General features: G+C 58.0%; 430 protein-coding genes, 2 tRNA genes, 18 pseudogenes and 1 riboswitch (2 of these 451 only partly in view). Of the genes and pseudogenes, 218 read left to right on the forward strand and 232 right to left on the reverse strand.

Annotation, left to right across the window (positions count from 1 at the left end; genetic code table 11):
* Both ACOERD_RS16135 and ACOERD_RS16140 read right to left on the reverse strand, forming a co-directional pair.
* Nucleotides 1-90 carry the 5' portion of a DUF6456 domain-containing protein gene (locus ACOERD_RS16135; RefSeq protein ID WP_419740154.1) on the reverse strand. It extends 993 nt beyond the left edge of the window, so the window shows 90 of its 1083 coding nt (coding positions 1-90); the start codon lies at nt 88-90; its stop codon lies off the left edge, out of view.
* A 286-nt stretch (nt 91-376) separates the two neighbouring features.
* A complete protein-coding gene (locus ACOERD_RS16140) occupies nt 377-526 on the reverse strand; it encodes a hypothetical protein (RefSeq protein WP_419737963.1) in 150 nt (49 codons plus the stop codon).
* Between ACOERD_RS16140 and ACOERD_RS16145 the strand changes: the two genes are divergently transcribed.
* The 3 genes from ACOERD_RS16145 to ACOERD_RS16155 all read left to right on the forward strand — a co-directional run bounded on the left by ACOERD_RS16145 (nt 519) and on the right by ACOERD_RS16155 (nt 1676).
* Nucleotides 519-683 (forward strand): hypothetical protein, encoded by a 165-nt coding sequence (locus ACOERD_RS16145; RefSeq protein WP_419739710.1) that lies wholly within the window; start codon nt 519-521, stop codon nt 681-683. The two genes, ACOERD_RS16140 and ACOERD_RS16145, sit on opposite strands and share 8 nt — an antisense overlap.
* Before the next feature lie 340 nt (nt 684-1023).
* Nucleotides 1024-1608: an IS1634 family transposase gene (locus ACOERD_RS16150; protein WP_419739711.1), complete on the forward strand. Its 585-nt coding sequence runs from the start codon at nt 1024-1026 to the stop codon at nt 1606-1608.
* Nucleotides 1554-1676 carry a hypothetical protein gene (locus ACOERD_RS16155; protein ID WP_419739712.1) on the forward strand — a complete coding sequence of 41 codons (123 nt, stop codon included), beginning with the start codon at nt 1554-1556 and terminating at the stop codon, nt 1674-1676. The genes ACOERD_RS16150 and ACOERD_RS16155 overlap by 55 nt, the downstream gene beginning before the upstream one ends.
* A gap of 157 nt (nt 1677-1833) precedes the next feature.
* Here the strand turns inward: ACOERD_RS16155 and ACOERD_RS16160 are convergent.
* Nucleotides 1834-2052 (reverse strand): annotated as a pseudogene (locus ACOERD_RS16160) (helix-turn-helix domain-containing protein); the annotation flags it as partial.
* A 241-nt stretch (nt 2053-2293) separates the two neighbouring features.
* On the opposite strand from ACOERD_RS16160, the gene ACOERD_RS16165 reads away from it, so the two are divergent.
* Nucleotides 2294-2593: a DUF6477 family protein gene (locus ACOERD_RS16165; protein WP_419739713.1), complete on the forward strand. Its 300-nt coding sequence runs from the start codon at nt 2294-2296 to the stop codon at nt 2591-2593.
* On the opposite strand, the gene ACOERD_RS16170 is transcribed toward ACOERD_RS16165, so the two are convergent.
* Nucleotides 2594-4138 carry a trimethylamine methyltransferase family protein gene (locus ACOERD_RS16170; protein ID WP_419739714.1) on the reverse strand — a complete coding sequence of 515 codons (1545 nt, stop codon included), beginning with the start codon at nt 4136-4138 and terminating at the stop codon, nt 2594-2596.
* Between the two features lie 135 nt (nt 4139-4273).
* Nucleotides 4274-4972, reverse strand: a complete 699-nt coding sequence (locus tag ACOERD_RS16175) for an MgtC/SapB family protein (RefSeq protein ID WP_419739715.1) — start codon at nt 4970-4972, stop codon at nt 4274-4276.
* A 170-nt stretch (nt 4973-5142) separates the two neighbouring features.
* Here ACOERD_RS16175 and guaA point away from each other — a divergent pair, with 170 nt between their 5' ends.
* The 13 genes and pseudogenes from guaA (at nt 5143) to ACOERD_RS16240 (ending at nt 17033) form a co-directional block, all read left to right on the forward strand.
* A complete protein-coding gene (guaA, locus tag ACOERD_RS16180; RefSeq protein WP_419739716.1) occupies nt 5143-6702 on the forward strand; it encodes a glutamine-hydrolyzing GMP synthase in 1560 nt (519 codons plus the stop codon).
* 97 nt (nt 6703-6799) lie between these two features.
* Nucleotides 6800-7705, forward strand: a complete 906-nt coding sequence (locus tag ACOERD_RS16185) for a DMT family transporter (RefSeq protein WP_419739717.1) — start codon at nt 6800-6802, stop codon at nt 7703-7705.
* 220 nt (nt 7706-7925) lie between these two features.
* Nucleotides 7926-8969, forward strand: a complete 1044-nt coding sequence (locus tag ACOERD_RS16190; protein WP_419739718.1) for an OmpP1/FadL family transporter — start codon at nt 7926-7928, stop codon at nt 8967-8969.
* Between the two features lie 105 nt (nt 8970-9074).
* A complete protein-coding gene (locus ACOERD_RS16195) occupies nt 9075-9971 on the forward strand; it encodes a DMT family transporter (RefSeq protein ID WP_419739719.1) in 897 nt (298 codons plus the stop codon).
* Between the two features lie 50 nt (nt 9972-10021).
* Nucleotides 10022-10894, forward strand: coding sequence for an ATPase (locus ACOERD_RS16200; RefSeq protein ID WP_419739720.1), 873 nt, complete (start codon nt 10022-10024; stop codon nt 10892-10894).
* Nucleotides 10895-10929: 35 nt separating this feature from the next.
* Nucleotides 10930-11847 (forward strand): homoserine O-acetyltransferase MetA, encoded by a 918-nt coding sequence (gene metA, locus ACOERD_RS16205; RefSeq protein ID WP_419739721.1) that lies wholly within the window; start codon nt 10930-10932, stop codon nt 11845-11847.
* The gene (locus tag ACOERD_RS16210) at nt 11837-12250 is read left to right on the forward strand and encodes a hypothetical protein (protein ID WP_419739722.1); all 414 of its coding nucleotides are present in this window, start codon (nt 11837-11839) and stop codon (nt 12248-12250) included. The genes metA and ACOERD_RS16210 overlap by 11 nt, the downstream gene beginning before the upstream one ends.
* A complete protein-coding gene (locus ACOERD_RS16215; protein ID WP_419740155.1) occupies nt 12157-12423 on the forward strand; it encodes an alpha/beta fold hydrolase in 267 nt (88 codons plus the stop codon). The genes ACOERD_RS16210 and ACOERD_RS16215 overlap by 94 nt, the downstream gene beginning before the upstream one ends.
* A 58-nt stretch (nt 12424-12481) precedes the next feature.
* Nucleotides 12482-14224, forward strand: a complete 1743-nt coding sequence (locus tag ACOERD_RS16220; protein WP_419737624.1) for an IS1634 family transposase — start codon at nt 12482-12484, stop codon at nt 14222-14224.
* A 117-nt stretch (nt 14225-14341) separates the two neighbouring features.
* Nucleotides 14342-14443, forward strand: a pseudogene (locus tag ACOERD_RS16225) (homoserine O-acetyltransferase/O-succinyltransferase family protein); the annotation flags it as partial.
* Nucleotides 14433-15385, forward strand: a pseudogene (locus tag ACOERD_RS16230) (alpha/beta fold hydrolase). The pseudogenes ACOERD_RS16225 and ACOERD_RS16230, both read left to right, overlap by 11 nt.
* Nucleotides 15386-15434: 49 nt before the next feature.
* Nucleotides 15435-16304, forward strand: a complete 870-nt coding sequence (ppk2, locus tag ACOERD_RS16235) for a polyphosphate kinase 2 (protein ID WP_419739723.1) — start codon at nt 15435-15437, stop codon at nt 16302-16304.
* Nucleotides 16305-16415: 111 nt separating this feature from the next.
* The gene (locus ACOERD_RS16240) at nt 16416-17033 is read left to right on the forward strand and encodes a TetR/AcrR family transcriptional regulator (protein ID WP_170469681.1); all 618 of its coding nucleotides are present in this window, start codon (nt 16416-16418) and stop codon (nt 17031-17033) included.
* Between the two features lie 3 nt (nt 17034-17036).
* On the opposite strand, the gene ACOERD_RS16245 is transcribed toward ACOERD_RS16240, so the two are convergent.
* The 17 genes from ACOERD_RS16245 to pyrH form a co-directional block, all read right to left on the reverse strand.
* On the reverse strand, nt 17037-18095 hold the full coding sequence (locus ACOERD_RS16245; RefSeq protein ID WP_419739724.1) for an adenylate/guanylate cyclase domain-containing protein: 1059 nt from the start codon (nt 18093-18095) through the stop codon (nt 17037-17039).
* On the reverse strand, nt 18092-18460 hold the full coding sequence (locus ACOERD_RS16250) for a group I truncated hemoglobin (protein ID WP_170376778.1): 369 nt from the start codon (nt 18458-18460) through the stop codon (nt 18092-18094). The genes ACOERD_RS16245 and ACOERD_RS16250 overlap by 4 nt, the downstream gene beginning before the upstream one ends.
* 366 nt (nt 18461-18826) lie before the next feature.
* Complete coding sequence (tnpC, locus tag ACOERD_RS16255; protein WP_419737621.1) at nt 18827-20533, reverse strand: IS66 family transposase; 1707 nt, start codon at nt 20531-20533, stop codon at nt 18827-18829.
* 55 nt (nt 20534-20588) lie between these two features.
* Nucleotides 20589-20942, reverse strand: coding sequence for an IS66 family insertion sequence element accessory protein TnpB (gene tnpB / locus ACOERD_RS16260; RefSeq protein WP_419737608.1), 354 nt, complete (start codon nt 20940-20942; stop codon nt 20589-20591).
* Complete coding sequence (gene tnpA / locus ACOERD_RS16265; protein WP_419737609.1) at nt 20939-21349, reverse strand: IS66-like element accessory protein TnpA; 411 nt, start codon at nt 21347-21349, stop codon at nt 20939-20941. Before tnpA ends, tnpB begins: the two co-directional genes overlap by 4 nt.
* On the reverse strand, nt 21318-22091 hold the full coding sequence (locus ACOERD_RS16270; RefSeq protein WP_419739725.1) for a glycosyltransferase family 25 protein: 774 nt from the start codon (nt 22089-22091) through the stop codon (nt 21318-21320). The genes tnpA and ACOERD_RS16270 overlap by 32 nt, the downstream gene beginning before the upstream one ends.
* Before the next feature lie 21 nt (nt 22092-22112).
* A complete protein-coding gene (locus ACOERD_RS16275) occupies nt 22113-22976 on the reverse strand; it encodes an urea carboxylase-associated family protein (RefSeq protein ID WP_419739726.1) in 864 nt (287 codons plus the stop codon).
* Nucleotides 22977-23078: 102 nt separating this feature from the next.
* The gene (locus ACOERD_RS16280) at nt 23079-23669 is read right to left on the reverse strand and encodes a YrbL family protein (RefSeq protein ID WP_419739727.1); all 591 of its coding nucleotides are present in this window, start codon (nt 23667-23669) and stop codon (nt 23079-23081) included.
* Nucleotides 23670-23806: 137 nt separating this feature from the next.
* Nucleotides 23807-23896 (reverse strand) — tRNA-Ser (locus ACOERD_RS16285).
* A gap of 108 nt (nt 23897-24004) precedes the next feature.
* Nucleotides 24005-26419: a DUF3772 domain-containing protein gene (locus ACOERD_RS16290; protein WP_419739728.1), complete on the reverse strand. Its 2415-nt coding sequence runs from the start codon at nt 26417-26419 to the stop codon at nt 24005-24007.
* Nucleotides 26419-27453, reverse strand: coding sequence for a cysteine synthase A (locus ACOERD_RS16295; RefSeq protein ID WP_170718107.1), 1035 nt, complete (start codon nt 27451-27453; stop codon nt 26419-26421). The genes ACOERD_RS16290 and ACOERD_RS16295 overlap by 1 nt, the downstream gene beginning before the upstream one ends.
* A 68-nt stretch (nt 27454-27521) precedes the next feature.
* Nucleotides 27522-28637: an NUDIX domain-containing protein gene (locus tag ACOERD_RS16300; RefSeq protein ID WP_419739729.1), complete on the reverse strand. Its 1116-nt coding sequence runs from the start codon at nt 28635-28637 to the stop codon at nt 27522-27524.
* A 31-nt stretch (nt 28638-28668) separates the two neighbouring features.
* A complete protein-coding gene (locus ACOERD_RS16305) occupies nt 28669-29109 on the reverse strand; it encodes a TrgA family protein (RefSeq protein WP_170469704.1) in 441 nt (146 codons plus the stop codon).
* Nucleotides 29110-29125: 16 nt separating this feature from the next.
* A complete protein-coding gene (locus tag ACOERD_RS16310) occupies nt 29126-30334 on the reverse strand; it encodes a class I SAM-dependent methyltransferase (RefSeq protein ID WP_419739730.1) in 1209 nt (402 codons plus the stop codon).
* Nucleotides 30335-30403: 69 nt separating this feature from the next.
* A complete protein-coding gene (locus tag ACOERD_RS16315; protein WP_419739731.1) occupies nt 30404-31828 on the reverse strand; it encodes a cryptochrome/photolyase family protein in 1425 nt (474 codons plus the stop codon).
* 48 nt (nt 31829-31876) lie between these two features.
* Nucleotides 31877-33103 carry an aminotransferase class V-fold PLP-dependent enzyme gene (locus tag ACOERD_RS16320; RefSeq protein ID WP_419739732.1) on the reverse strand — a complete coding sequence of 409 codons (1227 nt, stop codon included), beginning with the start codon at nt 33101-33103 and terminating at the stop codon, nt 31877-31879.
* Nucleotides 33104-33151: 48 nt separating this feature from the next.
* A complete protein-coding gene (gene pyrH, locus ACOERD_RS16325; protein WP_170469717.1) occupies nt 33152-33895 on the reverse strand; it encodes a UMP kinase in 744 nt (247 codons plus the stop codon).
* An 85-nt stretch (nt 33896-33980) separates the two neighbouring features.
* Between pyrH and miaA the strand changes: the two genes are divergently transcribed.
* The 5 genes from miaA to ACOERD_RS16350 all read left to right on the forward strand — a co-directional run bounded on the left by miaA (nt 33981) and on the right by ACOERD_RS16350 (nt 41721).
* Nucleotides 33981-34874, forward strand: a complete 894-nt coding sequence (gene miaA / locus ACOERD_RS16330; protein WP_419739733.1) for a tRNA (adenosine(37)-N6)-dimethylallyltransferase MiaA — start codon at nt 33981-33983, stop codon at nt 34872-34874.
* Between the two features lie 349 nt (nt 34875-35223).
* Nucleotides 35224-36894, forward strand: coding sequence for an ABC transporter substrate-binding protein (locus ACOERD_RS16335; RefSeq protein WP_419739734.1), 1671 nt, complete (start codon nt 35224-35226; stop codon nt 36892-36894).
* Nucleotides 36895-37015: 121 nt separating this feature from the next.
* On the forward strand, nt 37016-38062 hold the full coding sequence (locus ACOERD_RS16340) for an ABC transporter permease (protein ID WP_170376750.1): 1047 nt from the start codon (nt 37016-37018) through the stop codon (nt 38060-38062).
* Between the two features lie 14 nt (nt 38063-38076).
* Entirely contained in the window at nt 38077-39540 is a 1464-nt protein-coding gene (locus tag ACOERD_RS16345) for an ABC transporter permease (protein ID WP_170469726.1), read from the forward strand.
* Between the two features lie 93 nt (nt 39541-39633).
* The gene (locus tag ACOERD_RS16350; RefSeq protein ID WP_419739735.1) at nt 39634-41721 is read left to right on the forward strand and encodes a dipeptide ABC transporter ATP-binding protein; all 2088 of its coding nucleotides are present in this window, start codon (nt 39634-39636) and stop codon (nt 41719-41721) included.
* A gap of 81 nt (nt 41722-41802) precedes the next feature.
* Here ACOERD_RS16350 and ACOERD_RS16355 read toward each other — a convergent pair whose 3' ends face one another.
* Together ACOERD_RS16355 and ACOERD_RS16360 are read right to left on the reverse strand one after the other, a co-directional pair.
* Nucleotides 41803-42381, reverse strand: coding sequence for a lytic transglycosylase domain-containing protein (locus ACOERD_RS16355; protein WP_419739736.1), 579 nt, complete (start codon nt 42379-42381; stop codon nt 41803-41805).
* A gap of 237 nt (nt 42382-42618) precedes the next feature.
* Complete coding sequence (locus ACOERD_RS16360; RefSeq protein ID WP_419737624.1) at nt 42619-44361, reverse strand: IS1634 family transposase; 1743 nt, start codon at nt 44359-44361, stop codon at nt 42619-42621.
* On the opposite strand from ACOERD_RS16360, the gene ACOERD_RS16365 reads away from it, so the two are divergent.
* A complete protein-coding gene (locus tag ACOERD_RS16365; RefSeq protein ID WP_419739737.1) occupies nt 44354-44566 on the forward strand; it encodes a hypothetical protein in 213 nt (70 codons plus the stop codon). The two genes, ACOERD_RS16360 and ACOERD_RS16365, sit on opposite strands and share 8 nt — an antisense overlap.
* A 31-nt stretch (nt 44567-44597) precedes the next feature.
* Here ACOERD_RS16365 and ACOERD_RS16370 read toward each other — a convergent pair whose 3' ends face one another.
* Entirely contained in the window at nt 44598-45176 is a 579-nt protein-coding gene (locus tag ACOERD_RS16370) for a lytic transglycosylase domain-containing protein (RefSeq protein ID WP_419739736.1), read from the reverse strand.
* Nucleotides 45177-45379: 203 nt separating this feature from the next.
* Here ACOERD_RS16370 and ssb point away from each other — a divergent pair, with 203 nt between their 5' ends.
* Together ssb and ACOERD_RS16380 are read left to right on the forward strand one after the other, a co-directional pair.
* Nucleotides 45380-45886 carry a single-stranded DNA-binding protein gene (ssb, locus tag ACOERD_RS16375; RefSeq protein ID WP_419739738.1) on the forward strand — a complete coding sequence of 169 codons (507 nt, stop codon included), beginning with the start codon at nt 45380-45382 and terminating at the stop codon, nt 45884-45886.
* Between the two features lie 18 nt (nt 45887-45904).
* The gene (locus ACOERD_RS16380) at nt 45905-46975 is read left to right on the forward strand and encodes a site-2 protease family protein (protein ID WP_419739739.1); all 1071 of its coding nucleotides are present in this window, start codon (nt 45905-45907) and stop codon (nt 46973-46975) included.
* A gap of 8 nt (nt 46976-46983) precedes the next feature.
* On the opposite strand, the gene aroB is transcribed toward ACOERD_RS16380, so the two are convergent.
* Both aroB and ACOERD_RS16390 read right to left on the reverse strand, forming a co-directional pair.
* Complete coding sequence (aroB, locus tag ACOERD_RS16385; RefSeq protein ID WP_419739740.1) at nt 46984-48096, reverse strand: 3-dehydroquinate synthase; 1113 nt, start codon at nt 48094-48096, stop codon at nt 46984-46986.
* Nucleotides 48097-48684, reverse strand: coding sequence for a shikimate kinase (locus ACOERD_RS16390; RefSeq protein WP_419739741.1), 588 nt, complete (start codon nt 48682-48684; stop codon nt 48097-48099).
* A 79-nt stretch (nt 48685-48763) separates the two neighbouring features.
* Here ACOERD_RS16390 and ACOERD_RS16395 point away from each other — a divergent pair, with 79 nt between their 5' ends.
* The 10 genes from ACOERD_RS16395 to ACOERD_RS16440 all read left to right on the forward strand — a co-directional run bounded on the left by ACOERD_RS16395 (nt 48764) and on the right by ACOERD_RS16440 (nt 61262).
* Nucleotides 48764-48913, forward strand: a complete 150-nt coding sequence (locus ACOERD_RS16395; protein WP_170376734.1) for a hypothetical protein — start codon at nt 48764-48766, stop codon at nt 48911-48913.
* The gene (locus ACOERD_RS16400; RefSeq protein WP_419739742.1) at nt 48903-50426 is read left to right on the forward strand and encodes a hypothetical protein; all 1524 of its coding nucleotides are present in this window, start codon (nt 48903-48905) and stop codon (nt 50424-50426) included. Before ACOERD_RS16395 ends, ACOERD_RS16400 begins: the two co-directional genes overlap by 11 nt.
* The gene (locus tag ACOERD_RS16405) at nt 50426-51379 is read left to right on the forward strand and encodes a tyrosine recombinase (RefSeq protein WP_419739743.1); all 954 of its coding nucleotides are present in this window, start codon (nt 50426-50428) and stop codon (nt 51377-51379) included. Before ACOERD_RS16400 ends, ACOERD_RS16405 begins: the two co-directional genes overlap by 1 nt.
* 63 nt (nt 51380-51442) lie before the next feature.
* The gene (locus tag ACOERD_RS16410; RefSeq protein ID WP_419739744.1) at nt 51443-52750 is read left to right on the forward strand and encodes an HlyC/CorC family transporter; all 1308 of its coding nucleotides are present in this window, start codon (nt 51443-51445) and stop codon (nt 52748-52750) included.
* A 92-nt stretch (nt 52751-52842) separates the two neighbouring features.
* Nucleotides 52843-55260, forward strand: a complete 2418-nt coding sequence (locus tag ACOERD_RS16415) for a GcvT family protein (RefSeq protein WP_419739745.1) — start codon at nt 52843-52845, stop codon at nt 55258-55260.
* A 31-nt stretch (nt 55261-55291) separates the two neighbouring features.
* Nucleotides 55292-55891, forward strand: a complete 600-nt coding sequence (locus ACOERD_RS16420; RefSeq protein ID WP_419739746.1) for a nucleotidyltransferase family protein — start codon at nt 55292-55294, stop codon at nt 55889-55891.
* Between the two features lie 346 nt (nt 55892-56237).
* Nucleotides 56238-57419 (forward strand): ISNCY family transposase, encoded by a 1182-nt coding sequence (locus ACOERD_RS16425; RefSeq protein WP_419737631.1) that lies wholly within the window; start codon nt 56238-56240, stop codon nt 57417-57419.
* Nucleotides 57420-58054: 635 nt separating this feature from the next.
* Nucleotides 58055-59491, forward strand: coding sequence for a Do family serine endopeptidase (locus ACOERD_RS16430; protein ID WP_419739747.1), 1437 nt, complete (start codon nt 58055-58057; stop codon nt 59489-59491).
* Nucleotides 59492-59671: 180 nt separating this feature from the next.
* The gene (locus tag ACOERD_RS16435) at nt 59672-60352 is read left to right on the forward strand and encodes a response regulator transcription factor (protein ID WP_419739748.1); all 681 of its coding nucleotides are present in this window, start codon (nt 59672-59674) and stop codon (nt 60350-60352) included.
* Nucleotides 60345-61262 carry a HAMP domain-containing protein gene (locus ACOERD_RS16440; RefSeq protein WP_419739749.1) on the forward strand — a complete coding sequence of 306 codons (918 nt, stop codon included), beginning with the start codon at nt 60345-60347 and terminating at the stop codon, nt 61260-61262. Before ACOERD_RS16435 ends, ACOERD_RS16440 begins: the two co-directional genes overlap by 8 nt.
* Before the next feature lie 6 nt (nt 61263-61268).
* Here the strand turns inward: ACOERD_RS16440 and ACOERD_RS16445 are convergent, their stop codons facing one another.
* Nucleotides 61269-63011: an IS1634 family transposase gene (locus tag ACOERD_RS16445; protein WP_419737624.1), complete on the reverse strand. Its 1743-nt coding sequence runs from the start codon at nt 63009-63011 to the stop codon at nt 61269-61271.
* Between ACOERD_RS16445 and ACOERD_RS16450 the strand changes: the two genes are divergently transcribed.
* Nucleotides 63004-63162, forward strand: coding sequence for a hypothetical protein (locus ACOERD_RS16450; RefSeq protein ID WP_419739750.1), 159 nt, complete (start codon nt 63004-63006; stop codon nt 63160-63162). The two genes, ACOERD_RS16445 and ACOERD_RS16450, sit on opposite strands and share 8 nt — an antisense overlap.
* 85 nt (nt 63163-63247) lie before the next feature.
* Nucleotides 63248-63745 (forward strand): sensor histidine kinase, encoded by a 498-nt coding sequence (locus ACOERD_RS16455; protein ID WP_419740156.1) that lies wholly within the window; start codon nt 63248-63250, stop codon nt 63743-63745.
* On the opposite strand, the gene ACOERD_RS16460 is transcribed toward ACOERD_RS16455, so the two are convergent.
* The 3 genes from ACOERD_RS16460 to ACOERD_RS16470 are packed head-to-tail and all read right to left on the reverse strand — an operon-like array spanning nt 63742 to nt 66476.
* A complete protein-coding gene (locus tag ACOERD_RS16460) occupies nt 63742-64209 on the reverse strand; it encodes a CYTH domain-containing protein (protein WP_170642077.1) in 468 nt (155 codons plus the stop codon). The two genes, ACOERD_RS16455 and ACOERD_RS16460, sit on opposite strands and share 4 nt — an antisense overlap.
* The gene (locus ACOERD_RS16465; RefSeq protein ID WP_170642079.1) at nt 64206-64961 is read right to left on the reverse strand and encodes an AAA family ATPase; all 756 of its coding nucleotides are present in this window, start codon (nt 64959-64961) and stop codon (nt 64206-64208) included. Before ACOERD_RS16465 ends, ACOERD_RS16460 begins: the two co-directional genes overlap by 4 nt.
* Nucleotides 64962-64964: 3 nt before the next feature.
* Nucleotides 64965-66476 carry a CHAD domain-containing protein gene (locus tag ACOERD_RS16470; RefSeq protein ID WP_419739751.1) on the reverse strand — a complete coding sequence of 504 codons (1512 nt, stop codon included), beginning with the start codon at nt 66474-66476 and terminating at the stop codon, nt 64965-64967.
* Between the two features lie 131 nt (nt 66477-66607).
* Here ACOERD_RS16470 and ACOERD_RS16475 point away from each other — a divergent pair, with 131 nt between their 5' ends.
* The gene (locus tag ACOERD_RS16475) at nt 66608-66955 is read left to right on the forward strand and encodes a TfoX/Sxy family protein (protein WP_419739752.1); all 348 of its coding nucleotides are present in this window, start codon (nt 66608-66610) and stop codon (nt 66953-66955) included.
* Between the two features lie 56 nt (nt 66956-67011).
* Here the strand turns inward: ACOERD_RS16475 and ndk are convergent, their stop codons facing one another.
* Together ndk and ACOERD_RS16485 are read right to left on the reverse strand one after the other, a co-directional pair.
* Nucleotides 67012-67434 carry a nucleoside-diphosphate kinase gene (ndk, locus tag ACOERD_RS16480; protein WP_155143779.1) on the reverse strand — a complete coding sequence of 141 codons (423 nt, stop codon included), beginning with the start codon at nt 67432-67434 and terminating at the stop codon, nt 67012-67014.
* A 115-nt stretch (nt 67435-67549) separates the two neighbouring features.
* On the reverse strand, nt 67550-68752 hold the full coding sequence (locus tag ACOERD_RS16485; protein WP_419740157.1) for a multidrug effflux MFS transporter: 1203 nt from the start codon (nt 68750-68752) through the stop codon (nt 67550-67552).
* A gap of 108 nt (nt 68753-68860) precedes the next feature.
* Between ACOERD_RS16485 and ACOERD_RS16490 the strand changes: the two genes are divergently transcribed.
* The 6 genes from ACOERD_RS16490 (at nt 68861) to ACOERD_RS16515 (ending at nt 74570) form a co-directional block, all read left to right on the forward strand.
* A complete protein-coding gene (locus ACOERD_RS16490) occupies nt 68861-70714 on the forward strand; it encodes an ABC-F family ATP-binding cassette domain-containing protein (RefSeq protein WP_419739753.1) in 1854 nt (617 codons plus the stop codon).
* Nucleotides 70711-71331: a MarC family protein gene (locus ACOERD_RS16495; RefSeq protein ID WP_170677742.1), complete on the forward strand. Its 621-nt coding sequence runs from the start codon at nt 70711-70713 to the stop codon at nt 71329-71331. Before ACOERD_RS16490 ends, ACOERD_RS16495 begins: the two co-directional genes overlap by 4 nt.
* 39 nt (nt 71332-71370) lie before the next feature.
* The gene (locus ACOERD_RS16500; protein ID WP_419739754.1) at nt 71371-71952 is read left to right on the forward strand and encodes a retropepsin-like aspartic protease family protein; all 582 of its coding nucleotides are present in this window, start codon (nt 71371-71373) and stop codon (nt 71950-71952) included.
* Nucleotides 71953-72000: 48 nt separating this feature from the next.
* Complete coding sequence (locus ACOERD_RS16505; RefSeq protein WP_419739755.1) at nt 72001-72612, forward strand: ImuA family protein; 612 nt, start codon at nt 72001-72003, stop codon at nt 72610-72612.
* A 60-nt stretch (nt 72613-72672) separates the two neighbouring features.
* The gene (locus ACOERD_RS16510; RefSeq protein WP_419739756.1) at nt 72673-73266 is read left to right on the forward strand and encodes a YceI family protein; all 594 of its coding nucleotides are present in this window, start codon (nt 72673-72675) and stop codon (nt 73264-73266) included.
* A gap of 83 nt (nt 73267-73349) precedes the next feature.
* Nucleotides 73350-74570, forward strand: coding sequence for an MFS transporter (locus ACOERD_RS16515; RefSeq protein WP_170660363.1), 1221 nt, complete (start codon nt 73350-73352; stop codon nt 74568-74570).
* 25 nt (nt 74571-74595) lie between these two features.
* Here the strand turns inward: ACOERD_RS16515 and ACOERD_RS16520 are convergent, their stop codons facing one another.
* Nucleotides 74596-75414, reverse strand: coding sequence for an OB-fold-containig protein (locus ACOERD_RS16520; protein ID WP_419739757.1), 819 nt, complete (start codon nt 75412-75414; stop codon nt 74596-74598).
* 172 nt (nt 75415-75586) lie between these two features.
* Here ACOERD_RS16520 and metG point away from each other — a divergent pair, with 172 nt between their 5' ends.
* From metG to ACOERD_RS16535, 3 genes are all read left to right on the forward strand, one after another.
* The gene (gene metG, locus ACOERD_RS16525) at nt 75587-77305 is read left to right on the forward strand and encodes a methionine--tRNA ligase (RefSeq protein ID WP_419739758.1); all 1719 of its coding nucleotides are present in this window, start codon (nt 75587-75589) and stop codon (nt 77303-77305) included.
* A 248-nt stretch (nt 77306-77553) separates the two neighbouring features.
* Nucleotides 77554-78732 carry an efflux RND transporter periplasmic adaptor subunit gene (locus ACOERD_RS16530; protein ID WP_170665283.1) on the forward strand — a complete coding sequence of 393 codons (1179 nt, stop codon included), beginning with the start codon at nt 77554-77556 and terminating at the stop codon, nt 78730-78732.
* Nucleotides 78733-78735: 3 nt separating this feature from the next.
* Entirely contained in the window at nt 78736-81873 is a 3138-nt protein-coding gene (locus ACOERD_RS16535) for an efflux RND transporter permease subunit (protein ID WP_419739759.1), read from the forward strand.
* A gap of 31 nt (nt 81874-81904) precedes the next feature.
* Here the strand turns inward: ACOERD_RS16535 and glpD are convergent, their stop codons facing one another.
* The gene (glpD, locus tag ACOERD_RS16540; protein WP_419740158.1) at nt 81905-83494 is read right to left on the reverse strand and encodes a glycerol-3-phosphate dehydrogenase; all 1590 of its coding nucleotides are present in this window, start codon (nt 83492-83494) and stop codon (nt 81905-81907) included.
* A gap of 179 nt (nt 83495-83673) precedes the next feature.
* On the opposite strand from glpD, the gene ACOERD_RS16545 reads away from it, so the two are divergent.
* The 3 genes from ACOERD_RS16545 to ACOERD_RS16555 all read left to right on the forward strand — a co-directional run bounded on the left by ACOERD_RS16545 (nt 83674) and on the right by ACOERD_RS16555 (nt 85383).
* A complete protein-coding gene (locus tag ACOERD_RS16545; protein ID WP_419739760.1) occupies nt 83674-84438 on the forward strand; it encodes a DeoR/GlpR family DNA-binding transcription regulator in 765 nt (254 codons plus the stop codon).
* Nucleotides 84439-84546: 108 nt separating this feature from the next.
* Nucleotides 84547-84903, forward strand: coding sequence for a DUF3302 domain-containing protein (locus ACOERD_RS16550; protein WP_170376673.1), 357 nt, complete (start codon nt 84547-84549; stop codon nt 84901-84903).
* A 21-nt stretch (nt 84904-84924) separates the two neighbouring features.
* Nucleotides 84925-85383 (forward strand): biotin/lipoyl-binding protein, encoded by a 459-nt coding sequence (locus ACOERD_RS16555; protein ID WP_419739761.1) that lies wholly within the window; start codon nt 84925-84927, stop codon nt 85381-85383.
* A 179-nt stretch (nt 85384-85562) separates the two neighbouring features.
* Here the strand turns inward: ACOERD_RS16555 and istB (ACOERD_RS16560) are convergent, their stop codons facing one another.
* Both istB (ACOERD_RS16560) and istA (ACOERD_RS16565) read right to left on the reverse strand, forming a co-directional pair.
* Nucleotides 85563-86294 carry an IS21-like element helper ATPase IstB gene (istB, locus tag ACOERD_RS16560; RefSeq protein ID WP_419737606.1) on the reverse strand — a complete coding sequence of 244 codons (732 nt, stop codon included), beginning with the start codon at nt 86292-86294 and terminating at the stop codon, nt 85563-85565.
* Nucleotides 86281-87789 carry an IS21 family transposase gene (gene istA / locus ACOERD_RS16565; protein ID WP_419737605.1) on the reverse strand — a complete coding sequence of 503 codons (1509 nt, stop codon included), beginning with the start codon at nt 87787-87789 and terminating at the stop codon, nt 86281-86283. The genes istB (ACOERD_RS16560) and istA (ACOERD_RS16565) overlap by 14 nt, the downstream gene beginning before the upstream one ends.
* A 103-nt stretch (nt 87790-87892) precedes the next feature.
* On the opposite strand from istA (ACOERD_RS16565), the pseudogene ACOERD_RS16570 reads away from it, so the two are divergent.
* A pseudogene (locus ACOERD_RS16570) lies at nt 87893-88159 on the forward strand (ornithine cyclodeaminase); the annotation flags it as partial.
* Between the two features lie 261 nt (nt 88160-88420).
* On the opposite strand, the gene ACOERD_RS16575 reads toward ACOERD_RS16570, so the two are convergent.
* From ACOERD_RS16575 to dctP, 3 genes are read right to left on the reverse strand one after another with little or no spacing between them, the layout of a single operon-like run.
* Nucleotides 88421-89824 (reverse strand): TRAP transporter large permease, encoded by a 1404-nt coding sequence (locus ACOERD_RS16575; RefSeq protein WP_170376654.1) that lies wholly within the window; start codon nt 89822-89824, stop codon nt 88421-88423.
* Between the two features lie 3 nt (nt 89825-89827).
* Nucleotides 89828-90457: a TRAP transporter small permease subunit gene (locus ACOERD_RS16580; RefSeq protein ID WP_419739762.1), complete on the reverse strand. Its 630-nt coding sequence runs from the start codon at nt 90455-90457 to the stop codon at nt 89828-89830.
* Nucleotides 90458-90515: 58 nt separating this feature from the next.
* The gene (dctP, locus tag ACOERD_RS16585; protein WP_419739763.1) at nt 90516-91532 is read right to left on the reverse strand and encodes a TRAP transporter substrate-binding protein DctP; all 1017 of its coding nucleotides are present in this window, start codon (nt 91530-91532) and stop codon (nt 90516-90518) included.
* A 169-nt stretch (nt 91533-91701) separates the two neighbouring features.
* Here dctP and ACOERD_RS16590 point away from each other — a divergent pair, with 169 nt between their 5' ends.
* The 9 genes from ACOERD_RS16590 to ACOERD_RS16630 all read left to right on the forward strand — a co-directional run bounded on the left by ACOERD_RS16590 (nt 91702) and on the right by ACOERD_RS16630 (nt 102819).
* Nucleotides 91702-92883 (forward strand): ISNCY family transposase, encoded by a 1182-nt coding sequence (locus ACOERD_RS16590; RefSeq protein ID WP_419737631.1) that lies wholly within the window; start codon nt 91702-91704, stop codon nt 92881-92883.
* Nucleotides 92884-93363: 480 nt separating this feature from the next.
* Nucleotides 93364-95328 carry an acetate--CoA ligase gene (gene acs, locus ACOERD_RS16595; RefSeq protein WP_419739764.1) on the forward strand — a complete coding sequence of 655 codons (1965 nt, stop codon included), beginning with the start codon at nt 93364-93366 and terminating at the stop codon, nt 95326-95328.
* Between the two features lie 7 nt (nt 95329-95335).
* Complete coding sequence (locus ACOERD_RS16600) at nt 95336-96019, forward strand: adenylate kinase (protein ID WP_419739765.1); 684 nt, start codon at nt 95336-95338, stop codon at nt 96017-96019.
* Nucleotides 96020-96200: 181 nt separating this feature from the next.
* Nucleotides 96201-96485, forward strand: coding sequence for a DUF4212 domain-containing protein (locus ACOERD_RS16605; protein ID WP_170376639.1), 285 nt, complete (start codon nt 96201-96203; stop codon nt 96483-96485).
* A gap of 15 nt (nt 96486-96500) precedes the next feature.
* A complete protein-coding gene (locus tag ACOERD_RS16610) occupies nt 96501-98285 on the forward strand; it encodes a sodium:solute symporter family protein (protein WP_170551306.1) in 1785 nt (594 codons plus the stop codon).
* 102 nt (nt 98286-98387) lie between these two features.
* Complete coding sequence (locus ACOERD_RS16615; protein WP_419739766.1) at nt 98388-100211, forward strand: DUF294 nucleotidyltransferase-like domain-containing protein; 1824 nt, start codon at nt 98388-98390, stop codon at nt 100209-100211.
* 84 nt (nt 100212-100295) lie between these two features.
* Nucleotides 100296-100814 carry a hypothetical protein gene (locus ACOERD_RS16620; protein ID WP_170376630.1) on the forward strand — a complete coding sequence of 173 codons (519 nt, stop codon included), beginning with the start codon at nt 100296-100298 and terminating at the stop codon, nt 100812-100814.
* Between the two features lie 2 nt (nt 100815-100816).
* Complete coding sequence (locus tag ACOERD_RS16625; RefSeq protein ID WP_419739767.1) at nt 100817-102229, forward strand: exonuclease domain-containing protein; 1413 nt, start codon at nt 100817-100819, stop codon at nt 102227-102229.
* 89 nt (nt 102230-102318) lie between these two features.
* The gene (locus ACOERD_RS16630; RefSeq protein ID WP_419739768.1) at nt 102319-102819 is read left to right on the forward strand and encodes a flavin reductase family protein; all 501 of its coding nucleotides are present in this window, start codon (nt 102319-102321) and stop codon (nt 102817-102819) included.
* A gap of 6 nt (nt 102820-102825) precedes the next feature.
* Here the strand turns inward: ACOERD_RS16630 and ACOERD_RS16635 are convergent, their stop codons facing one another.
* From ACOERD_RS16635 to apbC, 3 genes are read right to left on the reverse strand one after another with little or no spacing between them, the layout of a single operon-like run.
* Entirely contained in the window at nt 102826-103305 is a 480-nt protein-coding gene (locus tag ACOERD_RS16635; RefSeq protein WP_419739769.1) for a DUF6505 family protein, read from the reverse strand.
* Complete coding sequence (locus tag ACOERD_RS16640) at nt 103305-104000, reverse strand: DUF4444 domain-containing protein (protein ID WP_419739770.1); 696 nt, start codon at nt 103998-104000, stop codon at nt 103305-103307. Before ACOERD_RS16640 ends, ACOERD_RS16635 begins: the two co-directional genes overlap by 1 nt.
* Nucleotides 103997-105058 (reverse strand): iron-sulfur cluster carrier protein ApbC, encoded by a 1062-nt coding sequence (gene apbC, locus ACOERD_RS16645; RefSeq protein WP_419739771.1) that lies wholly within the window; start codon nt 105056-105058, stop codon nt 103997-103999. The genes ACOERD_RS16640 and apbC overlap by 4 nt, the downstream gene beginning before the upstream one ends.
* A gap of 285 nt (nt 105059-105343) precedes the next feature.
* On the opposite strand from apbC, the gene ACOERD_RS16650 reads away from it, so the two are divergent.
* Entirely contained in the window at nt 105344-105895 is a 552-nt protein-coding gene (locus ACOERD_RS16650) for a c-type cytochrome (RefSeq protein WP_419739772.1), read from the forward strand.
* On the opposite strand, the gene ACOERD_RS16655 is transcribed toward ACOERD_RS16650, so the two are convergent.
* On the reverse strand, nt 105889-107844 hold the full coding sequence (locus tag ACOERD_RS16655) for a 4Fe-4S binding protein (RefSeq protein ID WP_419739773.1): 1956 nt from the start codon (nt 107842-107844) through the stop codon (nt 105889-105891). The genes ACOERD_RS16650 and ACOERD_RS16655 overlap by 7 nt on opposite strands.
* Before the next feature lie 261 nt (nt 107845-108105).
* On the opposite strand from ACOERD_RS16655, the gene ACOERD_RS16660 reads away from it, so the two are divergent.
* The 10 genes from ACOERD_RS16660 to ACOERD_RS16705 all read left to right on the forward strand — a co-directional run bounded on the left by ACOERD_RS16660 (nt 108106) and on the right by ACOERD_RS16705 (nt 117283).
* Nucleotides 108106-108660: a DUF3305 domain-containing protein gene (locus ACOERD_RS16660; protein ID WP_419739774.1), complete on the forward strand. Its 555-nt coding sequence runs from the start codon at nt 108106-108108 to the stop codon at nt 108658-108660.
* The gene (locus tag ACOERD_RS16665) at nt 108657-109229 is read left to right on the forward strand and encodes a DUF3306 domain-containing protein (RefSeq protein WP_419739775.1); all 573 of its coding nucleotides are present in this window, start codon (nt 108657-108659) and stop codon (nt 109227-109229) included. The genes ACOERD_RS16660 and ACOERD_RS16665 overlap by 4 nt, the downstream gene beginning before the upstream one ends.
* Nucleotides 109230-109232: 3 nt before the next feature.
* On the forward strand, nt 109233-109844 hold the full coding sequence (locus ACOERD_RS16670; protein ID WP_419739776.1) for a TorD/DmsD family molecular chaperone: 612 nt from the start codon (nt 109233-109235) through the stop codon (nt 109842-109844).
* 57 nt (nt 109845-109901) lie between these two features.
* Nucleotides 109902-110090, forward strand: coding sequence for a ubiquinol-cytochrome c reductase iron-sulfur subunit N-terminal domain-containing protein (locus ACOERD_RS16675; protein WP_170376587.1), 189 nt, complete (start codon nt 109902-109904; stop codon nt 110088-110090).
* A 133-nt stretch (nt 110091-110223) separates the two neighbouring features.
* Complete coding sequence (locus tag ACOERD_RS16680) at nt 110224-113118, forward strand: formate dehydrogenase subunit alpha (RefSeq protein ID WP_419739777.1); 2895 nt, start codon at nt 110224-110226, stop codon at nt 113116-113118.
* 16 nt (nt 113119-113134) lie between these two features.
* Nucleotides 113135-113731 (forward strand): formate dehydrogenase FDH3 subunit beta, encoded by a 597-nt coding sequence (gene fdh3B / locus ACOERD_RS16685; protein ID WP_170376582.1) that lies wholly within the window; start codon nt 113135-113137, stop codon nt 113729-113731.
* A 71-nt stretch (nt 113732-113802) separates the two neighbouring features.
* Nucleotides 113803-115008, forward strand: coding sequence for a formate dehydrogenase subunit gamma (locus ACOERD_RS16690; protein ID WP_419739778.1), 1206 nt, complete (start codon nt 113803-113805; stop codon nt 115006-115008).
* The gene (locus tag ACOERD_RS16695; protein WP_419739779.1) at nt 115009-116271 is read left to right on the forward strand and encodes a c-type cytochrome; all 1263 of its coding nucleotides are present in this window, start codon (nt 115009-115011) and stop codon (nt 116269-116271) included.
* Nucleotides 116272-116284: 13 nt separating this feature from the next.
* The gene (locus ACOERD_RS16700) at nt 116285-116410 is read left to right on the forward strand and encodes a hypothetical protein (protein ID WP_256439764.1); all 126 of its coding nucleotides are present in this window, start codon (nt 116285-116287) and stop codon (nt 116408-116410) included.
* Nucleotides 116411-117283, forward strand: a complete 873-nt coding sequence (locus ACOERD_RS16705) for a substrate-binding domain-containing protein (protein WP_419739780.1) — start codon at nt 116411-116413, stop codon at nt 117281-117283.
* 52 nt (nt 117284-117335) lie between these two features.
* On the opposite strand, the gene ACOERD_RS16710 is transcribed toward ACOERD_RS16705, so the two are convergent.
* From ACOERD_RS16710 to ACOERD_RS16755, 10 genes are all read right to left on the reverse strand, one after another.
* A complete protein-coding gene (locus ACOERD_RS16710; protein WP_419739781.1) occupies nt 117336-118151 on the reverse strand; it encodes a substrate-binding domain-containing protein in 816 nt (271 codons plus the stop codon).
* A gap of 20 nt (nt 118152-118171) precedes the next feature.
* A complete protein-coding gene (locus ACOERD_RS16715) occupies nt 118172-118906 on the reverse strand; it encodes an ATP-binding cassette domain-containing protein (protein WP_419739782.1) in 735 nt (244 codons plus the stop codon).
* Nucleotides 118899-119612, reverse strand: a complete 714-nt coding sequence (locus ACOERD_RS16720; RefSeq protein ID WP_170457970.1) for an ABC transporter permease — start codon at nt 119610-119612, stop codon at nt 118899-118901. Before ACOERD_RS16720 ends, ACOERD_RS16715 begins: the two co-directional genes overlap by 8 nt.
* A gap of 159 nt (nt 119613-119771) precedes the next feature.
* Nucleotides 119772-120761: an ABC transporter substrate-binding protein gene (locus ACOERD_RS16725; RefSeq protein WP_419739783.1), complete on the reverse strand. Its 990-nt coding sequence runs from the start codon at nt 120759-120761 to the stop codon at nt 119772-119774.
* Between the two features lie 56 nt (nt 120762-120817).
* Nucleotides 120818-121663 carry an ABC transporter permease gene (locus ACOERD_RS16730; RefSeq protein ID WP_419739784.1) on the reverse strand — a complete coding sequence of 282 codons (846 nt, stop codon included), beginning with the start codon at nt 121661-121663 and terminating at the stop codon, nt 120818-120820.
* Entirely contained in the window at nt 121660-122592 is a 933-nt protein-coding gene (locus ACOERD_RS16735) for an ABC transporter permease subunit (protein WP_170376556.1), read from the reverse strand. The genes ACOERD_RS16730 and ACOERD_RS16735 overlap by 4 nt, the downstream gene beginning before the upstream one ends.
* On the reverse strand, nt 122589-123008 hold the full coding sequence (locus tag ACOERD_RS16740) for an N-acetyltransferase family protein (RefSeq protein ID WP_419739785.1): 420 nt from the start codon (nt 123006-123008) through the stop codon (nt 122589-122591). The genes ACOERD_RS16735 and ACOERD_RS16740 overlap by 4 nt, the downstream gene beginning before the upstream one ends.
* 13 nt (nt 123009-123021) lie before the next feature.
* A complete protein-coding gene (locus ACOERD_RS16745; protein ID WP_170376555.1) occupies nt 123022-123819 on the reverse strand; it encodes an ABC transporter ATP-binding protein in 798 nt (265 codons plus the stop codon).
* A gap of 54 nt (nt 123820-123873) precedes the next feature.
* Nucleotides 123874-125328, reverse strand: a complete 1455-nt coding sequence (hydA, locus tag ACOERD_RS16750) for a dihydropyrimidinase (RefSeq protein WP_419739786.1) — start codon at nt 125326-125328, stop codon at nt 123874-123876.
* Between the two features lie 93 nt (nt 125329-125421).
* Nucleotides 125422-126672 carry a Zn-dependent hydrolase gene (locus ACOERD_RS16755; RefSeq protein WP_419739787.1) on the reverse strand — a complete coding sequence of 417 codons (1251 nt, stop codon included), beginning with the start codon at nt 126670-126672 and terminating at the stop codon, nt 125422-125424.
* A 170-nt stretch (nt 126673-126842) separates the two neighbouring features.
* Between ACOERD_RS16755 and ACOERD_RS16760 the strand changes: the two genes are divergently transcribed.
* Nucleotides 126843-127457: a TetR family transcriptional regulator C-terminal domain-containing protein gene (locus ACOERD_RS16760; RefSeq protein ID WP_419739788.1), complete on the forward strand. Its 615-nt coding sequence runs from the start codon at nt 126843-126845 to the stop codon at nt 127455-127457.
* A 3-nt stretch (nt 127458-127460) separates the two neighbouring features.
* On the opposite strand, the gene ACOERD_RS16765 is transcribed toward ACOERD_RS16760, so the two are convergent.
* From ACOERD_RS16765 to ACOERD_RS16805, 9 genes are all read right to left on the reverse strand, one after another.
* Nucleotides 127461-127940, reverse strand: a complete 480-nt coding sequence (locus tag ACOERD_RS16765; protein ID WP_419739789.1) for a hypothetical protein — start codon at nt 127938-127940, stop codon at nt 127461-127463.
* A gap of 9 nt (nt 127941-127949) precedes the next feature.
* Nucleotides 127950-128465, reverse strand: coding sequence for a transposase (locus tag ACOERD_RS16770; protein WP_419739790.1), 516 nt, complete (start codon nt 128463-128465; stop codon nt 127950-127952).
* Nucleotides 128396-129436, reverse strand: coding sequence for an IS110 family transposase (locus tag ACOERD_RS16775; RefSeq protein WP_419739791.1), 1041 nt, complete (start codon nt 129434-129436; stop codon nt 128396-128398). Before ACOERD_RS16775 ends, ACOERD_RS16770 begins: the two co-directional genes overlap by 70 nt.
* A 310-nt stretch (nt 129437-129746) precedes the next feature.
* Complete coding sequence (gene preA / locus ACOERD_RS16780; protein ID WP_419739792.1) at nt 129747-131051, reverse strand: NAD-dependent dihydropyrimidine dehydrogenase subunit PreA; 1305 nt, start codon at nt 131049-131051, stop codon at nt 129747-129749.
* Nucleotides 131052-131059: 8 nt separating this feature from the next.
* A complete protein-coding gene (locus ACOERD_RS16785; RefSeq protein ID WP_419738393.1) occupies nt 131060-132100 on the reverse strand; it encodes an IS110 family transposase in 1041 nt (346 codons plus the stop codon).
* Nucleotides 132101-132410: 310 nt separating this feature from the next.
* Complete coding sequence (preA, locus tag ACOERD_RS16790; RefSeq protein ID WP_419739792.1) at nt 132411-133715, reverse strand: NAD-dependent dihydropyrimidine dehydrogenase subunit PreA; 1305 nt, start codon at nt 133713-133715, stop codon at nt 132411-132413.
* A gap of 18 nt (nt 133716-133733) precedes the next feature.
* The gene (locus tag ACOERD_RS16795) at nt 133734-134570 is read right to left on the reverse strand and encodes a class I SAM-dependent methyltransferase (RefSeq protein WP_419739793.1); all 837 of its coding nucleotides are present in this window, start codon (nt 134568-134570) and stop codon (nt 133734-133736) included.
* A gap of 46 nt (nt 134571-134616) precedes the next feature.
* A complete protein-coding gene (locus ACOERD_RS16800; protein WP_419739794.1) occupies nt 134617-135951 on the reverse strand; it encodes an NAD(P)-dependent oxidoreductase in 1335 nt (444 codons plus the stop codon).
* Nucleotides 135952-136108: 157 nt separating this feature from the next.
* On the reverse strand, nt 136109-136741 hold the full coding sequence (locus ACOERD_RS16805) for a cupin domain-containing protein (RefSeq protein ID WP_419739795.1): 633 nt from the start codon (nt 136739-136741) through the stop codon (nt 136109-136111).
* A 127-nt stretch (nt 136742-136868) separates the two neighbouring features.
* Between ACOERD_RS16805 and ACOERD_RS16810 the strand changes: the two genes are divergently transcribed.
* The 3 genes from ACOERD_RS16810 (at nt 136869) to ACOERD_RS16820 (ending at nt 139956) form a co-directional block, all read left to right on the forward strand.
* Nucleotides 136869-137858 carry a hypothetical protein gene (locus tag ACOERD_RS16810; protein WP_419739796.1) on the forward strand — a complete coding sequence of 330 codons (990 nt, stop codon included), beginning with the start codon at nt 136869-136871 and terminating at the stop codon, nt 137856-137858.
* 96 nt (nt 137859-137954) lie between these two features.
* The gene (locus tag ACOERD_RS16815) at nt 137955-139247 is read left to right on the forward strand and encodes an O-acetylhomoserine aminocarboxypropyltransferase/cysteine synthase family protein (RefSeq protein ID WP_170457960.1); all 1293 of its coding nucleotides are present in this window, start codon (nt 137955-137957) and stop codon (nt 139245-139247) included.
* Nucleotides 139248-139251: 4 nt separating this feature from the next.
* Entirely contained in the window at nt 139252-139956 is a 705-nt protein-coding gene (locus tag ACOERD_RS16820) for a GNAT family N-acetyltransferase (RefSeq protein WP_419739797.1), read from the forward strand.
* A gap of 2 nt (nt 139957-139958) precedes the next feature.
* Here the strand turns inward: ACOERD_RS16820 and ACOERD_RS16825 are convergent, their stop codons facing one another.
* Nucleotides 139959-140654, reverse strand: a complete 696-nt coding sequence (locus ACOERD_RS16825) for an SIMPL domain-containing protein (RefSeq protein ID WP_419739798.1) — start codon at nt 140652-140654, stop codon at nt 139959-139961.
* 164 nt (nt 140655-140818) lie between these two features.
* Between ACOERD_RS16825 and ACOERD_RS16830 the strand changes: the two genes are divergently transcribed.
* Together ACOERD_RS16830 and ACOERD_RS16835 are read left to right on the forward strand one after the other, a co-directional pair.
* Entirely contained in the window at nt 140819-142690 is a 1872-nt protein-coding gene (locus ACOERD_RS16830) for a hypothetical protein (protein ID WP_419739799.1), read from the forward strand.
* The gene (locus ACOERD_RS16835; RefSeq protein ID WP_419739800.1) at nt 142683-143306 is read left to right on the forward strand and encodes a class I SAM-dependent methyltransferase; all 624 of its coding nucleotides are present in this window, start codon (nt 142683-142685) and stop codon (nt 143304-143306) included. The genes ACOERD_RS16830 and ACOERD_RS16835 overlap by 8 nt, the downstream gene beginning before the upstream one ends.
* Here ACOERD_RS16835 and hppD read toward each other — a convergent pair.
* Entirely contained in the window at nt 143303-144400 is a 1098-nt protein-coding gene (hppD, locus tag ACOERD_RS16840; RefSeq protein WP_419739801.1) for a 4-hydroxyphenylpyruvate dioxygenase, read from the reverse strand. The genes ACOERD_RS16835 and hppD overlap by 4 nt on opposite strands.
* Before the next feature lie 147 nt (nt 144401-144547).
* On the opposite strand from hppD, the gene ACOERD_RS16845 reads away from it, so the two are divergent.
* The gene (locus ACOERD_RS16845) at nt 144548-145003 is read left to right on the forward strand and encodes an Lrp/AsnC family transcriptional regulator (RefSeq protein ID WP_170376867.1); all 456 of its coding nucleotides are present in this window, start codon (nt 144548-144550) and stop codon (nt 145001-145003) included.
* 19 nt (nt 145004-145022) lie between these two features.
* Nucleotides 145023-146903, forward strand: coding sequence for a monovalent cation:proton antiporter-2 (CPA2) family protein (locus tag ACOERD_RS16850; RefSeq protein ID WP_419739802.1), 1881 nt, complete (start codon nt 145023-145025; stop codon nt 146901-146903).
* A 30-nt stretch (nt 146904-146933) separates the two neighbouring features.
* On the opposite strand, the gene cobT is transcribed toward ACOERD_RS16850, so the two are convergent.
* A complete protein-coding gene (cobT, locus tag ACOERD_RS16855; protein ID WP_419739803.1) occupies nt 146934-147944 on the reverse strand; it encodes a nicotinate-nucleotide--dimethylbenzimidazole phosphoribosyltransferase in 1011 nt (336 codons plus the stop codon).
* A gap of 78 nt (nt 147945-148022) precedes the next feature.
* Between cobT and ACOERD_RS16860 the strand changes: the two genes are divergently transcribed.
* A complete protein-coding gene (locus ACOERD_RS16860) occupies nt 148023-148481 on the forward strand; it encodes an adenosylcobinamide-GDP ribazoletransferase (RefSeq protein ID WP_419739804.1) in 459 nt (152 codons plus the stop codon).
* Between the two features lie 113 nt (nt 148482-148594).
* Nucleotides 148595-150337: an IS1634 family transposase gene (locus ACOERD_RS16865; protein WP_419737624.1), complete on the forward strand. Its 1743-nt coding sequence runs from the start codon at nt 148595-148597 to the stop codon at nt 150335-150337.
* 6 nt (nt 150338-150343) lie between these two features.
* On the opposite strand, the gene ACOERD_RS16870 is transcribed toward ACOERD_RS16865, so the two are convergent.
* Complete coding sequence (locus ACOERD_RS16870) at nt 150344-151195, reverse strand: nicotinate-nucleotide--dimethylbenzimidazole phosphoribosyltransferase (protein ID WP_419739805.1); 852 nt, start codon at nt 151193-151195, stop codon at nt 150344-150346.
* A gap of 78 nt (nt 151196-151273) precedes the next feature.
* On the opposite strand from ACOERD_RS16870, the gene cobS reads away from it, so the two are divergent.
* From cobS to istB (ACOERD_RS16885), 3 genes are all read left to right on the forward strand, one after another.
* On the forward strand, nt 151274-152038 hold the full coding sequence (cobS, locus tag ACOERD_RS16875) for an adenosylcobinamide-GDP ribazoletransferase (protein ID WP_419739806.1): 765 nt from the start codon (nt 151274-151276) through the stop codon (nt 152036-152038).
* A gap of 196 nt (nt 152039-152234) precedes the next feature.
* Nucleotides 152235-153743, forward strand: a complete 1509-nt coding sequence (istA, locus tag ACOERD_RS16880; protein WP_419737605.1) for an IS21 family transposase — start codon at nt 152235-152237, stop codon at nt 153741-153743.
* Nucleotides 153730-154461 carry an IS21-like element helper ATPase IstB gene (gene istB / locus ACOERD_RS16885; protein WP_419737606.1) on the forward strand — a complete coding sequence of 244 codons (732 nt, stop codon included), beginning with the start codon at nt 153730-153732 and terminating at the stop codon, nt 154459-154461. The genes istA (ACOERD_RS16880) and istB (ACOERD_RS16885) overlap by 14 nt, the downstream gene beginning before the upstream one ends.
* 132 nt (nt 154462-154593) lie before the next feature.
* Here istB (ACOERD_RS16885) and ACOERD_RS16890 read toward each other — a convergent pair whose 3' ends face one another.
* The 6 genes from ACOERD_RS16890 to ACOERD_RS16915 form a co-directional block, all read right to left on the reverse strand.
* Nucleotides 154594-155343, reverse strand: a complete 750-nt coding sequence (locus tag ACOERD_RS16890) for a potassium channel family protein (RefSeq protein ID WP_419739807.1) — start codon at nt 155341-155343, stop codon at nt 154594-154596.
* A gap of 118 nt (nt 155344-155461) precedes the next feature.
* Entirely contained in the window at nt 155462-155977 is a 516-nt protein-coding gene (locus ACOERD_RS16895; RefSeq protein WP_170376497.1) for a CarD family transcriptional regulator, read from the reverse strand.
* A 286-nt stretch (nt 155978-156263) separates the two neighbouring features.
* Complete coding sequence (gene fdxA / locus ACOERD_RS16900) at nt 156264-156602, reverse strand: ferredoxin FdxA (protein ID WP_170376495.1); 339 nt, start codon at nt 156600-156602, stop codon at nt 156264-156266.
* A gap of 53 nt (nt 156603-156655) precedes the next feature.
* Nucleotides 156656-157030, reverse strand: a complete 375-nt coding sequence (locus ACOERD_RS16905; protein WP_419739808.1) for an RNA-binding S4 domain-containing protein — start codon at nt 157028-157030, stop codon at nt 156656-156658.
* A 6-nt stretch (nt 157031-157036) separates the two neighbouring features.
* Complete coding sequence (locus ACOERD_RS16910; protein ID WP_419739809.1) at nt 157037-159847, reverse strand: helicase-related protein; 2811 nt, start codon at nt 159845-159847, stop codon at nt 157037-157039.
* A 23-nt stretch (nt 159848-159870) separates the two neighbouring features.
* Nucleotides 159871-160479: a tetratricopeptide repeat protein gene (locus ACOERD_RS16915; RefSeq protein WP_170469968.1), complete on the reverse strand. Its 609-nt coding sequence runs from the start codon at nt 160477-160479 to the stop codon at nt 159871-159873.
* Nucleotides 160480-160509: 30 nt separating this feature from the next.
* Here ACOERD_RS16915 and ACOERD_RS16920 point away from each other — a divergent pair, with 30 nt between their 5' ends.
* The 4 genes from ACOERD_RS16920 to ACOERD_RS16935 all read left to right on the forward strand — a co-directional run bounded on the left by ACOERD_RS16920 (nt 160510) and on the right by ACOERD_RS16935 (nt 165385).
* Complete coding sequence (locus ACOERD_RS16920) at nt 160510-160800, forward strand: SCP2 sterol-binding domain-containing protein (protein ID WP_170376483.1); 291 nt, start codon at nt 160510-160512, stop codon at nt 160798-160800.
* On the forward strand, nt 160800-161747 hold the full coding sequence (locus ACOERD_RS16925) for an alpha/beta hydrolase (protein ID WP_419739810.1): 948 nt from the start codon (nt 160800-160802) through the stop codon (nt 161745-161747). Before ACOERD_RS16920 ends, ACOERD_RS16925 begins: the two co-directional genes overlap by 1 nt.
* A 92-nt stretch (nt 161748-161839) precedes the next feature.
* Complete coding sequence (locus ACOERD_RS16930) at nt 161840-163660, forward strand: M3 family oligoendopeptidase (RefSeq protein ID WP_419739811.1); 1821 nt, start codon at nt 161840-161842, stop codon at nt 163658-163660.
* Nucleotides 163661-163876: 216 nt separating this feature from the next.
* Nucleotides 163877-165385 (forward strand): FkbM family methyltransferase, encoded by a 1509-nt coding sequence (locus tag ACOERD_RS16935; protein ID WP_419739812.1) that lies wholly within the window; start codon nt 163877-163879, stop codon nt 165383-165385.
* 107 nt (nt 165386-165492) lie between these two features.
* On the opposite strand, the gene ACOERD_RS16940 is transcribed toward ACOERD_RS16935, so the two are convergent.
* From ACOERD_RS16940 to ACOERD_RS16955, 4 genes are all read right to left on the reverse strand, one after another.
* A complete protein-coding gene (locus ACOERD_RS16940; RefSeq protein ID WP_419739813.1) occupies nt 165493-165762 on the reverse strand; it encodes a DksA/TraR family C4-type zinc finger protein in 270 nt (89 codons plus the stop codon).
* A 59-nt stretch (nt 165763-165821) separates the two neighbouring features.
* Nucleotides 165822-166796, reverse strand: coding sequence for a Gfo/Idh/MocA family protein (locus ACOERD_RS16945; RefSeq protein ID WP_419739814.1), 975 nt, complete (start codon nt 166794-166796; stop codon nt 165822-165824).
* 162 nt (nt 166797-166958) lie between these two features.
* Nucleotides 166959-167855, reverse strand: coding sequence for an RNA polymerase sigma factor RpoH (rpoH, locus tag ACOERD_RS16950; RefSeq protein WP_419739815.1), 897 nt, complete (start codon nt 167853-167855; stop codon nt 166959-166961).
* Nucleotides 167856-168000: 145 nt separating this feature from the next.
* Complete coding sequence (locus tag ACOERD_RS16955; RefSeq protein WP_419739816.1) at nt 168001-169035, reverse strand: RluA family pseudouridine synthase; 1035 nt, start codon at nt 169033-169035, stop codon at nt 168001-168003.
* Between ACOERD_RS16955 and ACOERD_RS16960 the strand changes: the two genes are divergently transcribed.
* Nucleotides 169034-169342, forward strand: coding sequence for a DUF6476 family protein (locus ACOERD_RS16960; RefSeq protein ID WP_170551447.1), 309 nt, complete (start codon nt 169034-169036; stop codon nt 169340-169342). The genes ACOERD_RS16955 and ACOERD_RS16960 overlap by 2 nt on opposite strands.
* Here the strand turns inward: ACOERD_RS16960 and lipB are convergent.
* Entirely contained in the window at nt 169339-169995 is a 657-nt protein-coding gene (gene lipB, locus ACOERD_RS16965; RefSeq protein ID WP_419739817.1) for a lipoyl(octanoyl) transferase LipB, read from the reverse strand. The genes ACOERD_RS16960 and lipB overlap by 4 nt on opposite strands.
* Nucleotides 169996-170034: 39 nt before the next feature.
* Nucleotides 170035-170694, reverse strand: a complete 660-nt coding sequence (locus ACOERD_RS16970) for a DsbA family oxidoreductase (protein WP_419739818.1) — start codon at nt 170692-170694, stop codon at nt 170035-170037.
* A gap of 130 nt (nt 170695-170824) precedes the next feature.
* Between ACOERD_RS16970 and ACOERD_RS16975 the strand changes: the two genes are divergently transcribed.
* Both ACOERD_RS16975 and ACOERD_RS16980 read left to right on the forward strand, forming a co-directional pair.
* Nucleotides 170825-170911 (forward strand) — tRNA-Leu (locus tag ACOERD_RS16975).
* Between the two features lie 132 nt (nt 170912-171043).
* Nucleotides 171044-172432 (forward strand): DUF6538 domain-containing protein, encoded by a 1389-nt coding sequence (locus tag ACOERD_RS16980; protein WP_419739819.1) that lies wholly within the window; start codon nt 171044-171046, stop codon nt 172430-172432.
* A 202-nt stretch (nt 172433-172634) separates the two neighbouring features.
* On the opposite strand, the gene ACOERD_RS16985 is transcribed toward ACOERD_RS16980, so the two are convergent.
* Genes ACOERD_RS16985 through ACOERD_RS16995 form a run of 3 tightly spaced genes read right to left on the reverse strand, consistent with a single transcriptional unit; the run spans nt 172635 to nt 174407 of the window.
* Nucleotides 172635-172952, reverse strand: coding sequence for a DUF736 domain-containing protein (locus ACOERD_RS16985; protein WP_419739820.1), 318 nt, complete (start codon nt 172950-172952; stop codon nt 172635-172637).
* A gap of 27 nt (nt 172953-172979) precedes the next feature.
* Entirely contained in the window at nt 172980-173207 is a 228-nt protein-coding gene (locus tag ACOERD_RS16990; protein WP_419739821.1) for a DUF2274 domain-containing protein, read from the reverse strand.
* Between the two features lie 3 nt (nt 173208-173210).
* Nucleotides 173211-174407, reverse strand: a complete 1197-nt coding sequence (locus tag ACOERD_RS16995) for a TrbI/VirB10 family protein (RefSeq protein WP_419739822.1) — start codon at nt 174405-174407, stop codon at nt 173211-173213.
* Nucleotides 174408-174506: 99 nt separating this feature from the next.
* On the opposite strand from ACOERD_RS16995, the gene istA (ACOERD_RS17000) reads away from it, so the two are divergent.
* From istA (ACOERD_RS17000) to ACOERD_RS17030, 7 genes are all read left to right on the forward strand, one after another.
* The gene (gene istA, locus ACOERD_RS17000) at nt 174507-176015 is read left to right on the forward strand and encodes an IS21 family transposase (protein WP_419737605.1); all 1509 of its coding nucleotides are present in this window, start codon (nt 174507-174509) and stop codon (nt 176013-176015) included.
* Nucleotides 176002-176733 (forward strand): IS21-like element helper ATPase IstB, encoded by a 732-nt coding sequence (gene istB, locus ACOERD_RS17005; protein ID WP_419737606.1) that lies wholly within the window; start codon nt 176002-176004, stop codon nt 176731-176733. Before istA (ACOERD_RS17000) ends, istB (ACOERD_RS17005) begins: the two co-directional genes overlap by 14 nt.
* 714 nt (nt 176734-177447) lie before the next feature.
* A complete protein-coding gene (gene mads1 / locus ACOERD_RS17010; protein WP_419739823.1) occupies nt 177448-177630 on the forward strand; it encodes a methylation-associated defense system helix-turn-helix domain-containing protein MAD1 in 183 nt (60 codons plus the stop codon).
* The gene (locus ACOERD_RS17015; protein WP_419739824.1) at nt 177620-180481 is read left to right on the forward strand and encodes an SNF2-related protein; all 2862 of its coding nucleotides are present in this window, start codon (nt 177620-177622) and stop codon (nt 180479-180481) included. Before mads1 ends, ACOERD_RS17015 begins: the two co-directional genes overlap by 11 nt.
* 12 nt (nt 180482-180493) lie before the next feature.
* The gene (locus ACOERD_RS17020; protein ID WP_419739825.1) at nt 180494-182410 is read left to right on the forward strand and encodes a site-specific DNA-methyltransferase; all 1917 of its coding nucleotides are present in this window, start codon (nt 180494-180496) and stop codon (nt 182408-182410) included.
* A 10-nt stretch (nt 182411-182420) separates the two neighbouring features.
* Nucleotides 182421-183515: a virulence RhuM family protein gene (locus tag ACOERD_RS17025; protein WP_419739826.1), complete on the forward strand. Its 1095-nt coding sequence runs from the start codon at nt 182421-182423 to the stop codon at nt 183513-183515.
* A complete protein-coding gene (locus tag ACOERD_RS17030) occupies nt 183512-184624 on the forward strand; it encodes a DEAD/DEAH box helicase family protein (RefSeq protein WP_419739827.1) in 1113 nt (370 codons plus the stop codon). The genes ACOERD_RS17025 and ACOERD_RS17030 overlap by 4 nt, the downstream gene beginning before the upstream one ends.
* 6 nt (nt 184625-184630) lie before the next feature.
* Here the strand turns inward: ACOERD_RS17030 and ACOERD_RS17035 are convergent, their stop codons facing one another.
* The gene (locus ACOERD_RS17035) at nt 184631-186373 is read right to left on the reverse strand and encodes an IS1634 family transposase (protein ID WP_419738049.1); all 1743 of its coding nucleotides are present in this window, start codon (nt 186371-186373) and stop codon (nt 184631-184633) included.
* Between ACOERD_RS17035 and ACOERD_RS17040 the strand changes: the two genes are divergently transcribed.
* Nucleotides 186366-186839, forward strand: a complete 474-nt coding sequence (locus ACOERD_RS17040) for a hypothetical protein (protein WP_419739828.1) — start codon at nt 186366-186368, stop codon at nt 186837-186839. The two genes, ACOERD_RS17035 and ACOERD_RS17040, sit on opposite strands and share 8 nt — an antisense overlap.
* 122 nt (nt 186840-186961) lie before the next feature.
* Here ACOERD_RS17040 and ACOERD_RS17045 read toward each other — a convergent pair whose 3' ends face one another.
* The 3 genes from ACOERD_RS17045 to ACOERD_RS17055 all read right to left on the reverse strand — a co-directional run bounded on the left by ACOERD_RS17045 (nt 186962) and on the right by ACOERD_RS17055 (nt 190311).
* Nucleotides 186962-187918: an ISNCY family transposase gene (locus ACOERD_RS17045; protein WP_419739829.1), complete on the reverse strand. Its 957-nt coding sequence runs from the start codon at nt 187916-187918 to the stop codon at nt 186962-186964.
* A gap of 127 nt (nt 187919-188045) precedes the next feature.
* Nucleotides 188046-189002, reverse strand: a complete 957-nt coding sequence (locus ACOERD_RS17050; RefSeq protein ID WP_419739829.1) for an ISNCY family transposase — start codon at nt 189000-189002, stop codon at nt 188046-188048.
* Nucleotides 189003-189129: 127 nt separating this feature from the next.
* On the reverse strand, nt 189130-190311 hold the full coding sequence (locus tag ACOERD_RS17055; RefSeq protein WP_419737631.1) for an ISNCY family transposase: 1182 nt from the start codon (nt 190309-190311) through the stop codon (nt 189130-189132).
* Between the two features lie 78 nt (nt 190312-190389).
* Here ACOERD_RS17055 and ACOERD_RS17060 point away from each other — a divergent pair, with 78 nt between their 5' ends.
* The 3 genes from ACOERD_RS17060 to ACOERD_RS17070 are packed head-to-tail and all read left to right on the forward strand — an operon-like array spanning nt 190390 to nt 193940.
* Nucleotides 190390-191844, forward strand: coding sequence for a hypothetical protein (locus ACOERD_RS17060; protein ID WP_419739830.1), 1455 nt, complete (start codon nt 190390-190392; stop codon nt 191842-191844).
* Between the two features lie 51 nt (nt 191845-191895).
* On the forward strand, nt 191896-192687 hold the full coding sequence (locus ACOERD_RS17065; RefSeq protein ID WP_419739831.1) for a DUF5131 family protein: 792 nt from the start codon (nt 191896-191898) through the stop codon (nt 192685-192687).
* 23 nt (nt 192688-192710) lie between these two features.
* Nucleotides 192711-193940, forward strand: a complete 1230-nt coding sequence (locus tag ACOERD_RS17070; protein ID WP_419739832.1) for a three-Cys-motif partner protein TcmP — start codon at nt 192711-192713, stop codon at nt 193938-193940.
* 103 nt (nt 193941-194043) lie between these two features.
* Here ACOERD_RS17070 and ACOERD_RS17075 read toward each other — a convergent pair whose 3' ends face one another.
* Nucleotides 194044-194190: a hypothetical protein gene (locus ACOERD_RS17075; RefSeq protein ID WP_419739833.1), complete on the reverse strand. Its 147-nt coding sequence runs from the start codon at nt 194188-194190 to the stop codon at nt 194044-194046.
* Between the two features lie 147 nt (nt 194191-194337).
* On the opposite strand from ACOERD_RS17075, the pseudogene ACOERD_RS17080 reads away from it, so the two are divergent.
* Nucleotides 194338-195231 (forward strand): annotated as a pseudogene (locus tag ACOERD_RS17080) (IS982 family transposase).
* Nucleotides 195232-195627: 396 nt separating this feature from the next.
* Here ACOERD_RS17080 and ACOERD_RS17085 read toward each other — a convergent pair.
* Both ACOERD_RS17085 and ACOERD_RS17090 read right to left on the reverse strand, forming a co-directional pair.
* Nucleotides 195628-195768: a hypothetical protein gene (locus ACOERD_RS17085; protein WP_419739834.1), complete on the reverse strand. Its 141-nt coding sequence runs from the start codon at nt 195766-195768 to the stop codon at nt 195628-195630.
* A 453-nt stretch (nt 195769-196221) separates the two neighbouring features.
* A complete protein-coding gene (locus ACOERD_RS17090) occupies nt 196222-196638 on the reverse strand; it encodes an HIT family protein (protein ID WP_170638946.1) in 417 nt (138 codons plus the stop codon).
* A 307-nt stretch (nt 196639-196945) separates the two neighbouring features.
* Here ACOERD_RS17090 and ctaD point away from each other — a divergent pair, with 307 nt between their 5' ends.
* Nucleotides 196946-198604, forward strand: coding sequence for a cytochrome c oxidase subunit I (gene ctaD / locus ACOERD_RS17095; protein ID WP_170470015.1), 1659 nt, complete (start codon nt 196946-196948; stop codon nt 198602-198604).
* A gap of 217 nt (nt 198605-198821) precedes the next feature.
* Here ctaD and ACOERD_RS17100 read toward each other — a convergent pair whose 3' ends face one another.
* From ACOERD_RS17100 to ACOERD_RS17110, 3 genes are all read right to left on the reverse strand, one after another.
* Entirely contained in the window at nt 198822-198989 is a 168-nt protein-coding gene (locus ACOERD_RS17100) for a hypothetical protein (protein ID WP_419739835.1), read from the reverse strand.
* 101 nt (nt 198990-199090) lie between these two features.
* Complete coding sequence (locus tag ACOERD_RS17105) at nt 199091-200272, reverse strand: ISNCY family transposase (protein ID WP_419737631.1); 1182 nt, start codon at nt 200270-200272, stop codon at nt 199091-199093.
* On the reverse strand, nt 200226-201419 hold the full coding sequence (locus ACOERD_RS17110; protein ID WP_419739836.1) for an ISNCY family transposase: 1194 nt from the start codon (nt 201417-201419) through the stop codon (nt 200226-200228). The genes ACOERD_RS17105 and ACOERD_RS17110 overlap by 47 nt, the downstream gene beginning before the upstream one ends.
* 162 nt (nt 201420-201581) lie before the next feature.
* Between ACOERD_RS17110 and ACOERD_RS17115 the strand changes: the two genes are divergently transcribed.
* Nucleotides 201582-202181, forward strand: a complete 600-nt coding sequence (locus tag ACOERD_RS17115; RefSeq protein WP_419739837.1) for a 2-hydroxychromene-2-carboxylate isomerase — start codon at nt 201582-201584, stop codon at nt 202179-202181.
* 44 nt (nt 202182-202225) lie between these two features.
* Complete coding sequence (locus tag ACOERD_RS17120; protein WP_419739838.1) at nt 202226-202717, forward strand: DUF2244 domain-containing protein; 492 nt, start codon at nt 202226-202228, stop codon at nt 202715-202717.
* A 12-nt stretch (nt 202718-202729) separates the two neighbouring features.
* Here ACOERD_RS17120 and ACOERD_RS17125 read toward each other — a convergent pair whose 3' ends face one another.
* Nucleotides 202730-203215 (reverse strand): GatB/YqeY domain-containing protein, encoded by a 486-nt coding sequence (locus ACOERD_RS17125; protein WP_419739839.1) that lies wholly within the window; start codon nt 203213-203215, stop codon nt 202730-202732.
* A gap of 182 nt (nt 203216-203397) precedes the next feature.
* Between ACOERD_RS17125 and carA the strand changes: the two genes are divergently transcribed.
* Together carA and ACOERD_RS17135 are read left to right on the forward strand one after the other, a co-directional pair.
* Complete coding sequence (carA, locus tag ACOERD_RS17130; protein WP_419739840.1) at nt 203398-204564, forward strand: glutamine-hydrolyzing carbamoyl-phosphate synthase small subunit; 1167 nt, start codon at nt 203398-203400, stop codon at nt 204562-204564.
* A 192-nt stretch (nt 204565-204756) separates the two neighbouring features.
* The gene (locus ACOERD_RS17135) at nt 204757-206544 is read left to right on the forward strand and encodes a glycosyltransferase (RefSeq protein ID WP_419739841.1); all 1788 of its coding nucleotides are present in this window, start codon (nt 204757-204759) and stop codon (nt 206542-206544) included.
* Between the two features lie 95 nt (nt 206545-206639).
* Here ACOERD_RS17135 and ACOERD_RS17140 read toward each other — a convergent pair whose 3' ends face one another.
* On the reverse strand, nt 206640-207287 hold the full coding sequence (locus ACOERD_RS17140) for a GntR family transcriptional regulator (protein ID WP_170470033.1): 648 nt from the start codon (nt 207285-207287) through the stop codon (nt 206640-206642).
* Nucleotides 207288-207387: 100 nt separating this feature from the next.
* Between ACOERD_RS17140 and ACOERD_RS17145 the strand changes: the two genes are divergently transcribed.
* The 3 genes from ACOERD_RS17145 (at nt 207388) to ACOERD_RS17155 (ending at nt 209637) form a co-directional block, all read left to right on the forward strand.
* Nucleotides 207388-208032: a pyrimidine 5'-nucleotidase gene (locus tag ACOERD_RS17145; RefSeq protein ID WP_419739842.1), complete on the forward strand. Its 645-nt coding sequence runs from the start codon at nt 207388-207390 to the stop codon at nt 208030-208032.
* Between the two features lie 86 nt (nt 208033-208118).
* Nucleotides 208119-208367: a hypothetical protein gene (locus tag ACOERD_RS17150; protein ID WP_419739843.1), complete on the forward strand. Its 249-nt coding sequence runs from the start codon at nt 208119-208121 to the stop codon at nt 208365-208367.
* 73 nt (nt 208368-208440) lie between these two features.
* Complete coding sequence (locus ACOERD_RS17155) at nt 208441-209637, forward strand: UbiH/UbiF family hydroxylase (RefSeq protein ID WP_419739844.1); 1197 nt, start codon at nt 208441-208443, stop codon at nt 209635-209637.
* Nucleotides 209638-209648: 11 nt separating this feature from the next.
* Here ACOERD_RS17155 and ACOERD_RS17160 read toward each other — a convergent pair whose 3' ends face one another.
* Entirely contained in the window at nt 209649-210776 is a 1128-nt protein-coding gene (locus ACOERD_RS17160) for an aminotransferase class V-fold PLP-dependent enzyme (protein WP_419739845.1), read from the reverse strand.
* A gap of 231 nt (nt 210777-211007) precedes the next feature.
* Between ACOERD_RS17160 and ACOERD_RS17165 the strand changes: the two genes are divergently transcribed.
* Nucleotides 211008-211709: a GntR family transcriptional regulator gene (locus ACOERD_RS17165; protein WP_170718193.1), complete on the forward strand. Its 702-nt coding sequence runs from the start codon at nt 211008-211010 to the stop codon at nt 211707-211709.
* Nucleotides 211710-211715: 6 nt separating this feature from the next.
* On the opposite strand, the gene ACOERD_RS17170 is transcribed toward ACOERD_RS17165, so the two are convergent.
* Both ACOERD_RS17170 and ACOERD_RS17175 read right to left on the reverse strand, forming a co-directional pair.
* Nucleotides 211716-212174, reverse strand: coding sequence for an Lrp/AsnC family transcriptional regulator (locus ACOERD_RS17170; protein ID WP_419739846.1), 459 nt, complete (start codon nt 212172-212174; stop codon nt 211716-211718).
* The gene (locus ACOERD_RS17175; protein ID WP_170376410.1) at nt 212171-212626 is read right to left on the reverse strand and encodes an Lrp/AsnC family transcriptional regulator; all 456 of its coding nucleotides are present in this window, start codon (nt 212624-212626) and stop codon (nt 212171-212173) included. Before ACOERD_RS17175 ends, ACOERD_RS17170 begins: the two co-directional genes overlap by 4 nt.
* Before the next feature lie 131 nt (nt 212627-212757).
* On the opposite strand from ACOERD_RS17175, the gene ilvC reads away from it, so the two are divergent.
* Nucleotides 212758-213780 (forward strand): ketol-acid reductoisomerase, encoded by a 1023-nt coding sequence (gene ilvC / locus ACOERD_RS17180; RefSeq protein WP_170487659.1) that lies wholly within the window; start codon nt 212758-212760, stop codon nt 213778-213780.
* A gap of 122 nt (nt 213781-213902) precedes the next feature.
* The gene (locus tag ACOERD_RS17185; protein WP_419739847.1) at nt 213903-214805 is read left to right on the forward strand and encodes a DMT family transporter; all 903 of its coding nucleotides are present in this window, start codon (nt 213903-213905) and stop codon (nt 214803-214805) included.
* Here ACOERD_RS17185 and glmM read toward each other — a convergent pair.
* From glmM to ACOERD_RS17225, 8 genes are all read right to left on the reverse strand, one after another.
* Nucleotides 214802-216145 carry a phosphoglucosamine mutase gene (glmM, locus tag ACOERD_RS17190; protein ID WP_419739848.1) on the reverse strand — a complete coding sequence of 448 codons (1344 nt, stop codon included), beginning with the start codon at nt 216143-216145 and terminating at the stop codon, nt 214802-214804. The genes ACOERD_RS17185 and glmM overlap by 4 nt on opposite strands.
* A gap of 34 nt (nt 216146-216179) precedes the next feature.
* Nucleotides 216180-217178 carry a dihydropteroate synthase gene (gene folP, locus ACOERD_RS17195; protein WP_419739849.1) on the reverse strand — a complete coding sequence of 333 codons (999 nt, stop codon included), beginning with the start codon at nt 217176-217178 and terminating at the stop codon, nt 216180-216182.
* On the reverse strand, nt 217175-218095 hold the full coding sequence (locus ACOERD_RS17200; RefSeq protein ID WP_419739850.1) for a dihydroneopterin aldolase: 921 nt from the start codon (nt 218093-218095) through the stop codon (nt 217175-217177). The genes folP and ACOERD_RS17200 overlap by 4 nt, the downstream gene beginning before the upstream one ends.
* A gap of 163 nt (nt 218096-218258) precedes the next feature.
* The gene (locus ACOERD_RS17205) at nt 218259-218900 is read right to left on the reverse strand and encodes a cell wall hydrolase (protein WP_419739851.1); all 642 of its coding nucleotides are present in this window, start codon (nt 218898-218900) and stop codon (nt 218259-218261) included.
* A 186-nt stretch (nt 218901-219086) separates the two neighbouring features.
* The gene (locus tag ACOERD_RS17210; RefSeq protein ID WP_419739852.1) at nt 219087-221648 is read right to left on the reverse strand and encodes a putative PEP-binding protein; all 2562 of its coding nucleotides are present in this window, start codon (nt 221646-221648) and stop codon (nt 219087-219089) included.
* A 68-nt stretch (nt 221649-221716) separates the two neighbouring features.
* Nucleotides 221717-223936: a glycine--tRNA ligase subunit beta gene (gene glyS / locus ACOERD_RS17215; RefSeq protein ID WP_419739853.1), complete on the reverse strand. Its 2220-nt coding sequence runs from the start codon at nt 223934-223936 to the stop codon at nt 221717-221719.
* Between the two features lie 9 nt (nt 223937-223945).
* A complete protein-coding gene (gltS, locus tag ACOERD_RS17220) occupies nt 223946-225157 on the reverse strand; it encodes a sodium/glutamate symporter (protein WP_419739854.1) in 1212 nt (403 codons plus the stop codon).
* Nucleotides 225158-225167: 10 nt separating this feature from the next.
* Nucleotides 225168-225689 (reverse strand): DUF6446 family protein, encoded by a 522-nt coding sequence (locus ACOERD_RS17225; protein WP_419739855.1) that lies wholly within the window; start codon nt 225687-225689, stop codon nt 225168-225170.
* A 79-nt stretch (nt 225690-225768) separates the two neighbouring features.
* On the opposite strand from ACOERD_RS17225, the gene ACOERD_RS17230 reads away from it, so the two are divergent.
* Nucleotides 225769-226215 carry a MarC family protein gene (locus ACOERD_RS17230; protein ID WP_419739856.1) on the forward strand — a complete coding sequence of 149 codons (447 nt, stop codon included), beginning with the start codon at nt 225769-225771 and terminating at the stop codon, nt 226213-226215.
* Between the two features lie 122 nt (nt 226216-226337).
* On the opposite strand, the gene ACOERD_RS17235 is transcribed toward ACOERD_RS17230, so the two are convergent.
* A complete protein-coding gene (locus ACOERD_RS17235; protein WP_419737631.1) occupies nt 226338-227519 on the reverse strand; it encodes an ISNCY family transposase in 1182 nt (393 codons plus the stop codon).
* Between the two features lie 66 nt (nt 227520-227585).
* Here ACOERD_RS17235 and ACOERD_RS17240 point away from each other — a divergent pair, with 66 nt between their 5' ends.
* A complete protein-coding gene (locus tag ACOERD_RS17240) occupies nt 227586-227816 on the forward strand; it encodes a MarC family protein (RefSeq protein ID WP_419739857.1) in 231 nt (76 codons plus the stop codon).
* Between the two features lie 8 nt (nt 227817-227824).
* On the opposite strand, the gene ACOERD_RS17245 is transcribed toward ACOERD_RS17240, so the two are convergent.
* Complete coding sequence (locus tag ACOERD_RS17245) at nt 227825-228754, reverse strand: glycine--tRNA ligase subunit alpha (protein ID WP_170376388.1); 930 nt, start codon at nt 228752-228754, stop codon at nt 227825-227827.
* Nucleotides 228755-228959: 205 nt separating this feature from the next.
* Here ACOERD_RS17245 and ACOERD_RS17250 point away from each other — a divergent pair, with 205 nt between their 5' ends.
* Complete coding sequence (locus ACOERD_RS17250) at nt 228960-230699, forward strand: serine protease (protein WP_419739858.1); 1740 nt, start codon at nt 228960-228962, stop codon at nt 230697-230699.
* Between the two features lie 249 nt (nt 230700-230948).
* Here ACOERD_RS17250 and ACOERD_RS17255 read toward each other — a convergent pair whose 3' ends face one another.
* The 6 genes from ACOERD_RS17255 to metZ all read right to left on the reverse strand — a co-directional run bounded on the left by ACOERD_RS17255 (nt 230949) and on the right by metZ (nt 239514).
* Nucleotides 230949-232691 carry an IS1634 family transposase gene (locus ACOERD_RS17255; protein WP_419737624.1) on the reverse strand — a complete coding sequence of 581 codons (1743 nt, stop codon included), beginning with the start codon at nt 232689-232691 and terminating at the stop codon, nt 230949-230951.
* 181 nt (nt 232692-232872) lie between these two features.
* Nucleotides 232873-234447: a 5-guanidino-2-oxopentanoate decarboxylase gene (locus tag ACOERD_RS17260; protein ID WP_419739859.1), complete on the reverse strand. Its 1575-nt coding sequence runs from the start codon at nt 234445-234447 to the stop codon at nt 232873-232875.
* Nucleotides 234447-235895, reverse strand: a complete 1449-nt coding sequence (locus ACOERD_RS17265; RefSeq protein ID WP_170487681.1) for a TrkH family potassium uptake protein — start codon at nt 235893-235895, stop codon at nt 234447-234449. Before ACOERD_RS17265 ends, ACOERD_RS17260 begins: the two co-directional genes overlap by 1 nt.
* A gap of 51 nt (nt 235896-235946) precedes the next feature.
* On the reverse strand, nt 235947-236675 hold the full coding sequence (locus tag ACOERD_RS17270; RefSeq protein ID WP_419739860.1) for a hypothetical protein: 729 nt from the start codon (nt 236673-236675) through the stop codon (nt 235947-235949).
* 322 nt (nt 236676-236997) lie between these two features.
* Entirely contained in the window at nt 236998-238101 is a 1104-nt protein-coding gene (gene folE2, locus ACOERD_RS17275) for a GTP cyclohydrolase FolE2 (protein WP_419739861.1), read from the reverse strand.
* A 219-nt stretch (nt 238102-238320) separates the two neighbouring features.
* On the reverse strand, nt 238321-239514 hold the full coding sequence (gene metZ / locus ACOERD_RS17280) for an O-succinylhomoserine sulfhydrylase (protein WP_419739862.1): 1194 nt from the start codon (nt 239512-239514) through the stop codon (nt 238321-238323).
* A gap of 65 nt (nt 239515-239579) precedes the next feature.
* Nucleotides 239580-239657: riboswitch (SAM riboswitch) on the reverse strand.
* 132 nt (nt 239658-239789) lie between these two features.
* Here metZ and ACOERD_RS17285 point away from each other — a divergent pair.
* On the forward strand, nt 239790-240524 hold the full coding sequence (locus ACOERD_RS17285; protein ID WP_419739863.1) for a DUF726 domain-containing protein: 735 nt from the start codon (nt 239790-239792) through the stop codon (nt 240522-240524).
* A 161-nt stretch (nt 240525-240685) separates the two neighbouring features.
* On the opposite strand, the gene ACOERD_RS17290 is transcribed toward ACOERD_RS17285, so the two are convergent.
* The 4 genes from ACOERD_RS17290 to ACOERD_RS17305 are packed head-to-tail and all read right to left on the reverse strand — an operon-like array spanning nt 240686 to nt 242683.
* On the reverse strand, nt 240686-240862 hold the full coding sequence (locus ACOERD_RS17290; protein WP_419737675.1) for a hypothetical protein: 177 nt from the start codon (nt 240860-240862) through the stop codon (nt 240686-240688).
* 28 nt (nt 240863-240890) lie between these two features.
* Nucleotides 240891-241559 carry a hypothetical protein gene (locus ACOERD_RS17295; protein ID WP_419737676.1) on the reverse strand — a complete coding sequence of 223 codons (669 nt, stop codon included), beginning with the start codon at nt 241557-241559 and terminating at the stop codon, nt 240891-240893.
* 3 nt (nt 241560-241562) lie between these two features.
* Entirely contained in the window at nt 241563-242285 is a 723-nt protein-coding gene (locus tag ACOERD_RS17300; RefSeq protein ID WP_419737677.1) for a DNA methyltransferase, read from the reverse strand.
* The gene (locus ACOERD_RS17305) at nt 242282-242683 is read right to left on the reverse strand and encodes an IS1595 family transposase (RefSeq protein WP_419739864.1); all 402 of its coding nucleotides are present in this window, start codon (nt 242681-242683) and stop codon (nt 242282-242284) included. The genes ACOERD_RS17300 and ACOERD_RS17305 overlap by 4 nt, the downstream gene beginning before the upstream one ends.
* A 95-nt stretch (nt 242684-242778) precedes the next feature.
* Between ACOERD_RS17305 and ACOERD_RS17310 the strand changes: the two genes are divergently transcribed.
* Entirely contained in the window at nt 242779-243510 is a 732-nt protein-coding gene (locus tag ACOERD_RS17310) for an ISAs1 family transposase (RefSeq protein ID WP_419737836.1), read from the forward strand.
* The gene (locus ACOERD_RS17315) at nt 243425-243907 is read left to right on the forward strand and encodes an ISAs1 family transposase (protein ID WP_419737837.1); all 483 of its coding nucleotides are present in this window, start codon (nt 243425-243427) and stop codon (nt 243905-243907) included. The genes ACOERD_RS17310 and ACOERD_RS17315 overlap by 86 nt, the downstream gene beginning before the upstream one ends.
* Here the strand turns inward: ACOERD_RS17315 and ACOERD_RS17320 are convergent.
* Nucleotides 243883-244488, reverse strand: coding sequence for an IS1595 family transposase (locus ACOERD_RS17320; RefSeq protein WP_419739865.1), 606 nt, complete (start codon nt 244486-244488; stop codon nt 243883-243885). The genes ACOERD_RS17315 and ACOERD_RS17320 overlap by 25 nt on opposite strands.
* Before the next feature lie 149 nt (nt 244489-244637).
* On the opposite strand from ACOERD_RS17320, the gene ACOERD_RS17325 reads away from it, so the two are divergent.
* Nucleotides 244638-245819, forward strand: coding sequence for an ISNCY family transposase (locus ACOERD_RS17325; RefSeq protein ID WP_419739866.1), 1182 nt, complete (start codon nt 244638-244640; stop codon nt 245817-245819).
* Between the two features lie 169 nt (nt 245820-245988).
* Here ACOERD_RS17325 and ACOERD_RS17330 read toward each other — a convergent pair whose 3' ends face one another.
* Together ACOERD_RS17330 and ACOERD_RS17335 are read right to left on the reverse strand one after the other, a co-directional pair.
* Entirely contained in the window at nt 245989-246333 is a 345-nt protein-coding gene (locus ACOERD_RS17330; RefSeq protein WP_419739867.1) for a cupin domain-containing protein, read from the reverse strand.
* A gap of 61 nt (nt 246334-246394) precedes the next feature.
* Entirely contained in the window at nt 246395-247231 is an 837-nt protein-coding gene (locus ACOERD_RS17335) for a cyclase family protein (protein WP_419739868.1), read from the reverse strand.
* A 215-nt stretch (nt 247232-247446) separates the two neighbouring features.
* On the opposite strand from ACOERD_RS17335, the gene ACOERD_RS17340 reads away from it, so the two are divergent.
* Nucleotides 247447-248193 (forward strand): IclR family transcriptional regulator, encoded by a 747-nt coding sequence (locus tag ACOERD_RS17340; RefSeq protein ID WP_419739869.1) that lies wholly within the window; start codon nt 247447-247449, stop codon nt 248191-248193.
* A 210-nt stretch (nt 248194-248403) separates the two neighbouring features.
* Here the strand turns inward: ACOERD_RS17340 and lpdA are convergent, their stop codons facing one another.
* Nucleotides 248404-249798, reverse strand: coding sequence for a dihydrolipoyl dehydrogenase (gene lpdA, locus ACOERD_RS17345; RefSeq protein ID WP_419739870.1), 1395 nt, complete (start codon nt 249796-249798; stop codon nt 248404-248406).
* Nucleotides 249799-250014: 216 nt separating this feature from the next.
* Between lpdA and ACOERD_RS17350 the strand changes: the two genes are divergently transcribed.
* Nucleotides 250015-250314: a hypothetical protein gene (locus tag ACOERD_RS17350; protein WP_419739871.1), complete on the forward strand. Its 300-nt coding sequence runs from the start codon at nt 250015-250017 to the stop codon at nt 250312-250314.
* A gap of 131 nt (nt 250315-250445) precedes the next feature.
* Here the strand turns inward: ACOERD_RS17350 and ACOERD_RS17355 are convergent, their stop codons facing one another.
* From ACOERD_RS17355 to ACOERD_RS17375, 5 genes are all read right to left on the reverse strand, one after another.
* On the reverse strand, nt 250446-251024 hold the full coding sequence (locus tag ACOERD_RS17355) for a DUF924 family protein (protein ID WP_419739872.1): 579 nt from the start codon (nt 251022-251024) through the stop codon (nt 250446-250448).
* Between the two features lie 157 nt (nt 251025-251181).
* Nucleotides 251182-252363: an ISNCY family transposase gene (locus ACOERD_RS17360; RefSeq protein ID WP_419737631.1), complete on the reverse strand. Its 1182-nt coding sequence runs from the start codon at nt 252361-252363 to the stop codon at nt 251182-251184.
* Between the two features lie 177 nt (nt 252364-252540).
* Nucleotides 252541-253821: an MFS transporter gene (locus ACOERD_RS17365; RefSeq protein WP_419739873.1), complete on the reverse strand. Its 1281-nt coding sequence runs from the start codon at nt 253819-253821 to the stop codon at nt 252541-252543.
* 112 nt (nt 253822-253933) lie between these two features.
* Entirely contained in the window at nt 253934-254980 is a 1047-nt protein-coding gene (queA, locus tag ACOERD_RS17370) for a tRNA preQ1(34) S-adenosylmethionine ribosyltransferase-isomerase QueA (protein WP_419740159.1), read from the reverse strand.
* Between the two features lie 41 nt (nt 254981-255021).
* On the reverse strand, nt 255022-258408 hold the full coding sequence (locus tag ACOERD_RS17375) for a DUF3971 domain-containing protein (protein WP_419740160.1): 3387 nt from the start codon (nt 258406-258408) through the stop codon (nt 255022-255024).
* Nucleotides 258409-258476: 68 nt separating this feature from the next.
* Between ACOERD_RS17375 and ACOERD_RS17380 the strand changes: the two genes are divergently transcribed.
* The 9 genes and pseudogenes from ACOERD_RS17380 (at nt 258477) to aqpZ (ending at nt 266107) form a co-directional block, all read left to right on the forward strand.
* A complete protein-coding gene (locus tag ACOERD_RS17380; RefSeq protein ID WP_419739874.1) occupies nt 258477-258938 on the forward strand; it encodes a peroxiredoxin in 462 nt (153 codons plus the stop codon).
* 87 nt (nt 258939-259025) lie between these two features.
* Nucleotides 259026-259844: a ferritin-like domain-containing protein gene (locus ACOERD_RS17385; protein WP_419740161.1), complete on the forward strand. Its 819-nt coding sequence runs from the start codon at nt 259026-259028 to the stop codon at nt 259842-259844.
* Nucleotides 259845-260018: 174 nt separating this feature from the next.
* On the forward strand, nt 260019-261350 hold the full coding sequence (locus ACOERD_RS17390; protein ID WP_419739875.1) for a DUF5930 domain-containing protein: 1332 nt from the start codon (nt 260019-260021) through the stop codon (nt 261348-261350).
* On the forward strand, nt 261340-261840 hold the full coding sequence (locus ACOERD_RS17395; RefSeq protein WP_170374000.1) for a polymer-forming cytoskeletal protein: 501 nt from the start codon (nt 261340-261342) through the stop codon (nt 261838-261840). The genes ACOERD_RS17390 and ACOERD_RS17395 overlap by 11 nt, the downstream gene beginning before the upstream one ends.
* A gap of 119 nt (nt 261841-261959) precedes the next feature.
* Nucleotides 261960-262781: a zinc-dependent peptidase gene (locus ACOERD_RS17400; protein ID WP_419739876.1), complete on the forward strand. Its 822-nt coding sequence runs from the start codon at nt 261960-261962 to the stop codon at nt 262779-262781.
* Nucleotides 262782-262873: 92 nt separating this feature from the next.
* A pseudogene (locus ACOERD_RS17405) lies at nt 262874-262960 on the forward strand (aquaporin); the annotation flags it as partial.
* 114 nt (nt 262961-263074) lie between these two features.
* Entirely contained in the window at nt 263075-264583 is a 1509-nt protein-coding gene (gene istA, locus ACOERD_RS17410; RefSeq protein WP_419737605.1) for an IS21 family transposase, read from the forward strand.
* The gene (gene istB / locus ACOERD_RS17415; protein ID WP_419737606.1) at nt 264570-265301 is read left to right on the forward strand and encodes an IS21-like element helper ATPase IstB; all 732 of its coding nucleotides are present in this window, start codon (nt 264570-264572) and stop codon (nt 265299-265301) included. Before istA (ACOERD_RS17410) ends, istB (ACOERD_RS17415) begins: the two co-directional genes overlap by 14 nt.
* A gap of 152 nt (nt 265302-265453) precedes the next feature.
* The gene (gene aqpZ / locus ACOERD_RS17420) at nt 265454-266107 is read left to right on the forward strand and encodes an aquaporin Z (RefSeq protein WP_419740162.1); all 654 of its coding nucleotides are present in this window, start codon (nt 265454-265456) and stop codon (nt 266105-266107) included.
* Nucleotides 266108-266165: 58 nt separating this feature from the next.
* On the opposite strand, the gene ACOERD_RS17425 is transcribed toward aqpZ, so the two are convergent.
* Both ACOERD_RS17425 and ACOERD_RS17430 read right to left on the reverse strand, forming a co-directional pair.
* Nucleotides 266166-266720: a peptidylprolyl isomerase gene (locus tag ACOERD_RS17425; RefSeq protein ID WP_170374003.1), complete on the reverse strand. Its 555-nt coding sequence runs from the start codon at nt 266718-266720 to the stop codon at nt 266166-266168.
* Nucleotides 266713-267219 carry a peptidylprolyl isomerase gene (locus tag ACOERD_RS17430; protein ID WP_170374004.1) on the reverse strand — a complete coding sequence of 169 codons (507 nt, stop codon included), beginning with the start codon at nt 267217-267219 and terminating at the stop codon, nt 266713-266715. The genes ACOERD_RS17425 and ACOERD_RS17430 overlap by 8 nt, the downstream gene beginning before the upstream one ends.
* A gap of 132 nt (nt 267220-267351) precedes the next feature.
* Here ACOERD_RS17430 and ACOERD_RS17435 point away from each other — a divergent pair, with 132 nt between their 5' ends.
* The 7 genes from ACOERD_RS17435 (at nt 267352) to ACOERD_RS17465 (ending at nt 273463) form a co-directional block, all read left to right on the forward strand.
* Nucleotides 267352-268542 (forward strand): phosphoglycerate kinase, encoded by a 1191-nt coding sequence (locus ACOERD_RS17435; protein WP_419739877.1) that lies wholly within the window; start codon nt 267352-267354, stop codon nt 268540-268542.
* A gap of 159 nt (nt 268543-268701) precedes the next feature.
* Nucleotides 268702-269001 (forward strand): septum formation initiator family protein, encoded by a 300-nt coding sequence (locus ACOERD_RS17440; protein ID WP_170482904.1) that lies wholly within the window; start codon nt 268702-268704, stop codon nt 268999-269001.
* 129 nt (nt 269002-269130) lie between these two features.
* Nucleotides 269131-270120 carry a pyruvate dehydrogenase (acetyl-transferring) E1 component subunit alpha gene (pdhA, locus tag ACOERD_RS17445; RefSeq protein WP_170374007.1) on the forward strand — a complete coding sequence of 330 codons (990 nt, stop codon included), beginning with the start codon at nt 269131-269133 and terminating at the stop codon, nt 270118-270120.
* Between the two features lie 15 nt (nt 270121-270135).
* Nucleotides 270136-271509, forward strand: coding sequence for a pyruvate dehydrogenase complex E1 component subunit beta (locus ACOERD_RS17450; RefSeq protein ID WP_419739878.1), 1374 nt, complete (start codon nt 270136-270138; stop codon nt 271507-271509).
* Nucleotides 271509-271769, forward strand: coding sequence for a hypothetical protein (locus ACOERD_RS17455; RefSeq protein WP_170374009.1), 261 nt, complete (start codon nt 271509-271511; stop codon nt 271767-271769). The genes ACOERD_RS17450 and ACOERD_RS17455 overlap by 1 nt, the downstream gene beginning before the upstream one ends.
* Nucleotide 271770: 1 nt before the next feature.
* Nucleotides 271771-273075, forward strand: coding sequence for a pyruvate dehydrogenase complex dihydrolipoamide acetyltransferase (locus tag ACOERD_RS17460; protein ID WP_419739879.1), 1305 nt, complete (start codon nt 271771-271773; stop codon nt 273073-273075).
* A gap of 148 nt (nt 273076-273223) precedes the next feature.
* Nucleotides 273224-273463: a hypothetical protein gene (locus tag ACOERD_RS17465; RefSeq protein WP_419739880.1), complete on the forward strand. Its 240-nt coding sequence runs from the start codon at nt 273224-273226 to the stop codon at nt 273461-273463.
* Nucleotides 273464-273466: 3 nt separating this feature from the next.
* Here the strand turns inward: ACOERD_RS17465 and cysE are convergent, their stop codons facing one another.
* The 24 genes and pseudogenes from cysE to ACOERD_RS17585 form a co-directional block, all read right to left on the reverse strand.
* Nucleotides 273467-274276, reverse strand: a complete 810-nt coding sequence (cysE, locus tag ACOERD_RS17470) for a serine O-acetyltransferase (RefSeq protein ID WP_170374012.1) — start codon at nt 274274-274276, stop codon at nt 273467-273469.
* Between the two features lie 131 nt (nt 274277-274407).
* The gene (locus ACOERD_RS17475) at nt 274408-274704 is read right to left on the reverse strand and encodes a hypothetical protein (protein ID WP_419739881.1); all 297 of its coding nucleotides are present in this window, start codon (nt 274702-274704) and stop codon (nt 274408-274410) included.
* Between the two features lie 5 nt (nt 274705-274709).
* A pseudogene (locus ACOERD_RS17480) lies at nt 274710-276983 on the reverse strand (baseplate multidomain protein megatron); the annotation flags it as partial.
* A gap of 137 nt (nt 276984-277120) precedes the next feature.
* A complete protein-coding gene (locus ACOERD_RS17485; RefSeq protein WP_419737631.1) occupies nt 277121-278302 on the reverse strand; it encodes an ISNCY family transposase in 1182 nt (393 codons plus the stop codon).
* Nucleotides 278303-278379: 77 nt separating this feature from the next.
* Nucleotides 278380-280068 (reverse strand): annotated as a pseudogene (locus ACOERD_RS17490) (baseplate multidomain protein megatron); the annotation flags it as partial.
* On the reverse strand, nt 280068-280514 hold the full coding sequence (locus ACOERD_RS17495; protein WP_419739882.1) for an NlpC/P60 family protein: 447 nt from the start codon (nt 280512-280514) through the stop codon (nt 280068-280070). The gene ACOERD_RS17495 and the pseudogene ACOERD_RS17490, both read right to left, overlap by 1 nt.
* On the reverse strand, nt 280511-281398 hold the full coding sequence (locus ACOERD_RS17500; RefSeq protein WP_419739883.1) for a DUF2163 domain-containing protein: 888 nt from the start codon (nt 281396-281398) through the stop codon (nt 280511-280513). The genes ACOERD_RS17495 and ACOERD_RS17500 overlap by 4 nt, the downstream gene beginning before the upstream one ends.
* Nucleotides 281398-282030, reverse strand: a complete 633-nt coding sequence (locus ACOERD_RS17505) for a phage distal tail protein, Rcc01695 family (RefSeq protein ID WP_419739884.1) — start codon at nt 282028-282030, stop codon at nt 281398-281400. The genes ACOERD_RS17500 and ACOERD_RS17505 overlap by 1 nt, the downstream gene beginning before the upstream one ends.
* A 12-nt stretch (nt 282031-282042) precedes the next feature.
* Nucleotides 282043-282705: a phage tail tape measure protein gene (locus ACOERD_RS17510; RefSeq protein WP_170458816.1), complete on the reverse strand. Its 663-nt coding sequence runs from the start codon at nt 282703-282705 to the stop codon at nt 282043-282045.
* Nucleotides 282692-282901, reverse strand: a complete 210-nt coding sequence (locus tag ACOERD_RS17515) for a rcc01693 family protein (protein ID WP_419739885.1) — start codon at nt 282899-282901, stop codon at nt 282692-282694. The genes ACOERD_RS17510 and ACOERD_RS17515 overlap by 14 nt, the downstream gene beginning before the upstream one ends.
* Nucleotides 282898-283215, reverse strand: a pseudogene (locus ACOERD_RS17520) (gene transfer agent family protein). Before ACOERD_RS17520 ends, ACOERD_RS17515 begins: the two are co-directional and overlap by 4 nt.
* Nucleotides 283216-283359: 144 nt before the next feature.
* Nucleotides 283360-285102, reverse strand: a complete 1743-nt coding sequence (locus ACOERD_RS17525) for an IS1634 family transposase (RefSeq protein ID WP_419737624.1) — start codon at nt 285100-285102, stop codon at nt 283360-283362.
* A gap of 133 nt (nt 285103-285235) precedes the next feature.
* Nucleotides 285236-285418, reverse strand: a pseudogene (locus tag ACOERD_RS17530) (gene transfer agent family protein); the annotation flags it as partial.
* Entirely contained in the window at nt 285418-285831 is a 414-nt protein-coding gene (locus tag ACOERD_RS17535; protein ID WP_170374021.1) for a phage major tail protein, TP901-1 family, read from the reverse strand. The pseudogene ACOERD_RS17530 and the gene ACOERD_RS17535, both read right to left, overlap by 1 nt.
* 20 nt (nt 285832-285851) lie before the next feature.
* Nucleotides 285852-286265 carry a DUF3168 domain-containing protein gene (locus ACOERD_RS17540; protein ID WP_419739886.1) on the reverse strand — a complete coding sequence of 138 codons (414 nt, stop codon included), beginning with the start codon at nt 286263-286265 and terminating at the stop codon, nt 285852-285854.
* The gene (locus ACOERD_RS17545) at nt 286262-286600 is read right to left on the reverse strand and encodes a phage head closure protein (protein ID WP_170458826.1); all 339 of its coding nucleotides are present in this window, start codon (nt 286598-286600) and stop codon (nt 286262-286264) included. Before ACOERD_RS17545 ends, ACOERD_RS17540 begins: the two co-directional genes overlap by 4 nt.
* On the reverse strand, nt 286597-287196 hold the full coding sequence (locus tag ACOERD_RS17550) for a head-tail connector protein (protein ID WP_419739887.1): 600 nt from the start codon (nt 287194-287196) through the stop codon (nt 286597-286599). Before ACOERD_RS17550 ends, ACOERD_RS17545 begins: the two co-directional genes overlap by 4 nt.
* A gap of 172 nt (nt 287197-287368) precedes the next feature.
* Nucleotides 287369-288547 (reverse strand): phage major capsid protein, encoded by a 1179-nt coding sequence (locus ACOERD_RS17555; protein WP_419739888.1) that lies wholly within the window; start codon nt 288545-288547, stop codon nt 287369-287371.
* Between the two features lie 34 nt (nt 288548-288581).
* Nucleotides 288582-288740 (reverse strand): annotated as a pseudogene (locus ACOERD_RS17560) (HK97 family phage prohead protease); the annotation flags it as partial.
* 194 nt (nt 288741-288934) lie between these two features.
* Complete coding sequence (gene istB / locus ACOERD_RS17565) at nt 288935-289666, reverse strand: IS21-like element helper ATPase IstB (protein ID WP_419737606.1); 732 nt, start codon at nt 289664-289666, stop codon at nt 288935-288937.
* Complete coding sequence (istA, locus tag ACOERD_RS17570) at nt 289653-291161, reverse strand: IS21 family transposase (protein WP_419737605.1); 1509 nt, start codon at nt 291159-291161, stop codon at nt 289653-289655. Before istA (ACOERD_RS17570) ends, istB (ACOERD_RS17565) begins: the two co-directional genes overlap by 14 nt.
* Nucleotides 291162-291220: 59 nt before the next feature.
* Nucleotides 291221-291670, reverse strand: coding sequence for an HK97 family phage prohead protease (locus ACOERD_RS17575; protein WP_419739889.1), 450 nt, complete (start codon nt 291668-291670; stop codon nt 291221-291223).
* Between the two features lie 26 nt (nt 291671-291696).
* Nucleotides 291697-291915: a GTA head formation protein, RCAP_rcc01685 family gene (locus tag ACOERD_RS17580; protein ID WP_419739890.1), complete on the reverse strand. Its 219-nt coding sequence runs from the start codon at nt 291913-291915 to the stop codon at nt 291697-291699.
* Nucleotides 291908-293068 carry a phage portal protein gene (locus ACOERD_RS17585; RefSeq protein ID WP_419739891.1) on the reverse strand — a complete coding sequence of 387 codons (1161 nt, stop codon included), beginning with the start codon at nt 293066-293068 and terminating at the stop codon, nt 291908-291910. The genes ACOERD_RS17580 and ACOERD_RS17585 overlap by 8 nt, the downstream gene beginning before the upstream one ends.
* A gap of 243 nt (nt 293069-293311) precedes the next feature.
* Here ACOERD_RS17585 and ACOERD_RS17590 point away from each other — a divergent pair, with 243 nt between their 5' ends.
* Both ACOERD_RS17590 and ACOERD_RS17595 read left to right on the forward strand, forming a co-directional pair.
* On the forward strand, nt 293312-294160 hold the full coding sequence (locus ACOERD_RS17590; protein ID WP_419739892.1) for an SDR family NAD(P)-dependent oxidoreductase: 849 nt from the start codon (nt 293312-293314) through the stop codon (nt 294158-294160).
* A 261-nt stretch (nt 294161-294421) separates the two neighbouring features.
* Nucleotides 294422-294676, forward strand: coding sequence for a hypothetical protein (locus tag ACOERD_RS17595; protein WP_419739893.1), 255 nt, complete (start codon nt 294422-294424; stop codon nt 294674-294676).
* A gap of 72 nt (nt 294677-294748) precedes the next feature.
* On the opposite strand, the gene ACOERD_RS17600 is transcribed toward ACOERD_RS17595, so the two are convergent.
* Nucleotides 294749-295927 carry a DNA-packaging protein gene (locus ACOERD_RS17600; RefSeq protein ID WP_419740163.1) on the reverse strand — a complete coding sequence of 393 codons (1179 nt, stop codon included), beginning with the start codon at nt 295925-295927 and terminating at the stop codon, nt 294749-294751.
* 101 nt (nt 295928-296028) lie between these two features.
* Nucleotides 296029-296373 (reverse strand): hypothetical protein, encoded by a 345-nt coding sequence (locus ACOERD_RS17605; RefSeq protein ID WP_419740164.1) that lies wholly within the window; start codon nt 296371-296373, stop codon nt 296029-296031.
* A 414-nt stretch (nt 296374-296787) separates the two neighbouring features.
* Between ACOERD_RS17605 and ACOERD_RS17610 the strand changes: the two genes are divergently transcribed.
* Nucleotides 296788-297966: a peroxidase family protein gene (locus ACOERD_RS17610; protein ID WP_419739894.1), complete on the forward strand. Its 1179-nt coding sequence runs from the start codon at nt 296788-296790 to the stop codon at nt 297964-297966.
* Here ACOERD_RS17610 and ACOERD_RS17615 read toward each other — a convergent pair.
* The gene (locus ACOERD_RS17615; RefSeq protein WP_419739895.1) at nt 297935-298087 is read right to left on the reverse strand and encodes a hypothetical protein; all 153 of its coding nucleotides are present in this window, start codon (nt 298085-298087) and stop codon (nt 297935-297937) included. The genes ACOERD_RS17610 and ACOERD_RS17615 overlap by 32 nt on opposite strands.
* On the opposite strand from ACOERD_RS17615, the gene ACOERD_RS17620 reads away from it, so the two are divergent.
* The 4 genes from ACOERD_RS17620 (at nt 298080) to ACOERD_RS17635 (ending at nt 303822) form a co-directional block, all read left to right on the forward strand.
* Entirely contained in the window at nt 298080-299822 is a 1743-nt protein-coding gene (locus ACOERD_RS17620) for an IS1634 family transposase (protein ID WP_419737624.1), read from the forward strand. The genes ACOERD_RS17615 and ACOERD_RS17620 overlap by 8 nt on opposite strands.
* A 129-nt stretch (nt 299823-299951) precedes the next feature.
* Nucleotides 299952-300335: a hypothetical protein gene (locus tag ACOERD_RS17625; protein WP_419739896.1), complete on the forward strand. Its 384-nt coding sequence runs from the start codon at nt 299952-299954 to the stop codon at nt 300333-300335.
* Between the two features lie 319 nt (nt 300336-300654).
* Nucleotides 300655-301911 carry a DEAD/DEAH box helicase gene (locus ACOERD_RS17630; RefSeq protein WP_419739897.1) on the forward strand — a complete coding sequence of 419 codons (1257 nt, stop codon included), beginning with the start codon at nt 300655-300657 and terminating at the stop codon, nt 301909-301911.
* A gap of 168 nt (nt 301912-302079) precedes the next feature.
* Nucleotides 302080-303822, forward strand: a complete 1743-nt coding sequence (locus tag ACOERD_RS17635) for an IS1634 family transposase (protein ID WP_419737624.1) — start codon at nt 302080-302082, stop codon at nt 303820-303822.
* Between the two features lie 196 nt (nt 303823-304018).
* Here the strand turns inward: ACOERD_RS17635 and mltG are convergent, their stop codons facing one another.
* The 7 genes from mltG to fabD all read right to left on the reverse strand — a co-directional run bounded on the left by mltG (nt 304019) and on the right by fabD (nt 310343).
* Nucleotides 304019-305179, reverse strand: a complete 1161-nt coding sequence (gene mltG, locus ACOERD_RS17640; RefSeq protein ID WP_419739898.1) for an endolytic transglycosylase MltG — start codon at nt 305177-305179, stop codon at nt 304019-304021.
* Nucleotides 305180-306445 (reverse strand): beta-ketoacyl-ACP synthase II, encoded by a 1266-nt coding sequence (gene fabF, locus ACOERD_RS17645; RefSeq protein ID WP_170466137.1) that lies wholly within the window; start codon nt 306443-306445, stop codon nt 305180-305182.
* A 189-nt stretch (nt 306446-306634) separates the two neighbouring features.
* Complete coding sequence (locus ACOERD_RS17650; protein ID WP_170639577.1) at nt 306635-307378, reverse strand: 1-(5-phosphoribosyl)-5-[(5-phosphoribosylamino)methylideneamino] imidazole-4-carboxamide isomerase; 744 nt, start codon at nt 307376-307378, stop codon at nt 306635-306637.
* Nucleotides 307379-307502: 124 nt separating this feature from the next.
* Nucleotides 307503-308042: a GNAT family N-acetyltransferase gene (locus tag ACOERD_RS17655; protein ID WP_170374036.1), complete on the reverse strand. Its 540-nt coding sequence runs from the start codon at nt 308040-308042 to the stop codon at nt 307503-307505.
* Between the two features lie 139 nt (nt 308043-308181).
* Nucleotides 308182-308415: an acyl carrier protein gene (locus ACOERD_RS17660; RefSeq protein ID WP_008756330.1), complete on the reverse strand. Its 234-nt coding sequence runs from the start codon at nt 308413-308415 to the stop codon at nt 308182-308184.
* A gap of 209 nt (nt 308416-308624) precedes the next feature.
* Nucleotides 308625-309362: a 3-oxoacyl-[acyl-carrier-protein] reductase gene (fabG, locus tag ACOERD_RS17665; RefSeq protein ID WP_170374037.1), complete on the reverse strand. Its 738-nt coding sequence runs from the start codon at nt 309360-309362 to the stop codon at nt 308625-308627.
* A gap of 42 nt (nt 309363-309404) precedes the next feature.
* Nucleotides 309405-310343 carry an ACP S-malonyltransferase gene (gene fabD / locus ACOERD_RS17670; RefSeq protein ID WP_419739899.1) on the reverse strand — a complete coding sequence of 313 codons (939 nt, stop codon included), beginning with the start codon at nt 310341-310343 and terminating at the stop codon, nt 309405-309407.
* A gap of 174 nt (nt 310344-310517) precedes the next feature.
* On the opposite strand from fabD, the gene ACOERD_RS17675 reads away from it, so the two are divergent.
* On the forward strand, nt 310518-311744 hold the full coding sequence (locus ACOERD_RS17675) for a cytochrome b/b6 domain-containing protein (protein ID WP_419739900.1): 1227 nt from the start codon (nt 310518-310520) through the stop codon (nt 311742-311744).
* Nucleotides 311745-311804: 60 nt separating this feature from the next.
* Here the strand turns inward: ACOERD_RS17675 and ACOERD_RS17680 are convergent, their stop codons facing one another.
* Together ACOERD_RS17680 and ACOERD_RS17685 are read right to left on the reverse strand one after the other, a co-directional pair.
* Nucleotides 311805-312377 carry a YceI family protein gene (locus tag ACOERD_RS17680; protein WP_170374040.1) on the reverse strand — a complete coding sequence of 191 codons (573 nt, stop codon included), beginning with the start codon at nt 312375-312377 and terminating at the stop codon, nt 311805-311807.
* A gap of 130 nt (nt 312378-312507) precedes the next feature.
* On the reverse strand, nt 312508-313209 hold the full coding sequence (locus ACOERD_RS17685) for a hypothetical protein (protein WP_419739901.1): 702 nt from the start codon (nt 313207-313209) through the stop codon (nt 312508-312510).
* Between the two features lie 101 nt (nt 313210-313310).
* On the opposite strand from ACOERD_RS17685, the gene rpsF reads away from it, so the two are divergent.
* From rpsF to ACOERD_RS17705, 4 genes are all read left to right on the forward strand, one after another.
* Entirely contained in the window at nt 313311-313664 is a 354-nt protein-coding gene (gene rpsF, locus ACOERD_RS17690; RefSeq protein ID WP_068332653.1) for a 30S ribosomal protein S6, read from the forward strand.
* A 27-nt stretch (nt 313665-313691) separates the two neighbouring features.
* A complete protein-coding gene (gene rpsR, locus ACOERD_RS17695) occupies nt 313692-313919 on the forward strand; it encodes a 30S ribosomal protein S18 (RefSeq protein WP_005608650.1) in 228 nt (75 codons plus the stop codon).
* Between the two features lie 12 nt (nt 313920-313931).
* Nucleotides 313932-314552, forward strand: a complete 621-nt coding sequence (gene rplI / locus ACOERD_RS17700; RefSeq protein ID WP_170640804.1) for a 50S ribosomal protein L9 — start codon at nt 313932-313934, stop codon at nt 314550-314552.
* Nucleotides 314553-314701: 149 nt separating this feature from the next.
* Nucleotides 314702-315187 carry a transglycosylase SLT domain-containing protein gene (locus ACOERD_RS17705; RefSeq protein WP_419740165.1) on the forward strand — a complete coding sequence of 162 codons (486 nt, stop codon included), beginning with the start codon at nt 314702-314704 and terminating at the stop codon, nt 315185-315187.
* Nucleotides 315188-315422: 235 nt separating this feature from the next.
* Here ACOERD_RS17705 and ACOERD_RS17710 read toward each other — a convergent pair whose 3' ends face one another.
* Nucleotides 315423-316604: an ISNCY family transposase gene (locus tag ACOERD_RS17710; protein ID WP_419737600.1), complete on the reverse strand. Its 1182-nt coding sequence runs from the start codon at nt 316602-316604 to the stop codon at nt 315423-315425.
* 379 nt (nt 316605-316983) lie between these two features.
* Here ACOERD_RS17710 and ACOERD_RS17715 point away from each other — a divergent pair, with 379 nt between their 5' ends.
* The gene (locus ACOERD_RS17715; RefSeq protein WP_419739902.1) at nt 316984-317670 is read left to right on the forward strand and encodes an IS1595 family transposase; all 687 of its coding nucleotides are present in this window, start codon (nt 316984-316986) and stop codon (nt 317668-317670) included.
* Between the two features lie 122 nt (nt 317671-317792).
* Here the strand turns inward: ACOERD_RS17715 and ACOERD_RS17720 are convergent, their stop codons facing one another.
* Nucleotides 317793-318974 (reverse strand): ISNCY family transposase, encoded by a 1182-nt coding sequence (locus ACOERD_RS17720; protein ID WP_419737631.1) that lies wholly within the window; start codon nt 318972-318974, stop codon nt 317793-317795.
* A 41-nt stretch (nt 318975-319015) separates the two neighbouring features.
* Here ACOERD_RS17720 and ACOERD_RS17725 point away from each other — a divergent pair.
* The 7 genes and pseudogenes from ACOERD_RS17725 to ACOERD_RS17755 form a co-directional block, all read left to right on the forward strand.
* A pseudogene (locus ACOERD_RS17725) lies at nt 319016-319249 on the forward strand (transposase); the annotation flags it as partial.
* Nucleotides 319250-319365: 116 nt separating this feature from the next.
* The gene (locus ACOERD_RS17730) at nt 319366-320088 is read left to right on the forward strand and encodes a DNA methyltransferase (protein WP_419737677.1); all 723 of its coding nucleotides are present in this window, start codon (nt 319366-319368) and stop codon (nt 320086-320088) included.
* A gap of 3 nt (nt 320089-320091) precedes the next feature.
* On the forward strand, nt 320092-320760 hold the full coding sequence (locus ACOERD_RS17735) for a hypothetical protein (protein WP_419737676.1): 669 nt from the start codon (nt 320092-320094) through the stop codon (nt 320758-320760).
* 28 nt (nt 320761-320788) lie between these two features.
* Complete coding sequence (locus tag ACOERD_RS17740) at nt 320789-320965, forward strand: hypothetical protein (protein ID WP_419737675.1); 177 nt, start codon at nt 320789-320791, stop codon at nt 320963-320965.
* Nucleotides 320966-321098: 133 nt separating this feature from the next.
* On the forward strand, nt 321099-322607 hold the full coding sequence (istA, locus tag ACOERD_RS17745) for an IS21 family transposase (protein WP_419737605.1): 1509 nt from the start codon (nt 321099-321101) through the stop codon (nt 322605-322607).
* Nucleotides 322594-323325: an IS21-like element helper ATPase IstB gene (gene istB, locus ACOERD_RS17750; RefSeq protein WP_419737606.1), complete on the forward strand. Its 732-nt coding sequence runs from the start codon at nt 322594-322596 to the stop codon at nt 323323-323325. The genes istA (ACOERD_RS17745) and istB (ACOERD_RS17750) overlap by 14 nt, the downstream gene beginning before the upstream one ends.
* A 205-nt stretch (nt 323326-323530) precedes the next feature.
* Nucleotides 323531-324004 carry an acyl-homoserine-lactone synthase gene (locus ACOERD_RS17755; protein ID WP_419739903.1) on the forward strand — a complete coding sequence of 158 codons (474 nt, stop codon included), beginning with the start codon at nt 323531-323533 and terminating at the stop codon, nt 324002-324004.
* A 94-nt stretch (nt 324005-324098) separates the two neighbouring features.
* Here the strand turns inward: ACOERD_RS17755 and tig are convergent, their stop codons facing one another.
* Together tig and ACOERD_RS17765 are read right to left on the reverse strand one after the other, a co-directional pair.
* Nucleotides 324099-325430, reverse strand: a complete 1332-nt coding sequence (gene tig / locus ACOERD_RS17760) for a trigger factor (protein WP_419739904.1) — start codon at nt 325428-325430, stop codon at nt 324099-324101.
* Between the two features lie 120 nt (nt 325431-325550).
* Complete coding sequence (locus tag ACOERD_RS17765) at nt 325551-325700, reverse strand: hypothetical protein (protein ID WP_419737963.1); 150 nt, start codon at nt 325698-325700, stop codon at nt 325551-325553.
* On the opposite strand from ACOERD_RS17765, the gene ACOERD_RS17770 reads away from it, so the two are divergent.
* Nucleotides 325693-327435, forward strand: coding sequence for an IS1634 family transposase (locus tag ACOERD_RS17770; RefSeq protein ID WP_419738202.1), 1743 nt, complete (start codon nt 325693-325695; stop codon nt 327433-327435). The two genes, ACOERD_RS17765 and ACOERD_RS17770, sit on opposite strands and share 8 nt — an antisense overlap.
* 262 nt (nt 327436-327697) lie before the next feature.
* On the opposite strand, the gene ACOERD_RS17775 is transcribed toward ACOERD_RS17770, so the two are convergent.
* Nucleotides 327698-328822 carry a porin gene (locus ACOERD_RS17775; RefSeq protein ID WP_419739905.1) on the reverse strand — a complete coding sequence of 375 codons (1125 nt, stop codon included), beginning with the start codon at nt 328820-328822 and terminating at the stop codon, nt 327698-327700.
* Between the two features lie 427 nt (nt 328823-329249).
* Between ACOERD_RS17775 and ACOERD_RS17780 the strand changes: the two genes are divergently transcribed.
* Nucleotides 329250-330431, forward strand: a complete 1182-nt coding sequence (locus ACOERD_RS17780) for an ISNCY family transposase (protein ID WP_419737631.1) — start codon at nt 329250-329252, stop codon at nt 330429-330431.
* A 79-nt stretch (nt 330432-330510) separates the two neighbouring features.
* Here ACOERD_RS17780 and ACOERD_RS17785 read toward each other — a convergent pair whose 3' ends face one another.
* Complete coding sequence (locus ACOERD_RS17785) at nt 330511-332181, reverse strand: NAD(P)H-hydrate dehydratase (protein WP_419739906.1); 1671 nt, start codon at nt 332179-332181, stop codon at nt 330511-330513.
* 169 nt (nt 332182-332350) lie between these two features.
* On the opposite strand from ACOERD_RS17785, the gene ACOERD_RS17790 reads away from it, so the two are divergent.
* The 5 genes from ACOERD_RS17790 to ACOERD_RS17810 all read left to right on the forward strand — a co-directional run bounded on the left by ACOERD_RS17790 (nt 332351) and on the right by ACOERD_RS17810 (nt 336828).
* Entirely contained in the window at nt 332351-332689 is a 339-nt protein-coding gene (locus ACOERD_RS17790) for a P-II family nitrogen regulator (protein WP_170325301.1), read from the forward strand.
* Between the two features lie 33 nt (nt 332690-332722).
* On the forward strand, nt 332723-334129 hold the full coding sequence (gene glnA / locus ACOERD_RS17795; RefSeq protein WP_419739907.1) for a type I glutamate--ammonia ligase: 1407 nt from the start codon (nt 332723-332725) through the stop codon (nt 334127-334129).
* 103 nt (nt 334130-334232) lie between these two features.
* Nucleotides 334233-334877: an MSMEG_1061 family FMN-dependent PPOX-type flavoprotein gene (locus ACOERD_RS17800; RefSeq protein ID WP_419739908.1), complete on the forward strand. Its 645-nt coding sequence runs from the start codon at nt 334233-334235 to the stop codon at nt 334875-334877.
* Between the two features lie 63 nt (nt 334878-334940).
* The gene (locus ACOERD_RS17805; protein WP_170676472.1) at nt 334941-335732 is read left to right on the forward strand and encodes a lytic murein transglycosylase; all 792 of its coding nucleotides are present in this window, start codon (nt 334941-334943) and stop codon (nt 335730-335732) included.
* Between the two features lie 199 nt (nt 335733-335931).
* Complete coding sequence (locus ACOERD_RS17810; RefSeq protein ID WP_419739909.1) at nt 335932-336828, forward strand: hypothetical protein; 897 nt, start codon at nt 335932-335934, stop codon at nt 336826-336828.
* Nucleotides 336829-336864: 36 nt separating this feature from the next.
* Here ACOERD_RS17810 and ACOERD_RS17815 read toward each other — a convergent pair.
* The 3 genes and pseudogenes from ACOERD_RS17815 to ACOERD_RS17825 form a co-directional block, all read right to left on the reverse strand.
* A pseudogene (locus ACOERD_RS17815) lies at nt 336865-337263 on the reverse strand (heme-dependent oxidative N-demethylase subunit alpha family protein); the annotation flags it as partial.
* Nucleotides 337264-337374: 111 nt separating this feature from the next.
* A complete protein-coding gene (locus ACOERD_RS17820) occupies nt 337375-339117 on the reverse strand; it encodes an IS1634 family transposase (RefSeq protein WP_419738202.1) in 1743 nt (580 codons plus the stop codon).
* A 58-nt stretch (nt 339118-339175) separates the two neighbouring features.
* Nucleotides 339176-339688: a heme-dependent oxidative N-demethylase subunit alpha family protein gene (locus tag ACOERD_RS17825; RefSeq protein ID WP_419740166.1), complete on the reverse strand. Its 513-nt coding sequence runs from the start codon at nt 339686-339688 to the stop codon at nt 339176-339178.
* Between the two features lie 124 nt (nt 339689-339812).
* On the opposite strand from ACOERD_RS17825, the gene dddP reads away from it, so the two are divergent.
* Nucleotides 339813-341156 (forward strand): dimethylsulfonioproprionate lyase DddP, encoded by a 1344-nt coding sequence (gene dddP / locus ACOERD_RS17830; RefSeq protein WP_170553043.1) that lies wholly within the window; start codon nt 339813-339815, stop codon nt 341154-341156.
* Between the two features lie 4 nt (nt 341157-341160).
* Here the strand turns inward: dddP and ACOERD_RS17835 are convergent, their stop codons facing one another.
* The gene (locus ACOERD_RS17835) at nt 341161-341352 is read right to left on the reverse strand and encodes a hypothetical protein (RefSeq protein WP_170553041.1); all 192 of its coding nucleotides are present in this window, start codon (nt 341350-341352) and stop codon (nt 341161-341163) included.
* A 216-nt stretch (nt 341353-341568) separates the two neighbouring features.
* Here ACOERD_RS17835 and ACOERD_RS17840 point away from each other — a divergent pair, with 216 nt between their 5' ends.
* Nucleotides 341569-342783, forward strand: coding sequence for an alpha/beta fold hydrolase (locus tag ACOERD_RS17840; RefSeq protein WP_419739910.1), 1215 nt, complete (start codon nt 341569-341571; stop codon nt 342781-342783).
* A gap of 12 nt (nt 342784-342795) precedes the next feature.
* Here the strand turns inward: ACOERD_RS17840 and ACOERD_RS17845 are convergent, their stop codons facing one another.
* The 4 genes from ACOERD_RS17845 to ACOERD_RS17860 form a co-directional block, all read right to left on the reverse strand.
* The gene (locus ACOERD_RS17845) at nt 342796-343131 is read right to left on the reverse strand and encodes a hypothetical protein (protein ID WP_170374057.1); all 336 of its coding nucleotides are present in this window, start codon (nt 343129-343131) and stop codon (nt 342796-342798) included.
* 9 nt (nt 343132-343140) lie between these two features.
* Nucleotides 343141-343698, reverse strand: coding sequence for a hypothetical protein (locus ACOERD_RS17850; protein ID WP_419739911.1), 558 nt, complete (start codon nt 343696-343698; stop codon nt 343141-343143).
* A gap of 140 nt (nt 343699-343838) precedes the next feature.
* On the reverse strand, nt 343839-344426 hold the full coding sequence (locus tag ACOERD_RS17855; RefSeq protein ID WP_170553029.1) for a biotin transporter BioY: 588 nt from the start codon (nt 344424-344426) through the stop codon (nt 343839-343841).
* A 72-nt stretch (nt 344427-344498) separates the two neighbouring features.
* A complete protein-coding gene (locus tag ACOERD_RS17860) occupies nt 344499-344927 on the reverse strand; it encodes a DUF6314 family protein (protein WP_419739912.1) in 429 nt (142 codons plus the stop codon).
* A gap of 117 nt (nt 344928-345044) precedes the next feature.
* Between ACOERD_RS17860 and purB the strand changes: the two genes are divergently transcribed.
* The 4 genes from purB to ACOERD_RS17880 all read left to right on the forward strand — a co-directional run bounded on the left by purB (nt 345045) and on the right by ACOERD_RS17880 (nt 349243).
* Nucleotides 345045-346349 (forward strand): adenylosuccinate lyase, encoded by a 1305-nt coding sequence (gene purB, locus ACOERD_RS17865; RefSeq protein WP_419739913.1) that lies wholly within the window; start codon nt 345045-345047, stop codon nt 346347-346349.
* Between the two features lie 174 nt (nt 346350-346523).
* Nucleotides 346524-347072 (forward strand): hypothetical protein, encoded by a 549-nt coding sequence (locus ACOERD_RS17870; RefSeq protein ID WP_170466070.1) that lies wholly within the window; start codon nt 346524-346526, stop codon nt 347070-347072.
* Between the two features lie 77 nt (nt 347073-347149).
* Entirely contained in the window at nt 347150-348235 is a 1086-nt protein-coding gene (locus ACOERD_RS17875; RefSeq protein WP_419739914.1) for a flagellar motor switch protein FliG, read from the forward strand.
* Between the two features lie 84 nt (nt 348236-348319).
* Entirely contained in the window at nt 348320-349243 is a 924-nt protein-coding gene (locus tag ACOERD_RS17880) for a lysophospholipid acyltransferase family protein (RefSeq protein ID WP_419739915.1), read from the forward strand.
* On the opposite strand, the gene ACOERD_RS17885 is transcribed toward ACOERD_RS17880, so the two are convergent.
* Nucleotides 349244-349945 (reverse strand): DUF1223 domain-containing protein, encoded by a 702-nt coding sequence (locus tag ACOERD_RS17885; protein WP_419739916.1) that lies wholly within the window; start codon nt 349943-349945, stop codon nt 349244-349246.
* 222 nt (nt 349946-350167) lie between these two features.
* On the opposite strand from ACOERD_RS17885, the gene acnA reads away from it, so the two are divergent.
* Both acnA and ACOERD_RS17895 read left to right on the forward strand, forming a co-directional pair.
* Nucleotides 350168-352858, forward strand: coding sequence for an aconitate hydratase AcnA (acnA, locus tag ACOERD_RS17890; RefSeq protein ID WP_419739917.1), 2691 nt, complete (start codon nt 350168-350170; stop codon nt 352856-352858).
* Between the two features lie 144 nt (nt 352859-353002).
* On the forward strand, nt 353003-353704 hold the full coding sequence (locus ACOERD_RS17895) for an SDR family NAD(P)-dependent oxidoreductase (RefSeq protein WP_419739918.1): 702 nt from the start codon (nt 353003-353005) through the stop codon (nt 353702-353704).
* Here the strand turns inward: ACOERD_RS17895 and ACOERD_RS17900 are convergent.
* The 10 genes from ACOERD_RS17900 to yajC all read right to left on the reverse strand — a co-directional run bounded on the left by ACOERD_RS17900 (nt 353701) and on the right by yajC (nt 360691).
* A complete protein-coding gene (locus tag ACOERD_RS17900) occupies nt 353701-354240 on the reverse strand; it encodes a DsbE family thiol:disulfide interchange protein (protein ID WP_419739919.1) in 540 nt (179 codons plus the stop codon). The two genes, ACOERD_RS17895 and ACOERD_RS17900, sit on opposite strands and share 4 nt — an antisense overlap.
* Nucleotides 354233-354391, reverse strand: a complete 159-nt coding sequence (gene ccmD, locus ACOERD_RS17905; RefSeq protein WP_170374069.1) for a heme exporter protein CcmD — start codon at nt 354389-354391, stop codon at nt 354233-354235. Before ccmD ends, ACOERD_RS17900 begins: the two co-directional genes overlap by 8 nt.
* Entirely contained in the window at nt 354388-355161 is a 774-nt protein-coding gene (locus ACOERD_RS17910; RefSeq protein ID WP_419739920.1) for a heme ABC transporter permease, read from the reverse strand. Before ACOERD_RS17910 ends, ccmD begins: the two co-directional genes overlap by 4 nt.
* Nucleotides 355162-355222: 61 nt before the next feature.
* Nucleotides 355223-355879 (reverse strand): heme exporter protein CcmB, encoded by a 657-nt coding sequence (gene ccmB, locus ACOERD_RS17915; protein ID WP_170676494.1) that lies wholly within the window; start codon nt 355877-355879, stop codon nt 355223-355225.
* Nucleotides 355876-356490: a heme ABC exporter ATP-binding protein CcmA gene (gene ccmA / locus ACOERD_RS17920; protein ID WP_419739921.1), complete on the reverse strand. Its 615-nt coding sequence runs from the start codon at nt 356488-356490 to the stop codon at nt 355876-355878. Before ccmA ends, ccmB begins: the two co-directional genes overlap by 4 nt.
* A 145-nt stretch (nt 356491-356635) precedes the next feature.
* Entirely contained in the window at nt 356636-356989 is a 354-nt protein-coding gene (locus tag ACOERD_RS17925) for an Mth938-like domain-containing protein (RefSeq protein ID WP_419739922.1), read from the reverse strand.
* 9 nt (nt 356990-356998) lie between these two features.
* Nucleotides 356999-357745, reverse strand: coding sequence for a sulfite exporter TauE/SafE family protein (locus ACOERD_RS17930; RefSeq protein ID WP_419739923.1), 747 nt, complete (start codon nt 357743-357745; stop codon nt 356999-357001).
* Nucleotides 357738-358706, reverse strand: a complete 969-nt coding sequence (gene secF / locus ACOERD_RS17935) for a protein translocase subunit SecF (RefSeq protein ID WP_419739924.1) — start codon at nt 358704-358706, stop codon at nt 357738-357740. Before secF ends, ACOERD_RS17930 begins: the two co-directional genes overlap by 8 nt.
* Nucleotides 358707-358708: 2 nt before the next feature.
* Complete coding sequence (gene secD / locus ACOERD_RS17940) at nt 358709-360370, reverse strand: protein translocase subunit SecD (protein ID WP_419739925.1); 1662 nt, start codon at nt 360368-360370, stop codon at nt 358709-358711.
* Between the two features lie 33 nt (nt 360371-360403).
* Entirely contained in the window at nt 360404-360691 is a 288-nt protein-coding gene (yajC, locus tag ACOERD_RS17945) for a preprotein translocase subunit YajC (RefSeq protein ID WP_155151194.1), read from the reverse strand.
* Nucleotides 360692-360928: 237 nt separating this feature from the next.
* Between yajC and ACOERD_RS17950 the strand changes: the two genes are divergently transcribed.
* From ACOERD_RS17950 to serS, 10 genes are all read left to right on the forward strand, one after another.
* On the forward strand, nt 360929-362047 hold the full coding sequence (locus tag ACOERD_RS17950; RefSeq protein WP_419739926.1) for a tyrosine-type recombinase/integrase: 1119 nt from the start codon (nt 360929-360931) through the stop codon (nt 362045-362047).
* 62 nt (nt 362048-362109) lie between these two features.
* Entirely contained in the window at nt 362110-363156 is a 1047-nt protein-coding gene (locus tag ACOERD_RS17955) for a tyrosine-type recombinase/integrase (RefSeq protein WP_419739927.1), read from the forward strand.
* Nucleotides 363157-363385: 229 nt separating this feature from the next.
* Nucleotides 363386-364567 carry an ISNCY family transposase gene (locus tag ACOERD_RS17960; protein WP_419737631.1) on the forward strand — a complete coding sequence of 394 codons (1182 nt, stop codon included), beginning with the start codon at nt 363386-363388 and terminating at the stop codon, nt 364565-364567.
* Between the two features lie 101 nt (nt 364568-364668).
* The gene (locus ACOERD_RS17965; RefSeq protein WP_419739928.1) at nt 364669-368958 is read left to right on the forward strand and encodes an NACHT domain-containing protein; all 4290 of its coding nucleotides are present in this window, start codon (nt 364669-364671) and stop codon (nt 368956-368958) included.
* Nucleotides 368959-369306: 348 nt separating this feature from the next.
* On the forward strand, nt 369307-372066 hold the full coding sequence (locus tag ACOERD_RS17970; protein WP_419739929.1) for a type I restriction-modification enzyme R subunit C-terminal domain-containing protein: 2760 nt from the start codon (nt 369307-369309) through the stop codon (nt 372064-372066).
* Nucleotides 372063-373487: a restriction endonuclease subunit S gene (locus tag ACOERD_RS17975; RefSeq protein WP_419739930.1), complete on the forward strand. Its 1425-nt coding sequence runs from the start codon at nt 372063-372065 to the stop codon at nt 373485-373487. Before ACOERD_RS17970 ends, ACOERD_RS17975 begins: the two co-directional genes overlap by 4 nt.
* Complete coding sequence (locus ACOERD_RS17980) at nt 373484-374398, forward strand: DUF5655 domain-containing protein (RefSeq protein ID WP_419739931.1); 915 nt, start codon at nt 373484-373486, stop codon at nt 374396-374398. The genes ACOERD_RS17975 and ACOERD_RS17980 overlap by 4 nt, the downstream gene beginning before the upstream one ends.
* Nucleotides 374398-375831, forward strand: a complete 1434-nt coding sequence (locus ACOERD_RS17985) for a type I restriction-modification system subunit M (protein ID WP_419739932.1) — start codon at nt 374398-374400, stop codon at nt 375829-375831. The genes ACOERD_RS17980 and ACOERD_RS17985 overlap by 1 nt, the downstream gene beginning before the upstream one ends.
* 741 nt (nt 375832-376572) lie before the next feature.
* Nucleotides 376573-378087, forward strand: coding sequence for a mechanosensitive ion channel family protein (locus ACOERD_RS17990; RefSeq protein ID WP_419739933.1), 1515 nt, complete (start codon nt 376573-376575; stop codon nt 378085-378087).
* Nucleotides 378088-378175: 88 nt separating this feature from the next.
* Nucleotides 378176-379468 carry a serine--tRNA ligase gene (serS, locus tag ACOERD_RS17995; RefSeq protein WP_419739934.1) on the forward strand — a complete coding sequence of 431 codons (1293 nt, stop codon included), beginning with the start codon at nt 378176-378178 and terminating at the stop codon, nt 379466-379468.
* Nucleotides 379469-379528: 60 nt separating this feature from the next.
* On the opposite strand, the gene ACOERD_RS18000 is transcribed toward serS, so the two are convergent.
* The 7 genes and pseudogenes from ACOERD_RS18000 to ACOERD_RS18030 form a co-directional block, all read right to left on the reverse strand.
* The gene (locus ACOERD_RS18000) at nt 379529-380155 is read right to left on the reverse strand and encodes a helix-hairpin-helix domain-containing protein (protein ID WP_419739935.1); all 627 of its coding nucleotides are present in this window, start codon (nt 380153-380155) and stop codon (nt 379529-379531) included.
* 72 nt (nt 380156-380227) lie between these two features.
* A pseudogene (locus ACOERD_RS18005) lies at nt 380228-381217 on the reverse strand (fatty acid desaturase).
* A gap of 162 nt (nt 381218-381379) precedes the next feature.
* Nucleotides 381380-382843, reverse strand: a complete 1464-nt coding sequence (gene der, locus ACOERD_RS18010) for a ribosome biogenesis GTPase Der (protein WP_419739936.1) — start codon at nt 382841-382843, stop codon at nt 381380-381382.
* Nucleotides 382844-382891: 48 nt separating this feature from the next.
* Nucleotides 382892-384214 carry a PQQ-binding-like beta-propeller repeat protein gene (locus tag ACOERD_RS18015; protein ID WP_419739937.1) on the reverse strand — a complete coding sequence of 441 codons (1323 nt, stop codon included), beginning with the start codon at nt 384212-384214 and terminating at the stop codon, nt 382892-382894.
* Between the two features lie 42 nt (nt 384215-384256).
* Entirely contained in the window at nt 384257-384928 is a 672-nt protein-coding gene (locus ACOERD_RS18020; RefSeq protein WP_419739938.1) for a hypothetical protein, read from the reverse strand.
* 222 nt (nt 384929-385150) lie between these two features.
* Complete coding sequence (locus tag ACOERD_RS18025) at nt 385151-385327, reverse strand: hypothetical protein (RefSeq protein ID WP_419737675.1); 177 nt, start codon at nt 385325-385327, stop codon at nt 385151-385153.
* Nucleotides 385328-385355: 28 nt separating this feature from the next.
* Nucleotides 385356-385565 carry a hypothetical protein gene (locus ACOERD_RS18030; protein ID WP_419739939.1) on the reverse strand — a complete coding sequence of 70 codons (210 nt, stop codon included), beginning with the start codon at nt 385563-385565 and terminating at the stop codon, nt 385356-385358.
* Between the two features lie 41 nt (nt 385566-385606).
* On the opposite strand from ACOERD_RS18030, the gene ACOERD_RS18035 reads away from it, so the two are divergent.
* Nucleotides 385607-386788, forward strand: coding sequence for an ISNCY family transposase (locus ACOERD_RS18035; RefSeq protein WP_419737631.1), 1182 nt, complete (start codon nt 385607-385609; stop codon nt 386786-386788).
* 79 nt (nt 386789-386867) lie between these two features.
* Here ACOERD_RS18035 and ACOERD_RS18040 read toward each other — a convergent pair whose 3' ends face one another.
* The 3 genes from ACOERD_RS18040 to ACOERD_RS18050 are packed head-to-tail and all read right to left on the reverse strand — an operon-like array spanning nt 386868 to nt 389131.
* Nucleotides 386868-387440 carry a hypothetical protein gene (locus ACOERD_RS18040; RefSeq protein ID WP_419739940.1) on the reverse strand — a complete coding sequence of 191 codons (573 nt, stop codon included), beginning with the start codon at nt 387438-387440 and terminating at the stop codon, nt 386868-386870.
* Between the two features lie 3 nt (nt 387441-387443).
* Nucleotides 387444-388166 carry a DNA methyltransferase gene (locus ACOERD_RS18045; RefSeq protein ID WP_419737677.1) on the reverse strand — a complete coding sequence of 241 codons (723 nt, stop codon included), beginning with the start codon at nt 388164-388166 and terminating at the stop codon, nt 387444-387446.
* Nucleotides 388163-389131, reverse strand: coding sequence for an IS1595 family transposase (locus ACOERD_RS18050; protein ID WP_419737678.1), 969 nt, complete (start codon nt 389129-389131; stop codon nt 388163-388165). The genes ACOERD_RS18045 and ACOERD_RS18050 overlap by 4 nt, the downstream gene beginning before the upstream one ends.
* A gap of 194 nt (nt 389132-389325) precedes the next feature.
* Here ACOERD_RS18050 and ACOERD_RS18055 point away from each other — a divergent pair, with 194 nt between their 5' ends.
* Both ACOERD_RS18055 and ACOERD_RS18060 read left to right on the forward strand, forming a co-directional pair.
* A complete protein-coding gene (locus ACOERD_RS18055) occupies nt 389326-390558 on the forward strand; it encodes an efflux RND transporter periplasmic adaptor subunit (protein WP_419739941.1) in 1233 nt (410 codons plus the stop codon).
* Nucleotides 390555-394346 (forward strand): efflux RND transporter permease subunit, encoded by a 3792-nt coding sequence (locus ACOERD_RS18060; protein ID WP_419739942.1) that lies wholly within the window; start codon nt 390555-390557, stop codon nt 394344-394346. Before ACOERD_RS18055 ends, ACOERD_RS18060 begins: the two co-directional genes overlap by 4 nt.
* A 56-nt stretch (nt 394347-394402) precedes the next feature.
* On the opposite strand, the gene ACOERD_RS18065 is transcribed toward ACOERD_RS18060, so the two are convergent.
* Nucleotides 394403-394876 carry a hypothetical protein gene (locus ACOERD_RS18065; protein ID WP_419739943.1) on the reverse strand — a complete coding sequence of 158 codons (474 nt, stop codon included), beginning with the start codon at nt 394874-394876 and terminating at the stop codon, nt 394403-394405.
* Here ACOERD_RS18065 and ACOERD_RS18070 point away from each other — a divergent pair.
* Nucleotides 394869-396611, forward strand: a complete 1743-nt coding sequence (locus ACOERD_RS18070) for an IS1634 family transposase (protein WP_419737624.1) — start codon at nt 394869-394871, stop codon at nt 396609-396611. The genes ACOERD_RS18065 and ACOERD_RS18070 overlap by 8 nt on opposite strands.
* Before the next feature lie 300 nt (nt 396612-396911).
* Here ACOERD_RS18070 and ACOERD_RS18075 read toward each other — a convergent pair.
* A pseudogene (locus ACOERD_RS18075) lies at nt 396912-397607 on the reverse strand (ATP-binding cassette domain-containing protein); the annotation flags it as partial.
* Between the two features lie 128 nt (nt 397608-397735).
* On the opposite strand from ACOERD_RS18075, the gene ACOERD_RS18080 reads away from it, so the two are divergent.
* On the forward strand, nt 397736-399478 hold the full coding sequence (locus tag ACOERD_RS18080) for an IS1634 family transposase (RefSeq protein ID WP_419737624.1): 1743 nt from the start codon (nt 397736-397738) through the stop codon (nt 399476-399478).
* A gap of 112 nt (nt 399479-399590) precedes the next feature.
* Here ACOERD_RS18080 and ACOERD_RS18085 read toward each other — a convergent pair.
* Nucleotides 399591-400817: pseudogene (locus tag ACOERD_RS18085) on the reverse strand (ABC transporter transmembrane domain-containing protein); the annotation flags it as partial.
* 68 nt (nt 400818-400885) lie between these two features.
* Nucleotides 400886-402328: a LysM peptidoglycan-binding domain-containing protein gene (locus tag ACOERD_RS18090; RefSeq protein ID WP_419739944.1), complete on the reverse strand. Its 1443-nt coding sequence runs from the start codon at nt 402326-402328 to the stop codon at nt 400886-400888.
* Nucleotides 402329-402454: 126 nt separating this feature from the next.
* On the opposite strand from ACOERD_RS18090, the gene ACOERD_RS18095 reads away from it, so the two are divergent.
* Nucleotides 402455-402994, forward strand: a complete 540-nt coding sequence (locus ACOERD_RS18095) for a TIGR00730 family Rossman fold protein (protein WP_419739945.1) — start codon at nt 402455-402457, stop codon at nt 402992-402994.
* 36 nt (nt 402995-403030) lie between these two features.
* Here ACOERD_RS18095 and ACOERD_RS18100 read toward each other — a convergent pair whose 3' ends face one another.
* From ACOERD_RS18100 to ACOERD_RS18110, 3 genes are all read right to left on the reverse strand, one after another.
* The gene (locus ACOERD_RS18100) at nt 403031-403489 is read right to left on the reverse strand and encodes a host attachment protein (RefSeq protein ID WP_419739946.1); all 459 of its coding nucleotides are present in this window, start codon (nt 403487-403489) and stop codon (nt 403031-403033) included.
* A 234-nt stretch (nt 403490-403723) separates the two neighbouring features.
* Complete coding sequence (locus ACOERD_RS18105) at nt 403724-404509, reverse strand: ABC transporter permease subunit (RefSeq protein WP_419739947.1); 786 nt, start codon at nt 404507-404509, stop codon at nt 403724-403726.
* Nucleotides 404510-404694: 185 nt separating this feature from the next.
* The gene (locus ACOERD_RS18110) at nt 404695-405294 is read right to left on the reverse strand and encodes a superoxide dismutase (protein ID WP_170374091.1); all 600 of its coding nucleotides are present in this window, start codon (nt 405292-405294) and stop codon (nt 404695-404697) included.
* 121 nt (nt 405295-405415) lie between these two features.
* Here ACOERD_RS18110 and ACOERD_RS18115 point away from each other — a divergent pair, with 121 nt between their 5' ends.
* Nucleotides 405416-406156 carry an FkbM family methyltransferase gene (locus tag ACOERD_RS18115; protein WP_419739948.1) on the forward strand — a complete coding sequence of 247 codons (741 nt, stop codon included), beginning with the start codon at nt 405416-405418 and terminating at the stop codon, nt 406154-406156.
* 109 nt (nt 406157-406265) lie between these two features.
* On the opposite strand, the gene ACOERD_RS18120 is transcribed toward ACOERD_RS18115, so the two are convergent.
* The 4 genes from ACOERD_RS18120 to ACOERD_RS18135 all read right to left on the reverse strand — a co-directional run bounded on the left by ACOERD_RS18120 (nt 406266) and on the right by ACOERD_RS18135 (nt 411548).
* Nucleotides 406266-406832 (reverse strand): sarcosine oxidase subunit gamma, encoded by a 567-nt coding sequence (locus ACOERD_RS18120; RefSeq protein ID WP_419739949.1) that lies wholly within the window; start codon nt 406830-406832, stop codon nt 406266-406268.
* Nucleotides 406825-409854 carry a sarcosine oxidase subunit alpha family protein gene (locus ACOERD_RS18125; RefSeq protein ID WP_419739950.1) on the reverse strand — a complete coding sequence of 1010 codons (3030 nt, stop codon included), beginning with the start codon at nt 409852-409854 and terminating at the stop codon, nt 406825-406827. The genes ACOERD_RS18120 and ACOERD_RS18125 overlap by 8 nt, the downstream gene beginning before the upstream one ends.
* 43 nt (nt 409855-409897) lie before the next feature.
* Nucleotides 409898-410227, reverse strand: coding sequence for a sarcosine oxidase subunit delta (locus tag ACOERD_RS18130; protein ID WP_419739951.1), 330 nt, complete (start codon nt 410225-410227; stop codon nt 409898-409900).
* 76 nt (nt 410228-410303) lie between these two features.
* Entirely contained in the window at nt 410304-411548 is a 1245-nt protein-coding gene (locus ACOERD_RS18135) for a sarcosine oxidase subunit beta family protein (protein WP_170374096.1), read from the reverse strand.
* 175 nt (nt 411549-411723) lie between these two features.
* On the opposite strand from ACOERD_RS18135, the gene ccmI reads away from it, so the two are divergent.
* From ccmI to ACOERD_RS18150, 3 genes are read left to right on the forward strand one after another with little or no spacing between them, the layout of a single operon-like run.
* Nucleotides 411724-412950: a c-type cytochrome biogenesis protein CcmI gene (gene ccmI / locus ACOERD_RS18140; RefSeq protein WP_419739952.1), complete on the forward strand. Its 1227-nt coding sequence runs from the start codon at nt 411724-411726 to the stop codon at nt 412948-412950.
* On the forward strand, nt 412947-413411 hold the full coding sequence (ruvX, locus tag ACOERD_RS18145) for a Holliday junction resolvase RuvX (RefSeq protein WP_170465968.1): 465 nt from the start codon (nt 412947-412949) through the stop codon (nt 413409-413411). The genes ccmI and ruvX overlap by 4 nt, the downstream gene beginning before the upstream one ends.
* Before the next feature lie 17 nt (nt 413412-413428).
* A complete protein-coding gene (locus tag ACOERD_RS18150; protein ID WP_170374099.1) occupies nt 413429-413659 on the forward strand; it encodes a DUF1289 domain-containing protein in 231 nt (76 codons plus the stop codon).
* A 522-nt stretch (nt 413660-414181) separates the two neighbouring features.
* Here the strand turns inward: ACOERD_RS18150 and ACOERD_RS18155 are convergent.
* The 7 genes from ACOERD_RS18155 to istA (ACOERD_RS18185) all read right to left on the reverse strand — a co-directional run bounded on the left by ACOERD_RS18155 (nt 414182) and on the right by istA (ACOERD_RS18185) (nt 421453).
* Nucleotides 414182-414751: a hypothetical protein gene (locus ACOERD_RS18155; protein WP_419739953.1), complete on the reverse strand. Its 570-nt coding sequence runs from the start codon at nt 414749-414751 to the stop codon at nt 414182-414184.
* A 90-nt stretch (nt 414752-414841) separates the two neighbouring features.
* Nucleotides 414842-414967, reverse strand: coding sequence for a hypothetical protein (locus tag ACOERD_RS18160; RefSeq protein WP_419739954.1), 126 nt, complete (start codon nt 414965-414967; stop codon nt 414842-414844).
* Entirely contained in the window at nt 414961-415785 is an 825-nt protein-coding gene (locus ACOERD_RS18165) for a sulfite exporter TauE/SafE family protein (RefSeq protein WP_419739955.1), read from the reverse strand. The genes ACOERD_RS18160 and ACOERD_RS18165 overlap by 7 nt, the downstream gene beginning before the upstream one ends.
* A gap of 38 nt (nt 415786-415823) precedes the next feature.
* The gene (gene dusA, locus ACOERD_RS18170; RefSeq protein ID WP_419739956.1) at nt 415824-416819 is read right to left on the reverse strand and encodes a tRNA dihydrouridine(20/20a) synthase DusA; all 996 of its coding nucleotides are present in this window, start codon (nt 416817-416819) and stop codon (nt 415824-415826) included.
* Between the two features lie 780 nt (nt 416820-417599).
* The gene (locus tag ACOERD_RS18175) at nt 417600-418781 is read right to left on the reverse strand and encodes an ISNCY family transposase (protein WP_419737631.1); all 1182 of its coding nucleotides are present in this window, start codon (nt 418779-418781) and stop codon (nt 417600-417602) included.
* 445 nt (nt 418782-419226) lie between these two features.
* Nucleotides 419227-419958, reverse strand: coding sequence for an IS21-like element helper ATPase IstB (gene istB / locus ACOERD_RS18180; protein ID WP_419737606.1), 732 nt, complete (start codon nt 419956-419958; stop codon nt 419227-419229).
* Entirely contained in the window at nt 419945-421453 is a 1509-nt protein-coding gene (istA, locus tag ACOERD_RS18185; RefSeq protein WP_419737605.1) for an IS21 family transposase, read from the reverse strand. Before istA (ACOERD_RS18185) ends, istB (ACOERD_RS18180) begins: the two co-directional genes overlap by 14 nt.
* A 121-nt stretch (nt 421454-421574) precedes the next feature.
* Between istA (ACOERD_RS18185) and ACOERD_RS18190 the strand changes: the two are divergent.
* Nucleotides 421575-423347, forward strand: a pseudogene (locus tag ACOERD_RS18190) (CocE/NonD family hydrolase); the annotation flags it as partial.
* A gap of 32 nt (nt 423348-423379) precedes the next feature.
* On the opposite strand, the gene ACOERD_RS18195 reads toward ACOERD_RS18190, so the two are convergent.
* Nucleotides 423380-423991, reverse strand: a complete 612-nt coding sequence (locus ACOERD_RS18195; RefSeq protein WP_419739957.1) for a TetR/AcrR family transcriptional regulator — start codon at nt 423989-423991, stop codon at nt 423380-423382.
* A gap of 138 nt (nt 423992-424129) precedes the next feature.
* Here ACOERD_RS18195 and ACOERD_RS18200 point away from each other — a divergent pair, with 138 nt between their 5' ends.
* The 7 genes from ACOERD_RS18200 (at nt 424130) to ACOERD_RS18230 (ending at nt 432987) form a co-directional block, all read left to right on the forward strand.
* Nucleotides 424130-424594, forward strand: coding sequence for a (2Fe-2S)-binding protein (locus ACOERD_RS18200; RefSeq protein ID WP_170374105.1), 465 nt, complete (start codon nt 424130-424132; stop codon nt 424592-424594).
* A gap of 3 nt (nt 424595-424597) precedes the next feature.
* The gene (locus ACOERD_RS18205) at nt 424598-426784 is read left to right on the forward strand and encodes a molybdopterin cofactor-binding domain-containing protein (protein WP_419739958.1); all 2187 of its coding nucleotides are present in this window, start codon (nt 424598-424600) and stop codon (nt 426782-426784) included.
* A gap of 130 nt (nt 426785-426914) precedes the next feature.
* Complete coding sequence (locus tag ACOERD_RS18210; RefSeq protein WP_419739959.1) at nt 426915-428234, forward strand: glutamine synthetase family protein; 1320 nt, start codon at nt 426915-426917, stop codon at nt 428232-428234.
* Between the two features lie 59 nt (nt 428235-428293).
* On the forward strand, nt 428294-428974 hold the full coding sequence (locus ACOERD_RS18215) for a type 1 glutamine amidotransferase (RefSeq protein WP_419739960.1): 681 nt from the start codon (nt 428294-428296) through the stop codon (nt 428972-428974).
* Nucleotides 428974-430332, forward strand: coding sequence for a glutamine synthetase family protein (locus tag ACOERD_RS18220; RefSeq protein ID WP_170374109.1), 1359 nt, complete (start codon nt 428974-428976; stop codon nt 430330-430332). Before ACOERD_RS18215 ends, ACOERD_RS18220 begins: the two co-directional genes overlap by 1 nt.
* Nucleotides 430333-430352: 20 nt before the next feature.
* The gene (locus ACOERD_RS18225; protein ID WP_419739961.1) at nt 430353-431657 is read left to right on the forward strand and encodes an NAD(P)/FAD-dependent oxidoreductase; all 1305 of its coding nucleotides are present in this window, start codon (nt 430353-430355) and stop codon (nt 431655-431657) included.
* A gap of 115 nt (nt 431658-431772) precedes the next feature.
* The gene (locus ACOERD_RS18230; protein ID WP_419739962.1) at nt 431773-432987 is read left to right on the forward strand and encodes a DegT/DnrJ/EryC1/StrS family aminotransferase; all 1215 of its coding nucleotides are present in this window, start codon (nt 431773-431775) and stop codon (nt 432985-432987) included.
* Here ACOERD_RS18230 and ACOERD_RS18235 read toward each other — a convergent pair.
* From ACOERD_RS18235 to ACOERD_RS18250, 4 genes are all read right to left on the reverse strand, one after another.
* Nucleotides 432975-433730, reverse strand: coding sequence for a trypsin-like serine peptidase (locus ACOERD_RS18235; RefSeq protein ID WP_419739963.1), 756 nt, complete (start codon nt 433728-433730; stop codon nt 432975-432977). The two genes, ACOERD_RS18230 and ACOERD_RS18235, sit on opposite strands and share 13 nt — an antisense overlap.
* 11 nt (nt 433731-433741) lie before the next feature.
* Nucleotides 433742-434290 carry a polyhydroxyalkanoate synthesis repressor PhaR gene (phaR, locus tag ACOERD_RS18240; protein ID WP_170552879.1) on the reverse strand — a complete coding sequence of 183 codons (549 nt, stop codon included), beginning with the start codon at nt 434288-434290 and terminating at the stop codon, nt 433742-433744.
* A 134-nt stretch (nt 434291-434424) separates the two neighbouring features.
* On the reverse strand, nt 434425-434871 hold the full coding sequence (locus ACOERD_RS18245; protein WP_170459028.1) for a phasin family protein: 447 nt from the start codon (nt 434869-434871) through the stop codon (nt 434425-434427).
* A 143-nt stretch (nt 434872-435014) separates the two neighbouring features.
* Complete coding sequence (locus tag ACOERD_RS18250) at nt 435015-436817, reverse strand: PHA/PHB synthase family protein (RefSeq protein WP_419739964.1); 1803 nt, start codon at nt 436815-436817, stop codon at nt 435015-435017.
* A 111-nt stretch (nt 436818-436928) separates the two neighbouring features.
* Here ACOERD_RS18250 and phaZ point away from each other — a divergent pair, with 111 nt between their 5' ends.
* The 6 genes and pseudogenes from phaZ to istB (ACOERD_RS18280) all read left to right on the forward strand — a co-directional run bounded on the left by phaZ (nt 436929) and on the right by istB (ACOERD_RS18280) (nt 442529).
* Entirely contained in the window at nt 436929-438200 is a 1272-nt protein-coding gene (gene phaZ, locus ACOERD_RS18255) for a polyhydroxyalkanoate depolymerase (RefSeq protein WP_170374116.1), read from the forward strand.
* Nucleotides 438201-438205: 5 nt separating this feature from the next.
* Nucleotides 438206-438784: a DUF6151 family protein gene (locus tag ACOERD_RS18260; protein ID WP_419739965.1), complete on the forward strand. Its 579-nt coding sequence runs from the start codon at nt 438206-438208 to the stop codon at nt 438782-438784.
* 229 nt (nt 438785-439013) lie between these two features.
* A pseudogene (gene istA / locus ACOERD_RS18265) lies at nt 439014-439580 on the forward strand (IS21 family transposase); the annotation flags it as partial.
* Nucleotides 439581-439823: 243 nt separating this feature from the next.
* The gene (locus ACOERD_RS18270) at nt 439824-440855 is read left to right on the forward strand and encodes an IS110 family transposase (protein ID WP_419739966.1); all 1032 of its coding nucleotides are present in this window, start codon (nt 439824-439826) and stop codon (nt 440853-440855) included.
* Nucleotides 440843-441811: a Mu transposase domain-containing protein gene (locus ACOERD_RS18275; protein WP_419739102.1), complete on the forward strand. Its 969-nt coding sequence runs from the start codon at nt 440843-440845 to the stop codon at nt 441809-441811. Before ACOERD_RS18270 ends, ACOERD_RS18275 begins: the two co-directional genes overlap by 13 nt.
* On the forward strand, nt 441798-442529 hold the full coding sequence (istB, locus tag ACOERD_RS18280) for an IS21-like element helper ATPase IstB (RefSeq protein ID WP_419737606.1): 732 nt from the start codon (nt 441798-441800) through the stop codon (nt 442527-442529). Before ACOERD_RS18275 ends, istB (ACOERD_RS18280) begins: the two co-directional genes overlap by 14 nt.
* Nucleotides 442530-442708: 179 nt before the next feature.
* Here istB (ACOERD_RS18280) and ACOERD_RS18285 read toward each other — a convergent pair whose 3' ends face one another.
* The gene (locus ACOERD_RS18285) at nt 442709-443326 is read right to left on the reverse strand and encodes an alpha/beta fold hydrolase (RefSeq protein WP_419739967.1); all 618 of its coding nucleotides are present in this window, start codon (nt 443324-443326) and stop codon (nt 442709-442711) included.
* Nucleotides 443327-443496: 170 nt separating this feature from the next.
* Here ACOERD_RS18285 and ACOERD_RS18290 point away from each other — a divergent pair, with 170 nt between their 5' ends.
* The gene (locus ACOERD_RS18290) at nt 443497-444678 is read left to right on the forward strand and encodes an ISNCY family transposase (RefSeq protein WP_419737631.1); all 1182 of its coding nucleotides are present in this window, start codon (nt 443497-443499) and stop codon (nt 444676-444678) included.
* Nucleotides 444679-444825: 147 nt separating this feature from the next.
* On the opposite strand, the gene ACOERD_RS18295 is transcribed toward ACOERD_RS18290, so the two are convergent.
* The 4 genes from ACOERD_RS18295 to ACOERD_RS18310 all read right to left on the reverse strand — a co-directional run bounded on the left by ACOERD_RS18295 (nt 444826) and on the right by ACOERD_RS18310 (nt 448666).
* The gene (locus ACOERD_RS18295; RefSeq protein WP_419739968.1) at nt 444826-445440 is read right to left on the reverse strand and encodes a hypothetical protein; all 615 of its coding nucleotides are present in this window, start codon (nt 445438-445440) and stop codon (nt 444826-444828) included.
* Between the two features lie 40 nt (nt 445441-445480).
* Nucleotides 445481-446473 (reverse strand): alpha/beta fold hydrolase, encoded by a 993-nt coding sequence (locus ACOERD_RS18300; RefSeq protein ID WP_419740167.1) that lies wholly within the window; start codon nt 446471-446473, stop codon nt 445481-445483.
* On the reverse strand, nt 446473-447222 hold the full coding sequence (locus tag ACOERD_RS18305) for an alpha/beta hydrolase (protein WP_419739969.1): 750 nt from the start codon (nt 447220-447222) through the stop codon (nt 446473-446475). Before ACOERD_RS18305 ends, ACOERD_RS18300 begins: the two co-directional genes overlap by 1 nt.
* A gap of 262 nt (nt 447223-447484) precedes the next feature.
* Nucleotides 447485-448666, reverse strand: a complete 1182-nt coding sequence (locus tag ACOERD_RS18310; RefSeq protein ID WP_419737631.1) for an ISNCY family transposase — start codon at nt 448664-448666, stop codon at nt 447485-447487.
* A 189-nt stretch (nt 448667-448855) separates the two neighbouring features.
* On the opposite strand from ACOERD_RS18310, the gene thrS reads away from it, so the two are divergent.
* The 5 genes from thrS to ACOERD_RS18335 all read left to right on the forward strand — a co-directional run bounded on the left by thrS (nt 448856) and on the right by ACOERD_RS18335 (nt 453542).
* Nucleotides 448856-450814, forward strand: a complete 1959-nt coding sequence (gene thrS, locus ACOERD_RS18315) for a threonine--tRNA ligase (RefSeq protein WP_419739970.1) — start codon at nt 448856-448858, stop codon at nt 450812-450814.
* A gap of 221 nt (nt 450815-451035) precedes the next feature.
* On the forward strand, nt 451036-451338 hold the full coding sequence (locus ACOERD_RS18320; protein WP_170374122.1) for a DUF2282 domain-containing protein: 303 nt from the start codon (nt 451036-451038) through the stop codon (nt 451336-451338).
* 73 nt (nt 451339-451411) lie between these two features.
* On the forward strand, nt 451412-452269 hold the full coding sequence (locus ACOERD_RS18325) for a DUF692 domain-containing protein (protein WP_419739971.1): 858 nt from the start codon (nt 451412-451414) through the stop codon (nt 452267-452269).
* Nucleotides 452266-453027, forward strand: a complete 762-nt coding sequence (locus tag ACOERD_RS18330) for a putative DNA-binding domain-containing protein (protein ID WP_419739972.1) — start codon at nt 452266-452268, stop codon at nt 453025-453027. The genes ACOERD_RS18325 and ACOERD_RS18330 overlap by 4 nt, the downstream gene beginning before the upstream one ends.
* Nucleotides 453024-453542: a DoxX family protein gene (locus tag ACOERD_RS18335; RefSeq protein ID WP_170459064.1), complete on the forward strand. Its 519-nt coding sequence runs from the start codon at nt 453024-453026 to the stop codon at nt 453540-453542. Before ACOERD_RS18330 ends, ACOERD_RS18335 begins: the two co-directional genes overlap by 4 nt.
* A gap of 1 nt (nt 453543) precedes the next feature.
* On the opposite strand, the gene ACOERD_RS18340 is transcribed toward ACOERD_RS18335, so the two are convergent.
* Both ACOERD_RS18340 and ACOERD_RS18345 read right to left on the reverse strand, forming a co-directional pair.
* Nucleotides 453544-453912 (reverse strand): hypothetical protein, encoded by a 369-nt coding sequence (locus tag ACOERD_RS18340; RefSeq protein WP_170459066.1) that lies wholly within the window; start codon nt 453910-453912, stop codon nt 453544-453546.
* Between the two features lie 41 nt (nt 453913-453953).
* On the reverse strand, nt 453954-454271 hold the full coding sequence (locus tag ACOERD_RS18345) for an ArsC/Spx/MgsR family protein (RefSeq protein WP_419739973.1): 318 nt from the start codon (nt 454269-454271) through the stop codon (nt 453954-453956).
* A gap of 214 nt (nt 454272-454485) precedes the next feature.
* Here ACOERD_RS18345 and ACOERD_RS18350 point away from each other — a divergent pair, with 214 nt between their 5' ends.
* Nucleotides 454486-454692 carry a cold-shock protein gene (locus ACOERD_RS18350; protein WP_008758035.1) on the forward strand — a complete coding sequence of 69 codons (207 nt, stop codon included), beginning with the start codon at nt 454486-454488 and terminating at the stop codon, nt 454690-454692.
* 87 nt (nt 454693-454779) lie between these two features.
* On the opposite strand, the gene ACOERD_RS18355 is transcribed toward ACOERD_RS18350, so the two are convergent.
* Nucleotides 454780-455082 (reverse strand): hypothetical protein, encoded by a 303-nt coding sequence (locus ACOERD_RS18355; RefSeq protein WP_170640906.1) that lies wholly within the window; start codon nt 455080-455082, stop codon nt 454780-454782.
* A gap of 58 nt (nt 455083-455140) precedes the next feature.
* On the reverse strand, nt 455141-456052 hold the full coding sequence (thyX, locus tag ACOERD_RS18360) for an FAD-dependent thymidylate synthase (RefSeq protein ID WP_419739974.1): 912 nt from the start codon (nt 456050-456052) through the stop codon (nt 455141-455143).
* A 177-nt stretch (nt 456053-456229) separates the two neighbouring features.
* Here thyX and ACOERD_RS18365 point away from each other — a divergent pair, with 177 nt between their 5' ends.
* The 3 genes from ACOERD_RS18365 to ACOERD_RS18375 are packed head-to-tail and all read left to right on the forward strand — an operon-like array spanning nt 456230 to nt 458069.
* Nucleotides 456230-456658, forward strand: coding sequence for a VOC family protein (locus tag ACOERD_RS18365; protein ID WP_170374130.1), 429 nt, complete (start codon nt 456230-456232; stop codon nt 456656-456658).
* On the forward strand, nt 456625-457359 hold the full coding sequence (locus ACOERD_RS18370; protein ID WP_419739975.1) for a DUF1194 domain-containing protein: 735 nt from the start codon (nt 456625-456627) through the stop codon (nt 457357-457359). Before ACOERD_RS18365 ends, ACOERD_RS18370 begins: the two co-directional genes overlap by 34 nt.
* Nucleotides 457356-458069, forward strand: a complete 714-nt coding sequence (locus ACOERD_RS18375) for a DUF1194 domain-containing protein (RefSeq protein ID WP_419739976.1) — start codon at nt 457356-457358, stop codon at nt 458067-458069. Before ACOERD_RS18370 ends, ACOERD_RS18375 begins: the two co-directional genes overlap by 4 nt.
* Here the strand turns inward: ACOERD_RS18375 and ACOERD_RS18380 are convergent.
* Nucleotides 458063-458490: the 3' portion of a winged helix DNA-binding protein gene (locus ACOERD_RS18380; RefSeq protein WP_170374133.1), read on the reverse strand. It continues 70 nt past the right edge of the window; only the last 428 of its 498 coding nucleotides appear in the window; the start codon falls outside the window, past its right edge — the gene reads right to left on this strand; it ends in the stop codon at nt 458063-458065. The genes ACOERD_RS18375 and ACOERD_RS18380 overlap by 7 nt on opposite strands.

Here is a 458490-nt window from a genome sequence, read left to right on the forward strand (position 1 = left end):
GATCGACTGACCGGTTTCCGTGTGCGCAAGGTAACGCTTTGCCCCCTCGGGAACCCATGCCGGAATAGAGAATGCCACGTTGTTTTCCATATTCATTTGCCCTCGTCGACAAAACAGACTGCCACTTTTGCCCCTCGAAATTAAAGTTAACCAAATCTAACTAGAGGTGGTTTCGTTACTCGTTCGTTAACCCCGAAGCGCAGCAACCAGATTTGATTCAAAAAGATAAACAGTCGTGAAACCATCGTTCGGGGCGACCCTCAAGGGCGCAACGCCCGCTTAGGTTGTGTGACAAACAGGGCGTCAACTATCCGAACATGAGGCACCTGAAATGCAAGACCTGATGACCATGATCACGACCCTGCGCCGCCCCCGCTTATTCCTGACTTCCGACCTTTTTGTTGATCTGACTGGGTTTTTGGTTTGTTTTCAGGTGTGGTTGCTCAGAGGCGCGTTGTAGTGCCCCATTATTATAAAAAGTATTGACATGGGCCTTCAGATGGCTAACCTCTTCGCCCATGTTCATCCGCACCAAACATGACGCAAAGCTCAACCGCACACGGATCCAGATCGTTGAATCCGTCCGCACCGGCTCCAAGGTACGCCAGAAGATCCTGCGCCATGTGGGTGTGGCCCATAACGACAGCGAGATTGAGGATATCAAGCGTCTGCGGGCCGCTTGATGGAGCAATTACGCATTGATCGCCGCCGCGAACTGTTCGCGCCCACGCGATCAACGGGCTTTCCGTAGCACTGTAGCGCACGCTTCTCGGCGCGTAAAAGTGCGCATTGTGAAAGAGCTGGTTATCCGGTGCGTCTCACGCTCAATCTGGACGTGGTCTTGGATTACATTACGCCGGTGATAGACGGCTCACGCGGAACCAGTGACCGTGCCTGATTGCACGACCCTGGCCTTTGACACCGAGCGCGAGATGCGGACGGGGTCGGCCATGCCGAATTCGTTGCGCGACCGGGCCTTGTTTTCCGCCTCGGCCACCAACCTGTTGAGCGCAGCGCGCCCTGATGTCGAGATCCGGTACCGCGAAATACGGCCCGGATTGTCGCAGGAAATCCAGTCCCACAAGCGCGACAAGGCTCGAAAAGCTGCACAAGAAGCTCAAGCGCTCTCGCAAACCCGGCAAGCAGCGGGGATATGGCCGCTTCCTGGCCTTCCCCGACAGCGGGGACGTCACGCTGGATGATGCAAAGATCAAGGCAGCGGCACAATGGGACGGGCTGCATGCCATTGTTGTTCATGGTGCGGACGAACTGGAGGCACAGGACGTCATTGCCCGCTATCACCAGTTGTGGGAGATCGAAGCCTGCTTCCGCACCAACAAGCACGATCTGAAAATCCGGCCCATCTATCACTGGTCGCCGCGTCGGGTCCGGGCCCATATCGCCATCTGCTACATGGCCTTCTGCTGCCTGCAGCACCTGCGCAAGCATCTGGACCTGCTCGGACACCCGATGAGCCCGGCTCGTATCCGCAACGAGTTGAACGCATTGCAGCTCTCGATCCTGCGCCACAAAGGCACCCCTGACCGCTACGCATGCCAAGCCATGCCACGGTCGATGCCAGACGCATCCTCACCTGCGTCGGCCTGACCTGGAACGAAGCCCCTTTCAAGATACCCCCCGGGCGCACCCGAAAAACTGGCCAGACCAAAGCCTGAGCTCCCTCAACACTCCGAAACAATCGCTGGCGAAAAAAGTCCGTGTAGTGCCTTTTGGCAACCAAGGCATAATAATATCAATGACTTATACGAAAAAATGTCGGAAGTCAGGGTTGTCCTGTCCGCTTGCGTCAAAGCGGCGCGTCCGATCAGAGACCGAGAAATGCGTCTCGGCTAGCGATTGCAGGGCCGCATCGACCAAGGGATCATCGCGGCGCATTTCGACCCGTCGGATTTGTCTGAGAATAGTAGAGGCATGGCACCCGGCCGATCTTGCGATATCCCGGATCGACTGACCGGTTTCCGTGTGCGCAAGGTAACGCTTTGCCCCCTCGGGAACCCATGCCGGAATAGAGAATGCCACGTTGTTTTCCATATTCATTTGCCCTCGTCGACAAAACAGACTGCCACTTTTGCCCCTCGAAATTAAAGTTAACCAAATCTAACTAGAGGTGGTTTCGTTACTCGTTCGTTAACCCCGAAGCGCAGCAACCAGATTTGATTCAAAAAGATAAACAGTCGTGAAACCATCGTTCGGGGCGACCCTCAAGGGCGCAACGCCCGCTTAGGTTGTGTGACAAACAGGGCGTCAACTATCCGAACATGAGGCACCTGAAATGCAAGACCTGATGACCATGATCACGACCCTGCGCCGCCCCCGCTTATTGGCACGCGCCGCAAAATTCGGGGCGCAGGACTACAACCGTGACCGGCATCTGCAGCGCATCCTGGGCTATGGTCGACTGCCGGGGAACGGGGCCGCTCTGATGCGGCTTATGGATATGGAGAAAGAGCAAAATACGCTGCGAAAAGAAAAGGATGCCGCCTATTCTCTGGTCAGGCATCTTGATCTTCTGATCGCGCTTTTGGGTGAGGCGCAGCTGTACCAAGCCAGCCGCGCCGCACAGTTCGAGTGATCAGGTAAACGCGTCCGGCATCGAGGCTTTCTTGTCGGCAATATAAGCCTCGAGCGCCTCTTTGGTGGCCGGGTCCATCTGCGGCTGCTGGTAGTTGGCCAGCAGATGCTCGACCCGGGCCGAGGCCAGCTGACGCGTATCGCGTGAACCTTCATCCTGCCAGGTCTCGAACGGTTTGTAGTCCAGCACCTCGGTTTTCCAGAAGGCTTCCTTGAAGTTGGCCTGCGTGTGCTCGCAGCCAAGATAGTGACCGCCCGGCCCCACTTCGCGGATCGCACCCATCGCCTGCGCGTTTTCGTCATAGGCGACGCCTTTGGCCAGACCGTGCAGAACACCAAGTTGATCGGCATCCATCACGAACTTTTCAAAGTCGGCAACCAGACCGCCTTCGAGCCAGCCGCACGAGTGCAGCATGAAGTTCACGCCCGACATCAGCCCCATGTTCAGTGAGTTCGCGGTTTCATAAGCCGCCTGCGCGTCCGGCAGTTTCGAACCACAGAACGACCCTGCAGAACGGAAAGGCAGATTCAGGCGGCGTGCCAGCTGACCTGCACCATATGTGATATGCGCGGCCTCGGGTGTACCAAAGGTCGGCGCGCCCGAGTTCATGTCGATCGAAGTCACAAACGCACCAAAAATTACAGGAGCACCCGGACGGATGATCTGGCTATAGGCGATACCCGCCAGAACCTCGGCCAGAACCTGCGTCAGCGTCCCTGCAACCGACACCGGCGCCATCGCACCGCCGACGATGAAGGGCGAGACAATGCAAGCCTGATTGTTCTTCGCGTAAACTTCCAGCGCGCCCATCATCACATCGTCGAAGGTCATCGGCGAGTTGATGTTGGTCAGCGAGGTCATAACGGTGTTGTTCTGAACGAAGTCCTTGCCGAACAGAATCTCGCACATCTCGACCGAATCCTGCGCCCGGCTGGGGTCGGTCACGGAACCCATGAAGGGTTTGTCCGACAGCGTCATATGCGCCATCAGCATATCGAGGTGGCGTTTGTTCACCGGAATATCGGTCGGTTCGCAAACGGTACCGCCCGAGTGGTGCAGCCACTTGGACATATAGGCCAGCTTCACGAATTTATTGAAGTCATCCATGGTTGCATAGCGACGACCACCCTGCGCATCACGCACAAACGGAGGGCCATAAACAGGCGCCAGAACCAGGTTACGGCCACCGATCACCACCGATTTCTCTGGGTTGCGGGCGTGCTGAGTGAACTGGCTTGGGGCTGTTTTGATCAGCTGACGCGCCAGACCACGCGGAATGCGCACGCGTTCGCCATCAACATCCGCACCCGCATTGCGCCAACGCTCCAGCGCGGCGGGATTGTCGACAAAGTTGACGCCAACCTCTTCCAGAATCGTTTCCGCGTTGTACTCGATGATCTCCAACGCTTCTTCGTTGAGGACCTCAAAGTTCGGAATGTTCCGCTCGATGTACTTTGCGGTGTCGATCCGAACCGCAGTGCGTTCTGCCCGGCGGGCGGCTCCGCCACCACCGCGACCTCGACGACGTGCTGATGCTTCAGCCATTTTTCCTCACCATACTTTGGATGTCTTGATTGGATCTCAATCTAGCCCGCCAACACTCGCTACTATTGGAAGATAACGGCTATTGGCACATAAAAGCGACATTGCGCCGCGACGGGACGCTTTAAAACAACGGGTTCAGGTCTCGTTCGCGTCTTCCCACTCGACACTCAGAATCCCCGGCTCAAGAATTAGGGGCGCCGCGATTTTGTGTTGCACATTTTCGGGATGATCTTCGGTGGAAACGAGAATTTCCAGTGTTTGCAGACCTTTGCCGTCTGCATCTCCCTTTTGAAACCCGACAATGCGCACCCCGTTTTGCGCCAAAGCCTGTAGTGCCGCTGCGCGGACCTCCGCCTGCGCATCTGCCGCGCACTGCACGAGAATGCGGAACTCTTGCGTCAAGGGAACCCCGGCGCGTGTCGTTTTTTTCAACCATTTCACCAGCGGCCGCAGCCCCAGGTTCACAAAAATGACGAAACCCGTCATCATGATCGCAAAGATCCAGGCCCCACTGCCGGCCATCATCCCCACAGCCGCTGAACACCACAACGTCGCCGCCGTGTTCAAGCCGTGAATGGTGAACCCGTGCCGAAAGATGATGCCTGCCCCAAGAAACCCGATCCCCGATACGACCTGCGCGGCCACGCGTGTCGGGCTCACCTCATCCGGATAGAGCGCCGAGAAAACCACAAAAGCTGCGGCGCTCAGGGCCACCAGCGCATTGGTGCGCAAACCTGCCATACGTTGGCGCACCTGACGCTCGGACCCGATCAGCGCCCCACAGAACATGGCCAGAGCCAGATTCAAAGCGGCAAGTTCAACAGCTATGGGCAAACGCATCTCTCCTATTCGAGTGTCCGCATGACGCAGACGGAAAGATCGTCATATTTTTGTTACAAAACTTTTACAATAGCGGAAGCGCAGTTTCCCAGAAATGCGGGTATCTGCCCTTCAGCAAAGACCTTTCTCTTGCGAATTTGTCACGCTTGGCCTATGGCCCGCACATGAGTGATACATCCCACGACCGCCTTCTGATCATCGACTTCGGCAGCCAGGTTACGCAGCTGATCGCACGCCGTCTGCGCGAGCTGAATGTCTATTGCGAAATCCATCCCTACCAGAACGTCACCATGGAATTTGTGCGCGAAATGGCGCCCAAAGCGGTGATTTTTTCGGGTGGGCCGGACAGTGTCACGCGCGAGGGCTCTCCGCGCGCGCCGCAAGAGATTTTCGACTATGGCGTTCCGATCCTGGGCATCTGTTATGGCCAGCAGGTGATGATGCACCAACTGGGCGGCAAGGTCGAAAGCGGCCATGGCACTGCCGAGTTTGGCCGCGCCTTTGTCACTCCGAAAGGTCAGTTGGATATTCTGAAAGACTGGTTCGCGGATGGTGATGAACAGGTCTGGATGAGCCACGGTGACCACGTCAGCGAAATCGCTCCGGGGTTTGAGGTTTACGGCACCTCCCCTAATGCGCCGTTTGCCATTACGGCAGACAGCAAGCGCCATTTCTACGCAGTGCAGTTCCACCCCGAGGTGCATCACACCCCCAAGGGCGCGAAACTGTATGAGAATTTCGTGAAGCTCGCCGGGTTCAGCGGCGACTGGACGATGGGTGCCTATCGCGAACAGATGATCGAGAAGATTCGCGAGCAGGTCGGCGACAAGAAGGTCATCTGCGGCCTGTCCGGCGGCGTCGACAGCTCGGTGGCCGCGATCCTGATCCACGAAGCGATCGGTGATCAACTCACCTGCGTCTTTGTTGACCACGGGCTGCTTCGCAAGAACGAGGCGCAGGAAGTCGTCGGCATGTTCCGCGACAACTACAACATTCAGCTGATCCACGCAGATGAGAGCGATCTGTTCCTGGGCGAGTTGGACGGTCAAAGCGACCCCGAGACCAAGCGCAAGATCATCGGCAAGCTGTTCATCGACGTGTTCCAGAAACACGCTGACACAATCGACGGCGCCGAGTTCCTGGCCCAAGGCACGCTCTACCCTGACGTCATCGAATCCGTCTCGTTCAGCGGAGGGCCTTCGGTCACGATCAAGTCGCACCACAATGTTGGTGGCCTGCCCGAGAAGATGGGCCTGAAGCTGGTCGAACCCCTGCGTGAGCTGTTCAAGGATGAGGTCCGCGCGCTGGGTCGCGAACTGGGCCTGCCTGACAGCTTCATCGGCCGCCACCCCTTCCCCGGGCCGGGTCTGGCCATTCGCTGTCCCGGAGAAATTACCCGCGAGAAGCTGGAAATCCTGCGGGAGGCCGATGCGATCTACATCGACCAGATTCGCAAACACGGGCTCTATGATGAGATCTGGCAGGCTTTCGTGGCGATTCTCCCCGTCCGCACGGTCGGCGTCATGGGCGATGGCCGCACATACGACTACGCCTGCTCGCTACGTGCCGTGACGTCAGTAGATGGCATGACCGCCGACTATTACCCCTTCAGCCATGAATTCCTCGGCGAAACCGCCACTCGGATCATAAATGAGGTCAAGGGCATCAACCGATGCACCTATGACATCACCTCGAAACCTCCGGGAACAATTGAGTGGGAATGAGACAAAAGCCGGGTTCTGACCCGGCTTTTTTGTTTCTCCGACACTGAGAAAAGTGATTTAAAGTCAGACATCTAAACCAATCGTTAAGAGGCGCAGCGTGCAGGGCGACAAAACGCAGTTTGGTAAGGCCGCTCTGTGGATGACCGGCGCTATTGCCTCGTTCTCCTCAATGGCCGTCGCCGGTCGAGAGTTGAGCCTGCATCACGATACTTTCGAGATCATGATGTATCGCAGTTTTGTCGGCGTGATCATCGTAGCGCTAGTATTGACGGCGACCCGCAAATGGCATCAGGTCACAACCGAGCGTCTTGGTTTGCACGCCCTACGCAACACGTTCCATTTCACCGGCCAAAACCTTTGGTTCTACGCCGTCGGAGTGGCCCCTCTGGCGCAGGTTTTCGCGCTTGAATTCACCCAACCGATCTGGGTTATCCTGCTTTCTCCGCTTCTTTTGAAAGAGCGCCTGACCGCGATCCGCATGACCTCGGCATTGATTGCGTTTGTCGGTGTTCTGATGGTGACAAGACCCGGCACCTCTAGCCTGTCGCCGGGTATCCTTATGGCTGCCGGAAGCGCGATTTTCTTCGCGTTTACAACGATCACGACGAAACAGCTCACACGACACGCCAGTATCGGATGTATCGTGTTCTGGCTGACTGTGATGCAGGCTGTTCTTGGCACGATCGCCGCTGGGATAGATCAGCAAATCGCCTTGCCAACGCTGCAGACGGCACCTTTTTTGTTGTTGGTTGGTCTGGCCGGTCTTTTGGCGCATTTCTGTATCACAAACGCGCTTGCAATCGCCCCCGCGACCGTGGTGGTGCCGTTCGACTTTGCCCGCCTGCCGACAATCGCGGTTGTCGGAATGCTACTATACCACGAACCACTGGATCACTGGACGTTGCTCGGAGCAGCTGTGATCTTTTCAGGTATCTTTCTGAATGTTTGGTCCGAAAATCGTAACAGTTTAGCAACAGTTCGTGCCGACACTCATAAGAAGTAACGCACGGTCACTAGTTGACGATAAAATAGACACCGAGACAGTATCGGGCATTCAAATCGAGCGGGTCGGCATCCGTACACTCACACGATGCCATACAGGCCTTCAAGGGACAGTAAGGGAGGAATACATGAGAAAGGCGCTACTATCAGCGTGCGCGCTTTGCGTGGGGGCAACGGCCGGGTACGCAGGCGGCTTGGACCGAAGTGGTCAGGGCATCAATTTGATTTTCGAAGAAGGGTCTGTAGTTCAGTTCCGATTGGGATACACAAATCCCACCGTGAGCGGCACCTTGGCCGGCGTCGATTCAGGAAATGTTGCCAATGACTTCTTTACGCCTCACCTGGGGTATAAAACCACCCTAACCGAGAAGCTCGACTTTGCGATCATGTACGACGAGCCCTTCGGTGCGGATATTGCATATGCTCCCAACTACCCGCTTTCTGTGAACCCGATCCCGGGTGGACGAACAGGTATTCTTGAAGCGAAAGCGGATACTGAAGCAATTACAGCTTTGCTTCGCTACAAATTTGATGGCGGCTTCAGTGCGATCGGGGGGATAAGGGCTCAACGAGTAAGCGCTAGCGTCACAGTTCCAGCTGCTGCAGGCTACGAAGTTGATACAGATGCAGACATTGCCTTCGGCTACGTCTTGGGTGTCGCATGGGAAAAGCCGGAAATTGCAGCGCGGGTTTCGCTTACCTATAACTCAAAAATCAGCCACGACTTGTCCCAAACCGAGTCATTAAACCCAATTCCGGGCGGCGGGATTCCACCCGGTACAGTAGCGACCTTTGATACATCTTCTGAGATCGAAACACCTCAATCGATTAACCTTGATTTCCAAACGGGTGTTGCACCCAAGACGTTGCTGTTTGGTTCCATCAGATGGGTCGACTGGCCACAACTCGTATACAACCCGCCAAACTATCCTCCGACGTCTAACCTTGTGGACTATGACGATGATACCTTCACGTATTCGTTGGGCCTAGGATACCAGTTTACAGATGAGTTTGCTGGGGCGGTGACACTAGGATATGAAACTTCGACAGGCGAACCGGTATCAAACCTAGGACCAACTGATGGTTTCTGGAGTATTGGGGTCGGTGGTACCTATTCCTTCGAAAAGGCAAAGTTTTCCGCCGGGGTTCAATACACCGACATAGGGGATGCTACGGCTGATGGAGCAGGTCCAAACGCTCGCGCAGACTTCTCGGGCAACAGCGCTTGGAGTGTCGGCTTCCAGATCACCTACGCTCTGGACTAATCGCACCACAGAAAAACCAATCAGACCTCGCCATTTTCGGTGGGGTCTTTTTGTTTCCGCATCTTTCGGGTCGCCGCATGAACTCAAAGCTGCCACAACCTTTTCATGGAACACCAAAAACACCTATCCCCCCGCGCTTGGGTTGAGCTTTCGCTGCTGGGTGCCATATGGGGCGCCTCATTCGTTTCAATTCGGATTGCGCTGGATACGATACCGGTGATGACCTCGGTGCTGCATCGGACTTTCTGGGCTATGCTGGCCTTGTGGTTGGTGGTTTGGCTTAGGGGTCTAAGCGTCCCGTCCTCACCACGCCTGTGGTTTGGTTTTCTGGTCATGGGACTGCTCAATAACGTGATTCCGTTTTCGCTTATGGCGTGGGGACAGTTGTACATTGACACCGGCCTCACGGCGATTTTGAACGCGGCGACGGCTATCTTTGGCGTTCTCGTTGCTGCGCTCTTCTTTTCCGACGAGAGGTTGACACCACCGCGCCTTCTCGGCGCTGGACTCGGCTTTTTTGGCGTCTCAATCGCAATCGGTATCGGCAACCTCACCAGCTTCAGCCTGCAAAACACACCTCAACTTGCCATCCTCGCGGGCACTATCTCCTACGCGTTTGCCGGCGCTTGGGCGCGCAAACACCTAAGCTCCCTGCCCCCTATTGTTGCGGCTGCAGGGATGCTAACCGGCTCGACTCTCTTCATGATCCCGATTGCCCTTATGACTGACGGCATCCCAAGTCTCAGCCTGCCTGCGGTCACATGGGCGGCAATCGCGTATTATTCCCTGATCGCGACGGCGGGTGCCTATCTTCTCTACTACCGGGTCCTTGCAATGGCTGGCAGTGGCAATTTGTTACTCGTGACCCTCATCATCCCACCCGTCGCGATCGTTTTGGGCGCCTTGCTGCGCGACGAGGCACTGGATCCACGCGCCTATGTCGGCTTTGCCGTGCTGGCCGCGGGACTATTGATCCTCAACCGAGCCTCCCCACGCGATTGACGCCGCCGCCTGCCCGAATTAGCAAAGGCAAAAACAAGGGACAGCACAAGATGATCTACAGCTCGGCAAGAGATTGGCGTGTGGCTGCACGCAAGAAGGTGCTGTTTTTCGGGATGTCGGGGCTGGGCAAGACCTATGTATCCAACATCCTGCGAGACAGCGGTGGCTGGTTTCACTACTCGGTCGACTACCGGATCGGCACCCGCTACATGGGCGAATACATCGCCGATAACGCCAAGGCTGAGGCGATGAAAGTCCCATTCCTGAGGGACCTTCTGCTGTCGGATTCGATATATATCGGCTCGAACATCTCGTTCGAGAACCTGACCCCTGTCGCATCCTATCTTGGCAAACCCGGTAATCCGGCGCTTGGCGGATTGGAGATGTCCGAGTACCGCCGCCGACAGGAGCAATTCCGACTGGCCGAAATTCACGCCCTTCTCGACACCGAATACTTCGTGGATCGGGCAGAGCGTCTCTATGGCTATCCGCATTTCATCTGCGACACAGGCGGGTCGATTTGCGAGTGGGTCGACCCGAACGACCCAACAGATCAACTGATGTCCGAGCTGTCAAAACAGGCGCTGATGATCTGGCTGAAGGGTGACGACGACCACACGGCCGAACTGGTCCGACGCTTTGACAAGGCCCCCAAGCCGATGTCCTATCAGGCTGAATTCCTGACCCGCGTCTGGACCGAATATCTAGATCAACACGGCTGCTCCGAGTCTGACGTGGACCCGGACGCGTTCATCCGGTGGACCTACGCTCAGGCGCTTGCCCATCGTCAGCCCCGATACGAGGCGATGGCGAAAAACTGGGGCGTTACGATAACGGCCAAAGACATCGGAGAAGTGCGCGATGCGGCTGATTTCGATGAGTTGATCGAACGCACCCTTGAGACCGGGCGCGATCGCGCCTAACTACCTCCTCCTAACCTATTCAAAAGTCTGACCCGATGCCGATCAAAATCCCATCTGAACTGCCCGCCTTTGACGTCCTGACCCAGGAAGGCGTCATGGTTATGGCTGCGGATCAGGCAATGCGTCAGGATATTCGCCCCCTGCGGATCGGGCTGCTGAATCTGATGCCCAAGAAAATCCAGACCGAGAACCAGTTCGCGCGTCTGATCGGGGCCACTCCGCTGCAGATTGACCTGTCTCTGATCCGCATGACCGAGCATCGGACCAAGAACACCGCCGCGGCGCATATGGCCGAATTCTATCAGCCGTTCAAAGACGTGAAGGATCATAAGTTCGATGGCCTGATCATCACCGGTGCGCCGATCGAACATCTGGAATTCGATGATGTCACCTATTGGGAAGAACTCCGCGAGGTGTTTGAGTGGACTCAGACCAATGTCCATTCCACATTCGGGGTCTGCTGGGGCGGTATGGCGATGATCAACCATTTCCACGGTGTGAAAAAACACATGCTGGACGCCAAGGCCTTTGGCTGTTTCCGGCATCGGAACCTCCTCCCGTCCTCGCCGTTTTTGCGGGGCTTTTCGGATGATTGCGTTATTCCCGTCAGCCGCTGGACCGAGATGAAACAGGCCGAGATCGACGCCGCGAACGGCCTCGTCACCTTGCTTGGCAGCGATGAAGCAGGTCCTTGCCTTGTCGAGGACCCGGCGCATCGTGCGCTCTATATCTTCAACCATTTCGAATATGACAGCGATACGTTGAAGCAGGAATATGATCGGGACATCGCCAATGGCACACCGATCAACGTGCCGATGAACTACTATCCGGATGATGATCCGACGCAGGCGCCGCAGAACCGGTGGCGCAGCCATGCGCATCTGCTCTATGGTAACTGGATCAATGAAATATATCAGTCCACACCATTCGATATGAGTGAAATTGGCCGTTAAAATCTGGATACTTCTGACGCTGGGCCTGATCGGCTTTGCAGCGTTTACCTTGTGGCGCGCTGCCCAGAGCGAAGCCCGCGCCGCGCAGGCGTTTCCGCCCGAAGGCCAGATACTCGACGTGGATGGAATTGCCGTGCACGCGGTTGTCATGGGGGATGGCCCTGACGTGGTCTTGATTCATGGCTCCAGCGGCAATACCCGTGACATGACCTTCGCCTTGGCCCCTATTCTGGCCAAAAACTACCGCGTAATCGTGTTTGACCGTCCCGGCCTGGCTATTCGGACAGTTTCAATCCCGAAGGTGAAACCATTCAAGAACAGGCGGATATTCTGCAGCGTGCAGCCGCCCAACTTGGTGCAGAGAAACCCATCGTCGCGGGACAAAGTCTTGGGGGGTCAGTAGCACTGGCCTGGGCGGTGACCCGCCCCAACAATCTCTCGGCCCTCGTGCTGATCGCCCCCGCCGCCATCCCGTGGGAGACGCCGCTGGACAATTTCCTGACTTCCGACCTTTTTGTTGATCTGACTGGGTTTTTGGTTTGTTTTCAGGTGTGGTTGCTCAGAGGCGCGTTGTAGTGCCCCATTATTATAAAAAGTATTGACATGGGCCTTCAGATGGCTAACCTCTTCGCCCATGTTCATCCGCACCAAACATGACGCAAAGCTCAACCGCACACGGATCCAGATCGTTGAATCCGTCCGCACCGGCTCCAAGGTACGCCAGAAGATCCTGCGCCATGTGGGTGTGGCCCATAACGACAGCGAGATTGAGGATATCAAGCGTCTGGCGGGCCGCTTGATGGAGCAATTACGCATTGATCGCTCGCCGCAAATGGAACTGTTCACGCCCACGGAATATGCCGATCTGCAGGCGCTGGTGCGCCGCGCTCCGCGGCCGGACAAGCTTGGCGTTGATCTTGCCGAGTGCCGTGAGGAGGCGCGGGTCTCTCTGGGTCTGCGGGATGTCATGGGGACGATGTATGACCAACTGGGTTGGGGGGCCCTTCTGGGGGCGGCGCGTAAAAGTGCCAATCGCATTGTGAAAGAGCTGGTTATGGCGCGGATCGCACAGCCCGAGAGCAAGCGCGCGACCGTGGAGGCGTTGGAGAACCAGGCAGGCATCACGCTCAATCTGGACGTGGTCTATCGGAGCATGGATTACATCAATACGCCGGTGATAGACGGGATTTGCAAAACCTCTCACGCGGCGGCAGAGAAGTTGCTGGGCGGGCCAGTGACCGTGCTGTTCTACGATTGCACGACCCTGGCCTTTGACACCGAGCGCGAGGACCCGGCCGAGGATGCGGACGGGGTCGAGCAGGATCATCTTCTGGCCAAGGGCTTCAGCAAGGATGGCAAGCATCACCGCGCTCAGGTCATGCTGGCGCTGATCGTCACCTCCGATGGGCTGCCTGTGGGCTATGAACTCTTCCCGGGAAACACCTGGGAAGGTCATACGCTGGAAGCTGCGCTGAAGGCGTTGGAGGGACGCTTCGACGTGGCCAGGGTCACGTTCGTGGCCGATGCCGCCATGCTCAGCAAGGACAACCAGCAGATGTTGCAGAACAAGGGTCTGCCCTACATCCTCGGCTATCGCATGAAGTCCGCCCCGGCCGCCGTGAAGGCGAACATTTTGAGCCCGGAGGGACGCCAGCCTTGGGCTGGACACGGTTCTGAAGAGGCAACCGAGAAGGGCTGGTACAAGGTGATCGACCAGGAGGGAGCGCGGGTCATTGTGACCTGGTCACCCACCCGGGCACGCAATGATGCCCACAAGCGCGACAAGGCAATCGAAAAGCTGCACAAGAAGCTCAAGCGCTCTCGCAAACCCGGCAGCTTCAGCAGCCGGGGATATGGCCGCTTCCTGGCCTTCCCCGACAGCGGGGACGTCACGCTGGATGATGCAAAGATCAAGGCAGCGGCACAATGGGACGGGCTGCATGCCATTGTTGTTCATGGTGCGGACGAACTGGAGGCACAGGACGTCATTGCCCGCTATCACCAGTTGTGGGAGATCGAAGCCTGCTTCCGCACCAACAAGCACGATCTGAAAATCCGGCCCATCTATCACTGGTCGCCGCGTCGGGTCCGGGCCCATATCGCCATCTGCTACATGGCCTTCTGCTGCCTGCAGCACCTGCGCAAGCATCTGGACCTGCTCGGACACCCGATGAGCCCGGCTCGTATCCGCAACGAGTTGAACGCATTGCAGCTCTCGATCCTGCGCCACAAAGGCACCCCTGACCGCTACGGCATGCCAAGCCATGCCACGGTCGATGCCAGACGCATCCTCACCTGCGTCGGCCTGACCTGGAACGAAGCCCCTTTCAAGATACCCCCCGGGCGCACCCGAAAAACTGGCCAGACCAAAGCCTGAGCTCCCTCAACACTCCGAAACAATCGCTGGCGAAAAAAGTCCGTGTAGTGCCTTTTGGCAACCAAGGCATAATAATATCAATGACTTATACGAAAAAATGTCGGAAGTCAGGAGGCGCCGCAGAACCGGTGGCGCAGCCATGCGCATCTGCTCTATGGTAACTGGATCAATGAAATATATCAGTCCACACCATTCGATATGAGTGAAATTGGCCGTTAAAATCTGGATACTTCTGACGCTGGGCCTGATCGGCTTTGCAGCGTTTACCTTGTGGCGCGCTGCCCAGAGCGAAGCCCGCGCCGCGCAGGCGTTTCCGCCCGAAGGCCAGATACTCGACGTGGATGGAATTGCCGTGCACGCGGTTGTCATGGGGGATGGCCCTGACGTGGTCTTGATTCATGGCTCCAGCGGCAATACCCGTGACATGACCTTCGCCTTGGCCCCTATTCTGGCCAAAAACTACCGCGTAATCGTGTTTGACCGTCCCGGCCTGGCTATTCGGACAGTTTCAATCCCGAAGGTGAAACCATTCAAGAACAGGCGGATATTCTGCAGCGTGCAGCCGCCCAACTTGGTGCAGAGAAACCCATCGTCGCGGGACAAAGTCTTGGGGGGTCAGTAGCACTGGCCTGGGCGGTGACCCGCCCCAACAATCTCTCGGCCCTCGTGCTGATCGCCCCCGCCGCCATCCCGTGGGAGACGCCGCTGGACAATTTCAACCGATTGGCAGCGACGGACCTTGGCAGCGCGCTCGCCCTGCCTCTGATCACCTCCTACGTGCCGGAGTCTTATGTCAAGACGGCCCTCGACAAAGTGTTTGCCCCGCAAACTGCGCCCGAAGGCTATGCCGAGCATTTCGGCCCCGCCCTGACGATGCGCCGTGCCTCCATGCACGCCAACGCAAAACAACGGGTTCGGCTGCTGGAAGAGGTTGAGCGCCTGCAGCCCCGATACGGTGAAATCTCTGTGCCCACCGAGATCATTCACGGCACGGCAGACACGACGGTTAAGCTGGATTGGCACTCGACCCGCTTGATCGAACAAATCCCCGGTGCCGAGCTGATCGAGCTGCCGGGCATCGGCCATATGCCTCAGGTCGTTGCCGCCGATGAAGTTGCCGCCGCCATCGACCGCGCCGCACAACGGGCGGGTTTGCGTTAGGCCAGCACCTAATCCATAGTAAGATATGGATTTTATCGCGAGGTAGCTCATGGCCCGGTCAGAAAAAGGTGCAATCGAGAAGTATTACCGCAAGAAAGCGCCCGGCGACGTGCGCAAAATGATCGAAAAGGCAAACAAGGGCGACATCCTGAACCCGAGCTACCCTTACGCCGAAAAAATGAAGACCAAAGACTACGAGCAGCAGATCGAGGCGCTGCAAATCGAACTGGTTAAAATGCAATCCTGGGTCAAAGAAACCGGCCAACGGGTCGCGATCATCTTTGAAGGCAGAGATGCGGCGGGAAAAGGCGGCACCATCAAGCGGTTCCGCGAGAACCTGAACCCACGCGGGGCGCGAAATGTCGCGCTCAGCAAGCCCTCGGATTCCGAGCGCAGCCAATGGTATTTCCAACGCTATATCCAGCATCTGCCCTCGGCCGGTGAGATCGTTTTTTTCGATCGCAGCTGGTATAACCGAGGTGTCGTGGAAAACGTCTTTGGGTTTTGCAATCAGGAGGAGCGCGAACGGTTCTTCCGTCAGGTCTTGCCGCTCGAAACCGGGTTCGTGAACGATGGGATCAGCCTGTTCAAGTTCTGGCTGAACGTCGGCCGTGCTGAACAGCTGAACCGCTTTCTGGCGCGTGAAACGGATCCGCTGAAACAGTGGAAACTCAGCCCGATTGATATCGTCGGTTTGGAAAAATGGGATGAATACACTCAGTCGATCTCTGAAACTCTGACCCGATCACATTCGGAAAACTGCCCATGGACGATCGTGCGATCAGACGACAAAAAACGTGCGCGCCTTGCTGCCATCCGAACGGTGCTGCTGGCTTTGGATTACGATGAAAAAGACGAAAAAGCCATCGGCGAGAATGATCCGAATATCTGCGGCGGGCCGGATGTTTGGGAGTCCTGACGTAAATAAAGGGCTGGGCAAGAATTGATCGCTTGGGCGTTGGACCATTGGCTGAAATTGGACTATCTCTTGGCACCCGAACACGTGAAAAACCAATAACCTGAGGCCGGAATGACGAAGCGCGGGTATCACCACGGAAACCTGAAGCAGGCCTTGATTGAGGCCGCGCTGTCGTTGATTGAAGAGAAAGGCCCCACTGGTTTCACCTTATCCGAGGCCGCCAAGACCGCCGGGGTCACTCCTGCTGCCGTCTACCGGCACTATCACGGGCGTGAGGACCTGATTGCTGAAGCCGCCCGGCAAGGGTTCGAGATGTTCGCCGACCTGATGCAATATGCCTATGACGAGGGCCAGCCATCCGCTCTGGCCGCGTTTGAGGCCACCGGGCGCGCCTATCTGGCCTTTGCACGCAAGCATCCCGGCCACTACATTGCCATGTTCGAAAGCGGGATTTCCCCGAACCGCACGCCCGAGCTGTCTTTGGCGTCCAACCGGGCCAAAACGGTTCTGGAGAAGGCAGCCGCGGACCTGTCGAAACATATCCCACCGGAAAAGCGGCCTCCCGCGTCCATGTTCTCGGCCCATATCTGGGCGATGAGTCACGGTGTGGTGGAGCTCTATGCTCGGAATGCCACCGGTGCGACCTCACCCTTTTCGCCCGAGGACCTGCTGGAAAGTGGGATTGGGATTTACCTGCGCGGGCTGGGTCTGGTGCCGCAGGACGACTGACCCTTAGAACAATCGGCTTCCCTGATTAACACTGAGGCCTGACGAGACGTTGATCAGGTCCATCTCTCCCATCCCCTTGATCTCGACCCGCCCCAGATCTGAGACCTGAAACTCGTCGATCAACGCGTATTTCATCTCCTCTGGCGCGACGATATTCATCGGGTTTGCGAAGACCTGCAGGCGCGCGGCGATGTTCACGGCTGGGCCAAACACGTCATAGACATATTTCTGAATGCCCACGACCGACCCGACAGCAGGCCCCATACCTAGACCGATCCGGGCCTGCCATTTATGCGGATGGCTTTCGTTTCGCCGTTCCAGATAACGCAAGAAACGCACCGCGCAATGGGCGACAGCCGTGGCATGGTCGGGCGTCGCATCCGGCATACCAGAAACGGCCAGATAGGCGTCCCCAATCGTTTTGATCCGCTCGCAACCGTATTGCTCGACGATCCGGTCGAACGCCGTGAAGATATCATTCAATTCGCTCAACGTGACCGTCGGGTCGGTTTTGGCAGCAAAATCCGTGAACCCGACGAAATCCAGCATCACTACTGAGACTTGATCGAACAACTGAGGGGTCACGACGCCAAACGTCTTGAACTCTTCATACACGGCACGGGGCATCACGTTCAGCAAGAGGCGTTCAACCCTCTCCTTCTCGCGCTCCAATTCACGCGTGTTGCGCTCAACCATGGTCGAGTAGCTGTCAATCATGCTCTCAAGCTCGCGAATGCGCGTGATGTTTTGGCATTCCACGATCAGCACCTGTTCCGACAACCCACTGGCCAGTGAGACAGTGACCGCAAAGATCAGCGTCCGGCGCTTGGGTTTGATCTGAAGCTCGACCGAATATCGCAGTCCCGATTGTTTGACGTCCTCCAGCTCTCTCGCGTCGAGGTCGGGCAGGATATCCAAAAGAGACTGCTTTTTCTCGGGCTTGCCAAACCACTCAGCGAAAGGACTGTTGTGAAAGACGAATTTCAGATCCGAGGCACGCACAACGGCAACACCAACGCCGATGGCACGCAGGAGCTGTTCATTGATGGCAAGGATGCTCATGCCGCGTCACGGCTGACGATGATCGAGCGCTTGCCTTCAATCGCGCCAAGGGCCGTTTTGATATCGCGCTCGGACATGCCATGCATCTCAAGCGCTTCGCCGAATAGCTCCGCCATGACATCAAAATGGTCATGAGAAATGCCAAGGTGGCGATGAACGGCCTCGATCCTGTCGTCGCTGAACGCCGCAGGACCACCAACCAAGGACGACACGAACTTGGTCTGATGGTCAATCAGGCGCGGCATGTCGATATCTTCGAAGAAATGCCCGATCTCGTCGGACTCCAGCGCTATTTCGTAGAAACTCATCACCACACGGCTGATGGTTTTGAAGCCGCCGTATTTCTCGTAAAGCGTTTGTGACACCCCAACACCCAGTTAATAACTAGAAATAACGTCACAAGCTTATATCAAATTGGTATTTTTGTTAATGCTTTTGAAAACTTGAGTTCTTCAGCCTCGGTTTGCCACTAGGGTGCTCGAAACAGGCTTCAGACAAGAAGGTCAGTATCAGTTGGAATGAACCCAACAAACCCACCCTGGTCGAGCAATTTTTTTTGCCCTCCAAAGCGCCAACCAAGCTTGCGTTTTGCCGCGAACAGCTCGCGCCGAGCCCGGAACCAGAACGGGCCTTTGTCCAAGCCGGTATTGGTGGATTGATCACCTTCCCGCTCGCTGGTATTGACCTGTTCGAGATCTTGCGTAAGCGTAACGAGGCACACACATGGCATTTCAGCTTGACTTTTGAAAGTTCCATGGCAGGAGCTCGTCGATACGGCTTTGGGGGTGACCGGCTGCTATTTTTTGGAGCGTTGAGGTCAGATATGCATTGGGTTCCACGCCGTTCAACTTCGCGGTCTGTATCAGAGATGCGATACGGCCCCAACTGGCGCCGCCTTCATCATGACCCGCAAACAGTGCGTTTTTCCGCCCAAGGGCAATTGGTCTTTGGAGATTTTCGACGTTGTTGGAGTCGATCTCAACCCGGCCGTCACTGAGAAAGACCTGCAAGCCGTCCCAATGTTTGTGAATGTAGTTGAGCTTTTCACCAAGTCTGGATTTTTTAGAGACCTGCAGGCGCTGCTCCTGAAGCCAGGTGCCGAACTCGGCAACCAAGGGCGCGGTTTGTGTCTGGCGCGCAGACAGGCGCTGTTCGGGTGGAAGGCCCCGAATTTCAGTTTCAATTGCGTAAAATTCGGCAATCCGACGCAAGCCCTCTGCTGCGATCCCGGACTTGTCGCGGTCAAAGACCTCCTTCAGTTTGCGGCGAGCGTGGCTCCAACAATAGGCGGCTCGGATCGGAGAGCCCCCTTTCCGCGTTGGCCGCATCAACCGATTATACCCCTGATACCCATCCAACTGCAGAACACCGTTGAACCCCTTGAGAAACTTCTCTGCGTTTTCGCCAGCCCGACCGGGTGCATAGAAATAAACAACCCCTGGTGGTGCATCGCCCCTCCAGGATCGGTCGTCACGTGCCAACGTCCAGAAATAACCGGTTTTCGTTTTACCCTCTCCCGGATCGAGGACTGGGACCGTGGTTTCATCCATGAACAGTTTGGTCGAAGACTTCAGGTGTTCCGCCAGCCGCTCAACAACCGGCTTGAGGTGGAACGCGGCCTTTCCGACCCAGCCCGCGAGCGTGGCGCGATGAATGTCGATGCCAGAGCGCACAAGTATCTGCGATTGACGGTACAGAGGAAGGTGGTCTGCATACTTGCTGACCAACACGTGCGCGATGGCCGCTTCGGTCGGAAGTCCGCCCTCGATCAGCCACGATGGTCCCGGTGCTTGTTTCACGCCTCCAGCACATGACCGGCAGGCATATTTCGGACGGACCGTTACGATCACACGCAACTGCGCGGGCACGATGTCCAGCCGTTCACTGCGATCTTCACCAATCTTATGCATCGCGCCGCATCCGCACGGACATTCAACACTGTCAGGTTCGATCACCTGTTCGATCCGCGGCAGATCTTCAGGCAGATTGCCGATATTGCGCTCAGGCGCTTTCCTGGGCTTTGCCTTTTTCTCTTTGTCACAGGATTGAGTGGCTGCCTCGCTTGAGGCCTCCGCCTCGCTGAGCGCAACTTCAAGATCTTCGGCCCCGAGATTACGCTCGTCCTGAGTTAGTTTTTCCGATTTCTTGCCGTAAAGCGCCCGCTTCAATTCCGCAATCAGGCTTTCATAACGAAGGATCAAAGCGTTTTGCTCTGCAATCTGTTGGTCTTGACCCGTTATCTGCCGATCTTGATCCGATATTTGCTGGGCCTGATCTGCAATGTGCGCCCCCTGATCTGATATGCAGGCGCTCTGCTTGGTTGTCAGTTCCTCCAACTCGGCAACCCGACGTGCATTGTCCTCGACAAAGGCCTGAACAGCCTCTTTATGTTCGGCGGGCAGAGCATCAAGATTGAAACCATTGGAGTCGGCAGTCATACCTGCGAGCATACACAGCCCGAACTTCTAAATCCTGCCCAATCAACCGCCTGATTCACTCTGCCGCAGTTGGCCGCCGCGTCTCGACAGGTTTGACCTTCCGCCAGTCCAGACCAGAAAAAAGCGCCTCAAACTGTGCTCTGTTCAGCGTCATCACCCCATCGCGAATAGCAGGCCAGACGAAGTCTGTATCTTCCAGACGCTTATAAGCCATAACCAGACCTGACCCATCCCAAAAAACCAGCTTCAGCCGATCCGTTCGCTTCGCGCGAAATACGAACACCGTCCCGCTGAACGGGTCTTCCCGCAGAACCGACTGCACCAGAGCACATAAGCCATCATGACCCTTGCGAAAATCCACCGGCTGTGTGCTGACCAGAATGCGCAACTTCTGTGCAGGGAAAATCATTCAACAACCCCAACCGCTCGGGCAATCTCGGCAATTCGCTGTGCCGATGTATCGGTGCCCAAATTGATCGACACCCCGCGGAAAACGATCTCGACCTTTTCCGCTGGTGACGATGGCGGGCGAACCTGCGGCTGAACACTTGCCTCATCACCGTCACAAAGAACCACGGGCGCAAACTCAACATGTTCATCAGGCTCCGGAGCTGGAAGCACCAGTTTCCCATCTTTTGCCAGACAACGCCATTCCGACAATCGGTTCGCATTGACCCCGAATTTACCAGCCACAGCTTTTACCGTCGCCCCCGGCTTCAAAGTCTCGGCAACAATGTATGCCTTCGCATCATGCGACCATCGGCGACGGCCATCAACTTGATACTCAACGCCCAACGAGCGGAGGAACTCCGTCATCGACTCCATGGAGAAAATCCTTATCCCTGTTACGATAAGGAAAATCTGACAGCGCAGGGGCTAGCGCGCGAGGCAAAAAATGGGTGAGCACCTCGTTACGCTTACGATCTTGCTGCTGCTTCGACCAGATCATTTGCACACCCACGGCCGGGAAAACCTGATACATCCGCCAGTCTGGCCGGGGGATCGATACAAAATCATCCAGATGGTCCGAGTACTGCTGAGACCAGGCCAGCAGTTTGCGACAGCCTTCCTGCGACAGAACATAGGCCGCAGCACTTGGGGCCATTTCCAGCATTAGGCGAACTGTGACGCTGCCTATCTCTGCCTCCGCTCCAAAGCGCAGGCTGCGGGGTGAGTAGTCCATCTTGGCAAAATCGAACCTGTCCGCGTTCTGCACAAGGCTGTCGATGACCTGCCCCAGTCGGGACGACATCTCGACATCATCTTCGAAAATTGCCGCCGCCTTCAAGTCTTGATCCACCACTTGCTGCCAGACGGCGCGATGGCTTTCAAAACAGGCGATCTCGCTTTGTTTCAAACCCCAGCGAGAGCCAACGCCCGGCACGTATCCATTCCCCTCCAAAGCATCCGCCTGACGCGCATCAACCGCGCTGAAACGGATCGGGTCGGTCACGCCAGCCTTTGCGAACTGCGCCTCCATAAACGCGCGGCGTTCGGGAACCCGGTCAAGGTTTATGTAGAACACAGCCGTCTTTAGCTGATTGTCCGCTTGCGTCACGCGTTTTCCTTTCGCTGCCTTCTATACGCCATGAGACCGGTCATAGACCGAGACACTGGGCTGAACATGCGACTGCCGCGCGGCCTCACCCGGATCAAAGACCTCGATCAGCAACGGATAACAAGCGGCGGTGTCCGAGGAATGCTCGGAGGAACAATCTCCACCCGGACACGCTGAGAGGCCGACGATCAGGTCGATCTCGGCGTGGAATTCAAGGTAGTCTCCCGGACGCACCGGGCTGGCCTTCATGAAATACTGGCCGCTATCGCGCGTGAAACCGGTGCACATGAAGACATTCAGAACATCGTGCACATAGGTCTCCGCCTCGTGCAGAGGCAGATCGCAATGCTGCGCCAAGGCTCGGGTCAGGTTCGAATGACAGCAATAGTGGTAGTCATCCCCCGACAGCAACCGCCCGGTATACGGGTCGCAGCGGGTGCCGATCACGTCATGTACGGAGCCCCCAAAGGCGTCAAAGCCGTACCAGTCCAGCGTATCAGCCGTGATCGTCGCCATCGGCCGCATATTTGGGAAGGTCGACCACATGCGGTCTCCGGTCGAAAGATGCGTTCCGTGCAGGGCGCGGGTTTTACCGGAGTAGAACCGTTCCGTCAGATCGTGTTTGTTCCACAGGTTCAGATCGCCAACCTGCGCGCCTTCGACGGATGTGATGCGGAAAAAAGCACCGGCTGGCACGTCAATACAAGAGGCGTCTCGCGGCGCGGCGGTGACCTCGGCAGTTTTCACGGACGCACCTCGCAAGCGAGTCAGCCCATCCAGATCGGGGCTGGGCAGAGTCTCTGGCGGGTAGCAGATAACAGGGCGGATGGCCTTGCGGTCCTCGGCATCACTTGGGGCCGGGAAATTTGGGGTTGAGAGTTTCACTTAGCACCTCCGCCAATTTGGGCTGTCTTGCACCTAACATCGCCAGACATAAAGCAAATACAGGACAGCGGCCAATGCTCAAATCGGGCCATTCCGGCGTTACTAGCCCGCCATGCGCGCACGCCGACGCGCCATGGATTTGCGAAACGCCCAATCGCTGAACAATGTCAGAGGCAACAGGACCCTCTCACCCAACCCGTCAATGACGACAAGTCTGCCGCCACGCTCCTGCGCGCGCACGATGTTTCCGATCCCCATGTCACCAACGATGATGCGTCCACGCTCCAGATCATCCAGCAGCTCCAGCAAGTCGGCCCGCAGTTTCCGAAGCACATCAGCGTCCCCATTCGCAGCAACCATCTCGGCATGCAGGGACGGCGCGAGGTCCCCATCCGGGCCGGTCATCTTTTCCACCACGATTGACGGCCCCCGAGAGGTTGGCGCATAGCCCATGAACTTCGCCAGACGCTCGATCTCGGGGCAGCCTCGGTGCAGCGCGGCAAGGTATTCGTTTGCTTCGCGGTTCCACTGTCGCAAATTGCCGTAACGCCATTCCGCATAGCGCGGGATAAGGTGGTTTCGCTTCGGCTCATCCACACGGACTTTCAACAGGGCGCCATCCATTTCTGGATGTTGGAAAATCTCATAATTCTGGCTTGTACGCAGAGGCACCTGCCCGGTCAGGTCAATCATGTTCGTCCGTCTGTCCTGTGCAGAAAATTCGCGTCGACCGGCACTATATGACTGTCATGGAACTGTTACAATGCAACCAGAGCTCGGCTCACAGAACGCTTACTTCTAGGTGCGAAACAAAACGATCAGGGGGATTGTGGCGGAGAGACAGGGATTCGAACCCTGGAGACGGTTTCCCGCCTACACACTTTCCAAGCGTGCGCCTTCGACCACTCGGCCACCTCTCCGTGAGCGCGATATGTGACGCAATGCAAAAGGATTTGCAAGGCCCCAATTCCGTGAATTCACACCCGTTTGCACATTAGTTTGCGGACCATTCCCTACGCGAGCAATGGTCAGACTTCGTCGCCTCCGTCGCCGTCCAGATCTCCCTCGGTCATGGCTGCGGGTTCGGTGCTGGGTGCTCGTTGCTCCGAGGCTGTCGCGGTTGGGTCTTGTGATTCAGCGCGCAGGGCTTCGGGGTTACGAAGCCAAACGTCGCGTTGTGCGAATGGAATCTCGATCCCTTCTTCCACGAACCGGCGATTGATTTCGTGGTTCATATCGGATTTGACCGACAGAACCCAATTCACGTCGCGCAGAATACCCCGGATTTCAAAGTCCAGCGAATCCGCGCCGAACCCCTGAAACACCACGCTGGGGGCTGGGTTCGCCAACACCATAGGATGAGAATTCGCGATCTCTCCCAGAATGGTTTCGACCTTGCGCGTGTCGGTTCCGTAGGCCACACCCACCGGCACGATCACCCGGCCAATCGTGTTGCCACGGGTATAGTTGGTGACCACGCCGCTGATCAGATCCGAGTTCGGAACAATGACATCCGTCCGGTCAAACGTCTCAATCCGCGTGGATCGGACCGAGATATCGCGGACATAGCCCATCATCCCGTTCACATCGATCCAATCCCCTTTCGAGATCGGCCGCTCAACCAGCAGGATGATCCCGGAAACGAAGTTTGAAACGATGGTCTGAAGACCAAAACCAATACCGACAGACAGTGCACCGGCCACAATCGCGAGCGATGAGAGATCAAAGCCAGCCACCGTGATTGCAACCAGCGAAGCGAGGAAAATGCCGACGTAACCAGTGCCAGATACGATCGCATTTTGCCCGCCTGGATCAATGCTTGTCTTGGGCAGCAGCGAATTACGCAAGCCACCCTGCAACAACCGCGTCAGGCCATATCCGATGGCAAACACGGCAACAAAAGTCAGGAAGTTGGACGGAGAGATCGTAACCCCGCCCAAGCTGAACCCTTGAAGGATCTGCGACCAGATCTCGCTCAGATCCGCTTCGCGCGCGCCCCAGAAAAGGGCTAGGATAGGGATCGAAACCAAGGCCAGGAAGAAACCCACCAGAACCGCGAACAGAGAATCGCGGGCGTTATCTCCCTGCCCCGTAAACCAGCCGTATAGCGAGCTGATAAAGCGCTGCACGATCACAAGAATGGCGATCAAGATCAGCGTATTGACTGCAGGAAACACAATCGCTTCGGCCGCGTTGGTGTAGCCCAATAAGGCCAGAACAGGCGCGCTGACACCAAGCATTAGCACAATACGCCGGACAACCTCTACAACCTGCGAAAATCCACTGGCACGTGGGATCTCGCCGCCCTCAGTCGGTGGATCTGACCGTCGGATTTGACGAATTCGCAGCAGAAGAAGTGAGGTGACGACAATGACCGGAAAGATAACAACAGCGCGGGTGGAATCCGCTATGTTCTCGATCCTCTCGAACAGGCCGATCAAGTCATGCAGGATCAGCATCACTGCCAGAATATCGACGTAGATACGAATCTCGGTGATCTGCCCCGCCGAGAATCTTCGGAAATTCTGTGCCGCGGCCATCAGGTAGACCTGCCGTCCGACCCAATCGAAAACAAGCACGATCGCCGCCCAATACGGCACCTGCTGCAGTAGAAGCGTGCCGCGAAGACCAAGTACTCCGGTCAGGTCAATCGCAGCTGTCAGAGCCACCACGCCAATCCAGGGAAGGATGATGCGCAGTAAGGAAATCACAAAGGTCCACGCACCGGTCCCGCGCCCACCGAAACGACGCAGATAATCGCCTCCTCGTTCAGACCAACGGCGTCCGTAAACCAGTAAGATGACGGCTAGCGCCACCAAGGCCAGTATCGCGGGGGCCTGATTCTGAACGCGTTCTTTAGTGACGTCAGATGTCAGACTGGCCGTCGTCTCGTTGAACAGTCCGAACAGAGCCTCGCGGATATCGGACCACGCGGCGGGCCATGTCGACAGGTTCAGCGGCGATGGACCGCGTTCCAAAAACTGCTTTCTCTGACGTTCTCGCAGGATACGGTCAATTTCGCTGATCAGACCGTTGGCGCGGCTAAAGGCCTCCTCAGAGATAATCCGCGGCACCCGCAAGGCGTTGAGCTGTTCGTCCAGATGCTCGCGAAGTTGCGCGATATCCTCCGGCTCTGTGACCCCTTCTTCGGGCGCGGGACCCAGCGCCTTGACCTGGCTTTCCAGCGTCTGGATGCGGTCGGCATTGGCGTTGCGAGCCGTATTGAACGTATTGCGATAGCCGTCGATCTCAGTTCGCAACTGCTCCATCGCGGCGTCCGACGCCCTGTCGGCTTCAACAACGCTTTCGGCACGGTCCGCAGTGCTGAGCCAGCCTTTGTAGAACTCGCTCTGCCGATCAGTCAGTTGCGCCGAGGCTACCCCCGCCCATCCGACAAAGATCAGCGCAGCGAGAGCCAGAAACAGGCGGACCTGTCGCAGCATCAGACGTCCTCGAACACGCCCGGTATCTTGCGCGGGGCGTCTGTCATCCAATCCGGTACCGGCAGTTCTTTTTCGCGCAGGAACTCGGGATTGAACAGTTTGGACTGATAGCGTGTGCCATAGTCACACAGGATGGTCACAATCGTATGCCCCGGCCCAAGGTCCTTGGCCAATCGCACCGCACCGGCCATATTTATCGCGGTTGAGCCGCCCATGACCAGACCTTCTTCGCGCAGCAGATCAAAGATGTAAGGCAGGGCCTCATTGTCGGTCGCCTGATAGGTGTAGTCCGGCTTGAACCCTTCGAGGTTCTTAGTGATCCGCACCTGTCCAATACCTTCCGCGATCGAGCCACCCTCCATCGCGATTTCGCCAGTTGTGTAATAGGAATACAGCCCCGCGCCCATCGGGTCGACCAGGCCTATCTTCACGCCTTTTGGCTGCAGCGCATCGGCCACGCCCGCCAGCGTTCCGCCCGAGCCGACCGCGCAGACAAAGCCATCGACCTTGCCGTCGGTCTGTTCCCAGATCTCGGGGCCGGTGGTTTCCACATGGGCCTGACGGTTGGCAACATTGTCAAACTGGTTAGCCCAGATCGCGCCATTGGGTTCGGTTTGCGCTAGTTCCTCGGCCAGACGGCGCGAGTAGTGAACGAAGTTGTTAGGGTTGCGATACGGTGCCGCCGGAACCTGAACCAACTGCGCGCCTGCAAGACGCAGCATGTCTTTCTTCTCTTCTGACTGGGTTTCCGGGATAACAATCACCGTCTTGAACCCCATCGATGCACCGACCAGAGCCAGCCCGATGCCTGTATTGCCTGCGGTGCCTTCCACTATGGTGCCACCGGGCTTCAACTCACCCCGCGCAACTGCGTCGCGGATGATGTAGAGAGCAGCACGGTCCTTGACCGACTGGCCGGGGTTCATGAATTCCGCCTTGCCGAGGATCTCGCACCCGGTTTCTTCACTGATGCGCTTCAACCGGATCAGCGGCGTTTTTCCGACTGCGTCGGCAAGATCTCGTGCAATGCGCATGGCACCCTCATTTCATTACGTAATACTGCAGATTTACAGCCGCTCTGCGCCAACCACAAGCGCGATAGTCACCTACGCAGGCGGTCGCGGTGACGCCCCAACCAATGGGCCAGGTTCAACAGTTGCAAATCTTTGAAAACATGGCGATCCACCATGTCTATGAAGGTCTCAAACGGAAGGATCTGAGAGCGGATGTCCTCTCCCTCGGTATCCAACCCTCCAGCCATCGTCGTCTCGGTCAGCGAGGCCAGACCCACATAGAAATAAAGATATCCCATTGAGGAGCCGCTGGAAGAATACCCCCCACCGGCATAGTGCAACGCGTCGAACGTAATCCCTGCTTCTTCCATCCCTTCGCGATGGGCTGCCTGTTCAGGGGTTTCGCCAGGGTCGATCATTCCGGCCACGGCCTCCCACAGCCAGGGTTCGGGGTCTTCCAGCAGAAAAACAGGCGGGCGGAATTGTTCGACCAGCAGAACCTTGTCGCGCACGGGGTCGTAAGGCAAAACGGCCACAGCGCTGCCCTGCATTAGGCTGGCCCTGCGCAAAACAGGCCCCATGGTTCCGTCATGCTGTCGGTGTTGCAGGTCGATCTCTTCCATCGCGAAGTAGTTGACATAGGCCCGATGATGGCGATGCACGATCACGTCCTTGGACACATCGCGCGCATCCCCCGTTTGCCGCTGCCGTGCGAAGAGTTTTGCCCAGGCCCGCGTCTGAATCGCCGGCATGCTGCGCGCCATATCCGCAGGCGCAACCCGCTCGAAATAGCTCATTTCCTCCTCGGCGGCGAGCGCGGTGACGTCACCGAGGCGTTCAACCCACGCGTCCAGAAACCAAGGCCCATCCGGCACCCAGGCCGCAGGTTCGGGAAAAAACACCTGAGCCTGCGCTTGGGTTCTATCCTCTAGCGTCACTGTCAACGGCCTCAGATCATAGTCGAACCCTCCCTCATAATAGGCCAGTCGATCCAGATCCGATTGCGACAGGCCTTGCACAAACAGTCCCGCGGACTGCTCACCATCTGCTTGTTGGATCATCGGGAAATCCTGCCCCTGAACCGCAGAAACGATGTGGTCTGGCAAGGTGGCAGGCGTCAGCGACAGCTCAGACGACGAGCGCCCCAGAACGGCCTCCAACAGCGGCACATGCCGCAGGGTTCCATAGAAGAACAAATCGGACACGAGAGGACTGGCTTTCGTTAAGTGTTCACATTCAGCGCCAGCGACGGCTTGCTATTTCCGTCAGCAAACCGGTGGCAACGGCCCCAACACCCAAGGTGATCAGAATTTCTGGCGCGAGCAACTGCTCACCGAATTCGACGCCAATCTTGAAGATGGCAATCAGCGCCTCGAAAGGGCCGTCATAGCGGTGGCGCATGGCCAGTCGGAACATTTCATAGGTGCCCTGAACGAAAAGGCCCCAAAACACCAGTGAGGCCACGCCGGTCAGGCCGTTGTTGATTCCGGCCGTCCAGCCCCGGCCAGCGCGCTTGCCCATGATTTTCCAACCGCAAATCCAACCCAAGGCGATATTGACCACGGTAAAATACCCGTAGTCCTTCCCCTCTTCTCCGTTTGCGATAACCATGCTGGACACGATGAACGCCAACACCACAAGACAAGCGGCGGCGACAAGGCGACTGGCGGTGGGCATGTATGAATTCCGTTCGTTAACTAGGCTTTGCTATGGTGATCTGTGTCACATCGCAATTGCCCGTGTCAAAGGCTGCGCCGCAGGCCGTCAAATAATAATTCCACATGCGGCGGAAACGCTCATCAAATCCCATTTCCGAGATCTGGTCCCACTTGTCGTTGAACGTATCAAACCAACGACGCAGGGTCAGGTCATAGCTCTTACCGAACTCCTTCGAGCGCACAACATCCAGCCCCGCCTGATCAATCTGCTGTCGCAAGATCGTAGGCGATGGCAGCATTCCCCCCGGAAAGATGTATTTCTGAATGAAATCAACGCCGTTCTTGTAGTAGTCCCAGCGATGATCGCCCACGGTGATGATCTGCAACGTGGCTTGCGCCCCAGGCTTCAACCGATCCCGCACGGTATCGAAGTAGACCGGCCAGTATTTCTGACCCACGGCTTCAAACATCTCGATCGAGGCTATGCCGTCGTATTGCCCTTGTTCGTCGCGATAGTCTTGAAGTTTCAGATCAACCAGATCGGATATACCTGCCTTATCAATGCGTTGTTGTGCGAACTTCAACTGTTCTTGACTGATCGTCAGACCCGTCACACGCAGGCCACGCTCTTTCGCGGCATATTCGGCAAACCCCCCCCAGCCACAGCCGATCTCAAGCACGTGATCCCCGGGTTTGACGCCCATCTCATCGACCATGCTGGCGTATTTGGCGGTCTGCGCCTTCTCGAGGCTCTCCTGCCCTGTCTCGAAAATGGCGCTGGAATAAGTCATCGTATCGTCAAGCCAGAGCGCATAAAAATCGTTTCCCAAATCGTAGTGATACGAGATATTCTTCTTGGCCTGTTTGCGATTGTTCCGATGCAACCAAAACCGCAGACGCTCATAGGCCTGCACGAGAAACTTGCCAGTGAACCCATCGTAGGCCGTTTCACTGCCCATATGGACCAAATCCATAAAGGCGCGCAAATCAGGCGTGCTCCAATGGCCCTCCAGATAAGCGTCGGAAAAGCCAAGCTCACCTTCCCGGATCAGGCGGGCAAACACGTCGGGATCGTGAATCTCGACCTCGGCAACCGGACCCGGCTTTGTGCCCTCAACACGGAAGGTCCGTCCGTCGGACAAAGTAATATCCAAGCGCCCGGCTTCCATTTTGCTAAGCATCTTGAACACCTGCGCGAAATATCTGGGCAGACCTTTTTGGCCTTCGGTCGTTGTCAAGATCATCCGCTCTCCCCTCTGCGGTGGTTGATGCAGGCTAGGACGCAATTGTGTTTGTGGCAAGTTTTCAGTTCCTTACTGGTTTTTTCGGCGTTCATACGCGGCCAGCGCGCGGGCGCGCCCTGTTGGCAGATCGACCACCGGTGGCGGGTAATCTGCCTTGGGGTTCAGGCCCCAGGAACGGGGCGTGGCTTCAAAGTAGGACAAAGCCGTCTCGGACGGTTTTGGCCTGCCCTCGGCGATCCACTGATTTAAGTAGGCACCCTTGGGGTCGAACTTTTCCTGTTGGGTAACGGGATTGAAAATGCGGAAGAACGGAGACGCATCCGGTCCGGACCCCGCGACCCATTGCCAGCCCATCGCGTTGCAGGCCGGATCCCAGTCGATCAGGCAATCCTCGAACCACTCCATCCCGATCTTCCAATGGGTCATCAGATGCTTGGTCAGGTGACTTGCCACGATCATCCGGGCGCGGTTGTGCATCCGCCCGGTTACATACATCTGCCGCAGACCCGCATCCACAACCGGGATGCCGGTTCTGGCCTGCAGCCAAGCCTTCACCTCGGGCGCATCTCGGGCCTCGTTCCATGGAAAAGCGTCCCATTCTGGCTTCCAGTTGCCCGACACCAGCTGAGGCGTGTGGTACATCAGATGATAGGCGAACTCGCGCCAGACAAGCTGTCGCAGAAATGAACCAGTGCCTTGGGTCCCTTCGAAAGCCGCGCGTTGCACGCGATGCCAAGCGGTACGCGGGCCGATCTCACCCAATGAGAGGTATTCGGACAGGTTCGAAGTCCCATCAAGATCCAGCCTGTCACGGTCGGCGCCGTAATTCGCGATCCGGTTCAGGAACCCCTCCAGATGATCAAGCGCCGCTTGTTCGCCCGGTTGCACATAGGGTTTGACGATCTTCGCCCCTCGGTTCATCGCTGCGCCAAGGTGCCAGGTCGCCAGATCGTCCGAGGTGGGCCAGTACGCGGGGGCGATTAGCCGGGTCGGCGCGGCCTCGGGCGGAGGGACCTCACGCCCCTGCACTGCGCGCCACATCGGGGTGAATACGCGAAACGGTTGACCGGCTTTGGTTGCAACCGTCCAGGGTTCGAACAGAAGATGACCGGCAAAGGATTTGGCCTCGATCCCCTGCTCTTTCAGCGCCGATTTGACCTTTGTGTCCCGCGCAATCGAGGCCGGATCGTAAGCGCGCGACCAATACACGTCCGTCGCGCCGGTTTCAGAGATCAGCCGCTGCAACTGTTCCAAGGCATCGCCCTGTCGCAGGATCAGACGGCTGCCAATGTCGTTCAGCGCGCGTCCAAAGACCTCAAGCCCCAGCCCAAGCCGCCATTTCGGGGCCGCGCCCATGGTGTGTACCAGATCATCACACAGGAACACCGGCACCACAGGACGCCCCGTCGCCAGTGACGCAGCAAGCGCCGGATGATCGCTTAGCCGCAGGTCACGCCTGAACCACAAAATGATCGGAGGTTGCCCGTCTTCCATATTCGCCCCGCCGTTTTCTTTCCACTACGGAGCGTATCGAAAACTGGATCACAAAACCCGGTCAAGTGCATTCAATAACTGATCAATTTCCTGTTGGGAGGTGTAGTGCGTGAAGCTGACCCGCAACACGCCTTGATCCGGATCGACCCCCATTGCTTGCAATGCGCGGACGGCATAGAAATCACCACCGCCGGCCATGACGCCATGCTCCGCCAGCTCAGCCGCCACCGTAACGGCCGGTCGACCCAAAGCCAAGGCAACGGTGGGCGCGCGCCGAGTGGCCTCGGACGGGCCGAGCAGTCGCACTGTGTTTCGGTTTTTGACAGCATCCAGAACCGGTTGCAGAAGCGCCACCTCGTGATTGCGCATCAGGTCATGGGCGAAAGCGCCTTGCGCAGCCGTACCCTCAGTTGGGCCGCCATGGTGGGTGCTGAGCAGCGAGATGTAATCCGCCATCCCCGCGCTGGCCGCTATTTGCGCATGGTCCGGCCCTGCCGGGGTGAACCGTTTGTAAAGAGTATCCCCGTTGAAATAATGCGCTTGATTGGGCAGCAACTCACTCACAGCACGCCGGATGACCATGCAACCCTGATGTGGGCCGTAGGTTTTGTAGGCTGAAAACAGATAGATATCCGGCCCCAGATCACTCACATTCGGAAACCCGTGCGGCGCGTAGGACACGCCATCCACGCACACAAAAGCACCAGCAGCATGGGCAATGGCGGTGATCTCGGTCACTGGGTTGATCTCACCCACCACGTTCGAGCAATGCGGGAAGCAGACCAGCCGAACTTTTTCATCCAGCAGGTTTTCCAGATCCTGCGGGTTCAGAGATCCCGTTTCGGGATTAATCTTCCACTCACGCACGTCGATCCCGGCCTCGACAAGACGCCTCCAAGGACCGGAATTGGCCTCATGATCCTGATTGGTGACAATGATCGCTTCGCCGGGGCTCATCCATTGCCGGAAGGCTTGCGCAAGAACGTACGTGTTCTGGGTGGTCGAAGGACCAAAACTCAGTTCGTCAGTCTCAACCCCCAGAATCGCGGCCATCCGGGCACGGGCTTCATCCATCTCGGCACCCGCAAAACGGCTGGCCTCGTAGGGCGCGTATGGCTGCACCTTTCGCTGAGTGTAAAACCGCGTCAGCCGGTCGATCACTGGCTGGCAGGTGTAGGAGCCACCTGCGTTCTCGAAAAAGGCCTGCCCCTGAAGGCTGGGTTCGGCAAAGGCGGGGAACTGAGCCCGAACGAAATCAATATCCAACGCAGTCATGGCCAGGCCTTTCGATGAGTGGAGAACGGTATTAGCTGAGCGCGCGCCTCAGCCTTCAACTTTGGTATAGGTCCCCTCACCGGCTAGAATGCCCCGGAAGCCGCCCGGCTCATCCAGACCGAACACGATCAGCGGCAGGTTGTTGTCACGCGCCAGCGCAATGGCCGAAGCATCCATGACCCGCAGCCGTTTGGCCAGTACGTCGTCATAGGACACCGTGTCATACCGCTTTGCATCGGCATGTTCTTTCGGGTCCTTGTCATACACCCCATCCACGCCGTTTTTGCCCATGAAGATCGCCTGACAAGCCATTTCATTCGCGCGTAGGGTGGCGGCTGTATCAGTGGTGAAATACGGGTTGCCCGTACCAGCAGCAAAGATGCAAACCCGCTTCTTTTCAAGGTGCCGCACGGCGCGGCGGCGGATATACGGTTCGCACACCTCATCCATGCGGATGGCCGAGATCACGCGGGTAAACACGCCGATCTCTTCCAGCGCCGACTGCATCCCCAGCGCGTTCATCACGGTCGCCAGCATCCCCATATAATCCGCCGTGGTCCGCTCCATCCCCTGGGCCGAGCCGCTGAGGCCGCGGAAGATATTGCCGCCCCCGATCACCATACAAATCTCGACGCCCAGATCGTGGACCGATTTCACCTCCTGCGCGATGCGCTGGACGGTGGGCGGATGCAGGCCGAATCCCTGATCACCCATCAGCGCCTCGCCGGAAATCTTCAGCATCACGCGATCGTATTTGGGTTTTTGGGTGTTGGGGGACGAGGTCAGGCTCATATTGCGCTCCGGGCTGGCACGGGTTTATTTTCCGGCGCAAAATGAAGCAAAACGACCGCAGGTTCAATGCGGATACTGAGGGACCATGACCAATCACCCCACCGCATCGATTTGGGACCAGCTCCCCGAGATACCGGATGACAAGCCGGTTCTGATCGCTGGCCCGACAGCCTCGGGCAAGTCCGAGCTGGCGCTGCGCATTGCCGAAAGGTTCGGAGGGGTGATCGTCAACGCCGATGCAAGTCAGGTTTACGACTGCTGGCAGGTGATCTCGGCGCGCCCCTCGCCGGACGAGGAAGCGCGCGCGCTGCATCGCCTTTATGGTCACGTCGCGTTTGATCAGGAGTATTCCACCGGCCACTGGTTGCGTGAGATCACTCCGCTGCTGACGGCCAGCCCACGCCCGATCATCGTCGGCGGTACAGGGCTGTATTTCACCGCTTTGACGGAAGGAATGGCCGAGATACCTCCGACGCCCCTGCATGTACGTCAGGATGCCGATCAGATGGACTTGGCCCGGCTGATGTCGGGCGTGGATGCTGAAACCCTGACCCGGCTGGACACAAACAACCGCGCCCGCGTTCAGCGCGCGTGGGAGGTTCAGCAGGCAACCGGACGCAGCCTTGCATCATGGCAAGACGACACTCCGCCGCCTGTGCTGGCCCTACGGGACACGGTGCCCATCGTCTTTGACGTCGACAAAATATGGCTGCTGGACCGTATAACCCGGCGGTTCGATCACATGTTGGAGAGCGGCGCTTTGGACGAGGTTGCGGCCATGCGCGACCGCTATGATCCGTCGCTACCCGCCTGCAAGGCCATCGGGGTGCCGGAACTCATGGCCTACCTGGAAGGCACAATGACATTGGAGCAAGCGCGCGAACGGGCCACGATCTCGACCCGTCAGTTTGCCAAACGCCAGCGCACATGGTTCCGGGCGCGCATGAAGGCGTGGAATCACCTCGATTTATCAAACTGATACGAAACGCGGTTGGTTCCCAGTATCCAATCTGGCGCCCGTCGGATTGAACCAATATTTCCAGTAGTTACAGCGCTTGGCTTCCATGAGTTGGCGTCCTGCCCCGCGTGGGAATGGGTAAGAAACACAGGGCAAGTGACGCGCAACAACCGCCCATACATGTCGTTTTTTTGCTCTTCATGCCGCATTCGAACATTGACGTCCTTCGGATTCTGTTGCCGAATACCGACATGGGGAATTCCAACGTTCAAAAAACCGAACCCTTCGACCCTCGCCTTGGCCTGAAAAACGCCGGCTAGGTTCGTTCATTCCATGCAAAAAAACAAATATGTCACAGGGAGAGACATTCATGACTAACCATACAACAAAGGGAACGTCGGTGCACTGGGCCGCAGAGATGCACGCCCAGGAATACCGCGACGGCAATCTGAGCCGCCGTGAGTTTATGGCCCGCGTCACCGCACTGGGCGTTGCCGCTCCGGTCGCCTACGGCATGATCGGTCTGCAATCACCCACAGCCGCAGCTGAGCCGCAGCAAGGCGGTACCATCCGTTATCAGATGGAAGTCCGCGCACTCAAAGACCCACGCACCTATGATTGGACGCAGATTGCGACCTTCACAGCGGGCTGGCTGGAGTACCTTGTCGAATACAACAATGACGGTACGTTCAAGCCCATGCTGCTGGAAAGCTGGGAAGCCAATGACGACGCCACTGAATACACACTGAACGTCCGTAAAGGTGTCAAGTGGAACAACGGTGACGACTTTACGGCTGAAGACGTGGCACGCAACATCGAAGGCTGGTGTGATGCGTCGCTGGAAGGCAACTCGATGGCCTCGCGCATGGCGTCGCTGGTCGATGAAAGCACCCAGAAAGCCTCTGATGGCGCGATTACCGTGGTCGATTCGCACACCGTCAAACTGAAGTGCAACACGCCAGACATCACCATCATCCCCGGCATGGCGGACTATCCGGGTGCTATCGTCCATAGCAGCTTTGACCCAAATGACATGCTGTCGAACCCGATTGGCACAGGCTTTATGATCCCCGAAAGCCACGAGGTCGGCGTCAAAGGCGTTCTGGTCCGCAACGAAGGCTTCGACTGGTGGGGCTACGAAGCGGGCAAAGGCGGCTACATTGATCGGATCGAATTCATCGACTACGGCACCGACCCTGCCGCCTTCTTGGCTGCTTATGAGGCCGAAGAGATCGACATGAACTGGGAGTCGGTCGGTGAATTCGTCGACATCTTCGACGGCATCGGTCTTGTCCGCTCGGAAATCCCGTCGGGCTTTACCATCGTCATCCGCCCGAACCAGCTTGCAGAAGATGCGGACGGCAACAAGATCTACGGCGACAAGCGGGTCCGTCAGGCCCTTGCCATGGCAGTGGACAACGAGGTTTGTCTTGAACTCGGCATGTCCGGTTACGGCATCCCAGCTGAAAACAGCCATGTCGGCCCGATGCATCCGGAATATGACTCGTCGATCACCCGCATCCCCTACGATCCGGCTGGTGCGAAGGCGCTTATGGACGAAGCGGGGATGGGTGATTTCGAGCACGAAGTGCAGTCCATCGACGATGACTGGCGCCGGAACACGACTGCTGCCGTTGTAGCCCAGCTGAACGACGCAGGAATCAAGGCCAAGCACACCGTTTTGCCGGGCTCGACGTTCTGGAACGACTGGACCAAGTACCCATATTCGTCGACCAACTGGAACCACCGTCCGCTAGGTACGCAAATCCTGGCGCTGGCATATAAGTCGGGCGTTGCTTGGAACGAATCTGGTTTCTCCAATGAAGAATTCGACACGCTGCTGGCCGAGGCAAACTCGCTCGCTGATGTCGACATGCGCCGCGAGGTGATGGCGAAACTGCAGGCGATCATGATCGAAGAAGGTGTTGTCATTCAGCCGTACTGGCGGACTGCAATGCGCCACCATCGCGACAACATGGTCGGTGTCGAAAAGCACATCGCGGACTTGCCGCAACTTTACAAGTTCGGCCTGACCTCCTGACCCAAAACACACAAGGGCCGCGCCGCACTGGCGCGGCCCTTCGTCCTCAATACGGCGACCATAAGAACAGCAACGCGTGAGGCGGAATTCCGTCCACGCCAGCCGACCAACAGGGGCTAACATGGGACTTTTCATATTAAGGCGTGTGGGGATTATGCTGCTGACAGCATTGTGCCTGACATTCCTGGTTTTTTTCCTCACCAACCTCTACCCGAACCTGGAAAAGCTTGCGAAAACGCAGGGCAATTTCCGGATGTCGGATGAGCAGGTAGAGAGCTTTTTGGAAAAAGGCGGATATCTTCAGTCGACGCCCATAAAATACGGCGAATGGCTGGGCGTTCTGCCCTCATACCGGCACACGAATGAAGACGGCACTGTTCAGGGCCGATGCATTCTACCGGGCAAAACCGCCGAAGAGTCTCCTAATTTCTGCGGCATCCTTCAGGGCTACTGGGGGTATTCGACGGTCTTCAAAGAAGAAGTCGGGACTGTTGTTGGCACTCGGCTCGCCTTGACTGGCCGGCTGATGTTCTGGGTGATGCTGCTTATGGTCCCCTCGGCCCTGATCCTTGGCATTCTGGCTGGGATGAAAGAGGGGTCGGCTACGGACCGAACCCTGTCAACCTTTGCCATTACAACGACCGCGACGCCGGAATACGTCTCAGGGGTGATATTCATCGCGATCTTCACGTCATCCGCTGTGGGCTTGAAATGGTTCAAGGGCACGGCGACGCAAGCAATGGAGAACCCTACGTTCGAGAACTTCTTCTTACCGGTGTTGACGATCGCGCTATATGGGATGGGCTATATCGCCCGAATGACCCGCGCCTCAATGACCGAGGTAATGACCGCGCAATATATCCGCACCGCGCGCCTGAAGGGTGTCTCGTTCCCGAACATCGTCATGAAACACGCGCTGCGGAACGCTCTGATCGCGCCGTTCACCGTCATCATGTTGCAGTTCCCATGGCTGCTGAATGGCGTGGTGATCGTCGAGACCCTGTTCAACTACAAGGGCTTTGGCTGGGCGCTGGTGCAGGCGGCAGGCAATAATGACATCCAGTTGTTGCTGGCGATCTCGGTCGTGTCGGTCTTTGTGGTGCTGGTGACGCAGCTGATCTCGGATATCGGCTATGTCTACCTCAACCCGCGCATTCGCATTTCTTAAGGGAGGGTCAGATCATGGAACCACTTACCTGGACCGGCTCTATCGCCTTCCTCAACCCGTTACTCGCGCTGGCACTAGGTGTCATGGCCCTGTCCATCGTCGTCTGGATGCTGGCCAGCATTGTGCTGCCCGAGGATCAAATGACGGTGAACCCTGACGGTACGCTGACTTCAAGCTCGGGCCTGCGAAACATGATCCAAGCCGCGCTGCGCTATAGCTTTATGGCCAGTGTGGCGATCGCGGTCGCCTATGTCGTGCTGGGCATCCTGATGGGCACCAGCGCCGGGATCATTGGTGCGATCTCGCAGCAGTTTCTGCCCGTCTGGCTGTCACTGATCATCCTGTATGCGATGTCGATCGCGTTCAAACGCAAGCTGGGCCTTTACGGCAAGCTGTTCGACAGCCCCATCGGCATGATCGGCTTTGGCCTTGTGATGTTCTGGGTTTTCACCGGCATCTTTGGCGCGCTTGATCTGATCGTGACCCATGACCCGCTTGCACAGATCTCGGGTATGAAGAACAAGGTGCCCGGCACACCTCTGCCTAATCTGGAGGACGGCCAATATGCCTGGTACCTTCTGGGCGGAGACAATCTGGCCCGCGACGTATTCAGCCGCATGGTCAAAGGCGCGTGGATCGTGGTGCAGATCGCCCCACTGGCTACGATGTTTGCCTTTATGGTCGGGATCACACTGGGCCTGCCTGCCGGTTACTATGGTGGTCGTCTGGATACGCTGTTGTCGTTCCTTGCAAACCTGATCCTCGCCTTCCCCGTGATCCTGCTGTTCTACCTGTTGGTGACACCCGAGATCGTGGCGACAGGTGTGCCGAACTATATGGCAGCCATTCTATTTGTCTTCCCGATCATCTTCCTCGGTGTGCTGCTGAATTCACGCTACTACACGCGTCCGAATTTCCGAACACCTCTGCTGATCGGCGTTCTGGGCGTGGCGCTGTGGTTCTACCTGTCGCTGATTTCGACCGGAGGCTACATCATCAGCACCGACAGCTACCGTGTCTGGGGTCTTCCGACCTATCTGGATTTGTTCGACATTCCGGGCGGTATTCTCGTCGTGTTCGTTTCGGTGGTCTTCGTGAACTCTCCCACTGTGTTCCGCATCGTGCGCGGGTTGGCGCTGGATATCAAAACCCGAGACTATGTGGCTGCAGCTCAGACGCGTGGTGAGGGTCCGTGGTACATCATGCTGTGGGAAATCCTGCCCAACGCGCGTGGTCCGCTGATCGTCGATTTCTGTCTTCGGATTGGCTATACAACCATCCTTCTGGGGACCTTGGGTTTCTTCGGGCTGGGCTTGCCGCCCGAAAGCCCGGACTGGGGCTCGACGATCAACGAAGGGCGCAAGCTGCTCTCGATCTATCTGCACCCTGCCCTTCCGCCTGCTTTGGCCCTGTTGTCACTGGTTCTGGGTTTGAACCTGCTAGCGGACGGTCTGCGCGAAGAAAGTCTGAAGGACTGATGTGATCTAGGCCGGGGGTTCTGCCCCCGGACCCCCGAGGTATTTTTAGCCAGATGAAGGGGATCCCCCCGGACTCTCGCGAGGAGTAACAAGATGAACAAACTGGCGGACTATGACGGGCCTATTCTGGAGATCGACAAGCTTTCGATTTCGTTTTTCACCCGACTGAGGGAAATTCCCGCCGTTATGGATTTCTCGGTCAGTGTGCAGCCGGGCGAGGCTGTCGGGCTGGTGGGTGAATCTGGCTGCGGCAAGTCTACGGTGGCGCTGGGCGTCATGCAGGACCTGGGCAAGAACGGGCGCATCGTTGGCGGCTCGATCAAGTTCAAGGGGCGTGATCTGGGTGAAATGACCACCGAGGAACTGCGCGACATTCGTGGCAATGAGATCGCAATGATCTATCAGGAGCCGATGGCCTCGCTGAACCCGGCGATGAAGATTGGCAAGCAGTTGATGGAAGTGCCGATGATCCATGAAGGCGTCGGTCAGGAAGAGGCTTATGCGCGTGCGCTGGAGGTGGTCACCGATGTGCGCCTGCCAGACCCTGAGCGGATGCTGAACTCCTTCCCGCACCAGTTGTCGGGCGGTCAGCAGCAGCGGATCGTCATTGCGATGGCGTTGATGTCGAAGCCTGCCCTGCTGATTTTGGACGAACCCACCACGGCTCTGGACGTGACCGTTGAGGCCGCTGTGGTCGAACTGGTCAAGGATCTGGGCAAGAAATACGGCACCTCGATGCTGTTCATCTCGCACAATCTTGGGCTGGTTCTGGAGACCTGCGACCGGCTGTGCGTGATGTATTCGGGCGAAGCGGTCGAGCGCGGCTCGATCCACGATGTGTTCGACGAGATGCAGCACCCTTATACACAGGCGCTCTTCCGCTCGATCCCCTTGCCCGGTGCCGACAAGAACGCGCGCCCGCTGGTGGCTATTCCGGGGAACTTTCCTCTGCCGCATGAACGCCCGCCGGGATGTAACTTTGGCCCGCGTTGCGACTATTTCGAAGAAGGTCGCTGTGATGCCCGGAACATCCTGATGGAGGCTGTGCCGGGCAATGATCGCCACCATACGCGCTGTCTGAAGTTCCAAGAGATCGACTGGAACGCGCCGATCACAGTGGGTGAACAAAAGGAAAAGGGCGAGATCGGGCGTACTGTACTGAAGATGGACAACCTTAAGAAGTACTATGAGGTGGCGGCCAACGCCTTGTTCGGAGGCGGTACGACCAAAGTGGTCAAGGCCAACGAAACCCTGAGTTTTGAGGCGCATGAGTCTGAGACGTTGGCCATTGTGGGTGAATCCGGTTGCGGTAAATCCACCTTCGCCAAGGTTCTGATGGGGCTTGAGACGGCGACCGACGGGCAAATCCTGCTGGACAACCGCAATATCGAGGCCGTGCCGATCGAGGAACGCGACGCTAAGACAGTGGGTGAAGTGCAGATGGTTTTCCAGAACCCGTTTGACACGCTGAACCCGTCGATGACTGTCGGGCGTCAGATCATCCGCGCACTGGAAATCTTCGGGGTTGGCAATTCCGAGGCAGAGCGCAAGAAGCGCATGTTGGAACTGCTGGATCTGGTTAAACTGCCCCGCGCCTTTGCCGACAGGATGCCGAGACAGCTCTCGGGTGGTCAGAAACAGCGCGTCGGTATCGCGCGCGCCTTTGCGGGTGATGCACGGATCGTGGTGGCGGATGAGCCGGTCTCGGCCTTGGATGTGTCGGTGCAGGCAGCCGTGACCGATCTGCTGATGGAAATCCAGCGCGAACACAAGACTACGTTGCTGTTCATCAGCCATGACCTGTCGATTGTGCGCTATCTCAGCGACCGTGTGATGGTGATGTATCTCGGCCACGTAGTCGAACTGGGTACAACCGATCAGGTCTTCTCGCCCCCGTATCACCCCTACACCGAGGCGCTGCTGAGCGCGGTTCCGATTGCCGATACCTCAATCGAGAAGCAGCATATCGTGCTGGAGGGCGATATTCCGTCAGCTATGAACCCACCGCCGGGTTGCCCGTTCCAGACGCGCTGCCGCTGGAAATCCGAGGTGCCGGACGGGCGTTGTGAATCCGATGTCCCGCCTGTGAAGACTCTGGCCGATGGCCATCAGGTCAAATGTCACTTGGCCGAAGATGTTCTGGCCCGAATGGAGCCCGTAATCAAAATCGCTGCGGAATAGGCGCTTGTACGAACTTGAAAGGCCGGTCAATGACCGGCCTTTTTCGTTGAATACTACTGTCAAATTGCGGCGTTCTGCGCCTTATCCGCCCCAGATCACCTTCACGTAATTCTGGGTTTCCGCGTAAGGCGGAATGCCGCCGTGTTTCTCAACGGCCTTGGGACCTGCATTGTAAGCCGCCAGCGCCAAGGGCCACGACTTGAACTTGCGGTATTGCCATGACAGGTACCGCGCGCCGCCTTCCAAGTTCTGCTTGGGGTCATGGGGGTTTACACCCAAAAGCTGGGCCGTCTGCGGCATTAGCTGCGCCAGACCAAGGGCCCCTTTGTTAGATTTCGCTGTGGGGTTCCAGCCACTTTCCTGCTGCACCAGGCGCAAAAACAGCTCTTCCGGGATGTTGTGTTGGCGGGCGGCTTGGCGGGCAAGCTTCAGGTATTCTCCCCGATATTTCCCTGTATAGCGCTTGTCGAACCGCCCCTGCGCCATTTTCGGCTTTAGACGCTCGGACCCGCGATATTGCGTCGCCGCGCGCGAATCCAACACTTTGGATTGCTTGAGGAAAATGTCTTTTCTATTCTTGGTAGACAGTGTCTGGGCCTGCACCGGGGCCGTGGTCAGCAGCAGACACACACCGACAAAACCTAAAACCAAAGACCGCATAAATGCCTATCCTGCCCGATCCGAAAACAAGCGGAGTATATGGTCCCGCCGCCTGAATTAAAAGCGTGCAGAACAGGGCAAGCAGATTCTTGTCCGACACTGTGTCATCAACGTGTTTTCACCCTCCTGACTTCCGACATTTTTTCGTATAAGTCATTGATATTATTATGCCTTGGTTGCCAAAAGGCACTACACGGACTTTTTTCGCCAGCGATTGTTTCGGAGTGTTGAGGGAGCTCAGGCTTTGGTCTGGCCAGTTTTTCGGGTGCGCCCGGGGGGTATCTTGAAAGGGGCTTCGTTCCAGGTCAGGCCGACGCAGGTGAGGATGCGTCTGGCATCGACCGTGGCATGGCTTGGCATGCCGTAGCGGTCAGGGGTGCCTTTGTGGCGCAGGATCGAGAGCTGCAATGCGTTCAACTCGTTGCGGATACGAGCCGGGCTCATCGGGTGTCCGAGCAGGTCCAGATGCTTGCGCAGGTGCTGCAGGCAGCAGAAGGCCATGTAGCAGATGGCGATATGGGCCCGGACCCGACGCGGCGACCAGTGATAGATGGGCCGGATTTTCAGATCGTGCTTGTTGGTGCGGAAGCAGGCTTCGATCTCCCACAACTGGTGATAGCGGGCAATGACGTCCTGTGCCTCCAGTTCGTCCGCACCATGAACAACAATGGCATGCAGCCCGTCCCATTGTGCCGCTGCCTTGATCTTTGCATCATCCAGCGTGACGTCCCCGCTGTCGGGGAAGGCCAGGAAGCGGCCATATCCCCGGCTGCTGAAGCTGCCGGGTTTGCGAGAGCGCTTGAGCTTCTTGTGCAGCTTTTCGATTGCCTTGTCGCGCTTGTGGGCATCATTGCGTGCCCGGGTGGGTGACCAGGTCACAATGACCCGCGCTCCCTCCTGGTCGATCACCTTGTACCAGCCCTTCTCGGTTGCCTCTTCAGAACCGTGTCCAGCCCAAGGCTGGCGTCCCTCCGGGCTCAAAATGTTCGCCTTCACGGCGGCCGGGGCGGACTTCATGCGATAGCCGAGGATGTAGGGCAGACCCTTGTTCTGCAACATCTGCTGGTTGTCCTTGCTGAGCATGGCGGCATCGGCCACGAACGTGACCCTGGCCACGTCGAAGCGTCCCTCCAACGCCTTCAGCGCAGCTTCCAGCGTATGACCTTCCCAGGTGTTTCCCGGGAAGAGTTCATAGCCCACAGGCAGCCCATCGGAGGTGACGATCAGCGCCAGCATGACCTGAGCGCGGTGATGCTTGCCATCCTTGCTGAAGCCCTTGGCCAGAAGATGATCCTGCTCGACCCCGTCCGCATCCTCGGCCGGGTCCTCGCGCTCGGTGTCAAAGGCCAGGGTCGTGCAATCGTAGAACAGCACGGTCACTGGCCCGCCCAGCAACTTCTCTGCCGCCGCGTGAGAGGTTTTGCAAATCCCGTCTATCACCGGCGTATTGATGTAATCCATGCTCCGATAGACCACGTCCAGATTGAGCGTGATGCCTGCCTGGTTCTCCAACGCCTCCACGGTCGCGCGCTTGCTCTCGGGCTGTGCGATCCGCGCCATAACCAGCTCTTTCACAATGCGATTGGCACTTTTACGCGCCGCCCCCAGAAGGGCCCCCCAACCCAGTTGGTCATACATCGTCCCCATGACATCCCGCAGACCCAGAGAGACCCGCGCCTCCTCACGGCACTCGGCAAGATCAACGCCAAGCTTGTCCGGCCGCGGAGCGCGGCGCACCAGCGCCTGCAGATCGGCATATTCCGTGGGCGTGAACAGTTCCATTTGCGGCGAGCGATCAATGCGTAATTGCTCCATCAAGCGGCCCGCCAGACGCTTGATATCCTCAATCTCGCTGTCGTTATGGGCCACACCCACATGGCGCAGGATCTTCTGGCGTACCTTGGAGCCGGTGCGGACGGATTCAACGATCTGGATCCGTGTGCGGTTGAGCTTTGCGTCATGTTTGGTGCGGATGAACATGGGCGAAGAGGTTAGCCATCTGAAGGCCCATGTCAATACTTTTTATAATAATGGGGCACTACAACGCGCCTCTGAGCAACCACACCTGAAAACAAACCAAAAACCCAGTCAGATCAACAAAAAGGTCGGAAGTCAGGAAAATCGCTGCGGAATAGGCGCTTGTACGAACTTGAAAGGCCGGTCAATGACCGGCCTTTTTCGTTGAATACTACTGTCAAATTGCGGCGTTCTGCGCCTTATCCGCCCCAGATCACCTTCACGTAATTCTGGGTTTCCGCGTAAGGCGGAATGCCGCCGTGTTTCTCAACGGCCTTGGGACCTGCATTGTAAGCCGCCAGCGCCAAGGGCCACGACTTGAACTTGCGGTATTGCCATGACAGGTACCGCGCGCCGCCTTCCAAGTTCTGCTTGGGGTCATGGGGGTTTACACCCAAAAGCTGGGCCGTCTGCGGCATTAGCTGCGCCAGACCAAGGGCCCCTTTGTTAGATTTCGCTGTGGGGTTCCAGCCACTTTCCTGCTGCACCAGGCGCAAAAACAGCTCTTCCGGGATGTTGTGTTGGCGGGCGGCTTGGCGGGCAAGCTTCAGGTATTCTCCCCGATATTTCCCTGTATAGCGCTTGTCGAACCGCCCCTGCGCCATTTTCGGCTTTAGACGCTCGGACCCGCGATATTGCGTCGCCGCGCGCGAATCCAACACTTTGGATTGCTTGAGGAAAATGTCTTTTCTATTCTTGGTAGACAGTGTCTGGGCCTGCACCGGGGCCGTGGTCAGCAGCAGACACACACCGACAAAACCTAAAACCAAAGACCGCATAAATGCCTATCCTGCCCGATCCGAAAACAAGCGGAGTATATGGTCCCGCCGCCTGAATTAAAAGCGTGCAGAACAGGGCAAGCAGATTCTTGTCCGACACTGTGTCATCAACGTGTTTTCACCCTGATGCAGGCCGTATAGGGTCTCTGGCATATTCAGCGCCAGATTCGGCGCCTTCAAGTGAGAACAAAGCGGGGAACTACATGGCGGGTTCAGTCAATAAGGTCATTCTGGTCGGAAATCTCGGCCGAGATCCCGAGGTTCGGTCGTTTCAGAACGGCGGTAAAGTGTGCAACCTACGGATTGCAACGTCAGAGAACTGGAAAGACCGCAACACCGGCGAACGCCGGGAGCGGACCGAGTGGCATTCCGTCGCGATCTTCTCGGAACCTCTGGCCCGCATTGCCGAGCAATACCTGCGCAAGGGCAGCAAGGTCTATATCGAGGGCCAGCTGGAAACTCGCAAGTGGCAGGACCAGTCCGGCCAAGATCGTTACTCGACCGAGGTTGTTTTGCGCCCCTATCGCGGTGAGCTGACTCTGCTGGACAGCCGCGGCGAAGGCGGCGGCGGCGGCGGTTATGGCGGTGGCCAATCGGGCGACTACGGCGGCGGTCAGGCTGGCGGCGGCTACGGTGATCCCTATGGCGCACCGTCCGGCTCACCTGCCCCGGCATCGGGCGGAATCGACGACGACGAGATTCCGTTCTAAACGAAACGGAGATACAACATGGCATGGTCCTTCGCTCTCGGCCGACTTCTCGGGTCCGAACTGAGGGTCCATGTCACCTTCTTCCTGTTGCTGGCCTGGGTCGGTTTCGCGGCCTATTCCAGCGGGGGTTGGCCCGCCGCGATCGAGAACCTGATTTTCGTTTTAGCGCTATTCGCTTGCGTTGTAGCGCATGAGTTCGGCCACGCCCTGATGGCGCGCCGCTTCGGCATCAAAACCCCTGACATCACCCTTCTGCCCATCGGCGGTCTGGCCCGGTTGGAGCGTATGCCGGAAAAACCGATGCAAGAGGTGTGGGTGGCTCTTGCTGGTCCGGCCGTCAATGTCGCGATCTGGGTGGTTCTGGTGGGGTTTGGCGCCGGGATGCCCTTTGAGGCGATCAGCCAGATCGATTCCGCAAATATCGGGATGCTAGACCGTCTCGCTTATATCAATCTTCTGCTGGCCGCGTTCAACATGATCCCCGCCTTCCCGATGGATGGAGGTCGCGTTTTCCGGGCCCTCCTCTGCCTTCGTCTGGACCGCGTCACAGCCACGCGCATCGCGGCGCTGAGCGGTCAGGTGCTTGCCGTTGGGCTCGGATTTTACGGGCTCAGCTCAGGTAATCCGATCCTCGTCGTGATTGCGGTTTTTGTGTTCTTCGCGGCCAATGCGGAGAGTCAGGATGTGGCGCTGCGCTCGGCCACGCGGCATGTTTTGGCGCGCGACGCAATGATCACTGAATTTCACGCGCTGTCACCTCAGGACACGTTGAATACAGCCGCGCAGGCCGTGATCCATACAACGCAACATGAGTTTCCGGTGCTGGACGACAAAGGCCACCTTCGGGGCTTCGTAACCCGAGATCACTTGTTCAAGGCGCTGGCAGGCGACCACCCACGCTCTGACCCCGCCGTTTCAATCATGGAGCGTAACATCCCGCAGGTCGGCTTGACCGCCGGATTGGCAAAGGTTCTGGACGGGTTGCACAAAGGCGCGCCAGCGGTCGCTGTGATCAATCGCACCGGGCTTATGATTGGCTATGTCACCCGTGAAAACATCGGTGAGTTGATGGTGATCCGAGGGCGCTGACCGTCTCGTCAAGCGGATGCCAACGCATCCTCTAGCACCGACAGGACGGCCTCACGCGGGACATCCGAAGTCACAAAAGCCTGACCGATCCCTCGCGCCAGAATGAAACGCAACTGACCGTCGATCACCTTTTTGTCCTGCGCCATCAGGTCCACCAAGGCCTCGGCACTTGGAAGATCACCGGGAATATCGGCCAGATCGGTTTTCATCCCCATTGCCTTCAAATGCGCCCGCACGCGGCTAGGGTCTTCCTGCGAACACAGGCCCAGCCGGGCCGACAATTCAAAGGCCAGCGCACAGCCGATGGCCACGCCTTCGCCATGCAACAGCCGGTCGGAATACCCTGTCGCGGCCTCCAACGCGTGACAGAACGTGTGCCCGAGGTTCAAAAGCGCGCGATCGCCCTGCTCGGTCTCGTCACGTGCGACAATGTCAGCTTTCATCTGAACCGAGCGTGTCACGGCACGCACCCGCGCGGCCATATCGCCTGAGGAGACATCGGTCCCATTCCCTTCAAGCCATTCGAAGAAATAGGCGTCGCCCAGCAGCCCGTATTTGACCACCTCTCCGTAGCCCGACAGGAAATCGCGCTGGGTCATGGTGCCCAGAACCGAGGTATCGGCCAGCACCAAGGAGGGTTGATGAAACGCTCCGATCAGGTTTTTGCCCTGCGGCGCGTTGATCCCGGTTTTGCCACCAACTGAGCTGTCGACTTGCGCTAGCAACGAGGTCGGGATCTGAACGAAACGCACGCCACGGCGCAGCACAGCGGCGGCGAAACCTGCGAGGTCCCCGATCACTCCGCCACCTAGGGCGATGACGATGTCCCGCCGTTCGACCTTTTCGGCCAGAAGCCATTCGACCGCGCGTTCAAAATGCGGCCAGCTTTTGGTCCCTTCCCCTGCGGGCAAAGCCAGTGAGGACATCTCGATCCCCGCGGCCGCAAGCCCGTCGCGCAAGGCCTCAAGATGCAAGGCCGCGACGTTTTCATCGGTCAGAACTGTTACTTTCGGGCGGTGCAGCAAAGGCGCGATCCGCGCACCGGATTGCGCCAGCAGGTCCGGGCCAATCTCGACATCATACGAGCGTTCGCCCAATTCCACATGTACGGTCTGATACATCTAATTTCGTTCCAAAACATCGGGTCGCGCCAGAAGGGCGTCGACCACGCGGTCTACCATATTGTCGATCGAGGTCTCACCATCCGAGGCCACCGTCAGATCGGCCTCGGCATAGATCGGGACACGCGCCTCGTACAGCGCCTTCAATGTCGCATACGGGTCGTCAGTCCTCAGTAACGGGCGCGTATCCTTATGCCGCACCCGGTTCCACAACACATCCAGATCCGCCCGCAACCAGACCGAGGCACCCCGTTCGGTGATCATGTCGCGGTTTCCCTCCGACAGAAACGCGCCACCGCCCGTCGACAGGATACCTTTCTGCTCATCCAGCAAGCGACCGATAACCTGGGTTTCCTTGGCGCGAAAAAACGGCTCTCCGTCGCGCTGGAAAATCTCAGGGATGGTCATATTGGCGGCTGATTCGATCTCGGCGTCGCTATCGAGGAAAGGAACACCCAGCCGCGCCGCTAGTGCGCGGCCCACAGCGGTCTTTCCGGCCCCCATCATGCCCACAAGAACAACGGTTTTGTGCAGATCAAACCCGCCCTGTGTGCCTGCCGCGTGTGTGTTATGCTTAATTTCGCTCATTTAACCGTGAATGACGTGATCTTAAGAAAAATGCCAGTTATAACTTGGTCAAAACCAAAAATTGAGGCAGCGTGGCGCAATGGGCCGTCTGATCAAGTTCCTGATATATATTGTTTGCCTGGCCTTCATCGGGCTGGTGGCCTACGCTTATGTGGGTCCTTATTTCGGTGCCGATTTCTCGGCCCCGCAAAGCGAAATCCGTGAACCGGTCACGTTGGATGTCGATTAAGCACGTGTTGGTTGCGCTGTATCTGGCCGGAGCAGCGCAGGCGCAGCAGCCGCTGACTGCGATTGATTGGCTGAACGACCCGCCCGAGAACCTGCCGGGAACTGTGCTGCTGGAACCTCCGGTCGCACAGAACGGAGGCCAGCCCGTGGTTGAGGTCACGCCTCTGGACGCGCTGTCGCAGCCGATCGGTCTGGTGTCGTCGAGTGTAACCGGGCTACCCGTCGACCTCTGGCATGGCAGCGACCCCGAGCGGATTTCAGAACTGATTGCTCGCATCCCGGTCAAGCACAACCCGGCCATGCAGCGCCTGCTGTTCACCCTTCTTCTGTCCGAGGCCCGCGCGCCCGGCGGTGCGTCTGGGGAAGAAACACTATTGCTGGCGCGTCTGGACCGACTGATGCAGCTCGGCGCGGCGGACCCGGCGCAGTCACTGGTACAACTCGCCGGTCCAACGGACACGCAGGCCCGGTTCGAACGCTGGTTTGATGCAACGCTTTTGACTGGAGACGAAGATCGCAGCTGCACGGCGCTGATTGCCCAGCCCAACCTATCCAAGGACTATGCGGCCCAGATCTTCTGCAAGGCCCGCCGGGGGGATTGGCCTTCTGCCGCTTTGACGCTTGAGGCCGCCCACGCGCTAGAGCTGTTGCCGCCTGAGGAACTGGACCTCCTCGACCGTTTCCTCAACCCCGACATTTTTGAGGACGCGCCTTACCTGCCGCAACCCGAGGACCCGGATCCGCTGAGCTTCAGGCTGTTTGAGGCCATTGGGGAGCGTTTGCCCTCAACCCCTCTGCCGCGGGCCTTTGCCAATGCTGATCTGCGCGATGTGGCAGGCTGGAAGGCGCAGATCGAAGCCGCTGAACGCCTGACCCGCATTGGCGCGCTGACTCCAAACCAGTTGCTTGGTCTTTACACCGAGCGTTCTCCGGCGGCATCAGGTGCCGTTTGGGATCGGGTGGCCGCTGTGCAGCAGTTCGAAACCGCCCTTGAAACCGGCAATATCGAGGCGATCAGCAAGACCCTCCCCCTCGTCTGGAAACAAATGCGCAGCGTCGGGCTTGAAGTACCTTTTGCAGATCTTTTCGCCGAACGCCTCTATAGGGTCGAATTGCAGGGGGCCGATGTGGAAGCCCTGCGCTGGCGTATCCTGATGCTCTCGGATTTCTATGAACGCGCCGCGATGCAAGCGCCGGACACAGCAGTTGAGACGCAGTTCCTGGCGGCCTTGGCGCAGGGTGATCCGGGCCGCGCTGTCTCGCCGTCGCCTTTGGCAGATGCGGTCGCTCAAGGGTTCGCCTGGGCCGCTCCGGTGCCGTCGGATATCGAGGCCTTACTGGACAATGGCCAACTCGGCGAGGCGATTTTGGAGGCGATGCAGCTGTTTGCCCACGGCGCGCGCGGCAATCTGGTGGACATGACTGCAGCCATCGCGGCCTTCCGTCGTGTCGGGCTAGAGGAAACCGCCCGCCGCGCTGCGCTGAACCTACTGATCCTGAACGAGCGTGGATGATGAGCGGTCCAGCATCAGATGAGCTGTGGATTTCGACTTTCCTGCAAGCGCAGGCCGCCGAATTGGGCGCGGCCACCAATACTCTCCTGGCCTATGGTCGCGACCTGAAGGATTTCGCCGCGTGGCTGGAGCATCGAAAAACCAGTTTCGAGCAGGCCGATCGTGACAGGATTGAAGCCTATCTGATCGATTGCGATGCGCAGGGCCTGTCCCGCGCGACCCGCGCCCGGCGGTTGTCGGCGATCAAACAACTCTACCGGTTCGCGTTCGAAGAAGGCTGGCGCGAGGCGAACCCGGCCATTCAGATCAAAGGCCCGGGCCGCAAGAAGCAACTGCCCAAGACGCTGGACGTCCCGGAGGTCGACCGCTTGTTGGAGGCCGCCCGCCAGACCGGACGCAGCCCGACCGACCGTATCCGCAACACCTGCCTGATGGAGCTTCTTTACGCGACCGGTATGCGGGTGACGGAACTGGTTTCCCTGCCCGTCTCATCCGCCCGCGGCGATCCCCGCATGTTGCTGGTTCTGGGCAAGGGCGGCAAAGAGAGGATGGTTCCCCTGTCCCCCCCGGCTCGCGATGCGCTGGCCGTTTGGCTTGAAGAGCGGGACAAGGCCGAGGATGTAAGTGTTGAAAAAGGCGGCACCCGATCAAAATTCCTGTTCCCGTCGAGGGGCAAATCCGGGCACCTGACCCGGCACAGGTTTTTTTTGCTGGTCAAAGAACTGGCGTTTCAGGGCGGTGTCTCGCCCGAAAAGGTCACGCCACATACGTTGCGCCATGCCTTCGCCACCCATCTGTTGGCAAACGGGGCCGACCTGCGCTCAATCCAGACCCTACTGGGCCACGCAGACATCGCTACGACCGAGATCTACACCCATGTTCTGGATGAACGGCTGTCAGAACTGGTGCTGGAACATCACCCGCTGGCGAAAGACAACGGTAGCAAGGGCTAACCCCTTGATTGCAAGGGTCCGCATCCCCATAACGGGTGCAGAAACACGAACAACCAAGGACCGATGGAACCCACATCCTCTCTGATCGACGGCGCATTCTGGTTTACCACTGGCGCTATCCTGCTTTTGCTTGTCCTTTCGGGCTTTTTCTCAGGCTCAGAAACAGCGCTGACCGCATCGTCCCGAGGGAAGCTGAGGGCACAGGCCGACAAAGGCTCTCGCGGGGCGCAGAAGGCGCTCGATATCACCGATGACAATGAGAGGCTGATCGGCTCGGTCCTGCTGGGCAACAACCTTGTCAATATCCTTGCGGCCTCGTTGGCGACGGCCTTGTTCACCCGACTGTTCGGTGAAAGCGGCGTGGCACTTGCGACGCTGGTCATGACCCTTTTGGTTCTAATCTTTGCCGAGGTTCTTCCCAAGACCTATGCCATCACCAATTCGGAAAAAGCCGCCTCTGCCGTGGCACCGATCATCAGCGTCGTCGTCACCGTGTTCTCGCCCATCGTGGCTGCGGTGCGCCTGTTGGTGCGCGGCGTCTTGCGCATTTTCGGTGTCCAGATCGACCCCGATAGCAATATCCTCGCCGTGCGCGAGGAAATCGCAGGCGCGTTGCAGCTGGGCCATTCCGAAGGCGTGGTCGAGAAAGAAGACCGCGACCGCATTCTGGGCGCGCTTGATCTGGGCTACCGTGCGGTTGAAGAGATCATGCTCCACCGCTCGAACATCGAAATGATCGACGCCGATGCTGAGCCGGATGCCATTCTGGAGCAATGCCTGCAAAGCCGCCACACCCGCCTGCCGGTCTTCCGTGACGAGCCCGAGAACATCATCGGCGTGGTCCATGCCAAAGATCTGTTCCGCGCGATGTATGCTCAGGTCGGCGGATCCGAGAGCAATTCGGACCGTTTGGCCGGCTTCGACATCACCAAAGTGGCAAACGATCCCTATTTCGTACCAGAAACCACCACTCTGGACGACCAGATGCGAGAGTTCCTGCGCATTCGTAGCCACTTTGCCCTGGTGGTCGACGAATACGGATCGCTGCGCGGCCTGATCACGCTCGAGGATATTCTCGAAGAAATCGTTGGTGAAATCGCCGACGAGTTCGATATCGAAGAAGAGGTTCCCGTGACCCGCACCGAGGATGGCCAGTTTCTGGTCGAAGGGGCCATGACCATCCGCGACGTCAACCGCGCCCTAGACTGGTCCCTGCCGGATGAAGAGGCGAACACCGTCGCCGGCCTTGTGATACATGAGGCGCAGATGATCCCCGTGGTCGGTCAGGTGTTTTCCTTCCACGGGTTCCGGTTCGAGGTTACCGCGCGCGAGGGCAACCGGGTGACGGAGCTGAAGATCAGACCTCTCTAAGCGCGGGGCGACATGCACGACATTTTTTGTCGTTTTTACACTTGCGCCCCCGGAGCCTCCGGTCAGACTTCCAGAAAATCTGGGAGTCTTTCATGAAACTGCAAACCCGCGTGGCGGTCATTGGGGGCGGCGTTGTTGGCTGCTCGGTTCTGTATCACCTGACCAAACTGGGGTGGTCCGACGTGATGCTGTTGGAACGGTCCGAGCTGACTTCGGGCTCGACCTGGCACGCGGCGGGCGGGTTTCACACGCTGAACGGCGACACCAACATGGCGGCGCTGCAGGGCTACACGATCCGCCTCTATAAGGAACTGGAAGAGATCACCGGCATGTCCTGCGGCTTGCACCATGTGGGGGGCGTGACGCTGGCGGACAACCAGGATCGGTTCGACATGCTGTTGGCCGAGCGCGCCAAGCACCGTTTCATGGGTTTGGAAACCGAAATCGTCGGCCCCGATGAGATCAAGAAGATTGCGCCCATCACCAACACCGACGGCATCATCGGTGCACTCTATGATCCGCTGGATGGGCACTTGGACCCATCGGGCACCACCCATGCCTATGCCAAGGCGGCCCGAATGGGTGGAGCCACGATCGAGACCAATTGCATGGTGCGCGAAACCAACCAACGCGCGGATGGCACCTGGGATGTGGTCACCGACAAGGGCACGATCCACGCCGAACATATCGTCAACGCGGGTGGTCTCTGGGCGCGTGAGGTCGGTGCAATGGCGGGTGTCTATTTCCCGCTACATCCGATGGAACATCAATATCTGGTCACCGACTCGATCCCTCAGATCGAGGCCATCATCGACGCGGGCGGAGAGCATCCGCATGTGATGGACCCTGCTGGAGAGAGCTATCTGCGGCAGGAAGGACGCGGGTTGTGCATCGGGTTCTACGAACAACCCTGCAAGCCTTGGGCCGTCGACGGAACGCCATGGGAGTTCGGGCATGAACTGCTGCCCGACGATTATGACAAGATCACCGACAGTATCGAGTTCGCCTATCGCCGCTTCCCGGTTCTGGCCGAGGCCGGGGTGAAATCGGTGATCCATGGCCCGTTCACATTTGCGCCGGACGGGAACCCTCTGGTCGGGCCGGTGCCCGGGATGCGCAACTATTGGTCTGCTTGCGGTGTCATGGCCGGATTCAGCCAGGGCGGCGGCGTTGGCCTGACGCTGGCGCAATGGATGATCGAAGGCGAGCCGGAGCGCGACGTCTTCGCCATGGACGTGGCCCGGTTCGGCGACTGGATCAGCCCGGGCTATACCCGCCCGAAGGTCATTGAGAACTATCAGAAACGGTTCAGCGTCGCCTACCCGAACGAGGAACTGCCCGCCGCGCGCCCCAATCGCACCACGCCAATGTATGACATCTTCAGCGATCTGGGCGCGGTGTGGGGTCAGCAATATGGGCTGGAGGTGCCGAATTATTTCGCGCAAGGTGATGAGCCGGGTTATGAGACGCCCTCGTTCCGGCGCTCGGACGCGTTTGACGCCACGGGGCGCGAAGTCCGCGCTGTCCGCGAAGGCGTAGGAATCAACGAGGTCCACAATTTCGGCAAGTATCGCATATCGGGCCCGAATGCCCGCGCGTGGCTGGATCGGATCATGGCGGGACGCATCCCTCAACCGGGCCGAGTCTCCTTGACCCCGATGCTGTCGCCCAAAGGCAAGCTGATCGGTGATTTTACCGTGTCATGCCTGAGTGAGACTGACTTCCGCCTGACCGCCTCATACGGCAGCCAAGCCTACCACATGCGTTGGTTCCAGCAGAACGCCGCCGAGGGCGTCTCAATCAGCAATATCAGCGACCAGCTGAATGGCTTCCAAATCGCAGGCCCTAAGGCGACCGAGGTACTGGCCGCCTGCACGCGCGAGGAAGTCTCGACCCTCCGGTTCCTCGACGTGCGTCCAATGACGATCGGCATGACGGATTGCCTCGTGCAGCGAGTCAGCTACACCGGCGATCTGGGCTATGAGATCTATTGCGATCCGATGGGGCAACGACAGCTCTGGTGGACTTTGTGGGAGGCCGGGCAACCCCATGGGATGGTGCCTTTCGGAATGCGCGCCATGATGTCCCTGCGTCTGGACAAGTTCTTTGGCTCATGGATGCGTGAGTTCTCACCAGACTATACAGCCGCGGAAACGGGGTTGGATCGGTTCATTTCATTCTCCAAAAACACCGACTTCATTGGCCGAGCAACGGCCGAGGCAGAGCGACATAGTGGTACGGCGCGCAAACTGGTCGCGTTCGCAGTGGACGCAGAAGATGCCGATGTGAACGCTTACGAGCCGATCTGGCTGGACGGAGAGGTCGTCGGTTTTTGCGCCTCGGGAGGCTTTTCCCACTATGCCCAAACCTCGGTCGCGATGGGGTTCCTTCCGACGGACCGTATCAAAGACGGGCTGGAGGTTCAGATCGAAATCCTCGGTCAGATGCGGACCGCGCGGGTGATCTCCACCCCACTTTTTGATCCTGAGGGCGACCGAATGAGGGGCTGACAACGCAGCAAGTGGACGGCATGTTGCCCCTATGACAGACATACCCATCATACTGCTTGCGGCAGGGCAATCTCGGCGCATGCGCGGTGCAGATAAGCTGCTTCAAGCGGTCGACGACATGCCCCTTTTGCGGCGATCTGCCATGACAGCCTTGGAAGTCGGACCGGTGATCGTTGCGCTTCCTCCACGCCCTCATGCGCGTTACGACGCGCTGGGTGGTTTGGATTTGCGGAAGGTCCCAATTGCGGATTCTGCAGAAGGCATGAACGCCAGCCTGCGCGGCGCGTTGGCCCAGGTGGATGCCGCTGCGCCGGCTGTCATGGTGCTGCTGGCGGATTTGCCTGAGCTGACCGCGAATGACCTAAGAGCCGTGAAGAACGCGAGACGCGCCAATCCCGATAATCTGATCTGGCGCGGGGCCACGTCGGCTGACAAGCCTGGCCATCCCGTTATCTTTGATCGTCAGCTTTTTCCAGAACTTCGGAAACTGACCGGAGATCAAGGTGCCCAATCCGTCATTCGCGCGCACAAGGACAAGGCACACCTGACACGTCTTCCCGGTGAAAATGCCCTGCTTGACCTCGACACACCCGAGGCATGGGTGGACTGGCTAAGAAAACGAGGGTCGTAAATGAACACGACCCGGTCGTTAAAGACCGGGTCGTGTGCCCAAAACAGGACTACCACTTTCAGCAATCAATAAAGCTAAACCAAATCACCTATACAGGTGGTTAGGCGTACAGCAGCTAAAACCTAAACAAGACCCCCTCGTTAACATGCCACCAGCGCTTTAAGACTGAGCAAGCCACGGGCACCCCCTAGTGCCTTTGGCTCCCCCTCACTTGGGCATGTTTATATTTGCTGATCCGATCCTTCGAAACAACGTAAAATTAGAAGAATGTCGCTAACACGCGATATGTCCGGTGTATGTAACATGCGATCTGTCCGGTTCTATTCTGTCTCTGAGAGGAGGCGTTATGAACCGAGCAGAAGTGTTACAGGAAGTTCGACTGATGAAGTTTGAAGATGTGTATTCGCGGCGAAGCGCGAACAAGCTGACGCAAGAACAGGCGGCTGAGATACTGGGTGTATCCGTGCGCACCGTCAGGCGTTGGGAGGATCGATTTGAGGCGGATGGTGCAGAAGGTCTGTACGACCGTCGGCTTGGCAAACTGGCCAACAATCGTGTTGCCACGGATAAGGTCATGGAGATGCTTGAACTGTTTGATACCAAGTACTGGGATTACACGCCGAAGCATTTCCACGAGAAGCTGGTGGCCCACCATGGTTTCACACAGAGCTACAACTGGGTGCGGCTTACACTGCAGCGCCACGGCCGGGTTCAGGCAGCACCCCGACGAGGTGCCCATCGGCGCAAGCGGCCCCGCCGTCCGATGGTTGGCATGATGTTGCATCAGGACGGCTCCAGCCATGAATGGGTTCCGGGTCAGTGGTGGGATCTGATCGTCACCATGGACGATGCCACCAACCGGGTTTATTCGGCATTCTTTGTCGAGGAAGAAGGGACGATGAGCAGTTTTCAGGGGCTGACAGAGGTGATCGAGGCGCAAGGTCTGTTTTGCTCGCTCTATGCCGATCGGGGCTCTCATTACTGGCATACGCCCGAAGCGGGCGGCAAAGTGGACAAGGACAATCTGACCCAGGTCGGGCGCGCCTTGCAGCAACTCGGCATTGAGCTGATCCCGGCCTATTCACCGCAGGCCCGTGGACGGTCTGAACGCATGTTTGGCACGTTCCAGAACCGATTGCCGCAGGAACTGCGGTCCCATGGGATCACAACCATTGAAGAGGCCAATCAGTTCCTGAAAGAGGTCTATCTTCCCGAACACAATGCCCTGTTTGCAAAGGAGCCGGAGGATACGACCTCGGCCTTCGTGCCGTTTACAGGCAATGTGCGCGACACCCTGTGTGTGCAGGAAGACCGCGTCGTCGGCAACGACAATACGGTGCGCTACAAGGGCCTGGTCATGCAGATCGCGGCAGACAGGCACCGTCATCATTTCGTCAAGGCGAAGGTCAGGGTCCACGAATACCCCGATGGTCAACTGGTCATCTTCCACGGCCCGAGATGCATTGGCCGCTACCAGCCTGACGGATCACCCATCACACAGGAGGATAGCAAACACAAAGTCGCGTGACCCGCTTCGACGTGGCGCGAACGCGGTGGCCCAAATCTACGGTCGCCTACGGCTCCCTCCGAATTGGGCCACCGCGCAATCAACTGAAGCGGACAATTGGCATGTTACCTACACCGGACAATTCAGAATGTTCTCGACACGTAAAATTAGAAGAAACGGTTAACTAGGGACGTCTCAGTTTGGTTTTTGGGCAACATCCCGTCGCGTCAAGATCAACCTTAAGGGGATTTCCGTTGGCAGAAGCATTGAAACGGTCCGATTAAACGTGGTCTTATTCAATAATAACCATGTAATTGCAAGAATATAGTTTACATCGCCAGAATATTTTTCGGCTATCTTCTACTTTAGGTAGAGTGACGAAAAACGCCGCCAAACGATCCGTCGTTTGTTCATGCTCAATATTCAATTCAACCTAATTCAAAGTTTGACAGCCAATTCAGCAACAATCCTCCGATTCGCAGTGCGTCAGCAGGCCTGAATCCGCGAATCCCAACAGCGCTCCGCCGACACGGAACAATTGCTTTGTGGCAAAATTAAGTTTTCTTAATTCATCAGTCAGGAAAGACACAGATTGAAGGTTCATTTGCTGTTTCAACGCGCGCCTCAATTCGCGCGACGTGAACAGGAGACAAAAAATGAGCATCCGTAAATCCTCACTATTCTTGCCGAGCAAATCCAGCTGGGTTGGCGCCAGTGCCTTGGGCGCAGCCCTTCTGGCCACAACGGCCCTGCCCTCGATGGCTGATGAAGCGCTGGCCGATCTGGTCGAGACGGTCTCGCCTTCGGTTGTGACCATTATTGCCGAACAGGACGCGGTCGCGACGCCTGCTCGGGGTCAGGACTTTGATCTGGAAAACCACCCCTTTGGTGAGTTCTTCAAAAGGTTCGGAGCGCCCGAAGGCTTCGACATGCCACAGCGCGGTCCGTCCCAGGGTCTGGGCTCCGGTTTTGTACTGGATGCCGAGGGTTACATCGTCACCAACCATCACGTGGTCGACAATGCATCAACCATCACCGTCCGTCTGAGCGACGATCGCACGTATGACGCTGAGGTCGTCGGCACCGACCCGTTGACCGATATCGCCGTCCTGAAGATCGAGCCTGAGGCTGAGCTGCAAGCGGTGACTCTGGGTGACAGCGACGTGATCCGCGTTGGTGAAGACGTCGTGGCCATCGGCAACCCCTTCGGTCTGAGTTCCACCGTCACCACCGGCATCGTGTCCGCCAAAGGGCGCAATATTTCGCAAGGACCATACGCCGAATTCATCCAAACCGATGCCGCCATCAACAAAGGCAATTCGGGTGGCCCACTGTTCAACATGGAGGGCGAGGTTATCGGCGTGAATTCAGCCATTTACTCGCCAAGCGGCGGTTCGGTCGGGTTGGGTTTCGCCGTCACCTCTAACATCGTGGATCACATCACGGCCGATCTGCGCGATGATGGAGAGATCAGCCGCGGATGGCTGGGTGTTTCGATCCAGAATGTCAGCCCTGAATTGGCAGCTGCGTTGGGCATCGACGCTTCAACCGGCGCGCTGGTGTCCGATGTCGTGACTGACAGCCCGGCGGATGGTGTGTTGCAGCAAGGCGATGTGATCCTGAGCTTCAACAATGAACCCGTGGACAACAGCAGCGACCTGCCGATCCTTGTGGGCACCACCAAAGTGGGCACCGACAGCATTCTGACCGTCCTGCGGGATGGCACCGAACAGCAGCTGGAGCTGACCATCGGCCAACACCAGGCCGCGTCCGCTCAGACCGACGCGCCCGTCGAGGCCGAGGTCTCGGGCACATCGCTCGGTGTTACCGTTGCCCCTCTGACTGAAACTGCACGTGCCGAAATGGGCGTTGGCGAAGGGATCGACGGGGTCGTCGTGACCGATCTGAAGCCCGACAGCCCTGCGGCCAAGGCCGGACTGCAGCGGGGCGACGTGATCGTCAAACTGGGCAGCCAGGAGACCGCTTCGCCGGACGCCCTTAAGGCGGCTTTGGACAGCGAGAAGACAGACCCCGCTCTCGTGCTGATCAACCGCGGTGGCAACCAGATCTTCGTGGCGGTTGAAATCGTCTGACCTCAGGCCCGCGCGCGCCACATGATGGGGAGATCTGGTGCGCGCCTCCTGGCGGATTGGTTTGTCCGCAATTCGCCGGGCGTGCCGGGTGCGCAAGGACGCACCCGGCTCGTGTTTTCCTCAGGCCATGTGCTTTGGCCATAAATTGTGTTTAAATTCGAATAAAAAGGAGCCTCCATCATGAGCAGACGCCTGCTGATCGTCGAAGATGACGCAGATACACGGGACTTCATCGCGAAAGGATTCAGCGAAGAAGGCTATGTGGTCGAGGTTGCCGCAGATGGCCGCGAAGGGTTGTATCACGCCACTGACGGAGGTTTTGATGCTATTGTTCTGAACAGGATGCTGCCCGGATTGGATGGCTTGTCCCTGATCAAATCCATGCGCGCTGCCGGGCTGAAAACGCCGGTTCTAATGCTGACCGCCATGAGCGCTGTTGATGAACGTGTCAAAGGGCTACGGTCGGGCGCGGATGATTATCTGGTCAAACCCTTCTCGTTCCAGGAACTTCATGCGCGAATCGAGGCGCTGCTGCGCCGCCCGCAGGACGCCGAAGAAACACCGACCCTTACCTGCAAAGACCTTGAGATGGATTTGCTGACCCGCAAGGTCACACGCGACGGGCACGAGATCTCGTTGACACCGCGCGAGTTCCAGATCCTTGAATTCTTCCTGCGTCGTAAGAACCGAGTTGTGTCGCGCACCATGCTGCTTGAGGGCGTTTGGGACTATCACTTCGACCCGAACACAAACGTAGTGGACGTCCACATCTCGAAACTGCGGCGTCAACTGGACGAAGGCGGAGATGTACCGCTGATTGAAACCGTCCGGGGCGCGGGTTACATGATGTCTGATGGATAACCTTCGGCTTTCGGTAAATAATTCCAGAACAAGACTTGTCGTCGCCAGCATGGTTCTCAGCACCATTCTGACGGCGACGGTGCTGGCTTTGGTCTATGTGACGGCCAATCGCAGCATCGAATCCGAAACACGCTCGGTCGTCTCGGCGGAACTGACCGGGCTTGCCGATGAATATGAGCGGCGCGGTCTTATTGGCCTCATCACCGCAATCGAGCGCCGCCTGCCCAGTGCCTCGGAACGCGACGCGCTTTATCTTTTGACCGACCGGTTCGGCAACAAACTGGCGGGCAATCTCAAACATTGGCCCGAGGACATCACGGCGGGCAGTGGCTGGGTCGATCTTGAGGTCCGCCGCGCCGACAATGACGAGCTGGTGCCCGTTTCTGCCGCCTCAATCCGCCTGCCCGGTGGCGAGCGCCTTATCGTTGGGCGTGATGCCGTTGCCCGTCAGCAATTTGACCGCGTCCTGCTGCGCTCGGTCGCGCTGGCGCTCGGGATTGCCCTGCTGCTCAGCCTGCTGACCGGATGGCTGTTCACCCGACTGGTGTTTTCGCGCCTGTCCGACATTGCCAGCACGGCGGAGAATATCGTTTCGGGTGATCTGTCCCGTCGGATGCCGATACGCGGCACCGGAGATGAATTCGATCAGGTCGCCGGGACCTTGAACACCATGCTCGACCGGATTGAAGAGCTGATCAGCAACCTACGCACGACCTCGAACTCGATCGCGCATGACCTTCGCTCGCCCCTTTCCCGGTTGAAACAACGGGTTGAGGCGCTGTCCGACCCGGACAAAAGCGATCTCCTGACTTCCGACATTTTTTCGTATAAGTCATTGATATTATTATGCCTTGGTTGCCAAAAGGCACTACACGGACTTTTTTCGCCAGCGATTGTTTCGGAGTGTTGAGGGAGCTCAGGCTTTGGTCTGGCCAGTTTTTCGGGTGCGCCCGGGGGGTATCTTGAAAGGGGCTTCGTTCCAGGTCAGGCCGACGCAGGTGAGGATGCGTCTGGCATCGACCGTGGCATGGCTTGGCATGCCGTAGCGGTCAGGGGTGCCTTTGTGGCGCAGGATCGAGAGCTGCAATGCGTTCAACTCGTTGCGGATACGAGCCGGGCTCATCGGGTGTCCGAGCAGGTCCAGATGCTTGCGCAGGTGCTGCAGGCAGCAGAAGGCCATGTAGCAGATGGCGATATGGGCCCGGACCCGACGCGGCGACCAGTGATAGATGGGCCGGATTTTCAGATCGTGCTTGTTGGTGCGGAAGCAGGCTTCGATCTCCCACAACTGGTGATAGCGGGCAATGACGTCCTGTGCCTCCAGTTCGTCCGCACCATGAACAACAATGGCATGCAGCCCGTCCCATTGTGCCGCTGCCTTGATCTTTGCATCATCCAGCGTGACGTCCCCGCTGTCGGGGAAGGCCAGGAAGCGGCCATATCCCCGGCTGCTGAAGCTGCCGGGTTTGCGAGAGCGCTTGAGCTTCTTGTGCAGCTTTTCGATTGCCTTGTCGCGCTTGTGGGCATCATTGCGTGCCCGGGTGGGTGACCAGGTCACAATGACCCGCGCTCCCTCCTGGTCGATCACCTTGTACCAGCCCTTCTCGGTTGCCTCTTCAGAACCGTGTCCAGCCCAAGGCTGGCGTCCCTCCGGGCTCAAAATGTTCGCCTTCACGGCGGCCGGGGCGGACTTCATGCGATAGCCGAGGATGTAGGGCAGACCCTTGTTCTGCAACATCTGCTGGTTGTCCTTGCTGAGCATGGCGGCATCGGCCACGAACGTGACCCTGGCCACGTCGAAGCGTCCCTCCAACGCCTTCAGCGCAGCTTCCAGCGTATGACCTTCCCAGGTGTTTCCCGGGAAGAGTTCATAGCCCACAGGCAGCCCATCGGAGGTGACGATCAGCGCCAGCATGACCTGAGCGCGGTGATGCTTGCCATCCTTGCTGAAGCCCTTGGCCAGAAGATGATCCTGCTCGACCCCGTCCGCATCCTCGGCCGGGTCCTCGCGCTCGGTGTCAAAGGCCAGGGTCGTGCAATCGTAGAACAGCACGGTCACTGGCCCGCCCAGCAACTTCTCTGCCGCCGCGTGAGAGGTTTTGCAAATCCCGTCTATCACCGGCGTATTGATGTAATCCATGCTCCGATAGACCACGTCCAGATTGAGCGTGATGCCTGCCTGGTTCTCCAACGCCTCCACGGTCGCGCGCTTGCTCTCGGGCTGTGCGATCCGCGCCATAACCAGCTCTTTCACAATGCGATTGGCACTTTTACGCGCCGCCCCCAGAAGGGCCCCCCAACCCAGTTGGTCATACATCGTCCCCATGACATCCCGCAGACCCAGAGAGACCCGCGCCTCCTCACGGCACTCGGCAAGATCAACGCCAAGCTTGTCCGGCCGCGGAGCGCGGCGCACCAGCGCCTGCAGATCGGCATATTCCGTGGGCGTGAACAGTTCCATTTGCGGCGAGCGATCAATGCGTAATTGCTCCATCAAGCGGCCCGCCAGACGCTTGATATCCTCAATCTCGCTGTCGTTATGGGCCACACCCACATGGCGCAGGATCTTCTGGCGTACCTTGGAGCCGGTGCGGACGGATTCAACGATCTGGATCCGTGTGCGGTTGAGCTTTGCGTCATGTTTGGTGCGGATGAACATGGGCGAAGAGGTTAGCCATCTGAAGGCCCATGTCAATACTTTTTATAATAATGGGGCACTACAACGCGCCTCTGAGCAACCACACCTGAAAACAAACCAAAAACCCAGTCAGATCAACAAAAAGGTCGGAAGTCAGGAAACAACGGGTTGAGGCGCTGTCCGACCCGGACAAAAGCGATCTGGATCGCGAGATCGACATCGCCCGGGCCACCACCGAGGTTGATCATGTCTTGCGTGTGCTCGGGCAACTGACCGAAATCTCACGCGCCGAGGCCGGGCTGGGGCGCGAACAGTTTGAGGATGTTGATCTGCACCAACTGGTTGCGGATGTCGTGGACCTTTATGAGCCGGTCGCGGCGGATCAGAATGTCCGACTTGAGGTGACAGGACAGGCCAAGCCCATTCAGGGCCACCGCCCTCTTCTGTCGCAAGCCTTGTCCAACCTGCTGGACAACGCGTTGCGCTATGCGCCAGAGGATTCGACCATCACCGTATCCCTTGCAGAGGACACCACCTGCACCCGCGTCAGCGTGCGCGATGAGGGACCCGGCGTTCCGGAACAGGACCTACCTCGCCTGCAACAACCTTTCGTAACGCTCGACCCTGCACGGACTGAGCGCAATGCCGGACTGGGCCTTGCCTTGGTGGCTGCAATCTCACGGATGCATGGTGGCGCGTTCGAGGCTCGCAACTGCGATCCCGGCCTCGAAACTACACTGAAACTGGCACGCTAACTCGGACGTCCCTTGATCGCCATGTTCTTGTTTTTGTAGCGCTTATCCTCGGTCACATCCGCACCGAACCACGCAGGCGGCGTGTAGCCTTTCGCATCTAGCTCCGAGGTGAATTCGACCTCAACCAGACACAGCGGTGCCAGATCGCCTTCGAACACATCCAATTCAAACACATGCCCATCCGGCAGCGTGCCTGTGTATCGCACCTTCTCAACCCGCCGCCCCTCGGTCTCGGGCCAGAAGGTTTCGAACTGATCGGCTGAGAGCTCAACCTCCCGCTCGATCCGGACCAGACCGCCCGCGCCTTTGAGGGTCAGGAAATAGCTGTCGTTCTTCTGCCGCAGACGCATCTCAACCGAGTCCTCACTGGCCGTCAGATAACCCTGCCGCACCACGGCCTTTTTGGTTCCAGCCAAATCGGGCAGCTCAGCGACCAGGAATTTGCGTTCGATTTCGATGCTCATTTGGATGCAATCACCCCGTTCTCCAATTCATCATAGAGCGCCTGATACGCCGCACCGGCCGCACTGCGTGCAGCATAAGTGCTGACCGGAGCGCGGTGCTGGCCCATTTTCTCGATATCCGCGGTAAAGGGAATCGAGGTCTGCAGAAACCGTTTGCGGTATAGCCCGCGCATCTTCTCCATTGTGTCCTGATGCAAAATCTTGCGCTTCTGCACCATCGAGAAGAACGCCCTCAGCTTTTTTTTCCGCAATTTGTGTTCTTCGAAAAAGCTAACCAGCTGATCGAATGTGCGTTCCGAAAGTGTCGTCGGGATCACCGGCACAACGATCTCATCAGCAGCGCGGAAGATGTTCTCGGACAGGGTCGAGAAGTTCGGCGGGCAATCCAGAATAATCACGTCATAATCGCTGCCTGCCGCGACCAGAGCCTTCTTCAAACGCGAGCGCTTGTTGCGCATCCGGGATAGGAACACGTCGAAGTCACGGAATGTCAGGTTAGCGGGCAACACATCCAGGCCTTCGAAGTCACTGGCCCGAATAGCCTTGGTAAACCGTTCAACATCCTCAAAAAAACGCGCGTCTGTCAGCTTTTTCGAAGGCTTGACCCGGAAATAAAACCCCGAGGCCCCCTGCGGATCCAGATCGCACAAAAGCACCTGCTGACCCGCCTGCGCGTAGGCATAGGCAAGGTTAACCGAGGTCGCGGTCTTCCCGACGCCGCCCTTGTTACTGTAGCAGGCAATGATCTTCATTCCTCACTCCTTTGTGTGATGAAACAGGCTACGGAAAAGATGCCGGATCTTCGGGCTGTCGAAATGCTGAAAGTTTGAAATCACGCGCGCACGTTCGGCCTTTTGGCGTTGGTCGAGAACTGCGATTAGGCCACCAGCGGCCAAACCAAGCTGCGCGCCCACGCGGCCTTGGGCGGTGCTTTGGTCGGTAACAAACGCCAGCAGCGCCTCTTGCTGGACCGAGTAGTCGTTGAACAGGCCCAGGTTATCTTGCAGCTTTTTCAGAGGCTTGAGGATCGTTTTGAAGTCCTTTGCATTGAACAGAGGCCCGAAGAACTCCATCAGATATCGCAGTTTCTTGCAATCGATCCGCAGGTCGTGGACGGTTTGGTCTGGCGTCTCGTCACTAATACTGCGGGCGAGTTTGCAAGTCTTGCGATAACGTTTCCAGATTAGCGCGCAGGCATAACTATAGGCTCCGCGATCAGCGCTCGGCCCGGGTATCAGGTTTTCAGGGCTTGCAAAATTCTGCGCCAGATCGGTCATTGTAGTTTCGTAGGCGGCACTGCGCAAATGGCGGGACAGACGGGAAAGTTCCCGCGCGCGCTCTTGTTCAAACCGGTCGAACATGGCCTGCACACCGGCATGAAGATTTTCCGGTACGAGTCTGAGATACATACCTTTTTCCAGAAGGTAGACATCTAAATCCCGCAATCGCCCGGTTGGGGCCATCAGGTCCGAGAAAACCCGTTTCAACTCTGCCGTCTGCTGATCTGAAAACACCCCTTTGAACAAGCTCACAACTGAGCGGATGCGCCGCAAAGACACTCGGTAGTCATGCAGAAATTCGGTATCAATATCCGCCACTATGCCAGCTTCATTCTGACGTGCGACGCTGAGATAGGTCCGGATAAGGTCCGTCGCAACCTCCAAAGAGGGTTCTTGCGTGCCGAGCGCGATCTCCGGTTTGGCACGGTAACGCATCATGTCTGGGAACAAAACGTCGAACAAGTCGTCAATACCGCCCGAAGTCATCCCCTTAAGGCTCTCACAAGCTGCGGCAAAGGCGCGGTCATAACCGCGCAGTTTTTGCAGCCAGACAAACGCCACCTGCCCCCGATCCGTTCTAAGCGACAGGGTATGCCCCCGAACCTGCGTCTTTTGCAGATCGTCGAGAATCGTGAGCTTGCCTTCCTCAACCTCGCCGGTGCCAATTGGCGTCAAGGCGCGCAAAGAAGGAAAGCCGCTCTGCGCCGCCTTCACCGGACCATCAGGCAGGTTCTGAACGAATTGCCCCTTGCCCTTGGCCTGCTGCTCGGCGACCTGCCCCTGCATCGAGACAAGCCGCAGCCCCCCTCTGCTCTCAAGCAGTACCCGGCCAGAGCTGCGCAGCGACTGATCGTGGCAATCAAGCATAAGGAACGGCGCGGCGCTGCCCATCTGGATATCGACAGTGTAACTGGGCAAAGCGCTCTCGAGCGCGGCCTGATCAAGCCCGCCGGGGAGGATGAAGAATCCGTTTGTTCCCTGCGACACGTCTGACCCCTGCTCGATCCTTCTACATATCGTCATGAGACCGTGAAACGCGCCCTGCATCAAGAACAAGATCAACCAAACCGGGGATTTGTGCGGGTGACAGGTCAAAACCGTCCGGCTAAAACCAAGGCATGTCTGATCCGGTCTCCTCCATCCGCAACCTCGGCCCCGCCTTCGAACAGGCTTGCACCCGCGCGGGCATCCATTCGGCGCAGGAGCTGCGAGAACTGGGCGCCGATGCCGCCTATGCCAAGCTGTTGGCCGCAGGCACAAAGCCGCATTTCATCGGCTACTATGTGCTGGTGATGGGACTGCAGGGCCGCCCTTGGAACGACTGCAAGGGCGAGGAGAAAAAGGCGTTAAGACAACGGTTTGACACGATCAAATCCGGAACCAAGGCGGCCCCGGAAAGCCAAATGGTCTCAGACCTGGATGCCATCGGGGTACGGATTGCAGCCCACGATCTAAAGCAGATCTGAAACGAAAAAGGCCGCCCCAATCAGGAGCGGCCCAATCTGTTCACCAAAGCGGCGGCTTAGCCGACCAGTTCGATGCCCGAGAAGAAGTAGGCAATCTCGACCGCAGCGGTTTCCGGAGCGTCCGAACCGTGGACCGAGTTTTCGCCGACCGATTCAGCGAACTCAGCGCGGATGGTGCCAGCTGCTGCGTCTGCAGGGTTGGTTGCGCCCATGACTTCACGGTTCTTTGCAATGGCGCCTTCGCCTTCCAGAACCTGAACAACGACCGGAGCAGACGACATGAATTCGCACAGTTCGTCATAGAACGGACGCTCGGCGTGAACTTCGTAGAACTTGCCAGCTTGCTCTTTGGTCATGTGGATGCGCTTTTGCGCAACGATGCGCAGGCCAGCTTCTTCGAACTTGGCGTTGATTTTGCCAGTCAGGTTGCGGCGGGTTGCATCGGGTTTGATGATCGAGAATGTGCGTTCCAGTGCCATATCGGCCTCTCCTTACAATGTGGCGCGGGGTGTGCGCCGAAATCCATCGCGCGCCGCCTAACATGGTATGTGGCTCATGAAAAGTCTTATGATGCCTTGCCCCGCGCTTTGCGGTTCAGATTGTGTCAGGCAAAGGCTCTAGACGGTCGACACGGCGGACGTAGAGCACCGCTAGCAGGCCGATGAAACTGCTGCCGCTCATCATGCCCAGAACCAGATACGGGCCGTTTTCGGCGTTGACGAATGCTCCGGTGATAGAGGTCAGCACAGCCCCCAGCGCCACGATCATCGCGCCCGAAAGACCTGCGGCGCTGCCTGCCAGCTTTGGGCGTACCGACATGACGCCAGCCGAAGCATTGGCGTTGGTCAACCCGTTGCCAAACCCCACGCAGATGGCAGAGCCGAAAAACACCCAGACCGAGCCCATCTGGCCCAGAAACAAAAGCAACCCGAGGAAGGGGCCGGTCGAGGCCACGATCCGTCCGATCAGGATCATCGTGGTCAGCCGGGTCCGTGCAGCGATGCGTCCGGTGATGAAATTGCCCACCATGAAGCCGCCGGTGATGATTCCAATGCCCAGGCCCAGCATCGCGGGGCTCAGATCGAACCATGCTGCAGCGACCAGCGGCGCGCCAGTGATAAAGCTGTAGAACCCCCCAATCGAAAACGCGGCGCAAAGGGCATAGCCCCAGAACCTGCGGGCGCGGAACAAGTGCGGGTATTCTCTCAGCTGTGCAGCGAAAGTTGAGGAGCGATTGATGTTGGTTTCGCCCATGTCGAACCAAAGCAAGGTCAACAGTCCCGCCCCCAACAGCGAATACAAAACGAAGCCTGCCCGCCAGCCAAAGAGCATATCAAGCGCCCCGCCCAGCATCGGCCCGAGCATTGGCGCGAGGGCCATCGCCATAGCGACATAGCCAAGTCTGCTGGCGGCCTCATTCGGTGGGTATTGATCCCGGATCGACGCGCTGGACAAGACTGACCCCGCCACGACAGCGGCTTGCAACAGGCGGAAGCCAAGGAATAGCCAGATCGACTCTGCTAGGGCGCAACCGACTGAAGCGCAAACAAAGATCGTCATGCAGATCAACAGCACAGGTCTGCGTCCGTAACGATCCGACAGCGGCCCCATGATCAGCTGAAGTACAGCTGATACCGCCAGATATCCCGCGACGGACAGGTTCACGAGGCCATAGTCGACCGCGAAATCCTCACTCATATGCGCCAGCGAAGGTAGGAACATATTCAGCGAAAGAACCGACAGCGCCGTAGCAAAGATCAGCGTGATCAAAGTTGGAGGCGTCTGGGCGGCGCGCATGGTCAAAACCGTTTCAAATTGGCAAGCGAGAAAGCGCTAACACATCGCGGTTGGGTTGAACATGCTTAGCCGCTGGCGGCGGCATCACGGCTCTGCTAAGAGCGCGTCATGCTACGGATCGAAGACATCACCTACGCCGTTGAGGGCCGCCCTCTGTTCGACGGGGCCAGCGCAACCATCCCAGATGGCCACAAGGTTGGCCTTGTGGGCCGCAATGGCACCGGCAAGACCACCCTCTTCCGCCTTATTCGGGGGGAGTTGGCATTGGAATCGGGCAATATCTCGATCCCGAAACGCGCCCGGATTAGTGGCGTGGCGCAAGAGGTGCCCTCGTCCGACGTGTCGCTGATCAATACCGTCCTGGCCGCCGATACCGAGCGCAGCGCGCTGATGGCCGAGGCTGAAAGCGCCGAAGACCCCGCTCGCATTGCCGAGATCCAGACCCGACTGGCTGATATCGACGCCTGGTCGGCCGAGGCGCGTGCGGCCTCTATCCTCAAAGGTCTGGGCTTTGATGACGACGACCAGTTGCGCCCCTGCTCGGATTTCTCGGGCGGTTGGCGGATGCGCGTGGCTCTGGCGGCGGTACTGTTTTCGCAGCCCGATCTGCTGCTGCTCGACGAACCGACCAACTATCTCGACCTCGAAGGCGCGCTGTGGCTGGAAAGCTATCTGGCGAAGTATCCTCACACGGTCATCATCATCAGCCACGACCGCGGTCTTTTGAACCGGGCCGTAGGTTCGATCCTGCATCTGGAAGATCGCAAGCTCACTTACTACGCAGTCCCCTACGACAAGTTCGCCGAGCGCCGCGCGGAACGTCTGGCGCAGGCGGAATCCGAGAATGCCAAGGCCAAAGCCCGCATCGCTCATCTGCAGAGCTTTGTGGATCGCTTCCGCTACAAGGCGTCCAAGGCCGTTCAGGCCCAATCCCGCCTGAAGATGATTGAACGCATCCAGCTGGTCTCTACCCCGCAAGAGGCCGCTTTGCGCGCGTTTTCCTTCCCCGAGCCTGAGGAACTGTCGCCGCCCATCATTCAGATCGAAGGTGGCGTGACTGGCTATGGCGAAGTCGAAGTGCTGCGCCGTCTGAACCTGCGCATTGACCAGGACGACCGGATCGCGCTGCTGGGTAAGAATGGTCAGGGTAAATCGACCCTTTCGAAATTATTGTCGGACCGCCTGCCCCTGATGGCCGGCAAAATGGCCCGCAGCAACAAGCTGCGGACCGGTTACTTCGCGCAGCATCAGGTAGATGAACTCTATGTGGACGAAACTCCGCTGGACCACTTGCGCCGTCTGCGCCCGGATGAGGCCCCGGGCAAATGGCGCTCGCGTCTGGCCGGGTTTGGCCTGAACGCCAGCCAAGCTGAGACAGAGGTTGGCCGCCTGTCCGGTGGGCAAAAAGCCCGCCTGTCGCTGCTGCTCGCCACCATTGATGCGCCGCATATGCTGATCCTCGACGAGCCGACCAACCACCTTGATATCGAAAGCCGCGAGGCGCTGGTTGAGGCGCTGACCGCCTATTCCGGAGCGGTTGTTCTGGTAAGCCACGATATGCACCTGCTGTCGCTGGTGGCGGATCGACTTTGGCTGGTCTCGGACGGGACGGTCAAGCCGTTCGACGACGACCTTGAGGCCTATCGCACGATGCTGCTTGCCCGGGGCAAGCCGGTCAAAGCAAAGCCGCCGGCTGCAAAGCCCAAGCGCCCGTCTCGTGAAGCGATGCTGGCCCTGCGCGCCGATCTGCGTAAATGCGAAGACCGGATCGAAAAGCTGACGGATATGCACGAAAAACTCTCGGCCAAGCTGGCGGATCCGGCGCTGTATGAGGATGACAGAATCAACGATCTGGAGACCTGGAACCGCAAATTCGCCGAGGTCTCGGAAGCCATGCAAAAGGCCGAGGCCCTATGGGTGGCCGCAGCGGAACGCCTTGAACAAGCCGAGAATGCCGCATGATGGATCTGGCCTTTTTCATTACAGCCTTCACCACCTTGTTCGTGGTGATCGACCCGTTCGGCACCACGCCGATCTTCGTGGCGCTGACACAGGACATGGATGCCAGGACCCGGCGCAAAACAGCCATTCGCAGCTGCCTGACCGCCGTCTTCATCCTGATCGCCTTTGCCGCCTTTGGCGAGGCGCTGCTGGGCTTTGTCGGGATCTCGATGGCCGCCTTCCGCGTTGCAGGCGGGGCGTTGCTGTTCCTGACCGCGCTGGACATGCTGTTCGACCGCCGCACCAAACGCCGCGAAGACCGGGCCGAGGAAGAGGAACATCCCGACCCGTCCGTGTTCCCTCTGGCCATTCCGCTGATCGCGGGGCCGGGTTCAATCGCGACGATCATCCTGCTGGCCGGCCAGCATCCCGGCGTGCTGGGCATTGTCGAGGCCTGCATCGTCATGCTGGCGGTGATGTCTGTTGTCCTGATCTTCTTTCTGGCTGGCGGGTTGATCGGCCGCATTCTGGGCAAGACCGGGCTGAACGTCCTGACCCGACTGCTGGGTATGTTGCTGGCGGCTTTGTCGGTTCAGTTCATTCTGGATGGCCTCAAGGCCTTTGGATTCGCGTCCTGACCCCCCATATACTGCTGTGTAGCGAGTAAGGATTTCGGAATGGACACCGACAATGTAATGCGTTTGGTCTACCTCAGCGTGCTGGGTACGGCTGTTGTGTTCTGGTTCCTGGCGCAGAACCGCCAATCGCTGAATAAAACCCTGCAGCAGGTCATGGCCTGGGTGTTCATCTTCGTGGGTGTCGTGGCCGTGGTTGGCCTGTGGGAGGATATCCGTACAACGGTCGGCCCCGCTCCGCAGATGACGGTGACGGGTGAGACGATCGAGGTGCCCCGATCAGCCGACGGGCATTACTATCTGCCGGTTCACGTGAACGGAGAGCCGATCACCTTTCTGGTCGATACCGGAGCCAGCCAGATTGTTCTCAGCGACAAAGACGCCAGACGCGCGGGGATCGACCCGAACCAGCTGAACTATTTTGGCCGCGCCCTGACCGCCAATGGAGAGGTTCGGACCGCTCCGGTGCGGCTGGACACGCTGACGGTGGGGCCAATTACCGACCAGAATGTCTCGGCCTGGATCAACGAAGGTGAGTTGCACAAGTCGCTTCTGGGCATGGACTACCTGCATCGTTTTTCGAATATCCAGTTCACCGATGGGCGTATGATCCTGTCACGCTAGGCGCGTGTGACGCTTGAGAACAAAATGAGAACATGATATGAGTTGCTCATGTCTGTTCAGCTTCTTGGTCAAAAGCCCGCGCGCGCCGCGCCGGGGGTTACGTTACAGGATGGGATCACCCTACAACTGGGGCGCGTGCATGAAGGCTGCGGCCCCGCGCGGCGCAGCTTTGCCATGTGGCTGGCCGGTCAGATGCAAGGGCCGGTCCTATGGATTTCCCCAGCGTGGGAGCCCGGGCAGTTGAACCCCGACGGGATAATGCCCTTTGCTGATCCCGCCCGGTTCATCTTTGTCCGTCCCACCCGCGCCGAGGACCTGCTGTGGTGCATGGAAGAAGCGCTGCGCAGCGGGGCCATCCCGCTGATCGTCGGGGATCTGCCCGGCGCGCCAGGGCTGACGCCCGTGCGCCGGATGCATCTGGCCGCCGAACAGGGCGGCACCATGGGGCGGGCCCCGCTGGGTCTGCTGCTGACGCCCGGAGACGGGGGTGCGCAAGGGATCGAGACCCGTTGGCACATGGCCGCCACGCATCAGGGCGAGGCGCGCCGCTGGACCCTGACCCGCCGCCGCGCCCGTGCCTTGCCTCCGGCCCGTTGGACGGCCACGCAGATCAAACCGCGCGCCGGGCTGCAGCTTGACCAGATCGCCGCCGTGGACTGAACACACCTAATCACGCATTTTTTTGTTGGTCCAAGGGGCCGCGCGCCCTAGCGTCCGGTCATGAGAGATTTGAACCGACGTGCCGTTCTTGCGGGGCTGGCGACCCTACCATTCGCCCAAACGCTGCATGCAGCGCTCAGCCCCTATGCCCTGTCGGAAAGCGATACGAAGGTTGGTTTCAGCTTCGATCTGTCCGGCGTCGCGCAAAGGGGTACCATGCCGATTCGGACAGCGGATGTTCAAGTGGATACGACCCGCCTGCAAAACAGCCGGGTTCAGGTGGCATTGGACGTGAGCAAAGCCAAGACCCGACTGCCCTTCGCGCGCGCGCCGATGCTCAGCCCCAGTGTTCTGGACGCCGAAAGCCATCCGACCATCACCTTCGTCTCAACCGGGATCGAGCTTGGGCAGGATGGGCGCATCTCGGATGGGGCCCGTATCACCGGGGACCTGACAGTTCGGGGGGTGACGCGTCCGATCACATTGCAAGCCAGCCTCTACCGTCCGCAGGGCACAACGGCGGGTGATCTGGATCGCCTATCGATCAGCTTGAAGGGCGCGCTGAACCGGCACGACTTTGGCGCCTCGGGCTATCCTGATCTGGTGAATGACACCGTCACTTTGGACATTCGCGCCGAGATAAGCCGCCTTTGACCAAAGGCGAAAGTTCAAAAACGACTCCTTGACGTCGAATAGCTGCGCGCAATGTCTGAAAGCCTCGCCAAGGTGGACCCATCATGCGCACGATCATTTCCTTTGCCGCCCTATTCCTTTCTGTCATTCTGCTGCAACTGTCGACCGGCGGCGTTGGGCCGCTTGATGCCATTTCCGGCATCACGCTGAATTTCACGACCGAACAAATCGGTCTGTTGGGCTCGGCGCATTTCATCGGTTTCTTTGTCGGCTGCTGGTGGGCTCCGCGTCTGATGGGCAGCGTCGGGCATTCCCGCGCCTTTGCCGTCTGCACCGCACTGGGCGCGATGGGCCTGATTGGCCATACACTGACCGAAAACCCCTATGTCTGGGCGTTCCTGAGGATCGCGTCTGGCACCTGTGTCGCCGGGTGCTACACGGTGATCGAGGCCTGGTTGAACGCGAAAGTCACCAATGAAACTCGCGGGCGCGCCATGGGCACCTATCGCATCGCCGATATGGGTGCATCGCTGTGCGCGCAGTTGATCATCGCAGTGCTGCCGCCCGCCTCTTACGTTTCGTACAATCTTCTGGCGATCCTGTGCTGTGCCTCCCTGCTGCCGCTGACCCTGACACGCGCCAGCCAGCCCGCAACACCCGACGCACCGCGCCTGCGCCCAAAACTGGCCTGGCGCAGTTCGCCTCTGGCGGTTGCTGGGGTGATCGTTGCAGCGCTCAGTTCCGCCTCGTTCCGCATGGTCGGCCCCGTCTACGGGCAAGAGGTCGGCCTAGGCATTGATCAGATCGCCTTCTTCCTCGCCTCATTTGTTCTGGGTGGTGCAATGGCGCAGTATCCGATGGGATGGCTTGCGGACAAATACGACCGGCGCTGGGTATTGATCTGGCTGTCTGCCGCTGCGGTGCTGAGTTGTGGAATAACCATGATGGCCAGCAACACAGGGACGCTCGGGGTGATGCTGGCGGCATGGGTTTTCGGCTTCACCACCTTCCCGATCTTTTCGGTCTCCTCGGCTCATGCCAACGACTTTGCCACCACTGAACAACGGGTCGAGCTGTCTGCGGCACTGATGTTCTGGTACGCGCTGGGCGCGATTGCCTCGCCCTACATCTCCTCCACTCTGATCGAGAAATTCGGCCCGGGTGCGCTGTTTGCCTTTGTCGCTGTTGGTCATTTGGGTCTGATAGCCTTTGGTCTGGCCCGGATGCGTTCACGCCCCACCCCAGAGGAGCGGACGAACTATGTCTATGCCCCCAGAACGTCCTTCACGATTGGGCGCTTGTTAAAACGCTCGCGCGAGGAATAGAGAAAGGGCCGGGACACCCTTGGTGCTATTGTTCTACGGATTGGAGATCTGTTCTATCGGACAGTCCGACCAGCACGAAACGGTCAAGGAGTCTGTCCCGCAGAACAAGAACGTCCGTGCCTTGCTCAAGCGTGTCTCGGTCCTGCAACGGCTCTGCTTGTATGTAATGGGGATTTCCGAACCGATCCATGACGCGCACTTCTGCCGGTCGTCCGCGAGAGGCAGCGCCTTGCGTCACCACACCAATGCGCTGTGCCAGCACCCGTTCAGGCACCCAGTCCGTTTTCGCTTTCGGCATCAGACGGGTAAAGGTCGGGCCAAACCGGCGCGCAAACCACAGGCCAAAAACACCCGCCGGGATAGTCGCCAACCCAACAGGCAAGTCGGAGCCCAAAAGGTCCTCCACGATCAGTTGAACGCCAATCCCGACAACAGCAAAACCGACCAGCAGGACCACCAGCCAAATCATGATCGGCACATCGCCAATCCCCAGCTGCGTCAGTGTTCCTTTCACAGAGGCAGCAGGAACCTCGGCCTCGATCTCGGCCAGTTCCAACGCACCCAGATCAATGCCGGCTTCGCTATCGAGATCAAAGTCCGCAACAGTAGGACCAGGGGCTTTCGGGTCAGCTAGACCTTCACTGGCCAGAAGACTTCCAACAAAGAGCGTGGCGATGAGCTCGACCCCAATAGGCCAAACAGCAGTACAAGCGCCATCGTAAAGGGTGTGAATGCGCTTTGGAGAAGAAAATCGAACATAAACAAGCACCATGAAATCGAAGTTCTTTCGCATGAAAAGGGCGCAGAACGTCGTGCAAAAATAAATCAAAAGGCCGTAATTCAATTAGCCACCAAAAGGGTATCGCGCCCCCTTGCCCGAATACAATCGACAATTTGGTCGTGGGGCCTTTTTTCACCGCAACCATGGTTTTCGTGCCATCCATGACAAACCCGGTCTTTTGCTGACCGATTACATAAGGTAGACGGGCGCGCAGACAGTTACGTGGACACGCAAAATGGCTCGGATTCTCATCACTTCGGCGATCCCCTACATCAACGGGATCAAGCACCTCGGCAACCTGATCGGCTCGCAATTGCCTGCCGACCTTTACGCACGTTACCAGCGTGGCCGGGGGAACGAGGTCTTGTTCCTCTGCGCCACTGACGAACACGGCACCCCGGCCGAACTGGCCGCGGCCAAGGCGGGCAAGCCCGTCGCGGAGTATTGCGCCGATATGTATGCGGTGCAGGCCGATATCGCCAAACGCTTTGGCCTGAGCTTCGATCACTTTGGTCGTTCCTCCAGTGAACAGAACCGCCACCTGACGCAGCACTTCGCAGGCAAGCTGGATGAGGCTGGTCTGATCCGTGAGGTCAGCGAAAAGCAGGTCTACTCGAACGCCGATGGCCGGTTCCTGCCGGATCGCTATATCGAAGGTACCTGCCCCAACTGTGGCTATGACCGCGCGCGAGGCGACCAGTGCGAGAACTGCACCAAGCAGTTGGACCCGACCGACCTGATCGAACCGCGCAGCGCGATCAGCGGTTCCACCGATCTGGAAGTTCGCGAGACCAAGCACCTGTATCTGCGCCAGTCGGCGATGAAGGATCAGTTGGATGCATGGATCGACAGCAAGACGGATTGGCCGATCCTGACCACATCTATTGCCAAGAAATGGCTGCATGACGGCGACGGCCTGCAAGACCGGGGCATCACCCGCGATCTGGACTGGGGTGTTCCCGTTAAGAAAGGTGATCAGGACTGGCCGGGGATGGAGGGCAAAGTCTTCTATGTCTGGTTTGACGCCCCCATCGAATACATCGCCTGCGCCAAGGAATGGGCCGATGCCAATGGCAAACCAGATGCCGATTGGGAGCGTTGGTGGCGCAGCGATAAAGGCGCGGACGATGTGCGTTACGTGCAGTTCATGGGCAAGGACAACGTGCCCTTCCACACGCTCAGCTTCCCGGCCACCATTCTGGGCTCGGGCGAGCCGTGGAAGATGGTCGATCACCTGAAGTCGTTCAACTACCTGAACTATGACGGCGGCCAGTTCTCGACCTCGCAGGGTCGCGGTGTGTTCATGGATCAGGCGCTGGCGATCCTGCCCGCCGACTACTGGCGCTGGTGGCTGCTGAGCCATGCGCCCGAAAGCAGCGACAGTGAGTTCACGTGGGAGAATTTCCAGCAGTCGGTGAACAAGGACCTTGCGGACGTTCTGGGCAACTTTGTCAGCCGGATCACCAAATTCTGCCGCTCGAAATTCGGCGAATCCGTGCCCGAAGGCGGTACATTCGGCGCGCGCGAACAAGAACTTATCGCGGACATCACCCGCCGCGTTCGCGCCTATGAAGGCCACATGGAGGCCATGGAAGTCCGCAAATCCGCGCAAGAGCTTCGGGCGATCTGGGTGGCCGGTAACGAATATCTGCAATCCGCAGCCCCGTGGTCGACCTTTAAGGAAGACCCCGAACAGGCGGCAGCGCAAGTTCGCCTTGGCCTCAACCTGATCCGCCTCTACGCGGTTCTGAGCGCGCCCTTTATTCCCGACGCTTCAGCCAAGATGCTGAGTGCAATGAATACGCTGGATACAAGCTGGCCCGAAGATGTCGAGGCTGCGCTGAACGCCCTGCCCGCAGGTCATGCGTTCTCGGTACCTGATGTCCTGTTCGCCAAGATCGCCGACGAGGACCGTGACGAGTGGCAGGAGAAATTTGCGGGTACGCGCGACTGACACAAGCTGCATGAAGTTCTGAAACGGGGGCCTCGACGGCCCCCTTTCTTTTGGGCCCTTCAAACAGCACGCACTCCGTAAACCGGTCTGGTTGCACGGGATTTTCGCAACCCACCAACCATCCCAACCTTTCAATCACCTTGAGATATGTTTGCAAAACGGCCATCCTGCCCTCAAGTTCTGCCGACTCGTCGCTTTTTAAGGCTGCGAGTAGGCTCAGTTTTATTGAAATGTATGAGGCTTTTGACATGTCCGTCGCTCTGAAGCAGCCCCGCAATCGATCTCGTGGTGCTGTCACCGCACTGTGCCGCCCTCTGGTCATTTTGTCATGCATCGGTTTTGGCTATCCGGCACTTGCGCAAGACGAAAGTGAAGCACCCGCCGCGAAAGTGTCAATCGCCGCAGCCTACACCGAAGAGATCACCGATGAGGCAAGCTTTATCGGTCGTGCAGAAGCCATCAACAAGGTCGACATCGTCGCGCGCGTCAGCGGATTTCTTGATAGTCAGGAGGTCGAAGATGGCGCTCTGGTGACCGAGGGCGATCTGCTGTTCAAGATCGAACCGGACCTCTATCAGGCGACACTTGAAGCTCGCAAAGCTGATCTTGACCGCGCCGAAGCTAATTTAGAACTGGCCAAGGTCGATCTCGCGCGGAAAGAGGAACTCTTCCGGCGCGATGCTACGCCAGAGTCGGAACGCGACATCGCGCGCGCCAACGAACTTGTCGCCGAGGCCGAGGTCAAAGCCGCAAACGCCGCCATTCAACAGGCGGAGCTGGACCTCAGCTATACCGAGATCCACGCGCCCTTTACCGGTCGCCTAGGTCGGGTCACTACCAGCGTAGGTGATGTGGTTGGCCCCACGAACCCACCGCTGGTCAATCTGGTCAGCGAAGCGCCGATTTATGTGAACTTTTCCTTGAATGAGAAACAGTTCACCTCGGTTCTTCAACAGGTTGGTGAAAGTGCCGCCTCTCTGGCGGAAAGCAACAAAAGCCCCAATGTCCATGTCATTCTGCCGAACGGAACCGAACTAGACGAAACTGGTGAGATCGTCTTTGTCGACAACCGCATCGACCCTCTGACCGGCGCTATCACCGTGCGGGCCGAGTTTGACAACGCAGATCGCCTGATCATCGATGGTGCCTTCGTGAATGTGCAGATCGAGGCACTGGAGCCGACCCTGCAGGTCCTGATCCCTCAGGCCGCATTGCAGCGGGACCAGCGCGGCGAGTTCGTATTAGTCGTCAATGACCAGCAGATGGTCGAGCAGCGCTATATCACGACCGGCGACTCCGTGGGCACGGCCATAATCGTCTCGGAAGGTCTGCGCGAAGGTGAAAGCGTGATTGTCGAGGGCCTGCAACGCGTGCGCCCCGGCGTGGCGGTGGACGCGGTTGTCGCGTCCGAGCAGCCAGGAGAATAAGGCATGTTCTCAGCCCTGTTCATCAGCCGGCCCAAGCTGGCGCTTGTCATTTCTCTCGTCCTGACGATCATGGGCAGTATCGGCTATATGGTTCTGCCGGTCGCCCAGTTCCCGGACATCACACCTCCGGTTGTCAGCGTCTCGACCACCTATACCGGCGCCAATGCCGAGACCGTGGAAAACACCGTCGCTGCGCCCATCGAGGCGCAGGTCAATGGTGTGGACGACATGATCTACATGACGTCGACCTCATCCGACAATGGCTCCTATTCGTTGAACGTTACCTTTGAGGTCGGCACTGACCCGGATATCGCCTCGGTCAACGTGCAGAACCGCGTGGCGCAGGCCATGTCATCACTTCCGTCCGAGGTAACCTCGTCCGGCGTAGTGACGCAGAAGGCGTCAACCAACATGCTGTTGCTGGTCACTCTGACTTCGCCCAACGGCACATACGACAGCGTGTTTCTGTCCAACTATGCCTCGATCAACCTGAAAGACGCCCTAGCGCGGGTTCAGGGTGTAGGTAAGGCGGACGTTCTGACCAATCTGGAATACGCCATGAGGATCTGGATGGATCCCGACCAGATGGCCGCTCTGTCGATCACGCCCGGCGATGTGATCAATGCCATTCGCGAACAGAATATCGAAGTCTCCGCAGGCTCCATCGGTGCGCCTCCGGTGCCCGAGGGACAGACCTTTCAATACACGATCAAAACCAAAGGGCGCCTGACATCGGCAGAAGAATTTGGTGACATCGTAATTCGAACGGGTGACGCTGGTTCCATTGTGCGCGTACGTGACATTGGACGCGTTGAATTGGGCGCCGAGTACTACGCGGCGTCCGGCTATTTCGATGCTGTGCCTGCGACCGTGATCGGCATTTACCAGGCCCCCGGTGCCAACGCGCTTGCTGTGTCCGAGCGAGTACAGGCCGAGCTTGATCGCCTCTCCCGGTCCTTCCCCACAGACGTCGAATACAGTGTCCCCTTCAACACCACCGACTTTGTCGAAGCCTCGCTGAACGATGTGGTCTCGACCCTGATCCTGACCTTCATTCTGGTGATCTCGGTCGTGTTCGTGTTCCTGGGCAGTTGGCGGGCGACGATCATTCCAGCGGTGGCGATCCCGGTCTCATTGATCGGGACATTCGCCTTTTTGCTGGCCTTCGGAATGTCGCTGAACACGATCTCTCTGTTCGCTTTGGTTTTGGCCATCGGGATCGTGGTGGACGACGCCATCGTGGTCGTCGAAAACGTCGAGCGGATCATCGCGGATGAGGGGCTGCCCCCTGCCGAGGCGACTCGTAAGGCGATGGGCCAGATCACTGGCCCTGTTATCGCGACAACGCTGGTTCTGCTGGCCGTGTTCGTGCCGGTGACCTTCATGCCTGGCATCTCAGGCAGGCTCTATTCGCAGTTTGCCGTGACGATTTCGACGGCGGTTGTGATCTCGTCCATCAACGCTCTGACCCTATCGCCTGCCCTGTGTGGCTTGGTTCTACGCGCACGCTCCGGCCCGCCCAAAGGGTTGCTGGCGCTGTTCGAAGGGCTGATCGGGACCGTCCGAAACGGCTATGTCGCCATCGTGCGTAAACTGCTGATCCTGCCGATTGTCGCGCTGGGTGTGATTGTCGCCTTGGGGATGGGAACCGGCACGATCATGTCCAACACCTCCAGCGGGTTTATCCCACTCGAGGACAATGGCTATCTGTTCGTGGATATCCAACTGCCCGATGCCGCCACGCTGGAGCGGACCGAGACGATCTCGGCCCGTGTGGACGAACAGATCCGCGAAATTCCGGGCGTTGCCAGCACCGTTCTGATCAATGGCTTCTCGCTGCTGAACGGCACCACGACCAACGGTGCGGCGATTTTCGTCAACCTCGAAAACTGGGCCGACCGGCAGGAAGAAGACCTGAGTGCCGACGCCATCCTCGCCAAGGTACTTGCGATTGCGAACGGTGAATCCGCGGCTTCGATCGTGGCCTTCAACCCGCCGCCCATTCAGGGCCTCGGCATGTCGGCCGGTGTCGAGATGGAGGTGCAACAGACAGGTGGTGGCTCGCCTCAGGATCTAGCATCGGCTGTTGGCTCATTCGTTTACGCGGCGAACCAGCGGCCCGAGATCGGCCAGTCATACACCACCTTCCGCGCAAACGTTCCGCAGCTTTTTGTTGATCTGGATCGGGAAAAGGCCAAAACCCTGCAGGTCTCGGTCGCCGAGATTTTCCAAACGATGCAGGCGCAGTTGGGGTCTTACTACGTGAACGACTTCAACCTGTTCGGTCGTGTCTACCGCGTGATGATTCAGGCTGATGGCACCTATCGCGACAATGTCGAGGATATCTCGAACCTCTATGTCCGCACGCAACAGGGTGAGATGGTGCCTCTGGGCACTTTGATTGACGTGGAAAACGTGTTGGGTCCGGTCTTGCTGAAGCGGCACAACCTGTTCCGGTCGGCAACGGTGACGGCGGTGCCCGCTCCGGGCCTGTCCACGGGTGACGCGATCAATGTGATGACCGAGGAATCGGCAACCGCCCTGCCCCCCGGTTATGCGTTCGAATGGACCGGCACGGCCCAGCAACAGCTGGCCTCGGGCGGTCTGGTCATCGTGATCCTTGGGCTGGCGATCCTGTTTGGCTACCTGTTCCTGGTGGGCCAATACGAAAGCTGGACCTTGCCGGTGTCGATCTTGCTGTCAGTGATTGTCGCCCTGTTCGGGGCGGTCGCAGCCGTGGCGATCGTGGGCAGTGACATCAACCTCTATACGCAGATCGGGATGATCATGCTGGTGGGGCTTGCCTCAAAGAACGGCATTCTGATCGTCGAGTTCGCCATGGAGCAACGCGCCAAAGGCCTGTCGATCAAAGACGCCGCTGCCGAGGCCGCCTATCAGCGTTTCCGGGCCGTGATGATGACGGCGCTGTCCTTCCTATTGGGGGTTGTCCCGCTGCTGGCCGCCAATGGCGCGGGGGCGGCCAGCCAGAAGGCCATCGGTGTCGCCGTGTTCGGCGGCATGCTGGCCGCCACACTGGTCGGCGTAATCCTTGTGCCAGTCCTCTACGCCCTGATGCAGGGGTTGCGGGAATGGATCAAGGGGAGCAAGAATGATCCCGGCCCGTCCGAGGAAACCGCCTAAGAAAAAGTCCCACCAAATCGGCGGGGCTTTTTTATGCCGCATCGTCCGTTTTCAACCGCTCTGACATCCACTGGTCAATGCGCGCGATCTGCTCAGCACTCAACCGCAGCCCCAGCTTGTTGCGACGCCAGACCACGTCCTCGGCGCTGCGGGCGTATTCTTTGTCCATCAGCCATTCCAATTCTCGCGCGGTGAGGGTTGCACCGAAGTCTTCACCCAAATCAGCGACGTCTTTTGCCTCCCCCAACACGACACGCGCCTCTGTCCCGTATGCGCGGATCAAACGGGCCGCCCATTTCTCAGTGAGGAACGGATAGTCCCGGATCAACACCTGCTTGAGGTCCTGCACGCCATCGACGGGAAAGTCTCCGCCCGGCAAAGCCACGCCCGCTGTCCAGGGTCCCGGCAGGTTCGGGAAATGCTCGGCGACTTTCTCCAGCGCGCTCTCCGCCAGGCGACGGTAGGTCGTGATCTTGCCTCCGAACACGTTCAAAACAGGCGCCCCACCCTGCGCATCAACCTTCAATGTATAGTCCCGCGTCGCCGCCGTCGCGCTGCTGGCCCCATCATCATAGAGCGGCCGTACGCCCGAATAGGTCCAGACGATATCGTCCTGCGTCACCGGTTTCTTGAAATACTTGGTTGCGAACTCGCACAAGTAGGTCTGTTCGGCCTCGGTGCAGACCGGAGGCTCAGAGGGATCCGAATGGTCCTGATCCGTCGTACCGATCAGGGTAAAATCCTGCTCATATGGGATTGCGAAAATGATGCGGCCATCTTCGCCTTGGAAGAAGTAACACTTGTCGTGATCGTAGAGCTTCTTTGTCACGATATGACTGCCGCGCACCAGACGAACTCCTTCGCGTGAGTTCACCCGGATCTTGGTCTGGATGATGTCCCCTACCCACGGGCCGCCTGCATTGATCAGCATTCTCGCACGGATCAGTTGGCTTTCCCCGGTCGCCCGGTCGCGGATGGTGACATGCCACAACTCGTCAACTCGTTCGGCCGAGACAACTTCTGTCCGCACCATAATCCGCGCTCCACGGGATTCGGCGTCGCGCGCGTTGAGAACCACCAGACGCGCATCTTCGATCCAGCAGTCCGAGTATTCATAGGCTGTTTCGAACTTGCCCTGCAAAGGACCACCTTCCGGAGCGCTGCGCAGATCCAGCGACTTCGTTCCCGGCAAAATTTTACGCCCCCCAAGGTTGTCGTACATGAACAGACCCAGACGAATCAGCCACGCGGGGCGACGCCCGCGCATCCAGGGCATGACGGTGCTGAGCAGCTTCGATGTCGGCGTCTCGGAATCAAAGCGCATGTCCTTGTGATAGGGCAGCACAAAGCGCATCGGCCAACTGATATGAGGCATTGCGCGCAGCAACGTCTCACGCTCGATCAGTGCCTCGCGCACCAGCCGGATCTCAAAATACTCCAGATAGCGCAGCCCGCCATGAAACAGTTTGGTCGAGGCTGACGACGTCGCCGAAGCAAGATCATTCATCTCGGCCAAGGTAACAGACAGCCCCCGTCCCGCCGCATCCCGCGCGATGCCGCATCCGTTGATCCCGCCGCCGATGATGAACAGGTCGCTGATCTGATCGTCCGTCGCTTGCATGGCTTGTGATTCCCTATCCAATCTGGTTGCGCGCATTAATCAGCACTGCATTCGTATAATCAATGTTTATGTTCGTTTATTTTCGCTTTGCAACACAACTATGAATATTCTGCATATCAGCTTGCTTATTTTGGTCAAAAGAAGAAAAACGAAAACACATCATCTGAATGGGTCCAAACATGTCGCTCTCTTTCCGCCAATCCGACATTCTTGAGATCGCCAGCACCGAGGGCCGCGTTACTGTTGACGGTTTGGCCGAGCGGTTTGGCGTGACGGTCCAGACAATCCGCCGGGACCTGTCCGAGCTGGCTGATGCCGGGAAGCTGGACCGCGTACATGGCGGGGCTGTCTTGCGCTCCGGCGTCTCCAACATCGGGTATGAGGATCGCCGCACCCTGAATGCAGACGCCAAGACCCGAATGGCGAAGGCATGTGCCAATGACATTCCGGACGGAGCGTCGGTCTTCATGAATATCGGCACCTCGACCGAGGCCGTGGCGCGGCAGATGCTGAACCACAAGGACCTGATGGTGGTTACGAACAATACGAACGTCGCCAATATTCTCGTCGAAAACCCCGATTGCGAGATTGTGTTGGCGGGTGGTGTCCTTCGTCGCTCGGACGGAGGGCTGGTGGGCAACCTTACTGTCTCAACGATCCTTCAGTTCAAGTTCGACTATGCGGTGATCGGATGCTCGGCGCTGGACCCCGAAGGTGATCTGCTGGATTTCGACTTTCAGGAAGTCCAAGTCAGCCAGACGATCATCGCGCAGGCCCGGCGCACGCTGCTGGTGGCCGATCATTCAAAATTCCAGCGGCTTGCCCCTGCCCGCATCACCTCGCTGGCCGAGATTGATGGCTTCTACACCGATGAGCCGCTCACGCTCGACCTCTCGGCAAAATGTGCAGAATGGGGCACGGGTCTGATCGTCTGTCCTGACTGATCCGCACTGCCTCGGGTTCGGAAACGCTAGGTCCCATCACAAAGTCATTGACGAGACAGGGGCCTACGTCTGAGGATGAGACAACCTTCCCGACAGGAGGCATCGAGCATGGGACTTTTGGGGCAGCCGCTAGGCTACTACGACTATCTGACATTCGTGGCACTGATCCTGCTTCTGGCAGCGGTTATGGCGTTGTTTCTCTTCCTTATGGGGCTGCCTGGACGGATCGCGATCAAGCGCAATCATCCACATGCCGAAGCCGTCAAGATCATGGGATGGATGGGTTTTTTGGCCGTTGTCCCGTGGGTTCATGCCTTCATGTGGGCGTTCCATGACGGCGTGACGGTCGACATGCGTCGCGGTCCGGACGAGGAGAAAGACGCAATCCGCAAGGATATCGAACGCCTTGGCGGTACGGTCAAAGAAGAATACCAGGCTGCGCCTGACGAGACGCAGAAAAGCTAAGGCCAAAGGAAACACTCAGACATGTTCGTCGCCCTCGGCATTACGCTGTTTTACATCATTTTCGTCTGGTTCATCTTCTTCAAGATGGAGTGGCTCAAGTTCAACATCGCCTGGGGAATTGTGTCATTCTGGGTCGGTGCGCATTTGCTGCTGATCTTCCTCGTCGCGCTGCGCTTCTTTCAGCCCTTCTCGGTCGACAGCCATGTCGTGCGATCTACGATTCAGATCGTGCCAAAACTGACCCAGCCGACGATTTTGACCGAAGTCTTAGTCGAGCCGAACACTCAGATCACCAAGGGCGATCCGCTCTATCGTTTTGACGACACCGTGTTTTCGCTGGCCGTCGACAATGCCAAGGCGCAACTAGTCGCCGCCGAGCAGAACGCCAAGATTCTAGAACAGGACGTTGTGGCTTCAACCGAAGCTGTGGAACGCGCCAACGCGCAGCTTGCCTATGCGCTCCCTGTCAATCGGCATTGAATAATGACCCCCCATCGGCGTCCAAATTTGACCCCCCTTGGAGCTAAGAGGGGCGTTGAGGGGGTCGTGTTTAGGTTGATTCAGGAGGGGGTGGACAGCAGGTCAAACCGAAAAGAGAGCGTAGCTCGACTGAAGGTTTGACCTGCTGTCTGTTTTGAATTTATTCCCCGATTTCGAGGTTAGTCGCGGTGGTTAATTCGCCAGCTTTCGTTCCCGGTTTCGATGATATCGCAATGGTGTGTCAGTCGATCCAGGAGAGCAGTGGTCATTTTGGCATCTGTGAACACACTCGGCCATTCAGCAAATGCGAGGTTGGTTGTTAGCAGAATAGACGTTCGCTCGTACAGTTTGCTGATGAGATGGAAGAGTAATCGTCCACCAGACTCTGCGAACGGCAGATAACCGAGTTCGTCTATAATCACGAGGTCGACGCGGATCAGCTGCTCGCTGAGCCGCCCGGCGTTGCCTTCGCGATGTTCAGCCTCCAGCTTGTTCGCGAGATCCACAGCGCTGAAGAACCTGACCCGCCGGCGGTTATTGACCGCGTGGCCCCCGATCGCTGTTGCGAGATGCGTTTTGCCCGATCCGGTTCCACCGACCAGCACGCCATTCCTGGCCTGGTCCATAAAATCGCCGTCATGAAGATTGCGCACGACTTCCTCGTTGACGGGGCTGACCGTGAAGTCGAACTCAGGTAAGGACTTGCAGACCGGGAACTTTGCGGCACCCATCTGATACCGGATCGAGCGCGCAGTCTTTTCGGCCAGTTCGGCCGTGAGGAGTTCGGCCACGACCTGTTGGGGCCGCCAGTTGTTTTTGGCTGCGGCCTGCATCACTTCGTCAAAGCAGTTGACGATGCCTGGCAACTTCAGTTGACGGGCAAGTTCGAGAATTTCCTTACGCAGTTGCATGGGAGCCTCCAAGCCTGTCATAGCGAGCGCAATCCGCGATCGGTGCCATTTTCAGCTGCAGGTGGGCAGGCGGCTCAATCGCCTTTGGCGGCGGGGGATTGGTGCGCCGAGAGACAATGTTCAGGATCGCATCGGCCTTGCGCAGGCCAGATTTTAGAGCTTCTTCGCAGGCAGCCTCGACCACATCAATGTCGTGCTGGTAAGCAGCGAAAAGAATATCGGCAAGTTGCCGGTCTCCGTCGGATGTGCCCCGCAGATGGGTCCAGATCTGCGTCATTGCCGGTGGTAGGTCCCAGTCACGGAACGGTGCTCCATTGCGCAGAGCGCCAGGCTTGCGCTTGAGGACGGGCACATAGTGCCAAGGGTTGAAGATCGTTTTTCCTCGGCCGAAGCACCGTTCGTGCTCTCCGACAATCTCACCGTCTTGGCGCAGGACAATCCGCGTGGCGTAGACCTGCAACTGGACCTGACGTCCAACAGCTCTTGCCTCAACGCTGTATTTGTTTCTTTCGAAGTTGATCAGGCAGGTTCGGCTCACGGCGACCGTCTTTTCACGGAACCCGACGAAGGGCTTCTGCAGATGCGTCAGCAGCGGCTTTTCCTGCTGGAACTCCTCCCAGACCGTCACCTCCAGGTTTTCCGGATGCCGCAGTTCTTTTGCGCGTTTGATCGCGTCTTTTTGCAGCCGGGCATTCAATTCATCGAAGTCGGCCACCTCCAGACGCGGTGTAAAACTATAGGCGCGGCTCTCCTTGACCAGATTCTCAACCTGACCCTTCTCCCAACCGGCCGCGCGCGTACAGGCGATCGGGTTCACCAGATGATGAGAACACATCCGGGAGAATGCCTTGTTGAACTTTCTTTCCTTGCCCGACAGGATCGCATCGACGGCGGTCGTCATGTTATCGTAGATCCCGTTGATGCAGCCTCCACCAAAGAATTTGAAGGCCTCGTCGTGGGCATCAAAGACCATCTCCTGCGTCTCGCGCGGATAGGCAATGGAGAATGGCATGCGGCTATGGCAAAGTTTGAAATGGGCAACCTTCACGGTCGTGAGTGCACCGTCCATCAAAACCGTCTCCACACTCCAGTCGAACTGGTACGCCTCCCCAGGATCAAAGATCAGCGGGATGAACGCCTGCGCCTGTTGTCGGCCGTGCGCAATGCGCCAATTCTTTGTGTAGCGTCGAACACTGTCATACCCGCCGCCAAAACCATCATCGGAGAGTTCCTTCCAGATTTTGGTCATCCGCTTGCGGTGTTTCTTCGGAAGCGCCTCGTTCTCCTCAAGCGTTTCATCCAGACGCGCGCGCCAAGGCCCGAGCACCGGGTATGGCTGCGATTTGCGCTCATATTTGAACTCCGTCACTCCCGATCGGATTATCTTTCGAACCGTTGCACGGCTCAAATTGAGCGAACGGCAAATTTCCTTGATGCTCTTTTTTTCGATCAGGTGTAAGCGACGCACTTTTCTAATAGTTTCCACGCAAATCATCCCGCTTGCCTCTCCATCGACTGCTCAATGAAAAGGATGTCTACAACCATAGGGAGGGGTCAAATTTGGACGCCGATTTCCCCGCTTAGGGGGTCAAAATTGCACGCTTTTCTACAGCGAAATTCAGGCTTTGGAAGATGACCATCCTGTCACGGAACTTTGGCAGGTCATGACCGGTCAAGCAAGCGGTCGGACAGACGACAAGCAGATCACTCTGTTCGACAGTGTCGGCTTCGCCATCGAGGACTTTTCGGCTCTGCGCGTCATCAAGAGTGCGGTCGCGGAGACTGACTTCTTCGAACCGCTGGACATGCTGGCCGACCCTGACGATCCCCGCGATCTGTTTGGAATGCTCATGCGCGCGGGCTAACCCGCTTCCGATTCCGCTCCCGTTCAGTGTCAAAATGGGGGCTCTGCCCCCGCCGCCCGTTCCGGGCGACTCCCCCGGGATATTTTTAGCCAGATGAAGAAACGGATCGTTAACCTAGATTCGGTATTCGTCTTTTGCGGTACAGGCGGGGACGCCGATGACCGCGCCAGGTGAAGCTCTCCAACGTTGATATTGGAGAGCGGATCCCTACTTCATTTGGCTAAAAATATCCCGGAGCGCGAGGCAGAGCCTCGCAAACTCCTAGCCTGCCAAAGACGGCAAGTAGAGAACGATGCCCGGAAATGCCACAAGCAGCGCAATAGTGGCCGCGTCCGCCAGGAAGAACGGGGTGACCCCCTTAAAGACATCCTGAACGCTCAGGTCTGGCCGAACCCCTGCAACTACAAAGCAGTTCAGACCAATGGGTGGCGTGATCAGACAGAATTCGGCCATTTTCACCACCAATATCCCAAACCAGATCGCGCACATTGGGCCGGACATGCCAAAAGCGCTGTCTGCGGCGCTGACGGTTTCCCCTCCGTTCAGGGCCATAACAGCGGGATAGACGACGGGTAATGTCAGCAGCAACATCCCGATGGCATCCATGAACATCCCCAACACGGCATAGGCCAGAAGGATGCAGATCAGGATCAGCATCGGCGACATCTCAAGCGAAGTGATCCAATCCGAGAATGCACCCGGAAGGTCTGCAAAGCCCAGGAACCGCACGTAGATCAGCACGCCCCAGATGATCGAGAAAATCATGGCCGTTAGCTTCGCTGTCTCTAAAAGAGCCGATTTGAATTCGGGCCAGCGCATGCCATGAACCAGTGCGAAACAGAAGACGATGAACGCGCCTATGGCTCCGCCTTCGGTCGGGGTGCCCCAAGCCTGTTCGCCGAATGGGTTGTAGACGAAACAGATGATGATCAGGATGACGGCAACGATCGGGATCGCCCCAGGAAGCGCTTGGAACCGCTGTTTCCAAGTGAAACCGGTGACAGGAGGGCCAACGGATTTGAACACAACCGCGATACCGACAATGAGCAAGCCATAGATCACGGCAGAAAACGCTCCGGGAATGAAGCCCGCCAGCAGCAGCTTGCCGACGTCCTGTTCAACGATGATGGCATAGATCACAAGGATGGCTGACGGCGGGATCAGCGAGGCCAGCGTCCCCCCAGCAGCGACAACGCCTGCGGCGAAGCGCTTGTTGTAGCCAACGCTCAGCATTTCGGGAATTGCGATGCGGGCAAACACGGCCGACGTGGCAACTGAGGCGCCAGAGACGGCAGCAAACCCTGCCGTGGCGAATATGGTGGAGACCGCGAGGCCTCCGGGCACCCAGGCGATCCAACGTTTGGCCGCTTCGAAAAGCGCGCGCGTCAAGCCCGCGTAGTAGGCAAGGTAGCCGATCAGAATGAAGGTCGGGATCAGGCTGAGCGTATGGGCGGCAACCTTAGAATGCGGCACCTGCCCCGCCGTTTTGACGGCAACGGTGAGAGCTTTGCCAAACCGGTCGGGATCGTACCCGAACTTGGCCCAGAATATCCAAACCAAGCCGAACAACCCGGCCAGACCTGCCGCAAAGGCCACTCGCATGCCCGTGACAACAAGGACCAGCAGCCCAGCCGTTACCCAAAGGCCGATGTCAATCGTGTCCATCTGCTAGTCCTGCCCTTCGAACTGCTCTGCCTCTGCGGCAGCCTGTGCGGCGGCGTCTTGGATCAAGGGCACCGCCACGGGTGCCTCAAGCCCCAGAACGAACGCGCGGCCATAGCCCCAGATCTGCAGAACTAACCGGAGCGACAAGACCGAAAACGCCACCGGTGCCAGTAGTTTTGCAGGCCAAAGCGGAATGCCGATGTCGATTGAGCTGTCGCGGCTCCACATCGGCGCACCGAAATCAAAGGATCGGTCAAAATGGGACCAGCTGCCCCAGACTAATGCCAGCATCAGGACAAGGATCAGGATGACCGAGATTAGCTCGAACAACCACAGCGCCCGTCCGTGCAGACGCGAGATCACAATGTCCATCCGGATATGGCCGCCATCGCGCTGCACGTAAGAGATGCCGAGAAAGGCGATCAGTGGCATCGCCTGTTCGATCCAATCCACATAGCCCGGCAACGGCGCGTTTATCGCGTTGCGGCCGCTGACCGAGACGACGGCCAGGACCATCAGTCCAAAGACGGCTATTCCGCTGATCAAGGCGAGAGCCCGCTCCACCTTCAGCAAGTGCTGATCGATCTGGCTGAGGCGACTGCCATCCTCCAGCACCGTGGCCTGTACCGCCATTCCGGTGATCCCCTTTGTCAAGAAAGGCCGGGCGCAGGGACGCGCCCGGCGTATTCGATCAGTTGCCGCCGCGCTGTTGCGTCAGCGTGGTCTGAACCAGTTCGTAGAGGTCCTGCGCTGGCAGGCCCTGCGCGCTCATATCTGCAATCCACTGCTCGCGGATCGGATCGGCCGCCTTAGCGCGGAACTCTTCAATGACCGCGTCGTCGATCATAACCTTCTGCACGCCCTTTTCTTCCAGAACGCTGTCCCATTGCTCCAGAAGCCCAGCATAGTTGGCCAGATAATGCTCAATGGCCTCATCGATTGAACTGTCGAGAGCTTCGCGGTGCTCAGGCGACAGCGCTTCATACGCGTCGATATTCGCAACCACCGGGCAATTCACAGTGCCGGGGTTGAGGTTTGCCGTCCACCAATCCGCCTCATTGATCGTACCGAAGGACAGATGCGCGTGCTGCGCGAAGGCGACGGTATCGACCACACCCGATTCCATGGCGTTGAACGCCTCAGTCGCAGGGACCGAGGTTGGTACACCGCCCACGGCCTCAAACGCTTTGCCCAGACCACCTGTTGCGCGTACGCGCATGCCTTCGAACGCGGCCAGATTGTCGCGTGGATCGCCGGTGCCGACCAAATTGTACTGCGGCATGGGCGAGGTCATCAGAATTCGCGCATTCCATTGCGCCATTTCTTCAGCCACCGCTGGGTGATCATAGACCGCATGGCTGACGGCAACCTCTTCTTCCAGATTGTTCACTCCCAGAAACGGCAGTTCCAGCACGGTAATCGCGCGGTTCTTGTCGCGGTGATAACCGGCACAAAACTGCGCGATCTCGAATGCGCCGATCTCGATGCCATCCAGGTTTTCGCGCGGCTTCGACAGGCCGCCATAGCTGACATTGATCGTGAACTCTCCACCGGTTTTTTCCGAGACCAGCTCGGCCAGTTTTTCGACATGTTCGGTAAAGGCGCGGCGCTTGCCCCAGACCGAGGCGTTCCATTCGGTGGCTGCGGCCTCGGACACGAAGGCAACGCCAAGGGCGGCGACGGCGGCACCGCTCAGCATCTTTTTCATAATATCTTCTCCCTTTGATGCGCCCCCTCCCGAGGCGCTTGGAAAGATGCTAGCGCCAACATGTATATGTGCCAACCCCTGCGTCCTGATATGTCGCTAACACGCGATATGTCCGGTGTATGTAACATGCGATCTGTCCGGTTCTATTCTGTCTCTGAGAGGAGGCGTTATGAACCGAGCAGAAGTGTTACAGGAAGTTCGACTGATGAAGTTTGAAGATGTGTATTCGCGGCGAAGCGCGAACAAGCTGACGCAAGAACAGGCGGCTGAGATACTGGGTGTATCCGTGCGCACCGTCAGGCGTTGGGAGGATCGATTTGAGGCGGATGGTGCAGAAGGTCTGTACGACCGTCGGCTTGGCAAACTGGCCAACAATCGTGTTGCCACGGATAAGGTCATGGAGATGCTTGAACTGTTTGATACCAAGTACTGGGATTACACGCCGAAGCATTTCCACGAGAAGCTGGTGGCCCACCATGGTTTCACACAGAGCTACAACTGGGTGCGGCTTACACTGCAGCGCCACGGCCGGGTTCAGGCAGCACCCCGACGAGGTGCCCATCGGCGCAAGCGGCCCCGCCGTCCGATGGTTGGCATGATGTTGCATCAGGACGGCTCCAGCCATGAATGGGTTCCGGGTCAGTGGTGGGATCTGATCGTCACCATGGACGATGCCACCAACCGGGTTTATTCGGCATTCTTTGTCGAGGAAGAAGGGACGATGAGCAGTTTTCAGGGGCTGACAGAGGTGATCGAGGCGCAAGGTCTGTTTTGCTCGCTCTATGCCGATCGGGGCTCTCATTACTGGCATACGCCCGAAGCGGGCGGCAAAGTGGACAAGGACAATCTGACCCAGGTCGGGCGCGCCTTGCAGCAACTCGGCATTGAGCTGATCCCGGCCTATTCACCGCAGGCCCGTGGACGGTCTGAACGCATGTTTGGCACGTTCCAGAACCGATTGCCGCAGGAACTGCGGTCCCATGGGATCACAACCATTGAAGAGGCCAATCAGTTCCTGAAAGAGGTCTATCTTCCCGAACACAATGCCCTGTTTGCAAAGGAGCCGGAGGATACGACCTCGGCCTTCGTGCCGTTTACAGGCAATGTGCGCGACACCCTGTGTGTGCAGGAAGACCGCGTCGTCGGCAACGACAATACGGTGCGCTACAAGGGCCTGGTCATGCAGATCGCGGCAGACAGGCACCGTCATCATTTCGTCAAGGCGAAGGTCAGGGTCCACGAATACCCCGATGGTCAACTGGTCATCTTCCACGGCCCGAGATGCATTGGCCGCTACCAGCCTGACGGATCACCCATCACACAGGAGGATAGCAAACACAAAGTCGCGTGACCCGCTTCGACGTGGCGCGAACGCGGTGGCCCAAATCTACGGTCGCCTACGGCTCCCTCCGAATTGGGCCACCGCGCAATCAACTGAAGCGGACAATTGGCATGTTACCTACACCGGACAATTCAGAATGTTCTCGACACCCCTGCGTCCTGATAGGTGATTTTCAAGCACATCTTTTGACTCTTGTTGTTCGACGACATAACTGCGGATCACCACGGAAACGCCCCTCTTGGGCCGGTTAAAAAAATTACATCTTTAACGTTGTTTTTTCACTTTATTTTTTAGAAAGTCGAAATTTTTTGACTAATTTACTTCGTTCGGAAAAATTTCTTTACAAACAAATCCAAGGAATACGGCAATTTATTTCATTATTTTCTGAACCCGGCCATACTTCGATTGGGGAGGAACGGGATCGACAATGCTCAAATAACGGGCAAGAGACGTCCCATAGTTATCCAGCCTAGAGGGAGGAGCCTCAACATGACCACCGCTGCCCAGGCAGATGCCAAGACCTATCCGCCAACCGCAGAGACCGTTGAGCGGGCGCATGTCGATGCCGCGAAATATGAAGAGATGTATGCCGCATCGGTTAGCGACCCGGACGCGTTCTGGGGCGAACACGGCAAGCGGATCGACTGGATCAAGCCCTTTAAGCAGGTCAAGGATGTCAACTACGATTTCGGCTCGGTCAAGATTAACTGGTATGCCGATGGTACTCTGAACGTCTCGGCCAACTGCCTGGATCGCCATTTGGAAACGCGCGGCGATCAGACCGCAATCATCTGGGAGCCGGATGATCCAAATGATGCTGCCCAGCACATCACCTATGCCGAGTTGCACCGCCGCACCTGCCGCATGGCCAATATTCTAGAATCCATGGGCGTACGCAAAGGTGATCGCGTCATCATCTACCTTCCGATGATCCCCGAGGCCGCCTATGCCATGCTGGCCTGCGCGCGCATCGGTGCGATTCACTCGATCGTTTTTGCAGGCTTCTCGCCTGACGCTCTGGCGGCCCGTGTCAACGGTTGCGACGCCAAAGTCGTCATCACCGCAGATGAAGCCCCGCGCGGCGGCCGCAAAACGCCGCTGAAATCGAACGCTGACGCGGCATTGCTGCACTGCAAGGACAGCGTAAAATGCCTGGTCGTCAAACGCACAGGTGGTCAGACCACTTGGATCGATGGGCGTGACTACGACTATAACGAAATGGCGCTTGAGGCTGATGACTATTGCGCCCCAGCCGAGATGAGCGCGGAAGACCCATTGTTTATTCTGTACACGTCGGGTTCGACCGGCCAGCCCAAAGGTGTGGTTCACACTACCGGCGGCTATCTGGTCTATGCCGCGATGACTCATGAGATCACCTTCGACTATCACGAAGGCGATGTGTACTGGTGTACGGCAGACGTGGGTTGGGTCACTGGCCACAGCTATATCGTTTATGGTCCGCTGGCCAATGGTGCCACAACCCTGATGTTCGAAGGCGTGCCGACCTACCCGGATGCAGGTCGTTTCTGGGAAGTATGTGCCAAGCACAAGGTCAACCAGTTCTATACGGCTCCAACCGCGATCCGCGCCCTGATGGGACAAGGAAGTGAGTGGGTCGAAAAGCACGATCTCAGCGACCTCAAAGTTTTGGGTACCGTGGGTGAGCCAATCAATCCCGAAGCCTGGAACTGGTACAACGAGGTTGTCGGCAAGGGCAAATGCCCGATCGTCGATACCTGGTGGCAGACTGAAACTGGTGGTCACCTGATGACCCCCCTGCCCGGCGCGCATGCGATGAAGCCCGGCTCGGCGATGAAACCGTTCTTTGGCATCGAACCGGTGGTCTTGGACCCGCAATCCGGTGTCGAGATTGAAGGAAACGGTGTCGAAGGTGTTCTGTGCATCAAGGACAGCTGGCCCGGCCAGATGCGCACCGTCTGGGGCGATCATGAGCGGTTCGAGAAGACCTATTTCTCGGACTACAAAGGCTACTACTTCACCGGCGACGGCTGCCGTCGTGACGAAGGTGGTGACTACTGGATCACCGGCCGCGTCGATGACGTGATCAACGTCTCGGGCCACCGTATGGGTACTGCCGAGGTCGAAAGCGCGCTGGTGGCGCACGCAGCAGTGGCCGAGGCCGCCGTGGTAGGCTATCCCCATGAAATCAAAGGACAAGGCATCTATTGCTATGTCACTCTGATGAATGACCGTGAGCCTTCGGATGAGCTGCTCAAAGAACTGCGCACCTGGGTCCGGACCGAGATTGGCCCGATCGCCTCGCCTGACGTCATTCAGTGGTCCCCAGGCCTGCCCAAAACACGCTCGGGCAAGATCATGCGGCGAATTCTACGCAAGATCGCCGAGAACGACTTTGGCTCGCTGGGCGATACGTCCACTCTGGCCGATCCGTCGGTCGTCGACGACCTGATTGCAAACCGAGCGAATAAGTGAGGGCATAATGGACGCTGCGACCATGACAACTCCTGCTGTTCTCATCCTTCTCGGCCCTCCGGGCGCCGGGAAGGGCACTCAGGCGCGCATGCTGGAAGACAAGTTCGGGCTGGTGCAACTCAGCACCGGTGACCTTCTGCGTGCGGCTGTTGCTGCAGGCACCGATGCCGGAAAGGCGGCGAAAGTCGTGATGGAGGCCGGCGAGCTGGTCAGCGACCAGATCGTCATCGACATCCTGCGCGATCGCATGGCGGAACCCGACTGTGCCAAAGGGGTCATTCTCGATGGCTTCCCCCGCACCACCGTTCAGGCCGAGGCGCTGGATGGTCTTCTGGCTGAAAAAGACCAGAAGATCAGCGCCGCGATCAGCCTAGAGGTGGAGGATGCCGAAATGGTGATCCGGATCTCGGGCCGTTACACCTGCGCCGGTTGCGGTGAAGGCTACCACGACACGTTCAAGAAACCGTCGGTCGACGGCACTTGCGACAATTGCGGCGGGACCGAATTCAAGCGCCGGGCCGATGACAACGCGGAAACCGTTGCCTCACGCCTCAGCGCCTATCACGCACAGACAGCCCCACTGATCACCTACTACGACGGTCAGAGCGTTCTGAAGCGGACGAACGCCATGGGCAAGATTGAAGACATCGCGCGCGACCTGGAGGAAATCGTCGCCAGCGAGGTGAACTAAGGGAGGGAGACAGGCCGTAAGGCCTTGATCCTTAAAAAGAATACTTCGATGCACCGCCTTGGCGGAACAGAGGAGTTTTGTCAGATGCCACGGGGTATCTGTTACATTCGAGAAGCGGTCCGGCGCGCTGGAGGAACGAAGCAAAGGACCGCCCAACGAGGAAGCGAAGGAGGAACCCGCAATGGCGGATCAATCTACCAACTCCGCGCAGACTGCCGAAGCCGATAAGGGCTATTGGCAGGCCAACCTGCGCCTCATCTACATCAGCCTCGCGATCTGGGCGCTGGTGTCGTTTGGATTCGGCATCCTGCTGCGTCCGCTGCTGTCCGGCATATCTGTTGGCGGTACTGATCTGGGCTTTTGGTTCGCTCAGCAAGGATCAATATTGGTCTTTCTGGTGCTGATCTTCAACTACGCCTGGCGCATGAACAAGCTAGACGCCGAACACGGCGTAGACGAAGAGTAAGGGAGAGCGGGGACAATGGATCAGTTTACCATCAACCTGCTGTTTGTTGGCGCATCCTTCGCGCTTTACATCGGCATCGCGATCTGGGCCCGTGCGGGTTCCACATCTGAATTCTACGCTGCTGGTCGCGGCGTTCACCCGGTCACCAACGGTATGGCGACAGCGGCGGACTGGATGTCTGCGGCCTCGTTCATTTCGATGGCGGGCCTCATCGCCTTTACCGGCTATGACAACTCGACCTTCCTGATGGGTTGGACCGGTGGCTACGTGCTGCTGGCTCTGCTGCTTGCGCCTTACCTGCGTAAGTTCGGCAAATACACCGTCTCGGAATTCATCGGCGATCGTTTCTACAGCCAGACTGCACGCGTCGTTGCCGTGATCTGTCTGATCGTTGCATCGGTGACCTACGTGATCGGTCAGATGACCGGCGTTGGCGTGGCCTTTGGCCGCTTCCTTGAGGTTTCGAACACATCCGGTCTGCTGATCGGTGCTTGTGTCGTGTTTGCATACGCGGTGTTTGGCGGGATGAAGGGTGTGACCTACACCCAGGTTGCTCAGTACTGCGTGCTGATCACAGCCTACACCATCCCGGCGATCTTCATCTCGCTGCAGCTGACCGGCACTCCGATCCCTGCACTGGGTCTGTTCGGCGACACTGCAAGCGGTGAGCCTCTGCTGACCAAACTGGACGCCATCGTGACCGAGCTGGGCTTCAACGAATACACGGCTCACCACTCGAACACGCTGAACATGGTTCTGTTCACGCTGTCGCTGATGATCGGTACTGCGGGTCTGCCGCACGTCATCATGCGCTTCTTCACCGTTCCGAAAGTGTCTGACGCACGTTGGTCGGCTGGTTGGACGCTGGTCTTCATCGCGCTGCTGTATCTGACCGCCCCTGCGGTTGGCGCAATGGCCCGTCTGAACATCACCGACATGATGTGGCCCAATGGTGGCATCGAAGGTGGCGCTGTCTCGGTCGAGGAAATCGACAACGATCCGCGCTATGACTGGATGCAGACATGGCAGAAAACCGGTCTGCTGGACTGGGAAGACAAGAACGGCGACGGCAAGATCCAGTACTACAACGACAAGTCTGAAGCTATGACTGCAATCGCGGAAGAAAAAGGCTGGGTCGGAAACGAGCTGACCAAATTCAACCGTGACATCCTGGTTCTGGCCAACCCCGAAATCGCCAACCTGCCGGGTTGGGTGATCGGTCTGGTCGCTGCCGGTGGTCTTGCGGCTGCTCTGTCGACCGCTGCGGGCCTGTTGCTTGCGATCTCGTCGGCGGTGTCCCACGACCTTGTCAAAGGTGCGATCAATCCGCAGATTTCGGAAAAAGGTGAACTGCTGGCCGCGCGTATCGCAATGGCCGTAGCCATCCTGGTTGCAACCTATCTGGGTCTGAACCCACCGGGCTTTGCGGCACAAACCGTGGCCTTGGCCTTTGGTCTGGCGGCTGCCTCGATCTTCCCGGCGCTGATGATGGGGATCTTCTCGACCCGCATCAACAACACCGGCGCGGTTGCTGGTATGCTGGCTGGTCTGGTTGTCACTCTGGTCTATATCTTCCTGCACAAGGGCTGGTTGTTCATTCCGGGCACCAACTCGTTCACCGACGCTGACCCGCTGCTGGGTCCGATCAAGTCGACCTCGTTCGGCGCAATCGGTGCAATGATCAACTTCGCAGTTGCGTATGTTGTTGCCGGCATGACCAAAGAGACTCCGCAGGAGATCAAAGATCTGGTCGAAAGCGTACGCATTCCCCGTGGTGCGGGCGCAGCTCAGAACAAATGAGCTTGATGCGGCCTGAGGTTCTTGCCAATGGCCGCGTCTTTCGATCCACTACTCCCGTCCGGCACACCACCGGGCGGGATTTTTGTTCCACGGAGTATTTAGATGCCCCTGTCCCATGACCAGATCACCCGGTTTCTGGAATCCGTACATCCTTATGACGCCCTGCCCGCCGACGTACTGGATGAAGTCGCCAAACAGATCGAGGTCTGGGAGGTTGATGAGGATTACCCTGTTTACGATCTGGGCCATAAACTGCCCGGCGTATTCGTGATCTATGAAGGACAGGTTGAAATCACGGATGAGAACGATGAGGTCGTTTCGCATCTGGGCTTGCGCAATTCCTTTGGTGAACGCGGGCTGCTGAAAGACGGGAAAGCCGCGACCAAGGCGCGCGCCCATACCCCATCTGTGCTGATCGTACTGCCACCTGAACTGGTGCGAGAATTGATCGATAACCATGATGTGGTCTCCAAATTCTTCGATCGCTCACGCGGGGGCCGCAGCGGTCCGCAGAGTTTGGCGACCAGCGCCATTGATGTCCTGATGGCACACAATCCGGCCACCTGCCCTCCGGCCACGACCGTGCGCGACGCCGCGCGCCTGATGCGCGACAAGGGGATTTCGTCGCTATGCGTGACAGAGGCCGACGATCTGGTAGGCATCACCACCTTGCGTGATATCTCGGGCAAGTTTGTGGCGGATGCGATGCCCGCGGATACTCCGATCTCACAGATCATGACGCCGAACCCAACCACCCTATCGCCATCGGATATAGGCTCGGATGTGCTACACGTGATGATGGAGCGCGGGATCGGCCACATCCCGATTTGCGAGGGCGGCCGTCTAGTCGGGGTCGTCACTCAGACAGACCTGACCCATTATCAGGCCGTGAATTCGGCCGAACTTGTTCGCCGAATTGCCCATGCCGACACTGCCGAGGAAATGGCCAAGGTCACGGCAGAAATCCCCCAGCTGCTGGTGCAGCTGGTTGCGGGTGGCAACCGGCATGAAATCGTAACACGGCTGGTCACGGATATCGCCGACACTGCCACGCGTCGGCTGCTGAGTCTTGCTGAAGCCAAACTGGGGCCGCCGCCGGTGCCATACCTGTGGCTGGCCTGCGGATCGCAAGGACGACAGGAGCAGACAGGTGTGTCCGATCAGGACAACTGCCTGATACTGGACGATGCGGTGACCGAAGCTGACATGGCTTATTTCACGCAACTGGCCAAACATGTCTCGGACGGGCTGGATACCTGCGGCTATTTCTACTGCCCCGGTGACATGATGGCGACCAATCCGCGCTGGTGTCAGCCGCTGCATGTCTGGCGCGACTATTTCAAGGGGTGGATTGCCAAACCAAATCCCGAAGCGCAGATGTTGGCCTCGGTCATGTTTGACCTGCGTCCTATCGGCGGCTCGTTCGAGCTGTTTGCCGATCTTCAGGACGATACGCTGAATGCCGCCAACGCGAATTCGATTTTTGTCGCGCATATGATCTCGAATTCGCTGAAACACACCCCGCCTTTGGGGCTGTTGCGTGGGTTTGCAACCATCCGATCGGGGGAGCATCGCAATACGCTGGATCTGAAACATAACGGGGTGGTGCCCGTGGTCGATCTGGCGCGGATTTACAGCCTGCAGGGCAAACTGCCAGAAGCCAACACCCGCGCCCGCCTAAAAGCCGCCGAGGCCGCAGGTGTCCTAAGCCCGTCAGGTGCGCGCGATTTGTTGGATGCCTATGATCTGATTGCGGAAACCCGGCTGGAACATCAGGTCGCGCTGGTCAAATCCAGGGAAAAACCCGACAATTACCTGCCACCTACGAACCTGTCGGACTTTGAGCGCAGCCACCTGAGGGACGCATTTGTGGTGGTGAAAACCATGCAATCCGCCGTTGGTCACGGCAAAGGAATGCTGGGTTAAAAACGAGAGATCAGGGTCGTCCTCGGCGACCGTATTTGAATTTAAACGACTGGGCGAGGAACGCCCGAAGGGTGGAGAAGACCAATGTTTCTGGAATTGATCGGTACGATATTTGCGGGCTTTGCCTTTGCCGGGATCGTGCTGGTGCTGAACAAGCTGACCGGCGGAAGGTTGCCCCGGTGGGCCACGCCGGTCGCTGCGGGGCTGGGCATGATCGGAATGACGATCGCCAGCGAATACTCGTGGTACGACCGCACCCGCGAAACGCTGCCGGACAGTGTCAGCATCATCCAAGAGGTCGAAAGCCGCGCGATTTACCGCCCCTGGACCTATGCCGTGCCTTTCGTGGACAGGTTTGCTGCCATCGACACAGACTCGGTGCGCAAGAATGAACAAGTGCCGGATGAACGGCTGGTCGAGCTCTATTTCTTTGGCCGCTGGGCACCGGTCTCGAAGGTACCGGTGGTCGTAAACTGCGCCGAAAACCTGCGGGCCAATCTGGCCGACGGGGCCGAATTTGGCGACGATGGCCGCGTTCTGAATGCCGACTGGATCAAGGCCGGGACCGGCGATCCGATCATCGAGGCCACCTGCGGAGTTTGATCATGCTGACCAAGTTGAGTCTGCGTCTGAGAATCTTTCTGTTCTTCTGCCTGTTAGCGGCTGGTGGGCTGGCGGTCAGCGCTCTGGCGCTTTGGTTCAGCTATGCCCGCGAGGGCAACCCCGCCCTTTTCGACCCGTTCCTTTTTGCCGGGATCGTGATTGCCTTTGGGCTGTTGGCCTTGATCGCCGGGGTCTGGTTGCTGTTTGACGACAACGTGGCAAAACCGATTGAGCGTCTGTCAGCCGAATTGCGCGCGCGCGCGCATGCCGGAGTCAGCAGCAACATGGATGTCCAAACGGCGAAATACTTGGGCGACCTTGCCCCGGCCGCGGCTGGGCTGGCGGATCAGCTATCGCACAAGACGCTCAGCGTGGCCGAGGCTGTCGCATCCGAGACCGCCCAACTGGCGGCCGAAAAGAACAGGCTCACTGCCCTATTGACCGAAATCCCGGTTGCGATGCTGCTCGCCAGCCCGAACCACAAGATCGTCCTCTATGATGCGCAAGCGGCCGAGGTTCTGGCCCAGATCGCACATCCGCGCCTGAACGCCGCGCTTGAGGACTATCTACAGCCAGACGCGCTGTATGCCGCCTATTCGAAACTGGTCAAAACCGGTCAGGACGTTACCTGCACGTTGACCAGCATCGACGGAGCGCAGAGCTATTCCGCGCGCGTGAAACCGTTGGGAGATACGCCCGGATACATGCTGATCTTCGACGACAGCGCGGCGCAGATCGCCCCGGACGCGGCGCGCCCACTAGTCTATGATTTCGATCTGTTGAACATGTCGGCCTCGGACAGTTTCGAGGCCCAAACGATTGAAGATCTTTGCTTTGTCGTCTTTGACACCGAAACCACCGGCCTGTTGCCGCACAAGGACGAGATCGTTCAGATCGGTGCGGTCCGCGTCGTGAAAGGACGCATCGTTGAGGGGGAGCGGTTCGACATGCTAGTCAATCCCGGCATCCCCATTCCAGCGGCCTCGACCAAGGTTCACAAGGTTAGCGACCAGATGGTGCAAGGCGCACCAGAGATTGGTGAAGCCGGCCGTATCTTTCATCAATTCGCTCGGGACGCCGTGATTGTTGCCCATAACGCGCCATTCGACATGGCATTCCTGCGCCGTCACGCCAAGCGGATGGGTGTTGAATGGGACCACCCAATTCTGGACACTGTGCTTTTGTCTGCTGTCCTGTTCGGCGCCAGCGAAACGCATACACTGGACGCGCTATGTGACCGTTTGGACGTAGAAATTCCCGAAGCGCTCCGTCACACGGCGCTGGGGGATGCGGTGGCCACGGCCGAAGCGCTTGTGCGGATGCTGCCCATGCTGAAAGCGCGGGAAATCACCACCTTCGGCGCAATCATCACCGAAACCCGTAAACATGGTCGCTTGTTGGAGGACCTGAACTGACCTAGTTTTTCAACGTGATGAACCAAAGTTACCATAGACAATACGGAACGGTCATGGCACCTGACGATCGGGCAGAGAACAGATGTGCAATGACCGAGAAGACTTTTATCCCAACCCCTGATCAAAGCACCGCGTTTCGTGAAGCGCTGGGGTGTTTCGGGACAGGTGTAACGGTCGTCACAACTCAGACTGCACTTGGGCCGCGCGCGATCACCGTGAACTCCTTTACCTCGGTTTCACTGGCCCCACCGCTGGTCCTGTGGTGTTTGGCCAAGGAATCCAACCGGTTCGGCGCGTTTTCGGACTGCCAGCACTATTCCATCCATGTCATGGCACAAGAGCAGCAGGACCAAAGCCTGCGGTTTGCTCGGGACGGAGAAGATTTCTCTCACGCAGACTGGAGCGCAGATGAAATGGGCCGGCCGCAACTGGCCGATTGCCTCGCGCGGTTTGACTGCCATCTGCATGCCTGCCACGAAGCGGGCGACCACCTGATTATGGTCGGCCATGTGGATCAGGTCATGTACCGCACGGGTCAGGGCCTGATCTTCAAACGCGGTCAGTTCGGCGGGTTTGTCGACCTGATCTGACGACCCTTAGTCGTCAAGCGAGCCGTGAACCGCCAGCGCCTCAAGCTGTGTTTCTTGCGGCGTGATCACGCGGAACGCTTCATGCACGCCGCTTTCGGTCAATTCACGCGCAACGGTCAGCAAGGTGTTGGCAGGGTGTTCGTCGCAAAGCTCGGACATATGATCTATCTCCGCTTGCGCTACGCCCATCGCGGCCTCGAGCGACGGTGCGCCGTAGAGTTTAACGAAATGCTCGGCCAGGTTTTCGACGATCTGATCTTTCTCGGCCGGTTCGATCTGAGTGACGGCCACAAAGGTCACACGGCCAAAGGTCTCTAACCCCAGCCAGCCATTGGCGAAGGCCTGACGGGCTTTCCCTTCCAGATCGCCCTGTCCCCAATTCGAAAACTCAAACCCGCCCGAGATGCACCATTCCCCCGTGCGCGCTGGCGAGTGGAACACGTTCATGTCGCTTTCGTCGAAATGTATCGCGCGGGCCAGTTTCATCAGGTCGCCTCCAATAGGTTTGTGAGCGGGCGCAGGTGAGTCTCATCCTTGTCGCGGATCAGCATGCCGAACCGCTCATCCGTGCCAAGGAACACGCCCTGCCCCTCGATTGGTTCTCCGACACCGCGCAGAAGGCCAAGCCATTCACCGTGTAGCGGCGCGTTACCGTCTTCGGACCAGCGGTTGAGCCATGTCAGCATATGACGCGACCAACTTTCCACCAGTTGGGTTGCCGAAACGTCGGCGCAGCCCTCATCATAAAGCGCGGTGACGTCCGGCGTATGGCCGGGCGCATCGCTGGTTTGCAGCAGTACCAATTCCCACCCGACGACCAGCCAGTCGGGTATCTGATCGGGATCTATGGTTGACGCGGCAACATGGAACTGTCCGCATTTCGCACCGTTCACGCAGATCAGGCCATCCCAGCCCAGATGCACCGCCACTTCTGGCGGGGCCAGTGCGCCCAGCGAGTTCTGAAATCCAACGGCGCACAGCGGCAGCATCGCCATGGCGTCCTGCAAGGCGACCTCCGGCGCGAATACAATGGCCGCGCGCAGGCGATCGGCCTGAATATTGTAAACGACCGAGCCGGAATCACAGCCCAGCGCCGCCATGGCCTGGGCCTTTTCGAACGGGTCTTCCCCACCCTTGGCGTGGTGACCTGTCAACAGAGGGGGAAAAACCGGCTCGCTCATGCGTTGCCTTTGGCGATCAGGTCGCGCGCGATCTTGCGGAACGCGTCGGCCTGTGGGCTGTCGGGCTTGCTGACCACGATGGGCGCACCCCCGTCCGCGGCCATCCGGATATCCAGATGCAGCGGGATTTCACCCAATAGCGGCACGCCCAGCGCCTCGGCCTCGGACGCGACACCGCCATGACCAAAGATATGTTCCTCATGCCCACAGTTGGAACAGATATGGGTCGACATGTTTTCGATCATACCGAAGATCGGTGTCTTGAGCTGGTTGAACATATCGATCCCCTTGCGGGCGTCGATCAGTGCCACGTCCTGCGGGGTTGAGACAACGATGGCCCCATCCACCTGGAACTTTTGGCTGAGCGTCAGTTGCACATCGCCAGTGCCCGGTGGCAGGTCAACGATCAGCACGTCCAGAGCGCCCCACTGCACTTGGTTCATCATCTGCTGAAGCGCACCCATCAGCATGGGACCGCGCCAAACAACCGCCTGCCCTTCGTTGGTCATGAGGCCCATCGACATCATGGTGACGCCGTGATTGCGCAACGGCAGGATCGTCTTACCGTCCGGGCTGGCCGGGCGTCCCGAGACACCCAGCATCCGAGGCTGTGATGGCCCGTAAACATCCGCGTCCAGCAGACCCACACGCCGCCCCTCCGCCGCCAAGGCACAGGCGAGGTTCGCCGAAACGGTCGATTTGCCGACCCCACCCTTGCCTGAAGCAACGGCGATAATCCGATCCACTCCAGGCACAGCCTGCGGACCGGTCTGAGAGGGCTTTGGCTTTGGCTTCAAATCTGGCGGAGCCTTATCGGAATGCGCGGTCAACATGGCCGATACTTTCGAAACCCCTTCGACCATCTGCGCGGCCTGCTCAGCGGCGGCGCGAACCGGCTCCATCCGCTCGGCCTGTTTGGGGTCGATCTCAAGCACGAAGCGCACGGTATCGCCTTCGACATTCAGGGCACGCACAACGCCCGCGCTGACGATATCCTGACCGGAAACCGGGTCGGTGATCTTTTTCAAAATTGCAAGAACCGCGTCACGGACACTCATGCCATCATCCCCATAACCTGCCCCATCGCATGGTTGCTTTTCATTGCATGTGTCTCCGTCTCTTTTCGTTCATTTGACGCATTTGCCTTTTGGCGATTAGGCTTGGGCATGCGCTTTTTCCTTTTGTGCCTCAGCCTGACGCTCTCCGCCACCCCTTCCGGGGCGCAAGACGCGATTGGCTTGGCCAGCCCGACCGAAGTTTCGAACTCGGGCCTTTTGCAACATATTCTTCCGCGCTTTTCACTCAAGACCGGGATACGGGTAATCAGCGATGCTGAGGGCGTTATGTCGCTGAATACCGGCGCCGAGGGCGATCCGGTCTTTGCACGCGGCGAGATCGTCTATCACCTGCGCATTCAGGACGACCCGAAACAGGCACGCTTTCGTGACTGGCTGCTGTCGGATATCGGCAAGCGCACGATCGAAAGTTTTGCTCCGGATCAAGGCCCGCCCTTCAGCGCCAGTTTCGAGGTTGCCAGCGCCGAGGCCTCTGAAGTCATCGACGGCAATACCGCATTGGGTGAGGCGCTTTCGATGACCCATTGCGGCCGCTGCCATGTGATCGGCCCGCAGAACCGCATGAATGGGCTCGGTTCGACCCCCTCTTTCGCCGTTTTGCGCACGTTGCCAGATTGGGATGAGAGGTTTCAGGCCTTCTTCGCCCTGAACCCCCACCCGGCCTTTACACAGATCGAGGGGCTGACGCCCCCCTTCGATCCTTCGCGTCCGTCGCCCATACACCCAGTTGAGATGACGCTGGACGATCTGGACGCCATTCTGGCATTTGTCTCGGTCATCAGCGCAGCGGATCTCGGCGCGCCGCTGCAGCATCAATGATCCTTCCGTTTTGAGAAATAGTCATCCGTAGTCACAACCTTGGGCCGCGGCTTGGACTGGAAGGGATTGTCCTGCATGTTGAACTGCGCGCCCACTCGGCAATTGTCGCACATATGGATCATCCGCGCCTGCTCGGACGAGGCAAACATAGGGTGTATACCCGACAACTTCTCCATGACCCGCTCCACCGTTGACTTCACACCGAACGGGGCACCGCATTCGACACACTCAAAGGGCTCTTCCTCGTTCAACACCTGCTGAGACAACGCGGCATCGCTCAGGTCCAGTTGGGGAACCAGCGCAATGGCATCCTCGGGGCAGATGTTGCGGCACAGGCCGCATTGCAAACAGGCGTCCTGCTGGAAGTTCAGCTGCGGTTTATCCGGGTTGTCGATCAGGGCCCCCGATGGGCAGAGCGACACACAGCTTAGGCACAGCGTACACGCATCCGTATCCACCGCGACGGCCCCATAGGGTGCGCCTTGAGGCAAAGCCAGAGGCTCCTCGGCCTTAGGGTTCAGAGCCTGCGCTGCCAACCGGGCGATTTGCCTGCGGTTACCCAACGGCAGAACCGGATCGGTCAGTGCCGCCGGTACCTCTTGCGCATAGAGCAGATCGCTCATCGCGTCCGGGTCGGCCTCATCAATCAGTCCAAGCCCTACGTCCGGCGCGATCGCCTGTGCAAGCTCCAGCTCGCGGTCCAGCGCGTCCCGCTCGGTCGTCGGCGCAAGCAGGATGTCGACCCGTGCAAAGCCGTGGGCCAAAGCGGCCAGCATTTCGGCATGGCCGAAGCCGGAAATGACGCTCAACTCCATTGGAATGACATCGGCGGGAAGTCCACGTCCGAACCGCGCAGCAAGACGGATCATCTCGGCCCCGTGAGCGTCGTGCACCAGCAGACGCGGTACGGAGCCTTCGGCCCGGCGATAGGTTCGGGCCAGGACATGCATCCGCGACAGCACCGCCGACACAGGCGGGTCTTCATAGGTGATCGCGGTCGAGGGGCACAGCGCCGCGCACGCCCCACAGCCAGCGCAGATCATGGGGTCAATGGCGACATGCTCTCCGGCGGGTGTGATGGCCCCAGTCGGGCAGATATCGAGGCAATTGGTACAGGCGACCTGCTCGGCCCGCGAATGGGCACACAGAGTTTCCTCAAGACGCACATAGAGGGGTTTTTCGAACGTCCCTACCAACTGCGCTGCATCAAACGCCAGTTTCGAGACAGCCAACGGGTCGCGCGGGTCCGCCCGCAGATAGCCTTCGCGCTTGGCCGGAGCTTGAACGAATGGCGTCTCTCCGGTCACATCAATCAGGATGTCGCAGGCCGACTGCGCCCGGTCACGCGGCTCGGTCCATCCGAACGCCCCACGACCACCCGGGGCAATCTGCTGCAACCCGTCGATCCGCAGGGCAAACCCGCCCAATGCGCCCGAAACCGAGCGAACTTGCCCACGTACAACATCAAAGCTGCGGCTGATGGGCGAGGTCTCATCTCCCGTCACAACAGTCGCCGCCAGCGTTGCCGACAAACGCTCGGCCAGATCAAAGGCGACCTCGGCCGGGCCAACGATGCAACAGGTGCCCTCGCTAATCACATCAACACTGGGCGAGATGGGCATCGGCACCAACGCCTCAGCCGCCAGGGCCGCCATCTTGGGGGTCGCGTCACCGGATTGGTCAGACCAGCCCGCGCGGTCCCTCAGATCAACAAAGGCGGGTGGTTCAACCTCAAGATCCTCGGCCAGATCGCGGAACACCTCCTGCTCCTGCCCGCAGGCGATCAGCAGTTGGTCATCCCCCTTCATAAACTCCGCAACGACACCCAGCTCTCGCGTGCAAAGGGCAGTGTGTGTTTTGCTGCACTCCAGCTCGGTGGCCGCGCCGATACGGTCGGCATCCACCTTCTGCGAGCCTTCGCAGTTACATAGAATAAGTTTGGTGGCCATGTCCCTCCCCCGGACAGCTTCCTGACTTGTTACCTTAGATGGTATCGCCCGGCTGGCAATCCAGTCTTTGCGAAACATCACGCTTCGCACGTTAAATTCTATTGGAGCGTTTATTTTCCTGATTCAAACCGTCGGAATTTCACTTGTTAAACTTTAGTCGTACAAGAGGTTTTTCACGCGATTGAGACTTGGCAGAGCCGCCCTATGTGTACCATAGTAGACTTAGGGTAAGGCAGGGGAGAGCCTTACGGGGAGGAGCCAGTGGCCAAGGCCGCAAGCCGTATTGAAATGCCTGTTGGCGTCATCGTGCGCAAAACACCCGGGGTAACTCGCTGGGCGAAGTGGAACTGGCGTGCGGTTGCCGTGCTGCCCGGTGCTGGCCCTGCTGATTGGGTGGAGCTTCGGCGCGAAGGCGATGCGGTGGAATACCATGCCGCCACCCTGCCCCTGACCCTCTGGGCCGATGAGACCGAAGCTTATATGGTCAACCTGTCTGATGGGCAGCCTTCCGTTTATCTGGTTCTGCGCAACGATCTGGACGGCAACCGCCCGATGGAAGCGGCGCTGATCACCGCCTCTCCGTTCGAGGGGCAGGATTACGCGGATACTGGCGAAGAGATTGTTGAGAAAATCCCGATGACCGAAGGCCTGATAGCTTGGGTTCGGGATTTCACTTTGGAACACCACCGGGATGAGGTTTTCATCAAACGCCGCCGTGACAAGAAGCGGACGGACCTTGTGGAGGAAGGCAAGGGGGATGCGCGTATTCGGCAAACCTCGGATGTCTACCGCGCACCGAGGAAGGTGCTGCAATGACCCAACCCCGCGATTTCTGGTCCCGCCGCAAGGCAGCCGTTCAGGCAGAAACCGAGGCCGAAGCCATCGCGGCGGAACAACAAACCATTGCGGCGCAACAGGCCGAGTTGGAAGAAAAGAGCGACGCCGAAATTCTGGCTGAGTTCAATCTGCCCGACCCCGATCAGTTACAAGCTGGCGATGATGTGTCGGGCTTCATGGCTAAGGCAGTCCCCGACCGCTTGCGCCGCCGCGCCCTGCGTCGGCTATGGCGACTGAATCCTGTATTGGCCAATGTGGACGGGCTGGTCGACTATGGCGAAGACTACACCGATGCCGCCTGTGTGATCGAAAACCTCCAAACCGCTTATCAGGTCGGCAAAGGGATGTTGGCGCATATCGAGGCTTTGGCAGCCGAAGAGGATGAGCCTGAAATCGACGCCCCCGAGCCTGTCGAGGAAGAAGAACCCGCCGCGCTCGCCGAACCTGAACCAGCCCTGGAACGGATGGCTCTGGCCGCAGCGGAAGAGCCTGAGGACGAGCCTTATATCCCGGCCCCGCGCCGCATGAGATTTGAATTCGAAGGATAACGGATGACCGCAAGCAACGCGCAACACATGGATATCCCAGCCGAGGATCGGCTACGCGCGGATTTCTACAACTTTCTGGGCCTGCTGCTGGCTGGCCCGCCGGATCAATTGCTGTTGGATCAGATGGCCGGACTAAGCGGCGATGACACCGATCTGGGCCAAGCCATTCAAGCCATGGCACGGGTGGCCAAGGTGACTAAACCCGCCGCAGCAGAACGCGAGTTCAACGCACTGTTCATCGGGTTGGGCCGTGGTGAGCTGCTGCCCTATGCCAGCTTTTACCTAACCGGGTTCCTGAACGAAAAACCTCTGGCTCAGTTGCGCAATGATATGGCCGTGCGCGGCATAACCCGCGCCAAGAACGTGTTCGAGCCCGAAGATAACATCGCATCACTGATGGAGATTATGGCTGGCATGATCGTGGGCCGGTTTGGAACCGCTACCCCGCTCGACGATCAAAAAGCGTTCTGGAACAAACATATCGGCCCTTGGGCCGCACATTTCTATTCGGATTTGGAAGCTGCCGAAGCTTCGGTTCTCTATGCCTCGGTCGGGACGGCCGGTCGGGTGTTCATGGAGATCGAGCGTGAGGCATTCCGAATGACGGCGGCATAACCCGCCACTCACCAGCGCCAAGAAGGCGCTAGATCGCAAATGGGAGAGGAGACACCCATGAGCAAGACCAAGGAAGAAGGCGCAACCCGCCGCGACTTCCTCAAACTGGCCGGAACCGCAGCGCCCGCTGCTGTCGCCGCCGCCAGCCTGAGCGGTCAAGCCGAAGCAGCCGAGCTGCCGACGGACGAGACCCGCATGCAGGACACCGCGCATACCCGCGCGTATCTGGAAAGCGCGCGCTTCTAAGCCGCCTCGACTGCGCCCGGCCTAGCCGCCGGACGATGTCATCTACCCGACGGACGGTTGCGATTGGCCCTGATGTCGGTTCGCGAAGTACCAAGCCAGCCGTGGCTGACACGGCGCGCAAGGGAGGAAAACAATGCTTAGGAAAAAGACCAACGGGGTTGCGAGACGCCCCCAGCGGACAAGTATCCTGTCCCAGGTCGGCGAGAAAACCGTCGATCGCCGCGCATTCCTGCGTGGCTCGGGCCTGACGATCGGCGGCCTTGCCGCGATCAGCGCAACGGGTGGAACCGTGACGCAAGCCAGCGCCCAGACAGCGGCAAACCAAGCCGTTGAGAATATCAAATCCGTCTGCACTCACTGCTCGGTCGGCTGTACAGTTGTTGCTGAGGTGCAAAATGGTGTCTGGGTCGGGCAAGAACCCGGTTGGGACAGCCCGTTCAACTTGGGTGCGCACTGCGCCAAGGGCGCCGCGGTCCGCGAACACGCCCATGGCGAACGCCGCCTGAAGTATCCTATGAAAAAGGAAGGCGGAGAGTGGAAGCGCATCAGCTGGGACGAGGCGATCAACGAGATCGGCGACGGCATGATGAACATCCGTCAGGAATCCGGGCCGGACAGTGTGTACTGGCTGGGTTCTGCGAAGCATAATAACGAACAGGCCTATCTGTTCCGCAAGTTCGCCGCCTACTGGGGCACGAACAACGTGGACCATCAGGCCCGTATCTGCCACTCAACCACTGTTGCGGGCGTTGCGAACACATGGGGCTACGGCGCCATGACTAACTCGTACAACGACATGCACAACAGCCGGGCTATCTTTATCATCGGTGGCAACCCGGCCGAGGCGCACCCCGTCTCGCTGCTGCATATCCTGCGTGCGAAAGAGCAGAACAACGCGCCTCTGATCGTCTGCGACCCGCGCTTTACGCGCACCGCGGCACATGCGGATGAATATGTCCGTTTCCGTCCCGGCACCGACGTCGCATTGGTCTGGGGTATTCTGTGGCACATCTTCGACAACGGATGGGAGGACAAAGAGTTCATCCGCACCCGTGTCTGGGGCATGGACCAGATCAAGGAAGAGGTTGCCAAGTGGACCCCGGATGAGGTCGAGCGCGTCACCGGCACACCCGGCTCGCAGCTGCGCCGCGTCGCTCGGACCATGGTGAACAACCGTCCCGGCACCGTTGTCTGGTGTATGGGTGGTACTCAGCACACCAACGGCAACAACAACACCCGCGCCTACTGTGTGCTTCAGCTTGCGCTCGGCAACATGGGCACCACGGGTGGTGGCACCAACATCTTCCGCGGCCATGACAACGTGCAGGGCGCGACAGACCTTGGAGTTCTGTCCCACACCCTGCCCGGCTACTATGGCCTGTCGAAAGGGGCATGGGGTCACTGGGCCCGTGTCTGGGGTGAAGATCCTGAATGGCTGGCCGGTCAGTTCGCCACGATCAAGGACAAGGAAGGCAAGGATAAACCGCTCCAGAACGAGCGCGGCATCCCGGTCTCACGCTGGATCGACGGTGTTCTGGAAGATCCCGCCAACATGGATCAGGACAACAACGTCCGCGCCATGGTTCTGTGGGGCCACGCGCCCAACTCGCAGACCCGGATGACGGAAATGAAGACGGCGATGGAGAAGCTGGACATGCTGGTCGTGATCGACCCGTATCCCACCGTCTCGGCCGTTCTGCAGGACCGCACTGATGGCGTCTACCTGTTGCCAGCCTGTACCCAGTTCGAAACACGTGGCTCGGTCACGGCCTCGAACCGCTCGCTGCAATGGCGCGACAAGGTGGTGGATCCCCTGTTCGAAAGCTTGCCGGACGAGGACATCATGGCCAAATTCGCCAATAAGTTCGGCTGGGCGGATCGTCTGTTCCGCAACATCGAGATGGACGACCCGGAAACCCCGAATGTTGAAAGCATCACGCGTGAGTTCAACTCGGGCCTCTGGACCATCGGCTATACCGGTCAGTCGCCAGAACGTCTGAAAAGCCACATGGCCAACCAGCACACGTTCGACAGAACCACGCTGCAAGCCATTGGTGGACCCAACGACGGCGAGTATTATGGTCTGCCCTGGCCTTGCTGGGGAACGCCTGAGATGGGTCATACGGGGACACCGAACCTCTATGACATGTCCAAACCGGTGGCCGAAGGTGGCCTGACCTTCCGCGCCCGTTTCGGGGTGGAACGCGATGGTGACAACCTGTTGGCCGAAGGGGTCTATAGCGTCGGATCGGAAATTCAGGATGGATACCCTGAATTCACGATGCAAATGCTCATGGACCTTGGCTGGGATGGAGACCTCACGGCGGAGGAACGCGCAGCGATCGACGCTGTTGCGGGACCAGAGACCAACTGGAAGACCGACCTCAGCGGCGGTATCCAGCGCGTCGCGATCGCTCATGGCTGTGCGCCCTTCGGGAACGCAAAGGCACGCGCGGTTGTCTGGACCTTCCCGGATCCGATCCCACTGCACCGCGAGCCGCTCTACACGAACCGGCGCGATCTGGTGGAGGACTATCCAACCTACGAGGACCGTCAGGCCTATCGCCTACCGACCCTTTATGCTTCGATCCAAAAGAACGACTTTTCAAAGGATTACCCGATAATCCTCACGTCAGGTCGCTTGGTCGAATATGAAGGCGGTGGCGATGAGACACGGTCTAACCCGTGGCTGGCCGAGCTTCAGCAGGACATGTTCGTCGAGATCAATCCGCGCGATGCCAACAACCTTGGTATCCGTGACGGATCGCAGGTCTGGGTCGAAGGTCCTGAGGGCGGCAAGGTCAAGGTGATGGCGATGCTGACCAACAGGGTCGGTGCCGGCGTGGCCTTCATGCCATTCCACTTTGGCGGCCATTTCCAGGGCGAGGACCTGAGGGAGAAATATCCCAAAGGTGCCGATCCCTATGTGCTGGGTGAAAGTACCAACACTGCCCAGACCTATGGCTATGATTCAGTGACCCAGATGCAGGAGACCAAAGCGACTCTCTGCAAGATCTGGTCAGCGTAAGGAGGAGAAGAGAAAAATGGCAGCAAGAGCAAAATTTCTCTGCGACGCTGAACGCTGTATCGAGTGCAACGCCTGTGTCACCGCGTGTAAGAACGAACACGAGGTGCCATGGGGCATCAACCGCCGCAGGGTGGTAACGATCAATGACGGCAACCCAGGCGAACGCTCGATCTCGGTGGCCTGTATGCATTGTTCGGATGCGCCTTGCATGGCGGTGTGCCCGGTCGACTGCTTCTATCAGAACGAAGAAGGCGTCGTCCTGCACTCCAAGGACCTGTGCATTGGCTGCGGCTATTGCTTCTACGCGTGCCCCTTCGGCGCGCCGCAATACCCGCAGGCGGGCAACTTCGGATCGCGTGGCAAGATGGACAAATGTACCTTCTGCGCCGGCGGCCCCGAGGAAACGCACTCGACTGCAGAGTTCGCCAAATATGGTCGCAACCGGATCGCCGAGGGCAAACTGCCCATCTGCGCCGAGATGTGCTCCACCAAGGCCCTGCTCGCCGGTGACGGCGACGTCGTTTCGGCCATCTACCGCGAGCGTGTCGTCGCGCGCGGGTTTGGCTCGGGCGCGTGGGGTTGGGGCACGGCCTACGACCAGAAAGACGGCTAATTCGTCTGTGTAAGAAACAGGTGACCCGCAAATGTGGGTCACCTGCATTTGGCATTTTGACCGAGGTTCAGATGTTCCGTCTCATTTTCGCCCTTCTGTTCACAATTGGGCTGACACAGTTCGCCCTTGCCCAACGCACCGAGACCGAGGCCCCCGCCGCGGATGAACGCGCCTCGACTGGCGGTGCCACGACGCTCGAAGATATTCTGGCGCGGCAGCGGGGTGAGAAAGTAGACAACGCCTATCGCTCGGAAAACACCGGTCAGGGCAATGTCGAGGGGCTGCTGGGCCAATTCGGAACAAGCGGCGTTGCCTCGGACAGCGATGTATATCGGGCAATTCGCTTTGGCTCAGCCGATACAACGGTGTCCTCGCAAGGACCTGCTGCTGGTGTCCTGATCCAGGATGGCGGCATGTGGTGGTGGAACTTCCGAACGGGTCCACTGCGTGAATACGGAAGCTACATCATTGCTGGAATGGCAGCCGTCATCCTGCTGTTCTTCCTGATCCGCGGGAAAATCCGCATTGATGGGGAAAAGACAGGCCGCACGGTTCTACGCTTCAACAGTTTTGAACGCTTCGGGCACTGGCTGTTTGCCGGGTCGTTCCTGATCCTCGGTATCACCGGCCTGCTGACGCTTTATGGCCGCGACTTCCTGATCCCGGTCTTCGGCAAGGAAGGCTTCGCCACCATCGCGCAGGGCTGCAAATGGCTGCACAACAACCTCGCCTGGGCCTTCATGCTGGGCTTGATCATCGTTACCGTGAACTGGATCGCCCATAACATCCCCAACAAAACCGACCTGAAATGGCTGGCCGCCGGAGGGGGGTTGTTCACCAAAGGCAGCCATCCGCCCGCCAAGAAGTTCAACGCGGGCCAGAAAATCATCTTCTGGGCCTGTATCCTACTGGGTATCTCGATCAGCCTGTCCGGCCTGTCGCTGCTGTTCCCTTTCGAACTGCCGATGTTTGCCAAGACCTTCTCGATCGCCAACTCCACCGGCCTTCCTCAAGCACTTGGCCTGAGCCTGCCCGTCCAAATGTCGCCGCAGGAGGAAATGCAATACGCCCAAGTCTGGCACGTCATGGTGGCCTATGTCTTCATCGCCATCATCATCGCCCATATTTACCTCGGCTCGGTTGGGATGGAGGGCGCGTTTGACGCCATGGGTACCGGCGAGGTTGAAGAGCAATGGGCGCGTGAGCATCACTCGCTCTGGCTGGAAGAGGTGCAGGAAAAAGAGGCGGGTAAAGCAACGGCCTCTCCCGCTGAATAGATGCGCTGGCTCGCCGTCGCGCTGGCCTTGATCCCCCTGCCCGCATGGTCCGAGTTCTTCACGCTTAAGGGCCATGGCGGGCCGATAATGGGCATTGCAACCGCACCTGACGGGCGGATCGCCACGGCCAGTTTCGACAATTCGGTTGGTCTGTGGTCGGATCAAATGCCCGAATGGTTGGAGGGCCACGAAGCCGCCGTTAACTCCGTCGTCTTCAACGGCACTGCCATCTACTCCGCCGGAGACGATTTCACCCTGCGCCGCTGGCCAGGCGGAGAGGTCGTGGGCCAGCACAAAGGTAAAATCGTGGGCCTCGCAGCCTCAAAAACCCATGTCGCCACAGCCAGCTGGGACGGCACAATTGGGTTGTGGCCGTTGGACGGCTCCGCCCCACAAATGCTGGGCCCGACTGGTGGCGGTGTGAACGCGGTGGTGTTTTCACAGGATGGAACCCGGCTGTTCTCGGCGGGTGTGGATGGTAGCCTACGCGAATGGGACGTGGCCAGCGGGCAAGAAACCCGGCGCGTGGTCGAACATGGCTTCGGCATCAATGAGTTGGCCCTGAACGAACAAGACGGCTGGATCGCCTATGGCGCTGTGGATGGCGGGACCCGTATCCGCGACCTCAGCACGGATGAAGAGAGGGATTTCACCCTGGACCGACGCCCCATTCTGGCGCTGGCCCTCAGTCCTGATCGCAGTCTGTTGGCAGTCGGGGATGGCGAAGGCTACATCATGGTGATCGACACGGTAGACTGGCGTATCGCCCAAGATTTCCGCGCTACGCTGCGGGGGCCGGTCTGGGCGCTGGCGTTTTCTGCGGACGGTCAAAACATCCACGCGGGTGGAATTGATGAGGCCATGTATAGCTGGCCTGTCTCCGCGCTGAGGGATCAGGAGCAGATGGCCGCGTCAGAACCAAGTTTCCTGAAAGACCCCGACCAGATGAGCAACGGCGAACGGCAATTCGCTCGCAAATGCTCGATCTGCCACAGCCTGACACCGGACGGGCAGCGCCGTGCAGGTCCAACACTCTACGAAGTGTTCGGACGACAAGCCGGAACCCTGCCCGGTTATTTCTACTCGGAAACGTTGCAAGACTCTGATATCATTTGGAATGACGAGACGATAAATGCCCTTTTCGATGAGGGGCCGGATCACTACATTCCAGGATCAAAGATGCCGATGCAGCGGATAACGCAAGAACAGGACCGGGACGACCTGATCACCTTTCTGCGCCGCGCAACGATCGATCCGAACTGAACCGGAGGAAACGATGAAAGCCTTTCTTGCCGCCGCAACTGCAATGGTCGTCATCACTGTTGCCGCCCCCTTTGCGCTGAACCAGATCGGCTTCAGCGCGGAGCAGGCGACCTCTGGCCCTGCTGTGCGCCTCGACTGAATGTCCGAATACCTGACGACGAAAGAGCTGGCCGACCTGCTAAGGATCGGCGAGCGGAAAGCCTATGATCTCGCCTCCTCGGGTGAGGTGCCCTGCGTCCGCGCCATGGGCAAGCTGCTGTTTCCCCGCTCCGAGGTGATCGCATGGCTTAACGCCTCCCGCTCCGGTCCAAAGGTAGCGGAACCGCCCCTGCCCCCGATCATCGCGGGCAGCCATGATCCACTGCTGGACTGGGCACTGCGGGAGAGCGGGTCTGGTCTCGCGACTTATTACGATGGCTCCTTCGACGGTCTTAGTCGCCTTGGCAGTCGCAGCGCACAGGCCGCAGCGCTGCATATCCATGAGGACGGTGGCTTCAACACCCAATCCCTGCGCGATGCTTTGGGCGAGGCCCCCGTGGTCCTGATCGAGATCGCGCAGCGACAACGCGGGCTTTTGCTGTCCCCAGAGACCTCGGACATTGCCGGTTTTGACGACCTCAGAGGCCGCCGCGTCGTCCTGCGCCAGAACAGCGCCGCCAGCCAACGTCTGTTTGATGCCGAACTCTCAACCCATGGCCTGACCCGAGACGACCTGACCGCTCTGCCTACCTGCGCCCGCACCGAGGAAGAACTGGCCATAAACCTACACGACAACAAAGCCGAGGCCGGGTTTGGTCTGGGCGCGTTGGCCAGCCTCTACAACCTGCACTTCGTGCCAACCCACTCGGAACGGCTGGATCTGGCAATCTGGCGGCGGGCCTATTTCGACGAACCGATGCAGAAACTGCTGCGCTTCATACACTCGGATCAGTTCCGCACCCGCGCCTCTGAATTTGGTGGATATGACCTGACCGGCTTGGGCCAGGTCCACCACAACGGCGCCAGCGGCTAGCGCTTCGTCTTTCTAAAAATACTCTCGCCGAAGGCATTGGCCGCAGGCCAATCTACTGCGCGTTAGGGAAAAACACCTGCTGCCCGTCCAGCCGGAAATCCGCAATCGCCGCCTGACCGTCCGGCCCTGTCAGCCAATCAATGAACCTCTGCCCCGCATTGGCGCGCGTTTTCGGATGCCGCTCGGGATTCACCAGGATCACACCGTATTGGTTGAACAATCGCGGATCGCCCTCGACCAGAATCTCAAGATCCCCTCTATTTCCAAAGGAAAGCCATGTCGCGCGGTCGGTCAGCGTATAAGCCCCCATGCCACTGGCGATATTCAGCGTGGCCCCCATGCCAGATCCAGTCTCGCGATACCACTCTCCCGACGCGCTTGTCGGATCCAAACCGGCATCCGCCCAGTGCCCCATCTCGGCCTTATGCGTTCCGCTGTCATCCCCGCGCGAGGCGAATACGGCCTCTGTCGCCTCGATATCAGAGAGCGCGGACAGGATATCTGATCCCCCTTTGACGCTCGCCGGGTCTGATTTTGGCCCGACCAGAACAAAGTCATTATACATCAAATCCAAACGCTCAACGCCCCAACCATCTGCGACGAACTTCTCTTCCGCAGGCTTGGAGTGGACCAGCAACACGTCCCCATCGCCATTCACCGCATTGCGAATGGCCTGACCGGTGCCAACGGCTACGACACGGACATCAATACCGCTTTCCGCCTCAAAGCCCGGCAACAGATAGTCCAGCAACCCCGAATTCTGGGTCGAGGTCGTGGATTGCACCACGATAAACGGCTCTTCCGCTGTGGCTATGCCAGCCATCATCCCAAGCCCAAGCGCCGCTGCGCGCAAAATTGCCCGTCTCATCACATGCTCCAATGTTTTTGTTATGTAACCAATGCGCCCGAGAGATAGCGACGTGATGCGTCGCTTTCAGGGGCATCCAGAACCTGTTTGGCAGGTCCGTGTTCCACCACACGCCCGCCCTGCATCATCACAATATCCGCAGCCAATCGCCGCGCTTGTCCGATATCATGTGTCACCATGACGAGCCGCACTCCACGCGCCGAGGCTCGCAGGATCATGCGCTCAATCATCTGCACAGCGCTTGGGTCCAGTGCGCTGGTCGGCTCATCCAGAAACAGGGTCTCAGGGGTCATCGCCAAAGCCCGCAGGATCGCCAGCCGTTGCGCCTCCCCGCCCGACAAAAACCGCGCGGGCTGCCGGGCTTTGCCCTCAAGGCCCCCTTCGGCCAACAGCTCGGCAATCCGAAGTTTGCGCGCGCGACGCCCCAGCCCCTGCCGTTTCAGCACGAAGTCCAGATTGGCGGAAACCGATCGGCGCAGAAGAACCGGCTGCTGGAACACCATCGCCTGCCGCGCTGTATGAGAGGCATTCAGCGGAGTGCCATCTTGAACAACCTGCCCCTGATCTGGTGAGATCAACCCATGCAGACACCGTAAAAGCAGGCTTTTGCCCGCCCCGTTAGGACCCAGCAACAGTGTTGGCCCCGGCCCGTCCAGTGTTAGATCAGCCACATCCAGAAGGACCTGTCCGTTGCGCCGGATGACCAGATCGCGGACCTGCAGGGACTGTGTCATCTCAAAGGTCAGATCACGCATGACGCAACCCCTCCCGTTCGGCGCGGAGGCTGGCGGCGCTGACCATGGCGTTCACAGCCACCGCGATCCCGATCAGGATCGCCCCCAGCGCCAGCGCCAAAGCCAGATTGCCCTTGGAGGTCTCGAGCGCGATTGTCGTCGTCATGACCCGCGTGACGTGATTGATGTTGCCGCCCACGATGATCACGGCGCCCACCTCGGCAATGGCCCGTCCAAACCCGGCCAAAAGCGCAGTAATCAAAGCCAAGCGCGCATCCCACAACAACACCGGAACCGAGGCCAGACGCGACACCCCAAGTGAACGGAGTTGTTCCGAGTATTCTTCGGCCAACATCTCAACCACTTGCCGGGTCAGCGCGGCGACGATGGGCGTGACCAAAACCACCTGCGCGATGATCATAGCGGTGGGTGTATAGAGCAACTCCAACACTCCCAAAGGTCCCGAACGGGACAGCATCAGATAAACCAGCAGCCCAACCACCACCGGCGGGAACCCCATCAGAGCATTCATCAGCACGATCAACGCGCGGCGACCGGGAAAGCGCGCCACGGCCAGCGCTGCCCCAACGGGCATCCCGATCAGCGCCGAGATCAGCACCGCGAAAACGGATACTTTCAGAGACAGGAAGACAATCGCCCATAGCTCTGCATCCCCATTGAGGATGAGAGAGAGGGCGTGACTGAATTCTTCTGCAAATCCTTGCATTTTATCCTTCTGGGTGCGCCTGGATGGATGATTTGCGTTAATTTACAAGGAAATACTACTATAGATTCACCAAGAGTACATACACGAAACCGACAGTCGGAACAGAAAACGCGGCCCCGTTTTGAGACCGCGTCTTTGCGTCAGAAATGTCTGACTGGTTTAGTTCAACGCTGCGTCGGTCACTTGATGTGTCCACGCCCCTTCCGGCTTCGCGGTGATGACCGGATCGGACCCACCTGCGAGCAGCGTGCTGACCGTACGCTCAAAATCAGCCGGGTCCAGCGACCCGTTCGATCCTGCGGTCAGTTTAGCAATCTCGCCCATCATGCGTTTTTGATGCTCTTCGGTCTGCGCACCGGTTGCGTCATTGTCGAGAACGATCAGAGCGGCCTCATCCGGGTTCTCTTCGGCATATTTCCAGCCTTTCATCGAGGCCCGCACAAAGCGCTGCATTTTCTCAACAAAGGCTTCATCGCTCAGGTTCTCTTCCAGCACGTAGAGACCATCTTCCAACGTCGCAACGCCCTGATCCTCGTACTTGAAGGTCACCAGCTCATCCGGATTCACGCCTGCATCAATGACCTGCCAGTATTCATTGTAGGTCATGGTGCTGATGCAATCGGCCTGACGCTGCAGCAGAGGATCGACGTTGAAGCCCTGCTTCAACACCTCAACACCGTTTTCAGCCTTGCCGCCTGTGTCGATGCCCAGTTGGCTCATCCAGCTCATAAACGGGAATTCGTTGCCAAAGAACCAAACGCCGAGGGTGCGGTTCTTCAAATCCTCGGGCGAGGAAATCCCCGCATCCTTCCAGCAGGTCAGCATCATGCCTGAGCTTTTGAAAGGCTGAGCGATATTGACCAGCGGCAAGCCTTTTTCGCGCGCGGCCAATGCGGCCGGCATCCATTCGACGGTCACATCTGCGCCACCGCCCGCGATCACCTGAGTGGGCGCGATATCGGGACCGCCCGGCAGGATGGTAACATCCAGATCTTCTTCCTCGTAGAACCCCTTGTCCTTCGCGACGTAGTAGCCTGCGAACTGCGCCTGCGTGACCCATTTGAGCTGCAACGTCACCTCATCGGCGGCCAGTGATGCACTGGCGGCCAGGCTAAAGGCGGCAACCGCCCCGCTGAGTAGCTTTTTCATCTTCATCTTCTCCTTGTTACGAATTGTGCCCCGTTTTCGGGGTCTGGTTGGTCTTGTTATCTGCGTTGTGAGGGGTGCCAAAAGGTTACCATTTTTTCGAGCCCTGCCACCAAAGCATAGAACACTGTTCCAGCGACTGCCGCCACTGCGATTTCTGCCCAGACGAGGTCGATCGACAGGCTTCCCACCCCGGTTGAAATCCGAAAGCCCATACCGCGTGTGGGGGAGCCGAAGTATTCGGCCACAATCGCGCCGATCAGCGCCAATGTGGTGGCAATCTTGAGGCCATTGAATATGAACGGCATCGCCGCAGGCAGGCGTAGCTTGATCAACGTTTGCGTATAGCTGGCCGCATAGGTCCGCATCAGGTCGCGCTGCATCGCGTCCGCCTCACGCAGACCTTGCACCGTATTCACGAGGATCGGAAAGAACACCATCACGACAACCACGGCGGCCTTGGAGTGCCAATCGAACCCGAACCAGCTGACCAGAATAGGCGCGATTCCAACGATAGGCAGCGCGGCCACAAAGTTACCGATGGGCAGCAACCCTCGGGTCAGAAAGACGGACCGGTCGATCAGAACAGCCGTTAGAAAAGCGGCAGTAGCTCCGATTGCAAATCCGGTGAATGCCCCTTTGAACACAGTCTGTTTGAAGTCTTGCCAGAGAATATCGGTCGAGTTCACAAAGGTCTGCGCCACCATGGACGGCGGCGGCAGGATCACAGGCGAGACGCCCAGCCCTTGCACCAGCCCCTCCCACAGGATCAGTAGTGTGACACCAAAGAGCACGGGCACAAAGACGCGCACGCCTTTGGAGTCCTGGTAGATCGACCGCGCCAGCCATGCGTTCAGCCACCAGGCACCGACCCAGAAGACGAGGGAAAAGATCAACCAGCTCATGCGCTCATCCCCATACGTTTCAGGGTCACTCGCTGCAGTATGTCCAGTAAGGTCACTAGAATGCCCGCCAGAATGGCCGCTGCGAACAAGGCCGCCCAAATGGCCAAAGGCGTGCCGAACTGATCGCCGATCAGAATGCGCGCGCCGAGGCCCGAAATTGCTCCGGTGGGAAGTTCACCCACAATGGTCCCGACCAGAGCAGCTGCAATGCCCACCTTTAACGATGTAAACAGATAAGGCACCGAGGAAGGTAGGCGCAGTTTCAGGAACGCCTGCAATCCGGTCGCGTTGTAGGTTTGAAGCAAATCCAGCTGCGAAACGGCTGGCGAGCGCAGCCCTTTAACCATCCCGACCAGCACAGGAAAATAGCATAGGTAAGCCGAGATAATCGCCTTGGGCACCCCGCGCCCTTCGATCCCCAACTGAGAACTCAGGACGATGATCATCGGAGCCAGCGCTACGATCGGCACGGTTTGGCTGATGATGGCCCATGGCATCAAGCTCATATCCACAACGCGGGAATAGACGATGGCCACGGCCCCCAGGATGCCAACGGCCGTGCCCAGCACAAATCCCCAGAGCGTGGATTGCAGCGTGATCCACCCGTGATAGATCAACGAGCGTTTCGACATCGCCCGCCCTCGCATCACCATTTCGCCGGTGGTTTTCCAAAGCTCCTGCCCAACTTGAACGGGCGTTGGCAGGCGCGGCCGGTCCAGCTCATAACCACCTGCAATATGCGACGGGTTTTGCACCATCAGAACCCAGACCGAGACCTGCTGACGGTCCCTCGACGTCTCGGGCGTCACAGTTTCCCCTGCCCGTTCCGCCTGATCGAGCGAGACACGAACATTCATTGGTGCAACGGCCAGATACCAAAGGACCGCAATGGCCAGCAGCACAGTCAGAACCGATAAGACCTGCTTCATGCGTTCCACTCCATCCGGTAGACCGGCACGGTATCCGGGGGCACGGGCGGCTCTTCGCTTGTTACCTCGAACCCTTCGCGTTGATAGAACCGTTGCGCCGCCGTGTTCGGTGTGTGTGTCGTCAGCCAAAGAAACGCGCGACCCTCTTTGGCCCTGTCGACAAAGCGCTTGCCAATGCCTTGCCCGGTCCGTCTGCAATAAAGCGCACCGATCTTCTGCTCATTCGGATCTACGGACATATAGCAATCGACCGGGTTACCGGTGACCCAGATCTCACGATGATCGAACGCCTCTTCAATCAACGCCGTCAGTTGTTCAACTGGCAGTTCTTCCGGCATCCAATCCGTCTGGCAGGCCCAATCATGGATAACCTGGGCACAGGCAGGCACGTCTTGCAACGTGGCGCGCCTGATCATATCCGAGGCCCCATCAGTCATCATAAGAATGCCCCGCTCGCAGACCGTCCCGCACCCGGTGTGCAACCTCTATAAACTCTGGCGTATCGCGGATATCCAAGGGCCGCTCTTTGGGCAGAGGGCTGTCGATCACATCCGTAATCCGCCCGGGCCGAGGGCTCATCACCACGATCTTGGTGCTGAGATACACGGCCTCGGGGATCGAGTGCGTGACGAATCCAATCGTCTTCTCGGTACGCGCCCAAAGCGCCAGAAGCTGCTCGTTGAGGTGATCGCGCACGATCTCGTCCAACGCGCCAAACGGCTCATCCATCAGCAAGATGTCCGCGTCAAAAGCCAAAGCCCGCGCGATACTGGCCCGCTGCTGCATACCGCCCGAAAGCTGCCAAGGGAATTTCCCACCAAACCCAGCAAGATCAACAAGTTCAAGAACTTTGTTCACGCGCTCTTCCTGCTCGGACGCGGAATAACCCATGATCTCCAGCGGAAGTTTGATATTCTTGGAGATGGTCCGCCACGGATACAGACCCGCCGCTTGAAACACATACCCATAGGCCCGCTTGCGCCGCGCCTCATCCGGGGTCATGCCGTTGACGGTCAGAGTGCCGCCGGTTGGCGTCTCCAAAGCCGCGATGCAGCGCAGAAAGGTGGTCTTGCCACAGCCCGAAGGGCCGATAAAGCTGACAAAGTCGCCTTTGTCGATCGTCAGGTTCACATCTTTCAGCGCGTGAACCGGGCCGTCATTCGTCTGGAAGGTGAGATCCAGCTGCCTTGCCTCGATCACAGGCTGGGTCGTAGAGTCAGTGTTCATTCCATAGCCTTGAAAAATTGGATTGCGGGCCGCCCGACTAGCGGCCCGAATGCGTCAGACGCCCGTCGCTGGAATACCCGTCCGCTCCACCGGGCGCGGGGCGGTCAGTTCTTTCCAGGTGCTCAGCGCCTTGTTTACATGGGTGTTGGCCTCACGCGCCACGAACTTCCCGTGCCCTTCCTGTGTCTGGATCTCACCATCATGCACGGCAACCGAACCACGGGTCAGCGTGAATCGCGGCAACCCGCGCACTTCTTTACCCTCGAACACGTTGTAGTCGATCGAAGACTGCTGCGTCTCAGATGAAATCACCTTGGCCTTGTCCGGATCCCACACCACCAGATCAGCATCTGCTCCAATCAGAACTGCCCCCTTTTTCGGATAGCAATTCAATATCTTGGCGATGTTTGTTGAAGTCACGGCCACAAACTCGTTCGGCGTCAAACGCCCGGTATTCACCCCATGGGTCCAGAGCATCGGCATCCGATCCTCCAACCCTCCGGTCCCGTTCGGGATTTTGGTGAAATCCCCCACGCCATAGCGTTTCTGCTCGGTCGTAAAGGCGCAATGGTCCGTGGCGACTACGCTCAACGTGCCCGATTGCAGACCGTTCCACAGGCTATCCTGATGCTGCTTGTTCCGGAACGGAGGGCTCATGACCCGCCGCGCCGCATGTTCCCAATCGTGGTGGAAATACTCGCTCTCATCCAAGGTCAGGTGCTGGATCAGAGGTTCTCCCCAAACCCGCTTGCCCTGCATCTTTGCGCGCCGTATGGCCTCATGCGCCTCTTCGCACGAGGTATGCACCACGTACAGAGGCACACCGGCCATGTCCGCAATCATGATCGCGCGGTTGGTCGCTTCGCCTTCGACCTGCGGCGGGCGGGAATAGGCGTGTGCCTCAGGGCCGGTATTGCCCTCGGCCAAAAGTTTGGCACTCAGCTCGGCCACGACGTCACCGTTCTCGGCATGCACCATCGCGGTGCCACCCAACTCGGCCAGACGTTTGAACGAGGCAAACAACTCGTCGTCATTCACCATCAACGCGCCTTTATAGGCCATGAAATGCTTGAACGTGTTGATGCCACGCGTCTCGATGACAGTCTTGATGTCGTCGAACACCTGCTCACCCCACCAGGTCACCGCCATGTGGAACGAGTAGTCACAATTCGCCCGCGTCGACTTGTTGTCCCAACGCTTGAGCGCGTCCAGCAGGCTCTCGCCCGGATTGGGCAGCGCGAAATCCACCACCATCGTCGTGCCACCGGCCAGGGCCGCGCGCGTGCCGCTTTCGAAATCGTCGCTGGAATAGGTCCCCATAAACGGCATCTCGAGATGCGTATGCGGATCAATCCCGCCCGGCATGACATAGCAACCGGTCGCATCCAATTCCTTGTCGCCGCGCAGGTCCGGCCCAACCTCGGTGATCACGCCGCCCTCAACTTTCACATCCGCCTTATAAGTCAGATCGGCGGTTACGATGGTCCCGTTCTTGATGACAGTACTCATTTCAAACTCCCTGTTGCGGTCTGCGCCGCTTGCTTCATCTGGCTAAAAATATCCCGGGGGAGTCGCGGCCTGCCGCGACGGGGGCAGCGCCCCCTATTCCATGATCTCCGCCGTCTCAACGACCGCATGCAGCAAAACATCCGCCCCGGCAGCCGCCCAATCCTTGCTGATCTCTTCGGCCTCGTTGTGGCTCAACCCATCTACGCAGGGGCACATCACCATCGCGGTCGGCGCGACCCGGTTGATCCAGCAGGCATCGTGCCCGGCACCCGAAATGATATCCGTATGGGAATACCCCAGCCGCTCTGCCGCGTCGCGCACGGCGGCCACACATCCCTCATCGAATTTGACCGGATCGAAACCACCGACCTTTTCGAATTCAATCTGCAGGCCCATTTCGTTCACGATATCCTCGGCCGCCACACGCAGGCGGTTTTCCATATCAGTGATCACATCCAACTCGGGCGAGCGGAAATCGACCGTGAACACCACCTTGCCCGGAATCACATTGCGAGAGTTCGGGTACACATCGATATGCCCCGCAGCCCCAACGGCATGCGGCGCATGTGACCAGGCAATCTCATCCACTTTTTCAAGAATACGCGCCATCGCCAGACCCGCATTCTTGCGCATGGGCATCGGGGTCGAGCCGGTATGAGCATCCTTGCCGGTCACCGTGATCTGGGTCCAACTCAGCCCCTGACCATGGGTGACGACGCCAATATCCTTCCCCTCGGCCTCCAGAATCGGGCCCTGTTCGATATGCAGTTCAAAGAACGCATGCATCTTGCGCGCGCCGACCTCTTCCTCGCCGCACCAGCCGATGCGCTGCAATTCATCGCCGAATTTTTTGCCCTCGGCATCCTCACGGTCATAGGCCCAATCCTGCGTGTGCATCCCGGCAAACACGCCCGAAGACAGCATCGCCGGGGCGTAGCGTGTACCCTCTTCATTTGTCCAGTTGGTCGCCACGATCGGATGTTTGGTTTTGATTCCCAGATCGTTCAGCGTGCGGATGATCTCCAACCCGCCAAGAACGCCCAGAACCCCGTCATATTTCCCTCCGGTCGGCTGTGTATCCAGATGAGAGCCGACGTAGACCGGCAGCGCGTCCGGGTCCGTGCCCTCTCGTCGTGCGAACATGTTGCCCATCTGATCCAAGCCCATGGAACAGCCCGCATCCTCACACCAGCTTTGGAACAGCGCGCGCCCTTCGGCGTCTTCATCGGTCAGCGTCTGGCGGTTGTTGCCGCCCGCAACGCCGGGGCCGATCTTGGCCATCTCCATCAGGCTGTCCCACAACCTGTCGCCATTGATCCTGAGATTCTGCGCCGGAGCTGCCATAGTCTTCTTCCCTGTTGCTTGCGATTGGCTCGCTTTTGGTGTCTTGATTTGACCATCTGGTCAAACTCACGCTATCACGGGTTCGAGATCAGTCAAGAAATTGCGCGCCATCGCTGGAGTTTTCAGCAAAATCCCCTATGAAATGGCGCGAAAACAGACACGTTGGACACATGCCGAAAGACCGCGCACCCACCAGAATACAAAAGAAAAATCGCGCTGCGATTCTGGAAGCCGCGCTCGAGGTCTTTTCGACCCACGGGTTTCGCGGGGCCACCGTGGATCAGATTGCGTCGGCTGCCGGGCTGAGCAAACCCAACCTGCTCTATTACTACCGCAGCAAAGACGCGATTTATGCCGCCCTGCTCGAGCGTCTTCTGGACACGTGGCTAGACCCGATGCGTGCTATCGATCCCGATGGCGATCCTCTGAGCGAGCTGTTGGGATATATCCACCGCAAGCTGGAAATGAGCCGCGACTACCCGCGTGAAAGCCGTCTGTTTGCCAATGAAATCATTCGCGGCGCTCCACATATCTATGACGTGCTGTCTACTGATCTGAAAGCGCTGGTCGATGAAACCTCGGCCCTGATCCGCCGCTGGATGGCCGAGGGGCATATCGCCGAAGTGAACCCCTATCACCTGATCTTCTCGATCTGGTCTTTGACCCAGCACTACGCGGATTTCGACGTCCAGATCCGCGCCGTTCTGGTCGAGGATGACGCCGACCCATACCCCGACGCGAAAATCTATCTTGATCAGGTGTTCACGCGCCTTCTAACGCGGTAACCGCTATTTCGCAGGTTTCAGCGCCAGAATACGGCGCAAAAGCACGATCACCATGGCGATCAGAATGGTCAGGTCGCCCATGGTTTTGACCGTATTGATCTTGGGCACCTTGCCGGCATCCTTGACGATCGCGGTGTACATTTTCGGCTGCTGCACCCCAGCCATGTGATCCTTGGCCGAGGCCTTCACGAAGGCGTCAAAATTCTGCAGCGCCTTGACCTTTTTGGCCACCTGCCCAAGGAACCGTTGGTCCAGCTGACGCTCTTCCTTCAACTTCGCCATCATCTCTTCGAGAGAGCGTTTCAGCTTTTCAAGGCTGTCCACGTCACGTTTGATCTGCTTCTGATGCTGAAGAAAATACTTGGCGGCCATCGCGTCACGTTGCTTGGCCTTGGACAGGGCAACGTTCTTTTTGGACGTGTCACGGTCAAGCTTGGTGACCTTGTTGCCGCCCTTGTTCCGGCCCGGTGGTGCCGCTGGCATGACATTCTCCTATGATGTTTGTCCAGCGGTTTGTCTGGTATTTTTGATCTTGAAGGCTGGGAAGTCCTCGAATATCCAATTGTTTTTCAATGTGTTGTAGATGATGGTCAGGAGCTTTCGAGCGGTGGCGATGATGGCTTTTCCCGACCCGCGCCGCTCCTTGATGCGGCGGTAGAACGTGTTGAGATAGCCGGAATATCGGATGGCGCTGAGCGTGCATTGCACCAGCGTCGTACGCACCAGCTTGTTGCCCTGCTTCGTAATCCTGCCGTGTATTTCAACGCCGTTTGAGGCGGCAACACGCGGCACGATCCCCACATAAGCGGCCAGTTTGTCGGCGGTGGCAAAGTCGTTCACATCGCCAATCCCGGACAGGAAAATCGCAGCGGCCCGCGCTCCAATGCCCTTGATTGAGGTGATTTCCTCAAACCCATCAAGCGCTGCAGCGGTCTCTCCTATGATGTTTGTCCAGCGGTTTGTCTGGTATTTTTGATCTTGAAGGCTGGGAAGTCCTCGAATATCCAATTGTTTTTCAATGTGTTGTAGATGATGGTCAGGAGCTTTCGAGCGGTGGCGATGATGGCTTTTCCCGACCCGCGCCGCTCCTTGATGCGGCGGTAGAACGTGTTGAGATAGCCGGAATATCGGATGGCGCTGAGCGTGCATTGCACCAGCGTCGTACGCACCAGCTTGTTGCCCTGCTTCGTAATCCTGCCGTGTATTTCAACGCCGTTTGAGGCGGCAACACGCGGCACGATCCCCACATAAGCGGCCAGTTTGTCGGCGGTGGCAAAGTCGTTCACATCGCCAATCCCGGACAGGAAAATCGCAGCGGCCCGCGCTCCAATGCCCTTGATTGAGGTGATTTCCTCAAACCCATCAAGCGCTGCAGCGGTCTCTTCCAGCGCCTTATCCAGCCTGCGGATCGCGGCACTCAACTGCAACGCCTGATCCCGCAGCTCCGTCAGTTCGATCCGTTCGACGTCGCTGAAGCGTTCAATCTCCAAAGCGCGCAACCGTTTGTCCGAGAAAACCGCCTTCTTGAGTTTGATCCCGTGCCGATTGAACATGCCATGGATCTTGTTGAGTACCCTGGTACGCGATTTCACCAACATGTCTCGAGTCTGTGCCAGAGAGGCCAGTTCGGTTTCACCTGCACGTTTCAGGCGTGTCTCGGGGAGCATGTCTTTAGACAGGAACGTCGCCAGAGCGCGCGCATCGTTGCGGTCGGTTTTCTTCACCGATTTGCGGATCACCTGGAACTGGCGTGGGTTCACCACGACGATCCGGCCCACGCAGGGGCGAATTTCTCGGCAGAACCATGCCGAGTTGCCGGTCGCTTCTACCGCCACTTCATCCTCCGCATCCACGCTCAGGCAGAACCGCTCAAGATCAGCCGCCGCGAGTTGAAACGTCTCAAACGCCTCTGAGCCATCCCCACCAATGCGGCAGATCGTGAAGGAATTCGTATGTAAATCGACACCAATAAAGGCCATGTGCTATACTCCCATCGTTGGGAGGCGGAACCCCGGATGGGGCGTGAACGGCCAAACCAAACTCCTATTCGAGGTCAGGGCAACAGCCCACGCCTCAGGATGGTCGTTCGGAAACAGGTGAAGGGTAATCTCCTTTACAGGGTCAAACGCCCTAGATTGCTCATACATCCTGAAACCTATCCGCCTCTCCCAACTCAATAACAGAATCAGGAATTTTGACCGTTCACAGCACATTCATCCCATCTCCTTTGATCCTGTCTGTCAGCGGCAGTGTAGCACCGAACCGGTGTTTTAGGGATGAGTGTTTCCCTTACTCCGCCGCTTTCGCCATCGGATTGTTCGGATGCGAAGTCCAGTTGGCATAGTCTGGCTGCACAGTTTTGCCTGTACGCGGATCGACCTCACCTGCTGCCATCGGCTCCATCGTGATGCAACCTTCGATCGGGCAGACATCGACACAGAGGTTACAGGCAACGCATTCGTCATCCATCACCTCGAACACACGTTCATCAGACATCGAGATCGCCTGATGGCTGGTATCCTCACAAGCCGCATAGCACCGGCCACATTTGATACACTGGTCCTGATCAATCTTGGCCTTGGCAACATAGTTCAGGTTCAGATACTGCCAGTCGGTGACATTGGGCACCGCACGACCGATGACCTGATCGATGCTGGTATAGCCTTTCTCGTCCATCCACTCCGACAGACCCGCCGTCAGTTCATCAATGATCTTAAACCCGTAGGTCATCGCAGCGGTACACACCTGCACATTGCCACAGCCAAGCGAGATAAACTCTGCCGCGTCCCGCCAGGTGGTCACGCCGCCAATGCCTGAGATGGGCATACCATGAGTGGCCTCGGCCCGCGCGATTTCGGACACCATCGACAGGGCAATCGGCTTGACGGCAGGACCACAATACCCACCGTGGCTGCCTTTGCCATCGATCGAAGGCTCGGGGCTGAACGTGTCCAGATTGACGCTGGTGATCGAGTTGATCGTGTTGATCAGCGACACTGCATCCGCGCCACCATTCCGTGCTGCTGCCGCAGGTTTGCGGATGTCGGTGATGTTCGGCGTCAGCTTCACGATGACCGGGCGGTCATAGTATTTCTTGCACCAACGGGTCACCATTTCGATGTATTCCGGCACCTGCCCCACGGCAGACCCCATGCCTCGCTCGCTCATGCCATGCGGGCAGCCGAAGTTCAGTTCGATCCCATCGGCGCCTGTCTCGGCGACGCGCGGCAGGATGGCTTTCCACGCCTCCTCCTCGCAGGGCACCATGATCGAGGCGATCAGCGCGCGATCCGGATAGTCCGCCTTGACCCGCGCCATTTCCTCAAGGTTCACCTCTAGCGGGCGGTCGGTGATCAACTCGATGTTGTTCAGACCCAGCAGCCGCCGATCAGCACCATAGATCGCGCCATAGCGCGGCCCGTTCACATTCACGACCGGAGGGCCCTCGGCCCCCAACGTTTTCCACACAACACCACCCCATCCGGCCTCGAATGCGCGGCGGACGTTGTATTCCTTGTCCGTCGGCGGCGCAGAGGCCAGCCAATAGGGGTTGGGGCTGGAAATGCCCAGAAAGTTTGTCGTCAGATCGGCCATGGCTTCTCCTATGATGTTTGTCCAGCGGTTTGTCTGGTATTTTTGATCTTGAAGGCTGGGAAGTCCTCGAATATCCAATTGTTTTTCAATGTGTTGTAGATGATGGTCAGGAGCTTTCGAGCGGTGGCGATGATGGCTTTTCCCGACCCGCGCCGCTCCTTGATGCGGCGGTAGAACGTGTTGAGATAGCCGGAATATCGGATGGCGCTGAGCGTGCATTGCACCAGCGTCGTACGCACCAGCTTGTTGCCCTGCTTCGTAATCCTGCCGTGTATTTCAACGCCGTTTGAGGCGGCAACACGCGGCACGATCCCCACATAAGCGGCCAGTTTGTCGGCGGTGGCAAAGTCGTTCACATCGCCAATCCCGGACAGGAAAATCGCAGCGGCCCGCGCTCCAATGCCCTTGATTGAGGTGATTTCCTCAAACCCATCAAGCGCTGCAGCGGTCTCTTCCAGCGCCTTATCCAGCCTGCGGATCGCGGCACTCAACTGCAACGCCTGATCCCGCAGCTCCGTCAGTTCGATCCGTTCGACGTCGCTGAAGCGTTCAATCTCCAAAGCGCGCAACCGTTTGTCCGAGAAACCCGCCTTCTTGAGTTTGATCCCGTGCCGATTGAACATGCCATGGATCTTGTTGAGTACCCTGGTACGCGATTTCACCAACATGTCTCGAGTCTGTGCCAGAGAGGCCAGTTCGGTTTCACCTGCACGTTTCAGGCGTGTCTCGGGGAGCATGTCTTTAGACAGGAACGTCGCCAGAGCGCGCGCATCGTTGCGGTCGGTTTTCTTCACCGATTTGCGGATCACCTGGAACTGGCGTGGGTTCACCACGACGATCCGGCCCACGCAGGGGCGAATTTCTCGGCAGAACCATGCCGAGTTGCCGGTCGCTTCTACCGCCACTTCATCCTCCGCATCCACGCTCAGGCAGAACCGCTCAAGATCAGCCGCCGCGAGTTGAAACGTCTCAAACGCCTCTGAGCCATCCCCACCAATGCGGCAGATCGTGAAGGAATTCGTATGTAAATCGACACCAATAAAGGCCATGTGCTATACTCCCATCGTTGGGAGGCGGAACCCCGGATGGGGCGTGAACGGCCAAACCAAACTCCTATTCGAGGTCAGGGCAACAGCCCACGCCTCAGGATGGTCGTTCGGAAACAGGTGAAGGGTAATCTCCTTTACAGGGTCAAACGCCCTAGATTGCTCATACATCCTGAAACCTATCCGCCTCTCCCAACTCAATAACAGAATCAGGAATTTTGACCGTTCACAGCACATTCATCCCATCTCCTTTGATCCTGTCTGTCAGCGGCAGTGTGGCACCGAACCGGTGTTTTAGGGATGAGTGTTTCCCTTACTCCGCCGCTTTCGCCATCGGATTGTTCGGATGCGAAGTCCAGTTGGCATAGTCTGGCTGCACAGTTTTGCCTGTACGCGGATCGACCTCACCTGCTGCCATCGGCTCCATCGTGATGCAACCTTCGATCGGGCAGACATCGACACAGAGGTTACAGGCAACGCATTCGTCATCCATCACCTCGAACACACGTTCATCAGACATCGAGATCGCCTGATGGCTGGTATCCTCACAAGCCGCATAGCACCGGCCACATTTGATACACTGGTCCTGATCAATCTTGGCCTTGGCAACATAGTTCAGGTTCAGATACTGCCAGTCGGTGACATTGGGCACCGCACGACCGATGACCTGATCGATGCTGGTATAGCCTTTCTCGTCCATCCACTCCGACAGACCCGCCGTCAGTTCATCAATGATCTTAAACCCGTAGGTCATCGCAGCGGTACACACCTGCACATTGCCACAGCCAAGCGAGATAAACTCTGCCGCGTCCCGCCAGGTGGTCACGCCGCCAATGCCTGAGATGGGCATACCATGAGTGGCCTCGGCCCGCGCGATTTCGGACACCATCGACAGGGCAATCGGCTTGACGGCAGGACCACAATACCCACCGTGGCTGCCTTTGCCATCGATCGAAGGCTCGGGGCTGAACGTGTCCAGATTGACGCTGGTGATCGAGTTGATCGTGTTGATCAGCGACACTGCATCCGCGCCACCATTCCGTGCTGCTGCCGCAGGTTTGCGGATGTCGGTGATGTTCGGCGTCAGCTTCACGATGACCGGGCGGTCATAGTATTTCTTGCACCAACGGGTCACCATTTCGATGTATTCCGGCACCTGCCCCACGGCAGACCCCATGCCTCGCTCGCTCATGCCATGCGGGCAGCCGAAGTTCAGTTCGATCCCATCGGCGCCTGTCTCGGCGACGCGCGGCAGGATGGCTTTCCACGCCTCCTCCTCGCAGGGCACCATGATCGAGGCGATCAGCGCGCGATCCGGATAGTCCGCCTTGACCCGCGCCATTTCCTCAAGGTTCACCTCTAGCGGGCGGTCGGTGATCAACTCGATGTTGTTCAGACCCAGCAGCCGCCGATCAGCACCATAGATCGCGCCATAGCGCGGCCCGTTCACATTCACGACCGGAGGGCCCTCGGCCCCCAACGTTTTCCACACAACACCACCCCATCCGGCCTCGAATGCGCGGCGGACGTTGTATTCCTTGTCCGTCGGCGGCGCAGAGGCCAGCCAATAGGGGTTGGGGCTGGAAATGCCCAGAAAGTTTGTCGTCAGATCGGCCATGGCTTCTCCCTTCCCGGCTCAGCCGGTTTTTTTGAATATCATTTCGGTCGGGCGAACGCGCCCGGCCTTTAGGTTTTTTACGTAGTTTTGGAACTTCTCCGGTGCCGTCTCGCCCATCATCAGGTGGATGCCTAACGCGGGCGGGCCACTTTCGGCCATGCGCGCAAAGGCTTCCTCGAAGAACGCTAGAGCGAACTCGGTACGATCCGTCTCAGCCACCAGCTCCAGGCCCGCAGAACTTGCGGCATCTCGGTAGACATCGGGTGCGTGGACGAAGGACGTCTCGGCCACGGTGGACCATGGCAGAGGAAACGCAAGCGGCTCAGCCGCCTCACCGCCCATCACGTCGAACAAGGCAAAAGTACCACCTGTCGCCAGAGCCCGAGAGACTTCGGCGAACAATCCCGCCTTGTCTTCGATGTTCATGCCAACATGGAACATCACGGCCAGATCGAACCCAGCATCGGGAACCGGCATGTCGAGGGCGCTGCCGACCAGAAACTCTGACTTGTCGGAATGGCCGACAAGATCACTAAGCGTCTTGGCGGTCTCGACAAACTCAGGCGTCAGGTCGACCCCTGTGACCGTCGAGTCATACCGATCCACAATATAGCGCGATGTCCCGCCGATACCGCAGCCAACGTCCAGCACACGCGTTGCGTGGGTCGGCGAGAGCTGCGCGAACAAGTTGTCGGTCGCCTTCACACCACCCGTATGAAACTCGTCCCCGGCCTTGAGGTCGGCAACGGTGGCTGCATCCGGGTCAATACCACTGGCCTCAAGCGCCGCGCGGACGCGTTCGGTCAGGGCACCGGTTGTGTAGTGTTGGGCAACAGCTTGTTCGATCTGGGACATGACGATACCTCAGCAGCAATAAAAATGGGGTGAATACCCCATCCTATCACGAAACGAGCGTTGCGTGGATGTCCATCGCCGCGTCCCGGCCCTCGGCCACGGCCGTCACGGTCAGATCCTCGCCACCTGCGGCGCAGTCGCCACCCGCCCAGACACCGTCCAGAGAGGTTCGCCCTGCCCCGGTGACAGCGATCTTGTTACCGTCCAGCGCCAGACCTTCGGGCGCGCCTTCAAGCGTTTGACCGATGGCCTTGAGGACCTGATCAGCCGGAAGCCGGATCATCTCGCCCGTCCCTTCAAGCCTGCCGTCCCGAGTGGTCGTGTATTCCAGTTCGATATCGACCGCCGATCCATTGCCGTAGACGGCGACCGGCTGCACATTCGTCAGAATCCGCACCCCGTGCGAGGCGGCGAGGTCTTGTTCATACCGGCTAGCACCCATCGCATCGCGCCCTCGGCGATAGGCAATCGTGACATGCTCAGCGCCCAACAGTTTTGACTTCACGGCGGCGTCTACCGCTGTCATGCCTCCACCGATCACGACCACATTCCGCCCGACTGGCAAGTGGGCCAGATCTTCGGCCTGACGCACATCCGAAATGAAATCTACAGCAGCCCGCACACCGTACTTTTCGGTGCCTTGCGCACGCAGCGCATTCACACCCGCGAGACCGATCGACAGGAACACGGCATCATAGTTCTCGACCAACCCGTCCAGCGAAATCGTATCGCCCAGAACCGAGCCCGTCTCGATCGCAATGCCACCAATTTTCAGAAGCCAGTCCACTTCGGCCTGGGCGAAGTCATTGGTCGATTTGTAGGCTGCAATCCCGTATTCGTTCAGACCGCCGGGTTTCGGCTTGGACTCGTGAATTACCACGTCATGCCCCAGCATCGCCAGACGGTGCGCACAGGCAAGACCAGCTGGCCCTGCCCCAATCACGGCAACCGTTTTGCCGGTAGGCGCAGCGCGTTCGAAGGGGTGATCGCCCGCTACCATAACGGTGTCAGTCGAATAGCGCTGCAAGCGACCGATCTCGACCGGTTTGCCTTCCGCGGCTTCGCGAACGCAAGCTTCCTCGCACAAAGTCTCGGTCGGACAAACGCGGGCGCACATGCCACCCAGAATGTTTTGCTCGAGAATCGTGCGACCGGCTGCCTGCGGCTGACCGGCCTGGATCTGGCGAATGAACAACGGAATATCGATATCCGTCGGACAGGCCGTCACGCACGGCGCGTCATAGCAGAAATAACAGCGATCTGCCGCTACGGCGGCCTCATGCGGGGCCAAAGGCGGATGCAGATCGGTGAAATTCGAGGTCAGCTCATCGCTGGAAAGCCGCCCTGGGACAATCCCGGGTGCCATCTGGCCCTGTGCCATCACTCTACTCCCTGTAGATATGTTTGTTGTGAGGCTCAGCTTGCCACAATCTGATTTTTTATCAATTGGTAAATTTTATCATTCGGTCAAAAAATGAAAAATCCGGGCTTTTGACCCGGATTTCCGTGATTTTGCCCAAAATTGATGCGGGATCAGGTCAGATCATGCCCGTCAAATGCCCGGATTTCATCCAAACACGGGCGCCATCCGGCCCCGCAACGGCCTGTGACCGCGATCCGGGCGGCAGGCGCAGCCAGTCCCACGCGGCGAATGATTCACCGCCTTCGTCAAAACTGCCGGTGACAACAAACACCTCAAGCCCACCTTCTGCGCTCAGATCAATGGTCTCTCCCGCGGCCCATTGCGCGATGCGCACATCCTCATGCTCATCCTTGAACAGACGCAGATCGCCCTGACCGTTGATCGAGCGTTTGACCTCCGTCCGGTCGGAGGGATCGAATTGATGCAGCTTGACCAGAATGGTGGCCCCGTCGGCCGCCGAAGGGGTATGGGACGAGGTCGGAGGGTTGCGAACATAGCTGCCCACCGGAAAATTCCCGGTTTCGTCCTGAAAAACGCCATCCAGAACCAGAAACTCTTCCCCACCATCATGGGTATGAGCCGCGAAGGCACTGCCAGGGGCAAATCGGACGATCGTGGTGGCGCGGGCGACTTCCTCACCGATCCGGTCCAGCATCTTGCGCTCGACCCCTGCCGCAGGCGATTGTACCCACTCGGTCTGAGCAAAATGCACCGCAGCGCGTTTGGTGAAATCCGCGTTGATCCTCATGGCGGCCTCCTGCTTTGAGTTTCCTGCATGAGATGGGATGGAGAACGCGAGAATCAATCCAACAGTTTTGACGCCCTCTGCGGCTTGCTGTAATCCCAAAGAAAACGGGCGACAGGAACAGGCACGAATGGCTTCGCAGAAATTCAACATTGTCGTCATCGGGCAAAATAACCGTCTGCAATATGAGGCCCTTCTGTTCGCCGCCTCCCTGCGCCACTGTTCCCCCGGTTTTGACGGTAAGCTTTATGTCGCCACGCCAAACCCCGGCCCCCGTTGGAGCCAGAACCCAAGCATTCAGAACGAAGATGTGCGCAAGGCGCTGTCTCAGCTGGACGCCGAGATCCTGCCCTTCGACAATCATGTCTTCGGTGAGAGCTATCCGCATGGCAACAAGATCGAGGCCCTGCTGGCCCTGCCCGAGGGGGAACCGTTTGTCTTCTTCGACACCGATACGCTGATCACCGGCGACCTGACCTCGGTCCCGTTTGATTTCGAACGCCCCGGCGCCTCGCTCAAGGTTGACGGGACTTGGCCGAAACCCACTCTCTACGGTCCCGGGTTCGAGGGGATTTGGAGCGCGCTCTATCACCGCTTTGGTCTGGATTTCGACAGCTCGATTGATAACAGCCAGCCCAAGGAACACTGGAAGCGGTTTCTGTATTTCAACGCAGGCTATTTCTTCTATAAATGCCCTCGTCAGTTCGGCGAGCGGTTTCTGGACTATGCGAAAACCATACGCGACGAAGAGATACCCGAACTCACCGGGCAGAACCTTGACCCCTGGTTGGATCAGGCCGCCTTGCCGCTGGTGATCCATTCCTTCGGTGGCGGGCGTGATGCCTTGCCGGACGGGCTTCTCGATGCGTCGGTCAGTTGTCACTACCGGCTTTTCCCGCTGCTTTACGCCCGTGAGAGTGACCACGTGGTTGAGGTGCTCGAGACCGTCTCGGCGCCCAACAAGGTCAAGAAAGTCCTCAAGGCCTATGACCCTATGAAGAAGCTGATTTTTCAAGGCAAAGGCCACAAAATCCGCGAGATGTTCGACCAGAACGCCCTGCCGGGCCGCGAACAGGCCATCCGCAAGGCGATCAAGGCCAAAGGCCTCTGGCTACGCTGACAGGATCACCCACAAGATCACCCAGAGGATCGTTGTGCAAGGGCCTGCAATAGCCTACAGATTCGCCAACGCATATTCCAACAGGAGATTTTCACGATGTCTGACGGCCCCACCTACGGTTTCGACACTCTGCAGATACACGCGGGCGCACGCCCCGATCCCGCAACCGGCGCGCGCCAGACTCCGATCTATCAATCGACGGCTTACGTCTTTCGCGATGCCGACCACGCGGCGGCTTTGTTCAACCTGCAGGAAGTGGGCTTTATCTACTCGCGCCTGACCAACCCAACCGTCGCCGTTCTGCAGGAACGTGTCGCGACACTTGAGGGTGGCGTTGGCGCGGTCTGCTGCTCCTCCGGCCACGCGGCGCAGATCATGGCGCTGTTCCCGCTGATGGGACCGGGTTGCAACGTTGTGGCCTCGACCCGTCTGTATGGCGGCACGGTCACGCAGTTCAGCCAGACCATCAAGCGCTTCGGCTGGTCGGCCAAGTTCGTCGACACCGATGATCTGGAGGCCGTGAAAGCCGCCATCGACGAAAACACCCGCGCGGTGTTTTGTGAGTCCATCGCCAACCCCGGCGGCTATGTCACTGACATCCGTTCTCTGGCCGACGTCGCGGACGGCGCAGGCATTCCGCTGATCGTCGACAACACTTCGGCCACGCCCTACCTGTGCCGCCCGATTGAACACGGCGCGACTCTGGTCGTACATTCGACCACCAAATACCTGACCGGCAATGGCACCGTCACCGGTGGCTGCATCGTGGATTCGGGCAAGTTCGACTGGTCGGCGAATGACAAGTTCCCCTCTCTCAGCCAACCCGAGCAGGCCTATCACGGGTTGAAGTTCCATGAGACCTTTGGCCCGCTGGCCTTCACCTTCCACGGCATCGCCATCGGCCTGCGCGATCTGGGTATGACCATGAACCCGCAAGCAGCACATTACACGCTGATGGGGATCGAAACACTGTCGCTGCGGATGGAGCGCCACGTCGAAAACGCCCAGAAGATCGCCGCCTGGCTCGAGGCCGATGACCGGGTCGACTACGTGACCTATGCGGGCCTGCCCTCATCGCCCTATCACGACCGGGTCAAGGCGCAGTATCCGCGTGGCGCAGGGGCGCTGTTCACCTTTGCGGTCAAGGGTGGTTATGACGCCTGCATCAAGCTGGTAAACGCATTGGAGATCTTCAGCCATGTTGCCAACCTCGGCGATGCGCGTTCGCTGATCATCCACTCGGCCTCAACCACGCACCGTCAGTTGACCCCCGAACAGCAAGAGGCCGCAGGCGCAGGCCCCAACGTTGTGCGTGTGTCCATCGGGATCGAAGATGCCAACGACCTGATCGCCGATCTGGATCAGGCTCTGGCCAAAGCCAGCGCATAGAGCCATGAGCGGGCACGACACCAACGCACTGGGTCAACCCATCGGTCGGCCGGTCACGGGCGAGTTCCCGCGCCCGGCGCCGCCTTATACCCCGATGGAGGGCCAGTATTGCTCGGTTGTGCCGCTTGATGTGAACAGGCATGCGCCCGGATTGTTCCGGGCGTTTGCCAATGACGCCGATCACCGGAACTGGACCTACCTACCCTACGGGCCGTTTGGCTCTGAGCAGGAGTTCGAAACTTGGGCTCGCGCGACCTGCATGGACGCCGACCCGATGTTTCACACGGTTCTGGATACAAACGACGTGCCCGTTGGAATGGCATCATACCTCAGGATCGAACCGGCCGCGGGTGTGATTGAGGTCGGGCATATCCACTTCTCGCCCCTTCTGCAGCGCAAGCCGCAATCGACCGAGGTCATGTATCTGATGATGCGCCGCGTGTTTGATGAGCTGGGCTACCGCCGCTACGAATGGAAATGCGACGCGCTGAATGCGCCATCTTGCAATGCGGCCCAAAGGTTGGGCTTCACCTATGAGGGCACGTTCCGCCAAGCGACTCACTACAAGGGGCGCAATCGCGATACGGCATGGTATTCGATCCTCGACAGCGAATGGCCGCGTATTCGAGAGGCCTTTGAGGCTTGGTTGTCCCCGGATAATTTTGACGAAACGGGCCAGCAACGAAAACCGCTGATGGCCCGCGCGTGAGCCTATTCTGAAATCTCGAACTCCATCGAGACACTGACAGAAACCGAGATCTCTCCGCCAGCAACCGGCACTCCGCCTGCGTCGGCCATAGCCATGTTCCGCATCTCGGCCATCGGGCGCACACCGCCCCCACGTTCCGAGATCGTCTGAACCGGCCCCAGCGTGATATTGGCAGCTTGGGCAAGTTGCTCGGCCTTTGCGGTTGCTTCGCTCACGGCCTTTGCACGGGCCTGAACCTCAATCGGCTCGGGGTCTTGCAAGCCAAAGCTCAACCCGCTGAAATCGTTGGCCCCGTCCTGAATGACCGCATCCATGACTTCACCCAGCTGCGTTAGATCACGCACCCGCACAAACACTCGGTTCGAGGCGACAAATCCGGTGATCTCGGGCGGTTCCCCGTTTTGCTGATTCCGATTCGACCAGATGGGCGTCAAAGACAGGTCGCGGGTCTGCAAATCCCGATCTTCGATGCCCATGTCGCCCAACCGCGCAAGCACCTGCGCCACAGCGTCCGAGGTGGCTTTCATGGCTTCTGAGGCCTCGGGGTTTTGATGTGTCACACCCAGGGTGATCGTCGCCATATCGGGGGCAACCTGAACGGTTCCGGTGGCATCCACGTTGATGCGACGTTCTTCCGCATGTGCCAGCCCGGCGGTGGTTGCGGCCATCATCGCGGCCAAAAAAGCAAATGTCTTCAAGGTGATCCCTCCAACTTACTCTGTCTCAACATGGGTCCGAGAGGCATACACGCACAAGGGGAAGTCCCGGCTTTTTCTTTCCCTCGGCGGGTTCCTGCTTTAGTATCACCCTGCGAATACAAAGGTATTTGCGTTGATATGGTTAACTGTGGTTCCTCCGGATTATGAAACCCGCTTTTGCGCTGACCTTTTCTGCGACCGGAATTTCCCTTCAACACCATTCGGATGGTGAATGGTACGATATTGGCGAAGTGCCTTTGTCGGCCCCGGATCTGAGTGACCAGATCAAAGCCCTGCACGACAAGGCGTTTGCACTGGAAAACGACCTGAGCTGCAAACTGGTGCTGCCCGCAGATCAGGTGCGGTATCTTGCCCTGCCCACGGAAGGCCAAAGCGAAGATCAGATCGCGTCCGAAGTTCAAGCCGCAGTCGCCGAGGCAACGCCCTATGAATTGGCCGATCTGTCCTACGACAGCGCAACCGAGGGGTCGACCACCTTTGTCGCCGCCGTCGCGCGCGAGACGCTGGATGAAGCGCAGGCCTTTGCCGCGCAGCACGGGTTCCTGCCGGTCACCTATAGTGCAGCCACGACTGAGGCCGAATTTCCGCGCGAGCCTGTATTTGACATGACCAGCGAGCCGCAGGTCGCTGCGCCTTCACCCGAGCCCGAGCTAGAAAGACCCACGGTTCACGCCATAGCGGATGACGCGGCGCCTACAGCGTTCCGCTCTCCCGAACCTGCTACGACCGCAATCACTTTGTCTCCCACAACGAGCAAAGGGCAACGTTGGGCAGTTCCCGCGATTGCCGCGCTGATCTGCGTCGGGGTTGGTGTTTGGGCGTGGTCTCTGATCGGGGCAGACCCAGACAACGACACATCCACCGAAAACGATACGGCCGAACTGTCTGCACCGCGGACTCACGACACTTCACCGCCTGAGACGGATCCAGAGCCTGAAACCGAAATCGCGGCGACACCGGCAGCGGAAGAAGCACCAGAACCTGAAGCCCAGCCAGAATTGTCCCCGACAGATGCCGCTATCCTCGAAGCGCTGAATGTTGCGCCGACACCTGTCGAACAGATTGCACAGGACCCCGAAGCACAAAGCGACATCGAAGAGGTCGCGGGCACCCTAGTGGAGGCCCCCGAAGCGCCGATTACCCCGGCATTGATTTCCGAGGAGGACCTCTACCTCGCGTCTATTCACAACCCGGATCTGTCCAGCGACGCGATTGCCCTGCCCGATCAAGGCAGTTTCGACACGGATGCCGCCTTTGAACGCATCCCCGGCCCCGCAATCGCAGGCGCGCAATACGAACTGGACGAACGCGGCTTGGTCGTACCGACCGCAGAAGGCGCGCTGTCGCCCGAAGGTATCGTAGTCTATTTGGGTCGCCCATCAAAAGTCCCGCCCGAAGTACCGGTGCGGTTTGAGGAAGAACCAGTGGTCGATGAGGTGAACCAGAGGCTGGCCGAACTCCGACCCCGGCCCCGCCCCAGCAATCTGGTCGAGAATTTCGAACGCACGCAATTGGGCGGGCACAGTCTTGAAGAGCTTGCTGTCGTAAGGCCCAAATTGCGGCCTGAAAGCCTACAGGTACAGCCCGAGATCGACTACACACCCACCGCCTTGGCCGTTGTTCGCGTCCCTCGCCCCAAACTACGGCCCGCGCGGGCCGTGGCGTCGGCTAGCGCAAGCGGATCAAATCTGGGATCAACCGCCGCAGTAGCGTCCAGCAATGACGAGGCAGGGTCATTCCAGCCGAAATCCGTGGCTCCGAAAATCCCGACAACAGCCTCGGTCGCACGACAGGCCACAATCGACAATGCCCTGAACCTGCGCAAGCTGAACTTGATCGGCGTCTACGGCACACCTGCAAATCGCCGTGCCCTCGTGCGCCTTCCGAGTGGTCGGTACAAAAAGCTCAAGATCGGAGACCGGATTGACGGCGGCAAGGTAATCGCCATCAGCGACAGCGAATTGCGGTATCAGAAGAAGGGCCGCAACCTGACTTTGAAAATGCCGCGTGGCTGAGGACGACCCGTATTTTCAGACTGTCAAAGCTGGGTACGAGCACGCCGCCCACCGGTTGATCCCGGCCTATGACGGCCTTTCTCCTACCGAAGTCCTGCGCCCCGTTTTGGATCACGTGCCCGATACCGGGGCGAGCGTTCTGGATGTGGGCGCTGGCACTGGAACGGTGGCGCGTTGGCTGGCCATTCGCGGCTGCGACGTGACGGCGATCGAGCCAGTCGATGCCTTTCGAAACCACGCGGTGCGCGGTGACGGTGCCCAATCCGCTAAATGGCTTGATGCTTGCCTGCCTAGACTAAGCGCTCTGCCAGACGACACCGCGTTCGACACCATTCTGGTCATAGGAGTCCTGCATCACCTGCCTCCGCGTGACCAACACTTGGCTATCCGCGTACTGTCTAAACGGCTGCGGCCGCAAGGGCGGATGATTTTGTCGCTCAGACATGGCCCCTGCCCGTCTGACCGACCCGGTTATGTGATTTCGGACGACGCCATAGTTGATCAAGCGGTAGGTTCGGGCCTGCAGGTGCACCACAGGTCCCGAACCGACTCGATACAACCGGCCAACCAGCGCGCAGGTGTAACCTGGACCTGGCTGGTATTTGGCGCTGCTTAGGCCGCCGAAATCTCTCCGCTTTCGATTTGTTCGCGTTCGATGGATTCGAAGAGGGCCTGGAAGTTACCCTCACCGAAGCCATCATCACCTTTGCGCTGGATGAACTCGAAGAAAATCGGGCCGATCACGGTTTTTGAGAAGATTTGCAGCAGAATCCGTGTCTCTCCCCCGTCCACAACGCCTTCACCGTCGATCAGAATGCCGTGCTTCATCATCCGATCCAGCGGCTCATCGTGGTCCGTTACACGGTCTTTGGACATGTCATAATAGGATTGGTTTGGACCAGGCATAAACTTCAACCCGTTCTCGGCAATGGCGTCGGTCGAGGCATAGATGTCCTCACTGCCCACCGCGATATGCTGAATGCCCTCGCCCTTGTACTTTTTCAGGTAAGAGACGATCTGACCCGTTTCGCCCCGATCCTCGTTGATCGGGATGCGGATGCGGCCACAGGGCGATGTCAGCGCGCGGCTATAAAGGCCGGTAAACTTGCCCTGAATGTCAAAGAACCGGATTTCACGGAAGTTGAACAGGTCGCCATAAAACTTGAACCACTTGTCCATATTGCCCCGGTAGACATTGTGGGTGAGGTGATCGAGATAGTAGAACCCCTCGCCGCGCGGTTTCGATTCTTTGATCCACGCGAATTCCTCATTGTAGGGCGAGGTATCGTAATACTGGTCAATGAAGTAGATCAGCGATCCCCCAATCCCCTTGATGGCCGGGACATTCATCGTCTTATCCGCACCGTCATACGGCTTTGCCCCTTTTGAGACGGCATGGTCGTAGGCTTTCTGCGCGTCCACAACGCGCCAGCCCATCGAAGGTGCGCAAGGCCCGTGTTCCGCGACGAACTTGTCGGCAAAGCTTTCGGGGTCCGCGTTCAGGATATAAGTGACATCGCCCTGCTGCCACAGTTCGACCAGTGGTTTGGTTTTGTGGCGAGCCACCAGATCGAAGCCCATTTTGGCGAACAGATCACGCAGCTCCTGCGGTTCAGGATGAGCGAACTCGACGAATTCAAACCCGTCGGTACCTGCGGGGTTTTTGGGACTGATGACAGATTTCGGGGCGTTATGCGGGAAAGGACCCATGGCGCGTCTCCTTCGAAAACAGGAATTTCTTTGCTGATTCCAAAATACGCCTTAAGCAGTGCTGTTTCCGCGCATTGTTTTCATGTAAACTATTGAAGTGTGCGCAAACTGCGCATGAATGACCTAAAATTTGAGATCTTGCCGCATATGCTTGATGCAACCGATACACGCCTGCTCTCAGCGCTTCAAAAGGACGCGCATCTGACCGCGCATCAATTGGGTGAGCTGCTGAACCTATCCCCCAGCCAGGCAGGTCGCCGCCGTCAGCGCCTTGAGGCTGAGGGCTATATCACCGGCTACGCGGCCCGGCTGGATCCACTAAAGCTAGGCTTGCAGGTTCAGGGGTTTGTCCAGGTCCATCTGGGCACTCACGGCCCTGATCAATCCGCCAGCTTTGCCCGGATGGTTAACACCCAACCCGAGATCACAAGTGCCTGGACGATGACAGGCGAGGCAGACTACCTGCTTCACGTCTATTGTGACGATCTTTCTGCGCTCAACAGCTTGCTTCATGAGGTGATCCTGCCGCATCCTGCAGTGGCACGGGTACAAAGCCAGATCGTGATGGACCAACTCAAACGCGACGCACCCCTGCCAACCTGAGCGGGCAACGAGGGCATAGATGGACGATTTCCTATATCAGGCTTCTATTTATCTGGCTGCGGCCGTGATCGCCGTGCCCCTGTCGGCGCGGTTGGGCCTTGGGTCGGTTCTTGGATACCTGGCGGCTGGCCTGATCATCGGCCCCGTCCTCGGGCTTGTCGGCGCCGAGACCGAAGACCTGCAGCATGTCGCCGAGTTCGGCGTTGTCATGATGCTGTTCCTAATTGGGCTCGAGTTGGAGCCGCGCGCCCTGTGGGATATGCGCGACAAGCTGTTGGGTCTTGGCGGGCTTCAGGTTCTGTTGTCCACCGCCGTTATTGCCGGTGTCGCGTTCTACGCGAACCACCCGTGGTCCGTCGCACTGGCGGTCGGTTTAACTCTGTGTTTGTCCTCGACCGCGATTGTGCTGCAAACCCTGTCTGAGAAGGGCTTGATGCAAACGAACGGAGGCCGCGCGACCTTTTCCGTTCTGCTGACGCAGGACATTGCCGTCATCCCAATTCTGGCCCTGCTGCCGCTGCTCGCGCTACCTGCCATGCCGCATATCGAGGCAGACGGCTCCATCGACCGAGGCGCAGAGCACTTGCATGACACTGGGCATCACAGCCTGTCTCTGGTCGAAGGGCTGCCGGGCTGGGCCGTCACTCTGGTCACCATCGGCGCAATTGCCTTTGTCATTCTGGCGGGTGTCTACCTGACCCGCCCGCTGTTCCGGTTCATCCACGCAACCCGCCTGCGCGAGATGTACACCGCGCTGGCGCTGATGATCGTGGTCGGGATTTCATTCCTGATGACACTGGTGGGCCTGTCACCTGCTCTGGGCGCGTTTGTGGCGGGTGTGGTTTTGGCCAGCTCGGAATTCCGCCATGAAATGGAAAGCGACCTCGAGCCGTTCAAGGGCCTGTTTCTGGGGCTGTTCTTCATTACGGTCGGAGCCGGGATCAACGTCGGCTATTTCTTCAACGACCCATTCGACTTGATCGGTCTGGCCCTGCTGGTCATCCTCGTTAAAGGCGTCATCCTCTATCTCGTGGGCAAGGCCTTCAAACTGAAGGGCCGAGATCACTGGCTGTTCACCCTTGGACTGGCCCAAGCGGGTGAGTTCGGCTTTGTCCTTCTGGCGTTTTCGACGCAGCAGAATGTAATCCCGCCGGACCTGTCGCAAAAGATGCTGATGATCATTGCGCTGACCATGTTGATCACCCCGCTTCTGTTCATCATCTACGACCTTCTGTCCCGCAAGATGGCTGACACTAGCGCCGCGCCTGAACCCGATGAAATCGACGAAAAAGGCCCCGTGATCATCGCTGGGATCGGTCGGTTTGGTCAGATCGTCAACCGGCTGGTTCGCGCCAGCGGCTTCAAGACCGTTGTTCTGGACCACGATATCGAGACGATCCAACTTATGCGTCGTTTTGGCGTCAAAGGCTTTCTAGGCGATCCGACCCGCCCGGAACTGCTGCGCGCTGCGGGGCTTGAGAAAGCCTCGGTGCTTGTCGCTGCGATGGATGATCGAAAGACGGTGACCCGCTTGGTTGGCTACGCTCGCCGGCAGCGCCCCGATCTGCACATCATCGCACGGGCGCATGATCGGACCCACGTGTATGAGCTATATCAGGCAGGGGCCAATGACATCGTGCGCGAAATGTTCGACAGCTCTCTGCGCGCGGGCCGCTATGTGCTCGAGAATATCGGGCTGAGCGAGTACGAGGCCGCGCAGGCCGAACAGACCTTCTATCACCATGACAGGACGTCCGTGCGCGATTTGGCCGAGCTTTGGATTCCCGGCATGCCCACGTCCGAGAATACGAAATACATTGAACGCGCACAAAAGCTTGAGAAGGATCTGGAAACCGCGTTGCTGGAACTGGCAGAACAGCACGCAAAGGACTCTGCCTGACCGAAGCAATTGCCCGGTCAGGCGCTTAGGTTACCCATCCGAGACGCCCGCCTCGGCAAAGGTTGCCATGCCCGAGTGGCAGGCAACCGCGCTTTTGAGAATGTTGATCGCAAGCGCACCGCCTGATCCCTCACCAAGACGCAGGCCGAGGCTCAGCAGCGGCTCCTTGCCCAGTTTTGACAGCATCGCAGCATGCGCGCCTTCTGCGCTTTGGTGCCCCGCGATGGTGTGATCCAGAGCCGAGGGCGAAACGCGCGCCAGACAGGCTGCGGCAGAGGTACAGATGAAGCCATCCAGAATGACGGGAATGCGCAACATACGGGCCGCTGCAATCGCTCCGGCCATGGCCGCAATCTCGCGCCCGCCGAGGCAGCGCAGAACCTCCAACCCGTCGTCACTGCCGTGCAGAGCCACACCTTCGGCGACCACGCGGGTTTTGTTGGCAAGGCCCGCATCGTCGACCCCTGTACCGCGACCGGTCCAATCGGCGGCCTCGCCTCCGAACAGGGCGCAGGCGATGGCAGCGGCGGGGGTGGTGTTGCCGATCCCCATCTCGCCAACCACCAACAGGTCGGACGTCGGGTCCACCGCCCGCCAGCCGGTTTGCAGTGCGCTCAGCAACTCGTCCTCACTCATGGCCGGGGCTTGGGTGAAATCCGCAGTGGGATGATCCAAATCCAGCGCATGGACATCCATCTTTGCGCCCGCCGCCTTGGCCAACTGGTTGATCGCCGCACCGCCATGTTCAAAATTCATCACCATCTGAACGGTCACTTCGGGCGGAAAGGCCGAAACGCCCTGCGCCGTGACCCCATGGTTGCCCGCAAAGACAATGACCTGAGGGGCCGCAACCTGCGGTCGCGCATCCCCACGCCAGGCCGCGTACCAGATCGCCAGATCCTCAAGCCGCCCCAGCGCGCCCGGCGGTTTGGTCAACTGACCGTTGCGTTCAGCCGCGCCATCCGCAGCCGCCATGTCCGGCCCCGGAGCGCTGGTCAACGCGTCGCGGAACGTATTCAAATCATTCAGTTCAGGCAGCATCAAAGCCTCATTGCATCAGAGTGGTCCTGTGTGTTTAACCGAAGCACTGAATCCAACAAGGCCTCGAAAGGCGCAGAAGTGCAAAAAAACGACACCAATCCGGTTTCCGCATGGGATATCCCGCTGGCTCTGGTCCTGTTGACGCGCCTGCCCCTGCCCCGTTTGCCTGAGAAGATCTTTGCCCGGCAGGCGCAGGCGGTTTGGGCCTTTCCGGTGGTCGGCCTGGTGATTGGCGCATTGGCTTGCATCATCGGGTGGCTGGCGCTGACATTGTCGGTTCCGCCTTTCGTTTGCGCCGTTTTGCTCGTGGCGACCCAGACCATGACGACCGGCGCAATGCACGAGGACGGGCTGGCCGATACGTTTGACGGCCTATGGGGCGGGTTCACGCCGGAACGCCGGTTGGAGATCATGAAGGACAGCCACATCGGCACATATGGCGTGCTGTCCCTGATTGGTTCGCAGCTGATGCGCGTTGCCGCCGTCGCGGCCCTTCTGTCAGCCGACGCGTTTCCTGACTTCCGACCTTTTTGTTGATCTGACTGGGTTTTTGGTTTGTTTTCAGGTGTGGTTGCTCAGAGGCGCGTTGTAGTGCCCCATTATTATAAAAAGTATTGACATGGGCCTTCAGATGGCTAACCTCTTCGCCCATGTTCATCCGCACCAAACATGACGCAAAGCTCAACCGCACACGGATCCAGATCGTTGAATCCGTCCGCACCGGCTCCAAGGTACGCCAGAAGATCCTGCGCCATGTGGGTGTGGCCCATAACGACAGCGAGATTGAGGATATCAAGCGTCTGGCGGGCCGCTTGATGGAGCAATTACGCATTGATCGCTCGCCGCAAATGGAACTGTTCACGCCCACGGAATATGCCGATCTGCAGGCGCTGGTGCGCCGCGCTCCGCGGCCGGACAAGCTTGGCGTTGATCTTGCCGAGTGCCGTGAGGAGGCGCGGGTCTCTCTGGGTCTGCGGGATGTCATGGGGACGATGTATGACCAACTGGGTTGGGGGGCCCTTCTGGGGGCGGCGCGTAAAAGTGCCAATCGCATTGTGAAAGAGCTGGTTATGGCGCGGATCGCACAGCCCGAGAGCAAGCGCGCGACCGTGGAGGCGTTGGAGAACCAGGCAGGCATCACGCTCAATCTGGACGTGGTCTATCGGAGCATGGATTACATCAATACGCCGGTGATAGACGGGATTTGCAAAACCTCTCACGCGGCGGCAGAGAAGTTGCTGGGCGGGCCAGTGACCGTGCTGTTCTACGATTGCACGACCCTGGCCTTTGACACCGAGCGCGAGGACCCGGCCGAGGATGCGGACGGGGTCGAGCAGGATCATCTTCTGGCCAAGGGCTTCAGCAAGGATGGCAAGCATCACCGCGCTCAGGTCATGCTGGCGCTGATCGTCACCTCCGATGGGCTGCCTGTGGGCTATGAACTCTTCCCGGGAAACACCTGGGAAGGTCATACGCTGGAAGCTGCGCTGAAGGCGTTGGAGGGACGCTTCGACGTGGCCAGGGTCACGTTCGTGGCCGATGCCGCCATGCTCAGCAAGGACAACCAGCAGATGTTGCAGAACAAGGGTCTGCCCTACATCCTCGGCTATCGCATGAAGTCCGCCCCGGCCGCCGTGAAGGCGAACATTTTGAGCCCGGAGGGACGCCAGCCTTGGGCTGGACACGGTTCTGAAGAGGCAACCGAGAAGGGCTGGTACAAGGTGATCGACCAGGAGGGAGCGCGGGTCATTGTGACCTGGTCACCCACCCGGGCACGCAATGATGCCCACAAGCGCGACAAGGCAATCGAAAAGCTGCACAAGAAGCTCAAGCGCTCTCGCAAACCCGGCAGCTTCAGCAGCCGGGGATATGGCCGCTTCCTGGCCTTCCCCGACAGCGGGGACGTCACGCTGGATGATGCAAAGATCAAGGCAGCGGCACAATGGGACGGGCTGCATGCCATTGTTGTTCATGGTGCGGACGAACTGGAGGCACAGGACGTCATTGCCCGCTATCACCAGTTGTGGGAGATCGAAGCCTGCTTCCGCACCAACAAGCACGATCTGAAAATCCGGCCCATCTATCACTGGTCGCCGCGTCGGGTCCGGGCCCATATCGCCATCTGCTACATGGCCTTCTGCTGCCTGCAGCACCTGCGCAAGCATCTGGACCTGCTCGGACACCCGATGAGCCCGGCTCGTATCCGCAACGAGTTGAACGCATTGCAGCTCTCGATCCTGCGCCACAAAGGCACCCCTGACCGCTACGGCATGCCAAGCCATGCCACGGTCGATGCCAGACGCATCCTCACCTGCGTCGGCCTGACCTGGAACGAAGCCCCTTTCAAGATACCCCCCGGGCGCACCCGAAAAACTGGCCAGACCAAAGCCTGAGCTCCCTCAACACTCCGAAACAATCGCTGGCGAAAAAAGTCCGTGTAGTGCCTTTTGGCAACCAAGGCATAATAATATCAATGACTTATACGAAAAAATGTCGGAAGTCAGGAGAATGACGGGAATGCGCAACATACGGGCCGCTGCAATCGCTCCGGCCATGGCCGCAATCTCGCGCCCGCCGAGGCAGCGCAGAACCTCCAACCCGTCGTCACTGCCGTGCAGAGCCACACCTTCGGCGACCACGCGGGTTTTGTTGGCAAGGCCCGCATCGTCGACCCCTGTACCGCGACCGGTCCAATCGGCGGCCTCGCCTCCGAACAGGGCGCAGGCGATGGCAGCGGCGGGGGTGGTGTTGCCGATCCCCATCTCGCCAACCACCAACAGGTCGGACGTCGGGTCCACCGCCCGCCAGCCGGTTTGCAGTGCGCTCAGCAACTCGTCCTCACTCATGGCCGGGGCTTGGGTGAAATCCGCAGTGGGATGATCCAAATCCAGCGCATGGACATCCATCTTTGCGCCCGCCGCCTTGGCCAACTGGTTGATCGCCGCACCGCCATGTTCAAAATTCATCACCATCTGAACGGTCACTTCGGGCGGAAAGGCCGAAACGCCCTGCGCCGTGACCCCATGGTTGCCCGCAAAGACAATGACCTGAGGGGCCGCAACCTGCGGTCGCGCATCCCCACGCCAGGCCGCGTACCAGATCGCCAGATCCTCAAGCCGCCCCAGCGCGCCCGGCGGTTTGGTCAACTGACCGTTGCGTTCAGCCGCGCCATCCGCAGCCGCCATGTCCGGCCCCGGAGCGCTGGTCAACGCGTCGCGGAACGTATTCAAATCATTCAGTTCAGGCAGCATCAAAGCCTCATTGCATCAGAGTGGTCCTGTGTGTTTAACCGAAGCACTGAATCCAACAAGGCCTCGAAAGGCGCAGAAGTGCAAAAAAACGACACCAATCCGGTTTCCGCATGGGATATCCCGCTGGCTCTGGTCCTGTTGACGCGCCTGCCCCTGCCCCGTTTGCCTGAGAAGATCTTTGCCCGGCAGGCGCAGGCGGTTTGGGCCTTTCCGGTGGTCGGCCTGGTGATTGGCGCATTGGCTTGCATCATCGGGTGGCTGGCGCTGACATTGTCGGTTCCGCCTTTCGTTTGCGCCGTTTTGCTCGTGGCGACCCTGACCATGACGACCGGCGCAATGCACGAGGACGGGCTGGCCGATACGTTTGACGGCCTATGGGGCGGGTTCACGCCGGAACGCCGGTTGGAGATCATGAAGGACAGCCACATCGGCACATATGGCGTGCTGTCCCTGATTGGTTCGCAGCTGATGCGCGTTGCCGCCGTCGCGGCCCTTCTGTCAGCCGACGCGTTTCTGGCGATCATTGCCGCTTGTGTGGTGTCACGCGCGTTCATGCCCCTGCTGATGGCTGCATTGCCTAATGCGCGTAAATCCGGTCTCAGCCATTCTGTCGGCGCCCCGTCCGTGGGCCCAGTCGCGGTTTCGCTCGCTCTGGCGGGTTTGACGGGAGTTTTGCTGCTCGGTGGGCAGGTCATTTTGCCCGCCCTATGCGCCGCACTCGTTGTGGGTGTGCTGGCCCTCGTGGCAAAGGCCAAGATAGGCGGCCAGACCGGAGATATCCTCGGCGCTTCTCAGCAATTGACCGAAATCACTTTTCTGGTAGCAATAGCGGCTCAGCTTTAAGACACCCCACCCGTCTCAATCCGCAGGGTGCAGCCGCAATGCTTGCAATGCACCGCGTCCGGATCATGCCGGAACAAACCTGTAGAAAAGCGTGCAATTTTGACCCCCTAAGCGGGGAAATCGGCGTCCAAATTTGACCCCTCCCTATGGTTGTAGACATCCTTTTCATTGAGCAGTCGATGGAGAGGCAAGCGGGATGATTTGCGTGGAAACTATTAGAAAAGTGCGTCGCTTACACCTGATCGAAAAAAAGAGCATCAAGGAAATTTGCCGTTCGCTCAATTTGAGCCGTGCAACGGTTCGAAAGATAATCCGATCGGGAGTGACGGAGTTCAAATATGAGCGCAAATCGCAGCCATACCCGGTGCTCGGGCCTTGGCGCGCGCGTCTGGATGAAACGCTTGAGGAGAACGAGGCGCTTCCGAAGAAACACCGCAAGCGGATGACCAAAATCTGGAAGGAACTCTCCGATGATGGTTTTGGCGGCGGGTATGACAGTGTTCGACGCTACACAAAGAATTGGCGCATTGCGCACGGCCGACAACAGGCGCAGGCGTTCATCCCGCTGATCTTTGATCCTGGGGAGGCGTACCAGTTCGACTGGAGTGTGGAGACGGTTTTGATGGACGGTGCACTCACGACCGTGAAGGTTGCCCATTTCAAACTTTGCCATAGCCGCATGCCATTCTCCATTGCCTATCCGCGCGAGACGCAGGAGATGGTCTTTGATGCCCACGACGAGGCCTTCAAATTCTTTGGTGGAGGCTGCATCAACGGGATCTACGATAACATGACGACCGCCGTCGATGCGATCCTGTCGGGCAAGGAAAGAAAGTTCAACAAGGCATTCTCCCGGATGTGTTCTCATCATCTGGTGAACCCGATCGCCTGTACGCGCGCGGCCGGTTGGGAGAAGGGTCAGGTTGAGAATCTGGTCAAGGAGAGCCGCGCCTATAGTTTTACACCGCGTCTGGAGGTGGCCGACTTCGATGAATTGAATGCCCGGCTGCAAAAAGACGCGATCAAACGCGCAAAAGAACTGCGGCATCCGGAAAACCTGGAGGTGACGGTCTGGGAGGAGTTCCAGCAGGAAAAGCCGCTGCTGACGCATCTGCAGAAGCCCTTCGTCGGGTTCCGTGAAAAGACGGTCGCCGTGAGCCGAACCTGCCTGATCAACTTCGAAAGAAACAAATACAGCGTTGAGGCAAGAGCTGTTGGACGTCAGGTCCAGTTGCAGGTCTACGCCACGCGGATTGTCCTGCGCCAAGACGGTGAGATTGTCGGAGAGCACGAACGGTGCTTCGGCCGAGGAAAAACGATCTTCAACCCTTGGCACTATGTGCCCGTCCTCAAGCGCAAGCCTGGCGCTCTGCGCAATGGAGCACCGTTCCGTGACTGGGACCTACCACCGGCAATGACGCAGATCTGGACCCATCTGCGGGGCACATCCGACGGAGACCGGCAACTTGCCGATATTCTTTTCGCTGCTTACCAGCACGACATTGATGTGGTCGAGGCTGCCTGCGAAGAAGCTCTAAAATCTGGCCTGCGCAAGGCCGATGCGATCCTGAACATTGTCTCTCGGCGCACCAATCCCCCGCCGCCAAAGGCGATTGAGCCGCCTGCCCACCTGCAGCTGAAAATGGCACCGATCGCGGATTGCGCTCGCTATGACAGGCTTGGAGGCTCCCATGCAACTGCGTAAGGAAATTCTCGAACTTGCCCGTCAACTGAAGTTGCCAGGCATCGTCAACTGCTTTGACGAAGTGATGCAGGCCGCAGCCAAAAACAACTGGCGGCCCCAACAGGTCGTGGCCGAACTCCTCACGGCCGAACTGGCCGAAAAGACTGCGCGCTCGATCCGGTATCAGATGGGTGCCGCAAAGTTCCCGGTCTGCAAGTCCTTACCTGAGTTCGACTTCACGGTCAGCCCCGTCAACGAGGAAGTCGTGCGCAATCTTCATGACGGCGATTTTATGGACCAGGCCAGGAATGGCGTGCTGGTCGGTGGAACCGGATCGGGCAAAACGCATCTCGCAACAGCGATCGGGGGCCACGCGGTCAATAACCGCCGGCGGGTCAGGTTCTTCAGCGCTGTGGATCTCGCGAACAAGCTGGAGGCTGAACATCGCGAAGGCAACGCCGGGCGGCTCAGCGAGCAGCTGATCCGCGTCGACCTCGTGATTATAGACGAACTCGGTTATCTGCCGTTCGCAGAGTCTGGTGGACGATTACTCTTCCATCTCATCAGCAAACTGTACGAGCGAACGTCTATTCTGCTAACAACCAACCTCGCATTTGCTGAATGGCCGAGTGTGTTCACAGATGCCAAAATGACCACTGCTCTCCTGGATCGACTGACACACCATTGCGATATCATCGAAACCGGGAACGAAAGCTGGCGAATTAACCACCGCGACTAACCTCGAAATCGGGGAATAAATTCAAAACAGACAGCAGGTCAAACCTTCAGTCGAGCTACGCTCTCTTTTCGGTTTGACCTGCTGTCCACCCCCTCCTGAATCAACCTAAACACGACCCCCTCAACGCCCCTCTTAGCTCCAAGGGGGGTCAAATTTGGACGCCGATGGGGGGTCATTATTCAATGCCGATTGACAGAACAAACCACAGCTGGGGCATTTGTGGCGCACTTTCTGCGGCATGAAAATCGCCTGTGCCAGGCGCACGAACAGAGCAACTCCGACCACCATGATAAACACCGAGAACAGCTTGCCCCAAGGCGTCGACAGGGTGATGTCACCAAATCCCGTCGTCGTCAGGGTCGCCATGGTGAAATACAGCGCGTCTATATAGGGGTTCTTAGCATCTTCAGGGATGAAAAAGACAAGAACCGCTGTCGAAGTTGCAAACACGAAAACCAGCAGATTGATGGCCGCGATGACCGCATCTTCATGCGTGCGGAAAAAGGTACTGTCGCGCCGTAAATCCCACAGCAGATGGTACGAGTGGATCAACCGAAGGGCGCGCAGGATACGCAGGAATGCGAGATTGCCGGTCAGAAACGGGTCGAGGATCAACGACACAATCACCACGATATCTGCCAGCGTATAAATTTTACGCAACAGCTTCCAGCGATCCTTGGCGATCCACATTCTGGCGGAAAAATCCAGAAGGATAATAAAGCCAACCACCCAACTGATACCAGTAACCCATGGGCCATGCGGAAAATGCGCGGTGGCGACAAAGAAGATGATGGTGACCACATCGAACAGGATCAAACCATAGCGGAACCAAACCGAAATCGGGGCCTTTCCGATATATAGGAACTTGACCGTCTTCTTCATGCCGAACCGGTATCTGCTTGCATCTACAGAAAAACTAACCGGTTTTCACCAATCCACCAAGCAACGAAAAAGGCCGCCCCGATGCCGGAGCGGCCTTGCAGTTTCAATCGTCGTGGACTTAGGCTGCAGCGGCGCGCGAAGTCAGGACATCATCCACCTGCTTGGCGGCAGAAATCTCTCCGTCTCCGGACACGGCGGCGACCTCGCGGGTCAGACGCTCCAGCGCGGCTTCATAAAGCTGACGCTCGGAATAGCTTTGCTCGCGCTGGTCATCGGTGCGGTGCAGGTCGCGAACCACTTCGGCGATCGAGATCAGATCGCCCGAGTTGATCTTCTGTTCGTATTCCTGCGCCCGGCGCGACCACATGGCCCGCTTGACCTTGGCCTTGCCCTTCAGCGTCTTCATCGCCTGGCTGATCACATCCGGCGAGCTGAGCGAACGCAGACCGGATTCGGTCACTTTGTTTGTCGGCACGCGAAGGGTCATCTTGTCTTTCTCAAAAGAGATGACGAACAATTCGAGCGAAAATCCAGCGACGTCCTGCTCTTCGATCGAAATGATCTGACCCACACCATGGGCGGGGTAGACAACATAGTCGTTCGGGCGGAACTCAAGCTTTTTCGACTTCGACATTCAATTCATTCCTTGGTTTTGGACCGGGATGCGAACAACAAAAACCCCACGCTCGGTGCCTATTGTGGCCCCGGCAGGCGGTCTGTTTGTCGCAAATTCAGAACTCCAAAGCGAGCATACTTACGGAGTACATCCCAATCTCAGTCATCATGTAGGGAAAGAGTATATCACAAAAATGAGACACTCAAAAGTTTCCCTAGGGGAATTTTTTTATAAACGGCCTGCAATCAAGGGATTAGTCTTTGAAGACCGCTTTTCTTTGCCATCCAAATGGGGTGCGAATCACTTACCCGCCTTCACCCGGAGCTTCGGAGAAATACTTCTCCATTTTGCCTTCCTCGCCATCACGCTCTTCCGCCTCTGGCAACGGGTCTTTTTTGGTGACAATGACCGGCCACATTTCCGAGTATTTGCGGTTGAACTCGACCCAAGATTCCATGCCTGGTTCGGTGTCGGGACGGATTGCATCAGCCGGGCATTCTGGTTCACAGACGCCGCAGTCGATGCATTCATCGGGGTGGATGACCAGTGTGTTTTCACCTTCGTAGAAACAGTCCACAGGGCACACTTCCACACAGTCGGTGTATTTGCAGCCGATGCAGTTTTCGGTAACGACGTAGGTCATGTTCAGAATCCCATTCAGGTTTGGCGTCTAGCTAGTTCAGTCCGGGTTTGGCTTCAAGACGTGGGGCCGTTTGGAGTGCGAGAAAGATCAAGCGCGCGCCGATCTTTCTTGGTTGGACGACCTTTTCCCTCATATGACGGGTTTTTGGGCGGTATGTCCTTCTTTTCCGTCATATCGAAGTACAATGTTTGCGCTTCGGGGGCCGGACCGCGGCGGTCGCCGAGTTTTTCGACGCGAACGACCCGGATGATTTCGCCCTGTGGAAAGGTCAGAACGTCGCCGGGAACCACCGCTTGGGCGGGTTTCAGAACGCGGTTGCCGTTCAGCCTGACATGGCCGCCGCTGACCTGTTTGGCCGACAGGCTACGGGTCTTGAAGAACCGCGCCTGCCAGAGCCATTTGTCGATCCGCAGCTTGGTCTGATCCATGACGGATCAGTTGCCGCCCTTCAAACCCATCAGCGCTGCTGCAAACGGGTTGTCGGGATCAATCGCCTTTTCCTTCTTCGGAGGCCGGGACGAGAAGGACTTCGCGCCCTGTTGCTTGCCGCCCTTCTTGCCTTGCGGCTTGCGACCGTCCTGAGGTTTCCCACGCGGCTTGCCTTTGCCCTGCCCCTGTTCACGGCGCGGGCCGCGATTTTGTTGGCGCTGACGGCCCCATGTGAAGGTGTAGAACACCTCGACCTCGGGTTCGTCATTTGCAGGTTCCGCGGCCGGAGCCTCGGCTGCCGCCTCGGTGCTTTCGGTGGCCTCGGCTGGCGCCTCGGCGGGTGCGGCGACCTCATCTGTCGAGGCCTCGACGGTCGGGGTTTCTTCGGCGGCGGGGTGTTCTGCCACTTCAGTCGCAGGTGCCTCAGCCGGAACGGCTTTGACCTTTTCACGCTCACCGCGTTCGGCCTTGTAGCCCAGACCCTGCATCAGGTCCGCGAACTGATCCAGCGTCATGCCTGTGATCGAGAGCATGTCAGGCTTAGCTTCAAAGCCACCCCGGCTGTCCTCAGAGCGCAGCATATCAGCCAGACGCTCCAGCATATCGATCCGGATCGAGCGTTCACCCGCATCGCGGTAGCCACACATGGTGTCATAGCCCTGCGGCGCATCCTTGGCGACCGGCACAGTGACCAGACCCGGAGGTGGTGCCTCGGGGAATTCCTGCAGACCGCTGGACAGTGCCCAGAGAACCAGGCGGAGGCGCGTTGGCGCAGGTTTTAGCAGCAGCGGCATGAAGATGGTGAACTGACCAAAACGGATGCCGTGCTTGCGCAGCGCGCCGCGGGCGTCCTGATCCAGATCCTTGACCTCTTGCGCGACCTGCGCGCGGGGCAGCACGCCCAGCGCCTCGACCATGCGGAAGGCAAAGCCTTTCGCCAGACCGGAGAGTTCTTCGTCTCGAGACAGGTTCAGCAGCGGCTCGAAAAGCGCGGCCACTTTACGGTCGATGAAGTGCTGCAGACGGCGCTGCACCTTCTGTTCGACGTCCGGCCCTGCGGCCTCATCCACAAAAACCTCGACCATCGGCTTGAGAGGCTCAGCCCCAGCAACCAGTTTGCCGACAGCGTATTCGCCCCACATCAGGCCGCCCTGATCTGTGAAATCAATTTCGGTATCGGGTGCATTGTAGAAACGATCGGCACGCAGATGGAATTGCGGCGCGAGTGCTTGCAGCGAGGCCGACTTGAGCGCTTTCGCCTCAGCCCCTTGCGCGCTTTTGTCCGGTGTAAACCGGAACCCTTCCAGACGACCGACGAATTCGCCTTCGACGGTCACTTCACCCTTGTCATTTACTTCGGCCAAAAGGGCCTCCTTCTGTTTGAGCCGGCGCAGCAACACCGAGGTGCGCCGGTCCACAAATCTTTGCGTCAGACGATCATGCAGAGCGTCCGACAACCTGTCTTCTACAGTGCGCGTTTCCTCACGCCAATGCGATTCGTCACGGACCCAGCCGTTTCGTTGCGCAACATATGTCCAAGTGCGAATATAAGCCAACCTTTTGGACAGCGCATCAATATCTCCGTCCGTGCGGTCGATCCGGCGGATTTGCCGCGCCATGAAGTCGTCCGGGATAGCGCCGCGTTCGTGTAGATGGCCGTAGATCACCTCAAGCAGATTGGCATGTTCCGAATGGCTAATGCCCCGAAAATCGGGAATTCGGCACACATCCCATAGCAATCTGATCGATGGGCCATCGCTGGCGCGGGCTGCGACTTCGGTCACTTGCGACAGCGATTTTAACACGTTCAGGTCGTCTGCAGGGCGGGCCTTGGTCAGATGTTCGTCATTCGGGCTGACCTCTAGCGAGTCGATCAGCGCGTCCACTGAGCCGAAGCGAAGGGCGGCATTCCGCCAGTTCAGCTTTTTCATCGGCGTAAAGCGGCTGTCCATGATCGCCTGCGCGACACCTTCGTCCAATGGCGGGGCCTCGCCAGTCACGCCGAACGTGCCATCCGACATACCCCGGCCTGCCCGGCCCGCGATCTGGGCCAACTCATTCGGGGCCAAGGGGCGCATCCGGCGACCGTCGAATTTGGTCAGGGACGAAAACGCTACGTGGTTCACATCTAGGTTCAGGCCCATCCCGATGGCATCGGTGGCAACCAGATAGTCGACCTCACCATTCTGATAGAGGTCGACCTGCGCGTTCCGTGTGCGCGGGCTGAGTGCACCCATGACCACGGCCGCCCCACCCTTTTGACGGCGCAGCAGCTCGGCGATGGCATAGACGTTTTCGACCGAGAACCCGACAATGGCGCTGCGCGGGGGCATTCGGCTGATCTTTTTCGACCCCGAATACACCAGCTGAGACATCCTCTCGCGCCGTACAAACTGCGCCTCGGACACAAGTGCTGCAATCGGTCCGCGCATGGTGTCGGACCCCATGAACAGCGTCTCATTCGTTCCCCGCGACCGCAGCAACCGGTCAGTGAAGACGTGGCCACGCTCGGGATCTACGCAGAGCTGAATTTCATCAATCGCGACGAAATCGGCGCCCATACCTTCGGGCATCGCCTCGACCGTGCAGACCCAAAATTGCGTGCGCGGTGGTACGATCCGTTCCTCGCCTGTCACCAACGCCACGACCGAGGGGCCGCGAATGGCGACGATCTTGTCATAGACCTCACGCGCGAGCAGACGTAGAGGCAGGCCGATGACACCAGTCCGATACCCCAACATGCGTTCGATCGCGTAGTGAGTTTTACCTGTGTTCGTCGGGCCAAGTACGGCCACTACTCGGGATGACCCGCTCACCTTTGCCCCCTGCGCCTTCCGACTTACAGCGCCTTGCCTTCAACCTGAGGCTTCAGCCGATTCATGGCATTGGTTACTTCTTCATGATGGGGATGTATAGCCAACGCGCGGGAATAAGCCTCAAGCGCCTGATCGGGTTTGCCGACCACCTCGAAGATCAGGCCCAGACCGTAAATGGCCTGATAGTTGTTCGGGTTGAGGGTCAACGCGTGTTCCAGATCGGCGGCGGCCATTCCAAACCGGTCGATGCCGAAAAAGGCCGAGGCCCGCGCGTGCCAGCCTTCGGCAAATTCGGGCGCGTGGTCGGTCAACGCGGTGAGATGTTCGATCGCGGCCTCGATATCGCCGTCATCCAGCGCTTCGCGCCCCCGCTCAAGCAACAGATCAGCCGAGGCTGAACCCGATTGCGACCAGAGCGCCTGCAACTGACGATCCAAACCGATGGCTTGCTCTGGCGTTGCCTGCGCCAGTTGCCTCAACAGCGCTTCTTCGTCGCGGGAATCCGCTTGTTGCGCTCCACCACTGGTGGAAAACATGACTAGAACGGCAAGTGCCGCAACGGTACCTTTGAGATTGGTGATTGCAATACCCATAACAATGGTCAGTGTAGCGTTGCGACCGAGGATGTCCATTCACGGCGCATAAACAATATGAGGAAAAGCATGAGCGAGATTCTTGAAAAGGCTGCGGCCGCGCTGAACGAAAAGCTGGCCGGCGGTGGCTTTGATGCGTCCGCCAAGTTTGCAATCGCCGATCTGGGCGCAATTGTTCTGGACGGAGACGGTGCCCGCGTCAGTGATGACGAAGCAGATGTGACACTCAGCGCGGATGCGGACACGTTCGAACAGATCCTCAGCGGCGATCTGAACCCGACCGGCGCGTTCATGTCCGGCAAGCTCAGCGTTGACGGTGACATGGGAATCGCAATGCAGCTTGCATCGGTTCTGGCCTGATGGAGTACTCGCCGGCCCCCTTTTATGATGATGTGGCCGGCGACCAGGCCGGTGGTACAGCCCATTGGCTCCACACCGCCGACGGCAAACGCATCCGTGTCGGACATTGGCTGCCCGAGGATGCAAAGAACGGCTCGGTCTTCCTGTTTCCGGGCCGCACCGAGTATATCGAGAAATACGCGAGCACCGCAGGGGAATTCCTGAATCGCGGATTTGCCGCCCTCGCCGTCGACTGGCGCGGACAGGGCTTGGCCGACCGCATGCTGGACGAACCCCGCATCGGGCATGTCGACAAGTTCACCGACTATCAGCATGACGTCGCCGTGGTGCTTGAGCTGGCTGAGAAACTGGAGCTGCCGCGCCCGTGGTACGTGATCGGGCATTCAATGGGCGGTGCCATCGGCCTGCGGGCGGTCATCCAGAACGATTGCTTTGCAGCCTGTGCATTTACCGGGCCGATGTGGGGCATTTTCTTTGTCCCGCTCATGAAGCCCCTCAGCCGTCTGACCGCCTACTGGGGCACGGCGCTGGGATTGGGGGAACGCACCCCGCCGACCACGTCTTTGACCAGCTATGTTCTGGCGGAACCTTTCGAGGGCAATTCTCTGACGCGCGACCCGGACATGTTCAAGATGATGCAGGATCAGCTGAAGGCTCACCCCGAACTGGCACTTGGTGCCCCGTCCAACAAGTGGTTGCGCGAAGCCCTCAGCGAATGTGAATGGCTGATGGAGCAACCGGCGCCGGACACCGCGTGCCTGACCTATCTAGGCAGCCACGAACAGATCGTGGACCGCAAGGCGATTCGGGCACGGATGGCGAACTGGCCAAATGGTCGCCTGGTCGAGATCCCCGATGGTGAGCATGAGGTGCTGATGGAGGCCCCCGAAGTTCGCAACCCGGTTCTGGACGAGCTGACCGCGCATTTCCTGGCAAATCGCCCTTAGAGCCTCCGAATAGCGTTGTTCTTGACTGGCGGCTTGTGATCCGGGCGCGCCAGCCCTAGATGTTTGGCAACAAAGCTAATCAGAGGTGTTCCATGCGCGACCTGCCCTTTCCCGTCCGTGATGCAAATGCTGTCGGCGGTTCCGATAACCTTGGCAACCTGCCCGAATGGGACCTGACCGACCTCTATGCCTCGGAAGAAGCGGTCGAGCTGACGCGGGATCTGGACTGGCTTGAAGGTGAATGCGCCTCATTCGCCTCGGACTACGAAGGCAAACTGGCCGATTTGGACGCCGCAGGCCTGCTGACCTGCGTGCATCGAAACGAAAAGATCAACGCCATCGCAGGGCGGATCATGTCCTTCGCCGGTCTGCGCTACTACCAACTGACCACCGATGCTGATCGCGCCAAGTTCCTGTCGGACATGCAGGAAAAGATCACCGTCTTCACCACCCCTCTGGTGTTTTTCACGCTTGAGATCAACCGCATCGAAGACGACGTTCTGCAGGCCCATTTCGCGACCAATGCTGATCTTGCACGTTATGAGCCCGTCTTCCGCCGTATCCGCGCGATGAAACCCTACCAACTGTTTGACGAGCTGGAGAAATTCCTCCATGACCTCGGCGTTGTCGGTGACGCGTGGGAGCGTTTGTTCGACGAGACCATCGCGGGCCTGACTTTCACCGTCGACGGTGAAGAGCTGAACATCGAAGGCACCCTGAACCTGCTGACAGAACAGGACCGTAGCAAACGTGAGGCGGCCTCGCGCGAGCTGGCCTCAGTGTTTCAGGAAAACATCAAAACCTTCGCCCGTGTTCACAACACGCAGGCCAAGGAAAAGGAAATCGTCGACCGCTGGCGCAACATGCCAACCGCTCAGACCGGTCGCCACTTGTCGAACGACGTCGAGCCCGAAGTGGTCGAGGCCCTGCGCGAAGCCGTGGTCGCCGCCTACCCCAAGCTGAGCCACCGTTACTACGAGCTCAAACGCAAATGGTTGGGTCTGGACGTGATGCAGGTCTGGGACCGCAACGCGCCGCTGCCCATGGAAGACACAAGAATCGTCGGCTGGGACGAGGCGGAAAAGACGGTGATGGATGCCTATAACGCGTTTGATCCGCGCATGGGTGAGATCGCCTCGCCCTTCTTCTCGAAAGGTTGGATCGACGCGGCGGTGAAGCCGGGTAAAGCGCCCGGCGCCTTCGCCCATCCAACCGTGACCGATGTCCATCCTTACGTGATGCTCAACTATCTGGGTAAACCGCGCGACGTGATGACCCTCGCACACGAACTTGGCCACGGTGTCCATCAGGTACTGGCGGCAGATCAGGGCGAGATGCTGTCCTCGACCCCGCTGACACTGGCCGAGACCGCTAGCGTGTTTGGTGAAATGCTGACTTTCCGCAAAATGCTGGACAAGGCCGAAACCAAGGAACAGCGCAAGGTGCTTCTGGCTGGCAAGGTCGAGGACATGATCAACACGGTCGTCCGCCAGATCGCCTTCTACGATTTCGAATGCAAGCTGCACGCCGCCCGCCGCGAGGGCGAACTGACCCCGGACGACATCAACGCCCTGTGGATGAGCGTTCAGGCGGAAAGCCTCGGGCCGTCATTCGAATTCATGGAAGGGTATGAAACGTTCTGGGCTTACATCCCGCATTTCGTGCACTCCCCCTTCTACGTCTACGCCTATGCGTTCGGAGACGGCCTCGTGAACGCGCTTTATTCGGTCTACGAAAGCGGCGCTGAAGGGTTCGAGGACAAGTATTTCGAGATGCTGCGCGCCGGGGGGTCGAAACACCACAAAGACCTGCTCGCCCCGTTCGGCCTGGACGCCAGCGATCCCAACTTCTGGGACAAAGGCCTGTCGATGATCTCGGGCTTCATTGACGAACTGGAAGCTATGGAAAGCTGAAGGCGACCTACCCCCAGATTTTTGGTAAATACAGCGAGGATGTCCGCGTTTTGGGCACGCTCTCGAGTAAGATTCAAATACAGCTCAAGAAGCTTGCTGAAAGCAGTTCTGGAAGAAACGAAATTTTGACTCCTGTTAGCCTCGGCTGTACTCAATTTGTTACCTTGGTTGCAAAAAGGTAAAAGTTAAACTTAATGGAACTACAAGCTGACGCAAATGAATAAAGACCGACTGGTAGTCTATACAAACGTTATTGGGTGGGTGTACCCGCTTCCCGAAACCACAGCAGCCGATCAAGTAGACTACATTTGCTTTACTGACCAAGATATAAAGAAAACCAATGGTTGGACGTGCATATCCGTTCCCCCCTTTTTAGAAGCGGATGCGTTCAGAAGCTCGCGTGAACAGAAAGTCCGACCGCATCGTTGGTTGGCGGACCATTCGGCGTCGCTCTATATCGACAGCACCGTGTTTTTAACAACAAACCCCTGGAATATTTGGGAAAAGCTAATTCCGAATGAAAACGTCGTCTTCGGTGGCCTTTTCCATTCATACCGAAATACAATTCTCGAAGAGTTTCAAGCTGTTGAAAAAGCCGGCTATGAGCACAAGGCTGTATTGGACGAACACAGAGATTTTTACGAGAGTTACTACCCAGAAACTATGCTTCAAAAACCCGTTTGGGGTGGGATGCTAGCGCGTCGTCACAACGAACCGGGATGCATTGAGGCGATGGAGACCTGGTTTTCTCATATCCTTCGATATTCACGGCGAGACCAGTTGTCTTTGCCCGTAGCTTTGTCCAAGCTCCAAAATGAGCAACGGAACGTTGTTTCCGAAAGCATAAAGAAAACAGACTTCCATGAGTGGCCGCGTGGCGGCAAAAAAAAGCCGCCGTATCAAAAGGTCGGACCGCCCGTAGCGGAGAACCTTTTGCCTTCGACCGCCCAAAAAGAAAGAACAGAAAATATACCAATGAAACAAAGCACCGACAACTCGACAGTCCCGGAAGCAACCAACAAGATTGCGTACGGTTTCGACGAGCAGAGCGAACTGTACTACGCTCAGGACAAAGCCGGTGGAAAGAAGATCTATGTTTCTGACAAGGCACGCCTGGCCTTGTACAGGCGCGGAACAATTCGCCGCAGAAGGCAACTTCTGCGTGACTATGGGCTTGCAGGAAATCTCGTTTCTGCAGGCGATGTCGTCGTTGATGTCGGGGCCAATATCGGTGAGATCGGTATATGGTGTGAGGCAAGAGGCGGTGTTTACTACGGCTTTGAGCCTGATCCCCTGGCATTTTCTGCACTGCGCAAAAACGTTGCGGGCAACTGCCACGATGTGGCGCTAAGTGATACCGAAGGCACTGCGGACTTTTTCCTAAAGACTGACACTGCGGATTCCAGTTTGTTCAAACCGGAGAAGTACGACGACATCATATCCGTACGAAAAGTAACGCTCGACGCTTTTTTCAAGGAGATCTTCGCGCCTGAGGCAATAAAGCTCTTCAAGATAGAAGCAGAAGGAATGGAACCCGAGGTGCTGCGTGGCGCAGAAAACACACTGAATTCGGTGGAGTACGTAGCAGTCGATGCTGGCCCTGAACGAGGGAAACAGAACACTGTTCCAGAAGTGCTGAATTTTCTTGCAGGCAAAGACTTCAAGATTCTCTCTTGTTTTTTGAAAAGAGGTACTTTTCTTCTCCGGTCAAAGCGTTTCGAGTAGAGATCAACGAACCGAGCAATGGCTGTAGAAACCGGTTCTACATAGCCGCCCTCAAAATCCTGATTAGGGAAAGTGGTTTTTCCTGCAAATGAGACGATCGAATTGACCTACTTCAACTGGCTGTCTTTTGACCCGCGCCGGTTAATTCCTGACCGCTGTTGATATATCCCGTCCCTCTCCTGCTGACAGTCCAGACACAGCTTGACGCCGGGCAGCGCTTGGCGGCGTTTTTCGGGAATGGGTTCCTCACATTCGGCGCAGTGGGTCAGGCTTTCACCGACCGGCCGCTTTTGCGCCTGCATGCGGGCCAGTTCGTCGGAAATTGACGCTTCGATCTGTTCGCTTACCGCACCATCGCGAGCCCAACCTCCGGCCATGACACCTCTCCTTTTGTGGATGCAGCACAGAATACGCGTGCCGGGCGACTACTGGCAAGTCAGAGGGGAATGGCATCCGCGAACACGCGATCAATCATCTCTTGCGTCCCACGCGAAAACTCCAGCGGGCACGGATAGGCCGCCCCGTCGCGGACCGAACGGCAGAAGGCCTCAACCTGAAGTTTGTAGTGATCGTCACCTGGGAACCGGGTCACCTGAACTTCAAGCCCCGGTCGATGCAACTCGACCCGCGCCTCGCCAAAGACCCGCGCGTTGAACGGCGCGGTCAGGCGGATGACACCGCCTTCGCCGTGAAACACCATCTCTTGATGCGGGTGCATCCGGATCGATACATAGGCCGAATAGGTAAAGCCCGGGAATTGCGCGCGAATTTCGGTGAACGTGTCGATGTCGTCCTGCCACTGGATCCCGGACTGAACTGCGGAGGGCTCCTGGCCTGTGGCAAACCGTGCGCCGCCGATAACGTACACCCCGATATCCCGCAGCCCGCCCCCGCCGGTCTCTGCACGATTGCGAATGTTGGTCACTTCCTCTCGATTGTCGAAACTGAACGCGCCGGTCACATGGACCAGCTTGCCAATGGCACCATCAGCGATCAGTTTGTGCACGAACTGCCACTGAGGGTGATGCACGATCATATAGGCCTCAGCCGCCAACAAACCTGTCTGATCGCGCTTTTCAATCAACGCATCGAACTCAGCCGCCTGCATCGTCATCGGCTTTTCGCACAGCACATGTTTGCCCGCGTCCAGCGCCCTCAGGCTCCATTCGACATGCATGTGATTTGGCAGAGGGATATAGACGGCCTCGATCTCGGGATCATCCAGCAGCGCTTCGTAGCCGTCATAGACGGTCAGATCGGGGCAAAAAGCCTGAAAAGGCTCAGACTTGGCCGCGTTTGAGGTCGCAAGCCCGGCCAACCGCGCCCCGTCTGCGGCGTGAATTGCAGGCGCCATATATTGCCGCGCAAATTTGGCAGCCCCCAGAACACCAAATTGAACCGGTTTCTGCATCGCTCTCTCCCTGATCAGGCCATTTAGATGTGACGCAGACTCAAGACGCAGGCGAAGCAAGTGTCAACACACGATAAAAAGAGGATGAGGTATCCGGCGCAGTGCGCTGATTATCATCGAAAAAAAGCCCGCAGATATCTGCGGGCTGTGCGATCCTTGGATCTATCGGGTTGCAAGCATTCCCTTTTCACGGGCCAGATCGCGCATTTTCTTTTGAAGTTTCTCAAAAGCGCGGACCTCGATCTGACGGATACGCTCACGGCTCACATTGTATTGTGTGCTGAGTTCTTCCAAAGTCACTGGCTGATCCATCAAGCGACGCTGGGTGAGGATGTCCTTTTCGCGATCATTCAGCACCTCAAGGGAGGCAGCCAGCAGCTCACGCCGGGCGTCCAGCTCATCACGGGCTTCGTAGTCGCCCGCCTGATCGGCATCTTCGTCCTCAAGCCAGTCCTGCCACTGCATGGTGCCTTCGCCTTCGGACCCGACGGTCGCGTTTAGCGAGGCATCGCCGCCGGACATACGCCGGTTCATGCTGATGACTTCTTCCTCGGTCACGCCAAGATCATTGGCGATCTGAGTGACGTTTTCAGGGCGCAGGTCGCCCTCTTCCAACGCACCGATACGGGCCTTGGCCTTGCGCAGGTTGAAGAACAGCTTTTTCTGCGCCGAGGTTGTGCCCAGCTTCACCAGCGACCAAGACCGCAGGATGTATTCCTGGATCGAGGCGCGAATCCACCACATTGCATAGGTCGCCAGACGGAAGCCCTTTTCCGGGTCGAACCGTTTGACCGCTTGCATCAGGCCCACATTGGCCTCGGAAATAACCTCGGCCTGCGGCAGACCGTAGCCGCGATAGCCCATGGCAATCTTGGCCGCCAGACGTAGATGCGACGTGACCATTTTATTAGCAGACTCGGTGTCCTGCTCTTCGACCCAGCGCTTGGCCAGCATGTATTCTTCTTCCGGCTCCAGCAGAGGAAACTTGCGAATTTCCTGCATATAGCGGTTCAGGCCGCCCTCAGGCGTCGGCGCGGGGAGATTTGCGTAATTTGCCATTTTGATGTCCCTCCGACAAATGTTTAGCTCTTTAACATACGATATGGGTAAGGAACCCATCCCTTTCAAGAGGTACCGTTAACAGTTTGAAATTAAGCTTGGGTAAAGGAAAGCTAAGAAACTCTTACTCACAGGAGTTTGCATATTATGACAGAGGGGTGCGCAGCGTTTCAATCAGGTCCTGCATGTCCTGCGGCAGATCCGCTTCAAATCGAAGGTTTTCGCCTGTTACCGGGTGTTCAAAGCCCAAAACGGTGGCATGCAAGGCCTGACGCGGAAAGGCGCGAACGGCCTCAGAGGTTGCCGCACTGAACGCTTTGGCCGCCAATTTGCGTTTGCCGCCATAGACCGGATCGCCGACCAGACCATGACCTGCATGGGCCATGTGCACGCGAATCTGATGGGTGCGCCCTGTTTCCAGCCAGCATTCGATCAGTGCCAGCCCCGCCGGGGCACCAAATGTTTCAACCACACGCGCTCGCGTCACCGCGTGCCGCCCTCCGTGAAACAGAACCGCCTGTTTCTGACGGTCGGTCTTATGTCGGGCAAGCTGAGTGGTCAGTCGCATGATGTTGCCCGGCTCGAAACTGACGCCTTTGACACCCCGCAAACGTGGATCATTGGCATCTGGCACCCCGTAGCAAACCGCTCGGTAGTAGCGTTCAACACTATGCGCCTCGAATTGCGCCGCAAGCCCGTGGTGAGCTGCATCCGATTTGGCGACCACAAGTAGCCCACTGGTTTCCTTGTCGATCCTGTGGACAATGCCGGGTCGTTTAACCCCGCCAACCCCGGACAAATCTGCCCCGCAGTGATGAAGCAGAGCATTCACGAGCGTTCCACTCGGCGAACCTGGCGCAGGATGTACGACCATCCCGGCGGGTTTGTTCACCACAATCAGGTCGTCATCCTCGAAGACCACGTCCAGCGGGATATCCTCGGGGCCGATATGGCTGTCTTCGGCCTCTGCAACCGTGATGACCACCATGGCTCCTTCCGCCACCTTGGCCTTCGGATCGCGCACCTCAGCGCCCTCGACCAGAACCGAGCCCTCCTCGATCAAACGGGCCAGACGGGTGCGTGACAGGTTTTCCTCGGCTGGCACATCCCGCGAAAGCGCCTTATCAAGGCGAGGCGGCGGAGCGGCCGCGATCTGAAACTCAACCTGTCGGGTGCCCATGACTGTCCCTTCCGAACCTCAAGAAGAACCGCAGGAAACGCCACAGCTGAGGCTGCTTCGGCGCATGGTCATGTTGCTGACCGCGGTGATGATTGGCGGGGTTCTAGTGACATTCGCACTGATTGTCATCCGGCTATCGGACCGGACCCCAACCCTGCCCGATCAGATCGAACTGCCGGATGGAGCCAAAGCACAAGCGGTAACGATCGGGAACAACTGGTATGGCGTCGTCACTGACGACAACCGCATCCTGATCTTCGACAAAACCACTGCGAAACTACGGCAAGAGATAGTGCTGGAGCCCTAGGCGTCGGCTCGTTCGAAGACTTCCGCAAAGGTCTTTTGCAGGGCAGTATCCACATCTGCCATGGTCACCGGCAACCCCAAGTCAACCAGCGATGTCACGCCGTGCTCCCGAATGCCGCAGGGCACAATGCCCGAGAAATGGTCCAGCTCAGGTTCGACATTGATCGAGATGCCGTGAAAGCTGACCCATTTGCGCAAGCGCAGGCCGATAGCGGCGATCTTGTCTTCCGCGGATTGTCCGGTGATTGTCAGCGGTTTGTCGTCTCGCTGCACCCACACGCCAACGCGCCCGTCGCGAATCTCGCCTTTGACGTTGAACTCATCCAATGCGGCGATCACCCAGGTTTCGAGCTGTTTAACGAATAGGCGCACATCGCGGCCTCGCTTGTTCAAGTCGAGCATGACGTAGGCGACGCGCTGACCGGGGCCGTGATAGGTGTATTCCCCGCCGCGCTTGCTCTCATAGACAGGGAACCGGTCAGGGTCAGTCAGATCCTCGGGTCGCGCAGACGTCCCTGCCGTGTAAAGAGGCGGGTGTTCGAGCAGCCAAACGCATTCCTCGGCCTCGCCTGCAGCAATAGCCGCTACGCGTGCCTCCATAAAGGCGACGGCCTCTTGGTAGTCGGTCAGCCCGTCTGAGATCTTCCATTCCATGCTTGCCTCATACCGTGCCGGTCGGTTGGGGGAAAGAGGTCACGCGGCCTCTTCCAGACATTGTTTGAGGACATTGGCGTATGTCTCGACCCCTTGCGCCCCTGTGGTCAGGTATTTCCCGGCGAACACCATCGAAGGCACGCCGGAAATGCCGCGACTGGTCCAGAATTGCTGTTTCTCCCGCACCGAGGCCTGATGATCCCCGGATGCCAAAGCCGCCCGCGCGGCTTGCGGGTCCAACCGGGCCGCCTCAGCCGCGTCTGCCAGTACATCGATGTCAGAAACATCCTTTTGATCCGTGAAATATGCTTCGAAAAGCGCAAGCTTCAGGGGATGCTGCCGCCCCTGCCTCTCGGCCCAGTCCAACAACTGATGCGCCTGGAACGTATTCACCATGCGGCTGTCGTCGGTGAAATTGAAGGCAAAGCCAAGCTCTGCCCCAATCGAGGTCAACCTCTCGCGCGCCTGTGCGCTTTGTTCGGCGGTGCTGCCGTATTTCTCCATGATGTGTTCGCGCAGGTTCTGCCCTTCGGCTGACATCTGCGGGTTCAGTTCGAACGGATGCCACCTGAGCCGCGCGAGTACGTTTTGCTGCTGCAACGCCTGATCAAGCTGTTTGAAGCCAACGATACACCAAGGGCATACGACATCAGAGACAACATCAATCTGAACAACGGGGCGGGTATCCGGGGTGGTCATCGGGGGCTCCTACAGGGCGGTTGGCTGTTAAAGATATGAATGCCGGTACTGAATTTAAACCAACGCGCTTTTGCCTCTTCACATCCGGGTTCCAAGGGTCTATACGCCGCGCTACCAAGTCATTGGCAGTGCGGTCGTGGCGGAATTGGTAGACGCGCAGCGTTGAGGTCGCTGTGGGGTAACTCCCGTGGAAGTTCGAGTCTTCTCGACCGCACCATAAATTCAGAAAACAGACCTCTTAAGTTTTTGTAATGACTGAATTTACGCCCCTGTAGGTCACTAGACCCCGTAATTGCCTTCGATTTTGTGTAACAAATTGTGTAACAAATCGAGGTACATTATGGCGGTCATGAAAGACCTGAATCAACACCTGCATCGGCGCGGAAATAGGTGGCACTATGTGCGCCGTGTGCCATCTGAATATGCCGATTTCGATCCACGCGGCATGATCCGAAAGTCGCTTAAAACAGAATCCCTTGAGGTTGCGCGTGCGCGACGTGATGCTCTTGCAGAGGCGGATGAACAATTTTGGGCGACAGTAGCTATTAGTGGTCAGATGCTAACGGACACTAACCCTGTGAGTCAGCAGACTCGTCGCGCCATGCGCGAATACCAAGCCGCTAGGCAGAGGGCGATGGCGAAAGGGTTTATGTACACGCCCGTTCAGGAGATTGCCGCGCAAGAGGATGTGGCCGACATTCTGGACAGGTTGAGCGTAATTGCGTTTCGCAATGCGCCTGACAAATCTGAGGCCGATGCAGTGCTTGGTACGGTCTCGCCGCCAGCAGTGGAAATCTCGCAAGCACTTGAAATCTATTTCTCCGAGATTGCTGTAACGGATCAGATTGGCAAATCGGATTCACAACTTAAATCCTGGCGAAAGGTCAAGCGGCGCGCCGTGAGCAATTTCGTAAAGGTTGTTGATGATCTCCCTATGCACAAGATCAACCGTGACCATGCGAGAAAATTCTATAATTGGTGGTCTGATCGCTTGCGCCCGACCGATGGCAGCCGACCTCTTTCGGGGAATAGTGCTGATCGCGACCTTGGGAACCTACGAAAGCTGTTTCGTGAGTATTGGAAATATGAAGGCGACGAAAACCGTCAGAACCCTTTCCGGAATCTCAATTTCGGGAACGGCAATAGCTTGAAAGACATTCCGCATTTTGAAGATGAGTTTGTCCGGTCACAAATTCTAATCCCGGGCGTTTTTGATGGATTGAATGATGAGGCTGCGTTGATTGTGTACGCTATGATTGAAACAGGCTGCCGACCCAGCGAACTGGCGAATATTCTGCCAGAAAACATCGTTCTGGATGACATTGTTCCCCATGTCAAAATCAAAGCTACAAAAACGCGGCAGTTAAAGACCGTTTCGTCTGTGCGCGATATTCCTCTCGTGGGTGTGTCTCTAGAAGCCATGAAACGCGCGCCGAATGGCTTTCCGCATTATCGTGATAAAGGCAATCTGTTGTCCGGGTCTCTTATGAAAGCGTTCCGCACACGAAAATTGATGCCGACGACAAGCCACAGGATATATTCATTCAGGCATTCCTTTGAGAAACGAATGCTTGAAGCGGGCCTGGATTATGGCCTTCGATGTCTGCTGATGGGCCACAAAAATTCGCGGCCTCTCTATGGCGATGGTGGCTCAATGGAATACCGCCGCGACGAATTACTCAAAATTGCTCATCCCGTTGATGACGGGTTTATCAGTAGCCTTCCGTCTGTTGGCTAGGTTTTGCGCTTAGTATTGAACGAGCGATTGGAATATTGGCTGATTTTGTCAGCCATGTTGAGCCGACGATTTTGTCGGTCGAGCAGTTCCTTTTCCAATCGCTCAAAGATCGGCCAGTAGGAGTCGCCATAGCATTCGATCAGACGGGCTACGACACTGAGCCCGTCTTCGATCTCTGCTTCCGTAACCGGCCGATTGTACCTCATGTCCCTCTTTCGCGCATTCGTGACCAAACCAAATCCGCGCGGCCGTCATGTTCAAACAGGGCAGCGTTGACTGGAGCCGGGAAACACGGGTCATCCAACAGAACGCGAATGTAAGGTTTTGGATTGTCGCCTTTGGATTCATCATGCCAGGCGACGCCCAGATCGCATTGACCGGTCTTGATGAAGAAATCGGGAGACTCGTCATGCTTCTTTTCTCCATTGGCGACAAACCGCACCTTGCGGGCGATTAGCGTTGTGGAAATGGTTCCTTCGTAGCCGTCATTGACGGCACGAAACTGTCCGATGGTTGCCATAGGTGTACTCCTTCTACTGATGACAAGTCAGGATGATTGCGCGGCTTTCACGGCTTTTTTGAAGCCGCTGTCGGATGCGATGAAAGCGCGCAACATAAAGGGGATGAGCGCCGGGACGCTCGCTTTTTCGCCATATGTCTGTTCATATATAGCGGCATAGGTTTTCAGGTCATGGTCAAGTTCGGGCTCGACGCTAATGGTATGCTTGATCGGTGTGGTATCCGGAATTTTGGCGATTTTGATTGATGTGGTCATAGGTCAGCCTTGATAGGGTTGCAGAACAAGATCCTTGTTCACGATGACATTAAGCCGCCAGCCAGGCCGGACTTTTATGGTGGGCTGGACATTGAGCTGGCGATTAACGATGCGTTGACCGGCCTGATTTAAGGTGCGTTGGCCACCATCGCGGATTGCCTTGATGATGTCGTCTTCATTGGAATCCCGGCCAAGCTCGCTACCAACCGAAAGAACGGTTGACAGAACAGCAGCCCCGAAAAGACGCAGCGTGTGATTATCGACGCGATCTTTGAGGCCAGCAAATCCGGACAGATCAGTACCCGGCAGGTTTTCCAGAACCAGGGATGTGCCGTCGGGTCTGATGATACGGCGCCAAGTGACCAGCGCGCGGGACTGGCCGAAGGCAATTACGCTGTCATATTGACCAATCAGGCGCGAGCCTTGCGGAATAAGAAGATGCTGACCGCTGGTCGTATCATAGACATTCTGCGTCACCTGCGCGATCACTTGACCGGGCAAATCCGAGTTCAAACCTGTAACGAGGCTTGCCGGAATAATAGTTCCTGCCATGACCTGATAGGGAGACATCGGTGTTTGCAGGCGGTTTGGATTATAAATCCCGGTCTCGACATCTCTTGATATGAAGGCTTCTTTTCTGTCCTGCCGGTTGGGATCAGCCGCGCCTTGTGACTGGTTTCCTGACTGTGGCGGGATGGTAAGTGGCAGCGCGCTAAACTGATCCAGAGATGGCGTGAAAGTTTGCGAGACGGATTGCGCCGTTCGCAGCGCGCGTTGATCGATATTGCGCACAAAAAACAACGATGACCCCAAAGCAGCATCGACCGGCGCCGGTTGTGCTACCGTCTGCGTGGGTGCGCCCTGATAGCGGAACGGATTATCCTGGGGCGTTTCGACAGATGATGGCTGCCCCAAGAAAGCTGGCCCCAGATCACCGGGCAAAGGCGGGCCAAGTTTTGGCTTCACTTGCGAATAGTCGGCCGGCATCGCGGTTATCTGCTCGGGCAGATTGTTCCGGTTTGTTTTGTAGAGTTCCGGTGATGCGCCAGCATTGGATCCATCGTCATCGCGAAAGGCGATGACTGCGGCGCTCAGAATGAATATTCCCGTTGCGCCGCAAAGAGCGATAAGAGCCTTGCGATTAAAGCGTCTAACAGGCCTTGGTTTTGCGCGAATCGCAAGGTGTAGAAAAGCGTGCAATTTTGACCCCCTAAGCGGGGAAATCGGCGTCCAAATTTGACCCCTCCCTATGGTTGTAGACATCCTTTTCATTGAGCAGTCGATGGAGAGGCAAGCGGGATGATTTGCGTGGAAACTATTAGAAAAGTGCGTCGCTTACACCTGATCGAAAAAAAGAGCATCAAGGAAATTTGCCGTTCGCTCAATTTGAGCCGTGCAACGGTTCGAAAGATAATCCGATCGGGAGTGACGGAGTTCAAATATGAGCGCAAATCGCAGCCATACCCGGTGCTCGGGCCTTGGCGCGCGCGTCTGGATGAAACGCTTGAGGAGAACGAGGCGCTTCCGAAGAAACACCGCAAGCGGATGACCAAAATCTGGAAGGAACTCTCCGATGATGGTTTTGGCGGCGGGTATGACAGTGTTCGACGCTACACAAAGAATTGGCGCATTGCGCACGGCCGACAACAGGCGCAGGCGTTCATCCCGCTGATCTTTGATCCTGGGGAGGCGTACCAGTTCGACTGGAGTGTGGAGACGGTTTTGATGGACGGTGCACTCACGACCGTGAAGGTTGCCCATTTCAAACTTTGCCATAGCCGCATGCCATTCTCCATTGCCTATCCGCGCGAGACGCAGGAGATGGTCTTTGATGCCCACGACGAGGCCTTCAAATTCTTTGGTGGAGGCTGCATCAACGGGATCTACGATAACATGACGACCGCCGTCGATGCGATCCTGTCGGGCAAGGAAAGAAAGTTCAACAAGGCATTCTCCCGGATGTGTTCTCATCATCTGGTGAACCCGATCGCCTGTACGCGCGCGGCCGGTTGGGAGAAGGGTCAGGTTGAGAATCTGGTCAAGGAGAGCCGCGCCTATAGTTTTACACCGCGTCTGGAGGTGGCCGACTTCGATGAATTGAATGCCCGGCTGCAAAAAGACGCGATCAAACGCGCAAAAGAACTGCGGCATCCGGAAAACCTGGAGGTGACGGTCTGGGAGGAGTTCCAGCAGGAAAAGCCGCTGCTGACGCATCTGCAGAAGCCCTTCGTCGGGTTCCGTGAAAAGACGGTCGCCGTGAGCCGAACCTGCCTGATCAACTTCGAAAGAAACAAATACAGCGTTGAGGCAAGAGCTGTTGGACGTCAGGTCCAGTTGCAGGTCTACGCCACGCGGATTGTCCTGCGCCAAGACGGTGAGATTGTCGGAGAGCACGAACGGTGCTTCGGCCGAGGAAAAACGATCTTCAACCCTTGGCACTATGTGCCCGTCCTCAAGCGCAAGCCTGGCGCTCTGCGCAATGGAGCACCGTTCCGTGACTGGGACCTACCACCGGCAATGACGCAGATCTGGACCCATCTGCGGGGCACATCCGACGGAGACCGGCAACTTGCCGATATTCTTTTCGCTGCTTACCAGCACGACATTGATGTGGTCGAGGCTGCCTGCGAAGAAGCTCTAAAATCTGGCCTGCGCAAGGCCGATGCGATCCTGAACATTGTCTCTCGGCGCACCAATCCCCCGCCGCCAAAGGCGATTGAGCCGCCTGCCCACCTGCAGCTGAAAATGGCACCGATCGCGGATTGCGCTCGCTATGACAGGCTTGGAGGCTCCCATGCAACTGCGTAAGGAAATTCTCGAACTTGCCCGTCAACTGAAGTTGCCAGGCATCGTCAACTGCTTTGACGAAGTGATGCAGGCCGCAGCCAAAAACAACTGGCGGCCCCAACAGGTCGTGGCCGAACTCCTCACGGCCGAACTGGCCGAAAAGACTGCGCGCTCGATCCGGTATCAGATGGGTGCCGCAAAGTTCCCGGTCTGCAAGTCCTTACCTGAGTTCGACTTCACGGTCAGCCCCGTCAACGAGGAAGTCGTGCGCAATCTTCATGACGGCGATTTTATGGACCAGGCCAGGAATGGCGTGCTGGTCGGTGGAACCGGATCGGGCAAAACGCATCTCGCAACAGCGATCGGGGGCCACGCGGTCAATAACCGCCGGCGGGTCAGGTTCTTCAGCGCTGTGGATCTCGCGAACAAGCTGGAGGCTGAACATCGCGAAGGCAACGCCGGGCGGCTCAGCGAGCAGCTGATCCGCGTCGACCTCGTGATTATAGACGAACTCGGTTATCTGCCGTTCGCAGAGTCTGGTGGACGATTACTCTTCCATCTCATCAGCAAACTGTACGAGCGAACGTCTATTCTGCTAACAACCAACCTCGCATTTGCTGAATGGCCGAGTGTGTTCACAGATGCCAAAATGACCACTGCTCTCCTGGATCGACTGACACACCATTGCGATATCATCGAAACCGGGAACGAAAGCTGGCGAATTAACCACCGCGACTAACCTCGAAATCGGGGAATAAATTCAAAACAGACAGCAGGTCAAACCTTCAGTCGAGCTACGCTCTCTTTTCGGTTTGACCTGCTGTCCACCCCCTCCTGAATCAACCTAAACACGACCCCCTCAACGCCCCTCTTAGCTCCAAGGGGGGTCAAATTTGGACGCCGATGGGGGGTCATTATTCAATGCCGATTGACATAGGAGACTTTTGACGACTTATACGGATGCATATCCAAGAGGCTTGCGCATGGGCCGCCCCGCGCCAGCGTGGCTGACGCCCACACCCGACCGCCCAGGGGAACTTCAAAAAAGTCGTGCGTCAGCGCGTCTGCTGATTAGAAACAACAAGGACTGCGCAAGCCGAGGCGAAGCCAAGGGAAGGATCGTCACCGGATGGCCAAGACCCGTTTACGGGGCTTGGGGAGGCGTTAGAAACGCCGAGTAGAGCCCGGTCGTGGCCTGCCGCGATGCGCCTGAATGTCCAAATCGGGTATTATTGGGTATCTGCGGGTATTTTGTAGGTATTGGATGCTGTTCAAATGTAATTGAACACGCACATCAACGCGAACAGATAAACACGCCAAGTTTATTTCAAATTACTCATTTCATCTTTGACGCATAAGTGTTCGTTGCTGAAGCGTTGAAACAAAAGCAATTCAAACTTGTAGCTTGGCCGATTTTCCTCTATTTTCGCAGTTAACCTTACGGGGGTGATTCATGACAACCGACATCATGACGATCCGCGAAGTCGCTGAGTATCTGAAGATCGCGGAAAAGACGGCTTATCGCCTCGCGGCAGAGGGCGAATTGCCAGGGTTCAAAGTGGGCGGAAGCTGGCGCTTTCGGCAGGCAGACATTGATAAGTGGATAGACAAGGGAGCAAAGAAGAATGACGACTGAGTATCACGCAAAGCTGTTTGCGCATGAGCTGAGTCGTCGGCATTCCGTTGGCGATTCAGAAAAACTCGCCAGCACGCTTCTTGATGCCCAGGTTGACCTTAATCCGCATCAGGTAGAGGCCGCGCTATTTGCGTTCAAGTCGCCCTTTTCAAAGGGGGCAATCCTCGCCGATGAAGTTGGCTTGGGCAAAACGATCGAGGCCGGGCTGCTGCTTTCGCAGAAATGGATAGAGGGAAAACGCCGGATCATCATTATCGGACCAGCCAATTTGCGGAAGCAATGGTCACAGGAGATTGAGGAAAAATTCTATCTTCCGACCATGATCCTTGAGGCTAAAAACTATAATCGCATGGTCAAAGATGGGGTCCGCAACCCGTTCGATCAGAAAGTCATTGTGATTTGCTCGTTCCAGTTTGCCGTACGGCACGCGGAAGAGCTGATGATAACGCCGTGGGATTTGGTGGTTATTGACGAAGCACACAGGCTGAGAAATGTCTATCGAACTGATAACAAGATCGGCAAAGCACTGAAATCCGCTTTATCCAACGCGCCAAAGGTGTTGCTCACCGCAACCCCACTGCAAAACTCCTTGATGGAGCTTTATGGCCTTGTAAGCATCATTGATGACTATGCCTTTGGCGATGCAAAGAGCTTCCGCGCGCAATATGCCCGCATCACCGGCGGCCAACAGTTCAGCCAGCTTCAGGAGCGTTTGAAACCGATTTGTCACCGCACCCTGCGGCGGCAGGTTTTGGAATATATCCGTTACACAAACCGGATTCCGATCACCCAGGAATTTGTTCCAACAGAGGAAGAACAGGTTCTTTACGATATGGTTTCGGACTATCTCCAGCGTCCGGCGCTCAATGCGTTGCCGAGCAGTCAGCGCACGCTCATGACGCTGATAATGCGCAAGCTATTGGCGTCATCATCATTTGCCATTGCCAGCGCGCTCGACAGTCTCGCGCGAAAACTCGAACGCCAGCTTAAAGAGGATAAGCTACTCAAGCAAAACCTCGAAGAAGTCGAAGACGTTGAGATCACCGCCGATTTTGACAGCTTCGAGGAGGAAGCCGAAGAATGGGCGGATGACGAAGAGGATCCCGAACTTCTTAACCCGGAAGACATCATTGCGATTGAACAGGAAATCGCAGACCTGCGCTCCTTCCGCGATCTTGCCGTCTCCATCTCTGAGAACGCCAAAGGTCTTGCGCTGCTTGAAGCCCTGAAAGCTGGCTTCGATAAAGCGGAAGAACTGGAAGCACCGCGAAAGGCCATCATCTTTACAGAATCCCGACGCACGCAGGATTATCTGCAAACACTGCTCTCTGACAACGGTTTCGCGGGCAAGCTGGTCCTCTTCAATGGTTCAAACTCGGATGCGCAATCCAAGGCGATTTATCAGCAATGGGTCCATGATAAAAAAAACACCGATAAGGTAACAGGCTCTCGCACGGCGGATATGCGTGCCGCCCTTGTCGATCATTTCCGCAACAAAGCCGAGATCATGATTGCGACGGAAGCGGCCGCCGAGGGCATAAACCTTCAATTCTGCTCCATCGTCGTCAACTATGATCTGCCCTGGAACCCCCAAAGGATTGAACAGCGTATTGGCCGCTGCCATCGTTATGGTCAGCTACATGATGTTGTGGTGATTAACTTCCTCAACAAAAACAACGCCGCCGATCAGCGGGTGTACGAACTGCTATCAGAAAAGTTTCACCTGTTCTCCGGTGTGTTCGGCGCAAGCGACGAAGTGCTTGGCGCCGTTGAGTCCGGCGTAGAATTTGAAAAACGCATTGTCGGCATTTACCAGAATTGCAGGACGACAGAAGAAATTGAGACCGCTTTTGAGCGCTTGCAGGAGGAAATGGCCGCCCGCATTGACGAAACCATGCAGGACACGCGCAAGAAGCTTCTCGAAAACTTTGATGCCGAGGTTCACGACCGGCTCAAGGTCAATCTTGATGAAGCGACTGAATATGTAAACCGCTATGAGCGAATGCTATGGACTGTCACCAAGCATGAATTGAAAGCCCAAGCCGATTTTGATGATGGGTATCTCAGCTTCCTACTGAAAAAGCCAATCAATGGTGTGGACGCCCCAACCGGCGCCTATCACCTCACCAAGAAGGGGCTGGAAGGTCATCGCTACCGCCTTGGGCATCCATTGGCGCAACATGCGGTCACACAAGCAGGCACGCGCGCTTTGAGCGGCGCGCACATCACCTTTGATTATTCGGCGTGGCCGCAAACGGCGGCCAACATAGCCCCTCTGGTCGGCGATTCAGGCACGCTGGTCGCGCATAAGCTGTCCATTACCGGCGTCGATGCGCAGGACCATATCATTTATTGCGGTTTTGCCGATGACGGCGCGAAAATGAAACCGCGTGCAGCGGCAAGACTGTTTGAGTTGCCGGTAAAATCGCGTGAAGCCAGTGTGATTGAACCAGATGAAAAGCTACTCGCTGGCATCAAGGCGCGCAAGCAGACAATCCTTGAAGACCTGGCGGCAACGCAGAGCGAATGGTTCGATGATGAGATGGACAAGCTCGATAACTGGGCGCGGGACAAACGCGCCGGGCTGAAAGCGGACCTTAAAGAGTATGACGATCAGATCAAGGAACTGAAAAAACAGGTCCGACAAACCGGCAATCTGCCGGACAAGCTGGAGCTGCAAAAACAGGTTCGCACTCTGGAACAAAAACGGGAAGACGCATGGCGCGCTTATGATGATGCCGCAAAAGATATTGAAAAACAGAAGGACACATTTCTGGACGCGGTGGAAAGCCGGATGCAACAGGATGTGTCAGAAGAACATTTATTCACCATCCGGTGGACGATTGAATAAGGGGGCGACACGATGAGCGCTGACAAGAAAATGACGATAGAGGAAGCCGCCGACAAAGGTCTTCTCAGTGCGGACATAGCACAGGAAAAGCGCGACGCGCTGAAGCAGCTATTCCCGGAAGTGTTCACCGAAGACACAATTGACTTTGAACAGCTTCGCCGCGTCATGGGAGACTGGGTGGAGCCGGGCAAGGAACGCTATGGCCTGAACTGGCCGGGCAAGGCTGAGTGTATGAAGGTCGTTCAGGCGCCGAGCATCGCCACGCTCAAACCTGTGCGCGAGGAAAGCGTCAATTTCGATGAGACAGAAAACCTTTTTATCGAGGGCGATAATCTGGAAGTCCTGAAACTTCTCCAGAAAGCCTATTTCGGCAAGATCAAGATGATCTATATTGATCCACCCTATAATACGGGGAAGGAATTTATCTACCCGGACAAATATCAGGAAAATCTGGACACCTATCTTGCCTATACGGGTCAGGTTGATGATGAAGGCAAAAAGTTTGCAACCAACACCGATGCAGGCGGGCGCTATCATTCCAACTGGCTGAATATGATGTATCCGCGCCTCTATTTGGCGCGTAACTTGTTGCGAGACGATGGCGTCATATTTATCAGTATCGATGATAACGAGCAGGCCAATCTGAAAGCCCTGTGTGATTTGATTTTCGGCGCGGAGAATTTTATCGCTGAACTGATTTGGGAAAGGGCATATGCACCAAAAAATGATGCGAAATATGTTTCAAATAGTCACGATTATGTTTTGATGTATTCGAAGCGGTATGATGAGTTTAAAATCGGGCGACTCCCAAGAAGTGACGTCGCGAATTCTCGCTATAAAAACCCTGATGACGACACGAGGGGCGTTTGGAAATCAAGCGACCTGTCTGTTAAGACTTACAATCAGGAATATGATTATCCGATCACTACACCATCTGGCCGTGTAGTAGAGCCTCCAGCAGGACGCTGCTGGAGTCTCTCCAAAAAAGCATTTTTGGAGAGACTCCATGATAACCGAATTTGGTTCGGCTCGGACGGCAACAGCACTCCGTCAATTAAGCGTTTTTTAAGTGAATTGAAATTTGATGGGATGGTTCCGACTTCGATCCTTTTTTATAAAGATGTTGGACATAATCAAGAGGGTGCCAAGGAAGTCATTTCTTTATTTGATGGAAGTGGTTATTTTGATGGCCCTAAACCAGTTCGGCTATTGAATAGGCTCCTTACTCTTGCGAATATAAGCTCTAGCGACATTATTCTCGATTTTTTCGCTGGCTCCGCTACCACCGCCGATGCTGTGATGCAAATGAATGCCGAAGACGGTGGAAACCGGCAATTTATTTGTGTTCAACTCCCTGAACCCTGCGGTGAGGAATCAGAAGCCCTAAAGGCGGGCTTCAGAACCATTGCCGATATTGGCAGGGGACGTATCCGCCGGGCCGCGCAAAAAATCGCCACAAAACGTGATGGGCAGCTTGATTTGAAGAATACTGACAAGCTCGATCTTGGCTTTCGGGCTTTTCGCCTCGACCATTCGAATTTCAACTTATGGGACGGTGAGGTCGAAAAGGCCGAAGACCTTGCTGCCCAACTCGAACTCCATGTCGATCATATAGACCAGGAAAGCAGCGCGGAAGACATTCTCTATGAATTGCTTTTGAAAGCTGGCTTTAAGCTAACCACCAAAGTCGAGAAAAAGACAATGGCGGGCAAGGATGTATACGCCGTGTCTGACGGCGCCATGCTGATCTGTCTTGATAAGGCAATCACGCCTGAACTGATAGACGCGCTCGCGGACGCCAACCCGCTTCAGTTCATCTGCCTTGATGAAGGCTTCAATGGCAATGATCAACTCAAGACCAATGCCGCCCAGACCTTCAAATCACGCGCCCGGGAAGACGAAGAACCCATCGTCTTTCGCACGGTCTAGGGGGCGGCGGATGAAGGAGGCACCGGAAACCCCCGCAGGGGAATTGCTGCTTTATGAAACCGAGGACGGTCGGGCCCGGGTGGAATGCCGGTTTCTGGACGAGAGTTTATGGCTGTCTCAGGCCCTTATCGCTGAACTCTATGCCGTGTCTGTTAAAACGGTGAATGAACATCTGGCCAATATCCACGCGGAAGGCGAACTGGCGCCCGAGGCAACTATCCGGAAATTCCGGATAGTTCGCCAGGAAGGCACGCGGCAGGTCGCCCGCACCATTGAGCATTACAATCTGGATGCCATTCTGGCCGTGGGATACCGGGTGCGCTCCGGGCGCGGGGTTCAGTTCCGGCGCTGGGCAACCGAGCGGCTGCGGGAATATCTGGTCAAGGGCTTCACAATGGATGATGAGCGGTTGAAAAACACGCCCGCAGACATGACGGGAATACCCGATTATTTCGATGAACTGCTTGAGCGCATCCGTGACATTCGCGCCAGCGAGGCAAGGGTGTATCTGCGGGTCCGGGAGATTTTTGCCCTCGCGGCGGACTATCGCTCTGATGCGAAGGACAGTGCCACGTTCTTCAAAATCATGCAGAACAAGCTGCATTTCGCCGTAACCGGCAAGACAGCGGCAGAACTGATCCATTCGCGGGCTAACCGAAAGCAGCCCGCCATGGGGCTGACGACATACAAAGGCGCGGATGTGCGCAAGGCGGATGTTGTCATTGCCAAGAACTATCTCAACCATCAGGAAATTTCGGACCTGAACCGGATTGTCACCATGTGGCTGGATTATGCCGAGGATCAGTCTGCTCGTCGCAAGCAGATTTTCATGGGCGACTGGGAAGAGAAGCTGAACAGCTTTCTGTCGTTCAATGATCGTGATCTGTTACCTGATGCGGGCAAGGTCAGCCACCGGGCGGCCAAACGCCATGCGGAGGTTGAATATGACGCTTACGCAACAGAGCGGCGCAGATTGAAAGAGGCGCAGGGACTGGATGCTTCGCTCAGGGCCTTGCAGGACACAGCAAAAGCGCTTGACGCAAAGCCGCGACAGGCACGGGGCCGGATCGGAAAAGACGGGCCGGAAAAGAAGGACAGGCAATGAAACTTAAATTCGACCCTTCTCTGGATTATCAGCGCCGCGCGATTGACGCCGTGGCGGATGTGTTCGACGGCCAGCCTATTGCCCAATCCGGCTTTGAGATCAGCCAGACCACCGGCGGGCTGGGCCTTGTTTCGACGGAACAGGCGGTTGGCAATGCCATCACGCTTGCGCCAGAGAAAATCCTGGAAAATGTTCGCGCCATTCAGGAACGCAACGGTATTGAAAGGGTGGCGGAGCTTCAGGGGCCGCAAAACGACAGGATGAATTTTACCATCGAGATGGAGACCGGCACCGGCAAAACCTATGTCTATCTGCGCACGATCTTTGAGCTGAACAAGAAATACGGCTTCAGCAAGTTCATCATCGTTGTGCCGAGCATTGCGATCCGCGAAGGTGTTCTGAAAAGCATTGAGATGATGGGAGAACATTTCCGCACGCTCTATGACAATGTGCCGTTCAGGCCGTTTGTTTATGACTCCAAGAAACTGGAAAAAGTGAATGCCTTTGCCAAGGATAATTCGCTCCAGATTATGATCATCAATATCCAGTCCTTTCAGCGCGAAGCCAACATCTTCAATCAGGAGCATGAGCGCTCTTATGGGTACCGTCCGCGCGACCTGGTGAAAGCAGCCCGCCCGATCCTGATTATTGATGAGCCGCAGAATATGGAAGGGGAACGTTCCGCAGAAGCCATTCGCAATCTGGAGGCCGTGGCCACATTGCGCTACTCGGCGACACATAAGAACTTCTACAATCTGCTTTATTTACTCGATCCGGTGCGGGCCTATGAATTGAGACTGGTGAAGCAGATTGAAGTGGCCTCTATCCGGTCCGATGACAGCTTTAATGATGCCTATGTAAAACTTCTCCAGACGGACAATAAAAACGGCATCAAGGCGCAGGTTGAAATTCATAAAATAAAGCGCGGCGGTCAAGTTGGGACAGCAAAGGTCTGGGTAAAGCAAACTGACGATTTGTTTATCAAGTCAGGCGAGATCGAACTCCTGACTTCCGACATTTTTTCGTATAAGTCATTGATATTATTATGCCTTGGTTGCCAAAAGGCACTACACGGACTTTTTTCGCCAGCGATTGTTTCGGAGTGTTGAGGGAGCTCAGGCTTTGGTCTGGCCAGTTTTTCGGGTGCGCCCGGGGGGTATCTTGAAAGGGGCTTCGTTCCAGGTCAGGCCGACGCAGGTGAGGATGCGTCTGGCATCGACCGTGGCATGGCTTGGCATGCCGTAGCGGTCAGGGGTGCCTTTGTGGCGCAGGATCGAGAGCTGCAATGCGTTCAACTCGTTGCGGATACGAGCCGGGCTCATCGGGTGTCCGAGCAGGTCCAGATGCTTGCGCAGGTGCTGCAGGCAGCAGAAGGCCATGTAGCAGATGGCGATATGGGCCCGGACCCGACGCGGCGACCAGTGATAGATGGGCCGGATTTTCAGATCGTGCTTGTTGGTGCGGAAGCAGGCTTCGATCTCCCACAACTGGTGATAGCGGGCAATGACGTCCTGTGCCTCCAGTTCGTCCGCACCATGAACAACAATGGCATGCAGCCCGTCCCATTGTGCCGCTGCCTTGATCTTTGCATCATCCAGCGTGACGTCCCCGCTGTCGGGGAAGGCCAGGAAGCGGCCATATCCCCGGCTGCTGAAGCTGCCGGGTTTGCGAGAGCGCTTGAGCTTCTTGTGCAGCTTTTCGATTGCCTTGTCGCGCTTGTGGGCATCATTGCGTGCCCGGGTGGGTGACCAGGTCACAATGACCCGCGCTCCCTCCTGGTCGATCACCTTGTACCAGCCCTTCTCGGTTGCCTCTTCAGAACCGTGTCCAGCCCAAGGCTGGCGTCCCTCCGGGCTCAAAATGTTCGCCTTCACGGCGGCCGGGGCGGACTTCATGCGATAGCCGAGGATGTAGGGCAGACCCTTGTTCTGCAACATCTGCTGGTTGTCCTTGCTGAGCATGGCGGCATCGGCCACGAACGTGACCCTGGCCACGTCGAAGCGTCCCTCCAACGCCTTCAGCGCAGCTTCCAGCGTATGACCTTCCCAGGTGTTTCCCGGGAAGAGTTCATAGCCCACAGGCAGCCCATCGGAGGTGACGATCAGCGCCAGCATGACCTGAGCGCGGTGATGCTTGCCATCCTTGCTGAAGCCCTTGGCCAGAAGATGATCCTGCTCGACCCCGTCCGCATCCTCGGCCGGGTCCTCGCGCTCGGTGTCAAAGGCCAGGGTCGTGCAATCGTAGAACAGCACGGTCACTGGCCCGCCCAGCAACTTCTCTGCCGCCGCGTGAGAGGTTTTGCAAATCCCGTCTATCACCGGCGTATTGATGTAATCCATGCTCCGATAGACCACGTCCAGATTGAGCGTGATGCCTGCCTGGTTCTCCAACGCCTCCACGGTCGCGCGCTTGCTCTCGGGCTGTGCGATCCGCGCCATAACCAGCTCTTTCACAATGCGATTGGCACTTTTACGCGCCGCCCCCAGAAGGGCCCCCCAACCCAGTTGGTCATACATCGTCCCCATGACATCCCGCAGACCCAGAGAGACCCGCGCCTCCTCACGGCACTCGACAAGATCAACGCCAAGCTTGTCCGGCCGCGGAGCGCGGCGCACCAGCGCCTGCAGATCGGCATATTCCGTGGGCGTGAACAGTTCCATTTGCGGCGAGCGATCAATGCGTAATTGCTCCATCAAGCGGCCCGCCAGACGCTTGATATCCTCAATCTCGCTGTCGTTATGGGCCACACCCACATGGCGCAGGATCTTCTGGCGTACCTTGGAGCCGGTGCGGACGGATTCAACGATCTGGATCCGTGTGCGGTTGAGCTTTGCGTCATGTTTGGTGCGGATGAACATGGGCGAAGAGGTTAGCCATCTGAAGGCCCATGTCAATACTTTTTATAATAATGGGGCACTACAACGCGCCTCTGAGCAACCACACCTGAAAACAAACCAAAAACCCAGTCAGATCAACAAAAAGGTCGGAAGTCAGGAAATAAAGCGCGGCGGTCAAGTTGGGACAGCAAAGGTCTGGGTAAAGCAAACTGACGATTTGTTTATCAAGTCAGGCGAGATCGAACTCTACCGTGAAGGCTATATCGTCCAGAATATAGATTGCACGCCGGATGTGGAATATATCGAATTCAATCAGGGCAGGTTGCTTGAGCCGGGCCAGGAAATGGGCGGCATGGGCGACGACATCATGAAAGCCCAGGTCTTTGAAACAGTCGAGCAGCATTTGAAGAAAGAGCGCTCGCTCAATGGCAAAGGTATTAAGGTTTTATCGCTCTTCTTTATCGACAAGGTGTCGAGAACATTCTGAATTGTCCGGTGTAGGTAACATGCCAATTGTCCGCTTCAGTTGATTGCGCGGTGGCCCAATTCGGAGGGAGCCGTAGGCGACCGTAGATTTGGGCCACCGCGTTCGCGCCACGTCGAAGCGGGTCACGCGACTTTGTGTTTGCTATCCTCCTGTGTGATGGGTGATCCGTCAGGCTGGTAGCGGCCAATGCATCTCGGGCCGTGGAAGATGACCAGTTGACCATCGGGGTATTCGTGGACCCTGACCTTCGCCTTGACGAAATGATGACGGTGCCTGTCTGCCGCGATCTGCATGACCAGGCCCTTGTAGCGCACCGTATTGTCGTTGCCGACGACGCGGTCTTCCTGCACACACAGGGTGTCGCGCACATTGCCTGTAAACGGCACGAAGGCCGAGGTCGTATCCTCCGGCTCCCTTGCAAACAGGGCATTGTGTTCGGGAAGATAGACCTCTTTCAGGAACTGATTGGCCTCTTCAATGGTTGTGATCCCATGGGACCGCAGTTCCTGCGGCAATCGGTTCTGGAACGTGCCAAACATGCGTTCAGACCGTCCACGGGCCTGCGGTGAATAGGCCGGGATCAGCTCAATGCCGAGTTGCTGCAAGGCGCGCCCGACCTGGGTCAGATTGTCCTTGTCCACTTTGCCGCCCGCTTCGGGCGTATGCCAGTAATGAGAGCCCCGATCGGCATAGAGCGAGCAAAACAGACCTTGCGCCTCGATCACCTCTGTCAGCCCCTGAAAACTGCTCATCGTCCCTTCTTCCTCGACAAAGAATGCCGAATAAACCCGGTTGGTGGCATCGTCCATGGTGACGATCAGATCCCACCACTGACCCGGAACCCATTCATGGCTGGAGCCGTCCTGATGCAACATCATGCCAACCATCGGACGGCGGGGCCGCTTGCGCCGATGGGCACCTCGTCGGGGTGCTGCCTGAACCCGGCCGTGGCGCTGCAGTGTAAGCCGCACCCAGTTGTAGCTCTGTGTGAAACCATGGTGGGCCACCAGCTTCTCGTGGAAATGCTTCGGCGTGTAATCCCAGTACTTGGTATCAAACAGTTCAAGTGTCGAGAACATTCTGAATTGTCCGGTGTAGGTAACATGCCAATTGTCCGCTTCAGTTGATTGCGCGGTGGCCCAATTCGGAGGGAGCCGTAGGCGACCGTAGATTTGGGCCACCGCGTTCGCGCCACGTCGAAGCGGGTCACGCGACTTTGTGTTTGCTATCCTCCTGTGTGATGGGTGATCCGTCAGGCTGGTAGCGGCCAATGCATCTCGGGCCGTGGAAGATGACCAGTTGACCATCGGGGTATTCGTGGACCCTGACCTTCGCCTTGACGAAATGATGACGGTGCCTGTCTGCCGCGATCTGCATGACCAGGCCCTTGTAGCGCACCGTATTGTCGTTGCCGACGACGCGGTCTTCCTGCACACACAGGGTGTCGCGCACATTGCCTGTAAACGGCACGAAGGCCGAGGTCGTATCCTCCGGCTCCCTTGCAAACAGGGCATTGTGTTCGGGAAGATAGACCTCTTTCAGGAACTGATTGGCCTCTTCAATGGTTGTGATCCCATGGGACCGCAGTTCCTGCGGCAATCGGTTCTGGAACGTGCCAAACATGCGTTCAGACCGTCCACGGGCCTGCGGTGAATAGGCCGGGATCAGCTCAATGCCGAGTTGCTGCAAGGCGCGCCCGACCTGGGTCAGATTGTCCTTGTCCACTTTGCCGCCCGCTTCGGGCGTATGCCAGTAATGAGAGCCCCGATCGGCATAGAGCGAGCAAAACAGACCTTGCGCCTCGATCACCTCTGTCAGCCCCTGAAAACTGCTCATCGTCCCTTCTTCCTCGACAAAGAATGCCGAATAAACCCGGTTGGTGGCATCGTCCATGGTGACGATCAGATCCCACCACTGACCCGGAACCCATTCATGGCTGGAGCCGTCCTGATGCAACATCATGCCAACCATCGGACGGCGGGGCCGCTTGCGCCGATGGGCACCTCGTCGGGGTGCTGCCTGAACCCGGCCGTGGCGCTGCAGTGTAAGCCGCACCCAGTTGTAGCTCTGTGTGAAACCATGGTGGGCCACCAGCTTCTCGTGGAAATGCTTCGGCGTGTAATCCCAGTACTTGGTATCAAACAGTTCAAGTGTCGAGAACATTCTGAATTGTCCGGTGTAGGTAACATGCCAATTGTCCGCTTCAGTTGATTGCGCGGTGGCCCAATTCGGAGGGAGCCGTAGGCGACCGTAGATTTGGGCCACCGCGTTCGCGCCACGTCGAAGCGGGTCACGCGACTTTGTGTTTGCTATCCTCCTGTGTGATGGGTGATCCGTCAGGCTGGTAGCGGCCAATGCATCTCGGGCCGTGGAAGATGACCAGTTGACCATCGGGGTATTCGTGGACCCTGACCTTCGCCTTGACGAAATGATGACGGTGCCTGTCTGCCGCGATCTGCATGACCAGGCCCTTGTAGCGCACCGTATTGTCGTTGCCGACGACGCGGTCTTCCTGCACACACAGGGTGTCGCGCACATTGCCTGTAAACGGCACGAAGGCCGAGGTCGTATCCTCCGGCTCCTTTGCAAACAGGGCATTGTGTTCGGGAAGATAGACCTCTTTCAGGAACTGATTGGCCTCTTCAATGGTTGTGATCCCATGGGACCGCAGTTCCTGCGGCAATCGGTTCTGGAACGTGCCAAACATGCGTTCAGACCGTCCACGGGCCTGCGGTGAATAGGCCGGGATCAGCTCAATGCCGAGTTGCTGCAAGGCGCGCCCGACCTGGGTCAGATTGTCCTTGTCCACTTTGCCGCCCGCTTCGGGCGTATGCCAGTAATGAGAGCCCCGATCGGCATAGAGCGAGCAAAACAGACCTTGCGCCTCGATCACCTCTGTCAGCCCCTGAAAACTGCTCATCGTCCCTTCTTCCTCGACAAAGAATGCCGAATAAACCCGGTTGGTGGCATCGTCCATGGTGACGATCAGATCCCACCACTGACCCGGAACCCATTCATGGCTGGAGCCGTCCTGATGCAACATCATGCCAACCATCGGACGGCGGGGCCGCTTGCGCCGATGGGCACCTCGTCGGGGTGCTGCCTGAACCCGGCCGTGGCGCTGCAGTGTAAGCCGCACCCAGTTGTAGCTCTGTGTGAAACCATGGTGGGCCACCAGCTTCTCGTGGAAATGCTTCGGCGTGTAATCCCAGTACTTGGTATCAAACAGTTCAAGCATCTCCATGACCTTATCCGTGGCAACACGATTGTTGGCCAGTTTGCCAAGCCGACGGTCGTACAGACCTTCTGCACCATCCGCCTCAAATCGATCCTCCCAACGCCTGACGGTGCGCACGGATACACCCAGTATCTCAGCCGCCTGTTCTTGCGTCAGCTTGTTCGCGCTTCGCCGCGAATACACATCTTCAAACTTCATCAGTCGAACTTCCTGTAACACTTCTGCTCGGTTCATAACGCCTCCTCTCAGAGACAGAATAGAACCGGACAGATCGCATGTTACATACACCGGACATATCGCGTGTTAGCGACAATGCGTGAAAAAGAACGCTTGCTTAACCCTCAAGAGCCGCTACGATTTATTTTCTCGCACAGTGCTTTGCGCGAGGGGTGGGATAATCCCAACGTCTTCCAGATTTGCACGCTCAATGAAACGAAATCTCAGGACAAGAAACGTCAGGAAATTGGCCGAGGGTTGCGTCTGCCGGTCAATCGTAAAGGTGAGCGGGTGCACGATGAACATATCAACAGGCTGACGATTATCGCTAATGAGTCCTATGAAGATTTTGCCCGGTCCCTGCAAGCTGAGTTTGAGCAGGATTACGGCATTATGTTCGGCAAGATCGACGTGATTGCTTTTTCGGGGCTTATCCGTCCGTCTGATACAGCAGAAAATTCGCTCGGACAGGATGTGTCAAAGATAATCTGGGAGTCGCTTGTCGCAAATGGCTATCTCACGGCAGATGGGGAGATTACGGATAAATTCGATCCAAAGAACCCGCATTTTGAGCTGGCCTTGCCCGAGGAATTTGCCGAGTTGCGCCCGGCAATCGTTGATACAATTCAATCACGCCTGTTCAGGAACCGGGTGGTGAATGCGCGCGAGCGTCACACGGTCACATTCAACAAGCAGGTCCAGCTTAGCCCCGCCTTTGAAGAACTCTGGAACCGCATCAAGCATCGCACGCGCTACCGTGTGCAGTTCGATACAGCAGAATTGATTGAAAAAGCTGTTAAACGGATTAGCGAGATGGAAGCCATTCAACCCATACGTCTGTCCATGACTCGCGTTGGCGTTGATATTACGGAAGCTGGTGTTGAAGCCGACCGCACGCTGGAACAGCGCACACGGGAAGCGGCGCCAGTTAGAGTATTGCCAGACTTGCTCGCTTATTTGCAGAAAGAAACGGAGCTAACACGTCACACCTTGGTGGAAATTCTCAAGCAATCGGGCAGGCTTTCGGAATTCAGGATCAATCCGCAGGCGTTTATGACCGCCGTGGGCCTGGAGATAGGCCGTGCGCTCCATGACCTCATGCTGGAAGGCATAAAGTATGAGAAATTGGCTTCCCAGGAATGGGAAATGAGCCGCATTGAACCGCAAAGCGAAACCGAACTGACGCGCTATCTGAACAACCTTTATGAAGTCCAGAACAAGGACAAAAGCCTGTTCGATTTTGTCGAGTTTGATTCGGAGGTCGAGAAGCAATTCGCCAGGGATCTGGATAATAACGAGAATGTAAAACTGTTCGTCAAATTGCCGCGCTGGTTCAGGATCGACACACCCATCGGCCCTTACAATCCCGATTGGGCGTTTGTGACCGAGCGCGAGGAACGCCTCTATTTTGTCCGTGAGACCAAGAGCACTCTCGACAGTGAGGACCGCCGCACAAAGGAAAACCAGAAGATCAGATGCGGCGAGCGTCACTTCGATGCACTGGAGGTGGACTTTGATGTCGTCACCAGACTTTCAGAGGTGGCGATGTGAGTTATATCAGCAGTTACAAACGCAAGATTCTCAATCGCCAGGGAGGTCAAATTGGCTGAAACCCGAATTGAGTGGACGGATGCGACCTGGAATCCCGTTGCAGGCTGTTCGATCATGACCGCAGGCTGTACCCAATGTTACGCAATGGAAATGGCAAGGCGCCTTGAAGCGATGGGCGTCGAGAAATACGCGGGGCTGACGCGCAAGACCGGCAAACGCACGGTTTGGAACGGCGTGGTACGGGAGGATCGCGCGGCCCTGGATATCCCGTATCGCTGGCGAAAGCCGCGGAAGATTTTCGTAAACTCGATGAGCGATCTCTTTCATGAGCAGGTGAGCGACAAGTTCATCCTGGATGTCTGGCAGGTGATGCGTGCCACGCCCCGTCACAACTACCAGATACTCACCAAGCGTCCCGAGCGGATGGCGGCATTGGTTGCCGCCCGGGTCGGTGAGGTCCTGCCCAATGTCTGGTTGGGGACCAGTATCGAAAATAAGGATGTTGCTTACCGTATCGAACATTTGCGCAAGACACCTGCCGCGATCCGGTTCATTTCCTTTGAACCGCTCATCGGGTCGGTCGGCGCGCTTGATCTTTCAGGCATCCAGTGGGCGATCGTCGGAGGGGAAAGCGGTAAATCTGCGCGCCCGATCAAGGAGGAATGGATTGATGAGGTTTATGCGTTATGTTTGGCGTCAGGCGCCGCCTTCTTCTTCAAGCAATGGGGAACCTGGGGCAAGGACAACAAAAAGCGTTCCAAGAAGGCGAACGGACGTGAATATAGGGGGCGCACCTGGGATGAAATGCCGAATGCGCCGCAAATTTCGGCGACGCAGACTTAAATAGATGGGGCGAGAGAAACAGCTTGGCAGAGAAACGATACAAATGGGCTGACGGAGCCGAACTGGAAGGTCATTCCCACCGCAAGCATAAAATCTTGCGCGAGTATGTTTTTGACTACCTGACTGTGCGCTGCAAGTTGCCCCAGCAGGAGCGTTTTCGGCTTGCAATCATTGACGGCTTTTCCGGAGGAGGGCGGTATAAGTGCGGCGCGGTCGGTTCACCGTTGATTTTTATGGAGGAACTGAAGCGTGCGGTTCAAGGTCTGGGCACGATTGAGGTCGAGTGTCTTCTGATTTTCAATGACGAGAACCGTGACGCAATTGAATTATTGAAAACAAACGTCGCACCTCTAGAGGCCGAGATCGCACAGACCTGTCCGAAACTGCACGTTCGTGTCGAATATCTGAACCAGCTTTTCGAGGCTGCATATCCCAAGATCAAAGACTTTCTCAATCAAGGCCGCTATCGAAACGTCCTGTTCAACCTTGATCAATACGGCGACCGTCATGTCGAACGGAAAACTATCCTCGACATTATGCACTCTTATCTGTCCGCTGAAATATTCTACACCTTCATGATCAGTTCGTTGCTGGCTTTTCTCCAGAAGGACCAACCGGAACAGCTTCAGGCACGTCTCAATCACCTCAATGTGACGAGCACAGACATTGAGGCACTCGACGGAGTGATGATGAGCAATAACGACTGGTTGGGAGCAGCGGAAAAGTTGGTTTTTGACGCATTCCGTTTATGTGCGCCCTATGTCAGTCCGTTCTCGATCAATAACCCGGGTGGCTGGCGATACTGGCTGATACACTTCGCGAACGCCTATCGTGCGAGGCAAGTGTACAACAATATCCTTCATGACAACGCGAGCCTTCAGGCGCATTTCGGGCGCTCCGGGTTAAACATGTTATCCTACGATCCCAGGCACGACGGGATGCTCTACCTATTCGACGATGAAGGGCGGGCATCCGCAAAGGACCAGCTACTTGATGATATTCCGCATCTCGTTACGGAATCAGGTGATGCTATTTCGGTGAGGGAATTTTACGAGAATATCTACAACATCACGCCGGCACATGCCAATGATATTAACGCAGCGATTATTGAGAACCCGGATTTGGAAGTGATCACTCCGGCGGGTGGTGAACGGAGGAAGCCCAATACCATTGGTGCCGGTGACTTCATCAAGATGAAGGAGCAACGCAGTTTCTTTCCGATGTTCCTGAATGCCGGAACCAAAGGCACATAAACGATGAAGTGAGCTAAGCTATTTTCAATCCCATTGCATGCTTTGGTATCAAACATCGCATAACAAACGGTTATGTTATAGCAGTTGCTTCGCCCTGATTTTGTCAGGCTTCCGCTTTCTGCCATTTACAGATCGCCCTGTCGATGGTGTCGGGTGCCTTTACGGCGGCCGCCTTAAAAAGGGCGTTGGCTCGATGCCCATAGTGGGTAGCGGTCTGGATTTGTGTGTCGCCAAGCAGCTTATCGATCATCGGCAACCCTTCGCTGAGGGTCTGTGCGCCGTTGGCATAAGAGCTACGCAACCCCGATTCTGGATAAGGCGGGGTGAGGGGATTCCCAAATCGGGCGATGCCTGATTCAATATCCGTAACGTCAACATGCGGATGGGAACACCCCTCATGAACACCTCTATCACTGCCTTGTTCTGCTGTATCGATGATTTTGCAAAAATGTTCGAAGACTGGGAGCAGCATCGCCTGATCGACACGGGTCGCCAGCGCCGTCGGGCTGGAAAACTCTCGCTCAGCGAGATGCTATTCATCATGGTGTTGTTTCATGGCTCTGCCTACAAGGATTTCAAGCATTTCTGGCTTTATGGCGTGGAGATCGAATACCGGGACTGCTTTGGCGATCTGCCAAGCTACGGGCGGTTTGTCACACTGATGCCGCGCCTGCTTGTGCCTTTTTGTGTGCTGCTGAATTGCTTTCGTGGAGAAGAGACCGGCCTCTATTTTGCCGACAGCACCAAGCTGGCGGTTTGTCATAACGCGCGGATCAACCGCAACAAGGTTTTCAAAGGACTGGCCAAGCGTGGGCGCAGCACTATGGGCTGGTTCTTCGGCTTCAAGCTGCACATAGTCATCAACAACAAGGGCCAGGTAATGGCAGTCAAAATCACGGCTGGAAATACCGATGATCGCAAGCCGCTTGAGGCCATGGTTGCCGATCTGGATGGTCAACTGTTCGCCGACAAAGGCTACATCTCAAAGGCGCTTTTCAAGCGTTTGTGGCAGCGCGGCCTGCATCTGATTACCGGCATTCGCCGCAACATGAAAAACTAACTTATGCCGCTTCTGGATAAGATCCTGCTGCGCAAACGGTTCATCATCGAAACCCTGTTTGACAAGCTCAAATCGCACATGGGCCTGGAACACACGCGACACCGATCCCCGATCAATGCCTTCGTTCACATTCTGTCATGCGTTGCCGCCTACGTTCTGGCGCAACCGAAGGTCAAAATGGGCAAAGTTGTCGTCCCAGACGTCATTCGGAGCATCGCGAGCGTGACATGAGCTTATCCAGAATTCGGGTTACGCAGATCATGAATGCGGATATCATCCAAGCTGGCTTCTCGGATACACCTTAGCTCGCTGTCCAGTTTTGTCGGACCGCTTCAGGAGGTCGGTATTGTTGAGCTTGCAGGTCGTGATCAGGCTGATGATTAGCGACCAGGTGCTCAGATGCTTGCACCTATACCAACGCACTCAAATTTTGTTACACAAACTGTGTAACAGTTTGTGTAACAAAACTGCTTGCATAATTTTTTAAGTCGTTGTAATTAAACAATCATCGAAGGTGTGTTGAGTCTTCTCGACCGCACCAACAAAAACAATAGCTTGGCTGTTTCCCCTCAATTTCACGACTATTCTAAGTAACTTGAGAGTAGCTTTTCGTCCGTCTTTGACGGATCACCATTGCAGCGCCTTTGTTTTCTGACTGTCGCACAACAAAACGACTTTAACTCCAAGAAGGTTGTCCCAGGCACCCAGATACGCGATCTTGTTTAGAAGGCTGAAGGACTTGCGGCGCGTGGCATTAAGGTAAGACAAGCGCCCCAAGGCATTCCTGTCCGCAACCGCGTTCGTCGGACTCTTTTCCTATTGGCTATTGGTCCTGAGCCTAGCGCATCAAATGCCTTGATCGAATCGCTGAGGCGCCCAAATCCACGTACAATCCCTACGCACGCGCCCCTCTGTTTCCAAGCTGCAGCCATAGGTCATTTCAACACTGCAATATTCGACAGCAATTGTGGCCATTTAAGTAAAAGCTTAACCAAATTCCACTAAACCGGCATAAATTCGCCCGGTTAAAGAGTAACATTGTCCTACCAGTCTTGAGTGAGTGGTATGTTAACCGGTAACCCGGATCTGCTCCGGTGATCCGTAATGTGTATGAGTACGAGTCTGCCGTTCCGACCCCAAATCGGAACGGCAATTTCGTTTCCGGGCTATGCTTAAGGCAGTTCGGACGGCCCGATCCCCGAATTCACGCATCGCCGAGAGCTAGAGCGCCGCCTTGATCTGCTCGGCGTGTTTGGCAATCGCTTCGAAATCTCCCATCTTGCCGGGTGCGCGCAAGGGTTCACCTTCATGCCGAGGCAGAATGTGGAAATGCAGGTGGAAGACCTCCTGCCCGCCTGCGGCTTCGTTGAACTGCTGAATGGTCACCCCACCGGCGTCAAACGCCCGCTTGGCAGCGCGGGCCAGTTTCTGAACGGTCGCCATAACGGCATTCAACTGCTCGGGCGTGGCGTCCAGCAAATTACGGCACGGGGTTTTCGGGATGACCAGCAGATGACCATCGGCACGAGGCATGATGTCCATGAACGCCAGCGTCTCATCATCTTCGTAAACGCGGGTCGAGGGGATTTCGCCGCGCAGGATTTTGGCGAAAATATTGTCCGGATCATATGCTGACATGTCGGGCCTCTGAATTTGCAATGGGTTCAAAGGAGTTCTGCGGTTCGAACGTGCGTCGGTCAAGGCGGAACTCGGCCGATTCAGGCCAACGAACCTGCGCGACCTCTTGAAAGAAGAAATGAAATAGCCAGATTCGAGCCACTCATGATCTGAATTCGCGGCGCAGCGCTCTGCCCGCGACAATTATTCTTGATCCAGATCAAACTCGGCCATTGAAGGCAACCTCAACGCAATCTAAAACCAGCAGTAATCCCGCGCACCGGAGAGGTCTGGTTGCGCGGCGTAGTTGCAACAGGAGGCACCTAAAATGGCAGACGCAGCGATTCATGGCCACGATCATGAAGACGAGCGCTCGTTCTTTCAGCGCTGGTTCATGTCGACCAACCACAAGGACATCGGGATTCTCTACCTGATCTTCTCGGCTATCGCCGGGTTCATCTCGGTGGCGATGACCGTTTACATGCGGCTTGAGCTGATGCACCCCGGTGTTCAGTACATGTGCCTGGAAGGCTTCATGGCCGATCCATGTACACCTAACGGCCATCTGTGGAACGTGATGATCACCTATCACGGTGTTCTGATGATGTTCTTCGTTGTCATCCCTGCCTTGTTCGGTGGATTTGGCAACTATTTCATGCCGTTGCAGATCGGCGCGCCAGATATGGCGTTCCCGCGAATGAACAACCTGTCCTTCTGGCTTTATGTCGCTGGTACCTCTCTGGGTGTGGCCTCGCTGCTCAGCCCCGGCGGTAACGACCAGCTGGGTTCAGGCGTGGGCTGGGTCCTCTACCCACCGCTGTCGACGACCGAGGGCGGCATGTCCATGGACCTTGCAATCTTCGCCGTACACGTCTCGGGTGCGTCATCGATTCTGGGCGCGATCAACATGATCACCACCTTCCTGAACATGCGTGCCCCGGGCATGACCTTGTTCAAGGTGCCGCTGTTTAGCTGGTCAATCTTCGTCACTTCGTGGCTGATTCTGCTTTCGCTGCCCGTTCTGGCCGGCGCGATCACCATGCTGCTGATGGACCGCAACTTCGGCTTCACATTCTTTGATCCGGCCGGTGGCGGTGACCCGATCCTGTATCAGCACATCCTGTGGTTCTTCGGCCACCCGGAAGTGTACATCGTGATCCTGCCCGGCTTCGGCATCATCAGCCACGTTATTGCGACCTTCGCACGCAAGCCGATCTTCGGTTACCTGCCGATGGTCTGGGCAATCATCGCGATCGGTGTTCTGGGCTTCGTCGTTTGGGCGCACCACATGTACACCGTTGGCATGTCGCTACGTCAACAGGCCTATTTCATGCTGGCCACGATGGTCATTGCGGTTCCGACTGGTGTTAAGGTCTTCTCGTGGATCGCCACTATGTGGGGCGGCTCAATCGAGTTCAAGACACCGATGCTGTTTGCCTTCGGCTTCCTGTTCCTGTTCACCGTTGGCGGTGTGACAGGCGTGGTTTTGTCGCAAGCCGGTATCGACCGTGCCTATCACGACACCTACTACGTTGTGGCGCACTTCCACTATGTAATGAGCTTGGGTGCCGTCTTTGCGATCTTCGCTGGCGTCTACTTCTACTTCTCGAAGATGACCGGTCGTCAGTATTCCGAGTTCTGGGGCAAGGTTCACTTCTGGATGTTCTTCATCGGCGCCAACCTGACCTTCTTCCCGCAGCACTTCCTGGGCCGTCAGGGCATGCCGCGCCGCTATATCGACTACCCTGAAGCGTTCGCTCAGTGGAACTTTGTTTCGTCGATCGGTGCATTCGTGTCCTTCGCTTCGTTCCTGCTGTTCTTCGGCATCGTATTCTACGCCCTCTTCCGCGGCGCAAAGGAAACACGCCCGAACCCGTGGAACGAGTACGCGGATACGCTGGAATGGACCCTGCCGACGCCGCCGCCCGAGCACACGTTCGAGCAGCTGCCAAAGCAGGAAGACTGGGACAAAGGCCACGCGCACTAAGCCCCGGCTGAGAAACCAAGAAAACCCCGCCATCCCGGCGGGGTTTTTCTTTTCGCACTTACCTTTTGGAACAACACATGTCGAGAACATTCTGAATTGTCCGGTGTAGGTAACATGCCAATTGTCCGCTTCAGTTGATTGCGCGGTGGCCCAATTCGGAGGGAGCCGTAGGCGACCGTAGATTTGGGCCACCGCGTTCGCGCCACGTCGAAGCGGGTCACGCGACTTTGTGTTTGCTATCCTCCTGTGTGATGGGTGATCCGTCAGGCTGGTAGCGGCCAATGCATCTCGGGCCGTGGAAGATGACCAGTTGACCATCGGGGTATTCGTGGACCCTGACCTTCGCCTGTCGAGAACATTCTGAATTGTCCGGTGTAGGTAACATGCCAATTGTCCGCTTCAGTTGATTGCGCGGTGGCCCAATTCGGAGGGAGCCGTAGGCGACCGTAGATTTGGGCCACCGCGTTCGCGCCACGTCGAAGCGGGTCACGCGACTTTGTGTTTGCTATCCTCCTGTGTGATGGGTGATCCGTCAGGCTGGTAGCGGCCAATGCATCTCGGGCCGTGGAAGATGACCAGTTGACCATCGGGGTATTCGTGGACCCTGACCTTCGCCTTGACGAAATGATGACGGTGCCTGTCTGCCGCGATCTGCATGACCAGGCCCTTGTAGCGCACCGTATTGTCGTTGCCGACGACGCGGTCTTCCTGCACACACAGGGTGTCGCGCACATTGCCTGTAAACGGCACGAAGGCCGAGGTCGTATCCTCCGGCTCCTTTGCAAACAGGGCATTGTGTTCGGGAAGATAGACCTCTTTCAGGAACTGATTGGCCTCTTCAATGGTTGTGATCCCATGGGACCGCAGTTCCTGCGGCAATCGGTTCTGGAACGTGCCAAACATGCGTTCAGACCGTCCACGGGCCTGCGGTGAATAGGCCGGGATCAGCTCAATGCCGAGTTGCTGCAAGGCGCGCCCGACCTGGGTCAGATTGTCCTTGTCCACTTTGCCGCCCGCTTCGGGCGTATGCCAGTAATGAGAGCCCCGATCGGCATAGAGCGAGCAAAACAGACCTTGCGCCTCGATCACCTCTGTCAGCCCCTGAAAACTGCTCATCGTCCCTTCTTCCTCGACAAAGAATGCCGAATAAACCCGGTTGGTGGCATCGTCCATGGTGACGATCAGATCCCACCACTGACCCGGAACCCATTCATGGCTGGAGCCGTCCTGATGCAACATCATGCCAACCATCGGACGGCGGGGCCGCTTGCGCCGATGGGCACCTCGTCGGGGTGCTGCCTGAACCCGGCCGTGGCGCTGCAGTGTAAGCCGCACCCAGTTGTAGCTCTGTGTGAAACCATGGTGGGCCACCAGCTTCTCGTGGAAATGCTTCGGCGTGTAATCCCAGTACTTGGTATCAAACAGTTCAAGCATCTCCATGACCTTATCCGTGGCAACACGATTGTTGGCCAGTTTGCCAAGCCGACGGTCGTACAGACCTTCTGCACCATCCGCCTCAAATCGATCCTCCCAACGCCTGACGGTGCGCACGGATACACCCAGTATCTCAGCCGCCTGTTCTTGCGTCAGCTTGTTCGCGCTTCGCCGCGAATACACATCTTCAAACTTCATCAGTCGAACTTCCTGTAACACTTCTGCTCGGTTCATAACGCCTCCTCTCAGAGACAGAATAGAACCGGACAGATCGCATGTTACATACACCGGACATATCGCGTGTTAGCGACAGGACCCTGACCTTCGCCTTGACGAAATGATGACGGTGCCTGTCTGCCGCGATCTGCATGACCAGGCCCTTGTAGCGCACCGTATTGTCGTTGCCGACGACGCGGTCTTCCTGCACACACAGGGTGTCGCGCACATTGCCTGTAAACGGCACGAAGGCCGAGGTCGTATCCTCCGGCTCCCTTGCAAACAGGGCATTGTGTTCGGGAAGATAGACCTCTTTCAGGAACTGATTGGCCTCTTCAATGGTTGTGATCCCATGGGACCGCAGTTCCTGCGGCAATCGGTTCTGGAACGTGCCAAACATGCGTTCAGACCGTCCACGGGCCTGCGGTGAATAGGCCGGGATCAGCTCAATGCCGAGTTGCTGCAAGGCGCGCCCGACCTGGGTCAGATTGTCCTTGTCCACTTTGCCGCCCGCTTCGGGCGTATGCCAGTAATGAGAGCCCCGATCGGCATAGAGCGAGCAAAACAGACCTTGCGCCTCGATCACCTCTGTCAGCCCCTGAAAACTGCTCATCGTCCCTTCTTCCTCGACAAAGAATGCCGAATAAACCCGGTTGGTGGCATCGTCCATGGTGACGATCAGATCCCACCACTGACCCGGAACCCATTCATGGCTGGAGCCGTCCTGATGCAACATCATGCCAACCATCGGACGGCGGGGCCGCTTGCGCCGATGGGCACCTCGTCGGGGTGCTGCCTGAACCCGGCCGTGGCGCTGCAGTGTAAGCCGCACCCAGTTGTAGCTCTGTGTGAAACCATGGTGGGCCACCAGCTTCTCGTGGAAATGCTTCGGCGTGTAATCCCAGTACTTGGTATCAAACAGTTCAAGCATCTCCATGACCTTATCCGTGGCAACACGATTGTTGGCCAGTTTGCCAAGCCGACGGTCGTACAGACCTTCTGCACCATCCGCCTCAAATCGATCCTCCCAACGCCTGACGGTGCGCACGGATACACCCAGTATCTCAGCCGCCTGTTCTTGCGTCAGCTTGTTCGCGCTTCGCCGCGAATACACATCTTCAAACTTCATCAGTCGAACTTCCTGTAACACTTCTGCTCGGTTCATAACGCCTCCTCTCAGAGACAGAATAGAACCGGACAGATCGCATGTTACATACACCGGACATATCGCGTGTTAGCGACACTTTTGGAACAACACATCGCCAGATCGGGCAAAATAGGCTATTCTGGTAAGGGAAACTCATCCGGCAATCCGGGGAGGGTCCAGATGCCCGAAATTGACTTTTGGTATTCGATCGGCAGCACATACAGCTTTCTGACGATCATGCGCCTTGATGATTGGTGCACTGAGAACGACGCCTCAGTTCGTTGGCGCCCGTTCAACGTGCGCAGCGTGATGTCCGAACAGCAGAACGTGCCCTTTGCAGGTAAGCCGGTGAAATCTGCATATATGTGGCGTGATATCGAACGCCGGGCGGCCAAGTATCACATCCATGCCAAGCTACCTGCACCCTACCCCATTTCGGACCTGCCTCTGGCCAATCAGATCGCCCTACTCGGGATGAGTGAAGGTTGGGGCAAGGATTTCACCCAGAACCTCTATCGGATCTGGTTTGAAGACGGTGTCGAGGCAGGCAGTGAGACCGCTTTGTCCGAGGCCCTATTGCGGTGCCAGCAAGATCCCCGCCTTGTGCTTGCCCGCGCGCGCGGCCCTGATGCCGTTGCGGCGTTAGAGGCAGAGACCGAACACGCAAAACGCCTCGGGGTTTTCGGAGCACCGAGCCTTGTTGTAAGGGGCGAGGTTTTCTGGGGTGATGACAGATTGGACGATGCTCTATCCTGGGTCCGGGTTGGCCACGTCGTTTGATCTTTATCCTTAGACAGCACATAACTTTGCGCTAGTTTTCAACTATGCCCTATCAATGGAATCATACCTCGGACACCGAACAGGAATTGCGCCTCTGGCCGCATAACTCATTGCCCCCGCGCGGCGCGATGATCGTGATCCTCTCGGTCTTCACCTTCGGCCTTATTCCCGTTCTGGCCATGCTGGGCTCAGTTGTCTTGTGGGGGTTGCTGCCCTTCCTGTTGCTGACAGTTCTGGGCCTGTGGCTCGCGATCCAAACCAACTACCGTGCGCGCAGCGCGGTCGAGGTTCTGACCCTCAGCGGCTCACAGGCGCGTCTGGTCCATCAGTCTCCGGGAAAACAGCGGCAGGAATGGTCTTGCAACCGGTATTGGGCCCGCCCCGAGATGCACAAAACCGGTGGTCCGGTGCCGCACTACGTGACCCTGATCGGAGCTGGTCGCGAGGTCGAGATTGGCGCATTCCTGTCCGAGGACGAACGGATCACCCTCTATGACGACCTGATAGCAAAACTGCGCGGACCGGCCGCGCAGTAAAGGGGCTCAGTCTCAGCAGTCGCCGTTTGAGGCAGCGCACAGATGGTCTTTGACCATCGGACCGACCTTGCCGAAATCCATCTGACCGGTGTAGCGCGTCTTCAACTCGCCCATCACCTTGCCCATATCGCGGATCGAGCCCGCTCCGGTCGCGGTGATGGCGGTCAGAATCGCGTTCGAGACCTCATCTTCATCCAGCTGCTTGGGCAGGAATTCCTCGATCACCGAGACTTCCAGCAATTCCCGTTCCGCCAGATCCAGACGTCCGCCCTCTTCATAGGCGCGGGCGCTTTCCTTGCGCTGCTTGGTCATTTTACCAAGGATTTCAAGAACCTCGGCATCACCGCAGCCCTTGGCCTCTTCGTTTTGCGAGCCGCGCGCGGCAATATCGCGATCCTTGATCGCAGCATTGATCAATCGCAGAGTCGACAACCGCTCGGCCGCCTTGTCTTTCATCGCTTGCTTCAGGGCGGCATTCACCCGTGATCGCATGTCCATATGGTTTGTCCATCCCCATGACAAAGGAACCCCGAACATATCCAAACAAAAAGCGTGATACAACAGGGGGCGAATACCACTAACCCATTGAAAAACAACAATAGCCCAAAAAATGATCAGACTTGACCCGAACGTATAACCCCCTTAGGTATGCGCCGATTTACCTGCAGGAGAGTTGCGCCATGGCCCAGAACGCCCCGTCCAAGCCCACCGCATGTCTGGCTTTGGCCGACGGAACTTTGTTCTACGGAATGGGCTTCGGCGCCACCGGACAGACCGTGGCTGAACTGTGCTTCAACACGGCCATGACCGGCTACCAAGAGATCATGACCGACCCCTCCTATGCCGGGCAGATCGTGACCTTCACCTTCCCGCATATCGGCAATGTCGGCGTGAACCCCGAAGATGACGAAACCAGTGATCCGGTGGCTGCGGGTATGGTCGTCAAGTGGGACCCGACCGAGCCGTCAAACTGGCGCTCGGCCGAAGAGCTGAAGGGCTGGTTGGAGCGTCGTGGCCGTATCGCGATCGGTGGTATCGACACCCGCCGCCTGACCCGCGCAATCCGCCAGCAGGGTGCGCCGCACGTCGCATTGGCCCACGACCCAGAGGGCAACTTCGATATCGAAGCTCTGGTTTCCGCCGCGCGCGGCTTTGCGGGGCTTGAAGGGATGGACCTCGCGAAGGACGTCACCTGCGCCCAAAGCTACCGCTGGGATGAGATGCGTTGGGCCTGGCCTGACGGCTACCAGCGCCAAGAGGCCCCTGCACACAAGGTTGTCGCCCTTGATTTCGGCGCAAAGCGCAACATCCTGCGCTGCCTGGCGTCGGCCGGATGTGACGTGACCGTTCTGCCCGCAACTGCCACAGCCGCCGAAGTTCTGGCCCATGAGCCTGATGGCGTTTTCCTGTCTAACGGCCCTGGCGACCCGGCGGCCACAGGCGAATATGCCGTACCGATGATCAAGGAGATCCTCGACACCACCAAGCTGCCGGTGTTCGGCATTTGCCTCGGTCACCAGATGCTGGCCTTGGCGCTTGGCGGACAGACCGTCAAGATGAACCACGGCCACCATGGCGCGAACCACCCGGTCAAGGATCTGGAAACCGGCAAGGTCGAAATCACCTCGATGAACCACGGCTTTGCGGTCGATGCGCAGTCGCTGCCCGACGGGGTGGTTGAAACGCACCGTTCGTTGTTTGACGGCTCCAACTGCGGCATCCGCATGACAGACCGCCCGGTGTACTCGGTGCAATACCACCCCGAGGCCTCCCCCGGACCGCAGGATAGTTTCTACCTGTTCGAACGTTTTGCCAGAGCGATGGCGGATACAAAAGCACAGGCATAAACACCAGATTTCCGCGTGTTTATCAGAGTTAACCGTGCGTTAACCTTAGTCGTTCAACCCTGACGCCAACAAAAGGCGTCGGGGTTTTTTTCTTTTATGGTTGATTTGAACGCACAACAAATCTCTGCAACACATCCGATCCCGTCGCCTGAGCTTCGCAAACCCGTAGGGGCGTGTCTGGTTGATGCCGGGGTGATCACGCAGGACCAGCTGGATCAAGCGTTGGACCTTCAGGCCCGCCAGAACGCTCCGCTCGGAGAAATTCTGGTGAGTGAGGGCTGGGCCAGCCGCAAAGATGTTCTGGCCGCTTTGTCCGCGCAAACCAACCTGCAGATCGCCGATCTGGTGCAAACCCCGCCTTCTGCTGAGCTAAGCACGCTCAAACCCATGGAGTTCTGGCTGCGCCACAATGTGATCCCGTGGCTGCGGATCGGTCCGTTTCTGTTTGTCGCCACCGCGCGCCCGGATCGCTTCGCCACGGTCTCGGCCGAAATGGCGGGCTGCGATTTAACCATCGTTCCGGTTGTCGCCGCTGCCGATCAGATCGACCGCTCGATTGCGCAGATCTTCTCGGACCAGTTGGCCCAAAACGCCGAGACCCGCGTGGCCGAGGATCAAAGCTGCCGCACCTGGACCGCCTGGAGCCGGACCCGCAGCGCGAGCATTGTGGTACTGGCGCTGCTGGCTTTCGTTTCGTTTCCGTTGACGGGGATGGCCGTTCTGGCGACGGCGGCTGTGGTGTCGCTTCTGCTGTTCATGGTCATGCGGTTCTCGGGCCTCTTGGCTTTTGCCCTCCAAAACTTGCGCCCGCAGCCTGCCCCCTCCTCGCCGGCGACCGCTCTGCGGCAGCCCTGCGTGTCGATCATGGTGCCTTTGTACAAAGAGCGTGAGATCGCAGGCGCGTTGATCCGGCGACTTCAGCGCCTGACCTACCCCAAGGCGCTGTTGGATTTGATTTTGGTGCTGGAGGAAAAGGACGATGTCACGCGGGACACATTGTCAAAGGTCGACCTGCCCAGCTGGATTCGAACCATCGAAGTGCCCGAGTTTAACGGCCTGACCACCAAACCTCGCGCCATGAACTACGCTTTGGATTTCTGTAGGGGCGATATTCTGGGCGTCTGGGATGCCGAAGACGCCCCGCAGCCCGATCAGATCGAGCGGGTCGTTGATCATTTCACGCAGGCCGCGCCCGAAGTTGTCTGCCTGCAAGGCGCGCTGGACTACTACAACCCGCGCACCAACTGGCGCTCTCGCTGCTTTACCATCGAATATAACAGCTGGTTCCGTGTCATTCTTCCGGGGATCGCCAAACTGGGTTTCGTGGTCCCTCTGGGCGGCACGACCTTCTTCTTTCGCCGCGACAAACTGCTGGAACTTGGCGGATGGGACGCCCACAACGTGACCGAGGATGCCGATCTGGGCGTACGCCTCTGCCGCGCCGGCTACCGGACCGAGATCGTGAACACCACCACTTTTGAAGAGGCTAACTTTCGCGCCTGGCCCTGGGTCAAGCAACGCTCGCGCTGGCTCAAAGGGTTCATGGTCACCTACCTTGTCCACATGCGCGCGCCGCTGCGCCTGCTGCGGGATCTGGGGCCGCTGAAATTCATCGGTATTCAGGCGTTTTTCATGGGTACGGTCGGGCAGTTTTTGCTGGCCCCCGTTTTGTGGATGTTCTGGCTGACCACCCTGGGGTTAGATAACCCATTCCTGCAGGTGATCCCGATGCAGACCTTCAAAACCCTGATCTGGCTGTTTCTGGCCGCAGAAGCGTTGAACTTCATCATCGGCGTCATCGCCGTCTGGGCGAAAGAGCGGCGCTTTCTGCTGCCGTGGGTGCCCACGATGATCCTGTATTTTCCGCTTGGGGTCGTGGCAGCCTACAAAGCATTGTGGGAACTGGCCGCCAAACCGTTCTTCTGGGACAAAACCCAGCACGGGCAGGCCTCCGAGGACCTGCTGCCGCAGGACGCCTAGATCGCTTTGCGTTTGATTTGAATCGAAATGCGCTGCCTCTCCCTATGGTCGAACGCGCATTTCGATAACTTTACCTGAGAAAAACGCAAAACGCTCTAGCCGTCGCGCCGGATCGCATCCTGCTTCAAACGAGTCATGAACGCGACCGAGATATGCTCTTTCAGCGCTTTCGCCGCGCCCTCTTCGTCCCGTGCAGCGATGGCTTCGACGATACCCTTGTGTTCGCTCTGCGCGATTTCACTGCGCCCTTGCGCCGCCAGAGACGTGGTTGCCATCAACGCCATGGTTCGATGCACAAGATCCAGTTGCTGCACCAGATAGCGGTTGTGCGAGGCCAGATGGATCTGCTCGTGAAACCGTCGATTCGCGCGCGACAACGCCGCCGGATCATCGACCAAGGCATCATCCTCGGCGACCATCTCCTGCAACACGCGAATTTCTTCCTCGGTCGCATGTTTGGCCGCGAGGCTTGCGGCCAACCCCTCCAACTCGCGCCGCACGATGTAAAGCTCGGCCATCTGGTTGTGGTTCAGGGAGGCCACGATCAGCGACCGCCCGTCCCGCTCCAACAGAGACTGCGTTTCCAGACGTTGCAGCGCCTCGCGAATGGGGGTGCGGGATACGCCGAACCGTTCGGCCAATTCGCTTTCGACCAGACGATCTCCGGGCTTGTAGATACCGACATCAATGGCGTCGAGTATAAGCGTATACGCGTCTTTGCTGGGGTGTCTGGACTGGGGCATGGGGCGATTGGTCTCCTCGTTCGAACCTGTCTATCCGTCCTGACCGCCTGCAATCAAGTGCGGCATTGAAAACCCGCCTCCAGCGCCCTACACCCAAGGCATGGTCAAACCGTCCTTCAGCCACGTCACGCAATGGGTGTTCGATCTGGACAACACCCTCTACCCGCCACAGATGCGCCTGTTCGATCAGATCGAGGTGTTGATGACGGATTATGTCGTGCGAGCCATCGGCGTCGACCGGGCCGAGGCTGACCGGCTGCGGGGGCATTACTGGCGCGAATACGGTACCACTTTGGCCGGTTTGATGGCCGAGCATGATCTGGACCCCGACCCCTACCTGCATGCGGTTCACCAAGTTGACTTGAGCCACATGGACCCGGACGCCGAACTGGCCGACCACATACGCGCCCTGCCCGGTCGCCGCATCGTCTACACCAATGGCAGCGCGCCCTATGCGGAGCGTGTTCTTGAGGCGCGTGGGCTGACCGGTCTGTTTGATGCCATCTACGGGGTCGAGCATGCCGGATATCGCCCCAAACCCGAAAAGGCCGCGTTCGAGGCAATCTTTGCACAGGACGGAATCACAGCAGAAACGGCCGCGATGTTCGAAGACGACCCGCGTAATCTGGCCGCCCCGCATGAGATGGGAATGCGCACGGTTCATGTCGCACCCGACCCTCATGATGCCGATCATATCCACCACCATACTGACGATCTGACCGCCTTCCTCGCCCGCCTGCGATAGGCTGTCACACTGCGACGATCTGTATATTCTGCAGCTGCAAAATCATCCCTATATGCCGGTCTGCGACGAACAGAACGGAGACCCCGATGACCGCGACAATGATGCCGCAGCGCCTGCCGATTTGGCAGCGCCTGCTTTTTGCAATTCCCCTCTTTGGCTGGATGGCCCGCGACGTGGCCGACGGCCGCCCCGAGGATCTGGGTTATACCGCCGCTGCGATTGTCAGCATGTGGGGCTGTTCGGCATTGCTGTTTGGCCTGCCGGGCCTATACATCCCCGCATTGATGATGGTTCCGGTGATGTTTCTGGTCCTCATCCTGGTTTCACGCGGCTGACACGCGGGACAGGATGTCGCTTGGCGCAGAGGCATGAACCGAACTAGGTTTTGCCGGGAACGGAGAATGCGCCATGACAGACAGCTGTGACATCCTGATTTCCGGCGGCGGCATCGCCGGGCTGACCGCTGCCGCCGCATTCGGCGCCGCCGGGTTCAACGTGGTCTGCGTGGACCCAACACCACCGATCACCGAACGCGACGTGGATGGATCCGACCTGCGGACCACCGCGTTTCTGCAACCCTCCCGCATTTTGCTGGAACAATGCGGAGTGTGGGTCCGGCTGGACAGCCACGCGGCCCCGCTGCAAGTGATGCGGATCGTTGACGCAGGCGGAGACATTCCAGAGCCGCGCGTTGTGCGGGACTTCAACGCCTCGGACATTTCTGAGCAGCCCTTTGGCTGGAACCTGCCCAACTGGCTGCTGCGGCGCGAGATGGTCGCGCGCCTGTCGGAGCTGCCCAATGTCGATTTCCGCCCCGGCACCGCGACGGTCAGCCTGTTCACACGCACCGCCGAGGCCCGCGTCGGGTTGAGCGACGGCAGCCGTATCCGCTGCAAGCTGGTGATCGCCGCAGACGGGCGCAACTCACCGATGCGCGAAGCCGCGGGGATTTCCGTTCACACCACGCGTTACGGTCAAGAGGCACTGGCCTTTGCCGTGACACACCCTATTGCGCATGAGAATGTCTCGACCGAGATCCACCGCTCTGGCGGGCCATTCACCCTGGTGCCCTTGCCCGATTGGCAGGGTCAGCCATCGTCGGCCATTGTCTGGATGGAGCGCGGTCCGCGCGCGGTCGAGTTGCTGAACCTCGACGCCGAGGCCTTTGAGGCCGCGATGACAGAACGCTCCTGCGGGTTGTTCGGACCTTTGAAGCTGGCCTCACGCCGCACGATCTGGCCGATCATCAGCCAATCCGCCGAACGGTTGTCGGGTGAACGTATTGCCCTGATGGCCGAAGCCGCCCACGTCGTGCCGCCCATCGGCGCGCAGGGTCTGAACATGTCATTGGGCGATCTGCGTACTCTGCTGGACCTCGCACAGGCCGGGCCAGAAGGTCTGGGCGACGCACAGATGCTTGAGGCCTACCACAAAGCCCGCCATACCGAGATCGAACTGCGGGTCAAAGGCATCGACCTTCTAAACCGCACCTCTATGCTTGAGGCGCGGCCCCTGAGGGATGCACGCGCCATGGGCCTCAACGCGCTTTATTCCATGGCGCCGGTACGCAAGACGTTGATGCAGATGGGCCTCGGTATGCGCTGAGGCCCAGTGGCTTACAGAACCTGATCCAACACGCGCTTCAAACGCGCAATCGTGCCATCGACGTCATAGAGCTTGTCTAGACCGAACAGACCCAACCGGAACGTGCTGAAACCGGCAGGCTCATCACATTGCAGAGGCACGCCAGCCGCGATCTGCATCCCCAAAGCGGCGAATTTCTTGCCGTTCTGGATCTCGGGATCGGCGGTATAGCTGACCACGACGCCTGGAGCGCCAAAGCCCTCGGCCGCGACTGAAACGATGCCCTTGTCCTTCAGCATCGCGCGCACGCCATTGCCCAAGGCCCATTGCGCCTCGCGCAGCTTTTCAAAGCCGTAGTCCTGCGTCTCGGCCATCGTATCGCGGAACGCGCGCAGCGCGTCGGTTGGCATGGTCGCGTGATAGGCATGACCACCATCCTCATAGGCCTGCATGATTTGCCGCCACTTCTTGAGATCAATGGCAAAGCTGTCGGACTGGGTGTCCTGCAGCCGCGCCTCGGCCCGGTCCGAGAGCATGACCAGACCGGCACAAGGCGACGCGCTCCACCCTTTCTGGGGGGCCGAGATCAGAACGTCCACACCGGTGGCCTTCATGTCGACCCACACGCAGCCCGACGCGATGCAATCCAGAACCATCAGCGCGCCGACCTCATGCGCTGCTGCGGCCATGGCCGAAACATAGTCATCCGGAAGAATCACCCCGGCCGAAGTTTCCACATGCGGGGCAAACACCACATCCGGGCGCTGCTCGCGGATCGCCGCAACCACATCGTCAACCGGTGCGGGCGCAAACGGCGAAGGACTGTCATTACCGGTCTCACGCGCCTTCATCACCGTGACCGATCCGGTCAGCGCGCCGTTTTCGACAATCTGGCTCCAACGGTAGGAAAACCACCCGTTACGCACCACCAAGACATTGGCATCACGGGCAAATTGACGTGCCACGGCCTCCATCCCATAGGTGCCACCACCGGGGATGATGGCAACGCCATCCGCATTGTAGACCTGTTTCAGCATGCCCGAGATATCGCGCATCACCTGCTGAAAGCTGGCAGACATGTGATTCAGGGATCGGTCCGTGAACACAACCGAAAATTCTTCGAGGCCATTTGGGTCGATGGAATCCAGCAAGGCGGGCATTTGATGTCCTTTCAATCAGTGTTGACGGCACCTTCAACACATTATCATTGCGGGTAAAGCGCATTTCCGACGAAAAGGTGACGCAAAGTCATCTTTGTTTTTCAGTAAAAATTAACCCTCAAACGCGCCAATATTTTAGTATTGACGCCAACTAGTATCACATACCCTTTACACTTCTGCGTGCTTCTGCCCAGATGCATACACTTTTAAAACGAAGGGAAATTAAAACCCGTGACTGCAAATAAGCGGATCAGCTTTCAGAGTGTTCGAGATGAAGTAAAGCGCAGGATCGAAAGCCGTATTTGGCCTCAGGGATCATTGCTGCCGACCGAGACCCAGCTGGCGGAAGAGTTCAATTGCGCCCGCGCGACCGTTAACCGCGCCCTGCGTGAACTGGCCGATCAGGGAGTCGTCGAACGCAAACGCAAAAGCGGAACACGCGTCAAGAAAGAGCCCAGCAAACATGCCAAGCTGGAGTTTTCCTTGACTCGTCAGGTGGTCGAAAACCAGAACGCGGCGTATCGCTATGCTCTAGTCGAGCGCAACGTTGTCACCAGCCCCGGCTGGCTGGCATCGCAGCTCAGCGTGGCGCCAGATGCGCGCATCCTGCACGTCATTTGCATGCACTACGCCGACAACAGGCCGTTTCAGTTGGAGGAACGCTGGATCAACCTTGATACGGTGCCCGAAGTCGAGGAGGCCGACCTAAGCGATAATGGCCCAAATGAATGGCTACTGAATGCAGCGCCGTTCACCGATGCCGAGGTCGCCTTTTGCGCCGTGTCAGCCGACAGCCGATTGGCCGAATTCATGGGCACCACCGCGGGCACGTCGATGATTCAATTGGAGCGCACAACCTGGAAGGATGAAAAGCCCCTGACCTTTGCGCGGATGACGCATCATCCGGGCTTCTGCATTCGCACCAAGTACTGATCCGGTTCAACCAATTGGTCCGGGCAAACGTTCTTCGCTGAGCAAAACATTTGCCTCGACATCGCCGGCACCGGGAAGGGTCATGATCCGCCGCCGCAGGACCCGTTCGAAATCCGAAAGATCACGCGCCACCACGCGCAGGCGGTAATCGTATAAGCCCAGAACATGCTCAACGGTTTGCACCTCGGGGATGGCGCTGACGGCGCGCTCGAAATCCTCAAGGCTCACCTGCCCTTTGCGCGCCAGTTTAACGCCTAGGAAGACGGTGAAGCCGAATCCTAAAGCCTCGGCATTCAGGCGGAGACGACGGCCTTTGATTACGCCCGACTCTTCCAGCCGGCGAATGCGCCGCCACGTGGCGGGTTGCGAAAGGTCCAGACGACGCCCAAGCGCGCCGGCGCTTTGGGTTGCGTCCTGAACCAGCGCGCGCAGGATCTTGCGGTCGATCTCATCCAGCTCGATCATACTGGCAGCACCTCGTCTCGTTTGAGGCGCGCGATGTGCATCAAGGCCTCGATATCGGCGATATGCGGCAGGGTCAGAATGCGGTCCCGATAGACCTGCTGATAGTGGGCCATGTCCCGCGCCAGTACCGAAAGGCGCACATCCACGCGGCCAAGGAAGGTCTGAATTTCGATCACCTCGGCAACCTCGCGCGCGGCCGCGGTGAATTCGTCAAATGCCCGAGCCTGCGTTTTGTCCAGCGTGATCCGCAACGAGACCTCAACCGCGTAGCCCAAGGCGGCCCAGTCGATTACGGCCTCTTGGCCTTCGATCACCCCTGCCGCCTGCATCTTTTCTATGCGCCTCCAGCAAACACCCGAACTGATACGGCACCGTTCGGCAAGTTCGGCCGTTGTCAGACTTGGCTCCGCTTGAAAATGGCGCAGTATCCGCCGATCAACATCATCAAGCATGATTTCTTCACGTTTCCATCACTTGAAGAATTATTCTTCATCTTTTTCACAAATACTCAATCCCAACCCTATCGCCAATACCAAAGGCTCAGGCTAGAAGCACAGCAATCGAAACAGAAAGGACCAGCGAAATGCGCGTCTATTACGATCGCGATTGCGACATCAACCTGATCAAAGACAAAAAAGTGGCCATCCTGGGCTATGGCTCGCAAGGTCACGCGCACGCGCTGAACCTGCGCGACTCGGGGGCGAAGAACCTCGTGGTTGCTCTGCGCGAAGGGTCGCCCTCGGCCAAGAAAGCCGAAGGCGAAGGTCTGACGGTCATGGGTATCGCCGAAGCGGCAGCATGGTGCGATGTCATCATGTTCACCATGCCCGACGAACTGCAGGCTGAGACCTACAAGAAATACGTGCATGACAACATCAAGCCCGGCTCGGCCATTGCCTTCGCTCACGGGCTGAACGTCCATTTCGGCCTTATCGAGCCGAAAGAAGGCGTCGACGTCATCATGATGGCCCCTAAAGGCCCCGGCCACACCGTACGTGGCGAATACACCAAAGGCGGCGGCGTGCCTTGCCTTGTTGCCGTCAACAACGACGCAACCGGCAAAGCGCTGGAAATCGGCCTGTCCTACTGCTCGGCCATCGGTGGCGGTCGCTCGGGCATCATCGAAACCAACTTCCGTGAAGAATGCGAAACCGACCTGTTCGGCGAACAGGCCGTTCTATGCGGTGGCCTCGTTGAGCTGATCCGCTGCGGTTTTGAAACTCTGGTCGAAGCGGGCTACGCGCCCGAGATGGCCTATTTCGAGTGTCTGCACGAAGTGAAGCTGATCGTTGACCTGATCTACGAAGGCGGCATCGCCAACATGGATTACTCGATCTCGAACACCGCCGAGTACGGCCAGTACGTCACCGGCCCGCGTATCCTGAAATACGACGAGACCAAAGCACGTATGAAAGAGGTTCTGAACGACATCCAGCAGGGTAAATTCGTTCGAGACTTCATGCTGGAAAATGCTGTTGGCCAGCCGACCATCAAAGCGTCGCGCCGTGCCAATGACGAGCACATGATCGAGGAAACCGGTGCCAAACTGCGCGCTATGATGCCCTGGATCTCGGCCGGCAAAATGGTCGACAAAGAAAAGAACTAAGCCCGGCAACCGTCAGCGAAAGGGCGGCCCGTTTGGCCGCCCTTTTTCATTTGCACCCGCGCAATACTCGGCCCATAAACGTCTGATCAAAAGCGATTTTCCCCCAACCCACAGGTACTACTATGGTGTCCCAGCCCACAAAACAGGATTGGATCGGCGTCTTCTCGCTTGGCCTTATCTGGGGCGGTACGTTCATGGTCGTATCCATGGCGCTTGAGGGGTATGGCCCGATCACGGTTGCAACATCCCGCACCACGCTTGGCGCTTTGACACTGCTCTTACTGATGCGAACCACGGGACGCCGGTTTCCAACCCTCACCCCGACACTCGGCGGCTCAATCATCCTGATCGGCGTGCTGTCCACGGCAATACCGTTCATGCTGCTCAGTTGGGGACAGCAATTTGTGCCGTCGGCCTTTGCGGGCCTGTCTATGGCGGCTATCCCCTTGATGGTGCTGCCACTGGCGCATTTCTTCTCGGACGAACCGCTCAACTTGCGTCGTTTTCTGGGGGTGTGCCTTGGGTTTTCCGGCGCATTGGTCCTGATAGGGCCGGGGCTTTTGCAACTCGGTCAAGGAACCGAGCCACTTGCGCAAATGGCCTGCATCACGGCGGCATTGTGTTATGCGGTTTCATCCATCCTGACGCGGCGGTGCCCTCCGATTGATCCGGTTGCACTGGCGGCCCTGACATTGCTGGTGGGCGCGGCGCTGCTGCTACCGATCATGCTGTTGACCGAGGGGTTGCCCGGATGGCAAGGCACCCGCCCCACCCTAGCGTTGATCGTACTGGGCCTGGTGCCGACAGCCTTAGCGAACCTCTTGCGTGTTTCAATCACGCGTAGCGCAGGGTCGGTGTTTCTGACCCTTGTGAACTATCAGGTTCCCGTTTGGTCGATGGTTTTCGGAGCGTGGATCCTGTCTGAGGCCCTGCCTCTGCGATTCTACATCGCACTGACCTTGATCCTGACGGGCATGGCCATCAGCCAGTGGTTCAGCCTGCGCAAAGCTCTGATGGGCCGCTAGGACGCCGCTGCCTCGACCTCGGCCACGATGCCATCAACCACCTGCGTCAACAGGGTGGCGTCCTCGCATTCAGCCATGACACGGATCAGAGGCTCGGTCCCTGACTTGCGGATCAGCAGACGACCCTGCCCGTTGAGGCGCGCTTCAGCATCGGCAATCACGGCTTGCACACTGGCCACCTCAAGCGGCAGTTGGCCGTGTTGATAGCGCACATTCTTCAACAGCTGAGGCACCGTTTCAAATTGCTGCGCAAGTTCAGAGGCTTTGCGTCCGCTCAGAACCATCTCGGACAGGAAATGTAGCCCAGCCATCAGACCGTCGCCGGTCGTCGCGTAGTCGCTCATGACGATATGGCCAGATTGCTCGCCGCCAAGGTTGAAGCCGCCCTGGCGCATCCGTTCCACGACATAGCGATCGCCAACTGCCGTACGCTCCAGCCGCAGGCCTTGCCCTTGCAGATGCCGTTCCAGCCCGAGGTTGGACATGACCGTCGCCACCAGGGCACCGCCACGCAGCTGTTCGGCCCGCGCCCAAGCCCCGGCCAACAGGGCCATCAGTTGATCGCCATCGGCAACCTTGCCATTTTCATCAATAACGACAACCCGATCCGCGTCGCCATCAAGACAGATACCAACATCCGCACCATGCGATACAACGGTTTCCGCAGCCACGCGCGGCTTGGTTGAACCACATTCGAGATTGATGTTCTTGCCGTTCGGCGACACGCCCATCGGGATGACTTCGGCACCAAGCTCCCATAGGACCTCGGGCGCAGTGCGGTGGGCTGCACCATTGGCGCAGTCGATCACCACTTTCAAACCATCCAGACGCACATCGCGCGGAAGCGAGGATTTGACCCGCTCCCCATAACGGAACCGCGCGTCATCAACCCGACGGGCACGCCCGATATTCTGCGCCTGAGCGGGGCTGACGCCTTCTTCGATCAACCGCTCAATCTCAAGCTCGGCCTGATCTGAGAGTTTATATCCGTCAGGCCCGAAGAACTTGATGCCGTTGTCTTCCGCCGGATTGTGGCTGGCCGAGATCATGACCCCCAGATCCGCACGCATGGATTGGGTCATCAGACCCACCGCAGGGGTCGGCACCGGACCCAGTAGCAACACGTTCATACCGGTTGAGGTCAAACCGGCCGTCAGCGCGTTTTCCAGCATATAGCCGGACAGGCGCGTGTCCTTGCCGATGACCACGCGGTGAACTCCGGTCGTGTCGCGCCGAAAATAGCGCCCGACCGCCGCACCTATGCGCAAGGCCATTTCTGCTGTCATCGGATGCGTATTGGCTGTGCCTCGCACACCGTCAGTTCCGAACAGCTTGCGCATAGTCGACTCTCCGTAAAATTTGCTTGTGACCAGATTAACGGACGGCAGCCCATAGGCGCAAGGCCTGAGCTGTCTCGGCCACGTCATGGACCCGAATGATCTGCACGCCCTGGGACAATCCGTCCAGAGCAACCGCGATTGACCCCGGCGCGCGCGCGGTTTTTCGCGGCTCCTGCCCGATGGAGCCGATAAAGCCCTTGCGCGAGACGCCCAGTAGAATCGGGCAACCCAGACCGTGGAATAGGCTTAAGTTGCGCAGCAGGGCCAGATTGTGGTCCTCGGTCTTGCCGAAGCCGATGCCGGGATCGACGATGATCAGATCCCGTTTCAAGCCCAACGCCTCAAGCCGTTCGATCTGACTGGCCAGAAAATCGTAGACATCCAGCACCACGTTTTCATAGACCGGATTGTCCTGCATGGTCGCAGGATCGCCCTGCATATGCATGACACAGACCGGCGCGCCCAGCCCTGCGCAGAACGGCGCAAGTTCCGGGTCGTACGTGAAGCCCGAGACATCATTGACCAGCCCCGCCCCGGCCTCGCAGGCCGCTTTGGCCACAGCAGCTTTGCGTGTGTCGATTGAGATCAGGGCGTTTGTCTCAGACCGGATCGCTTCGATCACCGGGCGGGTCCGGGTGATCTCTTCGTCTGCTGGGACGAAATCTGCACCAGGACGTGTGGATTCTCCGCCGATATCCAGAATCGTGGCGCCGTGCGAGACCATCTCAATGGCCCCTGCCCGAGCGGCCTCAACCGAGCTGTGGATGCCACCGTCTGAGAAACTGTCAGGCGTTGCGTTCAGAATGCCCATGATATGTGGGCGTGCCATATCCAAACCGGACAGGGCCGCGCGCGGACGGCTGAGGCGGTGTAGCACATCCGCGGGGATATCCGCTGCGGCTACGACCAGAGACGTTCCATCCCGCGCAAGCGCTTCGGCATGAGTGAACCACAGCGACTGCCCGGCCAGCGGCACGGAGTCATCCGGACGAGCCGTACCGTGCTGGACCAGCGGTCGGTAGTAGCGGGTCACAATTGTGCCTGATCGATGGCCACAGCGCGCAGGGGCGTTTTCGGCTCCTTGGGCAAGGCGCCTCCAATCACCATCATCTCGCTGGCCTCAAAGGTGGCGGCAAACCATGCCGCCAGCGCGACTGCGTCAGATGGCGCGGCCGAGGGGCCATCAACGGCATCAAGAACGATCTTTGACGGGGCCCAGACGCAAATCTGGCCGTTCTTCATCGCCCAGTCCAGCTCAGTCCGGGTCGAGACGACCACGCAGCGATGATCGCGCGCGGCCAGAACCCACGCGTTCTGTTCGATCGACAACAGGTCGATGCGGCGCTGGGTCATAGCGTGCCCTGTCTGCGGCACCGGAAGGTCCGAGGCCCCGACACACAGGATCAAGGGACGCTGACGGTTTTCCAACTGATCGATCCAGCCGGTCAGATTGTCCGACGCCATCGCCTCATTCGATAGATAAACAAGACGTGGATGAGGGCGTGCCTCTTCGACGACGTCATGATGCACAGCATCTTTGCCGCGCACGATCTCGACCCCAAGCGCACCGGGGCCACGATCCAGCTTTTCGATCCGGACAAATACTCGAACCGCTTGGGGCTCCAGCAGGATACGTTCGGCCACACGTTCGGCCAGCGTTTCCAACAGGTTCAGACGCTCGGCTGCCAGTTCATAGGCAATCGCCTCGGTCACACGGTCATAGGACAGGATACGATCCACATCATCGTCAATATCCGAGGTCAGCGGACGCACCTCAACCACGATATTGAAACAGATACGCTGGGTCGTGCCGCGTTCTGCCTGAAAGGCACCGATCTCGACCTCGACAGTATGATCACGCAGCGAGATGCGATCCAAAGGTCCTCTGGGCGAGGTCGCCTCGGACCGTTCAGAGGGGTGCGCGAAAGCGAGGCGGATTTCAGAACTCATGGGTCAGGCCTTCTTGGGCTCGTTGAAACTTTCGCCCAGTCTAGGCGTTTCGAGGGCCTATAGCATTCATACAAACGCCATTCCAACCGCTGATTTCGACGCTTTTTCTGCGTGCAATGGTTTACGCTGCGCCTTGAATTCAAGACGCAGCGCTAAACCTGCCTCAGTTGCTCGCAGTGCGGTAATTGTGACGGTAGAAGATATGAACACCAATCTTCGCCGTCTGCTTATAAACCCGCGCCCAGGACGGGCGGACCGCAGTGGTATGATAGTGGGTCGCCCCTTCAGTCAGCTCTTTGGAAACGCCATCCATCGCCGCGCGGGCGACTTTCGAGACACGCTCAAAGGCTTTCTTCTCGTGGATCACTTCCTTGCGGCCATCACATGTATAGGTGAACTGGCACTGGTATTTTTTACCGGTCCCCTGACGGATCACACCGCAGAGACTATCGGGAAAGCGGCTGCTCTTGACCCGGTTCAGGATAACCTCGGCAACGGCGAACTGGCCGCGCACGCTTTCGCCGCGGGCTTCGAAATACAGCGCCTCGGACAGGCATTTCCAGCCTTCATCTCCCGACGCTTTGGGCTGTTGGTCCAACCAATCCTTGGAATAGGATACTTTGATTGGTTCCACCACTTTGCGCGGCTGGAACAACTTCAGATAATCCCGAAAGCTCTGACCCGGCAATTCACTGCGGGTAACCAGTTCTTTCTTATCGGCATCCGTAGCTTCCCTCTCAGCGTAGGACGCACTCGGCAGCACGGTTGCCGCCAATGTGGCAACAGCCATTATGTAACGTAGCATCAGATAACCTCGCACAGGCACTTCACGCGCCAAACCCTCCCCCGGCGGGCGCGACGAGGCATTTAGCGCAGTCTTGCGCAAAGGTCCAGATCAGAGACAAATACAAGTGGAAATTCGCTCGTGGAGAAAAACAATTCCGCCACAAGTTCGCTTATTGACCACTAATCATTGGGTTTCAGGCTGCTGTCAACCCCCAAGTCTGGACGAAATCGCCAGTTGAGCGGCAGCCAGCCGAGCGACCGGTACCCGGAACGGAGAGCAGGACACATAGTCAAAGCCAAGATCGCGGCAAATGGCGATTGATTCGGGGTTTCCGCCGTGTTCTCCGCAGACTGAAAGGGTCACATGGGGCTGTGCCGCGCGCCCTCTCTCGGACCCGAGCTTGAGCAATTCGCCAACCCCGTCGGCGTCCAGAACATGGAACGGGTCCTCTGTGAACACCCCCTGCCGGACATAGGCCGACATGAAACGCCCCGCGTCGTCGCGTGAAAGACCATAGGTCATCTGGGTCAGGTCGTTGGTTCCGAAGCTTAAAAACGCGGTGTTTGGCGCAATCTCTTCGGCGCGCAGGCAAGCGCGCGGTGTTTCGACCATCACGCCGAGGCGGTATTCGAACTCCTGCCCCTGCTCCGCTGCGACAGCGGCTGCCACCGAGTCGATGCGGGATTTGACCAACTCGACCTCTCGCTTGGCCGAAACCAGAGGGATCATCACCTCGGGTACAACTGGTGCACCGTTCTTGCGGGCCTCCAGCGTGGCTTCAAAGATCGCGCATGCCTGCATGTCGTAGATTTCGGGCACCGTAACGCCCAGACGAACCCCGCGAAGGCCCAACATCGGGTTGTATTCGGTCATCGCAGAGACGCGGCGCTCCACATCCGAGACTGGCAAATCCAGCGCTTCGGCCAGTTCGCGTTGGCCGCCGCGGGTGGTGGGCAGGAATTCGTGCAGTGGCGGGTCAAACAGGCGAATGCAGACCGGTTGCCCCTCCATGATGCGGAAAAGCTGCACAAAGTCGTCGCGCTGCATGGGCAGCAAACGCTCCAACACGGCAGCACGACCGGATGAGGTCTGCGCAAAGATCATCTCGCGCATCACGATCAGGCGGCCGGGATCAAAGAACATATGCTCAGTCCGGCACAGGCCGATCCCCTGCGCCTGAAAATTCCGCGCGGTCTGCGCATCCGCTGGGGTATCGGCATTGGCGCGGATTTCGATGTCCCGCTCGGCATCGGCCCAGCCCATGAGTGTTTGGAAACAGTCGTCCAGCGCGGCCTCGAGCATCTCGGGCTGCCCCGCTAGAACCTGACCCGAGCTTCCGTCGATCGTCAGAATATCACCGGTCTTGAACACTCGCCCATCCGGGGTTGTCAGCATTTTCTTCTTGGTCTGGAACCGCATCTCTGACGCGCCGACAATACAGGGCAGCCCCAAACCCCGCCCAATCACGGCGGCATGGCTGGTCATCCCGCCCTTTTCGGTCAGAACGGCAACGGCGGCATGCATGCCCCGAACATCCTCGGGCGAGGTTTCGCGGCGCACCAGAACACAGGCCTCACCCCGCGCGGCGCTGGCTTGCGCCTCGGCGGCCGTAAACACGATCTTGCCGGTCGACGCCCCCGGACTTGCGCCAATCGCAGTGGTCAGCACATCCCGCTCGGCCTCGGGGTGGACCTGTCGATGCAGCAATTCGTTCAGTGCATGAGGGTCCACGCGCATCACCGCCTCTTGTGGCGGGATGATACCGTCTTCAGCCAGCCTCACCGCAATCCGCATCGCTGCGCGCGAGGTCCGCTGAACGCGCACGCCGTCCAGAATATGCACATTGCCGTTCTGGATCACGAACTCGACCTGCATTTCCTCGCGCAGCTTCTCGCGCATCAAAGCAGCCTGTGCTTTCAAATCAGCAAATGCGTTGGGCGCCACTTCTTCCAGAGACGGTCCCCGCGGGTCTTTCTCAAGATACAGCGCCGAGACGTCTTCGCCCAACGCATCCCGCCCCTGGCTCTGGCTCAGATACCGGCCGGTGATCTGAGGCATACCGGTTGTCGGATCCACCAGTTGCAACACGCCCGAACCGCATTCGCCCTGCCCGACGCCCGGGATCATCTCTTGGATGACCAGCCCCAGCCCCGCATCGGCCGGAGCCCCCTTGGCCTGACGCAACAGGCGCGCCGAGGTGCCATCCCACGCCCGCGCCATCGAGCGCAGAACGCCAATCAACTGCTCGCCGCGATCCTCAGGGAAAACCTCATCGGTCTCATCTTCATAGGCGTGCAGAGTGCGCTTCAGCCCCGCAACACCATCCTCGTCGATCTCGTCGAACACATCCGCATCCAGACGCGCCACATGGATCGCGTAGCTTTGCACGAAACGCAAATACATGGCTGCGGCAGGCTCATCGCCCATCGAGTTCGACAGCTCGGCAAACCGCGCTTCGTTCATGCCGATATTCAGAACCGCACCGGGACCGCCCCAATCGGGGTCCTCGGAACTGGGACGCACACACAACAAGGCCGTCGGTTCGAATTGCTCGAGGATTGCGGCCAGATCGGGGATTTGTCCTTCGGCGATGCGCTGCACCGCGTCAAAAGACAACGCGACCGTGCGCGGCACCGGCATCTCCAACCGGACCAGACGTTGTAGGCACTTTGCCCGCCCCCCATGGGTGTGCGGGGCAACGGGCGCGGTGGACGTGATGAGCGTGGTATGCGGATTATTCTGCACTGCGGCACCTTTTGGTTTCACCGCAGCATAGGCCCCTGCGCCCGTCACGCAAGGGTGATCTGGGCGCGCAAATCCGCGCGCCCGGAGCTTTAGCCTTCGATCTTGGTCAGATCGGCAACGCTGGAACAGACCGAGCGTATCTGACTGAGCAAGTTCAGACGGTTGCGGCGCAGGATGTCATTGTCAGTATTGACCTGCACATCCTCAAAAAACGCATCCACCGGCCCGCGTAGGGCGGCCATGGCCGCCATGGCGGTCGGGAAATCCTCGGCCCTGAGCGCCGGATCAATCTGCGCCTGAGCGGCATCCAGCGCCGCGAACAGAGCCTTTTCGCTGTCGGTCTCGGCGAATTTCACATCCGCACCGTAGGAGTATTCGACCCCGTCCTTCTCTTCGGCCTGCGTCAGGATGTTGTTGGCCCGCTTGAACCCCTGCACGAGGTTTTCCCCATCCTCGGTTGTGATCACTGCGTTCAGAGCACGGGCGCGTTTGACCAGCAGGTTGAGGTCATCATTACCTTCCATCGCAATACAGGCGTCGATGATGTCGTGGCGAATACCTTCATCGCGGAGGAAGACTTTGAGGCGGTCGTGGAAAAACGACAGAAGATCGTCAGATGCATCTGGGACCTTTTTCTCAAGTTCAAGAAAAGCTGCCGCTGGCAAATCATCTACTCGGTCTCTAACCGTCTGGAATGCAGCGCCAAAGACACCTCGCTCTGCGATTTCTTCCAACAGATCAAGAACGTTAGCCTCCGGCAGCGCCTCATTGATTGCGCTTTCTGCTCGTATCAGTTGGCTATCAAAGAACCGATCCAAAGACAGCCGCAGATCGTTTTCGAGTATCAATCGAGTTACACCCAATGCGGCACGACGCAAGGCAAACGGGTCTTTCGAACCGGTCGGCTTCTCCTCAATCGCCCAGAACCCGGTCAGCGTGTCCAGCTTGTCGGCCAGCGCCACGGTCACCGAAAGCGGCGCGGTCGGTACGTCATCTGACGGGCCAAGCGGCGAGTAGTGGTCCTGTGCCACGGCGGCCACGGCGGCGTCCTCGCCTGCCGCTTCGATGTAGTAGCGACCCATAAGCCCCTGAAGTTCGGGGAATTCATAGACCATCTCAGAGCTCAGATCGGCCTTGGCCAGACGCGCGGCTTTTTCGGCCTGATCGGCATCCGCTCCGGTCACCGGGGCCAGTTCGTGGGCCAGCGCGGCGATGCGGTCGATACGTTCCGCCTGTGTGCCCAGCTTGTTGTGGAAGGTCACATTCTCCAGCGCGCAGGTCCATTGGGCGATGTCCGATTTGGCGACGCGCAGGTCGTTCTCCCAGAAGAACTTGGCATCCGCCAGACGGGCCGAAAGGACCTTCTGGTTCCCGGCCAGAATCGTCGCGCCATTGTCGGCAGTTTCGCGGTTGGCGACGGTAATGAAGCGCTCGATCCGGCCGGTTTTGGGGTTCCTCACGGAAAAGAACTTCTGATGCTCTTTCATTGAGGTCTGCAGCACCTCGGGCGGCAGGTCGAGGAATTCGTCGTCGATCTGCCCCATCAGCACTACGGGCCATTCGACCAGACCAGCGACCTCGGCCAGCAGGCCCTTGTCATCGACCACTTCCAGACCAGCGGCAAAGGTCATGTTCTGGGCATCGTTCCAGATATGTTCGGTGCGTTCCTCGGGCGACAGGACTACGAAGGCGCGTTTTAGTTTGGCGGCGTAATCCTCGAACGAGGAAACGGCAAAGCGGTTCGGGGCCATGAACCGGTGGCCCTCAGTCGTGTCACCGGATGTGATGCCTTCGACCTCAAGCGGGACAACCTGCGCACCCGTCTCATCGGTCAGAATGCACAGGATCGAGTGCAGAGGCCGAACCCATCGCATCGGACCGGAGCCCCAGCGCATCGACTTGGGCCATGGAAAGTTGCGGATCGTGGCTTCAAGCACCTCGGCCACAATCTCTGCCGCCGGGCGTCCGGGCTTTTCGATCTGGGCGAAATAGACCGCACCTTTGGGGGTGTCGCGTTCCTCTAGCTGGTCACGGGTCAAACCAGCGCCGCGCAAGAAGCCTTCGATCGCTTTGTCTGGCGCGCCGACCTTGGGGCCTTTGCGTTCCTCGCGGATCGTGGGGCTCTCGGTCAGCAAGCCTTCGACTGCCAAGGTCAGACGGCGCGGCGTAGTCAGGGCGGCGGCAGAGGCATAGGTCAAACCGGCCTCGACCAAACCATCGGTGATCCGCTTTTTCAGGTCTTCACCCGCGCGGGTCTGCATGCGCGCGGGGATCTCCTCGGAAAACAGTTCGATCAGCAGGTCGGGCATTTTCGGTCCTTAGAAATTTACGATCGTCTGGATGACGATGGCATTGGCGATATCCACAAAGAATGCGGATACAAGGGGCAGCACGATAAAGGCAATAGGCGATGGGCCATATCGCTTGGTTACTGCGGTCATATTCGCGATAGCAGTGGGGGTGGCGCCCAAAGCGAAGCCTCCAAACCCCGCAGCCAGCACCGCGGCGCGATAGTTTGAGCCCATGACCGGGAACAGTACCCACAGCACGAAAACCACTGTGAACAGGGTCTGGGCGGACATGATAACGACGATGGCCATGCCGAGTTCTGCGATGGTCCAAAGCTGAAGGCTCATCAAGGACATGGCTAGAAACGCGCCCAAGGCAAATTCCGAGATCAACGCCAGCGACGGCGTTCGCGATACCGGTGGGGCCGACGGTGCCACTAAGGCGCGCACATTGGCGATGACGATTCCCATGATCAAACATGGCACGAACAGCGGCAGCTTGAGACCGGCAGCTGAGATCGCTTCGCCCAGAGAATAACCCGCAATGATCGCGAGGTTTAGATGCAGCAAAACGCGCATGATCGACACGTGGTCGATATCGAGCGGCTTGCCTTCTGTTTCGTCCGGCAGTCCCACACTGGGCCCTTCGTCTGGACGGTCGGGGCTGAGATTGCGCCCTTCAACCAGCAACCGCGCAATCGGTCCACCAACCAGGGCGGCCAGAACCAAACCCAGCGTTGCAACGGCAACGCCAAGCTCGGTCGCGCTGTCCAACCCTGTCGCCCGCGCAACTTCGGGCGCCCATGCGATTGCGGTCCCGTGCCCTCCGATCAGCGCCGCCGAGCCGAACAGAACACCCGCCTGCGCCGGATAACCAAACATGGAAGCGCCAGCCGCACCGATCACGTTTTGCATAACGATCGTCACAAGGGTCAGGATCAGAAGCAAAAATAGTGGCTTACCGCCCGAAATCAGGTCAGACAGACGCGCGTTTAATCCGATCCCGGCAAAAAATACGACCAATAGAAAATCTCGCGTACCCAGCTCGAATGAGAGTTCAAGATCGAATATCAAATACAGCGCCAGAACGGCAAACGAAGCCAGCAACCCTCCGGTCACGGGCTCGGGGATGTTGAAATTGCGAAGTGCGGCGACGCGATCATTGATCCGTGCGCCAAGCAGGTAAACGGCAAAACCTAAGGTCGCCGTCAGAAACTCGGGGATTTCGACGACGTGCTGCATGGCGGTCTCCTTACTGCTGCGGTCTGGGTGGGCATTCCTCGCCGACCACGGTGCCATCATAGGCTTTTTCACCGCAATTGTTCAGGGAATGCCAGACAAAGCCTTGCCCATCTTCGGTGATCGCGACAATGCGGTCGACTCCGTAGTGGATATTCTTCGCGCTCATGTAGGCCTGCGCCTGCCCCGTCTTCAACGCTTCAGCCACGGCGGCCGCATCATAGCAATCAAACCAACCCGGAGCGGTCAGGGGCTCTGCATTCTCGACCGGCATGAAACCTAACAATTGTTCTTCGGAGAGATCCGTGTTGAAACAGGCCCGATACCGGATCGGAGAGCTATCGGCATCAATCGCCTGAAAAGAAGAATAGGCAATCGGCTGGGAAGTTTCGCCATCCACAGGCAACAGGGCGACGTCCTGTCCAGGCTTCGGTTCGACCTCATAATAAAAGCCGTAGACTTGCAGGTAATACATGCCCGCCCCGGCCATCACAGCCGAAAGCCCCAGAATGATCGCAAGCAATTTTCCCGTCATTGTCTTAGGCTGCCTCTTTCAAGTTCCTGAAAAATCGGACAGGTTTCGGGTGGAAATTGGAAACCACAAGGGTGTTTTCATGGAATCGACCCTCGCCGTTGGGTTCTTTGGTGCACTGTTTGCGATCATGAACCCGATCACCAACCTGCCTGTGTTCCTGAGTGTTACGCAGGACCTGCCCCCTGCGGATCAACGTAAAGTCGCGGTCAAAACCGCGCTCTACTGCCTGGTCTTGGGCGGCGCGTTCGCGGCCATTGGCAGTCAGACGCTGAGCCTGTTCGGAATCAGCGTGGACCATCTGCGCGTCGCTGGAGGGTTGGTCGTGCTGATGATCGGCCTGAATATGCTGAACGGCAACGAAAGCACCTCGCATCACGGGACGGACGGGGAAAAAGAGGCTTATCCTGCGCCCGACACGGTCGCGTTCTATCCGCTGGCCTTTCCCATTCTGGTTGGTCCGGGCACGATCACGACTCTGATCCTGTACGCGCATCACGTCAGCAAGCCGCTGTCGAGAACATTCTGAATTGTCCGGTGTAGGTAACATGCCAATTGTCCGCTTCAGTTGATTGCGCGGTGGCCCAATTCGGAGGGAGCCGTAGGCGACCGTAGATTTGGGCCACCGCGTTCGCGCCACGTCGAAGCGGGTCACGCGACTTTGTGTTTGCTATCCTCCTGTGTGATGGGTGATCCGTCAGGCTGGTAGCGGCCAATGCATCTCGGGCCGTGGAAGATGACCAGTTGACCATCGGGGTATTCGTGGACCCTGACCTTCGCCTTGACGAAATGATGACGGTGCCTGTCTGCCGCGATCTGCATGACCAGGCCCTTGTAGCGCACCGTATTGTCGTTGCCGACGACGCGGTCTTCCTGCACACACAGGGTGTCGCGCACATTGCCTGTAAACGGCACGAAGGCCGAGGTCGTATCCTCCGGCTCCTTTGCAAACAGGGCATTGTGTTCGGGAAGATAGACCTCTTTCAGGAACTGATTGGCCTCTTCAATGGTTGTGATCCCATGGGACCGCAGTTCCTGCGGCAATCGGTTCTGGAACGTGCCAAACATGCGTTCAGACCGTCCACGGGCCTGCGGTGAATAGGCCGGGATCAGCTCAATGCCGAGTTGCTGCAAGGCGCGCCCGACCTGGGTCAGATTGTCCTTGTCCACTTTGCCGCCCGCTTCGGGCGTATGCCAGTAATGAGAGCCCCGATCGGCATAGAGCGAGCAAAACAGACCTTGCGCCTCGATCACCTCTGTCAGCCCCTGAAAACTGCTCATCGTCCCTTCTTCCTCGACAAAGAATGCCGAATAAACCCGGTTGGTGGCATCGTCCATGGTGACGATCAGATCCCACCACTGACCCGGAACCCATTCATGGCTGGAGCCGTCCTGATGCAACATCATGCCAACCATCGGACGGCGGGGCCGCTTGCGCCGATGGGCACCTCGTCGGGGTGCTGCCTGAACCCGGCCGTGGCGCTGCAGTGTAAGCCGCACCCAGTTGTAGCTCTGTGTGAAACCATGGTGGGCCACCAGCTTCTCGTGGAAATGCTTCGGCGTGTAATCCCAGTACTTGGTATCAAACAGTTCAAGCATCTCCATGACCTTATCCGTGGCAACACGATTGTTGGCCAGTTTGCCAAGCCGACGGTCGTACAGACCTTCTGCACCATCCGCCTCAAATCGATCCTCCCAACGCCTGACGGTGCGCACGGATACACCCAGTATCTCAGCCGCCTGTTCTTGCGTCAGCTTGTTCGCGCTTCGCCGCGAATACACATCTTCAAACTTCATCAGTCGAACTTCCTGTAACACTTCTGCTCGGTTCATAACGCCTCCTCTCAGAGACAGAATAGAACCGGACAGATCGCATGTTACATACACCGGACATATCGCGTGTTAGCGACACACGTCAGCAAGCCGCTTGAAGCTGTTGTTTTCGCGGGTGTATTCTTGACCGTCGTCGCCTTGCTTCTGGTCACCTTCTGGAATGCCCCATGGCTGTCCAAACGTCTTTCGAGCAACGCACGCGTCATCATGAGCCGCTTCATGGGCATGATCCTGTCGGCCATCGCCATCGGCATGATTTCTGACGGCCTCAAGGCATTGCTGCCCGGATTGGCCTGAACGCTGCATCAGGCCTCGTACCCGGCGGCCTCGGTCAGGACAAACGCATCAGCGCATTGCTTGGCCAGCGCCCGGACACGGCCGATATAGGCCTGGCGTTCGGTTACCGAGATCACCCCGCGCGCGTCCAGCAGGTTGAAGATGTGGCTGGCCTTAATGCACTGATCATAGGCCGGGTGCGCCATTACGATGCGCTTGCCTGTTTTCGGATCATCATGCTGTTGCGCCAGAATGGTGGCGCATTCGGCCTCGGCCTCTTCGAAATGTCGCAGCAAAACCTCAGTGTTGGCCACATCAAAGTTCCAACGGGCGTATTCCTCTTCGGTCTGCTTGAAGATGTCACCGTATGTCAGCGGGCTGGGGGACTGAGGATCGTTGAACGGCATATCCATCACATGGTCGATGCCCAACACATACATCGCCAGACGCTCTAATCCATAGGTCAGTTCACCTGAGACCGGCGTGCAATCATGACCACCGACCTGCTGGAAATAGGTGAACTGGCTGACTTCCATACCGTCGCACCAAACCTCCCATCCTAGGCCCCACGCGCCGAGGGTCGGGCTTTCCCAGTCGTCCTCGACAAAACGGATGTCGTGCAGCTCCATGTCGATGCCGATGGCCTCGAGGCTGCCCAGATACAGCTCTTGCAGGTCCGGCGGGCTGGGTTTGATCAGAACCTGATACTGATAGTAGTGCTGCAGACGGTTCGGGTTCTCACCATAGCGCCCGTCGGTCGGACGGCGCGAAGGCTGAACATAAGCCGCGGCCCATGCCTTGGACCCCAGCGCGCGCAGGGTTGTCGCCGGGTGGAACGTCCCTGCCCCGACCTCCATGTCATAAGGCTGCAAAATCGCACAGCCTTTCGAGGCCCAATAGGTCTGAAGCCGCAGGATGATCTCCTGAAAAGAACGAGGTGCGCTGGACTGATCGGTCATGACATTCCCTTTGGGCGCGCCTGCGCCCGGTTCCGATGGGTTTGGCCCTTCCTATGCAAGGGGCCGAGGGGCGTCAACGGGCCAATAGGTCCCTGCTGTATCTGCGCTGCCACACCGCAAATTCCCCGCATTCCCACCATGGCTTTCGCCACCCGAAATCGGGTATTCTGAGCAAAAGCATCAAAACTGCATAAACGGGCAGAAAATGACACGAGTATTTACGGCAATTCTATTGTTTCTTTTGGTCGGCCTACGCGCGGCAACCGCCCAGCAAGATCAGGGCGTCTGGGTTCAGGTCGAGGCGCAGCCATCCCTGCGTGAGGCACAAGATCGTGCGCAGGATTACGCCCGCGCACTGCCTGACGTGAACGGCTTTCGCCTGGGCAGCGGTTGGTATGCCATTGTGATCGGCCCCTATCTGCGCAGCGACGCAGAACAGGTGCTGCGGGTTTACCGCGCCGAAGGACAAATTCCTCGCGACAGTTTCATCACTTTCTCAAGTTCCTTGGGCCAGCAGTACTGGCCGATCGGGGCGAATGTGTTGAACCGGGGCACCGTTGCCCCACCGGTCGAACCCGAACAGCCCACCATCGACACGCTGTCTGACGCAACCCCGCAGCCTTCGGATGAAACCCGCTCGCAGGCGTTGCAATCCGAGCGTTTGTTGACTTCTCAGGAACGCAAGGACCTGCAGACTGCACTTCAGGCTGCCGGGTTCTACAACTCGACCATCGACGGAGCCTTCGGCCAAGGTACGCGCCGGTCGATGGCCGACTGGCAGAGCTTCAACGGATATGAGGCGACCGGCGTTCTGACCACTGTTCAACGCGCTGCATTGATCGAGGACTATAACGCGCCGCTAATCAGCGTCGGAATGGCGCGATACACCGACGATCAGGCCGGGATCTCGGTCGATCTGCCGCTGGAGGCCATCGCCTTTGATCGCTATGAGGCCCCTTTTGCGCATTTCCAAAGCACCTCTGACTTGAACGCACAGGCGTTGCTGATCAGTCAGGAGGGCGGCAAATCCACCCTGCGCGCGCTTTATGAGGTGATGCAATCGCTGGAAATCGTGCCGCTTGTCGGCCCACGAGAGCTGCGCGGTGATCGCTTTACTCTGGAAGGGCGCGGCAAAGGCATCGTCTCTTACACCGAAGCGGCGCTGAAGGATGGCAAGATCAAAGGCTTCACGCTGGTCTGGCCCGAGGGCGATGAGGCCCGCCGTGCCCGTGTTCTGGCTGCGATGAAGGCCAGCTTCGCCACCACCGATGGGGTTCTTGATTCCAGCGCCGGCGCAGATGCTGAGCAGCGCGTTGATCTGGTCTCGGGCCTTCAGGTTCGCAAACCGCGCCTGTCCCGTTCGGGCTTCTTTGCGGATGCGTCCGGCACTGTCCTGACTGTGTCCGAGGCCGCCGACAGCTGCAGCCGTGTCACGCTGGAAGGCGATCAGGAGCTTCAGGTGGCCTGGACGGACGCCGATCTGGGCGTGTCTGTTCTGCGCCCGCGCAAGTCTTTGGCCCCGATCAACGTGGCCGAGTTCCGCTCAGACCAGCCGCGTATTCAGTCCGAGGTCGCGGTCTCCGGTTTCTCTTACGAAGGGGCTTTGGGGGCACCGACGCTCACCTTCGGTCAGATCGCAGACGTGCGCGGCCTGAACGGAGAAGCCGGTGTGAAACGTCTCGCTCTGGCCGCACAGCCGGGCGATGCCGGTGGTCCGGTCTTTGACGACAATGGCAGCGTTGTTGGCATGCTTCTGCCCACCCCGTCCGAAGGCCGCACCCTGCCCGGCTCGGTCAGTCTGGCGGTTTCGACCCAAGGGCTGAACGAAGTTCTGACGCAAGCCGGCATCTCGGGCCAAGCGGCGCAAGAAACGGCTGAGATCTCACCCAACGAGCTGAGCCGCCGCGCCAACGGGATGACCGTTTTGGTACATTGCTGGGACTAACAAAGTCCCGAAACTGAAAAAGCCGCTGCGCATCTGCGCGGCGGCTTTCTTGTTTCCCAACTAAAGAATGTCCGGCGTCACGTAGATCAATGTCGGTCCCGTGGCCTGAAACGCGGCTTTGACCGCCTCCTGCATCTCCTGACTTCCGACATTTTTTCGTATAAGTCATTGATATTATTATGCCTTGGTTGCCAAAAGGCACTACACGGACTTTTTTCGCCAGCGATTGTTTCGGAGTGTTGAGGGAGCTCAGGCTTTGGTCTGGCCAGTTTTTCGGGTGCGCCCGGGGGGTATCTTGAAAGGGGCTTCGTTCCAGGTCAGGCCGACGCAGGTGAGGATGCGTCTGGCATCGACCGTGGCATGGCTTGGCATGCCGTAGCGGTCAGGGGTGCCTTTGTGGCGCAGGATCGAGAGCTGCAATGCGTTCAACTCGTTGCGGATACGAGCCGGGCTCATCGGGTGTCCGAGCAGGTCCAGATGCTTGCGCAGGTGCTGCAGGCAGCAGAAGGCCATGTAGCAGATGGCGATATGGGCCCGGACCCGACGCGGCGACCAGTGATAGATGGGCCGGATTTTCAGATCGTGCTTGTTGGTGCGGAAGCAGGCTTCGATCTCCCACAACTGGTGATAGCGGGCAATGACGTCCTGTGCCTCCAGTTCGTCCGCACCATGAACAACAATGGCATGCAGCCCGTCCCATTGTGCCGCTGCCTTGATCTTTGCATCATCCAGCGTGACGTCCCCGCTGTCGGGGAAGGCCAGGAAGCGGCCATATCCCCGGCTGCTGAAGCTGCCGGGTTTGCGAGAGCGCTTGAGCTTCTTGTGCAGCTTTTCGATTGCCTTGTCGCGCTTGTGGGCATCATTGCGTGCCCGGGTGGGTGACCAGGTCACAATGACCCGCGCTCCCTCCTGGTCGATCACCTTGTACCAGCCCTTCTCGGTTGCCTCTTCAGAACCGTGTCCAGCCCAAGGCTGGCGTCCCTCCGGGCTCAAAATGTTCGCCTTCACGGCGGCCGGGGCGGACTTCATGCGATAGCCGAGGATGTAGGGCAGACCCTTGTTCTGCAACATCTGCTGGTTGTCCTTGCTGAGCATGGCGGCATCGGCCACGAACGTGACCCTGGCCACGTCGAAGCGTCCCTCCAACGCCTTCAGCGCAGCTTCCAGCGTATGACCTTCCCAGGTGTTTCCCGGGAAGAGTTCATAGCCCACAGGCAGCCCATCGGAGGTGACGATCAGCGCCAGCATGACCTGAGCGCGGTGATGCTTGCCATCCTTGCTGAAGCCCTTGGCCAGAAGATGATCCTGCTCGACCCCGTCCGCATCCTCGGCCGGGTCCTCGCGCTCGGTGTCAAAGGCCAGGGTCGTGCAATCGTAGAACAGCACGGTCACTGGCCCGCCCAGCAACTTCTCTGCCGCCGCGTGAGAGGTTTTGCAAATCCCGTCTATCACCGGCGTATTGATGTAATCCATGCTCCGATAGACCACGTCCAGATTGAGCGTGATGCCTGCCTGGTTCTCCAACGCCTCCACGGTCGCGCGCTTGCTCTCGGGCTGTGCGATCCGCGCCATAACCAGCTCTTTCACAATGCGATTGGCACTTTTACGCGCCGCCCCCAGAAGGGCCCCCCAACCCAGTTGGTCATACATCGTCCCCATGACATCCCGCAGACCCAGAGAGACCCGCGCCTCCTCACGGCACTCGGCAAGATCAACGCCAAGCTTGTCCGGCCGCGGAGCGCGGCGCACCAGCGCCTGCAGATCGGCATATTCCGTGGGCGTGAACAGTTCCATTTGCGGCGAGCGATCAATGCGTAATTGCTCCATCAAGCGGCCCGCCAGACGCTTGATATCCTCAATCTCGCTGTCGTTATGGGCCACACCCACATGGCGCAGGATCTTCTGGCGTACCTTGGAGCCGGTGCGGACGGATTCAACGATCTGGATCCGTGTGCGGTTGAGCTTTGCGTCATGTTTGGTGCGGATGAACATGGGCGAAGAGGTTAGCCATCTGAAGGCCCATGTCAATACTTTTTATAATAATGGGGCACTACAACGCGCCTCTGAGCAACCACACCTGAAAACAAACCAAAAACCCAGTCAGATCAACAAAAAGGTCGGAAGTCAGGAAAAAGCCGCTGCGCATCTGCGCGGCGGCTTTCTTGTTTCCCAACTAAAGAATGTCCGGCGTCACGTAGATCAATGTCGGTCCCGTGGCCTGAAACGCGGCTTTGACCGCCTCCTGCATCTCATCCACAGTTTTCGGAGCACTGGACAGTGCCCCGAACGCCTCGGCGAGTTTGCAGAAATCAGGATTACGCGCCACAACCGCGTTAGGCGCGATCTGGCTGCGGACCATGCTGTCCTCGATCTCTTTCAGCTTACCGTTGTCCCAGAGGATAATCGGCAAAGACAGCCCCAGCTCCACCGCCACGCCCAGCTCTTGCATCGTGTACTGGAAGCCATAATCCCCGGCGATCACCGCCGTTGGCCGCCCGCGTCGCGCCACTGCCCCACCGATGCCAGCGGGCAACGCATAGCCCAAGGTGCCAAAACCGGTCGGATGGTGCCAATGGTGGGGATAGGCCATATCCCAGACCTCTTTCGCGGCATAGGCGAATTGGGTCATGTCGGAATAGATCATGGTGTCGGCAGGCATCGCGGCGCGCAGCGCATCTGCGACGGGCACGATACCCGGACGCTCTGCATCAACCTCGGCCCGCCAGCGGGTACGGGCCTCGGCGACTTCCTCAGCCGTCCAGCCTGTCGCAGGTTTGGCGCTTTCGGTAACGGCCCACAAGGCACGGGCAAAGCTGGCACTGTCAGCCTGAATTTTAACAGCAGCGCGATGGCGATCCGACAGTACCTCAGGGTCCAAGTCGACGCGGACCAGATGCGCCGAATGGCCAAGCTCTTCCCGCCAGAGGTCAACCTCGCCCAGCTCGGCCCCAACAGCGATCACCAGATCGGCTGAAGCGATCACCTCGGCGCTGCCGGGACGAGGCAGCATCGCCCCGAAATCCAGCGGATAGTTCACACCGACCGTGCCACGCCCTGCGTAGGTGGTGAAACAGGCTGCACCCAGCTGAGTCAATATCTGCCGCCATTCGTTCGATTTGCAGCCGCCGCCCAGAATGAACAAAGGCCGTTTGGAGATGTTCAGCAAGGACACAACCGGTGCGACGTCCGGGGCAAACACCTTGGGGCGCAAGGCCGTTTGGTTCGGGAATGGCGCGGGATCGGCATCGCACTCAAGCTGTGCAATCGGCACTTGAATGTGCTTGGGCCGCGGGCGAGAGAGTTCGAATTCCTCAAACGCTCGCTCAACCAGACCATAAGCGGCCTGCGCAGTGTTCGCTTGCGCCGACCAGTCCGCAACCGTGCCCGCCGCCCCTTGCTGGTCCTTCATCTGATGCAGCTGACCGCGCTGCGCCTGCGTTTGATCGAGACAGGATGACAGCACCAGCATCGGGACCGAGTCGCTATAAGCCTGCCCCATCGGTGTCATGATGTTACACAGCCCCGGACCCGTGATAACATAGGCAACGCCTGGCTTGCCCGTTGCGCGCGCATAGCCATCAGCCATAAAACCGGCGCCCTGCTCATGCCGGGCCAACACATGGGTGATTCCGGCCTCTTCTATGCGGCGGTACATTTCCTGATTGTGGACGCCGGGAATGCCAAAAATCACATCCACGCCGCGATCCCTCAGCATATGGGAGATTTGCGCGCCAAGGGGTCTTTTCATCAGTCTCTCCAGAATTGGACGGTAAAGATTGCATAGACGGCCAGCAACTCGAGCCGGCCGACCAGCATGCCTGCGGTCAACAGCCATTTTGCGGTGTCGTTCAGGCCGGCGAAATTGCCCGCCGGACCAATCTGACTCCCCAGCCCCGGCCCGACATTGGCCAATGCCGTCGCGGCACCCGAAACGGATGTGATGAAGTCCAGCCCGGTCAGCGCCAGCGCCCAGGACAAAATCCCCATCGACAGGACGAAGAACATGAAAAAGCTCATGACCGAGGTCAGAACGTCCCGACTGACGGGGCGACCGTCATAGAGCGGTACGAACACCCCATGCGGTGACCGGATGCGTCGGATTTGCGTTTTGATGGACGCAAACAGAAGCTGATAGCGGAACACCTTGATCGAACAAGCGGTCGATCCGGCGCAGCCTCCGATCAGGCCGATCAGGAAGAACAGCATTATCGGGAAGCTGCCCCAGAGCATGTAGTCGACACTGGCATAACCAGTGCCCGAGATAATCGAGGTGATGTTGAACAACGACTCGCGCAGGGCTCTTTCCCAATGGTGCGGGAAGACCGAGGTCAGGAACACCGACATCACCACGACCAGTACCAGGATGGTTGCCAGAAAGGCGCGGATCTGACTGTCCTGCCATAGCGACGAGGTGTTGCCATTGGCCAGTTGCACATAGCGCACGAAAGGCAGTGCCGCGAGGATCATGAAAACTGAGGCCGCGTATTCCGCCGGGCCGCTGAAGGTTGCAAACGAGCTGTCGTAGTTCGAAAATCCGCCCGTTGCAATGGTGGTCATGGCGTGGACCGTCGCGTCAAAGAATCCCATTCCGACGGCCGCATAGACAAGGCCGCAGGCCAGTGTCAGGAACACGTAGATCAGCGAGATCTGGCCCGCGATCTCCTGCGCGCGGGGAAGGATTTTTCCCATGGTTTCAAACCCTTCCGAACGGAAGATTTGCATACCACCGACCCGCAGCTCAGGAAGGAAAACCATAGCCACAACGATGATCCCGATGCCGCCCAGCCATTGCAGGATACCGCGCCATAGCAGCAGGCCCTGCGGTAGGTCATCCAGACCCGAAATCACGGTCGATCCGGTGGTGGTCAGGCCAGACATCGCTTCGAAATACGCGTCGACAAAGCGCAGCTCGGTCTCGCCAAACAGAAACGGAATTGCTCCGAACACCGGCAGCGCGACCCAGACGCCCGAGGTCAGCAAAAAGGTCTGACGGATAGTCAGACCTTCGCCCACACCATTGGCGCAGCTCAGCGCAAGGACAACGCCGGTCAGTACGGTGATGATCGCGCTTTCAAGAAAGACATGCCACTCGCCCCGCCCCTCGATCATGTCGGCAAGCATAGGCAGCAGCATGGTCGCCCCCAGAATGGCGACCAGCATGCCAATCACATATCCGACCGGGCGAAGATCCATCATGACGCGCAGCGTTGGCGCGCCAGCACGACCGTGTCAAGCAGATGACCCCGATTACTCGTCGGATTTCGCTACGACCTTGGGCATCGCGGGCGGTTTAGACGGCGCGCGCGTCTTGCGAGGGGCCGGTTTAGGGGACTCTGTCGTCGCTGCAGCCGCTTTGGCCGGTGCCGCACTTGGTGCCTTGGCCGCGGGTTTTGGCGCAGTCTTGGGGGCCGCCGGAGTTTTGGCCGGTGCCGCCTTTTTAGCCACGGTCTTTGCCGGAATTGCCTTGGCCGCAGGTTTAGGTGTTGCGGGCGCAGGGGCAGCCTTGGCCGCGGGTTTGGATGTCGCCGGTGCAGGCGCTGCCTTGGCAACTGTTTTGGGCTTTGCTGCTACTGGGGTAGCCTTAGCAACCGGTTTGGGCTTTGCTGCCGCCGGCGCAGCCTTAGCCGCCGGTTTAGGCGTTGCAGGTGCGGGGGCAGCTTTGGCGGCTGCGGGTTTTGCCGCTGGGCGTAGTTTGGCGGTGAATTTTGCAACCGGTTCGGCCTTAGGCTTCGAAACGGCGGGTTTGGGCTGCGCCTTCTTGGCAGTCGAGGCCCGCTTGGCCGGAGCAGGTTTTGCAGCCGGTTTGGCAACAGGTTTAGGTGCCGTCGCACGTTTTGCTGCAGGTTTGGCCGGCGCTGGCTCCGATGCCGTGTTGCGCAGCGCGTGCAAGGGCGCCATCGGCAGTTCCATGGCCGACCGGGCCATGATCTGCATAATCTTCATCTGGCTGACCACGGCGTATCCAGCCACGCGCATTGCAGCCGCCTGCAGCTCCAACGGTTGGGAAATTGGGTTCATGACATGTCTCTCCTGTAAATGCGATGCAGCCGGAACACTGAGAGAGGGATGCCCAGTCCGCGCCGATCACTCGGGCGGTTGGCGGGGTCTTGCAGTCCAAGGTGTCGCACTTCTCGGCTTCCTTCCGGGGGCGGCACACCCGCATAGACGGGCAAGCGGCAGCTGCATTCCCTGCCTTCATAGCCCATTTACTGCGCAGACGCAGCAAATTTCGCTGCATTGCGGCGAAAAAGCGCTGTTTTGGAAAAGACGCGGCTAAATTTTCCGCATCTCCGGAGGGTTAGCCCACGTGGAATAAGGTCGTGAACAGACGCGGATCAAGGCTGGAGGTCGCAAATGTGGGCCCTTCCGTCAGGATCGAGACCGCATCATGGCTATGCAGGCTCTCCTGATGGCTGGCGATCACACGGAAATCGCCGACGTGATGATCGGCCAGCAATTCGGCACAGAAGAGGCGCGCAGCATCTTCGACAAAGATCGGATTGGCCGCGTTCAACTCGGCAAAGGCCTGTTCATCCTCGCGTTTGACCATGACCTGTGTTTCCGTCGGTACCGCACGGCGGCACAGCTCGATCAGGTCTTCAAACCACAGGCAATCAGCGTCGCAATCCACCAACACTGAAACCCGCGCGACCGAGCGCTGCGAGTGCGGCGTTGCCAACTGTCCGCGCTGAGACCGGGCGTGCTCGCTCAGTTCCAGCGAGCAAGGACAGGTCGAGGAATAGACATAGTCCAGATGCATGATCTTCTGGCGCACACCGTTCTGTTCGATCAGTTCCAGCGCGATGTCGTAATACTGGTAGCCCTTGAGGCCAGAGCGCAGGCTTTTCACCTTGGCCGGATAGGAAAAGCGCATCTGTAGGCGCGCGTCGAAACTGTCGAGGTCGGTCAGATAGTCGCTCAGCGCGGCTTCCATCACCTCAAAGCTGAAGGTCCGCTCGGCGTGTTTGTAAAAGGACCGCATGATGCGAGACATGTTGATGCCCTTCTTCTCGGCCTCAAGGCTCACCGTGCCGGTGACCGAAGTCTCAAGCGTCAGGTCGTCCCCATCCTTGCGGTGAAAACGGATCGGCAGGCGAAAGTTCGAGATGCCCACGTGCTGGATCTGCTGCTTGGCCCCCCGGATCAGGCTGGACGGGCCGTTTTGCAGGTCGGGCAATGTGGCCCGATAGGCCTCGTCCGCGACAAAACCTTCGGGATATTCACGTGACAGAGACGGATAGTTCACCGCCGACATGCCGGGCACGAGCCGCGCCAAGGACGGGTCAAGCTGGATGATCTCGGCCGCAGGCGCGGTCTTGGCCCATTGCCGCAGCAATTTCAGCGCTTCAGCGGCCTGTTCCCGGTTTGGGGCGTCGTCGATGTCACGGGGGTGAACATTCATAGGCTGAGGTTCCTCGGTTGGCCGTCGAAATTCAAACGGCTGAAGTTCAGTATCCAGTTTAACCCGATACGGGCCAATTAACAGGATGGATCGAAAAAACCCAGCGTAAATCCGGCATTCTGCGCGCGGCAGCGACACATTGCTTCACCAGTCTCCGTGGATCAGAGAGGCAGATTGCACCACCTCTCTGCCTGTAACGTGACCGGTTTGAGGCGTTTTCTACTGCCCCTGCGAAACCTCCAACGCGTGTTGGATATCGGCCAACAAGTCGTTGGCATCCTCAAGACCAATCGACAGGCGGATCAGACCGGGTGTGATGCCCAGTTCTTCTTTCTGTTCATCACTCAGACGCTGATGGGTTGTGGTTGCAGGATGGGTCGCGATGGATTTCGCATCCCCCAGATTGTTCGAGATCACCGGGATCGTCAGCGCATTCAGAAATGCAAATGCTGCGTCCTTGCCGCCCTTGATGTCCAAAGACAGCACGGTTCCGCCCTTGCCCCCCAGTTGCGTCTGCACCAGAGCGTTCTGCGCATGGGTTTTCAGACCCGGATACAGCGTCCGCTCCAGCGCCGGATGACCTTCCAGCGCCTCAGCCACGGCCTGCGCCGTTGCGGCCTGCGCGTTGACCCGTAGCGCCATCGTCTCGAGACCCTTCAGCATGATCCACGCGCTGAACGGACTGAGTGCGCCGCCGGTATGTTTCATGTAGGGCTCGACCGTGCCACGGATGAAGTCCTTGGTGCCAAGGATCACCCCGCCCAGCGCCCGGCCCTGCCCGTCAATATGTTTGGTCGCCGAATAGATCACCACATCCGCGCCCTGCTCGACCGCGCGCGAGAACACCGGGGTCGAGAACACGTTGTCCACCAGAACCAAAGCTCCGATCGAATGGGCCAGTTCCGCAACGGCAGCAATGTCGATCACCTCAAGCGTCGGGTTCGACATGGATTCGAAGAACACGGCCTTTGTGTCCGGGCGGATCGCCGCCTCCCACTGGTCAAGATCGGTGCCATCGACAAACGTCACCTCGACACCATAGCGGGTCAGGATGTTTTCCAGAATGAACAGACACGACCCGAACAGCGCCTTGGCCGAGACCACATGGTCCCCCGCTTTCAGCATCGAGGTCAACGCACCATTGACAGCTGCCATGCCGGACGCCGTGGCAAACGCATCCTCGGCCCCTTCCAGCGCCGCGATACGCTGTTCGAACATCGACACTGTCGGGTTGCCATAGCGGGCATAGATGAACTCATCCGGGCCACATTCCAGGAACCGGGCCTCGGCCTGCTCGGCTGTGTCATACACGAAGCCCTGGGTCAGGAAGATCGCTTCGCTCACCTCATTGTACTGACTGCGACGGATGCCGCCATGGACGGCTTGGGTGCGTTTGGTCCAGTTCTCGCTCATGTCATTCCTTTCGGCCTCAATCCCCGAGGCGCATCAAAAAAACCCCAGACGCGGTCAAGCGAAAGGGGCCTTTCATCCTGACCTTTTAGCGGTGTTGTTTAGCGTGGCCCGCAATCCGGTAACAAATCGCCACGTGGTGTTGTTGCCCTTACGCCGCAGTTGCGAATTCGTCAAGCCTGACACCTGCAACGTCACGGTTCTGTAATCGTTCATTCACGGAAACGTCATAGCGCCATGACAAAGCGACACCACAACATCTTGTATGAGGCAGAGCTATGCCAGTAGTCAGGATCAACGCTGTTAATGGACGTGCTGAGTTGCATGGTAGTTCCCGACCCTTGATCGGGGCTGTGCAAGAGGCCCAGCAATCCGACGGACCAGTCATTATCATGACCCACGGATACAAGTATCGGCCCGACGATGCAGGTGCCTGCCCACACCGGCATATTCTGTCGCTGCATCCCAAGGCGATGCCCTGGTACAGCCCCAGCTGGCCACAACATCTGGGCTTTGGTAGCGGGTTTGAGGACGAAGGTCTTGCCATTGCCGTTGGTTGGGACGCGCGGGGCCCGCTCTGGTCAGCGCAACGTCGTGCCGTTGAAGCGGGCAAGGTACTGGCTGACGTCATTCGGGATGTGCATCACTTGAACCCAAAGCGTCCGATCCATTTCATCGGCCATTCCATGGGTATCGAAGTGGCGCTGGAGGCTCTGCATCACATTCCACCCGGCGCGCTCAGCCGGATTATTTCTCTCACCGGGGCTGCCTATCAATCCCGCACCGTCACGGCCCTGACTACACCTGCCGGTCGCGCGGCTGAGTTCATCAATATCATCAGCCGCGAGAACGATCTATTCGACTTTCTTTATGAAACCTTCATCCAGCCACCCCGTCGTGGCGATGTCAGCATTGGCGCGGGCCTGACGGCACCAAACTCGGTCACATTGCAGATCGATTGCCCTGCCACGGTGGATCACCTTGTAGAAAAGCGTGCAATTTTGACCCCCTAAGCGGGGAAATCGGCGTCCAAATTTGACCCCTCCCTATGGTTGTAGACATCCTTTTCATTGGGGAATTATATACTTAAGTAACATTTTTTGTAGTGGACTGTCGCATATTGACGCGATAAAAACGAAAACCGCGCAAGGTATTTTAGCACTCTGCGCTCTCTTTAATCAGGCTTCTTGATACTCATTGGCCGCATGAATGCAGCCCTGATTTCATCCAATGACATTTCAGGCATGTCGATTTCTTCTTCCAACTCAGCCTTGGTCGGTTGATATTTGTTCGATCTGATGTGCAGATCGGCGGGTTCAGGCAGGTCTGCATTGTAACGTTGGTTTGTCATGCGAATTCCTAAATTGAATACATTGGTTTTAGCCGAGAAGTTCTCGCAAGCGGGTTTGGATTGGTTCAATTTTAGCCAGTTCGGTCAACAAAAACTCTACGTTGTCGGGGCCGTCGGCCTGACGCGCCCGCACAATACTGTCGTAATCAATTTCCAACAAATCACAAAACTCCCGACCTGTCATTGCCTCATCGATTGAAATTCTCTTCTTGAATCCTTCCCAGATCGCTTGCTTGTCTTCTTGATTGAAAGCACAAAAGTGTGCCTGGAACCGATATTGAATATGCTGGGCGTTGCGTTGAATGAACCCGTGCATTGACTGCCTCTCTGCGCTAGCTTTTTTTGTGTCGAACACATGACCGTCCTTCAACTCAACTATATGGCAGTTTTGCTCGCCTTTTCGGCGCTTGAAAACCATAAAGTCAGGCTCTGATCCCGAAAAATCCAAGGTCCGACTTCGTTTAATTTCACGTTTTCGGGCAAGCAACACGCCCTCAGGCATGATTTCTTGTTCCAAAAAGGTGTCCAGATTAGGGATGTTGGGAACAGCTTCCACGATCATCGATTCCAGTTCTGACCCCGATGAGATTACAGCTGACTGTATCTTGCTGGCCAATTCACCTAACGCTTCATTCCCAAACAACCGGGCGTAAGAACCAGATGTGTTCTTTGGTTTGGCATCCCGTAATCGTGCCATAATCTAACCGTTCAAGTCGCAACCAAGGAAGGTGCGGCCATGGTTTCGTGCCGCTTGCAGAACCGAAAACGACCCGGCAGCCGGATCAATTACAAAATCGCCTTCGTGGCTCACGGCGGCCATGAGTTGACCTTGTATGTCTATTGGTTTGGAATGTGGGTGATCCCGCTGGGATACTTGTTCTTGAATTACATCTGGAATGTTATGTATTTTCCACACGCCTTTTGCCTTACGCGGCTGTTTCTGTAGTACTATGCAGTATTCTCCTCTGCGCCGAGTGCGATAGCCCATACCAAATGTACCCTTGTTCCACGTTAAAAGATCCACAATGTCCAGCCTCGTTCCGTCCAGCCACGGGTGAATACCTTGGCAAAGGTGAAACTTATCCACCCATAAAAAGAGATGGCCTGATGGGATAAGCGTACGATCTATTCCGCGAATAAAATTGGCGATGGCCTCCTCCGGCATTTGCTGTAGGGCGCTGCGGCGTTTTCCACGAACTTTGCCTTCGTTCCCATATGCCAGCTTTTCAAGCACGCCACGGTATTGGGGATCGAAGAATGCGACTGGAACTGCGTCCGCAGGTATAGCGGAAAGGAACTCAAGACCGTCCATCTTAAGGCGCGTGTTGGGCTTAAGGACATCGGGAAGCACCAGCTTTGGCACGGTCACCGTGCGCGTGTTGGAAAATACCCCGGCAGTACTTTGCGAAGTTCCGACGCTCATGACCGCGCTCCGCTATTCAATCCGTTATCCTCGATTAGCTTCTTGTAAGGCAGGTTCTTTCCAGCCATCCCATGCACAACGCCGCCCATTTGGTCGATTGTATCCTTTGGCCTGTTGTTGTGACGGTGCTGAAACTCGTCCACATAGCGTTGCAGATGCTTGGGCGACATCTTGTGATAGACGCCATTATAACCCCGCTTCATAGGAGCCCAAAAGCTTTCCAGCCCGTTGGTGTGCGCCTGATCGCGGACATATTCACCCACTGAGTGCTTTACCACCTCATGCGGCCTGTCAATGCCCTTGTAGGCACTAGCCTCATCGGTATAGAGTGTTGCTCCTTCGACGGCATGCTCGTTCACAAACCCCTGCAAGGTCTCTTTGTCTGTGCTCTCTACCACTTTGCAGGGCTATTTACCAGACGTCAAAAAGCGCTTGCAAATCATTTGATTGAGTGAATCCATTCTATGGATGTCAGGTACAGGAGGTTTCAGCGATGGTATCGGTTCGTTCAGTATTGCGTCAAATTCCCGACCCGCGCGGCAAAAAGGGCCGTCAACACCCACTTGAAGCGCTGGTCGGGTTGATGCTTCTCTCCATGCTCAGTGGGCGCAAGGGTATGATGGCGGCGTTCCGCCTTGGTCGTACGCTCACGCCGCGTCAACTCATGCGCTTGGGGTTCCGTCGCGGGCGCGCGTCACCCTGCCATGCAACGCTAACGGAAACGCTACGTATTCTCGACCCGGCCACCCTGGCGCAGGCCTTTGGGCGGCTTACGGCACCAGCACAAGATGATGAAGATCACCATCAGATCGCTATTGATGGCAAAACTCTACGTGGCAGCAAGGACGCGGCAGGCAAGGCGGAACATGTGTTGTCGGGGTTCTGCGCGACGCTTGAACAATCCGTCGGACACACATCATCGCGCGGCAAGGGCATGGAAATACCTGATGCCCTGCGGCTGCTGAACCAGATTGACCTTGCGGGACAGATCGTCACCGGGGATGCCATTTTCTGCCAAAAAACAGTCACTTCCAAAGTTGTGGAAAGGGGTGGCGATTACGTGTTCCCTGTAAAGAACAATCAGAAAGACCTGCGGGGAGAAATCGAAACGGCGTTCAAGACGCCGGTTTTTCCCCCTGTTGGAATGGCGGGAGACGCCGCAATCGGGGCACGGCAGAATCGACCAGCGCCGCATCGAGATCCTTCCCGTCGAGGCATTGAGTGAGCACATGCGCAAGCAGTGGCCAACGATCCGCAGTATCGCCTGCATCAGCCGAACCCGCGAGCATATCCGCGCCGGGCAGATTACCAGAACACAGGCCGAGACAGTGTATCTCATCACCAGCCTGACGCGGCCCAAACCCAAAGACATCCTGCGCCTGAACCGTAACCATTGGCGCATCGAGACCATGCACCGCGACAAGGATGTCACTCTGGGAGAGGATCGCTACACCAACCGATCTGACAACGCGCCACGCAATATCTTTACCCTTGTCAGCGCGACCAGAACCTTGCTCAAGCGCATATCGAAATCACCAACAAAGGCTATCGAAATGATGCAGGACAACCGCGCAAGGGCTATCAGAATCGTCACAGATCAACCCAAAAACACCTTTCTCTGAATCGCCCTGACCACTTTGGCAACAACCTGACCCGTTTCGCGATCCCTGATACCAGCAACAGCAGCCTTGCCAACAGCGCCACGTCCAGCCTTGAGTTTCTTCTTCGCGTGTTTGTTGCCTTCCTTGCCGCCTATGTAGGTTTCATCTGCTTCGACTGGGCCATTAAACCAAGGCATGTTTGCCTCCATTGCAGCCCGAAGACGATGCAGCATGAACCACGCGGACTTCTGCGTAACACCAAGCTCACGGTGCAACTTCATCGAAGATACGCCCTTAAGGTTAGTTGTGAACAAGTAAATACCAATGGCCCATGTGCGATATGGTAGCCGGGTATTCTCAAGGATCGTGCCGACCCGAACCGTAAACATGGGTTTTTTGGAGCACTCACGACACCTGTGCGTCATGCTTGGATGCCTGATGCCTGACTGCACGTTGAAAGAACCGCAATGCGGGCAAAACGGACCATCTGGCCAATGTAGTTCCTCAATCCACTTACGCGACTTTTCTTCATTACCGAACATTGCAGCAACCTGTAGGAAGGTCAGGCCCTTGCGGTTTGATTTTCCCGGTGCTTTTGTCATTTTTACACTCCTGAATGTTATTAAAATGTAACAAATGCGTCGGAGTCCGTCAATCATAAATGTTACTTAAGTGTCGCTAACACGCGATATGTCCGGTGTATGTAACATGCGATCTGTCCGGTTCTATTCTGTCTCTGAGAGGAGGCGTTATGAACCGAGCAGAAGTGTTACAGGAAGTTCGACTGATGAAGTTTGAAGATGTGTATTCGCGGCGAAGCGCGAACAAGCTGACGCAAGAACAGGCGGCTGAGATACTGGGTGTATCCGTGCGCACCGTCAGGCGTTGGGAGGATCGATTTGAGGCGGATGGTGCAGAAGGTCTGTACGACCGTCGGCTTGGCAAACTGGCCAACAATCGTGTTGCCACGGATAAGGTCATGGAGATGCTTGAACTGTTTGATACCAAGTACTGGGATTACACGCCGAAGCATTTCCACGAGAAGCTGGTGGCCCACCATGGTTTCACACAGAGCTACAACTGGGTGCGGCTTACACTGCAGCGCCACGGCCGGGTTCAGGCAGCACCCCGACGAGGTGCCCATCGGCGCAAGCGGCCCCGCCGTCCGATGGTTGGCATGATGTTGCATCAGGACGGCTCCAGCCATGAATGGGTTCCGGGTCAGTGGTGGGATCTGATCGTCACCATGGACGATGCCACCAACCGGGTTTATTCGGCATTCTTTGTCGAGGAAGAAGGGACGATGAGCAGTTTTCAGGGGCTGACAGAGGTGATCGAGGCGCAAGGTCTGTTTTGCTCGCTCTATGCCGATCGGGGCTCTCATTACTGGCATACGCCCGAAGCGGGCGGCAAAGTGGACAAGGACAATCTGACCCAGGTCGGGCGCGCCTTGCAGCAACTCGGCATTGAGCTGATCCCGGCCTATTCACCGCAGGCCCGTGGACGGTCTGAACGCATGTTTGGCACGTTCCAGAACCGATTGCCGCAGGAACTGCGGTCCCATGGGATCACAACCATTGAAGAGGCCAATCAGTTCCTGAAAGAGGTCTATCTTCCCGAACACAATGCCCTGTTTGCAAAGGAGCCGGAGGATACGACCTCGGCCTTCGTGCCGTTTACAGGCAATGTGCGCGACACCCTGTGTGTGCAGGAAGACCGCGTCGCCGGCAACGACAATACGGTGCGCTACAAGGGCCTGGTCATGCAGATCGCGGCAGACAGGCACCGTCATCATTTCGTCAAGGCGAAGGTCAGGGTCCACGAATACCCCGATGGTCAACTGGTCATCTTCCACGGCCCGAGATGCATTGGCCGCTACCAGCCTGACGGATCACCCATCACACAGGAGGATAGCAAACACAAAGTCGCGTGACCCGCTTCGACGTGGCGCGAACGCGGTGGCCCAAATCTACGGTCGCCTACGGCTCCCTCCGAATTGGGCCACCGCGCAATCAACTGAAGCGGACAATTGGCATGTTACCTACACCGGACAATTCAGAATGTTCTCGACATCATAAATGTTACTTAAGTATATAATTCCCTTAGTTTTCTGGTGGATACGGAATGACCACCAGCATTTTGCAGATGTGGTTGGCGCGGTTCTCAATTTTGCGCACTTCGTCCGCTGCGATCGTGCAGCTGTCCATGGGTCCAAGAGTGGATTCGGTACCATCAACGATGACGGTCATTTCGCCTTCCAAAACGACGTAGACTTTCTCAAAAGGCGTAGAGTCCGGCCCTGCGCCACCGCCTGGTAGGAACTGGCTGAAGCCGATCCACTGATTTGCCGGCCCGCCTTTCTCAAACCCCTGCAGACGAAGCCCATGACACCCAAAATGGTTCGGTGCTTCGTAGGGTTGGGCGTCTTGAAAGCGCTTCAGATGCATGTCCGTCTCCGCTCAAGGTTATTGGCGGCCACCGGCGAACCGGCGACCGGTCCGTGAGTGTTCAGAAATTTTCGCCAGCTTCGATGCGGTAGGACTGGTTCTTGTCGATCATCGCAACCAATCGGATAATGCAGCCGTCGCCACGGTCCCAATTCCAAGGGAAGAACGCGAAGGTGCACCGCTTGCCGGTCACCGCATCCAAATCACCACCGACATTTTCAATTCCGAGAATACCCTTGGAGAACAGCATGTTGTGCACTGGCTCCCACTCGGGGAAATCAACCTCCCACGGTGTCCCGCCTGACCACTCAAGATACTCTTTCTCGAGATGAGGCATGATCGGACCGTTTCGCTGCGGACCAATGGCAGTTGCCAGCGGGTGATCGTTCGCCTGGGTATCGTGGCCAACGACTTTAACACCTTTTTCGATCATCCACTCAGCAGCGGAAGGAACGAGACCCGGGCAGTAAGCAAAGTAGTCACCGTCTTCGTATTGCTTATGCCAGCCGGTGTTGATGATCAGTACGTCGCCTTTGCGAATGGCATGACCGCAGGCCTTTTCCAGATCATCTCCGGTGATTTGCTCCCATTTCTTTTTGGGCACGGAAACCACCAGGCCCGAGCCAAAGAAATGGGGGAGCGGAACCTCATCGATGAACGGTGTTCCCTGAACGACATGTGCAGGTGCATCAATATGCGTGGTCACGTGCATCGTAGTCGTGATCGTCTGAGACAACACACCGGACTTAGCCATATAGTGCTTTCGGTCGATCTGGACGTCCTTGAAATAGGGCCAGTTGGGGCACTGAAACCCGTATCTGTGGCTCAGGTTGTAAAACTCAAGCCCCATGTCATTGTCGGTGTTTGCCTGAAACTCAATGCCGCGGATTTCGACCATTGGGCATATCTCCTCTGTTCGCCGGCACGCGGCGGTGTTCGCTTTTCAATTGTCTGGGTGGCCTCCCCACCTGTCCCGCATGATGATGCATACGCACCGCATTATGGTCAACTAAAAACTCACTATACGGTTGACTTGCACCGTATTGTGATACAACACTAAAAAATCGCCAAGTATCTCGAGCTACGATGCCAAGACAGAATGGGGTAGGTTAAATGGCTGAAAAAGCGGATAAAGGTGGCATTCAGGTCATTTCCAGAGCAGCCTCTATTTTGCGTGTTCTAAAAGAAAATCAATCCGGAATGAGCTTGGGAAAAATCGCCGAGCGTGTTGACCTGCCCCGCTCTACGGTACAGAGAATCACAAGTGCACTTGGTGAAGAAAATCTTGTCATAGCGGATGCTAATGGGGGTGGCTTGAGGCTCGGCCCCGAACTAAGCGCCCTCGCGGGCGCCGCGCAGTACAGCATCGTCGAACACTGCCGACTGCTTTTGACGGAACTGACCCAAAAGACCGGGGAAACCACAGACCTCGCTGTGATGCGTGGGATAGGTATGGTTTTTCTGGATCAGGTTCCGGGCGTTTACCGTTTGACCACGGTCTCGCAGGTAGGCGAGGTTTTTCCACTGACCACCACGGCAAACGGTAAAGCCTGTCTCGCGCAACTCACAAAAGAGGATGCAATCAAACTAATCCGAAACGAATGGAACCGGAATGACATACATAGGAATTTGGATGAGTTCCTGTCTGAACTGAATGTGATCCGTGAGCACGGCCTCGCCTATGATTTGGATGAGCATTCCGCAGGTGTATCCGCGATTGGGTTTTCTTTCGTCGATTGGGTTGGGGATCTGCACGCGATCTCTATCCCTGTTCCAACTACTCGCTTTGCAAAACAAAGAACAACCATCGAAAAAGCGCTTCTTGAAACAGCCGCCAATATCCAACTAACAATCCGGTGAAGGTCCGCTTTCGGGTTACCTACAGTTACTTGCTGCATCGGCGGTAAACGTCCGCTCCCTGCATTTGCAAACCAATGCTATGTAAAAAGCCAATGTCGTCTTGGCGCTCCGCAATGTGCGAGAGCGCCTAAGCTTTTGGCACAGACCGAAAAGTGCGAGGGTGTACCAACTAGAAGTGCAATCGACGGCTTGGCAGCGCCCCCTACCCCCTTACATATGGATCACGCGATCATACGCATCCAGAACGCTTTCATGCATCATTTCTGACAGTGTCGGGTGCGGGAAGACTGTGTTCATCAGGTCTTCTTCCGTCGTCTCCAACTGGCGACCGACCACGTAGCCTTGGATCAACTCGGTTACTTCCGCGCCAATCATGTGTGCGCCCAGCAGTTCGCCGGTCTTGGCGTCGAAGATCGTCTTGATCATGCCCTCAGGCTCTCCAAGCGCAATAGCCTTACCGTTCCCGATGAAGGGGAAGCGGCCGACCTTGATGTCGTAGCCAAGCTCTTTGGCCTTGGCTTCGGTATAGCCAACCGAGGCCACCTGCGGGTGACAATAGGTGCAGCCTGCGATGCTTTCGGGTTTGACCGGATGCGCGTGTTTGCCTGCGATCAGGTCGGCCACCATGACGCCTTCGTGGCTGGCTTTATGAGCCAACCAAGGCGCGCCGGCGATATCACCAATCGCATAGAGACCATCAACGCCGGTGCGGCAGAACTCATCCGTCACAACATGCGTGCGGTCGATTTTCACGCCGAGTGCTTCCAGTCCCAGATTCTCGACATTGCCGACAATGCCAACGGCCGAGATTACCGTGTCGAACTCGTGCTTCTCGACCTTGCCTTTGACCTCGATATGCGCGGTGACCTTGCCCTTACCGCGATCAAGTTGCTTGACCATCGCCTTTTCCATGATGGTCATGCCCTGCTTGGTGAAGGCTTTCTTCGCGAAGGCGCTGATCTCGGCATCTTCAACCGGAAGCACGCGGTCCATCACTTCAACGACGGTCGTGTCCGCGCCCAGCGTGTTGTAGAAGCTGGCGAATTCGATCCCGATGGCGCCCGAGCCGATGACGAGCAGTTTCTTCGGCATCCGAGGCGGCTGCAGCGCGTGTTTATAGGTCCAGACCAGATCGCCATCCGCTTCCAGCCCTGGAAGCTCACGCGCGCGTGCACCAGTGGCGAGGACGATGTTTTTGGCGGCCAGGTCTTCGGTGCCCTTCTCGGTTTTGACTGAGACTTTGCCTTTTGCGGTAATCGTCGCCTCGCCCATCACGACACTGACTTTGTTTTTCTTCAGCAAGTGGCCGATCCCACCCGACAACTGGCCGGCAACGCCACGTGAGCGTTTGACCACCGCGTCAAGATCGTAACCGAAGTTGTCTGCCGTCAAACCAAAGTCCTTTGCGCGCTCCATCAGGTGGAAGACCTCTGAAGAACGCAGCATTGCCTTAGTTGGGATGCAGCCCCAATTCAGGCAGATGCCGCCCAGATGCACTCGCTCGACCACGACGGTCTTGAGGCCCAGCTGCGCCGCGCGGATTGCGGCCACATAGCCGCCCGGACCAGCACCGATTACGATCAGATCAAAAGATTTTTCAGCCATGTGTCCCTCTCGGCCCAGGTCGGTTTGAAATTTAGTTTAGCATTAAACTATATTTCACAGCGCATCAATATAGACATACCGCGACAAAAGCGACGCCGTTATGTTATGGTCGATACGTGCAGTTTTCAGCCTATACCCAAGCTTTTTCAAAGGCTAGAAAAGAACAGCCGGGGCCTCCGCCCGTGTTATATTCACAAAGCATTCGAAAGACTTATCATGGCCAAGACCCTCAAAGACCTTCTCCTTGCACTTCTGAATGCGACGCTGATCCTTGTCGCGCTGTGCCTGTTTTTAGGGTGGAAACTGGCTTCGACGGTGGAGGACGTCACCTCGGGGCTGTCGGAAAAGCTGCAAGTTGTCGCCCCGTTGCGGGACGAGGCGCAGGGTATTCGCGAACAACTTTCAGGGCTGCGCAGTGATTTGGCCCGCATTCAAGAGGACGGTGTGGTGAGCAACACCGCCGTTTCTCTGCGAATGTCCAATACGCTAGACAAGCTGGAAACGATAGAAACCTAATTGCAGACCGTTCAGACGCGGTTTGCACAGTTGGCGGAATCACCTGACCAATTAATTGACCATGCAATTGAGACCTCGGCCGACGTGGTCGCCGACCGGATCATTGCTATTCGTGGATGCGGGCCCGAAGGTTAACCGGCTGCCTGCAACTCACGCACAGTGGCACCGTAGCCGCCCATGTCGACATAGGCGGCCTCATGCACGGTCGGAGTGCGGGAAAGGGCCTCATTCCGATAGGGGAAACGTCCGAATTTCCGGATTACCTCACGATGCGCGCGCGCATGCAGCAGATTGCTGGAATCCTCGCTGCTGAGGTTCTGGCAAATCAGACGCACGCAGCGCTCCTGATCGCACAGGTTTTCGGAATGCATCATCGGCAGATAAAAGAACTGCCGCGCGGGTTCGTCGATTTTCAGATCCCAGCCCTTGTCCACCGCGCATTTCGCAGCGGCCAGAGCCGCCCGATCCGACGAGAAAGCCCGTGCCTCGCCGCGGAACATGTTGCGCGGGAATTGGTCTGTGAGGATGATATAGGCCAGCGACCCGCTGGGATATGTCAGCCAGAGCGAAAACTTGCCCTCTGTCGCGGCTTCCCAAGTGGTCAGGAAACGGTCGCGGATCTGCTGATCCAGCGCGTCGTCCTGCATGTACCACCCCTTGGGGCCGACCTCATCCAACCAAAAACTCAATACGTCTTCAGGACCAACCATTGCCCTTAACTCCGTGTGTGTCGAGAACATTCTGAATTGTCCGGTGTAGGTAACATGCCAATTGTCCGCTTCAGTTGATTGCGCGGTGGCCCAATTCGGAGGGAGCCGTAGGCGACCGTAGATTTGGGCCACCGCGTTCGCGCCACGTCGAAGCGGGTCACGCGACTTTGTGTTTGCTATCCTCCTGTGTGATGGGTGATCCGTCAGGCTGGTAGCGGCCAATGCATCTCGGGCCGTGGAAGATGACCAGTTGACCATCGGGGTATTCGTGGACCCTGACCTTCGCCTTGACGAAATGATGACGGTGCCTGTCTGCCGCGATCTGCATGACCAGGCCCTTGTAGCGCACCGTATTGTCGTTGCCGACGACGCGGTCTTCCTGCACACACAGGGTGTCGCGCACATTGCCTGTAAACGGCACGAAGGCCGAGGTCGTATCCTCCGGCTCCTTTGCAAACAGGGCATTGTGTTCGGGAAGATAGACCTCTTTCAGGAACTGATTGGCCTCTTCAATGGTTGTGATCCCATGGGACCGCAGTTCCTGCGGCAATCGGTTCTGGAACGTGCCAAACATGCGTTCAGACCGTCCACGGGCCTGCGGTGAATAGGCCGGGATCAGCTCAATGCCGAGTTGCTGCAAGGCGCGCCCGACCTGGGTCAGATTGTCCTTGTCCACTTTGCCGCCCGCTTCGGGCGTATGCCAGTAATGAGAGCCCCGATCGGCATAGAGCGAGCAAAACAGACCTTGCGCCTCGATCACCTCTGTCAGCCCCTGAAAACTGCTCATCGTCCCTTCTTCCTCGACAAAGAATGCCGAATAAACCCGGTTGGTGGCATCGTCCATGGTGACGATCAGATCCCACCACTGACCCGGAACCCATTCATGGCTGGAGCCGTCCTGATGCAACATCATGCCAACCATCGGACGGCGGGGCCGCTTGCGCCGATGGGCACCTCGTCGGGGTGCTGCCTGAACCCGGCCGTGGCGCTGCAGTGTAAGCCGCACCCAGTTGTAGCTCTGTGTGAAACCATGGTGGGCCACCAGCTTCTCGTGGAAATGCTTCGGCGTGTAATCCCAGTACTTGGTATCAAACAGTTCAAGCATCTCCATGACCTTATCCGTGGCAACACGATTGTTGGCCAGTTTGCCAAGCCGACGGTCGTACAGACCTTCTGCACCATCCGCCTCAAATCGATCCTCCCAACGCCTGACGGTGCGCACGGATACACCCAGTATCTCAGCCGCCTGTTCTTGCGTCAGCTTGTTCGCGCTTCGCCGCGAATACACATCTTCAAACTTCATCAGTCGAACTTCCTGTAACACTTCTGCTCGGTTCATAACGCCTCCTCTCAGAGACAGAATAGAACCGGACAGATCGCATGTTACATACACCGGACATATCGCGTGTTAGCGACAGCCCTTAACTCCGTGTGTTGCCCTCCCCAGGGACGTAAGGTTATTTAAGGCTGTTTTACAGATTTGTAACAGTAAAATATTACTACATTTCGGACATATTTAGGCGTTAGCGGAAACATCTTGTGCGTCGTCCTCGGCCTCGGCGGCTTCGATGGCCACTTCCTGGGCCACCTCAAGCGCAACGGGGGATGCGGACGGGTACAGAGGCGACATGGTGCCGGTTTCGTCGACTGGGATCGCCGCGCGCTGCGTCATGCGATACATTGCGTAGCCAGCCATCGCGAACAGCAACGCCGCGATGAACAGGAAAAAGCCCGGAGGTCCAAAGATCCCGTCCCCCATCAACCAACCTGTAATCAGCGGGCCAGCAATCGCGCCCAAACCGTTGATGAAAAGCAAACCACCAGATGCAGCGGCCATGTCCTCACGATCCAGAAAATCGTTCGTATGGGCGATTAGCAGGGAATAGAGCGGGTTTGACATACCACCAATAAAGAAAGCGGTAACCAGAAGGATCGGGAAATTCACCCCGAATAGCATGCCAGCTACGGCACTGGCACCCCCCATGGCTGCCGCCAGCAGGATCAGGAAACGCCGATCCATCCGATCCGAGAACCATCCCAGCGGGTATTGCAGCACGATAGCGCCGATGTAGAAGGCGGCCACGAAGGTCGAAATCTCGATCAGGCTCAGCCCGGCGCGCGCGCCATAGACCGCCGCCATACCGAACTGTGCCGAAAACACGCCACCCAACAGGAACATGCCCACACAGCCCAAGGGGGATTTGCTCATCAACTCGCGTAGGGTCATGGGTTTGGTGGTGTCGAATGCAGGGGTCGGAGAAATCGACAAAAGGATCGGCGCGAACGAGACGGAAACGAGGATCGACGCGATCACAAAAATCTCATACCCTGCGGGATCGCCCAGCAAGACCAACCCCTGAGCCGAAATGATCCCCAGCATCTGCACAATCATATAAAGCGACAGCGCCTGCCCCCGGTTCTCGTTACTAGCCGCATTGTTCAGCCAGCTTTCAGCGGTCACATACACGCCCGAGAAACAGAAGCCGATCACGGCACGCCCCAGGAACCACGCGATCGGGTCGGTCAGCATCGGATACATGATCATGACCGCGGAAATGAACGAGGCCAGGGCTGCAAAGACACGCACATGGCCAACCCTGCGGATCATCTCAGGCGCGAGGCGCGATCCGCCCAGAAACCCCATGAAATAGGCCGACATCACAAAGGACATCTCCAGGGTCGAGAAACCTTCGATTTCACCGCGAACACCCAGAATCGTACCTTGCAGGCCGTTGCCGACCATCAGCAATCCCATACCGAGAAGAAGCGCCCAAGCGGTGGACAGAACCTGAATCATTTGGGCCTCCGGGATGTGCCAAGCTGAATTGCGAGTCGTTATGTGATCAAAACAAATGCAGATCGCGCCTGTCTACGACATTCCCTGTCTGACAGTGTCGCGGCTGAGGGTTTTAGGGGATCAGAAGGGATGAATCCCCATACGAAAAAAAGCGATATTTCTGTTCAATCGCATGGGCATAGACGGACCGCATACGCTCCTGCCCCATCAGAGCCGAAACCAGCATCAGCAGGGTCGATTTGGGCAGGTGGAAGTTGGTCATCAATGCGTCCGTCACATGGAACTGAAAGCCCGGATAGATGAAGATGTCGGTTTCCCCTTCCCAAGGCGCAATCTGCCCACTGCGCGCGGCACTTTCGATCAGACGCAGTGCGGTGGTGCCGACCGGGATCACCCGGCCCCCTGCCGCCTTGGTGGCGCGGATCTCATCAGCGGCCTGCTGGCTGACCCGGCCCCACTCGGCATGCATCTTGTGGGTTGTCACGTCCTCGACCTTGACCGGCAAAAACGTGCCCGCGCCCACATGCAGGGTCACGTGGCTGAACTCCACCCCGCGCTCTGCCAGTGCCGCCATCAGCGCATCGTCAAAATGCAGCGACGCGGTTGGTGCGGCCACAGCGCCCGAGTTGCGCGCCCAGATGGTTTGGTAATCCGTCTTGTCCTGCTCATCCGCTGGACGTTTGGCGGCGATGTACGGTGGCAAAGGCATAGCACCGGCCTGTTCAAGGGCGGCGTCGAAATCCTCACCCCTGAGGTTAAACTGGAGATAGGCTTGCCCGTCCTCGACCCGGTCCAGAGTCGCACTGAGATCGTCGGAGAACACGATCTCTTCGCCCGGTTTGACCTTTTTCAACGGCTTGATCAGCGCGGTCCAGGATCCATTCGCCTGAGGCTCAAGCAACGTCGCCTCGATCGCGGCGGAAACCGGCCCCTGCGCGCTGTCGCGGTGCCGCCGTCCGCTGAGCCTTGCCGGGATCACGCGCGTATCGTTCAACACAAGGCGGTCGCCCGAACGTAGCCAGTTGGGCAGATCGAACACATGGCTGTCTGAGATCGCCTCGCCCTCGGCCATCAGCAAACGCGCGGACGAGCGCGGGTTGGCGGGCCGGGTGGCAATCAGGTCTTCAGGCAGGTGGAAATCAAAATCACTGAGTTTCATGGCCGCGCCATACAAGGCCGCAAGAGATTCGGCCATAACCTCTAGCGGTCGCTTTTCGGGGCGCCGTAAGTACGCTTGGGTTCGTCAGGTTTACGCGGTTGGGCATTCGGCCCATCTGAAACCGTCGGAGCTGGAGGGCGTAGAAGGTTGCGCAGGAACAGCGGCGCAAGGCCCGACAGCGGATTCACCGAGACCTTCGGGTCCGCCAACGGCCCGGTAAGAGAATAATTGAACCCGATGACCCCTTCGCCCTTTTTGGTAAAAACGCTGCCGACCGCATTCAGCAAATAGATCGGTGAAATGGCACCCCGCAGGTTCAACGTCCCGGCCACCGTATTCACCGTTCCGTCAAAAGACAGGCCCATGGACGGGCCAACAGCACTTCCGCTGAGGATCTTGACCTCGGTCGGGGTGATCCGCATCCGGCTGTCGATGGAAGAGAAAAAGATACCCTGCCCGGCCATTTCATCCAGCAGCCCGACCAGACTGATCGCATTCAGCAGCGCCGCCATAGCCGGCGCATCCTGAATGCGGGTGCTAACGATGCTGAGGATCACATCGTAGCTGCCAGCAGCCGCGACTGGTTCCAACTGTACATCCAACGTTCCGCCCCGTGCTTGCGTCAGCAAACCCGCTGAGCGCAAGACGGCGCCGGCATCGTTCGAGGTCAGCTCTACCGCGCTGCGCGCGCCCCGCGGGGTGAGGCGCCCTTGCATGGCAGCCCCTCCGTTGACGCGGGCGTTGAAGGTGCCGTTGACCCCTCCGGTCGTTTGAAACGCGCCTTTGAAACCGGTCAGGGCCACGCCCTCGGTGACTTGCAGACGGTCAAGCGTTACGTCGAGATCCGGGCCAGCGCCCGACCCGCTGCTGCCGCCCTCGGACCCGCCAAATGTGGCGCGGCCTAAGTTCAGCACCCCGCCAAGAACGCGAATGTCGGGTGCGGCGTTGCCCCGCCCGATCAGCTCGGCCGGAACAGCCAGCCAGTTGCCCAGGTCGAAGGAGCTGAAGGAAATTCGGTCAAAATCCCCGTCCCGGAAGGTGATCGACGCCACGGTCCGCAACCCCGCCGCTTGAAGGTTCAGGGCATCAACCTTCAGCCCGTCGCCTAGTGTTGCATCAGCAGTCAGCGTGCCGCTGGTCGACGCGGGCTTGCGCCATCCCAGCTCGGGAATGGCCAGCGAGACACCCACCAGATCTGATGAGGCCGACAGTTGCGGCGGTGCGCCTGCACCGATACCGAGCGTAAAATCAGCCGTGCCAGACCCGCTGAGGAAACTTTGCGGCAATCCGGCCTTCAATTCGGCCATCAGACGCTGAGACAGCTCGATTTGCCCCGTCACAGTGCTGCGCTGCGCCGTCTCGCCATCAATCGGCTGGTGCCATTTGGCCTGCACGGGCACATCGCCAAACAGGCCCTGCCCTGCGATTTGCACGCCGGTTTGGTCTCCGGTCAGCTCCAGCATCGGTGCGCTGACGGAAAATCCCGGCACCAGACGGTCGCTCCGCAGGTCGCCGAGGCTGCCTGTAAAGTGAAACTGCGTGTCCTGAAACTTGAGACCCTTGATCAGCGGCAAGGACAACGTGCCCGTAAGCGCCACATTTCCCTCGGCCATATCGACCGGCAACCCTGCTTTGCTGAGCAGGCTGAGGGGCGGGCGATCCAGTAGGGATAGCGCGGCAGTAACCCCCCCCCCCGTCGCACTTATCCGTGCAATTCCCGGCGTATTTTTTTTGATTTCAGTATCGGGAATAATGAAGGACGTCCCCGACGCATCCACAGCCCCGCCCTGATCTGCCATCACCAGCCCTTGCTGCGCTGTTGCGGTAAAGCGGTCGTCAATCAGGCTAGCCTGTCCCTGCGCGCCTTCGACCGGAGGCAGGGTCTTGGCAAAACGGATGGTGGCATCCTCGAACCCGAAATCCAAATAGATATCGGGTTTGTTGTCGGGTCGCAGACGCAGCGCGAAATCCATATCCGACAACGCCCCCTTGGAGAGGTTTTTGGTCACCCATTCCCGCGGCTTCGGCGCCAGACGCTCGGGCCAATAGTTTAGGACTTCTTCAGAATCCATCTGGTTCAGATGCGCATCCAGGTCGGCCGACCAGCCATCGGCCAGCCCGACCAGCAGACCCGAGGCCCGCACGCGGTGGCCACCATCCTCGATCGTCATCTGACCTACGCGCAGCCGGAAAGGGGCGAATTTCATCTGAACGTCCAGATCGGCCCTTTTCAGGTTCAGCGGCTCGGGGAACAGGTTGGCCGGGTTTACGTTAATCCCCGTCAGGCTCCACTGCCCATCCAGGCTGTCGAGCGTCCCGTTTTCCACCCCTTGCAGATAGGCTTTGCCTGCTGCCTGCACCGATCCCCAGGCGGAATCGATCGAGACCTCGTTGAAGTCCAGCTCCTGCCGGTTGGGATCATAAGTGAAATAGGTGCGCGCGGAATCGAACGGGATAGCACGTGTCTCTGGATTCGGTTGCACCGCCCCGGCCCCCAGATTGAGCGTCGCGAAAACAGGGCCGAAAGCTCCTGAGCCATCCACACTGCCTCGCACCGCGCCCGAGATCGGCGTTTTCAAAACCTGCAACCACGCCAATGCCGGGCTTTGGCCGTATATATCCTCGGCTGGAAGATCCGTGATCGTCACGCCAAAACGTGCTTCGGGCGTGCCCAGAATGCTGGTGTAATTGGCCTCGATCTGGCTGACAAAATCGCGCCCGGACAGGACCGAGAACCCGGTGGCCAACCGCATGTCATCGTCATTGCGGGTGAACTGAATATGGCCGCCGTCCAGAATCCAGGACCGCCCAAGCCGCAGATCGCGATAGTCCAGCGTGATCGCATCCAACTGCACCGAGGTCAGCGCCGACAGGACTGGAGACAGGAACACCTCATCACCGGCCTCGATCAATTCGGCCAGGTTCGATGCGCTTTGCACGGGCGCGCTGCCGGTGCCCACTGTCAGGGTCAGCGCGCCATCCTCACCTCGGGTCAGGGCGATCTGCGCCCCGCTGAGTATGATCCGCTTGGGCCGCACATGACCGCGCAGCAAGGGCCGCATCGCCAGGCTGGCCCGCATATCCGACACTTGGGCGATCTGTTGTCCGGCCTGATCACTGATGGACACATCCGTGAGACGCAAACGGGGCCGCCAGCCTTCGTGAATGATAAAGCTGACATCGCCAAAGCGGATCTGGAGACCGCCCAGATTTTCCTCCAGCCGCGCCTCAACGTGACTGCGCAGCCAGGCCGGGGCGTGCATACGCTGGCCCAGCACCATGAACCCCGTGACCACAGCCAGAACGACCAGCAAAACAACGCCACGCAACGTCCAGATGCCCGCCGTCCGACGGCGCGAGCGGCGGCGTTTCGGTTGACCCCCCTCTTCGCTATTGCCCTGATCCTGCTGCACCAATTTGCGTTCCACGCCTTTCAACCCGTCCGCGTTGCCCTATGATATCGGGCAGCGTTTAAAAACCTTTAGCGGAGTTTCCAATGCCCGACGTTTCAGACATGGCCCCTGATTTCACCCTTCCCCGAGACGGCGGTGGTGAGGTATCCCTCGCGGATCTGCGCGGCAATGCCGTCGTTTTATTCTTTTATCCCCGCGATGATACGCCGGGCTGCACCAAGGAATCCATCGGTTTTTCGGAGCAGCTTCAGGCCTTTGCCGATGCGGGCGCTCAGGTCTTCGGCATCTCGCGCGACAGCGTTGCCAAACATGACAAGTTCGTCGCCAAACACGACCTGACTACGCCTTTGCTGTCGGATGAAAACTCGACCGTCTGCGAGGGCTACGGCGTCTGGGTCGAGAAAAACATGTATGGCCGCAAATCCATGGGCATCGAACGCTCGACCTTCCTGATCGACGCCGAGGGCCGCATCGCACAGGTCTGGCGCAAGGTCAAAGTGCCGGGCCACGTGGATGCAGTGCTTGAAGCCGTTAAGGCGATGTAGCCCCCCTCGACCTCGAGCGCCATCCGGTCTATCCCCAGCCTCGATACGACAAGGTGGAGCGTACCAGTGCCCAAAACACTGACCCAGATGGCAACCGAGGTTCTGAAAACAGCGGACGGGCGGGAGAAAACCGCCCTGTCCAAACGCCATGCCGCCGCTTGGTTCGCGTCGCGCAAGGGCGAAGGTGACGCGATTGAAATCGGCACCGCCACCCCGCCTTTGACCCCTGCACGCCCTGAAAAGCCCGAGCTGCTCTCACCGCGCGAAGTGCCAAAGCGCAAACCGGGGTCCGAGGCCGGACGGATCGCGCTCTTGCATGCTGTTGCACATATTGAACTGAATGCCGTGGATCTGCATTGGGACATCATTGCCCGCTTCGGTCACGTGCCCATGCCGATCGGTTTTTACGATGACTGGGTCAAATGCGCCGAAGAAGAATCGCGCCATTTCGAGATGGTCTGTGATTGTCTTGAACAGATGGGCAGCTTTTACGGAGCCCTGCCCGCCCATGCGGGCATGTGGCGCGCCGCCGAAGACACCGCCGAGGATTTGATGGGCCGCCTTGCTGTGGTTCCCATGGTGCTAGAGGCACGCGGGCTGGACGTCACACCCGGCATGATCGATATCTTTCGCAAGGCAAAGGCCGAACAGGCCATTGCCGCGCTCGAGGTGATCTATGCAGAAGAGGTCGGCCACGTCGCCTATGGCTCCAAGTGGTTCCATTTTCTATGCGGACGCGAAAACGCCGACCCCAAGGACGTCTTCCACCAATTGGTTCGGCGCTATTTCCACGGTGCCTTGAAACCGCCCTTTAACGAAGAGAAGCGCGCCGAGGCAGGATTGCCGCCGGACTTCTACTGGCCGCTAACCGAGGATATGCCCGCGCCGGGTCAGGTCTCAGACTGAGGCTAAAGGTTAATTTCGGCAGGTTTTCGCCGATCCGTAGGGGGAAATCTGCAGCTTCGACGACAAATTGGTCAACAAACTTGCCCGAATGCTGAGACCCTATTAAGCATCCCGTCCAAGGGACGGCTATTGCACCACGACCGGTCCCGATCTTGGGGATGAGAGGTAAGACGCGTGAGAACACGTCTGGCAATTAAATTTCACTCGCTGCTCGAACGGCACTTCCCGGAACGCCGGGTTTTTCTGAAATCTGACAAAGACACACGGTACATCCGACTCAGCTCGGAAACGCAGATCGCTGCGGTGGCCGGTGTGGCCGTCATGGTTGGCTGGACCGCGGTCGCCACTGCGATTCTGCTGATGGACAGCATCGGATCTGGCAACTTCCGTGAACAGGCCAAACGCGATCAGGCCACCTATCAAGAACGTCTCAACATCCTGTCCGCCGAGCGTGACGCCCGCGCGCAGGAAGCCTTGGCCGCGCAGGACCGGTTCAACGCTGCACTGGCGCAGGTCTCGGCGATGCAGTCCGAGCTTTTGGCCTCGGAAAACCGTCGGCGCGAGTTGGAGACTGGAATCGAAGTGATCCAGACCACCCTGCGCGCGACGATGAAACAACGTGAAGAGGCCCGTGGCGAGCTGGCGAAGCTGCAACGGGATGCGGATACAACGGACGCCTATGTCGTGGCAGCATCGGCCCCGGCGCAGATGGAATTCATGACCGACGCGCTGGCTCGCACCGCGGAAGAGCGGGATCAGATTGCAGCTGACGCACGCGATGCGCTGGACCAGCGCGATGATCTGGAGCTGGAAATCCGACTGATGCAGGAACGCAGTGACGAGATTTTCCGCCAGTTGGAAGAGGCGATGGTGATCTCGGTCGAGCCTCTGGACAAGATGTTCCGTCAGGCGGGCATGCCCACGGACCGCATCATCGAAGAGGTGCGGCGCGGATATAGCGGTATGGGCGGTCCGCTAACCCCTTTATCTCTGAGCACCCGCGGCGAGGAGAGTGACATCTCCGCCGACGAGGTGCGCGCAAACCAGCTTCTGCAACAAATGGATCAATTGAACCTGTATCGTCTGGCGGCCGAAAAAGCGCCCTTTGCGAACCCGGTTCATTCCGCTGTGCGGTTTACAAGCGGCTACGGCTCCCGCCGCGACCCAAAAACGGGCGGACGTCGGATGCACAACGGCGTTGATTTCGCGGGTCCCCAAGGCACCGATATCTTTGCAACCGCAGATGGCGTGGTCACCCATGCCGGGTGGCAGTCCGGCTTTGGACGCCTTGTGAGGATCAAACACGCCTTCGGGATTGAGACACTTTACGCCCATAACACCAAGATCCGTGTGAAGGTCGGCCAAAGGGTCTCGCGCGGGGATCATATTGCTGATATGGGTAGCACCGGACGGTCCACCGGCACGCATTTGCACTATGAGGTGCGCGTGAACGGAAAACCTGTAAACCCAATGACTTACATCAAGGCTGCGAGAAATGTTTTCTAAGAGCAAAATCAACGAACCCGCATCCAAGGATTCTGAGGCGGCAAAACCTGCTGCTCCGGCGACTCCGGCGGCCCCTGCACCTTCCGAACCCAAGGCCAGCACGGCGCCCAAGCCGAAGCCACCAGCATCGGTCCTGTCTTCGGACCTGCACATCACCGGCAACATCAAGACAACCGGTGACATTCAGGTTGAAGGCACTGTCGAAGGCGACATCCGCGCGCATCTGTTGACCATCGGCGAAACCGCGACCATCAAAGGCGAAGTCACTGCAGACGATGTCGTGGTCAACGGCCGCATCGTGGGGCGCGTGCGTGGCCTGAAAGTCCGCCTGACCTCGACAGCGCGGGTCGAAGGCGACATCATCCACAAGACAATCGCTATCGAAAGCGGCGCGCATTTCGAAGGTTCGGTTCAGCGTCAGGACGACCCCCTGAACCCTGGCCGCGGCGCAAAACCGGGTGCCAACCCGGCTGCGGAAGTCAAACAGTAAAGCAAATCCAACGCGGATTTTCGAAACGCCGCAGGTCATCCTGCGGCGTTTTCGATTCAACTGCAGGCGTTCCTCTGAATCCAGTTCCAAGCTTGAATTGATACGGCTAAACTCCACCCATGTGGATGTTTTTTGCTCTTGTCGCAGCCCTCGCAGGCGCGTTACTGTATTGGTCCTGGTCCAAGAAAAAGGCGCGCGCTGCGCTCCTGGCCGAGCCATTGAGCGAAGACGATCGGCGCATCATCGCAGCACAAGTCCCCATCCTCCAACGCGTCCCATCCGACCTACGTGAGAAATTGGATGGCAAGATCAACTTGTTTCTCGAGCAGGTGAGCTTTTACGGCTGCGACGGGCTGGAAGTCACCGATGAGATGCAACTCTCCATTGCCGCGCAAGCCTGTCTGCTCGTGGTGAACACGGATACCTGGTACGACAATCTGACAACCGTTCTGATCTACCCCAACGCCTTCAAGTCTCGGCAGCAACAACGCAGCGGCTATGTCGTGACCGAGAAAGAGATCATCCGAACCGGCGAAAGCTGGGACCGTGGGCCAGTGATCCTGTCATGGGCGCATAGCAAACAGGGCGCGATGAATGACCACGACGGGCACAACGTGGTGTTCCACGAGTTTGCGCATCAGATCGACGACCTGTCAGGTGGCACCAACGGTGTTCCGGTTCTTGCAAAAGGACAGAGCTATGCCGAGTGGGAACGTGTCTTCTTGACGGCCTATTCCGACCATGTCGCAGCAGTAGAGGCCGGGCATCGCACCGTCATCGACCCTTACGGTGCCGAAGGCCATGAGGAGTTCTTTGCCGTCTCGGTCGAGGTGTTTTTTGAGCGTCCTCACGCCCTGCAAAACGCGGCACCTCATGTCTATGAACAGCTTGCCGCGCTGTTCAATCTCGATCCTGCGACATGGGGCGAAAGGCCTAACTGACGCGTAGGCCGTGAAAATTCCCCCAAACGCAAGTTTCACAAATCACGGTTTTTGAATTACTCTGGTCCTCATTGATTAATGGAGGACTATTCATGTCATCAAAACTCATGGCCGAATTCTTCGGCACGTTCTGGCTGGTTCTGGGCGGCTGCGGCAGCGCAGTTCTGGCTGCAGGGGTGTAGAAAAGCGTGCAATTTTGACCCCCTAAGCGGGGAAATCGGCGTCCAAATTTGACCCCTCCCTATGGTTGTAGACATCCTTTTCATTGAGCAGTCGATGGAGAGGCAAGCGGGATGATTTGCGTGGAAACTATTAGAAAAGTGCGTCGCTTACACCTGATCGAAAAAAAGAGCATCAAGGAAATTTGCCGTTCGCTCAATTTGAGCCGTGCAACGGTTCGAAAGATAATCCGATCGGGAGTGACGGAGTTCAAATATGAGCGCAAATCGCAGCCATACCCGGTGCTCGGGCCTTGGCGCGCGCGTCTGGATGAAACGCTTGAGGAGAACGAGGCGCTTCCGAAGAAACACCGCAAGCGGATGACCAAAATCTGGAAGGAACTCTCCGATGATGGTTTTGGCGGCGGGTATGACAGTGTTCGACGCTACACAAAGAATTGGCGCATTGCGCACGGCCGACAACAGGCGCAGGCGTTCATCCCGCTGATCTTTGATCCTGGGGAGGCGTACCAGTTCGACTGGAGTGTGGAGACGGTTTTGATGGACGGTGCACTCACGACCGTGAAGGTTGCCCATTTCAAACTTTGCCATAGCCGCATGCCATTCTCCATTGCCTATCCGCGCGAGACGCAGGAGATGGTCTTTGATGCCCACGACGAGGCCTTCAAATTCTTTGGTGGAGGCTGCATCAACGGGATCTACGATAACATGACGACCGCCGTCGATGCGATCCTGTCGGGCAAGGAAAGAAAGTTCAACAAGGCATTCTCCCGGATGTGTTCTCATCATCTGGTGAACCCGATCGCCTGTACGCGCGCGGCCGGTTGGGAGAAGGGTCAGGTTGAGAATCTGGTCAAGGAGAGCCGCGCCTATAGTTTTACACCGCGTCTGGAGGTGGCCGACTTCGATGAATTGAATGCCCGGCTGCAAAAAGACGCGATCAAACGCGCAAAAGAACTGCGGCATCCGGAAAACCTGGAGGTGACGGTCTGGGAGGAGTTCCAGCAGGAAAAGCCGCTGCTGACGCATCTGCAGAAGCCCTTCGTCGGGTTCCGTGAAAAGACGGTCGCCGTGAGCCGAACCTGCCTGATCAACTTCGAAAGAAACAAATACAGCGTTGAGGCAAGAGCTGTTGGACGTCAGGTCCAGTTGCAGGTCTACGCCACGCGGATTGTCCTGCGCCAAGACGGTGAGATTGTCGGAGAGCACGAACGGTGCTTCGGCCGAGGAAAAACGATCTTCAACCCTTGGCACTATGTGCCCGTCCTCAAGCGCAAGCCTGGCGCTCTGCGCAATGGAGCACCGTTCCGTGACTGGGACCTACCACCGGCAATGACGCAGATCTGGACCCATCTGCGGGGCACATCCGACGGAGACCGGCAACTTGCCGATATTCTTTTCGCTGCTTACCAGCACGACATTGATGTGGTCGAGGCTGCCTGCGAAGAAGCTCTAAAATCTGGCCTGCGCAAGGCCGATGCGATCCTGAACATTGTCTCTCGGCGCACCAATCCCCCGCCGCCAAAGGCGATTGAGCCGCCTGCCCACCTGCAGCTGAAAATGGCACCGATCGCGGATTGCGCTCGCTATGACAGGCTTGGAGGCTCCCATGCAACTGCGTAAGGAAATTCTCGAACTTGCCCGTCAACTGAAGTTGCCAGGCATCGTCAACTGCTTTGACGAAGTGATGCAGGCCGCAGCCAAAAACAACTGGCGGCCCCAACAGGTCGTGGCCGAACTCCTCACGGCCGAACTGGCCGAAAAGACTGCGCGCTCGATCCGGTATCAGATGGGTGCCGCAAAGTTCCCGGTCTGCAAGTCCTTACCTGAGTTCGACTTCACGGTCAGCCCCGTCAACGAGGAAGTCGTGCGCAATCTTCATGACGGCGATTTTATGGACCAGGCCAGGAATGGCGTGCTGGTCGGTGGAACCGGATCGGGCAAAACGCATCTCGCAACAGCGATCGGGGGCCACGCGGTCAATAACCGCCGGCGGGTCAGGTTCTTCAGCGCTGTGGATCTCGCGAACAAGCTGGAGGCTGAACATCGCGAAGGCAACGCCGGGCGGCTCAGCGAGCAGCTGATCCGCGTCGACCTCGTGATTATAGACGAACTCGGTTATCTGCCGTTCGCAGAGTCTGGTGGACGATTACTCTTCCATCTCATCAGCAAACTGTACGAGCGAACGTCTATTCTGCTAACAACCAACCTCGCATTTGCTGAATGGCCGAGTGTGTTCACAGATGCCAAAATGACCACTGCTCTCCTGGATCGACTGACACACCATTGCGATATCATCGAAACCGGGAACGAAAGCTGGCGAATTAACCACCGCGACTAACCTCGAAATCGGGGAATAAATTCAAAACAGACAGCAGGTCAAACCTTCAGTCGAGTTACGCTCTCTTTTCGGTTTGACCTGCTGTCCACCCCCTCCTGAATCAACCTAAACACGACCCCCTCAACGCCCCTCTTAGCTCCAAGGGGGGTCAAATTTGGACGCCGATGGGGGGTCATTATTCAATGCCGATTGACACTGCAGGGGTCGCTAATGTCGGCATAGGATGGCTTGGTGTATCCTTCGCCTTCGGCCTGACCGTTTTGACCATGGCTTATACGGTGGGTCATATCTCGGGCGGGCATTTCAACCCCGCGGTCAGCCTCGGCCTGATGATCGGAGGGCGCTTCCCCGCCAAAGACCTACTGCCTTATTGGGTCGCTCAGGTGCTGGGTGCAATTGCGGCAGCGGTGGTACTGTATGTGATCGTCAGCGGCGCGCCCGGTTTTGAAGGCGTGGGCGGGTTTGCCTCAAACGGGTATGGCGAGGCGTCACCCGAAGGGTACTCCATGATGTCCGCGCTGGTGATCGAGATCGTACTGACCGCGTTCTTCATCGTCATCATTCTGGGCGCGACCTCAAGCGGAGCGCCTGCGGGCTTTGCCCCGATTGCCATCGGCCTGGCGTTGACCTTGATCCACCTGATCTCAATCCCTGTCACCAACACGTCGGTCAATCCGGCACGGTCCACGGGCGTGGCCCTGTTTGCCGATGGCCCTGCCCTTGCACAGCTGTGGCTGTTCTGGGTCGCCCCACTGATCGGGGGTGCAATCGGAGCGTTGATCTGGAAAGCAATGGGCGACGACTGATCCAGGTCCCTAGCCCACAAGAAAACCCCGGCGAAAAACTTGCGCCGGGGTTTTTTCGTTACTCGGTCACAGTAACCTTTTTCATCGCGTCAGGCTGGCCGACAACGGCGCCGTTCTGGCCCGCACCGCGTTTGATCGCATCAACTACGTCCATCCCGTCCGTGACCTGACCGACAACGGTGTACTGGCCATCCAGAAACGGTCCCGGCTCGAACATGATGAAGAATTGCGAGTTCGCGCTGTTGGGGTTCTGAGACCGCGCCATGCCGACTACACCGCGATCAAAGGTGATGTCCGAGAATTCGGCCGGCAGATCAGGACGGTCCGAGCCACCACGACCTGCATTGGCAGCGTTGAAGCTGCCCTTGGTCTGGTTGCCGAACTGAACATCTCCGGTCTGGGCCATGAACCCCTCGATCACGCGGTGGAAGACGACCCCGTCATACTCACCTGCGTTGGCGAGCGCGGTGATCTGCTCCACGTGCTTGGGTGCGACATCTTCAAATAGGTCAACGGTGATGGTGCCATTGGCCTCACCCTCAACCTCGATCTGCAGCCCGGTGGCCAGCGCGGGGCTGGCCAGCAGGACAAAAGCGGCGGCGAGCTTATGCATCTGCCGCTACCTTGACGCTGATCATGCGGTCCGGGCTCGCAGGCGGCTCACCCCGTACAATTGCGTCTACATGCTCCATCCCGTCGATCACGCGGCCATAGACCGTATACTGACCGTTCAGGAAGTGGTTATCTTTGAAGTTGATGAAAAACTGCGAGTTTGCCGAATCCGGGTTCTGCGAGCGCGCAGCGCCCAGAGTTCCACGGTCATGCGGCAGTTTAGAGAATTCCGCCGGAACGTTCGGAAGAGACGACCCGCCTGTGCCCGCCATGCGGATGTTGAACCCGTCTTCCATGTCGCCGTGCTGGACGTCGCCGGTCTGGGCCATGAAGCCGTCAATCACACGGTGGAATGCCACGTTGTCATACTCGCCTCCACGGGCCAGTTCCTTCATCCGAGCGCTGTGCAGAGGTGCCACGTCGGGCAGCAGCTCGATGACGACATTGCCGTCTTTCAGCTCGATGATGATTGTGTTTTCGGGATCCTTGATCTCGGCCATCTGGCCCTCCTGTCGTTTGTCTTGCGCAAATACCTATGCGCCAAGCGCCTGAATGCCAAGTGACGCATTGACCTGAGGGCAAAATGCAGGAAAAGAACCGCCCAAAGGGTATCAAAACACGAGGATTGCGCGATGGGCTGGAAAACACTGGACGATATGGACCTGAACGGCAAACGCGTGCTGGTACGCGTGGATATCAACGTGCCGGTTGTTGACGGTGTTGTAACCGACGCCACCCGTATTCAGCGTATTGTTCCCACCGTGCAGCACATTCTGGCATCTGGTGGCAAACCCATCCTGCTGGCTCATTTCGGTCGTCCCGGCGGTGAGCGACGTGAAAGCCTGTCGCTGAACCAACTTGTCCCGACCTTGGCAACTGCTTTCGGCGCGAAAGTCCTGTTCGCCGCCGATTGCGTGGGCACTGAGGCTGAACTGGCCGCCGACGCATTGCAGCCCGGTCAGGTGCTGCTGCTGGAAAACACGCGTTTCCACGCGGCTGAAACCAAGAACTATCCCGATCTGGCCGCTGGCATGGCGCGTCTGGGCGATATCTACTGCAATGACGCATTCTCGGCGGCGCACCGCGCCCACAGCTCGACCGAGGCGCTGGCCCGTTTGCTACCCGCCTGCGCCGGCCGCCTGATGCAGGCCGAGCTTGAAGCGCTGGAGGGCGCTCTGGGCGCGCCCAAGCGTCCGGTGACTGCTGTTGTCGGCGGTGCGAAAGTATCCACCAAGCTGGAGCTGTTGGGCAACCTGATCGACAAGGTCGACTATCTGGTCATCGGCGGCGGTATGGCGAACACGTTCCTTGTCGCCAAGGGCGTTGATGTCGGAAAATCGCTGGCCGAAACCGCGATGAAAGACACTGCCGCAGAGATTCTTGCCAAGGCCGAAACATCCGGCTGCAGCATCGTGCTGCCCGTTGATGTGGTGGTCGCCGAGAAATTCGAAGCAAACGCGCCGCATCAGGTGTTGCCCGCCGATCAATGCCCCGCAGACAGCATGATCCTAGACGCAGGCCCTGAAAGCGTCGCCGTCATTAGCGAGATCTTCAGCAAAAGCCAGACCCTGATCTGGAACGGCCCGCTCGGCGCGTTCGAGTTGGAGCCGTTTGACGCCGCCACCAACGCCGCCGCCCTGAAAGCCGCTGCGCTGACACGAGCCGGTCAGTTGATCTCGGTTGCTGGTGGAGGGGATACCGTTGCCGCCCTGAATGCTTCGGGCGCGGCCAAGGACTTTTCGTATATCTCGACCGCAGGCGGAGCTTTCTTGGAATGGATGGAGGGCAAGACCCTACCCGGCGTCGCAGCGTTGGAGCAATGATCATCGCGGCGCTCAAATCCGGGCCGCGAGACAATCTGACTCAACCGCGCAATTTTTGCGAATCAGGGGATTCACATCCCGAATCACCTGTGACATAGTGCAATCAGAGGCCCACAAAGGGCCCGCTATTGAGGCAGACTTCATACGGCGGTCAACAGAGTGTCCCGTTCCCATCGGCCCGGTTTGGGCGCAGTTTTTTTCTTTTCGGTGGCTTTTATGCTGGGTGTATATTTCACCTTTGCCGCCGTTCAAGGAGACTATGGCCTGTTTCGACGGGTCGAGATTTCGGCGGAACGGGACGCCCTGTCACGCGACCTCGCGGCGCTCAAAGCTGAGATAACCGAGATGGAAAACCTCACCCGCCGTCTTTCGGACAATTACCTTGATCTCGACCTGCTGGATCAACAGGCCCGATCCGTTCTGGGCATGATCCGCGCGGATGAAATCGTGATCCGCTAACCCCCTTTTCCCCCAGCAGAAATTGCGCAAAGCTACGCTGCGTCATATTTACGCTCGCCAGATCGCAAGAAATGCTCTAAAAGATAGTTTAACGCTAAACTATCTGTCCGAAAGGGGGAGATCGCCACAATGGCTGCGCGAAAAACCACAAAGAAACCAAACGTTTCTGCGGAAGAGCTGAAAACCTACTACCGCGAAATGCTGTTGATCCGTCGATTCGAAGAAAAGGCCGGGCAACTCTACGGTATGGGTCTGATTGGTGGTTTCTGCCACCTCTACATCGGACAGGAAGCGGTTGTTGTCGGCCTTGAGGCTGCAGCAAAAGAAGGCGACAAACGCATCACATCTTATCGCGACCACGGCCACATGCTGGCCTGCGGCATGGATCCGGGCGGCGTCATGGCCGAACTGACCGGGCGTGAGGGCGGCCTGTCCAAGGGCAAAGGCGGCTCGATGCACATGTTCTCGAAAGAGAAGCATTTCTACGGCGGCCACGGCATTGTTGGCGCTCAGGTCCCACTGGGCGCGGGTCTGGCCTTCGCCGACAAGTATAAGGAAAACGGTGGGGTGACCTTCACCTATTTCGGTGATGGCGCTGCCAACCAGGGTCAGGTCTACGAGACATTCAACATGGCCGCCCTCTGGGACCTGCCGGTCGTCTTCGTGATCGAGAACAACCAATATGCGATGGGCACCGCTCAGGCACGCTCGACCTCTTCGGCGGATATCTATCACCGTGGTCAGGCCTTCGGGATCCCGGGCGAAATGGTCAACGGCATGGATGTTCTGGCCGTCAAAGCCGCAGGCGAGAAAGCCGTCGCCCACTGCCGCGCAGGCAAAGGCCCCTACATCCTTGAGGTCAAAACCTACCGCTACCGTGGTCACTCGATGTCCGACCCGGCCAAGTACCGCACCCGCGAAGAAGTTCAGAAGGTCCGCGAGCAAAGCGACCCGATCGAACATGTGCGCGAGCTGCTGCTGACCGGCAAACACGCGACCGAAGATGACCTGAAGGCGATCGACAAAGAGATCAAAGAGGTCGTCAACCAGGCCGCCGAATTCTCGAAAGAAAGCCCCGAGCCGTCGCTGGACGAGCTCTGGACAGATATTTACGCCTGAGAGGACGAATAGGACATGGCAACCGAAATTCTCATGCCCGCCCTTTCGCCGACAATGGAAGAGGGCACGCTGGCCAAATGGCTGGTCAAGGAAGGCGACACCGTATCTTCCGGCGACATCATGGCCGAGATCGAAACCGACAAGGCCACGATGGAGTTCGAGGCCGTTGACGAAGGTATCGTCGGCAAAATCCTGATCAGCGAGGGCACCGAGGGGGTCAAGGTCAACACCCCCATCGCGATCCTTGTGGAAGAAGGCGAAGATGCCTCCGCCCTGCCCGCGGCTGCCCCGGCAGCCGCAGCGGTGACCGAGGCTACCCCTGCGGCGGTTGAGGCCCCCGCTCCGGCAGCTACCGCCCCGGCCGCTCCGGTTGTGGACCTATCGCCCGATTGGCCAGCCGACGCAGAAATGAAAACCGAGACCGTCCGTGAAGCGCTGCGCGACGCGATGGCCGAAGAGATGCGCGGCGACGAAGACGTCTACCTGATGGGCGAAGAAGTCGCCGAATATCAGGGCGCTTATAAAATCAGCCAAGGCCTGCTGGACGAGTTTGGCCCCAAGCGCGTGATCGACACCCCGATCACCGAGCATGGTTTTGCCGGTATCGCGGTTGGTTCAGCCTTCGGTGGCCTGAAACCCATCGTCGAGTTCATGACCTTCAATTTTGCCATGCAGGCGATTGACCAGATCATCAACTCCGCCGCCAAGACGCTCTATATGTCCGGCGGTCAGATGGGCTGCCCCATCGTGTTCCGTGGCCCAAACGGTGCCGCCGCCCGCGTGGCCGCACAGCACTCTCAGGATTACGCCGCATGGTACATGCAGATCCCCGGCCTGAAAGTCGTGATGCCGTACTCGGCCGCTGATGCCAAAGGCCTGCTGAAATCGGCGATCCGCGACCCCAACCCGGTGATCTTCTTGGAAAACGAAATCCTCTACGGACGCACATTCGACGTGCCGCAAGTGGATGACCTGTCCATTCCTCTGGGCAAGGCCCGCATCTGGCGCGAAGGCTCGGACGTTACCATCGTCAGCTTCGGCATCGGCATGCAATATGCCCTAGAAGCCGCCGACAAACTTGCCGAAGAGGGCATCAGCGCCGAGGTCATCGACCTGCGCACCATCCGTCCGATGGACACTGGCGCGATCATCAACTCGGTGATGAAGACCAACCGTCTCGTGACAGTCGAAGAAGGCTGGCCCCAAGGCTCGGTCGGCAGCTACATCAGCTCGGTCGTGATGCAAGAGGCGTTCGACTATCTCGACGCGCCGGTCATCAACTGCACCGGCAAGGATGTTCCGATGCCCTATGCCGCGAACCTCGAAAAGCTGGCCCTGATCACCACGGATGAGGTGATCGCTGCCGTCAAACAGGTGACCTACCGGTAATGGAGATCAGGGGCCGCGATCCAGCAACCGAATGCTACCGTGTCGAGATTGACATCGACAACCGCATCGTACGGGCGCTTGTGCCCGAACGATTGGCGGCGGATATGCGGTTGATAGGCGCGCGCCCCTCTCACCAGACCGCCTATGTCTGGATGGCGGAGAACAAAGAAAAAATCGAGGCTGCGATTGCGACGCTCGCACGCGGCACCGGGCGCCCCAAGGCGCCCTTTGACCAAATTACTCTGATTGAGGAGCGCTGAAATGCCCACCGAAATCCTAATGCCCGCCCTGTCTCCGACTATGGAGGAAGGCACCCTTGCCAAATGGCTGGTCAAAGAGGGCGACACCGTCTCCTCCGGCGACCTGCTGGCCGAGATCGAAACCGACAAAGCCACGATGGAGTTCGAGGCCGTTGACGAAGGCACCATCGGCAAGATCCTGATCCCGGAAGGCTCCGAAGGGGTCAAGGTAAACACTGCCATCGCAGTCCTGCTGGAAGATGGCGAAAGCGTCGATGACATCGGCGCTGCACCGGCCCCGGCCCCAGCGGCTGCGCCCGCAGCCGCTGCGGGCAACGAGGTCGCCGCGCCAGCGGCATCCGAGGCGCCCGCCCCTGCACCGGCAGCGCCTACCAAAGCCGATGGTGGTCGCATCTTCGCCTCACCGCTGGCCCGTCGCATCGCGGCGCAAAAGGGCCTTGATCTGGCACAGATCACTGGCTCCGGCCCGCATGGTCGCATCGTCAAAGCGGATGTCGAAGGCGCAACCGTAGCGCCAGCAGCAGCCGCTCCGACCCCTGCCGCAGCAGCCGCCCCCGCAACGGCGGCACCGGCTGGCCCATCGGCAGATGCCGTCGCCAAGATGTACGAAACTCGCGACTACGAGGAAATCAAGCTCGACGGCATGCGCAAGACCATTGCCGCGCGCCTGTCCGAGGCCAAGCAGACCATCCCGCATTTCTACCTGCGCCGCGATATTAAACTGGACGCGCTCCTTAAGTTCCGCAGCCAGTTGAACAAGCAGCTGGAAGGCCGTGGCGTGAAGCTCAGCGTCAACGACTTCATCATCAAAGCTGTCGCCAACGCGCTGCAGCAGGTTCCCGAATGCAATGCCGTCTGGGCGGGCGACCGGGTACTGCAGCTGAAGCCTTCGGACGTGGCCGTTGCGGTTGCGATCGAAGGCGGTCTGTTTACCCCTGTCCTGCAGGATGCCGACACCAAGTCTCTGTCTGCTCTTTCGACCGAGATGAAGGACCTTGCTGGTCGCGCCCGCGAACGCAAGCTGGCCCCGCATGAATACCAGGGCGGCACATTCGCGGTTTCGAACCTCGGCATGTTCGGCATCGACAATTTCGACGCCATCGTAAACCCGCCGCATGCTGGTATTCTTGCGGTAGGCACTGGTCTGAAAAAGCCCGTTGTCGGCGAAGACGGAGAGCTGACGGTTGCAACCGTAATGTCCGTCACGATGTCTGTGGATCACCGGGTCATCGACGGCGCGCTTGGGGCTCAGCTGCTGCAAGCCATCGTCGAAAACCTGGAAAATCCGATGGTCATGCTGGCGTGAAAAAACTCTACCCACCGGGGTCCGACCTCGGCGGGTGCTCTCACGATCACGGCCACGATGTGAGCATGCGTGATAGCCCCAAAGGTTGCTTCCGCAACTGCGCTCTCCCACCTTTGAACCAGACGGTTTTGAAAACCAAAGGTGGCCCATGCGCTTTTTTAATTTTACTAAGATATTGCTTGTAGTTGCCGCGTCCGCAACTGCGGCTAACACGGCATCCGCAAAACCCAACAGCTATCCGGGCGAAAACTCCAGGTTCAAATCCAGTGATCCAGCCGTCATCGCCCAGCAAAAGGCTGAGCGCCAGCAACGCATCGACAAGCGTAAGGAACGCAGGGAACGAAGACGGCAGGAGCGGTTGAACAGAAAGAACAACCGCTCAAACTGATTTTTACTGGTCCTTGCCCAGCATGTGGTCCATCGAGATCGAGGGCTGATCGCACCCCGCCTCGCCCACGATTTTGGCCGGGATGCCGGCAACTGTCTTGCAAGCCGGAACCTCTTGCAGCACCACCGATCCGGCGGCGATCCGGCTGCAGTGGCCGACCTCAATGTTGCCAAGAACCTTGGCCCCGGCACCAATCAGAACTCCATCACCGATCTTTGGGTGGCGCTGCTCTTCTTCCTTGCCGGTTCCGCCCAAAGTCACAGAATGCAGCATCGAGACATTGTCACCAACCACAGCAGTCTCACCAATCACGATGGAATGGGCGTGGTCGATCATGATCCCTTTGCCGATCCTGGCGGCGGGGTGAATGTCGATGCCGAAAATCTCAGACGACCGCATCTGGAAGAAATAGGCCAAATCATGCCGTCCCTTGCGCCACAACCAGTGGGCCACACGATAGGCCTGCATCGCCTGATAGCCTTTAAAATAGAGGATCGGCTGCAGTAGTCGGTGGCAGGCCGGGTCGCGTTCGTACACGGCCATCAGGTCCGCGCGCGCAGCCTCAATCAAGCTAGGGTCGTCGGCATAGGCCTCGTCCACGATCTCACGCAGGACCATCATCGACATCTCGTTCGAACACAGCTTGGCCGCCACTCGGTACGACAATGCCCGCTCAAGGCTGCGGTGATGCAGAATACAGGCATGCACCAGCCCGCCCATCAGCGGCTCTTGCTCAACGGCGGTATGGGCCTCGGTCGTGATCCGGTTCCAGACCGGGTCGACGGGGGTCACGTGGCTGCGCTTTTCAAACATGGCTTTGATCCTTTGCTGCGCCTAGCATGCCATTTAGTGGTAAAAACGCCAAACGCAAACCCGTGATCTGTAACTTAACCAAAATGAATGTGTTCTAAGAGGGGGCTTGCGCCTCTCGGTGCTTTAAGAAGTCAGCCCAACGCCCGCCGGGTCTGAAATCGTATCAACTGGCGCAAAACCATCTCAAAGCACTGGCAATAGGTCGGATCGTCAAAGCCCGGTTCATCCGCCAGCACCCGAGTGCGGGCGGCTGTCATCAGGGATCCATTGCCATAGACGGGATGCATCCGCCCAGTGCGCTGGACATGGCGGTCGGCCAGTTCGGCCTCGGCCACCATCTTGATACAGAGCGTTCGGCGGTTGCGCTGCGGCACGGCCAACAAGGCACGCGCCGCAGCGCTTACATCTCCGTGGAGGACGGGGCGCATAAGTCCTACGCGACCTGAATGCGCGCCGCCGGACCGGCGCCGTATATGGCCGAGATTTGCGCGATCTCGACCGCATACCCACCTGTCAAACCATCGGCGGACTTCGCGGCTGCGGTATAGGCCCAGCGCGGCTCGGCCACGATCTCTTCGCGGACTAAGGCACCGTTGGCCCGGACACGGATGAGGTAGGACTCGCTTTCCTCGCCCAGTGGGACATCCAGACCCGCCCAGTCATCCCCTTCGATCCGCGTGCGCCTGATCCAACTGAACGTATCCCCGTCCGACGCGGTCTGCACAGACACATGTACCGGCGCGTAGGGGCGCAGGCCATTCCCGTCGAAAGCCTCAACCAGATATTCGTAGGATGGGTGGTCATACCCGCGCGAGGCCGGGCCGATCCGAAAATGTCGGGCCACACGCCGCTCGCTGGGCAACAGGCTGATCTGGGCGACACGGTCATCCAGCAAGACAAAGGTTGACCCTTCGGGCCAGACGTCGGGCATCAGGGCGTCCGTTCCCAGCTGACCACGTAGGCGACCAGAGAGAGCATAGACGCCCGGTTCTTGCAGGGTAGCGTCAGAAAACTGGAATACCTCCCAATTGCCCGGTGTTCCGTCGCCTATGGCCGCCAGATTGGCCCCGTTCAGCAAGGATGTACGCGGACGGGATTCCAGAACGCCGTCGATCAGCTTAACCTGCAAGGGCGCACCCTCATCCCATATCCCGGCTGAGGCGCGATGCAGCGGCGTTTCGGTAAAGCCCATCACCGCCTGATCCGCAATGACGTCGCGCAGTGCATAGTCCTCATCCCTGGCAGAGGCATGAACGGCGACGCTGCTAGGCCAAGGATCGGCCGCGACGGCGAGATACGGCGCGTGCGGAGCCTCTGTCCCCGTCAACAGCGGCAGGTCCATGAACACCGGTACGACTGGTACGGGGGCGACGAAGGGCCGGATCGCAACCGGGTCATCCTGCAACCCGTTGGCCGTGTAGACGCCACGTTCTATCCGCACCGCCTCGGCCAGTTGCAGATCGGCTTTCTCCAACCGGTCGATACGATAGAGCGCACTGCCCTCCTGTTCAGACAGGCGCACCACGTCTCCGGCGCCCAGATGCAGCATGGACGGGGGCAAGGCAAACCGGGCGGTGTCACGGGACACGCGCGCCTCGCTGAGCCAGCGCTCGGCGGTCTGGCGACCCTCGGCACGGGTCATGGACAGGGGCATCTCATTGACCGCGACCGCATGGGTCTGCGCGTCGGGCAACACGGCCTCTTCCGCGACCAGATCGTGATCGGCATCCGATTGAACAAAGCGCAGACGGACACGTCCGGTCATCTCGGCCTCGGCCTCACGGCGGTATTCGACGGTGCCGTCGAGATCGGAGCTGACAGCCAGATGATCCGGGTCCAGCACCACAGCGCCAAAGCCATCACGTGTCTGGAACCGCAGGACACCGTCCCGTTCGATCGCGTCAAACCCATAGCGCAGCATCAACGGCTGCAACGCCGAACGCGCGTCCGAGACGTCCTCGACCGCATAGCCCCGAACCACGCCATAGAGTTGCGAGACATCGATATCCGTGACCCCTGCCCCGTGGCAGATTTCGGTCACAACCGAGGCCAGGGTGCGCGCGCCGGATCGACCGTTCAGCCAATGCCCTCGGGCGTAGTTTTCGCCATCGTCCCATTGGCTTCGCAGGTTTGGAAAGGTGGGATAGGGCCGCGCGTCCCAGGCCCAGACATAGGCGTTGGAGAGGTCCAGCATCAGGCCGTCATAGATCTCGGATACCGGGTTGTTCTGCGGCTCGGACCAGTAGCCCAGCGTTGCCGTCAGATATTGCACCTGAATGAAGTCATCCCTGAGGCCGTTGGAATGCGGTGGCAGGCTAGATTCCGAGGATTTGGGGTCGAGAAACTTGTTCGGCTGGTTGGTGCCTTTATCCACGGCGGCACAACCCAGTTCCGTGAACCAGATCGGCTTGGACCCCGGCACCCAGTCGGTCGGATCATTCTGTCGCACGCCGCCAATCCGTTCGTGATGCCAGTTCGACCACCAGTTGCGCAGGTCCTTGTAGCGCCAGATCCACGGCTCATCATGGGTGCTGTCTTCGATCGGAGTGCGAATCTGCGCCTCGGCCTCCTCGGGCGAGGCGTAGTACCAGTCATAGCCTTCGCCGCCTTCGACATTGGCGCGCAGGTAGTCCAGATTGTAGATCGACCCGGCCTCGGCATCCTGATGGTCTTCGCCATCGCGCCAATCGGACAGAGGCATGTAGTGTCGAGAACATTCTGAATTGTCCGGTGTAGGTAACATGCCAATTGTCCGCTTCAGTTGATTGCGCGGTGGCCCAATTCGGAGGGAGCCGTAGGCGACCGTAGATTTGGGCCACCGCGTTCGCGCCACGTCGAAGCGGGTCACGCGACTTTGTGTTTGCTATCCTCCTGTGTGATGGGTGATCCGTCAGGCTGGTAGCGGCCAATGCATCTCGGGCCGTGGAAGATGACCAGTTGACCATCGGGGTATTCGTGGACCCTGACCTTCGCCTTGACGAAATGATGACGGTGCCTGTCTGCCGCGATCTGCATGACCAGGCCCTTGTAGCGCACCGTATTGTCGTTGCCGACGACGCGGTCTTCCTGCACACACAGGGTGTCGCGCACATTGCCTGTAAACGGCACGAAGGCCGAGGTCGTATCCTCCGGCTCCTTTGCAAACAGGGCATTGTGTTCGGGAAGATAGACCTCTTTCAGGAACTGATTGGCCTCTTCAATGGTTGTGATCCCATGGGACCGCAGTTCCTGCGGCAATCGGTTCTGGAACGTGCCAAACATGCGTTCAGACCGTCCACGGGCCTGCGGTGAATAGGCCGGGATCAGCTCAATGCCGAGTTGCTGCAAGGCGCGCCCGACCTGGGTCAGATTGTCCTTGTCCACTTTGCCGCCCGCTTCGGGCGTATGCCAGTAATGAGAGCCCCGATCGGCATAGAGCGAGCAAAACAGACCTTGCGCCTCGATCACCTCTGTCAGCCCCTGAAAACTGCTCATCGTCCCTTCTTCCTCGACAAAGAATGCCGAATAAACCCGGTTGGTGGCATCGTCCATGGTGACGATCAGATCCCACCACTGACCCGGAACCCATTCATGGCTGGAGCCGTCCTGATGCAACATCATGCCAACCATCGGACGGCGGGGCCGCTTGCGCCGATGGGCACCTCGTCGGGGTGCTGCCTGAACCCGGCCGTGGCGCTGCAGTGTAAGCCGCACCCAGTTGTAGCTCTGTGTGAAACCATGGTGGGCCACCAGCTTCTCGTGGAAATGCTTCGGCGTGTAATCCCAGTACTTGGTATCAAACAGTTCAAGCATCTCCATGACCTTATCCGTGGCAACACGATTGTTGGCCAGTTTGCCAAGCCGACGGTCGTACAGACCTTCTGCACCATCCGCCTCAAATCGATCCTCCCAACGCCTGACGGTGCGCACGGATACACCCAGTATCTCAGCCGCCTGTTCTTGCGTCAGCTTGTTCGCGCTTCGCCGCGAATACACATCTTCAAACTTCATCAGTCGAACTTCCTGTAACACTTCTGCTCGGTTCATAACGCCTCCTCTCAGAGACAGAATAGAACCGGACAGATCGCATGTTACATACACCGGACATATCGCGTGTTAGCGACATCGGACAGAGGCATGTAGTTGTCGATCCCGACAAAGTCGATATTGTCATCCGCCCAAAGGGGATCGAGGTGAAAGAACCTGTCTCCTGTCCCCGAAGGTTGATAGCCGAAATATTCGCTCCAATCCGCTGCATAGCCGATCTTGGTATCCGGCCCGAGAATTTGGCGCACGTCCGCAGCCAGCTGGCGCAGCTGCTCGACGGCAGGAAAGCCGTTTTCTCCGCGAATTTGCGTCAGCCCCCGCATTTCCGAACTGATGCAGAAGGAACTAACACCGCCTGCGATCTGACAGAGGGTGGCATAGTGCAGGATAAAGCGGCGCAGCCCCCATTCCTGCGGGCCGGAATACGTCACCTGCCCCGCGCTGATGCCAAAATCGCCAACCTGAGCCGCCCCGAAAAACGCGGCCACCTGCGCGTCGGCCTCGGCTGTCTGGTCCGGCGACCCACCGCGCCCCGGAGCCACGTCCAGCGTGATCCGTCCACGCCAGGGCAGATGCGGCTGCTCTGCGTCCGACCAGGGGTCGGGCAGGCCGTTCTGCTGCAATTGATCCATCAGGATGAACGGGTAGAACATCACATCCTTGCCGGTCTCCTTCAGATGCTGGATCGCCTGCACAACCGCGCCATCCGCCGGGGTGCCACCGTAAACGGGCCGGTCATCCTGATGCTGGACCACTTGGGCCGTATTGCGCCGCAGGCCCGACACGACCCACGGCATATTCACGCCATCTATGTCATCGCGCACCACCTTGGGCGTGATCTGACACTCACCGCAGCGCAGGTCATCTCCGAACCATGAGACAATCAGGGAGGCCGCTTCGCAGCCCGGCAGCTCTCGTGTCAGTGCTTTGGTCGAGGTGATCAGATCCGGCTCGCCCGAGGCCGAGTTGACATTGGCCGCCCAACTGCGCCCGCGCCCTTGGGAATAGTTCACCTGCGTGCTGGCCAGCGCATACTCGCCGGTGCCCGGCATCAGGGCCACGCCCTTGACGATCTGGCCCAGCGCGGATGGGTGATCCGGCATCTCGGGCTGTGTGGGGCGCACCACTTCGAACGAGAACTGAGGCACCCGGTTGCCAAAGGACGCCAGCTGGAAGTCCTCGATCACTACATAAGCCGTACCGCGATAGGCCGGGACATTGCCGGTGCCCTCGACGGCCTCGATCAGAGGATCGGGGAGTTGATCCTGTGTCCCGTGATAGACACGGATATTGAGGCTCGCGCGCTCCTGCTCCTCGCCATCGGCCCAGACGCGCGTGACATCGGCGATCTCGCCCGCGCCGACCGCAATCGCCAGAGAGATCGAGTAGCTATAGGTCGTTGTCGTCACCTTGGGCGGTTTCGGCGAACCCTTGCCGCCCCCGCCTGAGGATTGCGTGCTTGTGGTCCGGGTCTCAAGAAAGTCCGAGGCCCAGATCACCTGACCGCCCACGCGCATACGGCCAAAGACCGTGGCCACGGGGGCACCCTCGGCTGTTTCGGTCAGGCGGAAACGGTCCATGCGGCCGGTCTCGACGACTTCGCTGCCACTGCCCATGACCGATTGGCTCATCATGCGTTGGTCGATCACGCGGCCCAGCGTGGCCCCGACCGCCCGACCGACAATCGCAGTGGACAAACCGGCCACCGTGCCGCCGATCGAGCCGCCCAGCGCAGCCCCTGCTGCGGAAAGAAGAATAGTAGCCATCAGCGACCCTCCAACGGGAATTCAAAACAGGCGACCACCCGGCGGCGCCAGGGGTCGCTCAGGGCGTTTTCGACAACGCCATGTCCGGAATAGGCATGGATGAAGCGCGGCACCTCGCCGGTGCTGCTGACGATCCCCAGATGTTTGGCAACACCGCTATCGCGCATTCGGAACAGCAGCACATCCCCGGCCACCATTTCGGCTGAGGGCTTTTCGCTCAGATGCCTGCGCGCAGCCGCCCACATGCGTTCTTCACCCTGCGGTTCGGACCAGTCCATGCTGTAGACGGGAACCGCCTCGGGTTCGTGCCCGATCACCTCGCGCCACACGCCGCGCAGCAGGCCCAGACAATCCGTCCCCGCCCCGCGAACCGAGGCCTGATGCACATAAGGCGTGCCCAGCCATGCGCGTGCGGTGTCCACGATCTCTTGTTTGCGTTTCGTCATCGTCTGCTACCGCCTGTATTCGCGTTGCCTTTCTTGGGCACCGCCATCACCCAGTCCTCGCCTGGCAGATCCGGAAATCCCTGGAAGTTCAGGAAATTGTTGAATTTCAATCGGCAGGTCTCCATCCGCTTGTCGCAACCAGCGGTCAGGCGCACCCGGTCTCCAACAGCCAATCCACCCCCAATGCTGGCCCAAAGGGTGATCTCGCGCCCATCTTCCTTCCGACGGTCCTGCTTGATCGACCCCCATAGCCCATTTGCTGTACCCGAGGTCACATCCAAACGTCCCCGTTCGAACCAGGCTTCGTCGGAGGAGGCCCCACCAAGCAGCCGAAGCGACGTGCCTCCGTCAAAACCGGAGACCTCGGCCTCGACCTGATAGCCGGGCTGGCTTACGGCAAATCGGCACGCGGAATCCCCCAACACGGCCGTGCAGGGCTTTTGGTAGATCCGTCCCAGAGGGCGGTTCAGCAGATCGGTCAGTCCGCGCAGCTCTGCGTGAAAGGCTCCACCCGCGCGCCGCAGCTCACCAATCGAGCCGCGAAACTGCAGCACACGTTGCTCGGGCGCGGCCCAATTGACCAGCCAGGCGCGCACCTCGGCCCCGTCAAAGCGACCGGCCTCAATATCATCCTCACGGACCGAGGCATCGGACAGAGCGCCCATCGCCTCTGAATTGTCGATCGACAACCCGGTGGCCTGCTCGATGGCGGCTGCTGTCAGGCCGGTGCTGGCCCGAAAGGTCAGCCCGTCGAACCGCAGCTCCATATCATGATCGGTGAAGCCAAAGACCTGGCTGTCTTTGCGGGTGATCGCCCAGCAGCGGCACACAGTGGTCAGACCGCTTTGCAGATGGGCCTGAAGTGCCTGAGTATCCCCGCTCATCAGACGCGCACCTCGACCACGGGGACGTTTGGCACATCCCCGGCCTGAAAGCTGGCAACGCTGGTCTGGATCTTGTCGGTGTCGAAACGCACCGGCACGTCAAACTCGAACCCCGCCGTGATCTCGACCTGTTCGGGCGGAGGGGCCACGAATGAGACCACCCCACGGGCCAGATCAACCTCATAGTCGACGCCTTCGCGCATGGCATCCTGATCCAGACCCAAACGCACCGTACCGAGGACGGGCTTGGTGATCGGTCGCACATAGCTGACCCCGCCCGAGCTATAGGTTTTCACCAGTTGAAACTCGGTACACTCTCCGTCGCCACGCGCGATGACCTGATCGCCGTGATCGACGTCAGCCGTAGCTGATCCCGACTTGTAGTCCGACCAGTCCTTCCAGCGGAACCCGAACATCTGGCCCTGACGTGCTTCGAAAAAGGAGATCATCGTTTCGATGTCATCCAACGACCGCATCCCCAGCCCAGCATCATAGCGCCTGCGCGAATGCGCCCAGGGCGTGTTGCGTTCTTCAAAACCGTTGGCAAGCGTCACGATATCCGTGCGCCGCTCGGGCCCGCCGACCGAGCCGAAGCTCAGGCTGGCGGGAAATCTCACCTCGTGGAAATTCATCTTCTGCTCCCCTTATCTATTGCGATTGCCACGACCCAAGGCGCGGCTCATCTGCGCCGCGATCTGGCCCTGCGACCGGCGGAATCCCTGCACATCGGGCGTGGAGATATTCATCACCACATTCACGGCACGCCCGCCGCCCTGCGTCCGGACGCCCAGCTTGCCGTCCGCGCCGCGCGCCAGAGGCATGATCGCCTCCGGCCCAGCCTCACCCATCAGACCCGTGCCGCCCCGCATCGGAAACATCGTCGGACTGCTGACTACGCCGCCATTGGCAAAGGGCATCACCCGGCCCTGGCTAAAGCTGCCACCATCCGCAAAAGGCAGAATGCCCTGCACCAGACTGCCAACCCCATTGGCCAGCATGCCGCCAAAATGATCCGTCACCGGCTTGATCGCCGCCGAATAGGCTGTGCGGATCATCGAGTTCTTCAGCACATCCAGCGCATCCGACAGGTTCATCCCGTCCAGCACCACGCCGTCAAACGCCTTGCGCAAACCGCCGGACAGACCCCGTTCCAGAGTGGCAACATCCTTACCAGTCTCTTCAAAGGCCGCCCTGACCCGCTGCAAGTGACCATCAAACGCCGCCGCCATGCTGGCCGCGTCGCCCAGCGCGTCGCCTAGCGACTCGCCCCGTTCCTGCAGGTCGTCAAAACCTTCACGATCCGTCATCACGCTCTCCTTGTTTCTTGTCCGGATAGGCCGCCAGCAAAGCGTCGAGGCCCTTCCGGTTCATCGCAGGCATCGCCGCGCCCTGCCCCAGCATCAGCCGCAGCTCGGCCGGGGTCAGACGCCAGAACTGATCCGGCGTCAGCCGCAGGCCGAGGATCCCGGCCCGCATCAGCGCGGGCCAGTCGAACCCGCTCACTGCTCTGGCACCATGAAGGCGCGGGCCAGCAATTCGGCCGCCGCCTTGGCACCCGCCATCGGTCCACCAGCGATTTCGGCATGCAGCAGGTCATCGCTTGTGACCGGCGCGCCGCCGCCGCGCAAACCGGCGACCAAAAGCGCCAGCACGTCACCGCTGGAATACCCGCCGCCTTCAAAGCGCTGCACCAATTCGACCAGAGATCCGGCCCCCAGTTCCTGTTACAATTCCGCCAAGGCACCCAATGTCAGCTTGAGCACCCGCTGCTCCCCATCGATGGTCAAAGCCACCTCGCCCGTCCACGGATTGGCCATCAGAGCGCCGTGAAGCTCAGCGCACCGGCGCTCCTGACTTCCGACATTTTTTCGTATAAGTCATTGATATTATTATGCCTTGGTTGCCAAAAGGCACTACACGGACTTTTTTCGCCAGCGATTGTTTCGGAGTGTTGAGGGAGCTCAGGCTTTGGTCTGGCCAGTTTTTCGGGTGCGCCCGGGGGGTATCTTGAAAGGGGCTTCGTTCCAGGTCAGGCCGACGCAGGTGAGGATGCGTCTGGCATCGACCGTGGCATGGCTTGGCATGCCGTAGCGGTCAGGGGTGCCTTTGTGGCGCAGGATCGAGAGCTGCAATGCGTTCAACTCGTTGCGGATACGAGCCGGGCTCATCGGGTGTCCGAGCAGGTCCAGATGCTTGCGCAGGTGCTGCAGGCAGCAGAAGGCCATGTAGCAGATGGCGATATGGGCCCGGACCCGACGCGGCGACCAGTGATAGATGGGCCGGATTTTCAGATCGTGCTTGTTGGTGCGGAAGCAGGCTTCGATCTCCCACAACTGGTGATAGCGGGCAATGACGTCCTGTGCCTCCAGTTCGTCCGCACCATGAACAACAATGGCATGCAGCCCGTCCCATTGTGCCGCTGCCTTGATCTTTGCATCATCCAGCGTGACGTCCCCGCTGTCGGGGAAGGCCAGGAAGCGGCCATATCCCCGGCTGCTGAAGCTGCCGGGTTTGCGAGAGCGCTTGAGCTTCTTGTGCAGCTTTTCGATTGCCTTGTCGCGCTTGTGGGCATCATTGCGTGCCCGGGTGGGTGACCAGGTCACAATGACCCGCGCTCCCTCCTGGTCGATCACCTTGTACCAGCCCTTCTCGGTTGCCTCTTCAGAACCGTGTCCAGCCCAAGGCTGGCGTCCCTCCGGGCTCAAAATGTTCGCCTTCACGGCGGCCGGGGCGGACTTCATGCGATAGCCGAGGATGTAGGGCAGACCCTTGTTCTGCAACATCTGCTGGTTGTCCTTGCTGAGCATGGCGGCATCGGCCACGAACGTGACCCTGGCCACGTCGAAGCGTCCCTCCAACGCCTTCAGCGCAGCTTCCAGCGTATGACCTTCCCAGGTGTTTCCCGGGAAGAGTTCATAGCCCACAGGCAGCCCATCGGAGGTGACGATCAGCGCCAGCATGACCTGAGCGCGGTGATGCTTGCCATCCTTGCTGAAGCCCTTGGCCAGAAGATGATCCTGCTCGACCCCGTCCGCATCCTCGGCCGGGTCCTCGCGCTCGGTGTCAAAGGCCAGGGTCGTGCAATCGTAGAACAGCACGGTCACTGGCCCGCCCAGCAACTTCTCTGCCGCCGCGTGAGAGGTTTTGCAAATCCCGTCTATCACCGGCGTATTGATGTAATCCATGCTCCGATAGACCACGTCCAGATTGAGCGTGATGCCTGCCTGGTTCTCCAACGCCTCCACGGTCGCGCGCTTGCTCTCGGGCTGTGCGATCCGCGCCATAACCAGCTCTTTCACAATGCGATTGGCACTTTTACGCGCCGCCCCCAGAAGGGCCCCCCAACCCAGTTGGTCATACATCGTCCCCATGACATCCCGCAGACCCAGAGAGACCCGCGCCTCCTCACGGCACTCGGCAAGATCAACGCCAAGCTTGTCCGGCCGCGGAGCGCGGCGCACCAGCGCCTGCAGATCGGCATATTCCGTGGGCGTGAACAGTTCCATTTGCGGCGAGCGATCAATGCGTAATTGCTCCATCAAGCGGCCCGCCAGACGCTTGATATCCTCAATCTCGCTGTCGTTATGGGCCACACCCACATGGCGCAGGATCTTCTGGCGTACCTTGGAGCCGGTGCGGACGGATTCAACGATCTGGATCCGTGTGCGGTTGAGCTTTGCGTCATGTTTGGTGCGGATGAACATGGGCGAAGAGGTTAGCCATCTGAAGGCCCATGTCAATACTTTTTATAATAATGGGGCACTACAACGCGCCTCTGAGCAACCACACCTGAAAACAAACCAAAAACCCAGTCAGATCAACAAAAAGGTCGGAAGTCAGGAAAAGCGCCAGCACGTCACCGCTGGAATACCCGCCGCCTTCAAAGCGCTGCACCAATTCGACCAGAGATCCGGCCCCCAGTTCCTGTTACAATTCCGCCAAGGCACCCAATGTCAGCTTGAGCACCCGCTGCTCCCCATCGATGGTCAAAGCCACCTCGCCCGTCCACGGATTGGCCATCAGAGCGCCGTGAAGCTCAGCGCACCGGCGCTTGCCATGCTCATCTCATAGGTCGCCTCACCGTTATGCGAGCCCGCATATTCGATGCTGCTGACCTGAAACGGCCCTTCGACGATGCCGAAATCGGGGATGATCACCTGAAAACCGGGCGTCTCGCCATCAAAGAACAGCTGACGCGCCCGTTCATCCGTGCCTTCGTCCTTGAACACCCCCGAGCCCGAGATCGAGGCCGACTTGACCCCCGCCCCTGACAGCAGCTCGCGCCACCCGCCCTGGCTTTCCAGGCTGGTGACATCGACGCTTTCCGCGTTGAAACTGATCCGCGTGGCGCGCAGGCCCGCGATGGTTTCGAACAGGCCCGTGCCGTTCATATCCACTTTAACCAACAGGTCTTTTCCATTCTGGGCAGCCATATGCTCTCTCCGTTGATTGCTTAGTCGTCTTCCACGCGGGCGCGGAATCTCAGGTCGATCTGGCGGATCGCGCCGCCAGTTCCCGTGCGTCGGGCGCTGGCCCGTTCGAACCACAGCCCCACCAGATGACCGCGGTCCAAACTCAGCGCGGCACCTTCCAGCGCGTCACAAACCGCGCCGGCCAGCGCCTTGGCGGCACCAAAACCTGCCGCCTCGGACACAACCGAGACCGTGAAGCGATGCACAGCCCCCGCGTTCGCGCGGTCCGAGGCCTCTCGCACCTCTTCCGGGCCCAAAGTCACGTAGGTCTGCGGCATGGTCCCCGCAGGAACCGCGTCATAGATCGCACCGCCCGACAGCGTGCTGACCTGCGCGTCGCCTGACAGCTGTTGAAACACCGCCGCCTGCAAAGCGGCTGAAACGCCATAGCTCATGCCGCCACCTCTTCATCTGCAAAACAGGTCAGGTACTGGCCGCGCGGGTCCCGCTCGGCCACAGCGCGGATCACGAACCGACGGGCACCTTCGCGGAACCGCTGGTCCGGAGCGGGCCGCATGCTCGAACCCTCGGGCGCGCCCCGTACAACGATCCGGTAGCCTACGCGCGAGACCGAAGCCCCACCGACCGCTCGTTCCGCCCCGCTACGCGCGGTCACCTCGGCCCAGAGCGAGCCCAAAGCGGCCCAGGTTTCAGTATAGCCCCCAGCGCCGTCAGCTGTGCGAACCGGCGCCTCCAGCTCCAGCTTGCGGTTCAATCGCGGCGCGTTCATTGCATCACCCCAGCGCCGAGGCGCACCGTGCGATAGCGTTGGATCAGGCTGGTCACACCGAAAGGCATACACCCTGCGCCCAAGGCCATTTCGTCGCGATATTCGTAGTAATGCGCCGCCAACAGCAGCACCGCCTGTCCCAGATCGGCGGGCAATCCGCCCCAATCTGCGGCCATGCCAGCTGTAAAGGCGATCTTTACCGATCCGCCGGTCTGGATTCTCGGCAAACAAGACCCCGCCGCCCGCACCCGAGGGCGCTGCGCATCCCTCTCCAACCGGTACGTCGCACTGTCCGCCACGGTCTCAGCGCCCAGCGCATCCGTCAGCGTCACAGCACCAACTGAAACCACCGGGGCCACCGGCAGAGTTTCGCTTTCGAGTTCGCGCCAGCCGTTCAGGCTCCACGAAAACTCGCGCTCGATCAGCACCTTGCCGGTGCGCGCCTCGATAGCTGCAATCGCTGCACGCAGAAAACCGGTCAGAACCTCATCCTGCGTATCACCCTCGGCGAACCCCGTGCCCAGCCGCAGATGCGCCTTGAACTGATCCACCGGCAGCGCCGCATCCGCGATGGCGGTTTCTTCGATCAACATCATCCATTCACTCCGCTATCTCGGACCCCTCCGGGGGCCTCTGTCAGGAAAATGACGGGCACGCGCCGCCCCACGTTGCTCGGACGGAGGGGAGCAGCTAGACAACGCGGGGGATCTCACCCCGGCCCGCGCCCGCCGCCCGAAGGGCCCTAAGGCCCCCCGGATTCAGCCCGCTTTAGGCGGTGCCGAATTTCACCAGCTTGATCGCAGCAAAGTCGCTTACGTCGCCGCCAACGCGATTGGTCGCGTAGAACAGAACATGCGGCTTGGCGCTGAACGGATCACGCAACACGCGCAGATCGGGACGTTCGGCAATGGTGTAACCTGCCTGGAAATCGCCAAAGGCAATCGAAAAGCTGTCGGTCGCCGCGTCCGGCATGTCCTCGGCAATCAGCACCGGATAGCCCATCAGACGCGCAGGCTCACCCGCGGCCAGACCATCGGACCACAAGAAGCGGCCATCGCTGTCCTTCAGCTTGCGGATCAGACCAGCGGTTTTCGAGTTCATCACGAAGGTGCCGTTCACGCGGTACTGCGCGCCCAGCGCATAGACCACATCCACGATCGCGCCCGCATCGACGCCACCCGCCGTACCGGTCGCAACGTAGCCTAGATTGCCCCAAGCCCAGACGTCATTGTCGACAGCCGGGTGGTCCAGAATACCCTTGGGCTTGTCCGCCCCGTCACCACCGATAAACGCGGCCGCCTCGGCGCGGGCGAATTTGTCGGCGATACGTCCGGCCAGCCAGCCCTCGACATCAAAGGCACTGTCATCCAGCAGGCGTTGCGAGGTCTTGGGCAGCGCGCTCAGCTCGTGCAGCGGGATCGAGATGCGGTCAATAGACGGCGTCGCGGTCTCGGTGGTGGCCGAGGCCTCATCGGCCCAACCCGCACCGACATCGGTATGGTCGATCAGCACGTCGAACGAGTTCGCCTCGACATTCACCACCGACGCAATTGACCGGATCGAAGCGGTCGAATTCAGGACCGACTTGATCGTTTCTGCGGTCTGCGGATCAATCAGATAGCCGCCATCGCTGTTCACAGCGCTCGAAAGGGATTTCGACTCCATTTCAAGCCCGCGCAGCCCATCATCCTCGCCCGAACGCACATAGGCGTCGAAAGCCTTTTGATGCGGTGCGCCGTCCTCAATCGAGGCAGCAAGATGCGGGCGCGCCGCGATGGTTGATTTACGATCCAGCATGGTCAGTCGCTCTTCTGTCTGTTGCAGTTTGGTTTTAACTTCAGCCTTGAGGCCCTTGAATTCATTGACGAAGCCAGCCATCGCCTGCTTCACCTCCTGAACCAGGGGCGCACCCTCTCCGGTCAAGGCCGGGGTTTCGGTCTTGCTCATCAGCACTTCCTTTTTGGGTGGATTCTGAGGCGCGCTAGGTCCGCGCCAGCTCCTGCCGGGCGTCTTGGAACACCTCGGCAATACTGCGCCAGGTGTTCTCGGCCTCGGGGTCCACACCCTTGGCCGCCACCCGCGCACTGGGCAGCATCGGGAAGGTCACCAGCGACACTTCCCACAGCTCCAGTTCAGTCATGTCAATCGGCATTGAATAATGACCCCCCATCGGCGTCCAAATTTGACCCCCCTTGGAGCTAAGAGGGGCGTTGAGGGGGTCGTGTTTAGGTTGATTCAGGAGGGGGTGGACAGCAGGTCAAACCGAAAAGAGAGCGTAGCTCGACTGAAGGTTTGACCTGCTGTCTGTTTTGAATTTATTCCCCGATTTCGAGGTTAGTCGCGGTGGTTAATTCGCCAGCTTTCGTTCCCGGTTTCGATGATATCGCAATGGTGTGTCAGTCGATCCAGGAGAGCAGTGGTCATTTTGGCATCTGTGAACACACTCGGCCATTCAGCAAATGCGAGGTTGGTTGTTAGCAGAATAGACGTTCGCTCGTACAGTTTGCTGATGAGATGGAAGAGTAATCGTCCACCAGACTCTGCGAACGGCAGATAACCGAGTTCGTCTATAATCACGAGGTCGACGCGGATCAGCTGCTCGCTGAGCCGCCCGGCGTTGCCTTCGCGATGTTCAGCCTCCAGCTTGTTCGCGAGATCCACAGCGCTGAAGAACCTGACCCGCCGGCGGTTATTGACCGCGTGGCCCCCGATCGCTGTTGCGAGATGCGTTTTGCCCGATCCGGTTCCACCGACCAGCACGCCATTCCTGGCCTGGTCCATAAAATCGCCGTCATGAAGATTGCGCACGACTTCCTCGTTGACGGGGCTGACCGTGAAGTCGAACTCAGGTAAGGACTTGCAGACCGGGAACTTTGCGGCACCCATCTGATACCGGATCGAGCGCGCAGTCTTTTCGGCCAGTTCGGCCGTGAGGAGTTCGGCCACGACCTGTTGGGGCCGCCAGTTGTTTTTGGCTGCGGCCTGCATCACTTCGTCAAAGCAGTTGACGATGCCTGGCAACTTCAGTTGACGGGCAAGTTCGAGAATTTCCTTACGCAGTTGCATGGGAGCCTCCAAGCCTGTCATAGCGAGCGCAATCCGCGATCGGTGCCATTTTCAGCTGCAGGTGGGCAGGCGGCTCAATCGCCTTTGGCGGCGGGGGATTGGTGCGCCGAGAGACAATGTTCAGGATCGCATCGGCCTTGCGCAGGCCAGATTTTAGAGCTTCTTCGCAGGCAGCCTCGACCACATCAATGTCGTGCTGGTAAGCAGCGAAAAGAATATCGGCAAGTTGCCGGTCTCCGTCGGATGTGCCCCGCAGATGGGTCCAGATCTGCGTCATTGCCGGTGGTAGGTCCCAGTCACGGAACGGTGCTCCATTGCGCAGAGCGCCAGGCTTGCGCTTGAGGACGGGCACATAGTGCCAAGGGTTGAAGATCGTTTTTCCTCGGCCGAAGCACCGTTCGTGCTCTCCGACAATCTCACCGTCTTGGCGCAGGACAATCCGCGTGGCGTAGACCTGCAACTGGACCTGACGTCCAACAGCTCTTGCCTCAACGCTGTATTTGTTTCTTTCGAAGTTGATCAGGCAGGTTCGGCTCACGGCGACCGTCTTTTCACGGAACCCGACGAAGGGCTTCTGCAGATGCGTCAGCAGCGGCTTTTCCTGCTGGAACTCCTCCCAGACCGTCACCTCCAGGTTTTCCGGATGCCGCAGTTCTTTTGCGCGTTTGATCGCGTCTTTTTGCAGCCGGGCATTCAATTCATCGAAGTCGGCCACCTCCAGACGCGGTGTAAAACTATAGGCGCGGCTCTCCTTGACCAGATTCTCAACCTGACCCTTCTCCCAACCGGCCGCGCGCGTACAGGCGATCGGGTTCACCAGATGATGAGAACACATCCGGGAGAATGCCTTGTTGAACTTTCTTTCCTTGCCCGACAGGATCGCATCGACGGCGGTCGTCATGTTATCGTAGATCCCGTTGATGCAGCCTCCACCAAAGAATTTGAAGGCCTCGTCGTGGGCATCAAAGACCATCTCCTGCGTCTCGCGCGGATAGGCAATGGAGAATGGCATGCGGCTATGGCAAAGTTTGAAATGGGCAACCTTCACGGTCGTGAGTGCACCGTCCATCAAAACCGTCTCCACACTCCAGTCGAACTGGTACGCCTCCCCAGGATCAAAGATCAGCGGGATGAACGCCTGCGCCTGTTGTCGGCCGTGCGCAATGCGCCAATTCTTTGTGTAGCGTCGAACACTGTCATACCCGCCGCCAAAACCATCATCGGAGAGTTCCTTCCAGATTTTGGTCATCCGCTTGCGGTGTTTCTTCGGAAGCGCCTCGTTCTCCTCAAGCGTTTCATCCAGACGCGCGCGCCAAGGCCCGAGCACCGGGTATGGCTGCGATTTGCGCTCATATTTGAACTCCGTCACTCCCGATCGGATTATCTTTCGAACCGTTGCACGGCTCAAATTGAGCGAACGGCAAATTTCCTTGATGCTCTTTTTTTCGATCAGGTGTAAGCGACGCACTTTTCTAATAGTTTCCACGCAAATCATCCCGCTTGCCTCTCCATCGACTGCTCAATGAAAAGGATGTCTACAACCATAGGGAGGGGTCAAATTTGGACGCCGATTTCCCCGCTTAGGGGGTCAAAATTGCACGCTTTTCTACAAGTCAGGACCCGCTGGCCCTTGTCATTCTTCACGGAGCGTTTGGTGCGATAACCAATCGACAGGCCATCCATCGCGCCCGCCCGGATCAATTCAGCCGCCTCACGGCCCTTTTGCGTGGCCTCCAGCAGACGCCCTTTGACCCAAAGACCCTGGTCATCTTCGCGCACCTCGTCCCAGACACCGATGGGCTGAGCCGGATCGTGCTGCCACAGCATCTTGACCCGCTGCCCAGCCTTTGCCAGCCCGTCGAGCGAGCCCCGATACGCCCCGCGTTGCACCACATCGCTGCCCTGATCGACCTGTCCGAACAGGCTGGCATAGCCTTCGATCACGGCGTCATCGGTGACGGACAAACCGTCCCCGAACCGCGCGAATTTATGTTCTAAATTCATGAACTTCTCCATGTAACTCACTGAACTCATGGCGTTACCACCAAGATGGATTGAAACGCCTGCGCCAGGATCACCGCGACCACGCCATAGACCGTCAGCCACAACCGCTTCTCCAGCCGTTCCATCATCTCTTCGATCTGATCCAACCGTCTGCACAGATACGCATGCTGGATTTCGGCCACCCGTTCATGTGTGGCCAGACGCAGGCCCGGCGCGCATTCAAACGGAGGATATCCGTCAGACATCCGCGCGCTCCGGCAGGCCCAGCAGGGCGCGCTTTTCAGCGTCCGTTAGGAAATCCGCCGCATTGACCCGCGCCCATTGCGCATCACGTTCCGCCGACAGCGCGGGCACCTGATCCAGATCGGGTTTCAGCATCAGATCCTCGCCGGTAAAGCCAATCAGCCACTCCGACACCACCGCCGCCACCCGCGTCACCAGAGGCAGCACGGTCAGGCGATAGAACGCCCGATTGGCCTCCTGGTAGTTCGAATAGGTCGCGTCGCCCTGGATCCCCAGCAGCATCGGCGGGACCCCAAAGGCAAGCGCGATCTCACGGGCGGCGGCTTCCTTGGTCTTTTGAAACTCCATATCGGACGGAGAGAAACCCATCGGCTTCCAATCCAGCCCCCCTTCCAGAACCATCGGACGCCCCGCATTGCGCGCCCCGCGATAGTTCTGCTCGATCTCGTCGCTTAGGCGCCGAAATTGATCCTCGGCCATCACCCCATGGCCATCGCCCTTCCACACCAGCGCCCCCGAAGGCCGCGCCGCGTTATCCAGCAACGATTTCGACCACCGGGACGCGCTGTTATGCACATCAATCGCCATCGCCGCCGCCTGCATCGGCGAGAACCCATAGTGATCATCCTGAGGATGGAACGACTTGATATGACAGATGTTTTCCGCCGCAAATCGGTGCTTGTTACCGCCAACCGCATAGTCATACGCCTTGGGCCATCCATCCGCGCCCGGCACCACGCTCATCCGGTCCGAGCGTAAGACATGCAGTTCAACCGGCAGGCTTTCATCAGTCTGCACAGCCTCGACGTAGGCATTACCCGACAGCAGCAACTGCCCGAACAAGGCCTCCATCAACTCCGCTCGCCCCTGTGCCGCATTCGGACGCCGCATGAGGGAAAGGATCGGGTGAACGTCATAGCGCTGCGTCTGATCCTGCAGTACCAAGGGCAGGGCCGCCGCCGCCTCGGCAATCAACTTGACCGAGCGAAACCCCACCGGGTTCCCCGAAAACCCAGTACGTGTCAGCGACACCGCGTCCCGAGGGCTCCACGCCACGTGCCCGCCCGTCTGCCACGCCACCACGGGGCCTGCCGCGCTCGCCTTCGCCTCGGGCGCTTCCCTGGCCGCTCCACGACGCGAGAAATCGAATACCATGTCCAGATGCTCCTTTCTGCCGCCGCTCTGCCCGGCTTGTTGAAAGGAGTTATGACGGTGAGAAGTTTAAACCTTGGGAATGGAGCGCGCGTAGGGTGAGCAACACAAGCACCCAAAATCATCTGTGGTCTGAGTAGTAGACAGAATTGGTGACGAGACCGATACTCTATTGAGACAACCTTTGTTACTTTTGGATTACCATTTCAAATTTGCGCAGTTTCATGGATCGGGAAGGAACACAATATGTTCAACGAGGCAGTGAAAAACGGTGGCGTCGCGGTTGTTACCGGGGCAGCAAGTGGGGTCGGACGTGCTGCGGCACTACGGTTTGCGCAGGCGGGTCTGGGTGTCGTTCTGGCAGACCTACCCGGAGCACAGCTTGAAGCAACAGTTCAAGAAGCACGCCAATTGGCGTCCGCTGACGCACCTATTGAAGGCATACCGACTGATGTGACATCAGATGAAGACGTAAACAAACTTGCCGATCGCGCATTTGAGATAGGTCCAATTGCTGCTTTGATGAACAACGCAGGGATTAGTTTGCCGACAACCGCTTGGTCGGAAATGGAAAACTGGCAGCGACTTTTGCAAGTAAACTTTTTCGGCGTTCTGCGAGGTGTGCAGGCCTTTATGCCTCGCATGATCGAAGCTAACCGCTCTGCTGTAGTCATAAATACCGGCTCGAAACAGGGTATTACAACACCGCCGGGCAACCCCGGCTATAATGTCACCAAAGCCGCGGTCAAAGTGCTCAGCGAACAATTGGCTCATGAGTTGCGAGAAGCCGGAGCGCCAATTTCTGTTCACTTGTTTGTGCCAGGTTTTACATACACTGGTATGATTGCATCTTTCCTCCCGGAAAAACCGCCCGCGGCGTGGACCAGTGAACAAACGGTTGATCACTTGTTCAATCGAATGGCCAATGGTGATTTTTATATCCTTTGCCCGGACAACGATGTCGACGAGATACGCGACCGACGTCGAGCACAATGGGCTATTCAAGACATTACCGAAAACCGCCCTGCACTCTCTCGCTGGCATCCCGACTACGCAGAAGCGTTCGCTAAATTCGAGAAAACTGGTGAGCAATAGCTAATGGCACTGCACCCGAGGCCGCCGATACGCCCTTGCGGGCCCAACCATCAACTCGTGCAGTGCGCAGTCCAGCGAGTCGAGCCGGTCGTGCAAGCCCTGCGCTGAATCCAAAATGGCCAATTGTAAAAAATAGCCGCTCGTTGAACTTTGAACCAAATTCCTTTTCAGTCGCAGCCAAAGTCTTTTGAATTCATGCCAGAGATGTTGTTTGCGTCTCATATGCCCCCCACGTGCGCTTCGAATGCATGAGGGCACACGATGAATGAAAAAGACCCTGTCCCGCCCATCTACTACGATGCGCACGATATCTGGACAAACGAACCTACCGCTGCTGACAAACACGTCTACGAGGTGTTTGCTTCAAGCGTAGTCAATCTTGTGCAGGTGCTTGATGACTACAAAACAATGACGTCACCGGATGTCTATGCAAGGCTGTTTTCTTCGCTGTTGGCGTTGTCCCGATTGCTCGGTGAATATGAGGACAGTTGGAGCAAAGGGAAGCCGATGTCCTGAATCTCTGTGCTTTCAGCAAGTGGTCAGTCCGCTAGGAAAAACGTGATCGTTGGAAAGCAAACTTTCTAGAGCTCACAAACTTCGCACCCTAGGCCGCCGATACGCGCCTGCAGGCCCCACAATCAACTCATGCAGAGCCCAGACCAGCGCGTCGACGCGGTCAGGTGAGCCCTGCCCCTCGAACCCGCGCGCGGTCATCTGGCACATCTGTTCTTCCAGCGAGTCCAAGCCAATCACGTGGCCAACCCGACCCTGCTCGTACAACGCCGCCACAGGCTCGGCCCTCGCGACCTTACCGCGAGAGGCTCGCACTGCGCGGAACGGGACCAAAGGGTCTACCTGCCGCACGACCTCTTCCACCAGTTGCCCGCCCTGATTGACCTCGGCCACCAACCGCTCAGCCCCGAACTCATCCATCGCGTCAATCGCCGCCTGCGCCCAGCCCGCCGGGCCGACGCCCTGAACTGTCCGGTCGGCCAGCACGTAGGCGCGCCACGCCTCGGGCGGCCCCTGTAGCTGCGCGCCCACGACCACGATCCCGCAGGCATCGGCGTTCGATCCCGCCGTCACTGCCGGATCCAATGCCACAACTACCCGGTCCAGCTCGGGCAAATGCGCGCACCGCGCCGCCTCCAGCATCGAACCCGTCCACAACGCCCCCTCGGCATCTGACAATAGCACCCCGTCCAACTCCTGCCGCCCCAGCCGCGTGCCTGCGTAGCGCGCGCGCACCTCCTCGAGGAAGGACGGAGCCAGATTGGCCCGGTTCGCCTCGGTTGGCGCATGGGTTTGAACGTTGGACGGAGACGCCAGCAACTCTTTCAAAACCTTCACATTGCGCGGCGTGGTCGTCACGCAAACCCGAGGCTGATCCCCCAAACGCAAAGCGAATTGCAGCATATCCCAGGTCTCACCCGCCTTCTTCCATTTGGCCAACTCATCCACCCAGGCCGCATCGAACTGCGGGCCGCGCAGCCCCTCAGGATCATGCGCCGAAAACGCCTGCGCCTCGGCCCCGTTGGGCCAGATCAGCTTGCGTTCCGAGGCCTTCCACATGGGCCGTCGATCTGGCGGCGAACATTGCAAAATCCCGCTATCGCCAAAGATCATCACATCGCGCACCTGATCAAAGGTCTCACCCACCAACGCCACACGAGACGCTACGCCCTCGTCTAAAGGCTTGGACCCCTCGACCATCGACCGCACCCATTCCGACCCTGCGCGCGTCTTGCCAGCCCCGCGCCCGCCCATGATCACCCAGGACCTCCAGTCCCCGTCAGGAGGCAACTGATGTGGCAGCGCCCAGAACTCGAAAAGGAAAGGGAGGGCACAAAGCCCCCCCCTCCCCGATCTCACTCAGAAATCTGTCCTGCACCGCAACAGGTGCGGAGGCGAGCCAGCCTGCACCCGACCTCAAACCGAGCCCGGTCAAGGTCGAGCGCGTATCCCCCTTGGGCAATTCCGGCTTGTCTGTGATTTTGTTCGACAAAGCTTGTCTCCACTTTCTGGCAACTGCGGATCAGCCCCTCTAGCTGGCCGAGTTGCTTGCCTGTTCCGGCAAGGTCTGCATCCTCCCCGGCTCCGATCTGCTGGCGCAGTTCTTCCGCTGTATGGCGCAGATCGCGAATGGACCTCTCGAGCGACTGCAACAAGTCAGCCGTCTGGGAAATCCGCTCTTCCGGGGTAATCAAAGTCATGTTTGCCTGTGACCTCATGCGTGAGTTTTCTCCGCACGAGAGAAATGAAAAAACGGCCACCGGGTCGCCCCGGGGCCGTTGCCCACTTCTTCTAGCATGGCACAACTTATACGAGAATGAGTGCGCGGCGTCAAGTTTGTGCGCAACGGGTCGCAACGCCTAAACCGTTCTGTACATTAAACTTTTCACAACCCTCCGCGAGCGTTCTCCTGCGCGAACCATCTTATCGACAGAAAAACCCCACCAATACAGCTCGCATATGCAGATTAAACACAGACTTATTTCCCAATTACGTTTCCTTTTTTGAGAAAAAGAAGGAAATTGGTCCTCATTTGTGCTATTTTGACCATTATGCTCATCATTTTGTGAGCATGATTCAACCTAGAACGAAGTTGTTTATTTTTTGGAGTAGTTATGTCACGCCAACCCCATGGGCTTAGCCGATATGAAACGCTGGTAAAAGAATGCGCGGATACCCCACGCCCGCCGCTGCCGGATACGTTTGGACGAATCGGGCATCGCAACCCTCTCTCAGGTATCGCCCCAGGCGGTGAGCCTTTTGATACCGCCGATGTCCTCGCCGCGTTTGATGCAGCGGTTGACTCAATGAAAGATGCCAATGACCCACAGGGGCATGACGTCGCCGCCGGTATGACCTTCTTCGGTCAATTCGTCGACCACGATGTAACGCTGGACGCGACCTCGGCCATTGGGACAGTTATTGATCCAGCTACCATTCGTAATATCCGCACCCCGACACTGGACCTCGATTGCGTCTACGGCGATGGCCCGGAAGCATCGCCGCACCTCTATCACCCGGACCATCACGGCTTCCTTCTTTTTGGAAACGCTGACAATCATCTCGATCTTGCCCGAACCAAGCAAGGTACAGCCCTTATTGGCGACCCTCGTAACGACGAGAACCAGATCGTATCGCAATTGCAGGGCGCATTTATCTGCCTACACAATATCGTTATGACAGCCTTGGAGGCAGACAGTGGCATGGCGCGCAAAGCCTTGTCCGGCATTTCAGCGGCAGCCATGCATACATTCAAGAAGAGCGAGGAGCCTTTCCAGGTTGCGCGCCGAATTTGTCGGCTGCACTATCAGTATCTCGTGGCCCATGATTTGCTTCAGGCATTCGTCGACGCCCACACTCTTAAACATGTGCGCGATCATCTCGAAGGTGGGACACTTCCGAAGCCTTTCAAAGATGACTCTCCGGTTATGCCGATAGAATTCTCCGGCGCTGCTTACCGCTTCGGACACGCAACAGTGCAATCCAAATACCAACTCAATCATGACAATCTGGATTTCGACCTGTTCAAGCTAGGACGGCCCGAGTTCTCCTTCCGACCGTCAGACCTGAATATTCACTTTGAGAAATTGTTCGACTATCCCGGTCAAACTGCAGAAGCGCGTGCGCGCCCCATTGGGCGCAAAATGGCGCAATCCATTTTCGCGCTTCCCTTCATCAGCGGCACGGCAGATATCGGCGGCGCCACAATGACCGAAGACCAGAACCGCAAACTTCCCTTGCGCAACCTGCTGCGCGACCGTCTCACGTTGCCTGACTTCCGACCTTTTTGTTGATCTGACTGGGTTTTTGGTTTGTTTTCAGGTGTGGTTGCTCAGAGGCGCGTTGTAGTGCCCCATTATTATAAAAAGTATTGACATGGGCCTTCAGATGGCTAACCTCTTCGCCCATGTTCATCCGCACCAAACATGACGCAAAGCTCAACCGCACACGGATCCAGATCGTTGAATCCGTCCGCACCGGCTCCAAGGTACGCCAGAAGATCCTGCGCCATGTGGGTGTGGCCCATAACGACAGCGAGATTGAGGATATCAAGCGTCTGGCGGGCCGCTTGATGGAGCAATTACGCATTGATCGCTCGCCGCAAATGGAACTGTTCACGCCCACGGAATATGCCGATCTGCAGGCGCTGGTGCGCCGCGCTCCGCGGCCGGACAAGCTTGGCGTTGATCTTGCCGAGTGCCGTGAGGAGGCGCGGGTCTCTCTGGGTCTGCGGGATGTCATGGGGACGATGTATGACCAACTGGGTTGGGGGGCCCTTCTGGGGGCGGCGCGTAAAAGTGCCAATCGCATTGTGAAAGAGCTGGTTATGGCGCGGATCGCACAGCCCGAGAGCAAGCGCGCGACCGTGGAGGCGTTGGAGAACCAGGCAGGCATCACGCTCAATCTGGACGTGGTCTATCGGAGCATGGATTACATCAATACGCCGGTGATAGACGGGATTTGCAAAACCTCTCACGCGGCGGCAGAGAAGTTGCTGGGCGGGCCAGTGACCGTGCTGTTCTACGATTGCACGACCCTGGCCTTTGACACCGAGCGCGAGGACCCGGCCGAGGATGCGGACGGGGTCGAGCAGGATCATCTTCTGGCCAAGGGCTTCAGCAAGGATGGCAAGCATCACCGCGCTCAGGTCATGCTGGCGCTGATCGTCACCTCCGATGGGCTGCCTGTGGGCTATGAACTCTTCCCGGGAAACACCTGGGAAGGTCATACGCTGGAAGCTGCGCTGAAGGCGTTGGAGGGACGCTTCGACGTGGCCAGGGTCACGTTCGTGGCCGATGCCGCCATGCTCAGCAAGGACAACCAGCAGATGTTGCAGAACAAGGGTCTGCCCTACATCCTCGGCTATCGCATGAAGTCCGCCCCGGCCGCCGTGAAGGCGAACATTTTGAGCCCGGAGGGACGCCAGCCTTGGGCTGGACACGGTTCTGAAGAGGCAACCGAGAAGGGCTGGTACAAGGTGATCGACCAGGAGGGAGCGCGGGTCATTGTGACCTGGTCACCCACCCGGGCACGCAATGATGCCCACAAGCGCGACAAGGCAATCGAAAAGCTGCACAAGAAGCTCAAGCGCTCTCGCAAACCCGGCAGCTTCAGCAGCCGGGGATATGGCCGCTTCCTGGCCTTCCCCGACAGCGGGGACGTCACGCTGGATGATGCAAAGATCAAGGCAGCGGCACAATGGGACGGGCTGCATGCCATTGTTGTTCATGGTGCGGACGAACTGGAGGCACAGGACGTCATTGCCCGCTATCACCAGTTGTGGGAGATCGAAGCCTGCTTCCGCACCAACAAGCACGATCTGAAAATCCGGCCCATCTATCACTGGTCGCCGCGTCGGGTCCGGGCCCATATCGCCATCTGCTACATGGCCTTCTGCTGCCTGCAGCACCTGCGCAAGCATCTGGACCTGCTCGGACACCCGATGAGCCCGGCTCGTATCCGCAACGAGTTGAACGCATTGCAGCTCTCGATCCTGCGCCACAAAGGCACCCCTGACCGCTACGGCATGCCAAGCCATGCCACGGTCGATGCCAGACGCATCCTCACCTGCGTCGGCCTGACCTGGAACGAAGCCCCTTTCAAGATACCCCCCGGGCGCACCCGAAAAACTGGCCAGACCAAAGCCTGAGCTCCCTCAACACTCCGAAACAATCGCTGGCGAAAAAAGTCCGTGTAGTGCCTTTTGGCAACCAAGGCATAATAATATCAATGACTTATACGAAAAAATGTCGGAAGTCAGGAGAACCGCAAACTTCCCTTGCGCAACCTGCTGCGCGACCGTCTCACGTTGGAGCTTGCCTCAGGTCAGCAAATGGCGCGCAAGATGCATGTGCCCGAACTTGCCGCTCCGCCTGAGCTGTCAGACCACGGCGTCACCAAAACACCGCTGTGGTACTACTGTCTGCAAGAGGCTGAAGGTCATGGCGGACGACTTGGGCCGGTGGGCGGCACGATCGTCGCGACGGTGCTGCTACGACTTCTGTATCTTGACCCGGAAAGCCTGGCCTGCTCGACCCACGACTTTAAGCCGTGGAAAGAACTTGGTGCAGATGATGACGGCACATACTCGATGGGTCATATGCTGAAATTCGTTGAAGCCAATCGCGATAGCATCGCCCATGCGGGGGATCTTCGCACCTAAACCTACCATGCCCTGATCCGGTAAGTCGGATCAGGGTTTTCGCGCGACCAAGGAACCATCACTCACAAGCCTTGACATTTCATTCGCCACGCATCATGTGCCTCTGACCAGCGCTGACGCGTGAGCCTCGGCGGGCACCATCTGCCCCACAGCGCCACAGATTTCTCCAGTTCCCCATCACGCAGGGTTCTTAACGCGACGACCAGATAGAGCAGGATCCGCCTGCCTGTCCCGAGGTCCCGCTTGACCCTACCGGTCGCGAATGCGGCCCATCACGACTTGCCCGTTGGTGAATGCTGCGGGCGGCAAAGGATAAATATTGTTCGACTTCGATATGCTGGGCCTTGCACCAGCGCTCAACGATGCACTCAAAAGTGCGAATTTCTCACAACCCACGCCGATCCAGAACCAAGCGATCCCGCTGGCTCTGAATGGGCATGACATTCTGGGGCTGGCGCAGACCGGTACCGGCAAAACGCTGGCCTTTGGCCTGCCGTTGATTGATCACCTGCTGAACCAACCCGGCAAACCTGCACCTAAAACGGCCAAGGCATTGATCCTTGCGCCCACACGCGAGCTTGTGAACCAGATTGCCGACAGCCTGCGGGTTCTGACCGGCAAGACCAAACTGCGCGTGGCAACAGTTGTGGGTGGCCAGTCCATCAACAAACAGATCGCCTTTCTGGGCCGCGGCACAGATATTCTGGTGGCCACACCTGGGCGTCTGATCGACGTGATGGAGCGAAAGGCCGTCGACCTTGGGTCGGTTCGCCACCTTGTTCTGGACGAAGCCGACCAGATGCTGGATCTTGGCTTCATCCACGCGTTGCGCAAAATCGCGCCTGCTCTGGGCACGCCGCGTCAGACCATGCTGTTCTCGGCCACGATGCCAAAGCAGATGGAAGAGATCAGCCGGGCTTACCTCACCAACCCGCAGCGGGTGCAGGTCTCTCCTCCGGGTAAAGCGGCGGACAAGATCACGCAATCGGTTCACTTCGTCACCAAACCCGAGAAACCTGGCAAATTGCGAGAGATTCTGTCGCAGGACACCGACGCCCTGACCCTTGTCTTCTCGCGCACCAAGCACGGGGCCGAGAAGCTGATGAAGGGGCTTGTCGCCGATGGCTACAACGCCGCCTCGATCCACGGCAACAAAAGCCAGGGGCAGCGGGACCGCGCCATCAAGGCCTTCCGCGCGGGAGAGATCAACGTGCTGGTCGCAACCGATGTCGCCGCGCGTGGGATCGACATTCCCGGTGTGGCCTATGTGATCAACTACGACCTGCCCGAGGTGCCCGACAATTATGTCCACCGCATTGGCCGTACGGCCCGCGCCGGTCGCGAAGGCGAGGCGATTGCGTTCTGCTCCGCGGAAGAGGTCGATCTGCTGCGTCAGATACAAAGACTTATGAAGATCGACATCCCGGTTGCCAGCGGCACTCAGCCCGAACCTGTTGAGGCGGAACGTGGCGGGCGTCGCCAGAACAATCGGCGTTTCAAGCCGAGACCGGCGAACGGAGGTGCGAAACCTGGGCAAAACAAGCGCCGGCGCCCCCGTCGCAAACCCGCAGCCTGACCAAAAAAAACAGCGCCGAAAGCGGCGCTGTCCTGACTTCCGACCTTTTTGTTGATCTGACTGGGTTTTTGGTTTGTTTTCAGGTGTGGTTGCTCAGAGGCGCGTTGTAGTGCCCCATTATTATAAAAAGTATTGACATGGGCCTTCAGATGGCTAACCTCTTCGCCCATGTTCATCCGCACCAAACATGACGCAAAGCTCAACCGCACACGGATCCAGATCGTTGAATCCGTCCGCACCGGCTCCAAGGTACGCCAGAAGATCCTGCGCCATGTGGGTGTGGCCCATAACGACAGCGAGATTGAGGATATCAAGCGTCTGGCGGGCCGCTTGATGGAGCAATTACGCATTGATCGCTCGCCGCAAATGGAACTGTTCACGCCCACGGAATATGCCGATCTGCAGGCGCTGGTGCGCCGCGCTCCGCGGCCGGACAAGCTTGGCGTTGATCTTGCCGAGTGCCGTGAGGAGGCGCGGGTCTCTCTGGGTCTGCGGGATGTCATGGGGACGATGTATGACCAACTGGGTTGGGGGGCCCTTCTGGGGGCGGCGCGTAAAAGTGCCAATCGCATTGTGAAAGAGCTGGTTATGGCGCGGATCGCACAGCCCGAGAGCAAGCGCGCGACCGTGGAGGCGTTGGAGAACCAGGCAGGCATCACGCTCAATCTGGACGTGGTCTATCGGAGCATGGATTACATCAATACGCCGGTGATAGACGGGATTTGCAAAACCTCTCACGCGGCGGCAGAGAAGTTGCTGGGCGGGCCAGTGACCGTGCTGTTCTACGATTGCACGACCCTGGCCTTTGACACCGAGCGCGAGGACCCGGCCGAGGATGCGGACGGGGTCGAGCAGGATCATCTTCTGGCCAAGGGCTTCAGCAAGGATGGCAAGCATCACCGCGCTCAGGTCATGCTGGCGCTGATCGTCACCTCCGATGGGCTGCCTGTGGGCTATGAACTCTTCCCGGGAAACACCTGGGAAGGTCATACGCTGGAAGCTGCGCTGAAGGCGTTGGAGGGACGCTTCGACGTGGCCAGGGTCACGTTCGTGGCCGATGCCGCCATGCTCAGCAAGGACAACCAGCAGATGTTGCAGAACAAGGGTCTGCCCTACATCCTCGGCTATCGCATGAAGTCCGCCCCGGCCGCCGTGAAGGCGAACATTTTGAGCCCGGAGGGACGCCAGCCTTGGGCTGGACACGGTTCTGAAGAGGCAACCGAGAAGGGCTGGTACAAGGTGATCGACCAGGAGGGAGCGCGGGTCATTGTGACCTGGTCACCCACCCGGGCACGCAATGATGCCCACAAGCGCGACAAGGCAATCGAAAAGCTGCACAAGAAGCTCAAGCGCTCTCGCAAACCCGGCAGCTTCAGCAGCCGGGGATATGGCCGCTTCCTGGCCTTCCCCGACAGCGGGGACGTCACGCTGGATGATGCAAAGATCAAGGCAGCGGCACAATGGGACGGGCTGCATGCCATTGTTGTTCATGGTGCGGACGAACTGGAGGCACAGGACGTCATTGCCCGCTATCACCAGTTGTGGGAGATCGAAGCCTGCTTCCGCACCAACAAGCACGATCTGAAAATCCGGCCCATCTATCACTGGTCGCCGCGTCGGGTCCGGGCCCATATCGCCATCTGCTACATGGCCTTCTGCTGCCTGCAGCACCTGCGCAAGCATCTGGACCTGCTCGGACACCCGATGAGCCCGGCTCGTATCCGCAACGAGTTGAACGCATTGCAGCTCTCGATCCTGCGCCACAAAGGCACCCCTGACCGCTACGGCATGCCAAGCCATGCCACGGTCGATGCCAGACGCATCCTCACCTGCGTCGGCCTGACCTGGAACGAAGCCCCTTTCAAGATACCCCCCGGGCGCACCCGAAAAACTGGCCAGACCAAAGCCTGAGCTCCCTCAACACTCCGAAACAATCGCTGGCGAAAAAAGTCCGTGTAGTGCCTTTTGGCAACCAAGGCATAATAATATCAATGACTTATACGAAAAAATGTCGGAAGTCAGGAAACAAGCGCCGGCGCCCCCGTCGCAAACCCGCAGCCTGACCAAAAAAAACAGCGCCGAAAGCGGCGCTGTTTTTCGTTTTGGCTTAGTTGCCCGAGTTTCGTTCGGCCTCAATCTCGCGCCATTTCGCGACATTGCGGTTATGTTCCTGCAACGTCTTGGCAAAAGCGTGACCTCCGGTACCATCCGCAACAAAGAACACGTAGTCCGTGTTGTCAGGCGCAACGGCTGCTTCGAGGCTCGCCAGACCTGGGTTGGCGATCGGCGTCGGTGGCAGCCCGTCGATCTGATAGGTATTCCAAGGTGTTGGCCGGTTCAGCTCGCTGCGGCGCAAGCCGCGACCCAGCGTGCCCTGCCCCTTGGTGACGCCGTAGATCACCGTCGGGTCTGTCTGAAGGCGCATGCCTTGATTCAGACGGTTCACAAAGACGCTGGCAACTTGGCCCCGCTCTCCGGGAACGCCCGTTTCCTTTTCGATGATCGAGGCAAGGATCAGCATTTCTTCGGGGCTTTCCAGCGGCAAACCCTCTTGGCGGTTTTCCCAGGCCGCATTGATCCGAAGCTGTTGTTTGTCCTGCATCGCTTTCAGGATGTCGTTGCGGTCCTGACCGGCAGCGACATCGTAGCTGTCTGGCGCAAGAGAGCCTTCGGCAGGAATCTCGGAAATCTCGCCGCTCAGCGCTTCAAAAGCCTTCAACGCCTCGACCACCTGCCATGACGTCACGCCCTCGGCCAGTGAGACACGATAGCGCGTGTCTGCCTCTTGGCGCTTCTCCTGATAGGCCGCCGGGGTTTCTTCTTCCTCGGCCATATCAAACTCGGCGATTTCGTCGAATTCCAGCGTGGCTGGGTTCAACTCGCGCACGCGGGTCTGGGCGCGGGTCACGCCAATGCGGTATTCGATCTCTGAGCCGCAGGTGCTGGCACCGCTGCTGGTGATCTCGTAGATGATCTGCTCCATCGACGCGCCTTCACGCACCAGAAAGCTGCCTGCTTTCAACTGCTGTGCGCGGTCGGTGTAGTCGGCGGCCATGCGGAAGATGGTAGCGTTGGTGATCGCGCCCTGATCCTCAAGCTCGCGGCTGACCCGAGTCATGTTCGAACCGCTTTCCACCCGCAGGCAGATCGCGGCTTCCAGCGGGCCTTCCGACTGATACTGGGTCTGGCCCCAAAGGATCAGACCGCCCACCAGAAACAGGCCGACCACCAGGATGGTCAGCGCGTTCGATGCAATGGCCCGCCACATTTAACTGGCCTTTCCGAAGATCACGCTGGCATTGGTGCCACCAAACCCAAACGAGTTCGAAAGGGCCACGTTGATCTCACGCTCGCGCTTTTCGTTCGGAGCCAGATCAATCGGTGTTTCAACCGCCGGATTGTCGAGGTTGATGGTTGGAGGAGCCACCTGATCGCGGATCGCAAGGATCGAGAAGATCGCCTCAATCGCGCCTGCAGCCCCGAGCAAGTGCCCCGTGGCCGATTTGGTCGAAGTCATGGTGGCATTCGCTGCATGGTCACCCAACAGACGCTCAACAGCACCCAATTCGATGGTATCCGCCATGGTCGAGGTGCCATGCGCATTGATGTAGTCCAGATCTTTCGGCTCCAGCCCAGCGCTGCGCAGAGCGGCTTTCATCGAGCGCTCAGCCCCGTCGCCATCCTCGGACGGTGCGGTGATATGATAAGCGTCGCCCGACATGCCGTAGCCCAGAACCTCGGCATAGATCTTCGCGCCGCGCGCCTTGGCGTGCTCGTATTCTTCCAGAATGACGATGCCCGCGCCTTCGCCCATGACGAAACCGTCGCGGTCAACGTCGTAGGGGCGGCTGGCTTTCTTCGGATCGTCTGCATACTTGGTCGACAGCGCCTTGCAGGCGTTGAAACCTGCGATGCCAATCTCGCAGATGCAGCCTTCGCCGCCACCGGCCACCATGACATCGGCGTCGCCTGCGCGGATGATGCGGCTTGCATCCCCAATCGCATGGGCACCTGTCGAACATGCAGTCACGACCGAGTGGTTCGGACCTTTGAACCCGAACCGGATCGACACCTGACCGGACGCCAGGTTGATCAGCGCGCCGGGAATAAAGAAGGGCGACACACGGCGTGGGCCCTTGTCACGGATCAGATTGGCCGTATCCGCAATCGAGCCCAGACCACCAATGCCAGAGCCGATCAAAACGCCAGTGCGCAGGCGATCTTCCTCACCCTCAGGGGTCCAGCCCGCATCCTTGCACGCCATCTCCGCTGCGGCGATTGAGTACAGGATGAAGTCTTCGATCTTGCGTTGTTCTTTCGGAGGCATCCAGTCATCGGGGTTGAACGTTCCGTCTGTTCCGTCCCCACGCGGCACCTCGCAGGCATAGGTCGTAGTGACCCCGCTTGCCTCGGCATCGAAATGTGTGATTGGCCCTGCGCCGGACTCTCCGTCCAGCAGACGCGACCAGGTTTCCTCGACTCCGCTGGCCAAAGGAGTGACCAACCCCAGACCGGTTACGACGACTCTGCGCATGAAGTGCCTCTTGCCTGCTTACTGTTATGCGAACCGCTCATACCCCGGCCCGGGGTGCGGGGGCAAGGGCCACGCTCCATTCCCCGTCTGCATCTTGCGGTTTCAGCTTGATTTTGGGCGATCCAGCGCTTGCGAATCCCCCTCGCCCTGCTGACATCGCAGGGCGAGAGAGTTTCAATTTCGGTTCCGTTACTGGAACTGCGCCACTGGCTCATGCGCGCCAGCTGCTACGCCCAGAGCGTCGGACAGATCGACTGTTTTCCGGAACAAAGCTCTGCCGACGATCGCGCCCGCGATGTTCGGGATGTAGGACAGACGCGAGATATCGTCCGCAGTACGCACCACGCCGCTGGCAATGACTGGCGTCCGCGAATGCTGCGCCACACCGGAGATCAGTCCCAGCTGCGCTTCGACGTCTTCCATGTCACTGTCAATATCGGTCACAACTATGGCTGCGAAAGGCGTGCCGTCGAAGGCGTCAATGAACGCCTCGGGTGTGAACGCACTTTGGCTGCGCCAACCGTCGGTCATGACAAACCCCTGCCAGACATCGACCGCAAGAACGATCTGATCCGGGTAGAGCTTCGCAAGCTCCTTTACAAGGTTAGGGTCCCGTGCCGCAAGCGTCCCGATCACAACGCGGCCTGCGCCCTTGTCGATCCAGTATTCGACCTGCTCGCGGTTACGCATACCACCGGCCAATTGCACGGGGATCTCGGCCGACCGAATGATCTCTTCCACCAGTTCATGGTTGGTGTCGCGGCCTTCTACGGCATCGAAGTCTGTCAGATGCATCCACTCGGCCCCGGCCTCGGCCCAACCCCGCGCGGTTTCGACCGGGTTCACATGCCAGATCATCGCATCCTCCAGACGCCCTTTGTCCAAGGTGACGCAGCGACCGTTCTGAAGTTCCATTGTGGGGTAGATTCTCATGAGCTTTCTCCTCCGCCCAAGCGCCCTAAAGTCTCATTGTAACATACACGCTCACATCCGAGCCTGCTGCGACCAGGATCGGCATTGTTTGCGCTGTTTGCGGCATTGCGGAGTATTGGCGGTATTACGCCCGCGCCGGAGGACCGTTGCGACGCAGAAGATGGACAGGGGTGCCGTTGTACTCGGCCTCACGCATCACGACATAGCCCAGCTTTTTCGCAAGCTTCTGCGACGAAGCGTTGGCTGCGTTTACCATCGCCACCAAACGGCCCGGCATGATCCGATCAAACCAGTCATGGGCGGCCTGAGCGGCCTCATATCCGAGACCCAGCCCCTGAGCTTCGGGGGCCAGAACCCAACCGGCTTCGGGATAAGTGTCAAAATCCTCGCCCATCGCACGGTTTCCATAGAAGAAACCGGCCTGACCGATCAGCTTGCGATTCGATTGCTGCAGCACACCCCATTGCCCGAACCCGGCCATCTGCCAATGCCCTGCATTGCGCAGAAACGAGTCCCAGGCCTCACCGCGCGACCGCGGGGTGCCACCGATATGGCGCGTTACACACGGGTCGCGCCAGATCTCGGCGAACCGTTCAAAATCCTCAGGGCGCATCGCACAGAGTGTCAGACGTGCCGTGTTTATCATCGGGGTGGATCTTATCATGTCCTGCCCACCTTGAATTGTGCCTCAGTGGAAACAGTGCGAATCGAATTCGCCTCGTGCAACCCTGAATTTAACGCAGGCACAAAAAAGCGGCGCCTCCGTTGCCCGGAAGCGCCGCTTTTCTATCATTACGATACGCTTAGGACGCTTCGCTGATGAATTTGACGGCGTCGCCAAAGGTCTGGATGGTCTCGGCTGCGTCATCGGGAATCTCGATGCCGAACTCTTCTTCGAAGGCCATGACCAGTTCAACGGTGTCCAGGCTGTCTGCGCCCAGGTCGTCGATGAACGAAGCGTTTTCCGCTACTTTGTCTTCTTCAACACCCAGGTGTTCAACAACGATCTTCTTCACGCGATCTGCGACGTCGCTCATGTCTATTCCTCATTCTTTCTTCAGGGCGATCCGCCCGGTTCTGCCCTTGCCCGCTCGGGATGGACTTGTTTTGCCCGTTCCGGGCGGTTTGGCTCCCGGCTGTCCGGGAAAGTCGAGGGCCGACCAAAACGACCGGCCCCAGCATAGATGCGCCGCCGATAGCATAGTCAAAGCGCAAGGCAAACGCTTTCGCATCGCCTTGGTTGCGGTCACAACATAGCCATGCCGCCGTTCACATGCAAGGTTGTTCCGGTCACGTATCCGGCCTCGGGGCTGGACAGGTACAGAACAGCGGCCGCGATTTCCTCAGGGTCGCCCATTCGACCAGCCGGAACTTTCAGCAACAGACCTTTTTTCTGCTCGTCCGTCAGCTTTTCCGTCATCGCCGTCGTGATAAAGCCGGGGGCCACTGCGTTCACCGTAATTCCGCGCGTCGCAACCTCATGGGCCAGCGCTTTCGAGAACCCGATCATCCCCGCCTTGGAGGCCGCATAGTTCGCCTGCCCCGGATTGCCGATCGCCGCCACAACAGATGAAACATTCACGATCCGGCCCCAGCGCGCCTTCATCATGCCCCGGATCACGCCTTTGCACAGCTTCATGGTCGAGGTCATGTTCACGTCAATTACGCTCTGCCATTCCTCGTCGGACATGCGCATGAACAGGTTGTCACGTGTGATACCCGCGTTGTTGACCAGGATATCGACCGAGCCCATCGCTTCAGCTGCCTGCTTCGGCAGGGCCTCGACGGCTTCGGAGTCGCTCAGGTTGCACGGCAGCACGTGGGCGCGTTCGCCCAGTTCGTCGGCCAGTTTCTGCAGCGGCTCAACCCGCGTGCCGGACAGACCGACCGAGGCACCCGCGCCGTGAAGGGCCCGTGCGATATCGCCTCCGATACCACCCGAAGCGCCAGTGATAAGCGCGTTCTTACCTGTCAAATCAAACATTATATTTCCCTCGTGAGGCGCCCCGAAGGCCGCGTTCTATGCTTACGATTCGGCCTGAACGGCCGTTTGAACATCCTCGGGCGTACCAACGGCCTTGCCCGCAATTGCCCGGTCAATCTTGCGGATCATACCCGACAGAGCCTTGCCCGCGCCAATTTCCCATGTCTCGGTGACACCTTGTGCTGCCATGTATTGCACGCTTTCCCGCCACCGGACCGAGCCCGTGACCTGCTCGACCAGCAATTGACGGATCTGATCCGGGTCTGTGACCGCATCGGCCCGCACATTGGCGATCAGAGGAACAGCTGGCGCCTTGATCTCAACTGTGGCCAATGCCTCGGCCATAGCATCCGCCGCGGGCTGCATCAGCGCGCAATGGAACGGAGCGCTGACAGGCAGCATAACCGCACGCTTTGCGCCCTTTTCCTTGGCAATCTCAGCCGCACGTTCCACAGCAGCCTTCGCGCCGGATACCACAACCTGAGTCGGATCGTTGTCATTGGCTGCCTGACAAATCTCACCCTGCGCGGCCTCTTCAGCTACTGAGCGCACGGCCTCAAGGTCCAGCCCCAGGATGGCCGCCATCGCGCCCTCTCCCACCGGCACGGCGCTTTGCATGGCTTGCCCACGGGTCCGCAACAGGCGAGCCGTATCAGCCACCGTCAATGAACCAGCTGCAGCCAGAGCGGAATACTCACCCAATGAATGCCCGGCCACAAAGGCAGCATCGGTGACCGAGACGCCTTCGGCCTCAAGCGCGCGCATCGCCGCCATCGAGGTCGCCATCAACGCCGGTTGCGCGTTCCGTGTCAGGGTCAGATCGGCAATATCACCTTCCCAGATCAGCTGGCTCAGCTTTTCGCCAAGCGCGTCGTCCACCTCGTCAAAGATGGCCTGAGCTGCCGGGTATGCCTCGGCCAGAGCCTTGCCCATGCCGATGGTCTGGGCACCCTGCCCTGGGAAAACGAACGCGCGTGTCATTGCAACCTCTTGGATGACGTTAGGTTGCGGCGGGGTGTAAACCGTGTGAGGACGCGGCACAAGTAGGGCCTGCGCTCTGCATTCGGGCACCATATCTGTGCGCGGGTCGGGCTTGTGCCGAATCCTTCTGGCTTTAGGTTCAAGACAGCCAATCGAATCCGGAGCGTGCGAGAGATGCCCTCGACCAATACCTTTTCCACCTATGGCAGCGTGACCAAGACTTTCCACTGGTTGACCGCCCTGCTGATCCTGACCGCCCTGCCTTTGGGCTGGTTTGCCAATGATTTGGCGCATGCCATCTACGACCCGAACATCCCGACCAGCGAATCCGATATCGCGCGGGCCGCAACACTGTTCTCCCTTCACAAAACGATAGGGGTCACCGTGTTCTTCGTGGCTCTGGCGCGTATCCTTTGGGCGCTGACCCAAACCAAACCCGGCCTGCTTAATGCCGACAACAAGCCCGAGGCTTTCGCCGCTGAGACCGTTCACTGGATGCTCTACGCATCGCTTGTTCTGGTGCCCCTGACCGGCTGGATACACCACGCCGCGACCGAAGGCTTTGCGCCCATCTGGTGGCCCTTCGGCCAAAACCTGCCCTTCGTGCCCAAATCCCTCTATTTGTCCGAGTTGACGGCAAACCTGCATTGGCTGTTCATCTGGGTTCTTGCCGGTTCGCTGGCGCTGCACATCGCGGGCGCGCTGAAACATCATGTCGTGGACAAGGACAGCACCCTGCGGCGGATGCTGCCGGGACGAACTGACGCGCCCGAGCCTCCAACGCAACACCACTCACCCGTACCTGCATTTGCAGCGTTGGCCATCTGGGGCGCCGTTCTGGTCGGTGGCTGGTCCATCGGAGTGTTCGAGGATCACGCAAAAGGCGCCGTGGACGCCGCCGAGCTTGGCGATGTGCAATCCGACTGGAACGTCGAAGAAGGCACCCTGTCGATCACCATCTCGCAGTTGGGCAGCCCCGTCACCGGCAGTTTCAACGAATGGACGGCGGCAATCGCGTTTGAAGAACCCGCCCAACCGGGCCCTGCGGGATCGGTTGATGTGACCATCGCCATCGCGTCGCTCAGCCTCGGGACGGTCACGGACCAAGCCATGGGCGCTGATTTCTTCGACAGCGCGCAATTCCCAACGGCCCAGTTCAAAGCTGACCTGTTCAAAACAGATACAGGCTACGAGGCCCGAGGCCCCCTGACCATCCGAGACAAATCGGTGGACGTTGTACTACCCTTCTCCCTGCAACTCGAGGACAACACGGCAACCATGTCTGGCACATTGGAGCTAAACCGCATTGCGTTCGATGTGGGCACATCCCAACCGACCGAGGAGTCTCTGGGCTTCAAAGTTACGGTCTCCGTTGACCTGACGGCGAAACGTTCAGAGTAAAAAAGAAACCGCCGGGGGTTTTGGCCCCCGGCGGTTGTGATCCAAAAGATCAGCGCAGACTTACTCGGCTTTCTGAGCCTCTACAGAGATCTGCACCTGAACTTCATCGCTTACGAAGGGCGCGAACTGACCCAGGTCGAACTCGCTGCGCACCAGCGTCGTTGTTGCGTCGAAGCCGGCCCAAGGCTTGTTTGCCATCGGGTGGTTGTCAGCCTTGTTCAACTTGGCATCCAGAACGACCGATTTAGTAACGCCGTTCATGGTCAGGTCACCGGTGATGTTTGCGGTGTTTTCGCCGGTCACTTCGATCGAGGTCGAGGTGAACGTGATAAGGTCCCCTTCGGCGGCGCCAAAGAAATCCTCGGTCATAAAGTGATCTTCACGCGGCTTCCAGCCTGTGAACATCTCTAGAACCGGCATGGAGACCGAAACGCTCGACGCGGCAGGATCTTCCTGATCGAACATGATCTCGCCTTCAAAGCCTGAGAACATGCCGTAAGTGGTCGAGAAACCAAGGTGATCGTAGCTGAAAAGCACCTGGCTATGGCTAGAGTCCAGAACGTATTTTTCGGCGCTGGCGAAAGCGGTGGTTGCCGTAAGGGCAAGCGCGGCAGCAAGGAGGGTGGATTTCATGACTGTCTCCGGGTTTGTGGACTATACGCAAACATAGTGCGTTTGCTCGGAAACAAAAATGTGCTGCCCAAGGGCAGCACACAAGTCTTTTTGATTCACAATTTCTGTGCTTGGTTGAACAGAATAAATCTCAGGCGAAAATTGCTACACTTTGGCTGAGTTGCCCCTTCAGCGCTCGGCTGACATCCGCCGATTGCAGTGGCAGTTTCATCAGCAGGCTGCCGTCGACATCAAACAGCTGCACCTCGTCATCCTCGAATTTTGCACCACCCAGGCTGTCATAGCTGCGACGCAGAACCGTCTGAGGGCGCCCGTTTTCATTCTTCTGCAGCACGCGCACCTCGCGGCGGATCGGGTCAAAATAGGCATCCGGGCGGCTGTCCATCACTTCGATCGTCAACAGGCTTACGCCAACGATCAAAAACACCATCGAGGCCACCATCTTGATCGGCCAAACCTCGGCTCCCAACATCGAACCGGGCATCAGCCACATCGAAAAGGCGGAAACGATCAGGAAGGCTCCGACGGCGCGCGCCAAAACCAGCCGCGCTTGCCAGTTCGCTTTGAACGTGATCATGACCGGAACGGAATGCTCAAAGCTCGCACCCGTCGCTTTATTGTCGAGCGTATTTGTCTGTATCGCGGTCATAACATCCATACCCTTATTAAGGTTACCGTCGTAAGTCTGTGCTATCCGGTTATTTCCGGGTTGCTTATCAACTTCGGGGCGAAAAGCGTCAGGAATTGGGCGCGGCAGTGGAATTTGGGCGACTTCACAGAGGCATATGTGGCAGGGCTTGCCCCGCCCGCTCAAACGTGTATACGAGGCCATCCTTCGCAAGAGATATGAATCGCGCAGCCTCTCGTGGCAGGGTCGCGAAGGACCAGATGGCCCCGCCTTTGAAATGCGCCTTGATATAAACAGGAGTGCACATGCCACTGTATGAGCATGTAATGATCGCGCGTCAGGATCTGTCCAACGCGCAGGCAGAAAGCCTTGTCGAACATTTCGGCACCGTTCTGGCTGACAACGGCGGTAACGTCGTCGAAAGCGAGTACTGGGGCGTCAAGACGATGGCTTACAAGATCAACAAGAACCGCAAAGGCCACTATGCCTTCCTGAAAACCGATGCCCCTTCCGGCGCGGTACAGGAAATGGAACGCCTGATGCGCCTGCATGACGACGTTATGCGCGTTCTGACCATCAAGGTCGACGAGCATGCCGAGGGCCCCTCGGTCCAGATGCAGAAGCGCGATGAGCGCGAAGGCCGCCGCGAGCGCCGCTGATCAACGCCTGACGAAAGGACATAAACCATGGCCGCAAAACCATTTTTCCGCCGCCGCAAGGTCTGCCCGTTCTCGGGTGAGAACGCGCCGAAAATCGACTACAAAGACACCCGTCTGCTGCAGCGCTACATCTCTGAGCGTGGCAAGATCGTACCTTCGCGCATCACCGCCGTTTCGGCGAAAAAGCAGCGTGAACTGGCTCGTGCTATCAAGCGCGCCCGCTTCCTCGCCCTGCTGCCCTACGCTGTGAAGTAAGGAGAGACTGACATGCAAGTTATCCTTCTGGAACGCGTTGCGAAACTGGGTCAAATGGGCGACGTCGTTGACGTTAAGCCCGGCTACGCCCGCAACTTCCTGCTGCCCCAAGGCAAAGCCCTGAGCGCATCGAACGCCAACATCGCGTCGTTCGAAGCCCAGAAAGCACAGCTGGAAGCGCGCAACCTTGAAACCAAGAAAGAAGCTGAAGCGCTGGCTGAAAAGCTGGACGGTCAGCAGTTCATCGTGATTCGCTCGGCATCGGATGCTGGCGCTCTGTACGGTTCGGTCACGCCGCGTGACGCCGCAGACGCTGCGACTGAAGCAGGCTTCACCGTCGACAAGAAACAGGTCGTTCTGGTCGCTCCGATCAAAGAACTGGGCCTGCACGCGGTTGCAGTTCGCCTGCACCCCGAGGTTGAAGTCGAGATCAAGATGAACGTTGCCCGTTCGGAAGAAGAAGCCGAACTGCAGGCATCGGGCAAATCGATTCAGGAACTGGCTGCTGAAGAAGAAGCCGCTGCTGAATTCGAAATCGCCGAACTGTTTGACGACATCGGCTCGGCCGCGTCGGAAGACGAAGATCTGGCCCCCGAGGCCGCTCCGGCGGACGAAGACGAAGCCAAAGCCTGATCAGGCTGACGCAACAAGATTGAAGGGCTGCGCCATTCGCGCGGCCCTTTTTCGTATCGGAACCAGCAAAATTCAGCCAAATTTTAAAGCTAAGGTTGCGACAAGACCCGTGATCCATATGATCGCCGCCTGAAGTTCGGAGTAGTTTGATGGCCCTATTCTCTCGTCGCAGCATCATCGCTTTCCTTGCCCTGTCTGCCCTCGCCGCGTGCAGCGGTGCCGAGGTTTCACGCGGTGACCCCGATCCCTTCGATCCGCCGCTCTACCCCAACGAAACGCCCGAGCTGAGGGCCTCGATCAACAAATGGGCCGATCACTACGAACTCCCCCGAGAGCTGGTCCACAAACTTGCGATCCGCGAAAGCACGCACCGGCCATGGGCTGTAAACCGGCCGTATTACGGGCTTTTGCAGATCCTGCCCGCTACCGCACGTTCGATGGGATACAAGGGAAATGCCCAAGGTTTGCTTGATGCAGACACAAATCTTGAATATGCAGGCAAGTACCTACGCGGCGCTTGGATGCTGGCGGACGGAGATCAACAACGCGCGATTTTCCTTTACGCCAAAGGGTTTTACCCCGAAGCAAAGGCGCGCGGAATGCTTGTCGAAACAGGGCTACGATCCGCGCCCTAGGCCCTGTGCGCTGTTAGCAGTTTGGGCAAAATAGTGACAAAAATGCTCTATAGCCCGAAACAACACGCCAAAAGCTTAGACATTTCCTGCATTGACTGTCGAGAACATTCTGAATTGTCCGGTGTAGGTAACATGCCAATTGTCCGCTTCAGTTGATTGCGCGGTGGCCCAATTCGGAGGGAGCCGTAGGCGACCGTAGATTTGGGCCACCGCGTTCGCGCCACGTCGAAGCGGGTCACGCGACTTTGTGTTTGCTATCCTCCTGTGTGATGGGTGATCCGTCAGGCTGGTAGCGGCCAATGCATCTCGGGCCGTGGAAGATGACCAGTTGACCATCGGGGTATTCGTGGACCCTGACCTTCGCCTTGACGAAATGATGACGGTGCCTGTCTGCCGCGATCTGCATGACCAGGCCCTTGTAGCGCACCGTATTGTCGTTGCCGACGACGCGGTCTTCCTGCACACACAGGGTGTCGCGCACATTGCCTGTAAACGGCACGAAGGCCGAGGTCGTATCCTCCGGCTCCCTTGCAAACAGGGCATTGTGTTCGGGAAGATAGACCTCTTTCAGGAACTGATTGGCCTCTTCAATGGTTGTGATCCCATGGGACCGCAGTTCCTGCGGCAATCGGTTCTGGAACGTGCCAAACATGCGTTCAGACCGTCCACGGGCCTGCGGTGAATAGGCCGGGATCAGCTCAATGCCGAGTTGCTGCAAGGCGCGCCCGACCTGGGTCAGATTGTCCTTGTCCACTTTGCCGCCCGCTTCGGGCGTATGCCAGTAATGAGAGCCCCGATCGGCATAGAGCGAGCAAAACAGACCTTGCGCCTCGATCACCTCTGTCAGCCCCTGAAAACTGCTCATCGTCCCTTCTTCCTCGACAAAGAATGCCGAATAAACCCGGTTGGTGGCATCGTCCATGGTGACGATCAGATCCCACCACTGACCCGGAACCCATTCATGGCTGGAGCCGTCCTGATGCAACATCATGCCAACCATCGGACGGCGGGGCCGCTTGCGCCGATGGGCACCTCGTCGGGGTGCTGCCTGAACCCGGCCGTGGCGCTGCAGTGTAAGCCGCACCCAGTTGTAGCTCTGTGTGAAACCATGGTGGGCCACCAGCTTCTCGTGGAAATGCTTCGGCGTGTAATCCCAGTACTTGGTATCAAACAGTTCAAGCATCTCCATGACCTTATCCGTGGCAACACGATTGTTGGCCAGTTTGCCAAGCCGACGGTCGTACAGACCTTCTGCACCATCCGCCTCAAATCGATCCTCCCAACGCCTGACGGTGCGCACGGATACACCCAGTATCTCAGCCGCCTGTTCTTGCGTCAGCTTGTTCGCGCTTCGCCGCGAATACACATCTTCAAACTTCATCAGTCGAACTTCCTGTAACACTTCTGCTCGGTTCATAACGCCTCCTCTCAGAGACAGAATAGAACCGGACAGATCGCATGTTACATACACCGGACATATCGCGTGTTAGCGACAACATTTCCTGCATTGACTTGTCATGTTTTGAATTATGTGATGTCCTGATTGCCGTGAGGTAAGTTGGGTTCCACTCTAGGTAAATTGCAAGTCCGGCCACACCACCGGACTTCAAGATAAGCCGCAGGTCGTAGGCGAAAGATGGAGATCGTTGATCTGAGCACTCTGCCGGACTCGGAAACTCGGTACACCGAGTTTCTGAAGCAGGTGTGCGAAAAGGGAATTATATACTTAAGTAACATTTATGATTGACGGACTCCGACGCATTTGTTACATTTTAATAACATTCAGGAGTGTAAAAATGACAAAAGCACCGGGAAAATCAAACCGCAAGGGCCTGACCTTCCTACAGGTTGCTGCAATGTTCGGTAATGAAGAAAAGTCGCGTAAGTGGATTGAGGAACTACATTGGCCAGATGGTCCGTTTTGCCCGCATTGCGGTTCTTTCAACGTGCAGTCAGGCATCAGGCATCCAAGCATGACGCACAGGTGTCGTGAGTGCTCCAAAAAACCCATGTTTACGGTTCGGGTCGGCACGATCCTTGAGAATACCCGGCTACCATATCGCACATGGGCCATTGGTATTTACTTGTTCACAACTAACCTTAAGGGCGTATCTTCGATGAAGTTGCACCGTGAGCTTGGTGTTACGCAGAAGTCCGCGTGGTTCATGCTGCATCGTCTTCGGGCTGCAATGGAGGCAAACATGCCTTGGTTTAATGGCCCAGTCGAAGCAGATGAAACCTACATAGGCGGCAAGGAAGGCAACAAACACGCGAAGAAGAAACTCAAGGCTGGACGTGGCGCTGTTGGCAAGGCTGCTGTTGCTGGTATCAGGGATCGCGAAACGGGTCAGGTTGTTGCCAAAGTGGTAGAGAGCACAGACAAAGAGACCTTGCAGGGGTTTGTGAACGAGCATGCCGTCGAAGGAGCAACACTCTATACCGATGAGGCTAGTGCCTACAAGGGCATGTCGAGAACATTCTGAATTGTCCGGTGTAGGTAACATGCCAATTGTCCGCTTCAGTTGATTGCGCGGTGGCCCAATTCGGAGGGAGCCGTAGGCGACCGTAGATTTGGGCCACCGCGTTCGCGCCACGTCGAAGCGGGTCACGCGACTTTGTGTTTGCTATCCTCCTGTGTGATGGGTGATCCGTCAGGCTGGTAGCGGCCAATGCATCTCGGGCCGTGGAAGATGACCAGTTGACCATCGGGGTATTCGTGGACCCTGACCTTCGCCTTGACGAAATGATGACGGTGCCTGTCTGCCGCGATCTGCATGACCAGGCCCTTGTAGCGCACCGTATTGTCGTTGCCGACGACGCGGTCTTCCTGCACACACAGGGTGTCGCGCACATTGCCTGTAAACGGCACGAAGGCCGAGGTCGTATCCTCCGGCTCCTTTGCAAACAGGGCATTGTGTTCGGGAAGATAGACCTCTTTCAGGAACTGATTGGCCTCTTCAATGGTTGTGATCCCATGGGACCGCAGTTCCTGCGGCAATCGGTTCTGGAACGTGCCAAACATGCGTTCAGACCGTCCACGGGCCTGCGGTGAATAGGCCGGGATCAGCTCAATGCCGAGTTGCTGCAAGGCGCGCCCGACCTGGGTCAGATTGTCCTTGTCCACTTTGCCGCCCGCTTCGGGCGTATGCCAGTAATGAGAGCCCCGATCGGCATAGAGCGAGCAAAACAGACCTTGCGCCTCGATCACCTCTGTCAGCCCCTGAAAACTGCTCATCGTCCCTTCTTCCTCGACAAAGAATGCCGAATAAACCCGGTTGGTGGCATCGTCCATGGTGACGATCAGATCCCACCACTGACCCGGAACCCATTCATGGCTGGAGCCGTCCTGATGCAACATCATGCCAACCATCGGACGGCGGGGCCGCTTGCGCCGATGGGCACCTCGTCGGGGTGCTGCCTGAACCCGGCCGTGGCGCTGCAGTGTAAGCCGCACCCAGTTGTAGCTCTGTGTGAAACCATGGTGGGCCACCAGCTTCTCGTGGAAATGCTTCGGCGTGTAATCCCAGTACTTGGTATCAAACAGTTCAAGCATCTCCATGACTTTATCCGTGGCAACACGATTGTTGGCCAGTTTGCCAAGCCGACGGTCGTACAGACCTTCTGCACCATCCGCCTCAAATCGATCCTCCCAACGCCTGACGGTGCGCACGGATACACCCAGTATCTCAGCCGCCTGTTCTTGCGTCAGCTTGTTCGCGCTTCGCCGCGAATACACATCTTCAAACTTCATCAGTCGAACTTCCTGTAACACTTCTGCTCGGTTCATAACGCCTCCTCTCAGAGACAGAATAGAACCGGACAGATCGCATGTTACATACACCGGACATATCGCGTGTTAGCGACACTAGTGCCTACAAGGGCATTGACAGGCCGCATGAGGTGGTAAAGCACTCAGTGGGTGAATATGTCCGCGATCAGGCGCACACCAACGGGCTGGAAAGCTTTTGGGCTCCTATGAAGCGGGGTTATAATGGCGTCTATCACAAGATGTCGCCCAAGCATCTGCAACGCTATGTGGACGAGTTTCAGCACCGTCACAACAACAGGCCAAAGGATACAATCGACCAAATGGGCGGCGTTGTGCATGGGATGGCTGGAAAGAACCTGCCTTACAAGAAGCTAATCGAGGATAACGGATTGAATAGCGGAGCGCGGTCATGAGCGTCGGAACTTCGCAAAGTACTGCCGGGGTATTTTCCAACACGCGCACGGTGACCGTGCCAAAGCTGGTGCTTCCCGATGTCCTTAAGCCCAACACGCGCCTTAAGATGGACGGTCTTGAGTTCCTTTCCGCTATACCTGCGGACGCAGTTCCAGTCGCATTCTTCGATCCCCAATACCGTGGCGTGCTTGAAAAGCTGGCATATGGGAACGAAGGCAAAGTTCGTGGAAAACGCCGCAGCGCCCTACAGCAAATGCCGGAGGAGGCCATCGCCAATTTTATTCGCGGAATAGATCGTACGCTTATCCCATCAGGCCATCTCTTTTTATGGGTGGATAAGTTTCACCTTTGCCAAGGTATTCACCCGTGGCTGGACGGAACGAGGCTGGACATTGTGGATCTTTTAACGTGGAACAAGGGTACATTTGGTATGGGCTATCGCACTCGGCGCAGAGGAGAATACTGCATAGTACTACAGAAACAGCCGCGTAAGGCAAAAGGCGTGTGGAAAATACATAACATTCCAGATGTAATTCAAGAACAAGTATCCCAGCGGGATCACCCACATTCCAAACCAATAGACATACAAGGTCAACTCATGGCCGCCGTGAGCCACGAAGGCGATTTTGTAATTGATCCGGCTGCCGGGTCGTTTTCGGTTCTGCAAGCGGCACGAAACCATGGCCGCACCTTCCTTGGTTGCGACTTGAACGGTTAGATTATGGCACGATTACGGGATGCCAAACCAAAGAACACATCTGGTTCTTACGCCCGGTTGTTTGGGAATGAAGCGTTAGGTGAATTGGCCAGCAAGATACAGTCAGCTGTAATCTCATCGGGGTCAGAACTGGAATCGATGATCGTGGAAGCTGTTCCCAACATCCCTAATCTGGACACCTTTTTGGAACAAGAAATCATGCCTGAGGGCGTGTTGCTTGCCCGAAAACGTGAAATTAAACGAAGTCGGACCTTGGATTTTTCGGGATCAGAGCCTGACTTTATGGTTTTCAAGCGCCGAAAAGGCGAGCAAAACTGCCATATAGTTGAGTTGAAGGACGGTCATGTGTTCGACACAAAAAAAGCTAGCGCAGAGAGGCAGTCAATGCACGGGTTCATTCAACGCAACGCCCAGCATATTCAATATCGGTTCCAGGCACACTTTTGTGCTTTCAATCAAGAAGACAAGCAAGCGATCTGGGAAGGATTCAAGAAGAGAATTTCAATCGATGAGGCAATGACAGGTCGGGAGTTTTGTGATTTGTTGGAAATTGATTACGACAGTATTGTGCGGGCGCGTCAGGCCGACGGCCCCGACAACGTAGAGTTTTTGTTGACCGAACTGGCTAAAATTGAACCAATCCAAACCCGCTTGCGAGAACTTCTCGGCTAAAACCAATGTATTCAATTTAGGAATTCGCATGACAAACCAACGTTACAATGCAGACCTGCCTGAACCCGCCGATCTGCACATCAGATCGAACAAATATCAACCGACCAAGGCTGAGTTGGAAGAAGAAATCGACATGCCTGAAATGTCATTGGATGAAATCAGGGCTGCATTCATGCGGCCAATGAGTATCAAGAAGCCTGATTAAAGAGAGCGCAGAGTGCTAAAATACCTTGCGCGGTTTTCGTTTTTATCGCGTCAATATGCGACAGTCCACTATAAAAATGTTACTTAAGTATATAATTCCCTTTCATTGAGCAGTCGATGGAGAGGCAAGCGGGATGATTTGCGTGGAAACTATTAGAAAAGTGCGTCGCTTACACCTGATCGAAAAAAAGAGCATCAAGGAAATTTGCCGTTCGCTCAATTTGAGCCGTGCAACGGTTCGAAAGATAATCCGATCGGGAGTGACGGAGTTCAAATATGAGCGCAAATCGCAGCCATACCCGGTGCTCGGGCCTTGGCGCGCGCGTCTGGATGAAACGCTTGAGGAGAACGAGGCGCTTCCGAAGAAACACCGCAAGCGGATGACCAAAATCTGGAAGGAACTCTCCGATGATGGTTTTGGCGGCGGGTATGACAGTGTTCGACGCTACACAAAGAATTGGCGCATTGCGCACGGCCGACAACAGGCGCAGGCGTTCATCCCGCTGATCTTTGATCCTGGGGAGGCGTACCAGTTCGACTGGAGTGTGGAGACGGTTTTGATGGACGGTGCACTCACGACCGTGAAGGTTGCCCATTTCAAACTTTGCCATAGCCGCATGCCATTCTCCATTGCCTATCCGCGCGAGACGCAGGAGATGGTCTTTGATGCCCACGACGAGGCCTTCAAATTCTTTGGTGGAGGCTGCATCAACGGGATCTACGATAACATGACGACCGCCGTCGATGCGATCCTGTCGGGCAAGGAAAGAAAGTTCAACAAGGCATTCTCCCGGATGTGTTCTCATCATCTGGTGAACCCGATCGCCTGTACGCGCGCGGCCGGTTGGGAGAAGGGTCAGGTTGAGAATCTGGTCAAGGAGAGCCGCGCCTATAGTTTTACACCGCGTCTGGAGGTGGCCGACTTCGATGAATTGAATGCCCGGCTGCAAAAAGACGCGATCAAACGCGCAAAAGAACTGCGGCATCCGGAAAACCTGGAGGTGACGGTCTGGGAGGAGTTCCAGCAGGAAAAGCCGCTGCTGACGCATCTGCAGAAGCCCTTCGTCGGGTTCCGTGAAAAGACGGTCGCCGTGAGCCGAACCTGCCTGATCAACTTCGAAAGAAACAAATACAGCGTTGAGGCAAGAGCTGTTGGACGTCAGGTCCAGTTGCAGGTCTACGCCACGCGGATTGTCCTGCGCCAAGACGGTGAGATTGTCGGAGAGCACGAACGGTGCTTCGGCCGAGGAAAAACGATCTTCAACCCTTGGCACTATGTGCCCGTCCTCAAGCGCAAGCCTGGCGCTCTGCGCAATGGAGCACCGTTCCGTGACTGGGACCTACCACCGGCAATGACGCAGATCTGGACCCATCTGCGGGGCACATCCGACGGAGACCGGCAACTTGCCGATATTCTTTTCGCTGCTTACCAGCACGACATTGATGTGGTCGAGGCTGCCTGCGAAGAAGCTCTAAAATCTGGCCTGCGCAAGGCCGATGCGATCCTGAACATTGTCTCTCGGCGCACCAATCCCCCGCCGCCAAAGGCGATTGAGCCGCCTGCCCACCTGCAGCTGAAAATGGCACCGATCGCGGATTGCGCTCGCTATGACAGGCTTGGAGGCTCCCATGCAACTGCGTAAGGAAATTCTCGAACTTGCCCGTCAACTGAAGTTGCCAGGCATCGTCAACTGCTTTGACGAAGTGATGCAGGCCGCAGCCAAAAACAACTGGCGGCCCCAACAGGTCGTGGCCGAACTCCTCACGGCCGAACTGGCCGAAAAGACTGCGCGCTCGATCCGGTATCAGATGGGTGCCGCAAAGTTCCCGGTCTGCAAGTCCTTACCTGAGTTCGACTTCACGGTCAGCCCCGTCAACGAGGAAGTCGTGCGCAATCTTCATGACGGCGATTTTATGGACCAGGCCAGGAATGGCGTGCTGGTCGGTGGAACCGGATCGGGCAAAACGCATCTCGCAACAGCGATCGGGGGCCACGCGGTCAATAACCGCCGGCGGGTCAGGTTCTTCAGCGCTGTGGATCTCGCGAACAAGCTGGAGGCTGAACATCGCGAAGGCAACGCCGGGCGGCTCAGCGAGCAGCTGATCCGCGTCGACCTCGTGATTATAGACGAACTCGGTTATCTGCCGTTCGCAGAGTCTGGTGGACGATTACTCTTCCATCTCATCAGCAAACTGTACGAGCGAACGTCTATTCTGCTAACAACCAACCTCGCATTTGCTGAATGGCCGAGTGTGTTCACAGATGCCAAAATGACCACTGCTCTCCTGGATCGACTGACACACCATTGCGATATCATCGAAACCGGGAACGAAAGCTGGCGAATTAACCACCGCGACTAACCTCGAAATCGGGGAATAAATTCAAAACAGACAGCAGGTCAAACCTTCAGTCGAGCTACGCTCTCTTTTCGGTTTGACCTGCTGTCCACCCCCTCCTGAATCAACCTAAACACGACCCCCTCAACGCCCCTCTTAGCTCCAAGGGGGGTCAAATTTGGACGCCGATGGGGGGTCATTATTCAATGCCGATTGACACTGTGAGCTGATGATCGGTTCGCTGGAATATGCGAAGAACGCCGGTATTCAGGACATCATCACCGTTATTGACCCGATCATGGATCGGGTGCTGAAACGGTCGAACTGTGCGCCCTATGACTATGTGGGTAAAACCGTGCCGATGGGCAAAGTCTCGGCCCTTGCCGCCCTTCTGGATTGCACCGATGAACGTATCGACGCCATTCGGGACTTTGCAGGCATCAAAACCGATGTCTTCCTAGAGGAAGACAAGGCGCTCGAGCTGTTCAACAGCAAGAAGCAGGTTGAACAGAACCCTGCAAATCGCGACCACAAGCCGCTCACAGAGCTTGAGAAATACTTTGTGGAGCAGATGAACGCAGCACGGACCGAGGCCGAACGGCAAGATGTTCTGAGGCTGATCGAGACGCTCTCCAACACCTTCACGCCAGAGCAGAAGACCGCTCTGCTACATACCCCCCGTGCTTTTGCTCATGAGGCCTGACCCCCTCACCTCATAGTACAAAGCCACCCTAGCGGAGTCGCCCTGATCAGGCGGCTCCGCTTCTATTTTGGCGCCCCGAAAGGGGGGAAGAGGATTATTCCTCTTCCAATGCCTCAACGGCGTTTTGCAGGTCGTCCTTGCTGACTTCTTTGTCAGATACCTGAGCCAGTTCGAACACGTAGTCGACGACCTTGTCTTCAAAAATCGGCGCGCGTAGCTGCTGCTGCATCTGTGCGTTCTGCTGAACGAACTCAAAGAACTGACGCTCTTGCCCCGGGTACTGACGCGCTTGGTTCATGATCGCTTGGGTCATCTCGGCGTCGGTGACTTCAACCTCGGCCTTCTGACCCAGCTCTGCCAGCAGCAGACCCAGACGCACGCGGCGTTCAGCCAGTTTGTTGTGCTCATCCGAAGGCTCAATCTCGCCGTGGTCGTGGCCTTCCACATCCGGGTTTTCCTCGTGGAACAGCTGGTGTGCGATTTGCTTGGCTTCGGCTTCAACCAGCGAAGGAGGCAGGTCGAACGACACTTTGGTGTCCAGCGCATCCAGCAGGCCACGCTTCATGACAGCGCGTGCAGCACCGGCATATTCGGCTTCCAGACGCTCAGATATCTGGGCCTTCAGGGCTTCCAGATCCTCGGCACCGAATTTCGTTGCCAGCTCGTCGTTGATCTCGGCTGCAACCGGCTCTTTCACCTCTTTGATGGTGCAGGTGAAGACAGCGTCTTTACCGGCCAGATGCTCGGCGCCGTATTCCTCGGGGAAGGTCACGTTGACGTCTTTTTCTTCCTCGGCTTTCACGCCAACCAGTTGCTCTTCGAAACCGGGGATGAAGCTGTTGGAGCCCAGAACCAGCGGGTAGTCCTCGGCCGAGCCACCTTCGAATTCTTCGCCATCAACCTTACCGACAAAGTCGAACACGATCTGGTCGCCATCCTTGGCTTTCGATCCCTTGCGGCGCGCTTTGAAGTCCTGCGCGGTTTCGGCCAGGTTGTTCAGCGCTTCTTCTACGGCTGCGTCGTCTGCTTTGACGACCAGCTTTTCCAGCTCAACCGATTTCAGGTCAACTTCCGGGATTTCAGGCAGCGCCTCGTAGGACATTGCGACCTCGACATCGTCGCCTTCTTTCCAGTCCTCGTTGGTCATCTTGACCTCAGGCTGCAGCGCAGGGCGGTCGCCGCTGTCTTCAAAGTGCTTGTTCATCGCACCGTCGATGGTCTCCTGCATGGCTTCGCCCAGCAGACGCTGGCCAAACTGCTTTTTCAGCAGCGCCATCGGCACCTTGCCTTTGCGGAAACCCTTCATCTCGACTTCGGGCTGCGCTTCGGTCAGTTTCTCGTTGACCTTGTCGTCCAGCTCGGCTGCGGTCACAACGATGTTGTAGCCGCGTTTCAGACCTTCGTTCAGCGTCTCGGTAACCTGCATTATGGTAGTCCCCATAGGATTCGGGGCGCGCAAAACGGCGCGCCGGGCAAATTTGACGCCTTCTATTTGCCCAGCCGTCCACGTGCAAGGGGGCAATGCCCGGATCACCCCGGTTTTACCCTATTCCTGACTTCCGACCTTTTTGTTGATCTGACTGGGTTTTTGGTTTGTTTTCAGGTGTGGTTGCTCAGAGGCGCGTTGTAGTGCCCCATTATTATAAAAAGTATTGACATGGGCCTTCAGATGGCTAACCTCTTCGCCCATGTTCATCCGCACCAAACATGACGCAAAGCTCAACCGCACACGGATCCAGATCGTTGAATCCGTCCGCACCGGCTCCAAGGTACGCCAGAAGATCCTGCGCCATGTGGGTGTGGCCCATAACGACAGCGAGATTGAGGATATCAAGCGTCTGGCGGGCCGCTTGATGGAGCAATTACGCATTGATCGCTCGCCGCAAATGGAACTGTTCACGCCCACGGAATATGCCGATCTGCAGGCGCTGGTGCGCCGCGCTCCGCGGCCGGACAAGCTTGGCGTTGATCTTGCCGAGTGCCGTGAGGAGGCGCGGGTCTCTCTGGGTCTGCGGGATGTCATGGGGACGATGTATGACCAACTGGGTTGGGGGGCCCTTCTGGGGGCGGCGCGTAAAAGTGCCAATCGCATTGTGAAAGAGCTGGTTATGGCGCGGATCGCACAGCCCGAGAGCAAGCGCGCGACCGTGGAGGCGTTGGAGAACCAGGCAGGCATCACGCTCAATCTGGACGTGGTCTATCGGAGCATGGATTACATCAATACGCCGGTGATAGACGGGATTTGCAAAACCTCTCACGCGGCGGCAGAGAAGTTGCTGGGCGGGCCAGTGACCGTGCTGTTCTACGATTGCACGACCCTGGCCTTTGACACCGAGCGCGAGGACCCGGCCGAGGATGCGGACGGGGTCGAGCAGGATCATCTTCTGGCCAAGGGCTTCAGCAAGGATGGCAAGCATCACCGCGCTCAGGTCATGCTGGCGCTGATCGTCACCTCCGATGGGCTGCCTGTGGGCTATGAACTCTTCCCGGGAAACACCTGGGAAGGTCATACGCTGGAAGCTGCGCTGAAGGCGTTGGAGGGACGCTTCGACGTGGCCAGGGTCACGTTCGTGGCCGATGCCGCCATGCTCAGCAAGGACAACCAGCAGATGTTGCAGAACAAGGGTCTGCCCTACATCCTCGGCTATCGCATGAAGTCCGCCCCGGCCGCCGTGAAGGCGAACATTTTGAGCCCGGAGGGACGCCAGCCTTGGGCTGGACACGGTTCTGAAGAGGCAACCGAGAAGGGCTGGTACAAGGTGATCGACCAGGAGGGAGCGCGGGTCATTGTGACCTGGTTACCCACCCGGGCACGCAATGATGCCCACAAGCGCGACAAGGCAATCGAAAAGCTGCACAAGAAGCTCAAGCGCTCTCGCAAACCCGGCAGCTTCAGCAGCCGGGGATATGGCCGCTTCCTGGCCTTCCCCGACAGCGGGGACGTCACGCTGGATGATGCAAAGATCAAGGCAGCGGCACAATGGGACGGGCTGCATGCCATTGTTGTTCATGGTGCGGACGAACTGGAGGCACAGGACGTCATTGCCCGCTATCACCAGTTGTGGGAGATCGAAGCCTGCTTCCGCACCAACAAGCACGATCTGAAAATCCGGCCCATCTATCACTGGTCGCCGCGTCGGGTCCGGGCCCATATCGCCATCTGCTACATGGCCTTCTGCTGCCTGCAGCACCTGCGCAAGCATCTGGACCTGCTCGGACACCCGATGAGCCCGGCTCGTATCCGCAACGAGTTGAACGCATTGCAGCTCTCGATCCTGCGCCACAAAGGCACCCCTGACCGCTACGGCATGCCAAGCCATGCCACGGTCGATGCCAGACGCATCCTCACCTGCGTCGGCCTGACCTGGAACGAAGCCCCTTTCAAGATACCCCCCGGGCGCACCCGAAAAACTGGCCAGACCAAAGCCTGAGCTCCCTCAACACTCCGAAACAATCGCTGGCGAAAAAAGTCCGTGTAGTGCCTTTTGGCAACCAAGGCATAATAATATCAATGACTTATACGAAAAAATGTCGGAAGTCAGGACGGCGCGCCGGGCAAATTTGACGCCTTCTATTTGCCCAGCCGTCCACGTGCAAGGGGGCAATGCCCGGATCACCCCGGTTTTACCCTATTCAACAGCAAAAAAACGCCCCAGCTGGAACCGGAGCGTTTTTTGAAACATCTATCGCTGATCAGAACTGCCAGCGCGCGCCCAAGACCCAAGCTTCGTTCTTGTCGAACGACGTCCCATCTTCGAAATCGTGGTTGCGATATTTCAGGTAGGCATCCGTGTTGATCGAGTCGATCCGCTGCACGACAGCGATACCCCACGCTTTGGTGTCCGAACCATCGTTGTTGAAGTCTGAGCCATCGTAGTAGTCGATGCCCACACCGGTTTTACCCCAGGCCACCCAGTCGCCCTCGTAGGCAATTTTTGCATACCAGAAGCTTGGGTCCGATGCGCCACTTGCGGTGTCGTCCCGCGACCCTGCAGCAGCGGTAAAGCTGAACCCGCTGGGCAGCAGAACCGAGGCAGACCCTATGGTATCCTTGCGCTCACCCGATACATTGTCGAAATCTCGCACGGCATAGGCCACGCTGGCAGCAAACTCGACGCCACCGGCAAAGGTGTTGTTGTACGCGATCGCAAAGTCGTAATACGTGTCATCGTCGCTGCTGGAGAGCGCGTTTTCACCATAGGCGACAGCTGCACTGAACCCGTTGAAGTCAGGCGTATCGTAGCGCACGCGCGTCCGGCGGCCACCGTCAAAGTTGCTGCTGGAGTCACCGACCGTAATGTCGCTGAGTACCCCATCGGTTCCGCGATAGAAGAAGCCCGAGTTTTCATCGTTGGTGAACGAATAGAGCGCCGTTCCAACATAAGACAAGTCCGTCTCAGCCGCCCCGTCCGAAGCCATGCTGCCCTGCCCCGCCGAGAACTTGCCGTAGCCGCCCTTCAGCGCGAAATCCACGTGACGGATATCTTCCCGCGTCCAACCGCTGAAATCCGTACCCAACTGGTTCCATTCGCTCGAGTTTGGCAGTCCTAGTCCGGTTTCGAGCCGAAACGTAAACTCGTTGTCGCCGTAGGGCTGCGTAAGGCGCAAGCCGACACGGCTGTTGGACAGGTCGTTGTCCAGCAAACGTGTCTCGGTGTCTTGTCCGTCGTCAACTGAGATCAGCGCGGGGTTGAACTGTCCGTAGAGCTCTACATATCCGCCGCTATTGTTTTCGTATTTCAGCTCAGCCGCAGCCGGAATGGCCGTGGTCGCCGCCAAAATCGCGGCAACAGACGAGGTTTTCAGGTTAAGGGTCATGTCACTCACCTTGAAAGGGTTTATTATTAGGTCTTGCTCACATGCTCACCACACCGAGCCGTTCCAATGGGGCGCGCCCTACGCCAAAAGAAGGTGGCGAATCCGCAACAGAATATCTTGGTGCAATCAAGATAAGTTCTTTTAATTCAATCATATAACTGCCTTTCCGCGAAAACAACGGGCTGCCCCCAAGAAAAATCTGACAGCTTCTCATGAGCGCAGCAAATAGCCGCTATGCGCACAGGGAAATTCCTGTAACGGACGCGCGATCAGATGTGATTTTCGCATCCCGGTCGCGCAAGACGCACTTACATATTCATACACTTATAAACATCAGGCAAGACCTCAGTGTCGCTAACACGCGATATGTCCGGTGTATGTAACATGCGATCTGTCCGGTTCTATTCTGTCTCTGAGAGGAGGCGTTATGAACCGAGCAGAAGTGTTACAGGAAGTTCGACTGATGAAGTTTGAAGATGTGTATTCGCGGCGAAGCGCGAACAAGCTGACGCAAGAACAGGCGGCTGAGATACTGGGTGTATCCGTGCGCACCGTCAGGCGTTGGGAGGATCGATTTGAGGCGGATGGTGCAGAAGGTCTGTACGACCGTCGGCTTGGCAAACTGGCCAACAATCGTGTTGCCACGGATAAGGTCATGGAGATGCTTGAACTGTTTGATACCAAGTACTGGGATTACACGCCGAAGCATTTCCACGAGAAGCTGGTGGCCCACCATGGTTTCACACAGAGCTACAACTGGGTGCGGCTTACACTGCAGCGCCACGGCCGGGTTCAGGCAGCACCCCGACGAGGTGCCCATCGGCGCAAGCGGCCCCGCCGTCCGATGGTTGGCATGATGTTGCATCAGGACGGCTCCAGCCATGAATGGGTTCCGGGTCAGTGGTGGGATCTGATCGTCACCATGGACGATGCCACCAACCGGGTTTATTCGGCATTCTTTGTCGAGGAAGAAGGGACGATGAGCAGTTTTCAGGGGCTGACAGAGGTGATCGAGGCGCAAGGTCTGTTTTGCTCGCTCTATGCCGATCGGGGCTCTCATTACTGGCATACGCCCGAAGCGGGCGGCAAAGTGGACAAGGACAATCTGACCCAGGTCGGGCGCGCCTTGCAGCAACTCGGCATTGAGCTGATCCCGGCCTATTCACCGCAGGCCCGTGGACGGTCTGAACGCATGTTTGGCACGTTCCAGAACCGATTGCCGCAGGAACTGCGGTCCCATGGGATCACAACCATTGAAGAGGCCAATCAGTTCCTGAAAGAGGTCTATCTTCCCGAACACAATGCCCTGTTTGCAAAGGAGCCGGAGGATACGACCTCGGCCTTCGTGCCGTTTACAGGCAATGTGCGCGACACCCTGTGTGTGCAGGAAGACCGCGTCGTCGGCAACGACAATACGGTGCGCTACAAGGGCCTGGTCATGCAGATCGCGGCAGACAGGCACCGTCATCATTTCGTCAAGGCGAAGGTCAGGGTCCACGAATACCCCGATGGTCAACTGGTCATCTTCCACGGCCCGAGATGCATTGGCCGCTACCAGCCTGACGGATCACCCATCACACAGGAGGATAGCAAACACAAAGTCGCGTGACCCGCTTCGACGTGGCGCGAACGCGGTGGCCCAAATCTACGGTCGCCTACGGCTCCCTCCGAATTGGGCCACCGCGCAATCAACTGAAGCGGACAATTGGCATGTTACCTACACCGGACAATTCAGAATGTTCTCGACAGACCTCAGGCAGGTCTTCAGCGATTAATCCGGGACCGAACCGACGCGCGCATTCCACATGAAGCCACACCGCCGTCTCCGCCGCATCCATCGCGTCGAACCCCCGAGCCAATAATCCGGTGATGAAACCGGCCAACACATCCCCGGACCCGGCCGTCGCCAGCCAAGGGGCCGCGCGCTCATACTGCGCCGAGTGAACCGAACACCGCCCGTCCGGGGCGGCGATCACCGTATCTGGCCCTTTGAACAGCACTACGCAGCCTGCGCGCTTTGCAGCCTCACGCGTTGCATCTACCTTAGAGAACGCCGGTCCTCGGGTCGGTGAGGCCGAGAGCTTATCGGCAATATCAGGAAACAGCCGCGCAAATTCGCCGCCGTGAGGCGTCAGAACACAGCCTTCATGCAGCTGACCGAACAAGGCCGAGGGGTCTTCGGCAAATGCCGCTAGCGCATCCGCGTCCAACACCGTTGCGCGCTGCGAAGCGAGGGCAACAGGTACCAACTCTGCGGCCCGCTCAACCCCCATTCCTGGACCAAGACACACAGCGTTTAGTCGATGGTCCGTCAGAATGTCGCGCAAGTCGTCGCCCCCCTCGACCCGCATCATCATCAAGGCCGTGATCTGAGAGGCCACCTCCATCTGCGCCGAGGGCGGCACACCCAATGTCACCAACCCTGCCCCAATCCGTAACGCCCCCCGCCCAGACAGTCGCGCGGCTCCAGTTTTTCCAAACCCACCCGTCAGAATCAAAGCATGCCCATGCGCGTATTTGTGGCCCGGTACACCTTTCCCTAGCTCCTCGCCAGACGGCTGCCGAACCGCAGTCACCACCTCGGGCGCGCTCGGCTCACCCTTAAGCCCGATATCCTTGACGACCAGCTTCCCGCAATAGGACGCCCCATCCTCCAGCACGTGCCCAAGTTTGCGCGAATGAAACGTGACCGTCAGGGCCGAGCGGGCACAGCGCCGGCCATGTGCCGGAAACGCACCCCCCAAAACCTTTCCTGAGACTGAACAAAGCCCCGAGGGCAGATCAATCGCAACCGTCCGCGGCGGCACGATTTCTGTACCGCGCCCCTGCCGCCGCAAAGCCCAGACATCTGCTGCATCATCATGCGACCAAAGGCGTTCCCAAAGCGCAGCATCGTCGATTGGCCGCGCCAACCCTGTCCCAAACAGCGCATCAATCGACACATCCGGATGGCGCAAGTCCTCATCCCCCAAATCCGCAGCCGCGCGTGTTGGTCCACCCCACCGCTCATAATTCGTCCGCGCGTCCTCAGGCAGTTTTGACGGGTCGCCAAACAAGACCACCTCAACCGCCCACCCCAGCTGTCGAAGCAGCCGCGCGACCACAAACCCATCGCCGCCATTGTTCCCGGGTCCGCACAGAACCAAGGCACGCACGGGATCCTCTTCATCTGGCTCTATATTTCCCGGGGAGCTCGAGGGGCTGGCCCCTCGATCCCTCAGCTCCGGCCATTCCTCGAAGATCGCGTCCACAACGCCCTGACCCGCGCGCTCCATCAGCTCCAGCCCGGTCACCTCGCCCGAGTCGATGGCCGTCCGTTCCAGCGCACCCATCTGCGCAGCCGTCAGCAAATCAACCATCTCAAATCCTCACGCGATTCAATTTCGATTACTTTTTGTGCAAACCGATCAAAATTTGACCATGCGCCTTTTTTCAATGCACCAGATCACGCGGAAGCGCGCAATCGGATTGCTGCATCCCTTTAGACGTGATCACTGCACCTCAGACAACCATGCAAGGTGAGCCGGAATGAAAAAGATCGAAGCGATCATCAAGCCGTTCAAGCTGGACGAAGTGAAAGAGGCACTGCAGGACGTTGGTGTCCAGGGTCTCAGCGTGATCGAAGTCAAAGGCTTTGGCCGCCAGAAGGGTCACACCGAGCTGTATCGCGGCGCGGAATATGTCGTCGACTTTCTGCCCAAAGTAAAAGTTGAGGTCGTATTGGACGACGATCAGGTTGACGCCGCGATCGAAGCCATCGTCTCGGCCGCGAAAACCGACAAGATCGGTGACGGCAAGATCTTTGTCTCGCCTGTCGAGCAAGCCATTCGCATCCGTACCGGCGAGACCGGTTCGGAAGCCCTTTAACACACCCATCTTCAACTCAGAGGAATCAAGAGAATGAGCAAGGACGCAGTTCTTCAGCTGATCAAGGAAGAAGGCGCAGAGTACGTCGACATCCGGTTCACCGACCCGCGCGGCAAGCTTCAGCACGTGACCATCATGGCCGACCAAGTAGATGAAGACTTCCTGGAAGAAGGCTTCATGTTCGACGGTTCGTCCATTGCGGGCTGGAAGTCGATCGAAGCGTCGGACATGAAACTGATGCCCGACACCGAAAGCGCCTATGTCGACCCGTTCTATGCGGAAAAGACCATCTGCTTGCACTGCTCGATTGTTGAGCCCGACACCGGCGAAGCCTATGAGCGTGACCCGCGCGGCACCGCTCAGAAAGCTGAAGCTTACCTGAAATCCTCGGGCATCGGTGATGTAGCATACATGGGCCCAGAAGCCGAATTCTTCCTGTTCGACGACGTCCGTTTCTCGAACAGTATCAACAAGGTATCCTACGAAGTTGATGCAACCGACGCGTCGTGGAACACCGACACCGAGTACGAGATGGGCAACATGGGTCATCGTCCGGGCGTCAAGGGCGGTTACTTCCCTGTGAACCCCGTTGACGAAGCGCAAGACCTGCGCTCGGAAATGCTGTCGACCATGAAGCGTCTGGGCATGAAATTGGACAAGCACCACCACGAGGTTGCGTCCTGTCAGCACGAGCTGGGCCTGATCTTTGACAGCCTGACTAAGCAAGCCGACGAGCTGCAGAAGTACAAATACGTCATCCACAACGTTGCACACGCCTACGGCAAATCGGCCACCTTCATGCCGAAGCCAATCGCTGGTGACAACGGCACCGGCATGCACGTGAACATGTCGATCTGGAAAGACGGCAAGCCTCTGTTCGCTGGCGACAAATACGCCGACCTGTCAGACGAAGCACTGTACTTCATTGGCGGTGTTTTGAAGCACGCGAAAACCCTGAACGCCTTCACCAACCCTTCGACCAACAGCTACAAGCGTCTGATCCCGGGCTTCGAAGCACCTGTTCTGCGCGCCTACTCGGCTCGTAACCGTTCGGGTTGTGTCCGTATTCCGTGGACCGAGAGCCCGAAAGCCAAGCGCGTTGAGGCCCGTTTCCCGGATCCAGCTGCGAACCCCTACCTGGCGTTTGCCGCACTGCTGATGGCTGGTCTGGACGGCATCAAGAACAAAATCGATCCGGGCGAAGCCATGGACAAGAACCTTTACGATCTGCCTGCCGAAGAACTGGCCGACATCCCGACCGTTTGCGGCTCGCTGCGTGAGGCTCTGGAAGCTCTGGCATCCGATCACGACTTCCTGCTGCAGGGCGACGTGTTCACCAAAGACCAGATCGACGGCTACATCGCACTGAAGATGGAAGAGGTCGAAACCTACGAGCACACACCGCACCCGGTAGAATACGGCATGTACTACAGCTGCTAAGCCGGTTGCAGACCTACCATTCCAAGGGCGTCCATTCGGGCGCCCTTGTTTCGTTTGGCGTGATCTTTCAAACTGACAGTCAAAACAGGTTGGGAGAGAGCGCATGTCACCCGATGACCCGTTCGCGCAATTCACCGAATATGTGACCTCGGCGGAACAGCTTGAAGGCATCACCGGCGCGCCATTGCCTCAGATCATCGCAAAGGAACTGTCGGCTCTGGATCAGATGTGCCGGGACTTCATCGACAGGTCCACTTTCTGCCTGATCGCATCAGCCAACCCGGACGGGTATCTCGATATCTCTCCGCGTGGCGACCCCGAAGGCTTCGTGCATGTCATCTCGGACCAGATGCTCGCCATCCCAGACCGCCCCGGCAACAAACGCGTCGATACCTTTCACAACGTTCTGAAAGACCCACGCGTCAGTGTGATCTTCTTCGTCCCCGGCAAGATGGAGACGCTGCGCCTTCGCGGTACGGCACGTATCTGTGCCAATGAAACGCTCTTGAGGACCATGGCCATCAAAGGCAAAGCTCCTAAGCTGGCATTGTTGGTCCATGTCGAAACCGCCTTTGCCCACTGCCCCAAATGCATCATCCGTTCCAACCTCTGGCAGCCGGAGAACTGGCCTGACTCCTCGGATCTGCCGAATATGAACGCGATGATGGTCAAACACGCCAAGATCGACAGAACGCCTAATGAATGGTTCGAAGACCTCAAGCAAGCAGGTGAGTTGGACCTGTATTAAACCCTTTGCGAAGCAAGAACTGGCGTTTAGCCTTGGAGCAGATTGTATGAAGGAATTGACCTGATGTTGCGCATTCTAACCCTGACGCTCGCCCTGTCTGCACCGACGCTTAGTCTCGCGGCCCCCTGTGGGAACACCAGTGCAGGGTTCGAGGCCTGGAAAGCTGATTTCGCAAAGCAGGCCAAGAAATCCGGAGTGAAGAAGAAGGGCCTGCAAGCCCTAGCACAGACGCAATATGCGACCGGAACCATTGCCGCGGATCGAAACCAGAAAAGCTTCAAATACTCGCTGGATAAATTCATGCGCGTGCGCGGTGCCGATACCATCGTAGCGCAGGGCCGCAAAAGGAAGGCCAGAAACCCGGAATTCTACGCCGCGTTAGAACGTCAATATGGAGTTCCAGCCGGGGTTTTGATCGCCATCCACGGTATGGAAACCGGCTTTGGGGGTTTTATGGGCGACAGTCAGGTTGTGTCAGCAATAACCACTTTGGCCTATGATTGTCGCCGATCCGAGTTCTTTATTCCCCATGCAATTGGGGCACTAAAACTGGTCGATCAGGGTAGTATCACCATGGCGACAAAGGGGGCAAAACATGGCGAACTGGGTCATACGCAGTTTCTGCCCGGCAACGCGCTGACCTATGGTGTCGATGCCACGGGGGACCGACGTGTGGACTTCTACAACATGACGGATGCGCTGGCCTCAACCGCCAATTTTCTGCGCAAGAAGGGCTGGAAACCCGGTCGCGGCTACCAGCCGGGGCAGCCAAATTTCAAGGTTATCCAGCAGTGGAACGCAGCCTCGGTCTACCAGCAATCTATCGCTATTATGGCTGCCCGAATCGATGGATAGCCCGGCCGCGTTCCCGCCGCGCACCCCTCACAGTTCAGCCACAATATCGCCATAGTTGCACGGAAAAAGCCTCAATCGCTTGGTTTCCAAAGCGTAGTCAATCCATCTGAATTTCGATTTTTTTGTAATTTCGTCAAATTCTGCCCCACATCGCGCTTTAGAATGATGCCCAAGACGGTTTGCGACAAAGGAATGCGCAGTGACCAAAAAGCACAGCTATCATGGCGGCTTGCAGTTTGCAGGCGACACCGACGGCGCGGTCGAGCGTTTCGGAACAATTGTCGCTGCGACCTTAGAAGACTACGGCCACCTCGTTGAGCGCAAGGCCCTGCTAAGCAACACAGAGGCCAGCATCGTCTGCAGCCAGTATCTCGTTCGTTTGACGCTCGAGACCGAGGAGCTGCAGCCCGACGACCGGCATGAGCGCCTGGATCGTGCCGCCGGCCTGAAGACTCTGGTCAGGCCGTCTGCGTCGCGTCCTCGCAACCGTTTGGTTATCACGATCTCGCCGGTGTCGCCCCTGCTGGATGATTCCGAGATCTCGGAGCTGATGCTGGTGGTCATCCTGTATCGCATGGTCGATATCTGCTCCTCCCAGCGGGTGGAATGGCTGTCGCCTCATACGGTTCTGACAGTCGAGCAGTTCATGAGCGCCTTTGACACGCTCGCACCGACCAAACCCAGAAATCGCAAACAGATCTTTCAGTCGGTCAGCGGACAGTTTGCAGGGTTGAACTATCCGGAACCCGAAGAGTCCGAGATTGCCAAACCTGCCCCCCGCCCCATCCAACTGACCGATGAGCAATTGCTGAGCATCGCCTTTCGCACCGAAGATGACCCGGTGGCGCATGCCACGCCTGATCCACAAGAGGACACGTCCGATCGTCCCAGCGACGCCCTACGGCTGAGCAGCTGGTGCCTGACGGGTGTCGTCGCCAGCATGTCCGCTCCGATTGCTGTGTCTATGGCTGCGGTCAACCTGATCCGAGGTGAGGATTTCCGCCTGAACACGCAAGTTCTGGTCTTTACCATTGCGATCGTAGCGCTGAACACCAGCAATGCATTTGCCGATGTCGCCACCGTGCTTGGCATGTAACCTTATTACCGAAGACCCTCCTTGGAGGCCCCGCCATCAGGCGGGGTTTTCCATTTCTGGCTTCTGGTTTGCTGCCAAAACATAGGTATGGATCGAAAACACAACTGCGCGCGTTTCAGGCAGGCGCAGAAGGGTCTGACGTTCGCTACGCAAATATGGGGCGCGACGATGGTCTCGCATTTCACGCCGATCGCTGGCGCTACGGGGCTGGTGCAGCTCAGGGTCATCATACCATAGGGCGTTGAACCGCCAAAGCGGTCGCCCCGGTTGTATCCCGTCAAATAGGCGCTGCACGCGACGGGCGATATTGTCATCATAACTGTCCACGGGCACATGAATTCCAACCAAAGACCGCATGAACTTTTCACGCAAGAGCCAACTGGCCGGAAAGCACAAGATCGCACCGGTCAGAACATGCTCATCCCCGTGCTTCTCCTGACTTCCGACATTTTTTCGTATAAGTCATTGATATTTTTATGCCTTGGTTGCCAAAAGGCACTACACGGACTTTTTTCGCCAGCGATTGTTTCGGAGTGTTGAGGGAGCTCAGGCTTTGGTCTGGCCAGTTTTTCGGGTGCGCCCGGGGGGTATCTTGAAAGGGGCTTCGTTCCAGGTCAGGCCGACGCAGGTGAGGATGCGTCTGGCATCGACCGTGGCATGGCTTGGCATGCCGTAGCGGTCAGGGGTGCCTTTGTGGCGCAGGATCGAGAGCTGCAATGCGTTCAACTCGTTGCGGATACGAGCCGGGCTCATCGGGTGTCCGAGCAGGTCCAGATGCTTGCGCAGGTGCTGCAGGCAGCAGAAGGCCATGTAGCAGATGGCGATATGGGCCCGGACCCGACGCGGCGACCAGTGATAGATGGGCCGGATTTTCAGATCGTGCTTGTTGGTGCGGAAGCAGGCTTCGATCTCCCACAACTGGTGATAGCGGGCAATGACGTCCTGTGCCTCCAGTTCGTCCGCACCATGAACAACAATGGCATGCAGCCCGTCCCATTGTGCCGCTGCCTTGATCTTTGCATCATCCAGCGTGACGTCCCCGCTGTCGGGGAAGGCCAGGAAGCGGCCATATCCCCGGCTGCTGAAGCTGCCGGGTTTGCGAGAGCGCTTGAGCTTCTTGTGCAGCTTTTCGATTGCCTTGTCGCGCTTGTGGGCATCATTGCGTGCCCGGGTGGGTAACCAGGTCACAATGACCCGCGCTCCCTCCTGGTCGATCACCTTGTACCAGCCCTTCTCGGTTGCCTCTTCAGAACCGTGTCCAGCCCAAGGCTGGCGTCCCTCCGGGCTCAAAATGTTCGCCTTCACGGCGGCCGGGGCGGACTTCATGCGATAGCCGAGGATGTAGGGCAGACCCTTGTTCTGCAACATCTGCTGGTTGTCCTTGCTGAGCATGGCGGCATCGGCCACGAACGTGACCCTGGCCACGTCGAAGCGTCCCTCCAACGCCTTCAGCGCAGCTTCCAGCGTATGACCTTCCCAGGTGTTTCCCGGGAAGAGTTCATAGCCCACAGGCAGCCCATCGGAGGTGACGATCAGCGCCAGCATGACCTGAGCGCGGTGATGCTTGCCATCCTTGCTGAAGCCCTTGGCCAGAAGATGATCCTGCTCGACCCCGTCCGCATCCTCGGCCGGGTCCTCGCGCTCGGTGTCAAAGGCCAGGGTCGTGCAATCGTAGAACAGCACGGTCACTGGCCCGCCCAGCAACTTCTCTGCCGCCGCGTGAGAGGTTTTGCAAATCCCGTCTATCACCGGCGTATTGATGTAATCCATGCTCCGATAGACCACGTCCAGATTGAGCGTGATGCCTGCCTGGTTCTCCAACGCCTCCACGGTCGCGCGCTTGCTCTCGGGCTGTGCGATCCGCGCCATAACCAGCTCTTTCACAATGCGATTGGCACTTTTACGCGCCGCCCCCAGAAGGGCCCCCCAACCCAGTTGGTCATACATCGTCCCCATGACATCCCGCAGACCCAGAGAGACCCGCGCCTCCTCACGGCACTCGGCAAGATCAACGCCAAGCTTGTCCGGCCGCGGAGCGCGGCGCACCAGCGCCTGCAGATCGGCATATTCCGTGGGCGTGAACAGTTCCATTTGCGGCGAGCGATCAATGCGTAATTGCTCCATCAAGCGGCCCGCCAGACGCTTGATATCCTCAATCTCGCTGTCGTTATGGGCCACACCCACATGGCGCAGGATCTTCTGGCGTACCTTGGAGCCGGTGCGGACGGATTCAACGATCTGGATCCGTGTGCGGTTGAGCTTTGCGTCATGTTTGGTGCGGATGAACATGGGCGAAGAGGTTAGCCATCTGAAGGCCCATGTCAATACTTTTTATAATAATGGGGCACTACAACGCGCCTCTGAGCAACCACACCTGAAAACAAACCAAAAACCCAGTCAGATCAACAAAAAGGTCGGAAGTCAGGAATGGCCGCATGAACTTTTCACGCAAGAGCCAACTGGCCGGAAAGCACAAGATCGCACCGGTCAGAACATGCTCATCCCCGTGCTTCTGAAGGATGCAGAAATCCTCTTGCACCAGATTGCACAGCGTATCCAACGGGTTTGCAAAATCAATCGGCACGCGAACGCCATCCAAACGCAAAGCGCAGTCAGTCGCCTCTGGGTAGGTTTGACGCAGCACAAGCTGTAACAACTCCTGTGCGGCTGGCTCCGCCTCGGTGGACAGGGCCAGAACATCGTCCCGCTGGTTTTTCAACAAGGTAGCGCGGTGCGCCATCTGCGCAGCGAAGGCATCGTCCTGATGCAACCATTCCGACATATCGGTGGGCTGAATGCCTGGCAAGGCACGGGTTTGGCTAGGGTCGTACGGGATACTAGACTGTAAAATGGCAACCATGCCATCCACTTATCATTAGCCTGACCGACTGTCGGCAAAAAAGCGACCAAGAATCCGTCGTATTCTTCTGGGACACCCCAGACAGAAGTTTGATACCTCTCGGGTGAACCAGCAGAGGCCAGTCATGAACCAGCATTACCGCGACACGCGCAAAATTGACCCGACCCGAGGCGCAACGCTCGGCGATGGTACGCCGAATGACAATGACCGAATCGAAATCGGACCCACCCAGCTTGCCTTTGAGGAATGGGCCGCAGCCGGGCTGGCCCTGCCCAACCTTGAGCGTATGCGCGAGCATCGCTGGAAGCGTCTGACCCAAGCCATCGTGGATCGCGGTTATGGCGGGCTTCTGATTTTTGACCCGCTCAACATCCGCTATGCAACCGACAGCACGAACATGCAGCTGTGGAACACCCACAACCCATTCCGCGCCGTTCTGCTGTGCGCTGACGGGTATATGGTGATCTGGGACTACAAGAACTCACCCTTCCTGTCCGAATTCAACCCGCTGGTGCGCGAACAGCGCTCTGGCGCGGACCTGTTTTATTTCGACCGAGGCGACAAGGTGGATGTCGCAGCGGATGTGTTCTCGAACGAGGTGCGGATCCTGATCGAGGAACATAGCGGCGGCAACAAGCGTCTGGCCGTCGACAAGATCATGCTGCACGGTCTGCGCGCGCTTGAGGCGCAGGGATTCGAGGTGATGGAAGGCGAAGAGCTGACCGAGAAAACCCGGGCCATCAAAGGTCCGGATGAGATTCTGGCCATGCGCTGCGCCAGCCACGCCTGCGAAACAGCCGTGGCCGAGATGGAGAAATTCGCCCGCGCCAATGTGGGGAACGGCAAGACCTCGGAAGATGACATCTGGGCGGTTTTACACGCCGAGAACATCCGTCGCGGTGGCGAGTGGATTGAAACCCGCCTGCTGGCTTCGGGTCAGCGCACCAATCCGTGGTTCCAGGAGTGCGGCCCACGCATCACGCAACAGAACGAGATCATCGCTTTTGATACCGATCTGGTCGGTTCATACGGGATCTGCATCGATATCTCACGCACATGGTGGATCGGTGACCAGAAGCCGCGCCCGGACATGATTTACGCCATGCAGCACGCGCATGAGCATATCATGACCAACATGGAGATGCTGAAACCCGGAGTCATGATCCCTGAACTTACCGCCAATGCACACAAGCTGGATGACAAGTTCCAGGCCCAGAAATACGGCTGCCTGATGCATGGAGTCGGCTTGTGCGATGAATGGCCTCTGGTCGCTTATCCGGACAAAGCGGTCGCGGGCGCTTATGACTACGCGCTCGAACCTGGCATGGTCCTGTGCGTCGAGGCCGCTGTTGGTGAGGTCGGCGGGGACTTTTCGATCAAGCTGGAAGATCAGGTTCTGATCACCGAAGACGGCTATGAGAACCTGACCAAATACCCGTTTGATGCCCGCTTGATGGGCCTGGAGTAAGCACTCAGTCCGGCCAGGTCGAGCGCCGGACATTCCCGTGCCAATCCTCGGATGGAAGGGCGGCTTCGACACTGGTCGGGGTCGCCCTTTCCCAATTCTGACCCAGTGAAAAGCCCAATACCCCGCTGAGCGCGATAAGGATCAGCAGATCAGCGCGGAGGTTAGGCTGGCGCGGGGTGCATGCCGTATGTGTCATCTCGGTCTCCTTGTCTTGCTTGGTGTGACAGCTGCAAGATGGGGGGAAGAGATCAATTATGAAAACGAATATTTGATGTGCGTATCATCACATTTCGTGAATACCGAAATATTCACTGGTTTTTGCTCACCTTCCCGTGACGCTTCCTACAATGGGGTTGAGACATCCGGCACAACTGCACACTATTGATCCCATACCGAAATCCAAGGAACTGCCATGCCCACCGAACGCATCACTTTTGCCGGTCACGACGGCGGCCGTCTGGCCGCGCGACTCGACCTGCCGGAAGGACCCGTCCTGGCGACCGCTCTGTTTGCGCATTGCTTCACCTGCTCAAAGGACATTCCTGCCGCGCGTCGGATCTCGGCCCGTTTGGCGGCCATGGGCATTGCCGTTTTGCGTTTTGATTTCACAGGGCTGGGCCATTCCGAGGGTGAGTTCGCAAATACGACCTTCACCTCGAATGTCGAAGACCTAATCGCGGCCGCGCACTACCTTGCGGGCCGAGACATGGCGCCATCGCTGCTGATCGGGCACTCGCTGGGGGGCGCTGCTGTTCTGCGCGCGCGGGCGGGCATTCCTTCGGTCAAGGCGGTAGTAACGCTTGGGGCACCAGCCGATCCGGGACACGTCTCGCACCATTTCGAACAGGCTCTGCCCGAGATCGAACAAGAAGGCAGCGCCGAGGTTTCTCTGGGCGGTCGCCCCTTCCGCATCGGCAAGGCGTTTGTCGATGATATCTCGGAGGCCGCGCTGACCCCCTCGGTCGCCGACCTGAAGGCCGCGCTTTTGATCCTGCACGCGCCGCGGGATGAGACGGTAAGCATCGACAATGCCAGCACCCTGTTTTTGGCGGCCAAACACCCCAAGAGCTTCGTGACACTCGACGACGCCGATCACCTGATCACACGGGCAAGCGATGCCGAATATGCGGCTGACGTCATCTCGGCATGGGTTTCGCGCTATATCGACCTCCGCCCTCCTGCTCCGCCTCCGGGCGCACCCGAGGGTGTTGTCCGGGTGACCGAGGCCGATCCCAACGGCTTTTTGCAGGATATCCAGGCGGGACCGCGCCATCACGTCGTCGCAGATGAGCCCGCCTCATACGGCGGTACGGATCGCGGCATGTCGCCTTACGGCTTTGTCTCGTCTGGGCTTGGGGCTTGTACGTCGATGACGATCCGCATGTATGCGCGCCGCAAGAAGTGGCCGCTGACTAGTGTGTCGGTCGATGTTTGTCACAACAAAGTCCACGCGCAGGATGCAGGGTTGAACGGCGACGCCAAGGTTGATCTGTTCCGCCGCAAGATTCGGCTTGAGGGGCCTCTGGATCAGGCCCAGCGCGACCGGCTTCTGGAAATCGCCGACAAATGCCCGGTGCATCGCACGTTGGAGGGTTCGGCACATATCACGACCGAACTCCTCCCTTGAGCGTTACGTTTCTCAGCCCCTGCGAGGCGCGGGCCGATGGATCGGAGGTCGCGCCGCTGGCGGCCGCGCAACCGGAGGCCGTGGCCGCGCCGGAGGCTTCGCGATCGGCGGCGTCGGACGTGCCGGAGGTCTATTGACCGGCGGTCGGTCCGGCCTGTCCGGACGGTCGATATCGATATCCACATCCACGTCGTGATAGTAATCGTTCCACAGCATCGAGTCGTAGAAGGGATCATACCCATATCCGACCCCTACCCCGACGCTGACGCCATCACAGGCCGCCAACGTCAGGCTTGAAATCCCCAGACCCAACACAAGAACGGATCGCTTCATCAGTTTACGTGTCATCTGAGCCTCCTATTGCAACGACCGGAACGACGCGAACACGGCGTTCAGATCATCCACATAGGCAGGATCGGCCCCATTCCGCAGGATTGTCACGGCAATCGCAACGCGCCCACGGTGCAGATCAATAATGGTGGCGGTGAAACTCACCCCTCCGTCTCGCGTGCCAGTGCCCCGGATCACCTTGGCGGGCAGCCCTGCAATCCGAGTGTCGCTGGTACTGGTCACCGTAGGATCATTCACCAGAAACTTGTCGATATCATCCAGATACCGCAAACCGTCCTGAATACTGGACACTCCGGCCGGCGAGACAAAGCCCATCCAGACCGAGTCATCCGTGACCGGCTTAAAACCCATCACACGCGCCACCGCGCGGGGGTCGCCCAGCTCCGTGTCTTCAATGTCGCGTGGCCCGCCTGTACGCAGCACCCAGAAATCCGGCACCGCAAAGCTGAAGAGCGCACGCCCGGCGTCGGTATAAGTCACCGGGGTATCTGCGGCAGCTGGCACAGCCGCCCCGACCCAAAGGGCCGCGCAGGCCGCCAGAGCCGTCTTTAAACGAATACGCATATCTCAATTGCCTAATTATTTCACTGACCGCAGATTGGCCCGTCGCGGCTGGTCTTGTCCAGCACCCCCTTGCCTAGAAAAGAAAAAACCCGCGCCTCGGATCTCGGGGCGCGGGCTAGGATTTCAGCAGGCTCAGGCGCTTAGCTGCGCGCGTCTCCGACCAGTTTCCAAACGGCGGGGATCAGCAAGGCTGCAAGACCCAGCTTGATTGCATCGCCCAGCAAGAACGGTGTCAGACCCCATTCCAAGATCGGCTTGTCCCAACCATAAAGCTGACCCAGCCAAAGCAGGCCCGGTACGTAAATCAGCACGTTGGCCAGCAAAAGCGCCAGTGCCAGTTTGGTAACCGAGCGGTCCCAGCCGCGCGCGGCCAGAGCGCCCAGCAGAACGGTCGCCATCAGGTAACCGACAAGGTAGCCGCCGGTGCCGCCCATCATGTAGGTCAGACCGAATTTCTCGGCCGAGGAACCTGCGAACACGTCAAAGCCCAGCGCGCCGACCAGCAGATAGCCCAGCATGGTGATCAGACCCAGACGTGCGCCATAGGCGGTGCCGATGGTCAGGACGGCAAAGGTGCCCATGGTGATCGGAACAGGCCACATCGGCACTTTGATTTTCGCGGCAACCGCCAGGGCCACGATGCCCAGAACGACCAGTACAACCTGCTTTACAAGCAGCGCCGTACCTTCACGCGGGCCAAACGCATTGGCCAGAACGTTTACATTCATCTTAACTTCTCCCAATTCGGACCAAGATTTCTGCACCAGCAATGCCTTGTCAGCACTCAAACTGCAACATGATTACGCTACCGCGGCATAGTCTGTGGTCATTTCGTAGGATTTTCGCGGCCCATTCACCGTCCATTGCACCGACCAGCGGGGCCAGTCGTGGAAATCATAGACCGCATCGTAACTGTCAGGCGCACAATCATGGTGGTCCGAGGCGTTTTGCTCGCCCAGCGTCAAGGCATGGAAAAACCGCCCGTCGTCGAAATGGATCAACACGCGATGTCCACCGTCGCGCCATAAATACTTGCGGGTTCCTTTCATCGGAGGCTGGCCAGGGATGCTCAGCGTCACCTCTTCGGTGTAGATCAGCCCGTCCTCGGATCGCTGCAGCAGGGCCTCTCCCTCGGCCTGCACGACCTGCCCAGCCCGCGCGTCGCGGATCGTGCGCGTCAGGCGCCAGCGCCCTTCGAAATCGGACAATGTTGTCGGTGCAGTCGTCATTTCCACTATCCCGGCCAGATCGCCGCAATCGGGCACTCATGCCTTGTTCCCATACGCCTGCGGCGTTAAACCCCGCCGCAACGCTCTCTGCCAAATCACAATAAGGTCCTGCTGCCAATGATTCCTCGTTATTCCCGCCCCGAGATGGTTGCCATCTGGTCGCCCGAAACCAAGTTCCGCATCTGGTACGAGATCGAGGCGCATGCCTGCGAAGCCATGGCTGATCTGGGCGTAATCCCGCGTGAAAACGCCGACGCGGTGTGGAAAGCCAAGGACGTGGATTTCGACGTGGCCCGCATTGATGAGATTGAGGCCGTCACCAAGCACGACGTTATCGCCTTCCTGACACACCTGGCCGAGCATGTGGGCAGCGAAGAAGCCCGCTTTGTGCATCAGGGCATGACCAGCTCAGACGTTCTGGATACCTGCTTCAACGTGCAGCTGACCCGCGCCGCCGATATACTGATCGCAGACCTCGAAGGCCTACTGGCAGCCCTGAAACGCCGCGCCATCGAACACAAAGACACGGTTCGCATCGGCCGCAGCCACGGCATCCACGCCGAGCCGACAACGATGGGCCTAACCTTTGCCCGTTTCTATGCCGAGATGGACCGCAACCTGTCTCGTATGCGTGACGCGCGCGCCGAAATCGCCACCGGCGCGATCAGCGGCGCGGTTGGCACCTTCGCCAATATCGACCCGCGCGTCGAAGAGCATGTGTGCGACCAGTTGGGTCTGGTGCCCGAGCCGATCAGCACTCAGGTCATCCCGCGTGATCGCCACGCGGCCTTCTTTGCAACTCTGGGCGTCATCGCCAGCAGTATCGAGAACATCGCCATCGAAATCCGTCACATGCAGCGGACCGAGGTTCTTGAAGCCGAAGAGTTCTTCTCGAAAGGACAAAAGGGTTCTTCGGCGATGCCGCATAAGCGCAACCCGGTTCTGACTGAAAACCTGACCGGTCTGGCCCGTCTGGTCCGCATGGCCGTCGTACCCGCGATGGAGAACGTGGCCCTGTGGCACGAGCGTGACATCTCGCATTCGTCGGTCGAGCGGAATATTGGCCCTGATACCACCGTTACTCTGGATTTCGCACTGTCGCGCCTGACCAGCGTGGTCGACAAGCTGGTCGTTTACCCGGAAAACATGCTGGCCAACATGAACAAGTTCCGTGGTTTGGTCATGAGCCAGCGCGTGCTGCTGGCCCTCACCCAAGCCGGTGTCAGTCGCGAGGATGCCTACCGTCTGGTGCAGCGTAACGCGATGAAGGTTTGGGAAGAAGGCAAGGACTTCAAAACCGAACTCCTGGGTGATGCCGAGGTCACCGCCGCCCTCAGCGTGGAAGAGATCGAAGAGAAATTCGATCTGGGCTACCACACCAAGCATGTCGACACGATTTTTGAGCGTGTCTTCGGCGAATAAACCATTCTAGAAAAGCGCCCGGCCCCTCATCAACCGGGCGCTTTTTGCATCATCACGCACTTCGTGAACAAAAATTCTGTCTGCTTTGTGAATAAATCGAAAAGCTCCGGTGTTAGCTTTTTTGAAGATCACACTATGTTTTAAATGAGCAGACCTGACCACGGAGTTAAAACTATGCGCATTCTTCTTGCATCCGCGATTGCACTGACCTCTTTCGCCTTTTCCCCCATCGCTGCCCACGCGGCCGGTGGCGGCGGTGCCAATCCCCCCAAGCCCACCAACACGACAAAAAAATGCCTGTTCGGTCGGGTCTGGAGCGAAGACCGCGGGCGCTGCGTCAAACCGAGCGCGACGAATTTCACCGATGAGGACCTCTATGAGGCCGTGCGTGAGCTGGCCTATGATGGTCAGTTGGAAAACGCCCAGAACATCCTGCGCGTCATGAGCGATCAAAGCGATGACCGCGTTCTAACCTACTGGGGCTTCACGCACCGCAAGATGGGCAATATCGAGTTGGCGAATGCCTACTACGAGCAGGCCATCGCCACTAACCCCGACAACCTTCTGGCGCGCAGCTATATGGCTCAGGGCTTTGTTTCCGAAGGGAAAACCGATCTGGCCATCGCCCAATGGCGCGAAATCAAGGCTCGTGGAGGCGAAGGCACATGGGCCGAGGCATCTCTGCGCGAGGCCATCAAGACCGGGCTGACCTATAACTACTGAGGTTCAACCTTTCTTTACCTGATTCCCGCTAACCTGCCTGTGGAACAGGACTTTGGCACCGCAGGCAGATGCAGGACATGAATACTTTGGTTCAGGTGGCCCCGGGGGCTCAGCCCTCGGGCGCAGGTCAGGCGGACGACGCGCCCCGCGTCGTCCCACGCACACTCAGCAATCGTCAAAAGGCCGCTATCGTGGTGCGTCTGTTGCTGAATGAAGGGGCGGATATTCCACTTGAGGAACTGCCCGACGAATTACAGGAAAAACTCACGCATCAACTGGGTCAGATGGGTCTTGTAGACCGTGTGACGCTGGATGCGGTGGCGCAGGAGTTCGGCGATGCGCTGGATAGCGTCGGCCTGTCCTTCCCTCATGGCCTCGCTGGGGCGCTGGATGCGGTGAACGGCAAGATTGCCCCGGCCACTGCGGCAAGATTGCGCAAGATCGCCGGCGTTCGTCAGATCGGCGATCCGTGGCAGCAACTGCGAGAGATTTCGGCCGAAGATCTGGCCCAGATGGCGCAGTCAGAAAGTACCGAGGTAGCCGCCGTGATGCTATCCAAGCTCGACACGGCCAAAGCCGCGCAATTGCTGGGGCACCTGCCCGGCCCCATTGCGCGACGCATCACCTATGCGATCTCCAAAACGGCCAATGTGACCCCCGAAGCGGTGGAACGGATCGGCTGGTCGATGGCTGCTCAATTGGATCAACGGCCTTCTCAGGCCTTTTCCGACGGCCCCGGCGCGCGTGTGGGGGCGATCCTGAATCAATCGGCGGCCTCGACCCGAGATGGTTTGCTGACGGCCCTGAACGAAGAGGATGCCGAATTCGCGGATATCGTGCGTCAATCCATCTTTACCTTCGCGCATATCCCGGCCCGTGTCGCCGCACGCGATGTGCCCGCCATTCTGCGCGGGGTGGAACAAACCAGCCTTGTCACCGCTCTGGCGGGGGCCGCCGCTGATGATGACAAAGCCTCGGTTGAGTTCATCCTATCCAACATCTCCGCCCGTATGGCCGACAATCTGCGCGAAGAAATGGCTGAACGCGGGCGAGTGAAACAGTCCGAGGCCGAAGAAGCGATGACCGAGATCGTAGGTGCAATCCGCACCTTGGTGGAAGATGGCACGCTGAAATTGGTCGAGCCGGAAGAAGACGAAGACTGACCTCAACCGGCTGAGTGCTTGAGCTTGCCGGGCCGGGCCTGTATGTCTGACCCAGCAAAACGCAACACGCCGTGAGACACCTCCATGCCTGTCGAAAAGTCAGAGCTCAGCCGGTTTGAGCTTGGGAAATACTATGTCGCCAGTCTGTTCCTGAAAGGCGTGATCGGTGGCATGCGGTTGCTGCCCTATGGAACCCGCATCGCGGCAATGGGGACCTTGGTACGCGGATTGGCCCCGCTGGTGGGGTTTCGCAAACGGGTCCGAGGCAACCTGAAGCTCACCTGCCCTGAGCTTTCAGATCGTGACATTAACCGTATATCGGCTGAGGTCTCGGACAATGCAGGCCGGGCCATGATGGAACATTTCTCGCCCGAAGGGTTCACGGCGCGCCAACGCAACGCTGAGACATCCGGCCCCGGTGTGGCCGCTTTTGATGCCGCTGCCGCCGAGGGGCGACCGGTCATGATCATCGCAGCGCATTTCGGGCACTACCTGGCAGCGCGAATCGCGCTGCAGGCCCGCAGCGGGCGCCCAATAGGCTGCCTGTACCGTCGCATGGCCAACCCGTATTTCAACGAGGCCTATGTCAAAGCCTTCTACAAAACCGGCTCACCCATGTTCGAACAGGGCCGGCGTGGGATGGTTGAGATGGTGCGCTCCCTCAAAGGCGGTGAAATGATCGCCATCGTCTCGGACCTACACGTTCATGGCGGCGAGGAGTTAATGTTCTTTGGCAAACCCGCCGTCACATCCCTGCTGAATGCCGAACTTGCGATGAAGTTCAATGCGGTCATGATCCCCTGCTACGCAGTTCGCCAACCCAATGGTCTGGATTTCGAGATCGTGTTACACGACCCGGTGCCACATTCCGACCCAAGAACCATGACGCAGCATATCAACGACGATCTGGAACAAATGGTGCGCCAGCATATGGGCCAATGGTTCTGGATTCACCGCCGCTGGAAGGCATGGAACGGGCTGGGTGTTCAGCCAGAGGATATGCCCTGATCACTTCACATGCGCGGCCGCGATGATTGGCCCGTGACCTGCCCGCTGCACCAGAACAACCGCTGGCAGGTCCGAATCCAACTGTGCTGCAAACGCCTGCTCATTGACACCGTCCCAGCGTCCAGCCATCTGCCAGCTTTCCACCACATTGGCATAATCGAGGTCATGGCCCGCAAGCTCACCACGCCGGATCGAGGCATGGCGCAGCGGTGTGTACTGGACGATCGTAACGTCGTAGGTATCCCCAGCAGACAAGTCGATCGGCATCACGCGCACCGACACCTCTTGCCCCGAGCGCTCGGCTTCGACTTCGGCTGTGGGCGCAGCAATCAGATGCGCCTTGATCAGCCGATCCAATTCCTGCGCCTTCGCACCAACCACATCATGCTGTCCGTTGATCACCATCTGCGGCGTGTAGATCATCGACCGGCCACCATTGCGGGCATATGCCCGTTGCCGCGACGTATGATCAGAAATGGCGTATTCGTCCTTCCAGCCGATGTAATCCCAATAGTCCACATGCAGCGCCAGCCCGATCACGTCGTCGCGCTTGATCAGCTCGTGCAAAAGCCGATCCGCCGGGGGACAGGACGAACACCCTTGCGAGGTGAACAGCTCGATCACAACCGGATCCTCTTGCGCCGATACTGAAAAGGCGGCACAGGCGGATAGAATGGCGGCTGTTAGGGCGGATTTGAACATGAGTCCCCTCGGCTTGAAAATCATGCAAAACGGATAAACGTTTTGCTCTTCAAGCTCCAATCAAGGTTTCTTGAGACGAGGCGACCTCCTGCTCTTGAATTTGCATACCACAGTATACAATTTCGATTTGTCACTAACTGACGCTTGAACCCCGGACAAACGTGATCAAGATAAACCGTAGCGAATCCCATTTTCCAAGTTATTTAAGAGGGAGGCCACAGGATGCCTATCAAAACCGGACAGGATACCGCCAATACGCGCCGCAGCCTGAGCGTGAATGGCAAAACCATTTCCTACTACTCCATCCCCGCCGCTCAGGAGGCCGGTCTGGGTGATTTCTCCAAGCTGCCCGCCGCGCTCAAAGTGGTGCTGGAAAACATGCTGCGCTTCGAGGATGACGGGTTCTCTGTCTCGGTCGACGACATCAAAGCATTTGCGGAATGGGGCGAGAACGGAGGTAAAAACCCGCGCGAGATCGCCTATCGCCCTGCCAGGGTGCTTATGCAGGATTTCACCGGAGTGCCTGCCGTGGTTGATCTGGCGGCCATGCGCGACGGGATCAAAGCTCTGGGCGGTGATGCGCAAAAAATCAATCCGCTAAACCCGGTAGATCTGGTCATCGACCACTCGGTCATGATTGATGAGTTCGGCAACCCACGTGCGTTCCAGATGAATGTGGACCGCGAATACGAGCGCAACATGGAGCGCTACCAGTTCCTGAAATGGGGTCAGAACGCCTTCAACAACTTCCGCGTCGTTCCGCCCGGCACCGGCATCTGCCATCAGGTGAACCTTGAATATCTGGCCCAGACGGTCTGGACGGATACTGATCAGAACGGGGAAGAGGTCGCCTATCCCGACACCCTCGTGGGCACCGACAGCCACACCACTATGGTCAACGGCATGGCCGTTCTGGGCTGGGGCGTAGGCGGGATTGAGGCTGAGGCCGCGATGCTCGGCCAGCCGATCTCGATGCTGATCCCCGAGGTTGTGGGTTTTGAACTGACGGGCGCGATGGTCGAGGGCACTACCGGTACTGACCTTGTGCTGAAAGTCGTCGAGATGCTGCGCGAAAAAGGCGTGGTTGGTAAATTCGTCGAATTCTACGGCGAAGGGTTGGATCGCCTTCCGCTGGCCGACCGTGCCACGATCGCCAACATGGCCCCCGAATATGGCGCGACCTGCGGCTTCTTCCCAATCGACGGCGAAACGCTGCGCTACATGCGCAATACCGGGCGCGACGAAGACCGTCTTGCGCTTGTCGAAGCCTATGCCAAGGAAAACGGGCTGTGGCGTGATGAGACCTACGCGCCGATTTACACCGACACACTGTCGCTGGATATGGGCACCATAGTGCCTGCGATCTCGGGACCGAAACGTCCGCAGGACTATGTGGCGCTGACGGAGGCGAAAGCCGCGTTCCTGAACGAGATGGAGAAGACCTTTAAGCGCCCGATGGGCAAGCAGGTCGAAGTCAAAGGCGAGAATTTCGGTCTGGAGTCAGGCAAGGTCGTGATCGCCTCGATCACCTCCTGCACCAACACCTCGAACCCCTACGTGATGATCGGAGCGGGTCTGGTTGCCCGCAAGGCCGCCGCGCTGGGTCTGGACCGAAAGCCATGGGTGAAGACCTCGCTTGCGCCGGGATCGCAGGTGGTTTCCGCCTATCTTGAGGCGGCGGGTCTGCAAGACGATCTGGACAAGATCGGGTTCAACCTTGTGGGCTATGGCTGCACCACCTGTATCGGTAACTCGGGTCCGATCCAGCGAGAAATCAGCGAAGCTATTTCCGAAGGCGATCTTGTCGCCACCTCGGTTCTCTCGGGCAACCGTAACTTCGAAGGGCGGATCTCGCCGGATGTGCGCGCCAACTATCTGGCCTCGCCGCCTCTGGTCGTTGTCTATGCGCTGGCAGGCACCATGGATATTGACCTGACCTCCGAACCCATCGGTCAGGATCGGGACGGCAATGACGTCTTTATGAAGGACATCTGGCCCAGCCAGAGCGAAATCGCGGAGTTGGTCGAAGCAACCGTCACCCGCGGGGCGTTCCAGTCGAAATATGCCGACGTTTTCAAAGGGGATGAGAAATGGCGTGAGGTCGAGGTTCCGCAGCAGGAAACCTATGACTGGCCGCCGACCTCGACCTATATCCAGAACCCGCCCTATTTTCAGGGCATGGGGGCTGAGCCGGGCACGATCTCGAACATCGAGGGGGCCAAGGTGCTGGCGATCCTCGGCGATATGGTCACGACCGACCATATCTCACCCGCTGGATCGTTTGCCACGACCTCGCCCGCCGGTCAGTACCTGATGGAACGTCAGGTGCAGCCGCGTGAGTTCAACTCCTACGGCTCGCGCCGGGGCAACCATGAGGTCATGATGCGCGGCACCTTCGCCAATATCCGCATCAAGAACGAGATGTTGGACGGGGTCGAAGGTGGCTACACCAAGGGGCCGGATGGCGCGCAGACCTCGATCTACGACGCGTCGATGGCGTATCAGGCGAATGGCACCCCTCTGGTCGTTTTCGGAGGCGAGCAATATGGCGCAGGCTCGTCCCGTGACTGGGCCGCGAAGGGGACTGCTCTGCTGGGTATCAAAGCCGTGATTGCCGAGAGTTTTGAGCGCATTCACCGTTCAAACCTCGTAGGCATGGGCGTGATTCCGTTCGAATTCACCGGTGGTGATACCCGCAAAACGCTTGGGTTGAAGGGGGATGAGACGGTCTCGATCCACGGTCTGGACACGATTGAGCCGCTGCAGGAGGTGCCTTGCACCATCACCTATGGCGACGGGACCAAGAAGACCATCACACTGAAATGCCGCATAGATACAGCCCCTGAGATCGAATACATCGAGAACGGCGGTGTTCTGCACTATGTGCTGCGCAATCTCGCAAAGGCGGGTTGACATGGTGTTGATCCACAGACTGAAAAGGACGCCGACCGGCGTCCTTTTTTTATGCGAGGCTCTGCCTCGCGCTCCGAGGTATTTTTGAACAGAAGAAGTTGATCGTGTCTTAAGTAGACCATCAACCGTGTGCGGGAGGTTGGTATGGACAAAGTGGCTTTGGTAACGGGTGGCGCGCGGGGTATCGGGCGCGCCATCGTGGAAGACCTACGGCGCGATCATCGAGTTGCTTTCACATGGCTGTCAACCGAACCCGATCCGGTGTTGGAAGAGGAAGGTTTGCAACCGATACCGTCCGATCTGACGCAGGACGGACAGACTGAAGCGGCTATACGCGACGTTGTGGAACGTTTCGGGCGGCTGGACGTGATCGTGAACAATGCGGGTTTGGTCCGGTCCACACCGAAAGAGGATTTTGACTGGGAAGATCATCGCTCCATTTTGGATTTAAATCTGCTGGTCCCCGCTGCTTTGTTGGCGGCTGCTCTACCTCATTTGAAACCGGGCTCGGCGATTGTTAGCATTTCCTCGATGAACGCGGTTTTGCCACCGAAAGACGCAGTGATTTATGGGGCAAGCAAGGCGGCCCTCAACCTGTGGACACGCGGGATGGCAAAGGAACTTGGGCCTCAGGGTATCCGGGTTAATGCTGTGGCACCGGGGGCGATTAACATCCCCGAAGACCCACGCCCCGAAGACTTGACCGCTTTGTTCGTCGAGAACACGGCCATAGGGCGGATCGGGAGGCCCGAGGATATCGCGAAGGCCGTAAGGTTCTTGGCGTCAGACGACGCCGCGTTCATCACGGGTGAGACCTTGGCTGTGACCGGTGGCTACAGGCTCTAACCGCCAGCCGCTTTTTCAAGCGCCGGGCGGATCGTGCTTTCGATCACACGTTGGGTGATCGGACCGGCGAAACGCAGGATCACGGTGCCCTCCCCGTCGATCACATAGGTTTCGGGAACGCCGTAAAGCCCCCAATCCAAAGCCATGCGGCCCTGCTCATCTCGACCGATTCCGGTATAGGGATCGCCGAGTTCAGTCAGAAAGCTTTGCGCATTGTCCAATTTGTCTTTGTAGTTGACACCGTAGACCGGGATGCCTTCGTTCGACAGCGCCTCAAGGTTTGGATGCTCTGCGCGACAGGGGGCACACCAGCTGGCCCAATAGTTGACCAGCTTGACCTGCCCATCCCGCAGGGTCGCGTCGTCGAAAGGTGTTTTGCCCGGAAACTCGGTCAGGACGACAGGAGGGGAGGGTTGCCCTTCGCGGGCGGATGGTAGGGCATTGGGGTCGTCTCGGAACATGCCAATCCCGGCCAGAACAGCAAAAGCACCGAAGATCAGCGGCGGCGCGACCATCAAAGGCGAAATCTTAGCCATTGCGCGACATCCTTTGTTCGATTTTCTCCATCTCGGCCCGCACTTTGCGTCCCCGGATCACGCTAAAGACGACCAGCGCCACGAGCAGCAGGATCGAAGCAGCGTAGGACGACAAGACAGCGTCCGCGTATTTTCCAAGATCAGGCATCATGCGCCCACCTTTTCCCGTGCCAGCAGCGCTTTGACCCGACGCGCACGGATTTCGGTGCCGGTGCGATACAGAACCAATGCAATGAACAGCAAAACGAAGCCAATGATGCAGGTCAGCAATGGATAGAAGAACACGTTGCTAACCTTCTCTTCGGTGTCCGCTCCCGTGACCGCTCCGGCCCGCATGACCGAGGCCCCCTGGTGCAACCCCTGGTTCCAGAAATTTACCGCGTAGCGGCTGAGGATCGCGAACACCGATCCCACGAGACACAGGACCGAGGTCAGGTCGGCGGCGGTGTCCGGGTCCTCGATCGCCTCCCACAGGGCGACGTAGCCGAGATAGAACAGGAACAGGATCAGGAATGAGGTCAGGCGCGGATCCCAGGCCCACCAGGTGCCCCACATCGGCTGGCCCCAAATCGCTCCAGTCGCAAGTGCGATCAAGGTCATCACGATGCCCACAGGTGCGGCGGCACGCGCAGCCAGAGCGCTGACGTGATGGCGGCGGACCAGCCATATTAGCGAGGTCACCAGCATCATCAGCCAGCAATTGATCGCCATCAGTGCAGATGGGACGTGCAGGTAGATGATCTTAACTGTCGATCCCTGCCGGAAGTCATCCGGCGTGAAGAAGAAGCCCCAGACCAGCCCGACCACGATGCAAACCGCGGAGGTGATCCAGAAAAAGGGCAAGACACGCTCGCTGGTGGCAAGAAACTTGCGCGGGTTGGCATATTCCCAGAGGGCGTTGGCTTTGGCTGCGATAGACATGGCCGTTATTTAGTCCGACTCGGGTTCATTCTCAATTGACCTTGCTCAAAGTTGTGGCGCTTCACCGCAGATTGATGCGCAGGACCGCTGCGCTGGCGAATGGAAGCAGAGCTATCGTGGCCATCGTGATCCCCGCCAGCATCAAAAGTGGCGTTTGGGTCTCCATCCCGACGGCACCCCGGCGGGCGACTTCTGCGCCGAAGATCAAGGTTGGGACGTAGAGCGGTAGAACCAGCAATGACAACAGCAGGCCACCGCGCTTCAGCCCGACGGTCAGGGCTGCGCCGAAGGTGCCTATGACGCTCATGGCGGGCGTTCCGAGCAGGAGCGAGATCACCAGCCAGAAGAACCCCGGCGTGGGAAGGTTCAGCAAGACGCCCAGAAACGGTGCCGCAAGAACCAAAGGCAAACCGGTCGTGATCCAATGCGCCAATGCTTTGATCGACACCACAGCCTCAAGCGGGAGAGGCGCGGTAGCCAGAAGGTCTAGCGAGCCGTCCTCCCAATCCAGGGCCAGAAGACGGTCGAGAGATAACAGGCAGGCAAGCAAAGCGCCCAGCCATAGAATTCCCGGCGCAATGGTCGAGAGCAGCGACGATTGCGGGCCGACGGCAAAGGGCACCAGAACTGTGACGATCAGGAAGAACGCCAGGCCCAGGCCAAAGCCTCCGCCTGCGCGGAAGGCCAGCTTCAGGTCGCGCAGCAACAGGGCGATCACAGGAAGCCTCCGTCAAAATCGTCGATGGGTTGCGGTTTGGCTTTGTAGGGGCCGACGTCCAGAACCTCTCCGTCGAGGCCGAGGTCGATATGGGTTGCAATCAGGGCCGAGCCGCCCTGCCCCAGATGGCTGCGCACAGCGTCAGCGAACATCTGAACGGCGTTTTTGTCGAGTGAGACGGTTGGTTCGTCCAGCATCCAGATCGGCCGCCCCGTGACCAGCATCCGTGCAAGACCCAGCCTGCGCTTTTGCCCTGCCGACAGGTTGCCCGCATGGCGGTCGGACAGGTCATTCAGCGCAAAGGCGTCCAGAGCCGGCTGGATGTCATGGGTCCCAAAGACCGACGCCCAGAAGGCGAGGTTTTCGACCACAGTAAGCGTCGGCTTCAAACCATCGGAATGCGAGGCGTAGGCGATCTGGTCCTCTGCCCCTTCGATCTTTCCTGCCAAGGCAGGTTGTAGCCCCGCCAGAGTGCGGAGCAGTGTTGTTTTGCCGATTCCGTTTGGCCCACGCAAAATGAGCGCCTGAGCGGGGGTGAGTTTAAAGCTCAACCCCTCGAGCACGGGCACGCCACCACGGCTGATGGTCAGATCGGAAACGGATAGTGTCATGAGACTCGCTTATCCGATTGGGGACGCAGGCAAAAGGTTGGATTTGACGCAGGGAGTTAGGTTGGTGCGCTTGGATGGGTTCGGATGCGAGGGGCCAGCCCCTCGCGCTCCCTGGGATATTTTTGGCCAGATGAAGCGGATCCCGTCAGACCGTGATCAGAGCGAGCGCGATGCGGCGACCTTCTGACAGAAGGACGTTGTAGGTGCGGCAGGCGGCCGGTGAGTTCATGATCTCTACTCCGATCCCAGCAGACTCGAGAGTTTGGCGCAGCTCGGGCGGGATGTGGGCAAGCTCTGCTCCGGTTCCTATGAACAGGACATCGACGACCTCGGACAGTTCGCGCAGTGGCTCGTCGTCTGAGTATCCGCCCCACGCCTGCGTTCCCGTCGGGCCAGTCAGCACTGCGCCTTGATGAACGCGCCCTCCGATCCGGAAAAAGCCGGGGCCGTATCCATCGACCGGTTCGGCGTTGGTGTAGTTGATCTCATTCAATCGCATGCGCTGTGTTTACCCCCAAAGCGGCAGGCCGGACAAGGCCGCCAGCGCAATAACCAGATAGGCGGCCGCGCGGTAGAGGCGTTCTCGGTCTGGTCGGAAAAGCCACCCGCCCAGCCAATTGCCTAACAGGTTGGGTAGCGCCAGAAGAAAACCCAGCCCAGCAGCGGCGAGAGTGACCTGCGCCATACCGGTCAGGTAGCCGAGCAGCAGGAAGTCGAAGCCGAACAGAAACAGTAGGATCGTCGCGCGAATGACTTCCACAGGTAGTGGGCGCGACATGTAGAACAGGATGACGGCCGGACCAGGTAGCCCGGCGACACCGCCAAGAAACCCGGCGGCTCCGCCGATACCCGTGACCATCACGCGGCTGACATGACCGTGATAGCGCAGGCCGAGGATCAGAATGGCCAGCATCGCAAGGGCCAGACCGCTGACCGCATAGCGGAAAACCTCGGGCGCGACCTGCGTCAACACCCACAGTCCCAGCGGAAGGACCAGTGCGCAGCCCAGCAGAAGGCGCGCCAGATCGCCCTCGTTCACTGCACTCCATGCCCGGCGCAGATTTGGCAGGGGTCCGAAGATATCCATAATCGTCAGGCCGATCAGCGCTCCGAACGGGCCGAGATATGGGGTGGCGATAGGCAGAAACACCAAAGCGGTGCCAAACCCCGAGAAGCCGCGAACTACGCCACCCAGAAAGGCTGCGAATAAGACAACGGCCAGACCCTGTGGGGACTGGCCGAAGAACTCAGGCATCTACGTTGGCAAACTGGTTGCCCGCATTGTTTGATGGCTTGGACCAATCACGCTTGACGCCCAGCCACAGCAGGATGGTTGAGGCCACGAAGACCGACGAATATGTCCCCACGATCACACCCCAGATCATCGCAAAGACAAAGCCACGGATAACATCGCCGCCCAGCACATAGAGCGAGATCAGCGCCAGCAGGGTCGTGACCGAGGTCATCACCGTCCGGCTGAGGGTTTCGTTGATCGAGATGTTGAGAACCTCTTTGAGGTCTTTCTTCTTATACTTTCGCAGGTTCTCACGCACGCGGTCGAACACGACCACGGTGTCATTCAGCGAGTAACCCACGATGGTCAGAAGCGCCGCGATGATTGCCAGATCAAAGCGGATATGAAGCTCCGAGAAGATGCCGATGGTCAGGATCACGTCATGTACAAGCGCCGCGACCGCGCCAAGAGCGAACTGCCATTCGAACCGCAGCCAGATGTAGACGAGCACCGCTCCGATGGCCAAAACGATGGCGATCACGGCTGTCTGGATTAGCTCACCCGAGACTTTCGGGCCAACCGATTCCACCGATACGAATTGGATATCGGGGATCACGGCCTGCAACGCGCCCTCAACAGCTGTGATGGTCGAGGCTTCGACAGCTTCCGCATCTGCCTGCGCTTGAATGCGGATCATTGCGACGTTGTCTTCCGGTCCAAAAGTCGGATCAAAAATCTCAGTAATTGAGACGTCGCCCAGCTCCAGCGGAGCAATCGCGTCACGGTAGACACCCACATCAATCGGCTGCGTGCTTTCGGTGCGGATCGTTGTGCCACCCCGGAAGTCGATGCCGAAGTTGAGGCCCTGCAACATGAATGAGGCGAAGGCCACAACCATCATAATGGCCGAAATGCCCAGCCAAAGCTTCCAGCGGCTGAAGAAATCGAACGAGGTGCTTTGGGGTACGAGTTTCAGTCTCATGATCAAACCTCGATCGTTTTCGGACGGCGGCGCTCGAACCACATGACGACCATCAGGCGCGTCACGAAGATCGCGGTGAAGACCGAGGTCAGGATGCCCAGGCCCAGAGTGATGGCGAACCCGCGCACAGGTCCGCTGCCCATGGCGAACAGGATCACCGCCGTGATGAAGGTGGTCACGTTGGCATCCGCTATGGCCGACAGGGCTTTTTCATAACCCAACTCAATCGCACGCGCCGGGCCTTTGGCGGATTTCAGTTCCTCTCGGATACGTTCGAAAATCAGCACGTTGGCGTCCACGGCCATACCGACCGTCAGAACAATACCCGCGATGCCCGGCAGGGTCAGCGTGGCGCCAATCAGCGACAGCAGGCCGAACAAGAGGCCCACGTTGATGATCAAGGCAATGTTGGCGAAGAGACCAAACAAACCGTAGCTGAGCGCCATAAACACCAGCACCGCGGCAAAGGCTACCATAGTGGCGACTTTACCGGCGTCGATGCTGTCCTGACCCAATTCGGGGCCGATGGTGCGTTCTTCCAGGAACTCCAGCTCGGCAGGCAAGGCTCCTGCCCGTAGCAGGATAGCAAGGTTGGTGCTCTCCTCGACTGTGAAGTTGCCGGTGATGATGCCAGAACCACCGGGAATGTGGCTTTGGATCACAGGGGCCGAGATCACCTCATCATCCAGCACGATCGCGAAAGGCGCGCCGATGTTTTCCAGCGTATAGTCACCGAATTTCCGCGCGCCCGAAGTGTTGAACCGGAAGCTGACCGCGGGACGGCCGTTCTGATCGAACGAGGGCTGCGCATCCACCAGTTCTTCACCTGTGACGACCGGAGAGGATTCAAGCGTGTAGTACACACCGCTTTCGTCAATCGACGGCACAACTTCTTCGCCGATACCTGCAGCGGCATCCGGGTCCGTGCCACGACCAACAACGGGGTTGAAAGTCAGTTGTGCCGTGGTGCCGATGATCTCTTTCAGCTCGCCTGCACTGCCGATGCCGGGAACCTGGATCAGGATTCGGTCTGCACCTTGACGCTGAATGGTGGGTTCACGCGTACCAACCTCGTCGATCCGTCGACGCACGATCTCAAGCGATTGGCGCACGGTGCGATCGTCCGAGGACAGCTTCTCCGCCTCGGAGAGCTGCACAACGATTGTGTCGCCATCGGCAAAGGCCTCGATATCGGTCGCACCGACACCTGTCAGCGTCTGAACCTGTCGGGCCAGACCACGAACGGTTTCGAGCGCACGAGACATCCCCTCGGGCTGGCTGATGCGGACGCGAATCTGATCGGGGTCCGAGTCCTGACGGCGGATCGTACCAACGGTGGAACGCTCATCCCGCAGCGCGTCGCGGATTTCGGGCCACATCGCCTCCATGCGGGATTCGTAGACATCCTCGACCTTGACCTCGGCCAGCAGATGCGCACCGCCCCGCAGATCGAGGCCCAGATTGACCAAGGAGGACGGCAGCCAGTTCGGCCACTGAGCCGCCTCGGCCTGATTTTCGGGCGTATCCGCGCCAAGCTCTATCGCAGCTTTAGCGTCGTTTGATTGTTCGACCCGCGTGTAGAACGCATTCGGCAGAGCCAAGAGCAGGCCGGTCACACAGACCAGCCAGATCAGAACCCGCTTCCAGGTATCAATTTGCAGCATAACCCTGCCTTTTCAAGGAATTGTAAGGCGAAGTTACTTCGCAGGTTCGGTTTTGTTCAGAACCTGCGCGATGGTCGACTTGACCACACGAACCTTAACGCCCTCGGCGATCTCGACCTCGATCTCGTTGTCGCCTTCCTTGACCTTCGACACCTTGCCGATCAGACCACCCTGTGTGACGACCTGATCGCCACGGCGCACGGCTTCGACCATGGCCTGGTGTTCTTTCATCTTCTTTTGCTGCGGACGGATCAGCAGGAAATACATGATCGCGAAGATCAGGATCAGCGGGAGAAACTGGGCGATTGCGCCACCTTCCATGGGATATTCCTTTTTCTTTGACCTGCGGCACCGTTCCGCAAATTTGGCGGGAACCTATGCGCTGATATACGTGTTTGCAAGCAATGGCGGCAGCGTGACCCACCTGAACGCACACCAACCGCCGCACCTTCGGTTCTAAAGCACTGAAACAGTGCATGTTTTATCCTCTCTATGTCGAGGTTTCGGGCGAAACCCTGCGTGGTTTTGTCCGGGATTGCAACCGGATGGAGGGATATTATGCCGAGATTGACGGACGCGCGCGTGCGCGACCTGCGCGCCAGAAAAACCACACGCAATGTCAGAGACACCACCCTTGCGGGCTTTGGTGTCAGGGTTCTGCCCGGCGGCGGGAAGCGGTTCTTTTTGCACAGCCAGCACGAGGGGCAGCGTGTCTGGAAGATTCTGGGCGATCCGGCCACTATGTCGGTTGCCGAGGCCCGTGCGCGGGCGCAGGCCCTGCTGGTCTCGCTCCGGTCGGGGCAGCGCGACGGGGAGATGCTGTTTGAGAGAGTTGCGGAAGAGGCCTTCCGCCGCCATGGCCGACAGTGGAAGCCGGGCACGCTCATGGTCAACCGGAACTATCTCAAGAACCACATTCTTCCGCGCTTCGCGGGGCAGCGCATTGCGGATATCACGCGGCAGGACGTGCGGGACTGGTTTGCCGCGATGCACGCAACGCCGGTATCGGCGGATCGCTCGATGCCAGTGCTGTCGGTCATCATGACGGTGGCCGAGATGGACGGGCTGCGCCCGGAAGGGTCCAACCCCTGCAAGGGGATCAGGCGCTACCGGCGCAGGAACAGGGAGAGGTTTCTGTCGGAGGCCGAGTTCGGACGCCTTGGCGCGGCGCTGTGCTGCGCGGCCCCATCCCCGGCCGTGCCGCTCATTCGGCTGCTGGCGCTGACGGGATGCCGGTCGAGCGAGATCAGGACACTTCGCTGGGCAGAGTATCGCGACGGGCATATCTTTCTGCGCGACAGCAAGACGGGTCCGCGCACGGTGTGGCTGTCGGAGGCGGCGCGCAGGGTCCTTGACGCGCTTGCCCGCACATCGCCTTGGGTGTTTCCGTCCGTCCGGGGTGCGGGCCCGATGCCGGGTGCGACGCTCACCCGGGCATGGTTCAGGCTGCGCGTGCAGGCCGGTCTGAGAGATGTGCGCCTGCATGATTTGCGGCACTCCTATGCAAGTGCGGCCATCGCGAGCGGGGAAACCGTTCTGGCAGCGGGTCGGCTTCTTGGGCATAACAGCCCCGAAACCACCCTCAAATACGCCCATCACACGCAAAGTGATGTGGAGAACGCCGCCGCCGCGATGGGGGCGGTTCTCGGAGGAACAGGGGGAGGAACCCGGCCATGAGCAAGGTTCGGTTGACGGATGCGCGGGCACGGAGGTTCAGACCGTGTGCGCGGGAATATCGCGTGCAGGACAGCGCGGTGCCGTCCCTGAGCCTTCGGGTCTATCCCACGGGGACGAAGACATGGACCTGCACGGTGGCGGGACGCAAGGTCTCGCTGGGCCGGATTGAACTGATGCCCGCCTGCGCCGCGCGCCGGGAATGTCACCGGTTGCAGGTCGAGGGGGTCGCGCCGGTCCGGGACCTGCCCACCTACCGGGGCTTTGCGCTGGATATGTGGCACAAGACATGGTCCACGCGCTGCAAGCCATCCACGGTCAGGGGGCGGGATCACATTCTGGCGCGGCAGCTTCTGCCCGCGTTCGGAGCGCTTCGGATTGACCGGATCACGCGACAGATCATCGAGGACTGGTTTGCCGCCTATAGCGCCTCTGCGCCCGGCGGCGCGAACCATGCGCTGAAACTTTTGCGCCAGAGCCTGAACTTTGCCCTTGAGCGCGGCCTCATCGACAGCAACCCGGCGGGTTTTGTGCTTCCGAACCGGCGCGCCAGGCTGACGCGGTTCCTGTCGCGGGATGAAATCGCGCGGCTGAACGCGGCGCTTGACCGGCACAGCGCGGGGCGCACTGGCGTGCAGGCTGACATCATCCGGCTTCTGCTGCTCACGGGCTGCCGCAAATCGGAAATCACCCATCTCAGGCGCAGCGAGGTCGATGGCAGCCGCCTCAGGCTGGAAGACAGCAAGACGGGTCCGCGGATTGTGTATCTCAGCGCCGAGGCCCGCGCCATCGTTGAGAGGCGCATGAGGGGGGCCGGGGCATATCTGTTCCCCTCGCCGCGCAACCCGGCGCGGCCCGGCTCGGGAGGGTTGAGGCTCTGGTACAGGATCAGACGGGAGATCGGCATTGAGGACGTGCGTCTGCACGACCTGCGACATTCCTATGCCAGTCAATCTGTGATGGCGGGTATTCCCCTGCCGGTGGTGTCGAAGCTCCTGGGTCACAGCCAGGTCACGATGACGCTGCGCTATGCCCACAGCGCAGACAGGGACGTCGAGGCCGCAGCCGAGCGGGTCGGGGCGCGCATTGCCGGGCTGTTGCGGTCCGGCTGAGCGCTTTGCTCAACACCCGATATGCATCTGGTTTTGATTCTCACCCCGCATAGTTCACTGGCATGGCAGTGCCTTCTTCAATTGGGTGATGAGATGGGGCCAACTCAAATAGCCAGAAAGGTGTCTTGTGACAATTCCTACCCTGCAAACATGTCGCTAACACGCGATATGTCCGGTGTATGTAACATGCGATCTGTCCGGTTCTATTCTGTCTCTGAGAGGAGGCGTTATGAACCGAGCAGAAGTGTTACAGGAAGTTCGACTGATGAAGTTTGAAGATGTGTATTCGCGGCGAAGCGCGAACAAGCTGACGCAAGAACAGGCGGCTGAGATACTGGGTGTATCCGTGCGCACCGTCAGGCGTTGGGAGGATCGATTTGAGGCGGATGGTGCAGAAGGTCTGTACGACCGTCGGCTTGGCAAACTGGCCAACAATCGTGTTGCCACGGATAAGGTCATGGAGATGCTTGAACTGTTTGATACCAAGTACTGGGATTACACGCCGAAGCATTTCCACGAGAAGCTGGTGGCCCACCATGGTTTCACACAGAGCTACAACTGGGTGCGGCTTACACTGCAGCGCCACGGCCGGGTTCAGGCAGCACCCCGACGAGGTGCCCATCGGCGCAAGCGGCCCCGCCGTCCGATGGTTGGCATGATGTTGCATCAGGACGGCTCCAGCCATGAATGGGTTCCGGGTCAGTGGTGGGATCTGATCGTCACCATGGACGATGCCACCAACCGGGTTTATTCGGCATTCTTTGTCGAGGAAGAAGGGACGATGAGCAGTTTTCAGGGGCTGACAGAGGTGATCGAGGCGCAAGGTCTGTTTTGCTCGCTCTATGCCGATCGGGGCTCTCATTACTGGCATACGCCCGAAGCGGGCGGCAAAGTGGACAAGGACAATCTGACCCAGGTCGGGCGCGCCTTGCAGCAACTCGGCATTGAGCTGATCCCGGCCTATTCACCGCAGGCCCGTGGACGGTCTGAACGCATGTTTGGCACGTTCCAGAACCGATTGCCGCAGGAACTGCGGTCCCATGGGATCACAACCATTGAAGAGGCCAATCAGTTCCTGAAAGAGGTCTATCTTCCCGAACACAATGCCCTGTTTGCAAAGGAGCCGGAGGATACGACCTCGGCCTTCGTGCCGTTTACAGGCAATGTGCGCGACACCCTGTGTGTGCAGGAAGACCGCGTCGTCGGCAACGACAATACGGTGCGCTACAAGGGCCTGGTCATGCAGATCGCGGCAGACAGGCACCGTCATCATTTCGTCAAGGCGAAGGTCAGGGTCCACGAATACCCCGATGGTCAACTGGTCATCTTCCACGGCCCGAGATGCATTGGCCGCTACCAGCCTGACGGATCACCCATCACACAGGAGGATAGCAAACACAAAGTCGCGTGACCCGCTTCGACGTGGCGCGAACGCGGTGGCCCAAATCTACGGTCGCCTACGGCTCCCTCCGAATTGGGCCACCGCGCAATCAACTGAAGCGGACAATTGGCATGTTACCTACACCGGACAATTCAGAATGTTCTCGACATTCCTACCCTGCAAACAATGAAGCTTTTCGGACGAGAGTAGCGGGTTTTGACTATTCGGGTATTCAGTTCCCCGCGTACGCGCTTATGCGATGCGCCAAAGTCGACTTTGCGGACCGAGCCGATGTAGATGAGTTCTATGCCTTGCTTCATTTGCAACATTTGTCGTCGGGTTTTGACCTGTCTTGTATGGCGACAAATCCAGGGTCGCGTTATGGTACGGCAATGAATTCAGATTTCTACCTTCACCGAACCCTTATCTCTGACGACAAGACGTATAGCGAAGCTGCTCTTTTGGCCGCATCGCGCTTCATTGTAGTCTTGGCGGAACCCGGAGCAGGCAAAACCCGACTGATGGAGAGTCTGGCGCAGCAATTGGGTGCTTCACTTGTTACTGCAAACCGATTTGCTCACACAGGCGCTCAGGCAAACGGTTCTCCACTGCTTCTTGATGCGTATGATGAATTGGCCAAGGTCGACGCCAGCGGTATTTACAAGATGCTTGCAGCAGCCCACGCTGCCAGCCCCACAAATTTAGTGATTTCAAGTAGATCAAGCGAATGGGACAACGCTGCAAACAGCGCCTTCAACGAGTTCTTTGGTGCTTCGCCGTTTGTTGCTAGATTGTCGGAATTCACACAAGACGAACAGCAGGAAATCTTCGAGCATCACAGCAAAAAAGAAGACTTCTCCGCCTTCCAAGCTGAAGTGGCACGTTTTGACTTGGAAACACTGTTGCCTAACCCTCAATTTTTGACGTTGTTTGCGGACGCATATGTAGAGAGCGGGCGCAAGTTTACGGACAAAAGGTCTATCTTCTCACTAGCTCTAGAGCGCCTTGCCAAAGAAGCAAATGCGAGCGTGAAAAACATCGTTGGGTCATTGTCCGCCGCACAGAAAGTAGATGCCGCCTCTGAAGTCTTCGCAAAACTGCTGCTTTCGGGCGCTGAAGGCGTAACTACGAGTGAAGTCAGTGAAGACGCTCTGTATCCACTTCTAGGATCACTTGTAGGAGATGCCAGCTCAACCAATTCGATTCTTTCGACACGTATGTTCAAGCCCGGTGATACGGTTGACACCCACCGACCCGTTCACAAAATAATCGCAGAATACGCCGCAGCGAGCTATTTCACGAAGAGAATTGCTGACCCAGCCGATGCGCTCACACTCGACAGATGCCTGCCGGTCATCGCACCAAAATCAACAACGCGTGATGAACTTCGGGGTTTGATTGGCTGGATGGCTTCGCTAGGCAACAAGTCCATCCAAGATGCCGCGATTGACCTCGATCCATACGCTGTTCTGGCCAACGGCGACCCATCTCAATTGGATGCCACATCGAAACGCTTGCTTGTCAAACGCCTCAAAGACATTGAAGAAAGAGACCCCTACTTTCGAAGAGGCGACTTTTGGCGAAGATTCAGCGTTGCTGGTTTCTTTACGCCCGAAGTCGTCGGCGAGATCAAGCCCTTGCTTTCGCAAGGGGCCGACGGACATTTGAGAGATTTGACACTTGAATTGCTAGATGGCTCACCCGCTATCAAGCACTTGAATGATGAATTGCGAGCACTCCTACTTGCTCCGCAAGAAAGCGAAAACACTCGTCTTTTGGTGCTTAGCTGTCTGCTTGGCCAAGGGGAAAGTTACTATCACCTTGTCGACGTGGCTGTGCTGGTATTTGAGGCGAGCCAAACCTCTTTGAAGCTTGTTGCCAAGGTAATCGAAAAACGGGACCCCAAGACCTTTAGTGATCAGCATCTCTTGGGCTACTTTCGAGTTTGCGCCAACCTTTACCCTGGCCACAAGGAACGTGATGAACGGACCTTTGGAGCGCGCCATTTTGTGAAGCGCCTTGTCAGTCACCTTGACCTTCCGACGGTTGAACACCTGATAAGCGGCCTAACGGACGGCCTGACCTGTACTTGTCGCAAAAAGAACTATGAATGCGACTGTCGAACCGGAACCAGCAAGATCGTCGGAGTACTTCTTGATCGTTACTTCGAATTGTCAGCGCCTCCCCACGACCCGGTGCAAGTATGGTCGTGGGTGCAAAATCTGAACTATCACGAAAACAAAAGTGCAGATCAGAGCAAAGCAGTCGAGGTGCTTCAGTCTGACAGAGATTTGCGCCAAGGCATCATCAAACATGTGTTTGGAAAGATGACTAGCAAAGATGAGATTTTTGAGACTAGGGTTCAACGTTTCGGCATGCAGTCTCACTCAGGTCTTGGTTTTCGCCACGACGACTGCGAATTCATTGTTGACTATGCCTACAAAAACAAAAATCCCACATTGTGGGTAGCCTTTATGGCTCTACATCAGATCAATCGCGACAGAACCAAGAGAGGTCCTTACGAACTTCGGCGTCGTATGCGAGAACAAGCACTTAACAAACCTGCATTTATGCGCGAATGGGTTAAATCCAACCGGGATGCCGCGAGGTTTGAGAGAGAAAACCGTATCCCAAGTTTCCGCCATTCACGGCGCATGAAGCGCCGCCGCATTCGTGAAAACGAAATACGTGCTGCGAACATCAAGTATGTCCACGAGAACCGCGCACTCGTCGAAGGTGGCCACCATTGGAGTTGCCTTGTCCGATTTGCAGAGTTGGTACTTATGAAACCTGACATGATTGAAGAAGAATTCGGTGACGAAGTAATTGTCAGGAACGGGTTGTGCAACTGCTTAGACTTCATCTCACCGCACGTTCCGGACTTGGCTAAACTAGCTGAACTCCAATGTGCATCCCAATGCCAACACTCCGAGATCATACTTTACGCTGCTTGCCTGGAGTTGCTTCGAAGAGACGGTAATTTGAACAGTGTCCCAATCCATTTGCTTTGGGCGCTGAGAACCAAATTGGATATGCACTACGATGCCGTCCAAGATAGCGAGCGAGAAGCGCTTGAAGCAGAGGTCAATCGTTTAGCTCTATCTACCGACGATGCAGCCGAACAGTTTTGCCGAAAGTACATTGAACCACAGCTACGCGACCCACAATGCAACCACCCACAGGTGCACTGGCTTCGCCACGATCCGTCTTTTCAACCTTTGGCCCCATCTCTGGCATATGAGTGGTTGCGTGATTTCGAACTGATGCCCGTCTCAGCGCTCGATACCCTTTTTGAGATTGTCGCTCAGCACGGTGATCAGGAACAACTTAAGGAGCTAATAGCTTTCCGAAGCAGCCAAGTACTATTGTTTTGGTCGCCAGAGCTATCGCCGGAAGGTCTGGAAGAGCGACGTATGTTCTGGTTCATGCGCGCAATTTTCTTCTTGGAGGGTTCCGCCAACCCCTACTGGGATTGGCTCAAATCCGACAAAGAAAATGTGTTTCTGTTTAATGAACGTTCAGGGCGAATGAACCGCAGTGACTACCCAACTTGGCCTCGTCTGACATCGGATAAAGTCGAGGTTATTTTGGATGCGTTCTTTCAGCACTGGCCGAAAGTGCCGCTGCCAAGTTCCTGGGGAACCGGTAGTCCGAAAGGCGAGACAGCTTACCGTTTCCTGACCGACGTTATCTGGTCCATCAATGCCGACAATCCCGACAATGCTATCCCTACGCTAAAACGACTGCTCAGCAATGCACACTACGCAGACCTGCACAAGGACATGAAGAGCATGCTGGCTGGATTGGAGCGTAAGAAGGCCCTCATGGACTTTAAGCCACCAAGCACCGGTGAAATTGTCGCGATGCTTGACCGAGGAGAAGTCATAACAGTCGAAGGCTTACGTCAACTTGTTTTGCAGGAGCTGTCAAAGCTTCAGAAGGCAATCGATGGGGGCGAGTTCAATACGGCGGAGCGGTTCTACGCCGGAGACAAAAGACTGGACGAAGAACCTTGTACACGGATCATTGCCGAACGCTTTAACCTAATTCTTGAGCCTCAAAACATCACCGTTACACCTGAGCATCATCTAAAGCATGATAAACGCTGTGACTTTACGACAGCCAAAGTGCTGGATGGAAAGCGACGCATGATCGTGACCGAGTTAAAAGGCCAATGGCATCCTAAACTTTATGAAGCCGCATCTGATCAGTTAACCAATTTGTACGCCATTCACCCCGATGCTGAGCAACAGGGCATCTATTTGGTGATTTGGTTCGGTGGGGACGAAAAGGTGGCGGGATTGAAGAAGCATGGAATTTCCAGCGCAAAGGCACTCAAAGACAAATTGGATCACGATCTTCCTGACGATCTGCGCGGCTTGATTGATGTCTTTGTGCTTGATGTCTCTAAACAGACTTAGGTCACCCAGTGCTCGCAATACAGAACACAGACATTCATCACCACCTGCGCCAAAATTGGCGTTTGGCCGAATGGACACAAATATGAGTTTCCGTATTGGCGCGTAGCGCCAATATAGGCTTTAGATGCCTTTGCCGGAAGACGCCAATTAGGGGGTTAGATGCACCGCTTACAAAATTGACCTGTTCAGCTTGGTTTCTTGGAGCGATGATTTTGACGGCGTCCTTGGCAAGATTGAAAATGAGAAGCGTTGCGCGTTCGTGTCGAGACGTTTTATGCGGCTTGAGATTGCAGCATAGTCAAATGCATGTTTTATTGAGATGAGTTGAAAAGCATATACTTAACCGCGATGCAGACACCTGAGCAGAATGCGCGAGAAACTATCGACTTGCTGCTTTCGGCGGCGGGCTGGGTGTTGCAGGACCCTGCTGATTTCAATCGAAGGGCGGGCACCGGCGTGGCAGTGCGGGAGTTTCAGCTTACCTCAGGGCCTTGCGACTACTTGCTGTTCGTAGAGGGGAAAGCGGCAGGGATCATAGAGGCAAAGAAGTCAGGCGTCACACTTGGCGGGGTGGCTGAGCAGTCCGACCGCTATATGGGTGGTTTGCCGGAGCCTGTCGCCAGGTGGGACGACCTGCTGATCTATGACTACGAAAGCACCGGCGACGAAACCTTCTTTCGCAACCTGCAGGACCCGAAACCGCGTTCGCGCAAGGTCTTTGCGTTCCATCGCCCGGAAACCTTGCTTGCATGGCTAAAACGCCCAAAGACCCTCAGGGCGGCATTGGCAGATATGCCAGCCCTCATCGAAACGGGTTTACGTGACTGCCAGATTGAGGCGATCCACGGGCTTGAGACGTCGCTTTCAGAAGATCGCCCACGGTCGCTCATTCAACTTGCGACGGGTGCAGGGAAGACTTTCACGGCCTGCACATTCTCATATCGCCTGATCAAGCACGCCGGTGCCAGACGCATTCTGTTCCTGGTCGACAGAAACAACCTCGGGGACCAGACGCTGAAAGAGTTCCAGAACTTCCAGCCCCCCGGAACCGCCAACCGTTTCACCGACACCTACATTGTTCAGCATCTTCATTCGAAATGGATCGACCCTGACGCGAAGGTTGTCATAACGACGATCCAGCGTCTCTATGCCATGCTGCGCGGTGACGAACTGGACGAGGAGGCCGAAGAAAGTTCTGCTTTTGAGGCCTGGCCGGGCGACGAAGGTGAAGCTTCGCCCATCGAATACAACCCCAACATCCCCATCGAGATGTTCGACTTCATCGTCACCGATGAGTGTCACCGCTCGATCTATGGCCTCTGGCGGCAGGTTCTTGAATATTTCGACGCGTCGATCATTGGCCTCACGGCTACGCCGTCCAAACATACGCTGGGCTTCTTCAACCAGAACCTCGTTGCCGAGTATCCCTATGAACGTTCCGTCGCCGATGGCGTAAATGTCGGATACGAGGTCTATCGCATCAAGACACGCGTCAGCGAGGATGGGGGAACTGTCGAGGCCGGTGATGCCGGTTTCCAGGTTCCCGTGAGAGACAAGCGAACCCGGGCGGTGCGATACCTCGATCTGGATGCCGACCTTGATTACACCAAAAAGGACCTCGACCGGTCGGTTGTCGCGCCCAATCAAATCCGCACGGTTCTTGAGACCTACAAGAACCGCGTCTTCACTGAACTCTTCCCCGACCGCACCGGTAAATGGCTTCCCAAGACGCTGATCTTTGCCAAGGACGACAACCAGGCCGAAGAGATCGTGCATGCGGTCCGCGAGATCTTCTCTGAAGGCAATGACTTCGCCAAGAAGATCACCTACCAGACCAGCGAAGACCCAAAGTCGCTCATCAACGCCTTCCGCATCGACGCGTTACCGCGCATCGCCGTGACGGTGGACATGATCGCCACAGGCACAGATATCAAACCGGTCGAGGTTCTGATCTTCATGCGCGACGTGAAATCAGAAGGGTATTACGAGCAGATGAAGGGTCGCGGTGTGCGCTCGGTGCCGGATTCGGACCTTCAGGCCGTCACGCCCGATGCTCAAACCAAGACGCGCTTCATCCTGATCGACGCCGTAGGCGTATCGGAGACCAAGAAGAACGCGTCCCAGCCGCTCGAACGCAAGAAATCGATGTCCTTCGACACGCTCATCGACCAGATTGCCCAGGGGCGGCGTGATGAGGATGCCCTGTCGAGCCTTGCCGGTCGACTTGCCGCGCTGGATCGCAGGTTGAGCGACGAGGATCGTCAAAGGATCGTTGAGGCCACAGGCGGCAAATCCCTGCGTGTTCTGGCCAACAAGCTCCTTGACGCCATCGATCCGGATAAACAGCAAGCTGTAATCGAAGACGCCCACGGCCCGGCACCCACGCGCGAACAGGAAGGTGCGGCCATTGAAGGGCTGGTTGAGCAAGCCTGCGCCCCCTTCGACGCCGCTCCTGTCCGCAACCTGCTCAAAAGCATCAAGCAAAAGACCGATATCGTCATCGACGAATTCACCACCGACGAGTTGATCAGCGCCAATTTCGACATGAAGCACGCCGAGGAACGCGTCACCTTGTTCAAGACCTTCATCGACGAGAACAGGGACGAACTGACCGCCCTGCAAATCATCTACAACCAGTCCTATGCGCGTCAGCGCTTGACCTATGCCGCTATCAAGGAGCTTGCGCAAAAACTCACCGATCCGCCGCACTACCTGACCACGGCGGATGTCTGGCAGGCCTACAAGCGCCTTGATGCGGCGAAGGTGAAGGGCGCGCCTGTGGACCAGCAACTGACCGAGATCGTCAGCCTCGTGCGCTATGCGCTTGGTCAAGACACGGTGCTGGAACCTTTCGGTGCACGCGTCGAACAGCGCTTCAACCTTTGGCTCGGACGTGAGAAAAACGCCGGGCGCGACTACTCGGCGGAACAACTGACATGGCTGCGCCTGATTGCAAAGTTCATCGCAGCCAATGCCGAGATCGGCCCGCGCGATTTCATGGAGGTGCCAAGCTTGGCGGACAAAGGCGGGATACTGAAAGCGCGGGAGTTGTTCGGGACAGACCTCGACGGCGTGCTGGATGACCTGCAAGGGGCGCTGGTTGCATGAGTTCGGAAGGTTTCTTACCCGTTGGATGGGCGAAAGTACCTCTAAACGAGATTGCCACGCATCATTCAGGCGACTCAAAAATCATTAAAGGCAAGCTGCCATCTGAACCAGCCGCCGACTTATATCCCTCCTATAGTGCATCAGGCCAAGACGTTTGGCGCGATGCGTTTGATCATGAAGGCGACGCAATCATCATTTCGGCGGTCGGCGCAAGATGCGGGAAGTGCTTCAAGGCCAGCGGCGAATGGAGCGCAATCGCCAACACGCATGTTGTTTGGCCAATCGCGGAAGCAGTAGACCGGGACTTTCTCTGGTTCAAAATTAACGATGAGAACTTTTGGGTTAAGGGTGGAAGCGCACAGCCGTTCGTAAAGACTCGTGACAGCTTCAAATATGAGTTCTCACTTCCCCCCCTGCCCGAACAGCATCGCATCGTCGAAAAAATCGAGACGCTCTTTGCCTGTCTCGACAAGGGCGAAGAGGCGGTGCGGGAGGTGCAAAAGCTTCTGAGCCGCTATCGCCAATCCGTCCTGAAAGCCGCCGTCACCGGCGAACTTACCGCTGATTGGCGGGCGGGGCGCGAGGGGGAGTTGGAAGAGGGGGGCGCACTGCTTACGCGCATTCTCGACGACAGGCGCGAGACTTGGAGCGGTCGGGGGAAATACAAAGAGCCTCAAAGTCCCACAGCAACTTCTGAAATAAGGCTTCCCCCGAACTGGTCATGGGCGACAGTTGATCAACTGTCCAGCGCTGTTGACTACGGCAGTTCGGCAAAGTGTTCGACCGAAGACCGGGGCGTCCCGGTCTTGCGGATGGGTAACGTCGTTGACGGTCATCTCGACGTCGAAAACCTCAAGTTTCTTCCAAACGACCACGATGAATTTCCACGACTCTTGCTCACCGATGGTGATCTTCTGTTTAACCGGACCAACAGTGCGGAGTTGGTCGGCAAGACTGCGGTTTTTCGGGAGTTGGAAAGAGACTACTCGTACGCTTCATATCTGATCAGAGTCCGGTTGATCGAAGTCATACCGGAGCTTGTCGCCGCATTCATAAACAGCCTTCTAGGGCGAAATTGGATTAAGAGCGTTGTGAGCCAGCAAGTTGGTCAGGCCAACGTAAATGGGACAAAGCTAAAAGCGCTTGCGGTACCGCTCGCTCCTCTCGATGAACAACAGGTTATCTTGGAGAGGTTGGAGAAAGCAGAGTCAAAGATTGCGAGGCTTGCAGATTGGTGCCAAACCGAACTCAAGCGCTCGGCCTCACTTCGGCAATCCATCCTGAAAGATGCCTTTGCCGGTCGCCTTGTCCCGCAAGACCCATCCGACGAACCTGCCAGCGCTCTCCTCGCCCGGATCGCTGAGGCCAGGACAAACGACAAGGAACGGGCCAGGAAGACCCGCAGAAAGGGCCGGGCATGAGTGACATCAAACTGTTCAGCCAAAGCGGCAGCGCGCTGACCGAGATTGCAAGCTCCGCCGCCCCGCTGGAAAAGGCGCTGCAAACAACCTTTGAGCAAAACCTCGAAACGCTGCTCGGCGTGCGCTTCCTTGCCTCGGAATACGTCACCTCGACCGGCGGGCGCATGGACACACTGGGCATCGACGAGAACGGCTATCCGGTCATCATCGAATACAAGCGCGAGCGCAGCGAGAACATCATCAACCAAGGCCTCTTTTACCTCGACTGGCTGATGGACCATCGCGGTGATTTCGAACTTTTGGTGCGCGACAAGTTAGGCAAGCAAACCGCCGACGCCATCGAATGGAGCGCCCCGCGTCTGATCTGCATCGCGTCCGATTTCACCAAGTATGATGAGCACGCAATCAAACAGATGAGCTGGAATATCGAACTGATCCGGTACCGGCGTTTTGGGAACGATCTTTTGCTGCTCGATCTTCTCACTACTGTATCAACAAAGCCAGTTCTGGTCGCAGACACGAAGACTGGAAAATCACAGAAGTACAAGACTACCGCCGAATACCTTACTGTCGCGCGCGAAGAACTTGCGAACCTCTATTCCGATTTGGAGGCCTTTATGCTGGGTCTGGGTGACGATGTTGTTCAGAAGGAACTACAGTTCTATTTCGCGTTCAAGCGGATCAAGAACTTTGCCTGTGTCGAGGTCAAGCCGCAGATCGGCGTTATCCGGGTTTATTTGAAGATCACCAACGACGTGATGGATGTGATGTGGGGCTACGAAGAGGGCTTTACCCGCAATGTAACTAATGTCGGGCACTATGGGACCGGGGACCTCGAAGTCACTCTGAGATCATCCGAAGACCTCGAAAAGGCCAAGCAATTCATCACCCATTCGTACGAGGCATCCTGATGACGAACGAACAACTTGTCTCCAAAGTCTGGAACTACGCGCATGTGTTGCGGGATCAGGGCATATCCTACGGCGACTACATCGAACAGATTACATACCTCTTGTTTCTCAAGATGGATCAGGAGCGGGTCGAGTTGCTCGGCGAGCCATCAGCCATCCCGCCGGAATGGAACTGGGCGCAGATTGCTGGAAAGTCCGGCGATGAGTTGGAGTTGCAGTACCGGCATACGCTTGAAGCGCTTGCCAGCGCAGACGGGCTGATCGGAACGATCTTCCGGAAGTCGATGAACAAACTGACCGATCCGGCAAAGCTGACGCGCGTTGTGTCACTGATCGACAGTGAAGGGCCATGGATTGGCATCGGTGTCGACGTGAAGGGTGATATCTACGAAGGGTTGCTGGAACGCAATGCGTCCGAGGTGAAGTCGGGTGCTGGCCAGTACTTCACGCCGCGCCCTGTTATTGAAGCGATCATCGAATGCGTTGACCCGCAGATCGGCGAAACCGTCTGCGACCCCGCTTGCGGGACCGGCGGCTTCTTGTTGGCCGCCTACGATCACATGAAAGGACAAAGCCAGGATCGCGATGCCCTCAGGAAACTGCGCGAAGAGACCTTTACCGGGGTTGATATCGTCGATGAGGTTGTGCGTCTCAGCGCCATGAACCTTTACCTTCATGGCGTTGGAAACGGGGCCATTCCGGTTCGGCAAGGGGATGCACTCTCGGGTGATCCCGGGTCGCGTTATCAAGTCATCCTGACCAATCCGCCATTTGGCAAGAAGTCCAGTTTTACGGTTGTTGGCGAGGATGGTCAGGTTTCGACCGAACGCGAGAATTACGAGCGCGAAGACTTCAAGTTCACAACCTCGAACAAGCAGGTCAACTTTCTGCAGCACATCATGACGATTATGGCGGTGAACGGGCGGGCGGGCGTCGTTCTGCCAGACAACGTGTTGTTCGAGGCCGGACGCGCCGGTGAGGGCATCAGAAAGCGACTGCTGGAAGGCTTCAACTTCCATACGTTGCTACGTCTGCCGACCGGGATTTGGTACAGCCCCGGCGTGAAAGCAAACGTGCTTTTCTTCGACAAAAAAGCAGCGGCACGTGAAGCCCAAACGCGCGCGCTATGGGTCTATGACTATCGCACCAACGTTCACAAAACGCTGAAGACAAAGAAACTCGGTCGCGCAGACCTGGATGACTTTGTCTCGTGTTTTCGCGAACGCCGGGAAACCGAGCGCTTTAGATGCTTTGCCTATGAGGACCTGGTCGCCCGCGACAAACTGAATCTGGATATTTTCTGGCTGAAAGATGACAGCCTTGAAGATATCGACAGCTTGCCCGCGCCGGATGTCATCGCAGGCGAGATTGTCGAGAACCTGGAAGCGGCACTGGAACAGTTCAGAAGCGTCGCAAACGAATTGCAGGACTGACAGATTTGCATCCCGCGATTTTGCAATTCGCCCTTCGCCGGGTCGCGGCTGCAACGCGCCCCGGCGAAGGGCGGCTGTCAGCCATCCTCTTCCCCACGCTCCGCCAATCGCATCGCGATACTGTCGGGCGCGTTTATCACCCGTTGCCTTTTGGCCGATATGTCTGACGCCGCAGGATTCCGGTATATGCAAGCAAGGAAAAGTATATGTATAGCACCTTCAAGAACAGCGACACTACACAAAAACCACTATGCTTTTCATAGTGCCTGTATGCAAATGCAAGTCCCGAACAGCGCAAAATAGCAAAATGGACAGACACAAACATGCATAGTCATTTTTCCGAAAATGCAACTTTTGGCCCTGAAGCGCGCGCAAAAATCATATATGCAATGCACATAAATCGTTCTTGCGATGATCTGTAACATACTGTATTAAAGTCGCTAATGAGAGGTATCAAACAAACTATGCAAGGTGAGCAGGCCTGAAATTTGGCGAAATATTGGGTTCACACCTGCCGCCACAAGAACCGTAAAAGCGTTGCAGATATGTCCTAGGAACACTGCTCAAACCGGGTATAGTTCCAAACAAGGGGGACACATGGCACGGCAATTCAAACCCTTCCATTTGCTACGTTATTTGCTGACTGCAATGGCGACAGCCCTTTGGCTAAGCCAACCTGTCGAGGCACAAGATTCACCGACGGATGCGCCTGCACCAGAAGCTGCAGAATCAGAAACTTTTATGGCCCCAGTTATAATCGACGGGGACGTTCTGTTTCAGGTTCGAGGCTCAAGCGCACTACCCGCCCCCGAGCGTGCCGAAGAAGTTCAAGACAAGATCATAGAAATCGCCGAAGCGTCGGACGCGTCCGAGGTCACGATCAGCTTTGAGGAAACCGAGTTCGGCACCTGGGTTCTGGTTGATGGTGAACGGGTTTCGATCGTCACCGAAGCCGATGCAGAATTGGACCAGATGGAACTCAGCGTTGTCAGCGTTCTGCACGGCAATGCGATCAAACAGGCTATTGAGGCCTACCGTTTGAATCGAACAGAACAGGCGCGGGTTTCAGGTGCTATCGAAGCCGCAGCTTGGACCTTGGGCTTCGTTGTCTTTGTCGTTGTCATCTTTTGGCTTCACCGCAGAATCCGGCGGCGGACACTGAGATTCGTGAAGCGCTACCTAAAGGACGTGGAAACCGCCACGGCCAAGAGCGTTCAAGCCGAGGCCATTGCAGCCTTGGTGCGTTACGGTCTGAATTTCGCTCTGCTGGTGATTTTCTTCCTGGGTTTCTACTACTACCTGTCTTTTGTCCTACTGGCCTTTGCCGAAACCCGGTATTTCGCGCAATTGCTGCTGACCTATCTGACCGAGCCGGTCCTTCTGATCTTCCAAGGCATCCTCAGCTATATCCCGAACATGATCATGCTTGGCCTGATCGCATGGGTAACTATGTATATTATCAAGGGCATGCGGGTCTTCTTCGACGCAGTCGAAGCCGGATCGTTCGATATGGGGGATTTTGAGAAGCATTGGGTTAACCCCACCTTCAACATCGCCCGAGTTGTCGTGATCCTGATCGCACTGGTCTTTGCCGTTCCCTACATTCCAGGCTCGGATTCGGCGGCGTTTCAGGGCCTGACCATTCTGGTCGGTGCGATGCTGTCGTTAGGCGCGAACTCGGTCGTGTCGAATATGCTGGCCGGGCTGTTCGTGATCTATCGCCGCTCGACCTCGATCGGGGACCGTATTCAGATCGGAGACCACATCGGCGACGTGGTGCAGATCAAGCTGATGGAGACACACCTGAAATCCATCAAGAACGAGCTGATCTCAATCCCCAACGCGCAGCTGATGAATTCGGACGTGGTGAATTTCTCGAAGAAGACAGATGGCAGCGGGCTGTTGCTGCACACAACAGTAGGGATCGGCTATGAAGAGCCACCCGAAAAGATCGAGGCGATGCTGATCGAGGCCGCCAATCGCACCAAAGGGATCAAGGCCAAGCCCGAGCCCTTTGTCCTGTGGACCGCGCTGGCCGACTACGCGATCAATTATCAGATCAACGGATACACGACCCGGGGCAGCATTATTCCCAAGATCCGCTCGGACCTGCATCGCAACATTGTGGCCGTATTCAACGAGAATAACGTGCAGATCATGACCCCCTCATACATCGCTGATCCGCCCGAACCAAAGATCCCGCCCGGAGAATGGGACGGTCATCTGGCCCATCACGATAAGGAGCCGGACAGTTAGGCGCAGTTTGGTTAACCAGCGCTACACCCTCCGCGATATATGGTGCATAAGCAGTCGCAGTGATTCACTGCATTCAAGGATCTGAACTATGCACGACATCCGCGCCATTCGCGAAAACCCAGCTGCTTTCGACGCCGCACTCGCGCGCCGTGGGGACGCGCCGGTGTCGTCAGACCTGCTGCGGCTGGACGAAAGCCGCCGCGCCAAGATTTTGGCTGCTGAAACGGCGCAGGCCGAACAGAACAAGGCCAGCAAAGAGGTCGGCGCAGCCAAAGCCCGCGGTGATGAGGCCGAATTTGAACGCCTGCGCGCGCTAGTAGCAGAAAAGAAGGCCGAAATCGCCCGGATGCAGACCGAGGCCAAGGATCTGGACGCTCTGCTGGCGGACCAACTGATCCGTATTGCCAACCTGCCCGCCGAGGATGTGCCCGAAGGCGCGGATGAAAATGACAATGTTGAGGTCAGCCGTTGGGGCACCCCGCGCGACCTGGACTTTGCTCCGAAAGAGCATTTTGAGATTGAGGCCGTTCAAAACGGCATGGATTTCGAAACCGCCGCCAAACTCTCTGGCTCGCGCTTTGTGCTGTTGTCCGGCGGCGTTGCGCGCATCCACCGTGCGCTGGCGCAGTTCATGCTGGACACGCATATCAACGAAAACGGTCTGACCGAGGTCAACGGCCCGGTTCTGGTTCTGTCCGAAATGATGCAGGGCACCGGCCAGCTGCCGAAATTCGGCGAGGACAGCTATCAGACCCGCGAAGGCTGGTGGTTGATCCCAACCTCTGAGGTTTCGCTAACCAACATCGTCAACGACACGATGATCGAGGAAAGCTACCTGCCCCGCCGTTATACCGCGCATTCGCTCTGCTTCCGGTCCGAGGCCGGTTCGGCGGGCAAAGACACCCGCGGAATGCTGCGTCAGCACCAGTTCGAAAAGGTCGAGATGGTCTCGATCTCCCATCCTGAGACCTCGGATGACGAACAAAAACGCATGGTGCGCTGCGCCGAGGGCATTCTGGAAAAGCTGGGCGTGCCCTACCGCACTGTGATCCTGTGTGCCGGAGACATGGGCTTTGGCGCCCGCCGTACCTTTGATATCGAGGCATGGCTTCCCGGTCAGGACACCTATCGCGAGATCAGCTCGGTCTCAACCTGCGGTGATTTTCAGGCCCGCCGCATGAATGCGCGTTTCCGGCCCGAAGTTGGCGGCAAACCTGAATATGTCCATACGCTGAACGGCTCTGGCCTTGCGGTGGGTCGCTGCCTGATCGCCGTTCTGGAAAACGGTCAGAACGCAGACGGCACGGTCACCCTGCCCGATGTCCTTGCCCGCTATCTGGGCGGCAAGCTGACGCTGCAACTGGACGGCACGCTGGCATAAGAAAACCGGCATCCGCGTTGCGCGGTGCCGGTTCGAAACACTTGAAAGGGCGAGGAAGGGTTACTTCTTCGCCTTTTTCTTATCCTTCTTCTTGTCAGATTTTTTGTCCGACTTCTTGGCGTCCTTTTTGCCCGTATCTTTCTTCTTGTCGGCCTTTTTGGACTTGTCGTCCTTCTTGGATTTCTTCCCCTTCTTGGACTTGGCTTTAACCTTATCCTTGGCCTTTGAGAACGCGGCCTCCATCTCGGCCCGCTTTTTCGCAGCTTTCTCAGCCTTGGCTTTTGCCTTGGCTTTCTTCTTGGCCTTCGCCTCTGCGGCTTCTGCAGCGGCTTTTTCCTCGGCCGCTTTGCGCGCAGCTTCAGCGGCGCGCTTCTCGGCAGCAGCGGCGAAAACTGTCTTGCGCGCAGCGGGGCGTCGGGCCGCCGGTTTACGCGGAGCGGGCTTGCGGGCAGCAGGTTTGCGAGCAGCCGCGCGACGAGGGGCTGGTTTGGCAGCCGCCGGTTTCGCAGCGGTCGCCTCTTTTGCAGCGGCAATCAGGACAGCTGCGCGCGCCACACCGACACGGGGGACCTTGACCAGATCTTCCGGTTTCGCTTTCGCAACGGCTTCGGCGGTCTTGAAACCGTTATCGGCCAAACCTTCGGCGAGCGTATCGCCAACGCCTTTTATCTCGGTCAATGCGGTCATTCTGGGTCCTTTCTCTGTCTCCCTGGTCACCTGTATATACACAGGATATACGCTCTTCAAGCAGAGCTATGCCTATGGCGATCCATGGGCCAAGTCAGCAGTCTGCCCTTTTTTTGGAAAAGGCACCAGCCGCTTGGCGTCTTCGTCCCATAGTTTCAGGTTCAACGCTGCCACGGCTTCAGGGAACTTGATCCGACGCGGCGTGTATTCGGGCGGCAGGTTATAGTGGCATTCACGCAACCGGTAGGACGGGATACGGGCGTTAAAATGGTGAATATCGTGCAAGGTGATACAGGCCACCGCGTTGTCGAACCACCAACCGAAATCCAGCGCTGACGAGCCCTGAAGAGCCGCGATTTGCGGATCCAGATCCGGTCGACGATCCCATTATGTGTCCTCGAAATTGTGCTGTAGGTAGACGAGGAATACGCCCAGCATCCCACCCAGCAAGGAAAACACAAGCCAGACCAGAATACCGGTCGTCCCGGCGATCAGGTAAAGCAGCCCGAGAAAAACGACGATTGAGAGGTTGTGCAGAACAACGCCCTTTACACCAAACCGTACCGTGTTTTTGGGCCACCTGTAGCGAATGAAATAAGTGAACAAAGCACCGACCGGCACCAGAATGAACGGGTTTCGGTACAGGCGATAGACAAGACGTTTGAGCCAGTCCGCCTCGTTCCATTCCCGCAGGGTCATGGTGTGGATTTCTCCGGTCTCCCGATGCTCGAGGTTGCCAATGCCCGCATGGTGCAGATTGTGGTTCTGCTTCATCACCTCGAAAGGGGCAAAGGTGAAAGGCGACAGGCCGTGCCCGGCCCATTCATTCTGCTGGCGCGTTTCGAACAGGGAATGATGGCCACAGTCATGTTGCAGCACGTAAAGTCGCACTGCGGAAAACGCGAAAACAATCCCGGCTGGGACCATGACACACCAGTGGTCCACGTTCACAATCGCCAAGGCCAGCGAGGCAAAATAGACGGCGAAGGTTCCGAAATAGCTCAGGGCTGCAAGCCTGTTGTCCTGAACCGCGTATTGCCGCGTGTAGTCTCTGAGATTCATCAAGCCCTCTCCCACGATGGCCCGGTTAAATGAGAAGCAAAAGGAATTAAGACCCGCCGCAGGACGGACCGCGCACAGGAAACAAATGCACGCTCCTGAATGCTAGCGTGCAGAAAGGGCGCTGTCACGCCCTTGCGCTGAAAATGCTGAAAATTGGCGCAGTTACGCGCGTCCCTTGAGGTGTTTGGCCAAGGCACCGGCGTTTTTCTTGCGCCGCCCCTTGTAAGGGTTCTTGTCACCTTGCCCGCGCAACGTCAGGCGGATCGGCGTACCGGGCATGTCAAAATCCTCACGCAGGCCGTTGACCAGATAGCGGGTATAGCTGGCCGGCATCTTGTCGGGATGCGAGCACATAACGACAAAGCCCGGCGGGCGCGTTTTTGCCTGGGTCATGTAGCGCAGCTTGATGCGGCGGCCTTGCGGGGCTGGCGGCGGGTGCTGCTCGAGCATGGCGGTCAGCCAGCGGTTCAGCGCGGCGGTGGGTACCCGGCGGTTCCAGATATCATGCGCACGCAAGATGGCGGCGCGCAAACGTTCCAGCCCCCGGCCCGTTTTGGCCGACACGGTGATCAGAGGTGCGCCCCGCAGTTGCGGCAGCAGCCGGTCGAAGGACTCTTTGAGGTCTCGCAGCTTCTCCTGCTTGTTTTCCTCAACGTCCCATTTATTGACCGCGACCACGACCGCACGGCCTTCCCGCTCGGCCAGATCGGCGATGCGTAGGTCTTGCTGCTCGAACGGAATTGCCGCATCCAGCAGGACGACAACCACTTCGGCGAATTTCACAGCACGCAGACCGTCCGAGACCGAGAGCTTTTCGAGCTTTTCTTGAACCTTGGCCTTTTTTCGCATGCCCGCAGTGTCGAAAATCCGCATCGGAGTGCTTTCGCCATCCGGATCGGCCCAATCGACCCGAAGACTGATCGCGTCACGGGTGATCCCAGCCTCGGGGCCGGTCAGAAGGCGGTCTTCACCCATGATTTTATTGATCAGGGTGGATTTACCTGCATTCGGTCGACCTACGACGGCTACCTGCAACGGTTTGGCTGCGGTGATCAGAGGGGTTTCGCCCTCTCCATCCTCGTCCAGCTCGATATCGACCATGGGGGCGTCGTCTTCGGCCTCTTCCTCGGCCGCATCTGCCAGTGGCATCAGCTGAGCGTAAAGGTCGGTCATCCCCTCGCCATGCTCGCCGGAAAGGCGCACTGGTTCGCCAAGGCCAAGGTTATAGGCTTCAAGAACACCGGCATCAGCAGCCGACCCTTCGGCCTTGTTGGCAGCCAAAATCACGTGTTTGGAGCGTTTACGCAGGATCTCGGCAAACATCTCGTCGGTCGGAGTCAGACCGGTGCGCGCGTCGATCATGAAGAGGCAGACATCTGCCATATCCACTGCGCGCTCGGTCAGGCGGCGCATGCGGCCCTGAAGGCTGTCGTCGGTCGCGTCCTCAAGACCTGCCGTGTCGATCACGGTGAACCGCAGATCGCCCAGCCGTCCTTCACCTTCGCGCAGGTCACGCGTCACGCCAGGCTGGTCGTCGACCAAGGCCAGACGTTTGCCCACAAGGCGGTTGAACAGAGTGGATTTGCCCACATTCGGGCGCCCCACGATAGCGAGGGTCAGCGACATGATACTCAACTTTCAAGACTCAGACGCGCCCTTTAGCGCATCTTTTGGTCAACGGAAAGCGTGTAGATCACCTTTGGTCGACACGACATACAGTGTTTGTCCGGCAACGACAGGCGCGGTGGTCGCGCCTCCGGGGACTTCGACCTGATGCACAAGCGCCCCGTTCACCGGGTTGAAGAACCGCAGGAACCCGTCATTCGAGGCGATCACAATGCGCCCTCCGGCCAAGATCGGGCCATAATGGGCCACGATCGGACCGCGACGGTTTGGTTTGTCCTTTACAAAGCCCGGTAGGTCCTGCGCCCAGATCACCGAACCATCGGCGCTGTTCAAGCGGACCAGCTGGCTGCGATCGCTGATCAGGAAGATGCTGTTGCCTGCGGGCCAGACGGTATCAACCGCGCCTTCATCTGCAGTCCAGCGGCGCTCACCCGTTCCCGCGTCAAAAGCAACGGTACGGCCAGAGTGGTTACCGATGAAGATGGTGTCGCCCACTACCATTGGGCTACCTGTCACGTCGACGATCCGCGCAGTCGCGCGTCCACGGCGGCCCCCCGCCACCGAGGCATTCCAACGGCTGATCCCGCCCCGCTTGAATGTTGCGGCGATATCACCCGAACCAAAGGCAAAGACAGCCAGATCCGAGGTCACAACCGGCGCAGGTGCGCCCAGAACGTTGCCAACGCTAGGGGTGCCTTCGATCTGCCATTGAATGCGGCCATCCTTGGTGTCGACGGTCCAACCGGTTTCATCCCCTGCGACGAGATACAGCAGCCCGTTACTCACCAAAGGCGCGCCGCTGCCGGTAGCATTCAGGCGTTTCTGCCATCGGATCGCGCCTGTCTTGGCATCCAGCGCTGTTAGACGGCCAAAACCCGAGGAGACATAGAGAACGCCACCCGAATAGGCCATACCACCGCCCGTGGCATCCGCGTCTCCGTCGGTTGCTGGAATCAGATTGGTGCTCCAGGCGACCTGTCCCTGCGGTGTCACGGCCGAAACTGTCGCCCCCGCATCAAGTGTGTAGACCAGCCCCCCCGCAACAACCGGGTCTGCCGTAATTCGTTGTTTGCGGGAATCGCCATCCCCAATCGAGGCCGACCATATACGTTGGGGTGTCGCACGCAGCGAAGCATTGGACGTTCGGAAGGCCGGCGTGCCGGGGCTTTGCGGCCAGCTTGCATTTGCACTCTGCGATGGCAGGCTAATGGGTTGCGAGCCGCTTTTGGCGACCGTTTCAAGGTCTGAGGCGGGTCGGATATCCTCACGCTCGCCGGGCAAGATCTGTTCGGGTTCTTCACAAGCGGCCAGAGCGGTCAGGGCCAGTGCCGCAATCGGCAGTCCCACGCGAGAGAAAAGTCTTGTTACCATTTTAATCCGAACTCGCCTGTCATTAACCTGTGTTCCGCCCGATCAGCCCTGCTGAGCGACCAACGGCTCGGGCTCAGCGCCCAGTGCAACAATCAATTGCGCCGCGCGTTGTTGCAGATCCACGCCGACCTCTGCGTCCTGACGCAGCGCCTGCAACCGCTCCAACGCGGCATCTGTATCACCCTCGGCGATGTCGATCAGGGCCAGTTGCTCTTGGGCCAGAAGGCGCAGCGGAGCGCCGGGTGCGGCCAAAGCCTCGAACTGTTGCCGACGGTCTGCAGCGGGCATCGTGTCGGATTGAAGCAGCAGTGCCTTGAAGCTGGCAATGGCGCGGTAAATCTCGGGCAGATCGCCCTGAACGGCCACAGCATTCAGACTGTCGACCGCGTCCTGCCGGGAATCAGCATCGAGCTGTGAGGCGGACAGAAGCATGTTGCGCACAGCCTCACCACCCGGCGTCAACACGTCCACCTGCTCCAGGCCAGCGACACGCGCGGCCGTATCGTTTTCCGCCAGCGCGGCCAGAATGTCATCGCCTAGCTTCTGGGCCTGCGACGTGTCCCGCGCCTTGCGGTATTCGTTGAAGGCAGCCCCACCGACGATCAGCACGACGGCAACAACACCGACCCAGCCCCAACGCCGCAAAAGCAGATACAGCCGGTCGCGGCGCACCTCTTCTGTGACCTCATCAATGAAACTGTCGGTATCGCTCATACCTGCCCCCGGGCTGTGGTTCCTGTCTTGGTGGGCCATGTCATACCCCGGCACCACGGCCAAGCCAAGGGCCGGATTTTGCACAATTCCGCTGACTGCATGCGCCCTTGCCAAAAAAAATAGGGAATTATATACTTAAGTAACATTTTTATAGTGGACTGTCGCATATTGACGCGATAAAAACGAAAACCGCGCAAGGTATTTTAGCACTCTGCGCTCTCTTTAATCAGGCTTCTTGATACTCATTGGCCGCATGAATGCAGCCCTGATTTCATCCAATGACATTTCAGGCATGTCGATTTCTTCTTCCAACTCAGCCTTGGTCGGTTGATATTTGTTCGATCTGATGTGCAGATCGGCGGGTTCAGGCAGGTCTGCATTGTAACGTTGGTTTGTCATGCGAATTCCTAAATTGAATACATTGGTTTTAGCCGAGAAGTTCTCGCAAGCGGGTTTGGATTGGTTCAATTTTAGCCAGTTCGGTCAACAAAAACTCTACGTTGTCGGGGCCGTCGGCCTGACGCGCCCGCACAATACTGTCGTAATCAATTTCCAACAAATCACAAAACTCCCGACCTGTCATTGCCTCATCGATTGAAATGTCGCTAACACGCGATATGTCCGGTATATGTAACATGCGATCTGTCCGGTTCTATTCTGTCTCTGAGAGGAGGCGTTATGAACCGAGCAGAAGTGTTACAGGAAGTTCGACTGATGAAGTTTGAAGATGTGTATTCGCGGCGAAGCGCGAACAAGCTGACGCAAGAACAGGCGGCTGAGATACTGGGTGTATCCGTGCGCACCGTCAGGCGTTGGGAGGATCGATTTGAGGCGGATGGTGCAGAAGGTCTGTACGACCGTCGGCTTGGCAAACTGGCCAACAATCGTGTTGCCACGGATAAGGTCATGGAGATGCTTGAACTGTTTGATACCAAGTACTGGGATTACACGCCGAAGCATTTCCACGAGAAGCTGGTGGCCCACCATGGTTTCACACAGAGCTACAACTGGGTGCGGCTTACACTGCAGCGCCACGGCCGGGTTCAGGCAGCACCCCGACGAGGTGCCCATCGGCGCAAGCGGCCCCGCCGTCCGATGGTTGGCATGATGTTGCATCAGGACGGCTCCAGCCATGAATGGGTTCCGGGTCAGTGGTGGGATCTGATCGTCACCATGGACGATGCCACCAACCGGGTTTATTCGGCATTCTTTGTCGAGGAAGAAGGGACGATGAGCAGTTTTCAGGGGCTGACAGAGGTGATCGAGGCGCAAGGTCTGTTTTGCTCGCTCTATGCCGATCGGGGCTCTCATTACTGGCATACGCCCGAAGCGGGCGGCAAAGTGGACAAGGACAATCTGACCCAGGTCGGGCGCGCCTTGCAGCAACTCGGCATTGAGCTGATCCCGGCCTATTCACCGCAGGCCCGTGGACGGTCTGAACGCATGTTTGGCACGTTCCAGAACCGATTGCCGCAGGAACTGCGGTCCCATGGGATCACAACCATTGAAGAGGCCAATCAGTTCCTGAAAGAGGTCTATCTTCCCGAACACAATGCCCTGTTTGCAAAGGAGCCGGAGGATACGACCTCGGCCTTCGTGCCGTTTACAGGCAATGTGCGCGACACCCTGTGTGTGCAGGAAGACCGCGTCGTCGGCAACGACAATACGGTGCGCTACAAGGGCCTGGTCATGCAGATCGCGGCAGACAGGCACCGTCATCATTTCGTCAAGGCGAAGGTCAGGGTCCACGAATACCCCGATGGTCAACTGGTCATCTTCCACGGCCCGAGATGCATTGGCCGCTACCAGCCTGACGGATCACCCATCACACAGGAGGATAGCAAACACAAAGTCGCGTGACCCGCTTCGACGTGGCGCGAACGCGGTGGCCCAAATCTACGGTCGCCTACGGCTCCCTCCGAATTGGGCCACCGCGCAATCAACTGAAGCGGACAATTGGCATGTTACCTACACCGGACAATTCAGAATGTTCTCGACATGCCTCATCGATTGAAATTCTCTTCTTGAATCCTTCCCAGATCGCTTGCTTGTCTTCTTGATTGAAAGCACAAAAGTGTGCCTGGAACCGATATTGAATATGCTGGGCGTTGCGTTGAATGAACCCGTGCATTGACTGCCTCTCTGCGCTAGCTTTTTTTGTGTCGAACACATGACCGTCCTTCAACTCAACTATATGGCAGTTTTGCTCGCCTTTTCGGCGCTTGAAAACCATAAAGTCAGGCTCTGATCCCGAAAAATCCAAGGTCCGACTTCGTTTAATTTCACGTTTTCGGGCAAGCAACACGCCCTCAGGCATGATTTCTTGTTCCAAAAAGGTGTCCAGATTAGGGATGTTGGGAACAGCTTCCACGATCATCGATTCCAGTTCTGACCCCGATGAGATTACAGCTGACTGTATCTTGCTGGCCAATTCACCTAACGCTTCATTCCCAAACAACCGGGCGTAAGAACCAGATGTGTTCTTTGGTTTGGCATCCCGTAATCGTGCCATAATCTAACCGTTCAAGTCGCAACCAAGGAAGGTGCGGCCATGGTTTCGTGCCGCTTGCAGAACCGAAAACGACCCGGCAGCCGGATCAATTACAAAATCGCCTTCGTGGCTCACGGCGGCCATGAGTTGACCTTGTATGTCTATTGGTTTGGAATGTGGGTGATCCCGCTGGGATACTTGTTCTTGAATTACATCTGGAATGTTATGTATTTTCCACACGCCTTTTGCCTTACGCGGCTGTTTCTGTAGTACTATGCAGTATTCTCCTCTGCGCCGAGTGCGATAGCCCATACCAAATGTACCCTTGTTCCACGTTAAAAGATCCACAATGTCCAGCCTCGTTCCGTCCAGCCACGGGTGAATACCTTGGCAAAGGTGAAACTTATCCACCCATAAAAAGAGATGGCCTGATGGGATAAGCGTACGATCTATTCCGCGAATAAAATTGGCGATGGCCTCCTCCGGCATTTGCTGTAGGGCGCTGCGGCGTTTTCCACGAACTTTGCCTTCGTTCCCATATGCCAGCTTTTCAAGCACGCCACGGTATTGGGGATCGAAGAATGCGACTGGAACTGCGTCCGCAGGTATAGCGGAAAGGAACTCAAGACCGTCCATCTTAAGGCGCGTGTTGGGCTTAAGGACATCGGGAAGCACCAGCTTTGGCACGGTCACCGTGCGCGTGTTGGAAAATACCCCGGCAGTACTTTGCGAAGTTCCGACGCTCATGACCGCGCTCCGCTATTCAATCCGTTATCCTCGATTAGCTTCTTGTAAGGCAGGTTCTTTCCAGCCATCCCATGCACAACGCCGCCCATTTGGTCGATTGTATCCTTTGGCCTGTTGTTGTGACGGTGCTGAAACTCGTCCACATAGCGTTGCAGATGCTTGGGCGACATCTTGTGATAGACGCCATTATAACCCCGCTTCATAGGAGCCCAAAAGCTTTCCAGCCCGTTGGTGTGCGCCTGATCGCGGACATATTCACCCACTGAGTGCTTTACCACCTCATGCGGCCTGTCAATGCCCTTGTAGGCACTAGCCTCATCGGTATAGAGTGTTGCTCCTTCGACGGCATGCTCGTTCACAAACCCCTGCAAGGTCTCTTTGTCTGTGCTCTCTACCACTTTGGCAACAACCTGACCCGTTTCGCGATCCCTGATACCAGCAACAGCAGCCTTGCCAACAGCGCCACGTCCAGCCTTGAGTTTCTTCTTCGCGTGTTTGTTGCCTTCCTTGCCGCCTATGTAGGTTTCATCTGCTTCGACTGGGCCATTAAACCAAGGCATGTTTGCCTCCATTGCAGCCCGAAGACGATGCAGCATGAACCACGCGGACTTCTGCGTAACACCAAGCTCACGGTGCAACTTCATCGAAGATACGCCCTTAAGGTTAGTTGTGAACAAGTAAATACCAATGGCCCATGTGCGATATGGTAGCCGGGTATTCTCAAGGATCGTGCCGACCCGAACCGTAAACATGGGTTTTTTGGAGCACTCACGACACCTGTGCGTCATGCTTGGATGCCTGATGCCTGACTGCACGTTGAAAGAACCGCAATGCGGGCAAAACGGACCATCTGGCCAATGTAGTTCCTCAATCCACTTACGCGACTTTTCTTCATTACCGAACATTGCAGCAACCTGTAGGAAGGTCAGGCCCTTGCGGTTTGATTTTCCCGGTGCTTTTGTCATTTTTACACTCCTGAATGTTATTAAAATGTAACAAATGCGTCGGAGTCCGTCAATCATAAATGTTACTTAAGTATATAATTCCCAAAAAATAAACCGAACTAATCTGTTTAGCGTAGAAATTACACAAACTGACGCCCATCTTTCACTATACTAACCCGGTCTAAGCCGGCGAATTTTTTAAGGAGACCAGCATTATGCGTCTGATTTCATTCATCAATGCCGCCTTGGTGATTGTCGCGCTGTATTTCCTTGTTTTTGAGCGTGACGCGCTGTTCGCCTTTGCAGGCCGAGGTGACGTAGAGGAAAGCGCCTCATCTGCGACTGAAGAGGCGGTGGTTTCACTAGCCAATGAAAATGCTGTGCGCGTGGTCGCCCTGCGCTCGGTCGCGCGCGAGATTGACAGCGCCGTCCTGCTGCGTGGCCAGACAAAGGCTAACCGCCAGGTCGAAGTGCTGGCTGAGACGACCTCGACCGTGATCTCGGAACCCAAGCGCCGCGGTGCCTTTGTTGAGGCGGGCGATCTGCTGTGTGAGCTTGATCCCGGCACCCGCCCCGCAAGTCTGGCGGAAGCGAAGGCAGGCAAGCTTGAGGCCGAAAGCCGCATCCCCGAGGCTGAGGCGCGTCTGGAAGAAGCACATGCTTTGGTGGCCGAGGCCGATATCAACCTGAAAGCGGCCCGCAAACTGTCCGAGACGGGCTTTGGTTCGGAAACCCGCCGCGTCTCCTCCGAGGCCGCGATGAGCAGCGCCGAGGCAGGCATCAAATCGGCTGAAGCCGGGCTGGAAGCAACCCGCGCTGGAATCGAATCCGCTGCGGCCGAGGTTGAAGCCGCCCAACGTGAAATGGATCGGCTGACGATTGAGGCCCCGTTTCAAGGCCTGCTGGAAAGCGACACCGCCGAATTGGGCAGCTTAATGCAGCCTGGGACGCTCTGCGCCACGATCATCCAGCTGGACCCGATCAAGCTTGTTGGATTCGTGCCCGAGACCGAAGTTAACCGCGTTCAGGTCGGGGCGCTGGCTTCGGCTCAGTTGGTCACCGGTCGTCAGGTCGAAGGCCGCGTGACCTTCCTCAGCCGTTCGGCAGATGAGACAACCCGCACCTTTGAGGTCGAGATTACCGTACCGAATGAAGATCTGACCATTCGCGATGGCCAGACAGCGACAATCCGTATCTCGGCCGAAGGGGCCAAGGCGCATCTGCTGCCGCAATCGGCCCTGACCCTTAGCAATGAAGGGCAGCTAGGCGTACGCACCGTCGGCGCGGGCGATGTGGTCGATTTCATGCCGGTCCGCGTGTTGCGCGATACGGCAGAGGGCGTCTGGATCGACGGGCTGCCTGAAACCACCGACATCATCGTGGTGGGGCAAGAGTTCGTCGTCAAAGGCGTCACCGTGAACCCGACCTATCAGGAGGTCACGCAATGACGGGTATCGTCAGTTGGGCCGCCGACCGGGCCCGCATGGTTCTGGCCTTCATCCTAATTTCGCTGGTCATCGGCGGGTTCGCCTATGTCAATCTGCCGAAAGAGGGCGAGCCGGATATCGAGGTCCCTGCCCTGTTCGTATCGGTCGTCTTCCCCGGAATCTCGGCTGAGGATTCCGAGAACCTGTTGGTCAAGCCAATGGAGACCGAGCTGGCAGATTTGGACGGTCTGAAAGAGATGACCGCCACCGCCGCCGAGGGCTATGCAGGCCTTTTCCTTGAGTTCGAATTCGGCTGGGACAAGACCGCGATCACCGCCGATGTCCGCGACGCGATGAACAGCGCGCAGGCCGAGTTCCCGGACGGCGCCGAGCAATACTCTCTGAGCGAGCTGAACTTCTCCGAATTCCCCATCGTCATCGTCAACCTGACCGGCGCGGTGCCCGAACGCACCATGGCGCGTATCGCCAAGGACCTGCAGGACGACATCGAAGCGCTGGATTCCGTGCTTGAGGCCGGAATCGCTGGCAACCGGGATGAACTACTTGAGGTCATCATCGACCCTCTGCGCCTTGAGGCGTACAACGTGACCGCGAATGAGCTGATCACGGTTGTACAAAACAACAACCAGTTGATTGCAGCGGGCGAAGTAGACAGTGCGCAAGGTGCTTTTTCGGTCAAAATCCCTTCGTCCTTCAAAACCGCGCAGGACGTGTATGGCCTGCCAATCAAGGTCAACGGCGACCGCGTCGTTACTCTGGGTGAGCTGGCCGAAATCAACTACACCTTTGAGGACCGCGAGGGCACGGCCCGGTTCGACAATGTGCCAACCGTCGCTTTGCAGGTTGTGAAGCGTAAGGGCTTCAATCTGATCGACACGGTCGAGCAGGTCAAAGCGACAATCGCCGAAGCGCAAACCAAATGGCCCGCTGAATTGCAGGCGGCGGTGGACGTAGGCACCTCGAACGACCAAAGCCGAATCGTCGGGTCCATGGTCAGCCAGTTGGAGGGCTCGGTCCTGACGGCGATTGCGCTGGTGATGATCGTGGTTCTGGCCTCGCTGGGGTCGCGGGCAGCACTGTTGGTGGGCTTTGCGATTCCAACCTCGTTCCTACTGTGCTTTGCCTTTCTTGCGGTCATGGGGGTTAGCATTTCGAACATCGTGATGTTCGGTCTGATTCTGGCTGTTGGCATGCTGGTGGATGGCGCGATCGTTGTGGTCGAGTATGCCGACAAACGCATCAAAGAGGGCGTCGGCCCGATGCATGCCTATGTCGAGGCGGCCCAGCGCATGTTCTGGCCCATCGTCTCCTCCACGGCCACGACACTCTGTGCCTTCCTGCCGATGCTATTCTGGCCCGGAATTCCGGGTGAGTTCATGGGCATGCTACCGGTCACGCTGATCTTTGTTCTCTCCGCGTCGCTGATTGTGGCGCTGATCTACCTGCCGGTTATGGGCGGCGTCTCGGGCCGGTTGAGCCGCATCTTCGACCGCGCCTCTGACTGGTTGCGCGGCCGTACGCCATGGTGGCTGCGCGCCGTACTGGTACCCCCGTCATTCTATCTGGTCTTCCTCGGCGCGATGCAGGTGCTGAACCCCTCCTATCTGGTCGAGGGCGGTGGTTCGCTCCTTGGGGCCGTTCTGATGATCCTCGGAGCTTTCGCCGGATCGGTCACGCTAGGCGCGGCCCGGATCGAGCGCAAACCCGCTACCAAGGTTCACACGGCCAAGGAACACACGCCCTTCGGCTATGTCATCAAGTTTCTCGTGGGCAATCCGGTGATGCCGATTGTCTCGATCGCTGCCGTTATCATGGCTGTGATGACGGTGATTTCAGTGTTCGGCGAAAACAACCGGGGCGTCGAGTTCTTCGTAGAAAGCGAACCGGAACAGGCGACCGCTTACGTCCGCGCGCGGGGCAACCTTTCTTTGATGGAAAAAGACGCCATGGTGCTGGCCGCCGAACAGGTGATTGCTGCGCACCCGGCGGTGATCAACGTCTTCTCGTTTGCGGGCGAAGGTGGGCTGACCCAGAACAATGGCGGCGCGCAAGACCCGGCAGACACGGTTGGACGCGTTCAGTTCGAAATCATCCCATGGGAAGATCGCCCCAACGTCTCGGAGCCCATTCTGGGCGGGCTGTTTGATCGGCATTTCATCGCCCCCGAATATGATGGCGACTATGTTCTGGAAGAACTGAACACCCAACTGGCCGAGCTGCCCGGTTTCGAGGTTGAGATTCTGGCGCTGGAACAAGGCCCCGCCTCAGCCAAGCCCGTGCATCTGCGGATCAAGGGCGACGGGTGGGAGCCTCTGACCGCCGCCACTGTCGCCGCCCGAGAGGTTTTCGACACGACCCCTGGCCTGATCAAGATAGAAGACACCCTGCCCCTGCCCGGCATCGACTGGCAGATCGACGTTGACGTCGCCAAAGCAGGCCGATTTGGCGCCGATGTGGCCACTGTCGGGGCCATGGTGCAGCTGGTCACGCGAGGTATTCTTCTGGGCGAAATGCGCCCCGACACCACGGATGAAGAGATCGAGATCCGCGTCCGCCTGCCCGAAGAAGACCGGGTCCTATCCACACTGGACACGCTGAAGGTGCGCACGGCGGACGGCCTTGTGCCTCTCTCCAACTTTGTCACCCGCCAGCCGGTCGCCAAGCTGGCCGAAATCAACCGTGTTGATCAGGAACGCTATTATGACGTCAAAGCCGATGTCGAAGCTGGCCTGAGCAAAGCGGTTGTTGAGGGGCCCGAAGGTGGCGAAAAGCGCTTGGCCGTTCTACGCGCGGTTGCGGATGGGGCTGAGCCGTCCTCAGCCGCGATCACTGCGCCCAATGGCAAGCATTACGATCTGGTGCAATTGACCGGGGCTGAGACAATTGAAGAGCTGCGGACCGCCATTGAGAATGGCGAGGCTAGCATCGCACCAATCAATCCCAACGAACGTATCGCGGTACTGACCGAATGGCTGAACTCCAGCCCGTTCGACCCTTCGATCACATGGGAGTGGACCGGTGATCAGGAAGAACAGGCCGAAAGCCAAGCCTTCCTGTCCAGTGCGTTTCTGGCGGCTCTGGGGCTAATGTTCGTGATCCTGCTGGCGCAATTCAACAGCTTCTATAACTCGGTTCTGGTTTTGCTGGCGGTTGTACTGTCCACAACCGGCGTTCTGATCGGGATGCTGGTGATGGAGCAGCCCTTCTCGATCATTATGACCGGTACCGGCATCGTCGCTCTGGCAGGTATTGTTGTGAACAACAACATCGTTCTGATCGACACCTATCAGGAATACAGCCGCTACATGCCGCGGATCGACGCGATCGTGCGCACGGCTGAGGCCCGGATTCGCCCCGTTCTGCTGACAACGCTGACCACAATGGCCGGTCTGACGCCGATGATGTTTGGTCTGTCGCTGGACTTCATCAACGGCGGCTACACGATCGACAGCCCCACGGCACTGCGGTGGAAACAGCTGGCCACCGCTGTGGTCTTTGGCCTCGGCATCGCCACCGTGCTGACCCTGATCGTGACGCCATCCATGCTGGCCCTGCGGGTCTGGGTGACAACCTACGCCATCTGGCTGGGCAAACTCCTGGCGCGCGTCACAGCAGGCCGGTCCAGCCAGATCGCACAGGACATGGCGATCGGACAAAGCGCGCGGGCCGCGCAAGCGACTGAGATCGTCTGGGAGGAGCAGCCTGCGCGTTGGCCCGAACAGGCCACTGGGACAGACGAGGATCACCCGACCATCCCGCCCGGGTCACCGCTAAAAGCAGCCGAGTAACCAACAAAAAATGGCGAGCCGATGGCCCGCCATTTTTCATTTCTTCAAACGTTTTTCTATTCCGAGAACGCGTATTCGCCCAGATCGCAGAGGTCCAGGTCGTAGTCCTCAACTGCGCTACCGTCATCAAATACGCCGCGAATGTCGTAGACACAGGTCACAAGCCCATCCGCGATCAACACATCGATCTCATAGTCTGGCGCGAGGTATCCCCCCTGCAAAAGGTTCCCTTCCCAACTGCCGGATGACGCCGGGGAGACATTGAATTCGACCAGATCCGCGCTGGTTTCATTGACCAGCAGAAATTCCAGATCTTCGGCTGACGCGGCAGATGCCGCGAGTGTCAAACCGAGTGTCATGGATGTGACAATTTTCTTCATTCTTTCCTGACTTCCGACCTTTTTGTTGATCTGACTGGGTTTTTGGTTTGTTTTCAGGTGTGGTTGCTCAGAGGCGCGTTGTAGTGCCCCATTATTATAAAAAGTATTGACATGGGCCTTCAGATGGCTAACCTCTTCGCCCATGTTCATCCGCACCAAACATGACGCAAAGCTCAACCGCACACGGATCCAGATCGTTGAATCCGTCCGCACCGGCTCCAAGGTACGCCAGAAGATCCTGCGCCATGTGGGTGTGGCCCATAACGACAGCGAGATTGAGGATATCAAGCGTCTGGCGGGCCGCTTGATGGAGCAATTACGCATTGATCGCTCGCCGCAAATGGAACTGTTCACGCCCACGGAATATGCCGATCTGCAGGCGCTGGTGCGCCGCGCTCCGCGGCCGGACAAGCTTGGCGTTGATCTTGCCGAGTGCCGTGAGGAGGCGCGGGTCTCTCTGGGTCTGCGGGATGTCATGGGGACGATGTATGACCAACTGGGTTGGGGGGCCCTTCTGGGGGCGGCGCGTAAAAGTGCCAATCGCATTGTGAAAGAGCTGGTTATGGCGCGGATCGCACAGCCCGAGAGCAAGCGCGCGACCGTGGAGGCGTTGGAGAACCAGGCAGGCATCACGCTCAATCTGGACGTGGTCTATCGGAGCATGGATTACATCAATACGCCGGTGATAGACGGGATTTGCAAAACCTCTCACGCGGCGGCAGAGAAGTTGCTGGGCGGGCCAGTGACCGTGCTGTTCTACGATTGCACGACCCTGGCCTTTGACACCGAGCGCGAGGACCCGGCCGAGGATGCGGACGGGGTCGAGCAGGATCATCTTCTGGCCAAGGGCTTCAGCAAGGATGGCAAGCATCACCGCGCTCAGGTCATGCTGGCGCTGATCGTCACCTCCGATGGGCTGCCTGTGGGCTATGAACTCTTCCCGGGAAACACCTGGGAAGGTCATACGCTGGAAGCTGCGCTGAAGGCGTTGGAGGGACGCTTCGACGTGGCCAGGGTCACGTTCGTGGCCGATGCCGCCATGCTCAGCAAGGACAACCAGCAGATGTTGCAGAACAAGGGTCTGCCCTACATCCTCGGCTATCGCATGAAGTCCGCCCCGGCCGCCGTGAAGGCGAACATTTTGAGCCCGGAGGGACGCCAGCCTTGGGCTGGACACGGTTCTGAAGAGGCAACCGAGAAGGGCTGGTACAAGGTGATCGACCAGGAGGGAGCGCGGGTCATTGTGACCTGGTCACCCACCCGGGCACGCAATGATGCCCACAAGCGCGACAAGGCAATCGAAAAGCTGCACAAGAAGCTCAAGCGCTCTCGCAAACCCGGCAGCTTCAGCAGCCGGGGATATGGCCGCTTCCTGGCCTTCCCCGACAGCGGGGACGTCACGCTGGATGATGCAAAGATCAAGGCAGCGGCACAATGGGACGGGCTGCATGCCATTGTTGTTCATGGTGCGGACGAACTGGAGGCACAGGACGTCATTGCCCGCTATCACCAGTTGTGGGAGATCGAAGCCTGCTTCCGCACCAACAAGCACGATCTGAAAATCCGGCCCATCTATCACTGGTCGCCGCGTCGGGTCCGGGCCCATATCGCCATCTGCTACATGGCCTTCTGCTGCCTGCAGCACCTGCGCAAGCATCTGGACCTGCTCGGACACCCGATGAGCCCGGCTCGTATCCGCAACGAGTTGAACGCATTGCAGCTCTCGATCCTGCGCCACAAAGGCACCCCTGACCGCTACGGCATGCCAAGCCATGCCACGGTCGATGCCAGACGCATCCTCACCTGCGTCGGCCTGACCTGGAACGAAGCCCCTTTCAAGATACCCCCCGGGCGCACCCGAAAAACTGGCCAGACCAAAGCCTGAGCTCCCTCAACACTCCGAAACAATCGCTGGCGAAAAAAGTCCGTGTAGTGCCTTTTGGCAACCAAGGCATAATAATATCAATGACTTATACGAAAAAATGTCGGAAGTCAGGATTGACCAGCAGAAATTCCAGATCTTCGGCTGACGCGGCAGATGCCGCGAGTGTCAAACCGAGTGTCATGGATGTGACAATTTTCTTCATTCTTTGCTCTTTCTTGTTCGATGGCAAAACCAAACCTGACGCGATAATGCGCTACTTGGGGTTTCAACCAGTGGACGAGTCGCGTCAAACAGAAATTCTCAGGCAGCCTGTGTGTCGGCCTGCTGGCGGCTCCACAATTGGGCGTAGCGACCTTCGCGCGCCAATAGCGCATCATGGGTGCCCTGCTCGATGATCTCACCGCTTTCCAGAACCACAATCTGGTCGGCCTCGGCAATCGTGCTCAAACGGTGCGCGATGGTGATCACGGTCCGCCCTTCTCCTGCACGGGCCAGAGCATCCTTGATCTCCTGCTCAGTATCGGTGTCGAGGGCCGAGGTAGCTTCATCCAGCAACAGAATAGGCGGGTTCTTGAGCAGCGTCCGAGCGATGCCGACACGCTGCTTTTCTCCGCCTGACAGCTTGAGCCCACGCTCACCCACCTTGGTGTCATACCCTTCGGGCAGAGACGCGATGAAGTCGTGGATTTGTGCTGCACGCGCGGCCTCTTCCACATCGGCCTGCGTTGCGCCCTCGCGGCCATAGGCAATGTTGTAGCGGATGGTGTCGTTGAACAGCACCGTGTCCTGAGGCACAACGCCGATGGCCGCATGCAGACTGGTCTGACGTACATCCCGTACGTCCTGACCATCAATCTTCAACGCCCCGCCGGTCACATCGTAGAACCGAAACAACAAGCGCCCGATGGTGGATTTCCCGGACCCCGTCGCGCCCACAATGGCCACGGTCTGCCCCGCGGGCACTGACAGCGACACCCCTTTGAGGATCCTGACTTCCGACCTTTTTGTTGATCTGACTGGGTTTTTGGTTTGTTTTCAGGTGTGGTTGCTCAGAGGCGCGTTGTAGTGCCCCATTATTATAAAAAGTATTGACATGGGCCTTCAGATGGCTAACCTCTTCGCCCATGTTCATCCGCACCAAACATGACGCAAAGCTCAACCGCACACGGATCCAGATCGTTGAATCCGTCCGCACCGGCTCCAAGGTACGCCAGAAGATCCTGCGCCATGTGGGTGTGGCCCATAACGACAGCGAGATTGAGGATATCAAGCGTCTGGCGGGCCGCTTGATGGAGCAATTACGCATTGATCGCTCGCCGCAAATGGAACTGTTCACGCCCACGGAATATGCCGATCTGCAGGCGCTGGTGCGCCGCGCTCCGCGGCCGGACAAGCTTGGCGTTGATCTTGCCGAGTGCCGTGAGGAGGCGCGGGTCTCTCTGGGTCTGCGGGATGTCATGGGGACGATGTATGACCAACTGGGTTGGGGGGCCCTTCTGGGGGCGGCGCGTAAAAGTGCCAATCGCATTGTGAAAGAGCTGGTTATGGCGCGGATCGCACAGCCCGAGAGCAAGCGCGCGACCGTGGAGGCGTTGGAGAACCAGGCAGGCATCACGCTCAATCTGGACGTGGTCTATCGGAGCATGGATTACATCAATACGCCGGTGATAGACGGGATTTGCAAAACCTCTCACGCGGCGGCAGAGAAGTTGCTGGGCGGGCCAGTGACCGTGCTGTTCTACGATTGCACGACCCTGGCCTTTGACACCGAGCGCGAGGACCCGGCCGAGGATGCGGACGGGGTCGAGCAGGATCATCTTCTGGCCAAGGGCTTCAGCAAGGATGGCAAGCATCACCGCGCTCAGGTCATGCTGGCGCTGATCGTCACCTCCGATGGGCTGCCTGTGGGCTATGAACTCTTCCCGGGAAACACCTGGGAAGGTCATACGCTGGAAGCTGCGCTGAAGGCGTTGGAGGGACGCTTCGACGTGGCCAGGGTCACGTTCGTGGCCGATGCCGCCATGCTCAGCAAGGACAACCAGCAGATGTTGCAGAACAAGGGTCTGCCCTACATCCTCGGCTATCGCATGAAGTCCGCCCCGGCCGCCGTGAAGGCGAACATTTTGAGCCCGGAGGGACGCCAGCCTTGGGCTGGACACGGTTCTGAAGAGGCAACCGAGAAGGGCTGGTACAAGGTGATCGACCAGGAGGGAGCGCGGGTCATTGTGACCTGGTCACCCACCCGGGCACGCAATGATGCCCACAAGCGCGACAAGGCAATCGAAAAGCTGCACAAGAAGCTCAAGCGCTCTCGCAAACCCGGCAGCTTCAGCAGCCGGGGATATGGCCGCTTCCTGGCCTTCCCCGACAGCGGGGACGTCACGCTGGATGATGCAAAGATCAAGGCAGCGGCACAATGGGACGGGCTGCATGCCATTGTTGTTCATGGTGCGGACGAACTGGAGGCACAGGACGTCATTGCCCGCTATCACCAGTTGTGGGAGATCGAAGCCTGCTTCCGCACCAACAAGCACGATCTGAAAATCCGGCCCATCTATCACTGGTCGCCGCGTCGGGTCCGGGCCCATATCGCCATCTGCTACATGGCCTTCTGCTGCCTGCAGCACCTGCGCAAGCATCTGGACCTGCTCGGACACCCGATGAGCCCGGCTCGTATCCGCAACGAGTTGAACGCATTGCAGCTCTCGATCCTGCGCCACAAAGGCACCCCTGACCGCTACGGCATGCCAAGCCATGCCACGGTCGATGCCAGACGCATCCTCACCTGCGTCGGCCTGACCTGGAACGAAGCCCCTTTCAAGATACCCCCCGGGCGCACCCGAAAAACTGGCCAGACCAAAGCCTGAGCTCCCTCAACACTCCGAAACAATCGCTGGCGAAAAAAGTCCGTGTAGTGCCTTTTGGCAACCAAGGCATAATAATATCAATGACTTATACGAAAAAATGTCGGAAGTCAGGAAACAACAAGCGCCCGATGGTGGATTTCCCGGACCCCGTCGCGCCCACAATGGCCACGGTCTGCCCCGCGGGCACTGACAGCGACACCCCTTTGAGGATCTCACGCTCCGGGTCATAGCCAAAGCGCACATCCTGTAGGGTCACCTCGCCTCCATTGACCTTCAGGTCTGGGGCGTCCGGCTTGTCTTTCACCTCGGCGGGCTGTTCCAGCAGATCGAACATCTGGCCCATATCGACCAGCGCCTGCCGGATCTCGCGATACACGGTGCCCAGGAAGTTCAGCGGCACGGTGATCTGAATCATGTAGGCATTCACCATGACGAAATCACCAACGGTGAGCGTGCCGTTCTGGACCCCGATTGCCGCCAGGACCATCACCCCGATTAAGCCACAGGTGATCAGGAAGGACTGCCCAAAATTCAGGAAGGCCAGCGAATAGGCGGTCTTCAAGGCCGCCCCGGCATAGGCCTTCATCGACACGTCATACCGGTTCGCTTCACGCTGTTCGGCGTTGAAATACTTGACGGTTTCGAAATTCAGCAGGCTGTCGATGGCGCGTTGGTTAGCCTCGGTATCCTGATCATTCATCTCGCGGCGCAGCTTCACGCGCCATTCAGTGACGGCAAAGGTGAACCAGATGTAGAGCGCGATGGTGACGGCCACGACGACCAGATACCAGACATCGAACAGCCACATCAGGATGATGGCGACCAGCAGCAGCTCCAGAATCAGCGGCCCGATGGAAAACAGCAGGAACCGCAAAAGGAACTCGACGCCCTTGACCCCACGCTCGATGATCCGACTGAGACCCCCCGTTCGGCGCCCAACGTGATAGCGCATGGACAGTTGGTGGATATGCTGAAAGGTCTCCAACGCGAGCGCACGCAAGGCCCGTTGGCCAACGGGGGCAAAGGCCGCATCGCGCAATTGTTGAAAGCCCACAGTCATCATCCGGGCGACACCATAGGCCACGGTCAGCCCCACCGCGCCAAGGGCCAGAGGGGGCACGCCCTCGCCCGCCAGACCATCCACCGCGCCCTTGTAAAGGATCGGCGTATAGACGGCGATCAGCTTGGCCAAAACTAGCATCGCCATGGCAATCACAACACGGCGCTTCACCCATGGCTCATCATCCGGCCACATGTAAGGCGCAACCTTGCGTATCGTCCGCCAGCCAGAGCGGCGCTCGTCAATTCCGGCCAATTCGTCCGATGTAATGGGGGGCATACGTCGCATTACCTGCCTAGTGTGAAGTGCAATATGGGCCCCGGCCTGAGAAAGGCCAGAGCCTGAGCTTATTCAGGAATGGTGAACACCTGCCCCGGGAAAATCAGGTCCGGGTCGCGGATCAGCTCGCGGTTGGCATCGAACAGGCGGACATACAGCACGCCGTCTCCGAACCGCTCACGCGAGATGGCCCACAGGGTGTCGCCCGCTTGAACCGTGACCGACCGGATCGGTGCAGGGGTTTCCAGCGGTTGCGCCGAGGTCTGCGCCTCGGCCGCCTGTAACACCTCGACGGGTTCACGTTTGAAGGGCGTTTCGACTCGGCTGAGGACTGTGCCGTCGGAATGCACCTCGTCCACTCGCAGGGTGTAAACGCCAGGGTCGATCCCTACGAGGTCGCCCCGCCAATTGCCATCCTCTTGCGGGGTCACATCCGCCACCAGACGGTTGTTGAGGTATATTCGTACAGCCGATCCTTCGTTGAGACGGCCTGTCAGTTGCACATCGCCGGTGTCTGAATAGCCGATTGTGTCCAGCTCAACCTGCTCGGGCGCGGAGTTCTCTTCGGACGGGGATTGCACCAGCTCAACCCCATCCTCGCCTGAACGCAGGATAGCAACCTGTTGATTTTCAGCCGGAGTTTCGGTTTCTTCTTCCGGGGCCGATTCAGCCTCAACGACGGCCTCTTCTGTATCCGCACCAGTGTTCTGGGTTTCGCTACCGGCATCTGCAGTTTCTGTAACGGTGTCCTCGGCTTCTGTACCCGTGTCTGCAGTTTCCGGACCGGCGGCCTCGGCTTCCGTACCCGCGTCTGCGGTTTCCGTCGACTGCTCGGGCTCAACAATTGCCACAATCGTATCTTCCGCCTCAGGCTTGGGATCTTCAGCGACTTCAGGTTCCGAGGGCGTTTCCTCAAGCGCGGGCGCTGGCTCCTCGGGGGCAGGCTCTGGCAGGGCTGCGATCAGATAGTCGTCGGATCGAACGGTTTCATCCCCATCGGTCGACTGCAGAACAAGGCCGCGTGGATCATCACTGAACGGGACCGCAACGAATTCGGCGAACTCACCCGTTTCATCGACCGAAAACTGATGCACAACCTCACCGTTCAGCACTACGTCAACCTCACTGCCCGGCTCTGCCTCGCCCGACAGTAACGCGCTGCCGTCTGGCGACACGAATATCTGGTCCAAAGCCGGAGGAGTCGTGGGTGCGGCGTCAACCGTTAACTCTTCGGGCTGGGCTTCGGGGTCTTCGGCCACGGGTTCCTCAGCCTCGGCTTCGGCGATAGCCTCCTCTGGCGCGGGTGCGGGGTCCTGCGGGGCTTCTTCTTCCGGAGCGACCTCTGGCACAGGAGTTTCCTCTGCAACCTCAACCTTTTCCTGTACGGGTTCGGGGCTGCTTGAAAACACACCCGACAAATACAGACCACCGGCCGCAAGAATTGCCACAAGGCCGACAAGCAGCCCCCAGATGAAGCTGCCCGAGCTTCCGCTTCCCGATGTGCCGTTCATTCTTTCCCTTTCATTCCGCCGCGAAACTGATGTGAGTGACTCGTGTTCCGGCGGACAGTTGAGCCAACCTATCAATCTCGCTATCAGGGGTCAAAACGTCTGAAACAAGCCCGGAGCGCACCTGTCATGTCCCAGAAATCCGTCTGTGTGTATTGCGGGTCACGCAATGGCACCAATCCCGCGTATTCTGACGCCGCCAAGCAGTTGGGAAACGCGCTGGCGCAGGAAGGCTGGCGACTGGTCTACGGGGCCGGAGATGTGGGCCTGATGGGGGAAGTCGCGCGCGCCACGCAATCTGCCGGTGGCGAGACCTTCGGTGTTATCCCAGTGCATCTGGTCCAACGCGAGGTCGGCAAAAGCGACCTGACGCATTACGTGATCACCGAGACGATGCACGAGCGCAAGAAAGTCATGATCATGAATGCGGATGCCGTCGTGGTGCTGCCCGGAGGGCCAGGATCACTGGATGAGTTGTTCGAGGCGCTGACATGGCGGCAGTTAGGCCTGCATGATAAGCCGATTGTAGTGGTAAGTGTGGGGGGCTACTGGGATAAGCTCCGCGACCTTCTGGAACAGGTGATCGAACAGGGCTTTGCCGATCAGTCCCTGTCAAGTTTCGTGACTTGGGTCGAGGATGCCGACGCGGCCATCGCGGCTTTGCGGTAGGCAGATGTGTGGGCGGCCGAAGCCGCCCGTTTTCATTCACGCTAAACGTGGCGCAGGGCTAAGGCGTTGTTTCAGCACCTGTTCGACCTTGTGAAGCGGGTGGTTGGTCAGGGTTTTATCCACCTCGGCCACGACTTTGGCCAGCACCTCGCTATGTAGTCTTCGACGCAGCAAGCCCAGAACGTGGGGGCTGGCCACTAGAACAAGCCTTTGGAATTTGCCTTTCAGCCCTTTGCGGTTCAAAAGATTGGCAAGGTCCTGCACGAACAGCGATTTCGCATGGGATTTCCAGTCCGGTTCCTCAACCGCCGATTTCTGGTTCGGTCCCGGATCAGACCGCCGCCCAGCCCGGTCAGTGGGGCGGTCTTGAGACTCTTTCTCCTCAACCGAAACAACAACCAGATTGGGGTCTTCGGCATCGGTGATGTTCTCGACGAACAGTGCCTTCTCCCCGTCCGCGATAACAACCCAGGTTCCCTGTTCAAGTGCAGCCATTATGCTCTCCCGTAGTGGTTTCCATGGCTATCCCTCATGTATTGGGCACAAGTTCTTTGCTTCGCGGCCAGAACGTTCTGGCGCGGTGTTTGCTTGTGCTTCCAATGGGTGCGGTTCTCTCCCTCCGCGGTATTTACTTAAGCACTGGCGGACCCGGTACAATCCCGTCTCACACCGAAACTTGACGTATCGGCAAGTTTTCACCTGCGCCCCATAATTGAGTAACTCGCGGAGCTAGTGGATGCCCGCGGTCAGACCCCGCATCAGCCATCGCTGCAGCCCAATCACCACCACAGCCGGAGGCAGCAGCGCCAAAAGCGCCAGAACCATGCCTGCTGTGCCGCCGAAACCCGAATAGGCCATACCGCGCACCAAAGTGTCATGGTCCTGACTGGTGGTGGTGATCATGATCGGCCAGACATACTGGTTCCACCCCAGCACAAACAGGATCGCAAACACAGCCGCGATCATCGGCAGAGACAGAGGGATAACGATATCAAACAGTACACGCAGCGGTCCGGCGCCGTCCATCTGGGCAGCCTCCATCACTTCATTTGGGATCTGGCGCATGTACTGGCGGAACACCAACACGCCCAGCCCACTGGCCGTGATCGGCAGGATCATCCCGGCGTAGGAATTGAGCAGCCCAAGATCACTGGCAACGGCGAAGGTCGGCAGGATTCGGGTCTCGATCGGAAAGAACATCGCGATCAGAATCACGCCGTAGATCAACCCGCTGCAAGGCAGTCGAAAGAACACCAACGCATAAGCGGCCATCATCGACATCACGCTTTTCAAGATGGCAACGCCAAGGGCCAGTACCAGCGAATTCCACATCATCGCCCCTGCGCCAATGCCAGCGCTGCTGAGGCCCCCGTGCCAGACCCGTTGAACCAGGGCCCACAACTGGGGCAAGTCTAGGGCCGTGAACAACTGCCAAAGCAGCAGGCAAACCGGTCCGCACATCAAGGCGACGCCTGCCAGAAGGATCGCGTGATCGAGGAAATGGTTTCCGCGCAAGCTTGGGGTCCAATCGTCAAAACGGCGCTGTGCCAGTTGGTTACAGCAGGACTGTCACGGTTGAGGCGGTCTCGCAAGGTTTGCGGCGCGGATTAACCAACCGCACGGCATGAAAACTATACCAATGAAAAAGGCCTGCCAGCGTCTCCGCCAGCAGGCCCCTGTTCCCGAAAGGGACACTCAGATCACATGCGCGATGCGACGTTTTCCCAGTTCACCAGGTTGTCGAGGAAGTTCGACAGGTAAGCCGGACGCTTGTTGCGGAAGTCGATGTAGTAGGAATGCTCCCACACGTCGCAACCCAGCAGAGCGGTCTGACCAAAGCACAGCGGGTTCACGCCGTTTTCGGTTTTGGTCACGGCCAGCGAGCCGTCAGCGTTTTTGACCAGCCATGCCCAGCCCGAGCCGAACTGACCCGCGCCAGCCGCGCTGAACTGCGACTTGAACTCGTCAACCGAGCCGAAGCTTTCGGTCAGCGCTTTTTCAAGTTCGCCAGGCATCGCGCTTTCGCCGGGGCCCATCATCTCCCAGAACTGGTTGTGGTTCCACAGCTGGCTGATGTTGTTGAAGATACCGTTCTGCGCGACGGCGTTTGCGTCGTAGGTCCCTACGATGATCTCTTCCAGCGACTTGCCGTCCCACTCGGTGCCGGCGATCAGCTTGTTGCCGTTGTCGACATAGGCTTTGTGGTGCAGGTCGTGGTGATATTCCAGCGTTTCGGCGGACATGCCCTTGGCTGCCAGCGCGTCATGTGCATAAGGAAGATCAGGAAGTTCAAAAGCCATGTCGGCCCCCTGTAAAATAAAAGTTGCGGTTCCCAACGGTTAAATGCTTTGGCAACCGCCGCAGGTCAAGGGGCGAGACAATAAAACCCGGAGGTCCGCGATGCTGACACAGGCGCGCAAGATGTTTTACCGCGCCCGCGGATATTATGCTGGAAACCTGAATGGTCAGGCGTTCCGGCTGGATCCCTACCATTCGAAATTCTGGCGCAAAGCCTCGGCCGGAGATTGGGAGCCTGAGACCTTCGCCGTTCTCGATCAGTTCCTGTCCCCGGAAAGCGACTATCTGGATATGGGCGCGTGGATCGGGCCGACGGTCCTTTACGGTGCGCGCAAAGCCCGCCATGTGTATTGTTTTGAACCCGACCCGACCGCCTTTCGCCATCTGGCCTGGAACCTGGATCTGAACGATATCCGCAATGTCTCGGCCTTCGGAGTGGCGTTGTCGGATCAGTTCGGAGTGGCCCGCATGGCCTCAACCCGAGGAGAGCCGGGCGATTCCACCAGTTCTCTTTTACATGACGCGGCGCATGGAACGGATGCTTTGACAATCGCGTGGGATCAGTTCCAGGCCGCTCAGGATTTAAGCCGGATCTCGCTGGTGAAAATGGATATCGAAGGGGCCGAGTTCTTTGTCCTGCCTACGTTACTGGACTGGCTGAAACAGAAACGTCCCGCTTTGTTTCTGTCCCTGCATGCGCCACTTTTGGAAGAGGCGAACCGGCGTTCCCGTATGGAAAGCCTGCTAGAAAGCCTAAGGTTCTACAACCATCTGTGCGACGAAAACGGACAGCCGGTGACGGTACAGGCGCTGTTGGAACCCGCGGCGCTCAGCCGCTTTCAAACGATCCTTTTACATGATTGAAGTGGGCGCCGTTCGGGCCTCCGATCACTCTTAACTGGTATTCCCAAGGTCGGAACGCAAAAGGCTCCGGCCAAAACCGGAGCCTTTTTTGACATCAGTCGTCGGTTCGTTAGCAAACCCCGACCTCACTGCCCGGCTGCGCCGCAACCTTGAGCAGTTTGAACACATAGTCAGCCGCCGAACGGAAGCAGACGATGCGCAGGGTCTCGGCGTCGTCCATCCAGAATGCACCAGCCACCTGAGCTAGACGCGAACGGCGAATTTGGCCGGGTTGGAAAGCCGCAGGTGACAGATCGACCGGAGCAACCTTGCCCAGAACTTCACGCGCGTTGCTGCCCGTGACTGAGAACACCGCACGGGCGTCCGAGACATTGACGGCCAGCGCATGCGTACCGCCAAGCGCGTTGGTCATCTCGGCCAGTTTGGCCTCGACCTCAGCATAGGGCACAAGCACCAGCAGCTCATCGGTGGACATCCAGCATACGCCGGTATCGCCATCGACCAGAGCCTCACGCTGGCCGGGCATTTTCTGCCCGGTTGCATCCTTGACCGCCTTGGCCAGCACCTTGTCGGACAGATCGCCACGCAGGGTGATCATACCCTGCAGGCCGACCTCGGCCACTTTGGCGATGCCGTCATAGCTGGCGTGGTTCAGTGCGCTGATGGGTTCAGACATTCTGCTTCTCCCCGTCCTTGTCGTAGAAGATCGGATCGACGATCTTGGCTTTGTAGGTTTTGCCATCGGTTCCCGGGAACTCGACAATATCGCCCATGCGGTCAGGACCATGCTTTATCAGACCCATGGCGATGCCTTTGCCCAGATTGGCCGAGTAGTATGTCGATGTCACACGCCCGATCATGTTGCGCTGACCGTTGGCATTGACGCCCTCGCCCACCGCATAGGCACCGTCCGGCAGCACCGATCCATCCACAGTCTCCAGACCGACCAGTTTCCAACGTTCTGGATCGGCCATATGGGTCCGCGAATGGGCGCGTTTGCCGAGGTAGTCCTCTTTCTTCTTAGAGAGCGCCCAGTGCAGACCCAGATCCTGCGGGATCACGGTGCCGTCGGTCTCGTCGCCGATCATGATGAAGCCCTTCTCGGCCCGCAGAATGTGCAGACATTCGGTGCCGTAAGGCATCACGCCGAACTCTTTGCCCGCGTCAATCAGAGCGTCCCAGAACGCCTGGCCCTGGCTTGCAGGGACCGCGATCTCATAGGACAGCTCACCCGAGAACGAGATGCGGTAGGCCCGCGCGTCGAACGCGCCAATCTTACCGTCACGCCATTCCATGAAGGGCAGCGCCTCCTTCGAAACGTCCATGCCGCCACCGGCTTGAGCATTCAGCTTCTCCAGTACCTTGCGGGCGTTGGGGCCAACCACGGCGACCTGGGCGTATTGCTCGGTCACGTTCGCGACATAGACTTTCCAGTCCCACCATTCGGTCTGTAGCCATTCTTCCATGTGACCATGGATGCGCTCGGCACCCCCGGTGGTGGTGTGGCACAGCCATGTGTCCTCGTCGATGCGGGCAACAACACCGTCGTCGATCAGGAAGCCGTTCTCTGAACACATCAGGCCATAGCGACATTTGCCAACCTTCAGCGTGGACATCATGTTGGTGTACATCATGTCCAGGAACTTGCCCGCATCGGGGCCTTTGACGATCAGTTTACCCAGTGTCGAGGCGTCTAGCAGGCCAAGGTTCTCACGGGTATTCTTCACCTCGCGATTTACAGCGTCATGCACGGATTCACCGGGGCGCACATAGGCGTAGGTCCGGCGCCAATGGCCGACCGGCTCCCAGTCTGCACCATTCTGGTCGTGCCAGTTGTGCATCGGGGTCTGGCGGATCGGTTGGAACACCTCACCGCGTGCTTCGCCACCGATCGACGCCAGCGAGATAGGCGTATAGGGCGGGCGGAACGTCGTGGTACCGACCTTCGGAATCTCGGAATCCAGCGCATCAGCAAGGATCGCCAAGCCGTTGATGTTGCTCAACTTACCCTGATCGGTCGCCATACCCAGCGTGGTGTAGCGCTTGGTATGTTCAACGCTTTCATAACCTTCGCGCGCAGCCAGCTGAACGTCCGAGACCTTCACGTCGTTCTGGAAGTCCAACCAAGATTTCATGCGCAGCTGGATGTCCGCATTCGCAGGCATCAACCAGACGGCTGCCATCGGAGCCTCGGCCGTGGTTTCGCCCGCAGGAGCCTTGGTGCGTTTCGCTTTGTAACCGGCCGCTTTGGCCGCCGCTTTACCTGCGACATCCGCGTCGGTCAGAACGTCACCGAGAGCCAGAGGACCGTTGGAGGAACCCGCGGCGATCACGAAGCCCTCGCCATCTGCACCCAGCGGAGGACGCTCGGGGTCGGGGCGGAAATGGGCGTTCGCCTCATCCCAGATCAGCTTGCCGCCGCAATGCGACCACATGTGAACAACCGGAGACCAGCCGCCCGACATGGCGACTGCATCGCATTCGACCTCTTCCCGCGCACCACCGATGCCTTCCTGGTTGCACAGCGCAACTTTCTTGACGCGCTTGCCGCCTTTGACCTTGGCGATGGCCTTGCCGGGATCGACACGGATGCCCAGTTGGCGCGCCTCTTCCGCCAGAGGTCCGGCGCTTGCGCGCGCATCGACCACGCGTAGAACATCAACACCGGCTTTCTTGAGGGCAATTGCAGTGTGATAGGCGTCGTCATTGTTGGTCGCAACGATCACGCGGTCGCCGGGGGTCACGCCCCAGTTCACCACATAATCCCGCATAGCCGAGGCCAACATCACGCCCGGAACATCGTTACCCGCGAAAGACAGCGGACGCTCAATCGCGCCGGTTGCTGTGACAACCTGTTTGGCACGGATGCGCCACAGGCGATGACGCGGGCCTTGCACGCCCGGAGTGTGGTCCGTCAGGCGTTCGTAGCCCAGTACATAACCGTGGTCATAAACCCCTGCCCCCATGCAGCGATTGCGCAGGATGACGTTGTCCATTGTTTCGAGTTCAGAAACTAATTGTTCCACGAACTTATCCACAGGCTCACCGTCGATCGTTCCACCATCAACAGGAGCACGACCACCCCAATGCGCGGTCTGCTCGATCAGCATGACCTTGGCACCGGACTGAGCCGCCGCCTTAGCCGCCTGCAGACCAGCGACACCGCCACCGATCACCAGTACATCGGTGAAGTGGTAGAAATGCTCATAGGTGTCTGCATCACGATTGTCCTTGTCGGGCGCTTTGCCCAGCCCGGCGGACTGACGGATGAACGGCTCGTAGACGTGTTTCCAGAACGGCTTCGGATGGATGAACATCTTGTAGTAGAAGCCAGCCGGCAGGAAGCGCGACAGATGGGTGTTGATCGATCCGATGTCGAACTCGAGGTTCGGCCAGTGGTTCTGCGATACAGACGTCAGACCGTTGAACAGCTCGGTCGTGGTGGCGCGCTGGTTCGGTTCAAACCGGTTGCCTTCGCCCAAACCGACCAAAGCGTTCGGCTCTTCCGCGCCACTTGCGACGACGCCGCGTGGACGGTGGTATTTGAACGACCGGCCCATCATCATCTGGTCGTTGGCCAACAGGGCGGATGCAAGGGTATCGCCTTCATAGCCCTGCATCGAGGTGCCGTTGAAGGTAAAGGTAACCTGTTTCGACCGGTCAATCAGCCGGCCTTGATTTGCGAGACGGGTGCTCATGTTGCGGACCTTTCGCAGGCGGAATTACGGTTGGCTGGGTGGATCATTTAAACTCTCTCCACGTCCAGCCGGGACGCTTGGCGGTGATGGCGTCCTTGATTTCTTGCGGTGGCTCGGTGGTCTGGGCCGGATATGTGCCGAACACCTCAAGCGTGTTGGTGCAGCGCGCCGCGTGGAACCACTTGCCACAGCCATTCGCGTGGCGCCAACGTTCGAAATGAACGCCTTTCGGGTTCTCACGCATGAACAGGTAGTCGTGGAATTCATCATCCGACGAGCCGGGGCCATAGCGCTTCAGATGCGCTTCGCCGCCGGCGGCCAGTTCAGTTTCTTCGGCATCGACGCCGCAATAGGGGCAATTCAGGATCAGCATATGGTCATCCTTTTCTCGGTCGGTCGGCACGCGGGCCGACCAGAATTCTGTGTTGTGGCCACCTCGGGCAGAGCCCTTAGTGCGCCACCCCGGCGGCGACGCTTTCGTCGATGAAGCGGCCCTCTTTGAAGCGGTCCATCGAGAAGGCCTCGGTCAGCGGTGAATGACCTGTCGCCATCAGCTGTGCCATACCCCAGCCCGAGCCCGGAATGGCCTTGAAGCCACCGGTGCCCCAACCTGCGTTGATGAAACAGCCCTGCAGCGGTGTTTTCGACAGGATCGGAGACCGGTCGCCGGTCATATCCACAATCCCGCCCCACTGACGCAGCATTTTCAGGCGCGAGATCATCGGGAAGGTCTCGACCAATGCGCGGACGGTTTCCTCGATGTGATGGAAGCTGCCACGCTGGGTGAAGTTGTTGAACCCGTCGGTACCGCCGCCGATCACCATCTCGCCCTTGTCGGACTGCGACATGTAGCCGTGAACAGTGTTGGCCATCACGACCACGTCCATGCAGGGCTTGATCGGCTCGGACACCAGGGCCTGCAGCGCAACCGCTTCCAGCGGCAAGCGGAAGCCTGCCATCTCGGCCAACTGTCCGGAATGGCCCGCAACCACGATCCCCAGCTTGTCGCAGTCGATCGCGCCCTTGGTTGTATCAACGCCAACAACGCGACCATTGTCCGAGCGTACGCCGGTGACTTCGCATTTCTGAATGATGTCCATACCCATCGCCGAACAGGCGCGCGCGTAGCCCCACGCCACCGCGTCGTGACGCGCGGTGCCGCCGCGTTCCTGCCAAAGGCCACCCAGAACCGGATAGCGCGGACCGTCCAGATTGATGATCGGCACCAACTCTTTCACGCGTTCGGGCCCGATCCACTCGGTCTTTACGCCCTGCAGCGCGTTGGCATGCGCCGTGCGCTGATAACCACGAATTTCGTGCTGGGTCTGCGCCAGCATGATCACACCGCGCGGGCTGAACATGATGTTGTAGTTCAGGTCCTGGCTGAGGTCCTCATAAAGGCCCCGCGCCTTTTCATAGAGCGCCGCCGAAGGATCCTGCAGGTAGTTCGACCGGATGATGGTCGTGTTCCGGCCCGTGTTCCCGCCGCCCAGCCATCCTTTTTCGATGATGGCGACATTCTGGATGCCGTAGTTTTTACCAAGGTAGTAGGCGGTCGCCAGACCATGCCCCCCGGCACCGACGATGATCACGTCGTATTTTTTCTTTGGCTCGGGTGAGCGCCATGCGCGCTCCCATCCGGTGTGATAGCGCAACGCTTCGCGCGCGACAGCAAAGGCTGAATAGTGTTTCATAAGCGAATCCATCCGGTTCGGTGATTGGCGCAGGTATGCCGCGTCGACCGGGTATATCCACGCCGGTCAACGCCGCAATATAGCACTATTGCGACATGTGGCACATTCGCGGCCATTTGTCCCTTTTTTTAGGCGGCCCGCAGGTCTAAGTCAGGGCAGAATTTCAGGAGAGAGCATGACGTTCTGGGTCATTTCATGTCTGATCGCGCTACTGGTCGCAGGGTTCCTCGGCTATACGCTTTTGCGCGGCCGCCGCGCGGACGAACCAACCGCAGCCTACGATCTGCGCGTCTACCGCGAACAACTGGCCGGTGTTGACCGTGATCTGGCCCGTGGTGTCATTGGCGAAGCCGATGCCGAGAGGGTCCGCACCGAGATCTCACGCCGCATTCTGGCAGCGGACGCCCAGATGCAGGGCGACCGGGCAACCTCGGGCCCGTCGCGCGGGGTTTCCGTTGTTAGCATCGCAATCGTGATGCTGGTCGTGATCGGCGGCGCGCTGGCGATGTATTACCGAACCGGTGCCGTCGGCCTGCCCGACCAACCCCTGACCGCACGGCTGGCACTGGCCGAGGAGGTCCGGTCGAACCGCCCAGCGCAGGAAGCAGCCGAAGCCCTTGCCACCCCGCCGCAGCCGCGACAACTGGAAGAAAGCTACGCAACGCTGCTCCAGCAACTGCGCGACACCGTGGCGGCCCGGCCGAATGACTTGCAAGGGCATATCCTGCTGACACAGCACGAAGCCAATGCGGGGAACTTCAAGGCCGCTTATGCCGCGCAGCAACGCGTTATCGAGCTTTCGGGTCAGGCGGCAACAGCCGATGATTACTCGGATCTGGCCGAAAAGATGATCCTTGCAGCAGGCGGCTACATCTCGCCCGAGGCCGAGCAAGTTCTGGCCACCGCGCTTGAGCGTGATCCCCGACACGGCCCGGCGCGCTACTACTGGGGGCAGATGCTGGCCCAGACTGGACGTCCCGACCTCGCCTATCGTGTCTGGGTCGACACCGCGCGGGATGCGCCGGCGGGCGCACCCTGGGGTGATGCCATTCGCGCCCAGTTGGATGAGCTTGCCTTCCGCGCGGGGGTTTTCAACGGCCCCGACCCTAGCTCATTGGGGCAGCCCGGCCCAAGTCAGGACGATGTCGCCGCCGCAGCCGAGATGACCCCGGAAGAACGGCAAGAGATGATCCAAGGCATGGTTGACCGTCTGTCTGATCGCCTGGCGACCGAGGGCGGCCCTCCTCAGGACTGGGCGCGCCTGATCGCGGCGCTTGGCGTCTTGGGTCAGGCCCAGCGTGCAATAGATATCCGTGACGAAGCCGAGATCCTCTTTGCCGACAACCCCGAGGCGCTTGAGATGATCGACGCCGCCGCCCTGCAAGCCGGTATTGCCCAATGATCCACGACGATTTTGAGGACTTCGCCGCTTCCCTGTCGCCGATGACGGCGCTTATGGGGCTGGATCTGGGTGAAAAGACCATCGGCGTGGCGGTCTCGGACCGGATGCGCGGGGTGGCCAGCCCGCTCGAGACAGTGCGTCGCAAAAAATTCACCGTGGATTCCGCGCGCTTGCTTGAGTTGATCAAGGATCGTGAGATCGGTGGCGTCATCCTCGGGCTGCCCAAAAATATGGACGGTACCGAAGGCCCCCGTTGCCAATCTACCCGCGCTTTTGCCCGCAACTTGACCCGCCTGACCGACTGCCCCATCGGCTTCTGGGACGAGCGTCTGAGCACAGTTGCGGCAGAAAAGGCACTTTTAGAGGCGGATACGACACGAAAACGTCGCGGACAGGTTATTGATCACGTTGCAGCAGGCTATATTCTGCAAGGAGCGCTGGACAGGCTGCGCTTTTTGTAACGGGTCGGAGACCACGAATGACGAACATGGTTTGGCAGCGCGATGAGGTCGAAAGCCCCTGTGTACGAATCTGTGTTGTCCACCCGACAGAGCAGATTTGCACCGGCTGTTACCGCACCCTTGATGAGATCGCGCGCTGGTCCCGTATGGACAGCAGCGAACGCGCCGAAATCATGGAGGCTTTGCCCGCCCGTAAACCGCGCCTCGCCAAACGGCGCGGCGGGCGTTCGGCCCGCCTGAAAAGCTGACCGCTCAGTCCACCGCGCTGGTTTCATCCTTTGATTTGTCACACCTGCCCTCTTGTCGGGTCGCGAGTTCATCCTTGAACAGGTCTGAGTATTCGGACCGGCTGGTTCTTGGATGTTTTGCAGGCCGTTCCATCGTGGTGTCGACAGTCACGGGTTGCGCGTGATCTCGCAGCTTGGAAAAGCGTCGTAGAAAGCTTTTGAAAGACATTAAGAACCAATCAATTAAGTGTGCCTGCTGCGGGCCGGACGCACGCCTCGAAAAAAAGCGAGGCGAAAGCCGGTTCCGTGAGTGAGTGGCGACCCGCAGCGGCACGGTCTGGCTAAAGAGTTTTCAGCCGGAACGACGAAGAAAACGCCCTCAGTTGTATATTCATTGACTCAGCAATCAATAATCTTATCGCAAAGTGACCCTACGTCATTTTTCGTGAAAAGCCGGGTTTTGAAGCCCACAAGTTGCGAAACGGGCAGATGTGGGCGTGGTCTGCTGGGGTAATTCGCGGGAACCGTTTCCCTCACGAGACATCAGCGTGTTTCAATCCATTCCGCGACGCCGTTGGCGCATTCGGGGCGGAAATAGGCAATCATCCGTCCATCCGGCCCGGCGGTCGCCCCATCTGGCCATGGCGCGACTCCGTGAAGGCAATGGCGGTGCAGCAGATAGGCCTCGCCAGGTTTGGCAGGCAATTCGATCCTTGGGCAGGTCTCGAACACCTCGCGGCGGGTCGCTTGATAGATGTCGGTGATGTCGACCTGGCTCAGATCGGTCTGGGACTGATCCGCAAAAGCCGCTCTAAAGGCCTCGCCCATTGGGATATGACTACCTTCCCACAACACCATGGGCGAGGCATCGGGGCTGGCTTCCGACAGGGGAATGCCCAAAATCCACGCATGCGGTTCATCCACGCGACGGCGGCGATCCGGGCCCATAGGCGGCAACCCGTCCACATGCGCCGCATCGCGATTACGCCTGTAGCGCCCGGCGGCCTCGCTTTCGCCTTTCCGAGGGCGGGGATACCCCGGATAGATGATCGAGACTTGCCCCGGATGCAGCGGCAATGACCGCAGATGCGCGGCGATGAAATCCATGGCCATCCCGGACAGCGGTTTTGACGACCCAACCTGCCCTAGTTCATCATTGGGCAACGCATCAACACCGACAAACCATGTGCCTTCACAATCCAGCTATTCGGCATGTTCAGGCGCCGTGACCGACTGCTGAGCGGCGGGCAAAACCTGCCCAACCCATTCGGCCAGAGCCGGGTCGAACGGGAATTTGACCCAACCTTTCGCCCAGAAATCCACTACCATCCCAAAGCCTTCCGCAGCATGTTCAAAGCGACAAGTGTCAGGAACAGCGCGAACACCCTCTTGAGCGGCTTCGGATTCATCGCATGAGCGAGTTTAACGCCCCACGGGGCGGTGATCATCGTCATCGCGACTACTATCCCGAAGGCCACCAGGTTCACGGCCCCGATCGTCAGCGGAGGCCTGTGTTCAGGGGCAATTTCCAGAAAGAGAAAACCCAATACAGATGGCACGGCGATGATCACTCCGAACCCTGCAGCCGTTGCCACAGCCCGGTGGATGGGCGTGTTGTAAAGGCTCATGAGGGGGACGCCGAAACTGCCGCCTCCGATCCCCATAAGCACAGACAGGAAGCCCACGGATGGGGACAGAACCGCGCGCTTGATCCCCTTGGGCATCGCATCCCCTAAACGCCATTCCGAGCGACCAAAGCCCAGATACGCACCAATCACCATGCCCAGAACTCCGAACAGCGCCTGCAAGGCCTCAGTCCGCAGGGCCGAAGCAACCAGCACGCCAACAACCGCCCCTACGACGATGCCAGGCCCCCAGCCGCGCAGGATCTGCCAATCGACTGCGCCCTTTTTGTTATGGGCCAGCACCGACCGGATCGAGGTTACGATTATCGTCGCCAGCGAAGTCGCCAGACATAGCTGCATCAACTGCGGCCCACCATATCCAAGCGTTTGGAACGCATAGAAAAACGCGGGCACAAGCACGATGCCTCCACCAACGCCGAGCAGCCCCGCCAGAACGCCCGCAAGTGCGCCAATTACAAGCAAAAGGCCCAGCATCTGGGCCAGCAACATCGTCTCGGGCATCTTCCCCCCAAACCGGTCATAGACCGGGCTTCATTCGTTCAAACCTCGGCCAGAGGCACCACGTGATCGAGCGCCTTCAGCATCACTTCGGGCCCTGCCCCATCCTGCACCGCCCCTTCCGACAGCGCGCGCCGCCAGGCCCGTGCGCCGGGGCGACCGGCAAAGAGGCCGAGCATATGCCGCGTGATCTGGTGCAAACGCCCTCCGTTGACAAGGTGCTGTTCGATATAGGGCACCATTTGCCGGGCCACCTGGATCGGGTCCCGAGCGCTGCCGCTCTGATAAATCCGCATATCCGCCTCAGACAGAATGTCCGAGGGCTGGTGATAGGCCGCTCGTCCGATCATCACCCCGTCCAGCCCGGCCTCCAAATGAGCCTGCGCCTCATCCAACGAGGTGATGCCGCCATTGATCGAAATGTGAAGATCCGCGAAATCGGCCTTCATCTGATGTACGAGGTCATAGTCCAGCGGGGGGATATCGCGATTCTCTTTTGGGCTTAGCCCCTGCAGCCACGCCTTGCGCGCGTGGATCGTCACCCGTCGGCACCCGGCCTGCTGTATCTTGTCCAGAAAGTCCGGCAGCACGTCGCGCGGTTCCTGATCGTCCACGCCAATCCGGCATTTGACGGTCACATCAACCGAGACAGCCTCACCCATAGCGGCCACGCAGTCGGCGACCCGCGCAGGGTCTCTCATCAATACAGCCCCAAACGTGCCCGATTGCACCCGGTCCGAGGGGCAGCCGCAATTCAGGTTGATCTCATCATACCCGGCCTCAGCTCCAAGCCGCGCGGCCTGCGCCAGCTCTTCTGGGTCCGAGCCACCTAACTGCAGAGCAACAGGATGTTCCTGCGGGCTATAATCCAACAGATGCAACGCTCCACCACGCACCAGCGCGGGCGCGGTTACCATCTCGGTGTAAAGCAGCGTCTGCTCACTCAGCAGCCGATGCAAAAACCGGCAATGGCGGTCGGTCCAGTCCATCATGGGTGCCACGCTTAGGCGTGCCGCTTTTTGTGCGTTATTTTTCAAAGCACTAACTCCATGCACCTTCGACCTTCGCGTAGCACGATTACCTTGGATTCCGGGGTGTTTCCGGGGGCGTTCGATTCGAACGTGCTACGGTGTAGCACATCCAAAGCATACAAACAGCGGCACGAATGCTGCTGGATACTGAGCCGGGCATGCTCATTGTGGATGCATCCGTTGCCCACCGGAAATCGACTATCAAACCCCGGTTTTTTTTGATGTTCGAACCGAATTCCCCAGAGACCAAGATGGGTGTAATCCATGACCAAGCTCAACGACCGTACACAGCGCCTTGTCGCGGCCACTACTGCTCAAAAATGCCCGCCCCCACCACGCACAGCAAAGAGGAAAAAGGCTTCTAAGAAACCGCCTTCCGCAAACCTCAAGGAGAAATTCGAGGAACCAAACACCAATAAGATTGCGGGCAGAGAACGCCATGTGCCCCATGGGGTCAAACTCGCAGGCGTGTCGTTAGAAAACAGCGCAGCGTCAAGTAAACCTTTCGAAGTCCGGCAAGCGTGAAGATGGTGGAACAAGAAACTTCTGGAAATCGAGTTGAATGGGTTTCCTATTCATATTTTTGGGAATGTTGTCGCGATGAAAGGCAGGATCTTTCCAAAATGCGGACTCTAAAAAGTGTCTAATGTCGAGAACATTCTGAATTGTCCGGTGTAGGTAACATGCCAATTGTCCGCTTCAGTTGATTGCGCGGTGGCCCAATTCGGAGGGAGCCGTAGGCGACCGTAGATTTGGGCCACCGCGTTCGCGCCACGTCGAAGCGGGTCACGCGACTTTGTGTTTGCTATCCTCCTGTGTGATGGGTGATCCGTCAGGCTGGTAGCGGCCAATGCATCTCGGGCCGTGGAAGATGACCAGTTGACCATCGGGGTATTCGTGGACCCTGACCTTCGCCTTGACGAAATGATGACGGTGCCTGTCTGCCGCGATCTGCATGACCAGGCCCTTGTAGCGCACCGTATTGTCGTTGCCGACGACGCGGTCTTCCTGCACACACAGGGTGTCGCGCACATTGCCTGTAAACGGCACGAAGGCCGAGGTCGTATCCTCCGGCTCCTTTGCAAACAGGGCATTGTGTTCGGGAAGATAGACCTCTTTCAGGAACTGATTGGCCTCTTCAATGGTTGTGATCCCATGGGACCGCAGTTCCTGCGGCAATCGGTTCTGGAACGTGCCAAACATGCGTTCAGACCGTCCACGGGCCTGCGGTGAATAGGCCGGGATCAGCTCAATGCCGAGTTGCTGCAAGGCGCGCCCGACCTGGGTCAGATTGTCCTTGTCCACTTTGCCGCCCGCTTCGGGCGTATGCCAGTAATGAGAGCCCCGATCGGCATAGAGCGAGCAAAACAGACCTTGCGCCTCGATCACCTCTGTCAGCCCCTGAAAACTGCTCATCGTCCCTTCTTCCTCGACAAAGAATGCCGAATAAACCCGGTTGGTGGCATCGTCCATGGTGACGATCAGATCCCACCACTGACCCGGAACCCATTCATGGCTGGAGCCGTCCTGATGCAACATCATGCCAACCATCGGACGGCGGGGCCGCTTGCGCCGATGGGCACCTCGTCGGGGTGCTGCCTGAACCCGGCCGTGGCGCTGCAGTGTAAGCCGCACCCAGTTGTAGCTCTGTGTGAAACCATGGTGGGCCACCAGCTTCTCGTGGAAATGCTTCGGCGTGTAATCCCAGTACTTGGTATCAAACAGTTCAAGCATCTCCATGACCTTATCCGTGGCAACACGATTGTTGGCCAGTTTGCCAAGCCGACGGTCGTACAGACCTTCTGCACCATCCGCCTCAAATCGATCCTCCCAACGCCTGACGGTGCGCACGGATACACCCAGTATCTCAGCCGCCTGTTCTTGCGTCAGCTTGTTCGCGCTTCGCCGCGAATACACATCTTCAAACTTCATCAGTCGAACTTCCTGTAACACTTCTGCTCGGTTCATAACGCCTCCTCTCAGAGACAGAATAGAACCGGACAGATCGCATGTTACATACACCGGACATATCGCGTGTTAGCGACAGTCTAATTGACCTGACAGTTTTAACTGTCATATAATAATGACACTTCGGTTTCTTTGAATGCGCTCCATATCGGCTGTGCGCACCCGACCGGAGAACTTGCCGTGCAGGATCCGTTCCACGCGTTTTTGGCACGTTATTTTCAACAGCCGATCAACGGGAGGCAATCATGTCTGTCAATCGGCATTGAATAATGACCCCCCATCGGCGTCCAAATTTGACCCCCCTTGGAGCTAAGAGGGGCGTTGAGGGGGTCGTGTTTAGGTTGATTCAGGAGGGGGTGGACAGCAGGTCAAACCGAAAAGAGAGCGTAGCTCGACTGAAGGTTTGACCTGCTGTCTGTTTTGAATTTATTCCCCGATTTCGAGGTTAGTCGCGGTGGTTAATTCGCCAGCTTTCGTTCCCGGTTTCGATGATATCGCAATGGTGTGTCAGTCGATCCAGGAGAGCAGTGGTCATTTTGGCATCTGTGAACACACTCGGCCATTCAGCAAATGCGAGGTTGGTTGTTAGCAGAATAGACGTTCGCTCGTACAGTTTGCTGATGAGATGGAAGAGTAATCGTCCACCAGACTCTGCGAACGGCAGATAACCGAGTTCGTCTATAATCACGAGGTCGACGCGGATCAGCTGCTCGCTGAGCCGCCCGGCGTTGCCTTCGCGATGTTCAGCCTCCAGCTTGTTCGCGAGATCCACAGCGCTGAAGAACCTGACCCGCCGGCGGTTATTGACCGCGTGGCCCCCGATCGCTGTTGCGAGATGCGTTTTGCCCGATCCGGTTCCACCGACCAGCACGCCATTCCTGGCCTGGTCCATAAAATCGCCGTCATGAAGATTGCGCACGACTTCCTCGTTGACGGGGCTGACCGTGAAGTCGAACTCAGGTAAGGACTTGCAGACCGGGAACTTTGCGGCACCCATCTGATACCGGATCGAGCGCGCAGTCTTTTCGGCCAGTTCGGCCGTGAGGAGTTCGGCCACGACCTGTTGGGGCCGCCAGTTGTTTTTGGCTGCGGCCTGCATCACTTCGTCAAAGCAGTTGACGATGCCTGGCAACTTCAGTTGACGGGCAAGTTCGAGAATTTCCTTACGCAGTTGCATGGGAGCCTCCAAGCCTGTCATAGCGAGCGCAATCCGCGATCGGTGCCATTTTCAGCTGCAGGTGGGCAGGCGGCTCAATCGCCTTTGGCGGCGGGGGATTGGTGCGCCGAGAGACAATGTTCAGGATCGCATCGGCCTTGCGCAGGCCAGATTTTAGAGCTTCTTCGCAGGCAGCCTCGACCACATCAATGTCGTGCTGGTAAGCAGCGAAAAGAATATCGGCAAGTTGCCGGTCTCCGTCGGATGTGCCCCGCAGATGGGTCCAGATCTGCGTCATTGCCGGTGGTAGGTCCCAGTCACGGAACGGTGCTCCATTGCGCAGAGCGCCAGGCTTGCGCTTGAGGACGGGCACATAGTGCCAAGGGTTGAAGATCGTTTTTCCTCGGCCGAAGCACCGTTCGTGCTCTCCGACAATCTCACCGTCTTGGCGCAGGACAATCCGCGTGGCGTAGACCTGCAACTGGACCTGACGTCCAACAGCTCTTGCCTCAACGCTGTATTTGTTTCTTTCGAAGTTGATCAGGCAGGTTCGGCTCACGGCGACCGTCTTTTCACGGAACCCGACGAAGGGCTTCTGCAGATGCGTCAGCAGCGGCTTTTCCTGCTGGAACTCCTCCCAGACCGTCACCTCCAGGTTTTCCGGATGCCGCAGTTCTTTTGCGCGTTTGATCGCGTCTTTTTGCAGCCGGGCATTCAATTCATCGAAGTCGGCCACCTCCAGACGCGGTGTAAAACTATAGGCGCGGCTCTCCTTGACCAGATTCTCAACCTGACCCTTCTCCCAACCGGCCGCGCGCGTACAGGCGATCGGGTTCACCAGATGATGAGAACACATCCGGGAGAATGCCTTGTTGAACTTTCTTTCCTTGCCCGACAGGATCGCATCGACGGCGGTCGTCATGTTATCGTAGATCCCGTTGATGCAGCCTCCACCAAAGAATTTGAAGGCCTCGTCGTGGGCATCAAAGACCATCTCCTGCGTCTCGCGCGGATAGGCAATGGAGAATGGCATGCGGCTATGGCAAAGTTTGAAATGGGCAACCTTCACGGTCGTGAGTGCACCGTCCATCAAAACCGTCTCCACACTCCAGTCGAACTGGTACGCCTCCCCAGGATCAAAGATCAGCGGGATGAACGCCTGCGCCTGTTGTCGGCCGTGCGCAATGCGCCAATTCTTTGTGTAGCGTCGAACACTGTCATACCCGCCGCCAAAACCATCATCGGAGAGTTCCTTCCAGATTTTGGTCATCCGCTTGCGGTGTTTCTTCGGAAGCGCCTCGTTCTCCTCAAGCGTTTCATCCAGACGCGCGCGCCAAGGCCCGAGCACCGGGTATGGCTGCGATTTGCGCTCATATTTGAACTCCGTCACTCCCGATCGGATTATCTTTCGAACCGTTGCACGGCTCAAATTGAGCGAACGGCAAATTTCCTTGATGCTCTTTTTTTCGATCAGGTGTAAGCGACGCACTTTTCTAATAGTTTCCACGCAAATCATCCCGCTTGCCTCTCCATCGACTGCTCAATGAAAAGGATGTCTACAACCATAGGGAGGGGTCAAATTTGGACGCCGATTTCCCCGCTTAGGGGGTCAAAATTGCACGCTTTTCTACAGCGGTGGGCTGGCCGAGGATGAATACTCACACCAGGAAACCCAGGACGGCGTTGACGTCATCGCGTGGCTGGCTGAACAGCCATGGTGCGACGGCAATGTCGGCATGTTTGGCAAAAGTTGGGGGGCCTACAACTCATTTCAGGTTGCCGCCAAACGCCCCCCTGCGCTGAAAGCCATCGCGCCGGTGATGGGCTGTGACGACCGCTGGCGCGAAGACATACATTTCTACGGAGGCGTGCTGGCTGGCGACAATTTCTGGTGGGGCTCGATCATGCAATTGCTGAACGCCTTCCCGCCCGACCCCGAAATCGTAGGAGAGGACAAGTGGCGTGACCTCTGGCGTGAACGTCTTGACGCGATGGAGTTCTGGCCCGCCATGTGGCTGGAACATCAAACCCATGACGAGATGTGGCGACGTGGCTCGATCTGCGAGGACTATGACGCAATCAACGTTCCCGTCTACTATTTCGGCGGCTGGGCAGACCTCTATCGCGACACGCCGTTCCGGATCTCGGAACACCTGAACGTGCCGGTCAAGGTGATGATGGGCCCGTGGTCGCATCTCTACCCGCATGAAGGCAAACCGACCCCTCAGGTCGATTTCATCGCCGAGGTGCTGCGATTCTGGGACTATTGGCTGAAGGGGATCGACACCGGGATCAAGGAGGAGCCACCGCTGCACCTGTACATGATGGACAGCATGCGCCCCGCTGGAACGCAAACACACCGCTCCGGGCGCTGGGTCGAGGAGCCCAGTTGGCCCTCGCCCAATGTTTCGAACGAAACCTATTGGCTGAACGCGGGGTCGTTGGACGCACAGGCGCAAACAGGCGCGCCGATGCAGATCACCTCTCCGCAGACATTCGGCTCGGCCGGTGGGGTCATGTGTTCTTTCGGTATTCCGGGCGATTTGCCTCTGGATTGTCGGATCGACGCCGCTGGGGCGATGGTGTTCCGCAGTGACAAGTTGGAGTCATCGTTGGACATTCTGGGCCAACCTGAAATCGCGTTGCGGGTCAGTGTCGACCAACCTCAGGCCTTTGTCGCGGGCTTGCTGATTGATGAGGCCCCCGACGGCGCGCAAACCCTGATCTCGCGCGGGTTCTTCAACCTGATGCACCGCGACAGTGACACAAAACCAACCCCGGTCGTGCCCGGAGAAGAGATGGAGATCTCGATCCAATTGCACGCCATCGGCTACAACGTACCTGTCGGTCACCGGATCATGGTGCAGCTTGCGACTGCCTATTGGCCCATCTTGTGGCCCGCGCCGAATCCGGTTTGCGCGACGGTCGTGCCCGGCTCCTCGGCCTTGTCGTTGCCCGTTCGCACCAATGCACCAGATGCGCTGGCCCCTCGGGACCTTCCGATTCCAGCCCCGGGTTCGGTACCCCAGACCGCGACCAGAGGTCAGGGCGGGTCCGAGACGACGCTGACACGGGACGCCCATACCGGCAGGCTTTCGGAGCGCGTCTTCATCGGTGGAGGTGTCATGGGACCGTCGTCAAAGAAGGTGCTCGAAACAGGGACCGAGATTTCCGACACGTCCGAGCGGATTTACTCCATTCTGCCAGATGATCCCCTATCCGCGATCGCGACCATGCGGCAGGAAACCCGATTTGAGCGTGGCGATTGGGATGCACGTATCAAGACCTGGTCTCAGCAGACGGCCACGGAAACCGATTTCGTGCTGAACGCTACGGTCGAATGCTGGGACGGAGACACGCTTTTCTTCAAAACGGAACGGAATCACGTGATCCCGCGCAACGGTATGTAGGGGCGGGTATGTCCGTCCTGTGGCGCTGAACGCTACGCGGTGTCCGGGCCGTATCTGCGCATCATCATCTCGACGCTGTTGTTGATCGTGTCCGCCATTTCCTGATGGCTGAGAACCGTTCCCGAGAACAACAGCGGCCAAAACGCCCGCGCCTTGATCAGGCCGATGAATTCGCGACCGGCCTGTTCGGGGTCGTCGATCTTCAATTGCCCGTCTGCGGCGGCCTCGCGCAGCATGTCGATGAACGAGCCCGTCTTGTCCAGCTTGCCCTGCGCTTGCTCGGCCAAGGTCGGGTTGCGCAGGATTTCGCTGATCACCATGCGAGACATGGCCATCACATCAGGCAGCATCAGAATGCGCCCCTCGGCCCAGGCCAGCTCGGTCAGTTGTTCGCGAACATCGCGCCCTTTTTCGTACCTGATCTCAAGCACTTCCGCAAAGCGACTGGACAGTTCCGTCACGATTGAACGGAACAGATTTTCCTTGCTTTCGAAATACTTATAAAGCGTCCTTTTAGAGACTTCAGCCTGACGCGAAATACGATCCATGCTGGCCGCCGCGAACCCCTTTTCCTGGAACTCGGCCACGGCAGCTTCGATGATCTGTGCATATTTGGACGCATTGGGCGCGCTGATCTCATTCATGCCATTGCTATAGACCCATTGACAGCATCGGGTCAAACACTAGGTAAACGCGAGAGTTTACAGGCGCGACTTTCTGTGCCACATGTAAACCCGCCAGTTTACCGACTCAGGTAGCAAGCCAACACGGAGTATCCCCTCATGGCCATCAATCTGAAACTGAACGGCGAGACGCATACTGTCGACGCCGAACCCGGCACGCCCCTGCTCTGGGTGATCCGGGATGAGCTGAAGCTCACCGGAACCAAATTTGGCTGCGGTGTCGCGTCTTGCGGCGCCTGCACCGTGCATCTTAATGGCGAGCCCGTACGCTCGTGTCAGACCTATATCGAAGACGTCGAAGATGCCGAGATCACCACAATCGAAGCCGTCGGTGAGGACAAGATCGGCGCAGCTGTCCAACAGGCCTGGGTCGAGTTGGACGTGGTTCAGTGCGGCTATTGCCAGTCGGGTCAGGTAATGTCAGCCGTTGGCCTGCTGGCTGAGAACCCCAAGCCGAGCGCAGAAGAGATCGACGCGTACATGTACGGCAATGCCTGCCGCTGTGCCACCTACCAACGTATCCGCGCCGGTATCCAACGCGCATCTGAAATTCTGGAGGCCTGATCCATGACCATCAACACCTCTCGCCGTGGATTTCTGAAAGGCGCAGCTGCTGCTGGTGCCGTCCTGCTGGTTGGCGCGCGTCCGGATGGCGCACTGGCGGCTGCTTCATCCGAAACCGCTCAGTTCAACCCCTTCGTGAAAATTGATGCCGACGGCACTGTAACTGCCATCGTCAAACATTTTGAGAAGGGTCAGGGCCCTGCGACCGGTCTACCTACGCTGATCGCCGAAGAAATCGGCCTGACGATGGACCAGATCGAATACGAATTCGCGCCCTCTGATCCAAACGTCTACAACAACCTGCTGTTCGGACCATTCCAGGGCACGGGCGGCTCGACCGCAATGGCGAATTCGTGGCTGCAATACCGTCAGGCCGGTGCTGCCGCACGCGAGATGCTGATCAACGCGGCGGCCCAAAGCTGGGGCGTCGACGCATCGGGCATCACAATCGAAGAAGGCATTGTCAAATCCGGCGACAAGTCCGCTCCGATTGCCGAATTCGTTGCCGCAGCTGCTCAGCTGGACGCCCCGGCCGAGCCACGCCTGAAGGACCCCTCCGAGTTCCGCCTGATCGGAAACGAAGCCGTTCGGCGTAAGGATTCGGCGATCAAGGGCAATGGTCAGGCCATGTATGCCATGGACGTTCACCTTCCCAACCAGATGATCGCTATGATCAAACGCCCCGAATCCAAAGGCGGAATTGCGCTAGGGTTTGACGATAGCGCCTCAAAAGAGGTCAAAGGCTACATCAGTGCCGCGGTTCTGCCCAACCAAGCGGGTGTCGCCGTCTACGCGGAAAACACCTGGGCCGCGATTCAGGCGCGTGATGCGCTTGAGGTCGAATGGGATATGTCGGGCGCGGAAACACGCGACTCGGATCAGATCAAGGCCGAGATCATGGACGCGCTTGATGCCGAGCCGACCTACAACGTCAACAAGGCCGATTTTGCCGCCGTCTCTGCCGCCATCGACGGCGCCGACACTGTGGTTGAGCGGACCTTCTACTTCCCGCTTCTGGCCCATGCTCCAATGGAGCCCCTGAACTGCACAATCGAACAGACTGCAGAGGGCGACATTGTCCTGCATGATGGGGCGCAGATGCCAACCGGCCCGCATATGGCCTACCAGCAGATCTTCGAGCTTCCGGCCGAGAAGATCCATATCAACACGATGCTGGCAGGCGGGTCCTTTGGCCGCCGCGCAACACCTGATGCGGATTATCAGGTCGAGGCTGCGTTGGCCTTCGTGGTCACCGACCGCTCTCGCCCAGTCAAACTGGTGTGGACACGTGAAGATGACATTCGCAGCGGCTACTACCGCCCTGCCTTTGGTCACAAAGTGCGCGTCGGTCTGGACGGTGAAGGAAACATCGTCGGATGGCACCATCAAATCGCCGGTCAGTCGGTCATCAAGGGGACGCCCTTCGAAGCTGTTCTGGTGCATGACGGTGTCGACCACAGCTCGGTCGAAGGGGTTTCTGACAGCCCATACGCCATCCCCGGCATGGCCGTAGGTCTGACGGATACACCGAAAGCCACGACGGTATTGTGGTGGCGCTCGGTCGGGCACACCCATACGGGCTATGCGATGGAGGCCATGATGGACCTGGCCGCAGAGGCCGCCGGTCGCGACCCGGTCGAGTTCCGCCTGGCGCATCTGAGCGATGACAGCAACGCAGATCAGGCCCGCAAGGCCGGAGTTCTGAAGCTGGCGGTTGAGAAGGCCGGATGGGGCAACGCTCCAGCCGGGCGCGCGCAGGGCATCGCGGTCCACAAGTCCTTTGGCTCTTATGTGGCCGAAGTGGTCGAGGTATCAGGCGATTTGGACAGCGGCGTTCGCATCGAAAAAGTCACTTGTGCCGTGGATTGCGGCATTGCGGTGAATCCCGATGTGGTCAAAGCGCAGATCGAAGGTGGTGTCGGCTATGGCATCGGTCACGTCATGCGGGACCAAATCACGCTGACCAGCGGTGCGGTGGACCAGTTCAACTTCCCGGATTACGAGCCTCTGCGGATCGGCGACATCCAGGCGATTGACGTTCATATCGTCCCGTCAGCCGAAGCGCCCACGGGCGTCGGCGAGCCGGGCACACCTCCGTCCGCCCCGGCCCTGGCGAATGCCATCCGCGCGCTTTCGGGTGTGAAGGTCACGACCCTGCCGATGGCGGAAAACGGCGTAACATTCGTCTGATCCTAAAACACGGGGCGTCGGCGCATTTCGTGCCGACGCTTTTCTACGACCGCTGAAATTTGATCAAATTTCGTGACAAGGCCGATTAGCTTCGCTACATCTCGGATAACCGAGAGGAGCTACAGCCCCAATGGACCTGAACGCCTTGCATAATTTCCGCGTTGCCGCCTGCGACCTGAACGGTCAGATGCGTGGCAAGCGCGTCCCGCCAACATATGCCGATAAGCTGAGCAAGGGTGCTGTGCGCATGCCATTCTCGGCCTTGAACGTCGATCTATGGGGTGCGGATATCGACGGAAGCCCCCTCGTGTTCGAAACCGGTGACGCCGATGGCATCTTGCTTCCGACCGAGCGCGGGCCTGTTCCAGTGCCATGGCTGGAAACATCGACCGCCCTGGTTCCCATGAGTCTCCATAACGATGACGGCGTTCCCTTTGCAGGCGACCCGCGCCATGCGCTAGCCTCGGTGCTGTCACGTTACGCGCAGCGCGGCTGGTCAGTCGTTGCGGCGACCGAGCTGGAATTCACCCTTGTCGACGCGTTCGGCCCCCAACCCTTGGCGCCGCTCAACCCGATCACTGGCCGCCGCCTGACAGACGAGGCGGTTCTGTCCGTCGCTGAAATGGACGCATTCGAGGCATTCTTCACCGACCTCTATGACGGGTGCGCTGCAATGGGCATCCCCGCGCAAACTGCAATATCCGAAAGCGGTATCGGTCAATTCGAGATCAACCTCAATCATCAGGACGCCATGCGCTGCGCCGATGATACGTGGCTTTTCAAGGCTTTGACGCGTGGCTTGGCCCGAAAACACGGCTTTGCTGCGACCTTCATGTCGAAACCTTATGCTGAGGACGCGGGAAACGGGATGCATGTGCATTTCTCGGTCCTGGACCAAGACGGGCGGAATATCTTCGACGATGGCGGGCCCGAGGGCACCGAGCTGCTGCGCTCAGCCGTGGCCGGGTGCCTTGCTGCCATGCCGGCCAGCACTCTGATCTTTGCACCTCACGGGAATTCATACGCGCGGCTTGTGCCCAGCGCGCATGCGCCCACCGGTGCAAGCTGGGCCTATGAAAACCGAACCGCCGCCATCCGTATTCCGGGCGGAGCGCCCTCGGCCCGACGTATCGAGCACCGCGTGGCTGGCGGCGATATCAACCCTTACTTGATGCTGAGTGCCGTTCTGGGTGCGGCGCTGGTCGGCATCGAGGACGGCATGGTGCCCCCCGCCCCGATCTCGGGCAATGCTTATGAGATTGACGGTCTGCCTCAGCTGGCTGGCGATTGGTCCGCCGCCATCGACCTGTTCGAGAGTGACCCGATCATTACCCGGCTTTTCCCATCGGAATTGGTCCGCAATCTGTCGATGACCAAACGGCAGGAAATCGCACGTTTTGCAGACCGCCCCGACGACGAACACTGGCTCAGCTATCTTGAGGCCGTGTGACCCCCTTGCCCGAAGGCCCGCTCTCGGGTATTTCTGAATTTGATCAAATTCGGTGACTTATGAAAATTGGCATTCTACAAACTGGCCACACCCCTGATGCGCTCATACAGGACTTCGGGGACTATGACTCTTTGTTTCCGGCGTTGCTGGACGGACATGGGTTTGAATTCAAAACGTTCGCAGTCGTTGACGGGATCTTCCCAGACAGCGCAGAAGACGCAGATGGCTGGCTGATCACAGGCTCTCGCTACGGGGCCTATGAGAATCTACCATGGATTCCCCCGCTTGAGGATCTGATCCACCAGATTCACCAAAGCGGTAAGCCGCTGGTGGGCGTGTGCTTTGGCCATCAGATCATCGCGCAGGCGCTGGGCGGCAAGGTCGAAAAATACCAAGGTGGTTGGTCGGTTGGACGTACTGAATATGACTTTGATGGCGACAACGTCTGGCTAAACGCATGGCATCAGGATCAGGTCGTGGACGTGCCGGACGGGGCCGAGGTGATCGGCAGCAATGACTTCTGCCAGAACGCCATGCTGCGCTACGGTGACCAGATCTGGACCGTGCAGGCGCATCCTGAATTTTCCAACGATTTCGTCTCGGGCCTGATGCGCACGCGGGGCAAAGGGTTAGTGCCTGATGACCTCATGCAAGCCGCAGCGAACAGACAAACAGCACCGGATCACAATGCCCGGATCGCGCAGATCATGGCGGATTTTCTGAAGAAAGCGAGGGCCTGATGGCCGATTGGACAGACGCAGCACCGCAGGCCGCACAGGACTACATCGCCGGACATCGGCTGGATGAGGTCGAGTGCATCATCTCGGACCTGCCGGGCATTGCACGCGGCAAGGCCGTTCCCGCATCGAAATTCGCGCGGCAATCCTATTTTCACCTGCCTGACAGTATCTTCTACCAGACGATCACGGGCGGCTGGGGTGAAGCCGCGGGTGAGGACGGATTCATTGAACGCGACATGATCCTGAAACCGGATTTCTCGACCACGTCGGCGGCACCTTGGACTGGCGACTGGACGCTGCAGGTGATCCACGACGCCTATGACCGCGACGACAACCCGATCCCCTACAGCCCGCGCAACGTGTTGAAGCGTGTCGTGCAGCTCTATCACGACAAGGGCTGGAAACCGGTGGTCGCCCCGGAGATGGAGTTCTTTCTGGTCGCCCGCAACGTTGACCCGGCGCAGTCGATTGAGCCGATGATGGGCCGCTCTGGCCGTCCTGCCGCCGCGCGTCAGGCCTATTCCATGACGGCCGTGGACGAATTCGGCCCGGTGATCGACGACATTTATGACTTCGCCGAACATCAGGGGTTTGAGATCGACGGGATCACCCAAGAAGGCGGCGCAGGCCAGCTTGAGATCAACCTGCGCCACGGCAATCCGGTGAAGCTGGCGGATGAGGTCTTCTACTTCAAACGCCTGATCCGCGAGGCCGCTTTGCGTCACAATTGCTTTGCGACATTCATGGCGAAACCGATTGAGGATGAGCCGGGCTCGGCCATGCATATCCACCATTCGATCATCGACATTGAGACCGGCCAGAACATCTTCTCCGGGCCGCAAGGCGGTGAGACCGACGCGTTTTATCACTTCATCGCGGGCCTGCAGACACACCTGCCAGCCGGTCTTGCCGTAATGGCACCCTATGTGAACTCGTACCGCCGCTACGTGAAAGACCATGCCGCGCCGATCAATCTGGAATGGGCGCGGGACAATCGCACCACGGGTATCCGGGTGCCGCTGTCCGGCCCTGAGGCGCGGCGCGTGGAAAACCGTATCGCTGGAATGGATTGCAACCCGTATCTCGGGATCGCACTGTCACTGGCCTGTGGCTATCTGGGTCTGGTCCAACAGGAACGTCCACGCCGCCAGTTTTACGGTGACGCCTATGAGGGCGAAGGGGATATCCCGCAGGTGATGGGGAATGCTCTGGACCTGTTTGACGGAGCCACGGAACTGCATGAGATTCTGGGCCCCGAATTCGCCCGCGTCTATGGCATCGTGAAACGGGCCGAGTACGAAGAGTTCCTGCAGGTGATCTCTCCGTGGGAGCGGGAACATCTCTTGCTGAACGTCTGAGCCTTTTGGGGTCACCAGAGATGAACCTTCTCTATTCCAACGGTAGCAAAGCCGAGTATCCGGCAAGCTGGTATGCCGCAACAGTCAATCCGCTCGCGCGGTTCCCTGAGTTCAAGGGCGAAACCCGCGCCGATGTGTGTATCGTCGGTGGTGGCTATACGGGTTTGTCGGCTGCGTTACATCTGGCCGAGGCCGGGATGGACGTTGTCCTGCTTGAGGCACACCGAGTGGGCTTTGGCGCATCAGGCCGCAATGGCGGCCAGTTGGGCAGCGCCCAGCGCATGGACCAAGAGGATCTGGAGCGGCTCGTCGGACAGGACGACGCTGCCAAACTTTGGGATCTGGCCGAAGATGCTAAGACCTTGGTAAAATCGCTGATTGAAAAACACAAAATTGACTGCGACCTGAAGCCTGGCATAGCCAACTTGGGCCTGTCAGCGTCCGAGCGCGGCGATCTGCATGCCCATGCCGCGCATTTGTCGGACCGTTACGGTTACGATCAGATCGAGCTGCTGGATGAAGAGGCAGGCCAAGCCCTTTGCCCCTCACCCGCTTACAAGGGTGGGTATCTGGACAAGGGGGCGGCGCATCTGCACCCGTTGAACTATGCGCTCGGTCTGGCCCGTGCTGCTGAGGCCGCGGGCGTGCGTATTTTTGAAGGCACCGAGGTGACAGGGATCGAACAAGGCGACCCGGCTACGGTTCTTACCGAAGGTGGGAATGTCAGCGCCCGCCACATCATTCTGGCGTGTAACGGATACCTTGGAACGCTGAACCGGCAGGTCGCGGCGCGGGTGATGCCGATTAACAACTTCATCGCCGCGACAGAACCGCTCGGGGCTGAGGCCGCGCGCGTGCTGACGCGGGATGTCGCCGTTGCAGATACAAAATTCGTGGTGAATTACTTCCGCCTCAGCACTGACGGACGCCTGCTGTTTGGCGGAGGCGAAAGCTATGGCTACCGGTTCCCTTCGGATATCTTCGCTACCGTGCGCAAACCAATGACCGAGATCTTTCCGCATCTGCGGGAGATCAAACTCGACTACGCGTGGGGCGGCACTCTGGCGATTACAATGCGTCGGATGCCTTATCTAACGCGTGTCGCGCCGAATATCCTTTCCGCCTCCGGCTATTCCGGCCATGGCGTCGGCACGGCAACACATGCCGGTCAGCTGATGGCATTGGCCATTCAAGGACAGGCCGAAGGGTTCGATACCATGGCCCGCGTCCCGGCCCTGCCCTTTCCCGGTGGTCCGGCCCTGCGCAGCCCTCTGCTGGTGCTGGCAATGACCTGGTACGCGCTGCGGGATCGGCTGGGGATCTAGCCCCCGTTTCCATACGACAATTTGGTGAAATTTTGCCGATCTTGCGATTGGGGGCTTGGCACGGGCAGCACGCTTGATTTAATAAAGTGAAAGTTAGAATTCGGGAAAACCAAATATGACGCTGCCACCCAACGTTCATGACGCCGAACCCATCCCCGCCGCCGCACGAGACGCAATCGACGCCCTGATGCAGTCAGGCGACTTGTTTCGTTACACTGCACCGCAAGACGCGCCGGTCTCTTTGCTGGAATCCGAGTTCGCCGCGCTGCTGGGCGCGAAGTACGCTTTGGCCGTTTCCTCCTGCTCGGCTGCTCTGTTTCTGTCGCTGAAGGCACTGGGCTTGCCGCGGGATGCGCGGGTTCTGATCCCGGGCTTTACCTTCGCTGCTGTGCCCTCGTCGGTCGTGCATGCGGATTGCGTTCCGGTTCTGTGCGAAGTTGGTCCGAACTACCGCATAGACATGGTTGATTTCGACGCCAAGCTGGACGATGTGCAAGCGGTCATCATCAGCCATATGCGCGGCCATACCTCGGATATGGATGCGATCATGGCGCTGTGTGACGCACGCGATGTCCCGGTGATCGAAGATGCCGCGCACTCGCTGGGCACCACTTGGCACGGGCGCAACATTGGCACCATCGGCAAGATCGGCTGCTTCTCGTTCCAGTCCTATAAGATGATCAACGCGGGCGAAGGTGGCATTCTGATCACCGACGACGCCGATCTGGTAGCGCGCACCGTGATCATGTCAGGGGCCTACGAGCATAACTGGAAGAAGCACAAGACCCCGCATGGCGACAACTCTCCGGAGTTGGAGCAGGCCTTTGCGCGCTGGCAGAACAAACTCCCGCTTTATAACTTGCGGATGAGCAACCTCAGCGCTGCAGTGATCCGCCCCCAGATCCCCGAACTGGCGCGCCGCGTGCGCGATGGGCTAGCGAACCACGACTATGTTGCGGAACGGCTGAACAGCTCGGACTATATCGACGTCCCCGCCCCGCTTGCGCCCGAACGTAGTGCGCCGGATTCGATTCAGTTCAATCTGGTCGGCATGGATGAGGATGAAATCCGCGCCTTTGCCGCGGCATCCGAGGCGCGCGGCGTCAAGGTTCAGGTCTTTGGCCTAAGCGAAGACAATGCCCGCGCCTTCTGGAATTGGCAGTTCCTGCCCGAGCAGTTCGAGCTTCCGCAAACCCGTGCCATGCTGATGACAGCCTGTGACGTGCGCCTGCCCGTGCGCCTGACGCGCGAGGAACTGGACGTGATCGCCGACATTCTGCTGGCCTCGGTCGGTGAGGTGATTGGCCCGGTTCCTGCTTACGGCACCTGAACTCCAAACACTGAGACAAACAACGCGTCGATCCCTTCGGGGGTCGGCGCAATGCGGGACAGGACACCAGCCACCCGCAGCCCGCCCGAGGTATTCACCAACAGTGGTGCGCCGGAATCCCCCATCATCACCGGGCAGATCCCACGCAGCATCTGGCCTGTATATGGGAGCATGGCGCAGATCTCAGTCTGGCTCAGAACGTGGGGTCTCAGCCCCGGATAGCCCGCGACGAAGCCTGCCTCGACCTCTTGATTTGCCGGCTTAACGAAACCGACCTCGGCCCCGATCGGAGCGTCCAGCACCAGAATGGCCCAGTCCAATTCGGGCTGATCGGAGAAGCTGGCCGATACATCCTGACCTGCAGGCAAGATATAGTCATCGACCCGCGCGACCGAGACCGCCTCGCCCCGCTGGTACCCGGCAGCAAATCGAATACTCTCGGGTGGTATCCAGCGTTTCCGTGATCGATTGTAGAGACAATGCGCAGCCGTCAGCACATGGCTTTCCGAGATCAGAACGCCCGTACAATGAGATCGTTGGTCCCGCCCTGCATAGTTCACACGACCAATCGCGCGCCAAGGGGCCTCGGACGCATCGAGAATCTCACGCGCCCGAATATCCTGACATCCAGCAGAGGTATCTGTTCCCAACCGACAGACCGCCGACCAGTTTTCAGAGAACTGCCCTTCGGCCCAAACGGCTTGCGACCATAGAATAACGACACACAGGACCAGCCAGCGCATCGCCTGCGCTCCTAATTCAGTTTCGAAAGCTTCTGCTGCAACTCGGCCAATTGCTTTTTGATGTCGTCCAGATCCTCTTTCGGCTCGGACTCATCCTCTTTGTCGGGGCCTGACCAGTTGCCGGACAACCCGCCGGTCATCGCCTTGAGGAACGCCTGTTGCTGCGCCTGCATCGCCTCAAACCCCGGCATCTGAGACATCGGGTTCATGGCGTTCATGTTCTCCATCATCTTGCTTTGGCTTTCGCGCAGCATGTCGAATGAGCTTTGCAGGAATTGCGGCATCATGCCCCCACCCGGCACCATGTAGCTGCGCACCAGATCGTTCAGGACATTCACCGGCAGGACGTTCTCGCCCCGGCTTTCATGTTCGGCAATGATTTGCAAAAGGTACTGGCGGGTTAGGTCATCGCCCGTCTTCAGATCAATGATCTGAACTTCGCGCCCGTCGCGGATGAACCCCGCAATATCTTCGAGCGTCACGTAATCGCTGGTCTCGGTGTTATATAGCCGACGGCTGGCATAGCGCTTGATCAACAGCGGTTTTTCTTTGTCCGACACCTTGTACCCTCCCCAAGGATGATGCGTTGCAGCAGAGGTTATGCGACTGCAGCACAAAAAGAAAGGGCAGGTCAATCGACCTGCCCAACGCGATGGCACCTATAGGGAGGATAAGATGCCCGTCGCGGACGTTCTTACTTGGCAGCTGCGGCTTTCTTGGCAGCAGTCGTCACCTCAGAAGTCGCTTTCTTGACAGCTGCGGTTGCTTCTTCAGCAGCGTCTTTGCCAGCGGCCATCAGCAGCTCAACGGTTTCCGACTGAACTTTTTTCGCGATTTCCGCGAATGCAGCCAGGTTTTCAGCAGCAACTTCAGCCGAAGCGCTTGCGAAGTCGGTTGCGGCTTTTGCGTAGTCAGCAGGCTCGGCCTTTGCTTTCGACATCTCGGTCAGTTTGGCCAGAGTTTCCTTGGTCCATTTGTTCGAGATTTCAGCCGATTTCTCAGCCGCGTCCAGAGCAACGCCCGACAGCTTTTCGTTCAGCGCTGCGGTCGATTTGAAGGCACCTTCCATTGCGGTGGTGTCTACCGGAAACGCGCCCATGACGTCTTTCATGATCGCGGTGAAGTCTTGGGTCTTTGCCATTGTCCTAATCCTTTTCACCGAACCGGGCCCACCCCGGTTTCCATCGGCTTGAGGACAATATGATTTCTGCATTGCAGCATTTCAAGTTTTTTCTTGCTGCAATGCAGAAAAAATCGAGTTTCATTTTGAAATCAGCGATTTGCTCAACGGTTTGCCTTTAGCAAAACATAGCTGCCCGGCGCCGGACACAGGCTTGGATGCTCCGAATCACCCGTTTCGCGCGCCGGAACCTGTTTGCCAGACCGTTTCTTCAGCCAAGCGCCCCACATCGGCCACCAGGATCCTTCGTGAAAGTCAGCGTCTTTTAACCAGGCCTCGGCATCCAACTTCAGATCTGGGTTGGTGTAGTGGCCGTATTTCTTCTTGCTGGGCGGGTTCACAATTCCGGCGATATGGCCGGACTCTGATACGACAAAAGTCTTGGACTTGGACCCCATCTGCTGAACACCGCGATAGCAGTCTTTCCAGCGGGCGATATGGTCCGTCTCGCAGGTGATAGCCATAAGGGGGACGTCCACATCCCTGACATGCAGCTTGTGGCCCAGCATCTCGAAGCCGTCGCCCACGAATTCGTTGTGCTGGCAAAGGCCGCGCAGATACTGCACCGCCATCTTCCCCGGCAGGTTCGACCCGTCGCCATTCCAATACAGCAGGTCAAAAGCCGGAGGGGTCTCTCCCATCATATAGCTGCAGATCGCTGGCGTGTAGATCAGGTCGCGCGAACGCAGGAATGACATGGTACGCCCAAGAATCCATGCGCGGAGGAGGCCATCCTTGGCGACCTGATCCTCGATCCCATCCACAAAGTCGTTTTGCAAAAACGGCGTGAATTCTCCTTGATCGCCAAAATCGGTCAGAGCCGTAAAAAAGGTCGCCGACTTGACCGATTTGTCCCCGCGCTGTTTGAGCAGTGACAGGGTCAGGCTGAGCGTCGTGCCCGCAATGCAATACCCAACGGCGTTGACCTGTTTTACTTTGCAGATCTTCTTGACCGTCTCGATCGCAGTCAGGAACCCGTCTTGAATATAGTCCTCCATCCCCACATCGGCGTAGGTGGAATCGGGATTTATCCAGCTGACGACAAACAGCGTATATCCCTGCTCGGTCACCCATTTGATCAGGCTGTTCTGGGTTTTGAGGTCGAGAATGTAGAATTTGTTGATCCATGGCGGGAACAGAACGATGGGGGTTTCATGCACCGTCTCGGTTACCGGTTTGTATTGGATCAGCTCCATCATACGGTTGCGATAGACGACATCGCCGGGGCTGGTCGCAATATTGACCCCAACCTCAAAGGCACTGTCATCGGCAAGCTTGACCACAAGTTCACCATCATTGGCCTCAAGGTCCGAGACGAGGTTCTCAAGCCCTTGGATCAGAGATTGCCCCTCGGTTTCGACAGCTTTCTCCAAGGCATCAGGGTTGGTTGCCAGAAAATTGGTGGGAGCCATCAGGTCGATGATCTGCTGCGAGAAATACTGAAGGCGCTGCTTGTCCTTCTCTTCAAGGTCCTCAACCGACGACACTGCCTGCGCGATGGCTTCGGCATTGGTCTGGTACTGCTGGCGGATCAAGCGAAAATAGGGGTTGGTGTCCCAAAGTGGGTTGGAAAAGCGTTTGTCCTTGGACTTGGGTTCGTCTTCATCCACTTCGCCTGTGGTCAGGGCCTGCTGAGCCTCGGCAAAGTTCAGAACGGACTTGCCCCAGTATTCGATCTGCTGTTCCAATAATTTGGCGGGATTCTGCAATGCGTCGGCCCAATAGGCCGTTGCCGCACGTGCATAAAGCTCTTGATTCGGGCCGTCCAACGCGGGGACATGAGACTTCTTCGAAGCCATGACTTCGATCAGGCGCTTGGAGAGAGCCTCAACCTTCTCCATATTTTCTTTAATGCGTTCAATATGTTCTTCGGTAACTTGGCCCGTAGTGTCTTCACTTGTTGTCATTTTAACAATTCACCCCTACTCTCGCTGCTATGCAGAATAACGTCGCGGACGTTGGTCGACAAAGCGACGAATGGTCCGAACTCTTAGGTTGATACTCCGGAGGATCCTTCGATGCGCTACATGATGACCTACGATCTGATGGAAACCATGCGCAATACGAACCAATGGCTTGGTTCGACGGCAAATGCGATGGCCTCCTACCCGCTGTTTTCGATGGTTCCCAACCCGGCGTTCAGCTGGATGGCCGCTTGGGGTGAAGTGACCGAGCGCACCTTTCAACGCATGGTCGCGAAGCCCGATTGGGGCATCCGGACGTTCACGTGTGAAGATGGCAAAGATCATCTGGTCGAAGTCACCTCGGTTCTGGAGCGTCCCTTTGGGGACCTTCTCCATTTCAAGGTAAACGGGCGCGAAACGCAACCTCGCAAGGTGCTTTTGGTGGCTCCAATGTCCGGTCACTACGCCACATTGCTGCGCTCGACCGTCAAAAGCCTGCTGGTTAATTGCGAAGTTTACATCACCGATTGGCATAATGCGCGCGATATCCCCGTGTCCGCTGGCAAGTTCGATGTCGAGGATTACACGCTCTACCTTGTCGATTTTATGAAAGAGCTTGGCCCGGACACCCATGTGGTCGCCGTGTGCCAGCCCGCACCGCTGACACTGGCCGCGACCGCCTATCTGGCCGAGGTCGAACCAAAGGCCCAGCCCAGCACCCTGACACTGATTGGTGGCCCGGTCGATCCCGATGCCACCCCGACCGACGTGACCGACTTTGGCCGTCGCGTGACGATGGGCCAGTTGGAAGAGACCATGATCCAGCGCGTTGGTTTCAAATACAAAGGCGTGGGTCGGATGGTTTATCCCGGCCTGTTGCAGCTGGCTTCGTTCATGTCGATGAATGCCGAACGCCACTCCACAGCCTTCACGGATCAGATCCAGCGCGTGATGCGGGGGGAAGCTTCGGACCATGACGCCCACAACCGCTTCTACGATGAATATCTCGCTGTCATGGATATGCCGGCCGAGTTTTACCTCTCCACGGTCGAACGCATCTTCAAAAACCGCGAGATTGGGCGGAACGAATTTGTCGTCGCCGGGCACAAGGTGGATATGGGCAAGATCACCGACGTGGCTGTGAAAACCGTGGAAGGCGCGAATGACGACATTTCAGCGCCTGGGCAGTGTATCGCCGCGCTTGATCTGTGTACCGGCCTGCCTGACAGCAAGAAAGCCAGTCATGTGGAACCCGGTGCGGGGCACTACGGCATCTTCGCTGGCCGCAGCTGGCGCGACAATATCCGCCCGCTGGTCATCGACTTCATGAACGAGAACAGCCGCAAACCTCGTCGTCGGGCGGCCAACAGCAACAAAGTCGCGTAAGGGCTTTGGCGTCAGAGTCTGACCTCACCTTTTCGTGCGCCTGCGGGACACTGACAGGCCGCATCACATCCGATGGTGCGCGTCTGGGGACTCATGCCGAGTGTTTTTGCCGCGACTGCCGTGCGGCCCAGCTTTACTTCGGCCAACCCGACCCGGCCCCCGGACCGGTTGAGGTGTTTCAAATCGCCCCCGACGAGGTCACGATTGACAGCGGCGCCGAACATTTGGCGGCGATGTCTCTGAGCCCGAAGGGCATGCTGCGATGGTATGCCAAATGCTGCAATGCACCCTTGGCAACCACGCCACGCACCGCCAGATTTCCTTTTGCGGGGTTCATCGCTTTGCGTATCGATGATCGCGCACGGCTTGGTCCGATTGCGACTCGTGGGTTCGTGCCTCGGCCCAACGGCAAGCAAAAGCACGAAAATCTGGCTCCAGCGGTAATCGGGTTGCTGCGCCGCGTGATCAAATCAAGACTATCCGGTGGGTGGAAAAACACGCCGTTCTTTGATCCTGAGAGTTTTGAACCCGTCGTGACACCGACGGTGATCAGCAAAGAGGAACGCGCAGCGCTTTACCCCTAGGCCATGCGCAAGGGTTCATCCAGCCACGCCTGCATCAGGTCGACCACCTGCTCGGGCGCTTCCAGAGTTGGCAGATATCCGGCTGCGTCGATTGTGTGCATCACCGCATTCGGTGTAGAAAAGCGTGCAATTTTGACCCCCTAAGCGGGGAAATCGGCGTCCAAATTTGACCCCTCCCTATGGTTGTAGACATCCTTTTCATTGAGCAGTCGATGGAGAGGCAAGCGGGATGATTTGCGTGGAAACTATTAGAAAAGTGCGTCGCTTACACCTGATCGAAAAAAAGAGCATCAAGGAAATTTGCCGTTCGCTCAATTTGAGCCGTGCAACGGTTCGAAAGATAATCCGATCGGGAGTGACGGAGTTCAAATATGAGCGCAAATCGCAGCCATACCCGGTGCTCGGGCCTTGGCGCGCGCGTCTGGATGAAACGCTTGAGGAGAACGAGGCGCTTCCGAAGAAACACCGCAAGCGGATGACCAAAATCTGGAAGGAACTCTCCGATGATGGTTTTGGCGGCGGGTATGACAGTGTTCGACGCTACACAAAGAATTGGCGCATTGCGCACGGCCGACAACAGGCGCAGGCGTTCATCCCGCTGATCTTTGATCCTGGGGAGGCGTACCAGTTCGACTGGAGTGTGGAGACGGTTTTGATGGACGGTGCACTCACGACCGTGAAGGTTGCCCATTTCAAACTTTGCCATAGCCGCATGCCATTCTCCATTGCCTATCCGCGCGAGACGCAGGAGATGGTCTTTGATGCCCACGACGAGGCCTTCAAATTCTTTGGTGGAGGGGGTATGAATGATTTGTGATCGGCCAAACGCCCTGAATCTGTTAGAGGATTCGGGGAGGCGGATAGGTCTCAGGCTGGATGTTTTCGTAGGGCATTGTGACCCTGTAGTGGAGCTTAGCCTTCGCCTGTTTCCGAACAGCCCCCATAGGGCCCGGTTTTGGCCGGTGATCCTGCATAGGAGCTTGGTTTGGCCGTTCACGCCCCATTGGGGGCTCCGCCTCCTTGAGCAGGGAGTATAGCCATGGCTTACATAGGTGTCGATCTTCATACGAATTCCTTCACGATCTGTCGGCGTGAGACGGACGGATCGGAAACATTCCAAACCTTTCAACTGTCCGCGCAGGCGCTTGTGCAGTTCTGTCAGAGCCTTGATGCGGATGACGAACTGGCGGTCGAGGCCACCGGCAACACGGCCTGGTTCTGCGGTGAGGTGGAACCCTGTGTCGGCCGGATCGTTGTGGTCAACCCGCGCCAGTTTAAAGTGATCCGCACATCGGTGAAGAAAACCGATCGCAACGATGCCCGCGCCCTGGCGTTTTTCCTGTCGAAGGACATGCTGCCGGAAACCCGGCTCAAGTCCACTCAGGAAAGCGAACTGGCCTCGCTGACCCGGACGCGTGACATGCTGGTCAAACAGCGCACCATGCTGCTGAACGGCATCCACGCGATGTTTGTCCGCCACGGCATGAAGCTGAAGAAGGAAGGGTTGTCCAGCAAGAAGCGCCTGCGCGACCTGGATCTCAGCCGCTTCACACCGCTTGAGCAGGTCGAACTGGCGGCATTGCGGGACCAGGCGCTCGGCCTGACCGAAACCCTGAGCCGTCTCGACAAGGCCATCGAGGAGGCCGCCTCGGCCATGAAAGGCTTTGAGGGGCTCACCAGCATCAAGGGGATCGGTGCGCGATCTGCCGCGGTCCTGCTGGCGGGGATCGGCAGGGTTGAAGACTTCTCCGACGCGGACAAGCTGGCCGCCTATGTCGGCATCGTGCCCAAGGTGAGCAACTCAAACGAAACCGAACATCACGGGCGGATCACGAAGCGCGGCAACAAGCTCATGCGCACCACGCTGGTGCAATGTACGCTCATCGCGATCCGCTATTCGGGATATCTCAACAGCCATTATCGGCGCATCAAGGAACGCCGTGGCGCGGGCAAGGCGATCATAGCCACTGCCCGCAAGCTGCTCAAGATCATCTATGACACGCTCAAGAACGGCTGGGTCTTCGACGATTTTGTCGAATTTAAAATCAAACAAAATCAATGTCATGCTTGACAATCATCATAGGAGGCTGCATCAACGGGATCTACGATAACATGACGACCGCCGTCGATGCGATCCTGTCGGGCAAGGAAAGAAAGTTCAACAAGGCATTCTCCCGGATGTGTTCTCATCATCTGGTGAACCCGATCGCCTGTACGCGCGCGGCCGGTTGGGAGAAGGGTCAGGTTGAGAATCTGGTCAAGGAGAGCCGCGCCTATAGTTTTACACCGCGTCTGGAGGTGGCCGACTTCGATGAATTGAATGCCCGGCTGCAAAAAGACGCGATCAAACGCGCAAAAGAACTGCGGCATCCGGAAAACCTGGAGGTGACGGTCTGGGAGGAGTTCCAGCAGGAAAAGCCGCTGCTGACGCATCTGCAGAAGCCCTTCGTCGGGTTCCGTGAAAAGACGGTCGCCGTGAGCCGAACCTGCCTGATCAACTTCGAAAGAAACAAATACAGCGTTGAGGCAAGAGCTGTTGGACGTCAGGTCCAGTTGCAGGTCTACGCCACGCGGATTGTCCTGCGCCAAGACGGTGAGATTGTCGGAGAGCACGAACGGTGCTTCGGCCGAGGAAAAACGATCTTCAACCCTTGGCACTATGTGCCCGTCCTCAAGCGCAAGCCTGGCGCTCTGCGCAATGGAGCACCGTTCCGTGACTGGGACCTACCACCGGCAATGACGCAGATCTGGACCCATCTGCGGGGCACATCCGACGGAGACCGGCAACTTGCCGATATTCTTTTCGCTGCTTACCAGCACGACATTGATGTGGTCGAGGCTGCCTGCGAAGAAGCTCTAAAATCTGGCCTGCGCAAGGCCGATGCGATCCTGAACATTGTCTCTCGGCGCACCAATCCCCCGCCGCCAAAGGCGATTGAGCCGCCTGCCCACCTGCAGCTGAAAATGGCACCGATCGCGGATTGCGCTCGCTATGACAGGCTTGGAGGCTCCCATGCAACTGCGTAAGGAAATTCTCGAACTTGCCCGTCAACTGAAGTTGCCAGGCATCGTCAACTGCTTTGACGAAGTGATGCAGGCCGCAGCCAAAAACAACTGGCGGCCCCAACAGGTCGTGGCCGAACTCCTCACGGCCGAACTGGCCGAAAAGACTGCGCGCTCGATCCGGTATCAGATGGGTGCCGCAAAGTTCCCGGTCTGCAAGTCCTTACCTGAGTTCGACTTCACGGTCAGCCCCGTCAACGAGGAAGTCGTGCGCAATCTTCATGACGGCGATTTTATGGACCAGGCCAGGAATGGCGTGCTGGTCGGTGGAACCGGATCGGGCAAAACGCATCTCGCAACAGCGATCGGGGGCCACGCGGTCAATAACCGCCGGCGGGTCAGGTTCTTCAGCGCTGTGGATCTCGCGAACAAGCTGGAGGCTGAACATCGCGAAGGCAACGCCGGGCGGCTCAGCGAGCAGCTGATCCGCGTCGACCTCGTGATTATAGACGAACTCGGTTATCTGCCGTTCGCAGAGTCTGGTGGACGATTACTCTTCCATCTCATCAGCAAACTGTACGAGCGAACGTCTATTCTGCTAACAACCAACCTCGCATTTGCTGAATGGCCGAGTGTGTTCACAGATGCCAAAATGACCACTGCTCTCCTGGATCGACTGACACACCATTGCGATATCATCGAAACCGGGAACGAAAGCTGGCGAATTAACCACCGCGACTAACCTCGAAATCGGGGAATAAATTCAAAACAGACAGCAGGTCAAACCTTCAGTCGAGCTACGCTCTCTTTTCGGTTTGACCTGCTGTCCACCCCCTCCTGAATCAACCTAAACACGACCCCCTCAACGCCCCTCTTAGCTCCAAGGGGGGTCAAATTTGGACGCCGATGGGGGGTCATTATTCAATGCCGATTGACAGCATTCGGGATCATGTCCGCCATGAAGGCATGCTTGCGCTCGGGCGTCAGCCGGTCATGTTTTCCACACAGGATCAGGCTGGGCGCTTTGATCCGTCGCAACGTGCCCTGCTGATCCGCGCGCCTCTGCAGAGCGCGCATCTGGGTAACAAACACCTCCGGGCCTAGATCCAGTGCCATCGCCAGTAGGTCATTCAACACAGGGATGCGCTGCGGTCCCGGCGCCAGAGTGTCTGACCCCACAACCTGCCGCATCACCTCCTCAAGCCGCCCTGCCTGCGCGCCGATAATCAGATCCTCCCGCCCCGCCGCGATCTGCGGGGTGTCGGCCTGCGCATCGGTCGATATCAGGCACAGCCGCGACACCCGATCCGGGGCACGTCGAACAAGCTCCAACGCCACCACGCCGCCCAGCCCGTGCCCGGCCAGAGCGAACCGATGGGGCAACTGATCCAGTAGGTCCGAGGCGATCTCTTCAATACGCTCCCCCCGACTGATCGCCGAGACGACCACGGCACGGCGGCGTGAAAACGCATCAATTTGGGGATGAAACAGCCGGGCATCACACATCAAACCCGGCAACAACACCAGCGGCTCAATCACGTGGGGCCTCCTTCTGCTCGGTTATCCGAGTCGTTCCTTCTCATCAGGATGGAAGGTTTGGATCAGCCCAGCAAGTGAATCTTTATGGATAGTGTCGCTAACACGCGATATGTCCGGTGTATGTAACATGCGATCTGTCCGGTTCTATTCTGCCTCTGAGAGGAGGCGTTATGAACCGAGCAGAAGTGTTACAGGAAGTTCGACTGATGAAGTTTGAAGATGTGTATTCGCGGCGAAGCGCGAACAAGCTGACGCAAGAACAGGCGGCTGAGATACTGGGTGTATCCGTGCGCACCGTCAGGCGTTGGGAGGATCGATTTGAGGCGGATGGTGCAGAAGGTCTGTACGACCGTCGGCTTGGCAAACTGGCCAACAATCGTGTTGCCACGGATAAGGTCATGGAGATGCTTGAACTGTTTGATACCAAGTACTGGGATTACACGCCGAAGCATTTCCACGAGAAGCTGGTGGCCCACCATGGTTTCACACAGAGCTACAACTGGGTGCGGCTTACACTGCAGCGCCACGGCCGGGTTCAGGCAGCACCCCGACGAGGTGCCCATCGGCGCAAGCGGCCCCGCCGTCCGATGGTTGGCATGATGTTGCATCAGGACGGCTCCAGCCATGAATGGGTTCCGGGTCAGTGGTGGGATCTGATCGTCACCATGGACGATGCCACCAACCGGGTTTATTCGGCATTCTTTGTCGAGGAAGAAGGGACGATGAGCAGTTTTCAGGGGCTGACAGAGGTGATCGAGGCGCAAGGTCTGTTTTGCTCGCTCTATGCCGATCGGGGCTCTCATTACTGGCATACGCCCGAAGCGGGCGGCAAAGTGGACAAGGACAATCTGACCCAGGTCGGGCGCGCCTTGCAGCAACTCGGCATTGAGCTGATCCCGGCCTATTCACCGCAGGCCCGTGGACGGTCTGAACGCATGTTTGGCACGTTCCAGAACCGATTGCCGCAGGAACTGCGGTCCCATGGGATCACAACCATTGAAGAGGCCAATCAGTTCCTGAAAGAGGTCTATCTTCCCGAACACAATGCCCTGTTTGCAAAGGAGCCGGAGGATACGACCTCGGCCTTCGTGCCGTTTACAGGCAATGTGCGCGACACCCTGTGTGTGCAGGAAGACCGCGTCGTCGGCAACGACAATACGGTGCGCTACAAGGGCCTGGTCATGCAGATCGCGGCAGACAGGCACCGTCATCATTTCGTCAAGGCGAAGGTCAGGGTCCACGAATACCCCGATGGTCAACTGGTCATCTTCCACGGCCCGAGATGCATTGGCCGCTACCAGCCTGACGGATCACCCATCACACAGGAGGATAGCAAACACAAAGTCGCGTGACCCGCTTCGACGTGGCGCGAACGCGGTGGCCCAAATCTACGGTCGCCTACGGCTCCCTCCGAATTGGGCCACCGCGCAATCAACTGAAGCGGACAATTGGCATGTTACCTACACCGGACAATTCAGAATGTTCTCGACAGTGAATCTTTATGGATAGGCGATTCCACGGAACGGCGGGAAATCAGCATAGCGTTTCTGACGGACGGAAAGTGTCTCGGCTGGCTCGGCCCCCGGTCGTAAAAGGCAACCTTTGGGCGCGATATAGCTGTCGATCCGGCGTTGAGGCGTGGGGCGCCACACCAGATTGAATGCGCAGAGTTTCGGGAAAAACCAGATCTCGGAGTAGTCAAGATGATCATGCATCCACCACGCCAGATCGCGCCAGTCCCGACCCTGCGCGTAGCGATCCGCAAACCAGGGGATCACGATAGATGCACCAGCGACCCGTGCCTCACCCTGCCCCCAGTCCCAGATATGGCACTCCAACGGATTGTCATTACGCGCGCAGTTCAGCCGGTTTTCGTTGCCAAAGGCATTCAAGGACGGCGACCGGTAGCCCGAGCGCACCGCGACCCGGCCAAAGGTCTCCTCCAGCGGGTCAAGCAAGGTTTGGCAAAAGGCGCTACCGGTTTCGATGGCCAGATCCGGGTTCTCAGGCAGGTTCTGCTTTTGGTGGAAATTCCCGATCTCGGAATACAGGAAATCGCGCATGAAGAAATGCCGGGACAGACGCACACGGCCCAGCGTCTCAAGGCTCCACATACTGCCCGGCTTGCGCATCGCTATGCCCTTGAATGTAGGGTCATTCGATCCCCTGCGTTTTCAACCATGCCAATATCCCATTCACCGTCGGCTCTGTCTGGTCCGGAGACATCAGGCGACCGGCAATCACATGCGACATCGGATCATCCCCCGGCCCCATCGTGACAAGCTCAACCGTTGCTGGCGCACCCCAGGCCTCGGCCACCTTGTGGGTCTTGTCCGGGCGCACAACCTGATCATCATCCGAGAACCAGAACAGCGCCGGCACCAAAGCTTGTGAGAAATCAAGACCGTAGACCGTTTCGACCAGAACTGTCATCGGCACCACGGCCTCCCACGGGTAAACCGACGTCCAGTACTTGTTCTTGTCTGGATCTGGCCCGGATACGTCTCGTTCCTGACCCATCAGCAGTGGCAACCAATCCCGAGCCCAAGGCAGACCGGGTATAAACGCCCCTGCCGCATTTACCCCGAAATTCGGTGATACGAACACCATCGCCGCAACATCCTCGCTGAGGTCCGGGTGCAAAGCCGCCGCCGCCGCCAGCGTGCCCCCGGTCGATGTCGAAATGACTACAACTTTGTCACCAACAGCTTTGGCCGCCGCCAGCCCTTCGGCCATGTCCTGCATCCAGCCCGAGGCGGTCGCATCGCCCATCGCGGCCCCACTGCGCCCATGTCCTTGCAAGCGCGCATACACCAGATTGGCGCCCAGAGCATCAGCGACCATATCAGGCACGGGACGGATCTCTTCTGAACTGGCCGAGAAGCCATGGACATATAGCACCGAATACGGCGTCCGCTGTTCTTTGAACCCGTCCTGCCAGATCACACGTTTTTCAACGCCGGGAACAATATCGTCAAAGGCGGATTCCGTGCTTTCAAAATAGACCTGAACACCTTCGCCAAACTTGCGGGGGTCGAAATTGGGATCCAGGTTCACCTCTTCCCGCGGCCCGAACCAATAGATCAGGCCTCCGACAACGATCAGAACCAGTAGAATTCGCCCCAGCACCCATCCGAACCAGCGCATCACTCATCCCCCAAAACGTCGAGAACGGCGTTCTCGATCAAGCCAAGGCACGGCCCGTCCGAGAACCGATGGTCCGCATCCTTGACCAGCAACAATCGCATATCCGTTCCTGTCGCATGCTCAATTAGACGTAAGGCTGTTTCAGTCGACACCGCCGTATCAGCCGTTCCCTGCAAAAAACGTACGGGAAACGGTAAATCCAACGCGTCCCGCAGAACCAGGCGCTGCCGACCATCCTCGATCATACGCTTTGTGATGATGTAAGGCTCCATATAATCCGAGGGCAATTCCACATGCCCAACCTCCTCCAGCGCTGCCTTCTGCGCATCTGAGAAGGACGCCCAATAGCCGTCCTCGGTAAAATCCGGGGCTGCGGCGATGGTCACCATGCCCACAAGTCGCTCCGGCAACGCCTTGGCCAGCAGCAACGCCTGCCAGCCACCCATCGAGGACCCAACGACCACCAAAGGCCCCTCAGTCAAGGCACCCACCGCAGCCAGCGTATCTTCGTGCCAATCGCCAATGCAGCCGTCTGTGAACGCTTCAGAGCTTTCGCCATGCCCGGAATAATCAAACCGCAAGAACGCCTGCCCCCGCGCCTGCGCCCAAGCTTCAAGATGAACGGCCTTGGTGCCCTCCATATCCGATTTCAAACCGCCCAGAAAAACAATGGTCGGACCGGCCCCTTCGCTCTTGTGATACGCCAACCGCCGCCCCTGCGCCGTTTCCAAAAAATCTGTTGCTGCCATGAAGCCCTCTTTGTTTTCCTGACATCATGCACGCCCCCCGCCCAAGTGCAATTCCGTGATCCTCCTTCATCTGGCTAAAAATACCTCGGGGAGCGCGAGGGGCTGGCCCCTCGCTCCAGCCACTGTCGAGAACATTCTGAATTGTCCGGTGTAGGTAACATGCCAATTGTCCGCTTCAGTTGATTGCGCGGTGGCCCAATTCGGAGGGAGCCGTAGGCGACCGTAGATTTGGGCCACCGCGTTCGCGCCACGTCGAAGCGGGTCACGCGACTTTGTGTTTGCTATCCTCCTGTGTGATGGGTGATCCGTCAGGCTGGTAGCGGCCAATGCATCTCGGGCCGTGGAAGATGACCAGTTGACCATCGGGGTATTCGTGGACCCTGACCTTCGCCTTGACGAAATGATGACGGTGCCTGTCTGCCGCGATCTGCATGACCAGGCCCTTGTAGCGCACCGTATTGTCGTTGCCGACGACGCGGTCTTCCTGCACACACAGGGTGTCGCGCACATTGCCTGTAAACGGCACGAAGGCCGAGGTCGTATCCTCCGGCTCCTTTGCAAACAGGGCATTGTGTTCGGGAAGATAGACCTCTTTCAGGAACTGATTGGCCTCTTCAATGGTTGTGATCCCATGGGACCGCAGTTCCTGCGGCAATCGGTTCTGGAACGTGCCAAACATGCGTTCAGACCGTCCACGGGCCTGCGGTGAATAGGCCGGGATCAGCTCAATGCCGAGTTGCTGCAAGGCGCGCCCGACCTGGGTCAGATTGTCCTTGTCCACTTTGCCGCCCGCTTCGGGCGTATGCCAGTAATGAGAGCCCCGATCGGCATAGAGCGAGCAAAACAGACCTTGCGCCTCGATCACCTCTGTCAGCCCCTGAAAACTGCTCATCGTCCCTTCTTCCTCGACAAAGAATGCCGAATAAACCCGGTTGGTGGCATCGTCCATGGTGACGATCAGATCCCACCACTGACCCGGAACCCATTCATGGCTGGAGCCGTCCTGATGCAACATCATGCCAACCATCGGACGGCGGGGCCGCTTGCGCCGATGGGCACCTCGTCGGGGTGCTGCCTGAACCCGGCCGTGGCGCTGCAGTGTAAGCCGCACCCAGTTGTAGCTCTGTGTGAAACCATGGTGGGCCACCAGCTTCTCGTGGAAATGCTTCGGCGTGTAATCCCAGTACTTGGTATCAAACAGTTCAAGCATCTCCATGACCTTATCCGTGGCAACACGATTGTTGGCCAGTTTGCCAAGCCGACGGTCGTACAGACCTTCTGCACCATCCGCCTCAAATCGATCCTCCCAACGCCTGACGGTGCGCACGGATACACCCAGTATCTCAGCCGCCTGTTCTTGCGTCAGCTTGTTCGCGCTTCGCCGCGAATACACATCTTCAAACTTCATCAGTCGAACTTCCTGTAACACTTCTGCTCGGTTCATAACGCCTCCTCTCAGAGACAGAATAGAACCGGACAGATCGCATGTTACATACACCGGACATATCGCGTGTTAGCGACAGCCCCTCGCTCCAGCCACTTGACACAAGTACAACCACCTGCCAAAGCAGCCAGACGCAAATAACCCGCAACCGGGCGTTCAGTGGGCGCCGAACCGACGAGGAGAGCCGATATGGCCCTGGATTCAAAATCCGTCTCTCTCACTTTTCCCGATGGCAATGCACGTTCCTATGACGCAGGCATAACGCCTGCGCAGGTGGCTGCCGACATCTCAACTTCGCTGGCGAAAAGGGCGATATCGGCCACGGTCGACGGCAAGCATTGGGATTTGCAATGGCCCATCGAAGCAGATGCCCAAATCGCCATCCACACCATGAAGGATGAAGATCAGGCCAATGATCTGATCCGCCACGATCTGGCGCATGTCATGGCCCGCGCCGTGCAGGAAATCTGGCCCGCGACCAAAGTCACCATCGGCCCCGTTATCGAAAACGGCTGGTACTATGACTTTGACCGCGAAGAGCCATTCACGCCCGAAGATCTCGGCCTCATCGAGAAAAAGATGAAAGAGATCATCAACAAGCGCGACCCCGTCACCACCGAGGTCTGGGATCGCGACCGCGCGATCGAATTCTACAAGGCCAACAATGAGCCCTATAAGGTCGAGCTGATCGAAGCCATTCCGGGTGATGAGCCACTGCGCATGTACTGGCACGGCCACTGGCAGGATCTGTGCCGCGGCCCGCACCTGCAGCACACCGGTCAACTGCCGGGCGACGCCTTCAAGCTGATGAGCATTGCGGGTGCCTATTGGCGTGGCGACAGCGACCGCGCGATGTTGCAGCGCATCTATGGCGTAGCGTTCACGGGCAAGGAAAAGCTCAAAGCGCACCTGAACATGCTGGAGGAGGCCGCCAAGCGCGACCACCGCAAGCTGGGCCGCGAGATGAACCTGTATCACATGCAGGAAGAGGCTCCAGGTCAGGTGTTCTGGCATCCCAACGGCTGGAAAATCTACACCACCCTGCAGGACTACATGCGCCGGATGCAGGACCGTGACGGCTATGTCGAGGTCAACACCCCACAGGTCGTCGACCGCAAACTTTGGGAAGCCTCGGGTCACTGGGACAAGTACCAGGAGAACATGTTCATCGTCGAAGTCGACGAAGAGCATGCCCGCGAAAAGGCGATCAACGCGCTGAAGCCAATGAACTGCCCTTGCCACGTGCAGGTGTTCAATCAGGGCCTGAAATCCTATCGTGATCTGCCGCTGCGCATGGCAGAGTTCGGCTCCTGCGCGCGGTATGAGCCCTCGGGCGCGCTGCACGGGATCATGCGGGTGCGCGGCTTTACTCAGGACGACGGTCACATCTTCTGCGCCGAGGATCAGATCGAATCCGAGACCGCAAAGTTCATTGCTTTCCTGTCGAAGGTCTACGCCGACCTTGGCTTCCACGACTGGACCATCAAACTGTCCACCCGCCCGGAAAAGCGGATCGGCAGCGATGAAAGCTGGGATTTCGTCGAGAAAGCTTTGGGCGATGCCTGTAAGGCCGCTGGCTATGACTATGAGGTTCTCGAAGGCGAAGGCGCTTTCTACGGTCCGAAGTTGGAGTTCACTCTAACAGACGCCATCGGCCGGAATTGGCAATGCGGCACGCTTCAGGTCGACCCCAACTTGCCCGAGCGATTGGATGCGAACTTTATAGGCGCGGACGGGTCCAAGCATCGCCCCTACATGTTGCACCGGGCCTGCCTTGGGTCGTTCGAACGGTTCATCGGCATTCTGATCGAAGAACACGCGGGCAAGTTGCCGTTCTGGCTGGCGCCGCGGCAGGTCGTTGTGGCCTCGATCACGTCGGATGCTGATGATTATGTCGCCGAAGTTGTTGAAACGCTTCGCGCCGCTGGCGTCCGGGCCGAGGCAGATATCCGCAACGAAAAGATCAATTACAAGGTCCGTGAACACTCGGTAGGCAAGGTTCCGGTTATCCTGGCCGTGGGTCACCGCGAGGTGGATGAGCGCACTGTAAGTGTCCGCCGACTGGGCGAAAAACAAACGCAGGTTCAATCTCTTGAGACTGTAACAAATGAGCTGTCCAAGGCAGCCACCCCGCCAGACCTGCTGTAACATAAGTCAGTTTCTGACCCCTCATCCGGCCCTTAAAACGGGGCCGGATTGAAACATTTTCCATTTTTCAATTCAAAAACAATTTGTTAACCTGCAAGAGGGCATGACAATGCCTGACGCGCTTGTGAGACACGGCCTCGTGAATTTAACTGTGGCTCACTAGTCGTTACCTTTGTCATTGTCACAAGCAGACATACGCAGTCATCAAAAGGATTACCGAGATGTCGAACACAGCCAAATCCCTGGTTATCGCAACAGCCGTCGCAGCCGCCGTTTCGGGCGCAGCAACCACCGCCTCCGCACAAGCGAAAGAGAAATGCTATGGCGTTTCGCTGGCCGGTCAGAACGATTGCGCCGCAGGCCCCGGCACCACATGCGCGGGCACCTCGACTGTTGACTATCAGGGCAACGCCTGGACTCTGGTTGATGCAGGCACCTGCGCCGATATCGAACTGCCTGCACAGGCAGACGGCACCCCGCGCAAAGGTTCGCTGGAAGAACTGAACCGCGACCTGCCGGCATAATATCTGCCATACGAGATCCAAGGGGCGGGCCAAGTCGCCCGCCCCTTTTGACGTGATCATAGGGAACTGCCTCATGCTGGACGACGCACTCAGGTCGAACCGACTGCCCGCAGCGCCGGGTGTTGGGTATAAACCGCAGCACTTTGCACAGATCCTTGAACACGCACAGCCCGTCGCATGGCTGGAAATCCACGCCGAGAACTACATGGGCGACGGCGGCCGCCCGCTGGCGCAACTGCGCCATCTGTCAGAACAATTCCCAATCTCGGTCCACGGTGTTGGCCTGTCCATCGGCGGCGAAGGCCCGCTGGATGCAGACCATCTGGCGCGATTGAAACATCTGGTCGGCTGGCTGAACCCGGCCAGCTTCTCTGAGCATCTGGCTTGGTCGACTCATGACAGCCACTTCCTGAACGACCTTCTGCCCCTGCCCTATACCGATGCCACTTTGACCCGCATCTGCGATCATATCGACCAGGTACAAGAGGTGGTTGGACGGCAAATGCTGCTCGAAAACCCCTCCAGCTATCTGGCATTTGAGGAAAGCACCTGGTCCGAGCCCGATTTCCTGCGCGAAGTTTCGAACCGAACCGGATGCGGGCTGTTGCTGGACGTGAATAACGTCTTTGTCTCGGCCACCAATCTGGACTTCTCGCCCCAGGGCTATATCGATGCCTACCCGCTTGAAAAGGTTGGTGAGATTCACCTCGGCGGTCACGATGAAGACGAAGACGACCACGGCAAACCTCTGCTGATCGACAGCCACGGGCGCGAGGTCGTTGATCCGGTCTGGGCGCTTTTGGACTATGTTCTGGATCGGTCGGGGCCAAAGCCGCTTCTGGTCGAGTGGGACACGGATGTCCCCGACTGGCCGGTCCTGCGGGACGAGGCCGAGCGCGCCCAAGCGGCACTGGAACGGATCCCGGCATGAGCGTGTCGCAAACCCAGTTCCGCGCCGCGCTTCTGGACGCCTCTACCCCGGTCCCGGATGGGTTGCTGGATTCCGAAAACCAACCCGCCGGTCGTCGGTTCAGCGTCTATCGCAACAATGTCGCTGTCTCACTGACCGAGGCCATGCAGCAGGCCTTTCCGGTGATCACCAAGCTGCTGGGGCCGCAGAATATGGACGGCCTTTCCGGCATTTTCCTGCGCCAGCACCCGCCTACATCCCCGCTGATGATGTTCTATGGTGAGGCGTTTCCAGCCTTTGTCGCCGAAATGCCTCAACTATCCCATCTGGGCTACCTTGCCGACATGGCCCGGCTGGAACTTGCCTTGCGCCACTCTTACCACGCAGCAGACAGCACGCCTGCGCACGCCGATGCGCTGGCTGTTCCGCCCGAAGACGTGATGCGCGCGCGGCTGAGTTTTGCCCCGGCGATGCGCGTAATCCGGTCGGATTGGCCGATCCACGCGATCTGGCGCTACAATTCGGAAGCGGATGCCCCGAAACCGGTCGCTCAGGCCGAGGACGTTCTGGTCACCCGCCCCGAATATGATCCCGCACCGCATCTGCTGCCCAAAGGCGGAGCAGACTGGATCGCACATATGCAAGCGGGCGACACCATCGGCAGCGCGTTCGAAAAAACCGCTGCCGACACGCCCGACTTTGATCTTGGAACCACTCTGGCACTGCTTTTGCAAGGCGGTGCAATAACCTCTGTGACTATCGAAAGGCTGGAGTCATGACTGCGCTCATCTCAATCCACAACTCCGTTTTGGGAAAGGTGGACCATGCGTCCGGTTGGCTGACGCCTACCCTCGCCCGGCTCGTGTTTATTGCTGTATTGCTCGTCTATTACTGGAATTCGGCGATGCTGAAGATTGATGGGTCGATCTTCTCGCCCTCCAGTGGTGCATTTGGACAGATTTTTCCGAAAGCCGCCGAAGCCGTGCTGTGGGACGTCACGCAGATGACGTTCTTCCAGCGTATCGTGATCTTCCTTGGCACCGTTGCCGAGTTCGTCCTGCCCGCACTGCTGCTGGTCGGACTGTTCACACGTCTGGCTGCAGTTGCAATGATCGGATTTGTCTGGGTGCAGACCATTGTCGACGTGACCGGCCATGGCGTGAAACTTGGTAGCCTGTTCAATGCTGCGCCCGACCTGGTGGATCAGCGCACCATGTGGACCTTCCTGTTCCTGGTGATGGTTATCAATGGCGCAGGCCCGCTGTCCCTGGATCGCATCCTGCGCCTGAAATAACTCAGAAATGAGCCTTGGGTTCGTCCGGTTTTCCCGCGGCGAGCCCAAGCACCCCAGCCACTGCAGCAAACGCAATCGGGAACATGGTGAATACACCGAAACCGAACGCGTAGTACATTCCTGCTGCCGAGGCCAACAGCAATATCCCCGCAATCAACGCCCGCGCATGGGCCATGGCCCCACCCGCGATCGCCAACAAAGGCGCAAGGATCGAGGCCGCTTGAATCAGGTCGGGGTTATCCACCTGCTCGGCAATCCCTTCGATATCGCCAAAATGCTTGATGGCTTCGACATAGCCATATCCGAAAAACCCGACAATCATACCGATCAAACCGGCGATGACGCCCAAAATCATTGCAGCGTTTCGCATGTATCTTCCTTTACAGTTCGTATCAGCAGATAGGTGCGCGGCTACGCAACACCAAGAGAGGCCCGCGTTTCAGCGGTCCAGCCCAGAAACAACTCTCCGTCCTTTTCGATGAGAGGGCGCTTCATCAGCGTCGGATGATCGGCCAGCAACTCCAACGGTGGCCGCGCGCGCTCGGTATCGTCCAATCCACGCCAGGTTGTTGACCGTGTATTGAGCAAAGCCTCGCCGAACGCGGCAAAAGCTTGCGAAAGGGTCTCAGCCGGAACTCCGTCCGCCCTTACATCCACGAGGGTCACTTCTGGCAGCGATTTCAGTGCCTTACGGCAAGTATCGCAGTTTTTCAAACCATAAAGGCGCATTTTTGGGCTGCTCCTGCATTTGTAACTTTTTTATGCAAACTGGTTGGTTCCCAGCGGTATTTCTTGATTTTTTACTTCACCGTGCAATGTTGAAAAAGACGAAACGTGCGTTTCGGACTGTATCTGACCCAGAAATCAGCCCGATACGCCATTAAGTCGACCAAAGCCCCCACCAATTTGTGGGACAATGCGCAAGTAGAAGGAGACACGGGACATGCCAACCGGCACCGTGAAATGGTTTAACACTACCAAAGGCTATGGGTTTATTGCCCCTGATGAGGGGGGCAAAGATGTGTTTGTTCATATCTCGGCCGTAGAACGATCCGGCCTCACCGGACTCGCAGACAATCAGAAAGTCTCGTACGAGTTGCAGGACGGGCGTGACGGCCGCCAGATGGCAGCTGATTTGAAGCCGTTGTAACCTCCACCCCGCCAGATGTGGGGTGTTTCCAATCAAGGCTGACGGCCAATTTCAGGCCGTCAGCCAAATATTCCCTAGAAATCGGCGTTACCCACGTGTCGATTTCTCGTTGGTGCGGGCATGCCAGTCTTCGCCCATTGCCACGATGCAGGACGTTCCTGTCGCGTAAGTAACGACCATGGTCCAGTCGCCGCGGTCGCTGCTCCAGACCTCCATGATCTGCTCGGGCCCGCGCATGCCGGTTGCCACGCGTTCGGCGCCGAATTGGCGGGTCAGTTTCTCTTGCAGCCTAGGGGTCGCTTCACACAGTATTTCGGCTATAGGTGATTTTGCCTGCGTAGGTGACGCCAGCACAAGACACAGTGGGATCAGGCGAAACAGATAAGTCATGAAGCCAATGTAACAGCTTCATGACAAAACGTATATACAAAAGATATGCTTCTGAGGCTCAATCCTTGCGGATTACAACCTCGAACTCACGCCACTCTCGCGCCGTCATGCCCGAGTTTTCCTGGGTCACAGTCTCACCTGCCAACATCCGGCGCAGGCTGTCGACCATTTGGGCCGAGAGGTTAACGGCACCCAGCCGATAATCCTCGAACGCCCTATAGGCGAAAGGCACCCAATCGGCGACGATCTTGCACATCATATCGGCATAGACCCGGATCTCGTATTGGGCATGCGGGTCAGCGCGCAGACGCAGGAAGTGGAACAGATTGTGCAGGTCCACCTTCCAATACCACTGCGTATAGATGTTTGCCGGCAGGTTCATCCGCGCCAGTTCGCGCGCCAAACCCTGTTGCCCATCCTGATTGATCATCGCCTCGTAATTGTCATAACAGCGGGCGCTGTCGGCCTTGAGGATTTCCAGCACACGCGCGGCCTCTTCCCCTTCCAAGGCGGACCCACGGCCCTGGTTGTTGACCTCGGACTGCGCGGCCACGTGGTCAGGGGCGGGAATATAGAACTCACGGTCGAGAATTGAATAGCGCGCCGAGTATTCGTTCACATTGGCGGTCCGGTGGCGAATCCACTGGCGCGCGACGAAAACCGGCAGCTTTACATGCAGCTTGATCTCGCACATCTCAAACGGCGTCGAATGCCAGTGACGCATCAGATAGCGGATCAGGCCCTCATCATTTTGCACGGATTTGGTGCCCTTGCCGTAGGACACGCGCGCCGCCTGACAAATGGCTGCATCGTCGCCCATGTAGTCGATGACCCGGACAAAACCGTGGTCCAACACCTGATGGGCCGTGTACAGATGGTCTTCCATGCCCGGTGCAACAACGCGGCGAGTTGGATGCGATTGCGCGCGCTGCGCTTCGATCTCGGCCAGTTGGTCGGCAGACAGAGGCATGAAATTATCCTTTCCAAGAATGAGTCGATGACCACTATATATCGTCAACTCCACCACTGGAACCGCGATATCTGCCGTAAACCGCGCGAAGTTCGAAATCGTGTTCTCGGCCCCTCTCGACACCTCGCGCAACCGCGCTAAGCTGCGCACCAAGCGAAGAAAAGGAGGAAGGCCAAGATGGGGCTGAGATATTTGCACACCATGGTCCGCGTGAAGGATCTTGAGAAATCAATGGCGTTCTATGAGCTGCTAGGCCTGAAGGAAACGCGCCGCCACGAAAGCGAACAAGGCCGGTTCACGCTGATCTTCATGGCCCCTCCCGGGCAGGAGGATCGCCCGCTTGAGCTGACCTATAACTGGGACGGTGACGATGCGCTGCCGAGTGACAGTCGTCATTTCGGTCATCTCGCCTATGGTGTCGACAACATCTATGAGACCTGCCAGCACCTGCAGGACAATGGCGTCGTGATCAACCGCCCGCCTCGCGACGGTCGGATGGCGTTCATTCGCTCGCCCGACAACATCTCGGTCGAGCTGCTGCAGAACGGTGACGCACTTGAGCCCGCCGAGCCATGGAGCAGCATGGAGAGTACCGGGCACTGGTGATCCGCACTCTGACAGCACTGGGGTTGGCCGCGTTGGCCAGCCCCGCGCAGGCCGAAGACTGCCGGCTGGCCCTTTTGCTGGCGCTGGATATCTCGGTCTCCGTAGATCAGACCGAGGATGCGCTGCAACGTCAGGGCCTTGCCGCCGCGATGCTCGCGCCCGAGGTTCAGGCCGCTTTTTTCTCGTCTCCCGCCCCTGTTGCGCTGGCCGTTTATGAATGGAGCGGCCGATCCACCCAGCACGTTGTCTTACCCTGGAAGTTGATCGAAAACGAAGGCGACCTGCTGGCCGCGGCAACCCGGATCAGCCAGTCCGAGCGGTCAGATTCCGGGTCTGCCACCGCGATGGGGCATGCGCTGGCTTACGGGGCTACCATGTTGCAGGATGGTCCGGACTGTCTGTTTCAAACCATTGATCTGTCCGGAGACGGGGCGAACAATGATGGCTATGGCCCCAAAATCGCCTACAAGCATTTTCCCTTCGACGCTGTCACGGTGAACGGGTTGGTGATCAATGCCGCCGATTTCGAGGGCGAGTTATTTCTGGTTCCTTTCTTCGAAGAAAACGTCCTGCACGGACCGGGTGCTTTTCTTGAAATCGCGCAGGGGTTTGAAGACTTTGAGCGTGCCATGCGCCGCAAGCTGGAACGAGAATTGAGCGGCCTGCAATTGGGATATCTGCAAGAAACAGGCCATAGATGACACGGTTGCTCGCGCTTGTTGTTAGCCTTTTAGCAGGATCCGTTTCGGCGCAATGTCGTCAAGCTCTCGCGCTTGGGTTGGATGTGTCCGGCTCTGTCGACGTTCACGAGTACAGGTTGCAGATCGACGGTTTGGCTGCTGCACTGCGGCGCCCTGAAATCCGCAAGATCATATTGGCAAACCCCGCATTTCCCGTTCGCCTCGCGGTGTTCGAATGGAGCGAACCCGGCCATCAGCGCGTGCTTGTAAAATGGACCGAAATCCGCACCGAATCTGATCTAGGCAGGATCGCGGCGAGACTGGGCGACGTGACCCGCAGCGCCGCCCCGCAAGGCACAGCCGTGGGCGATGCGATGCTGTTTGGCGCGGACCTCCTGAACCAACAACCGGAGTGTTGGAAGCACACTTTGGATTTGTCTGGAGATGGGAAGCACAATCTCGGCCTCCACCCACGCGCAGCCAAGGCGCTGCTGCAGGACAACGGCATCACCATCAACGGTTTGGTGATCGGTGTCGACGACTCCAACTATGGCGACCAACGGGATGTCCAGGTTGGAGAGCTGTCCGCCTACTACAACGCTTGGGTCATCCTCGGCCCTGATGCGTTTGTCGAGGTCGCACTTGGTTTTGAGGCCTATGAGGATGCCATGACCCGCAAACTGATCCGAGAGCTGCAGGGGATCATCCTATCCCAAGCCTCTGATCAGTAGATATAACGAATCTGGTCCGTCCAATAGCGTTCGACCCGACGCAGCGAAGTGGTGATATCCTCGATCCCTTCCGCCCCCAGAACGCCGCGGTTCTGCAACCCTTCGGCATGGCGCAAGAACAACTCGGACACGATATCACGAATCTCGCGGCCTTGAGGTGTCAGACGGACCCGGACCGAGCGCCGGTCAATCTCGCAGCGTTGGTGGTGCATATACCCCATCTCGACAAGTTTCTTGAGGTTGTAGCTGACATTGCTGCCCTGATAGTAGCCGCGGCTTTTCAATTCGCCGGCGGTCACCTCATGGTCGCCGATGTTAAACAGCAAAAGCGCCTGAACCGCGTTGATTTCCAGCACGCCCACCCGTTCGAACTCATCCTTGATGACGTCCAGCAACAGACGATGCAGACGCTCGACCAGAG

Origin of the sequence: Ruegeria sp. (assembly GCF_965199275.1) — a bacterium.
Classification (GTDB): Bacteria; Pseudomonadota; Alphaproteobacteria; order Rhodobacterales; family Rhodobacteraceae; genus Ruegeria.

Coding starts and splice junctions, on each gene's coding strand:
- ACOERD_RS16145 (WP_419739710.1), top strand. CDS start 519: ATGTTCATCCGCACCAAACATGACGCAAAGCTCAACCGCACACGGATC.
- ACOERD_RS16140 (WP_419737963.1), bottom strand. CDS start 526: ATGAACATGGGCGAAGAGGTTAGCCATCTGAAGGCCCATGTCAATACT.
- ACOERD_RS16150 (WP_419739711.1), top strand. CDS start 1,024: ATGTCGAGATCCGGTACCGCGAAATACGGCCCGGATTGTCGCAGGAAA.
- ACOERD_RS16155 (WP_419739712.1), top strand. CDS start 1,554: ATGCCAAGCCATGCCACGGTCGATGCCAGACGCATCCTCACCTGCGTC.
- ACOERD_RS16165 (WP_419739713.1), top strand. CDS start 2,294: ATGCAAGACCTGATGACCATGATCACGACCCTGCGCCGCCCCCGCTTA.
- ACOERD_RS16170 (WP_419739714.1), bottom strand. CDS start 4,138: ATGGCTGAAGCATCAGCACGTCGTCGAGGTCGCGGTGGTGGCGGAGCC.
- guaA (WP_419739716.1), top strand. CDS start 5,143: ATGAGTGATACATCCCACGACCGCCTTCTGATCATCGACTTCGGCAGC.
- ACOERD_RS16195 (WP_419739719.1), top strand. CDS start 9,075: ATGGAACACCAAAAACACCTATCCCCCCGCGCTTGGGTTGAGCTTTCG.
- ACOERD_RS16200 (WP_419739720.1), top strand. CDS start 10,022: ATGATCTACAGCTCGGCAAGAGATTGGCGTGTGGCTGCACGCAAGAAG.
- metA (WP_419739721.1), top strand. CDS start 10,930: ATGCCGATCAAAATCCCATCTGAACTGCCCGCCTTTGACGTCCTGACC.
- ACOERD_RS16220 (WP_419737624.1), top strand. CDS start 12,482: ATGTTCATCCGCACCAAACATGACGCAAAGCTCAACCGCACACGGATC.
- ppk2 (WP_419739723.1), top strand. CDS start 15,435: ATGGCCCGGTCAGAAAAAGGTGCAATCGAGAAGTATTACCGCAAGAAA.
- ACOERD_RS16240 (WP_170469681.1), top strand. CDS start 16,416: ATGACGAAGCGCGGGTATCACCACGGAAACCTGAAGCAGGCCTTGATT.
- ACOERD_RS16245 (WP_419739724.1), bottom strand. CDS start 18,095: ATGAGCATCCTTGCCATCAATGAACAGCTCCTGCGTGCCATCGGCGTT.
- tnpC (WP_419737621.1), bottom strand. CDS start 20,533: ATGACTGCCGACTCCAATGGTTTCAATCTTGATGCTCTGCCCGCCGAA.
- tnpB (WP_419737608.1), bottom strand. CDS start 20,942: ATGATTTTCCCTGCACAGAAGTTGCGCATTCTGGTCAGCACACAGCCG.
- tnpA (WP_419737609.1), bottom strand. CDS start 21,349: ATGACGGAGTTCCTCCGCTCGTTGGGCGTTGAGTATCAAGTTGATGGC.
- ACOERD_RS16280 (WP_419739727.1), bottom strand. CDS start 23,669: ATGATTGACCTGACCGGGCAGGTGCCTCTGCGTACAAGCCAGAATTAT.
- ACOERD_RS16290 (WP_419739728.1), bottom strand. CDS start 26,419: ATGCTGCGACAGGTCCGCCTGTTTCTGGCTCTCGCTGCGCTGATCTTT.
- ACOERD_RS16295 (WP_170718107.1), bottom strand. CDS start 27,453: ATGCGCATTGCACGAGATCTTGCCGACGCAGTCGGAAAAACGCCGCTG.
- ACOERD_RS16305 (WP_170469704.1), bottom strand. CDS start 29,109: ATGCCCACCGCCAGTCGCCTTGTCGCCGCCGCTTGTCTTGTGGTGTTG.
- ACOERD_RS16310 (WP_419739730.1), bottom strand. CDS start 30,334: ATGATCTTGACAACGACCGAAGGCCAAAAAGGTCTGCCCAGATATTTC.
- ACOERD_RS16315 (WP_419739731.1), bottom strand. CDS start 31,828: ATGGAAGACGGGCAACCTCCGATCATTTTGTGGTTCAGGCGTGACCTG.
- ACOERD_RS16320 (WP_419739732.1), bottom strand. CDS start 33,103: ATGACTGCGTTGGATATTGATTTCGTTCGGGCTCAGTTCCCCGCCTTT.
- pyrH (WP_170469717.1), bottom strand. CDS start 33,895: ATGAGCCTGACCTCGTCCCCCAACACCCAAAAACCCAAATACGATCGC.
- miaA (WP_419739733.1), top strand. CDS start 33,981: ATGACCAATCACCCCACCGCATCGATTTGGGACCAGCTCCCCGAGATA.
- ACOERD_RS16335 (WP_419739734.1), top strand. CDS start 35,224: ATGACTAACCATACAACAAAGGGAACGTCGGTGCACTGGGCCGCAGAG.
- ACOERD_RS16340 (WP_170376750.1), top strand. CDS start 37,016: ATGGGACTTTTCATATTAAGGCGTGTGGGGATTATGCTGCTGACAGCA.
- ACOERD_RS16345 (WP_170469726.1), top strand. CDS start 38,077: ATGGAACCACTTACCTGGACCGGCTCTATCGCCTTCCTCAACCCGTTA.
- ACOERD_RS16350 (WP_419739735.1), top strand. CDS start 39,634: ATGAACAAACTGGCGGACTATGACGGGCCTATTCTGGAGATCGACAAG.
- ACOERD_RS16355 (WP_419739736.1), bottom strand. CDS start 42,381: ATGCGGTCTTTGGTTTTAGGTTTTGTCGGTGTGTGTCTGCTGCTGACC.
- ACOERD_RS16365 (WP_419739737.1), top strand. CDS start 44,354: ATGAACATGGGCGAAGAGGTTAGCCATCTGAAGGCCCATGTCAATACT.
- ACOERD_RS16360 (WP_419737624.1), bottom strand. CDS start 44,361: ATGTTCATCCGCACCAAACATGACGCAAAGCTCAACCGCACACGGATC.
- ACOERD_RS16370 (WP_419739736.1), bottom strand. CDS start 45,176: ATGCGGTCTTTGGTTTTAGGTTTTGTCGGTGTGTGTCTGCTGCTGACC.
- ssb (WP_419739738.1), top strand. CDS start 45,380: ATGGCGGGTTCAGTCAATAAGGTCATTCTGGTCGGAAATCTCGGCCGA.
- ACOERD_RS16380 (WP_419739739.1), top strand. CDS start 45,905: ATGGCATGGTCCTTCGCTCTCGGCCGACTTCTCGGGTCCGAACTGAGG.
- aroB (WP_419739740.1), bottom strand. CDS start 48,096: ATGTATCAGACCGTACATGTGGAATTGGGCGAACGCTCGTATGATGTC.
- ACOERD_RS16390 (WP_419739741.1), bottom strand. CDS start 48,684: ATGAGCGAAATTAAGCATAACACACACGCGGCAGGCACACAGGGCGGG.
- ACOERD_RS16395 (WP_170376734.1), top strand. CDS start 48,764: ATGGGCCGTCTGATCAAGTTCCTGATATATATTGTTTGCCTGGCCTTC.
- ACOERD_RS16400 (WP_419739742.1), top strand. CDS start 48,903: ATGTCGATTAAGCACGTGTTGGTTGCGCTGTATCTGGCCGGAGCAGCG.
- ACOERD_RS16405 (WP_419739743.1), top strand. CDS start 50,426: ATGAGCGGTCCAGCATCAGATGAGCTGTGGATTTCGACTTTCCTGCAA.
- ACOERD_RS16410 (WP_419739744.1), top strand. CDS start 51,443: ATGGAACCCACATCCTCTCTGATCGACGGCGCATTCTGGTTTACCACT.
- ACOERD_RS16415 (WP_419739745.1), top strand. CDS start 52,843: ATGAAACTGCAAACCCGCGTGGCGGTCATTGGGGGCGGCGTTGTTGGC.
- ACOERD_RS16420 (WP_419739746.1), top strand. CDS start 55,292: ATGACAGACATACCCATCATACTGCTTGCGGCAGGGCAATCTCGGCGC.
- ACOERD_RS16425 (WP_419737631.1), top strand. CDS start 56,238: ATGAACCGAGCAGAAGTGTTACAGGAAGTTCGACTGATGAAGTTTGAA.
- ACOERD_RS16430 (WP_419739747.1), top strand. CDS start 58,055: ATGAGCATCCGTAAATCCTCACTATTCTTGCCGAGCAAATCCAGCTGG.
- ACOERD_RS16435 (WP_419739748.1), top strand. CDS start 59,672: ATGAGCAGACGCCTGCTGATCGTCGAAGATGACGCAGATACACGGGAC.
- ACOERD_RS16440 (WP_419739749.1), top strand. CDS start 60,345: ATGGATAACCTTCGGCTTTCGGTAAATAATTCCAGAACAAGACTTGTC.
- ACOERD_RS16450 (WP_419739750.1), top strand. CDS start 63,004: ATGAACATGGGCGAAGAGGTTAGCCATCTGAAGGCCCATGTCAATACT.
- ACOERD_RS16445 (WP_419737624.1), bottom strand. CDS start 63,011: ATGTTCATCCGCACCAAACATGACGCAAAGCTCAACCGCACACGGATC.
- ACOERD_RS16460 (WP_170642077.1), bottom strand. CDS start 64,209: ATGAGCATCGAAATCGAACGCAAATTCCTGGTCGCTGAGCTGCCCGAT.
- ACOERD_RS16465 (WP_170642079.1), bottom strand. CDS start 64,961: ATGAAGATCATTGCCTGCTACAGTAACAAGGGCGGCGTCGGGAAGACC.
- ACOERD_RS16475 (WP_419739752.1), top strand. CDS start 66,608: ATGTCTGATCCGGTCTCCTCCATCCGCAACCTCGGCCCCGCCTTCGAA.
- ndk (WP_155143779.1), bottom strand. CDS start 67,434: ATGGCACTGGAACGCACATTCTCGATCATCAAACCCGATGCAACCCGC.
- ACOERD_RS16485 (WP_419740157.1), bottom strand. CDS start 68,752: ATGCGCGCCGCCCAGACGCCTCCAACTTTGATCACGCTGATCTTTGCT.
- ACOERD_RS16490 (WP_419739753.1), top strand. CDS start 68,861: ATGCTACGGATCGAAGACATCACCTACGCCGTTGAGGGCCGCCCTCTG.
- ACOERD_RS16495 (WP_170677742.1), top strand. CDS start 70,711: ATGATGGATCTGGCCTTTTTCATTACAGCCTTCACCACCTTGTTCGTG.
- ACOERD_RS16500 (WP_419739754.1), top strand. CDS start 71,371: ATGGACACCGACAATGTAATGCGTTTGGTCTACCTCAGCGTGCTGGGT.
- ACOERD_RS16505 (WP_419739755.1), top strand. CDS start 72,001: ATGTCTGTTCAGCTTCTTGGTCAAAAGCCCGCGCGCGCCGCGCCGGGG.
- ACOERD_RS16510 (WP_419739756.1), top strand. CDS start 72,673: ATGAGAGATTTGAACCGACGTGCCGTTCTTGCGGGGCTGGCGACCCTA.
- ACOERD_RS16515 (WP_170660363.1), top strand. CDS start 73,350: ATGCGCACGATCATTTCCTTTGCCGCCCTATTCCTTTCTGTCATTCTG.
- metG (WP_419739758.1), top strand. CDS start 75,587: ATGGCTCGGATTCTCATCACTTCGGCGATCCCCTACATCAACGGGATC.
- ACOERD_RS16530 (WP_170665283.1), top strand. CDS start 77,554: ATGTCCGTCGCTCTGAAGCAGCCCCGCAATCGATCTCGTGGTGCTGTC.
- ACOERD_RS16535 (WP_419739759.1), top strand. CDS start 78,736: ATGTTCTCAGCCCTGTTCATCAGCCGGCCCAAGCTGGCGCTTGTCATT.
- glpD (WP_419740158.1), bottom strand. CDS start 83,494: ATGCAAGCGACGGACGATCAGATCAGCGACCTGTTCATCATCGGCGGC.
- ACOERD_RS16545 (WP_419739760.1), top strand. CDS start 83,674: ATGTCGCTCTCTTTCCGCCAATCCGACATTCTTGAGATCGCCAGCACC.
- ACOERD_RS16550 (WP_170376673.1), top strand. CDS start 84,547: ATGGGACTTTTGGGGCAGCCGCTAGGCTACTACGACTATCTGACATTC.
- ACOERD_RS16555 (WP_419739761.1), top strand. CDS start 84,925: ATGTTCGTCGCCCTCGGCATTACGCTGTTTTACATCATTTTCGTCTGG.
- istB (WP_419737606.1), bottom strand. CDS start 86,294: ATGCAACTGCGTAAGGAAATTCTCGAACTTGCCCGTCAACTGAAGTTG.
- istA (WP_419737605.1), bottom strand. CDS start 87,789: ATGATTTGCGTGGAAACTATTAGAAAAGTGCGTCGCTTACACCTGATC.
- ACOERD_RS16575 (WP_170376654.1), bottom strand. CDS start 89,824: ATGGACACGATTGACATCGGCCTTTGGGTAACGGCTGGGCTGCTGGTC.
- ACOERD_RS16580 (WP_419739762.1), bottom strand. CDS start 90,457: ATGGCGGTACAGGCCACGGTGCTGGAGGATGGCAGTCGCCTCAGCCAG.
- dctP (WP_419739763.1), bottom strand. CDS start 91,532: ATGAAAAAGATGCTGAGCGGTGCCGCCGTCGCCGCCCTTGGCGTTGCC.
- ACOERD_RS16590 (WP_419737631.1), top strand. CDS start 91,702: ATGAACCGAGCAGAAGTGTTACAGGAAGTTCGACTGATGAAGTTTGAA.
- acs (WP_419739764.1), top strand. CDS start 93,364: ATGACCACCGCTGCCCAGGCAGATGCCAAGACCTATCCGCCAACCGCA.
- ACOERD_RS16600 (WP_419739765.1), top strand. CDS start 95,336: ATGGACGCTGCGACCATGACAACTCCTGCTGTTCTCATCCTTCTCGGC.
- ACOERD_RS16605 (WP_170376639.1), top strand. CDS start 96,201: ATGGCGGATCAATCTACCAACTCCGCGCAGACTGCCGAAGCCGATAAG.
- ACOERD_RS16610 (WP_170551306.1), top strand. CDS start 96,501: ATGGATCAGTTTACCATCAACCTGCTGTTTGTTGGCGCATCCTTCGCG.
- ACOERD_RS16615 (WP_419739766.1), top strand. CDS start 98,388: ATGCCCCTGTCCCATGACCAGATCACCCGGTTTCTGGAATCCGTACAT.
- ACOERD_RS16620 (WP_170376630.1), top strand. CDS start 100,296: ATGTTTCTGGAATTGATCGGTACGATATTTGCGGGCTTTGCCTTTGCC.
- ACOERD_RS16625 (WP_419739767.1), top strand. CDS start 100,817: ATGCTGACCAAGTTGAGTCTGCGTCTGAGAATCTTTCTGTTCTTCTGC.
- ACOERD_RS16630 (WP_419739768.1), top strand. CDS start 102,319: ATGACCGAGAAGACTTTTATCCCAACCCCTGATCAAAGCACCGCGTTT.
- ACOERD_RS16635 (WP_419739769.1), bottom strand. CDS start 103,305: ATGAAACTGGCCCGCGCGATACATTTCGACGAAAGCGACATGAACGTG.
- ACOERD_RS16640 (WP_419739770.1), bottom strand. CDS start 104,000: ATGAGCGAGCCGGTTTTTCCCCCTCTGTTGACAGGTCACCACGCCAAG.
- apbC (WP_419739771.1), bottom strand. CDS start 105,058: ATGAGTGTCCGTGACGCGGTTCTTGCAATTTTGAAAAAGATCACCGAC.
- ACOERD_RS16650 (WP_419739772.1), top strand. CDS start 105,344: ATGTCGCTGAATACCGGCGCCGAGGGCGATCCGGTCTTTGCACGCGGC.
- ACOERD_RS16655 (WP_419739773.1), bottom strand. CDS start 107,844: ATGGCCACCAAACTTATTCTATGTAACTGCGAAGGCTCGCAGAAGGTG.
- ACOERD_RS16665 (WP_419739775.1), top strand. CDS start 108,657: ATGACCCAACCCCGCGATTTCTGGTCCCGCCGCAAGGCAGCCGTTCAG.
- ACOERD_RS16670 (WP_419739776.1), top strand. CDS start 109,233: ATGACCGCAAGCAACGCGCAACACATGGATATCCCAGCCGAGGATCGG.
- ACOERD_RS16675 (WP_170376587.1), top strand. CDS start 109,902: ATGAGCAAGACCAAGGAAGAAGGCGCAACCCGCCGCGACTTCCTCAAA.
- ACOERD_RS16680 (WP_419739777.1), top strand. CDS start 110,224: ATGCTTAGGAAAAAGACCAACGGGGTTGCGAGACGCCCCCAGCGGACA.
- fdh3B (WP_170376582.1), top strand. CDS start 113,135: ATGGCAGCAAGAGCAAAATTTCTCTGCGACGCTGAACGCTGTATCGAG.
- ACOERD_RS16690 (WP_419739778.1), top strand. CDS start 113,803: ATGTTCCGTCTCATTTTCGCCCTTCTGTTCACAATTGGGCTGACACAG.
- ACOERD_RS16695 (WP_419739779.1), top strand. CDS start 115,009: ATGCGCTGGCTCGCCGTCGCGCTGGCCTTGATCCCCCTGCCCGCATGG.
- ACOERD_RS16700 (WP_256439764.1), top strand. CDS start 116,285: ATGAAAGCCTTTCTTGCCGCCGCAACTGCAATGGTCGTCATCACTGTT.
- ACOERD_RS16705 (WP_419739780.1), top strand. CDS start 116,411: ATGTCCGAATACCTGACGACGAAAGAGCTGGCCGACCTGCTAAGGATC.
- ACOERD_RS16710 (WP_419739781.1), bottom strand. CDS start 118,151: ATGAGACGGGCAATTTTGCGCGCAGCGGCGCTTGGGCTTGGGATGATG.
- ACOERD_RS16715 (WP_419739782.1), bottom strand. CDS start 118,906: ATGCGTGATCTGACCTTTGAGATGACACAGTCCCTGCAGGTCCGCGAT.
- ACOERD_RS16720 (WP_170457970.1), bottom strand. CDS start 119,612: ATGCAAGGATTTGCAGAAGAATTCAGTCACGCCCTCTCTCTCATCCTC.
- ACOERD_RS16725 (WP_419739783.1), bottom strand. CDS start 120,761: ATGAAAAAGCTACTCAGCGGGGCGGTTGCCGCCTTTAGCCTGGCCGCC.
- ACOERD_RS16730 (WP_419739784.1), bottom strand. CDS start 121,663: ATGAGCTGGTTGATCTTTTCCCTCGTCTTCTGGGTCGGTGCCTGGTGG.
- ACOERD_RS16735 (WP_170376556.1), bottom strand. CDS start 122,592: ATGAAGCAGGTCTTATCGGTTCTGACTGTGCTGCTGGCCATTGCGGTC.
- ACOERD_RS16740 (WP_419739785.1), bottom strand. CDS start 123,008: ATGATCAGGCGCGCCACGTTGCAAGACGTGCCTGCCTGTGCCCAGGTT.
- ACOERD_RS16745 (WP_170376555.1), bottom strand. CDS start 123,819: ATGAACACTGACTCTACGACCCAGCCTGTGATCGAGGCAAGGCAGCTG.
- hydA (WP_419739786.1), bottom strand. CDS start 125,328: ATGAGTACTGTCATCAAGAACGGGACCATCGTAACCGCCGATCTGACT.
- ACOERD_RS16755 (WP_419739787.1), bottom strand. CDS start 126,672: ATGGCAGCTCCGGCGCAGAATCTCAGGATCAATGGCGACAGGTTGTGG.
- ACOERD_RS16760 (WP_419739788.1), top strand. CDS start 126,843: ATGCCGAAAGACCGCGCACCCACCAGAATACAAAAGAAAAATCGCGCT.
- ACOERD_RS16765 (WP_419739789.1), bottom strand. CDS start 127,940: ATGCCAGCGGCACCACCGGGCCGGAACAAGGGCGGCAACAAGGTCACC.
- ACOERD_RS16775 (WP_419739791.1), bottom strand. CDS start 129,436: ATGGCCTTTATTGGTGTCGATTTACATACGAATTCCTTCACGATCTGC.
- preA (WP_419739792.1), bottom strand. CDS start 131,051: ATGGCCGATCTGACGACAAACTTTCTGGGCATTTCCAGCCCCAACCCC.
- ACOERD_RS16785 (WP_419738393.1), bottom strand. CDS start 132,100: ATGGCCTTTATTGGTGTCGATTTACATACGAATTCCTTCACGATCTGC.
- preA (WP_419739792.1), bottom strand. CDS start 133,715: ATGGCCGATCTGACGACAAACTTTCTGGGCATTTCCAGCCCCAACCCC.
- ACOERD_RS16795 (WP_419739793.1), bottom strand. CDS start 134,570: ATGTCCCAGATCGAACAAGCTGTTGCCCAACACTACACAACCGGTGCC.
- ACOERD_RS16800 (WP_419739794.1), bottom strand. CDS start 135,951: ATGGCACAGGGCCAGATGGCACCCGGGATTGTCCCAGGGCGGCTTTCC.
- ACOERD_RS16805 (WP_419739795.1), bottom strand. CDS start 136,741: ATGAGGATCAACGCGGATTTCACCAAACGCGCTGCGGTGCATTTTGCT.
- ACOERD_RS16810 (WP_419739796.1), top strand. CDS start 136,869: ATGGCTTCGCAGAAATTCAACATTGTCGTCATCGGGCAAAATAACCGT.
- ACOERD_RS16815 (WP_170457960.1), top strand. CDS start 137,955: ATGTCTGACGGCCCCACCTACGGTTTCGACACTCTGCAGATACACGCG.
- ACOERD_RS16820 (WP_419739797.1), top strand. CDS start 139,252: ATGAGCGGGCACGACACCAACGCACTGGGTCAACCCATCGGTCGGCCG.
- ACOERD_RS16830 (WP_419739799.1), top strand. CDS start 140,819: ATGAAACCCGCTTTTGCGCTGACCTTTTCTGCGACCGGAATTTCCCTT.
- hppD (WP_419739801.1), bottom strand. CDS start 144,400: ATGGGTCCTTTCCCGCATAACGCCCCGAAATCTGTCATCAGTCCCAAA.
- ACOERD_RS16845 (WP_170376867.1), top strand. CDS start 144,548: ATGCTTGATGCAACCGATACACGCCTGCTCTCAGCGCTTCAAAAGGAC.
- ACOERD_RS16850 (WP_419739802.1), top strand. CDS start 145,023: ATGGACGATTTCCTATATCAGGCTTCTATTTATCTGGCTGCGGCCGTG.
- cobT (WP_419739803.1), bottom strand. CDS start 147,944: ATGCTGCCTGAACTGAATGATTTGAATACGTTCCGCGACGCGTTGACC.
- ACOERD_RS16865 (WP_419737624.1), top strand. CDS start 148,595: ATGTTCATCCGCACCAAACATGACGCAAAGCTCAACCGCACACGGATC.
- ACOERD_RS16870 (WP_419739805.1), bottom strand. CDS start 151,195: ATGCTGCCTGAACTGAATGATTTGAATACGTTCCGCGACGCGTTGACC.
- istA (WP_419737605.1), top strand. CDS start 152,235: ATGATTTGCGTGGAAACTATTAGAAAAGTGCGTCGCTTACACCTGATC.
- istB (WP_419737606.1), top strand. CDS start 153,730: ATGCAACTGCGTAAGGAAATTCTCGAACTTGCCCGTCAACTGAAGTTG.
- ACOERD_RS16890 (WP_419739807.1), bottom strand. CDS start 155,343: ATGAAGAAGACGGTCAAGTTCCTATATATCGGAAAGGCCCCGATTTCG.
- ACOERD_RS16895 (WP_170376497.1), bottom strand. CDS start 155,977: ATGTCGAAGTCGAAAAAGCTTGAGTTCCGCCCGAACGACTATGTTGTC.
- fdxA (WP_170376495.1), bottom strand. CDS start 156,602: ATGACCTACGTCGTTACCGAAAACTGCATCGGCTGCAAATACACCGAC.
- ACOERD_RS16905 (WP_419739808.1), bottom strand. CDS start 157,030: ATGGATCAGACCAAGCTGCGGATCGACAAATGGCTCTGGCAGGCGCGG.
- ACOERD_RS16915 (WP_170469968.1), bottom strand. CDS start 160,479: ATGGACATCCTCGGTCGCAACGCTACACTGACCATTGTTATGGGTATT.
- ACOERD_RS16920 (WP_170376483.1), top strand. CDS start 160,510: ATGAGCGAGATTCTTGAAAAGGCTGCGGCCGCGCTGAACGAAAAGCTG.
- ACOERD_RS16925 (WP_419739810.1), top strand. CDS start 160,800: ATGGAGTACTCGCCGGCCCCCTTTTATGATGATGTGGCCGGCGACCAG.
- ACOERD_RS16930 (WP_419739811.1), top strand. CDS start 161,840: ATGCGCGACCTGCCCTTTCCCGTCCGTGATGCAAATGCTGTCGGCGGT.
- ACOERD_RS16935 (WP_419739812.1), top strand. CDS start 163,877: ATGAATAAAGACCGACTGGTAGTCTATACAAACGTTATTGGGTGGGTG.
- ACOERD_RS16940 (WP_419739813.1), bottom strand. CDS start 165,762: ATGGCCGGAGGTTGGGCTCGCGATGGTGCGGTAAGCGAACAGATCGAA.
- ACOERD_RS16945 (WP_419739814.1), bottom strand. CDS start 166,796: ATGCAGAAACCGGTTCAATTTGGTGTTCTGGGGGCTGCCAAATTTGCG.
- rpoH (WP_419739815.1), bottom strand. CDS start 167,855: ATGGCAAATTACGCAAATCTCCCCGCGCCGACGCCTGAGGGCGGCCTG.
- ACOERD_RS16960 (WP_170551447.1), top strand. CDS start 169,034: ATGACTGTCCCTTCCGAACCTCAAGAAGAACCGCAGGAAACGCCACAG.
- ACOERD_RS16955 (WP_419739816.1), bottom strand. CDS start 169,035: ATGGGCACCCGACAGGTTGAGTTTCAGATCGCGGCCGCTCCGCCGCCT.
- lipB (WP_419739817.1), bottom strand. CDS start 169,995: ATGGAATGGAAGATCTCAGACGGGCTGACCGACTACCAAGAGGCCGTC.
- ACOERD_RS16970 (WP_419739818.1), bottom strand. CDS start 170,694: ATGACCACCCCGGATACCCGCCCCGTTGTTCAGATTGATGTTGTCTCT.
- ACOERD_RS16980 (WP_419739819.1), top strand. CDS start 171,044: ATGAAAGACCTGAATCAACACCTGCATCGGCGCGGAAATAGGTGGCAC.
- ACOERD_RS16985 (WP_419739820.1), bottom strand. CDS start 172,952: ATGGCAACCATCGGACAGTTTCGTGCCGTCAATGACGGCTACGAAGGA.
- ACOERD_RS16990 (WP_419739821.1), bottom strand. CDS start 173,207: ATGACCACATCAATCAAAATCGCCAAAATTCCGGATACCACACCGATC.
- istA (WP_419737605.1), top strand. CDS start 174,507: ATGATTTGCGTGGAAACTATTAGAAAAGTGCGTCGCTTACACCTGATC.
- istB (WP_419737606.1), top strand. CDS start 176,002: ATGCAACTGCGTAAGGAAATTCTCGAACTTGCCCGTCAACTGAAGTTG.
- mads1 (WP_419739823.1), top strand. CDS start 177,448: ATGACAACCGACATCATGACGATCCGCGAAGTCGCTGAGTATCTGAAG.
- ACOERD_RS17015 (WP_419739824.1), top strand. CDS start 177,620: ATGACGACTGAGTATCACGCAAAGCTGTTTGCGCATGAGCTGAGTCGT.
- ACOERD_RS17020 (WP_419739825.1), top strand. CDS start 180,494: ATGAGCGCTGACAAGAAAATGACGATAGAGGAAGCCGCCGACAAAGGT.
- ACOERD_RS17025 (WP_419739826.1), top strand. CDS start 182,421: ATGAAGGAGGCACCGGAAACCCCCGCAGGGGAATTGCTGCTTTATGAA.
- ACOERD_RS17030 (WP_419739827.1), top strand. CDS start 183,512: ATGAAACTTAAATTCGACCCTTCTCTGGATTATCAGCGCCGCGCGATT.
- ACOERD_RS17040 (WP_419739828.1), top strand. CDS start 186,366: ATGAACATGGGCGAAGAGGTTAGCCATCTGAAGGCCCATGTCAATACT.
- ACOERD_RS17035 (WP_419738049.1), bottom strand. CDS start 186,373: ATGTTCATCCGCACCAAACATGACGCAAAGCTCAACCGCACACGGATC.
- ACOERD_RS17045 (WP_419739829.1), bottom strand. CDS start 187,918: ATGTTCTCGACACTTGAACTGTTTGATACCAAGTACTGGGATTACACG.
- ACOERD_RS17050 (WP_419739829.1), bottom strand. CDS start 189,002: ATGTTCTCGACACTTGAACTGTTTGATACCAAGTACTGGGATTACACG.
- ACOERD_RS17055 (WP_419737631.1), bottom strand. CDS start 190,311: ATGAACCGAGCAGAAGTGTTACAGGAAGTTCGACTGATGAAGTTTGAA.
- ACOERD_RS17060 (WP_419739830.1), top strand. CDS start 190,390: ATGCGTGAAAAAGAACGCTTGCTTAACCCTCAAGAGCCGCTACGATTT.
- ACOERD_RS17075 (WP_419739833.1), bottom strand. CDS start 194,190: ATGATCGATAAGCTGCTTGGCGACACACAAATCCAGACCGCTACCCAC.
- ACOERD_RS17090 (WP_170638946.1), bottom strand. CDS start 196,638: ATGTCAGCATATGATCCGGACAATATTTTCGCCAAAATCCTGCGCGGC.
- ctaD (WP_170470015.1), top strand. CDS start 196,946: ATGGCAGACGCAGCGATTCATGGCCACGATCATGAAGACGAGCGCTCG.
- ACOERD_RS17100 (WP_419739835.1), bottom strand. CDS start 198,989: ATGTTACCTACACCGGACAATTCAGAATGTTCTCGACAGGCGAAGGTC.
- ACOERD_RS17105 (WP_419737631.1), bottom strand. CDS start 200,272: ATGAACCGAGCAGAAGTGTTACAGGAAGTTCGACTGATGAAGTTTGAA.
- ACOERD_RS17110 (WP_419739836.1), bottom strand. CDS start 201,419: ATGAACCGAGCAGAAGTGTTACAGGAAGTTCGACTGATGAAGTTTGAA.
- ACOERD_RS17115 (WP_419739837.1), top strand. CDS start 201,582: ATGCCCGAAATTGACTTTTGGTATTCGATCGGCAGCACATACAGCTTT.
- ACOERD_RS17120 (WP_419739838.1), top strand. CDS start 202,226: ATGCCCTATCAATGGAATCATACCTCGGACACCGAACAGGAATTGCGC.
- ACOERD_RS17125 (WP_419739839.1), bottom strand. CDS start 203,215: ATGGACATGCGATCACGGGTGAATGCCGCCCTGAAGCAAGCGATGAAA.
- carA (WP_419739840.1), top strand. CDS start 203,398: ATGGCCCAGAACGCCCCGTCCAAGCCCACCGCATGTCTGGCTTTGGCC.
- ACOERD_RS17140 (WP_170470033.1), bottom strand. CDS start 207,287: ATGCCCCAGTCCAGACACCCCAGCAAAGACGCGTATACGCTTATACTC.
- ACOERD_RS17145 (WP_419739842.1), top strand. CDS start 207,388: ATGGTCAAACCGTCCTTCAGCCACGTCACGCAATGGGTGTTCGATCTG.
- ACOERD_RS17150 (WP_419739843.1), top strand. CDS start 208,119: ATGACCGCGACAATGATGCCGCAGCGCCTGCCGATTTGGCAGCGCCTG.
- ACOERD_RS17155 (WP_419739844.1), top strand. CDS start 208,441: ATGACAGACAGCTGTGACATCCTGATTTCCGGCGGCGGCATCGCCGGG.
- ACOERD_RS17160 (WP_419739845.1), bottom strand. CDS start 210,776: ATGCCCGCCTTGCTGGATTCCATCGACCCAAATGGCCTCGAAGAATTT.
- ACOERD_RS17170 (WP_419739846.1), bottom strand. CDS start 212,174: ATGATCGAGCTGGATGAGATCGACCGCAAGATCCTGCGCGCGCTGGTT.
- ACOERD_RS17175 (WP_170376410.1), bottom strand. CDS start 212,626: ATGCTTGATGATGTTGATCGGCGGATACTGCGCCATTTTCAAGCGGAG.
- ilvC (WP_170487659.1), top strand. CDS start 212,758: ATGCGCGTCTATTACGATCGCGATTGCGACATCAACCTGATCAAAGAC.
- ACOERD_RS17185 (WP_419739847.1), top strand. CDS start 213,903: ATGGTGTCCCAGCCCACAAAACAGGATTGGATCGGCGTCTTCTCGCTT.
- glmM (WP_419739848.1), bottom strand. CDS start 216,145: ATGCGCAAGCTGTTCGGAACTGACGGTGTGCGAGGCACAGCCAATACG.
- ACOERD_RS17200 (WP_419739850.1), bottom strand. CDS start 218,095: ATGAGTTCTGAAATCCGCCTCGCTTTCGCGCACCCCTCTGAACGGTCC.
- ACOERD_RS17205 (WP_419739851.1), bottom strand. CDS start 218,900: ATGCTACGTTACATAATGGCTGTTGCCACATTGGCGGCAACCGTGCTG.
- glyS (WP_419739853.1), bottom strand. CDS start 223,936: ATGCCCGACCTGCTGATCGAACTGTTTTCCGAGGAGATCCCCGCGCGC.
- gltS (WP_419739854.1), bottom strand. CDS start 225,157: ATGCAGCACGTCGTCGAAATCCCCGAGTTTCTGACGGCGACCTTAGGT.
- ACOERD_RS17225 (WP_419739855.1), bottom strand. CDS start 225,689: ATGACGGGAAAATTGCTTGCGATCATTCTGGGGCTTTCGGCTGTGATG.
- ACOERD_RS17230 (WP_419739856.1), top strand. CDS start 225,769: ATGGAATCGACCCTCGCCGTTGGGTTCTTTGGTGCACTGTTTGCGATC.
- ACOERD_RS17235 (WP_419737631.1), bottom strand. CDS start 227,519: ATGAACCGAGCAGAAGTGTTACAGGAAGTTCGACTGATGAAGTTTGAA.
- ACOERD_RS17245 (WP_170376388.1), bottom strand. CDS start 228,754: ATGACCGATCAGTCCAGCGCACCTCGTTCTTTTCAGGAGATCATCCTG.
- ACOERD_RS17250 (WP_419739858.1), top strand. CDS start 228,960: ATGACACGAGTATTTACGGCAATTCTATTGTTTCTTTTGGTCGGCCTA.
- ACOERD_RS17255 (WP_419737624.1), bottom strand. CDS start 232,691: ATGTTCATCCGCACCAAACATGACGCAAAGCTCAACCGCACACGGATC.
- ACOERD_RS17260 (WP_419739859.1), bottom strand. CDS start 234,447: ATGAAAAGACCCCTTGGCGCGCAAATCTCCCATATGCTGAGGGATCGC.
- ACOERD_RS17265 (WP_170487681.1), bottom strand. CDS start 235,895: ATGATGGATCTTCGCCCGGTCGGATATGTGATTGGCATGCTGGTCGCC.
- ACOERD_RS17270 (WP_419739860.1), bottom strand. CDS start 236,675: ATGCGCGTGGCTGGATACGCCGTGGTCAGCCAGATGAAGATTATGCAG.
- folE2 (WP_419739861.1), bottom strand. CDS start 238,101: ATGAATGTTCACCCCCGTGACATCGACGACGCCCCAAACCGGGAACAG.
- metZ (WP_419739862.1), bottom strand. CDS start 239,514: ATGAGCGAGAACTGGACCAAACGCACCCAAGCCGTCCATGGCGGCATC.
- ACOERD_RS17285 (WP_419739863.1), top strand. CDS start 239,790: ATGCCAGTAGTCAGGATCAACGCTGTTAATGGACGTGCTGAGTTGCAT.
- ACOERD_RS17290 (WP_419737675.1), bottom strand. CDS start 240,862: ATGACAAACCAACGTTACAATGCAGACCTGCCTGAACCCGCCGATCTG.
- ACOERD_RS17295 (WP_419737676.1), bottom strand. CDS start 241,559: ATGGCACGATTACGGGATGCCAAACCAAAGAACACATCTGGTTCTTAC.
- ACOERD_RS17300 (WP_419737677.1), bottom strand. CDS start 242,285: ATGAGCGTCGGAACTTCGCAAAGTACTGCCGGGGTATTTTCCAACACG.
- ACOERD_RS17310 (WP_419737836.1), top strand. CDS start 242,779: ATGGTATCGGTTCGTTCAGTATTGCGTCAAATTCCCGACCCGCGCGGC.
- ACOERD_RS17320 (WP_419739865.1), bottom strand. CDS start 244,488: ATGACAAAAGCACCGGGAAAATCAAACCGCAAGGGCCTGACCTTCCTA.
- ACOERD_RS17325 (WP_419739866.1), top strand. CDS start 244,638: ATGAACCGAGCAGAAGTGTTACAGGAAGTTCGACTGATGAAGTTTGAA.
- ACOERD_RS17330 (WP_419739867.1), bottom strand. CDS start 246,333: ATGCATCTGAAGCGCTTTCAAGACGCCCAACCCTACGAAGCACCGAAC.
- ACOERD_RS17335 (WP_419739868.1), bottom strand. CDS start 247,231: ATGGTCGAAATCCGCGGCATTGAGTTTCAGGCAAACACCGACAATGAC.
- ACOERD_RS17340 (WP_419739869.1), top strand. CDS start 247,447: ATGGCTGAAAAAGCGGATAAAGGTGGCATTCAGGTCATTTCCAGAGCA.
- lpdA (WP_419739870.1), bottom strand. CDS start 249,798: ATGGCTGAAAAATCTTTTGATCTGATCGTAATCGGTGCTGGTCCGGGC.
- ACOERD_RS17350 (WP_419739871.1), top strand. CDS start 250,015: ATGGCCAAGACCCTCAAAGACCTTCTCCTTGCACTTCTGAATGCGACG.
- ACOERD_RS17355 (WP_419739872.1), bottom strand. CDS start 251,024: ATGGTTGGTCCTGAAGACGTATTGAGTTTTTGGTTGGATGAGGTCGGC.
- ACOERD_RS17360 (WP_419737631.1), bottom strand. CDS start 252,363: ATGAACCGAGCAGAAGTGTTACAGGAAGTTCGACTGATGAAGTTTGAA.
- ACOERD_RS17365 (WP_419739873.1), bottom strand. CDS start 253,821: ATGATTCAGGTTCTGTCCACCGCTTGGGCGCTTCTTCTCGGTATGGGA.
- queA (WP_419740159.1), bottom strand. CDS start 254,980: ATGAAACTCAGTGATTTTGATTTCCACCTGCCTGAAGACCTGATTGCC.
- ACOERD_RS17380 (WP_419739874.1), top strand. CDS start 258,477: ATGCCCGACGTTTCAGACATGGCCCCTGATTTCACCCTTCCCCGAGAC.
- ACOERD_RS17385 (WP_419740161.1), top strand. CDS start 259,026: ATGGCAACCGAGGTTCTGAAAACAGCGGACGGGCGGGAGAAAACCGCC.
- ACOERD_RS17395 (WP_170374000.1), top strand. CDS start 261,340: ATGTTTTCTAAGAGCAAAATCAACGAACCCGCATCCAAGGATTCTGAG.
- ACOERD_RS17400 (WP_419739876.1), top strand. CDS start 261,960: ATGTGGATGTTTTTTGCTCTTGTCGCAGCCCTCGCAGGCGCGTTACTG.
- istA (WP_419737605.1), top strand. CDS start 263,075: ATGATTTGCGTGGAAACTATTAGAAAAGTGCGTCGCTTACACCTGATC.
- istB (WP_419737606.1), top strand. CDS start 264,570: ATGCAACTGCGTAAGGAAATTCTCGAACTTGCCCGTCAACTGAAGTTG.
- ACOERD_RS17425 (WP_170374003.1), bottom strand. CDS start 266,720: ATGCATAAGCTCGCCGCCGCTTTTGTCCTGCTGGCCAGCCCCGCGCTG.
- ACOERD_RS17430 (WP_170374004.1), bottom strand. CDS start 267,219: ATGGCCGAGATCAAGGATCCCGAAAACACAATCATCATCGAGCTGAAA.
- ACOERD_RS17435 (WP_419739877.1), top strand. CDS start 267,352: ATGGGCTGGAAAACACTGGACGATATGGACCTGAACGGCAAACGCGTG.
- pdhA (WP_170374007.1), top strand. CDS start 269,131: ATGGCTGCGCGAAAAACCACAAAGAAACCAAACGTTTCTGCGGAAGAG.
- ACOERD_RS17450 (WP_419739878.1), top strand. CDS start 270,136: ATGGCAACCGAAATTCTCATGCCCGCCCTTTCGCCGACAATGGAAGAG.
- ACOERD_RS17455 (WP_170374009.1), top strand. CDS start 271,509: ATGGAGATCAGGGGCCGCGATCCAGCAACCGAATGCTACCGTGTCGAG.
- ACOERD_RS17460 (WP_419739879.1), top strand. CDS start 271,771: ATGCCCACCGAAATCCTAATGCCCGCCCTGTCTCCGACTATGGAGGAA.
- ACOERD_RS17465 (WP_419739880.1), top strand. CDS start 273,224: ATGCGCTTTTTTAATTTTACTAAGATATTGCTTGTAGTTGCCGCGTCC.
- cysE (WP_170374012.1), bottom strand. CDS start 274,276: ATGTTTGAAAAGCGCAGCCACGTGACCCCCGTCGACCCGGTCTGGAAC.
- ACOERD_RS17475 (WP_419739881.1), bottom strand. CDS start 274,704: ATGCGCCCCGTCCTCCACGGAGATGTAAGCGCTGCGGCGCGTGCCTTG.
- ACOERD_RS17485 (WP_419737631.1), bottom strand. CDS start 278,302: ATGAACCGAGCAGAAGTGTTACAGGAAGTTCGACTGATGAAGTTTGAA.
- ACOERD_RS17495 (WP_419739882.1), bottom strand. CDS start 280,514: ATGACGAAACGCAAACAAGAGATCGTGGACACCGCACGCGCATGGCTG.
- ACOERD_RS17500 (WP_419739883.1), bottom strand. CDS start 281,398: ATGAGCGGGGATACTCAGGCACTTCAGGCCCATCTGCAAAGCGGTCTG.
- ACOERD_RS17505 (WP_419739884.1), bottom strand. CDS start 282,030: ATGAATTTCCACGAGGTGAGATTTCCCGCCAGCCTGAGCTTCGGCTCG.
- ACOERD_RS17510 (WP_170458816.1), bottom strand. CDS start 282,705: ATGACGGATCGTGAAGGTTTTGACGACCTGCAGGAACGGGGCGAGTCG.
- ACOERD_RS17525 (WP_419737624.1), bottom strand. CDS start 285,102: ATGTTCATCCGCACCAAACATGACGCAAAGCTCAACCGCACACGGATC.
- ACOERD_RS17535 (WP_170374021.1), bottom strand. CDS start 285,831: ATGGCTGCCCAGAATGGAAAAGACCTGTTGGTTAAAGTGGATATGAAC.
- ACOERD_RS17540 (WP_419739886.1), bottom strand. CDS start 286,265: ATGAGCTATGGCGTTTCAGCCGCTTTGCAGGCGGCGGTGTTTCAACAG.
- ACOERD_RS17545 (WP_170458826.1), bottom strand. CDS start 286,600: ATGAACGCGCCGCGATTGAACCGCAAGCTGGAGCTGGAGGCGCCGGTT.
- ACOERD_RS17550 (WP_419739887.1), bottom strand. CDS start 287,196: ATGATGTTGATCGAAGAAACCGCCATCGCGGATGCGGCGCTGCCGGTG.
- ACOERD_RS17555 (WP_419739888.1), bottom strand. CDS start 288,547: ATGAGCAAGACCGAAACCCCGGCCTTGACCGGAGAGGGTGCGCCCCTG.
- istB (WP_419737606.1), bottom strand. CDS start 289,666: ATGCAACTGCGTAAGGAAATTCTCGAACTTGCCCGTCAACTGAAGTTG.
- istA (WP_419737605.1), bottom strand. CDS start 291,161: ATGATTTGCGTGGAAACTATTAGAAAAGTGCGTCGCTTACACCTGATC.
- ACOERD_RS17575 (WP_419739889.1), bottom strand. CDS start 291,670: ATGAATTTAGAACATAAATTCGCGCGGTTCGGGGACGGTTTGTCCGTC.
- ACOERD_RS17580 (WP_419739890.1), bottom strand. CDS start 291,915: ATGTCTGACGGATATCCTCCGTTTGAATGCGCGCCGGGCCTGCGTCTG.
- ACOERD_RS17585 (WP_419739891.1), bottom strand. CDS start 293,068: ATGGTATTCGATTTCTCGCGTCGTGGAGCGGCCAGGGAAGCGCCCGAG.
- ACOERD_RS17590 (WP_419739892.1), top strand. CDS start 293,312: ATGTTCAACGAGGCAGTGAAAAACGGTGGCGTCGCGGTTGTTACCGGG.
- ACOERD_RS17595 (WP_419739893.1), top strand. CDS start 294,422: ATGAATGAAAAAGACCCTGTCCCGCCCATCTACTACGATGCGCACGAT.
- ACOERD_RS17600 (WP_419740163.1), bottom strand. CDS start 295,927: ATGGGCGGGCGCGGGGCTGGCAAGACGCGCGCAGGGTCGGAATGGGTG.
- ACOERD_RS17605 (WP_419740164.1), bottom strand. CDS start 296,373: ATGACTTTGATTACCCCGGAAGAGCGGATTTCCCAGACGGCTGACTTG.
- ACOERD_RS17610 (WP_419739894.1), top strand. CDS start 296,788: ATGTCACGCCAACCCCATGGGCTTAGCCGATATGAAACGCTGGTAAAA.
- ACOERD_RS17620 (WP_419737624.1), top strand. CDS start 298,080: ATGTTCATCCGCACCAAACATGACGCAAAGCTCAACCGCACACGGATC.
- ACOERD_RS17615 (WP_419739895.1), bottom strand. CDS start 298,087: ATGAACATGGGCGAAGAGGTTAGCCATCTGAAGGCCCATGTCAATACT.
- ACOERD_RS17635 (WP_419737624.1), top strand. CDS start 302,080: ATGTTCATCCGCACCAAACATGACGCAAAGCTCAACCGCACACGGATC.
- mltG (WP_419739898.1), bottom strand. CDS start 305,179: ATGTGGCGGGCCATTGCATCGAACGCGCTGACCATCCTGGTGGTCGGC.
- fabF (WP_170466137.1), bottom strand. CDS start 306,445: ATGCGCAGAGTCGTCGTAACCGGTCTGGGGTTGGTCACTCCTTTGGCC.
- ACOERD_RS17650 (WP_170639577.1), bottom strand. CDS start 307,378: ATGAGAATCTACCCCACAATGGAACTTCAGAACGGTCGCTGCGTCACC.
- ACOERD_RS17655 (WP_170374036.1), bottom strand. CDS start 308,042: ATGATAAGATCCACCCCGATGATAAACACGGCACGTCTGACACTCTGT.
- ACOERD_RS17660 (WP_008756330.1), bottom strand. CDS start 308,415: ATGAGCGACGTCGCAGATCGCGTGAAGAAGATCGTTGTTGAACACCTG.
- fabG (WP_170374037.1), bottom strand. CDS start 309,362: ATGTTTGATTTGACAGGTAAGAACGCGCTTATCACTGGCGCTTCGGGT.
- fabD (WP_419739899.1), bottom strand. CDS start 310,343: ATGACACGCGCGTTCGTTTTCCCAGGGCAGGGTGCCCAGACCATCGGC.
- ACOERD_RS17675 (WP_419739900.1), top strand. CDS start 310,518: ATGCCCTCGACCAATACCTTTTCCACCTATGGCAGCGTGACCAAGACT.
- ACOERD_RS17680 (WP_170374040.1), bottom strand. CDS start 312,377: ATGAAATCCACCCTCCTTGCTGCCGCGCTTGCCCTTACGGCAACCACC.
- ACOERD_RS17685 (WP_419739901.1), bottom strand. CDS start 313,209: ATGGCCTCGTATACACGTTTGAGCGGGCGGGGCAAGCCCTGCCACATA.
- rpsF (WP_068332653.1), top strand. CDS start 313,311: ATGCCACTGTATGAGCATGTAATGATCGCGCGTCAGGATCTGTCCAAC.
- rpsR (WP_005608650.1), top strand. CDS start 313,692: ATGGCCGCAAAACCATTTTTCCGCCGCCGCAAGGTCTGCCCGTTCTCG.
- rplI (WP_170640804.1), top strand. CDS start 313,932: ATGCAAGTTATCCTTCTGGAACGCGTTGCGAAACTGGGTCAAATGGGC.
- ACOERD_RS17705 (WP_419740165.1), top strand. CDS start 314,702: ATGGCCCTATTCTCTCGTCGCAGCATCATCGCTTTCCTTGCCCTGTCT.
- ACOERD_RS17710 (WP_419737600.1), bottom strand. CDS start 316,604: ATGAACCGAGCAGAAGTGTTACAGGAAGTTCGACTGATGAAGTTTGAA.
- ACOERD_RS17715 (WP_419739902.1), top strand. CDS start 316,984: ATGACAAAAGCACCGGGAAAATCAAACCGCAAGGGCCTGACCTTCCTA.
- ACOERD_RS17720 (WP_419737631.1), bottom strand. CDS start 318,974: ATGAACCGAGCAGAAGTGTTACAGGAAGTTCGACTGATGAAGTTTGAA.
- ACOERD_RS17730 (WP_419737677.1), top strand. CDS start 319,366: ATGAGCGTCGGAACTTCGCAAAGTACTGCCGGGGTATTTTCCAACACG.
- ACOERD_RS17735 (WP_419737676.1), top strand. CDS start 320,092: ATGGCACGATTACGGGATGCCAAACCAAAGAACACATCTGGTTCTTAC.
- ACOERD_RS17740 (WP_419737675.1), top strand. CDS start 320,789: ATGACAAACCAACGTTACAATGCAGACCTGCCTGAACCCGCCGATCTG.
- istA (WP_419737605.1), top strand. CDS start 321,099: ATGATTTGCGTGGAAACTATTAGAAAAGTGCGTCGCTTACACCTGATC.
- istB (WP_419737606.1), top strand. CDS start 322,594: ATGCAACTGCGTAAGGAAATTCTCGAACTTGCCCGTCAACTGAAGTTG.
- ACOERD_RS17755 (WP_419739903.1), top strand. CDS start 323,531: ATGATCGGTTCGCTGGAATATGCGAAGAACGCCGGTATTCAGGACATC.
- tig (WP_419739904.1), bottom strand. CDS start 325,430: ATGCAGGTTACCGAGACGCTGAACGAAGGTCTGAAACGCGGCTACAAC.
- ACOERD_RS17770 (WP_419738202.1), top strand. CDS start 325,693: ATGTTCATCCGCACCAAACATGACGCAAAGCTCAACCGCACACGGATC.
- ACOERD_RS17765 (WP_419737963.1), bottom strand. CDS start 325,700: ATGAACATGGGCGAAGAGGTTAGCCATCTGAAGGCCCATGTCAATACT.
- ACOERD_RS17775 (WP_419739905.1), bottom strand. CDS start 328,822: ATGACCCTTAACCTGAAAACCTCGTCTGTTGCCGCGATTTTGGCGGCG.
- ACOERD_RS17780 (WP_419737631.1), top strand. CDS start 329,250: ATGAACCGAGCAGAAGTGTTACAGGAAGTTCGACTGATGAAGTTTGAA.
- ACOERD_RS17785 (WP_419739906.1), bottom strand. CDS start 332,181: ATGGTTGATTTGCTGACGGCTGCGCAGATGGGTGCGCTGGAACGGACG.
- ACOERD_RS17790 (WP_170325301.1), top strand. CDS start 332,351: ATGAAAAAGATCGAAGCGATCATCAAGCCGTTCAAGCTGGACGAAGTG.
- glnA (WP_419739907.1), top strand. CDS start 332,723: ATGAGCAAGGACGCAGTTCTTCAGCTGATCAAGGAAGAAGGCGCAGAG.
- ACOERD_RS17800 (WP_419739908.1), top strand. CDS start 334,233: ATGTCACCCGATGACCCGTTCGCGCAATTCACCGAATATGTGACCTCG.
- ACOERD_RS17805 (WP_170676472.1), top strand. CDS start 334,941: ATGTTGCGCATTCTAACCCTGACGCTCGCCCTGTCTGCACCGACGCTT.
- ACOERD_RS17820 (WP_419738202.1), bottom strand. CDS start 339,117: ATGTTCATCCGCACCAAACATGACGCAAAGCTCAACCGCACACGGATC.
- ACOERD_RS17825 (WP_419740166.1), bottom strand. CDS start 339,688: ATGGTTGCCATTTTACAGTCTAGTATCCCGTACGACCCTAGCCAAACC.
- dddP (WP_170553043.1), top strand. CDS start 339,813: ATGAACCAGCATTACCGCGACACGCGCAAAATTGACCCGACCCGAGGC.
- ACOERD_RS17835 (WP_170553041.1), bottom strand. CDS start 341,352: ATGACACATACGGCATGCACCCCGCGCCAGCCTAACCTCCGCGCTGAT.
- ACOERD_RS17840 (WP_419739910.1), top strand. CDS start 341,569: ATGCCCACCGAACGCATCACTTTTGCCGGTCACGACGGCGGCCGTCTG.
- ACOERD_RS17845 (WP_170374057.1), bottom strand. CDS start 343,131: ATGACACGTAAACTGATGAAGCGATCCGTTCTTGTGTTGGGTCTGGGG.
- ACOERD_RS17850 (WP_419739911.1), bottom strand. CDS start 343,698: ATGCGTATTCGTTTAAAGACGGCTCTGGCGGCCTGCGCGGCCCTTTGG.
- ACOERD_RS17855 (WP_170553029.1), bottom strand. CDS start 344,426: ATGAATGTAAACGTTCTGGCCAATGCGTTTGGCCCGCGTGAAGGTACG.
- ACOERD_RS17860 (WP_419739912.1), bottom strand. CDS start 344,927: ATGACGACTGCACCGACAACATTGTCCGATTTCGAAGGGCGCTGGCGC.
- purB (WP_419739913.1), top strand. CDS start 345,045: ATGATTCCTCGTTATTCCCGCCCCGAGATGGTTGCCATCTGGTCGCCC.
- ACOERD_RS17870 (WP_170466070.1), top strand. CDS start 346,524: ATGCGCATTCTTCTTGCATCCGCGATTGCACTGACCTCTTTCGCCTTT.
- ACOERD_RS17875 (WP_419739914.1), top strand. CDS start 347,150: ATGAATACTTTGGTTCAGGTGGCCCCGGGGGCTCAGCCCTCGGGCGCA.
- ACOERD_RS17880 (WP_419739915.1), top strand. CDS start 348,320: ATGCCTGTCGAAAAGTCAGAGCTCAGCCGGTTTGAGCTTGGGAAATAC.
- ACOERD_RS17885 (WP_419739916.1), bottom strand. CDS start 349,945: ATGTTCAAATCCGCCCTAACAGCCGCCATTCTATCCGCCTGTGCCGCC.
- acnA (WP_419739917.1), top strand. CDS start 350,168: ATGCCTATCAAAACCGGACAGGATACCGCCAATACGCGCCGCAGCCTG.
- ACOERD_RS17895 (WP_419739918.1), top strand. CDS start 353,003: ATGGACAAAGTGGCTTTGGTAACGGGTGGCGCGCGGGGTATCGGGCGC.
- ACOERD_RS17900 (WP_419739919.1), bottom strand. CDS start 354,240: ATGGCTAAGATTTCGCCTTTGATGGTCGCGCCGCCGCTGATCTTCGGT.
- ccmD (WP_170374069.1), bottom strand. CDS start 354,391: ATGATGCCTGATCTTGGAAAATACGCGGACGCTGTCTTGTCGTCCTAC.
- ACOERD_RS17910 (WP_419739920.1), bottom strand. CDS start 355,161: ATGTCTATCGCAGCCAAAGCCAACGCCCTCTGGGAATATGCCAACCCG.
- ccmA (WP_419739921.1), bottom strand. CDS start 356,490: ATGACACTATCCGTTTCCGATCTGACCATCAGCCGTGGTGGCGTGCCC.
- ACOERD_RS17925 (WP_419739922.1), bottom strand. CDS start 356,989: ATGCGATTGAATGAGATCAACTACACCAACGCCGAACCGGTCGATGGA.
- ACOERD_RS17930 (WP_419739923.1), bottom strand. CDS start 357,745: ATGCCTGAGTTCTTCGGCCAGTCCCCACAGGGTCTGGCCGTTGTCTTA.
- secF (WP_419739924.1), bottom strand. CDS start 358,706: ATGAGACTGAAACTCGTACCCCAAAGCACCTCGTTCGATTTCTTCAGC.
- secD (WP_419739925.1), bottom strand. CDS start 360,370: ATGCTGCAAATTGATACCTGGAAGCGGGTTCTGATCTGGCTGGTCTGT.
- yajC (WP_155151194.1), bottom strand. CDS start 360,691: ATGGAAGGTGGCGCAATCGCCCAGTTTCTCCCGCTGATCCTGATCTTC.
- ACOERD_RS17950 (WP_419739926.1), top strand. CDS start 360,929: ATGCCGAGATTGACGGACGCGCGCGTGCGCGACCTGCGCGCCAGAAAA.
- ACOERD_RS17960 (WP_419737631.1), top strand. CDS start 363,386: ATGAACCGAGCAGAAGTGTTACAGGAAGTTCGACTGATGAAGTTTGAA.
- ACOERD_RS17965 (WP_419739928.1), top strand. CDS start 364,669: ATGTTACCTACACCGGACAATTCAGAATGTTCTCGACATTCCTACCCT.
- ACOERD_RS17970 (WP_419739929.1), top strand. CDS start 369,307: ATGCAGACACCTGAGCAGAATGCGCGAGAAACTATCGACTTGCTGCTT.
- ACOERD_RS17975 (WP_419739930.1), top strand. CDS start 372,063: ATGAGTTCGGAAGGTTTCTTACCCGTTGGATGGGCGAAAGTACCTCTA.
- ACOERD_RS17980 (WP_419739931.1), top strand. CDS start 373,484: ATGAGTGACATCAAACTGTTCAGCCAAAGCGGCAGCGCGCTGACCGAG.
- ACOERD_RS17985 (WP_419739932.1), top strand. CDS start 374,398: ATGACGAACGAACAACTTGTCTCCAAAGTCTGGAACTACGCGCATGTG.
- ACOERD_RS17990 (WP_419739933.1), top strand. CDS start 376,573: ATGGCCCCAGTTATAATCGACGGGGACGTTCTGTTTCAGGTTCGAGGC.
- serS (WP_419739934.1), top strand. CDS start 378,176: ATGCACGACATCCGCGCCATTCGCGAAAACCCAGCTGCTTTCGACGCC.
- ACOERD_RS18000 (WP_419739935.1), bottom strand. CDS start 380,155: ATGACCGCATTGACCGAGATAAAAGGCGTTGGCGATACGCTCGCCGAA.
- der (WP_419739936.1), bottom strand. CDS start 382,843: ATGTCGCTGACCCTCGCTATCGTGGGGCGCCCGAATGTGGGCAAATCC.
- ACOERD_RS18015 (WP_419739937.1), bottom strand. CDS start 384,214: ATGGTAACAAGACTTTTCTCTCGCGTGGGACTGCCGATTGCGGCACTG.
- ACOERD_RS18020 (WP_419739938.1), bottom strand. CDS start 384,928: ATGAGCGATACCGACAGTTTCATTGATGAGGTCACAGAAGAGGTGCGC.
- ACOERD_RS18025 (WP_419737675.1), bottom strand. CDS start 385,327: ATGACAAACCAACGTTACAATGCAGACCTGCCTGAACCCGCCGATCTG.
- ACOERD_RS18030 (WP_419739939.1), bottom strand. CDS start 385,565: ATGTTACATATACCGGACATATCGCGTGTTAGCGACATTTCAATCGAT.
- ACOERD_RS18035 (WP_419737631.1), top strand. CDS start 385,607: ATGAACCGAGCAGAAGTGTTACAGGAAGTTCGACTGATGAAGTTTGAA.
- ACOERD_RS18040 (WP_419739940.1), bottom strand. CDS start 387,440: ATGGCACGATTACGGGATGCCAAACCAAAGAACACATCTGGTTCTTAC.
- ACOERD_RS18045 (WP_419737677.1), bottom strand. CDS start 388,166: ATGAGCGTCGGAACTTCGCAAAGTACTGCCGGGGTATTTTCCAACACG.
- ACOERD_RS18050 (WP_419737678.1), bottom strand. CDS start 389,131: ATGACAAAAGCACCGGGAAAATCAAACCGCAAGGGCCTGACCTTCCTA.
- ACOERD_RS18055 (WP_419739941.1), top strand. CDS start 389,326: ATGCGTCTGATTTCATTCATCAATGCCGCCTTGGTGATTGTCGCGCTG.
- ACOERD_RS18060 (WP_419739942.1), top strand. CDS start 390,555: ATGACGGGTATCGTCAGTTGGGCCGCCGACCGGGCCCGCATGGTTCTG.
- ACOERD_RS18070 (WP_419737624.1), top strand. CDS start 394,869: ATGTTCATCCGCACCAAACATGACGCAAAGCTCAACCGCACACGGATC.
- ACOERD_RS18065 (WP_419739943.1), bottom strand. CDS start 394,876: ATGAACATGGGCGAAGAGGTTAGCCATCTGAAGGCCCATGTCAATACT.
- ACOERD_RS18080 (WP_419737624.1), top strand. CDS start 397,736: ATGTTCATCCGCACCAAACATGACGCAAAGCTCAACCGCACACGGATC.
- ACOERD_RS18090 (WP_419739944.1), bottom strand. CDS start 402,328: ATGAACGGCACATCGGGAAGCGGAAGCTCGGGCAGCTTCATCTGGGGG.
- ACOERD_RS18095 (WP_419739945.1), top strand. CDS start 402,455: ATGTCCCAGAAATCCGTCTGTGTGTATTGCGGGTCACGCAATGGCACC.
- ACOERD_RS18100 (WP_419739946.1), bottom strand. CDS start 403,489: ATGGCTGCACTTGAACAGGGAACCTGGGTTGTTATCGCGGACGGGGAG.
- ACOERD_RS18110 (WP_170374091.1), bottom strand. CDS start 405,294: ATGGCTTTTGAACTTCCTGATCTTCCTTATGCACATGACGCGCTGGCA.
- ACOERD_RS18115 (WP_419739948.1), top strand. CDS start 405,416: ATGTTTTACCGCGCCCGCGGATATTATGCTGGAAACCTGAATGGTCAG.
- ACOERD_RS18120 (WP_419739949.1), bottom strand. CDS start 406,832: ATGTCTGAACCCATCAGCGCACTGAACCACGCCAGCTATGACGGCATC.
- ACOERD_RS18125 (WP_419739950.1), bottom strand. CDS start 409,854: ATGAGCACCCGTCTCGCAAATCAAGGCCGGCTGATTGACCGGTCGAAA.
- ACOERD_RS18130 (WP_419739951.1), bottom strand. CDS start 410,227: ATGCTGATCCTGAATTGCCCCTATTGCGGCGTCGATGCCGAAGAAACT.
- ACOERD_RS18135 (WP_170374096.1), bottom strand. CDS start 411,548: ATGAAACACTATTCAGCCTTTGCTGTCGCGCGCGAAGCGTTGCGCTAT.
- ccmI (WP_419739952.1), top strand. CDS start 411,724: ATGACGTTCTGGGTCATTTCATGTCTGATCGCGCTACTGGTCGCAGGG.
- ruvX (WP_170465968.1), top strand. CDS start 412,947: ATGATCCACGACGATTTTGAGGACTTCGCCGCTTCCCTGTCGCCGATG.
- ACOERD_RS18150 (WP_170374099.1), top strand. CDS start 413,429: ATGACGAACATGGTTTGGCAGCGCGATGAGGTCGAAAGCCCCTGTGTA.
- ACOERD_RS18155 (WP_419739953.1), bottom strand. CDS start 414,751: ATGGCCATGGATTTCATCGCCGCGCATCTGCGGTCATTGCCGCTGCAT.
- ACOERD_RS18160 (WP_419739954.1), bottom strand. CDS start 414,967: ATGGTAGTGGATTTCTGGGCGAAAGGTTGGGTCAAATTCCCGTTCGAC.
- ACOERD_RS18165 (WP_419739955.1), bottom strand. CDS start 415,785: ATGCCCGAGACGATGTTGCTGGCCCAGATGCTGGGCCTTTTGCTTGTA.
- ACOERD_RS18175 (WP_419737631.1), bottom strand. CDS start 418,781: ATGAACCGAGCAGAAGTGTTACAGGAAGTTCGACTGATGAAGTTTGAA.
- istB (WP_419737606.1), bottom strand. CDS start 419,958: ATGCAACTGCGTAAGGAAATTCTCGAACTTGCCCGTCAACTGAAGTTG.
- istA (WP_419737605.1), bottom strand. CDS start 421,453: ATGATTTGCGTGGAAACTATTAGAAAAGTGCGTCGCTTACACCTGATC.
- ACOERD_RS18195 (WP_419739957.1), bottom strand. CDS start 423,991: ATGAATGAGATCAGCGCGCCCAATGCGTCCAAATATGCACAGATCATC.
- ACOERD_RS18200 (WP_170374105.1), top strand. CDS start 424,130: ATGGCCATCAATCTGAAACTGAACGGCGAGACGCATACTGTCGACGCC.
- ACOERD_RS18205 (WP_419739958.1), top strand. CDS start 424,598: ATGACCATCAACACCTCTCGCCGTGGATTTCTGAAAGGCGCAGCTGCT.
- ACOERD_RS18210 (WP_419739959.1), top strand. CDS start 426,915: ATGGACCTGAACGCCTTGCATAATTTCCGCGTTGCCGCCTGCGACCTG.
- ACOERD_RS18215 (WP_419739960.1), top strand. CDS start 428,294: ATGAAAATTGGCATTCTACAAACTGGCCACACCCCTGATGCGCTCATA.
- ACOERD_RS18220 (WP_170374109.1), top strand. CDS start 428,974: ATGGCCGATTGGACAGACGCAGCACCGCAGGCCGCACAGGACTACATC.
- ACOERD_RS18225 (WP_419739961.1), top strand. CDS start 430,353: ATGAACCTTCTCTATTCCAACGGTAGCAAAGCCGAGTATCCGGCAAGC.
- ACOERD_RS18230 (WP_419739962.1), top strand. CDS start 431,773: ATGACGCTGCCACCCAACGTTCATGACGCCGAACCCATCCCCGCCGCC.
- ACOERD_RS18235 (WP_419739963.1), bottom strand. CDS start 433,730: ATGCGCTGGCTGGTCCTGTGTGTCGTTATTCTATGGTCGCAAGCCGTT.
- ACOERD_RS18245 (WP_170459028.1), bottom strand. CDS start 434,871: ATGGCAAAGACCCAAGACTTCACCGCGATCATGAAAGACGTCATGGGC.
- ACOERD_RS18250 (WP_419739964.1), bottom strand. CDS start 436,817: ATGACAACAAGTGAAGACACTACGGGCCAAGTTACCGAAGAACATATT.
- phaZ (WP_170374116.1), top strand. CDS start 436,929: ATGCGCTACATGATGACCTACGATCTGATGGAAACCATGCGCAATACG.
- ACOERD_RS18270 (WP_419739966.1), top strand. CDS start 439,824: ATGGCTTACATAGGTGTCGATCTTCATACGAATTCCTTCACGATCTGT.
- ACOERD_RS18275 (WP_419739102.1), top strand. CDS start 440,843: ATGTCATGCTTGACAATCATCATAGGAGGCTGCATCAACGGGATCTAC.
- istB (WP_419737606.1), top strand. CDS start 441,798: ATGCAACTGCGTAAGGAAATTCTCGAACTTGCCCGTCAACTGAAGTTG.
- ACOERD_RS18290 (WP_419737631.1), top strand. CDS start 443,497: ATGAACCGAGCAGAAGTGTTACAGGAAGTTCGACTGATGAAGTTTGAA.
- ACOERD_RS18295 (WP_419739968.1), bottom strand. CDS start 445,440: ATGTGGAGCCTTGAGACGCTGGGCCGTGTGCGTCTGTCCCGGCATTTC.
- ACOERD_RS18300 (WP_419740167.1), bottom strand. CDS start 446,473: ATGCGCTGGTTCGGATGGGTGCTGGGGCGAATTCTACTGGTTCTGATC.
- ACOERD_RS18305 (WP_419739969.1), bottom strand. CDS start 447,222: ATGGCAGCAACAGATTTTTTGGAAACGGCGCAGGGGCGGCGGTTGGCG.
- ACOERD_RS18310 (WP_419737631.1), bottom strand. CDS start 448,666: ATGAACCGAGCAGAAGTGTTACAGGAAGTTCGACTGATGAAGTTTGAA.
- thrS (WP_419739970.1), top strand. CDS start 448,856: ATGGCCCTGGATTCAAAATCCGTCTCTCTCACTTTTCCCGATGGCAAT.
- ACOERD_RS18320 (WP_170374122.1), top strand. CDS start 451,036: ATGTCGAACACAGCCAAATCCCTGGTTATCGCAACAGCCGTCGCAGCC.
- ACOERD_RS18325 (WP_419739971.1), top strand. CDS start 451,412: ATGCTGGACGACGCACTCAGGTCGAACCGACTGCCCGCAGCGCCGGGT.
- ACOERD_RS18330 (WP_419739972.1), top strand. CDS start 452,266: ATGAGCGTGTCGCAAACCCAGTTCCGCGCCGCGCTTCTGGACGCCTCT.
- ACOERD_RS18335 (WP_170459064.1), top strand. CDS start 453,024: ATGACTGCGCTCATCTCAATCCACAACTCCGTTTTGGGAAAGGTGGAC.
- ACOERD_RS18340 (WP_170459066.1), bottom strand. CDS start 453,912: ATGCGAAACGCTGCAATGATTTTGGGCGTCATCGCCGGTTTGATCGGT.
- ACOERD_RS18345 (WP_419739973.1), bottom strand. CDS start 454,271: ATGCGCCTTTATGGTTTGAAAAACTGCGATACTTGCCGTAAGGCACTG.
- ACOERD_RS18350 (WP_008758035.1), top strand. CDS start 454,486: ATGCCAACCGGCACCGTGAAATGGTTTAACACTACCAAAGGCTATGGG.
- ACOERD_RS18355 (WP_170640906.1), bottom strand. CDS start 455,082: ATGACTTATCTGTTTCGCCTGATCCCACTGTGTCTTGTGCTGGCGTCA.
- thyX (WP_419739974.1), bottom strand. CDS start 456,052: ATGCCTCTGTCTGCCGACCAACTGGCCGAGATCGAAGCGCAGCGCGCG.
- ACOERD_RS18365 (WP_170374130.1), top strand. CDS start 456,230: ATGGGGCTGAGATATTTGCACACCATGGTCCGCGTGAAGGATCTTGAG.
- ACOERD_RS18370 (WP_419739975.1), top strand. CDS start 456,625: ATGGAGCAGCATGGAGAGTACCGGGCACTGGTGATCCGCACTCTGACA.
- ACOERD_RS18375 (WP_419739976.1), top strand. CDS start 457,356: ATGACACGGTTGCTCGCGCTTGTTGTTAGCCTTTTAGCAGGATCCGTT.